Below are 451917 nucleotides of genomic sequence, written 5' to 3' on the forward strand. Positions count from 1 at the left end.
CTTCCGGGGCCAGCTTGACGCCACGCGGCAGCAGGTTGCGGAAGTCGCAGAACTCGCGCAGCGCTTCTGTCAGGCCGGTGCGCAGGCCGTTGACATGGGTGCCGTGCTGCGCGGTGGGAATCAGGTTGACGTAGCTTTCCTGCACCAGCTCGCCTTCCGGCAGCCAGGCCACGGCCCAGTCAACTACCTCGGTGTCCTTCTTCAGGTTGCCGACGAACAGGTCGGCCGGCAGCGATTCGCGCTCGCCCAGCTCCAGCTTCAGGTAATCGCGCAGGCCGTCTTCGTAGTACCAGGTATCGACTTCACCGGTGGCTTCATCGGTCAGCTTCACGGTCAGGCCCGGGCACAGCACGGCCTTGGCGCGCAGCAGGTGCTTGAGCGCGCGCACCGCGAACTTCGGCGTATCGAAGTACTTCGGGTCCGGCCAGAAGCGCACGCGGGTACCGGTGTTCTTCTTGCCGACGCTGCCGACCACTTCCAGCGGCGTGGCACGGTCGCCGTTGCGGAAAGTGATGCGGTGTTCGGCGCCGTCGCGCTTGATGTGCACTTCCACCAGGGTCGACAGCGCATTGACGACGCTGACGCCGACGCCGTGCAGGCCGCCGGAGAAGGTGTAGTTGTTGTTGCTGAACTTGCCGCCTGCGTGCAGGCGCGTGAGGATCAGCTCGACACCCGGGATCTTCTCCTCCGGATGAATGTCCACTGGCATGCCGCGGCCGTCATCGCTGACCTCCACGCTGCCGTCCTTGTACAGGGTGATCTCGATCGAACGGGCGTGACCGGCGAGGGCTTCGTCCACCGAGTTGTCGATCACTTCCTGCGCCAGGTGGTTCGGGCGCGCGGTGTCGGTATACATGCCGGGACGGCGCTTGACCGGGTCAAGGCCGGACAGGACTTCAATATCGGCGGCGTTATAGCGGGCGTTCATCTGTCTTCGAAAGCTTGGAGCGACGGGCAAGTGTGGGGTCTGGCACGGGAATTTGCACGCCTGCGGTTCAGTCTCGGCGGCGCAGAGGAGGTAAAATAGCCCTCGCTGGAATCTGAACGCCGGCGGCCCCGTTGGGTCTGAACGTCCAAGCCATACCGCGAGGAGGACCTCATGAAGAAGTTGCTGACCATTGCGATCCTGGCCGCTGCCGCCGTTGCAGTGCCGCTGGTGGTGGCGCAGAACGCCGGCCAGCCGGCCCCGCAGCAGGGTGACCAGGCCGACAAGGCGCAGGCCGAGGCCGATGCCAAGGCCAAGCGTCGGGCCCAGGCCAATGCCGAAATGAAGGCGCAGGGCCAGCCGGCCCCGCAGCAGGAAGAGGAAGAGGAAGCGCGCAAGAAGCGCTGATCCCGCAACCTGCCAGGCGCCCTTGCGACAAGGGTTGCGCACCGGAACGCCCCGCCCAGCGGGGCGTTTTTTGTTGGATCGGCCGCACAAGCCCCTTGGGTTGGCGGCCATCAATCTGTAAACTATGGCTTTCCGGGAGTAAGTGCGTGTCCACCCTTTGCGAATGGGCTGGAGCGGCCAAGCGTGGCTTCCAGCATGGCGGGTCGCAGGTGACGGTCGATTTGACCGGCACGGCCGCCCCGACCTCGCACGATGGTTCCCGTCCGGCGCCTGCCGCCGCACGGATCCGCACCTCCCTCGCTGCCACAGCGAACCGGAAGACCCCCTCTGAGCACCATGCCCGCCCTCCGGGTGCGCGTGGTGCTGCCGTTTTCCATTTCCAGACAGGATGCTTGCAGCCATGACTCCCTTGATTTTCGTAACCGGCGGCGTGGTGTCCTCGCTCGGCAAAGGCATTGCCGCCGCGTCGCTGGCCGCCATTCTCGAAGCCCGTGGCCTGAAGGTCACGATGATGAAGCTCGACCCGTACATCAACGTCGACCCGGGCACCATGAGTCCGTTCCAGCACGGTGAGGTCTATGTCACCGACGACGGCGCCGAGACCGACCTCGACCTGGGCCACTACGAGCGCTTCGTGCGCACCCGCCTCAGCCGCAAGAACTCGGTCACCACCGGCCGCATCTACGAGAACGTGATCCGCAAGGAGCGCCGCGGCGACTACCTGGGCGCGACCGTGCAGGTCATTCCGCACATCACCGACGAGATCCGTCGCTGCATCGACGAAGCCACCGAAGGCTATGACGTGGCCCTGGTCGAGATCGGCGGCACCGTCGGCGACATCGAGTCGCTGCCGTTCCTGGAGGCGATCCGCCAGGTGCGCACCGAGCGTGGCCCGGAGAAGGCGCTGTTCATGCACCTCACCCTGGTGCCGTACATCGGCGCCGCCGGCGAGCTGAAGACCAAGCCGACCCAGCACTCGGTGAAGGAGCTGCGCTCGATCGGCATCCAGCCGGACGTGCTGCTGTGCCGCTCCGAGCAGGCGGTGCCGGATTCGGAGCGCCGCAAGATCGCCCAGTTCACCAACGTTTCCGAGCGTGCGGTGATCAGCGTGCCGGACGTGGACGTGCTGTACCGCATCCCGTCTGGCCTGCATGCACAGGGCCTGGACGAAATCGTGGTCAACCAGCTGAAGCTGGCCGACAAGGCCGGTCCGGTCGACCTGTCGATGTGGGAGGACGCGGTCGACGCGACCCTGCATCCGCTGGATGAAGTGACCATCGCCGTGGTCGGCAAGTACGTCGACCACCAGGACGCCTACAAGTCGGTCGGCGAAGCACTCAAGCACGGCGGCCTGCGCCAGCGCACCAAGGTCAACCTGAAGTGGCTGGAAGCACAGGACCTGGAAGGCACCGACATGGCCGCGCTGGCCGATGTCGACGGCATCCTGGTGCCGGGTGGCTTCGGTGACCGTGGTTTCGAAGGCAAGGTGCTGACCTCGAAGTTCGCCCGCGAGCAGCAGGTTCCGTATTTCGGCATCTGCTACGGCATGCAGGCGGCCGTCGTCGATTACGCGCGCAACGTGGTCGGCCTGGAAGGCGCCAACAGCACCGAGAACGACCGCCAGTCGCCGAACCCGGTGATCGGCCTGATCACCGAATGGCGCACCGCCAGCGGCGATGTCGAGAAGCGTGACGACAAGAGCGACCTGGGTGGCACCATGCGCCTGGGCCTGCAGGAGCAGCGCCTGAAGCCGGGCACGCTGGCCCGCGAGCTGTACGGCAAGGACGTGGTCGCCGAGCGCCACCGCCACCGCTACGAGTTCAACAACCGCTACCGCACCCAGTTGGAAGATGCGGGCCTGGTGATCGCCGGCAAGTCGATGGACGACACCCTGGTGGAAGTGGTCGAGCTGCCGCGCGACGCGCATCCGTGGTTCCTGGCCTGCCAGGCGCATCCGGAATTCCTGTCCACGCCGCGTGACGGACACCCGCTGTTCATTGGTTTCATCCGTGCCGCGCGCGAGCGCAAGGCCGGCGGCAAGCTGCTTTCCGAAGCGCGCGCCTGACTTGTGAATGGGGGCTTCGGCCCCCATCCTGCATGCTTCAACCCCCAGCGCACCGGCCCGTCCGGTGCTGCGGACAACAAGGAAACGCCATGAAACTGTGTGGATTCGAGGTCGGGCTGGACCAGCCCCTGTTCCTGATCGCCGGCCCCTGCGTGATCGAGTCGATGCAGCTGCAGCTCGATACCGCCGGCAAGCTGAAGGAGATCACCGACAGGCTCGGCGTCAACTTCATCTTCAAGTCCAGCTTCGACAAGGCCAACCGCACCTCGGGCACCGCGTTCCGCGGCCCGGGCATGGAAGAGGGCCTGAAGGTGCTGGCCGAAGTGAAGAAGCAGATCGGCGTGCCGGTGCTGACCGACGTCCACGAATACACCCCGATGGACGAAGTGGCCTCGGTGGTGGACGTGCTGCAGACCCCGGCGTTCCTGGTCCGCCAGACCGACTTCATCCGCAAGGTGTGCTCGGCCGGCAAGCCGGTCAACATCAAGAAGGGCCAGTTCCTGGCGCCGTGGGACATGAAGCCGGTCGTGGAGAAGGCCAAGGCCACCGGCAACGAGCAGATCATGGTCTGCGAGCGCGGTGCCAGCTTCGGCTACAACAACCTGGTCAGCGACATGCGTTCGCTGGCGGTGATGCGCGAGACCGGTTGCCCGGTGGTGTTCGACGCCACCCACTCGGTGCAGTTGCCGGGCGGGCAGGGCACCAGCTCAGGCGGCCAGCGCGAGCACGTGCCGGTGCTGGCCCGTGCCGCGGTGGCGGTGGGCATCTCCGGCCTGTTCGCCGAAACCCATCCGGATCCGTCAAAGGCGCTGTCCGATGGTCCCAACGCGTGGCCGCTGGACCAGATGGAGGCCCTGCTCGAGACCCTGATGGAACTCGACGCGGTGACCAAGAAGCACGGCTTTTCGCGCTTCGCGTGAGTCGTGACCCGTGGGTGGCGCTGGAAACCCAGCGCCGCCGCCGGCACTGGAGACAGTGGCCGTGGGGCCTGATCGCGCTGGGGCTGTCCGCGGTGTTCACCGTGGGCTTGTTCTGCCTGGTGCTGATCGGCGCCGCGTCAGTGCGCCCACCGGGTGATGGCGGCAGCGCGCTCGATCTTCGGGCGTATTTCATTGCGCTTGTGGTCGGAGAGCTGCTGGCCAGCGCAGGGTGCGTCGCTTCGGCTGTGCTGGCCTGGCGATTGAACCGTGGCAAGGTACCGGCAGGGCTGGCGATCATCCTGCTTTCTCTGTGGATCGGCACCCTGTTCTACGGATGGCGTTGATGAATACGACCCCATCGGCGCGCGGCTGGCCCTGGGGCCTGATCGCGCTGGCGCTGTCCGTGTTGACCTGGATGGCCCTGGTGGTGGGCGTGCTGGCCTTCACCGCCGGCTTCCGGCCGCCCGGGGACGGAAACAATGGCGTGCAGGCCACGCAGTGGTGGATGCTGGGCGCGCTGGTCACGATGGTGCTGTGCTTTCTCGGCAGCCCGGTGGCGATGGTGTTGGCCTGGCGACGGCGGCGTGGCCCCATCCTTGCGGCGATTGCCGGTGCATTGCTGGTGATGCTGGTCTCGCTGGTCCTTATCGTGATCGGGTCGAGCTGGGGCTGATGCAGGCCACGCCATTTGGCAAGTGGCGGGCAGCCGGGGATAATCACGCGGCATTCGTTTTGTCGCCCCCTCTCCAGACAGGTAACCGGCCCGACCATGAGTACGATCCGCAGCATCCACGCCCGTGAAATCCTCGACAGTCGTGGCAATCCCACGCTGGAAGCCGAAGTCATCCTGGAGGACGGTTCGTTCGGTCGCGCCGCGGTTCCCTCAGGCGCCTCGACCGGCACCAAGGAAGCGGTCGAGCTGCGTGACGGCGACAAGACCCGTTACCTGGGCAAGGGCGTGCGCAAGGCCGTTGACAACGTCAACACCACGATTGCCGCCGCGCTGAAGGGGTTTGAAGCCACCGACCAGGCCGGCCTCGACCGTCGCCTGATCGATCTGGACGGCACCGAGAACAAGGGTCGGCTGGGCGCCAACGCACTGCTGGGTGTTTCGATGGCCGCCGCGCACGCCGCCGCCGCATCCAGCAAGCAGGCGCTGTGGCAGTACCTGGCTGCCCGGACCGGCGTGACCCCGTCGCTGCCGGTGCCGATGATGAACATCATCAACGGCGGCGCGCATGCCGACAACAACGTCGACTTCCAGGAGTTCATGGTGCTGCCGGTCGGCTTCACCTCGTTCTCCGAAGCATTGCGCGCCGGTACCGAAATCTTCCATTCGCTGAAGTCGGTGCTGAAGGGCCACGGCCTGAGCACGGCGGTGGGCGACGAAGGCGGCTTCGCGCCGGACTTCCGCAGCAACGTCGAAGCGCTGGACACCATCCTCGAAGCGATCGGCAAGGCCGGCTACACCGCCGGTGAAGACGTGCTGCTGGGCCTGGACGTGGCCTCCAGCGAATTCTTCGAGAACGGCAAGTACAACCTGGTCGGCGAGAACAAGCGCCTGACCTCCGAACAGTTCGTCGACTTCCTCGCCGACTGGGCCGCGCAGTACCCGATCATCACGATCGAAGACGGCCTGGCCGAGAACGACTGGGCGGGCTGGAAGCTGCTGACCGACCGCATCGGCAAGAAGGTGCAGCTGGTCGGTGACGACCTGTTCGTGACCAACCCGAAGATCTTCCAGGAAGGCATCGACTCGGGCACCGCCAACGCGATCCTGATCAAGGTCAACCAGATCGGCACCCTCAGCGAAACCCTGGAAGCGATCGCCATGGCCGACCGCGCCGGCTATGCCGCCGTGGTCTCGCACCGCTCGGGCGAAACCGAAGACACCACCATCGCCGATATCGCGGTGGCCACTACCGCCACCCAGATCAAGACCGGCTCGCTGTGCCGCAGCGATCGCGTGGCCAAGTACAACCAGCTGCTGCGCATCGAGGAAGCCCTCGGCGCCGGCGCGCGTTACGCTGGTCGTGACGCGTTCGTTTCGCTGAAGCGCTGAGCCGATGCGCGACTGGCGCTGGATGCTGCTGGTGCTGGCCCTGTTGCTGGGCTGGCTGCAGTACCGCTTCTGGTTCGGTCCGGGCAATTCGGGTGAAGTGATGATGCTCGAAGCCCAGGTCGCCAACCAGGAGCGGGACAATGAGGGCCTGCAGCAGCGCAACGACGCGCTGGCCGCCGAAGTGAAGGACCTCAAGGAAGGCCAGTCCGCCATCGAGGAACGCGCGCGCAGCGAGCTGGGCATGATCAAGCCCGGCGAGAAGTTCTACCGCGTGGTCGAGGATGCGCCGGTCCGTCCGGCGCAGCCCGCTGCAGGCGTCACTGTCCAGGCCGGCGATCACCCGGCGGACGTGCCATGAGCGCGGCGATCTGGGTGGTGGTTCCGGCTGCCGGCCGTGGCGCCCGCTTTGGTGCGCCGCTGCCCAAGCAGTACCTGCAGGCGGGCGGGCAGATCCTGCTCGCCCATACCCTGGACGCGCTGCTGGCGCATCCGGCCGTGGCCGGCGCAATGGTGGTGATCGGCCAGGACGATGGCGACTGGCCGGGCTGGAGCGAATGGGCCGGCAAACCGGTACTGACCTGCATCGGTGGCGCGACCCGTGCCGCCTCGGTGCTGGCCGGGCTGCAGGCACTGCCGGACTCGGTGCGCGCCGACGAATTCGTGCTGGTCCACGACGCCGCGCGACCCAACCTGTCGCTGGCCGATCTTGGCCGCCTGCTTGAAGTCGGGCGTGCCGATCCGGTCGGGGCGATCCTGGCCGCACCGGTGCGCGACACCCTCAAACGTGCGGGCGACGACGGTGGCATCGATGGCACCGAACCGCGCGAGCGGCTGTGGCGTGCGCTGACACCACAGCTGTTCCGCCGCCACCAGCTCAGCCGCGCGCTGTCTGACGCCGCCGCTGCCGGTGTTGAAGTCACCGACGAGGCCATGGCCATGGAGCGCCAGGGCCAGCGCCCGCTGCTGGTGGAAGGCAGCGAGGACAACTTCAAGGTCACCACCCCGGCCGATCTGGACCGGTTCGAATTCGTACTTTCCCGCCGCGCCGGCTGACTGCCCGCGCGGCCCTGCTGCAAGGGCTGCATCCATGAGCACCGCACCGTTCCCGCCCGTCCGTATCGGCCAGGGCTACGACGTCCATGCCTTCGGTGAAGGCGATCACATCATGCTCGGCGGAGTGAACGTGCCGCACAGCTGCGGCGTGCTGGCGCACAGCGACGGCGACGTGATCCTGCACGCCCTGTGCGATGCCATGCTCGGTGCGCTGGCGCTGGGCGATATCGGCCAGCATTTCCCGCCGAGCGATGATCGCTGGAAGGGCGCCGACAGCAGCGATTTCGTGCGCCATTGCGACAGCCTGCTGCGCGAGCGTGGCTGGCGCGTTGGCAACACCGACATCACCGTGATCTGCGAGCGGCCGAAGGTTGGCCCGCATGCGCTGGCCATGCGTGAGCGCATTGGTGGGCTGCTGCAGCTGCCGCTGGACGCGGTCAGCGTCAAGGCGACCACCTCGGAGAAGCTGGGCTTCACCGGCCGCGGCGAAGGCATCGCCGCGCAGGCGGTCGTGTTGCTGGTGGCGGCATGATCCCGCTGCCGTTGGCGTTTGGTGCGCCGCTGTTGACGGCGCGCATCCGCACCACGCCGGACGATTTCCAGGTGGATGAACTGCCGGCCTTCGAGGCCACCGGTGAAGGCGAGCACCTGTTGCTGCACATCCGCAAGCGCGGCGCCAACACCGTGCATGTGGCCAAGCTGCTGGCCAAGTGGGCGGGCCTGCCGGAAATGGCGGTGAGCTACGCCGGCATGAAGGATCGGCATGCGGTCACCACCCAGCGTTTCAGCGTGCACCTGCCCAAGCGCGTCGCGCCGGATCTGGCCGAGCTGGCCAGTGATGAGATCGAAGTGCTCGAAGCGACCTGGCACAACCGCAAGCTGCAGCGTGGTGCACTGGCCGGCAACCGCTTCAGGCTGGTGCTGCGCGAGGTGCAGGGCGATGCTGCGGCGATCAGCGAGCGCCTGCAGCAGATCGCCGGGCGCGGCCTGCCGAACTGGTTTGGCGAGCAGCGCTTCGGCCGCGACGGCGGCAACGTGCCTGCCGCATTGGCGATGTTCGGTGGCCGCCGCATGCGCAAGGACCAGCGTTCGCTGCTGCTGTCAGCCGCCCGCTCGGCGCTGTTCAATCGTGTGCTCGCCGCGCGCGTGGAGCAGGGCAACTGGGATCAACCGCTGGACGGTGAAGTGTGGATGCTCGATGGCAGCCGCAGCGTGTTCGGCCCCGAACCCTACACCGACGTGCTGGCCGAGCGCTTGGCGCGTTTCGACATCCATCCCAGCGCGCCGCTGTGGGGCGAAGGCGAGCTGCGCAGCGCCGACGCTGCACGTGAGCTGGAGCTGGCCGCGCTGGACGACGAGGAATCGAAGGCGCTGCGCGCTGGCCTGGAAGACGCACGGCTGAAGCAGGAGCGCCGCGCGCTGCGCCTGCGCCCGGCATTGCTGCAGCATCAATGGCTGGCCAGTGATGTACTGGAACTCTCGTTCGCGTTGCCGCCGGGCTGCTACGCCACTGCCGTGCTGCACGAACTCGGCCCCGTCGAAGACGCCGCGCAGGCCTGACAGAAGAAGGGGACGAAAAAAGGGGACGGAGGGAATTAAGTCGTTTGTGCCACAAACGACTTAATTCCCTCCGTCCCCTTTTTGTCAACGCCGCGCCAGCAACACCAGCACCGCGCCGGTGCCGCCTTGCCCGGTCGGCGCCGAATGAAACGCCAGCACGTCGTTGCGCAGCCGCAGCAGGCGATCGACCAGGTTCTTCAGCACCGGTGCACCGCCATCGGACTGCAGGCCCTTGCCGTGGATGATGCGCACGCAGCCATACTCGTGTGCATGCGCTTCCAGCAGGAACTGGCGCAGTAGGGTTTCCGCCTGCGCGGCGGTGGCGCCGTGCAGGTCCAGCTCATCCTGTACCGAATACTGGCCGCGCTTGAGACGCTGGAACAGGCGCGGTGGCAGGTTGTCGCGGCGGTAGCTGGCCACGTCGCCCGCTTCCAGCGGCGTACTGTCGCGCAGCAGCCGCGCAAACTCGCCCGCGGCTTCGGCCTCGTCGCGTTCGGCCATGCGTGCGCGCGGCTTCGGCCGGGGTGCAGCAGGCGCCGGTTCGGCATCCTTGCGCAGCGGCGTCACTTCACCGATGGCCGCACGGAACAGCGCGGCCGGATCTTCGTCTTCAGGGTGCGACATGCGCACAGGGTAAACCGCCGGCGCGGGTCTGCCTATGACGGTTCGATGTCGGCCGTGACCGCCGGCAGGGTAGGACCGGCGGCTCGCATGCGGCACAATAGACGATGCCCTTGCAGGGTCGACGGCTTCCGCAGGGGAGTACGACGGTCCCGCCCACACTGCACGGTGACGGAATCGAATTCTTGGAAAATCAAGCGGTTAAATCGAAGATGCGAATCCTGGTCAGTAATGACGATGGTGTCGACGCCGCAGGCATCCGGATGCTTGCTTCGGTCCTGCGCGAGGCCGGACACGAAGTCACGGTGGTCGCGCCCGACCGCGATCGCTCCGGTGCCAGCAACTCGCTGACCCTGGACCTGCCGATCCGGCTCAAGCGCATCGACCATTACACCGTCTCGGTGGCTGGCACGCCGACCGACTGCGTGCACCTGGCGCTGACCGGCCTGCTTGAATTCGAGCCGGACATCGTCGTGTCAGGCATCAACAACGCCGCCAACCTCGGCGACGACGTGATCTATTCCGGCACCGTCTCGGCGGCGATGGAAGGCCGCTTCCTCGGCCTGCCGGCGGTGGCGGTCTCGCTGGTTACCCGCAACCACGATCCGAAGCACTTCGACACCGCCGCGCGCGCCGCAGTGGAGATCGTGGCCCGGCTCAAGGCCGATCCGCTGCCGGCCGACACCATCCTCAACGTCAACGTGCCGGATCTGCCCTGGAGCGAGGTCAAGGGCTTCGAGGTCACCCGCCTTGGCAACCGCCATCGTGCCGAAGGCTGCATCGCGCAGAAGGATCCGCGCGGCAACGAGGTGTACTGGATCGGCCCGGCCGGGCGCGAGCAGGACTCCGGCCCGGGCACCGACTTCCACGCGGTGCGCACCGGCCACATCTCGATCACCCCGATCCAGGTGGACCTGACCCGCTACCAGGCGCTGGAGAAAGTGGCCAGCTGGGTGGGTGGCCTCAGCGCCGCGCTGGACCGGCCGGCATGAGTCCACGCCTGCGACTGCAGCCGGAAGCTGTCGGCATCGGCATGACCTCGCAGCGCGTGCGTGACCGTCTGGTCGATCGCCTGCGCGAAGCTGGCATCGTCGACGAGTCCACCTTGAACGCAATCCGGGTTGTGCCGCGCCATCTGTTCATCGATGAAGCACTGGCCTCGCGTGCCTATGAGGACACCGCGCTGCCGATCGGCCATGGCCAGACCATCTCGCAGCCCTGGGTGGTCGCCCGGATGACCGAGGCGGTGCTCCAGGTCGCGCCGAAGCGCGTACTGGAAGTCGGCACCGGCTCGGGCTACCAGGCCGCCATCCTGGGCGCGCTGGGCCTGGAGGTCTACACCGTGGAGCGTATCGGTGACCTGTTGCGGCAGGCACGCAAGCGCTTCCGCGCACTGGGCATGAACATCCGCACCAAGCATGACGACGGTCGCGCCGGATGGGCCGAGCACGGTCCGTTCGATGCCATCGTGGTCACCGCCGCCGCGCCCGCACTGGTCGATGAACTGGTCGGGCAGCTGGCTGAAGGGGGGCGCCTGGTGGCGCCGGTGGGTGGCCCGGGCGGACAGTCGCTGGTGCAGCTGGACCGCAAGCCCGATGGCAGCATCGAACAACGCGTGCTGGCGCCGGTCACGTTCGTGCCGCTGCTGTCTGGCATGCTCGACTAATCCACGGAGCAGGGTTGCATGAAGATTTTCGGGCCGCTGTACGAGCGGGCGATGAAGTGGGCGGCGCACGAACGCGCGCCGACCTACCTGACGGTACTGAGTTTCTTTGAAGCGATCATCTTCCCGGTGATGCCGGAAGTGATGCTGGCACCGATGTGCGTGGCCCAGCCCAAGCGTGGCTGGTGGTTCGCCACCCTCAGCCTGGCGGGCTCGATGGTCGGCGCGCTGGTTGGTTACGCGCTGGGTCATTACGCTTTCGAGGCGATCAAGCCGGTGTTCGAGGCGCTGGGCATGCTTCCGGCGATCGAGCAGGGCATCACCACCGTGCAGGCGAAGATGGCCGAATCGCCGTGGGCGGTGTTCACCTTCCTGGTGCTGGGCGGCTTCATGCCGATCCCGATGAAGGTCTTCACGTGGGCATCGGGTATCGTCGGCGTACCGATGCCGCAGTACCTGTTGAGCATGTTGATCGGTCGTGGCAAGCGCGTGTTCGTGCTGGCCGCGGTCATCCGTATCGGTGGTGCGCGTGCCGAAGCGGCGCTGCGTCGCTGGATTGAACCGCTGGGCTGGATCGCCACCGTGCTGGTGGTGGTGCTGATCGCCTGGCTTGTATGGAGGTCGAAGTTCGCATGAATCCTGATCGTCTGAGCAAGGGAGTGCGCATCGGCGCGCTGGCGTTGCTGGTTTCCACACTGGCCGCCTGCGGTACCGCCACCGTGGTCCGCCCGGGCGGCGGCAACGCTGGCGGCGTGACCACGCCGAAGACCTCGGTACCCAAGCCCGGGCAGACCGTGGTGGTGCGCAAGGGCGACACCATCTATGCGCTGGCCCGCATCCATGACATCACCCCGGCCGACCTGATTGCCTGGAATCGTCTGGACAACCCGTCGACCATCTACCCCGGCCAGGTGATCCGCCTGTATCCGCAGGGGGCCACCAGCGGCCGTGCGCCGACCACGGTGGTCACCCCGCCGCGTTCGGCTGGCAGCAGTGGCGGCAGCACCGCGCCGGCCCCGGCGCCGGTCGGGCCGGTGAAGAGCAACATCGCCTGGCGCTGGCCAGCCGATGGCGCGATCGTCGGCCGCTACGTTGCCGGTGACGCGACCAAGCAGGGCGTCGACATCGCCGGCACCAGCGGCCAGCCGGTCAAGGCAACCGCCAACGGTGTGGTGGTGTACTCCGGTGCCGGCCTGGTCGGCTACGGCGAACTGATCATCATCAAGCACAGCGACCAGTGGCTGTCCGCCTATGGTCACAACCGCAAGCGCCTGGTCAATGAAGGGCAGAGCGTGAAGGCTGGCGAGCAGATCGCCGAAATGGGCCGCACCGGTGCGAACCGCGACATGGTCCACTTCGAGATTCGCTACAACGGCAAGCCGGTCGATCCGCAGCAGTACCTGCCGGCACGTTGACGCGGTTGGAACAGGGAGTGCCGGGCCATGCCTGGCGTTCCTGACCTGTAGAGCCGTGCTCGACTCAGCGACTGCGGAGCGGTCGTTTGCGATCCTGTGTGCCGCAGGCTCACCTTCACGGCGGACCGGATACCCGGCATTCTTGAGCGGTCCCAGTCGACCCGGTACCCCATGCTGCGTCCTGCTTCCGTTCTCGCCTTGCTGATCGTCGCGCCGCTGGTCACCGCGGCCAGCGATCCGCGCGACGTGGTCACCCGTCTTTACGCCGTAGTCCAGGCGCCGGCTTCAGATGAAGCGGCCGTCCCGCCGTTGCTGGGCGATGCCCTGCGCTCGGCGGTCGATGCGCAGCATGCTTACGAGCGGGCCTGTACCGCGCTGGCCGCGCACGACGAGAAGCCGCACATGCTCGACCAGAGCCTTTATCTGCTGGCGCCGGACCGACCGGACACGGTCGCGGTGGGAATGCCCGAATCGAGGGGTGACGCGACCTGGATCCGCGTCGACATGGCAGTGGGCGACTATCGATGGACCGACCGGGTCCTGCTGCAGCGGCAGGACCGGGACTGGAAGGTCATGGATATCCGCTGGGGGCAGGGCGGCCACCTGATCGGCCGGCTCCAGGAGTTCTCGGCATTCCGCTGCGCGCCTCCAGGCCGCTAGAGGCCGGAGGCACCGGTGACTCGAGAACTCAGCCTTCCAGAATGAAAGCAGCCGCGACCTTGCGGCCTTCGCCTGCCAGGATGTTGAAGGTGCGTGCGGCGGCTGGATTGTTCATCACTTCCAGGCCGATGCCGCGTGACAGGCAGGCGGCCATCACCACCGCCGATGGGAACACCTGGCGGTCACCGGTACCCAGCACGATCAGCGCCGGGTTCAGCGCCAGGATCGGCTCCAGGTCCGCCAGCTGCAACGCAGCGGCGCTCGCCACCGGCCAATGCGCGACCAGCTGGTCCGGGGTCAGGAAGAAGCTCCCGTCCAGCACCTGGTCATTGACCTTGGCCGAGCGGCCATCGGCGGCGCGCAGGCTGTAGGCGTAGTCGGGCGGTTCGTGGTTCAGCTGCATGACGGTAGGGCGATCAGCCGCGCGGCAGCACGATCTGGCGCTGTTCCCTGCTCGGGCGGTACAGCACGGCGACGTGGCCGATGCGCTGCACCAGAGCGCTCTCGGTGGCTTCGACGATCTCGCCGATCATCACGTCACGGGCGTCGCGATCCTCGGCAGCGACCTTCACCTTGACCAGTTCGTGGCGCTCCAGCACTTCGTTCAGCTCAGCGATGAAGGCCGGGGTCACACCCTTGCCGCCGGTCTGCAGCAGGGCCTTCAGGTCGTGGGCTTGGCCGCGCAGGAAACGGGTCTGGGAAGCGGTCAGGGCGATGGACATGCAGGAAAACACGGTTGAATGGGGCGATCAGGGTATCATGAGGACCCCATCAGCCCCTATTTTCAATGGCTACCCGCAGCAAAAGCAGCCAGCGCTGGCTCAAGGAACACTTCTCCGACCCCTTCGTGAAGAAGGCGCAGGCCGAAGGCATGCGCTCGCGCGCCGCCTACAAGCTCGAAGAGCTGCTTGAACGTGACCGGCTGCTGAAGCCGCACATGGTGGTGGTCGACCTCGGCGCGGCGCCGGGTGGCTGGTCTCAGCAGGTTAGGAGACAGATCGGCGACACCGGCCGCGTGCTGGCCCTGGACATCCTGGACATGCCGCCGCTGGCCGGCGTGGAGTTCCTTCATGGTGACTTCAGGGAAGAAGCGGTCCTATCGCAGTTTGAAGCCATGCTCGGGGATCAGCCGGTAGACCTTGTGCTGTCGGACATGGCCCCCAATAAGAGTGGTGTGGGCGCGGTCGACCAGCCGCGGATGATGCACCTGGCGGAGCTGGCCCTGGATTTTGCCGACAACCACCTGAAGACCGGTGGGGCATTCCTGATCAAGCTGTTCCAGGGCGAGGGCTTTGACGACTACGTGCGCGACATGCGCCGCCGGTACGACAAGGTCTCCATCCGCAAGCCGGAAGCCTCGCGCAAGCGCTCTCCCGAGGTGTACGCCTTGGGTCAGGGAAAACGCGCCCACATGAAGTAAGCTCGCAATGTACGCAAGTTCGACCCCCACGCAACGCCAGCACTGAGAGGAACACCGGAGCCAATGAGGATGAACGACTTGACCAAGAACCTCCTGCTATGGGTGGTCGTCGCCGTCGTGCTGATGGTGGTCTTCCAGAGCTTCTCGCCGAAGTCCTCCGGAGCCGGCGCGCAGGGTGCGTCGTACTCGCAGTTCCTGGACCAGGTGGACAGCGGCAACGTGCAGAAGGTCGCCTTTGGCGGCGACATGCGCGGCGGCACCAGCCAGCTGACCTACACCACCCGCGGCGGGCAGACATCCACCATCACCGCACCGTTCGATCGCGACCTGATCAACGTGCTGCGCACCAAGAACGTGGAGATCGTGCAGGAGGAGCCGTCCAGCGGCATCTCCCTCGGCGCGATCCTGATGAATTTTCTGCCGGTCATCCTGATCATCGGCTTCTGGTTGTTCATCATGCGCCAGATGCAGGGCGGTGGCGGCGGTGCCAAGGGCGCGATGTCCTTCGGCAAGTCGCGCGCCAAGCTGCAGGGCGAGGACCAGATCAAGGTCACCTTCGCCGACGTCGCCGGCTGCGACGAGGCCAAGGAAGAAGTGGGCGAGCTGGTCGACTTCCTGCGCGACCCGTCCAAGTTCACCAAGCTGGGTGGCAAGATTCCGCGCGGCGTGCTGATGGTGGGCCCGCCGGGTACCGGCAAGACGCTGCTGGCCAAGGCCATCGCCGGCGAAGCCAAGGTGCCGTTCTTCTCGATCTCCGGTTCGGACTTCGTGGAAATGTTCGTCGGCGTCGGCGCCAGCCGCGTGCGCGACATGTTCGAGCAGGCCAAGAAGCATGCCCCGTGCATCATCTTCATCGACGAAATCGACGCCGTCGGTCGCCACCGTGGCGCCGGCCTGGGCGGTGGCCATGACGAGCGCGAGCAGACCCTGAACCAGCTGCTGGTCGAAATGGACGGTTTCGAGGGCGGTGAAGGCGTGATCGTGATCGCCGCCACCAACCGTCCGGACGTGCTGGACCCGGCGCTGCTGCGCCCGGGTCGCTTCGACCGCCAGGTCGTGGTTGGCCTGCCGGACGTGAAGGGTCGCGAGCACATCCTGAAGGTCCACATGCGCAAGCTGCCGCTCGCCGACGATGTCGAGCCGATGGTGATCGCGCGGGGTACCCCGGGCTTCTCCGGTGCTGATCTGGCCAACCTGTGCAACGAGGCGGCCCTGTTCGCCGCGCGTGGCAACGAGAAGGAAGTCCGCATGGACCACTTCGACCGTGCCCGCGACAAGATCCTGATGGGTGCCGAGCGCCGCTCGATGGCCATGAGCGAAGAAGAGAAGACCCTGACCGCCTACCACGAAGCCGGCCACGCCATTGTCGGCCGCCTGGTGCCCGAGCACGACCCGGTCTACAAGGTCACGATCATCCCGCGCGGCCGTGCGCTGGGCGTGACCATGTACCTGCCGGAGGGCGACAAGTATTCGATGAACCGCGTGGCGATCAAGTCGCAGCTGTGCTCGCTGTACGGTGGTCGTGTGGCCGAGGAGCTGATCTTCGGTGCCGACAAGGTCACCACGGGCGCTTCCAACGACATCGAACGCGCCACCAAGATGGCCCGCAACATGGTCACCAAGTGGGGCCTGTCCGACCAGCTCGGCCCGATCGCCTATGGCGAAGAGGATGACGAGGTGTTCCTGGGCCGTTCGGTCACCCAGCACAAGAGCGTGTCCAACGACACCGCGCGTCGCATCGATGAGGAGGTGCGCAAGATCCTCGACGAAGCCTACGCGCGCACTACCGAGCTGATGACGGCCAACCTGGACAAGTTGCACGCGATGTCCCAGCTGCTGCTGCAGTACGAGACGATCGACGCGCCGCAGATCGACGCCATCATGGAAGGCCGCGATCCGCCGCCGCCGGCCGGCTGGAGCAAGTCGAACAAGGATGGTGGCAACGACAAGGGCGGCGACGCCCGCCCGCTGCCGCCGATCGCGGGCCCGGCCGAATCGCACTGACGGCCCGCTGCGCGTGACACCAGACGAGGCCGGGGCAACCCGGCTTCGTCGTTTCCGGGCTACCGGCCCATTCCGAAGAACCGAACTGACGCTGGAGCCCGCATGTCTGCCCCGAAGCCCGAACCGATTTCCCACACCGTCGAAATGGTCATCGCCACCGTGGTCGGCGTGGGTGTGGGCCTCGGAGCCGACAATCTGCTGTTGGGCTGCGTGGTGGGTATCGCGGTCGGCATCGTGCTGAGCATCGCCAGGACCCTGTACGTGGACCGCAAGCGTCGCCGCCGTTGAGGGGTATCGGCAGGGCTGCGCCCTGCACCCGCGGTAGTGCCGGCCGCTGGCCGGCAACCTCAGCAGCAACAGCAACAGCAACAGCAACATTCCGTGGTTTGGCGGGGCGGTGTCGGAGGGCGGGGACGCCGTGAACCCGTCCATGGGGGCTTGGCAGCCGCATCCATGCGGCTGACACCCCGCCCTCCGACACCGCCCCACCTCTGACAGATTTCTGCTGCTGTTGGTGGGTGTCGACCTTGGTCGACACGGTAGATCCACGCCATGCGTTGATCAATCTCCATTGAATTCGAATTTCTCGAGAATTGACGAAGAGCATCCACGCATGGCGTGGATCTACTGAAGATCGCGGAAGACTGTCGAAGGCGGGGTGGGTCCGGTTGCGGGAGTGTCCGCGGCATGGATGCCGCGGCCAAGCCCCCATGGACGGGTTCACGGCGTCTCCCGCAGCCGGACCCACCCCGCCTACCCTCAGGAAACCAGCTTCTGCTGTTGCTTGGGCTTTTGCTGTGGCCGTTGCCTCGGCGGGTGCAGGGCGCCGCCCTGCCGAACTAAACTACCCGCCGTTGTTCCAGCAGGATTACCGATGTTCGATACCTCGCCCCAGCTCGATTGCGCCGGCCGCATCCTGCGCCTCGACCGTGCCCAGGTCATGGGCATCGTCAACGTCACCCCGGACTCGTTTTCCGATGGCGGCGCGCACGACACCACCGAGGCCGCAATCGCTCATGGCCTGAAGCTGGTCGAGGAGGGCGCGGACCTTCTCGATATCGGCGGCGAATCGACCCGCCCGGGCGCCACGCCGGTATCGGTCGAGGAGGAGCTGGGCCGGGTGATTCCGGTGATCGAGCAGCTGGCGGCCCGGACCCACGTGCCGATCAGCATCGACACCTTCAAGCCGGAAGTGATGCGCGCGGCCGTGGCCGCTGGCGCCGGCATGATCAACGACATCTTCGGCCTGCGCCAGGAGGGTGCGCTCGAGGCCGCTGCGGAAACCGGCGTGCCGGTGGTGCTGATGCACATGCAGGGCGAACCGGGCCACATGCAGGCCGATCCGCACTACGACGATGTGGTCGGCGAGGTGCACGGCTTCCTGGTGCAGCGCCTGTTCGCTGCCGAGATGGCAGGCATCGCGAGGAAGAACCTGCTGATCGACCTCGGTTTCGGCTTCGGCAAGACCACCGGCTACAACATGACCCTGCTGGCGCGTTCGGAGCGCTTTCTGGAACTGGGCGTGCCGATGCTGGCCGGCCTGTCGCGCAAGCGCAGTCTCGGTGAACTGACAGGTCGCGATACGCCGTCCGAGCGGGTAGCGGCCTCGGTGGCCGCGCACCTGATCGCGGTCCAGCGTGGCGCGCGCATCGTACGCGTGCATGACGTGGCGGCCACAGTTGATGCGCTGAAGATCTGGCAGGCGGTGCAAGCCGTACCGACGCCGCGCGCCGACGCTGCGCCGACGATCCGCTGGCCGGACGAAGACTGATGGGTATCGATCGGCGGCCACTGGCGATCGCCGTGATGGGGCCGACCGCCAGTGGCAAGACCGCCACTGCGATCGCCCTGGCACGGCAGCTGGATGGGGAAATCGTCAGCGTCGACTCGGCACTGGTGTACCGCCACCTGGACATCGGTTCGGCCAAGCCCGATGCGACGGAGCGCGCGCAGGCGCCGCACCATCTGCTGGACCTGCGTGACCCCTGGCAGACCTACTCGGCGGCCGAGTTCGCCGCCGATGCCGGGCGGGTCGTGGCCGACATCGCGGCGCGTGGCAGGACGCCGATCCTGGCCGGTGGCACTGGCCTGTACTTCCGGGCGCTGCTGCAGGGCCTGTCGCCGATGCCGGAGGCCGACCCGGCAATGCGCGAAGCGCTCAGCGCCGAGGCGGCCGAGCGTGGCTGGGCGGCACTGCACGCCGAGCTGGCCAAGGTCGACCCGGCCGCCGCCGCACGCATCCATGCGACCGATCCGCAACGCATCCAGCGGGCGCTGGAGGTCTATCGCCTGACCGGTATCCCCATTACTGAATGGCAGCGCCGGCCGGGCGTAGCGCCATTGCCGGTGCGCACCCTCAAACTGATCCTCGCTCCACGCGACCGTGCGGTTCTGCACCAGCGCATCGAGGCGCGCTTCGACGCCATGCTGGGGCAGGGGTTCCTCGACGAGGTGCGGGCATTGCGCGCGATGCCGGAAATGGCAGCCGTGGAGGCGCCCCTGGACCTGCCGGCAGTGCGTGCGGTCGGCTATCGGCAGGCCTGGGAGTACCTGGACGGGGAGGGTGATGCCGCCCGTTTCCGTGACAAGGCGATCTTCGCCACCCGGCAACTGGCCAAGCGCCAGCTGACCTGGCTGCGCGGCGAGCTTGATGCGCGCTGGTTCGACCCCCATGTTGATGGGGAGCGCCTGGCCAGCGCGGTGTCGACCTTCGTCGCACGCTGAATCCCCGCCAGCCGTGTAACATCATCGGTCGGCGGGCGGCTCGGGGGCCGCGGCAACCGTCGGCAACCCAATAAGAACAATAATCAGGAGTGTGCAATGTCCAAGGGGCAATCGCTGCAGGATCCTTTCTTGAACGCACTGCGGCGCGAACGCGTGCCGGTTTCGGTGTACCTGGTGAACGGCATCAAGCTGCAGGGCACGATCGAGTCGTTCGACCAGTTCGTGGTCCTGCTGCGCAACACGGTCAGTCAGATGGTCTACAAGCACGCCATTTCCACCGTCGTTCCGGCACGCAACGTGAAGGTCGGTCCGGGCGGTGGTTACGTGCAGTCGGGTGAAGGCGGTCAGGCAGGTGATGAAGCAGACGAGTAACACCGGAGCGGTGAATGTTTGACCGCTCGAAAAAGGGTGAACACGCCCTGTTGATCCAGCCCCATTTCGGCAAGCTGGAAGACGATGTGCTCGAAGAATTCGGTGATCTGGCCCGCTCGGCCGGGGCCAGCATCGCCGCGACGATCACTGCGCGCCTGGACCGTCCGAATCCGTCGACCCTGATCGGCAGCGGCAAGCTGGACGAGATCAAGGCTGCGGCCGACGCCAGCGGGGCCGACCTGATCCTGGTCAATCATGCATTGAGCCCGGGCCAGGAACGCAACCTGGAACGTTTCCTCGAGCGCCGGGTGATCGACCGCACCGGCCTGATCCTGGACATCTTCGCCCAGCGTGCGCACAGCCACGAAGGCAAGCTGCAGGTCGAACTGGCACAGCTGCGCCACCTGGCTACGCGGCTGGTGCGCGGCTGGACCCATCTGGAGCGCCAGCGCGGCGGTTCGATCGGCCTGCGCGGACCGGGTGAAACCCAGCTGGAAACTGACCGCCGTCTGCTGCAGAAGCGGGTGGAGCAGCTGCAGAAGCGCCTGGAAAAGGTCGAAGTGCAGCGCACCCAGATGCGCCGTGCGCGTGTGCGCAGCGAGCTGCCGCGCGTGGCCCTGGTGGGCTACACCAACGCCGGCAAGTCGACCCTGTTCAACGCCATGACCGGCGCTGAGGCCTATGCCGCCGACCAACTGTTCGCAACGCTGGATCCGACCGTGCGCCGCATCGCGGTGCCGGGGGGCAACGTGGTGCTGGCCGATACCGTCGGTTTCGTCCGCGATCTGCCGCATGATCTGGTCGCGGCGTTCCGCTCGACCCTGTCCGAGGCGCGCGAGGCCGACTTCCTGCTGCATGTGGTCGACGCTGCCGATCCGCACCGCGAGGAGCGCATCGCCCAGGTCGACGAGGTGCTGACCGCAGTCGGTGCCGGCGACCTGCCGCAATTGCTGGTGTTCAACAAGATCGACCGCATCGACGGTGCCGACGTGCGCCACGATGGCCAGGACGGTATCCCGGATGAGTCGCGTCGTGAGCGGGTGTGGATTTCCGCGCGTGACGGGCGGGGGCTGGAGCTGCTGCAGGCGGTGCTGGGCAAGCGCCTGGGCCTGCAGCATGTCACCGGCGAACTGCGCCTGCCGCCGGATGCCGGCCGCCTGCGCGCGCGCCTGCACCAGCTGGAAGTGATCCGCAGCGAGCAGGCTGATGAGGAAGGCTGGCTGCTGCATGTCGACTTGCCGATTGCCGAAGCCGAGAAGCTGGCCGCCAGTGCCGACGGCGCACCGATCCGGGCGCTGCTGCCGGAGAAACTGCCGGAGTGGTGAGGTAGCACCTGGCAGGGCCGGCGAGTGCCGGCCGCCGGCCGGCAGCGCAACCGTCCCGGATGGGCGCGACATCTGCCTGTCATCTGCGGTACAACGTGCAGGTTCTTCACCCCACCGTCATGCCGATGTCCATCCCCACCGACGCTGAACTCAATATCCAGTCCGCCGCGCTTGGGCAGCGCCTCGAGCAGGCCTCGCTGCAGCTGGTGACCGCTGAAAGCTGCAGTGGTGGCTGGATTGCAAAGTGCATGACCGACATCGCAGGTTCGTCGGCATTCTTCGACTGCGGCATGGTGGTCTACAGCTACGAAGCCAAGCAGCGCCTGCTCGGCGTGCGCGCACAGACGCTGGAGCAATTTGGCGCAGTCAGCCGCGAAACCGTGCTGGAAATGGTTTCCGGTGCGCTGGTCAACTCGGGGGCCGGCATCGCGGTGGCAGTGACCGGCATCGCCGGTCCCGGCGGCGGCAGCCCTGGCAAGCCGGTCGGCAGCGTCTGGATCGGCTGGAAGCGGCGCGGCGGCTACGCCCGCGCCGAGCTGTTCCAGTTCGAGGGCGACCGCGAAGCCATCCGCCGGCAAACCGTGGCGGCGGCATTGCGCGGCATCGACGCCCAGCTGTGACATGCTGCTCCGGTAATCGTCCGGAGCACGCATGATGTGGGAAACGCTGGGCACGGTCCGTGACCTGGGCCGACTGCAGGAAATTGCGGTTGTCCTGATCCGTTATGGTTTCGGTGACGTGGTGCGGCGCATCGGCCTGGCCACCACGCTGGAGCGCGCTGGGCGCCTGCTGCACTGGAACGAGGATCGCCAGGAACTGCTGCGGATGACCGCGCCGGTGCGCGTACGCAGCGCGATGCAGGATCTCGGCCCGACCTTCGTCAAGCTCGGTCAGGTGCTGGCGACGCGCGTCGACCTGCTGCCGCCGGAATGGATCGCTGAACTGTCCGAGCTGCAGAACGCGGTGCCCGCGCTGCCGTACGCCGATATCCGCGAGCAGCTGGAGGCCGACCTGGGCGCCTCGCCTGCAGACGTGTTCGCCTTCCTCGATGAAACCCCGATGGCCGCCGCCTCGCTGGCGCAGGCCCATCGCGCGCGCCTGCATGACGGCCGCGAGGTGGTGCTGAAGGTACGGCGCCCGGGTATCCGCGACGTGGTCGAGGCCGACCTGCGGTTGCTGGCGCGCCTGGCCGAAATCGTCGAGGCGCGGCTGCCGGACCTGCGCCGCTATCGTCCGGCCGAGGTCGTGCAGCAGTTCACCGTGTCGCTGCGACGCGAGCTGGATTTCGCCGCCGAATGCCGCAACGCCGAACGCATCGCACGCAACTTCAACGGCCGTGACGACATCCTGATCCCCAGCGTGCACTGGCAGTGGACCTGTGAAAGCCTGAATGTGCAGGACTTCGTCGACGGCATTCCCGGGCGTGACCTGGCCGGCGTCGATGCGGCGGGCCTGGACCGGCGCGAACTGGCTCGGCGCGGTGCCGGCATCGTGCTCAAGATGGTGCTGGAGGACGGCTGCTTCCACGCCGACCCGCACCCCGGCAACATCTTCTACCTGCGTGACGGCCGCATCGGCGTGATTGACTTCGGCATGGTCGGCGCGTTGTCCGAAGTGCGCCGCTTCCAGGTCGCGCAGCTGCTGCACGGGCTGGTCGAGCAGGACCCGCAGAGCGTGGCCGATGTGCTGCTGGACTGGGCCGGCGGCGTGGAAGTGGACGAGAACCGCCTGCAGCACGACATCAGCCAGTTCGTCGACCAGTATCGCGGCGTGCCGCTGAAGGACCTGCGCATCGGCCTGATGCTGGGCGATATCACCCAGCTGCTGCGCAGCTACAGCCTGACCCTGCCGGCCGATCTGGCGCTGATGATCAAGGCCTTCCTGACCCTGGAAGGCATGGGGCGCCAGCTGGACCCGGATTTCGACATGGCCAGTGCCGCGCGCCCGTTCCTGGAACGGGTGGTGCTGCAGCGCTATGCGCCCAAGGCGCTGCTCAAGCGTGGCCGACGCAGCCTGCTGGGCCTGGTCGACTTCGCCGGGGAACTGCCGCGCGACCTGCGCAAGCTGGTCCAGGCGGCACGCCGCGGCCGCCTCCAGCTGAAGGTGGAAACCACTGCGCTGCAGGGCTTTGGCGAACAGGTGAATCGGGCAGCGAACCGGCTGGTGATGGGTATCGTCACCGCCGCGCTGATCATCGGGTCCTCGATCGTGATGCACAGCGTTGGCGGGGTCTCCAGTCGCTGGCTGCTGGCACTTGGCGTGTGCGGTTTCATCGGCGCCGGCTTCTGCGGCGTGTGGATCCTGTTCTCCATATGGAGGAGCGGCAAGCACACATAGTGTGCTTGCCGCAGCGGTTCCCCATCGGAACCGTGGAATCGCTGCGCGATTCCTGTAGGGCCGACCGCTGGTCGGCTGCTCTTGCTTTTGCCTTTGCCGCCCGGCCATTGGCCCAACTGCCGAGCATGGCTCGGCACTACAGATCCCATCACCTGTTTGTCGTACCCGGCACTTGCAGTTGTGTGCGTTAGTAGTAATACTACTAACCATGGACCTGACCGACACCCAGCAGGCGATCCTGCAGTTGATCGCCGAGCGTATCGAGAGCGAAGGCGCACCGCCGTCGCAGACTGAAATCGCACGCGCGTTCGGCTTCAAGGGGGTGCGTGCGGCCCAGTACCACCTGGAAGCCCTGGAGCAGGCCGGTGCGATCCGTCGCATCCCGGGCCAGGCTCGCGGCATCCGCCTGGTGCAGGCACCGCCGGTCGAAAAGCTGGCCGAGCCGGGCCTTCCGGACAGCGTGCTGCGCTTGCCGGTGCTGGGCCGGGTCGCTGCCGGCTTGCCGATCGGTGCCGACATCGGCTCCGACGATTTCGTGGTGCTGGACCGGGTGTTCTTCTCGCCGGCGCCGGACTACCTGCTGAAAGTGCAGGGCGACTCGATGATCGATGAGGGCATCTTCGACGGCGACCTGATCGGCGTGCACCGCACCCGCGACGCCCGTTCCGGGCAGATCGTGGTGGCCCGCATCGATGACGAGATCACCGTCAAGCTGCTGAAGATCGCCAAGGACCGCATCCGCCTGCTGCCGCGCAATCCTGATTACAAGCCGATCGAGGTGCTGCCGGACCAGGATTTTGCGATCGAAGGCCTCTATTGCGGCCTGCTTCGGCCCAATCGTTGACCCGCTCCATGGTGCATTACCCCGCGGTCTTTTGTGGCGATTCTCTGGTTCCACTGAGGTTGGTACGGATGTCCGATAATTCTTTTCAGAGCGCCGGGCAGAATCTCAGCCTGTGCGATACGTCCGACTTAAAGTGAACCCATGGCAAAGAAGCCCCCCAAAGACAGCACCCCCAACGACATGACCTCTGCAAGGACCAATACGATGGACGAGAACAAGAAGCGCGCCTTGGCTGCTGCTCTGGGCCAGATCGAGAAGCAGTTCGGCAAGGGCTCGGTGATGCGCATGGGCGACCGCGTGGTCGAGCCCGTCGAAGCCATCCCGACCGGTTCGCTGATGCTCGACATCGCACTGGGCATTGGCGGTCTGCCGAAGGGCCGTGTCGTTGAGATCTACGGGCCGGAATCCTCGGGCAAGACCACCCTGACTCTGCAGGCCATCGCCGAATGCCAGAAGATGGGCGGTACCGCGGCCTTCATCGATGCCGAGCACGCGCTTGACCCGATCTACGCCGCGAAGCTGGGCGTGAACGTGGACGACCTGCTGTTGTCGCAGCCGGACACCGGTGAGCAGGCGCTGGAAATCGCCGACATGCTGGTCCGTTCGGGCTCGGTTGACATCCTGGTGGTCGACTCGGTCGCCGCGCTGACCCCGAAGGCCGAAATCGAAGGCGAAATGGGTGACCAGCTGCCGGGTCTGCAGGCCCGCCTGATGAGCCAGGCGCTGCGCAAGCTGACCGGCAACATCAAGCGTTCGAACACCCTGGTGATCTTCATCAACCAGCTGCGCATGAAGATCGGCGTGATGATGCCGGGCCAGAGCCCGGAAACCACCACCGGCGGCAACGCGCTGAAGTTCTACGCCTCGGTCCGCCTGGACATCCGCCGTATCGGTGCGATCAAGAAGGGCGATGAGATCATCGGCAACCAGACCAAGATCAAGGTCGTCAAGAACAAGCTGGCGCCTCCGTTCAAGCAGGTCATCACCGAGATCCTGTACGGCGAAGGCATCAGCCGCGAGGGCGAACTGATCGACATGGGCGTGGATGCCAAGCTGGTCGAGAAGGCCGGCGCCTGGTACAGCTACGGTGAAGAGCGCATTGGCCAGGGCAAGGACAATGCCCGCGGCTACCTGCGCGACAACCCGACCGTCGCCGCCAAGCTCGAGGCCGAGCTGCGTGAGAAATTCCAGCCGGCCGAAGCGGCCCGCGAGGAAGGCGACGACGAAGGCGACGACGAGTAAGGCTTGCTGTGGGGCAGGGCGGCGCCGTCAGTGACGTCGCCCTGTCCCGCAGGTTCGAATCGCCCAGGGATGGGCAGGGCGCCAAGGACGGCGCCACCCTTGGAGCATCGATGTCCGACGCCGAAGACATTCCTACCGGCCGCAAGCGCCGGCAGCGTGAGCAGACTCCCGTACAACGGGCGCTGGGCCTGCTGGTCCGCCGCGAGCACTCGCGCAAGGAACTCACCCGCAAGCTGACCGCCCGTGGCATCGAAGACGAAGCCGCGCAGGCCGCTGTCGCCAAGCTGACCGAAGCGGGCTGGCAGGACGACACCCGTTTTGCCGAGAACCTGGTGCGGATGCGCGCCAATACGGGTTATGGCCCGATCCATGTCCGCGCCGAGCTGGGCACCCATGGCCTGGACAGTGCCGCGATTGCCGCGGCGATGGACAGTTACGATGGCGACTGGCAGGAAAATGCCCGTGATCTGGTCCGCCGGCGCTTTGGCGAGGCCGGTCCGCAGGACCTGACGCAGCGGCGCAAGGCCGCCGATCTGCTGGCCCGACGGGGCTTCGACGGCGACAGCATCCGCCGTGCGACCCGCTACGACCCGGATGACTGAGACTGGCGGCGCCGGGCCTGATACCCTTTAGGTTTTCGGCGCTCCCTCGCGACCCTGGCCAACACGGCCGGTGGTCCGGGTCCGCCGGCCCGCAGACTGCCAGCCCCCAATGAACGCATCCGCCAAATTCACGACATCCCAGATCCGCAGCGACTTCCTTGAATTCTTCAAGGGCAAAGGCCACACCATCGTGCCCTCGGCGCCGCTGGTGCCGGGCAATGATCCGACCCTGCTGTTCACCAACTCCGGCATGGTGCAGTTCAAGGACGTGTTCCTTGGCGCGGAGAAGCGTAGCTACGTGCGCGCGGCCGACGTGCAGCGCTGCCTGCGCGCGGGCGGCAAGCACAACGATCTCGACCAGGTCGGCTACACCGCACGCCACCACACCTTCTTCGAAATGCTGGGCAACTGGTCGTTCGGCGACTACTTCAAGAAGGACGCGATCGCCTGGGCCTGGGAACTGCTGACCCAGGTCTGGAAGCTGCCGGCTGAACGCCTGTTGGTCACCGTCTACCAGACCGATGACGAAGCCTACGAGCTGTGGCGCGACATGGTCGGCGTACCGGAAGAGCGCATCGTGCGCATCGGCGACAACAAGGGCGCACCGTTTGCCTCGGACAACTTCTGGCAGATGGCCGACACCGGCCCGTGCGGCCCGTGCACCGAGATCTTCTACGACCACGGTGACCATATCGCCGGTGGCCCCCCGGGTTCCCCGGATGAAGACGGCGACCGCTTCATCGAAATCTGGAACCTGGTGTTCATGCAGTTCGACCGCCAGCCCGACGGCACCCTGGTGCCACTGCCGGCGCCGTGCGTGGATACCGGCATGGGCCTGGAGCGCCTGGCGGCGATCCTGCAGCACGTGCACACCAACTATGAGATCGACCTGTTCCAGGCACTGATCCGCAAGGCCTCCGAGCTGACCGGCACCGCCGACCTGGAGAACAAGTCGCTGCGCGTGATTGCCGACCACATCCGCGCCTGCTCGTTCCTGATCGTCGACGGCGTGCTGCCGTCCAACGAAGGCCGGGGTTACGTGCTGCGCCGTATCATCCGCCGCGCCCTGCGCCACGGCTGGATGCTGGGCGTGCGCCAGCCGTTCTTCAGCAAGCTGGTGCCGACGCTGGTCGAGCAGATGGGCGAGGCCTATCCGGAACTGCCGGCTGCGGTGGACACTGTCACCCGTGCGCTGCAGGCCGAGGAAGAGCGTTTCGCCGAAACCCTCGATGCCGGCATGAAGATCTTCGAGGACGTGGCCGGCAAGGCCAGCAATGGCGTGATCCCGGGCGTTGACGCCTTCCGCCTGTATGACACCTATGGCTTCCCGCTCGACCTGACCCAGGACATCGCCCGCGAGCGCGACCTGACCGTCGACATCGCCGGCTTCGATGCCGCGATGGAGCAGCAGCGCGAGACCGCGCGCGCGGCCGGCAAGTTCGGTGGCGGCGTGACCCTGCCGGCCGAGCTGGTGGCGACCCTCAGCCCGACCCAGTTCCTGGGCTATGACCGCCTGCAGGCCGACGGCCTGAGCGTGCTGGCCCTGCTCAAGGACGGTCGTCCGGTGCAGTCGGCCGATGCGGGTGACGCAGTCATCGTCATCACCAACCAGACCCCGTTCTACGCCGAGTCCGGCGGCCAGGTCGGCGACACCGGCGTGCTGACCGGCAACGGCGTGCGCCTGGTGGTGGAAGACACCCAGAAGTTCGCCGGCCAGTTCCATGGCCATGTCGGCACCCTGTCCGAAGGCGGCCTGAAGGTCGGCGATGTGCTGTCCGGCCAGGTCGATGGCGAGCGCCGTGGTGCCACCATCCTCAACCACTCGGCCACCCACCTGCTGCACGCCGCGCTGCGCGAAGTGCTGGGCACCCACGTGCAGCAGAAGGGCTCGCTGGTCGCGCCGGACCGCCTGCGCTTCGACTTCTCGCACTTCCAGCCGATCAGTGCCGACGAACTGGCGGTGATCGAGCGCAAGGTCAACCAGCAGGTGCGTGCCAACAACGCCGCCGAAGTGCACACCATGGGCATGCAGGAAGCGCTGGACTTCGGCGCGATGGCCCTGTTCGGTGAGAAGTACGGTGAGCAGGTGCGCGTGCTGAAGATGGGTGACTACTCCACCGAGCTGTGCGGTGGCACCCACGTCAACCGTACCGGCGACATCGGCCTGTTCAAGATCACCTCCGAGGGTGGCGTCTCCGCGGGCGTGCGCCGCATCGAGGCCGTCACCGGCCAGGGCGCGCTGGACTACGTGGACGCCGAAGAGGCCCGCCTGGCCGAGGCCGCTGAGCTGCTCGGTGGCAGCGCTGCCGACGTGGTCGAGAAGATCCGTGCCCTCGGCCAGCGCCAGAAGCAGCTGGAGCGCGAACTGGAAGGCGTGAAGGCCAAGGTTGCTGCGGGTGCCACGGCCGACCTGTCCGGCCAGGCCGTCGAGGTTGCTGGCGTGAAGGTGCTGGCCGCCCGCCTGGAGGGCTTCGACGCCAAGGCCTTGCGTGACGCCATGGACCGCCTCAAGCAGCAGCTGGGCGACGCGGTGATCGTGCTGGCCGGCGCCCAGGACGGCAAGGCCGCCCTGGTCGCAGGCGTGAACGGCAGCGCAATGGGCAAGGTCAAGGCCGGGGAACTGTTGTCCCATATCGCCGGTCAGATCGGGGGCAAGGGCGGCGGACGCCCGGACCTCGCCCAGGGTGGTGGCGAGGACGGGCCCGCCCTTGCCACTGCGCTGGCTGCAGTCGTCGAATGGGTCAGCCCCCGCCTGTGATGAACCTGGCCGTCCCCCTCCTTGTAGGAGCGGGACGGCTGACGGTACCATTGCGAATCTTTTCCCTTTGTCGTGGTAGCGCTTCTTGACGGAGCGTCAAGCCGGTGGGGGATACCCTTCCACACGGTTCCATGGAGACTTACAAAAATGTTGATCCTGACTCGCCGCGTCGGCGAAACCCTGATGATCGGAGACTCGGTGAGCGTCACCGTGCTTGGCGTCAAGGGTAACCAGGTGCGTATCGGCATCACCGCGCCGAAGGACGTCGCTGTGCATCGCGAAGAGATCTATCAGCGCATCCAGCGTGGTGATGAAGCCGGTGGCACCGGTAGCGAAAATTCTGCCGAATAACGCTTTACCTTCGCACTCGATTAACGTTATGATTCACGCCCCGCTGAGGTGCAACGCACCAGACGCGGAGAAAACCCCGGAGTGATGCCCGAGTGGCCGAAGGGGCTCCCCTGCTAAGGGAGTATAGGGTCAAAAGCTCTATCGAGGGTTCGAATCCCTCTCACTCCGCCAGATACAAAGAAGCGCCTGCAGATCATCGATCTGCAGGCGTTTTTCTTTGCACGGATGCAGGGTCCCGGCGTGCCATCCAGCGATCATTGATCGCTGGATGGTGGCCGAATCAGGCTCTCCTCAGAGCTTTAGCGTCACACCCACCTGGAAGCCCCGCCCCGGCAGTGGCGCGATGTATTTCAGTGGCGAGTTGTGTGGACGCGCTTCCTCATTGAGCAGGTTGCTGCCGTTGACGAACACTTCCATGCCGGCGATGTAGCTGCTGCGCACCGGCAGTTCGCGGCTGACCTGCAGGTCAACCAGGTTGAACGCATCCAGCGGGATCTCCTCGCTGACGTTGCGGCCGAGGTACTCCTGCGTGTCGTAGTAGGTGCTCGACAGCTGCGCCTTCCAGCCTTCGCGCTGCCATTGCAGGTTGGCGCCGTAGCGGTTGGTCGGCATGTTCGGCAGGTACTCGCCATCGTTGTGGGCGCGCAGCGGATCGGGGTGGTCGGCCTTGTTCTTCACCAGATCGGCGAAGGCAGAGATGTTCAACGTGCCATAGCGGCCCAGGTCAAGTGCCTGCAATGCGTCGATCTCGAAACCCTTCACCGTGGTGTCGGTCTGCTTCCAGTACTTGAGCGGCAGACGGTTGGCGGTCTGCAGGCCGGAATGGCCGAGGTAGAGATAGTTCTCGTACTTCATCCGGTAAGCAGTGGCCGACAGTTCGAAGCCGCCGATGTGGAACAGGCCGGTCAGCTCCAGGTTCTTCGCGCGCTCCGGCTTGAGGTTCTGGTTGCCTTCTTCCTGGGTCATCACCGAATAGTGTGCGTTGCTGGCATACAGCTCGTTGATCTCCGGTGCGCGCTGCGAGGATGCGTAGCGCACCTTGGCGGCGAACAGAGGACCGAGCTCGACACGGGAGCCCACGCTGTAGCTGTTGAGCCGGTAGGAACGGTCCTGCAGCTTGGTATTGGCGGCGTTGCGTGCGGTCCTGAAGCGGCTGGGCTGCAGCTCGTGGTCGATGCGCTCGTGGCGCACACCTGCATCGAAGGTGGCCCAGCCGACGTCCAGTGCCTCTTTCAGGAACACCGCGTTGCTGCGGGTGTCGACGTCGGGCAGGTAGCGCAGTGAACCGCTGCCGGTGACCTGGCGCGACTGGTGGCTGAAGCCGAGCAGGCCGCTGAGCGGACCGACGCGCTGATGGCTCAGAAGCAGCTCGGCCTGGGAGCTTTCGAAGTCGTAGTCATTGGCCTTGGATGCACCGAGGCGCTCGCCCGACGTGTTGTCCAGCCTGGAAACTCGCAGCTCCGCGCGCTCGAACCACGGCAGCGGATCGCGCAGCAGGGCTTCCAGCGCGTAGCGTTCCTGCTTGATCACCACGCCCACCGGCAGGCCATCGGCATCGTTGGAACCGAACGACAGATTCTGCATCGAGAAGCCCGGCACGCCGTACTCGCTGTCTTTGGCATCGATGCTGACACCCGCGTAGCCACGGTCGAAAAACAGCGTCGACCCGAAGGCCACCTGCGAGTTGCGTGCGTAGCTGTTGCCCAGCCGGTGATGGTAGTCGGGCGTGACATCGTTGTTGATCTGCTTCTGCACGTACGACGGCGTGCCGGGCACGTAGGCCGGGTTGGCCGGATTGATGTAGGTGCGGCGCTGCCAGACCGAGGTCGGATGGTTGGTGTAGAACGAGAAGTCGCCATCGGCCCAGTCCGGATTTTCGCTCATGAACTGGTCGATGTAGGGCTGCGAGGCCTTGTTGTAGATCTGCTGGACGCGCGCCTCTTTCTGGCAGCTGTCGGCCAGCGCCGAGTTGACGCCGCCGGTCGGCGGGAACAGGCGGGTGTTGCAGACGGCGGCCTTGCTGTTGCCCGGGATGTCGTAGTGCGAGATGCGCTGACGCGAGACCTGCAGGTTGGTCGAGAGGTTGCGCTGGTTGTTGAAGTTCATGCGGAAGCCCTGCGCGTCGGCGGCATTGAAGCCCTTGCGCAGGATCAGTTCCATCGACTGCTCCTTGTCTCCCATGCGGCGCGGGATCAGGCCCGAATCGATCTCCACGCTGCCGCCGATCGCATTGCCGCCATAGCGCACGGCGTCCGAGGACTTGTTGACGGTGACGCTGCGCACGAACAGTGGATCGAACGGAATGTTGATGTCGCCGCTGATCGCGTTCATGCCGAGGATGGACTGGCCATCCTGCAGGATCTGCACGCGGTTGCCGCTGAGGCTGCGGATGACCGGGGCGCCCGCGTTCGGCCCGAAGGCGCTGTTCTGCACGCCGGAGACATGTTCGAGCACGCTTCCGAGGGTACGGTTCTGCGCCTGTGGATTATCGACGGTGACCCGGCTGTCGATGCGCGAGAGCGGGGAGGCCTGTACCTGGAGGGTGGGAAGGGTAGGCGCGTCCGCAGCGTGGGCGGTGTGGACGGCGAACAGGATGGCGGCAGCAAGCAGGTGGCAACGCATGGCAGGACTCGTGACATAGAAGTGAAATGTTATAACGTAACTATTTGTATCGACAAGGACGTGATGAGGCCTTGCCGCCAGACCTGAATCGCGGGAGGCGCGAACGAGGTTGCCGCGCGTTCAGCGCCCTGCCTTGTGCGGGGCCCCGATGCTGTGCACGATCCGAAGCGCTGCGCCCCACAACGCGTCACGCAGCACCTTCTTCACTGGAACGGAGCAACGTATGAAGCTGTTGTCCGCTGTGTTGTTGTGTGCGTGTTCGCTGCCGGCCGGGTCGGCGCTGGCCGTGGAAGCGTCCCCGTCGCCGCTGCTGGGGCGCTGGTCGCTGGACACCGCGACCTCGGCACTACCCGAGGCGCAGCGTCCGAAGCAGGTGGTGCTGGAGTTCAAGGACGCCGGCGGTGGCCGCTGGAGCTCACACGTGGATATCGTCCTGCACGACGGCAAGACCATGAAGTCCGACGGCACGTTGGCGCTGGATGGCACGCCGGGTGCCTTGTCCGGCACCTACGGCGCGGACAAGGCAAACCTGAAACTGCCGGCCCCGAATACGCTGGTGATGCAGTTGGTGGATCACGGGACGCCCGCCTCCACCCGCATCTACACCGTGGCGGATGACCGGGCGACGATGACCGAGACCAAGGCGTTCTACGGCCACGACGGCACGCCGATCCTGCAGACCAATCTGTTCAAGCGCATGCCGTAGCGATGCTGCGTTCACCAGGCTCGCACAACGGGCGTGGTGAACGCAGCCGCCTTACACCGCGGCCGGATCGTGCTTGCCAGTGTCGATGCCGTACTTGTCGACGGTGTCCTGCATCCAGCACGCAGCACCATCACCATCGCGTTCCAGCGGATCATCGCGTTCAGGCGGCGCTCGATGGCCAGGTCACCGGGATAGGGCGGCTGGCGTTCGGGCGGGATGGTATTGACGTAGGCCGTCCATGCGCGGGTATGCAGGTCGCCGTGCTGTTGCGCGTCCAGATCGCTCAGCCGGTCGATCAGGTAGTGCGCGCGTGGCCGGCCACCGGCCTGCATCACCGCCTCCAGCGATTCACACCACTCCCGCGTTTCCAGCGGGTCGGTATCGAAGGGGATCAGGGCTTGGTTCATGACTGTCTCCAGAGGGCGCCGTTTGGACGTCTGCCTGAGCGACAACACCATCAGGGCGCACAGCACTGGAGCGGGGTCGCAACGGCAATGCCGTGACGCGAAGGGCGACCGTGGCGGCCACCGAGAAGACAAGCGTAGGCCTGGCCCCGCGGCTTCGATAGGCGGGCCCGGCTTGGGTCTCTGGCAAGCAAGGGTTGGTGCCGGGCGCCGCATCATGCGCGGATGCACTGCGTACCACCGCAGATCAGGCCGGGTACAGTCCAGGCAGGAACATCGGGATGACCGCCACGCCGACGCACAGCAGGCACCAGGCGACGATGGGCAGCCAGCGCGCCAGACGCTGGGCCGGTTCTGGTACGCGACCGCCGCCGATCCACAGCAGCAGCGTGAGCACGCCCAGTGCATAGGCGAGGGCGACGATCACCGGATGCACATGGATGACCCGGCTGGGCGGCCACATCTGCTGCTGGTAGGCGGTGGTGTGGGCGACCAGCAGCAGGAACAGCAGGCTGCTGAAGGTGTGGATGGCGGTGCGTGCGTTCATTGCTGGGCACTCCTTGTGCCGGCTGCCGGGACATTGCAGGGGCGGCATTCTAGCGGCTGCCTGCCGGTCGTTGAAACGCCACTGTCATCGATGGCGGTCACCCTGCTGGGCTTTCCAGCCTCGGGGTGGTTGGCCGGCCGTGAACAGCGTGAGGATCTGGGAGAAGAGCTACGAACTGCGGCGCCGGCTGCTGCGTGGCTTCTTCCTGCGTCGCGGTTCGGCCAGCGAAGATGCCGAAGACCTGGCGCAGGAGGTCTATCTGCGGCTGCTGCGCAGCACCGGCGAGGATGCCGACGCGGTCGAGAACCCGGAAGCCTACCTGTTCACCGTGGCGGCCAACCTGGCGCGCGAGCACGCCCGCGTGCGGTCGTCGCTGCCGCCGCTGGAAGACATCGATCTGCTGGCCGAAGTGCTGAAAAGCGAAGAAGACATCGAGCGCGAATTCGAGCGTGCGCAGCGCTGGAACGATATCCGCAGCACCATCGCGCGGTTGCCGGCGACCACGCGCCGGGTGATGGAGCTGCACTACCGCGACGGGCTGGATTGCCCGGGAATCAGCCAGCAGCTGCAGGTGTCGGTGCACATGGTGCGCAAGCATATCGGCAAGGGGCTTGACGCCTGCAGGAAGGCGCTGGGCGCCAGGGAGCTCACATGAATCGGTATCCATCACGCAGGCCTGACGACGAGGTCGCACGTGAGGCGGCGCACTGGTTCCTGTGCAATCGCGAGGGGGTGCTGGACAAGGCCGGGCGTGTCGCGTTCCTGGACTGGATGAAGCGCTCGCCCGAGCATGTTCGCGCCTACATGCGCGCGCTCGCGTTGCACCGGCAGGTGGGCGAGGCGCTGCAATCGCCGTTGGCTGATGAGGCGCTGGTGCCACCGCGGCAGGTCGCCGCCAAGGTGGTGCCGCTGTTCGGTCGTGCGCACGCGCCGCCCCGCGCCGTGCTGCGTCGCGGTCGCGTGCGCTGGTGGATGGTCTCTGCCGCGGCCTGTGTTGCCCTGATCGGCGTGGGCCTGGTTCCGCAGGTGATGCCCACCCAGCAGCTCTACAGTGCCGGGCATGGTGAACTCCGCGACCTGGTGCTGCCCGACCAGACCCAGGTGCGGCTCAACGCGGACAGCCGACTGCGGGTACGCATGGGCTGGTTCAGCCGAAAGGTGGAGCTGCTGCAGGGGGAGGCCACGTTCGACATCGCCCGCGACCGTCGTCCGTTCGAGGTGGAAGTGAACGGCCTGGAGATCCGGGATATCGGCACGGTGTTCGATGTATCGCGACGGCTGCAGAGCACACGCATCGGCGTCGTCTCCGGCGAGGTCGAGGTCTGGAGCCAGGGCGCGGGTGCCCACCGCCTGGCCCAGCTGGAGCAGGGCCGGGTGGTGCAGGTCGATGCGCGAAGCCATGCCGTCGAGTCAGTGGACATGCCGCTGTCGATGCTGCTGGACTGGCAACAGCGCAAAGTGTCCTTCCTCGATGAGCGGCTCGATGAGGTGGCAGCTGCCTTCAACCGGCACAACCAGGTGCAGGTGCGCGTGCTGGACGAAGGCGCGGCATCGGCACGGTTGTCCGGCAGCCTCGATGCGCATCGCATCGGTGCGCTGCAGGCCTTCCTCGAACGCGACCCACGCTTCGTGGTGAGGCGCGAAGGCGACACAGTGCGGGTCGGCAGTCGCTGAGGCCCGCGCGGTGGTGGGCTGTCAGAAAAAATTCATCGAATCCGCGTTCTCCACTTCGGTGGATGCGGGCTCTTACTTGGAAGAAGCCGCTGCCGAGCCACGCAGCGGCGCCTGCTGCCTTCTCTCTTCCAAGGACCCGTGATGCGCAACACGCTCTACCTGTCGATCATCCTCGCCCTGTCTCCCTGCAGCGTGCCAATGGCGGCCGCGGCCGCTGCCGATGGCCTTGAAGCCCGCGTGTCGGCGCCGATCGCGGCGCAACCGCTGGCCCGTGCACTTGAGCAGTTGTCGCGCAGTTCCGGCGTGCAGTTCCTGTACTCGGGTAGCGGTGAAGCGCACATGGCCGGGGCTGTGCCACGTGGCGCCACCGTCAAGCAGGCGTTGGACGCACTGCTGGCGGGTACCGGCCTGGGCTACACCGTGGTGGATGGCAATGTCATCGCCATCGATCCGGCACCCGCACGCAACGCGCCGAAGCCAGCCGCGCCGATGCCGCGCGAGGCCGGAGCGATGGTGGCGCCGACCCTGGACACGGTGAAGGTGATTGCCGCGCACGAGGTGATCGACCAGAAGAAGTCGTCGCCGGTGATCAAGGATTCGGTGGTCTACGACGAGATGGACAGCTACGGCGACGAGACCCTGGCCGAGAGCCTGATGGCCGCTCCAGGCCTGAGTGCGGTGGAGGATGCTGGTGAGCCACGTTACGTGACGGTACGCGGCGTGCAGGCCAACCTCAACTACACCACCATCGATGGCATCGCGATTGCCAGCGTGGGTGGCAGTGGCTCCGGGGAGCGCATGAACAACCTGCAGCTGATTCCCAGCGACATCGGCACCCGTACCGACATCTACAAGAGCTTCAGCGCGGAGCAGGCACCGGATGCGATCGGCGGTGTGATCGACATCATCAGCCGCAGTGCCTTCGACCGGTCGGGCAGGTACGTGTTTGCCGACGTGGCAGGCATCTATTCCACAGCCGAGACCAACGTCGAGCGCAGCGCTGGCGGCAACCACGAGACCCTGGGCCATTTCGGCAAGAGCGCCAAGATGGTGCTCTCCAACCAGTTCGGCGCCGACCAGGAGTTCGGCATCGTTGCGGTGGCACGCTATGAACAGCGTTCACGCAACAGCGTCAAGCGCTGGGTGGAGTCGAACTACTACTACAACGACGCTGGAAAATACCTCACCGACGGCACCACGGGTCCGGACGAGGTCAAGGGCTGGAACGGCCTGCGTGCGCCTGGCAACTTCAGCACCGGCACCTATACCAACTTCATCACCAACTTCGGTGGCTCCGCCAAGCTTGAGTGGAAGCCCTCGGATGATCCGTTCTACGCATCGCTGTTGCTGTACTCGTACCGGTTCTACGAGAACTCGACGATGAACAAGACGGATCTGTATGGAAACGCCAAGTTTCCGATCCGCAACCAGACCGAGGACAGCGGCACCACGCAGATCAACAGCATCTACATCAAGAACCGCCACGACCGCTGGGACCGCAGCAACCGTGGCGCCATCGCCAGCTTCAACTGGGACGTCGGCGACCGTTCGCGCCTGACCCTGCGCGGTGGCCACACCGAAGAGACCTTCCACAACAACCAGGTCTACTGGGGTGTGCGCGCCTATCCAAGCAATCTGTTCGTCGACTACGAGAATGACAGTCACGGGTTCCCAAACGCGGTAGCGGTTTCTGATTCCAGCCTGTTGACCAGCTGCGCGTTCAAACTCAATCCGGCGCAGGCCTATGTCTCCCCGCGCGATGCCAAGGAGAGCATCGACAACCTGCGCGCGGACTTCAGCTACAACATCGACGCCGATGCGCGTGGCTTCGGCCTGGCCACCGGTGCCGAGTACCGCCACCTGAAGATCTGGCAGGACATCGACTTCGACTACTTCAGGAGCAGTGCCACGCTCAACGATTACCTGTATCCGGGTTCGACGCTGCTGGGCAGCGTGCCGGGCTTCCCGCTGATCGACAACCGCAAGTGGAACGAGGAACTGCTGCCGAAGCTGGGCAACAACAATGCGGCGTATCCGAATGCCAACTTCACCAGCGACTACAAGTACGTGGAGGACATCACCAATGCCTATGTGTCCGCTCACTACGCCTGGGACCGGCTGCTGCTGATCGGCGGCCTGCGTTACGACCACACCCGCTTCGATGCCTACAGCCCGTTCAGCGATGATGGCGGCAGTACGTATACCTCCGCCTTCCGCAACACGAGCGGTGGCTACAACAACCTGCTGCCTTCGTTGAATGCGACGTTCAAGCTGAGCGAGGACCAGCGCCTGCGCTTCTCCGCCAGCCGTACGCTGGGCCGGCCGACGCCGAGCAACATCGCCCAGGCCACCAGCACCAGCTGTGGCGATGACGAGGAGGGCAGGGGCTTCTGCACCATCAAGCAGGGCAATGCCAACCTGCAGCCGCGCCGTTCCACCAACATCGACCTGGCGTGGGACCTGTATTTCAACGGCAACAATGGCCTGGTCTCGGTGGCGCTGTTCGACAAGGTGATCAAGGACGATATCTACACCCTGACCACGTTCGAGAACGTGGGGGACACCCGCTACCGGGTCACCCAGCCGATGAACACCGACGAGTCGAAGCTGCGTGGCGTTGAGTTCGCGGTGGCCAATCGCAATCTGCAGTGGGGCCGCCAGCGCTTCGACATGTACTTCAACGCGACGCGTCTGGAAGGCCAGACCAACTACCGCATCACCGATGGCACCGAGCGGCGCCTGGACCGCCTGCTGTACCAGCCGGACTGGTCGCTCAATGGGTCGGTGATCTGGCGCATGCCGTGGAAGAGCTCGCAACTGCGCCTGTCCGGAACCTACCGCAGCCGGATGCTGGTCGACTTCGGTGACACCGAATGGCTGGATTCGTACTACGACCCATACATGACGTTCAACATGGCTTTCAGCCACAAGGTCGGCAAGCACGTAACGCTGAAGTACGAGGCCAAGAACCTGTTCAACACGCAGCCAACCTACAGCACCGGTCCGAACGGGCGTTTCCGAACCGAGATCGACGACTACGGCCGCTTCTTCTATTTCCACATCATCTACAACTGAGGGGTCATCCGTGGAGACGATCAATCGCAGGCGATTCCTGGCCTTGGCCGGCCTGTCGGCCGCAGGGGCCTGGATGGGCACGGCGCGCGCACTGGCCGCGCAGACCGACGCCACTGCACTGAACCCACGCAACCTGCTGGCGTCGCCACGCTTTGCCAGCACGCCCTTCACCCTGGGCGTGGCCTCGGGTGATCCCTCGGCCGATGGCATGGTGCTGTGGACACGGCTGGCGACCGAGCCACTGGTGTTCGGTGGTGGCATGCCGGCCCGGCCGATGGTGGTCGAGTGGCAGCTGGCAGCAGACGAAGGCATGCGCAGGGTGGTACGCCAGGGCTCGGCAATGGCCCATCCCGAACTGGGCCATGCCGTCCACGTGGAGCTGGAAGGGTTGGCACCGGGCCGACCGTACTGGTATCGCTTCACCGTAGGCGGCCACGCCAGCGCAGTGGGTTGTACGCGCACGCTGCCGGCAGCCACGGCGGCGGTGGATCGCGTGCGCTTTGCGGTGGCAGGTTGCCAGCACTACGAAGAAGGCCACTACACCGCGTGGCGGCGCATCGCCGAGGAACCGCTCGACTTCGTCTTCCACTACGGCGATTACATCTACGAAGGCGAAAGCCAGCCGGGCCTGCGGAAGATGAACGGCCAGCCGTTCACCAACCTGCGCAACCACGTCGGCCCGCAGATCTATACGCTGGATGATTACCGCCGCCGCTACGCCCAGTACAAGAGCGATGCCGACCTGCAGGCCGCTCATGCATCGGCTCCCTGGTTCGTCACCTTCGATGACCACGAAGTGGACAACAACTGGGCCGGCGCCGAAGACCAGGACGATACGCCCAGCGAAGTGTTCCTGCTGCGGCGCGCGCAGGCGTTCCAGGCCTACTACGAGAACATGCCGCTGCGCCGTTCGGCGTTCCCGCGCGACGGCCACATGCAGATGTACCGGCGCGCACGCTACGGCACGCTGATGGACCTGCACCTGCTCGACACCCGCCAGTACCGCAGCAAGCAGGTGAACATGACGCTGCGCGAGGAGGTGGAATCGCCGGAGCGCAGCATTGTGGGGGCGAAGCAGGAGCGCTGGCTGTTCGATGGCCTGTCCGATGCCGCGCCGCGCTGGCATACCATCGCCCACCAAGTGGCGCTGGGCAACTACATGCGCGAGAAGGACGGGGTAGTGCAGTCGTCCGATGACCAGTGGTCGGGCTACCTGGACAGCCGCCGGCGCCTGCTCGAGCACATCCAGAAGGTGGGCTTCGGCAACGTGGTGACCGCCTGCGGCGACGCGCATCGCCACTATGCCAGCGATCTGGTGCAGGACCACCGTGACTCGGGCGTGATCTCCAGCGAGTTCCTCGCCACGTCGATCACCTCTGGCGCCGATGGTCAGGGTGTGGATGCGTATGCCAGAAACCAATTAGCGCACAGCCCCTATCTGAGGGCGACCACCGACAAGCGTGGCTACGTGCTGTGTGATGTCACCCGCGATGCGTGGATCGGCGACATGAAGACGCTGGATACCGTGATGCAGCCGAATGGCGTGCTGCAGAGCTGGAAACGCTATGCGGTGGAGCACGGCCGGCCGGGGCTGCAGGAGGCCTGAATCTGCCGATCTGCCGCGTAGAGCCGAGCCCATGCTCGGCTGCTTTGTCGGGGCAATGCGACCAGGGCGAGAAGCAGCCGAGCGTGGGCTCGGCTCTACAGAGGGCTCCTCAATCGTGCTCGAACCGCAAGGGCTCGCTGCCCATTGCCGGGTCACTGGTGCCGGGGCGCCCATCCTCGGCGCGGCCGGCCAGTCGCAGTGCACTGTCGCCCGCACCGATGCGCAGGTCGTACCACCCTGCGGTGGGCGCCGCGTCCCATGCCACCGTGGCCTCAGCATGCGCCGGCAGCGCCAGCGCCTGCTCAGGCATGTGCCCGGCATAGGCACCGGCCTGCACCCGCACATTCTGCGCGCTGTTGTGCAGATTGCGCAGGTGCAGCCGCAGCTGGCCGTCCGCGCGCTCGATTGAAGCCTGCACGGCAGGCGCCTTGAACGCACCTTGGAAGTGGCGGTGGAAGCCGTTCGGACCAAGCAGCCAAAGGTCATAGCGGCCCTGGGCGTCCAACGGCCAGCGCTCGCGCAGCGGCGTACCTGGCAGCAGCGTGTAGCGGCGTGGTACCGCATCCAGCCGCAGCCGATCGTAGACATGCAGCACTGCCGGCGCGCCTTCGCAGGACAGCGTCAGATCCACACCCAAGGCATCGACTGCGGCAATCGATGCCTGCGGTCGATAGGGTAGGGCGCGCGCGGGACGTACACCGCTTTCCTGTTTCGCTGGCTTCAGCCCCTCCGGCAGCGTGGGCACGGTGCGCCCCGGCAAGGCAGCTGCGCGTGCGGCAACCGCACTCACGTCGGGCAGGCCACGGACGAACGGGCGGGTATCGCGCTGGGCAAAGTCGAACGCATTGCTGAGGTCGCCGCAGACCGCACGGCGCCACGGCGAGATGTCCGGCGCGGCCACGCCAAAGCGGCGCTCGATCAGCCGTATGACCGAGGTGTGGTCGTACACCTGCGAATCGACCCAACCACCGCGACTCCACGGTGAGATCACGTACAGCGGCACGCGCGGTCCCAGACCGTACGGGCGCCCGCGCAGTTCGGCGAGATCGTACTTCTCGTCACCCGGGGCCGGGTGCCGGTGGTACTCGCCTTCGGTGCTGACCGAGGACACACCCGCCCAGCCACGGTCCACCGGCGAAGGCGGGGCAGGTGGCGGCATGTGGTCGAAGAAGCCATCGTTCTCGTCGAACATCAGCAGCAGGGCGGTGCGGCTCCACACGTCCGGATCGGCGGTCAGCGCATCCAGCACGCGTGCGGTATAGGCCGCGCCCTGTGCCGGGCTGGACGGGCCGGGATGTTCGCTGCCGGCCGCGTCGGCGATGATGAAGCTGACCTGCGGCAGGCGCCCGTCAATGACGTCCTGGCGCAGCTGCGTCAGGCCCCGCGTGCTGACCCCGCGCGCGCGCAGCTGCGGGTCATGCCCTGGCGCCGCGCGGTGGGCCTGACGGAAGGCCTCGAAACCCGCCAGCGGGTTGTCGGTGAAGTTGTCGGCCATGTCCTGGTAGATCTGCCAGGACACGCCGCCCCTCTGCAGGCGCTCGACATAGCTGGTCCAGCGGTACGACGCCGGGTACCCGCCCTGTTCGGGAAAGTTGTCGTGCGAATTGGCGATCACCGGGCCGCCGGCACGCGCATGCCCATCGTTGTGGCCGGTCCACAGGAACACCCGGTTCGGGTTGGTGCCGGCCTGCATTGCGCAGTGGTAGGCATCGCAGATCGTGAAGGCATCGGCCAGGGCGAACTGGAACGGCAGGTCGCTGCGCTGGAAGTAGCCCATCGAGTGGTTCTGCTTGGCCTTCGGCCATTGCCCCATGCGCCCGTGGTCCCACGCCCGATGGGCATCGGGCCAGGTATGCGGCGTGCCTTCCACGCGCATGTAGCCGAAGTGCGCGGCGGTATCCAGCGGGAACGGCGCGATCGCGCGCTCGCCGCTGGCATCGGGCTGCAGCCACAGGCTGCGGACGCGGCCACCTGCTTGCAGCGCGGCGGCCGGGGCGACGAACCGATCACCGAAGCCACGTACGCCCGGCAGCGTGCCGAAGTAGTGGTCGAACGAACGGTTCTCCTGCATGAACACCACGATGTGCTGCAGGTCTTCCAGGCTGCGCGTCTGCGCGGCGGGGGCGATCGCGGCGGCCCGGGCGATGCTGGGCAGCAGTGGAGAGAGGCCGGCGGCAACGCCGGCCTGCAACAACCGGCGTCGGCCGATATCGGTCACAGGCTCACTCACAGGTCCACGCGGAAAGAGATGCCGACGGTGCGCGGAGCGCCGATGAAGGCGTTGTCGCGCCCGTCCACCCCTGCAAGATACCGTTTATTGGTGAGGTTGCTCACCACCAGGTTGGCGCCCATGCCCTTCAGGCGCGGCGACAGGCCCTGCAGGTCGAAGCCGATGTTGGCGTTGAGCACGGTCGCCGACGGCAGCTTGTTGACGTTGGCGGCGTCGAGATAGCGCGTGCCCAGGTAACGGCCGGACAGGCCGAAGTTCCAGTTCTCACCCTGCCAGTCCGCCGACAGGACGAGGGTCTGTTCGGGCTGGCCGATCACCTTGGCGCCATCGACGATGCCCAGCTGGGTATCGCGCGCGGCATCGCCGCTGCCGAGGTACCTGGAGCGGTTGTAGGTATAGGCGGCGTTGAGGCGCCAGCCGTTGTCCCAGCCGTAGCCGAACGCGGCTTCCAGCCCGTTGCTCTCCACGCCGCCGAAGTTCTCGTAGACGCCGTCGGTCTCGCCGAGATAGTCGATGCCGCTGACGAAACCTGCCGGCAGGTAGACGATGCGATTGTCGAACTTGATGTTGTACAGGGTCACCGAGGCGGTCAGCGGCCAGCGGCTGATGCGCATGCCCACTTCAATGTTGTCGGCGGTCTCCGGCTCGACGTTGCGGAAGTGCTGCGGGTCGGTCTCGCCGAGCACGCCGGAAGGAATCGCGGCGAAGTTCTGCGAGAAGCCGGCGAACAGCTCCATGCCTTCCACGCCCGGTGCCCAGGTCAAGCCGGTGGACAGCAGCGGGTCGGACCTGGAATCGGATTTGACGTGTTCGCTGGCACCGATCACGCGGCGGCGCGACTGGTCGACGAAGAACTGCTTCACGCCCAGGCGTGCGCTGAACGGCCCGAATCGCGCCACGTCCTCGATGTAGTACATCTGCTCGTCAACCTTGTACTTGTCCTCGAACTGTACCCAGTACGGCTGGTGGTCGAAGGCGATGTCCTGGCCGACGTTGAGCAGGCGATGCCAGTCGCGGCGCGCCGAACGGTCCAGCTTCTCCACCCACAGGCCGCCGCGGATCGTGTTGTCGACCGTGCCGAAGGTCTGCCGCCACTCGACGTCGGCGGTCACGCCCATGCGGTCGTTGTCGTAGTGCGTGTGGCGATACGACTGCGCGCCCAGCACGTTGCCGGCGTAGCAGTTCGGATCGTATTCGGCGGTGAAGCCCAGCCGCGGCGTGCAGTTGGCCAGGCGCTGCGCGGCGCTGCCGTCGGGATTGACGAAGAAGATCTGGCCACGGTTGCTGCCGCCGTACACGGTTTTTCCACCGATGTACTCCGACTCGGGGCGGCCCGCACCGTCATCGCTGACCTGCGCCAGATAGGGAGGCAGCCAGTCGCCACGACCTTGCATGCGGTGCCCGTAGGCGGCCACCGAGGCCTTGAAGCCGTTGCCACCGTCGAAGGCCGCGCGCAGGTAGTCGAAGGTGTTCTCGCGCAACGCACGCGAGCCGGAACGGTAGTTCTGGTCCAGGTAGGGAATGCCGGTGAGGATACCGACCAGGTTGTCGCGATCCGGATTGGTCGCAAAGCCCTTCGGTGAGACGCTGGTGTATTCCGGCTCGTCGGCATCGTTGTAGGACAGGTAGCCGGTCAGGGTCCAGCGATCCAGTTCGGTGATGAACTTGCCGGCGATGTGGTCGTTGCTGGTCTTGCCGCTGCCATCGATCCAGTCATGCACGCGCGCCGACGAGGCACTGACCCAGGCGCGGGTGTGGCCGCCGAGCAGGCCGGTGTCGTAGCGCACGTAGTACTTGCGCGCATCGTTGTCACCGGCGCCGACCACGAAGCGCAGGCGGCTGTCCTGCAGCGGGTCGCTGGTAAGGAAGTTGAGCGTGCCGCCCAGGGCCTCGTTCGAGCGCGAGGAGATATCGGCAGTGCCCTGGCTGACTTCCACTGTTTCCAGGTCGAGGGCGTCGATGTAGCGGTTGGCCAGCGAGCCGCCGCCGTAACCCGAACCGCCGTTGGGGAGGCCGTCGATGGTAGTGCCGATCTGCTGTGTGTCGCGGTTGGTGACAAAGCCACGCATGCTGATCTGCGTGCCCCACACCGATGAGCCGGTGGCATCGGCTTCGCTGACCACCACGCCGGGCACCTCGTTGAGTGCATCGTTGACGCTGCTCATCACGGTCTGCCGGTTCAGCGTTTCCGCGCGCACCGATGTCTTGGCGTAGCTGGTGGCCTGCCCGATCACCTGCACCTGATCGAGGGTGCGGGCATCGCTGCTGCGCGCTTCGGCCGCCTCGCCCTGCGGTGCTTCGGCCAGGGCGTCCAGTGCGGGGGCGATCAGCAGGGCCAGCAGCGAGACACGGGGAAAACGCGCAATCGTTCGCATCGAAACCGGACCTTCAGCAGAGGGAAGCCCCGGAGTGTCGGCAGCGCCAATGACATCGGCATGACGCGAAGATGCAGGAACCGTGTTGTGTGACGGCCCGCAGCTGCTGCCTGCATCAGTACCGCGCGTCCTTGGGTTTCGGGTCGCGCGGCCAGTCCTTGCTCTTGTTGGCGAAGTCCGGCCGCGGCTGGTTGATGAAGTAGCTGGCGATGTCCACCGCATCCTGGTCGGGCATCACCTGCTGCCCCAGTGGGGGCTCGCGGGTCACCGCCGGCGGCATGTTGTGCTTGACGAAGCCGGCGGCCTTGTACAGGCGCGCCATGCCGGCGCCGATGTTGAAACTGTGGTCGCCCCACAGCGGCGGGAAGGCGATGTCACCGCTGGCGTCGCGCCGTCCTCCGCCGTTGTCGCCATGGCACGCGGCGCACTGCACGGCGTACAGTGCCTGGCCACGGATCGGGTCCGGGGCCAGCGTGCTGTCGATGGGCCCCTCACTGGGGGCGGACACCTTTGCACCCTCTGGCACAGGACTGCTCAACCACGCCATGTAATCGAGCATCGCGCGCATCTGCGGCGAGTCCTTCGGCAGAGGCTTGCCGTTCATCGAACGCTGCAGGCATCCGTTGATGCGCTCGGTCAGCCCGATCACCTTGCCCGGGCGCGGCATGTAACGCGGATAGGCGCCGCCGCCGGTGTTGAAGTAGTGATTGCCGAAAGGCCGCTTGCCTTCGGCCATGTGGCACGAATTGCAGTTCAGATCGTTGCCGACATTGTCCGGCAGCAGCCGTGCAGTCTCGTTGAGGAGGCGGCGGCCGAGCATCACCGATTCGGCATTGCCGAGACCGGCGATCTCCTCGGCACTCGGCGCATGGTAGTGGCCGACCACTTTGCCCTGCGCATCGAGGATATCGATCGTGCTGGCGACGGCGGCATCCAGGTCCGGGTACAGATGACGGTAGGCCAGGGTACCGGCGCCGGTCAGCACCATGAGGGTGATCGCACTGCCGATCAGCAGGCGGGGACGCGTGCGCGAACGCTTCATTGTGCGGCCTCCTGCGGAACGTAGTGCACCGGCTTGTCGCGCACCACCCGACGCATGCGCGCCACGTCGACCTCGCTCACTGCGCTGGCCTGATTGCCCCAGCTGCTGCGGATGAAGGTCAGGATCTGTGCCAGCTGCGCGTTCGGCAGCTGCTCGAAGCCTGGCATGCTGAAGGCCATGCGGTCGTGCCGGGTATGTGGTGTGCGGCCGCCGATCAGGGTCACCTGCACCAGCGAGCTGGGGTCATCGGCGAACACGATCGAGTTGCCCGCCAGCGCCGGATAGACGCGGGCCATGCCGCGGCCGTCGGCGCGGTGGCAGGCCTGGCAGTGCTCGGCATAGGCCAGCGAACCGGCCACACGATAGTCGCCGCTGCGCAGTGCGGCGGTGGTGGTGTCAGTACCGGGCGACCACTGTGCGCTGCGTCCTTCGCGGGCGGGCAGCTGCTTCAGGTAGCGGGCCATCGCCAGCAGGTCCGCGTCGGACAGGTACTGCGTGCTGTGCTCGACCACGTCGGCCATGCCACCGAAGGCCGCCGATCGATCGGTGCGCCCGGTGCGCAGGAAGTCCACGATCTCACCCTCGCGCCAGCTGGCCAGACCGGTCGATTCGCTGCGCAGGTTCTTCGCGTACCAGCCTTCCAGCACCGAACCGGACAGGAACTGGCGGCTGCCATCATCGGCCATCGCCTTTTCCTGGAACGCCAGCCCGCGTGGCGTGTGGCAGGCACCGCAATGCGCCAGGCCTTCCACCAGTTCGGCACCACGCTGCTGGCCGGCGTCCAGCGACGGATCCGGGCTGAAGCTGCGTGGGCGTGCGAACAGCAGTTGCCACCATGCCAGAGGCCAGCGCATGTTGGCGGGCCATGGAATCGTGCTGTCGGCGTTGTCCTGCTTCACCGGCTGCACCGAGCCCATGAAATAGGCGTACAGCGCCTTGATCTCGGCGTCGCGGGCAATCACGTACGAGGCGTACGGCATTGCCGGATACAACGGCTGGCCATCGTGACGGATGCCGCGACGTACCGCGCGTTCAAAGTCGGCGTAGTCGTAGGCGCCGATGCCGGTTTCCGGATCGGGGGTGATGTTGGTCGAGTAGATCGTCCCCATCGGCGTCTGCATGCCGAGGCCACCGGCGAACGGCTTGCCGCCCGGCGCGGTGTGGCAGGCCGCACAGTCGGCGGCGCGCGACAGGTACTGCCCCTGTGCGATCAGCGCCGGGTCGTGGATGTCGACCTGCGCGGCCTGCCGAGGTGCGAACCAGTAGGGCGTGCTGCGGGCGATGCCATAGGCGGCGGCCAGCGTGGCGGCCAGGGCAATGGCGAGCTTGAACGAGGTGCGCATGGGGGCACTGTGGGCAAGCATGCCGGCGTATTCATTGATCCGGATCAATGCCGAGGTCGATCGCGCCATTGTGACAACCTGAATCGATCCCGCATTGTCATCAAGCCGTCATCCACGCGCGATAGATGGCCTACGCCCGCGTCGTTAACCTGTCACGCTGTCGCATCCTTTCCCGATTGCCCATGAAGCGCTTGCTGCTGTTGCTGCTGGCGTGCGCCGGCCTGTGGCTGGCTGCATGCTCATCCTCGATCAACGCCTCGTCTACCTCGCTTGCCGACCGGCTGATCGCGCCAGGCGGCGTGTCGACCCTGCTCGATCGCCCGCGCATCGCCGCGGCCATTGCCGGGCTGCCCAACCGCCATGGCTTCGCAGCGGGTCGCGATGGCGTGCCGATCTTCTGGCGCGTGTTCGACCCCGGCGACTACGGCGCGCGGTACCACTACCTTCCGCAGCGTCATGAGAACGGCCTGCCTCTTGATACCGGCCTGAGTCTGGCCGTGCCACAGCCGTTCCGCGCGCAGACGCCACGCGGCACCGTGGTGCTGCTGCATGGGTGGATGATGAATGGTGATTCGATGCTGCCATGGTCGCTGCAGCTGGCCGAGTCCGGCTACCGCGTGGTCACGCTCGATCTGCGCAACCATGGCCAGTCCGGTGCAGGTCCGTCCGGCTATGGCACCTATGAATCGGATGACGTCGTCGATGTCATCGGCGAGCTGCGCGCGCGCGGCGAAGTGACCGGCCCGCTGTACCTGTTCGGTGTGTCCTATGGTGCGGCCACGGCGGTGTTCACCGCCGACAAGCTGGGTGACCAGGTGGCCGGCGTGGTGGCGATGGAATCGTTCGCCAATGCCGGTGCGGCGATCCGCACGATGATCCCGCACCTGATGGGACTGCAGCCGGAGGGCCTGAAGGCGCAGGCGGTGGCGTCGTACGCACGCTGGCGCTATGGGGGCCAGGACATCAACCAGGTGATCGCCGCCGCCAGCCGCCGTATCGATGTCGATCTGGACCGCGTCGACGTCGCGCGTGCGCTGGCCGATACCCGCGCCTGTGTGCTGTTGCTGCACGGGCAGGGTGACCAGCACATTCCGGTCAGCCAGGGCCGGCAGCTTGCGCAGGCCAACCCGCGCGCGCACTACATCGAAATGCGTGGAGAGGACCACATCACCCTGCCGCTGCGGCTGGACCTGCTGGCCGGCGTGGTGGATGACTGGATGGCGCGCGACGAGCACCACCCGCAGAGCGCGTGCCCAGCCCCACAGCTGCCGGCCCAGGCCGAATGGCTGGCACACGGCTGAAAAAAGGGGACGGAGGGGATTAAGTCGTTTGCAGCACACTCGGGGCAGATGCGACTTAATCCCCTCCGTCCCCTTTTTCTGTCAGGTCACGCGCCGTGCCAGTGAGCGGGCGGAGGCGGCTACGCCCAGCAGCAGTAGGGCGACGCACAGGAAGGCAAAGCCGAGGCTGGTGGCATGTGCCACTGCGCCGATCGCCGCCGGGCCAGCGAGGATGCCGGCGTAACCCAGTGTGGTCACGGCAGTGATGGCGATGCTTTCCGGCATCACCCGCTGCTGGCCTGCCATCGAGAACAGCGCCGGCACGATGTTGGCGCAGCCCAGCCCGACCAGTACGTAGCCGGCCAGCGCCACCGGAAACGAGGGCACCAGCGTGGCCAGGGTGAAGCCTGCCGCGGCCGTGATACCGCCAAAGACCAGGGTGCGGGTGCGGCCGAGGTGCTCGACGATGCCGTCACCGAACAGGCGCATTGCCGTCATCGCCAGGGTGAACAACGCGAAGCCGGCGCCGGCCTGGTCACGCGGCACCTGCCGCACTTCGGCCAGGAACACGGCGCTCCAGTCCAGCATCGAGCCCTCGGCGAGGAACACCACGAAGGCCAGTACGCCGATGAACAGCACCACGCCATGCGGCAGTGCCAGCAAGGGGCCTTCGTGCAGGATCCGTTGCGGACGCCAATGCGGCGCCGACAGCATCGCAACCAGCAGCAGCGCCACCACCGAAACCAGCGCGGCCAGCCACAGCGGCGTGCCGAGGATCAGCAGCCCGGTCATGCAGCCAGCACCGACGAATCCACCGATGCTGTAGAAGGCGTGGAAGCCGGACATCATCGCGCGCCCGGCATCGCGCTCGACCGCCACCGCCTGCATGTTCATCGCACAATCCAGTGCACCGACGCCGGCACCGAACACAAACAGTGCCGCGCCCAGCGACACCGGCGAGGGTGCCAGCACCAGCAAGGGCAGGGCGCACAGCATCATCGCGCAGGTGATCACCATCACCCGGCGGCAACCCAACCGCCCGGTCAGCGCACCTGCCAGTGGCATCGCCAGCAACGAACCCAGCCCAAGACACAGCAGCACGGCGCCGAGGCTGGCGTCGGACAGCCCGGCCTTGGCCTTGGCATAGGGCACCATCGGCGCCCACGCGGCGGTGGCGAATCCGGGAATGAAGAAGGCGGCACGGGTAGCGTGCTGTTGGGCACGTGGGGATGAAGGCGTCATGCGCGATGCGAGATCCGGGGGGCTTCATGAAATCGTTTTCAGGGCGGATCGGCAAGTGCCATGCATGACATTGAACGACGCATACGATTGCAGTGATTCGATTGCGTCACCAGCGATTAACGCCGCACACGGACAGTGGCTGCGCGGCCCGCATCCCGCCGGCCGCTCCCGGAGACCCGTACATGAGCACGACACCCACCATCCTCCTCGTCCATGGATTCTGGGGCGGGGCCGCACATTGGGCCAAGGTGATCCTGGAACTGCATCGCAACGGCCACGACCGTGTGCAGGCGGTGGAACTGCCGCTCACGTCGCTGGCCGACGACGCAGGACGCACCCAGAAAATGATCCGGCAGATCGACGGGCCGGTGCTGCTGGTCGGCCACTCCTACGGCGGCGCGGTGATCAGCCAGGCCGGTAACGAGCCCAACGTGAAGGGCCTGGTCTACATCGCTGCCTTCGCGCCTGATGCAGGCGAGAGCCCCGGTGGCATCACCCAGCAGCACCTGCCGGAAGCGGCGCCGAACCTGGCACCGGACAGCGATGGCTACCTGTGGCTGCGTGCGGACAAGTTCCATGAGAGCTTCTGCCAGGACCTGAGCGACGACGAAGGCCGGGTGATGGCGGTGACCCAGAAGGCGCCGCTGGCCAGCACCTTCGGCGACACGGTCAGCGACCCGGCGTGGAAACACCAGCCGAGCTGGTACCAGCTGTCCCGCCATGACCGCATGATCGCGCCAGACAACCAGAAGGCCATGGCCACGCGCATGCAGCCCAAGCGCCTGCTGGAGCTGGATGCCAGCCATGCCTCGCTGGCCTCGCAGCCGAAGGAAGTGACCGCGCTGATCCTGGAGGCCTGCGCCGCCATCGGCGGCTGAGACCGCCGCAGCACACCGCACGACAGCCGGGGCGCAGGGGAGTACACTCCTGCGCCTGCGGCCATCCGGCCGCTCCCCTCTCTTCCCTCAAGCCGCCGCCAGAGGATCCCACCCTATCGTGGAGGTCCCGCCGTGCTGTCTGTGCCTGTCCGTTTTCCGCTCTTGTTCCCGCGTCGCCTGCCGCTGCCGCATGCACTGGCCCAAGGCCTGCTACTGCTTGCACTGAGCAGCGGCACCGCCGCTGCCCAGTCCACCCAGGACGAGGACAAGGCCAAACCGGCACCCGCCTCGCAGACCCTGCAGACCGTGCAGGTCACTGCCAACCTGCTCGGCACCATCACCGAGGGCAGCGGCGCCTACACGCCCGGCACCATTGCCACCGCCACCCGCCTGGTGCTGACGCCGCGGCAGACGCCGCAGACCATCAGCGTGATCACCCGCGCCGAGATGGATGACTTCGGCCTGCACGGCATCGATGATGTGATGCGGGTGACCCCTGGCATCAGCATCGTCACCTATGACAGCGAACGCACCGAGTACTACGCACGCGGGTTTGCCGTGCAGAACTTCCAGTACGACGGCATTCCCATGTCGCGCGACTCGGCCTATTCGGCCGGCAACACGCTCAGCGACACCGCCATCTACGACCGCATCGAAGTGCTCAAGGGCGCCACCGGCCTGCTGACCGGCATGGGCGATCCCGGTGCGACCATCAACCTGGTGCGCAAGAAGCCGGGCAAGGACTTCGCTGGCAGCGCGACGCTGGGTGTGGGGCGCTGGGATGATTACCGCGCCGAGATCGATGTCGGCGGCCCGCTGGCAGCCGATGGGCGCGTGCGGGGCCGTGCGGTGGGCGCCTGGCAGGACAAGCATTCCAATCTCGATTACTACCAGCGCACCAGCAAGGTCGGCTACGCAGTACTGGAAGCCGATCTGGGTGAACGTACGCTGCTGACCGTAGGCGGCGATGCGATGGACAGCGACCCGAAGGGCTCGACCTGGGGCGGTATTCCGCTGCTGGACAGTGCCGGCAACTTCAACGACATGCCGCGTTCGTTCAACAACGGCACCCGCTGGAGCGGGTGGCGCCAGTATGTGCGCACCGGCTTTGCCACGCTGGAGCACACCTTCGACAACGACTGGGTGGCCAAGCTGCAGATCAACCACCAGGTCAACGGCTATGACGCCGCATTGGCGGGAGCCGCCGGTGGCAATCCCGATCCGGTTACCGGCGAAGGCGTGTCATTGTGGCTGGGAAAGTACGTCGGCAAGACCGTCAGCAATGCGGTCGACTTCTATCTGAGCGGTCATTTCGGCCTGTTTGGCCGCGAGCATGAACTGGTGGTGGGCGGCAGTGCTTCGCGCAAGCGCTGGACCAATACCGGCTACGCGCCGCAGTCCGGCTATCCGACCGAGGTGCCCGATTACCGCGCATGGCAGGGCGACATTCCCGAGCCGCAATGGCAGCGCAGCTACGACAACAATGAAGTGACCCGCGAGAATGGCCTGTACGTGGTCGGTCGCTTCGACGTCGCCGATCCACTGAAGGTGATCGTCGGTAGCCGCCTGGCCAGCTATCGTTCGCCGGGCACGCACGAGACCGGCGTGTTCGTACCGTATGCCGGCGTGGTCTATGACCTCGGCGAGCACTATTCGGTGTACGCCAGCTACAGCACCATCTTCAAGCCGCAGGGGCAGCGCGACGAGCAGGGCAAGGCGTTGGATCCGCTGGAGGGTCGCAGCTACGAGATGGGCCTGAAGGCCGAGTTCCTCGATGGCCGCTTCAACGCCAGTGCAGCGCTGTTCCAGCTCGACCAGGACAACTTCGCCCAGCCCACCGGTGGCAAGACGCCGGACGGGCAGGATGCGTATCGCGCCCTGATGGGCGTGCGGACCAAGGGCTACGAGCTTGAGATGTCGGGCCAGCTGGCAGAAGGCTGGCAGGTGCAGGGTGGGTTCTCGCACAAGATCGCCCGCCAGGCCGGTGCCAAGGTCACCACGCTGGAACCGGAAAACCAGTTCAGCCTCCACAGCAGCTATCGCCTGCGTGGTGACTGGAAAGGGCTGACGCTGGGCGGTGGCGCGCGCTGGCAGGATTCCACCTTTGGCGAGATCAGCAACCCGGCCACCGGCGCGCAGGTCGTGCATCGCACCCAGCCGTACTGGCTGCTTGATGCGATGGCACGCTATGAATTCAATGATCGGCTGTCGGCCACGCTCAACGTCAACAACCTGCTGGACAAGCGCTACTACACGATCTTCAGCTGGTACAGCACCTACACCTGGGGCGAGCCGCGCAATGTGCGGTTGAGCTTGAATTACAGGTTCTGACGCGGGTCGTGTAGAGCCGAGCCTACGCTCGGCTGGCTGTCAATCCGCAGCCGAGCGTGGGCTCGGCTCTACACATACGCCCGCGATGCTCTGCAGCATCGCGGGCGTTGTCGTTACAGCGGCAGGTCGAACACCAGCACTTCGGCGTCGTTGCCGTTTTCCAGGGTCAGCTGGGCTTCGTCACTGACCTGCAGCGCATCACCGGCTTCCAGGGTGATGCCGTTGACCTGCAGCTGGCCACGCGCCACCTGCACATAGGCGCCACGACCGTTGCCGAGGGCGTGATGCAGCTTCTGGCCGCCATCGAGAATGGTGGCGAAGATGCGGGCATCCTGGTGGATGCGCAGCGAACCCTCGGCACCGTCCGGCGAAGCGATCAGGCGCAGCTGGCCGCGCTTGCTGTCCGGCGTGAAGTGGGTCTCCTCGTAGGACGGCGCGATGTTCTCGGTGTCCGGGAAGATCCAGATCTGCAGGAAGTGCACGGTCTCGTCGGCCGAGTGGTTGAACTCGCTGTGGGTGACGCCGCTCCCGGCGCTCATGCGCTGCACGTCGCCGTAGCGCAGCACCGAACCGGTGCCCATCGAGTCCTTGTGTTCCAGTGCACCGCCCAGCACGTAGGAGATGATTTCCATGTTGCTGTGGCCGTGGGTTCCGAAGCCCTGGCCGCCGATCACCTTGTCTTCGTTGATCACCCGCAACGGGCCGAAGCTGACGTAACGGGGGTCGTAGTAGTTGGCGAAGGAGAAGGTATGGCGCGAGGACAGCCAGCCATGCTCGGCCAGGCCACGGGTAGCGCTCTTGCGGATCTGCAGCATGAGGGAATCTCCTTGTTCGATGGTTTCGATGGGGCGGGGTGGGCCAGTGACCGCTGTGTTTCCCTGTTGGAGAGAAGTATCCGCTTGCGCCCGGGGTTTGAAAAACGGATAGTTTTGACGACCATCATCGAAAAATTCGAATGCTCAAGCTCAGCCTCGATGCCCTGCAGATCCTGGATGCCATCGACCGCCGTGGCTCCTTTGCCGGCGCCGGCAAGGCCCTGCACAAGGTGCCCTCGACCATCTCCTATACCGTGGCCAAGCTGGAGGAGGATCTGGGCGTGCAGCTGTTCGACCGGGTCGGCCCACGTGCAGAGCTGACCGAGGCCGGGCGCGCGCTGCTGGACGAAGGCCGACACCTGCTGCGCGCGGCCCGCGAGCTGGAGCTGCGGGTGCGCCGGGTGGCGTCGGGTTGGGAGACCGAACTGACCTTGGCGGTGGATTCGGTGTTCCCGACCTGGCTGCTTGGGCCGGATATCGCCGCATTCCGTGAGGCCGAGGCACCGACCCGGTTGCGGTTGATCGGCGAGGCCCTGTCCGGCACCTGGGAGGCCCTGCTCGACCGCCGTGCGGACCTGTTGGTCGGCGCGCCGGGCGAAGGACCCAGTGGTGGCGGCTATGTGGTCGAGCCGCTGGGCACGGTGGAGTTCGTGTTCGCGGTCGCACCCGAACATCCGTTGGCCAACGTGTCGGGCGTCCTGGGTCGCGAGCAGCTGGTCGAGCATTGCGCGATCGCCGTTTCCGATTCGGCGCGCAGGCTGCTGCCGCGCACGGTGGGCCTGTTGATGGGGCAGGAGATGCTGACGGTGCCGGACATGGCCAGTAAATTGAAGCTGCAGTGCGAAGGCGTGGGCTTCGGCTTCCTGCCCGAGCCGTGCGCACGCGCTGCAGTGGCGCGCGGCCAGCTGGTGATCCGTGAGGTGGAGGAGCACAAGCCGGAAGAGGCCTTCTGGCTGGCCTGGCGCACCGGTGAGGATGGCGCGGCATTGCGCTGGTGGCGCGAGCGCCTGCGCAGGCCGGAGCTGCTGTCGCAGTGGTGGGAGGCAATGGCCAGGGGGTAGGGCTTTGGCAGGGCTGCGCCCTGCACCCGCCGAGGCCAAAGCAACAGCAACAGCGTGCATTCCGTGAGATGGCGGGGTGGGTCCGGTTGCGGGGGACGCCGTGAATCCGTCCATGGAGGCTCGGTCGCCGCATCCATGCGGCTCACGCCCCCGCAACCGGACCCACCCCGCCTTTGACAGTTTCCGGCGATCTGTCGGTGCTGGTGCGGTCGGTGGGTGTCGACCTTGGTCGACACGGTAGATCCACGCCATGCGTGGATGCTCTTCGATCAATTGTCGAAATGTTCGAACTCGATGGAGATTCATCCACGCATGGCGTGGATCCATCAGATCGCGGAAATCTGTCAGAGGTGGGGCGGTGTCGGAGTGCGGGGTGTCAGCCGCATGGATGCGGCTGCCAAGCCTACATGGACGTACTTGCGGCGTCCCCGCACTCCGACACCGCCCCGCCATCCCACGGAATGCGCGCTGTTGCTGTTGCTCCGGCTCTGGCTGTGGCCTCTGAAGGTGCAGGGCGCAGCCCTGCCGAAAAACACGCATAAAAAAACAGCAGGCCGAGGCCTGCTGTTTCGGTGTAATGGTGCGCCCGGAGAGATTCGAACTCCCGACCGCCTGGTTCGTAGCCAGGTACTCTATCCAACTGAGCTACGGGCGCCAATTACATAAACTTGTTGTGCCGACTGTGTATGGTGCGCCCGGAGAGATTCGAACTCCCGACCGCCTGGTTCGTAGCCAGGTACTCTATCCAACTGAGCTACGGGCGCGCGGTACACAATCAACTTACTGCCTAATTTTACTGCATTTTCAGCGGCGGATGCTGAAAACCTGTCGAGTGGTGCGCCCGGAGAGATTCGAACTCCCGACCGCCTGGTTCGTAGCCAGGTACTCTATCCAACTGAGCTACGGGCGCCCTGCGACAGGAGCGGAATTATGCGGATGTCGGCGCACACCGTCAACAGTTTTGTGAAAATTTTCATCCAACTGAATGAAAAAGCTGTCCGCCACGGCATCCGGTGCCTTGAGCCAGGCGAAGTGATCGGCGCGCGTGCCCAGTTCCTGCGCGGACAGCACGCGCAGCTTCGCGTCCACATTCGGCAGCTTTGCCAGCAACGCCTGCATCGATCCGGTCGGGGCCAACCAGTCGTGTTCCATCAGTACGGCCTGGGCGCTGCCGTGCACGCGCGCCATCTGTGCGTCGAGGTCTTCACCCATGCCCGCGGCGGCGTAGTGGTTGTTTAGGCCGACGCGCGCCCAGTCGGCGATCAGTCCACGTGCTTCGGTGCCACCGAAGCCGAGACGACGGCCATGCAGCACGCCCTGGCGCTGCGCGATCCACGGCAGGAAACGGTAAACCAGTGGCAGCAGCCAGCCGCGCGGTGGCGGGAATCCACGCCAGAACGGTGAGCCGCTGGCCGCCAACCACAAGTGGTGGAAATGCAGAGGGTTGCGGCCGGCATGCACGCAGGCCAGCTGCCCGCCCAGGCTGTGGCCACCGATGATCCAGGGCAGGGGGCCTGCTTCCTCGTCGGCGGCCGCCATGACCGCTTGGCTGGCCGGCAGATCCTGCTCGAGTACCTCGCGATAGCCCCAGTCGTGCGCGCGCGACGGGCGTAGTGAGCTGCTGCCGTTGCCGCGCCACTCATGCAGGTAGACCGCAACGCCCTTCGCTGCCAGCGCCTGTGCCAGCGGCAGGTAGTGGCGCGCGGCCACACCCAGCGCTGGCAGCCACAACAAGCGGGCGATGGCCTGTGCGGGCATGCAGGCCATCACTTCGTAGCGATGCCCGTCGTTGCACTGCACTGGAAGGAGGGCCGGCGTCAGGTTCATGCGTGCGGTGCAGCGCCGAAGTGGTCGAGCACCAGCACCTCGCTGCGGCCGGGGGCATAGCCCTGCTGCAGGCCGCGCGCAACGTAGTCGATGCCGGCTTCGCAGGCGTTGGCCAGGCTCAGGCCGTTGCACAGCTGCGCGGCGATGGCCGAGGCCAGCGTGCAGCCAGTGCCGTGCGCATCCAGCGGCAGGCGGGCGTGGATGAATTCTTCGCTGCTCACGCCGTCGAAGTAGCGGTCGATCACGCGGTTGCCTTCCTGCAGGTGGCCACCTTTCAGCAGCACCGCACCGGCACCCAGTTCGAGCAGGGCGGAGGCCACCTGTTCGGCGTCATCGCCGTTGCCGATCTTCTGTCCGGCCAGCAGCTCCGCTTCCGGCGTGTTCGGGGTGATCAGCGTGGCCAGCGGGATCAGCCGCTCACGCATTGCCTGCAGAGCGTTGTCTTCCAGCAGGCGCGCGCCGCTGGTGGCGACCATCACGGGGTCCAGCACTACGTGTGGCGGGCGATGGCGCTCCAACGCATCGGCGACGGCATTGATCACCTCGGTGTTGGCCAGCATGCCCAGCTTCACCGCATGGATGTCGAAGTCATCGAAGCAGGCATCCAGTTGTGCACGCAGGAAATCGATCGGCGGCACGTGCACGGCGATGACGCCACGGGTGTTCTGTGCGGTCAGTGCGGCGATCGCGGAGAGTCCGTGCACGCGATGTGCTGCAAAGGCCTTCAGGTCGGCCTGGATGCCTGCGCCACCGCCGGAGTCGGAGCCGGCGATGGTGAGGGCAGATACGGGAGTGGTCGGGCTCATCCAGCGATTGTGCCGTGGTCCGGCAGGGGAAGGTAGATCCACGCCATGCGTGGATGCCTTTGATCCGTCAGGCGGGGTCAGGTCCCTTTTCCGCAGGAAAAGGGATCTGACCCCCAGAGTGCGGCCCTCAATGCCGCCAGCGCGCCCACTGCTGGTACACCACATAACCCAGGCCGGTCAGGCCGGTGAGCAGGGCGGGAGCAAGCAGGGCGTCGTACTGCCAGCGCGCGAACAGCCAGGCGCCGATCACGCCGCCGGCAAGGAAGCCACTGATGATCAGGCCGCTGAGGGTCAGTCGTCGCACCTGCAACGGCAGCCCGCGCAGCAGGTGGCCCAGGCCGATGCCGAGATCGGTGAACATGCCGCTGAGATGGGTGGTGCGTACCACCGCGCCGCTGAAGGTGGTAGCCATTGCATTCTGCAGGCCGCAGGCCATGGCGGCGGCCAGTGCACCCCAGATCTGGTGCTCTTCAAACAGCGGAATGGCCACCAGCAAAAGAGCCGATTCCAGCGCCAGTGCCACGCCGTAGCGCCGGCCCAGCTGCAGCGTGCTGTCCTGGATCAGCAGGCCGCTGAGCATCGCGCCCAGCGAGAACGCGATCAGCAGGCCCCACAGGTGGCCGACCGCGCGCCAGTCACCCTGGGCCAGTGCCATGCCGAGCTGGCTGGTACTGCCGGTCATGTGGCTGACCGCCTGGTGCTCGAAACCGAGGAAGCCGACCACGTTGACCATGCCGGCCACGCACGAGAGTGCGACCGCGCCGATCCAGACCCAGGTGGGCAGGCGTATTCCCATCGGCGAGGCCCCTCAGGGCCCGCCGAAGCCGCCGTTGAACTGCAGCTCGCTGAAGGTGTTGCTGGCCGGGTCGAACACGGCGCCCCAGAACTGTGCGCCGCCATCGCAGACGCGGATCGCTTCACGGGCCGGATTGACGCCGCTGTCGTCGGGCAGGTGGAAGGCGTTGATGTAGATCAGCCGCTTGCCGGCGCTTTCGATGCCGACGTACTGGCGGTCGAAGTCCAGCACCTTCGGGACCTGCGCTTCCAGCGACGACAGCTTCGCCTCCAGCTTTTCGACCTGCTGCCGGCTGGGCGCCCAGTAACCCGACACCCGCCCGGCCTCGCGGCCGGGGCTGGGGCGCGAGCAGGTGTCGAGCACCTGCGCGGCGATGATCGGGCGGGTGACCACCCAGGACTGGCCGGTGCGCTCGGCGGTGGGCACGCTGGCCGGGCCGCGCGTGGTCGTACAGGCACCGAGCACGGCGGCGAGGGTGATCGCAGCCGTGGGCAGCAACAGGCGCGTGCAGCGGTTCACAACACCTCCGAAGCGTAATCGGCCAGGCGCGAACGCTCGCCACGGCGCAGGGTGATGTGCGCACTATGCGGCCAGTTCTTGAAGCGGTCCACCGCGTAGGTCAGGCCCGAAGTGGTCTCGGTCAGGTACGGGGTGTCGATCTGCTCGACGTTGCCCAGGCAGACGATCTTGGTGCCGGGGCCAGCGCGGGTGATCAGCGTCTTCATCTGCTTGGGGGTGAGGTTCTGCGCCTCGTCCAGGATCAGGTAGCGTGACAGGAAGGTGCGGCCGCGCATGAAGTTCATCGAGCGGATCTTGATGCGGCTGGCCAGCAGGTCGTTGGTGGCCTGGCGGCCCCAGGTGCCGCCTTCCTGGTTGTGCGTGAGCACTTCCAGGTTGTCGGTCAACGCGCCCATCCACGGCGTCATCTTCTCTTCCTCGGTACCGGGCAGGAAGCCGATGTCTTCGCCGACGCTGACCGTGGCGCGGGTCATGATGATCTCGCGGTAGCGCTGCTGGTCCATTGTCTGCGCCAGGCCGGCGGCCAGTGCCAGCAGGGTCTTGCCGGTGCCGGCGGTGCCCAGCAGCGTGACAAAGTCGATCTCCGGGTCCATCAGTGCGTTGAGGGCGAAGTTCTGCTCGCGGTTGCGTGCGCTGATGCCCCACACGGCGTGGCTGCCGTGGCGGAAATCATCGACCAGCGACAGCACCACCTTGCCATCGCCGACCACGCGGCTGACGCGCAGTTCGACTTCATCCTCGCCCGGCAGGTAGACGTACTGGTTCGGATACCACTCCTCGCCGTCCTGCGCCTGGATTTCGTAATGCGAGCGGCCCTTGTCGCTCCAGCTGCGCAGGTCATCGCCGTGGCGTTTCCAGAAGTCTTCCGGCAGCTCGGTAGCGCCGGTGTAGAGCAGGCTGAAATCGTCCAGCGCGCGGTCGTTCTCGTAGTCTTCGGACACGATACCGGCGATGGCGGCCTTGATCCGCAGGTTGATGTCCTTGGAGACGAACACCACCGGCAGGTCGGGGGTTTCTTCCTTCAGGGCCAGGATCGCGCCGAGGATGGCGTTGTCCGGGATCACCTTGCCGAAGCTCTTGCCAGCATCGAAATGACTGGTCTGGAAGCGCAGCTTGCCGGCGCTCTGCTTGCCGCGCAGCTGCAGGCCATTGGGCCGCTGCAGCGGAATGCCGTCGGCCAGGTTGTCCAGGCCCGATTCCTGCACCAGCTCGTTGAGGAAGCGGCTCACCTGGCGGGCGTTGCGGCTCGCTTCGGAGGTGCCCTTCTTGCCGTTGTCCAGCTCCTCGATCACCTGCATGGGCAGGTAGATGTCGTGCTCCTCGAATTTGAACAGCGCGGTCGGATCGTGCATCAGCACGTTGGTATCCAGCACGTAGATGCGCTTGCCTCGGGTCATCGTCGATTCCTGGTTACGGACAGGGAAAAACCACCACGGCCTGCTGCGGGGCAGGGTGATGGCAGACACAGTAGGCAGTGGGACTCACTTGGACTGGGAGGCCTTCAGTTCGGCGAGAACGGCATCGGCATGGCCGGCAACCTTGACCTTGCGCCAGGACTGCACGATGCGGCTGTCGGGGGAAATCAGGAAGGTACTGCGTTCGATGCCACGTACCTGCTTGCCGTACATGTTCTTCATCCTGATCACGTCGAAGGCGCTGCACAGCGCTTCGTCGCCATCGCTGACCAGCGGGAAGTTGAAGCCCTGCTTGGCACAGAAGTTGTCGTGCGACTTCACCGAGTCGCGCGAGACGCCCAGCACGACGGCGCCGGCTTTCCTGAACTTCGGCAGCAGGGCGTTGAAGTCGATGCCTTCGGTGGTGCAGCCCGGGGTGCTGTCTTTGGGATAGAAGTACAGCACCAGCCATTGGCCGGCATAGTCGCCGAGGGTGGCCTGGTCGCCGCCGGACAGGGCCAGCGGCAGGGAGAGGGTGGTGCTGTCCAGGGTGTCGCCGTTGTTCATGAGGTCCTTCTGTCGAGCCTGGGTTCTTGCCATTACAGCTACATGAAACGCCACGCGCCCGTGAGAGACGCGCGAAGAATCAGAACTTCATCGGATCCATGATCGCGTCCAGGTTCAGGTGGTCGCAGAACTCGAGGAAATCGTCGCGCAGCGCGGCGATGTGCATGTTGGCCGGCACGCCGATGGTGACCTGTGCGCTGAACATTTCCGCGCCGGTCTGCATGGCGCGGTAGCGCGTGCTCTGCAGGTTCTCGATGGTGATGCCCTGGCGGTCGAAGAAGTCGGCCAGCTGGAACAGGATGCCCGGCTTGTCGGCGGCGATCACTTCGACGATGTACGGCAGCAGGTTGGACTGCGCCTGCTTGGCGGCGGTGCGGTACCAGACCAGCTTCAGGCCTTCCTCGCGCTCCAGCCGGGTCAGCATCGCCTCAAGCTTGGCCACCGAGTCCCAGGAGCCGGTGGCCAGGGCGGTGACCGAGACATCGCGGCCGACCGTGGCCAGGCGTGCATCCACCAGATTGCAGCCGCTGTCGGCGATGCGGCGGGTGACGGACAGCAGGGGGGACTCCGGATGCGTCGTATAGGCGTTGATCAGGAGGTGGTTTTCGCTCGGCGCGGGGCGCGGGGTGGTGTCGGTCAAGGCGATTCCGGGTAATGCATGCGTTAGTCTGAATGCCCGCCAGAGGCGGGGATCCACCGGTGTCCAGCATACTTGCCCGTGCTTTCGCGCCGCAAGTAACATTCAAGTCGCCCCCGGCCTTTCGTGGCGGGCGTTTTCCCTTCCCAGCCAAGAGCAGCACGTCCTTGTCCCTTTCCGGCCTCATCACCGCGCTGGCGACCCCGTTCCGGGCCGACGGCGCCCTCGATCCCGACGGTTGGCAGCGCCTGCTGCACCTGCAACTGGAAGGTGGCGTCCATGGCGTTGTCGTAGCCGGCTCTACCGGCGAAGCGGCAACCCTCACCGACGCCGAGTACGACCTGCTGCTGGCCAGCGCGGTCGAGCGCATCGGCGGTCGCATTCCGGTCATGGCCGGTACCGGTCTTTCGGGCACTGCCAAGACCATTGAACAGACCCGTCGTGCCGCCGCCCTCGGCGCCAGCCACGCGCTGGTGGTCACGCCACCGTACGTGCGCCCCACCCAGGCCGGCCTGATCGCGCACTACCGTGCGGTGGCCGACCAGGGCGGGCTGCCGGTCGTGCTGTACAACGTGCCCGGCCGTACCGGTTGCGACATGCAGCCTGAGACTGTGGCCGAGCTGGCCAGCCACCCCAACATCGTCGGCATCAAGGAGGCGGTGGGCGACACCGGCCGGGTGCAGGCGCTGCTCGCTCTGCGCAGCCCACAGTTCGCCGTGCTCAGCGGTGACGACGGTACGGCCGCGCGTTCGATCCAGGCCGGTATCGACGGCCTGATCTCAGTGGGTTCCAACGTGCTTCCCGGTGCCTACCGCCGGATGTGCGAGCTGGCCGCCGCACACGACCACGAAGCCACCGCGTCGTGGGATGCGCGCCTGCATCCCTTCCATGATTTCTGCGGCGTCGAACCGAACCCGATCCCGGTCAAGGCGCTGCTGCGCCGCATCGGCATCGGTCACGACCTGCGCCTGCCACTGCTGCCGTTGTCGGCAGCGCATCATCCGGCTGCCGACCATCTTGCCGGCGACATCGCCGCCCTCGAAGCCCTTTCCAGCCACTGACCTTCCGTCTTGGTCTGACCCAGGAGATTCACATGCGTCAATCCGTTTCCACCGTCCGCGTGCTGTCCTATGCCCTGCTTGCCGTGGCGGTCGCTGCCGGCACCACCGGCTGCTTCAAGCGCGGCGCCAAGGGCGACTACGCCCTGGCCCCGGAAATGCGTCCGCTGGAAGTGCCGCCGGATCTGAACCTGCCCAATGCCACCACCGACAACAAGGTGCCGACGTTGGCCTCGGCCACCAAGCCGGCGGCGCCGGTTGCTGCGGCTCCGGCAGCCGGCAGCACCGGTTTCACCATTGCCGGTGGCAAGGATGAAGCCTTCGCCAAGGTCGGTACCGCACTGGAAGGCGTGGAGGGCGTGACCATCGCCAGCCGCGCGCAGTTGCTGGGTTCGTACGACGTGGCCTACGAGGGCAGCAACTTCCTGGTCCGCGTAGTGGCCGTCGATGCCGGCGCCTACATCTCCGCGGTTGACCCGCGTGGCCTGCCGGCCACCGCCGAAGCGCCGGTGAAGCTGATCGCCGCGCTGAAGGCGAAGCTCGCCCAGTAAGGGCTGGTCGGATGGCTGCGGGCCTTGGTCCGCACCCGCTCTGGTAGCGGCCGACCTTGGTCGGCGCTTTTGTGCCAACCAAGGTTGGCACCTACCAGGTTGCGCGGTTGGCACCTGCCGGAGCGCACGGTTGGGGTCTGCCGAAGAACAGAAAAGGGCGCCCATGGGCGCCCTTTTCGTTACCGCCGTGGGCGCTTCTCAGCGCTCCAGCAGCTTCAGCTTGTCCGGCTTGCCATCCCATTCGCCGGCGTCGGCGGGCGGGTCCTTGCGCACGGTCAGCACCGGCCATTCCTTCGCCAGCTCGGCGTTGAGGGCAACGAAGCCTTCCTGTCCGGCAGGAACATCGTCCTCCGGGAAGATCGCATTGACCGGGCACTCCGGCTCGCAAAGGGTGCAGTCGATGCACTCATCCGGGTCGATCACCAGGAAGTTCGGGCCTTCGTGGAAGCAATCCACGGGGCACACTTCCACGCAATCGGTGTGTTTGCACTTGATGCAGTTTTCGGTGACGACAAAGGGCATGGGCTTGGGGGTGGATCGATTCCTGAACCTGCCAATTCTAGAACAGGTTGGCCCCCGGTGTCGGCGCGGGGCGGAGAACGGGCGTCTGGCAGGCGCGACCGTGGGAGTCATTGGCGGCACGGCGGGGGCTGTGCGACGCTGCGGGGCACTCGGTCGCCCACCGTGGCCGGACTCCCTTCCCAGCAGGATCGTCCATGTCCCAAACCCAGCCCAGCACCGCGCCCCATGGCGGTGAGAACACTGCATTCATCGTCCTGATCAGCTGCGTGGCCACCCTTGGTGGATTCCTGTTCGGTTTCGACAGTGGTGTCATCAATGGCACGGTCGATGGCCTCCGCCAGGCCTTCAACTCCAGTGAGGCGGCGCTCGGTTTCGAAGTCGCCTCGATGCTGCTGGGCTGCGCGATCGGCGCCTTCCTGGCCGGGTGGCTGGGTGATCGCCTGGGACGCCGCGGTGTCCTGATCGTGTCAGCGCTGATGTTCCTTGTCTCGGCGCTCGGTGCCGGCGCGGCCCACGCGTCCTGGCTGTTCATCGCCGCCCGCGTGCTGGGCGGTTTCGCGGTGGGCGCGGCCAGCGTGATGTCACCGGCCTACATCGCCGAAGTCGCCTCGGCGCGTTACCGCGGCCGGCTGGCCACGGTGCAGCAGATGGCGATCATCTGCGGCTTGTTTGCGGCCTTCCTCAGCAATTACCTGCTGGCGCGTGCCGCCGGCGCCTCGACCGAGCCCCTGTGGCTGGGCCATGAGGCCTGGCGCTGGATGTTCTGGATGCAGGTGCTGCCCTCGGGGCTGTTCCTCCTGTTGTTGCTGGTGATCCCGGAAAGCCCCCGTTTCCTGGTGTTGAAGGGGCGCCAGGGGCAGGCGAGGGCGGTGCTGGCGCGGCTGTACGGCGAGGCCGCGGCCACGGCCAAGCAGGCCGAGATCGAGGCGAGCCTGGCCCAGGACCAGCACAAGCCGCGCTTCGGCGACCTGCGCAACAAGGCCACCGGCAAGCTGCGCCCGATCCTCTGGGTGGGTATCGGCCTGGCCATGTTCCAGCAGCTGGTCGGCATCAACGTGGTGTTCTACTACGGCGCGGTGCTGTGGCAGGCGGTGGGTTTCTCGGAAAGCGACGCGCTGCTGATCAACGTGTTGTCCGGCGCGCTGAGCATCGGTGCCTGCCTGCTGACGGTACTGCTGATCGACCGCATCGGGCGCAGGCCGCTGCTGTGGATCGGTTCGGTCGGCATGTCGGTGGCGCTGGTGCTGATGGTGGTGGCGTTTGCCAGCGGCAGCCTCGTCGATGGGCGCCTGCAGCTGTCCGATGGCATGGGGCGGCTGGCGCTGGTGGCAGCCAACGTCTACGTGGTGTTCTTCAACATGTCCTGGGGCCCGGTGATGTGGGTGATGCTGGGCGAGATGTTCCCCAACCAGATCCGCGGCCCGGCGCTCGCGGTGGCGGGTGCGGCGCAATGGACCTCGAACTTCGCGATCACCGTGACGTTCCCGATGCTGCTGGCCGGCATCGGCCTGGCCGGCGCCTATGGCATCTACGCCGTCGCGGCGATCCTCTCGATCGTCTTCGTGGTCCGCTACGTGCGCGAGACCAAGGGCAAGGAGCTGGAGCAGATGGAAGGCTGACGGCGACTGGCTTCGGTTGCATTCGTTGGCGCCTCGGTGTCATCGAGGGCGAAGGCGGGGCAGCCCAATCCGGGACACGCCGTAAACCCATCCATGGGGGCTCGATGGCGCCATCCATGGCGCCAACGGTCCCGGCTTGAGCTGCCCCGCCTTCGCGTCAGGCATTGCGGTTCTGGCGGACGCAGGTCTGCGCGTCGGGATTGAATTGGCTGCGGAGGGGCGAAGCTGTTCGTGCCGCCTTCGCGGGAAACTGTCTGGAGGGGGCGGGCCACCCTTTTCTGGACCGTTGGCGCCATGGATGGCGCCATCGAGCACCATGGATGGGCTCTTGCGTGTCCAGAAAAGGGTGGCCCGCCCCCTCCCACGCAGGAACAGGGGGGGGGGCGCTACTGCGACCAAACCGATCGATGCCAATGCAAATCCCGGAAAACAGAAAAGCCCGCACAAGGCGGGCTTTTTCGGTTCCTGCTGCGGCGACTGGCGCTCCCTAGGGGACTCGAACCCCTGTTTTAGCCTTGAGAGGGCCACGTCCTAACCACTAGACGAAGGGAGCGTAACTGTGTCGCTGCCGAGGCAGGAGCGCTAGTATATGCACCTCGATGCCATTGGGCAATCCCGAAACTTCAACCGGAAGCGCCAACATCATTTCCCCTGCTACATCACCGTTCAGCCTGCGCGTCATCCCGCGCGACCAGCACACGATCTCCCGCAAGGACATCAGCCCGAACGCCCTGCGCGTGCTTTATCGCCTGCGCGATGCCGGCTTCGGCGCCTACCTTGTCGGCGGCGCGGTGCGCGACCTGCTGGTCAATGGCCAACCCAAGGATTTCGACGTGGCCACCGATGCCACGCCCGAACAGGTCAAGCAGCTGTTCCGCAACTGCCGCCTGATCGGTCGTCGGTTCCGCCTCGCCCACGTTGTGTTCGGCCGCGAAATCATCGAAGTCGCCACCTTCCGTGCCAACAGCGATGACGGCAGCGGCGACCGCGAGATGGAAAACGGCATGCTCGTGCGCGACAACGTGTACGGCACCATCGAAGACGACGCGGTCCGCCGAGACTTCACCTGCAACGCCCTGTACTACGCCATCGAGGACTTCTCGGTGCGCGACTACACCGGCGGCTTCGAAGACGTCCAGGCGCGCCTGATGAAACTGATCGGCGATCCCGAGCAGCGTTATCGGGAAGACCCGGTGCGCATGCTGCGTGCGGTGCGCCTGGCGGCCAAGCTCGGCTTCCAGATCGAAGAGGGTACCGCCGCGCCCATCCCGCACCTGGCCGGCCTGCTCAACGAAGCCGCGCCGGCGCGCCTGTTCGAGGAAGTGCTCAAGCTGTTCCTGTCCGGGCACGGCGTGGCCAGCTTCGAAGGCCTTGAGCGTTACGGCCTGCTCGACGTGCTGTTCCCGGAGAGCGCCAGGGCGCTGAAGTCCAACCGCACCGGCGCGCTGCGCCGCATGCTGGTCGAGGGCCTGGCCAGCACCGATGCTCGCGTGGCCAACGACGAGCCGGTCTCGCCGGCGTTCCTGTTCGCATTGCTGCTGTGGCCGGCGTTCTGCCGCGCACAGGCGACCCTGCTCAAGCAGGGAGTGGCACCGGAAGAGGCGCAGCGCCGCGCCGCCGACCGGGTCACCGTGCAGCAGCTCAGCACCATCGCGCTGCCGCGCCGCTTCTCGCTGCCGATGCAGGAGATCTGGCTGCTGCAGTCGCGCTTCAGCTCGCGCCAGCGCAAGCGCGTATTCCGTACCCTGACCCACCCGCGCTTCCGCGCCGCGTTCGATTTCCTCAGCCTGCGCCAGGTCGCTTCGTCCGAGCATGCAGTGGATGTCGAGTTCTGGCGCGAAGCACAGGCGCAGTCCGGTCGCGAGCTGGAGTCGTCGCTGGATGCGATGCACAGTGAAGACGGCGATGACGAGAGCGGGGCACCGCGCAAGCGCCGCCGTCGCCGTCGACGTCCCGGTGCTGCTGCGGCGGGCGAGTAAGCGATGACCCTCGCCTGGATCGGCCTCGGCGCCAACCTTGGCGACGCGGCCGCGACCGTGGGCGCGGCGATTGCCGCGCTGGACGGCCTGCCGGGAACGCGCCTGCGACAGGCCTCGCGGCTCTATGCAACCCCGGCCTGGGGCAATGAAGACCAGCCGCCGTTCGTCAATGCCGTGGCTGCGGTCGAAACCACCTTGGCGGCCGATGAGTTGCTGCAGGCCATGCTGGCGCTGGAGCGGGGCTTTGGCCGCGTGCGCGATCCGGCGGTGCACTGGGGGCCGCGCGCGCTGGACCTGGACCTGCTGCTGTATGGCACGCAGGTGATCGACCTGCCCGGCCTGCAGGTACCTCATCCCTATCTGCACGAGCGTGCCTTCGTGTTGGTGCCACTGGCCGAAATCGCGCCTGATCTGGCCATTCCCGGTCATGGCAGCGTGCGGGATGCAGTGGTGCGGGTGGATGCCTGCGGGATTGCGCCGATAGGGTGATAATGACCGGGTTATCTCCCCCGGTTATCAGCACATGAGCACCCACGCAGACAGCAAGCCCTGGACCGTTCCCGCCCTGGCCGAGGCCAAGCGCAATGGCCAGAAGCTGGTCATGTTGACCGCCTACGACGCCGGCTTCGCCCGCACCTTCGATGCCAACGGCGTCGATCTGATCCTGATCGGCGATTCGCTGGGCATGGTCGTGCAGGGTCATGATTCGACCCTGCCGGTGACCGTGGCCGACATGGTCTACCACACCCGCGCCGTGGCCCGCGTGCTGCAGCGTGCGCTGCTGGTGGCCGACCTGCCGTTCGGTGCCGATGCCACCCCGGAACGCGCGCTGGATGCCTCGCTGCAGCTGCTGCAGGCCGGTGCCGAGATGGTCAAGATCGAAGGTGCCGGCTTCAAGGTCGACATCATCCGCTACCTGGTCGAGCGCGAGATTCCGGTCTGCGCGCACCTGGGCCTGACCCCGCAATCGGTGCTGCGCCTGGGCGGCTTCAAGATCCAGGGCCGCGGCGATGCTGCGCGCCAGCTGGTGGAGGATGCCAAGGCCGTGGCCGCCGCAGGCGCCAGCATCATGGTGCTTGAATGCGTGCCGACCCCCGTCGCGGCCGAAGTGACCGCTGCGGTGGATGTGCCGACCATCGGTATCGGTGCTGGCCCGCAGTGCGATGGCCAGGTGCTGGTGCTGCACGATTTCCTCGGCCTGGACAGTGGCCATCGCCGTCCCAAGTTCGTCAAGGATTTCCTTGCCGAAGGCGGCTCGGTGGCCGGTGCCACCCGCGCGTTTGCCGACGCCGTGCGCGACGGCAGCTTCCCCGACGAACAGCACGCGTACGCCCAATGATCCAGACCTTCAACGAGCTCGGCGCGCTGCGCGGGCAGATCGCCCAGTGGAAGCGCGAGGGCCTGCGCGTGGCGCTGGTGCCGACCATGGGCAACCTGCATGGGGGCCACCACTCGCTGGTGGCCCTGGCCCGCCAGTATGCCGACAAGGTGGTGGCGAGCATCTTCGTCAACCCGACCCAGTTCGGGCCGAACGAGGACTTCAGCCGCTACCCGCGCACGCCCGAGGCCGACGTTGCCGGGCTGGAACAGGTCGGCTGCGATGCCGTGTGGCTGCCCAGCGTGGAGGCGATGTATCCGCTGGGCGTGGACAGGACCACGCGCATGCACGCGCCGGGCGTGAGTGAAGTGCTGGAAGGTGCCAGCCGCCCGGGGCACTTCGATGGCGTGTGCACGGTGGTGGCGCGCCTGTTCCTGCAGGTGCAGCCGGACGTGGCCGTGTTCGGTCGCAAGGACTACCAGCAGCTTGCCGTGATCAAGCAGATGGTGGCCGAGCTGTCGTTCCCGATCCAGATCGTCGGTGCGGAGATCGTGCGGGACGAGGATGGCCTGGCCAAGAGTTCGCGTAACCAGTACCTGAGCGCCGAACAGCGCCCGGTCGCGACCACCATCCACCGCACCCTGCTGGGGATGCGCGAAGGCTACGTGGCCGGGCAGGTGCGCGAGCGCATCGAGGCCGATGCCACCGCTGCGCTGCAGGCCGCCGGTTTCCAGGTCGACTACGCCGTGTTGCGCACTCCGGAGCTGGCCGAGCCGACCTTCGACGGCGGCGGCCGGGTGGCGCTGATCGCCGCACGGCTGGGTACCACCCGGCTGATCGACAACCTGGAGTTCTGAACTCCGGCGGCGCCGCGCGATGCATGGGGTCAGATCCCTTTCCCAGGGGAAAAGGGATCCGCCTCCGGTTTCACCGCCTACCTGAACAGGTTGCCGGCCGTAATGCCCGGCGCTGTGCGGGTGCTAGAATCCGCTCTTTCCTTTGCCGTTGCAGCGCCCCCATGCACCTGTCCCTGCTCAAGACCAAGATCCACCGCGCCACCGTCACCCATTCCGAGCTGAACTACGAAGGCTCGATCGCCATCGATGACAACCTGCTGGCTGCCACTGGCATCCGCGAGTTCGAACAGGTGCACATCTGGGACGTGACCAACGGTGCGCGCTTCTCGACCTATGCCATCCGCGCCGAAGCCGGCAGCGGCGTTGTCTCGCTCAACGGTGGCGCCGCGCGCCACGTGCAGGTCGGTGACATCATCATCATCGCCGCGTTCGCCAGCATGACCGAGCAGGAAGCTGACAGCTTCAAGCCGAAGCTGGTGTACGTTGATGGCAAGAACCAGATCACCCACACCAACGACACGATCCCGACCCAGGCCGCATGACAACGAACAACGGATTCGACTCGCTGCATTCCCACGCCCAGCGCCTGAAGGGCGCAAGCATTCCCAGCCTGCTCGCCGCCGAACCCGGCCGCGTGCAGGACCTGGCGCTGCGGGTCGGTCCGTTGTACGTCAACTTCGCCCGGCAGAAATACGATGCCGCGGCGCTGCAGGCGTTGCTGGCGCTGGCTGCCGAGCGTGATGTCGGTGGCGCCATCACCCGCCTGTTCCGTGGCGAGCAGGTCAATCTGACCGAAGGTCGCGCCGCGCTGCACACCGCGCTGCGTGGCGATGTGGTCGATGCGCCGGTGGCAGCCGAGGCCTATGCCACCGCGCGTGGCATCCGCCAGCGCATGGGCGTGCTGGTGCGCGCGCTGGAAGACAGCGGCGTGACCGATGTGGTCAGTGTCGGCATCGGGGGTTCCGACCTCGGCCCGCGCCTGGTCGCCGATGCGCTGCGCCCGGTCACCGGTGCGCGCCTGCGCGTGCATTTCGTGTCGAACGTGGACGGCGCCGCCATGCAGCGCACGCTGGCCACGCTGGATCCGGCGAAGACCGCCGGCATCCTCATCTCCAAGACCTTCGGCACGCAGGAAACGCTGCTCAACGGCCAGATCCTGCACGACTGGTTGGGTGGCAGCGAGCGCCTGTATGCGGTCAGCGCCAATCCGGAGCGCGCCGCCAAGGCCTTCGCGATCGCCGCCGATCGCGTGCTGCCGATGTGGGACTGGGTCGGTGGCCGTTATTCGCTGTGGTCGGCGGTCGGTTTCCCGATTGCGCTGGCAATCGGCTTCGAACGTTTTGAACAGTTGCTGGAAGGCGCGGCGCAGATGGATGCGCATGCGCTGGATGCACCGCTGGAGCGCAACCTGCCGGTGCTGCATGGCCTCACCGACATCTGGAACCGCAACCTGCTGGGCCATGCCACCCACGCGGTGATGACCTACGACCAGCGCCTGGCGCTGCTGCCGGCTTACCTTCAGCAGCTGGTGATGGAAAGCCTGGGCAAGCGCGTGCAGCGCGACGGCCAGCCGGTCACCGTCGACACCGTGCCGGTGTGGTGGGGTGGGGCGGGCACCGATGTGCAGCACAGCTTCTTCCAGGCGTTGCACCAGGGCACCAGCGTCGTTCCGGCCGACTTCATCGGCTGTGTGCACAACGATGATCCCTATACGATCAATCACCAGGCCTTGCTGGCCAACCTGCTGGCGCAGACCGAAGCGCTGGCCAATGGCCAGGGCAGCGAAGATCCGCACCGCGACTACCCGGGGGGCCGGCCGAGCACGCTGATCCTGCTCGACGCGCTGACCCCGCAGGCGCTGGGTGCACTGATCGCCATGTACGAGCACGCTGTGTACGTGCAGTCGGTGATCTGGAACATCAACGCCTTCGACCAGTTCGGTGTCGAACTGGGCAAGCAGCTGGCCAGTGGCCTGCTGCCGGCGCTGCAGGGCGAGGATGTGGCGGTTGCCGACCCGATGACCCGCGAGATCCTGGCGCAGCTGAAGGGCTGATGCCCGGGTAGTGCCGGCCGCTGGCCGGCATTCCGGTGACGTGCCCAGCGTTCATGAGGTTGCCGGCCAGCGGCCGGCACTACCGCGTCACCGGCTCGGATCGCGTTCCGGACTGGGCCGCTTGGCCAGCTTGCGCTGCAGTGAGCGCCGGTGCATGCCGAGCAGGCGCGCGGCGGCCGAGACATTGCCGCCGGTTTCGTGCATCGCCTGCTGGATGTGTTCCCACTGCAGGCGGCTGATCGGCGTCATCGCATCGGGCACTTCCATTTCGCCATCGTCGGCCGGGCCGTCGTCCTCTTCACCGAGGGCGCGCAGGATCATCGGCACCGTGGCCGGCTTCGGCAGGTAATCATCCGCGCCCAGCTTGATCGCCTCCACTGCGGTGGCGATGCTGGCATAGCCGGTCACCAGCAGGATGCGCATGTCCGCGCGCAGTGCGCGCAGCGGCTGGATCAGCGCCAGGCCGGAATCGCTGCCCAGCTTCAGGTCGATCAGCGCGAACGCCGGCGGATGCTGGCGGGCCAGTGCCAGGGCACTGGCGGCATCCTGTGCGGTCTGTGTTTCCAGGCCCTTGCGGGCCAGGCTGCGCTGCAGGGTGCGCAGGTACAGCTCGTCGTCGTCGACCAGCAGACCAAGGGTTGAGGCGCTCATGGGGTTTCCTCGCGTGGGGCCAGCGGCAGGCGGAAGCCGACGCGGCTGCCGGCCCCCTGGGCCGGGCGCATCCACATCTCGCCGTCGAGGCGTTCGATGGTGGCATGGGACAGGGCCAGGCCGACGCCCATGCCCTCGCTCTTGCTGCTGCCGAACAGCTTGCCCGGCAGCACGGCGGCACGGGCGTCGAAACCATGGCCGTAGTCGCGTACTTCGCCGATCAGGTCGTCGCCCTCGATGCGCAGGTCCAGGTCCACGCGCGGCCGGCCGGCCTTCTCGCCGGCATCGGCGGCATTGTTGAGCAGGACCATCAACAGATGGCCTACGCCCGGGTCGAGCGGCAGCCGCAGCGGCGCATCGTCATTGCGGTGCAGGTCGATGGTCGGCCGCACCAGGCGCCATTGTTCAAGTACCTGCTGGGCGCTGGAATGGCTGCGGCCCGGCGCGTCGGCCGAGGCTGGTGCGGCCAGCGCCAGCACACGTTCCCGGCACTGCACCAGCAGCTCGCGCAGGGTTTCCATGTCTTCGCGCACTTCAGGCTCTTCGCTGCGCTCGGCGACATCGTCGGCGAGCAGGGTCATGGTCGCCAGCGGTGTGTTCAGCTCATGCGCGACCGAGGCGGCATGGGTGGCCAGGGCGACGATGCCCTCGTTGCGGGCGAAGCGCTCACGCAGCGCCGACAGTTCCAGTTCGCGCTCCCGCAGGGCCAGTGCCAGGCGGGTGGAGAAGGCCAGCACCACTGTGGCGGAAATCAGGAAGTTGGCGACCACGCCCCAGCGATTGAGGTCCTGAGAGCGGAAGTAGCCGTCCGGCAGCGCCTGCCCGAAAATGCCGCTGGCGGCGTAGCCGAGCAGGCAGGCCAGCGCGACCGCCAGTGCCCAGCGCAGGGGCAGGGCGAAGGCGGCCAGCGCGATCAGGATCAGGAACAGTGAGCTGAACGGGTTGGCCATGCCGCCGCTCCAGCCCACCATCCAGGTCAGGATGATCACGTCCACCAGGATATGGCCGAATGCGGTCAGCGGCGCAGTGTCGGCCGCTTCCGGGCGCAGCTGGGTATAGACGTTGAACAGGGCCAGCACCGCCACGCCGGCCCACAACGGCAGCTGCGGCAACGGCAGGCCCAGCACCCAGGTCGCGACCAGGATGGTGGCGGCCTGGCCGCCTACGGCAAGCCAGCGCAGGCTGCACAGGGTACGGAGAAACGGGGCGTCGGGACCGGTCATTCACGCTCATCGTATGCGTTCATGCGTGTACATGCCTGCGACAATCGGCCGCAGCCGTGCCGCAGGCTGAATGCGAGTCACCCCGAATGCGGGAGTGGGCGGTAGAATGCGCCCATGCACGACGCCGTCACCCGCCCGACTCCCCCCTCCGATGCCACCGCCTGGCCCCGTCGCCAGACCCATGCCGTCCAGATCGGCGGGGTCACCGTAGGCGGAGGCAAGCCGGTGGTGGTGCAGTCGATGACCAACACCGATACCTCCGACGTGGCCTCCAGCGTGAAGCAGGTGGCCGAGTTGTGGCGTGCAGGTTCGGAGATGGTGCGGTTGACCGTCAACACCGTGGAAGCCGCTGCGGCCATTCCGCGCATCGTCGACAAGCTGGCGATGATGGGTATCGATGTACCGCTGATCGGTGACTTCCACTACAACGGCCACCAGCTGCTCACTGCCGAACCGGCATGTGCGGAAGCGTTGGCCAAGTACCGCATCAACCCGGGCAATGTCGGCTTCGGCAAGAAGAAGGACCTGCAGTTCGCCCAGTTGATCGAGTTCGCGATCCGCTACAACAAGCCGGTGCGCATCGGTGCCAACTGGGGCTCGCTGGACCAGGCCCTGGCGGCCAGGCTGATGGACGAGAACAACCTGCGCGAGCAGCCCTGGGACGCCGGCCGCGTGCTGCGTGAGGCGCTGATCCGTTCGGCGCTGGATTCGGCCGAGCAGGCCGTGGAACTGGGCCTGCCGCGCGATCGGATCGTGCTGTCGGCCAAGGTCAGTGGCGTGCAGGAACTGATCGCGGTGTACCGCGACCTGGCGCAGCGCTCGGACTTCGCCCTGCACCTGGGCCTGACCGAAGCCGGTATCGGCAGCAAGGGCATCGTCGCCTCGTCGGCAGCGCTGAGCGTGCTGCTGCAGGAAGGCATCGGTGACACTATCCGCATCTCGCTGACCCCGGAACCGGGCCAGTCGCGCACGCAGGAAGTGATCGTCGCCCAGGAACTGCTGCAGACCACCGGCCAGCGCGCCTTCACGCCGCTGGTCACGGCCTGCCCGGGCTGCGGCCGCACCACCTCCGAGTTCTTCCAGGAACTGGCCAAAGTGGTGCAGAACCATGTGCGCGAGAAGATGCCGCTGTGGAAGATCCACCACCCGGGTGCGGAGAACATGACCCTGGCGGTGATGGGCTGCATCGTCAATGGGCCGGGTGAGTCGCGCCATGCCAACATCGGCATCTCCCTGCCGGGCACGGGCGAGACGCCGGCAGCACCGGTATTCGTCGATGGCGAGAAGAAGGTGACCCTGCGTGGCGACAACATCGCCCAGGAGTTCGTCGCCCTGATCGACGATTACGTCGAACACAAATATGTCCGAAGCGCCGGATAAGCCTGCGATCCTCGCCGCTCCGGAGTCGGCCTCCGGTTTCCGCCACTGGATGGCGCGCAACGCCTGGCGCCTGGTCCTGCTGTTCGGTGGCGTACTGCTGCCGTTGGCGGGCTTCGTCGCCCTGGCTGACGAAGTGCACGAATTTGAATCGTTCCATTTCGATGCGCCGCTGCTGTGGCAGATGCATGGCCTGCATTCGCCATGGCTGGACCGCTTCTTCGTGCTCATCTCGAAACTGGGCTACGAGTGGTTCCTGATCCCTGCTGACGTGCTGATCATCGGTGCGCTGCTGGGCTACCGGCGCTGGCGCGAGGCGACCTTCGTCGCGGTCAGTTTCGTGGGATCGGCGTTGCTGAACATGGGCAGCAAGCACTTCTTCCAGCGCCAGCGCCCCAGCCTGTGGGAGTCGATTGCGCCGGAATCGACGTTCAGCTTCCCCAGCGGGCACGCCATGGGCTCGATGACCCTTGCCGCGACCCTGGTGCTGCTGGCCTGGAATACCCGCTGGCGCTGGCCGGTACTGCTGCTGGCGCCCCTGTTCAGCCTGCTGGTGAGCGTCTCACGGGTCTATCTGGGCGTGCATTATCCCTCGGACATCCTGGCCGGATGGTGTGCCGCGCTGGTTTGGGTGGTAGGGTGCTATCTGGTCATGTTCAGTCGCCGGCATCCTTGGCGACGTCGGGATTCGCCGCCAGCGACGGCCAGCGAAGCATCATCACAGGGGGGGTGACGTGGATGACCCTTCCGGGGCGTCTACGTAATAGATCAGTTGTTTCGTTGCAGCAGGTTCTGCAAGACAGGGGGCAAGCACAACGCGCGTTACTGTGATGCGCAAGGCAGAACGCCTGGATCGCGTCCCGGACGCGCTTGCAGGGGTATCGGCGCCCTGCCTAGCTTGACCTGCAATGGCCGCATTCGAAGAGGTACGTGAATGACGATTCGAGTCTACCTGGTGGATGACCATGCGCTGGTCCGCACCGGGATGAAGATGATCCTGTCGGGGGAGACCGACATCGAGGTGGTGGGCGAAGCCGAGACGGGTGAAGACGCACTGCGCGACGTCCGCCAACTGTTGCCGGACGTGGTGCTGTGCGACCTGCACCTGCCCGGTGTGAGTGGCATGGAAGTGACCGAGCGCATCGTCCGCAGCCACCGCAACACCCGCGTGGTGATCGTATCGGTGCTGGAAGACGGGCCGCTGCCGAAGCGCTTGCTGGAGGCGGGGGCCGCGGGCTACATCGGCAAGGGCTGCGATGCACAGGAGCTGCTGCGCGCGGTGCGCGATGTGGCCATGGGCCGTCGCTACCTGGGCACCAGCATCGCGCAGAACCTGGCCCTGTCGACGGTGGAGGGCAATGGATCGCCGTTCGACAGCCTGTCGCCGCGCGAACTGGAAGTAGCCTTGCTGCTGACCCAGGGCCTGCGCCAGGAAGACATCGCGCGGCGCCTGAGCCTGAGTGCGAAGACGGTGAACACGCACAAGGCGCGGTTGTTCGAGAAGATGGGGATCCACGACAACATCGCGCTGGCGCGCATGGCCAGCCAGTACGGGCTGGTGGATCCGGCGCGGCCGTTGTAAGGGTTTCGGCCAACGGCTGAGCCCCTCGCGGTGGTGCGGTTGGATTTCTGGGGTTGGCCCTGCGGAGGGACCGCGCAGGGGACGCCGTGAATCCATCCCTGAAGGCTCGGGCGCGCCATCCATGGCGCTTACGCCCCTGCGCAATCCCTCCGCAGGGCCACCGACAGTTTCCGTGCGCCGCCACCGCGGAATGAAGATTGAAGAGCAGGAGCGGGTCGCGCGCTGTGCGCGCTCGCAACCTGGGGTCGGATCCCTTTCCCGGCGGGAAAGGGCTCTGACCCCGATCTTCATGTCAGTGGCCGCGCACGCGCTTGATGATCTTCGCGGCGTCGGCGGCGCTGGCGCGCACCTTGTCCCATTCGCCGTCGGCAATCCAGTTGCCCGGCACCATCCACGAACCACCGATGCAGACCACGTTCTTCTGCTCGAGGTACTCGGCGGCGGTGTTCTCGGTGATGCCGCCGGTCGGGCACAGCTTGAGGTCGGCAACCGGGCCGGCCAGTCCCTTGATCATCGCCAGCCCGCCCACGGCTGTGGCCGGGAACAGCTTGCACACGCGGAAACCGCGGGCGTAGAGCGACAGCAGCTCGGTCGGCGTCGCCGCACCCGGCACCACCGGCAGCGGCGCAGCGGCAAGTGCATCAGCCAGCGCCGGCGGCGTTCCCGGGGTCACCAGGAAGTCAGCACCCGCATCGATCGACTGCTGCATCTGCTCCACGGTCAGCACCGTACCGGCACCCACCACCACGCCCGGCAGCTCGCGCTTGAGCATTGCCAGCGCTTCCATCGCCACCGGCGTGCGCAGCGTCAGCTCGATCGCCGGCAGACCACCTTCCAGCAGCGCCGCACTGACCGCTCGCGCCTGGTCCAGCGTATGAATCGTCACCACCGGCAGGATGCCCGCCGCATGCAACAGCTCCGCCGCCTTCACCTGATGTTGTTCGATACCCATGCTTTTGCCCTTGCCTTTGCTCTTCTTGATTCAGTGGCCGCAGCGCAAATGACGCGCCGGGAATTGTCCAAGGGCAGTAGAGCGCCCTGGCCGGGACTGTGAGCGGCATGAATGCCGCGATCGAGCCCCCATGGGTGAGGGCGCTTTGCTTGCGAAGCACCGCTTTGCAAGCGCCCGAACGCCCAACCGCCAGCGGTTGGGCCGGCCCCGTAGGGGGTTTACGGCGTGTCCCGGCCAGGGCGCTCTACTGCCCAAGCCGGAAAGCCTGCCGCGGCTTTTCGCGTCAGGCGTCTTTCGCCTCATGCGGCGCCGCCGCCGCTGCGGCATCGTGCCCCAGCTCATACTCCGCGTCGTACTCCCACGGCCCGCCATCGGCCGCCGCCGGCCCGCACGAAATCGAAATCGCGCCCTGGTCGGCCGGGCCCACCACGCGACGGTTGATCGCGAACAGGTTGCGGCCCAGGTCATGCGCGGCCGGCGCGGTGTTCGGCGCCAGCGGACGTGCTGCCCATTCCGCCGCGTCCACCAGCACTTCCAGCGTGCCGGCCTCGCCGTCGAGGCGGATCATGTCGCCCTCGCGGACCTTGGCCAGCGGGCCACCACGCGCCGCTTCCGGCGTCACATGGATGGCCGCCGGGATCTTGCCCGACGCACCGGACAGGCGGCCGTCGGTGACCAGCGCCACGCGCCGGCCCTGGTTCTGCAGCAGGCCCAGCAGCGGTGCCAGCGAATGCAGTTCGGGCATGCCGTTGGCACGCGGGCCCTGGTAGCGCACCACCGCCACGAAGTCCTGCGGCAGCAGGCCACCGGCGTGCAGCTTGTTCAATACCTGCGGTGCATCGACCACCACCGCAGGTGCTTCGATCGTCCGGTACTGCGGTTTCACCGCCGACAGCTTGATCAGCGACTTGCCGAGGTTGCCACGCAGCAGGCGCAGGCCACCCTGGTGCTCGAACGGATTGTCGACGCCACGAACCACTTCGTCATCGGCGCTGTGTTCCAGGCCCGGCAGGTAGACCAGCCGGCCGTCACGCAGTTGCGGCTCGCGCGCATAGTCGGACATGCCGCCACGCGCGACGCTGACCAGATCGCCGTGCATCAGGCCCGCCTTGATCAGCTCGCCGAACACGAAGGCCGGGCCGCCAGCGGCCGCGAAACGGTTCACGTCGGCCTCGCCGTTCGGGTAGACACGGGCCAGCAGCGGAATCAGCTGCGACAGTTCGTCGAAGTCGTCCCAGGTCAGCACGATGCCGGCCGCACGCGCCACCGCGATCCAGTGGATGGTGTGGTTGGTCGAACCGCCAGTGGCCATCAGCGCGATGACCGCGTTGATGATCGCGCGCTCGTCGATGATCCGGCCCAGCGGGCGGAAGTCGTCGCCCAGTGCGGTGATGTCCAGCGCGCGTTCGGTTGCCTCGCGGGTCAGGGCGTCGCGCAGCGGCGTGCCCGGATTGACGAACGATGCGCCCGGCAACTGCACGCCCATGGCTTCCAGCAGCACCTGGTTGGAGTTGGCCGTGCCGTAGAAGGTGCAGGTGCCCGCACCGTGGTACGACGCGGACTCGGCTTCCAGCAGCTCCTCGCGGGTGGCCTCACCGGCGGCGTAGCGCTCGCGCACTTCGGCCTTCTGCTTGTTCGGGATGCCCGGGGTCATCGGGCCGGCCGGTACGAACACCGCCGGCAGATGGCCGAAGGCCAGCGCACCGATCAGCAGGCCCGGCACGATCTTGTCGCACACGCCGAGGTAGACGGTGGTATCGAACATGTCATGGCTGAGGCCGATGGCCGTGGCCTGGGCAATGACATCGCGCGAGAACAGCGACAGCTCCATGCCACCACGGCCCTGGGTGACACCGTCGCACATCGCAGGGACGCCGCCGGCGACCTGTGCGGTGGCGCCCAGCTCGCGGGCGATGTCGCGGATCTGTTCGGGATAGGTCTCGAACGGCTGGTGGGCCGACAGCATGTCGTTGTAGGCGGTGATGATGCCCAGGTTCGGCGTCACGCCGCCGCGCAGGCGGCTCTTGTCGGTGCCGCCGCAGGCGGCGAACCCGTGGGCGAGGTTGCCGCAACTCAGGCGGCTGCGGAACGGGCCCTCACGCAGGGAGGCATCGATCGCGGCCAGATAGGCGGCGCGCGAGGCGGCGCTGCGGCGGATGACGCGCTCAGTGATGGCTTGCAGTTGAGGATGGAGGCTCATTGGCTACCGGCGTTCATGGTGGCGAGAGGCAAGCGGCGGCACGGCGCCGCCGCCGACATCAATCAGCCCAGTGGACGCGCAGGCGCGCGCCTTCCAGGTTGATCGCATTGAGGATCGGGTACTGCTGGGCGTCGTTGCTGTCCAGCGCCTGGCGCAGTACCTGCAGCTTCTGCTTGCCACGCAGCAGCAGCAGGCGCTGGCGGCACTGGCGCAGGCCGTGCGGGGTCAGCGTGATGCGCAGCGGCCACTGGTTCGCGCCTGGGCAGCCGGTGGCATCCAGCGCGGCATAGGGCAGGGTACTTTCCAGTGCGCGTGCGAGGTCTTTCGAGCCAGGGAACAGCGAGGCGGTGTGCCCGTCGTTGCCCATGCCCAGCGCTACCAGGCTCGGCGGCTGGCTGTGCTGCGCCTGCAGGTTGGCGGTGTACACGCATTCGGGCAGTGGCTTGCCGATCCGTACCAGCGGATCGAAGTGGGCGCCCTCGGTGCGCTTGAGCAGGTGCTCGCGCACCAGCCAGGCGTTGCTGTCGCGATCCTGCGGCGACAGCCAGCGCTCGTCGGCCAGGCTCACTTCAACCCGGTCCCAGTGCACGTCCAGCTCGGCCAGTGCCTGGTAGACCGGGGCCGGCGTGGTGCCGCCGGACAACAGGATGCGGGCGCGGCCCACTTCATTGATGTCGTGGTTGAGGGTGCGTGCCATCTCAGCGGCCACCGCTTCGATCCAGCCGTCGGCGTCGCTGTGCTGGATGAACTCGATGCGGTTGTCGTGGAAGCTGGGGTTCATGCGGCAACTCCTGGTGCGTCACGTTCGGCGTCGGTGGCATAGGCGGCGGCGCCCAGCAGTCCGGCGTGGGGATGCATCACCGCCAACGAGGGCACGCGCGCCATGATCGAGGAGAAGCGGCCCTTGTGTTCGAAGCGCTGGCGGAAACCGGAGTGCTGCAGCGAATCGAGCATCTTCGGGGTCAGGCCTCCGGTCAGGAACACGCCATCCCAGGCGCCCTGGGTGAGCACCAGGTCACCGGCGATGGCGCCGAACACGGCGCAGAACACGTCCACGGTGCGCATTGCCTGCGGATCACCGTGCAGGGCACGGGCGGTCACGTCCACCGGCTGCAGCTGGCCCGGGTCGATACCGGCCATCTCGCACACGGCGCGGTGGATGTTGACCAGGCCGGGGCCACAGATCAGGCGCTCGTTGGAGACGCGGCCGAACTGTTCGGACAGGATCTCGAGGATGCGGATCTCTTCCGGAGTTCCCGGCGGGAAACTGACATGGCCGCCTTCGGTTTCCAGCGGATAGCAGCGGCCGTGGCGCATGATCAGGCCGCCCACGCCGAGGCCGGTACCCGGCCCGATCACTGCGTAGTTGCGCGGCTGGCCCGGCTTGCCCGGAACCCAGGCGGCACCGCCGACCTGGACCACGTCCTCGGGCTGCAGCAGTGAGATCGCCATCGCCTGTGCGGCAAAGTCGTTGATCAGGTGCAGTTCGTCGAAACCGAGCATCGCTGCGGTGCGGTTGCGCGAGATCACCCACGGATGGTTGGTGATGCGCGCTTCATCGCCATCAACGCGACCGGCCACTGCGAACACGCCGCGGCTTGCGCTGGCGCCGATCTGTTCCAGGTGGTGGCGCGCGGCATCACCCAGCGAAGGGAACTCCGCCACCGCGTATTCGCGGATGCTGTCCTTCCGCAGCGGCGCGTCCTGCGAGGTATCGGCCAGGGCGAAGCGGGCGTTGGTGCCGCCGATGTCGGCCACCAGCACCGGCTGCGAGCTGGCGCTCATGCCGACGCTCCGCTGTCCGGTGCGTCCACGCCCTGCGGCAGGAACTCGCCGGCATTGCTCGGGCCCCATTGGCCGGCGGGGTAGGGCTCCAGCGGCAGCTTGGCGTCCTTCCACGCGTCGGCGACGCTGTCGATCCAGGCCCACGCTGCACGCACTTCGTCGTCGCGCACGAACAGCGTGTGATTGCCATTGAAGGCATCCAGGAACAGGCGCTCGTACGCGATGCGGCGATGCAGGCCGGTTGGCACTGACAGTTCCAGTTCCAGCGGATGCAGTTCCAGTGCGCCCCATTCCGGGCCGGCCAGGCTGCTCATCAGGCCCAGTTCGATGTTTTCCTGCGGCTGCAGCTGGAACACCAGGCGGTTCGGTGCGGCCTGCGCGCGCTGCGGGCGCTCGAACAGCCAATGGGTGACCGGCTTCAGCGTGACCACCACGCGGGTGGTGCGCTCGGGCAGGCGCTTGCCGGTGACCAGATGGAACGGCACGCCGCTCCAGCGCCAGTTGTCGATATGCGCGGTGACACCGGCGAAGGTTTCCACGTCGCTGCCTTCCGGCGGCTGGTAAGCCTGCGCCGGCTGGCCGTTGATGGTGCCGGCGGTGTAGCGGCCGCGGATGCTGTCACGCGCGGCGTGCTTCGCGTCGAGCGGGCGAAGGGCGCGCAGCACCTTGACCTTCTCGTCGCGGATGCGGTCGGCTTCCAGCGACGCCGGCGGCTCCATCGCCACCATGCACAGCAGCTGCAGGATGTGGCTCTGCACCATGTCGCGCAGCGCGCCGGAGCGGGCGTAGTAGGCGTCACGGCCGTCCACGCCTTCGCTCTCGGCCACCAGTATGTGCACCGATTCGATGTAGTTGCGGTTCCACACCGCTTCCAGCAGCGTATTGCCGAAGCGCAGCGCGATCAGGTTCTGCACTGCCGCCTTGCCCAGGTAGTGGTCGAGGCGGAACACGCGGTCCTCGTCGATCCACTGGCCGATGGTGCTGATGATTTCCTCGGCGCTCTCGCTGTCGCTGCCGATCGGCTTCTCCAGCATCAGGCGTGCCGGCGCGGCGAGGGCGCCGCCCTTGGCCAGGCCTTCGCAGGTGGAAATGTACAGGCCCGGCGGAATGGCGAGGTAGCTGACGCACTTGCGGTGCACCAGGTCGGAGACCGCAGCGGCAACCGAGTCGACGTCGCGCAGGTCCACCGAACGGTAGTCGATGCGGCGCAGCAGGGCAGCGATGTCGTCCTGCGTGGCCATCGGCATGGCCTGCTGCAGGCGCGGCCGCAGGATGTCATGGAAGGCTTCGGTGTCATGCCCGGACAGGGCCAGTGCGCGGATGCGGAAGTCCTCCGGCAGCAGGCCGTCGCCAAGCAGGCGAAGCAGCGAAGGGAACAGGTAGCGCTGGGCCAGATCACCTGTGGCACCGAACAGGAAGAGGGTGTCGTGCATCGCTCGAGTTTCAGATCCGGGTGACATCGTTGTCAATCGCTTCATGGCTGGGTTCGGGGGACATCCGCGCAACTGCCTGTCCGAGGTTCGTCAGGGGCGATCTCCGGGGTTGCGGAAGACCGTTCCATTCGAAACCACTACCTCGGCGGAACCTTCGTTTAACCGCCGACGCAGATCGGTGCGCACCGATCATCGGATAGTGCCACGTGAAAACGTTTACATGGCAGAATGGGCAACTGTATTCGATTGCAGTGCTCGCCGTCATGCGGCAAGCGCGCAATCATCACTGCCATCGGGAGGGCCGAGGCAGTCCCAAAAGACAGCCCGGCTTCGGGCGGACCGGATAGGTGATATGGCAAAAGTGCAGTTGCAGGGTGTGCGCAAGGTCTATGACAACGGCCAGGTCGCGGTGAAGGACGCCACCTTCGAGGTCGCCGATGGCGAGCTGATGGTGCTGGTCGGTCCGTCCGGCTGTGGCAAGTCGACCCTGTTGCGGATGGTGGCGGGCCTGGAAGAGATCAGCGGTGGCACGCTGACCATTGGTGATCGCGTGGTCAACGACGTGGCGCCAAAGGATCGCGATATCGCCATGGTGTTCCAGAGCTACGCGTTGTATCCGCACATGACCGTGGCCGAGAACCTGGCCTTCGGCCTGAAGCTGCGCGGGCATGACAAGGCAACCATCGACAAGCGCATCGCCGAAGCCGCGCAGACGCTGGGCCTGACCGAGATGATGGACAAGCTGCCCAAGGCGATGTCCGGTGGCCAGCGTCAGCGCGTGGCACTGGGCCGGGCGCTGGTGCGCGAGCCGGCGGTGTTCCTGCTCGACGAGCCGCTGTCCAACCTCGACGCCAAGCTGCGCCACAGCGTGCGCACCGAGATCGCGCAGCTGCACCGCAAGCTGGGCACCACCATGATCTACGTGACGCACGACCAGGTTGAAGCGATGACCCTGGGCCAGCGCATCGTGGTGCTGAAGGACGGCATCATCCAGCAGATCGATACGCCGATGGCGCTCTACGACCGCCCGGCCAACCTGTTCGTGGCCGGTTTCCTCGGCAGCCCGGCGATGAACGTGCTGCGCGGCACGCTGCAGGGCGATGCCGGCGGCGTGAGCGTGGTCGACGGCGAATGGCGTGCCCCCCTGGGCCAGGCGACGATCGATCCGGCATGGCTGCAGAAGCCGATCGCGGTGGGCGTGCGCCCGGAGCACCTGCAGCCGGCGGCTGCCGATGATGCGCATGCATTCACCGCGCGCATCGAAGGCATCGAACCGGTCGGCAACGAGATCTTCGTCAACATGAGCAGTGGCCAGCACGCGCTGACCATGCGCGTGGCACCACAGTCGCTGCCAGCAGTGGGCGAGCAGATACGCCTGGCGATTCACCCGCAGGGCCTGCATTTCTTCAACGCAGAGAGCGGCGAGCGGCTCTGATTCTGTAGAGCCGAGCCCATGCTCGGCTACTTCGTTGCAGTGCGGACCAACGGTCCGCCCCCACCGGGTCGGTCAGTAGATCCACGCCGTGCGTGGATGAGGGCGCGTCAGATTCAGCGGGCCAGGCCATCCAGCAGCGGCACGCGCTGCGCAATGGCATCACCCACCTGCAGCTCGGCGTCGCCAGCCTCCAGCGGCAGCACCGCCAGCGCCAGGTCACCGGCTACGCTGGCGATCGTGCCCAGCGTCGCGCCGTCCTGCAGCACGCCATCGCCGGCCTGTGCCGGTGCCGCAGTATGCAGCAGCTGCACCGCGCGCTTGGCCTTGCCGAGGAAGTGGGTGCGGGCGACGATTTCCTGGCCCGGGTAGCAGCCTTTCTTCACGCTGTAGCCATTCAGGCGGTCCAGGCCCAGCTGCTGCGGGGTCCACACTTCGCGCTGGCTTTCGTCCAGGCGCGGCAATCCGTAGCGCAGGTCGGCCTGGCGCCAGGCGAGGGCGAAGGTGGCCTCATCGGTTTCGCTGCCGGATGCAACGGCAGCCGCCGCCCCGATGCGCAGGGTGCGCGGCAGGGCGTCGCTGCCCAGGTCCAGCTCCCAGCCGTCACCTGCAGCGAGCGCGATCGCGGCGCCGCTGGCAGCCTCGGGTGCAGTGAACGCACCGGCCACGGCCAGATCGCTGCGCACCTGTACCTTCACCTTGCGACGGAACACGAAGCGCTGCAGTTGCGACGCAATCGCATCGGCATCGCCGTCGGCCAGCACCAGCATCACGTGATCGTCGGCCAGCCGGAGCAGCTGGAACACTGCCAGGGTGCGGCCCTTGGCACTCAGCCAGGCGCTCCACTGCCAGTGCAGCAGGGGCAGGGCGGTGACATCGCTGCTGAATTGGGCGTGGGCGAAGGCGGCCGCATCCGGGCCCTGCAGGCTCAGCAGCTGGTGGCCGGGCAGGCGCGGATATCCGACGAAAGCAGGGGGCAGGTTGTCAGGCACGTGAACGAGGTCTAAAATTTGTGCGTTGCGAGACCGAACATGATAGGCCAAACAACCCCCACTCCCGACGACGAATCTGAAGCCCCGCTGGTCCCCGCGGCACCCGTGCCCGTGGAACAGGAAAAAGCAGAGGAATTCGGCGGCCGCGGCGGACTTGATCCGGTGCGGTATGGCGATTGGGAGAAAAACGGACGCTGCATCGATTTCTGATCAGCATTGAGCCAACGCGGCCGCGTGCCGCCCAGCCGAGACAACGAGCCCAGCGAATGGCGACCAGACAACGCCCACTTTCCCCGCACCTTCAGGTGTATCGCTGGCAGATTCAGATGGCCACCTCGATCCTGCATCGAGCCACTGGCATCTTTCTGTCTGTTGGTGCCCTCATCATCGCTGCCGGCCTGCTGGCCCTGATGATGGGGCCCGAGTCCTGGAACTGCTTCACCGGCCATGCCGGGGCCTGGTATGGCCGCGTGTTCCTGTTCGCGTGGACATGGTCGTTCGCCTATCACCTGTGCAATGGCATCCGCCATGTAGTGCAGGACTTCGCCATCGGCTTCAGCATCCCTGCCTTCATCCGCAGCAGCTGGCTGTCGGTCATCGGCAGCCTGGTGATCACCCTGCTGGTGTGGGCCTATGTGATGTTCGGAGGTGCCGCGTGAGCAAGTTCCGTACCCCGCTGAAGAACGTGCGCGGCCTGGGCTCGGCCAAGACCGGCACCGAGCACTTCGTGCACCAGCGCCTGACCGCCGCCGCGCTGGTGGTGCTGGGCATCTGGTTCCTGGTCTTCGTACTGGGCCTGCTGGGCTCGGATTACGCGACCGCCGCCGCCGCCGTGGCCAAGCCGTGGAATGCAGTGCCGCTGATCGGCCTGCTGATCGCCATGTTCTGGCACGCGCAGCTCGGCATGCAGGTCGTGCTGGAAGACTACATCCACGAATCGCTGCTGGCCCTGGTGCTGCAGACCGCGGTGAAGTTCGTCGCCGTGCTCGGCATGATCGTCAGTGTGTTTGCGGTGGGCCGCATCGCCCTCGGCGTTGCCTGAGCCCAGGCACCTACACAGGAATCCAGATTAGATGTCCGCTTACAAGATCACCGAACACAAGTACGACATGGTCGTGGTCGGCGCCGGCGGTGCCGGCCTGCGCGCCACGTTCGGCCTGGCCGCCAAGGGCCTGCAGACCGTGTGCCTGACCAAGGTCTTCCCGACCCGTTCGCACACCGTCGCCGCCCAGGGCGGTATTTCGGCCGCACTCGGCAACATGGGCGAGGACGACTGGCGCTACCACTTCTTCGACACCATCAAGGGTTCGGACTGGCTGGGTGACCAGGACGCCATCGAGTACATGTGCCGTGAGGCCATCCCGGCCATCATCGAACTCGAACACTACGGCGTGCCGTTCTCGCGCACCGCCGAAGGCAAGATCTACCAGCGTCCGTTTGGTGGCATGACCACCAAGTACGGCGAAGGCCCGGCGGCGCAGCGTACCTGCGCGGCGGCCGACCGTACCGGCCACGCGATGCTTCACACCCTGTACCAGCAGTCGCTGAAGCACGATGCGCGCTTCATGATCGAGTACTTCGCGCTCGACCTGATCTTCGACGACGAAGGCGCCTGCCGCGGCGTGCTGGCCCTGGACATGTCCGATGGCACGCTGCACCTGTTCCGCGCCCAGGGCGTGGTGCTGGCCACCGGCGGCTACGGCCGTGCCTACTTCAGCGCTACCTCGGCGCACACCTGCACCGGCGACGGTGGCGGCCTGGCCATGCGTGCCGGCATCGCCATGCAGGACATGGAGTTCGTGCAGTTCCACCCGACCGGCATCTACGGCGCCGGCTGCCTGATCACCGAGGGTGTCCGCGGTGAAGGCGGCATCCTGCGCAACAGCAGCGGCGAGCGCTTCATGGAGCGCTATGCACCGCACTACAAGGACCTGGCCTCGCGCGACGTGGTCAGCCGTTCGATGACCATCGAGATCCGCGAAGGCCGCGGCGTCGGCGAGCACAAGGATCACATCCTGCTCGACCTGACCCACCTCGGCCCGGGCGTGATCGACGAGAAGCTGCCGGGCATCGCCGAGAGCGCCCGCATCTTCGCCGGCGTCGACGTGCACAAGCAGCCGATCCCGGTCATTCCGACCGTGCACTACAACATGGGCGGCATCCCGACCAACTACCACGGTGAAGTGGTGCAGAAGGTCGGCGACAACGACAACGCCGTGGTGCCGGGGCTGTACGCCATCGGCGAAGCGGCCTGCGTGTCCGTGCACGGCGCCAACCGCCTGGGCTCGAACTCGCTGCTCGACCTGGTGGTGTTCGGCCGTGCGGTGGCCAACCGCTGCGCCGAGACCATCAAGCCGGGCGCCGCGCACAAGCCGCTGCCGGCCGATGCCTGCGACAAGGCGCTGGGCCTGCTGGACAAGCTGCGCCACGCCAACGGCGATACCCCGACCTCGGTCATCCGCGACCGCATGCAGCGCACCATGCAGGCCGACGCGGCCGTCTTCCGCACCAGCCAGACGCTGAAGGAAGGCTGCGAGAAGATGGACAAGATCTTCGACTCGTTCCAGGACGTGAAGGTCTCCGACCGTTCGCTGGTCTGGAACTCGGACCTGATCGAGACCTACGAGCTGAACAACCTGCTGCTCAACGCGGTGGCGACGATCAACTCGGCTGAACAGCGCAAGGAAAGCCGTGGTGCGCATGCGCACGAGGACTATCCGGACCGCGACGACGTCAACTGGCAGAAGCACACCCTGGTCAGCGTCGACGAGAAGGGCAAGTGCAGCTTCGACTACCGTCCGGTGCACATGTACACGTTGACCGACGACGTGTCCGTGGTGCCGCCGAAGCCGCGCGTGTACTGATCCGACCCCGCCTACCATGCAATCCGCGCCCACGGGCGCGGGCCGCCTGAGCCAACGAGAGCAGACATGGCCGAGTTTTCACTCCCCAAGAATTCCAAGATCACGAAGGGCAAGCACTTCCCCGTCAAGAACGGCGGCAAGAATGTGCGCACCTTCAAGATCTACCGCTGGAGTCCGGACGACGACAGCAACCCGCGCACCGATACCTATGAAGTCGATCTGGACGCCTGTGGCCCGATGGTCCTGGACGCCCTGATCAAGATCAAGAACGAGATCGACCCGACCCTGACCTTCCGCCGCTCCTGCCGCGAAGGCATCTGTGGTTCGTGCGCGATGAACATCGACGGCACCAACACCCTGGCCTGCACCCGAGCCATCTCGGACTGCGGCAAGAAGGAAGTGCCGATCTACCCGTTGCCGCACATGAACGTGGTCAAAGATCTGGTTCCGGACCTGACCCACTTCTACGCGCAGTACGCCTCGATCAAGCCGTGGATCCGCACCCAGACCCCGGCACCGCCGGACCGTGAGCGCCTGCAGTCGCCGGAAGACCGCAAGAAGCTCGACGGCCTGTATGAGTGCATCCTGTGCGCCTGCTGCTCGACCAGCTGCCCGAGCTACTGGTGGAACGGCGAGCGTTACCTGGGCCCGGCGATCCTGCTGCAGGCCTATCGCTGGATCATCGACTCGCGCGATGAGGACACCGGCGCGCGCCTGGACGATCTGGAAGATCCGTTCAAGCTGTACCGCTGCCACACCATCATGAACTGTGCCCGGACCTGCCCGAAGGGCCTGAACCCGGCGCTGGCGATCGCCGAGATCAAGAAGCTGATGATGGAGCGCCGCGCCTGATACAGGCCTGGCAGTACCCGGTGGAGCCACGCCACGCGAGGCTGCACCACCCAGTAGAGCCACGCCATGCGTGGCTTTGCTGTATCTGGAGAAGCACGATGGAAGACGATGTCCTGCTGAAGAAGCTGCGCTGGCGCTGCCGCCGCGGCATGCGAGAACTGGACCAGCTGTTTGGCCGCTACCTGGACCACGAATGGCGCACTGCGCCGACCGAAGAGCGCGAGGTTTTCCTGTTCCTGCTCGACTGCGAGGACGATAAGTTGTGGCGCTGGTTCATGGGCTATGAGGCCTGCCCGCATGCGCACGCGATCCCCCTCATGCAGAAGATCCTCGCCCTCAAGCCTTGAGTGGCGCCCCTCGCGGCTGCAGGCCGCCGCCCAGGTCGTGGTGCTGCTGGCCGCCCCCTGGTTGCTGCGTGCCTCCGATCTGCCTGCGCGGCTGCTGATGCCCGCGCTGCTGCTGGCCTGGGGCGTCGGGTTGGCCGAACTGGCCTGGCGCCAGCGCCGGCCGCGCGTGCAGGTGCTTCTGCCTCCGCTTCCCGGGCCACTGCAGGTGGCCGGGCGGGACGTCGATACGCCAAGGCTGGTGGTGCGTGGCCCATGGCTGTTGTTGCTGTGGCGTGAGGATCGGCGCCGCCGGCGCCTGCTGTTCTGGCCGGATGTGCTCGATTCCGGGCAGCGACGTGAACTGCGACTGGCCGTGGCCGCACGCAGCGTTTCCCGTCAGCCCCGGTCGATGGCACCATAAGCTGAATTGACCGGCGTGCCTGCATGTTCAAACCCATTCCCGTGGCCATTGGCCTGCGCTACCTGCGCGCCAAGCGCCGCAACGGCTTCATCTCCTTCATCTCGATGGCATCGATCCTGGGCATCGCGCTCGGCGTTACGGTGCTGATCACCACTCTGGCGGTGATGAGCGGTTTCCAGAAGGAAATCCGCAGTCGCCTGCTGCAGATGACCGCACACACCACCATCAGCCGCGACGGTGAACCGATGCCGGACTGGATGCGCGTGGTCGATGTCGCCCGCAAGGATCCGCGCGTGGCGGGTGCCGCGCCGTACATCGAGATCCAGTCGATGATCAGCGGCCCGCGCGTGCAGGGTGCGATCATCCAGGGCATCGATCCGGCCCTGGAGCCGAAAGTCTCGGTGATCGACAGGAAGGTCACCAAGGGCAGCTATGACAGCCTCAAGCCGGGCAGCTTCAACCTGCTGCTGGGCAAGGAGCTGGCGATCTGGCTGGGCGTGGACGTTGGCGACCAGGTGCTGGTGACTTTTGCCGAAGTGCAGGGTACGCCTGCCGGTGCAGTGCCACGGATGAAGCGCTTCACCGTCAGCGGCATCTTCGAGGCCGGGTACAACGAGGTCGATCGCGGCGTCGGCTTCGCCAACATGCAGGACCTTGAGCGCGTGCTGCGTAGCGACGGCGCCACCGGCGTGCGGCTGAAGCTGCACGACATGGACCGTTCGCTGGAAGTGGGCGTGGACCTGGCGCAGAGCCTCGGTGGCGCCTATCGCGTGAGTGACTGGACGCAGCAGAACGCCAATCTCTACCACTCGCTGCGCATGGAGAAGGTGGTGATGGGCATCCTGCTGTCGCTGATCATCGCCATGGGGGCCTTCAACCTGGTGTCCTCGCAGGTGATGCTGGTGACCGACAAGCAGGCCGACATTGCCATCCTGCGCACCCTGGGCCTGACCCCGGGCGGGGTGATGCAGGTGTTCATGGTGCAGGGCTCGTTGATCGGCATCTTCGGCACGCTGGCCGGCCTGATCGGTGGCATCACCCTGACCCTCAACCTGGAACGCATCCTCGGCGCCATCGAGAGCGTGTTCAACGTCAAGCTGCTGCCGGAGGATGTGTACTACATCACCGGCCTGCCGACCGACATGCAGACCGGCGACGTGGTGGCGATCACAGTGGTCGCGCTGCTGATGAGCTTCCTGGCCACCCTGTATCCCGCCTGGCGGGCAGCACGCACCCAGCCGGCGGAGGCCCTGCGTTATGAATAAGGTCGTCAACCGCGGCGATGAAGTGATCCGCGCCGAAGCGCTGGGCAAGACCTATGCCGAAGGGCGCATGCAGACGCCGGTGTTCGATGGGCTGGACCTGACCGTGACTGCTGGCGAGACGGTGGCGATCATCGGTGCCTCCGGTGCCGGCAAGAGCACGCTGCTGCACCTGCTGGGCGGCCTGGACATTCCGACTGCCGGCGAAGTGTATGTGACCGGCCAGCGCATGTCGGCGCTGTCGGATACCGCGCGCGGTCTGCTGCGCAACCAGGCGCTGGGCTTCGTCTACCAGTTTCATCACCTGCTGCCGGAATTCACCGCGCTGGAAAACGTGATGATGCCGGTGCTGCTGGCCGGCACCGCCGTGGCCGAGGCGAGCAGCCGGGCGACCACGCTGCTGGAAGCGGTCGGCCTCGGCCATCGCCTGGACCACAAGCCGGGCGAGCTGTCCGGCGGCGAACGCCAACGTGCCGCAGTGGCGCGTGCGCTGGTCAACCATCCGGCCTGCGTGCTCGGCGACGAGCCGACCGGCAACCTGGATGACCGCACCGCCGGCACCGTGTTCGAGCTGATGCTGGAACTCAACCGCGCGCGCCATACCAGCCTGGTGCTGGTGACCCACGACCGCAGCCTGGCGCGGCGCCTGGACCGGGTGCTGGAGCTGCGCGAAGGGCGCCTGCACGCGCTGGCCCACGCCGACGTCTGAGTGCTGGGACCGCTTTGGTAGAGGCCGGCCTTGGTCGGCTGCTCCTGCAGGGCAAGCGCCAACCAAGGTTGGCGTCTCCCGTGGTCCGGCCAGTAGCCGCCGACCGGCGGCTGAATGGGGCGCGAGCCGTCGCGCCGGCGTTGCCAGCCCAGGCGCATGATGGCGACAGTTCCCCGAGGAGATCGCCATGAAGACCCCGATCCTGATGGCCGGACTCTGCCTGGCACTGGCCGCCTGTGCGACGACCGGCCGGCTCAGCAGTACCGAGAAACTGGATCTGTACCGTGCCCACGCCGGCGCGCCGCAGAACGACATGCAGTTCTTTGGCAGCCTCAATGGCTGGACCGAGCTGGGCGACAGTGCGCTGGCGGTGTGGACCCGTCCCAGCGAAGCCTATCTGCTGGAGTTGAATGGTCCCTGCCAGGACCTGCCGTATGCGACCGCCATCGGTCTGACCAGCAGCATGGGCCGTGTGTCGTCGCGCTTTGACAAAGTGCTGGTACGCGACCCCACCGGCGGCCCGCGCCTGCCGTGCTTCATCAACAGCATCCGCAAGCTGGATGTGAAGGCACTGCGCGCGTCCGAGCAGGAGCTGCGCCAGGCGCAGGTGCAGGAGCGCGAGGAAAACACCGCACCGGCGAAATGATCGAAAAAGGGGACGGAGGGGATTAAGTCGTTTGTGCCACAAACGACTTAATCCCCTCCGTCCCCTTTTGGGTTGTCAGGTTTCCGGGGTGAAGCCGGCCGGCTTTTCCGCGTCCTTCTCGAACAGGAACTTGACCAGTTCGCCTTCAAGGAACGCACGATGTTCCGGCGTGCGCGGCGACAGCCGGTTCTCGTTGATCAGCATGGTCTGGTGGGCCAGCCACGCGGCCCAGGCCTGCTTGCCGATGTTGTTGAAGATGCGCTGGCCCAGCTCGCCGGGGTAGGGCACGAAGTCCAGGCCCTCGGCATCGCGTTGTTCGTACTGGCAGAAGACGGTTCGGGGCATGGCATTCACTCGTGGTTACGGGGTTTGCTGGAATTTCGTTTCGGCGTCTTGATCGTGGCGCCGTCGAGCAGTTTGCGGATCGGTGCCGGCAGGCCCAATGCGGGTAGCTCGTCGTTGGCGACCCAGCGCAGCGTGGGTTCTTCCACACGCAGGCCGCGCACCTTCCGTGACAATACCTGCAGGTGCAGCCTGTAGTGGCTGAAGGTGTGCTGCAGCACCGGTAGTTCCTCTGCATCTTCCAGCGAGCCGTCGACATGTGCGTCGAACCAGTCCTGCAGGTCGCTGCCGGCCTCGGCCTGCGGCAGCGTCCACAGCTGCGCCCAGATGCCGGTGTCCGGCCGCTTCTGCAGCAGCACGCGTTGCTGGGCGTCGCGCAGCAGCAGGGCGACCGCTTCGCGTTCGGGCAGGGTCCTGCTGGGCTTGGGCGTGGGCAGTTCAGTGGTGCGGCCTTCGCGCCGCGCCACGCACGCGTCCTGCAGCGGGCAGATCACGCAGGCCGGCTTGGCCCGGCTGCATACCGTCGCGCCCAGATCCATCTGCGCCTGGGTGTAATCGGCCATGCGCCCGGCCGGCACCTGCGCGACGTGCGCCTGGGCAATCGCCCACAGTTGTTTCTCGATGGCCGGCAGGCCGGGAAAGCCGTCGATGCCGTGGTAGCGGCTGAGCACGCGCTTGACGTTGCCGTCGAGAATCGCGAACCGATCGTTCCATGCCTGGCTGAGGATCGCACCGGCGGTGCTGCGGCCGATGCCGGGCAGGGCATGCAATGCATCGAAATCGCGCGGCAGGTCGCCGTCGTGCAGTTCCACGCAGCGCTTTGCGGCGGCATGCAGGTTGCGTGCGCGGGCGTAGTAGCCGAGCCCGGCCCACTGCGCCATCACCGCGTCATTGCTGGCGGCGGCGAGCTCGGGCAGGGTTGGGAAGTGCTGCAGGAACCGCTGGAAGTACGGGATGACCGTGGCCACCTGGGTCTGCTGCAGCATGATCTCCGACAACCAGACCCGATAGGGGCTGCGCGGGTGCTGCCAGGGCAGGTCATGGCGACCGTGGTCGTCGAACCAGTGCAGCAGGCGGGCGACGAAGTCGTCTTCCTTGGCAGTGTCGGCGCTGGCGTGCGGCTGGCGGGGCATGAGTGTTCCGGAAGGAGGCAGCCACCCATGGGGTGGCTCTACCAGATCGCAGTAGAGCCACGCCATGCGTGGCTGCACGGTGTATCAGGCGCCCAATGCTTCGGGCAGCAGGGCGTCGACGAAGGCTTCCGGGTCGAATACACGCAGGTCTTCCGGGCGCTCGCCAATGCCGGCGAAGCGGATCGGAATGCCGAACTCGCGGGCCAGTGCGAACACCACGCCGCCCTTGGCGGTGCCGTCCAGCTTGGTCACCACCAGGCCGGTCACGTTCACTGCGGCATTGAACTGGCGCAGCTGCGACAGCGCGTTCTGGCCGGTGGTGCCGTCGATCACCATCAGCACCTCGTGCGGGGCGGTGGGGTCGATCTTGCCGAGCACGCGGCGGATCTTGCCCAGCTCGTTCATCAGCCCGGACTGGGTGTGCAGGCGGCCGGCGGTATCGGCGATCAGCACCGAGGTGCCGCGGGCCTTGCCGGCCTGCAGCGCGTCGAATGCCACCGAAGCAGCATCGGCGTTCTGCCCCTGCGCAACCACGGCCACGCCGTTGCGCTCGCCCCAGGCCTGCAGCTGGGCCACGGCGGCGGCGCGGAAGGTATCGCCGGCAGCCAGCATCAGGCTGTGGCCGTCATCCTTGAAGCGCTTGGCCAGCTTGCCGATGGTGGTGGTTTTGCCGACGCCGTTGACGCCGACGGTGAGCACTACGAAGGGCTTGGCATTGCGGTCGATCACCAGCGGCTTGGCCACCGGCTGCAGGATCGCGATCAGCTCGGCGCGCAGCGCGGCCAGCAGCGCATTGGCGTCGGCGAACTCGCGCGACTTCATGCGCTTGCGCAGGCCCTCGACCAGATCGGTGGTGGCGCCCACGCCGACGTCGGCGGTGATCAGGGCGGTTTCCAGCTCGTCCAGCAGATCGTCGTCGAGCTTGGGGTTGCGCGAGAACAGGCCGCCGAAGCTGCGCGCGATGACGCTGTTGCGCAGGCGCTCGCGCCAGCCGGGCTTGCCGGCGGGCGCCGGAGGGGCATCCACCAGCGCAGGCAGGTCGGTGGCCGGGGCGGTGGGTTCCTCGACCGGAATGACCGGAGCCAGAGGAGCCAGCACAGCGGCCGCAGCGAGCGCTTCAGCCTGGACGTCCTCGGGCGCGGTGGCCGGCTGCGCAGCTGGCACGGCAGGCACTTCGGCGACCGGGGCCGATTCCGGTGCAGGTGCGGGTGCATTGGCTTCGACCACTGCGGCGGTGGGTGCGTCTTCGGCCGGGGCGGCCGACGGGAACGCCGCCGCCAGCTCTTCAGCCGAGTAGTGCTGGGTCTTGGACGCCTCCGTGGTGGGGGCATCCTGGGGCTTCTTGCGGCGGAAAAAACTGAGCATTGGCAAAAGGCGCTGAAATCAGAGGGATATGCTACCACTCGGGCCTGTCGGGCCGATGTGGACTCAAGGTCGCGGCCGGCCGGCCGTTAACCGGTCCGGAGGGTTGCGCGGAGCGGCCCGGAGACCGCCATGAACAACGTGATGGGAATCGCCCTCGGCGGGATGCGTGCGGCCCAGCAGGGCGTGCAGGTGGCAGCGCACAACGTGGCCAATCTGGCCACCCCCGATGCGCAGCGCCTGCAGTTGCAGCGCGGTGCCACTGGACAGGGTGGGGTGCAGGCCTCGGTGACTGCCGCCGGCGCTGATGTCGGTGCACCGCTGGGAGATCTGCTGGCGGCGAAAGCCGAGGTGGTGGCCTTCGCCGCCAATGCCTCGGTGATCCGCCGCCAGGACCCGTTGCTGGGTTCGCTGCTGGATCGGGAAGCCTGAGCCCCCTCGGCAGGCGCGAACCGCCGCCCTGGTGGGTGCCAACCCTGGTTGGCATGCTTGACCCGCCCTGGCAGGTGCCAACCTTGGTTGGCACGCTTTTGGGGGCGCCAACCAAGGTTGGCCTCTACCAAGGCACCGCTGGGCCATGCCCGGCGACCACCGCCTCGATCAGGCCGACAGCTCCAGCAGCAGCCTGTTCAGGCGCGCCACATAGGCACCCGGATCCTTCAGGCTGTCACCGGCGGCCAGCGCGGCCTGGTCGAACAGCACCCGGCCGAGGTCGTCGAAGCGCGCGCCATCGGCTTCGGCGTCGAGCTTGGCGATCAGCGGATGGCCCGGGTTGATCTCCAGCACCGGCTTGCTGTCCGGCACCTTCTGCCCGCTGGCTTCCAGGATCTGGCGCATCTGCAGGCCCAGGTCCTGCTCGCCGATGGCCAGCACCGCCGGCGAATCGGTCAGGCGGTGCGACACGCGCACCTCGGCCACTTCGTCACCCAGGACCGTCTTGAGCCGCTCGACCAGGCCCTGCTTGTCCTTTGCTGCCGCTTCCTGTGCCTGCTTGTCCGCATCGGTTTCCAGTGCGCCCAGGTCGAGATCGCCACGGGCGATGTCGACGAAGCCCTTGCCGTCGAAATCGGTCAGGTAGCCCATCAGCCACTCGTCGATGCGGTCGGTCAGCAGCAGCACTTCCACGCCCTTCTTGCGGAACACTTCCAGGTGCGGACTGTTGCGCACCTGGCTGTAGCTCTCGCCGGTGAGGTAGTAGATCTTGTCCTGGCCTTCGGTCATGCGGCCGATGTAATCGGCCAGCGACACGCTCTGCGCATCGCCGTCGCCACGGGTGGAGGCGAAGCGCAGCAGGCCGGCCACCTTCTCGCGGTTGTTGTAGTCCTCGGCCGGGCCTTCCTTCAGCACCTGGCCGAACTCCTTCCAGAACGTGGCGTACTGCTCGGGCTTGTCGCTGGCCAGCTTCTCCAGCATGTCCAGCGAACGCTTGGTCAGCGCCGATTTCATCGAATCGATGACCGGGCCGGACTGCAGGATCTCGCGCGAGACGTTCAGCGACAGGTCGTTGGAATCGACCACGCCCTTGATGAAGCGCAGGTACAGCGGCAGGAACTGCTCGGCCTGGTCCATCACGAACACGCGCTGCACGTACAGTTTCAGGCCCTTGGGCGCATCGCGGTGGTACAGGTCGAACGGCGCGCGGCCGGGCACGTACAGCAGCGAGGTGTACTCCAGCTTGCCCTCGACCTTGTTGTGGCTCCACGCCAGCGGGTCGCTATGGTCGTGCGCTACGTGCTTGTAGAACTCGGTGTACTCGGCGTCGCTGATCTCGGTGCGCGGGCGGGTCCACAGCGCGCTGGCGCGGTTGACGGTCTCCCACTCGACGGCGGCGCCTTCTTCGCCACCTTCCTTCGGCATCTGGATCGGCAGACCGATGTGGTCCGAGTACTTCTTGAGGATGCTGCGCAGGCGCCAGCCATCGGCGAAGTCGTGCTCGCCGTCCTTCAGGTGCAGCACGATGCGGGTACCGCGCTCGGCCTTGTCGACGGTGGCCACTTCGAAATCGCCTTCGCCACGCGAGGTCCAGCGCACGCCTTCGGCCGCAGCCAGGCCGGCGCGGCGCGAGGTCACTTCCACTTCGTCGGCGACGATGAAAGCGCTGTAGAAGCCGACGCCGAACTGGCCGATCAGCTGCGAATCCTTCTTCTGGTCGCCGGACAGCTGCCGCAGGAAGTCGCCGGTGCCGGACTTGGCGATGGTGCCGAGGTGGGCGATGGCTTCGGCGCGGCTCATGCCAATGCCGTTGTCTTCGATGGTGATGGTGTGGGCGGCGGCGTCGAAGCTGACGCGCACGCGCAGCTCGCTGTCGCCTTCCAGCAGCGCCGGCTGGGTCAGGGCCTCGAAGCGTAGCTTGTCGGCGGCGTCGGCAGCGTTGGAGACCAGCTCGCGCAGGAAGATTTCCTTGTTGGAGTACAGCGAGTGGATCATCAGCTGCAGCAGTTGCTTGACTTCGGTCTGGAAGCCAAGGGTTTCGGTCTGGGTGGTCTCGGTCATCGATAGGGCTCCATGTGCAATGCCGCGCCAGCGCGTGCGGCCTCGCCAAGGGGTAGGGATGATTGTCCCGAAATCAAGGGGTTGGTCGGGCAGGGCTTGCAGCCCTGCACCTGCAGAGGCCGAAGCAACAGCAACAGCGGGCGTTCCGTGGGATGGCGGGGCGGTGTGGGTTGGCAGGACACGCCGTGAACCCGTCCCTGGGGGCTCGATGGCGCCATCCATGGCGCCAACGGTCCTGCCAACCCACACCGCCTCGCCTCTGACGGGTTCACTCGGCTGTTGGTAGGTGTCGACCTTGGTCGACACATCTATCAGATATCGAAATAAAACTGGCCTGTATGTCGAGCATCGGATCGCGTCTGGGGTGGAGCCCCCTGAGTCAGGGGGCGGCCGCGAAGCGGCGGGGGTGTGGAAGCTGGTAAGTGGGGCCCGCGTTTCGCGCGGCGAAGCGTGGGAGCGACAGCGCGCATGCGTTGGCGCGTCCCCGGGCGCCGCCCGCCCGAACTACAATCCCGCTCATGCTGAATTTCTCGAATGAACCCCGCCGGGGGCGCCGGTGAGCGGCCGCGGGGGCAATGGCGGCCAGGTCCGCATCATCGGCGGTCGTTGGCGCAATACCCGCTTGCCGGTGCCGACCCTGCCGGGGCTTCGGCCCAGCAGCGACCGTGTGCGCGAGACCCTGTTCAACTGGCTGATGCCCAAGCTGGGCGGGGCCCACGTCCTGGACCTGTTCGCAGGCAGCGGCGCATTGGGGCTGGAAGCCGTCTCGCGCGGTGCCGCCCACGCCACCCTGGTCGAGCGCGATGCGCAGCTGGGACGCAACCTGACCGCCGCCGTGGCCAAGCTGCAGGCCAGCGACCAGATCAGCGTCGTGCAGGCAGATGCCCTGCGCTGGCTGCAGGGTGCGCAGGCGCAGCAGGCCGATCTGGTGTTCATCGACCCGCCATTCGCCGATGGCCTGTGGCAGGACGTGCTGGCCCAGCTGCCGCGGCACCTGGCAGCCGATGCCTGGCTGTACCTGGAATCGCCGGCCGGCCACGTGCCGGTGCTGCCGCAGGGCTGGCTGCTGCACCGCGAGGGCGGCACCCGTGAGGTGCGCTTTGCCCTGTACCGCCGTGCCACTGCTACACTTTGACCTCATCTGAACATCTGCTACCGCCCATGACCGTGGCCAACCGCCGCATTGCCGTCTATCCCGGCACGTTCGACCCGATCACCAACGGTCACATCGACCTTGTGAGCCGGGCCGCGCCGCTGTTCGAAAAGGTCGTGGTCGGCGTGGCGCAGAGCCCGTCGAAGGGCCCGGCGCTGCCGCTGGAACAGCGCGTGCAGCTGGCGCGTGGCGCCCTGGCCCACCATGGCAATGTCGAAGTCATCGGCTTCGATACCCTGCTGGCCCATTTCGTACGTTCGGTCCAGGGCGGGGTGCTGCTGCGCGGCCTGCGCGCGGTGTCCGACTTCGAGTACGAGTTCCAGATGGCCAGCATGAACCGCCACCTGATCCCCGAGGTCGAGACCCTGTTCCTGACCCCGGCCGAGCAGCACAGCTTCATTTCGTCCTCGCTGGTCCGCGAGATCGCGCGCCTGGGCGGCGACGTGTCCGGTTTCGTGCCGGCCGCGGTGCTCGAAGCCCTGCGCAAGGTCCGCGAAGCGAAGGCGGCACAGTCGTAAGCCCGCCGTACCTGCACCCCATTACGTACAACACCACGCACCATTCCGGGAGGAAATCCATGAACACCACCATGCGCGCGATGCTGATCGCTTCGTTGGCCCTGGCCTTCACCGCCTGCAAGAAGGAAGAGGCCGCTCCGGTCGACGAGGCCAAGCAGGCCCTGGTCGCTCCGTCCAAGGACGACGATGCCGGCTGGAAGAAGTACCTGCAGGAAGTGGCGATCCAGAACATGGGCAACATCACCAACAGCCCGTTCCTGTATTACCTCTCCCCGGAATCGGACCCGGACTTCCAGGCCAAGTACGAGCGCCAGACCGAGAGCGCGACCCAGGCCGTGGCCCGTGGCGTGCAGCCGGGCAACATGCTGGCCTTTGGTTCGTCGGCCTCGGGCAAGATGGCTGACATGATCCAGGCCGTGTTCAAGGACGTGTCGCCGGATTCGATGAAGGGCGTGCGCGTCGTCTTCATCGGCCAGTCGGCCGACAACGCCCGCGTGCAGGCTGCGATCCAGCCGACCGGTGCCGAGTACATTTTCGTCGAAGCCAAGTAATACCGAGCCATGGCGGCCATGCTCCGGCATGGCCCGGGCGGCGTCCTGCAACGGCGCCGCTGATGACCTGACCGGCCCGCGCGCCCGCGCTGGCCGGTCCTTTGTCCCAAGGCGCGGGCGAGGAGTATCGCCATGTCGCTGAAAATCAACGAGCTCTGCGTCAACTGCGACGTCTGCGAGCCGGCCTGCCCGAACCAGGCCATTGCGATGGGTGAAACCATCTACGTGATCGACCCTGCGCGCTGCACCGAATGCGTGGGTCATTTCGACGAGCCACAGTGCGTGGTCGTCTGCCCGGTCGAGTGCATCGACCCGGATCCGGAGATCGTGGAAACGGAAGACCAGCTGCTGGCCAAGCTGCGCCAACTGCAGCACGATCACCCCGAACTCTATGCGGAGCCCCCATCCGAATGAAGACGCTGATCGTCCGCCCCCTGTTGCTGCTCGGCCTGCTGCTGAGCCCGGTTGCCTGGGCCGACAGCCCGGCCCGTGCCGAGCGCCCCGATGGCGCGGCCATTGCCAGTGGGCACGCGCTGGCCACCCAGGCCGGCATCGACATCCTGGCGCAGGGCGGCAACGCCTTCGACGCCGCGGTGGCAGTGTCGTCCACGCTGGCGGTGGTCGAGCCGATCAGTTCCGGGCTGGGCGGTGGTGGCTTCTTCCTGCTGCACGACGCGGCCACCGGCAAGGACGTGATGCTGGACGCGCGCGAGACCGCACCGGCCGCCGCTACACCGCAGGCCTTCCTCGACAAGCAGGGCAACCTCGACCGCGACCGCTCGGTCAACGGTGCGTGGTCGGCCGGTATTCCCGGCCTGCCTGCGGCGCTGGTCGAACTGTCGGCCAAGCACGGCAAGCTGCCGCTGTCTGCATCGCTGCAGCCGGCGATCCGCATCGCGCGCGAAGGCTTCCCGGTGTACGACCGCATGGCCAAGGGCTATGCGTCGCGCCGTGAAGTGATGGAGCGCTATCCCGGCACGCGTGAAGTCTATCTGCGCAACGGCAAGCCGATCGCCAGCGGTGACCTGTTCAGGCAGCCGGAGCTGGCGGAGACGCTGGAGCGCCTGGCCGCAGGTGGCTTCGATGGCTTCTACAAGGGCCAGACCGGAAAGCTGCTGCTGGCCGGCGTGAAGCAGGCCGGCGGCAAGTGGACCGCTGAAGAGCTGGCCGGCTACCGCGTGAAGCAGCGCGAGCCGATCGTGTTCAACTACAACGGCTGGAAGATCACCACCGCGCCGCCGCCGTCGTCCGGTGGCATCGCGCTGGCCAGCATGCTGCAGATCCTGGAAGGCTGGGACATCAACAAGATGGACCCGGCGCACCGCACCCACCTGGTGGTGGAGTCGATGCGCCGTGCCTACCGCGACCGTACCTTCTTCCTCGGCGATCCGGACTTCGTGCAGATCCCGCAGAAGGTGCTGACCAGCAAGGACTACGCACAGGGCCTGCGCGCGACCATCCATCCGGAGAAGGCCACGCCCAGCGACCTGCTGTCGGGCAATCCGACGCCGCTGGAAGACGACGAGACCACGCACTTCTCGATCATCGACCGCGACGGCAACCGCGTCGGCGCCACCCAGACCGTCAACCTGCTGTACGGCTCGGGGCTCATTCCCAAGGGCACCGGCGTGCTGCTGAACAACGAGATGGACGATTTCGCGCTGAAGCCGGGTACGCCCAATGCCTTCGGCGTGATGGGCTACGAGGCCAATGCGCCGAAGCCGGGCAAGCGCATGCTCAGCTCGATGACGCCGACCTTCATGGAAAACAGCGACAAGGTGATCGTGCTGGGCACGCCGGGTGGCAGCCGCATCATCACCATGGTGCTGCTGGGCATCCTCGGCTACGACGCCGGCCTGGACGCGCAGCAGGTTGCCGCGCTGCCGCGCTACCACCACCAGTGGCTGCCGGATCTGATCGAAGCCGAGGACGATGCGTTCGACGCGGCGACGGTGAAGCAGCTGCAGGCGATGGGCCACAGGATCGACCTGCCGGGCAATGTCGCCGCCGGCGGTCGCGGTTCCAGCCACGTGTGGGGCAACCTGCAGACCGTGGAATGGGACCGCAAGGCGAACAAGCTGTTCGGCGGCAGCGACCCGCGCAATCCGGTGGGCAGTGCCCAGGTCGTGCCGGCCCACTGATGTGGCGGTGCCGGCCACTGGCCGGCAATCTGGCAGATCACCAGGACCCCGCCAACCGGCGGGGTTTCCTGTTTCCTTTCTAGCGATTATTTAACAGTCCGGCGCCGATAATCGACGCATGAAACTCTGGTCTATTCGTGGAAACTCGCAGCGCCTGGACGGCGGCGCGATGTTCGGCAACGCGCCGCGTGCGTTGTGGGAAAAATGGGCGGCTCCGGACGAGCTCAATCGCATCGAGCTGGCCTGCCGTGCGCTGCTTGCCAGTCCGCTGGAAGGCAAGACAGTACTGTTTGAAACCGGTATCGGTGCGTTCTTCGACCCGCGCATGCGCGAGCGTTATGGCGTGCAGGAAAGCCAGCACGTGCTGATCGATTCACTGCGCGAAGCGGGTTTCGAGCACGAGGACATCGACGTGGTGGTGCTCAGCCACCTGCACTTCGATCATGCCGGTGGCCTGCTTGCCGCATGGAGCGAAGGGCGTGAGCCCGAACTGCTGTTCCCCAACGCAACCTATGTGGTTGGTGCGCAGCATTGGCAGCGCGCCGTGCGGCCACACCCGCGCGATCGGGCCAGTTTCATTCCTGAGCTGCCCGGCCTGCTGCAGGCCAGTGGCCGCCTGGAAGTAGTGGAGGGGGAGTACTCGAAGGCGCTCGGCCGCAGCGTGCGCTTCAGCTACAGCGATGGGCATACGCCGGGGCTGATGCTGGCCGAGATCGTTGGCCACGCGCATGCCGGTGAAGATGCGCACGGTGGCGTGGTGTTCTGTGCCGACCTCATCCCAGGTCGTTCATGGGTGCACGTGCCGATCACCATGGGCTATGACCGCAATGCCGAATTGCTGATCGACGAGAAACGGCAGTTCCTTGAAGACAAGCTGGCGCGCAACGTGCGGCTGTTCTTCACCCACGACCCGCAGGTGGCGCTGGCGCAGCTGGGCCGTGATGACAAGGGACGTTTCGTGACCCTGCACGAACAGGGCGAGCTGAAGGCGCGCGCCCTGGGTTAATGGCAGAGCCGAGCGTGGGCTCGGCTCTACATCACTCGTCGTTACGACGCCTTCAGGCAGCTGCTCATGAAGGTCTTGCGCGCATCGCCGGCCAGCTTCTTCGCGCCTGCGTCAGCGTTGCATTTGCGCATGCGTTCCTGCTGCGTATTGACCGGCTTGGTTTCGGCGGCCTGGCCGCTGAGGCAGGAGCTCTGCGCGGTCTTGTAGGCATCCCCCTTCAAGCCCTTGTTCTTGGCCGAGCATTCGGCCATGCGCTGCTGCTGCGGGGTGGTGGCATTGGCAGTCAGGGGCAGGCCGACCAGCAGGACGGCGGCCAGCAGGAAAGAGGCTTTCATCGGGAGCTCCAAGCGGTGGCGGGTGCGCGGAGCATTCGCTTCCGACCGGTAAGGCCACGTGAAGAATCACGCGTCGGCCACACCCGCGTCCACGGGCGTTCACGTGACGCGGCGAAGCGGGCCGGCGAACGGTTGTCGGGTCAGAGCCCTCTCCTGCGGAGAGGGATCCGACCACGGTTCGCCGGATCAGCCGACGCGGGTGCCGAAGATGCGGTCACCCGCGTCGCCCAGTCCGGGCAGGATGTAGCCCTTGTCGTTGAGCTGGGCATCGATGGCCGCAGTGTAGATTTCCACGTCCGGATGCACGGCCTTCACTGCTTCGATGCCTTCGGGCGCGGCCACCAGGAAGATGCCCTTGATGCGACGGGCGCCGGCGCGCTTGAGCATGTCGATGGTGGCGATCAGCGTGCCGCCGGTGGCCAGCATCGGGTCGAGGATCAGTGCGTCGCGCTCTTCCAGGCGGCCGGTCAGGCGCTCGAAGTAGGGTACCGGCTGCAGGGTTTCTTCATCGCGCTGCAGGCCGACCACGCTGACACGGGCGGCCGGAATCAGCGACAGCACGCCGCTGAGCATGCCCAGGCCGGCACGCAGGATCGGCACCACGGTGATCTTGGCGCCGGCAATGCGCTGCACCGTCACCGGGCCGGCCCAGCCGGCCAGGGTGTGCGGCTCGGTATCCAGGTCGGCGGTGGCCTCGTAGGCCAGCAGCGTACCCAGCTCGTTGGCCAGTTCGCGGAAATCCTTGGTGCTGAGCGCAGCGTTGCGCATCAGGCCGATCTTGTGCTGCACCAGCGGGTGGCGCACTTCGACGATCTTCATGGTCGGGAAGGGGAATAGGGAGAGAGGCCGCCATTTTGCCGGATTGGCGGGGCGAAGCCCAAACCGGGCCCGGGGCCGCTGTACATGAAATGTGCAGAGGCATGTCACGGCCATGCAACCTTGCGGACATACCGTGCAGACCCATTCTTAACAGGAATGGGGATTCCCAGTGCATATCAAGACTCCGTTGGCCGTTGCCATCACCCTGACCCTGGCGATGGGGGCCGCCGCCCCGCTGCAGGCCGCCGGGCAGCAGGCGGTAGCCGCCACCGGCGCCGTGGCGGCCGACGCGGTCGACCTGGACCGTATCGAGGTGCGCGCCCAGCTCGAATCGCAGATCCGCGCGGTCGACCTCAAGCGCGGCAGCGACGCCATCGAAGACGCGGTGTCCTCCGATGCCCTGGGCCAGTACCCGGACAAGAACGTGGCCGAGTCGCTGCAGCGCCTGCCGGGCATCAGCGTGACCCGTGACCAGGGTGAGGGCCGTTTCGTGGTCATCCGTGGCCTGGACGCCAATCTCAACAGCGTCAGCGTGGATGGCATCGCCGTGGGCACGCCGGAGGATTCCAGCCGTGCCGCGCCGCTGGACGTGATCCCGTCCGATTCCACCGAACGCCTGCGCGTGGTGAAGTCGCCGACCCCGGACATGCCCGGTGATGCCATCGGCGGTGCCGTGCTGGTGGAATCGGCCTCGGCCTTCGACCGCGACGGTCGCAGCCTGCGTGGCAAGATCGAGGGCAGCCACCAGCAGCTGTCCGGGGAGACCAGCCCGAAGGCGGCCTTCAACTACAGCGAAGTGTTCAACGACACCTTCGGCGTGGCGCTGGGCGTGAACTACCAGAAGCGCCGGTTCGAGTCGGACAACACCGAAGTGGAGTACGACGGCGAGGACGATGCCGCCCCCGGTGACGTGACCGCGATCAACCTGCAGCACCGTAAGTACGAGATCGAGCGCAAGCGCATCGGCGCCAACCTCAACCTCGACTGGCGGCCGGACGAAGACAGCAGGTACTACCTGCGCACGCTGTACAGCCAGTTCGACGATGCGGAGACCCGCCAGCGCGTGATCTTCAACTTCGACGACGCGAAGATGGTCAAGACCGGCACCGACCAGTACCGCCTGGATGGCATGCCGAAGGACTCGATCGACAAGCGCATGCGCTACCGCACCAAGAAGGAAAACACCTTCGCGGCCAGCCTGGGCGGCGAGAACAAGTTGACCAACGCCGTGGTTGATTACCGGATCGGCTACACCCGTACCGAAGAGCGCGTGAACGACGAGATGGAGGCGCGTTTCAAGCTCAACGGCAAGGCGTTCAACGGCAGCCTGGACCAGAGCAGCCGGCTGCCCAGCTACAGCTTCGACAACCCGCAGTGGCTGGACAACAGCAATTACGCGTTCGACCGCTTCGTGCTATCGCCCAAGCAGGTGAACGACAAGGAGCACAGCGCGCAGGTCAACGTGCGCTTCGACGGCGACAGCAGCAGCATCAAGTTCGGTCTGCTCGGCCGCTGGCGCGACCGCGACGTGAATGTGGATGAGCGCGAACTGCGCGTCGGCCCGAAGGTGGCGCTGGCGGGCTGGACCACCTCCTCGCCCGAACATCGCCACGGCAACTTCGGCGACGGCATGGATTCGGCGGCGATGCGTGCCTTCTGGGCGGCCAATGGCAGCCAGTACAGCGCCCGCCCGCAGGACGTCGGCGGCAATGCGATGACGTCGCTGGAAGAGGATTACGTGGCCAGCGAAGACATCTTCGCCAGCTACGCCATGGGTACCTGGGACGTGGGCGCGCTGCGCCTCATCGGCGGCGTGCGCGTGGAGAACACCCGCTTCAAGGCGATCGGCAACCAGGTGGACGTGGCCGCCAACGGCCGCAGCTTCACCGTCACCCCGCGCGTGGCCAACAGCAGCTACACCAACGTGCTGCCGGGCCTGCACCTGCGCTATGACGCGGCTGATGACTGGGTGCTGCGCGCCTCGGCCAACAAGACCGTATCGCGCCCGTCCTTCGGCGACGTCTCGCCGCGCGTGGGTTACAGCCGTGGTGACGAGGAAGTGCGCCTGGGTAACCCGGAACTGGATCCGTACGAGTCGAAGAACATCGACCTGTCGTTGGAGAAGTACATCGGCAGCAGCGGCATCGTTTCGCTGGGCCTGTTCCACAAGTCGATCGATGGCTACATCGTCGAAACCGTGCGCACCAATGATCCGGCCTACGGTGGATTCGATGTGACGCAGCCGATCAATGGTCGCAAGGCCACCGTGCGTGGTGCGGAGTTCAACTGGCAGCAGCAGCTGGCCTTCCTGCCGGACGGCCTGGATGGCCTGCTGGTCGGCGCCAGTGGCACCTGGCTGGATACAAAGTTCGATGCCGGCATCAAGGACCGTGCGGGCGAGGACTTCACGCTGCCGCGCGCTTCCAAGCATGTCTACAGCGCACACATCGGCTATGAAAAGTATGGTGTAAGCACGCGCCTGGCGGCCGTGTACCGCAGCGAGTACCTGGACAGCATCGGCAAGGGGCGCGCATTCGACATCTACGTGGCACCCAACACCCAGCTCGATTTCTCGCTTGACTACAAGTTCACCCCGCGCGTGAGCGTGTACTTCGAGGCGCAGAACCTGCTGGACAAGCCGTTGGAGCTGTACCAGGGCACCCGTTCGCGCACCCTGCAGCTGGAAGAGTACGGCCGCACCTATGCGCTGGGCCTGAAGGTGGCGCTGTGATGGGGCGTGGCGTCACTGTCCTGGCCGCCGCGCTGGCGGCTACGCTGGTCGCCGGCTGCACGCCGGCCACCGGCAACGATCCGGTTGCGGGAGCGGCCTCGCCGGCCGCCAGTGGCGAGCGCAAGGTTGCCACCATCGCCGAAGCGTTCCTGTCACCGATGACCCCGGCCGACAACATCGACTCGCCGGCGGCCTGGCGCGCGCCGGACGGCGTACTGTGGCTGATCGCCACTGCCAAGGCCACCGACAAGCTGGTGGTCTACGACGGCAGCACCGGCCAGCACCTGCGTGACGTCGGCAGCAGCGGCACCGCACCGGGGCAGTTCGACCGCCCAAACGGCATCGCGGTGACCGACGACCTGCTGTGGATCGTGGAGCGCGACAATCACCGCGTGCAGGTACTGCGCCTGCCGGACTTCGCGCCGCTGGCGACGTTCGCGGCGGACGACCTGCGCAAGCCTTACGGGCTGTGGGTCGACCGCCGTGCCGATGGCTACAGCGTCTACGTCACCGACTCCTGGGACAACGGCGAGGATGCACAGGGGCGCGACATCCTGCCGCCGCTGGCCGAGCTGGACAAGCGCGTGCGCCAGTATCACGTGACCCGCAATGGTGAGAAGGTCGACGCGAAGCGGGTGGCCAGCATCGGCGATACCACTGAGACTGGTGCGCTGCGCGTGGTCGAGTCGATCTGGGGCGATCCCGAGAACGACCGCCTGCTGATCGCCGAAGAGGACGAGAGCTACGCCAGCGAGTTCAAGGTCTACACCCTCGCGGGCCGCTTCACCGGCACCACCTTCGGCCGCGACGTGTTCAAGGCACAGGCCGAAGGCGTGGCCCTGCGCACCTGCGGCAAGGATGGCTGGTGGATCACCACCGAACAGGGCAAGCAGCGCAGCGTGTTCCATCTGTTCGACCGGCACACGCTGAAGCCGGTCGGCGCGTTCCAGGGCAATACCGTGGCCAACACCGATGGCATCTGGATGATGCAGCAAGCCAGCACGCGCTTCCCGCACGGTGCGCTGTATGCCGTGCATGACGACCAGGGCGTGGTGGCGTTCGACTGGGAGAGCATCGCCAAGCAACTGGCGTTGCCGCTGGAGTGTGGCGCATGAGCCGGCAGCGCGTGATGCGCACGTTGGCCCTGGGCCTGCTGCTGGCGCTGCCGTCGCTGTCGTTCGCGGCGGCCGAACCGAATACCCAGGTGCCGGCAGGTAGCCGCCACTACGCAGCGACGAAGGTGCCGGACCGCATCGTCGTCTCGCCGGCGGTCGATCCCAGCCATGGGTTCGCAGTGGCCTGGCGCACCGATGGCAGCGTGCAGGCGCCGCTGCTGGAGATCGCAATGGCCGCAGATTCGCCGGCCATCGAAGGCATCCGCCAGGTTCGTGCGACGACCCGCGCGCTGCAGACCGAGAACGGCCTGTCGCACCACCATCGTGCAGATATCGATGGCCTGCAGCCGGATACCCAGTACGTCTACCGTGTGCAGGGAAACGGCAGTTGGAGTGCATGGAACCAGCTGCGCACGCTGGCTGCCGCCGACCAGTCGCTGACCCTGCTTTACTTCGGCGATACCCAGAACAAGAACGTCAGCCATGTCAGTCGCGTGGTGCGTGCCGCGCAGAAGGCCGCACCGCAGGCACGCATGAGCCTGTTTGCCGGCGACCTGGTCAGCGGCGGCGACAACATGGATGACAGCGAGTGGGGCGAATGGTTTGCCGCCGTCGGCTGGCTGGCGCAGGAAACGTTCGTGGCGCCGGCCATAGGCAATCATGAGTACTTCGAGGAATTCGAGGACACCCCGCAGGAGCGCCGCGTGCTGGGCCGCCACTGGCCGGTCACGTTCGCGTTGCCGGGCAATGGTGCCAGCGCTGCGCAGCAGAGCAGCTACTGGTTCGATGCGCAGGGCGTGCGCGTGGCCGTGGTAGACGGCACATCGGCACTCGACCTCGGCACCGCTACGGCACAGGCACAATGGCTGGACGAGGTGCTGACCGGCAATCCGCAGCCGTGGACCATCGTGTTGCTGCACCAGCCGTTCTACTCGCCGCGCGAAGGGCGCGAGAACGCCGCGTTGCGTGACGCGCTGTTGCCGGTGGTACGCCGCCACAACGTCGATCTGGTGCTGCAGGGCCACGACCACACCTATGGCCGCCGTGGCGAAGGGCAGGCCGCAACGCCGCAGTACGTGGTGACTGTAGCCGGACCGAAACAGTACCGCGTGTCCGATGAGGCGCGCAGGACGATGAACCCAGTGGCCGAAGACACCCAGTTGTTCCAGGTGTTGAACATCGACCCGCAGCGCCTGCGTTATGAAGCGCGCACCGTGACCGGCCGTCTCTACGATGCCTTCGAACTGCGCCGCGATGCCAAGGGGGGGAAACAGCGCATGGAGCTGACCGAAGGCCGCATCACGCAGCGTGGCTGCCCGCGTGCGCACACTGCCAAGGGCCGCGCCGATCGCTGCTGGGAATGAGGAGATCCAGATGAAAACCGTACGCCGTCTTGTCCCCATGGCTGCCATCGGCGGGGCCCTGCTCCTGCTCGCGACAGCGGTGACCGCTGCCGATACCGTGCTGCATCCGTTCCTGGTGGCCCAACCAAGGGAAGCCCCGCAGGAAATGAATCTGGCGGTGGAGATTCCGGCCGGCAGCTTCACCAAGTACGAGATCAAGGAAGACGGCCTGGTGCATGTGGACCGCTTCCAGTCGATGCCGGTCGCCTATCCGGCCAACTACGGTTCGATGCCGCGCACGTTGGCTGGCGACAACGATCCGCTGGACGCGCTGGTGCTGACCCGTGAACCCCTGCATCCGGGCGTGATCGTACGCTTCCGGCCGATCGGCTACCTGAAGATGATCGACGGCGGCGAGCATGACGAGAAGATCATCGGCGTACCGACCGACAAGGTTGACCCGACCTACGCCAACATCCGCGACCTGGCCGATCTGCCGGAGATCGAAAGACAGCGCATCGAAGCGTTCTTCCGGGTCTACAAGGACCTGCCGGCCGGGCGCAACCCGGTCCAGCTCAACGGTTGGGGCAACGCCGCCGAGGCGCGGGCGCTGATCAGCGAAGCGATGAACCGCTTCGAAAGGTAGATCCACGCCATGCGTGGATTCAGTCCAGCAACGTCTCGATGAACGATTCGGCCTGCAGGCGGTCGCCCAGTACCCAGGCCACCGCCTGTACGGCTGCCTCCTGGTGTTCAGGGCGGATGCCGCCATCGTCATCGTCGTTGTAGAGGTCATCGCCGGCATCGAGGTACACCGTACCCGCTGCAGCCAGAGCCGCCATCAGGGTCGGCACGTCGGCAGTCATTTCGACGGCATCCAGCAGGCCGGCACCGTGATGGCTGAACAGCACACGGCCGTCGTCCAGATCGAGGATGAACGGATCAGCGCTGCGATCGGCAATCACCAGCCAGTTCGAGGGCCAGTCGTTGATCCGTTCGCCGCTGATGCCATGCCATCGATAGCCGGCCTGATGGCTCCACAGGCGTTTCAGCGGCGGTATCCAGACATCAAGGCCGGGAACGGTGATGCCGGCGGTGCCTACCCGGGCATTGATCTCTTCGCCCAGCGGCCCGACCTGCGCGTAGAAGCGTGCCAGTACCGGGGGCAGCGGGAACGGGCCCTGCCAGTCACGCTCGTGCTGGGCGTGCAGCAGCCCGAAGCGGGCGAATGAGGCGTGCAGATCATCCATGTCAGAGTCCAACGGGCAGCGGCCATGCAGCCTAGCAGACGGCGTCTGCGCGCATCGCCTTCACCACCGCTGGCTATCATGGCCGCCTTCCACAACGAAGGCATTGCCTGTGTCGGTAGCGTTGGTATGGTTCCGTCGTGATCTGCGGCTGCAGGACAATCCGGCCCTGCAGGCCGCGCTGGACGCGGGCCACGATGTGGTGCCGGTCTACGTCCACGCGCCGCACGAGGAGGGCGAGTGGGTGCCCGGTGCTGCCTCCGATGCGTGGCGCCACCGTTCACTGACCGCGCTGGATGCGGACCTGCGCGCGCGCGGCTCGTCGCTGGTGCTGCGCAGTGGTGACAGCCTGCCGGCCCTGCAGTTGCTGATCGAGCAGACCGGCGCCGAGGCGGTGTACTGGAACCGCAAGTACGAGCCGGCCACCCAGCCTCGCGACGCTACCATCAAGCGCACGCTGCGCGAGCAGGGCGTCGACGCGCAGAGCTGCAATGGCAGCCTGTTGTTCGAGCCCTGGGACATCGCCACCCAGCAGGGACAGCCGTACAAGGTGTTCACGCCTTACTGGCGCAACGTGCTCAGTCATTGGCGCCTGCCGGCACTGCAGGCCGCACCGGAGGCACTGGCGCCGCACGCGGTCGACAGCCTCGCACTTGATGATCTCCAGCTTGCACCGACGCTGGATTGGGATACCGGCTTCTGGGAGTACTGGCAGCCGGGTGAAGCCGGTGCGCTGGAGGCGCTGTCGGTGTTCGAGGACGGCGCCTTGCGCGGTTACCGCGAGCAGCGTGACCTGCCGGACCGCGTGGGCACCTCGCGGCTGTCGCCGCACCTGCATTTCGGCGAAATCGCACCCTGGCGCATCGCGCATGCGCTGGAAAGACTGCGCAGTGCCGGCACCGATGCCGACATCGACGGCTATCTGCGGCAACTGGGCTGGCGTGATTTCGCCTACCACCTGTTGCATCACTTTCCGAAGACGCCCACGGACAACCTCAATCCGCGTTTCGACCGCTTCGCCTGGGCGGCACCGACTGCAGCGCAACTGCACGACTGGCAGCGCGGCAACACCGGCGTGCCGATCGTTGATGCCGGACTGCGCGAGCTGTGGCACACCGGCTACATGCATAACCGGGTGCGGATGATCGTGGCCAGCTACCTGTGCAAGCACCTTCGCGCGCACTGGCTGCATGGCGCGCGCTGGTTCTGGGACACCCTCGTCGATGCCGACCTGGCCAACAACACGATGGGCTGGCAATGGGTGGCCGGGACCGGCGCCGATGCCGCGCCGTACTTCCGGGTGTTCAACCCGGTCACCCAGGCCGAGAAGTTCGATCCGCAGGCCCGCTACATCAGCCGCTGGGTGCCCGAGCTGGCGGCACTGCCGGTGAAGGCGCGGTTTGCGCCGTGGCAGCATCCCCTGCTCCTGGCAGCACACGCGCCTGACTATCCACGCACGCCGATGGTGGACCTGGCTGAGGGCCGCGACGCTGCGCTGGCGGCATACCGCCAGTCGGGGGCGGGGTAAAGGGTGACCCGAGCGATCCGGTCAGTTAGCTGAACGCGGCCCTGTCGGCGCACCGGATCATCATCCCGACATCGCATTCGGCTGTTTATCCTCTCTGCGCCCGCAAGCCGCCGGCCGACCGGAAACCAAGGAGAACCTCATGATCCGCAACACCACCCGCAACGTCGCACTGGCCCTGATGAGTGCGGCCGTCCTGTCGGCCTGCGCCACCGGCGGCTCCTATGTGCAGAGTGACCAGTACGGCAACCCGACCGAACAGCAGAACCGGACCGGCCGCAACGCGCTGATCGGTACGGCCATCGGCGTGGCGGCCGGCCTGCTGACCGGCGACAGTGCTACCGAGCGGCGCCAGCACGCGCTGATCGGTGCCGGTATCGGCGCACTCAGCGGTGCCGCCGTCGGCCAGTACCAGGATCGCCAGGAACGTGCACTGCGCGAGCGCACCGCCAACACCGGCATCGATGTGCAGCGCCAGGGCGACAACATCATGCTGAACCTGCCGGACGGCATCACCTTCGACTTCGGCAAGGCGACCCTGAAGCCGCAGTTCTATGGCTCGCTCAATGGCGTGGCCGGTACGCTGCGTGAGTACAACCAGACCATGATCGAGGTGGTTGGCCACACCGACAGCATCGGCAGCGACGCAGTCAACAATCGCCTGTCGAAGGAACGCGCCGACTCGGTCGCGCAGTACCTGATCGGCCAGGGCGTGCAGAGCGTGCGTATCGAAACGCTGGGCGCCGGCAAGGCGTACCCGATTGCCGACAACAGCACCGATGCCGGCCGCGCCAAGAACCGCCGCGTCGAGATTCGCGTGATTCCGCTCAAGCAGTAACGCGTAGCGTTACTGCTTGAGCCGGTCCGGCCATCGGCCGGAACGAAAATGCCGCCCTTGCAGGCGGCATTTTTGTGGGTGCCGAGCGTTGCTCGGCACGCCGACAGCGCATGCAGAGTCGAGCCGGGCTCGACTCCCTCTGCAAGCCATGCCGACCAAGGTCGGCATCTACCAGGAGATGGATAAGCGCTCTTGTTGCAGGTTACGCCGCCGAGGCGGCCACCTTCTCCAGTATCCGCTTGCCACTGCTTTCCAGCGCGGCATCTTCCTGTGCCTTCTGCTGCTGTGCCAGCTTCGCGCCGGGGCACTGCGCCAGCATGTAGTTGGCATCGAAGTTGAGCTTCTCGACCAGGAAGTCGACAAACGCACGCACCTTCGGCGAGACCAGGCGGCCGCCGGCGAACACGGCATTGAAGTCCACTTCCGGGCCGGTCCAGCCGGCCAGCACGCGGCGCACCATCCCCGATTCGACGAACGGCTTGGCCATCACATCACCGGTCAGCAGCAGGCCTTCGCCACAGACCAATGCACCATTCAACGCAGACATGTCGTTGGCGGTCATCAGCGGGGTGACCGGGAAATCGCGCAGCTCGCCGCCGTTCTCGCCCAGCTGCCAGGTGAAGCGCGGCGAATTGCCGGTGTGGTACGGCTTGCGCATTGCCAGGATGCGATGGAACTGCAGCTCTTCCGGATGCAGCGGTTCGCCATAGCGCTCAATGTAGGCCGGACTGGCGAACACCTGCGTGCGCAGGCTGCCCAGCTTGCGCGCGACCAGATTGGAATCGGGCAGGGCACCCACGCGCAGCGCCAGGTCCGCTTCACCGGCGATCAGGTCCAGCTTCTCGTTACCCATGTGCATGTCCAGGCGGATCTCTGGATACTGCGCATGGAACTGGCCCAGCAGCGGCGCAATCCAGGTGATGCCGATCGAGTAGGGCACAGTGAAGCGCAGCCAGCCGCGCGGGCCGGACTGCAGCTGGCTCACCGCGCTTTCGGCCTCTTCAAGCTCGCGTGCGATGCGCTGGCAATGTTCGTGATAGATCGAACCGGCTTCGGTCAGGCCGAGGCGGCGCGTGGTCCGGTGCAGCAGGCGCGCGCCCAGGCGCGTTTCCAGCTCCTGCACTTTGCGGCTGACCGTGGTCTTGGGCAGGCCGAGCGATTTGGCAGCGGCAATGAAGCTGCCTTGCTCGACCACTTTGACGAAGATCAGCGTCTCGTTGAGATCGTGGGACATGGTCGGGGATCCTGGACGTCGGGGATGGGACAATCGTGACAGAACGATTGGACCGGGAGCGGGATGATTATTCCCCTTAATCAGGACTAATCAAGTAAAGGTTTGAGGTCTATCGTGGCGCCATTCGTTAATTGGAGCCCGTCCGCCATGAGCCTGCGCAACATTCTTGCCCGACTCCGGAACGCCGGCCAGAACACCCTGGACCTGGCGATGACCGTCGAAGCCCGTCCGAGTTCCTTGGTACACAAGGACTTTCGTGAGTTTACCGCGCCCATGCGTCAGCAGCGTGGCGGTGCCATCCGCCTGGTCCCGCACAAGGGCGACCGCCTGCGTCGAATTGGGACTATCCCGGATTTGGGAGGAAATGTCCCGTGAATGGGATACTGACGCCCGAAGTCCTGGTCCTTGGCGGTACCGGTGCCGTCGGCCAGGGCGTGGTCGGCGCGTTGCTGGAAGCCGGCAGCCCGGTGCTGGTGGTTGGCCGCGATCCGGGCCGGCTGGCCGCGCTGCATGAGCAGTTCGCGGATGAGCCCGGACTGGAGACGCTGCTGGGCTCGCTCAGCGACGACGGCTCGGCACGCGCGTTGGCCGAGCGCATCGCGCAGCGCCCGCGTCCGCTGGCGGCGGTGATCGCGGCAATGGGTGGCCCCTACCGTCGCGGCCGGGTGATCGACCGCAACGGCGATGAGCTGCTGGGCGCGATGCAGGCCGACCTGATGCCGCACGTGCACGCCGTGCGCCACCTGCTGCCGCTGTTGCAGGACAACGTGCATGCGCGCCGCTACGTGATGATCGGCAGCCCGGCCAACGCCAAGCCCTGGGCGGGCTACGGCGAGACCTCGATCACCACCGCCGCGCTGCGCATGTACGCGCAGGTGGTGCACCAGGAAGCGCAGGCGCTGGGCGTGCGCGCGCAGATGCTGGAAGTCTGCAGCCCCGTCTGTACCCCGGCCAACGCGGCCAATGCCTGCATCGAGTGGCCCAGCTCGCTGCTGGTCGGTCGTCGTGTGGTCTCCCTGCTTGATGGGTGCCGCGACAACCGCGCCATCGTCCGCTGCGACAGCAGCGATGCCGAATTGCCGCGTGGCCTGCTGCACCTGGAAGTTCCTCCGCTTTGGCGCGACACCGCAGGCATCGCTTGACCTCGACCATGGTTGAGGTCGCAGTATTCGCCGCCGATTTTTGCAACACGTTCCCATATAGCTGTACCACCCCTCCGTACGGATGCATGCCATGACTTCCCCCAATACCACCCCACATCGTTTCGGACATCGCATTGCGATGGCCGGCGTGTCGATCCTCGCCGCGGCCGTGCTTGCAGCCTGCAGCGGCGGCCATGCCGAAGAAGCCGGTGCACCGCCGCCGCCGCAGGTCAGCGCCGCGCCGGTACTGGTCAAGCAGGTCAGCCAGTGGGACGAGTTCAGTGGCCGCGTCGAAGCGGTGCAGAGCGTTGAACTGCGTCCGCGCGTGTCCGGTTACATCGACAAGGTCAACTACGTCGAAGGCCAGGAAGTGAAGAAGGGCGAAGTGCTCTTCACCATCGACGCGCGCAGTTACCAGGCCGAGTACGATCGGGCGGCCGCCGAACTGGCCCGCGCCCGTACCCAGGCCACGCTGGCCCGCAGCGAGTCCGAGCGCGCCAAGCGGCTGTCCGAGCAGCAGGCGATCTCCACCGAGACCGCCGAGCAGCGCCGTGCGGCTGCCGACCAGTCCGGCGCCGCCGTGCAGGCCGCGCAGGCAGCATTGGATGCAGCCCGCCTCAATCTTGAGTTCACCAAGGTACGGGCACCGATCGACGGCCGTGCCGGCCGCGCGATGGTCACCGCCGGCAACCTGGTCACCGCCGGCGACAGCGCCAGCGTGCTGACCACGCTGGTCTCGCTGGACACGGTGTTCGTCTACTTCGATGCTGACGAAAGCACCTTCCTGCGCTACGCCCAGATGGCACGCAAGGGCGAGCGCCCGAGCGAGCGTGACAGCGCGCTGCCGGTGAAGGTCGGCCTGTCCGGTGAAGAAGGCTACCCGCACACGGGCAAGGTCGACTTCCTCGACAACCAGGTGGCCCGCAGTACCGGGACCATCCGCGTCCGTGCGCTGCTGGACAACGCCGATCGCCAGTTCACGCCGGGCCTGTTCGCCCGCGTGCAGCTGCTTGGCAGCGGCCAGTTCCAGGCGCTGCTGATCGATGACAAGGCCGTGCTGACCGACCAGGACCGCAAGTATGTGTACGTGGTCGACAAGGATGGCAAGGCCCAGCGCCGCGACATCCAGCTTGGCCGCACCGCTGAAGGCCTGCGTATCGTCGAGCACGGCCTGGCGGCAGGAGACAAGGTAATCATCGACGGCGTGCAGAAGGTCTTCATGCCGGGCATGCCGGTGCAGGCCAAGGCCGTGGCGATGCAGCCGCAGGCTGCGCCGGCACCGGGCCGCGATGCCACCGCCGCACTGAACAACTGATCCGCCGTCTCCTGATCCGCGTCCCCGCTTAGCTGCCGGCGCCAGCGGCAGCCTTCCCTGCCTTCGTCGTATCGGCGAGGGGCAGGGTGGCTGTTGCCCGCCGAATGCCTTTCCCAGGAATTCCTCCATGGACTTTTCCCGTTTCTTCATCGACAGGCCGATCTTCGCGGCGGTGCTGTCGATCGTGATCTTCGCCGCAGGCCTGATCACGATTCCAATCCTGCCGATCAGCGAGTACCCCGAAGTGGTGCCGCCGTCGGTGGTCGTGCGCACGGTCTATCCGGGCGCCAACCCCAAGGTCATTGCCGAGACCGTCGCCACACCGCTCGAAGAGGCGATCAACGGCGTCGAAGGCATGATGTACCTGAAGTCGGTGGCCGGCTCGGACGGCGTGCTGCAGATGACCGTCACCTTCCGCCCGGGCACGGACCCGGACGCGGCGGCGGTGAAGGTGCAGAACCGCGTGGCGCAGGCGCAGGCGCGCCTGCCCGAGGACGTGCGCCGGCAGGGCGTGACCACGCAGAAGCAGTCGCCGACCTTCCTGATGGTGGTGCACCTGACCTCGCCGCAAGGCAAGTACGACACCCTGTACCTGCGCAACTACGCGCGCCTGCACGTCAAGGATGCGCTGGCGCGTATTCCGGGCGTGGGTGACGCGCAGATCTTCGGTGGCGGCGACTACGCCATGCGTGCCTGGCTGGATCCGGACAAGGTGGCCTCGCGCGGCCTGACCGCCAGCGACGTGGTGCGTGCCATGCGCGAGCAGAACGTGCAGGTTTCGGCCGGCCAGCTCGGCGCCGAACCGCTGCCGGACAGCAAGTTCCTGACCCTGATCAATGCCCAGGGCCGGCTGAAGACCGAAAAGGAATTCGGCGACATCGTGCTCAAGAGCGGCACCGATGGCGAGATCGTGCGCCTGTCCGACGTGGCCCGCCTGGAACTGGGTGCGGGCGACTACACCCTGCGCTCGCAGCTGGACGGCAAGAACGCGGTGGGTATCGGTATCTTCCAGTCGCCGGGTGCAAACGCGCTGGAAATCCGCGATCAGGTCATCTCGACGATGGACGAGATGCAGAAGACCATGCCGGCCGATGTGAAATACGAAGCGGTGTATGACACCACCATCTTCGTGCGCGACTCGATCAAGGCCGTGGTCTCCACGCTGCTGGAAGCGATCGCCCTGGTGGTGCTGGTCGTGATCCTGTTCCTGCAGACCTGGCGTGCGTCGATCATTCCGTTGATCGCGGTGCCGGTGTCGGTGGTGGGTACGTTCGCCGCGCTGTACCTGCTGGGCTTCTCGATCAATACGCTGAGCCTGTTCGGCCTGGTGCTGGCGATCGGCATCGTGGTCGACGACGCGATCGTGGTGGTGGAGAACGTCGAGCGCAACATCGAGGAAGGCCTGTCGCCCACCGCGGCGGCACACCAGGCCATGCGCGAGGTGTCCGGCCCGATCGTGGCGATCGCGCTGGTGCTGTGTGCCGTGTTCGTGCCGATGGCCTTCCTGTCCGGTGTCACCGGCCAGTTCTACAAGCAGTTCGCGGTCACCATCGCCATTTCCACGGTGATCTCGGCGATCAACTCGCTGACTCTGTCGCCGGCCCTGGCCGCGCGCCTGCTGAAGGCTCATGGCGCTCCGAAGGACGGCCCGAGCCGCCTGATCGACCGCCTGTTCGGCTGGGTGTTCCGTCCGTTCAACCGCTTCTTCAAGTCCAGCTCGGAGAAATACGAGCGTGGCGTGGCCCGCATCCTCGGCCGGCGCGGTGCGGTGTTCGTGGTCTACGCGATCCTGCTGGTCGGTACCGGCGTGATCTTCAAGCTGGTGCCGCCGGGCTTCATTCCGACCCAGGACAAGCTGTATCTGATCGCCGGTGTGAAGCTGCCGGAAGGTTCGTCGATCGCGCGCACCGATGAAATGCTGCGCAAGGTCGCCAAGATCGCCCAGGAAACCGATGGCGTCGCTCACACCATCTCGTTCCCCGGACTGAACGCGCTGCAGTTCACCAATACGCCGAACACCGGTGTGGCGTTCATCCCGCTCAAGCCGTTCGCCGAGCGCCATGGCCGCACCGCGGCGCAGATCAATGCCGAGATCAACCAGAAGATTGCCGGCCTGCAGGAAGGCTTCGCGTTCGCGATGATGCCGCCGCCGATCCTCGGCCTGGGCAATGGCAACGGCTACCAGATGTTCATCGAAGACCGCGGCAACCTGGGCTACGGCGCGCTGCAGAACGCCGTGCAGGCATTGCAGGGCACGGTCGCGCAGACTCCTGGCATGGCCTTCCCGATCAGCAGCTACCAGGCGAACGTGCCGCAGCTGGATGCCGAGGTCGACCGGGTCAAGGCCAAGGCACAGGGCGTGCAGCTCACCGAGCTGTTCGACACCCTGCAGACCTACCTCGGCTCGGCCTACGTCAACGACTTCAACCAGTTCGGCCGTACCTGGCAGGTGATCGCGCAGGCTGACGGCCCGTTCCGCGAGAGCGTCGAGGATATCGGCAAGCTGCGCACCCGCAACGATCGCGGCGAGATGGTACCGATCGGTTCGATGGTCACCATCAAGCAGACCTTCGGCCCGGACCCGGTGCTGCGCTTCAATGGCTATCCGGCGGCTGACCTCGCCGGCGAGGCCGACCCGCGCCTGTTGTCCTCGGCCGAGGCGATGAACAAGCTGACCGAGATCGCCGGCAAAGTGCTGCCGGTGGGCATGACCACCGAATGGACCGACCTGAGCTACCAGCAGGCAACCCAGGGCAAGGCCGCCTTCATCGTGTTCCCGGTGGCGATCATGCTGGCCTTCCTGGTGCTGGCCGCGCTGTACGAGAGCTGGTCGCTGCCGCTGGCGGTGATCCTGATCGTGCCGATGACCCTGCTGTCGGCGCTGTTCGGCGTGTGGTTGACCGGTGGTGACAACAACGTGTTCGTGCAGGTCGGCCTGGTGGTGCTGATGGGCCTGGCGTGCAAGAACGCGATCCTGATCGTCGAGTTCGCCAGAGAGCTGGAGATGGGCGGCAAGGGCATCGTTGAAGCGGCATTGGAAGCCTGCCGCCTGCGTCTGCGCCCGATCGTGATGACCTCCATCGCGTTCATCGCCGGCACCGTGCCGCTGGTGTTGTCGCACGGTGCAGGCGCCGAAGTGCGCTCGGTGACCGGTATCACCGTGTTCGCCGGCATGCTGGGCGTGACCCTGTTCGGCCTGTTCCTTACCCCGGTGTTCTACGTGGCCCTGCGCAAGTTCGTCACCCGCAACGGTGGTGGACAGCTGGTGCAGCACGGCGAGCCGACCATCCACCACTGATATGGAACCCCGTCGCCGCCGGTCATTGGCCGGTGGCGGCTTTCCCCTCACAAGGCATGCATCCATGAACACCCATCAGAACAAGATCGCGCTGGTCACCGGCGCCACCCGTGGCATCGGCCTGGAAACTGTGCGCCAGCTGGCCCAGGCTGGCGTGCACACGCTGCTGGCCGGTCGCAAGCGTGAGACCGCCGTGGAGCTGGCACTGAAGCTGCAGGCTGAAGGCCTGCCGGTCGAAGCCCTGCAACTGGACGTGACCGACGCGGCCAGCATCGCCGAAGCGGTCGAGCAGGTGCGCCAGCGCCATGGTCGTCTCGACATCCTGGTCAACAACGCCGGCATCATGATCGAGAACCCGGCGCAGGCACCGTCGGAACAGTCACTCGATACCTGGAAGCGCACTTTCGACACCAACGTGTATGCGCTGGTGGCGGTCACCCAGGCCTTCCTGCCGCTGGTCAAGCAGGCCAAGTCCGGGCGCATCGTCAACGTATCGAGCATGCTCGGCTCGCAGACCCTGCACGCCGACCCGGCGTCGGGCATCTACGATTTCAAGATCCCGGCCTACAATGCCTCCAAGGCGGCGGTGAACAGCTGGACCTTGAGTCTGGCCTACGAACTGCGCAATACCCCGATCAAGGTCAACACCGTGCATCCGGGTTACGTGAAGACCGACATGAACGGCGGCAACGGCGAAATCGAAATCAGCGAAGGCGCACGTTCCAGCGTGGAAATGGCGTTGATCGGTGAATCCGGCGCCAGCGGCAGCTTCACCTACCTGGGCGAGGTGCTGCCATGGTGATCCGCACGTTGGCGATGGCCGTCTCCAGCCTGGTGCTGGCAGGCTGTGTCAGCGTCGGCCCGAACTACAAGGCGCCGATGCAGGAGCCGGTGGTCCTCCAGAGCGCACAGCAGCCGGTGTTCAGTACCGCTTCGCCGGTCGCCAGCTGGTGGGCGCAGTTCGATGATCCGGTGCTGGAACAGCTGGTGCACGGCGCACTGTCGGACAACCTGGACCTTCGCGTGGCCGTGGCCCGCGTCAGCCAGGCCCGCGCGGTGTTCGTGGAAAGCCGCCTCGACCAGGCTCCGCACGTCACCGCTGGCGGCAGCTACGACCGCCGCAAGCAACCCGATCCGCAGCTGGGTGGGCAGCGGGTGTTCAGTGAAAGCTACCAGCTCGGCTTCGACGCCGGCTGGGAGCTGGATCTGTTCGGCCGCAAGCGCCGTGCTGCCGAAGCCGCGCGCGCCGACCTCGACGCCGAGCAGGCCAACCTGGCCGATGCGCAGGTCCTGATCGCCGCTGAAGTGGCACGCAACTACTTCGAGCTCCGTGGTACGCAGAAGCGCATCGCGGTGGCCCAGCACACGCTGGAAAACCTGCGCGATACGCAGAAGCTGACCGAGGCGCGCTGGCAGCTGGGCGCAGGCAGCGAGCTGGATGTGCAGAGCAGCCGTGCCCGCCTGAAGGCGATCGAGGCTGACATCCCGTTGCTGGAAGTGGCCGAGGCGCAGTCGCGCAACCGGCTGGCCGTGCTGCTCGGCCAGCGCCCGGAAGTGCTGACTGACATGCTCGCGCCGCACGACGTACCGGCCTTCGCCAAGGCACTGCCGCTGGGCGATACCCGCGAACTGCTGCGCCAGCGTGCCGACGTGCGCGTGGCCGAGCGTCGCCTGGCGGCTGCGACCGCACGCGTGGGCGTGGCCACGGCGGACCTGTTCCCGCGGTTGTCGCTGTCCGGCTTCGTCGGGTTCCTCGGTGGCGATGCCAGCGGCCTGGTCAATGGCAACAACAAGGCCTGGTCGCTGACCCCGTCGCTGAGCTGGGCGGCATTCGACTTCGGCACCGTGCGTGCACGCCTGCGTGCCAGCAAGGCTGAAGCCGAAGGCGTGGCCGCGCAGTATGAGCAGGCGGTACTGCTGGCCCTGGAAGACACCGAGAACGCACTGACCCGCTATTCCAAGCAGCAGGCACGGTTGGCGATCGTGGTCGAGCAGGCGCAGGCGGCACGGCGTGCCGAATCGCTGGCGCAGATCCGCTATCGCGAGGGCTCGGAGGACTTCCTGACCCTGCTGGATGCGCAGCGCACGCAGCTGGCAGCCGATGATGCGTTGGCGGCGGCCGAGTCCGAGGTCAATGTCAGCGTGGTGGGCGTGTACAAGGCGCTCGGAGGCTGGGGGCAATCACCGCAGCAACCGAGCGTGGCGCAGGTGCAGTGACTCCGGGGGAACGGAGGCCGTGGCTTCCGTCCCCTTGCTCTTTCAGGGCCACTGATTGGCCGGCACCTCGCGCTCGCGCATGCGCACGATGCAGAAGCGATGGCCGGTCGGTGCTTCCATTACCCACCAGCGCTTGACGAAGCCTATCCGTCGCGCGCCGAGCTTCTCCAGGCGGTCGGCCTCGGCATCGATGTCGTCGCTCTCGATGTCCAGATGCACCCGTGACGGATGATCGACCCGCTGGACTTCAACGTCCAGGCCCGCCGGTGCGCCCAGCAGGTCGGCATACTCGGCGCCCCCTTCGGCACGCGCCGCCTGTGCCTGCAGACCGAGCGCGGCGGCCCAGAAACGGGCGCCTTCGTCGGCGGGAAGGTCCTGGCAGTCGATGATGAATCCTGCCAGCCGGCTCTGGTGTGCCATGTGCTGCTCCGCAGTTCGAGGGGTACGCGGCAGGGTAGCGCGGTGCATTCCGCGTACGTCTTCACCTTCGTGACGTTTCTGACTCTGCCGGATTGCGGGCTCGCCGTGTAACTAGTGGGTCAGGCACTCGGGAGGACAGGCAATGGCGGACGGAAGGCGGGATACCCAACGGATGTTGTTCGGCGATCCGGGTCCACCGGGTGCGGGTCTGTCAGTGGCGGTCGTGGTGCTGCTGGTGCTGGCGACGATGGCCGCAGCGGTCGGTTTCCTGCGCCTGCAGGATTCGATGCTGGGGCTGGGCCTGATCGGCGTCGCCGTGTTCCTGGCGATAGGGGCCCGCATCTGCCAGGCGCGCGATCAGCATCAGGCCCTGTATCGCCTGCTGTCGCGGCAGCCGCCGCTGTAGCTGCGGCTGCCGTGCGGGGTCAGTGCTTCGGCCAGTCCAGTTCGACCACCAGCGGGAAATGATCCGATGGCAGCACGCCATCGATGCGGCGGTCATCGGTCAGGAAGCTGCGCGCGCGGAAACCGCGCACCAGCACCCAGTCCAGCTGCGCGGTGGCCTTGCCAGTGAAATCGTGGAAGGTCAGTCGCGGGCCCTGCGGTGTCTTCACCTGGGCACGGGTGTCGTGCAGTACGCGGGTGAATGCCTTGTAGGTGTCGCCGCCGGGTTCGCTGTTGAAGTCACCGGTCAGCACCACCGGCAGGTCGGCCGCCAGGCCGGCCACGCGCCTGCCGATCAGCTCGGCACCCTTCACCCGGCGTGGTTCGTCCTCGTCGCGGTAGGGCAGGTGGGTATCCATGAAATAGAAGCGGCGGCCGTCATCGATGCGGCGGAACAGCGCCCAGGTGACCATGCGTGGATACAGGTTGCCCCAGGTGATGCTGCCGGGCACATCGGGCGTATCAGACAGCCAGAAGTTGCCTGATTCCTCGATCGCCAGCACCTTGCTGTCGTAGAACACGCCCATGTGCTCGTCGCCGCTGCCGCCGCGGCGGCCCTCGCCGAACCAGCGGTATCCGGGCAGGTGCTGGGCAAGGTAATCGGCCTGCTCCTGCACCAGCTCCTGGGTACCGATCACCGCGGGGTGCGCGTCGAGGATGACCTTCACCATCGCATCGCGACGGTCGGGCCAGCGCTTGCCGGGTTCGGTATCGGCCGGGGTGCGCACATTGAACGACATCACCTTCAACGGCGCAGGGGCTGCGGCCCAGGCGCTGGTCAGAGGCAGGGCAAGCGCCAGCAGTGCAGACAGCGCGGGGCGACGGAAACGCGACAACATCGTGGAATCCCTCCATTCCATGAAAACGGTTTCACAGAGCATGCCACGAATGCGAGGGCAGCGTTATGCAGGGATGGGTGGCTCGCGGATGCCGGGCGGGCGATGAACGCCCCGCCCGGTGGACCGCGCACCGGCGATCACGGGTCGTAGCTCATCCCGTCGCCTGCCTTCTGCAATCGCGCAGATGCACAGGGCGTATGCCGCACGCTGATCAGGCAGCAGGAAGTGCCTCCATCCTGATCAGTCTTCAATCTCGCCACGGCGGCCTGCCGCGCGCACTGCCTGCGCGGTGGTGGCCACGCTCAGTCGTTGCCGCGCTCGCCGCAGGTGGTTCTCAACGGTGCGCGCAGACAGCCCCAGCGTGGCCGCTATCTCTGCCTGGCGCCGTCCAGCGGCGACCCAGCGCAGCACCTCGCGTTCGCGTGCGCTCAGCGCGCCCGCGCGGATGTCGGCCGGCGCTTCGGCAAGCCGCCGCGCCGCGCGGAAGACTGACGCGCCGACCATTTCAAGCAGCAGGCGCGCGCTGGCGGACGCATCAATCGAGGTGCCGGCGAAACTGACCGCACCCTCCAGACCGGTCGGGCCGAACACCGGCACCTGCAACCCATGCAGGCCATCGCCGCGAGGCTGCTTCACCACTTGGTAGCGCTCGCCACGCACGCCGTCGCGCTTGCTCCAGAAGAACGGCGCATTGCTGTCCAGCACATGGCGGTTGACCGGACAGGCGTGCAGGTAGCGGGCGAGTCCGCTATCGCTGCCGTCGCCGAACCAGTCACCTTCAATCCAGTACACACGCTGTGCGTCGCGCTCCAGCCCGGTTCCGGTGGCAAACACCAACAGGCGGTCGTAGCCCAATGGTGAGGCGGCGGCGCGCAGCACGCCGCCCACCGCCGGCAATGACCGCGCCTGTTCCAGTTCCAGCAGCGCGGGCACCAGCGCAGGCATTGGCTCAGCGCCCCGCCAGCGCATCGAGCAGCGTACGCGCGGCCAGCTTGCCCAACGCGTTGCCGGCCAGCGGACTGTCGCCGGTCAGCAGCAGGCGATCCTGCAGCACGCTGCCATCGATGCCCTCATTGACGATCTGCACCCCCTGCTGGGCCAGCCGTTCACCGAAGAACCAACGCAGCTGCCCGGGCATGTAGCCGATCCCCGGTGTCTGCCGGTCCATTGCGTCGGGGAAGGCACAGATGCGGTAGCCACGGAACAGCGAGGCACCCTCGGCGTCGTCGACGCCCGCCGCCAGCAGCGCCGCCGGGCCATGGCAGAGGGTGATGATGTGGCGCTGCTCGGCCATGGCCCATTGCAGCGCGGCCTTCACCGCCGCGCTCTCCGGCAGGCCGATCAACGCGCCGTGCCCACCGGGAATGAAGACGGCGGCGTAGTCCGAATCGGCGCCCAGGCCGGCCACCACCTGATCCAGCTGCAACGGCTGGCGGAAGCGTTCCTGGTAGCGTTCGTACAGGGCGCCGATTTCGCTGTCCTCGTGTGGGAAGGCCCACCATTCGAACTTGACGGCGTTGCCGGACAGCGTCGCCACGTCGATGTCGAAGCCGGCCTTGTCCAGGTGGTACATCGGCAGCAGGGTTTCCATCGGATGGTTACCGGTGGAGAACAGGTGGCCATTGGCGGTCGGCAGATAGCGCTCGTCGGCGGCGATCGTCAGCACCTTCCAGCGGCCATCGCGGCGCGCATCCGGATAGTCGGCGCCGGACAGGTCGCTCTTGGGCGAGGTGAACTGCGACAGCGAATACGGCGACGGGAAGAAGGCATCGCGCTCGGCCGGATCGGGGCTGGGCTGGCGGCTGGGCTCTTGCGTGTTCATGCAGACCTCCGTTGGGGGAAAGTGAGCCCAGCATAGGAGGCTGCGTGCGCAGGCGCGATGAGGGATTCCCCTCAATCGGCCGCAACCCGGATGCTGCAGCGCGCCACCCGGCCGGTTGGACAGTGGGATTATGTCGTGTTATCTAGCCAGTGCCGGGATAATCCCGGCATAACCACACAGCAAGCAAAGGAATGAAAATGAAAAGATTCGCCCGAGCATTGCGCGTCACTCTGAATATTCATCCGAACGAAAAGAGCAGCGTGTGGAATACCTGGCCGCTGTGGGTCGAATTCTGATCCTGCGGGCCAAACCCGCGATTGAGCGGTAGCAAGACGAAGGGACTCGTCTTTCGAGTCCCTTCCTGCCGGAGACGCACTGCATGCAAGGAATGTCGAATGAAGGCAGCGCCATTGCTGCCGAGCGCTTGGCTGCGCGCGTGGAGCGCGAAGGGCCTGTGCTGAAGCTGGAAACCGGCGGTGTTGGGGTGTTCTGCCCGGAACTGGCTGGCAAGGTCGACAAGGAGAATTCCGAGCACCTGTTCGTGGTCGAGTCGCTGGCCGACCTGTTCCGCCGTCACGAGCGCGTGCGCTGGACCGAAGTGCGCAGCCTGATCGCCACCTGTAGTGCTGAGCTCACCGGAGCACAGACCCTGGAGGCACTGCAGTCGCGCATGAGGCAAGCTCTGGATGGGGTGTGCGGGCATGCGCTGGATGCCACGCCGGCGGTGTGGAAAGTGATGGCCCATCCCTTGATCCCGCTGGTGATCGACGGGCTCGATGCCCGCGGCACCGCAGCCATCGAACGCGCCCTGCATCTGCGCTACACCACCCAGGTCGAGCAGGTCATCCATCGGCGCCACCTGCTGCGCAACTTCCTCATCGGCCGTGCCGAATCACGGGCGATTGCCGCCGAACTCAAGCACCGTGTCCGCAGCGGACGTTCGGCGCTGGATTACGCGCAGTCATTGCTGAGCCTGCGAGAGCGCATTGGCCTGGACAAGGTCACCTACCTGGTCACCGTGCAGCTGATCGCCATTTCCGGCGTGCCCGGCATGATGGCCGCCTGCCTGCTGCTGGCGATGCAGATGCATCCACACTGGCGCCAGCGCATCGAGGAGGAATTCGCGCCGCTCTCGGAGGCGGAGATCCACGCGCTGCCGATGGCCAGGATTCCCTGCACGATGCGCTTCCTGAAGGAAGTGATGCGGCTGTACTCCACGCCCTTCAACAACCGTCGGGTGGCTGCCTGCGATCTGCAGGTGGAAGGGCAGGCCATCGCCGAAGGTACGGTCTTCGAGCTGAGCTCGTTCATCCAGCACCGCTCGGCGAAGTACTGGGATGACCCGCTGCAGTTCGATCCCGATCGCTGGTTGCCCGAACGGCGCAAGCGTACCGCCGGCATCTATGTGCCTTATGGCTTCCCCACGCGTTCCTGCGTGGGATCGGCGGTCGGCAATGCACAGCTGGTATTGCTGTGCGCGCTGCTGGCACGCGAGTTCCGCTTCACCCCCAGCGCCGACTATCGGCCCGAGGTGCGCATGGAGGGCTTTGCGATTCCGGCGGCGCTGCATGGCACGTTCTCGCGGCGTAAGGCCGGTGCCTGATCTGTCGGGACGGCGGCTTACTTTCCCGTTCGCCCGTGTGCCTGCATGTCCTCATGCAGGATCCGCCGCAGCTCGACGATGGCCGGCGTAGCTTCCTGCACGCTGTGTCCGGACACGATCACCTTCTCCGAATCCGCGTGCGGCAGGTGCGAACTCCAGTAGGGCACCAGCCCGTCATCGGTCTTCTCAAGTGGGCCATCGGCCTTGGCGCGGGCGATGATCGAGTGGTAGTGCACCTTCGGTGACATCGGCAGGTCAGCCACGGCGCGGACGAACGGGTCGTCCTTGTCCAGGTTCTGGATGCTGTTCATCTGGTAGCCGTGCTTGTCGTCATTGCGGTCGATCTGGCCGTCGTTGGCAATGGTGGCGACGTCTTCCAGCACGGTCAGTGGCAACCGCACCAGCCGGCCGATCCACCGGCCGAGGCGGGTGCCCGCCACGTCGGTACCGCGATGCGGCGTGGCGATGAACACCACGCGGGACACTTCCGGTTCTGGCAGGAAGGTCAGCACCGGTGCGCCTTTGGTGCGCAGCAGTTCGCGCTGGGCGGGCGTCATCTGCGCGGTGGCCAGCAGGGTGTCGACCAGGTGGTCGCCGGAGGAGGAGATCATCAACCGTGCGATCACCCCTCCCATGCTGTGCCCCACCAGCACCATGTCATGCGAGGCCTGCGCCTTGCCGCTGGGGTCGAAGTGCTTGAACACTTCAGTCAGCGTGTGGCGCATCGCATCGTGGCTCATCGCGATGGGCATGTTGGTCGGGTAATAGAACTGCCAGACCTGGAACTCCCTGCGGATATCGTCGTCGCGCAGCAGTTCGTTGGCCACGTTGACCCAGGCTTCCGGACTGCTGGCCAGGCCATGGATCATCAGCAGCACGCGGCGGTTCGGGTCGTAGGGCTGCATCATGTACAGATGCGGCGTGTCGATGCCGCCCTTGCCACCGAACAGCGTGCGCAACGACTGTCGGCTGAAGTTGGAGCGGGCCAGCCACAGCGCATAGCCGGCAGTGAAGTTGGCCGCCAGTGGCACCTGCTGGCCGTGCAGGGTCACTTCCGAAACCTGGTAGGGATCGTGGATCTCCAGCTCCGGCTCGTCATCGTGCAGCACCTCCCACAGGTTGTTCCCCGAGAAGCGCAGCAGCACCGTCATCGATGGCGAGGGCATCTCGCTCCAGCTCTGCGTGGCCGAAGTGCTGGCCTGCGTTGCCTGCGCCGCTGCCCGAGGCGTGGTGGCCGTGCTGCCGGCCGGGTCATCCATCACCGCCACCAGCTCGGCACCGAAGCCATCGCGGCGATGTACGCTGCGCAGCGTACCGGTGAACGACAGCGAGGCGGCGGGTACCAGCTCGCTGGGGGTACGCTGGTCCAGCGCCGATGCTTGGTCTGAAGGGGCCAGCACGAAGGTCCAGCGGCCCAGCTGGAAATGGCTGGCCTGGCCGTGCACGCGGCCGGTGGCATACGCGTTGTACAGCTGCACCGAGGCTTCCTGCACCGCCAGGTTGTAGTAGTCGCGCACCTGGGTCTGGCGGTCTTCGAAACCACGCTGGTTGGCGGTGCGCTCGGTGAAGAACAGATAGGCATAGGCCTGGCGCGCGACCTGCATCCACGCATCGAGGCGTGGCTGGAAGTCGGCATCCAGCTCGGTGACTGCGGTCTTGGCGCGGCCGGATGCCGAGTACTCGCGCTTTGGCGCCGGCAGGGTCATCGCATACTGCAGCCACAACTCGGCCAGGCTGGAGCGCTTGTCTTCCTCGCGCACCACGATGCTGCTTTCCATGGCCTCGATGCAGGGCAGGCCGGGCTTGGCACAGACGCCCTCATCGAGCCCGGCCACGCGCAGGGTCTCAATGGTCGCCGCGCTGAGCTTGCCGGAGGTCAGGATGTCACCGCGCTTGAGCGCGATGTACTGGCCGGGCGTGACCGAGGCAACCTGCACCGACGGCCCGAACTGGCGCAGCGTCGCGCAGCCGCCCAGGGTGAGCAGCACGGTGATGATGAGGGTCGTGCGGCCGATGAAGCCCAAGCCCGTGGTAGCCATGCGATCCTCCTGCGCGGTGGCGCCACTCTAGCGGCCGGCCTGTCAAAGCGGAATAGACCGGCTGGGTCGGGCTTGGCGGCGAGTGCGGTTGGTAGATTCAGGCAGTTCCGTGCGCCGGCTGCAGGTTCCTAGCCCATCAGTGGCTGATCTGGCACTTCACCGCCGCCGAATAGCCCTCGTAGTCGTCGCCTGCGATCACGTGCAGGGTGTGGTGCTTGTCGATGCGCTTCACGTACGAAGGTTCTTCGGTATTGGCATGCTCGTTGACCTCGGTCACCGACCAGTCCCTGGCCAGGCGCTTGGCGTCGACACCGTTCAGGTACACGAAGAGGCCTTTCTCGCCTTCGGCCACAGTCACATCGGCACTGTTGACCGTGCCGCCAAACAGCGCGACCGGCTTGTCCTCCGGCTCGAAGGTGCCGCCCGGCTTCTTGGCCAGGCCGGCCGCCTGCAGGGCATCGATGGCGTCGGCCGCACTGAAATCCGAGCCCGCCTTGCAGGCCAGCAGCGCTTCCAGCGTGGCGGTGCCGGGCGGCGCGATGGCCGGGGCTGCGGCGTGCGTGGCTGGGGCGGCGGCGAGCGCGGTGAGGAACAGGGCGAGCGTGGTTGTGGCGATTTTCATTGCAGATCCTTCTGGCGGTCGCGGATGGAGGAACTGTTGTGTTGGCGGTGTCATCCCGATTATGCGCCACACGTCCTGCGCGACGTGCAGGCACAAAAAAGCCGGAACCCCAGTTGACGGGAGATCCGGCTTCTTGCGGCCTCGACAGGCCATACAGATGGTGGAGGTGGGCGGAATTGAACCGCCGTCCGAAGGCACTCCATCCCCAGCACTACATGCTTAGCTCACCGTTGGATCTCGTCCCCGAACAGCACGGTGCGCAAAGCGCATCCGGGAACCAGCCTGTTGTGTTCTAGTGCCGGACTGACAGGCAGCCGTCCAGCGCGATTCCATGATAGTGACTCTACACCGCGAGCATGGACACAAGCGGTTTCGAGGCTTAGGCCTTAAGCGGCCAGAGCGTAGTTGTCGTCGTTGGCAACTAGAGTTTTGCAGCTGGATTTACGAGGAAAGCTACCCCCTCGGCATGCGCCAGGCGACTTCACAACCCCCGTCGAAACCAATGCACCCCCGGTTTCTTCAAGTTCTGCAAGGTACAAGGCCCGTTTCGTGTCGCCACGCTCAGTGCCTGCCCAACGCTCGCAATGCTACGCCAAAACAGCTGAACAGTCACCTTGGCAATCCACAACAAGTTGTAGAGCCAGCGGCATAGCGGATTGGTAACGTCATTGGCACGAATTTGCGACACACTGGCGGCAACCATCCGGGCCAGGACAGACACGGAGACTGTGGGTGACCGATGCAAGCCAACAACGCAGCCTGCGGCAACTGATCGGGCCGGTCGGTGCCGACTACCAGCGGCGCGCGCTGCCGCCCGGCTGGGTCTGGGCGGTGCTGGCGGTGTTGCTTGCGGCCACCGGGCTGACCGAACTGCCGGCCACCGCGGCCGCGGCACTGGTCGCCAGTGCAGTGGTGGTGCACTGGTCGCAGCGCGGTCGCATCCATTGGCTGGGCTGGCGCCTGCCGGGCCTGGCGGTGTTGGCGGCCCTGCTGTGGGGGCCGGAAGTGCTGTCGCAGTGGTTCGAGCACGGGCTGGCCGTGGTCCTGATGTCGCTGGCCAGCCTCAGCATCGGCGTGCATGTGTGGCAGTCGCGGCAGATGGCGCAGCAGCTCCAGGGCGCGGCCGATTCGATGGATGACGCCCAGTTGCTGGCCCTGCTGCCGGCCGACGCAGCCCAGCTGGCGCAGCGGTGGCGCGCCGGCGATGACCGGCATGCGCCCGAACTGGCGGTGGTGATGCATCTGGCTGTGATGCAGGCCGCGCTGGCACCGCGCATGCGCGGGCAGGGCGTGCTGGCGGGGTGACCGGCAGGCAACTCCAGCGCCGACACGACTACGACCCCGACAACGCCTTGCGCAGGTAGATCCGCTCGTGACCGGGTGGGCAGTCGGGCAGTCGCCCATACACGGTGTAGCCCTGCCGCAGGTAGAAGGCTTCGGCCTGCCAGTCGAAGGTATCCAGCATCACGCTGCGGGCGCCATGGCGGTGCGCAACGGCTTCTGCTTCCGCCAGCAGTCGCTGACCGATGCCTCGCCCGCGCAGTTCCGGGTCCACCCACAGCACATGCACCTGCAGCCAGCCGGCACAGACGTCGGCCAGCACGCCGCCGCGCAGCGTGCCGTGCTCGTCATGCCAGGCGAGGCGGACTGGGGTCTCATCGAACGCATCGCCGCCGTGGGCCTGGTTGAAGGCCAGCAGGCGCGCGCACAACGTGCGCGTTTCATCGGCGCTGGCAGTCGCCATGGCGCCGATGGGAGTGATCATGCGTCGCGGTTGCCGCGACGCATCACGCGCTGCTTCTCGATCGCCCAATCGCGGTCCTTGGCGGCATCGCGCTTGTCGTGGGTCTGCTTGCCCTTGGCCAGCGCGACTTCGAGCTTGATCTTGTTCTTGCTCCAGTACATCGCAGTGGGCACGATCGTGTAGCCATCGCGCTCGACCTTGCCGATCAGCTTGTCGATCTCGTTCCGGTGCAGCAGCAGCTTGCGCTCGCGCCGGTCATTGGCCACCACGTGGGTGGAGGCCTGGATCAACGGGGTGATCTGTGCACCGATCAGGTAGATCTCGCCGCGCTTCACATAGGCGTAGGCATCGATGATGTTGCCACGGCCTGCGCGGATCGACTTGACCTCCCAGCCCTGCAGGGCGAGGCCGGCCTCGAAGCGCTCTTCGATGTGGTATTCGTGGCGGGCACGCTTGTTCAACGCGATGGTTTTGTTGGCCGTCGCGCTCTTTGCTTTATCCTTGCCGCTGTTCTTGCTCATTTCCGTATTGTCTCCGATTCGGGCCCGCCCGGTCGATTGCCGAAACGTCCTGTATTCATGCCTACTATCCGCCGCAGCGCCCTGGTCGAACATTCGGCCGCGCGCATGTTCGACCTGGTCAACGACGTCCAGGCCTATCCGCGCCGTTTCCGCTGGTGCTCTGCTGCCCAGATCGTTGAGGAGGGCGAGGACCGCCTGGTGGCGCGACTGGACCTGGGCCTGGGCTCGTTCAGCACATGGTTCCAGACCGAGAACACCCTGCAGCGCCCGCACAGCATTGATATGCAGCTGCGCGATGGCCCGTTCAAGCAGCTGCACGGCCGCTGGGAATTCCATGCGCTGGCCGAGGATGCCTGCAAGGTCACCCTGACCCTGGAGTTCGAACCCAGCTCGCGCCTGCTCGGTCCGGCGCTGGCGATCGGCTTCCAGGGGCTGGCCGATCGCATGGTCAACGATTTCGTCCGCGTCGCCGACGAGGGCTGAGCGATGATCGAGGTCGAGGTGGTGCTGGCCTGGCCGCAGCGGGTGCTGTCGCGCCGCTTGCAGCTGGAAGAAGGTGCGACCGTGGCCGACGCCATTGCCGCCGCCGCGCTGGAAGGCAGTGCCGATTGCCCCGCCGTCGCCGTGCATGGTGTGCTGGCTCGCCCGCAGCAGGCACTGCTGGAAGGTGATCGCATCGAGTTGCTGCGCCCGTTGCTGGCCGACCCCAAGGACAACCGCCGGCGTCGCGCACTCGGCGGTTGATTCCGGCAGCCGTATCTGCGGACGGGCAGGGGGCTCAGCGGCCCTTCTTCTTCTTGTCCTTCGGCAGGTTGCGGCCGAACTGGCGCACGGTCTGCTGGGCCAGGGCCTTGTCGTTGCCCGGGAAGTAATCGCCTTCCCAGCGGGTCACGGTGTCATTCTCGAAGAACACCACGAAGTTCTTCACTTCGGTACGACCCAGGCGGTTCACGCGCTGGCTGGAGGTGTAGTCCCAACGCTGGGCGTGGAACGGGTCGGGAATGGACGGGGTGCCCAGCAGCGCGGTGACCTGCTGCTTGCTCTGCCCGACCTGCAGCTTGGCCACGGCATCTTCCCGGATCAGGTTGCCCTGATAGATGGGTTGCTTGTAGATGATGCCGCACCCGGTGGTGGACAGGGCGACGGCGGCGACCAACAGGAGATTGCGCATCGGGACTGGCGGTTGGGGAAATCAAACCGATGATACACTCCCGGCGTGCCACCGCGACCCAATCCGAGGCAGCTGGCGCTAAATCGCCAATGAACGGAGACCTATGGAAACCCACGACCTGCGTAAAGTCGGCCTGAAGGTGACCCATCCGCGGATGCGGATCCTGGCGCTGCTCGAGCAGCGCAATGCCCAGCACCACATGACCGCCGAAGACATCTACCGCCAGCTGCTGGAGCACGGCGACGAGATCGGCCTGGCCACGGTGTACCGGGTGCTGACCCAGTTCGAGGCCGCCGGCCTCGTGCTCAAGCACAATTTCGAGGGCGGCCAGGCGGTCTACGAACTGGACCGTGGCGGCCACCACGACCACATGGTCGACGTGGACAGTGGCAAGATCATCGAGTTCGAAAGCCACGAGATCGAGGAACTGCAGCGCAAGATCGCCGCAGACCATGGCTACGAGCTGGAAGAGCACTCGCTGGTGCTGTACGTGCGCAAGAAGCGCAAGTAATCCGTTCCGGCCAGCTGGATGCGACGAAACCCCGGGCCTGCCCGGGGTTTTTCGTTGATGGGGTCAGAGCCCTTTCCGTTCAGGTAAGGGATCCGACCCCTTGCGGCCCAGCAGGATCTCCAGGTCCACCGCCTCAGCCATGGCCCGGTTGCCGGCATCACCCGGGTGGAGGTGGTCGCCGGAGTCGTAGGCCACGGCCATCCGTGAGGGATCGGCCGGGTCGCGCAGCGCCGCGTCCAGGTCGATCACCGCGTCGAACGGGCTGTCCGTGCGCAGCCAGGCATTGAGCTGGCGGCGCAGGATGTCCTTGTCCGGTTGGTAGTAGTCGTCCAGCGGCGTGCCGGGCAGGGCGCCAGCGAACGGTGGCAAGGTAGCGCCCACGATCCGCACACCTCGGCGGCGGGCCTGTTCTGCCAGCGCGCGATACCCCGCCTGCAGCTCGCTCAGCGTGGGCCGGGCCTGGTTGCGGGCGAATGCGGTACCTGGCCAGCTGATGTCATTGATGCCGATCAGCACGATCACACTGGATACCGCAGGCTGGTCCAGCGCGTCGCGCCGGAAGCGGACCAGGGCGGATTCACCCATGCCGTCGCGCAGCAGCCGCCCCCCGGAAATGCCGGCGTTCACCACGGCTATGCCCCGCGCTGCCAGGCGCGCGGCCAGATGATCGGTCCAGCGCTGGTCCTGGTCGAGGCTGGCGGTGGCACCGTCGGTGATCGAATCCCCGATCACCACCACGCTGCGCGCGTCGGTGTCGGCCTCCACGTCAATTCCGGTCAGCAGCAGGCGGGCGGTGGTGCTGCTGGCTGCGCTCAGGGCCTGGGCCCGGCTCTGGTCGCCGGGGGCGATCCAGCTGGTCTGGCGGCCTTCCCAATGGAACGTCTGAACGGTTGCCGGCCCCGGCACAAAGACGCTGACCTGCAATGCCTGGCGGTCATCCGTGGCCAGCGGGAGCGGATCACTCAGCTGTTCCTGACCGGGCCCGATCAACACCCCGGGCTGGCCGCCGAAGCTGAGCGGTTGCGGGATGGCGCCCGCGCGTGCGGCCACGCTGGCCGCCCCGATCCGCAGCGGCCGGGTGCCGTAGGCATTGCTCAGCCGCACCCGCAGCCGCGGGCCGCCCAGGCTGACACGCACCGTCTGGCGGAAGGTCTGGTCCTGCAGCGTGGCCGGGACCAGGGTCGGGAACAGGAAATCCGCGTTCCAGACCGGCTGCGGGCTGGCCTGCCAGCTGGCGACCCAGTGCGGGGCGGATGCGGCACTGGCGGCGCCGGACATGGCGAGCAGGGCGGTGGTGGTGAGCTGGCTCAAGCGGTTCATCGGGCAGTCCCGAGTGGAGGGACCGCCATGGTGATTCCGTGCTTATCTGTGAACTAGACTGCGCACGGACAATCATCTGTGAACTGGATTCATCGCCATGGCGCGACCCGACATCAACCGATCCGGCGAACTGGAAGTGTTCGTGCGGGTGATCGAGACCGGTGGCTTTTCCGCTGCGGCCCGCACGCTGGACATGACGCCGTCGGCGGTGAGCAAGCTGGTGGCGCGGCTGGAGCAACGGCTGGGCACGCGCCTGCTGCAACGCTCCACCCGCCAGCTGCAGCTGACCCCGGAAGGCTGCGCGTTCTACGAGCGTGGCCTGCGCGTGCTGGCCGACCTGGACGAGGCCGAGCGTTGTGCCAGCGCCCATGCCGAGCCGCGCGGGCGGCTACGGGTCAACTCCAACGTGCCGTTTGGCCGCCATTTCCTGTTGCCGCTGCTGCCGGCGTTTCTTGAGCGTAACCCGCAGGTGGGCGTGGACCTGACCCTCAACGACGAGGTGATCGACCTGCTGGAGCAGCGCACCGATGTGGCAGTGCGGGCCGGGCCGCTGAAGAGCTCCAGTCTGGTGGCGCGACGGCTGGGCGCGACGCGGATGATGATCGTGGCTGCACCGGCCTACGCGCAGCGGCACGGGCTGCCACGCACTGCCGAGGAGCTGCAGTCGCACAACCGGCTGGACATCGGCCATGCCCGTGCGATGCAGGGGTGGCCGTTGCTGCAGGAGGGGCGCGAGCGGATGCTGCTGCCCAGTGGCAATGCCCGCGCCAGCAACGGCGATGCGCTGCGCCAGCTGGTGCTGGGCGGGCTGGGCATGGCGCGGCTGGCGGAATTCCAGGTGCAGGAGGACATTGCTGCCGGGCGCTTGCTGCCGGTGCTGGAAGAGGCCAATCCCGGTGACCTGGAAGAGGTGCACGCGGTGTTCCTCGGGCAGGGCGGTTACCTGCCGCTGCGGGTGCGCGCGTTCCTCGATTTCCTGGTGGAGAACGTCGACCTGACGCGGCCGTTGGGGTGATACGGGTAGTGCCGGCCGCTGGCCGGCAACCTCACGATCATCGTCCACCGGTGTTGGGTTGCCGGCCAGCGGCCGGCACTACCGTGCGGGTGGGTTGTAGATCCACGCCATGCGTGGATAACCGTGAACAGGCCTCAGGCCTGCAGCAGCTTGCGGGCGGCGGCGCGCGCTTCCTTGCTCACTTCCACGCCGCCGAGCATGCGCGCCAGCTCTTCCTCGCGCGCCTTGTTGTCCAGCTTTTCCACTGCGCTCTGGGTCATGCCTTCCACCGGGGCCTTGCTGACCCGGTAATGGGCGTGGCCCTTGGAGGCGACCTGCGGCAGGTGGGTCACGCACAGCACCTGGCGCTTCTCGCCGAGCGCGCGCAGCTTCTGGCCGACGATGTCAGCCACCGCGCCGCCGATGCCGGAGTCGACCTCGTCAAACACCATGGTCGGCACCGCATCCAGGTCCAGCGCGGCCACTTCGATGGCCAGCGAAATACGTGACAGTTCACCGCCCGAGGCCACCTTGCGCAGGGCGCGCGGCGGTTGGCCGGCGTTGGCCGCCACCAGGAACTCGACGCGCTCGGCACCCTGCGGGTCGGGCTTGCCGCTGTCCTGTGGCTCCAGTTCGATCAGGAACTGGCCGCCGCCCATGCCGAGCTCGGCGATGATGCCGGTGGTGGTGGCCGACAGTTCGGCAGCGGCGCTGCGGCGGCTGGCGGTCAGCACTTCAGCCTGTACGCGCCAGGCGGCGGCGGCCTTGTCGATCTCGCCGGCCAGGCGCTGCAGGCGCTCGTCGGCGCCACGCAGCTGCTCCACTTCGGCATGCATGCGCTCACGTTGCGCGCCCAGCTCGTCCATCGGCACGCGGTGCTTGCGGGCCAGGTCGTGCAGGCGGCCGAGGCGGCGCTCGTTCTCCTCGAACTGTTCCGGGTCGGCGTCGAGGTCGTCATGCACCCGGTCCAGCAGCGACAGGGCTTCGTGCAGCTGGATCGAGGCGTTCTCGATCAGGCCGTCCACCTCGCCCAGGCGCGGGTCGTGCTCGACCAGCCGCGACAGCTCGTGGCGCACTTGCTGCAGCAGGTCCAGCGCGGAGCTGCCGTCTTCACCGTTGAGCTGGTTGCTGGCCGCCTGGCAGGCGCTCAGCAGGGCGCTGGCGTGGGCCTGGCGACGGTGGCTGGCGCCAAGCGCGGCAATCGATTCCGGTTCCAGGTCCTCGCGGTCCAGTTCGCGCAGCTGGTGCTCCAGGAAGCCGATCCGGTCACTGACGTCGCCCTGTTGCGACAACGCCAGCGATTCATCGACCAGTGCCTGCCAGGCCGCGGCGGCGTGGCGCACCTGGCGGCGCTCGTTCTCGTTGCCGGCATAGGCATCCAGCAGGGCCAGCTGCGACGGGCGCGCCAGCAGCGCCTGCTGTTCATGCTGGCCGTGGATCTCCACCAGCAGCGAGGCCAGGTCGCCCAGCTGTGCCAGCGTCACCGGGCGGCCATTGATCCAGGCCCGCGAGCCGCCGTCGGCGCGGATCACGCGGCGCAGCTGGCATTGGTCCTCGTCGTCCAGCTCGTTGTCGGCCAGCCACTGGCGGGCGGCCTGCAGCTGCTCCAGCGCGAACTCGGCGGAAAGCTCGGCGCGTGCGGCACCATGGCGGACCACGCCGCTGTCAGCGCGCAGGCCGGACAGGAAGCCCAGTGCGTCGACCATCAGCGACTTGCCGGCGCCAGTCTCGCCTGAAACCACGGTCATGCCTGGCCCGAACTCCAGTTCGGTGGCGCGGACGACGGCGAAATCCTTGATCGAAAGATGTCTGAGCATGGGTAAGGGGGTGTCAGCAGCCGCGCAACGCTAGCACGCGGGCGCGGGAGGTCCAATGACTTGCCAAGGCGATGCGCCGCCATTATCTAGTGTCCGTGTCTCACAGGTTGATTCCATGCACGGTTCTCCCGACCAGCTTGCCCCGCGTGCGCGCCACCTGCTGCGCACGCTGATCGCGCGATACATCCAGGACGGCGAGCCGGTCGGCTCGCAGACGCTGGCGCGCGTGGCCGGCCTGGAGGTCAGCCCGGCCACCATCCGCAACATCCTGGGCGACCTGGAGGATCTGGGCCTGCTGGCCTCGCCACATACCTCGGCCGGCCGCGTCCCGACCGCGCATGGCTACCGGGTGTTCGTCGACAGCCTGCTGCAGATGCAGCCGCCGGGCGAGGGCGAGCTGGCCCGGTTGCGCCAGGAACTGGCCGGTGGCGGCAGCACCCAGGCCCTGCTCGGCAGCGCCTCGGAGCTGCTGTCGGCGATGAGCCACTTCGTCGGCGTGGTCAGCGCACCGCGGCGCGAGCAGTTCGCCTTCCGCCAGATCGATTTCGTGGCGCTGGATGGGCGCCGGGTGCTGGCGATCCTGGTATTTGCCGACAACGAGGTGCAGAACCGGGTGATCGAGACCCGGCAGGAGTTTGCGCCAGGCCAGCTGGAGCAGGTCGCCAACTACCTCAATGCGCATTTCGCCGGCCTGCCGATGGCCGAGATCCGTACCCGACTGCTGCTGGAGCTGCGCGACGCCCGGTCCGAACTGGAGCAGTTGCTGGCCCACAGCATCGAACTGGCCGAGCAGGCCCTGCAGCCGGCGGCCGACGACATGCTGGTGGCCGGGCAGACCCGCTTGATGGGCGTGCAGGACCTGTCCGACCTGGAGCGCCTGCGCGAACTGTTCGAGCTGTTCTCCAGCAAGCGCGAGATCCTGCAGCTGCTGGAGCGGACCATCCAGGCGCCGGGGGTGCGCATCTTCATCGGCGAAGAGACCGGAATGATGCCGCTGCAGGGCGTCTCGCTGGTCACTGCCCCGTACACCGCCAATGGCCAGGTGCTGGGCGTGCTGGGCGTGATCGGTCCCAAGCGGATGGCCTACGACCGGGTGATCCCGCTGGTCCAGGCCACCGCCGATGTGCTTGGCGCGGCCTTTTCACCGGCCGGACGCACGCCGGGAACATCCGACGCTTGAAACGCAGCATCCCGCCCACACTAGGGTGGGTGGAGGCGGAGAGTGACCGCCAGGGACCCAGACATGAACCACGAACATCCAGATATCGAATCCCAGCAGAGTGCCGCCGATGCGGCTGCCACCGCCGGCGTCAACGACGAAGTCGAGCGCCTGCGCGCCGAAGTCGAGCAGGTCAAGGCCGATGCGCTGCGTGAGCGCGCCGACCTGGAAAACCAGCGCAAGCGTGTTGCCCGTGACATCGAGCAGGCCCGCAAGTTCGCCAACGAGAAGCTGCTGGGCGAGCTGCTGCCGGTGTTCGACAGCCTGGATGCCGGCCTGAAGGCCGCCGGCGACGACCCGCACCCGCTGCGCGAAGGCTTGGAGCTGACCTACAAGCAGCTGCTGAAGGTCGCCGCCGACAACGGCCTGGCGCTGCTGGATCCGATCGGCCAGCCGTTCAACCCGGAACACCACCAGGCCATCAGCCAGGTGCCGACCCCGGGCGCTGCCCCGGGCAGCGTGGTGACCGTGTTCCAGAAGGGCTACCTGCTCAACGAGCGCCTGCTGCGGCCGGCGCTGGTGGTGGTGGCCGCCGACTGATCCGGCAGGGCCGGGCGGCGGACAGACCCGTCACCCGACCCGACGCTGAACGCGCCGGATCGTCGGAAACACAGCGTTCGGGAGGTGGCTTGAATGTTCCACGGGCCTTCCCCACATCGTATTCATCCACCGGCCGAACGGCCGGACTGACCCCAACAAGCATCCTCAGGAGTCTCCCCCATGGGCAAGATCATTGGTATCGACCTCGGCACCACCAACTCGTGCGTGGCGATCATGGACGGCGGCAAGGCCCGCGTCATCGAGAATTCGGAAGGCGATCGCACCACCCCGTCGATCGTCGCCTACACCAAGGACGGCGAAGTCCTGGTCGGTGCCTCGGCCAAGCGCCAGGCCGTGACCAACCCGAAGAACACCTTCTACGCGGTGAAGCGCCTGATCGGCCGCAAGTTCACCGATGGCGAGGTGCAGAAGGACATCGCCCACGTCCCGTACAGCATCCTGGCCCATGACAATGGCGATGCCTGGGTCGCCACCAGCGACGGCAAGAAGATGGCCCCGCAGGAAATCTCGGCCAAGGTGCTGGAGAAGATGAAGAAGACCGCCGAGGACTTCCTCGGTGAGAAGGTCACCGAAGCGGTCATTACCGTGCCGGCCTACTTCAACGACAGCCAGCGCCAGGCGACCAAGGACGCCGGTCGCATCGCTGGCCTGGACGTCAAGCGCATCATCAACGAGCCGACCGCGGCTGCGCTGGCCTACGGCCTGGACAAGGGCGACAACAAGGATCGCAAGATCGTGGTGTACGACCTGGGCGGCGGCACCTTCGACGTCTCGGTGATCGAGATCGCCAATGTCGACGGCGAGAAGCAGTTCGAAGTGCTGGCCACCAACGGCGACACTTTCCTGGGTGGCGAAGACTTCGACAACCGCGTCATCGAGTACCTGGTTGAAGAATTCAACAAGGACCAGGGCATCGACCTGCGCAAGGATCCGCTGGCCCTGCAGCGCCTGAAGGATGCTGCCGAGCGCGCCAAGATCGAGCTGTCCAGCGCCCAGCAGACCGAAGTGAACCTGCCGTACGTCACCGCTGACGCGTCGGGTCCGAAGCACCTGAACATCAAGCTGACCCGCGCCAAGCTGGAAGCACTGGTGGACGACCTGATCAAGAAGTCGATCGAGCCGTGCCGCGTCGCCCTGAACGATGCCGGCCTGCGTTCGAGCGACATCAGCGAAGTGATCCTGGTCGGCGGCCAGACCCGCATGCCGAAGGTGCAGCAGGCGGTGACCGAGTTCTTCGGCAAGGAACCGCGCAAGGACGTCAACCCGGACGAAGCCGTGGCACTGGGTGCGGCGATCCAGGGCGGCGTGCTGGGCGGCGACGTCAAGGACGTGCTGCTGCTGGACGTGACCCCGCTGTCGCTGGGTATCGAAACCATGGGTGGCGTGTTCACCAAGATCATCGAGAAGAACACCACCATCCCGACCAAGGCCTCGCAGGTGTTCTCCACCGCCGAGGACAACCAGTCGGCCGTGACCGTGCACGTGCTGCAGGGTGAGCGCGAACAGGCCCGCTTCAACAAGTCGCTGGCCAAGTTCGACCTGTCCGGCATCGAGCCGGCCCCGCGCGGTCTGCCGCAGGTGGAAGTGTCCTTCGACATCGACGCCAACGGCATCCTGCACGTGTCGGCCAAGGACAAGAAGACCAACAAGGAACAGAAGGTCGAGATCAAGGCCGGTTCGGGCCTGTCCGAGGAGGAGATCGCGCGCATGGTCGCCGACGCGGAAGCCAACCGCGAAGAAGACAAGAAGTTCCAGGAACTGGTGCAGGCCCGCAACCAGGCCGACGCCCTGATCCACGGCACCCGCAGCGCCATCACCGAGCACGGCAGCAAGGTCGGCGGCGATGTCATCGGCAAGGTCGAGGCGGCGCTGGCTGACCTGGAAACCGCGATGAAGGGCGACGACAAGGCACAGATCGAAGCCAAGTCGAAGGCACTGGAAGAAGCTGGCCAGTCGCTGTTCGCCGCTGCTTCGGCCGACCAGGGCGGTGCCCCGGGTGCCGACGCCGGCAATGCCGGCAAGGCGCAGGACGACGTGGTCGACGCTGAGTTCACCGAAGTCAAGGACGACAAGAAGTCCTGATCCGGACCGACGCGGGACGCTGGCCACCAGCGTCCCGTTGTCGCATCAGGGTCCTGACCGCCTACCGGCGTGTCGGGGCGCCCGACGCAAGAGCGGACCTGGTTCCGCTCTTCCGCTTTGACGAATCCCGACGTTCCGGAACCCGATTCACGATATGAGCAAGCGCGATTACTACGAAGTGCTGGGCGTTGCCCGCACCGCCACCGACGAAGAGCTGAAGAAGGCCTACCGTCGCTGCGCGATGAAGTTCCACCCGGACCGCAACCCGGGTGATGCGGCGGCCGAAGCCTCCTTCAAGGAGTGCAAGGAAGCCTACGAAGTGCTGTCCGACGGCAACAAGCGCCGCATGTACGACAGCCACGGCCACGCCGCGTTCGAGCATGGCATGGGTGGTGGTGGTCCGGGCGGCCCGGACATGAACGATATCTTCGGCGATATCTTCGGCAACATTTTTGGCGGTGGCGGCGGTGGTCCGCGCCAGGCCCGTCGCGGCGCCGACATCGGCTACGTGATGGAACTGGACCTGGAAGAGGCCGTGCGCGGCGTCGAGCGCCGGATCGAGATCCCGACCCTGGCCGAATGCGGCGACTGCGATGGCAGTGGCTCCGAAGACGGCAAGGTCGAGACCTGCAACGTGTGCCATGGCCGTGGTCAGGTGCGCATCCAGCGCGGCATCTTCGCCATGCAGCAGGCCTGCCACAACTGCGGCGGCCGTGGCCAGATCATCGCCAAGCCCTGCAAGACCTGCCACGGCAACGGCCGTGTCGAGGAAGACAAGGTGCTGTCGGTGAAGGTGCCGGCCGGCGTCGACACCGGCGACCGCATCCGCCTGCAGGGCGAGGGCGAGGCCGGCCCGGCCGGCACGCCGCCGGGTGATCTGTACGTGGAAGTGCGCGTGCGCGAGCATGCCATCTTCCAGCGCGATGGCGATGATCTGCACTGCGAAGTGCCGATCCGCATCTCGCAGGCGGCGCTGGGCGACACCGTGCGCGTGGCCACCCTCGGCGGCGAAGCGGAGATCCGCATCCCGGCCGAGACCCAGACCGGCAAGCTGTTCCGCCTGCGCGGCAAGGGCGTGCGTTCGGTGCGCAGCCGCAGCGAAGGCGACCTGTACTGCCGCGTGGTGGTGGAGACGCCGGTGAACCTCACCAACGAGCAGCGCAAGCTGCTGGAACAGTTCGAAGCCACCTTCGTCGGCGAGGAAGCGCGCAAGCATTCGCCGAAATCGGCCACTTTCATCGACGGCGTGAAGGGCTTCTGGGACCGGATGACGTCCTGAGTTCTTCAACGGAAGCGTTGAGCGGAAGCGCCGGGCCATGCCCGGCGTTCTCGTTTGCGATCTGCGATGGTTTCCGCCGGGCATGCGCCGCGATGGTGGATCCACGCCATGCGTGGACGGCGTTACCGGAAAAACGCCGCAGGTGTCTGCCCCAGCTGGCGCTTGAACATGCTGGTGAACGCGCTGGGGCTGTCGTAGCCCGTCGCCAGCGCGACATCGATGACCTTGTCGCCGATCGCCAACCGCTCCATCGCGGCCAGCAGCCTTGCCTGCTGCCGCCACTGCCCGAAGGTCATGCCCAGCTCGGTGGCGAAGCGCCGCTGGATGGTTTTCACGTCCACCTCCAGCGCCTGCGCCCAGTCCTGCAGCGTGGCGTCATCGCCGGGGTGCTTCTGCAGGTGCTGGCAGATCCGCTGCAGGCGCGGGTCGCTTGGCGCAGGCAGGTGCAACGGCAGCACGTCCATGCGGTGCAGCTCGTCCAGCAGCAGGCGGACCACGCGGCCATCGCGGCTGTCCTCGATGTGCTCGCCCTTGACCAGCGTGGCGGCCTGCAGCAGCTCGCGCAGCAGGGGCGAGACCTGCACCGCGAACGGCTCGGCTGGCAGGTGCAAGGCGAACGACGGATCGATGTACAGGCTGCGCATGTGCACGGCGGCGATGCAGTCCACCGCGTGCACCATGCCGGCCGGCATCCAGATCGCGCGGTTCGATGGGACCACCCAGCGCCCGACTGCCGACCGCACCACCATCAGGCCGGAGATGGCGTAGACGAGCTGGTGGCGCTGGTGCTTGTGACCAGGGATGTGGGTACCTACGGGGTACTGGGTGACCCGATAGGTGACCGGGCGATGCAGTGGAACCTCCCGCCAGGGCGCGACCGGATCGACGTCACTGGCAATGTCCTTTTTGCGATAGGGCATGACCTGAACGCGGCAGAAGGGAGAGAGGGGCAACCGTAGCATGCGTGGCTCGCCCCCAACCTGACTGCGTCCATGTCCACCCTGGCTTCTCCCGCAACGACCTCACGCCCGGCGGCTCCCGGCGTGCTGGCCGCCATTTCCACCTCGCACGTCGTCAACGACATGATGCAGTCGCTGATCCTGGCCATCTATCCGGTGATCAAGGGCGGCTTCAATCTCAGCTTCACCCAGATCGGCCTGATCACGCTGACCTACCAGCTCACTGCGTCGATCTTCCAGCCGTTGATCGGTGTAGCCACCGACCGCCGCCCGGCACCGTACTCGCTACCGATCGGCATGGCCTCGACCTTGTGCGGCATGCTGCTGCTCGGCTTCGCGCCGAACTACGCGATGGTGCTGCTGGCAGCGGCAATGGTCGGCATCGGCTCGGCGATCTTCCATCCGGAGGCCTCGCGCATCGCGCGGCTCGCCTCGGGCGGCCGTCATGGCTTCGCACAGTCGGTGTTCCAGGTTGGGGGCAATTTCGGTACCGCGTTGGGCCCGCTGATTGCGGCGGCAGTGATCGTGCCGTACGGCCAGCATGCCGCGTCGTGGTTCGCAGGCGCGGCCCTGATCGGCATCGCATTGCTGACTTATGTTGGCCGCTGGTACGCGTTGCATCTGGGCACGCCGCGCCCGGCCAGTACCGCCTCGATGGCGCCGCGCCATCCACCACGCACGGTGGCCAAGGTGCTGGCGATCCTGCTGGTGCTGATCTTCAGCAAGTACTTCTACATGGCCAGCATCGGCAGCTACTTCACCTTCTACCTGATCCACCATTTCGGCATTCCGGTGGCGCAGGCGCAGCTGCACCTGTTCGCGTTCCTGGTGGCGTCCGCCGCTGGCGGCTTCCTCGGCGGCCCGTTGGGTGACCGGATCGGCCGCAAGCCGATCATCTGGACCTCGATCCTCGGCGTGGCGCCGTTCGCGCTGATGCTGCCGCATGCCGACCTGTTGTGGACGACGGTGCTGGCGGTGCTGATCGGCTTCGTGCTGTCTTCGGCGTTCTCGGCGATCGTGGTCTATGCGCAGGAGATGATGCCGCACCGCATCGGCATGGTGTCCGGCCTGTTCTTCGGTTTCGCGTTCGGTATGGGCGGGCTGGGTGCCGCCGTGCTCGGCCTGCTGGCGGACAGGACCAGCATCGAGTACGTCTACCAGCTGACCGCGTTCCTGCCGTTGCTGGGCATCGTGGCGGCGTGGTTGCCGCCGTCGCGGCCTGCTGCTCACTGAGGGGGTTTGGTTTGCAGGGCTTGCAGCCCTGCACCCGCAGAGGCAACGGCAACAGCCGAAGCGCGCTATCCGTGGGGTGGCGGGGTGGGTCCGGTGGCGGGGGCCGCTGCAAGTACGTCCATGTAAGCTCGGTCGCCGCATCCATGCGGCTCACGCCCCCGCCACCGGACCCACCCCGCCTTCGACGGTTTTCCGCGATCTGTTGGAACAGCGTCCGGCACTGGTAGGTGTCGACCTTGGTCGACACGGTAGACCCATGCCATGCGTGGATGAATTCATTCGATATCTGACAGATGTGTCGACCAAGGTCGACACCTACCAACAGCCGCATGAACCTGTCGAAGGCGGGGCACTGTGGGTTTGCGGGGTGTGAGCCGCATGGATGCGGCGACCAAGCCCCCATGGACGGGTTTACGGCGTCCCCGCAAACCCACAGTGCCCCGCCATCCCACGGAATGCCGCTCTGGCTTTGGCTCTTGCCGTTGCATTGAGCAGGTGCAGGGCTGCAAGCCCTGCCGAACACTCCACCGGGCGTAGAATGCGGCCATGAGCGAATCCCTTGATAACCACCTGGTCCACGGCCGCCGCCAGCGGCCGGATGGCCCGTCGCCGATCGATGTCATCTCGGTCCAGTCGCAACTTGTCTACGGCCACGCCGGCAACAGTGCCGCCGTACCGCCGATGCGCGCGCTGGGCGTGCGCGTGGCGGAAATCCCGACCGTGCTGCTGAGCAATGCGCCTTTCTACGACACCACGCGTGGCCGCGTGCTGCCCGCTGACTGGTTCGCCGACCTGTTGCTGGGCACCCACGAGCGCGGCCTGCCGCAGCGGGCGAAAATGCTCGTCTCCGGCTATTTCGGCAGCACCGCCAACGGGGCCGCCTTCGCAGACTGGCTGGACGACATCCTGCCGGCCTGCCCGCAGCTGCGCTATTGCCTGGACCCGGTGATTGGCGACACGCACACCGGCCCCTACGTGGAACCCGGGTTGGAAGCGATCTTCGCCGAGCGCCTGTTGCCGCATGCCTGGCTGGTGACGCCGAACGCTTTCGAACTGAATCGCCTGACCGGCATGCCGGCGTTGGCCGAGGCCGATGCCATCGACGCCGCGCGCACGCTGCTGGATCGCGGCCCGCATTGGGTGATCGCGCACAGCGTGGGCGGCACCCCGGGTGAACTGGTGACCCTGGCCGTCGGCCGCGAGGAAACCTGGCGCTGGACCTCGCCGCTGCTGCCGGTGGACGTGGCGGGTACCGGCGATGTGCTGATGTCGCTGGTGGTGTCGTTCCTGCTGCGCGGCGAATCGATGCAGCAGGCGATTTCGCGTGCGATTGCCGGCACCCATGCGGCGCTGGAGGCGACCCTGGACAACGGCTTCGAGGAATTCGACGTGGTCGCCGCCGCGCCGGCGGCGCTGGCCGAAGGCACGCGCTTCCGCGCCGAACGCGTGGCATGAGCGGCCTGGACCCACGCACGCCGCGCACGGTCGGCATCATCGGCAGCGCTGGCGCCTACGGGCGCTGGCTGACCCGCTTCTTCCAGCAGCACCTGCAGTTGCAGGTGATCGGCCACGATCCGGCCGACCCAGGTTCGCACACGCCGGAACACCTGCTGGCGCAGGCCGATGTGCTGGTGTTCTCGGCACCGATCCGGCACACCCCGGCGTTGATCGCCGAGTACGTGCGGCAATCGGCGGGCCGCGAGCAGGGCAGGCTGTGGCTGGATGTGACCTCGGTAAAGGAGGCGCCGGTGCAGGCGATGCTGGCGTCGCGGGCCGAAGTGGTCGGCCTGCACCCGATGACCGCGCCGCCGAAGGCGCCGACCCTGAAGGGCAGAGTGATGGTGGTCTGCGAAGCGCGGCTGCAGCTTTGGCAGGCGTGGGTCGATACGCTGTGCGCCGCGCTGCAGGCCGAGTGCGTGCGGGCCACGCCGCAGCACCACGACCAGATGATGGCGCTGGTGCAGGCGATGGTGCATGCCACCCATCTGGCCCAGGCCGGCGTGTTGCGCCAGTACCAGCCGCAGCTGGGCGATCTGGCTGCGATGATGCCGTACCGTTCGGCATCGTTCGAGCTGGATACGGCGATCATTTCGCGCATCCTGTCGCTCAACCCGGCGATCTACGAAGACATCCAGTTCGGCAACCCGTACGTGGCGCCGATGCTGGAGCGGCTGGTGGGCCAGCTGCAGGCATTGCAGGCGCAGGTCGTGCAGGGTGACGACGGTGCACGTGGTGCATTTCGCGAGCAACTGCTGTCGGCCAATCGCACTGCCTTCGGCGAGCAGGCGCTGGCGGACGGCAACTACACGTTCGAACGCGTGGGCTATCTGCTGGCTGACCTGACCGAGCGCAACGCGCTGTCAGTACACCTGCCGGAAGATCGGCCCGGCTCGCTGCGCGAGCTGCTGAACGTGTTCGAGCAGCATCGCATCAGCCTGGCCTCGATCCATTCCTCACGTACGCCTGGTGGCGAAGTGCACTTCCGCATCGGGTTCATTGCCGGCAGTGATCCGGCAGCGATCACCCGGGCGGCCGCGGAAGTGGACGCCAGCGGCATCGGGCGGGTGCTCGGCTGACCACATTCATCCACAGGCGGTGTGGATGGATCCTGAGCAAACGTGTGGATAACCTCGCTCAGCCCTTGCTGGCAAAGGCTGTCAAGATGCCTGGCGAAAAATTGGCCACGCTTTTTTGTAGGGTTGAACCATGCTCGGGTGCTTTTGGCCAAAAGCGTGTCGACCAAGGTCGATACCTGCCAGAGCGGAGGATGGAGATCCGGTAGCGCGAGCGCGGAGCAGCACGAATGCGGTAGCGCCGGGCCATGCCCGGCGAACCTCAAATCGTCAACCGCAGTTCACCACCACTGGTGGTGAACTCACGCCCATTGCGCACCAGCTGGCGCCCGTCATCCAGCTCATAGCGCGGCGTGGCTTCGGAGTGGTGCCCGCTGCCGTTCGCCTCGGGCTTGAATTCGATGATCATGTGGCTTTCGCCATTACTGTCCACGGCGGGGAACTGACGGAACGACATCGCGTACCTCCTTCAGCGGATGCTGCGGGTGCGGGGCCAGCTTGGTCTTGCCGATGTTAGCCGGCCGTCATCAATCGATGAACTGCAGTCGTGCCAGTTCAGCGTACAGTCCGCCTTCGGCCAGCAGCTGCGCATGGGTACCTTCGGCGACGATGCGGCCCTGGTCCATCACCACGATGCGGTCGGCCTTGAGCACGGTGGCCAGGCGGTGGGCGATGACCAGCGTGGTGCGACCGGCCATCAGCCGCTCAAGTGCCTGCTGCACGCCATGCTCGCTCTGCGCATCCAGTGCGCTGGTGGCCTCATCGAGCAGCAGGATCGGCGCATCCTTCAGCAACGCGCGGGCGATCGCCACGCGCTGCTGCTGGCCACCGGACAGGCGTGCGCCGCGCTCGCCCAGTTCACTGTCGTAGCCTTGCGGCAATGCCCGCAGGAAGCCATCGGCCTCTGCTGCACGTGCGGCGCCCTCGACCTCGGCGTCGCTGGCCTGCAGCCTGCCGTAGCGGATGTTGTCGCGTGCACTGGCTGCGAACAGCGTCGGCTGCTGCGGTACCAGTGCCAGCTGCGCGCGCAGCTCGGCCGGATCGACCTGGCGCACGTCGATGCCATCCACGCAGATGCGGCCGCTGGCCGGATCGTGGAAGCGCAGCAGCATCGACAGCACCGTGCTCTTGCCTGCGCCCGACGGGCCGACCAGGGCCACGGTCTCACCCGGGCGGACATGCAGGTTGAAGTGGTCCAGCGCGGCCTGGTCCGGGCGCTGCGGGTAGTGGAACACCACGTCGTCGAACTGGATTTCGCCGCGTAGCGGTTGCGGCAGTGCGTGCGGCTGCGCCGGCGCACGGATCTCGATGTCTTCCTGCAGCAGCTCGCCGATACGGCCCATGCCACCGGCCGCACGCTGCAGCTCGTTCCACACTTCGGCCAGGGCGCCCACCGAGCCGCCGCCGATCAGCGCGTACAACACGAACTGGCCCAGCGTGCCGGCACTGAGGCGGCCGTCGATGACATCGTGCGCGCCCAGCCACAGCACGCCAACGATGGCGCCAAACACCAACAGGATGGCACTGGCGGTAACCAGCGATTGCGCACCGATGCGCCGGCGTGCGGCACCGATGGCATCGCCCAGCGCCTTGTCAAAGCGCCCGCGCTCATAGGGCTCGCGCGCATGCGCCTGCACCGTGCGCACGGCGCCCAGCGTCTCGCTGGCCAGGCTGTTGGCATCGGCGATGCGGTCCTGGCTGCTGCGCGCAACCGTACGCAGCTTGCGCGCGCCGACGATGATCGGCAGCACCGCCAGCGGGATGCCGAGCAGTGACCACGCGGCCAGCCGCGGGCTGGTGACGAACAGCATCGCCAGGCTGCCGACCACGGTTACGCTGCTGCGCAGGGCGACCGACATGGTCGAGCCGACCACGCTGCGCAGCAGTTCGCTGTCGGCGGTCAGGCGCGAGACCAGTTCGCCGCTGCGGCTGCGGTCGTGGAAACCGGCGCCGAGCTGGATCAGGTGTGCATACAGGCGGCTGCGCAGGTCGGCGACGACCTTCTCGCCCAGCAGCGACACGAAGAAGAACCGTGCGGCCGTCGCCAGTGCCAGCACCACCGCCACCAGCATCAGCAGGGCGAAGGCACGGTTGATCTGGCCACCGCTGGTGAAGCCGTGGTCGATCATCTGCTTCACGGCGGGGGGCAGGCTCAGCGTGGCGGCCGAAGAGACCGCCAGGGCAAGCAGCCAGGCGGTGAACAACCCGCTGTGGCGGCGCACGAACGGCCACAACGTCCGCAGGCTGCCAAGGCGGCGCAGCGGCGGGGTCGAGGCAGGGGCGTCGTCCTTGTCAGTCATCCTGGTTGTCGTCTTGTATGCGGATACGGTCACGGGTGGCGTCGCGCAGGCGGATTTTCAATGCATCGACCTGATCGGCCGGCAATTCGGCCCGCAGGCACACGCCGTTGGCATCGAACTGTTCATCGAGTTTCCCGGCGCCGAAGGCGGGCAGGGTGGCGTGCAGGATGCCCAGGTCCTCGAAGCCGGCCAGCAGCTGCAGCCGGGCCATCGCCACCAGGGGCAGGCGGGGGGCGGTGCGCAGGCACTCGGCGGCAGCGCCACCGTAGGCGCGCACCAGTCCACCGGCGCCCAGCTTGATGCCGCCGAACCAGCGCGTCACCACCACCATCACACGGTCGAAACCCTGGCCATCGATTGCCGCCAGGATCGGTCGTCCGGCCGTTCCAGCGGGCTCGCCATCATCGCTGGAGCGGTAGTCCTGGCCGTACCGGTAGGCCCAGCAGTTGTGGGTCGCGTCGGCTGCTGCAACCTGCTGCAGGATCGCCATGGCCGCTGCGGCGCTGTCGATCGGCGCAGCATGGGCGATGAAACGACTGTGTTTGACTTCCAGCGTGTGGCTGACAGGCTGGGCGAGGGTATCGAGCATTCCCGTCATTCTACGGGGTCGCCGGAGGTCACGTTCTGCTTCAGTCGTCCAGCAACGGGCGCAGGTCGCGCGGCAGGCGGGCTTCCGGATACTGCTGCACGTAGCGCTCCAGGCTGGCGCGGGCCAGATCGCGCTGGCCGTCGTCGCGTCGCGCGCGGATCTTCTGCAGCCACTGCCGGCGCGGCAGTCGCGCGTCGGCGTCCACCTCGGCCTGCACGGCATCCGCGCTCAGGCCCGCGTCGCTGCCGCGGCGCATAATGCCCGGTGCGGAACGGCTGGGCGCCTCACGCTTCATCGAGGTGATCTCCACCCGATCCAGCGCCTGCGTCCGCTCCGCCTCGGCGGCATTGGTTGCCGGTGCCGCGGCCGTGCGTGCTTTCATTGCCCCGGACGCTGCTGGCGCGAATGCCGGTGCGGGTGCGGGTGCCGAGTAGGCGGCCGGTGCAGGTGGCGCTGGCGGTGCTGCAGCCGGAGCGGGCGGGAGCGCCGCAAAGGAGGTGTCGGCGGCCGCATCCGCGGCCATGGACCGTGCAGCCTGGGCCGGCACTTCAGCGGTCTTGGCCGGCGCAGGCTTGTGCGCACGCGCGATGGCCGGTGCCGGGGCAGCGGAAACAGGGGCGGACTCGGGTGCTGCCGGAGCAGCGGCTGGTTCCGCAACCGCCACTGCGCTGTCGGCTGAACCACTTCCAGCGGCCTGATCGGCAGCCGCGACGTCTTCTGCCGCAGCCGGTGCTGCGGCAACAGCAGTCTCGCCCGCCGGAACCGGTGGCGGTTCAGGACGCAGCTGCCAGGCGATGCCGATGGCGAACACCATCGAAGCGGCGATGCCGAACACCGCTGGCCAACGCGGGCGTGTGCGCTGCGTGGGCGGCGCCTCGGGAGAGGCGACCGCATCGGCAGCCGGAGCGTCCACGGCCGCGCGGGCCGCGGCCAGGATGGCGGCGTCCAGTGCGGCCGGTGGTGCCTGCTCGGCGCGACGGCCGAGCAGCCGGGCCAGCTCGCGTTCTTCCGGCGTCAGCGGTTCGTCTCGGTTCATGCGTTCAATCCCGCACGCAGCTTGTCCATCGCATAGCGCAGCCGCGATTTCACGGTTTCCCGGCCTACGCCGGTGATCTGGCCGATCTCCTCCAGGCTCAGTTCCTGATCCAGCCGCAGTTGCAGCACTTCGCGCTGCTCCGGCGGCAATTGCTCCATCGCCAGCTGGATGCGGCGACGTTGTTCGAATTCGGAAAGTTCGGCTTCCGGGGTCTGCCCGTCCTCGATCGCGGCCAGGCGCAGGTCGGCGTCGGCCGGTGCGGCAGGGCGATGGCGGGCGGCGCGCCAATGGTCGTTCAGGCGGTTGTGGGCGATGCGGAACAGCCAGGTGCTGAACGCTGCTTCGGGCTGCCACCCGGCACGGGCGCTGATCACCCGCTGCCAGACGTCCTGGAAGATCTCCTCGGCCAGCGCGTTGTCGCGCAGTTGGCGCAGCAGGAAACCGAACAGTCGCTTGCGATGGCGCGCATACAGGCTTTCGAACGCGTGCAGGTCGCCGCCGGCCCAGGCCAGCATCAAGGCTTCATCGGTTGGCAGTGCGCTGGCTTCCACGGCGTACAGGGTAAGGCCTGCAGGCGATGGCGCATAGCCGGTGGCAGGGGCGGGCAGGGCGAGGGTCATGGCTCGGAAGGGGCTGCAGACAGCAGGAAAAACGTACGGGCGCACGATTCGGGGTTTACGGGCTTCCATTGCCCCCCGGGTGGCGCGCTATGCTCGTCGGCTCAGGGGAGGCGACGCATCGACGGCGCCAAGAGATTGTCATTTGTCCACGCATGCTGAACCGGCGGAAGAGCCACCACACGAGGCCGTGCTGAGCACGGCGCTGGTGCGCGCGTTGCATGCGCTTTTGCCGGAAACGGCCTTGGTCCGCGTCGGCTGGGACGACCCGCAGCTCGGGCGTGGTCAGGGCGGATGGCCGGCCGACGGGGCGGCAGGCGCGTTCACTGCGGCGGGCATCGGCGAGGGCTCCCATGGCTGGGAACATGACGGTGCACGCCTGCAGTTGTCGGTGGAAGGCGCCGTGCCTTCTGCGGCGTGGTGGGGGCTGGCCCGTCAGGCCATGGAACTGGCACTGCAGCGTGGCCGCCAGGCCGGGCAGATCAAGGCGCTGGAGGAAGCTGAACGGTTGCAGCAGGCGCTGTTCCAGATCGCCGATCTGGCCGGCGCCGATCTGGAGATGTCGGAGATGCTGCGTCACGTGCACGGCGTGCTCGGCACGCTGATGTATGCCGAGAACTGCTACATCGTTGAATACGATGATGTGCGTGACCAGATCCGCTTCCTGTACTTCGCCGACCAGGTCGACGATTTCGTCGCCGACCCGACGCAGAGCCATGACGCCGCCGAGATGCCGCGCAGCTTGACCGTCGCGCTGCTGCGCCATGGCAAGCCGCTCAGCGGACCCTCGCGCGAACTGCTGGCGCGCGTGGTCGAGCAGGAGCACGACCCGCAGCGTGGCCCCGAAAGCCTGGACTGGCTGGGTGTGCCGATGCTGCGCGATGGCCGGGTATGCGGCGCGATCGTGGTGCAGAGCTATGAGCTGGCGGCCCGTTATGGCGAGGCCGAGCGGGCGTTGCTGGGCTTTGTCGCGCAGCACGTGCAGACTGCGATGGATCGGCGCCAGGCGCAGGTCCGGCTGGAGCAACAGGTGGAGCGGCGTACGCTGGAACTGCAGCGCGCCAACCACAGCCTGCAGGATGAAGTGGCGGAGCGCCGGCGCGCCGAGCAACTGCAGACCGCGCTGTACAACATTGCCGAAATGGCGATGTCGGCCGACAGCCTGGCCCAGTTCTACGGGCAGGTGCATGGCGTGGTCGGGCGCCTGCTCGATGCGCGCAACTTCTATATCGCGCTGGTGAACGGAAGCGGCAACGGCCTGGACTTCGTCTATTCGGTGGACGAGCACAATGCCAGCCGTGCACCTCGTCCGTTCAGTCGCGGCCTGACCGAATACGTGGTGCGCAACCGGCGGCCCCTACTGGCCTCACGCGCCCAGATCGATGCGCTGCTGGCCAGTGGCGAGGTGCGTGAATCCGGCGCGCGCTCGCATTGCTGGCTGGGCGTGCCGCTGCTGCGCGATGACGAGGTGGTCGGTGCGATCGTGGTGCAGAGCTACAGCGAGAACAGTACGTTCAGCGTGCACGATCAGCGGCTGTTGACGTTCGTTGCGCAGAACATCGGAACCGGGTTGGCGCGCCAGCGCGACCAGCAACGGCTGCGTTTGGCGCATGCCGAACTGGAAAAGCGCGTGGAGGAACGCACGCGTGAGCTGGCCGAGGTCAACGAGAAGTTGCTCGGCCAGATCGGCGAGCGCCTGCGGGCCGAGCAACGCCTGACCCATCAGGCCATGCACGATGCGCTGACCGGCCTGCCCAACCGGCTGCACCTGCTCGATCGCCTGCAGGATGCGCTGGCGCTGGCCAAGCGCGAGGGTGGGCCGGTGTTCGCCGTGCTGTTCCTCGACCTGGATCGCTTCAAGCTGGTCAACGACAGCATCGGCCACGCCGCGGGTGACCGCATGCTGGTGGAGGTGGCCAAGCGCATCGTATCGATGGCCGGTGCCGATGATGTGGTGGCACGGCTGGGCGGTGATGAATTCGCGGTACTGCTGCAATGCCCGCAGGGCCTGGCACAGGCACTGGATTTCGGCCAGCGCCTGCTGCTGGCACTGCAGGAGTCGATGTGGATCGCCGGCCGCGAACTGTTCCCGTCCGGCAGCCTGGGCATCGCGCTGTGGAATCCGCGCTACCGTACCGGCGAGGAGCTGCTGCGTGATGCGGACGCGGCGATGTACCGGGCCAAGGCACAGGGCCATGACCGCTGCGCGATCTTCGACGAGGACATGCGTGAACAGGCCATGCGCAGCCTCGACCTGGAAGCCGATCTGCGCCGCGCAATCAACAACCGTGATTTCGTTCCGTTCTTCCAGCCGATCGTGCGCCTGTCCGATGGCGAAGTGGTGGGACATGAGGCATTGCTCCGCTGGCAGCACGAGCGTCGTGGCCTGCTGTTGCCCGGCGCGTTCCTGGAGCTGGGAGAGGAAAGCGGCCTGATCGAACAGGTCGACTGGCTGATCTACGAGCAGGTCATCGCGCGCCTGGCCGAAGGTGGGCAGAGCTATGTCTCGGTGAACGTTTCGCCGCGCCATTTCCGCTCGGCCGAGTTCAGCGACCGCCTGTTCGGCCTGCTCGACGCGTGTGGCGCCGATCCGCGCCGGCTGCGGCTGGAGATTACCGAGGTCGCGCTGCTGGACGATGCGCCGCACACGCTGCGCATCCTGCAGGGCCTGCGCGAGCGTGGCATCCAGGTGCAGCTGGACGACTTTGGTACCGGCTTCTCTGCGCTGTCCTACCTGCACCGATTCCCGATCAGTACATTGAAGATCGACCAGAGTTTCATCGCCGGCCTGCACGGGCCGGAAGTGCAGAGCACGCGCGCGCTGGTCGAAGGCGTGCTGTCACTGGCCCGCACCCTGGGCATCGAAACCATTGGCGAAGGCATCGAGACCGAGGCGCAGCGGCAGACACTGCGCGAACTCGGTTGCGACTATGGCCAGGGATACCTGCTGGGCCGTCCCGCACCGTGGGCACGGACGCTGGCGTGAGCCACCGCGACGGTTCGCTTCAGCGCAGAGCCGAGCGACGTTTCTCGTCGATCCACTTCGACGCCTGGGCCGGCTGGTAGTTCTGCATCCACACCAGCATTTCCTCGATGTCCGAGCCGTACCAGAGGTCCTGGCGCTGGTCCGGATGCAGGAAGCGCTCTTCCACCATGCGGTCGATCATGCCGATCAGCGGCGCGTAGAAACCTTCCACATCGAGGAACGCGCACGGCTTGTTGCCGATGCCCAGCTGGCGCCAGGTCAGCATCTCGAAGATCTCTTCCATGGTGCCGAAGCCACCGGGCAGGGCAACGAAGCCATCGGCGAGGTCGAACATGCGCGACTTGCGCTCATGCATCGAGCCGACGATCTCCAGTTCGGTCAGGCCGCGGTGGGCCACTTCCCAGTCGGCCAGCTGGCGCGGGATCACGCCGGTCACCTCGCCGCCAGCGGCGAGCACGGCGTTGGCCACGGTACCCATCAGGCCAACGTTGCCGCCGCCATACACCAGGCGCAGGCCATCGCGGGCAATGCGGTCGCCCAGTGCAATGGCGCGTTCGGTGTAGGCCGGCTTGCTGCCAGCGTTGGAACCACAGTACACACAGATCGATTTCATGGATCTTCTGTCTCTTGACCGGAAACGAAAACGCCCCGTCACCGACCGCAAGGCGGTCAGAGACGGGGTGCCCTTGGATTATGAGCCCTTCTGTAGAGCCGAGCCATGCTCGGCTGCCCTTCGTTCAGATCACGGCAAAGGCCAGCCGAGCATGGGCTCGGCTCTACGTAAGCGATGGCTTACGCCGCCGCGGCCTGCTCGCGGCGCGGGCCTTCACGCAGGGCACGGCCCACCATGGCCACCAGCAGGTCCAGCTCCTGGCTGTCCATGCCGAAGTGCGGGGTGAAGCGTAGCGAGTTCTCACCACCGTGAATCACGTTGATGCCGTGCTGGCGCAGCCATTCCTCGGTGGAGTTGGCGCCATAACACTTGAACTGCGGGGCCAGCTCGCACGAGAACAGCAGCCCGGTGCCCTGCACCTTGGTGATCAGGCCGCCCAGCTCGCTCTTGAGCTGTTCCAGCTTGCGCACGGCCTCGGCACCGCGCTCGGCGATGTTGGCGCGTACCTGTGGGGTCAGCTGCGCCAGGGTGGCGCAGGCGACGTCCAGCGCACGCGGGTTGCTGGTCATGGTGTTGCCGTAGATGCCCTTGCGGTACAGCTGCGCAGCATGCTCGGTCACCGCCAGCACCGACAGCGGGTACTGCGCGGCGTTGAGCGCCTTGGAATAGGTCTCCATGTCCGGCGGGTCAAGGCCTTCAAAGCCCGGGTAATCGACCACCGACAGCACGCCATGCGCGCGCAGGCCGGCCTGGATCGAGTCGAGCAGCAGCAGGCTGCCATGCGCACGGGTCAGCTCACGGGCAACGGCATAGAACGACGGCGGCACCGAACGGCCCGGGTCGCCTTCGCCCATCACCGGCTCCAGGAATACGGCTTCGATGAACCATTGGTTGCGTGCAGCATCCTCGAACACCTTGCGCAGGCCGGCCTCGTCGTAAGGCGCCACGGTGATCACCGAGTCCTCGCCACGGTAGCTGGCCAGGTGCTGCATGTAGCTCTTGCGGCTGGAATCCGAATAGAGGGCAGGGCGGTCGGTACGGCCATGGAAGCTGCCCTTGACCACCACGCGCTTGATCGCAGCGCCGGCGTGACGTGCGCCAGGATCGGTCTGCAGCTTGGCGTTGACGTCGGCGATGCGCGCGGCCAGGCCGACGGCTTCGGAGCCGGAATTCAGGCACATGAAACGGGCGAACGGGCAGCCGCCACGGCGGTGGCCGATCTCGGCGCGCAGGGCGGTGATGAAGCGCTGCTGCGACAGGCTGGGGGTCATGATGTTGGCCATCACCTGTGGGCGCGCCATGGCCTCCAGCACGGCGTCCGGGGTATGCCCGAAGCCGAGCATGCCGTAGCCGCCGGCGTCGTACAGCACGGCGCCCTTCAGGGTGACCACCCATGGGCCGCGCGCGGCCAGCGCCACGTACGGGGTCACCGCGTCATCGGCATAGAAATTGACGAATCCGTCCTGCATCGCGTCGATCTGTGCCTGTTCGTCCTGCGCCAGCAGCGGCCCCAGGTCGGCCTGCACGCGCGCGAACTCCTCGGCGGCGGCGTCCACTGCGGCGATCAGCTGCGGGTGGTTGGCGGACAGGGCGGTCAGGGTGGCATCGTCCAGGCCGGTGGTGAGGCGGGTGCCGGGCTGGTTGCGCAGGGGGGCGAGGCGTTCGATGAAGCTCATTGCAGATCTCCTGAAACAATGGGTCGCACGGGCCATCAAAAGCAAAACGCGCGTCATCACGCGCGCTTGGGGCAGGCTCGTGCAGCGGACTTCCGGTTCGATGCTAGCACTTGTTTTTTTGCGCGATAACCCCGCAGAAACCTGCTGCATAGCAGCATTTTGCGCGACGTTCGCCGCGAAGTGCGCCGGCTCGCAGACGCTGGACGTACAATGCGCGCCATTGTCGACCTGTTGCCGCCCACCACCTTGAAGAAGTCCGATTTCCACTACGACCTGCCGGCTGAACTGATCGCGCAGGCTCCCCTGGCCGAACGCTCCGCCAGCCGCCTGCTGCTGGTACCGCCGGCACCTGCCGCCTTCACCGACCTGCAGGTGCGTGACCTGCCGTCGCTGCTGCAGCCGGGCGACCTGCTGGTGTTCAACGACACCCGGGTGATTCCGGCGCGCCTGTTCGGGCAGAAGGCCAGCGGCGGCCGCGTGGAGATCCTGATCGAGCGCCTGCTCGGCGGTCAGCAGGCGCGTGCGCAGGTCGGCGCCAGCAAGTCGCCGAAGGCCGGCAGTCGCATCGCGCTGGATGCCGGTGGCGAAGCCGAGGTGCTGGGCCGCGATGGCGAGTTCTACGTGCTGCAGTTCCATGTGCCGGAGTCGCTGGAGCAGTGGCTGCTGCATGCCGGCCGCCTGCCGTTGCCGCCCTACATCCAGCGCGAGCCGGGCGTGGACGACCGCGAGCGGTACCAGACCGTGTTCGCGCGCGAGGTAGGCGCGGTGGCAGCACCGACCGCCGGCCTGCATTTCGACGAGCCGCTGCTGGCGGCGCTGAAGGACAAGGGCGTGGAGTTCGGCCACGTCACCCTGCATGTGGGTGCGGGCACCTTCCAGCCGGTGCGCGCCGATGACCTGAAGGACCACGTTATGCACCGCGAGTGGCTGAACGTCGGCGCCGAACTGGTGCAGCAGGTGCGGCGCACGCGCGCCGGCGGCGGCCGGGTGATCGGCGTCGGCACCACCGTGGTGCGCGCGCTGGAAAGCGCGATGCGCGATGTCGAGCTGCTGCCGTTCGCCGGCGAGACCCAGATCTTCATCACCCCGGGCTACCGCATCCGCAGCGTCGACGCGATGGTGACCAATTTCCACCTGCCGGAAAGCACGCTGCTGATGATGATCTCGGCGTTTGCAGGCAAGGACCGCGTGTTCGAGGCCTACCGGCACGCGATCGAGCAGCGCTACCGCTTCTTCAGCTACGGCGACGCAATGCTGCTGTTCCCGCAGGCGGAGTAGGGGGCTGACCTCTGCCTGATAGTGCTGGGTGCGCACCGTTGGTGCGCACCGCTTGTGCCTGAAGGTGGAATCCACGCCATGCGTGTCCGGCTACGGGGCTGGTACCCGGGGCGATTCGATCGGCTTTCTGCTCAATTTTTCCACCAGGGATTTTGTTCATTTGCTCGCCTTGGCTCATTCGATTGTGCATGGATGCTGCTGCGCAAGCCTTGCTTCGTGAATCGAGATCTCTGAAGGATCGACTTCAAATCGACGCATCCACTGATCGGCGATCCGGCCGATCAGCCTCGGTTCTGTGGACTTTGGGTTGGAATGGAGATTGCCGACCGACGCAGGTCGCAGACCCCGGAGTTGATGGTCGAGCAGTACATATTCAGGGGCGCGAGGATCTTCTGCATCAGCGTAGGCGAGGGGTCGCGCTCCAGCCTGGATCAAGACGCCGCCGCCATACCCTTGGAGCCTGAAATACTGCTCGGGGAGAGCGCTGCGGAGCTGATCAAGCCCTCCAGCCGCTGCCAGCCGGGCGTCATCCAGTAGGGTCAACCAGCTCACCGTCTTGATCTTGAGATGCTTGAGTTCCGCCCGGTTCGCCAGGAGCGCGGCGTCCCCCACATCCAGGCCGGGAAGGCGCTGGGCCAGCACTGCTTCAATGGGCTCATTGCGCTCTCGGCGTACTGCGCTCAGATTCAATGCGTAGCCGGCATGCCCATGTGCGGCCCTCAACCAGTGTGCACATTTGATCGCCAGTTTAATGAACTGGCATTCCTTTCCTGAGAAATGGCCAGTCGGGACCGACAGTTCAAGGACACTCATGTCGTTGCCCATTCGGGATTGCCAGCCGCGCTTGCCGTAAACACGGAACTGCCAGGCTCCGGCGTCTTCAGCATTGGGACCGCTGGTGTAGCAGAAGCTGAGATGGTCGTCTTCCAACATGGGCTCGATCATTTCTCGCAGAGCTTTGCTGTCCTTGACGCGCTGCCGGGATCGTCCATCCGTTGGTTTCTCGCGCCAGAGCCATGACAATTCGCCTCCCGCGTGCTCGCGGAACGCGTCGAAGCAAAGGCACAGGTTTTCTCTCGTGCCGGCCAGATGTGCGTCCTTGAAGTACAGCGTCAGGCGTAGACACATCACTGCGCCTACGTAGTTCGCTGGGCCGCTCGGAAGAAGCAGGTCGCCTGGAAACTCCAGCGACTCCTGTGCGTCCGGAAACCATTCAGTTTCCAGAGGAAGGTCGCGCAGGGTGGGCATGAGTGGAGTGCCAGCATGTGGGGCTGGTCACCCTAGGAGGAAGACGTTCCGCCGCCAAGGCCAATTGCGACAGGTAAAGTGTCAGATGGAGCCTGTTCAGGCCTGAATGGGCGGCCGCCCCGGTTTTGGGAGACAATGGGCGACTATTTGCCTGAACGACCGCTCCATGTCCCGATTGCAGTTCCAGCTCCAGACCCGCGATGGCCGTGCCCGCCGTGGCCGCCTGACCTTCCCGCGTGGCACGGTGGAAACGCCGGCCTTCATGCCGGTGGGGACCTATGGCTCGGTCAAGGGCATCCTGCCGGACCAGGTGCGGGCGCTGGGCGCCGAGATCATCCTCGGCAACACCTTCCACCTGTACCTGCGCCCCGGCCTGGACATCATCGCCGACCACGGCGGGCTGCACGGCTTCTGCCGCTGGGATGGCCCGATCCTGACCGACTCCGGCGGTTTCCAGGTGTTCTCGCTGGCCCATCGACGCAAGATCACCGAGCAGGGCGTGACCTTTGCCTCGCCCACCGACGGCGCCCGGGTGTTCCTCGGTCCCGAGGAGAGCATGAAGATCCAGAAGGTGCTCGATTCGGACATCGTGATGATCTTCGACGAGTGCACCCCGTACCCGGCCACCGAAGACGTTGCCCGCCGTTCCATGGAGCTGAGCCTGCGCTGGGCCCAGCGCAGCCGCAACGCGCATGACGAGCTGGGCAACGACGCGGCGTTGTTCGGCATCGTCCAGGGGGGCGTGCACACCGACCTGCGCAGCCGCTCGGCCGACGCCCTGCAGGCGATCGGCTTCGACGGCTACGCCATTGGCGGCCTGGCTGTGGGCGAGCCGGAGCACGAGCGCAACGCTATGCTCGACCACCTGGACCCGGAGCTGCCAAGCGACCGTCCGCGCTATCTGATGGGTGTGGGCCGGCCGGAGGACCTGGTCGAGGGTGTCGCACGTGGCGTGGACATGTTCGACTGCGTGATGCCGACCCGCAATGCGCGCAACGGCCATTATTTCACCTCGTTCGGCACCGTCCGCATCCGTAATTCCCAGTACGCGCGCGACATGGACCCGATCGAGCCGGGCTGCGGCTGCGTGGCCTGCACCGGTGGCTATACCCGTTCCTACCTGCGCCACCTGGACCGCTGCAACGAGATGCTGGCGCCGATGCTGGGCACCCTGCACAACCTGTTCTATTACGAAAAGCTCATGGCCGACATCCGTGCGGCCATCGAGGCGGGAACCTTCCTGGCCTTCCGTGAGTCTTTCTACGCGGCACGCGGGGCGGTGGCCCCGCCCCTCTAACCCGGACGCCCCCTGCCGAACGGCCCAAGGACGAACGCCCGGGGCCGTGGCATACTTCAAGGCTGACCCAGATCCGCGGTCGACACCCCCGCCCCTCAAGGGACGGGAGCGCCGCCCAACCAAAGGACCAACGATGAACCTGCTTGCTTTCCTGATTCCCGCCGCCCACGCCCAGGCCGCCGGCGGCCAACCGCAGGGCATGGGCCTGACCACGCTGCTGTTCCCGATCATCCTGATCGCCATCATGTACTTCCTGATGATCCGCCCGCAGATGAAGCGGCAGAAGGAGCACAAGGCCATGCTGGAGAAGATCAAGCGCGGCGATGAAGTGCTGACCAACGGCGGCATCGCCGGCAAGGTCACCGATATCGGCGACCACTTCATCACCGTCGAAGTGGCCGACAACGTGCGCATCCGCGTGCAGAAGGGTGCTGTCGGCAGCGTGCTGCCGACCGGCACCCTGGATTCGGCCAAGTAAGCCACTCCCTTTCCGAAGCACAACCGCGGCGCCGGGGATGGCGCCGCGCGGGACCCAAGCAATGCTCGAATTTCCACGCTGGAAGTACGTCGTCATCCTGATCGTACTGGCGCTCAGCGCGCTGTATGCGCTGCCCAACATCTACCAGAAGGACCCGGCCATCCAGATCACCGCCAACCGTGGCGGGCAGATCGACGATGCGCTGCGCGACCGTGTGCTGGCCGATCTGAAAAAGGCCGGCATCGCCACCATCGGTGCCGACAAGGAAGGGGAAAGCCTGATCGTCCGCCTGTCGGACCTGAAGTCGCAGTCCGCTGCCAGCGACGTCCTGCGTGACACCGTCGGCGAGAAGTACACCGTGGCGCTGAACCTGGCTTCGACCGTGCCGGACTGGCTGGCCAACCTCGGCGGTCGCCCGATGGTGCTGGGCCTGGACCTGCAGGGCGGCGTGCATTTCGTGCTGCAGGTCGACCAGAAGGCTGCCCTCGACAAGCGCCTGGATGCCTATACCGAAGACGTGCGCAGCACCCTGCGTGACGCGCGCATCGCCTACCAGTCGGTGGAACGCCGCGCCGATAACAGCATCGTGGCCAACCTGAGCCCATCCGCCGGCGATGACGCCGCGCAGCGCGCCCGCGCCGCGCTTGTCAAGGCGCAGCCGACCCTCGGCTATGACGTCAGCGGCAACCGCATCACGGTCACCGTGCCGGAGACCGAGATCACGCAGATCGCCAACGGCGCCATCGAGCAGAACATCAACACCCTGCGCAACCGCGTGAACCAGCTCGGCGTGGCCGAGCCGATCATCCAGCGCCAGGGTGCCGACCGTGTGGTCGTGCAGCTGCCGGGCGTGCAGGACACCGCCGAAGCCAAGCGCATGATCGGTGCCACCGCCACCCTGGAGTACCGTGCGGTGGTTGAAGGCAATGCGCAGGACGCCATCAACTCCGGCCGCATTCCGCCGGAAGCGAAGGTCTACCAGCAGCGTGACGGCCGCGGCCCGATCCTGCTGAACAAGCGCGTGATCGTCACCGGCGACCAGATGGTCGGTGCGCAGGCGGTGACCGATTCGAACAGCGGCTCGCCGGCGGTCAGCGTGACGCTGAACAACGTCGGTGGCCAGCGCATGTTCGACTTCACCAGCGCCAACGTGAACAAGCCGATGGCGGTGGTCTACACCGAGCGCGTGCCGACCGTAACCGTCGTCGACGGGCAGGAAGTGCGTGGCTTCAAGGTCAACGAGGAAGTGATCTCGGTGGCCAACATCAACGGCGTGTTCGGCAAGAACTTCCAGACCACCGGCCTGCAGAAGAAGGAAGCCGAAGACCTGGCCAAGCTGCTGAAGTCGGGTTCGCTGGCTGCGCCGATGGACTTCGTCGAGGAGCGCGTGGTCGGCCCGAGCCTCGGCGCCGAGAACGTCAAGAACGGCATGCGCGCGGTGGTGTTCGCGTTCCTGTTCACCCTGGTGTTCTTCAGCGTGTACTACCGCATGTTCGGTGTGATCACCTCGGCAGCGATGCTGTTCAACCTGCTGATCGTAGTGGCGGTGATGTCGCTGTTCGGTGCCACCATGACCCTGCCGGGCTTTGCCGGCCTGGCGTTGTCGGTTGGCCTGTCGGTGGACGCCAACGTGCTGATCAACGAGCGTATCCGTGAAGAGCTGCGAGCCGGTGTGCCGGGCAAGACGGCGATCGTGACCGGTTACGAGCGTGCCTCGGGCACCATCCTCGACGCCAACCTGACCGGCCTGATCGTCGGCGTGGCGCTGTTTGCATTCGGTACCGGTCCGCTGAAGGGCTTCGCGCTGACCATGATCATCGGTATTTTCGCCTCCATGTTCACCGCGATCACCGTGTCGCGTGCGCTGGCGACGCTGATCTACGGCCGTCGCAAGAAGCTCCAGAACGTGGCCATCTGACGGGACGACACGCACAATGAAACTGTTTCCGCTGCACATCCTCCCGAACGACACCAAGATCGACTTCATGCGCTGGCGCCATGTCGCCATGGCAGTCACCATCGTGGTGTTCCTGGCCTCGGTCGCCATCATCGGCATCAAGGGCTTCAACTACGCGCTGGACTTCACCGGCGGCACCCTGATCGAAGCCCGCTTCGACAAGGCGGTGGATGTTGAGCAGGTCCGCACCAAGCTCGAGCAGAGTGGCTTCGAAGGCGCCCAGGTGCAGAGCGTGGGTGGCAACACCGACCTGCTGATCCGCCTGGCCCCGCACGGCGAGCATGCTCCGGGTACCGGCGACGCCGCCCACGAGGACAAGGCCACGGCCGCTGCCGTGGTGAAGGCGTTGTCCACTGCCGACAATCAGGCCACCGTGCTCCGCAACGAGTTCGTGGGCCCGCAGATCGGCAAGGACCTGGCGATGAATGGCCTGTATGCCACCATCTTCATGCTGGCCGGCTTCCTGATCTACATCGCAGTGCGCTTCGAGTGGAAGTTCGCGGTCACCGCCAGCATCGTGGCGATGTTCGACCTGATCGTGACGGTCGCTTACGTGTCCCTGCTGGGCCGTGAGTTCGACCTGACCGTGCTGGCCGGCCTGCTGTCGGTGATGGGCTTTGCGATCAACGACATCATCGTGGTCTTCGACCGCGTCCGTGAGAACTTCCGCAGCCTGCGCGTGGATTCGATGGAAGTGCTGAACCGTTCGATCAACCAGACGCTGTCGCGTACGGTGATCACTGCGGTGATGTTCTTCCTGTCCGCGCTTGCCCTGTACCTGTACGGCGGCAGCTCGATGGAAGGCCTGGCCGAGACGCATATGATCGGTGCGGTGATCGTGGTGCTGTCCTCGATCCTGGTGGCAGTGCCGATGCTGACGATCGGTTTCCTGCGCGTCAGCAAGCAGGACCTGCTGCCGAAGGCGAAGGACGTTGAGGCCCTGGCCCGTCGCCCGTAACCGTTCGCGCTGCACGCAACCCACAGAGAACCCCGCGCAAGCGGGGTTTTTTGTGTTGCAGGGCTTGCAGCCCTGCACCCACGGTAGTGCCGGCCGCTGGCCGGCAACAGCAACAGCAACAGCAACAGCAACAGCAACAGCAAGAGCGTGCCTTCCGTGGGTGGGCGGGGCGGTGTCGGAGTGCGGGGACGCCGCAAGTACGTCCGTGTAGGCTTGGCAGCCGCATCCATGCGGCTGACACCCCGCACTCCGACACTGCCCCACCTCTGACAGATCCCCACGGCTGTGGGTAGGTGTCGACCTGGGTCGACACATTTGTCAGAAATCGAAACAATTCTGGGGTCAGATCCGTTTTCCTTCAGAAAACGGATCTGACCCCAAGAGCTGTTCCGACAGATCGCGGAAGACTGTCAAAGGCGGGGTGGGCCCGGTTGTGGGCCTCAGTAGCCCGGCTTTTGACGTTGCTGTTGAGGTTGCCGGCCAGCGGCCGGCACTACCGCAGGTGCAGGGTGCAACCCTGCAAAAGAAACACCACCCTACGCCAGCGTCGGTTGTGCATTCGGCCCCCGCGCACTACGATCCTGCGGTTCGCGCGCGTGCGCGCCCTTACTCCTGCTGAGCGCCCCGCGCGCCGCATCTGCCAACCCGAGGTATCCATGGTCATCAAACCGCGCGTCCGCGGCTTCATCTGCGTCACCACCCACCCGACCGGCTGCGAGGCCGCGGTCAAGCAGCAGATCGACTACATCCGTGCGCGCCCGCCGATCCAGAACGGTCCCAGGCGTGTGCTGGTGATCGGCGCGTCCACCGGCTACGGCCTGGCTGCACGCATCACCGCTGCCTTCGGCAGTGGTGCTGCCACCCTCGGCATCTTCTTCGAACGCCCGGGCAGCGAGACCAAGCCGGGTACCGCGGGCTGGTACAACTCGGCCGCGTTCCACAAGTACGCCGACGAAGCCGGCCTGTACGCCAAGAGCATCAATGGCGATGCCTTCTCCGATGAAGTGAAGGCGAAGACCATCGAAATGATCAAGGCCGATCTGGGCCAGGTCGACCAGGTTGTCTACAGCCTGGCAGCGCCGCGCCGCAAGCACCCGAAGACTGGCGAGATCATCAGCTCCACGTTGAAGCCGATCGGCGAGCCGATCACCCTGCGCGGGCTGGATACCGACAAGGAAGTGATCACCGAGACCACCCTGCAGCCGGCCACTCCGGAAGAAATCGCCGGCACCGTCGCGGTGATGGGCGGCGAGGACTGGCAGATGTGGATCGATGCGCTGGCCGATGCCGGCGTGCTGGCCAATGGTTGTACCACCACGGCCTTCACCTACGTGGGCGAAGAGATCACCCAGGCGATCTACTGGAATGGCTCGATCGGCGCGGCCAAGAAGGACCTGGACACCAAGGTGCTGGGCCTGCGCGAAAAGCTGGCGAAAATCGGCGGCGACGCACGCGTGTCGGTGCTGAAGGCCGTCGTGACCCAGGCCAGCTCGGCCATTCCGACCATGCCGCTGTACCTGTCGCTGCTGTTCAAGGTGATGAAGGAAAAGGGCACCCACGAAGGCTGCATCGAGCAGCTCGACGTGCTGTACGACATCCTTTACGGCGGCAAGTCCGATGGCGTGGCGGTCGATCGCCTGCGCCACGACCTGGTCGATGGCGACGGCCACACCGTCGCGCTGGTCGATGAGGAAGGCCGCCTGCGTGCGGACTACAAGGAAATGGCCGCAGACGTGCAGGGCAAGGTGGTCGCGCTGTGGCCACAGGTGACCAACGAGAACCTGTACGAAATCAGCGACCTGGCCGGTTACAAGGCCGACTTCCTGCGTCTGTTCGGTTTTGGCGTGGAGGGCGTCGACTACGAGGCCGACGTCAACCCGGACGTGAAGATCGGCAACCTGGTCGACATGACCTGATCAGGCAGAAGGCCGGCGAAAGCCGGCCTTCTCGTTTGGTAGTGCCGGCCGCTGGCCGGCAACCCCGGGTACCTGAGGCTGCCGGCCAGCGGCCGGCACTACCCTCGGTTACCCGAATTCGAACCCCATCTCCGGCAACGCCGGGCCGACAAAGTCGCCCTGCACGTAATCCACGCCGGCACTGAACAGCAGCGTCATCGAGTTGGCATCGCTGACGAATTCGGCGATGGTGCGGATGCCCGCTTCCTGAGCACGCGCAGTGATCTGGCTGATGCGGTCGATGTTCTCGCGGGTGGCAGCCAGGTCGCTGGTGAAGCCCCGGTCCAGCTTGAGGAACTGCGGCTGGAAGTGGGCCAGCAGCTGGAACGAGTCCAGCCCGGAACCGAACTGCTCCAGGCCGATGCGGCAGCCCAGTGGCGCCACTTCGGCAAGGAATTGCTGTGCACTGCGCAGGTGGGTGAACACCTTCGCTTCCGGTGCATGCAGCCACAGCCGTTCGCCGGGCACGCCCTGTGCCTGCAGTTCGCGGTGCAGGGTGGCGATCATCTGTGGGTCATCGAACGATTCCGGCGTGACCTTCACCAGCACCTGGGTGGCATGACCCGCACGTGCGCGTTCACCCAGCACCGCGATTGCCTGCGAGACCACCCAGCGGTTGATGTCGGCCAGCAGGCCGTGTTCCTCGGCGATGCCCAGGAACGCGGTCGGGCTCAGCAGCTCGCCATTGTTTTCCAGGCGCAGATAGGCTTCGTACAGCTCCAGTGGTTCGCCCTGCAGGTTCAGCACCGGCTGGTAGTGAAGCTGGAAACCGTCGCCGGCCAGCGCCTCGCGGATGCGCGCCACCCAGCGCTGCACACGCTCTTCCTCGACACGGTCGGCGGCAGCCGGGTCGAAGATGCGGCAGGTGTTACCCAGCTCGGCTGCAGCCTGGGTGCATTCGCTGGCGCGCGCCAGCACCTGGCCGATGCTGGCGATCTTCTCACCGACCTGTACGCCACCGATGCTGACCGTCACCGTGGCCGAGCGTGCGCCGATGCTGAAGACGTGTGCGGCGTAGGCTTCTCGGATGCGCTCGGCCAGCGCCACGGTCTGTGCGTAGGGCCCGGCCTGCAGCACGGCGAAATTGTGCTCGCCGAAACGGGCCAGTTGCGCGTCCTCGCCAACCACTTCGGCCAGCAGGGCGGCGAGGGCGCCGATCAGGGTATCGGCCGAGGCCAGGCCGATATCCGGCAGTAGGCGCGCGTAGTGGTCCGGCTCGATCAGCAGCAGGCCGAACTGGCCCTCGCTGCGCCCGGCCTGGGCCACCGCGCTTTCCAGCTGCAGCATGAAGGTCGGGCGATTGAGCAGGCCGGTGACCTGGTCGCGCTGGCGCAGGTCCTCGACCTCGCGTGCCAGCTCGGGGTCGAACTCCATGCGGCGGCGGAGCACCACCTGCAGGCAGGACTCGCCTTCGTAGGTGGCCGCCGCAAATTCCATCGTCGCCGGGAACGCACTGCCGTCCTGGTGGCGCGCGTCGAGCTGGTACTGGGGCGGCGGCGCCTCGCCACGGCTGAGGCCCTTCAGCAGCTGCTTGAAGCCCTCCACGTGTTGGGCAGCGACCATGTCCAGCAGCGAAATGCCTTCGATGTCATCGAATTGCTCGTAGCCGAACATCTCCAGATAGGCGTCGTTGGCGCGGATGTGCATGCCTTCATGCACGTAGGCGATGGGGTCGCGCGAGGAGGCGATCAGCGCGTCGCAGCGGCGCTCGGTCTCGCGCATCTGCGCCTCGATGCGGCGCAGGCCGCGGCGTGCCTGCAGGTCGACCCACTGGTCGCGGACCACGGCGAGCAGGTGCTCGGGGCGCTGGCGAAGGGCGAGGGCACGGATGCCATGGCTGCTGGCCTGCACCAGTTCGTCCTCGTCGATGCGCTCGGCCAGCAGCACCAGCGGGATGTCCTTGCCGCTGGCGGCGATGTGCTGGGCTGCCAGCTGCAGCGGAATGCCCTGCGACGGCGAGGCCAGCACCAGGTCGATGGCCTGGCTGGTCAGCACCTGGGCCAGCTCGGCCGCATCCTGCGGGCGCCACGGGCGTACCGCGATGCCGCTGTTGCGCAGGGTGCTGACGATGGCTTCGGCATTCTCGCCGCTGTCATCGACGATCAGCAGGCGGATGGTGATGTCGTTCGCGTTCTGCATGCACTGCTCCCCAATCTGCGAATCTAGATACACGATGCGCGGCGAACCGTCCATGCGCGTACCCCTTGCGCGCATGGAACGGCGAAGTGGTTCACACCACGCCGCCCGCTGCGTGGCCGCTGGCCCAGGCCCATTGGAAGTTGTAGCCGCCCAGCCAGCCGGTCACGTCCAGCACCTCGCCAACGAAGTGCAGGCCGGGGACGCGCTTGGATTCCATCGTTGAGGATGACACTTCGGCGGTGTCCACGCCGCCCAGGGTGACCTCGGCGGTGCGGTAGCCTTCGGTGCCGCTGGCCACCAGCGGGAATGCGCCCAGCAGCTGCGCAGCCTGGCGCAGCACCGGCTCGTCCAGCTGGCGCACGGGGCGGTCGGGCAGCCAGTGCTCGCACAGGCGCTGCGCCAGCCGCTTCGGCAGTACCTCGCCCAGCACCGTGCGCAGCTCGGCGGCGGGGCGGTCGCGCTTCATCTGGCGCAGCCACTCGCCCGCATCCTGGCCCGGCAACAGGTCCAGCTCCAGCGCATCGCCGGGCCGCCAGAACGAAGAGATCTGCAGGATGGCCGGACCGCTCACGCCACGGTGGGTCAGCAGCATGAAGTTCTGGAAGCTCTTGCCGTTGCAGCGCGCCTCGATCGGTAGCGCCACGCCGCTGAGGTCGGCCAACCGTTCCTGGTGCTTGCCGCTGAGGGTCAGCGGCACCAGCCCGGCGCGGGTCGGCAGCACCTGGTGGCCGAACTGGCGGGCCACTTCATAGCCAAAGCCGCTGGCCCCCATGCTGGGAATCGACAGGCCGCCGGTGGCAACCACCAGCGAGGCGCAATGGAACAGCCCGTGCGTGGTGTGCACGCGGAAACCATCGCTGCCGTGCTCGATGCGCTGCACGCTGCAGTCGGTACGGATCTGCACGCCGGCCGCCTGGCATTCGTCCACCAGCATTTTCACGATCTGCTTGGAGGAGACATCGCAGAACAGCTGCCCCAGTTCCTTTTCGTGATACGCGATGCCGTGCTTGTGCACCAACTCGATGAAGTGCCAGGGCGTGTAGCGGGCCAGCGCCGACTTGCAGAAGTGCGGGTTGGCCGACAGGAAGTTGGCCGGGGTGGTGCCGGTGTTGGTGAAGTTGCAGCGGCCACCGCCGGACATCAGGATCTTCTTGCCGACCTTGTTGGCATGGTCGATCACCTGCACCTGGCGGCCGCGCTGGCCAGCCGTGATCGCGGTCATGAGCCCGGCTGCGCCGGCGCCGATGACCACCACGTCACAACGGATCGTGCTCATGCCTTGGCGCGCTTGCGCCAGGTCGGGATCACGTCGAGCTGCATCTGATCGTTGAGCAGCTGCACTTCACCGTCCTGGATCAGCACGCTCCAGCGCATCGCGCGCTGGATCTGCTGGCCCCACAGTTCTACGAAGGCACCGTCGAGGTCGACCACCGAGAGGTTGTCGAAGCGCGCCAGGCCCTTGCCCTGCTTGCCCCACCAGATCTCCGAGGCGTTGCCGCCATAGTTGACCACCTGCACCTGGCGGCTGCGGTTGCTGGCCTTGCGGATGCGCGATTCGTCCGGATGGCCCAGGTCGATCCACTGCAGGATGTCGCCGGTGTAGTCGTGTTCCCACAGATCGGGTTCGTCATCGGTGCTCAGGCCGCGGCCGAACTCCAGGCGGTCGCCGGCGTTCAGCGCGAAGGCGAGCAGGCGCACCATCAGGCGCTCGTCGGTCTCGGACGGATGCTGGGCCAGGGTCAGGTTGTGGGTCGCGTAGTAGCCGCGATCCATGTCGCTGATCTGCAGTTCGGCCTTGCGGATGGTGGCGGTAAGAGCCATGGGGGGTCCGTGGACTAAAGACGACAATGATAGAGGTTTGCTCCGGGGGTGTCCGTGGCTGGGCTGTCTGCATGCCGTCAACGGTGGCACTCTTGAGGTCTTTCCTGTGGCCGGAGTGGACGCCATGAGCCTGCCCAGCCGGTTGCAGCTGCCGCCCGGCCCCTGGGCCACCCTGCTGGATGGCCTGTGTGCACGTTTCCCGCGCATCGCGCGCGCGCAATGGCAGGATCGCTTCGCGCGTGGCCGTGTGCTGGATGCGCAGGGCAGGGCGCTCACTGCGGACATGCCCTGGCAGGTCGGGCGGGAGATCCAGTACTTCCGCGAGGTGGCCGACGAACCGGTGATTCCCTTTGTCGAGACCATCGTCCATCTGGATGCGCACCTGCTGGTGGCCGACAAGCCGCATTTCCTGCCGGTGACACCTGCGGGTGGGCATGTGCGCGAGACGCTGCTGGCGCGGCTGGTCGCCCGCACCGGCAATGCCGATCTGGTACCGCTGCACCGGCTGGATCGGCTGACGGCCGGGCTGGTGCTGTTCTCGACCCAGCGAGCGTCGCGCGATGCTTACCAGCGCCTGTTCCGTGAGCGGCGCATCGAGAAGACCTATGAGGCCCTGGCACCGGCGCTGCCGGGGCTGGCGTTTCCGTTGCAGCGGGACAGCCGGTTGGTGCCGGGCGAGCCGTTCTTCCGCATGTCCGAAGTGCCCGGTGAGCCCAATGCGCGCAGCCGGATCGAGCTGATCGAGGCCGAAGGGCCGATCTGGCGCTACCGGCTGCTGCCGGAGACCGGCCGCAAGCATCAACTGCGCGTGCACATGGCCATGCTGGGGGCGCCGATCATGGGTGACGACCTGTACCCGCAGCTTCGGCAACGTCCGCCGAACGTCGCCGAGGCGCCGCTGCAGCTGCTGGCGCGGGCCCTGGCCTTCGACGACCCATTGAGCGGCGAACGACGGGCGTTCAGCAGCGGCCGCAGCCTGAGCCTTCCGGCTTAGCGCGGCCAGGCGCTCAGCGGGCCGGGCGTCGCGCCAGCCAGCGGTCCAGCTCGGCGGCGAACAGCTGCCGGTCGCGGGGACCCAGGGGCGGCGGTCCGCCGGTCTGGACCCCGGCGCCGCGAAGTTCCTCCATGAAATTGCGCATCGACAGCCGCTCGGCCATGTTGTTCCGGGTGTACAGCTGGCCGCGCGGGTTCAGCGCCACGGCCTTCTTCTCCAGCACCAGCGCGGCCAGCGGGATGTCCTGGGTGACCACCAGGTCACCGGCGGCGACCCGCTCGACGATGGCGCTGTCGGCCACATCCAGCCCCTGCGGTACCTGGATCGAGCGCAGCCAGCGCGACGGCGGGGTGCGGATCCACTGGTTGGCGACCAGGGTCAGCTCGATCCCGACCCGTTCGGCGGCCCGGAACAGGATGTCGCGAATGACGGTGGGGCAGGCGTCCGCATCCACCCAGATGCGGGGAGACGCGTGTTCAGCGGGGATTTCAGCTTCAGTCATTTACCCAGTGTAGGGTAGGAAAAACCTGAATGGGGGCTCGGGGTTAGCCGCGATTGGCTGCCAACCCTTGTCACGCCTAGCGGGTGACGTGTTCCCATGAACGTCGGGACTATCGCTTTTTGCAGAAAACACGCGTATCGTGCGACCCACTGTGTTTGCTAGGGTCACCGTGAATCGTGGCCTGGTGCAGTTGATCTCACGATCCGCTCATCGATCCGCTTTACCAACGCCTGCAACTCAGTCTCGGCCCCGATACCCGGTGGCTGCGATTTTTTTCAACATGTGTTTCAGGAGTTAGTAAAATGTCTGAACGTCAGACCGGCACCGTCAAGTGGTTCAACGACGCCAAGGGCTTCGGCTTCATCACCCCGGAAAGCGGCCCGGACCTGTTCGTGCACTTCCGCGCGATCCAGGGCACCGGCTTCAAGACCCTGCAGGAAGGCCAGAAGGTTACCTTCATCGCCGTCCAGGGTCAGAAGGGTATGCAGGCTGACCAGGTGCAGGCGGTCTAATCCGTCTGCTACCGTTGGGTAGCCAGAACGCCGGAGGCGAGAGCTTCCGGCGTTTTTTTATTGCCCGCTGTTTTTTGTAGAGTCGAGCCACGCTCGACTGTTCTCAAGGACAGTGGAGCAGGGCTCGACTCTACAAAGGGCATGCAGCCGGCGCGGTAGGATGGCGGCCTTCCCAAGGATCGTCCCCATGCGCATCGTTCATCACCTGGAAAACTCCCGTTCCCTGCGCGTGCTGTGGATGCTGGAGGAGTTGGGGCTGGACTACGAACTGCGCCGCTATCCGCGCGATCCGAAGACGCTGCTGGCGCCGCCGGAACTGCGCAACGTGCATCCGCTCGGCAAGTCGCCGGTGCTGCAGGATGGCGAGCTGGTACTGGCCGAGTCCGGGGCGATCCTCGACTATCTCGCTGACCGTTACGACGCGCAGCGCCAGCTGTCGCCGTCACCGATGCCGGCCGACGGCACCGAACGCATCGCGTACCGCTACTGGCTGCACTATGCCGAAGGCTCGGCGATGCCGCCGCTGCTGCTGACCCTGGTGATGGGCCGCATCCGTAATGCGCCCATGCCATTCTTCGCACGCCCGATTGCACGCAGCATTGCCGACAAGGCCGAGCGGGGCTTCGTTGGGCCGCAGCGGCGCCTGCACCTGGACTGGATGGAGCGCCGCCTGGCCGAAAGCCCATGGTTTGCCGGCGAGCGCTTCAGTGCGGCCGACATCCAGATGAGCTTCCCGATCCAGGCTGCTGCCGCGCGCGGTGGCGGTCTCGACGGCAAGCCGGCACTGCGTGGCTTCCTCAAGCGCATCAGCGAGCGGCCTGCTTACCAGCGCGCCGAGGCCCACGGTGGCCATCTGCAGGCGCTCAGCGGCAATTGAGGTCGGCGGCGGTCGCCCCCACCTCCAGAGTCATGGATACCGACAGCCCCCGTTTCGACAACCGCCTGCTGCATGCCCTGCCGGGTGACCCCGAATCCGGCCCGCGTCGCCGTGAAGTGCTGGGCGCGGCCTGGTCGCCGGTGATGCCGACGCCGGTGGTGGCGCCCACGTTGCTGGCGTGGTCGCCTGAGGTTGCCACGATGCTCGGCTTCGATGCTGCCGAGATCGAGAGCGAAGGCTTCGCCGATGTATTCGGCGGCAACGCGCTGTACGCCGGCATGCAGCCATGGGCCGCCAATTACGGTGGCCATCAGTTCGGTCACTGGGCCGGCCAGCTCGGCGATGGGCGTGCGATCTCACTGGGCGAGCTGGTGGCACCCGATGGCCGCCACTGGGAGCTGCAGCTGAAGGGGGCCGGGCCGACGCCTTACTCGCGCGGTGCCGATGGACGGGCAGTGCTGCGCTCGTCGATCCGCGAGTTCCTGTGCAGCGAAGCGATGCACCACCTGGGCGTGCCGACCACGCGCGCGTTGTCGCTGGTCGGTACCGGCGAGGAGGTGGTGCGCGACATGTTCTATGACGGCCACCCGCGTGCCGAGCCTGGTGCCATCGTGTGCCGGGTCTCGCCGTCGTTCCTGCGCTTTGGTTCCTTCGAACTGCCGGCGTCGCGGGGTGAAACCGCCCTGCTGCAGCAGCTGGTCGATGCCTGCATCGCGCGCGACTTCCCCGAGCTTGAAGGGCAGGGCGAGGCCCTGTACGGCGACTGGTTCGCGCAGATCGCGGTGCGCACTGCCGAGATGATCGCGCACTGGATGCGTGTCGGCTTCGTGCACGGCGTGATGAACACCGACAACCTGTCCGTGCTCGGTCTCACACTGGATTACGGCCCCTATGGCTGGGTCGAGGATTTCGATCCGGACTGGACGCCGAACACCACCGACGCCCAGGGGCGCCGCTACCGCTTCGGCACCCAGCCGCAGGTGGCGTACTGGAACCTGAGCCGATTGGCCCAGGCGCTGTCGCCGCTGTTCGCCGATGTCGCACCGCTGCAGGCGGGCCTGGCGGCCTTCCAGTCCACCTTCGTGGCCTGCACGCGTCGCGATGCCGCGGCAAAGCTGGGGCTGGCCGCGGCCGACGATGACGACCTGCAGCTCTACCAGCGCTGGCAGCAGCTGATGCAGGAGGGTGCCATGGACATGACCCTGGCCTGGCGCGCACTGATGCGCATCGACCCGTCGGCAGCGGACGCTACGGTTCTGGACGCGGTGTACTACGACGAGGCGCGGCGACAGGCAGTGCAGGCACCGTTGCAGCACTGGCTGCAGGACTACGCGGAGCGCCTGCGCAGCGATCCGCTGCCGGCCAGCGAACGCGTGGCGAAGATGACGGCGGCCAACCCGCTGTACGTGCTGCGCAACTGGTTGGCGCAGGAAGCGATCGACCGCGCAGAGCAGGGTGACCTCGGCGGTGTGCATGCGCTGCAGGACGTGCTGCGAGACCCATACACCGAGCGCGCAGGGCTCGAGCACTTCGCTGGCAAGCGCCCGGCGTGGGCCGACAACCGCGCCGGTTGCTCGATGCTGTCCTGCAGTTCCTGAGGGTGGGTTTCGGCAGGGCTGCGCCCTGCACCCGCAGAGGCCAGGTCAACAGCCAGAGCAAAAGCTGGATTCCGTGGTTTGGCGGGGCGGTGTCGGAGTGCGGGGACGCTGCAAGTACGTCCGTGTAGCAACTGTGTTGACGGAGGGGCCTGGCCCCTCCATGAGACGGGCACGGTAGTGCCGGCCGCTGGCCGGCAGCCTTTTGGGGCACGCGCAGGCTGGCTTCAGGCGGGGATCGATCCGCCTTGAGCGTCACGCACGCGGGCGTTGAGAATCACCAGCATCTTCCGCATCACCGCCACGATGGCCACTTTCCCTTCCTTGCCGCGGGCCCGCAGCGACCGGTAAAAGTCCCGCAATCGTGGCTCATGTCGCATGGCCGACATGGCCGACATGTAGAGCACCTGGCGGATCTCGGCCCTGCCACCGTGGATGCTTCGCCTCCCTCGCATGGCCCCGCTGTCGTGGGAGATCGGCGCCACGCCGACCAGGCTGGCAATGGCTTTTCCGCTGATCTGACCCAGCTCAGGCAGGTAGCTGGCCAGCACCGCCTGCAATGCCGGGCCAACCCCTTTCATCGACTTCAGCACTGCCAGTTGGGGCTGCTGCGCGACCTGTTCAGAGATCTGCTTCCCCAGTCGCTCGACCAGTGTCTGCAGGCGAATGATGTTGCCTTGCATCTGCCGGCGTAGCTCGCGGTCAGTCACCATTTCCTGCTGTTGGCGGGCTACGGTCAGTGCCTGCATCGTTTGTCGACGCGCCCGCACAAACTCGCGCAGTTTCCGCTGCCAGGGCTCCAGTGGCTGATAGGAAGGCAGTTCCACCAGTGCGGCCATCTGCGCCAATACAAGAGCATCCAAGCGGTCCGTCTTGGCCACTTTACCCAGCCCCTGAGCCAGTCTACGCGCCCGCAGGGCGTTGGCGCGGATCACCGGATGGCCGGCCTTGTGAAGAAAGTCCAGGACAGTCTGCTCATAGCCGCCAGTGGCTTCCAGAACGATCTGAATGGCCGGCCGCGTGCTCAACCAAGTGCTCAATTCAGCATAGCCAGAGGGGCTATTGCTGACCTGCACAGTCTCGCCGTCTGTCGTGCCGATATCCAGTCGGCGCTTGCTCACATCGATCCCGATCCCGTTCATTGCCCGACTCCGTATAGTCTGGAAGGGTCGAGAGCTCCCCCGCTTGCCCAGTCTTATCGCTTCGAGTGTCAGCTCCAGCAACTGTTCGGGCGGATCAAGGGAGAATCCGGTGTGGGCGCCAAGCTACATGGCGATCGTCGAGATCCAGGCTCGTACGGCGGCCCACGCCGGCTCTCGACACCTACGCTGACAGATTTCCATCAGATAAGGCTTGGCAGCCGCATCCATGCGGCTGACACCCCGCACTCCGACACCGCCCCACCTCCGACAGATTCCGGCGGCTGTTGGTAGGTGTCGACCTTGGTCGACACGGTAGATCCAGGCCATGCGTGGATGCTCTTCATTCAATTCTCGAAATATTCGATTTCGATGGAGATTCATCCGCGCATGGCGTGGATCCACGACAGATCGCAGGACTCTGTCGAAGGCGGGGTGGGTCCGGTTGCGGGGGCGTGAGCCGCATGGGCCCGAGGCATGCCTCGGGCGGGTTGGGCAGGACGCCCAACCCCGGTCTTGCCGTGTGCGCAGGAAAGCGCACACGAGCAAGCGGCGACCGAGCTTACATGGGTGAGGGCGCTTTGCTTGCGACGCACTGCTTCGCAAGCGCCCGAACGCACAGCCGCCAGCGGCTGTGCCGGGCCCCGGAGGGGTACTTGCAGCGGCCCCCGCCACCGGACCCACCCCGCCATCCCACAGAATGCACGCTGTTGCTGTTGCCGTGGAGGTTGCCGGCCAGCGGCCGGCACTACCGCAGGTGCCGGGCGCAGCCCGGCCGAACACCCCCAACAGGCAGCCGGCGCCCGGAACGGGTACCCTATGCCGCCATCAGATAGCCAATGTGACATGACCGACGCCATCGTCGCTCCGCAGTGGGCCTCCCGCCTGCGCGACATCGCCGACTTCCCCAAGCCCGGCATCCTGTTCAAGGACATCATGCCGCTGCTCGCCCACGGCGAGGACTTCCGCGGCGCGATCACCGCGATGGCCGACCGTTGGCGCGACCAGAAGCTGGACGCGGTGGTCGGCATCGAATCACGTGGTTTCATCCTCGGCGCCGCGATGGCGCTGGAGCTGGGCGTCGGCTTCGTGCCGGTGCGCAAGCCGGGCAAGCTGCCGGGCCAGGTGCTGCGCGAGGAATACACGCTGGAGTACCGCAGCGACTGCATCGAAGTGCACGCCGACGCGCTGCCGGGCGGTGCCCGTGTCGCGATCATCGATGACGTGCTGGCCACCGGCGGCACGCTGGTCGCTGCGTTGTCGCTGGTGCGCCGCCTGGGTGTTGAAGTGGTCGGCGCCGGTGTGCTGGTCGAGCTCGATGGCCTGGGCGGCCGGGCCCGCTGGGAGGCGGGCTTGCCACTGCACACCGAACTGGTGTTCTGATCGAAGGGTGAATGCCAACCAAGGTTGGCATCTACCAGAGCGAAGAGCCGGGAGCCGGTCGTTGCCAACCGTGGTTGGCAACCCGGCTTCAATCACATCATCCGCACGCGGAAGCGACGGCCCTTGATCTTGCCGGCTTCCAGCCTGGCGACGGCCTTGTTGGCCTGTTCACGCGCGATCGCCACGTAGGAGCGGGTCGGGAAGATCGCGATCTTGCCGATGAACTTGCTCGACAGGCCGGCATCGCCGGTCAGTGCGCCGAGGATGTCGCCCGGGCGCAGCTTGTCGGTCTTGCCGCCGTCAATCCGCAGGGTGCGCATCGCCGCCTGCGGCAACTCGGCCGGGCGCGAGGTCGCCAGTGGCGTCTTCTGCCAGTCCAGTGGCTGACCCAGCTGTGCTTCGATGGCTTCGGCGCGGGTCTTCTCGCGGCCGGCCACCAGGCTGATCGCCAGGCCGCTGGCACCGGCGCGACCGGTACGGCCCACGCGGTGCTGGTAGCTCTCCACGTCGGTCGGCAGTTCGTAGTTGATCACCGCCGCCAGCTCTTCCACGTCCAGTCCGCGCGCGGCGACGTCGCTGGCGACCAGCACGTTGCAGCTGCGGTTGGCCAGCCGCAACAGCACTTCCTCACGGTCGCGCTGCTCCATGTCGCCGTGCAGGGCGAGTGCGGAGAAGCCGAACTGCTGCAGCGAGTTGGCCACTTCGTCCACGTCCTTGCGGGTGTTGCAGAACACCACCGCCGATTCCGGCGCGTACTTCAGCAGCAGGCCGGCCAGCGCCTTCTGGCGATGCGCCGGTTCCACCTCGCAGAACAGGTGGCGGATGGCCGGTGCCTGGTCGGCACCTTCCACGGTCACCTCCACCGCGTCGCGCAGCAGGTCACGCGCCATGGCGCGGATGCTGTCGGGGAAGGTGGCGGAGAACAGCAGGCTCTGGCGATCCCTGTGGGTGCGGCCGGCGATCTCGCGGATCGGCTCCTCGAAGCCCATGTCGAGCATGCGGTCGGCCTCGTCCAGCACCAGCGTGCGCACCGCGCCAAGATTCAGCGCGCGCTTGCGTGCCAGCTCCTGCACGCGGCCGGGCGTACCCACCACCACGTGCGGGTCGTGGCCTTCCAGCGAGGCCAGCTGCGGGCCCAGCGGCACGCCGCCTACCAGCAGCAACAGCTTCAGGTTGGGAATGCCGGTGGCCAGCTTGCGGATCTGCTTGCCGACCTGGTCGGCGAGTTCGCGGGTCGGGCACAGGACCAGCGCCTGCACGCGGATCAGGCTGGGGTCGACGGCCTGCAACAGGCCCAGTCCGAAGGCGGCGGTCTTGCCGCTGCCGGTCGGCGCCTGTGCGATCACATCGTGGCCATCGAGGATGGCCGGCAGGCTCTGCGCCTGCACGGGGGTGAGGGTGGTGTAGCCGAGGGCGTCCAGGCCGGGCTGCAGGGCCGGGCTCAGCGGCAGGGTCGAGAAGTCAGTCATGGCGCATTGTACCTGCCTGCGCGGCAGCGCCCGTCCTGGGCCGCCATCCACGCATGGCGTGGATCTACGGGTGGGTGCCGACCGTTGGTCGGCACGCCCTGCTCAGCCCAGCACCGCCAACACACCCTGGTGGATCGCCAGGCCACCGAACAGCAGCCAGGCGAACAGGATCAGCGCCAGCAGCAGTGGCTTCAGGCCGGCCTGGCGCAGCGCCGAGACATGGGTGGTCAGGCCCAGCGCGGCCATCGCCATCGCCAGCAGCACGGTATCCAACTGCACCAGCCCGGCCTGCAGGCTGGCCGGCAGCAGGTGCAGTGAATTGAAACCGGCCACTGCCACGAAACCGAACGCAAACCACGGCACTACGATGCGCGCCTTGCTGCCGTCGGCGCTGGCCTTGCCGCCACGCGCCAGCCACAACGACAACACGACCAGGAACGGCGCCAGCAGCATCACCCGCACCATCTTGGTGATCACCGCAGTATCGGCGGCGGCTTCGCTGACCGTGCGGCCGGCGGCCACCACCTGCGCCACTTCGTGCACCGTCGCACCAGTGAACAGGCCGTACTGCCGCGCGTCCATCGCCAGCCAGCCGTGCGACTGCACCAGCGCATACAGCGCCGGGTACAGGAACATCGCCAGCGTGCCGAACACCACGACGGTAGAAACCGCGACAGTGACCTGCGCAGCGCGGCCACGCACCACCGGTTCGGCGGCCATCACCGCTGCCGCACCGCAGATCGCGCTGCCGGCGCCGATCAGCATTGCCGCCTCGCGTTCCATCTTGAACACACGTACGCCCAGCCAGCAGGCCAGGCCGAAGGTGCTGGCAACCACCAGCACGTCCATCAGCACGCCGCTGACGCCGACATGGCCGATGTCCTGGAAGGTCAGGCGCAGGCCGTACAGCACGATGCCGGCGCGCAGCAGCCAGTGCTTGGAGAAGCCGACACCGGCCGCGCTGCTCGGCGCCAGCCGCGGGTAGAGGGTGTTGCCGACCACGATGCCGGCCACGATGGCGACGGTCAGTGCACTCAGGCCATGCGCCTGCAACCAGGGAAGCTCGGCCAGGTACAGCGATGCCGCCGCGATCAGGCCCACCAGCAGAAGGCCGGGCAGGCGCGGCTGCCAGCGTTGGCGCAGGGCGGGCAGGGACCAGGAGGAGAGAGCGGGGGCGTTCATGGCAGGGGTAGGGCTGTAGTGACGGGGCAAGCGTGCGCCTTCGTCCATGACCTGTAAAACGAATAATATGGGTGAAACCTACCTATCAAGCGGGTAAATGCCATGCGCTTGACCTTGCGCCAGCTGCAAGTCTTCGTCGCAATCGCCGACCACGGCAGCACCACCGCCGCCGGCCAGGCCATCGCGCTCTCGCAGTCGGCCAGCAGCGCCGCCCTGCAGGAACTGGAGGCGCACTTCGGTACGCCGCTGTTCGACCGCATCGGCCGTCGCCTGGCGCTGAACGGGCACGGCCGCGCACTGCTGGAGCCGGCGCGCACCCTGCTGGTCAATGCCGCTGATCTGGAGCGGCAGCTGGCCGCCGGCGGAGACCCGTCGCAAGGGGCACCGCTGCGGTTGGTACTGGCCGCCAGTACCACCATCGGCAACTACCTGCTGCCGCAGCGCATCGCTGAACTGCTGCGGCAGGCGCCGCAGGCCGAAGTCGACCTGCGCATCGACAACAGTGCTGGCGTAGTCGCCGCCGTGCAGCGCCTGGACGTCGACGCCGGCCTGATCGAAGGCCCGTGCCATGAGCGCGGTTTGCAGGTCACGGCCTGGCAGCAGGATCCGCTGGTGATCGTCGGCGCCGCCGACGCCCCCCCGCGCTGGTCGCTGGACGAACTGCGCCGTGCCCGCTGGCTGCTGCGCGAACCCGGCTCCGGCACCCGCGAAGCAGTGGAACAGGCGCTGTTGCCGCACCTGCGCGGCTTCGCCCAGACCCTGCAGCTGGGCAATACCGAAGCGATCAAGCAGGCCGCCATCGCCGGTCTCGGCCTGGCCTGCCTTTCCCGCCACGCGCTGGAAGAGCCGCTGGCCCTGGGCCGGCTGCGCGTGCTGGAGACCCCGCTGCCGCCCCTGCAGCGCACCCTGTGGTTGGTACGGCATCCCGGCAAGCAGTGGCTGCCGGGGTTGCAGGCGTTGCTGGGGGACGTGGAGTAGCAGGGATCGGTCTTGCACTGCGCGAATTCCACGAAGGGGTCAGAGCCCGTTGCGCAGCAACGGGATCCGACCCCGACAGATCGACAGGCCTTGCAGCGCTCATCCACGCGTGGCCTGGATCTGCCGTGTCGACCAAGGTCGCCACCCACCCGCGCAGAATGCCGTTCCGACAGATCGCGGGAAACTGTCAGAGGCGGGGCGGTGTGGGTCTGCAGGACCGTTGGCGCCATGGATGGCGCCATCGAGCCCCCAAGGAGGGGTTTACGGCGTGTCCTGCAGACCCGCACCGCCCCGGCATCCCACAGGAAACCAGCTTTTGACGTTGCCGTTGAAGTTGCCGGCCAGCGGCCGGCACTACCGCCGGTGCCGGGTGCAACCCGGCCGACGCCCCCAACCCGTACAATATCCGGATGCCTCTGATTACTCTGCAGAACGTCGACTTCAGCGTCGGCGGCCCGTTGTTGCTGGAAAAGGCCGAACTGTCGATCGAGCCGGGCGAACGCATCGCCTTGATCGGCCGCAACGGCGCCGGCAAATCCACCCTGCTCAAGCTGCTGTCCGGCGATCACAAGCCCGATGACGGGGAAGTCCGCGTGCAGCAGGGCGTGCGCGTCACCCGCCTGGAGCAGGAAGTGCCACATGGCGCCGCCGGCTCGGTGTTCGACGTCGTCGCCGATGGCCTCGGTGAACTGGGCCAGTGGCTGGCCGAATTCCATCACCTGAGCCACGCCGAAGTATTTGATGGCGAAGCACTGGGCAACGTGCAGGCCAAGATCGACGCCGCCAACGGCTGGGGCCTGGATCAGCGCGTCAGCGAAACCCTGACCAAGCTCGACCTGGACGGCGAAGCCGAGTTCGGCCGCCTGTCCGGCGGCATGAAGCGCCGCGTGCTGCTCGCCCGTGCGCTGGTGTCCAGCCCCGACGTGCTGCTGCTGGACGAACCGACCAACCACCTCGATATCGAAGCCATCGACTGGCTCGAAGCGTTCCTGAAGGGTTGGAGCGGCAGCGTGGTGTTCGTTACCCATGACCGCCGCTTCCTGCGTGCACTGGCCACCCGCATCGTCGAGATCGACCGTGGCCAGGTCACCAGCTGGCCGGGCGACTGGGCCAACTACGAGCGTCGCCGAGAGGAGCGCCTCAACGCGCAGGCGCAGGAAAACGCGCGCTTCGACAAGCTGCTGGCGCAGGAAGAAGTCTGGATCCGCCAAGGCATCAAGGCGCGCCGCACCCGCGATGAGGGCCGCGTGCGCCGCCTGAAGGCGATGCGCGTGGAGCGTTCGCAGCGCCGTGATCTCAGCGGCAACGTCAAGATGGAAGCCGCACAGGGCATCAGCTCTGGCAAGAAGGTCATCGACGTCAAGGATATTTCGTTCGCCTTCGGTGAGCGCACCATGGTCCGCGACTTCACCACCACCATCATGCGCGGCGACCGCATCGGCCTGATCGGCCCCAACGGCAGCGGCAAGACGACGCTGCTGAAGCTGCTGCTGGGCGAGCTGCAGCCGGCCAAGGGCGAAGTCAACGCCGGCACCAACCTGCAGATCGCCTATTTCGACCAGTACCGCGCGGTGCTGCGCGAAGACTGGAGCGCGATCGAGAACGTGGCCGAAGGCCGCGATTTCCTCGAGTTCAACGGCAAGCGCAAGCACGTGCATGCCTACCTGCAGGACTTCATGTTCACCCCGGAACGCGCGCGTGCGCCGATTACCCGCCTGTCCGGTGGAGAGCGCAACCGCCTGCTGCTGGCCAAGCTGTTCGCGCAGCCGTCCAACCTGCTGGTGATGGACGAACCGACCAACGACCTTGACGTGGAAACCCTGGAGCTGCTGGAAGAGCTGCTGGGCGAGTACACCGGCACCCTGCTGCTGGTCAGCCATGACCGTGACTTCATCGACAACGTGGTGACCTCCACGCTGGTGATGGAAGGCGACGGCGTGATCGGCGAGTACGTCGGTGGCTACAGCGACTGGCAGCGTTATGCGGCCAGCATCGCGGCGCCTGCCTCGGTCCCCGCAGCCCAGCCGCCGGCCGCCGCCCCGGCCGCTGCCCCCCCGGCTGCCCCCAAGCGCAAGCTGGCCTACAAGGAAGCACGCGAGCTGGAGCAGCTGCCGAAGACCATCGAGAAGCTGGAAGGCGACGTCGAAGGGTTGACCTCGGCGATGAACGACCCGGCGTTCTATACCCGCAGCAGTGCGGAAGTGACCGCGCACACCCAGCAGCTGGCCAAGGTGCAGGCCGAGCTGGATGCCGCGTACGCGCGCTGGGAAGAGCTGGAAGGCTGAGTATCGGTCGGCGCCAAGTGCGCCGATTGATCGGATGAAGAATCAGTAGATCCACGCCATGCGTGGATATGCGGATCTGTGCGGACCAACGGTCCGCACCCACCAATCAACGGTCCGTGCGGACCAGGGTCCGCACCCACCGGGGGCCGGCCGTCATTTGACCCCGTGCAGATCCCGCAACTGGCTCGGCCGGCTACCGAAATACGCGGCCAGATCGGCGATGTCCTGATCGCTCAGGTCCTTCGCCTGCGGCGTCATCAGCGCATGCTGGCGGTCGCCGGCGCGGTAGGCCTGCAGCGCATGCGCCAGATAGTCGCCGTACTGCCCACCCAGCTTCGGATAGGTCGGATCGATCGGCGCATTGCCATCGGCCCCGTGGCAGTCGATGCAGCTCTGGTTGGTGGCCTTGCCCTTCACCTTGGCGCGGGCTTCACCGGCGGCCTCGTGGCCTGCCGGCAGGCCAGCGGAGGACGAAGAGCCGTGTTCGCCGCTGGCATGGCCCGGGTCGGCGGCGGATTTCTCGCTGTTTTCCACCTGCGACTGCGAACAGGCCGCCAGCAGCAGGGCAACGGACAGGGCGATGGCGTGACGCATCGGATGCGCGGCTTTCGACATGGGCGGGCCTTACTTGACGGTGGACAGGTAAACAGAGAGATCGGCGATCTCCTGTTCGCTGAAACTCATCGACTGTGCCTGCATCGTCGGATGCCGGCGCTTGCCCTGGCGGTACTCGGTCAGGGCCTGGGCCAGGTACTGCTGGGTCTGGCCGCCGATCTTCGGCACCCGGTAGCTGGGGTAGGCGTTCTTGTAGCCGGTGATGCCGTGGCACCCCTGGCAGGTGTAGGCCAGGACACGGCCATTGTCGAAGTTGCCGGTGGGCGTGGCAGGCGCCGGCGCGGCGGCAGGCGCCGGGGTGGGTGTGGCAGGAGCGGGAGCGGGCTGTGCGGCGGCCCCAAGGGGCAGGAGGACGGCCAGAGCGAGACAAGCGGCGAGCGGCTGCGGGCGCATGGTGTCGTTTCCGGGGATTCGGGTCTGGTCGTTCCGGCGTGGGGTACGGAACGACCCGAGTATAGCCTCAGGTTTCATCTAGCTGAAATGGGGGCGGGCCGACCAGCGGCGTGAAGACACCATGACCTTTGGGATATGGTGTTGCCGTGAAGTGGTGCATTACTTTGCTACCACACCTGTCCACGCATCCTCCAGGGACCTGACGATGTCGCACCCAACCTTCCTGTCCGGCCGTCGCAGCGGAATCTGCGCTGCCGCACTGCTGATCTCCACCTCCCTGCTGCTGGGCGGTTGCGCCGCAGGGCCCAATTCCGAAGCCAAGGCTGCCGAGACCAAGGAGGAGAAGAAGGTCGACGCAGTCCCGGTCGAAGTGGCGGTGGCCAGCCATCGTGCGGTCGCAGCCAGCTACACCGGCACCGCGGCGCTGGAGCCACGTGCAGAGTCGCAGGTGGTCGCCAAAACCTCCGGCGTGGCCTTGGCGGTGCTGGTCGAGGAAGGGCAGCGGGTCACCGCCGGCCAGCCGCTGGTGCGGCTGGACCCGGACCGCGCGCGCCTGGCCGTGGCGCAGAGCGAAGCGCAGATGCGAAAGCTGGAAAACAACTACCAGCGCGCACAGAAGCTGGTCGGCCAGCAGATGGTCAGCGCTGCCGATGTCGACCAGCTGCGCTACGACCTGGAGAACGTCCGTGCGCAGTACCGCCTGGCTACGCTGGAGCTGTCCTACACCACGGTCGTGGCACCGATCTCGGGTGTGATCGCCTCACGCTCGATCAAGACCGGCAACTTCGTGCAGATCAATACACCGATCTTCCGCATCGTCGACAACTCGCGGCTGGAGGCCACGCTCAACGTACCCGAACGTGAGCTGGCCACCCTGCGTGCCGGCCAGCCGGTGACGCTGGCGGCCGACGCACTGCCGGGCCAGAGCTTCACCGGCACCGTTGACCGCATCGCGCCGGTGGTGGACTCGGGCAGCGGCACGTTTCGCGTGGTCAGTGCCTTCGATGGCGCCGCCCACGCGCTGCAGCCCGGCATGTTCGGCCGCATCCGCATCGATTACGACCAGCGTGCCGATGCGCTGGTGGTGCCGCGCCTGGCGTTGCTCGATGACGGTGAACCTGCGGTGTTCCGCGTGCGCGAAGGCAAGGTCGCACGCATTCCGGTCAAGCTGGGTTACGCCGAGGGCCCGTGGGTGGAGATCCGTGATGGCCTGGCGGCCGGTGATCAGGTGGTCACCGCCGGCAAGGTCGCCCTGCGCGACGGCACCACGGTGCAGGTGATCGCCGATCCGAAGGCGAAGGCGGTCGCGGCGGCCGCCAAGCCCGCAGACAAGGCCGGGAGCAAGCAATGACTGCCCCGGGCCACGACCACGGTGCCTCGCCGGCGAGCGACGGCGCCGCCGCCGGCATGCGCGGCGGCCTGGTGGAATTCGCCACGCGTCGCCGTGTGACCATCGCCATGTGCACGGTCACGCTGCTGCTGTTCGGCCTGATCGCGCTCGGCAACCTCAAGGTCAACCTGCTGCCCGACCTGAGCTACCCGACGCTGACCGTGCGCACCGAATACACCGGTGCGGCGCCGACCGAAATCGAAACCCTGATCACCCAGCCGGTTGAAGAAGCGGTGGGCGTGGTCAAGAACCTGCGCAAGCTGAAGTCGGTCTCGCGCACCGGCCAGAGCGATGTGGTGCTGGAGTTCGCCTGGGGCACCAACATGGACCAGGCCAGCCTGGAGGTGCGTGACAAGATGGAAGCGCTGAACCTGCCGCTGGAGGCCAAGGCTCCGGTGCTGCTGCGCTTCAATCCGTCCACCGAGCCGATCATGCGCCTGGTGCTGTCGAACAAGACGGCGCCGACCAGCGATGCCGATGCGGTCCGCGAGCTGACCGGCCTGCGCCGCTATGCCGATGAAGACCTGAAGAAGAAGCTGGAGCCGGTCACCGGCGTGGCAGCAGTGAAGGTGGGCGGTGGCCTGGAAGACGAGATCCAGGTCGACATCGACCAGCAGAAGCTGGCGCAGCTGAACCTGCCGATCGACACCGTCATCAAGCGCCTCAAGGACGAGAACATCAACATCTCCGGCGGCCGCCTGGAGGAGGGCTCCCAGCGCTTCCTGGTGCGTACCGTCAACCAGTTCGCTGACCTCGAGGAAATCCGCAACCTGCTGGTGACCACCCAGGCCGCCAATGGCAGCGCAGCCGACTCGGCGTTGCAGCAGATGTTCAACATCGCCGCGTCGACCGGATCGGCTGCAGCCATCGCGGCGGCGTCGGCGGCACAGAGCGCATCGTCCGGTGGTGGCTCCAGCGTGGTCGCCAATGGCGTGCCGGTACGCCTGAAGGACGTGGCCACGGTGCGGCAGGGCTACAAGGAGCGTGAAGCGATCATCCGCCTGGGCGGCAAGGAATCGGTCGAGCTGGCCATCTACAAGGAAGGCGACGCCAACACCGTGTCCACCGCCGAAGCGCTGCGCAAGCGCCTGGAGCAGATCAAGGGCACGTTCCCGTCCGATGTCGAGCTGACCGCCATCGAGGACCAGTCGCGCTTCATCGAGCACGCCATCGCCGACGTCAAGAAGGACGCGGCGATCGGTGGCCTGCTGGCAATCCTGATCATCTTCCTGTTCCTGCGCGATGGCTGGAGCACGTTCGTGATCAGCCTGTCGCTGCCGGTCTCGATCATCGCCACGTTCTTCTTCATGGGCCAGCTCGGCCTGAGCCTGAACGTGATGTCGCTGGGAGGCCTGGCATTGGCCACTGGCCTGGTGGTGGATGACTCGATCGTGGTGCTGGAGAGCATCGCCAAGGCCCGCGAGCGTGGCCTGGGCATCCTGCAGGCGGCGATTGCCGGCACCCGCGAAGTGAGCATGGCGGTGGTTGCCTCAACCCTGACCACCATCGCCGTGTTCCTGCCGCTGGTGTTCGTCGATGGCATCGCCGGGCAGCTGTTCCGCGACCAGGCGCTGACCGTGGCGATCGCCATCGCGATCTCGCTGCTGGTGTCGATGACCCTGATCCCGATGCTGAGCTCGCTGAAGGGGCGGCCACCGCTGGCGTTCCCGGAAGAGGCGCCGAACGAAGCGTGGCAGCCGCAGAAGCGCTGGCAGAAGCCGGTCGCGCTGGGCCGCCGTGGCGTGGTTGCCAGCGTTCGCTGGAGCTTCTATGCGCTGGCCTGGCTTGTCGTGCGCGTGTGGCGTGGCGTGGTGGCAGTGGTCGGCCCGGTGATGCGCAAGGCCAGCGACCTGGCGATGAAGCCCTATGCAGGCGCCGAGCGAGGCTACCTGCGCCTGCTGCCGAGTGCGCTGGCGCATCCCGGCAAGGTGCTGGGCGTGGCAGCCATCATCTTCGTGGCGACCATGGCGCTGGTACCGATGCTTGGCGCGGACCTGATTCCGCAGCTGGCGCAGGACCGGTTCGAAATGACGGTGAAGCTGCCGGCCGGCACGCCGCTGAAGCAGACCGATGCGCTGGTGCGCGAGCTGCAGCTGGCGCACGGCAAGGGGGAGGGCGTGGCCTCGCTGTATGGCGTCAGTGGCAGCGGCACCCGGCTGGATGCCAGTCCGACCGAAAGCGGCGAGAACATCGGCAAGCTGACTGTGGTGATGGAAGGCGGTGGCAACGCGCGCACTGAAGCGGCAATCACCGAACGCCTGCGCGGCACCATGAGCCAGCACCCGGGCGCCCAGGTCGACTTCGCGCGGCCGGCGTTGTTCAGCTTCTCCACGCCGTTGGAAATCGAACTGCGCGGGCAGGACATGGCGACCCTGGAAGTGGCCGGCCAGCGCTTGGCGGCGATGCTGCGTGGCAATGCGCACTACGCCGACGTGAAGTCGACGGTGGAAGAGGGCTTCCCGGAAATCCAGATCCGCTTCGACCAGGAGCGCGCGGGTGCGCTGGGCCTGACCACCCGCCAGATCGCCGACGTGGTGGTGAAGAAGGTGCGCGGCGACGTCGCCACCCGCTACAGCTTCCGCGATCGCAAGATCGACGTGCTGGTGCGTGCCCAGGAAGGTGACCGCGCCAGCGTCGAGAGCATCCGCCGGCTGATCGTCAATCCGGGCAGCACCCGCCCGGTCACCCTTGACGCGGTGGCCGACGTGGTCGCCACCACCGGACCCAGCGAGATCCATCGTGCCGACCAGACCCGGGTGGCGGTGGTATCGGCCAACCTGCGCGACATCGACCTCGGCGCAGCCATGCGCGAAGTGCAGCAGATGGTGGCCGAGCAGCCGCTGGGTGCGGGCGTTGGCCTGCACATCGGTGGCCAGGGCGAGGAGCTGGCGCAGGCGGCGAAGTCGCTGATCTTCGCCTTTGGTTTGGCGATCTTCCTGGTCTACCTGGTGATGGCCTCGCAGTTCGAGTCGCTGCTGCACCCGTTCGTGATCCTGTTCACCATCCCGCTGGCGCTGGTCGGCGCGATCCTGGCGCTGATGCTGACCGGCAAGCCCATCTCGGTGGTGGTGTTCATCGGCCTGATCCTGCTGGTCGGCCTGGTCACCAAGAACGCGATCATCCTGATCGACAAGGTCAACCAGCTGCGCGAAGCCGGCGTGGCCAAGCATGAGGCGCTGGTGGAAGGTGCGCGTTCGCGCCTGCGCCCGATCATCATGACCACGCTGTGCACGCTGTTCGGCTTCCTGCCGCTGGCGGTGGCGATGGGTGAGGGTGCCGAAGTGCGCGCACCGATGGCGATCACCGTGATCGGCGGCCTGCTGGTGTCGACCCTGTTGACGCTGCTGGTGATCCCGGTGGTGTACGACCTGATGGATCGTCGCGGCGACGCCTACTACCGTGAGCGCGGCCGCAAGCACGCCGGTGAAGGCCTGCACGGCAACGAAGGCGGCACGGCAGGTGTGGAGGAGCCGGCATGAGCGTTGCCGAGTTCTCCATCCGCCGCCCGGTCACCACCATCATGTGCTTCGTGTCGCTGGTGGTGATCGGCCTGATCGCTTCGTTCCGGCTGCCGTTGGAGGCGCTGCCGGACATCTCCGCGCCGTTCCTGTTCGTGCAGATCCCATACACCGGTTCGACCCCCGAGGAAGTGGAGCGGACCATCATCCGCCCGGTCGAGGAGTCGCTGGCGACGATGACCGGCATCAAGCGCATGCGCTCATCGGCCACCTCCGAGGCGGCGCTGATCTACATCGAGTTCAGCGACTGGGACCGCGACATCGCCATTGCCGCGTCCGACGCGCGCGAGCGTATCGATGCGATCCGCAGCGACCTGCCCGACGACCTGCAGCGCTACAACGTGTTCAAGTGGTCCAGCAGTGACCAGCCGGTACTGAAGGTGCGGCTGGCCAGTACCACCGACCTGACCACTGCCTATGACATGCTCGACCGTGAGTTCAAACGGCGCATCGAGCGTATTCCCGGTGTGGCCCGCGTCGATATCACCGGTGCACCGCCGAACGAGGTGGAGATCGCCATCGATCCGAACCGGCTCAACGCGCATGGGTTGAGCATCAACGAGCTGAGCGAGCGCCTGCGCACGCTGAACTTCTCGATCTCGGCCGGTCAGATCGACGACAACGGCCAGCGCGTGCGCGTGCAGCCGGTGGGCGAGATCACCGACCTGCAGGAGATGCGCGACCTGGTGATCAACGCCAAGGGCCTGCGCCTGGGCGATATCGCCGACGTGCGCCTGAAGCCGGCGCGGATGAACTACGGGCGCCGTCTGGACGGCAACCCGGCGGTGGGCCTGGATATCTTCAAGGAGCGCAGTGCCAACCTGGTGGACGTCTCGCGTGCGGCGCTGGCCGAAGTCGAGGCGATCCGCGCGCAGCCGTCGATGCGCGACGTGCAGATCAAGGTGATCGACAACCAGGGAAAGGCGGTGACCTCGTCGCTGCTGGAGCTGGCCGAAGCCGGTGCGGTCGGCCTGATCCTGTCGGTGACGGTGCTGTTCTTCTTCCTGCGCCATTGGCCGTCGACGCTGATGGTGACCCTGGCCATTCCGATCTGCTTCACCATCACCCTGGGCTTCATGTACTTCGTCGGGGTGACGCTGAACATCCTGACCATGATGGGCCTGCTGCTGGCCGTGGGCATGCTGGTCGACAACGCCGTGGTGGTGGTGGAGAGCATCTACCAGGAGCGCGAGCGCATGCCGGGGCAGCCACGGCTGGCCTCGATCATCGGCACCCGCAACGTGGCCATCGCGCTCAGCGCCGGTACGCTGTGCCACTGCATCGTGTTCGTGCCGAACCTGTTCGGCGAGACCAACAACATCAGCATCTTCATGGCGCAGATCGCGATCACCATCTCGGTCTCGCTGCTGGCCTCGTGGCTGGTCGCGGTCAGCCTGATTCCGATGCTGTCCGCACGCATGGCCACGCCCAAGCTGGTGCACTCGCAGACCGGCCTGATCGCGCGGCTGCAGCGCCGCTACGCGCAGCTGCTGGACTGGTCGCTGCACCACCGCGGCTGGAGCCTGCTCGGCATCCTGCTGGTGGTACTGGTCAGCCTGCTGCCGATGAAGCTGACCAAGGTCGACATGTTCGGGGGCGAGGGCGGCAAGGACATCTTCATCGGCTACATGTGGAAGGGCGCCTACACCTACCGGCAGATGTCCGAGGAAGTGGCGCGCGTGGAGAGCTGGATCGACCAGAACCGCGAGCGCCTGCACGTGAAGCAGGTGTACTCCTGGTACAGCGAGCAGGAAGGCAGCTCCACGGTGGTCACCCTGGACGAGAAGTACGCCAAGGACATCAAGGCGCTGCAGGAAGAGTTGCGCAAGGGCCTGCCGAAGTCCGCCCGCACCGACTATTTTGTCGGCAACCAGGGCGGCGATGGCGGGGGTGGCGGCAACCAGGGCGTGCAGGTGCAGCTGGTGGGCGATTCCAGCTCGATGCTGCAGGAGATCGGCCAGGAAGTGGTGCCGTTGCTGGCGCAGCGTGCCGAACTGCGGGACGTGCGCATCGACAACGGCGAGAAGGGCGGCGAGCTGAAGGTACGCGTCGACCGTGAGCGTGCAGCAGCGTTCGGTTTCAACGCCGAACAGGTGGCCAGCTTCGTCGGCCTGGCGCTGCGCGGCGCACCGATGCGCGAGTTCCGTCGCGGTGACAATGAAGTGCCGGTGTGGGTGCGCTTTGCCGGCGCCGAGCAGAGCAGCCCGGAAGACCTGGCCGGTTTCAGCGTGCGTACCGGCGATGGCCGCAGCGTGCCGCTGCTGAGCCTGGTCACCGTGGACGTTGGTTCGTCGGCCACCCAGATCGGCCGTACCAATCGTCAGACGACATTGACCATCAAGGCCAACCTGGCCGGGAAGGTCACCGCACCGGACGGGCGCAAGGCGATAGAGGCCGTGCTCAAGCCGATGAACTTCCCGGCCGGCTACGGCTTCACCTTCGATGGCGGCGACTACGGCAACGATGATGAAGCCATGCAGCAGATGGTGTTCAACCTGCTGATCGCGCTGGTGATGATCTACGTGGTGATGGCGGCGGTTTTCGAGTCGCTGCTGTTCCCGGCGGCAATCATGAGTGGCGTGCTGTTCTCGATCTTCGGCGTGTTCTGGCTGTTCTGGATCACCGGCACCTCGTTCGGAATCATGTCCTTCATCGGCATCCTGGTGCTGATGGGCGTGGTGGTGAACAACGGCATCGTGATGATCGAGCACATCAACAACCTGCGGCGCAGCGGCATGGGCCGTACCCAGGCGCTGGTGGAAGGCTCACGCGAACGCCTGCGCCCGATCATGATGACCATGGGCACGGCGATCCTGGCGATGGTGCCGATCTCGCTGACCGACACGCAGATGTTCGGCAATGGCCCGGAGTACTCGCCGATGGCGCGCGCGATTGCCGGCGGCCTGGCGTTCTCGACCGTAGTCAGCCTGCTGTTCCTGCCGACGATCTACGCGGTGCTCGATGACCTGCGCAATGCCGTGACGCGGCTGATCCGCCGCGCGCGTGGAGTGGAGATGGTAGAGCCGGGCGCTGCCCGGCTGTAATGCACGTCAACGTGTTGTGGTGTGGGGGAGGCCGGTCGTAGTGGGGCGGCCTCCCCTTTTTTTTGCTCGCCGCGTCTGCTTGCCTCTGTAGAGCCGAGCCATGCTCGGCTGCTGTTCGCCGCGTTGCGGCGTCGCCCGAGCATGGGCTCGGGCGCTACAGATTCTGTGGCCGGTTGAGGCTTACCCCGCCACCTTTCCCCACACCTTGAACGTGGTCAGCCACAGGCCAAGCATGCTGCCGATGTTGGTCAGCATGAAGGTCAGCACCACGCGGGTAACGCGATTGCGGTACCAGCCCTTCAGGCTCTGCGCATCGTCGCGCAGCTTCAGGAAGTCCTCGTAGGCTGGCTTGCGCACACGCGCTTCCACCAGTGCCGAGAAGGCGCCGGTCGGGATGCTCAGGCGGAACGGCTTGAACGGGGCTACCGCGATCGCGGTGAGGATGCTCAGCGGGTGACCACCGGCCAGCAGGCAGCCCAGGCCGGCCAGGCCGCCGGTATACATCGCCCAGGTTGCCAGCAGCTCGGTGCCTACGCCCAGGCCGCCGCGGTAGAAGCCTACGCCGATGCCGGTCGCCACGATCGCCAGGATGCCCAGCGTGAACCACGGGATGTTGCGCTTCTTCGGCACCGCCTCCAGCTCGGCGCGCAGCGGCGCCGGTGCCTCGGTGTCGGTTTCCAGGTGGCGTGCCAGACCCGCCAGGTGGCCGGCTCCGACCACTGCCAGCACTTCGCGCTGGCGCGGGTCGTGTTCTTCGCGCAGGCGGGTGGCCATGTAGCGGTCGCGCTCGCCGATGATGGTTTCGTACAGCGCCGGGCTCTCGCTTGCGAACTCACCGAAGCTCGATTCCAGCATGTCGCCCTGCTTGAGCTTCTCGATCTCGTTCTCGCCCACTTCCTCGGACGAGAACAGGCCGGCGCCGAGGCCGGCAACCAGCTTCAGCTTGCCGAAGAAGCCCAGCCGTTGCGACGCGCGGCGGAAGGTCAGGCCAACCTCGCGGTCGATCAGGTGCACCGGCAGGTTGCGTTCGCGGGCGAGTTCCACCGCACGTTTCAGCTCGGCGCCGGGCTCGATGTCGAGTTGCTCGGCCAGGCGGCGCTGATAGGCGGACAGAGCGAGGTTGGCGGCGAACAGGGCGACGCGGCCCTTGCGGATCACCTCGACCAGGTCGAGCTTGGCGAGCGTGTCAGGGTCGCTCAGCGCCTGCAGGCGCTGCGGGTCCAGCTCGACGGCAACGGCATCGAAGCGGCCGCTGTCGATGGCTTTTTCAACGGCCTCGACGCTGGCGCGGGAGACGTGGGCGGTGCCCAGCAGGGTGTAGCGCACGCCGTCGCGTTCGACGACGCGCACCGGCTGGCCGGCGAACAGGTCGTCGCCGGTCTCGGGAAGGGTTTCGGTCATGGGTTCATTCATTGGAGGGTGCGGTGTCGGCGCCATCGCCGAGCGCGCGCTGCATCTGTACGGTGTCCAGCCAGCGGCCATGCTTGCGGCCGAGGCCACGGAACACGCCCACCAGCTCGAAGCCGAAGCGTTCGTGCAGCTTGATCGAGGCGGTGTTGGTCGGTTCACCGATCACCGCCACCATCTGCCGGTAGCCACGTGCCACGCAGGCGTCGATCAAGGCCTGCAGCAGGCCGGTGCCGACACCCTTGCCCTGGAACGCGGCATCGACGTAGACCGAGTTCTCCACGGTCCACTGGTAGGCAATGCGGGTGCGATAGGTGTTGGCATAGGCATAGCCAGCCACCTGGCCGTCGATCTCGGCGACCAGGTAGGGGAAGCCACGATCAATGATGTCGCGCATGCGGCGCAGCATCTCGGTCGCGTCCGGGATGTCGTACTCGTAGGTGTTGACGAAGTCAGTCACTTCCACCGCGTAGATGGCGGTGATCGCGTCGATGTCGGCCGGGCCGGCATCACGGATGAGGACGGCCATGCGCGGGCTCCGGCTCAGTCGATGTAGCGCTTGAGCAGGTCGCCGTATGCATCGATGCGGCGATCACGCAGGAACGGCCAGATGCGGCGCACATGCTCGCTGCGCTGCAGGTCGACGTCGCACAGCAGCACGGTGGCCTCGGTGCCGGCCTCGGCCAGGAACTCGCCCTGCGGGCCGAGCACGTGGCTGTTGCCCCAGAACTGGATGCCCGACGCGCCCAGCGGCGACGCCTCGTGGCCGACGCGGTTGCAGCTCAGCACCGGCAGGCCGTTGGCCACGGCGTGGCCACGGTGGCTCAGCACCCAGGCGTCGCGCTGGCGGGTCTTCTCGTCCTGCACGTCGTCCGGGTCCCAGCCGATCGCGGTCGGGTACAGCAGCAGCTCGGCACCGGCCAGCGCCATCAGGCGCGCCGCTTCCGGGTACCACTGGTCCCAGCACACCAGCACGCCCAGGCGACCCACCGACGTATCGATCGGCTTGAAGCCGATGTCGCCCGGGGTGAAGTAGAACTTCTCGTAGAAGCCCGGGTCGTCCGGGATGTGCATCTTGCGGTACTTGCCGAGCAGGCTGCCGTCCTTCTCGAACACCACGGCGGTGTTGTGGTACAGGCCGGCAGCGCGGCGCTCGAACAGCGAGCCGACCAGCACCACGCCATGCTTCTTCGCCAGTGCGCCCAGGCGCTCGGTGCTCGGGCCCGGAATGGATTCGGCCAGGTCGAATTCGTCCACCGATTCGTGCTGGCAGAAATACGGGCCGTTGTGCAGTTCCTGCAGCAGCACCAGCTTGGCACCCTGCGCAGCCGCCTCGGCCACGCGTGCTTCGATCACCGCCAGGTTGGCGGCGGCATCACCGTGGTTGCGCTCCTGGATCAGGGCGACGGTAAGGGGGCTGCGCGAGTTCATGCGGGGCGTTCCTGCGGGGGAAAACCTGCATGTTAGCGCGGATGGGTGGCGACGGCGTGTTGCGCGCTGAATGGGTGATGGTAGTGCCGGCCGCTGGCCGGCATCCCCATCAATCCGTCAGGCATTGCCTGGTTGCCGGCCAGCGGCCGGCACTCCCTTTTCTCAGACCTTCAACAACCCGGCCGGCAGCTGCATGGTGATGCAGTGCAGGCTGCCGTTCTGCCAGATCAGCGAGCGGCAAGGCACCTGCACGATCTCGCGACCCGGATGCGCCTGGGCCAGCACATCACGGGCCAGGTCGTCGGCCGGGTCGCCATAGGCCGGCATCAGCACCGCGCCGTTGACGATCAGGTAGTTGGCGTACGACGCAGCAAGACGGCGGCCTTCGTCGATCACCGGCCGCGCCCACGGCAGCGGGAACAGGCGATACGGCTGGCCGTCCTTGGTGCGCAGCGCGGCCAGCTCGTTGCCCATCGCCTGCAGCTCGGCGTAGTGCGAATCGCTCTCGTCGTCGCAGGCCTGATAGACGATGCTGTCAGCGGAGGCGAAGCGGGCGAGGGTATCGATGTGGGCGTCGGTGTCGTCGCCTTCCAGGTAGCCGTGGTCCAGCCACAGCACGCGGTCCTGCTGCAGCCAGTCGGCCAGGTCGGCGCTCAGGCTGGCGCGGTCGCGGTCCGGGTGGCGTTCGTGCAGGCACTTCCAGGTGGTCAGCAGGGTGCCTTCGCCGTCGGTCTCGATGCCACCGCCTTCCAACGCGAACGGAATGCTGCGTACCGGGGCGTCGTTGAACACGCCAGCCTGGTCGAGCACGCCCACCAGCTGGTCATCCAGGGTGGCGTCGAACTTGCCGCCCCAGCCAGTGAATCGGAAGTCCAGCAGCTGGAAACCGCCGTCGGCGCGGCGCAGGGTGATCGGGCCGGAGTCGCGCAGCCAGGTATCGTCGTAGGCGGCCGTGGTGAAGTGGACCTTGTCCATGTTGATGCGGTTGGAGCGCAGCCGCATTTCGGCATAGGTCTCCACATCGTCGTCGGCCACGCAGATCAGCACCGGCTGGAAGCGGGTGATGGCCGCGACCAGGGCGATGTAGGTCTCTTCCACCTGGCCCAGGCGGTCGGCCCAGTCGGTGTCGGCGGTAGGCCAGGCAATCAGGACGCCGCTCTGGGCTTCCCACTCGGCAGGAAAACGAAGGGTCTGGTTCATGGTCTCGCTACACAGGCCCGCCCAGGGCGGGTAAAGGGATCAACGGATCGGTGGTTTCGGGCCGATTTCGTTCGGGTCCGCCTGGTTGGCCACCACGTCGATCACCTTCTGCTTCTCGAAGTAGACGGTGAACTGCGGGTACACCCAGCGGTTGATGGTCGGCCATTGCCGCTTCTGCCCGCCACGCGGCTGCAGTTGTTCGCTGGGCGCGCCGAACTGCGCCTGCACCTGCTGCATGCTCTGGCCGCGCACGGGCAGGGCACCGGCCGGCTTCTCGCGGGCACGGTCGACAAGCAGGGTATCGGCCAGTGCCGGTGTGGCGGCGGCCAGGGTGGCCATCACGGCCAGGGCGGACAGGTAACGCTTCATCTCGATCTACTCCCCAGTGGTCAAGAAAGGCGATTACAGCAAAAACGGCAGGAAAAAGCCGCATAAACAAAAAACCGCCCGAAGGCGGTTTCTTGCATCGGGTCGGCCCCGCGTAGGGCCAGCCGCAGCCGGAAGGCTGTGAGGCTTAGCGCTGACGCGCCTTGAAACGCGGGTTCGACTTGCAGATGACGAAGATCTTGCCACGACGACGCACGACCTTGCAGTCACGGTGACGGGCCTTCGCCGACTTCAGGGAGGACAGGACTTTCATGGCATACCTCGGCGTAAACAGTAGTTGTTCGGGTGGAGCGTGGCCGCGATATGCGAAAGACAATCGGCAGTTGACGCTCGTTCAAGCCCGCCATTCTACCGGGCTTTTCCTCATGGTTTCAAGTGGTTGCACAAAAGATCCCGCTGGGGGCGTCTGGCAGGGGCTAGAATGGCCTCTTCACACGCTCTGGGACCCCCATGAATCCACTCGCTCCCGTCCTGACCATCGACGGCCCATCCGGGGCCGGCAAGGGTACCATCAGCCGCATCATCGCGCGCAGGATGGGCTGGCATTACCTGGATTCGGGCGCGCTGTACCGGGCGGTGGGGGTGGCCGCAAGCTGGGCCGACATCGACACCTCCGACGCCTCCGCGCTGGTCCGCTGCACCTTTGACACCCACGTTCAGTTTGTCGAGCAGGGCGATGCGATGCGGGTCATGGTCAACGGCACCGATGCCACCGACGAGCTGCGCCTGGAGACCACCGGGGCGCTGGCCTCGGCCATTGCCGCCATCCCGGAGGTCCGGGCCGCCCTGAAGGAGCGCCAGCGCGCATTCAGGGAGCTGCCGGGCCTGGTCGCCGACGGCCGCGACATGGGCACGGTGATCTTTCCGGACGCCCCCTACAAGGTCTTCCTGACCGCCAGTGCCGAGGAGCGCGCAGAGCGCCGGCATAAGCAGTTGAAAGACAAGGGGGTTTCTGTTAACTTTGATGACCTCCTGCGCGAGATCATGGCCCGCGACGCCCGTGATGCTCAGCGTACCGTGGCGCCCCTGAAGCCGGCAGACGATGCTGTCCTCATCGACACCACAGGCATCGGCATCGATGATGTCGTTGCCCGAGTGATGGATCTGCTTCCGGTTCCGGCTGCCTGATCCGTTCGCGCGGGAGCACTGCCAGCAGCATCGGCGGTGGTCGCGCATAGCAGTGCTGTACCCGCTCCGTCGCGCAATGATGCGTGGCGGTTTTCCTACTACACACGACCTGCGTTTCCGGGGTCGACCAACAGGCGGGCGGTCGCCATTCCCCTGAAGGGGACGCCACCGACCCATGTGTCCAACAGAGTAAATCTAATGACCGAATCATTTGCCGAACTGTTTGAAGCCAGCCAGGCCAACCTGGCCAAGCTGAAGCCGGGCGCCATCGTCAGCGGTACCGTTGTTGAAGTCCGCGGCGACGTCGTGGTGATCAACGCTGGCCTGAAATCCGAAGGCATCGTGCCGATCGAACAGTTCCGTAACGACGCTGGCGAAATCGACGTCGCCGAAGGCGATATCGTCAAGGTCGCCCTCGACTCGATCGAGAACGGCTTCGGCGAAACCGTCCTGTCGCGCGAGAAGGCCAAGCGCGCGATGGTGTGGGACGAGCTGGAAGAAGCGTTGGAAAAGAACGAAACCATCACCGGCCGCATCAGCGGCAAGGTCAAGGGTGGTTTCACCGTGGACATCAAGGATGTCCGCGCCTTCCTGCCGGGTTCCCTGGTCGATGTGCGCCCGGTGCGCGATCCGGCCTACCTGGAAGGCAAGGAACTCGAGTTCAAGCTCATCAAGCTGGACCGCAAGCGTAACAACGTCGTGGTCTCGCGCCGCGCTGTCGTCGAAAGCGAGCACTCGGAAGAGCGCGAGCAGCTGATGGACAAGCTGCAGGAAGGCGCGATCCTGAAGGGTGTCGTCAAGAACCTGACCGATTACGGCGCGTTCGTGGACCTGGGCGGTATCGACGGCCTGCTGCACATCACCGACATGGCGTGGAAGCGCGTGCGTCACCCGTCGGAAGTCGTGAACGTCGGCGACGAGCTGGACGTCCGCGTGCTGAAATTCGACCGCGAGCGCAACCGCGTTTCGCTGGGCCTGAAGCAGCTGGGCGAGGATCCGTGGGACAACATCGGCCGTCGTTACCCGGCCAACAGCCGCGTCTTCGGCAAGGTCTCCAACGTCACCGATTACGGTGCGTTCGTTGAGATCGAGCCGGGCGTCGAAGGCCTGGTGCACGTCTCCGAGATGGATTGGACCAACAAGAACGTCAACCCGTCCAAGGTTGTCCAGGTGGGTGATGAAGTCGAAGTGATGGTGCTGGACGTCGATGAAGAGCGTCGCCGCATCTCGCTGGGCATGAAGCAGGTTGCCGCCAATCCGTGGGAAACCTTCGCTGCCACCCACAAGAAGGGTGACAAGGTGTCGGGCCAGATCAAGTCGATCACCGACTTCGGCATCTTCATCGGCCTGGACGGCGGCATCGACGGCCTGGTCCACCTGTCCGACATCAGCTGGAACACCACCGGCGAAGACGTCGTTCGCAACTTCAAGAAGGGCGATACCCTGGACGCCGTCGTCCTGGCCGTCGATCCGGAGCGCGAGCGCATCTCCCTGGGCGTGAAGCAGCTGGAGCAGGATCCGTTCGGCCAGTACATGGCTGCCAATCCGAAGGGTTCCAAGGTCGAAGGCGTGGTGAAGGAAGTCGACGCCAAGGGCGCGATCATCGAGCTGGCTGACGGCATCGAAGGTTACGTCTCGGCCCGCGACATCGCCAACGAGCGCGTTGACGACGCCACCCAGCACCTGAAGGTCGGCGACAAGGTCGAAGCCAAGTTCGTGGGCATGGACCGCAAGGGCCGTACCCTGCAGCTGTCGATCAAGGCCAAGGACGACGCTGAAATGCGCGAAGTGCTGGAGGAATACCAGTCCTCTTCGGCTTCCAGCGGCACCACCCAGCTGGGCGCGCTGCTGCGTGCACAGCTGAACGGCAACAAGTCCGAGTAATCGGCCTTAGGCTGTTCGTTGTTTCCTGGACGGCCCGGGCATTGCCCGGGCCGTTTCAGGCTGAGATGCCCCTGATGTGAGCCGGTAATGACCAAATCCGAACTGATCGAAATCCTTGCGCGCCGCCAGGCGCACCTGAAGGCCGATGATGTCGATCTGGCGGTGAAGTCGTTGCTGGAAATGATGGGCGGATCGCTGTCCGCCGGGGATCGCATCGAAATCCGTGGATTTGGCAGCTTCTCGCTGCACTATCGTCCGCCGCGCCTGGGTCGCAACCCGAAGACCGGCGAATCGGTTGCCCTGCCGGGCAAGCATGTCCCCCATTTCAAGCCGGGCAAGGAACTGCGCGAGCGGGTCAGCAGTGTGCTGCCGCTGGACGCCGATCCGGCCTGAGCCTGCCGTCGCGCCACCGCGTGCGAATCCAGCCGCGAGTCGGATAAGCTACGGACTCCTGCCACTGGAGCTGTCGCATGAAGGTTTTTCGTCTGCTGGTCCTGCTGGCGGTACTCATTCTCGGGTTGATCATCGGTGCCATGAACATGGACGAGATGACCATCAACCTTGTTTTCACCCAACTGAAGACCTCGGTCGGCGTGGCAATCATTGCCGCATTGCTGATCGGTGTCATCGTCGGTGCTGGCCTGGTGCTGGTGAGCGTGGTCATTCCGCTCTACGGCCAGCTGCGTCGCGCCAACAAGTCCGCTGCCGCTTCGCCGGCACCGGTTGCTTCCCCCCAATCTTTTGATGGACGTTGATCGAAGATGGATTTCGTCACCGAGTGGTTCTGGTTCTTCCTGTTCGTACCGCTGGCCGCACTGGCCGGGTGGGTGATCGGGCGGCGTGGTGGCCAACGCCACGGTGACAGCCAGGTCAGCCGCCTGTCGAGCACCTATTTCCGTGGCCTGAACTACCTGCTCAACGAGCAGCCGGACAAGGCCATCGAGCTGTTCCTGCACATCGCCGAGCTGGACAAGGAAACCTTCGAGACCCAGGTCGCGCTGGGCCATCTGTTCCGCCGTCGTGGCGAAGTCGACCGCGCCATCCGCCTGCACCAGGGCCTGGTCAATCGCCATGACCTGAGTGACGCACAGCGCGTGCAGGCCCTGCTGGCCCTGGGCGAGGACTACATGAAGTCCGGCCTGCTGGATCGTGCCGAGACCGTGTTCACCGAGCTGGCCCAGCTGGATCAGCGCGCACCGCAGGCGCTCAAGCACCTGATCGGCATCTACCAGGCCGAGCGCGATTGGGAAAAGGCCATCGACAACGCCACCCGGTTCGAGGATGTCACCGGCGAGCCGATGGGCAAGCTGATCGGGCAGTTCGAGTGCGAACTGGCCGAGCGATTCCGTGGCGCCGGCAAGCTGGAAGAGGCGAGGGCAGCGATCGCCCGCGCCTACCAGGCCGATGCGATGTCGGTGCGCGCCGGCATCATCGAGGGCCGGTTGGAAACCGACGCGGGCAATCCTGAGGCCGCCGTGCGCGCCTTCGAGCGCGCCGCGCGCAACGACCCCGAATACCTGCCGGAACTGCTGCCGGCGTTGATGCAGAACTATCGCAAGGTGGGCGATCTGGCAGGTGCGCGCGCGTTCCTGTCGGAGATGACAGAGCATTACCGTGGCATTGCCCCGGTGCTGGCGCTGACCCGGTTGATGGAAGAGCAGGAAGGCGTGGCCCCGGCGCGTGCCTACCTCGGCCGCCAGCTGAAGGATCGCCCGTCGGTGCGTGGCGAGTCCGCGCTGATCGACCTCACCCTGGCCGAGGGCGCCGATTCCACAGCCACCCTGCATGACCTCAAGCACATCACTGACCAGTTGCTGGTGCGCAACCCGGCCTATCGCTGCACCCGCTGCGGCTTCGGGGCGCGTACCCACCACTGGCAGTGTCCGAGCTGCAAGGAGTGGGGGACGGTCAAGCCGCTGCTGAACTACGCGGTGCTCTGATCCATGCCCTGGCTTGTGATGGGCGCGCTGCTGGCGCTCGCCCTGCTGAGTGCGGTGCTGACCTGGGCGGCACGCGGCTATGCGCTGCGTCAGCAGTTGATGGACCAGCCCGGCGAACGCCGCAGCCATAGCGTCGCTACACCGCGCGGTGGCGGCATCGCCATCGTCATCAGCCTGCTGGTGACTGCAGCCGTGGCCATCTGGGCCTGGCCCGAGAGCACGCCGACAGTACTGGTGGCCAGCCTTGGGCTGGTGCTGGTGGCCGGTATCGGCTGGTGGGACGACCACAAGCCCCTGCCAGCGATGCGTCGCCTGCTGGTGCATTTCATCGCCGCGACGCTGCTGGCCGGCCTGGTGAAGGTGAATGGCGGCAGCTGGCTGTTGGCGGCGCTGGTGCTGCTGTTCACCGCCTCACTGATCAACATCTGGAATTTCATGGACGGCATCAACGGCATTGCCGCCAGCCAGGCCGTCGTGGCGATGCTGGGGCTGGCGCCGGTGCTGCCGTGGCCGTACTCGCTGGCTGCCGTGGCCCTGGGCCTGGCCTGCCTTGGATTCCTGCCGTTCAACTTCCCTCGGGCCCGGATCTTCATGGGCGATGTCGGAAGTGGAGCGCTGGGGTATGCGGTCGCAGCGGTGCTGGCACTCGCCAGCGTGCGTACCGATATCAACTGGATCCTGCTGCTGGTCCCGGTTTCGCCGTTCCTCGTGGACGCGGGCTTCACACTGCTGGCGCGCATCATTTCAGGACAACGCTGGATGGAACCCCACACCCAGCACGTCTACCAGCGCGCGGTGCAGGCAGGAGCCAGTCACCCCCAGGTGACAGGGATGTACTTTGCTTTGGGCCTGTTCAGTATTACAGTGTTCAATGTCTGCTCCAATTTGCAGCCGAGGTGGGAGGCTGCCGTGGCGATCGCGTGGTTCACCGCGCTGAGCGTCCTCTGGCTCCTCCTGCGCAATGGAATGCGCTACCGACAAGGAAATACCTGACTTATGGCTTCACCCTGGCGGGACAGAATCCTCGGCCTGATGCCGCGTTCGGCCATCGTCTGCCACGACCTTTTCATGGTCTGGGCATGCTGGCAGTTGCTCCATGCAGGGCGTTACTCGATCCTGCCCAACGCTCCGGCGCTGCCCCTGTGGAACGTCGATACCACCCTGGTCCTGCTGCTTCAGGGCCTGGTGTTCTGGCGCGTGGGCCTGTATCGCGGGCTGTGGCGGTTCGCCAGCGTCAGCGACCTGCTGAACATCTTCAAGGCCAGCTTCATCGGCATGGTCGCCATCGTCCTGGTGCTGATGTGGAAGCGCTTCGACGGCGTGCCGATGTCGGTGCTGGTGATCTACCCGTTCGCGCTGTCGGCCCTGCTGGGCGCACCGCGCCTGCTGTACCGGGCCTGGAAGGACTATCAGGCACTGCAGTCCGATTCCAGCGCCCGCCGCGTGCTGATCCTCGGCGCCGGCCAGGCGGCGGAAACACTGGTGCGCGACCTGCGTCGTTCCGGCAACTTCGAGCCGGTCGGCCTGCTCGACGATGCACCGCACCTGCGGGGTGCCAAGCTGCAGGGCCTGCCGATCCTCGGCACCCTGGATGACGCCCCGACAGTGGTCCGCGAGACCGCTGCCAAGCTGCTGGTCATTGCCATGCCGTCACTGGACGCCGCAGGCATGCAGCGCGTTGTCGCGATCTGCGAAAGCACCGGCGTTCCGTTCCGTACCGTGCCCAAGCTCAGCGACATCCTGCAGGGCCAGTCGCTGCCGGGCCAGCTGAAGGAAGTGGCGATCGAGGATCTGCTGGGCCGCAAGCCGATCATGCCGGACTGGAACCTGATCCGCGGCTGGTTGGGTGGGCGCACTGTGATGGTTACCGGCGCCGGTGGTTCGATCGGCTCGGAGCTGTGCCGCCAGTGCGCGCGGCACGGTGCCGGTCGCATCATCCTGCTGGAGATCAGCGAGCTGCTGCTGCTGACCATCGAGGGCGAGCTGCGGCGCAGCTTCCCCGACGTCGAGATCGAGGCGGTGCTGGGCGACTGCGGTGACCCGGCGGTGATTCGCCATGCGTTGTCGCTGCACCCGGTCGATACCGCTTTCCATGCGGCCGCCTACAAGCACGTGCCGGTGCTGGAGCGCCAGCTGCGCGAAGCGGTGCGCAACAACATCCTGGCGACCGAAAACGTCGCCCGCGCGTGCCTGGAAGCCCGCGTGGAGCATTTCGTGTTCATTTCCACGGACAAGGCGGTCGACCCGGTCAATGCGCTGGGTGCGAGCAAGCGCTACGCCGAGATGATCTGCCAGAGCCTGGACCAGAAGTCCACGCACACCCGTTTCGTCACGGTGCGTTTCGGCAACGTGCTGGCGTCGGCCGGCAGCGTGGTGCCGCTGTTCCGCGAGCAGATCCTGCGCGGTGGTCCGGTCACGGTCACCGACCCGGAAGTCAGCCGTTACTTCATGACCATCCCCGAGGCCTGCCAGCTGATCCTGCAGGCGGCCGCGTCGGCGTCGCATGGTGCGATCTACACTCTGGACATGGGCGAGCCGGTGCCGATCCGCGTGCTGGCCGAACAGATGATCCGTTTGACCGGCAAGCAGCCGTACAAGGACATCCAGATCATCTATACCGGCCTGCGCCCGGGCGAGAAGCTGCACGAGACGCTGTTCTATTCGGACGAAGACTACCGTTCGACCGCGCACCCGAAGATTCTCGAGGCCGGCGTGCGTACGTTCTCGCGCGACCTGGTGCTGGGCAACGTTCCGCGCCTGCGTGAGGCGATTGCCAGCTACGACACTGCCAGCATCCAGGAAATCCTGTTTGCGACGATGCCGGAATTCTCGCCAATCGAACAGGATGCTTACATTTCATCCGCTAAAGTCGTGCCCTTTCCGGCACGTGAGGCGAACAGGCACCAATGAGCAAGCGAATTCGCAAGGCAGTTTTCCCGGTGGCAGGACTGGGAACGCGTTTTTTGCCAGCAACCAAGACTGTGCCGAAGGAGATGCTGCCGATCATTGATCGGCCGCTGATCCAGTACGCCGTTGATGAAGCCATCGAAGCCGGCTGCGACACGCTGGTGTTCATCACCAACCGCTACAAGCACGCGGTTGCCGATTATTTCGACAAGGCCTACGAGCTGGAGCAGAAGCTCGAGCGCGCCGGCAAGCAGGAGCAGCTGGAGCTGATCCGGCATGTGCTGCCCAACGGCGTGCGCGCGATCTTCGTGACCCAGGCCGAGGCGCTGGGCCTGGGGCACGCAGTGCTGTGTGCCAAGGCTGTGATCGGTGACGAGCCGTTCGCGGTGCTGCTGCCCGACGATCTGATCTGGAATCGCGGTGCCGGTGCGCTGAAGCAGATGGCCGACCTCAATGAGGCCAGCGGTGCCAGCGTGATTGCGGTCGAAGACGTGCCGCACGAAAAGACCGCCAGCTACGGCATCGTCGCCACTGAGGCGTTCGATGGCCGCAAGGGCCGCATTTCGCAGATCGTCGAGAAGCCGAAGCCGGAGGACGCGCCGAGTGACCTGGCGGTGGTCGGCCGCTACGTGCTGAGCCCGAAGATCTTCGAACTGCTGGAACAGACCCAGACCGGTGCCGGCGGCGAGATCCAGCTGACCGATGCGATTGCCGAGCTGCTGAAGACCGAAGAAGTCGATGCCTATCGTTTCGAGGGCACCCGCTTCGACTGCGGTACGCACCTGGGTCTGGTGGAGGCGACGATCCGCTTCGCGCTGGACAATCCGAAGCTGGCCGGCCCGGCGCGGGAGAAGCTGGCGGCGATGCTGGCGGAATAAGGGGTTTATCAAGCGCTCCGTCAGCGCTTTGATTGATACGTGGCGGAGGGGGCGGATGGCCCTCTCCAAAACACGCCAAAGCCCTTCCATGGTGCTCGGTGGCGCCATCCATGGCGCCAACGGTTTTGGAGAGGGCCATCCGCCCCCTCTCGACAGTTTCCGTGCGGCGCGGACGGGAAGGGCGGAATCAAGGGCAAAAGCAAAAGCAAAAGCAAAAGCAAAAGCAAAAAGGCAGCCACTGGCTGCCTTTTTTGCTTGTTGGGGTCAGATCCCTTTGCGCAGCAAAGGGATCTGACCCCGGCCTTTGACCCTGCCTTTGCTCATCCCTCCGCCGCGGGGAGGCTGGAAGGGCCGGGTTGGCAGGGCTGCCCGGGACCGTTGGCGCCATGGATGGCGCCATCGAGCCCCCATGGAAGGGTTCACGGCGTGTCCCGGGCAGCCCTGCCAACCCGGCCCACGCCATGAAGCCCATCGAGGCAACGCCTTGAACCTTACAGCGCCTCGAAAATACCCGCCGCGCCCATGCCGGTGCCGATGCACATCGTGACCATGCCGTACTTCTGCTGGCGACGACGCAGGCCGTGCAGCAGGGTGGCGGTACGGATCGCGCCGGTCGCGCCCAGCGGATGGCCCAGGGCGATCGCGCCGCCCAGCGGGTTGACCTTGCTCGGGTCCAGGCCGCAATCGCGGATCACTGCCAGCGACTGCGCGGCGAAGGCTTCGTTCAGTTCAATCCAGTCCAGCTGGTCCTGGGTCAGGCCGGCCTGCTTCAGGGCCTTCGGGATCGCGGCGATCGGGCCGATGCCCATCACTTCCGGGCGCACGCCGGCCACCGAGAAGCTGACGAAACGCGCCAGCGGGGTCAGGCCGTAATCCTTGATCGCCTGCTCCGAGGCCAGCAGCACGGCACCGGCGCCATCGCTCATCTGCGACGAGTTGCCGGCGGTGACGGTGCCGCCGAACTGGCCGTTGCGGAATACCGGGCGCAGCTTGGCCAGGCCTTCAGCGGAGGAGTCCGGGCGCGGGCCTTCGTCGGTGTCGGCCACCTTGTTGCGGGTGATGATGCGCTGGCCGTCGGCCAGGTCCGGCAGGTGCGAGACGATCTCGTACGGGCTGATTTCGTCCTTGAACTCGCCGTTCTGGATCGCGGCCATGGCCTTCTGGTGCGAGGCCAGGGCGAACGCGTCCTGGTCTTCGCGCGAGACCTTCCACTCTTCGGCCACCTTCTCGGCGGTGATGCCCATGCCGTAGGCGATGGCGACGTGGTCGTTGTCGAACACGCTCGGTGCCATGGCGATCTTGTTGCCCATCATCGGCACCATCGACATCGACTCGGTACCGCCGGCCAGCATCAGGTCGGCGTTGCCCAGGCGGATCGCATCGGCGGCCTGCGCCACGGCCTGCAGGCCGGAGGAGCAGAAGCGGTTCACGGTCTGCGCGGCGATGGTGTTCGGCAGGCCGGCCAGCAGCACGCCGATGCGCGCCACGTTCATGCCCTGCTCGGCTTCCGGCATGGCGCAGCCGATGATGGCGTCATCGATGCGGTTGACGTCCACGCCCGGGGCCTGGGCGACGACGCTGCGCAGCACGTGCGCAAGCATGTCGTCGGGGCGGGTGTTGCGGAACATGCCCTTGGGCGCCTTGCCAACCGGGGTACGGGTGGCGGCGACGATGTAGGCGTCCTGGATTTGCTTGGTCATTGCAATGATCTCTTGAATAGGGGTTGGAAGAGGTTGCCGGCCAGCGGCCGGCACTACCGATGTCTTCCGTCAGTTCCGCAGCGGCTTGCCGGTCTTCAGCATGTGCGCGATGCGGGCCTGGGTCTTTTCCTGCTGGGCCAGTTCGACGAAGTGCTTGCGCTCCAGGGTCAGCAGCCACTCTTCGTCCACCAGGGTGCCGCGATCGACCTTGCCGCCGCACAGCACGGTGGCGATGCGCTCAGCAATCTCGTAGTCGTACGGGCTGATGAAGCGGCCTTCCAGCATGTTGACCAGCATCATCTTGAAGGTGGCGATGCCCACGTCACCGGCGACCTGGATGCGGCGTGCCGGCAGCGGCGGACGGTAGCCCGCTTCGGCCAGGGCGCGAGCTTCGGCCTTGGCGATGTGCAGCGCTTCGTAGCTGTTGAACACCACCTTGTCGGTGCTGCGCAGCAGGCCCAGTTCCTTGGCGTTGACCGCCGAGTTGGAGACCTTGGCCATCGCTACGGTCTCGAAGGTCTTCTTCAGTTCGGCGAACACATCACCGCCCGGGCCTGCGGCCTGCGAGGCGCGCACGGCCAGTTCCTTCAGGCCACCGCCGGCCGGCAGCAGGCCGACGCCGGCCTCGACCAGGCCGATGTAGCTTTCCAGGAAGGCCACGGTCTTGGCGCTGTGCATCTGGAACTCGCAGCCACCACCCAGCGCCAGGCCACGCACGGCGGCAACCACCGGCACCAGCGAGTACTTGATGCGCTGGCTGGTGCGCTGGAAGTTGGCAACCATTTCTTCGAACTGGTCGACCTTGCCGGCCTGCAGCAGGCCCAGTGCACCGGCCAGGTCGGCACCGGCGGAGAAGGGTTCCTTCTGCTGCCAGATCACCAGGCCCTGGAAGTCCTTCTCGGCGCGGCTGACGCATTCCTGCAGGCCGTCCAGCACCTGGTCGGACACGGTGTTCATCTTGGTCTTGAAGCTGACCACGGCGATGCCATCACCGTCGTGCCACATGCGCAGGCCGTCGTTCTCGAACACGGTTTCGCCCGGCGCGAACTGTTCGCCCAGCAGCGGATCCGGGAAGCGCTGGCGCTGGTACACCGGCAGCGACGAACGCGGCAGCTTGGCGTTGCGCGACGGGCTGTAGCTGCCCTCGGCGGCGTGCACGCCATCGCGGCCATCGAACACCCAGTCCGGCAGCGGTGCGTTGCTCATGCTCTTGCCGGCCACGATGTCATCGGCGATCCACTGCGCGACCTGCTTCCAGCCGGCGGCCTGCCAGGTCTCGAACGGGCCCAGCGACCAGCCGTAGCCCCAGCGGATGGCCAGGTCGACGTCGCGCGCGGTCTCGGCGATGTCGGCCAAGTGGTAGGCGCTGTAGTGGAACAGGTCACGGAAAGTCGCCCACAGGAACTGCGCCTGCGGGTGCTGGCTCTCGCGCAGCTTGGCGAACTTCTCGGCCGGGTTCTTGATCTTCAGGATCTCGACCACTTCCGGGGCGGCGGTGCGGTCGGCCGGGCGGTAGTCCTGCTTCTCCAGGTCCAGCACGACGATGTCCTTGCCGACCTTGCGGAAGATGCCGGCGCCGGTCTTCTGGCCCAGTGCGCCCTTGGAAATCAGCGCGTCCAGCCACTTCGGCGACTTGAAGAACTCATGCCACGGATCATTCGGCAGGGTGTCGCCCATGGTCTTGATGACATGCGCCATGGTGTCCAGGCCGACCACGTCGGAGGTGCGGTAGGTGGCCGACTTCGGGCGGCCGACCAGCGGGCCGGTCAGGCCGTCCACTTCATCGAAGCCCAGGCCGAACTGCTGGGTGTGGTGGATGGTCGACAGGATCGAGAACACGCCGATGCGGTTGCCGATGAAGTTCGGGGTGTCCTTGGCGTACACCACGCCCTTGCCCAGGGTGGTGACCAGGAAAGCTTCCAGGCCTTCCAGCACGGCGGCATCGGTGGTGGTGGCCGGGATCAGCTCGGCCAGGTGCATGTAGCGCGGCGGATTGAAGAAGTGCACGCCGCAGAAGCGGTGGCGCAGCTGCTCGGGCAGCACGTCGGCCAGCTTGTTGATGCCCAGGCCCGAGGTGTTGGAGGCGAGCACCGCGTGGTCGGCCACGAACGGGGCGATCTTCTTGTACAGGTCCTGCTTCCAGTCCATGCGCTCGGCGATGGCCTCGATGATCAGGTCGCAGTCCTTCAGCTGCTCCAGGCCGGACTCGTAGTTTGCCGGGGTGATGGCTTCGGCAAGCGACTTGCTGGCCAGCGGCGCGGGACTCAGCTTGCCCAGGTTGGCGATCGCCTTCAGCACGATGCCGTCGGCCGGACCTTCCTTCGCAGGCAGGTCGAACAGCACGGTGTCGACGCCGGCGTTGGTGAGGTGGGCGGCGATCTGGGCACCCATGACGCCGGCACCCAGCACGGCGGCGCGGCGGACTAGCAGGGAATTGGACATGGTGTAGGGCCTTTGTTGGTCAGCAGTTACTGGGTGGAATCAAACGGAAGCGGGCAGGGCGCTGGCGCGTGCGGCGGCGCGGAACCCGGCTTCGGCGAAATGGATCAGTTCGTGGGCGGCATGGGCACGATGCGCCGCTTCGGTGACACCGGCGGGACGCTTGATCAGCCCGAAATCGGCCATGGCATAGGTGAGCGAGCCGGCCAGGAAGTCGAGGCGCCAGTACAGTTCCTCCTTGCTCAGGTCCGGCACGCACTCGCCGATGGCCTTGCCGAACGCACGCAGCACGTGGCCGTAGTGGTCGGACAGGAACTTGCGCAGGTTGTCGTTCTTCTCGGCGTAGGCGCGGGCGATCACGCGCACGAAGGCGCCGCCGTTCTGGCGGTCCTGGGCCAGCGCCAGCGCCGGCTCGACGAAGGCGGCCAGCACCGGGCGCAGTTCGCCCGGGTGCTCGGCGCGGGCACGTTCGAGCTGTGACAGGCGGGCGCCGGTCATCTCGTCCATGCGGCGGCGGAACACCTCGTTGACCAGGTTTTCCTTGGAGCCGAAGTGGTAGTTGACCGCAGCGATGTTGACATCGGCCTGGCTGGTCACCTGGCGCAGCGAGGTGCCGGCGAAGCCGTGCTGGGCGAACAGCTCCTCGGCCGCGCCGAGGATCCGGTCCTTGGTCGAGAAGTGGGCGGGTTTGGCCATCGGCGGGCGGACCTTAATCAAACGATTGTTTGATACTAGGACCAGACGGTAGCGTATGGCATTTTGCAGTGCAGCAAAAATGGCTCGGACGGTCAGAATCCGCTCAGCTGGGTGAATGGGGTAGGGGTCGGATCCCCGCAGGGGCTCCGACCCCGATGCTGGGCCCGGAATGGGGTCAGAGCCCCTGCGGGGATCTGACCCCTGCCGTGAAGGTTTGCCGGCCGACGGCCCTCTACCACCCCGCGGCTTTATCTTTTACAATTCGCCTACGTTTATCAGGCTAAGCCCGCGTCCCGACGCGGGTTTTTTTCATGTTACCCTTCGGGCCATCAGCGGCCCGATTCCATTGGAGACATCCCATGGCGCTGGAGCGCACCCTTTCGATCATCAAGCCGGACGCCGTTGCCAAGAACGTCATCGGCGAAATCTACGCCCGCTTCGAGAAGGCCGGCCTGAAGGTCGTGGCCGCCAAGTACAAGCAGCTGTCCCGTCGTGAAGCCGAAGGCTTCTACGCCGTGCACCGCGAGCGTCCGTTCTTCAACGCGCTGGTCGAGTTCATGATCTCCGGCCCGGTGATGATCCAGGCCCTGGAAGGCGAGAACGCCGTCCTGGCCCACCGCGACCTGCTGGGCGCCACCAACCCGAAGGAAGCCGCGCCGGGCACCATCCGCGCCGACTTCGCCGAATCCATCGATGCCAATGCCGCCCACGGCTCGGACTCGGTCGAGAATGCCGCGATTGAGATCGCCTACTTCTTCGCCGCCACCGAAGTCGTTTCGCGCTGAGAGTAATGCCGTGAACGAGGTCGTACAGTCCCCCGCCATCCAGCCGCTGCCGAAGTCGGCACCCACGGCTGGCAAGCAGAACCTGCTCGACCTTGATCGCGCGGGCCTGGAGAAGTTTTTCGTCGAGGTTCTCGGCGAAAAGAAGTTCCGTGCCCATCAGGTGATGAAGTGGATCCACCATCGCTACGTCACCGATTTCGATGAAATGACCGACCTCGGCAAGGTCCTGCGCGCCAAGCTGCAGGCCCATGCCGAGGTGCTGGTTCCCAACATCGTGTTCGACAAGCCCTCCGCCGACGGTACCCACAAGTGGCTGCTGGCAATGGGCGTGGATGGCAAGAACGCCATCGAGACCGTGTACATCCCGGACAAGACCCGCGGCACGCTGTGCGTGTCCTCGCAGGTCGGTTGCGGCCTGAACTGCACGTTCTGCTCCACCGCTACCCAGGGCTTCAACCGCAACCTGACCACCGCCGAGATCATCGGCCAGGTGTGGGTTGCCGCACGCCACCTGGGCAACGTGCCGCACCAGATGCGCCGCCTCACCAACGTGGTGATGATGGGCATGGGCGAGCCGCTGATGAACTTCGACAACGTCGTGCGCGCCATGAGCGTGATGCGCGACGACCTGGGCTACGGCCTGGCCAACAAGCGCGTGACCCTGTCGACCTCTGGCCTGGTGCCGCAGATCGACCGCCTGTCTGCCGAAAGCGACGTGTCGCTGGCGGTGTCGCTGCATGCGCCGAACGACGCGCTGCGCGAGACGCTGGTGCCGCTCAACAAGAAGTACCCGATCGCCGAGCTGATGGCCTCGTGTGCACGCTACCTGCGCGCCAACAAGCGCCGCGAGTCGGTCACCTTTGAATACACCCTGATGAAGGGCATCAACGACAAGCCCGAGCATGCCCGCGAGCTGGCCCGCCTGATGCGCCAGTTCGACAACGCGGTGCAGGCCAAGGATTCGGGCAAGGTCAACCTGATCCCGTTCAACCCGTTCCCGGGCACCCGCTACGAGCGTTCGGAAGAAGCGCACATCCGCGCCTTCCAGAAGATCCTGCTCGACAGCAACGTGCTGACCATGGTCCGCCGCACCCGTGGCGACGACATCGATGCCGCCTGTGGCCAGCTCAAGGGCCAGGTAATGGACCGCACCCGCCGCCAGGCGGAGTTCAACAAGACGCTGCAGGCGGGGAAGGGGAGCGATGCCGCGGCCTGACCGCCTCTGGCTGGTTCTGTTCGCAGGCATGCTGGCCGTTGCGGTCGGCGGCTGCAAATCCCATCCCAAGGCCAAGCTCGGGCCGAGCCAGGCGCCGGTCTATTCGGTGGCTGACCCGGAAAGCGTGCGGCGCGAAGTGCGCTGGCGCGACCTGTTGACCCTGGCGACCCGTGACCTGCAGGTCGGCAATCTCGACGCCGCCGAGCGCAAGGTGCGCGAAGCGCTGAAGCTGGCGCCCGAGGCGCCCGATGCGCTGGTGCTGCAGGCCGGCATCGATGACCGTCGTGGCCGCACCCGCCAGGCGGGCGAGAATTTCCGCAAGGCCGCCGAGCTGGCGCCGCAGCGCGGGGACGTGCTCAACAACTACGGTGCCTGGTTGTGCCAGCAGGGCCAGCCGGCCGAATCGCTGGTCTGGTTCGACCGGGCGCTGCAGGCGCCGGGCTATGCCACCCCGGGCGAAGCGCAGGCCAATGCCGGTAGCTGCGCACTGGACGCTGGGCAGCTCGAACGTGCCGAGCGCGACCTGCGCGCGGCACTCGTCGCGGCGCCGGCCAACCCGGTTGCGCTGGAGTCGATGGCCCAGCTGAGCTTCCGCCAGGGCCGCTACATGGAGGCCCGGGCGTTCGCCGAACGTAGGATTGCGGCTGCACCCGCAACGCGTTCCGTGTTACAACTTGCGTCTCAAATCGAAGTGAAGCTGGGCGATCGGGCGGCATCTGATCGTTATCTGCAGCGGATTCGACAGGAATTTCCGCAGGAAGCGGGCTCCTAACTCCAGGGTTGATGCATTGTGATTGATGACCAGACTGTGAGCGCTCTCGAGACTGCGGCCGGCTGCGGCACCCGCCTGCGCCAGGCCCGTGAAGCGGCCGGACTGACCCTCGAAGATGTCGGCTCGCGCCTGCGCATGCCGGTCCAGGTGGTCAAGTCGCTGGAAGAGGAACAATGGCAGAAGCTGGGGGCGCCGGTGTTCGTGCGCGGCCAGCTGCGCAGCTATGCGCGCCTGCTCGACGTGGACGTGGGCGAGCTGCTGGAACAGGCCCAGGTCGGCCCGGTGGTTCCGCCCACCCTGGTCAGCCATACCCATACCCCCCGTGCGCGCCGCATTGCCGAGAACCTCGGTCGGCGCGTGCTGTATGTCGGCATCACCGCCGTGCTGGCGGTGCCGGTGTGGTTCGCCACCCGTGGCCACTTCGACGGCAGCGCGACCCCGTCGCCGAGCACCGCCTCGCTGGACGTGATCCCGGCCGCCGTGCCGGTCACGCCGTCCGCAGCCGGCAGCGAGATGGCCGCCCCGGCCGAAGCGACCACGTCCCCGGCCAGCAAGCCGGCGGCCACCCCTTACGTCGCCTCGCTGGCCCCGGTGCCGCGCCCGGCGCCGGCCCCGGCTGCCGGCAATGCGCTGGAAATGCAGTTCAGCGGCGACAGCTGGGTCGACATCGGCGGCCCGGACGGCAGCACCGTCGAGAAGGCACTGATCAAGTCCGGCGAGACCCGCAGCTTCACGCCGGGCCAGGTGACCCGGGTGACCCTGGGCAACGCCTCGGCGGTCCAGGTTCAGCAGAACGGCGCTATCGTCGATCTGACCCCCTACCAGCGAGCCAACGTGGCACGCTTTCAGGTATCCTCTGAAGGCTCCGTAGTCCCGGTTTCGCACTGAGGCGCGGTTTCACCACCTTCGATTAAACCCAATGGTCCCTCCCGACGGGCGGGGCGAGAGTACGCATGGCGATCGACGATCTGCTCGACGAGCACGAACAAAGTGAACGCGTCCGCAGCTGGCTGCGGAAGAATGGCGCCAGCATCCTCGGTGGCGTAGTCATCGCCATCGGTGCCATTGCCGGCTGGCAGTGGTACCAGAAGGAGCAGGGCAGCAAGCTGGCCTCGGCCAATGTCGAGTACCAGAAGGCCCTGCAGGGCCTGCAGCAGAACAAGCTTGACGACGCCGCCAAGGCGGTCAAGGCGCTCGAAGCCGGCCCGTCCAGCATCTACGGCGACCTCGCGGCGCTGCAGCTGGCCAAGGCCCAGGTCGACGCCGGCAAGAACGAAGAGGCACTGGCCACCCTGCGCAACGTGAAGGTCGAAGGCGACCTGCAGCGCGTGGTCGACCAGCGTGTGGCCCGCCTGCTGGTGGCCACCGGCAAGAGCGACGAGGCCATCAAGCTGCTGGGCAGCGCCACCGACAGCAGCAGCCTGGAAATCCATGGCGATGCGCTGATGGCGCAGGGCAAGCGTGACGACGCCCGCGTACAGTACGAGAAGGCGCTGAAGACGCTGGACGTGGCAGCGCCGCAGCGGCGCCTGCTGGAAACCAAGGTTATGGACGCCGGCGGCACCGTTGCCGCCCCTGCGGAGTCGGTTTGATGAGTCAGAAGGTCATGATCACCCGCGTCGCCACCGTGCTCCTGATGGGCATGGCCCTGACCGGCTGCGGCACCATGAAGGGCTGGTTCGCTGGCAAGGACGCGGCGGCGAAGAAGGCACAGGAACCGGCTGAGCTGGTCAAGTTCGAGCCGACCGTGAAGGTCAGCAAGATCTGGTCAGTCAACCTCGGCAAGGGCGAGCGTCGCATCGGTGTGCGCCAGGGCCCGGCGGTGGCCAACGGCCACGTGTTCGCTGCGGCGATCACCGGTGGCGTGCACGCCATCGACCTGCAGACCGGCAAGAAGGTCTGGACCTGGGAGCCGAAGAAGGAAAAGAAGAAGGCCAAGCTGCGCCTGTCCGGCGGCCCGGGTGTCGGTGAGAACCTGGTCGTGATCGGCACGCTGGATGGCCAGGTCATCGCTCTGGACATCAACGACGGCAGCGAGAAGTGGCGCGCCCGTGTTCCGGGTGAAGTCATCGCCGCGCCGGCCGTTGCCCAGGGCATGGTCTACGTGCGCAGCAACGACGGTCGTGTGACCGCCTTCGATGTCGGCAACGGCACCCAGAAGTGGTTCAACCCGAGCGAGCTGCCGGCGCTGACCGTGCGCGGCAACGCGCCGGTGGTGACCGGCCCGGGCGTGTTGTTCATCGGCAAGGACGAGGGCGCGGTTGCGGCCCTGGCCCAGCAGGATGGCCGCACGCTGTGGGAACAGAACCTCGGCAACGGCGAAGGCCGCACCGAGCTGGAGCGCATGGCGGACGTCGACGGCGCACCGGTGCTCGACGGCAACACCCTGTACGTGAGCAGCTTCAAGAACCAGACCATGGCCATCGAAGGCCCGACCGGTCGCCCGCTGTGGGCGCGCGACCATGGCGGCGCAGGTGGCGTGGCGGTATCGTCCGGCAATGTGTTCGTGACCGACAACAAGGGCGGCGTGTTCGGTCTGGACAAGGCCAGCGGCGCAGCCATGTGGTCGCAGACGGCACTGGCCCGTCGCTCCCTGACCGGCCCGGCACTGCACGGCGACTACGTCGTGGTCGGTGACTACAAGGGATACGTGCACTGGTTGCAGGCCTCCGATGGTGCGATGGCGGCACGGGCAAAAAGTGGCGGCGACGCCCTGCTGGCCCAGCCGGTCGTCGTCGACGGGGTGCTGCTGGTGCAGAACGTGGATGGCAAGCTGACCGCCTTCCGGTTGGCAAACTAAAAAATTGGAGTAATCGCGATGCTGCCTCTGGTCGCCCTGGTTGGACGGCCGAATGTCGGCAAGTCGACTATTTTCAATGCGCTTACGCGCACCCGTGACGCGCTGGTCCATGACCAGCCCGGCGTCACCCGCGACCGCAACTACGGTGTCTGCCGCCTCGACGAGGACAACCATTTCCTCGTCGTGGATACCGGTGGTATCGCCGGGGAAGACGAAGGCCTGGCCGGCGCCACCACGCGCCAGGCCCGTGCGGCCGCGGCCGAAGCCGACCTGATCCTGTTCGTCGTCGATGCCCGCGAGGGCACCTCGGCGCTGGACGACGAGATCCTGGCCTGGCTGCGCAAGCTGTCGCGCCCGACGCTGCTGCTGATCAACAAGATCGACGGCACCGACGAGGACAGCGTGCGTTCCGAGTTCGCCCGTTATGGCTTCGGCGAGATGCTGACCGTCTCGGCTGCGCATCGCCAGGGTCTGGACGACCTGCTGGACGAAGTGATCCAGCGCCTGCCGGAAGAAGGCAGCGGCGAAGAGCTGGACAACGACCCGAACCGCATCCGCATCGCCTTTGTCGGCCGCCCGAACGTGGGCAAGTCGACCCTGGTCAATCGCATCCTCGGCGAGGAGCGCATGATCGCCTCCGACGTGCCGGGTACCACCCGCGACTCGATCGCGGTGGACCTGGAGCGCGACGGCCGTGAGTACCGCCTGATCGACACCGCCGGCCTGCGCCGTCGTTCGCGCGTGGATGAGGTCGTCGAGAAGTTCTCGGTGGTCAAGACCATGCAGTCGATCGAGCAGTGCCAGGTGGCCGTGCTGATGCTCGACGCCACCGAAGGCGTGACCGACCAGGACGCCACCGTGCTCGGTGCCGTGCTCGACGCCGGCCGCGCGCTGGTGATCGCCATCAACAAGTGGGATGGCCTGACCGAGTACCAGCGCGAGCAGGCCGAAACCATGCTGTCGCTGAAGCTGGGCTTCGTGCCGTGGGCCGAATCGGTGCGCATCTCGGCCAAGCATGGCTCGGGCCTGCGTGAGCTGTTCCGTGCGGTGCATCGTGCGCACGAATCGGCGAACAAGACCTTCACCACCAGCGAAGTGAACAAGGCGCTGGAAGTGGCCTACGAGACCAACCCGCCGCCGACCATTCGCGGCCACGTCTCCAAGCTGCGCTACGTGCACCCGGCCGGTTCCAACCCGCCGACCTTCATCGTGCACGGTACGCGCCTGAAGGAACTGCAGGAGTCGTACAAGCGCTACCTGGAGAACTTCTTCCGCAAGCGCTTCAAGCTGATCGGCACGCCGGTGAGCTTCATCTTCCGCGAGGGTACCAACCCGTACGAGGGCAAGAAGAACGTCCTCACCGAGCGGCAGGTCAAGGCCAAGCGGCGCTTGATGAAGCACGTCAAGGGCAAGTGATTCACGAAAAAGGCGGCCGCAGGGCCGCCTTTTTTGTTCGCGCCCCTACCGGTAGTGCCGGCCGCTGGCCGGCAACCTCGGGTCGTCCGGTGCGTTCATGGCCATGCCGGCCAGCGGCCGGCACTACCCCATGTTTGCAGGTATCGGTCAAGGCGGCTTGCCGCCGCGTGCGCGATAATGCGGCCATGAGCATCCAAGAGCTTTCCCCCGCGCAGGCGCGCGAGCGTCTGGCCCACGGCGCCGTGCTGATCGATGTGCGCGAGGCGCATGAACGGGCCGGCGGGATGGCCGAGGGCGCGCGCGGCGTGGCCAAGGGCGAGCTGCAGGCCGACCCGGCCGCGCATCTGCCGCGGCGCGACCAGGAGATCCTGCTGATCTGCCAGAGCGGCAAGCGCTCGGCCGATGCCGTGCAGTTCCTGCTGGAGGCCGGCTACACAAACGTCGCTTCCGTGACGGGCGGTACCGTGGCCTGGCGCGAGCAGTCGCTGCCCTTGGTGCAGCCGCTGGCCAGCGCCGCCGACCGCGATTTCTTTGATCGCTATTCGCGGCACCTGCTGCTGCCGCAGGTGGGCGAAGCCGGCCAGCGCCGGCTGCAGCAAGCGCGCGTGCTGGTACTGGGCGCGGGCGGGCTGGGCGCACCGGCTGGTTTCTACCTGGCAGCGGCTGGGGTAGGGCACCTGCGCCTCGCCGACCACGACCGCGTGGAGCGCAGCAACCTGCACCGGCAGATCGTGCATACCGAAGCCAGCGTCGGCCAGCTCAAGGTCGATTCCGCTCGCGAGCGCCTGCTGGCGCTGAATCCCTCCATCGAGGTCGAGGCGGTGCCGGAGCGGGTGACCTCTGAGAACGTGGATGCGCTGCTCGAGGGTGTGGACGTGGTGCTGGATGGCTCGGACAACTTCCCGCTGCGCTACCTGCTCAACGACGCCTGCATCAAGCACGCCAAACCGCTGGTGTATGCCGCCATCGAGCGCTTTGACGGCCAGGTAAGCGTGTTTGACGCCGGCCGCCAGCGCGGCGTGGCGCCGTGCTACCGCTGCCTGTTCCCGGAACCGCCGCCGCCGGAGTTTGCGCCGAACTGTTCCGAGGCCGGTGTGCTGGGCGTGCTGCCTGGCCTGGCCGGCGTGCTGCAGGCCACCGAGGTGCTGAAGCTGCTGCTGGGCATCGGCGAGCCGCTGGTGGGCCGCCTGCTGCGCTTCGATGCGCTGGGCATGCGCTTCCGCGAGACCGGCATCCGGCCGGACCCGCAGTGTCCGGTCTGCGCGCCGGGTGTGCCGTTCCCGGGATATATCGATTACGCCGCGTTCTGCCGGGGTGGGTGAACCCGGCCGGGGATTCATCCACGCATGGCGTGGATCTACCGGGGCGCGGCGGCTGTGCGTCATCCACGCATGGCGTGGATCTACTGTAGAGCCGAGCCCATGCTCGGCTGCTTCTGGCCTCGGCACGAAGAGCAGCCGAGCGTGGGCTCGGCTCTACAGGTCATGGCGCCCACCCAAGCATGTGCATGGTTTCGGGATGATGCTGGGAGTCACTCCCTGCATCGTTCCACTTCCAAGACAATCCGGCGCAACATGCGTGCTATTGCCGACATCGGCATTGCTCTATTGTTGAACCCGATTCTGGATCTTGGGGAACAGACCGCATGGCGGTAGAAGCAGCGACCAGCGAGCTGGTCAAGGTCGTCGCCCTGCTGGGCGCGGCGGTGGTGATGGTGCCCCTGTTCCGCCGGGCCGGCCTGGGCTCGGTGCTGGGCTACTTCGCCGCTGGCCTGGCGATCGGACCGTTCGGGCTGGGCTGGTTCTCCGACCCGCAGGCGATCCTGCATACCGCCGAGCTCGGCGTTGTGATGTTCCTGTTCGTGATCGGCCTGGAAATGCGGCCCTCGCATCTGTGGAGCCTGCGCAAGGAAATCTTCGGGCTGGGCACGCTGCAGATCGTCACCTGTGCGCTGGTGCTGACCAGCATCGCCAAGCTGTTCGGCCTGCCGTGGCAGGTGGCCTTCATCGGCGCCACCGGCTTCGTGCTCACCTCCACCGCGGTGGTGATGCAGCTGCTGGCCGAGCGCGGTGACATCGCGCTGCCGTCGGGGCAGAAGATCGTCTCCATCCTGCTGTTCGAAGACCTGCTGATCGTGCCGTTGCTGGCGCTGGTGGCGTGGATGGCGCCGGGCGCGGGCAGTGCCGATGGCGAGGGCTCGCGCTGGCTGTCGGTGGCGATCGGCGTGGGTGCCATCGTCGGCCTGGTGCTGGTCGGCCGCTTCCTGCTCAACCCGCTGTTCCGCGTGCTGGCCGAATCGAAGGCGCGCGAGGTGATGACCGCCGCCGCGCTGCTGGTGGTGCTGGGCGCGGCGCTGCTGATGCAGCTGTCCGGCCTGTCGATGGCGATGGGCGCGTTCCTGGCCGGTGTGCTGCTGAGCGAATCGACCTTCCGCCACCAGATCGAGGCGGACATCGAGCCGTTCCGCGGCATCCTGCTCGGCCTGTTCTTCCTCAGCGTCGGCATGGCGCTGGACCTGGGCGTGGTGGCCGGCAACTGGCAGCTGATCCTCGGCCTGGTGCTGGCGTTGATGGCGGCCAAGGCACTTTGCATCTACGTGGTCGCGCGCATCATGGGCAGCGACCACGCGCAGGCGCTGGATCGGGGCGTGCTGATGGCGCAGGGCGGCGAGTTCGCCTTCGTGCTGTTCTCCGCCGCCGCCTCGGCCGGCGTGATCAACCTGGAGATCAATGCCAACTTCACCGCCGTGGTGGTGCTGTCGATGGCGCTGACCCCGCTGGTGGTGCTGGTCTACAAGCGCATCGCGCCGAAGCCGACGGTAAACATGGATGGCGTGGACGAGGCCGAGGGCCTGTCCGGCAGCGTGCTGCTGATCGGCTTCGGCCGCTTCGGCCAGGTTGCCAGCCAGTCGCTGCTGGCGCGCGACGTGGACGTGACCATCATCGACAACGATGTGGAGATGATCCAGAGCGCCGCGCGCTTCGGTTTCAAGATCTATTACGGCGACGGCACGCGGCTGGACGTGCTGCATGCCTCGGGCGCGGCCACCGCACGTGCGATTGCGGTGTGCGTGGACAAGGCCGAGGCGGCTGACCGCATTGTTGAGCTGGTGTCGCACGAGTTCCCGCAGGCCAAGCTGATGGTGCGCTCGTTCGACCGCGAGCATTCGCTGCGGTTGATCCATGCCGGTGTTGATTTCCAGATCCGCGAGACGTTCGAGTCGGCGGTGCTGTTCGGCCAGGCCGCACTGGTGGAACTGGGTGCGGACGAGGACGATGCGATCGAAATTGCCGAGCAGATCCGTCGCCGCGATGCCGAGCGCTTCGAGCTGGAAATTGCCGGTGGTGGTCTGAATGCCGGCGCGAAGATGGTGTTCGGCAACTCCGGCCAGGGCGTGCCGACGCCGACGCCGTTCACCGCACCGAAGCGGGCAAGCAAGACCTTGAACCCGCAGGACGTGCCGGAAGAGGAAGAATAAAGCCCGGTAGTGCCGGCCGCTGGCCGGCAAATGTGCAAACGTTCCGACGACATGAGGGTGCCGGCCAGCGGCCGGCACTACCGTGTGGGGAATTGCCGAAGCCGGCGGTTGGTAATGCCGGCCGCTGGCCGGCAGATGCGCGAACGTTCCGACGTCATGAGGTTGCCGGCCAGCGGCCGGCACTACCGGTGCGCGGAGTCGGCGCACGGCGGTGGGCGAGGGGGCCTGAATCGGGGACAATAGCGTCCCCGCCGCCCCACGCCTGCCCCCGATGACTGATTCCGCCGCCCCGCATCCTGCCCGCATCCTTGATGGCCGCCGCATCGCCGAGGACCTGCTCGACAGCCTGAAGGTGCGCGTCGACGCCCGCGTGGCTGCTGGTGGCAGCCGTCCGGGCCTGGCCGTGGTGCTGGTCGGTGGCGACCCTGCCTCGACCGTGTACGTGCGCAACAAGCGCCGTGCCGCCGAGAAGGTCGGCATTGAAGCACATGACTACGATCTGCCGGCCGGTACCACCGAGGCCGAGCTGCTCGACCTGATCGACCAGCTCAATGCCGACCCGAAGATCAACGGCATCCTGATCCAGCTGCCGCTGCCTGGCATCCCCGACGCGCGCCGGCTGATCCAGCGCATCGACCCGCGCAAGGACGTGGACGGCTTCCACCCGGAAAACGTCGGCCACCTGGCCCTGCGCGAGTTCGGCCTGCGCCCGTGCACCCCGCGCGGCATCACCACGCTGCTGGGCCACACCGACCAGCCGGTGCGCGGCCGCAACGCCACCATCGTGGGCGTCAGCAACCACGTCGGCCGCCCGATGGGCCTGGAGCTGCTGATCGCCGGCTGCACCGTGACCAGCTGCCACAAGTTCACCCCCAAGGACGTGCTGGAACAGGCCGTGCGCAACGCCGACATCCTGGTGGTGGCGGTGGGCCGCCCGGGCATCGTGCCGGGCGAGTGGGTGAAGCCGGGCGCGGTGGTGATCGATGTGGGTATCAACCGGCTGGACGACGGCCGCCTGGTGGGCGACGTCGGGTTTGAGGCCGCCGCCCAGCGGGCCAGCTGGATCACCCCGGTGCCGGGTGGTGTGGGCCCGATGACCGTGGCCACGTTGATGCAGAACACCCTGGAAGCGGCGGAAGCGCTGAGCTGACCTCACCTGGGGCTGTTCTCAGGTGCCTGAGGGATAGTGCGGACCAACGGTCCGCACCCACCAAAGGCGCTTCAGGGCTGGCTCGGGTGATCCTCTCAAGGTGGGTGCCGACCGTTGGTCGGCACAATGCCGGTGCACAGGTATATGAAGGCAGTGCGGACCAACGGTCCGCACCCACCAAAGGCGCTTTAGGGCTGGCTCGAGTGATCCTCTTAAGGTGGGTGCCGACCGTTGGTCGGCACAATGCCGGTGCACAGGTGGCCGGTGCACAGGTGTATGAAGGCAGTGCGGACCAACGGTCCGCACCCACCGAGGCAGGTTCCAAACCCTCCTGAACCGATCACCGCCCGCGCGACACTGCGTCGCATCTGCCCCCTGCCACACGGCGCGAAAACAGGGTAAAATGTCGCGCTTCCCCACATCTCGGGTATGCCGATGCTGCGCATCCAGGCTGAAGCACTCACTTACGACGACGTCTCGCTCGTCCCCGCCCACTCGACCATCCTGCCCAAGGACGTCAACCTCGAAACGCGGTTGACCCGAGACCTGAAGCTGAAGCTTCCGATCCTGTCCGCCGCCATGGATACCGTCACCGAAGCCCGCCTGGCCATCGCCATGGCCCAGCTCGGCGGCATGGGCATCATCCACAAGAATCTCAGCCTGGAACAGCAGGCCGCGGAAGTGGCCAAGGTCAAGAAGTTCGAGGCCGGTGTCATCCGCGACCCGATCACCGTCGGTCCGGAAACCACCATCCGCGACGTGCTGGCCCTGACCCAGGCGCACAACATCTCCGGCGTGCCGGTGGTGGGCAGCGACGGCCAGCTGGCCGGCATCGTGACCCACCGCGACATGCGCTTCGAGACCGAGCTGGACGACCCGGTCCGCCACATCATGACCAAGAAGGATCGCCTGATCACGGTCAAGGAAGGCGCCGCGTCTGATGAAGTGCTGCAGCTGCTGCACCGCAACCGCATCGAAAAGGTGCTGGTGGTCAATGATTCGTTCGAACTGCGTGGCCTGATCACCGTCAAGGACATCCAGAAGAACACCGACTTCCCGAATGCTGCCAAGGACCTGTCGACCCGCCTGCTGGTCGGCGCGGCCGTCGGCGTGGGTGGCGATACCGATCGCCGCGTGGAAGCGCTGGTCGCCGCCGGCGTGGACGTGATCGTGGTCGATACCGCGCACGGCCACTCGCAGGGCGTGCTGGACCGCGTCAGCTGGGTCAAGAAGAACTTCCCGAACGTGCAGGTCATCGGTGGCAACATCTGCACCGGCGAAGCCGCACTGGCGCTGCTGGACAGCGGCGCGGACGCAGTGAAGGTCGGCATCGGCCCAGGTTCGATCTGCACCACCCGCGTCGTCGCCGGCGTCGGCGTGCCGCAGGTCACCGCCATCGATCTGGTGGCCGAAGCGCTGCAGGACCGCATCCCGCTGATCGCCGACGGTGGCATCCGCTACTCGGGCGACATCGGCAAGGCGCTGGCCGCCGGTGCCTCGACCATCATGGTCGGTGGCCTGCTGGCCGGTACCGAGGAATCGCCGGGCGAGACCGAGCTGTACCAGGGCCGTTCGTACAAGAGCTACCGCGGCATGGGTTCGCTGGCTGCCATGGAGAAGGGGTCGAAGGACCGCTACTTCCAGGACGCCGCCACCGCCGACAAGCTGGTGCCGGAAGGCATCGAAGGCCGCGTGCCGTACCGCGGCCCGGTGGGCGGCATCATCCACCAGCTGATGGGCGGCCTGCGCGCCACCATGGGCTACGTGGGCTGCGCCACCATCGAAGACATGCGCAGCAAGCCCAAGTTCGTGAAGATCAGCGGCGCCGGCCAGCGTGAGAGCCACGTCCACGACGTGACCATCACCAAAGAGCCGCCGAACTACCGCGCCTGATGCGCTTGCGAACTGCTCTTGCGATCACGGGCAGCCTGCTGATGGCAGGCTGTTCGGTGTCCGAACCGCCGCCGCGCTCCGGGTCTCCGGGCGCGGCGGTTTCGCAATTGCAGGACGTGCAGAAGTGCCAGAATTCATTCTCCCTGCCGGAAGGCTGGCACATGGAGGCTGCCGGCGAGCAGCGCTGGCTGCTGAAGGGCACGGGTGTGCGCCCGCTGCAGGTGATCCTGCAGTGCGTTACCGGACTGGGCCACCTCTTTGAAGATCCCAGGGTGATCGCAGAGCTGGGGCCGCTGGAGCCGAGCCGGATGAACGTGCGCTTCGTCGCATGGGGCGGCCCCGAACAATCCGGCTACCCCATGCGCGCCCTGCAACGGCGTTTCGTGCCCGGCACCGAAGTGCAGGAAGTCGCGGATCTGCCGCGCGCTGACCCCAACAACCGGCAGGCGCCACAGGGCCTGCTGATGCTGCGCTGGGACGAGGAAGACCCCTCACATATTCAACAACGCGAGGCGTTCATCGCCACGCTGACGCAGAGCCTTGAAGCGCCGGGCGCTGCGAAAAACACCACTGGAACGGCACCATGACCAACATCCATAACGACAAGATCCTCATCCTCGATTTCGGCGCGCAGTACACGCAGCTGATCGCCCGCCGCATCCGCGAGCTGGGCGTCTACTGCGAAATCTGGGCGTGGGACCACAACCCGGCCGAGATCGCCGCGTTCGGCGCGAAGGGCATCATCCTGTCCGGCGGCCCGGAATCGACCACGCTGCCGGGTGCCCCGGCCGCGCCGCAGGAAGTGTTCGACAGCGGCCTGCCGATCTTCGGCATCTGCTACGGCATGCAGACCCTGGCCGCCCAGCTGGGTGGTGCCACCGAAGCCGCTGACCAGCGCGAATTCGGCCACGCCGAAGTGAACGTGATCAACCCCGATGCGCTGTTCAAGGGCCTGAGCGACCACGGCGGCGAGCCGAAGCTGAATGTCTGGATGAGCCACGGCGATCACGTCTCCGTTGCACCGCCGGGCTTCACCATCACCGCCACCACCGACCGCATTCCGGTGGCCGCCATGGCCAACGAAGAAAAGCGCTGGTACGGCGTGCAGTTCCACCCGGAAGTGACCCACACCCTGCAGGGCCAGGCGCTGCTGCGCCGCTTCGTGGTGGACGTGTGCGGCTGCCAGACCCTGTGGACTGCCGCCAACATCATCGACGACCAGATCGCCCGCGTGCGCGAACAGGTGGGCGATGACGAAGTGATCCTGGGCCTGTCCGGCGGCGTCGATTCGTCCGTGGTGGCTGCGCTGCTGCACAAGGCCATCGGCGAGAAGCTGACCTGCGTGTTCGTGGATACCGGCCTGCTGCGCTGGCAGGAAGGCGACCAGGTGATGGCGATGTTCGCCGAGCACATGGGCGTAAAGGTGGTGCGCGTGAATGCCGCCGACCGTTACTTCGCTGCGCTGGAAGGCGTAAGCGACCCGGAAGCCAAGCGCAAGATCATCGGCAACCTGTTCGTTGAGATCTTCGACGAAGAATCGAGCAAGCTGAAGAACGCCAAGTGGCTGGCGCAGGGCACCATCTACCCGGACGTGATCGAGTCGGCCGGCAGCAAGACCGGCAAGGCGCATGTGATCAAGAGCCACCACAACGTGGGCGGCCTGCCGGAGCACATGAAGCTGGGCCTGGTGGAGCCGCTGCGTGAGCTGTTCAAGGACGAAGTGCGCCGCCTGGGCGTTGAGCTGGGCCTGCCGCGCACCATGGTCTACCGCCATCCGTTCCCGGGCCCGGGCCTGGGCGTGCGTATCCTGGGCGAAGTGAAGCGCGAATACGCCGAACTGCTGGCCAAGGCCGATGCCATCTTCATCGATGAGCTGCGCAAGGCGGACCTGTACGACAAGACCAGCCAGGCGTTTGCCGTGTTCCTGCCGGTGAAGTCGGTGGGCGTGGTAGGCGATGCGCGGGCTTATGAGTGGGTGATTGCGCTAAGGGCCGTGGAGACGATCGACTTCATGACGGCTCATTGGGCGCATCTGCCGTATGAGTTCCTGGGGACGGTGAGCAACCGGATCATCAATGAGTTGCGGGGGGTGTCGCGGGTGGTTTATGACATCTCGGGGAAGCCACCGGCGACTATTGAGTGGGAATGAGTTGAAAGAACGAGGGCGCCGAGAGGCGCCCTTGTTGGTTCTGAGGTGCACTGGTGAATGGCTCACCTTTGATGGCGGGACTGCCGTTGATCCTTCCCGGTCAGCCATGCCTGCCACTCGCGAACGGGCCTTGGTTCAGGATATGGGGGTCTATTGCCGCTAACTGGCAATTTGCGGGGGAACGACATCATTCAATGGCTATGATTCTTAGGTTGGCTAGGATTACATTTCCATTCACTCGCTCGCCCCCCCGAGTATCTGGCCGCGCTTCTCCGGACGGCAACAGTCAAGTTTCCCGTTTGTTGACCTTTCTACTGCTTTACTACTTGGACTATGCCGTTGGCTGCTACATCAGTTTGGAGCGCATGTTCCAGGGGGGGGCAAGGAGGGCTAATATGAGATGTTGGACGCCAGCTCGCAGGCTTGGGGTCAGGGGCTGTTGGGGCTGCGCGACGTCAAACCTTGGCTCGATTAACCCCGGGGGGCGTTGCTGCTTCCCTGCCGTGAGTTCGAGGAGCGTGTTGGCGCCATCGAGCTGGGCGTGGCAGCAAAGACGACCGGGTGCGGACAGGCGTTCTGGGGCGCATCCTGCCGTTCTCGATTTTTGAAATTGGAGTGGCCTGCCCGAGCGCGAGCTGCGACATGATGAGGCTGGTGCTGTGAGCGATGAAATCATAGTGGTTGATCGAGTCGACTGGCTAGGGGTGAGGAGCGAAATGAATCAAGCAAGCTTAAGGGGAGCACGATGGAACTGATCGACAACATCAGCCGTTTGCTGGGTGACGATCTCAAGCAGACTCTCAAGCCCGGTGCACGTCTGAAGATCGCGGCCTCGTGCTTTTCGATGTATGCCTTTGAGGCGCTGAAAGCTGAGTTGGAAAAGATCGACGAGCTGAACTTCATCTTCACCTCGCCGACCTTTGTGGCTAATGACGTCGCCGACCAGATTCGCAAGGAGCGGCGGGAGTTCCACATTCCCAAGCTCGAACGGGAACGCAGCCTCTACGGTAGCGAGTTTGAAATACAGCTTCGCAACAAACTCACCCAGCGGGCGGTGGCCAAGGAGTGTGCCGACTGGATGCGGCGCAAGGCCACGTTCCGCAGCAACCGCACCAAAGCGCCTATGCAGCAGTTCGCCTGTGTGCAGGCTGGCGTTATGGAAACTGCGTACATGCCGCTGCACGGCTTCACTGCTATCGATCTCGGCTACCAGCAAGGCAATGCGGTGTCCAACCTTGTCAACAAAATGGACGAGACCCTCTTTTCTGCCACTTACCTCAGTCTGTTCGACCAGATTTGGAACGACTCCGAAAAACTGGAGGACGTGACCGAGCAGATCTGCGAGCACATCGCCTCGGTCTATCAGGAGAATTCGCCCGAGAGCATCTACTTCCTGATGCTCTACAACATCTTCAACGAGTTCCTCGACGACATCGATGGAGACGTGTTGCCCAACGATCGCACGGGCTACCAGGACACGCTGATCTGGAACAAGCTCTTCAACTACCAGAAGGATGCGGCCACCGGCATCATCAACAAGCTGGAAACTTACAGTGGTTGCATCCTGGCCGACAGCGTCGGTCTCGGCAAGACCTTCACTGCGCTGGCCGTGATCAAGTACTACGAGTTGCGGAACAAATCCGTGTTGGTACTTTGCCCCAAGAAGCTGGCCGACAACTGGCTCAACTACAACCGCAACCTCAAGACCAACATCTTCGCCCGCGACCGGTTCAGCTACGACGTGCTGTGCCATACGGATCTTTCGCGCACCAGCGGCGAATCCTTCGGCACACCGCTCAATCGCATCAACTGGGGCAACTACGATCTGGTCGTCATCGACGAGTCGCACAACTTCCGTAATAACGACGCCTACAAGGACAAGGAAACACGCTACCAGAAGCTGATGCGCAAGGTCATTCAGGAAGGGGTGAAGACCAAGGTGCTGATGCTGTCGGCTACACCAGTCAATAACCGCTTCAACGACCTGCGCAACCAGCTTGCACTGGCCTACGAAGGCGACTCGGAAAGCCTCAGCAAGAAACTACGCACCAGCAAGTCGGTGGAAGAAGTTTTTCGCAATGCCCAGGCAGTCTTCAACACCTGGTCAAAGCTGCCGCCGGAAGAGCGTACCGCGCGAGCAATTCTTGATTCGCTGGATTTCGACTTCTTCGAGCTGCTCGACAGCGTCACCATTGCACGCTCGCGCAAGCACATCCAGACCTTCTACGACACCAAGGACATCGGCCAGTTTCCCGAGCGCCGCAAGCCGCTGTCGTTCCACTGCCGCCTGACCGAGCGGTCAGATGTGCTGGGTTTCAATGAGATCTTCGAGCAACTTTCCCTGCTCAAGCTGGCCGTGTATGCGCCCATCAGCTACATCCTGCCCAGTCGTCTGAAGAAATACGAGGAAATCTACGACACTAAGGTCGGCGGCAAGGGCACGCTGCGTCAGGCTGACCGTGAAAAGAGCTTGCAGGCCCTGATGACGGTCAACCTGCTCAAGCGTCTCGAAAGCTCGGTACAGTCATTCCGAATCACCCTGCAATCGCTGCGCGCCAACAACGAAGCGACGCTGGCCAAAATTGCCGTGTTCAACCAATCCGGCGGCGCGGCGACAGTGGGTGACCTTACGGGGATGCTGGATGGGCTGGATGCCGAGGACGATGACCTGCCAATGCCCAGTGACGAGGGCGGCGAGATCGGCGGAAAGATCAAGATCAGCCTCGCCGACATGGACTTGCCATCCTGGGAGCACGAACTCAAGGTTGACTTGCAGGTCATCGACGCCCTGCTGGCCTCGATGAACAAGATCACCCCGCAAGACGATGCCAAATTGCAGCACCTCAAGGCGCAACTGCTCGGCAAGATCGACAACCCCATCAACCCCGGGAACAGGAAGGTGCTGATCTTCACCGCCTTTGCCGACACCGCCGATTACCTGTACGCCCATCTTGCGCCGGAGCTACTGGCCAGGCACGCCATCCACGCCGCCAAGGTCACCGGCAAGGGCGCGCCGCAGTCCACCATCAAGAGCGGCACACACAAGCGCAGCTACGACTTCCAGGAACTGCTTACCCTGTTCTCCCCTCGTTCGAAAGAGAAGGCCGTGGTGCTGCCGAACGAGCCGCACGAAGTCGATCTGCTCATCGGCACCGACTGCATTTCCGAAGGCCAGAACCTGCAGGACTGCGACTACCTGATCAATTACGACATTCACTGGAACCCGGTGCGCATCATCCAGCGCTTTGGTCGGGTGGATCGCATCGGTTCGCCCAACAGCAGCATCCAGCTGGTCAACTACTGGCCCGACATTTCGCTCGACGAATACATCAACCTCAAGGAGCGCGTTGAGAGCCGGATGATGATCGCCGACGTTACCGCCACCGGCGACGACAACGTGCTGTCCGCGCAAGCCAATGACGTGTCGTACCGCAAGGAGCAACTGCGCCGCTTGCAGGAAGACGTCATTGAGCTAGAGGATTTGAAGACCGGTGTCTCCATCACCGATCTTGGCCTAAATGACTTCCGCATGGACTTGCTCAACTATGTCAAGGCCCACGGAGAACTGAGCAACGTGCCCAACGGGATGCACGCCGTCGTGCCCGCCCAACCTGAAATGGGCTTGCGCCCAGGGGTGATCTTCACGCTGCGCAACCTCGATTTAGGCATCAACCTCAACCAGCACAATCGCCTGCACCCGTACTGCCTCGTCTACATCAACCGCGAAGGCGAGATCATTCACGACCATACCGAGGTCAAGCGCCTGCTCGATCTGGCGCGCACATGCTGCAAGGGGCAGGACAAACCCATCGTGGACGTGTACCAGCGCTTCAATCAGGAAACCGCCGATGGCCGCAGGATGCAGCCCTACTCCGACCTGCTGGGCAAGGCCATCCGCTCGATGATCGAGGTCCAGGAAGAAAAGGATCTGGACAGCCTGTTCACCAGCGGCAAGACCACGGCGCTAACGGGCACCATCTCCGGGCTGGACGACTTTGAACTCATCAGCTTCCTCGTGATTCAGGAGGCCGGATGAGCGCGCTGATCGCCTACCCCAAGCAGGCCGCCTTCGGGCGTGTTCTGCCCAAGAACAAGATCTACGAATACAGCGGAGCCAACACCCGACTCAAAGACCTGTTCGTCAAACAGGTGGAGCAGATCATCTGGCAGTACAAGCTGGCCCCCGAAACGCTGCATCTGCCCGCACGCCATGACGTACCCGAAATCCAGATTTTCAGCATCCAGCTCAAAACGCAGGAACTGCACGCCGATGTGCTGCGCTGCATCGACGGGGCTATCCCGTTCCCCATTGTGTTCGAGCTGACTTTCGACGGCAAAACGCAGGTGGTCGCCGCCTACAAGCGCCCGAACGAAGCCGATACCAGCCGCTGGGTGCCCTCGGACTACTTTGCATCGGACTGGCTGTCAACGGATAGCGAACGCACCGCGATGCCTGTGGCCTTGCATCTGGGCGGCCTGTACGAGCAAGTGTTGCGCCGCCTGATCCCACTGTCAGCTCGGCCACAGGAAACACTGGCCGAGCTGGTGGCGCGCGTCGAACAGGCGCAAGCCAAGCAGCGCGAATTGGATAAGACCACGGCGCGGCTGGGCAAGGAAAAGCAGTTCAATCGCAAGGTGGAGATCAATGCCGAACTGCGGAAGCTGAGAACTGAACTGAACGGGTTAAAGTAACCAAGAGTTGAGAGTCATGCTTTTGACACGACAAGCGTGGCTCTGGGAAAGGAGAAAGATCATGGCCACAGCCAAGCTGCTTAGACAACTTATTAAAACTGGAACTGAAGGCAATCAGGATGCCTTCAAGCGTGTTTCCGAACAGTTGATTCAGGAGGAGCGCACCAAGAATCACCATTTGCTGGCGAATGACCTGGAGAGAATTCTCTACGGTCGCCGTAATGCTGGTGGGTCCGCCAACTCGTTGCTGAGTGATCGCATACCTAAAGATAAAGAGCGCAACCTGCCTCTCTTACAGATCAAAGAGGCAGTCCGGCGCATGGAAGACGTCGTCTTGTCGGATGAAAATACGTCTTTGCTGAATGAGTTGCTGCAAGAACACCATCGAGCGGATGCGCTGCAAAGCTATGGTCTGTATCCCGCAGATCGCCTGTTGTTTTGTGGCCCACCCGGATGCGGGAAAACGTTAACGGCTGAGGTACTGGCCAGTGAGTTGGGCTTGCCGCTGGCTATAGTCCGTATTGATAGCGTAGTGTCTTCTCTTCTTGGGGAAACGGCAGCCAATCTGAGGCAAGTCTTTGACTTTATAGCCACCGTGCCGATGGTTGTATTGTTCGACGAGTTCGATGCGTTGGCCAAGGAGCGTGCCGATACTGCAGAGCATGGCGAATTGAAGCGCGTGGTGAATGCCTTCCTGCAAATGCTGGATGCTTATGAAGGTAAAAGCATCCTAGTTGCCGCCACCAACCATGAGCGTATTCTCGATGCCGCCATCTGGCGCCGGTTTGATGAGGTATTGGTCTTTGAATCGCCCAATCTGGAGCAGTTGCGACGGCTGTTGACCATCAAGCTGCGTGGATTACGCCGTGAATTCGAGATTGAGGACGCTCGCATTACGAGCCTGTTCAAAGGTATGAGTCATGCTGATGTGGAGCGCGTTCTGCGTCGGGCAGCCAAAGATATGGTGTTGACTGGAAAAGAATTTCTCAGTGAACGGCATCTGCAATCCGCCATTCGTCGTGAAGATGCCCGCAGGGCACGTATACAAGGGAGCTAAGTCGTCATGGAGGAGAACTTTCCGCATCTGAACATACAACGAGAAGCACCAGTCAATGAAAAGCGCTCTGGAACCTACATGCCGCCGCCACCGCCAGCGGATGTTCGTGGGCATGGGCGCGGACTGCTGACCAAATTGGTCAATGCCAAAGAAGAAGCCAGTGAAGATGTAGGTGGCTTTGATGAGCGCAAGCTTTTCCGCTTTACGGTGCAGAAAGGATTCAACCCGGATGACCTGAGAAAGATTTCCACTGAAATCGAGTTTGTCAGCCAGGAAGAAGAAACCGTCGTTATCGGCTTCGCCACCAATGCCGCATTGGCGCAGTTTGAAGCTCGCCTTGCCAGTATGGCGGCGGGTGAACAGGTTACCAATAAAGAAGTGATCTATGCCCTGCAAAGCGTGGATGGCTGGAGTGCTGAAAATCGAAAAGGCTGGGCGCTGAAGCAGCAAGGCTTCCCGGATCGGGATGAGTTCATGCTGGATGTTGAGCTATGGCCGCTGGAAGACAGTCATCAGGCGAGGCAGCAAGCCTGGCAAGCGTTTGAAAGCTGGCTGGCAGAACAAGGTATCGAGAAGTTGGATCAGATCACGAAGCCAGAGCTGACACTTTACCGCCTGCGCGGCACAGCCGCACATGCGGACACGCTGCTTCACCATCGGGATGTCCGATCCATTGACTTGCCGCCCAACTTTGCGCTGGAGCGATCGGTCGTCTTTCAGAATATTCATAAGATTCCTGATATCCAAGCTCCTTCAGCGCAAGCGCCGGGCGTGGTAGTGCTTGATAGTGGCATTGCCGACGGCCACCCTCTGCTGAAAGCCGCTGTCGGCGAGGCCAAGAGTTTCTTGCCGAGTGAAGGGCCACACGATGAAAATGGGCACGGCACGCATGTTGCCGGCTTGGCGCTTTACGGCGACTTTGAAAAACATCTGCGTGCCGGCACTTTTGTGCCAACTTTGCGCTTGTACAGTGGCCGGATTCTCGACAAACATAATGAGAACACCACGGGATTTGTGGAGAACCAGATAGAAGAAGCTGTTCGCTATTTTGTAAAGAAGCATGGTTGTAAAGTGTTCAACCTGTCTTTCGGGGATGCCAACAAGCCCTACCTGGGCGGACATCTGAAAGGCTTGTCGGTGACGTTGGATACTCTATCGCGAGAATTGGGTGTGCTGTTTGTCGTGTCCTCTGGAAATCATCGAATCAATGAAGATTCTCCCGATGGTTTGGAATGGCGTGATCAGTATCCAGGCTATCTTCTGAGTGATGCCTGGCGACTCATCGAACCAGCACCGGCATTGAATGTGCTGACGGTTGGTAGTCTGGCGCGCCACAACCAAACCTTCAACAGCCAGTACCATTCTGCGGACCCTGCAGAACTACCGATTGCACAGCCGGACCAGCCATCGCCATTCACTCGTAGCGGCCATTCTGTCGATGGCGCTATCAAGCCGGAGCTGATGGCGTATGGTGGAAATTGGGCAATCAATACACGGGCCAACTACGCATTACTGGACAGAACCGCTGGATTGGGTGTGGTATCAACCAGTTACCAGTTTGCGGGCGGTCATCCTTTTATGGTGGATGTTGGCACCAGCATGGCTGCACCCCAAGTAGCGCATCTGGCCGCCTCCGTGCTTCATGAACACCCAGATGCCACTGCCAACTTCGTGCGTGCCCAACTCTGCTTGAATGCTGTGCTGCCAGATGCCAGCCAACAACTGGTGGATCAGCATAAGGCACTTAAACGTGCATGTGGTTATGGGCAGGTGGATGAAGCCGCCCTGCATCGCTCGCTGGAAAGCGCCGTCACGCTGATTACGGATGGCAAGATCGAGAACAAGCGGCATCATTTCTACGAAATACCCATTCCGCCGGAATTTACCAGCGGAGGCAAAAAACGCCTACGGGAAATCGCCGTTGCGCTGGCCTATATGCCGCCTGTGCGCTCAACGCGCATCAAGTACCGTGCTACACGTATTGACTTCAGGCTGGTCGCCGCTCGTGACCTTGAACATGTCACGACCATGTTCAACAAGGCGACTAAAAAGGAAGATTACCAAAGCATCCAGGAACTGGCAGGCGCAACCGTCGGCCAGGTGGCTCGTAGCAAAGGGACTGTTCAGGCCGATTTTTGGCGGTTCAAACAGTTCCAGAAAGATTCGGCATTACGAACAAAAAAGCTGTTTGTGGTGGTCACGCGCAATGACTTTCCGTGGGGGGAGAGCCTGTGCGACAGCGAAGAAGGTTATTCGCTTTTGGTCAGCCTACGTGACAAGGAGAATCTTTTGGCTCAACTCTATACCCAGGTCAAAGCACGGCTCGATGCCAGGGTTCCGCTCTTGCGTGTCCGTAGCTAAACTCCGTTGGCCCGCACATAGAGCAAAAAATTCAAGAGGCTGTTATTCGTGGATAAGTTAAAAATGCACTCGCCCAACCTGACCGAAGACAACATCGCGCGCATCCGCGACTTGTTCCCCAGCTGCGTGACCGAGGCGCGAGGCGAGGACGGTAGTGTGAAGCTGGCGGTGGATTTCGACCAGTTGCGGCAGGAGCTTTCGGTTTCGTTGGTGGAGGGGCCACAGGAGCGGTATCACCTGAACTGGCCGGGCAAGCGCGAGGCGCTGCTCATGGCCAATGCGCCGATTGCAAAGACCCTGCGCCCGGTGCGCAGCGAGAGCGTGGACTTCGATACCACGAAGAACCTGTTCATCGAAGGCGACAACCTAGATGCGTTGAAGCTGTTGCAGGAGACGTATTTAGGAAAAGTGAAGATGATTTACATCGACCCGCCGTACAACACAGGAAGTGATTTCATTTACGAGGATGATTTTTCCGAAGATGCGGTGGGCTATTTGCGTCGCTCCAATCAGGTGGACGAGGGAGGTAATCGCCTCATCGCTAATGCTGCAACGAATGGTCGGTTTCACTCTGATTGGCTGACAATGATCTATCCCCGACTGAAACTGGCGAGGAATCTGCTTGCCGAGGATGGGGTTATCTTTGTTTCAATCGACGACAATGAGTCTGCGAATCTCAAGCACCTTTTGGATGAGGTGTTTGGTGAAGGAAATTTCATCGACACAATTGCAGTTGAGATGTCGACGACATCTGGTCCCAAGACGGTTAATGCCCAGCAGGGCACAATTGTGAAGAATGTGGAATTCGTTCATGTATATAGAAAATCGGTTGAGTTTGACGAGAGGCCCCATAAGCCACTCTTGGATGGTATTGATGCGTACGATACTCATTATTCAATTTGGCTAAATGATGATGGGACTCTGGGTAGCCTCGCGGAGCAACTACTTTCGGATAGTCGGGTTGGCGAGGATATCCGCCGTTATGGGCTTGTAGAGCGGGGACGATTTAGTCTCAAGAACATCGACAAACTGTTGGCCGTCTCAGAAGCGGTAAGAACCTTTATTTCTGAAAATCTCAGAAGAATTGCGAGCGTCGATAGACCTCCTGTTTCAGCTGCAGGAAAGGTAATTCAACCGGGTCTATGGGAGCCATTTGAAACAGATCATCGCACTTATTTTCTCACTACACTTGAGAATGGCACGCTCAGGGCCTTAATTCCTCTTGCATTGAATTATCGTATGTCAGATGACTACCGGCCGCGATTCGGAAGAACTGTTATTCGCGGAGATCTTTGGAAGGGCTTTCATCAAGACATGGGGAATGTTGCTAAAGAGGGTGGCATTGCATTCGCGAATGGCAAGAAGCCAGTTCGCTTGATAAAGCAATTGATGAAGTGGGCAGATAACAATAGGGGCGGGATTGTTCTTGATCTATTCGCAGGTTCGGGTACTACAGCTCAAGCCGTGATGGAGGCGAATGCCGAAGACGAGGGAAACCGCCGCTTTATTATGGTGCAAGTTGCTGAAACGCCAGATCCTAAGTCAGATGCTGCAAAGGAAGGGTATGCATCGATCGCCGAGCTATCTCGCGAACGTATACGTAAGGCCGGGATATCCATTCTTTCGAACTTGAAATTTCCAGAAAGAGGTGTCGACGTTGGCTTTCGTTCCTTGAAGATCGAAACATCAAATATGGCTGATATCCATTATGTTCCCGATGGAGTTCGCCAGGTTGACCTGATCTACGCTGTCGACAACATCAAGCCTGACCGCACGGCGGAAGACCTGCTGTTCCAGGTGATGCTGGACTGGGGCGTTGACCTCGCCCTGCCCATCGAGAAGAGGTCCATCCAGGGCAAGGATGTATTCTTCGTGGATGGCGGTGCACTGGCCGCCTGCTTCGACGCTCATGGCGGCGTGGACGAAGCCTTCGTCAAGGAACTGGCCACGCACAAGCCGCTGCGCGTGGTGTTCCGCGATGCGGGGTTCAAAGACAGCGCCGTCAAGATCAACGTGGAGCAGATCTTCAAGCTCTTGTCGCCATCCACCGAAGTGAAGAGTATTTGAGGGGACTGCGATGAAGCTGAAGTTCAAAACGCAGGCCTACCAGACTGCCGCCGTACAGGCCGTGGTGGACTGTTTCAATGGGCAGGTGCCGCAGCACGGCGGCATTCGCTATCGTCTTGATCCCGGCAGCCGCAAGGCGGCACCGGCCAGCCCGCAAGGTGCGCTGGCGCTGGAGGCCGCGCCAGAGGCAGCGGCAGCGGCAGAGCAGGAGGCGGCTTTCCGCAACGCCGACCTCACCCTGTCGGAGCTGGTTCTGCTGGACAACGTCCACGCCGTGCAACGAGCCCAGAACCTGCCGCTGTCTGATGCGCTGGTCAAAACCAAGGTGGCCAAGGTCAATCTCGACATCGAGATGGAGACCGGCACTGGCAAGACTTACTGCTACATCAAGACCATCTTCGAGCTGAACAAGCTGTACGGCTGGAGCAAGTTCATCATCGTGGTGCCCAGTATCGCCATCCGCGAGGGCGTGGCCAAGTCGCTGGCGATTACCGCTGAACATTTCCTGGAGAGCTATCAGAAGAAGGCACGTTTCTTCATCTACAACTCCAAGCAACTGCACCACTTGGAGAGCTTCTCGTCGGACGCGGGCATCAATGTGATGGTCATCAACGTGCAGGCCTTCAATGCCACTGGCAAAGACAATCGCCGCATCTACGAGGAACTGGACGACTTCCAGTCCCGCCGCCCCATCGACGTTATCAGCGCCAACCGCCCGGTCCTGATACTGGATGAGCCGCAGAAGATGGAAGGCAAGAAAACGCTGGATTCCCTGGAAGCGTTCAAGGCACTGATGGTGCTGCGCTATTCGGCCACCCACAAGACCACCCACAACAAGATTCACCGCCTCGATGCGCTGGACGCCTACAATCAGAAGCTGGTGAAGAAAATTTCCGTGCGCGGCATCGCGGTGAAGGGACTGGCGGGCACGGCAGGCTATCTGTACCTGCAATCCATCGAAATTTCGAGCAAGAAGCCACCCGAGGCGCGCGTCGAGTTCGAGCAGAAGGCGGCGGGCGGCAACATCAAGCGCGTGGTGAGAAAGCTCGGCAAGGGCGACAACCTGTTCGATCTGTCGGGCGGGCTGGATCAATACCGCGACTACGTGGTGGCAGACATCAACGCCAACACCGACACCCTGAGCTTTACCAATGGCGTTGAGCTGACGGTCGGCGACGCCACTGGCGACGTAACCGAGGCTGCGCTGCGCCGCATCCAGATTCGGGAAGCCATCAAGGCGCACTTCGACAAGGAACAGGCGCTGTTCCAGCAAGATGTGAAGGTGCTGACCCTGTTCTTCATCGATGAGGTGGTCAAGTACCGCGACTACGCGCAGGCGGACGAAAAAGGCGAATACGCCCGCATCTTTGAAGAGGAGTACACGCAGTACCTGAACGAGATGCTCGACCTGGACGAGACGGCCTACGTCAAGTATCTGAAGGGCATTTCGGCGGACAAGACCCACAGCGGATACTTCTCCGTCGACAAGAAGAGCAAGCGCGACGTTGATCCGAGCATTGCAAAGACGGGTGAAAACAAAGGTCTGTCGGACGATGTGGATGCCTACGACCTGATCTTGAAGGACAAGGAGCGCTTGTTGTCGCTTGCCGAGCCGGTGCGTTTCATTTTTTCGCACTCGGCCCTGCGTGAAGGCTGGGACAACCCGAATGTGTTCGTGATCTGCTTCTTGAAGCATCCCGACTACAACAACGAGGTCACACGTCGACAAGAGGTGGGGCGTGGCTTGCGGCTGTCCGTCAACCAGACAGGCGACCGGATGGATCATCCGGCAACAGTGCACGACGTGAACGTGCTGACCGTGGTCGCCAGCGAGAGCTTCAAGGACTTTGTGGCCGCGCTGCAGAAGGACATCAGCGATTCTCTGTCGGAACGTCCACGCGTGGCAAACGAGGAATACTTCACTGGCAAGGTGCTGAAAACGGCGACCGGCGACGTACCGGTTACGCCGCAACTGGCGAAGCAAATCTACCGTTATCTGGTTAAGAACGACTACACAGACGATTCAGACCGGATCGCGGGTGCGTATCACGATGCCAAGAAGGCAGGAACGCTGGCCGATCTGCCAGACGAACTGAAGCCGCACGCGGCGCAGGTGTACCAGCTTATCGACAGTGTGTTCAGTGCTAGCCAATTGCCTGACATCGACGACGACCGCAAACCCAAGAAGAACCCGCTCAACGCCAACTTCGACAAACAGGAGTTCAAGGCGCTGTGGAACCGCATCAACCGCAAGGCGGCCTACAGTGTCGATTTCGACTCGGACGAGTTGGTGAAAAAGGTGGTCAAGGAGTTGGACGCAGCTCTGCGCGTGACCCCGCTGCAATACACCATCCAGGCCGGCGAACAGATCGACCAGGTGACTGACGAGGTGCTGAAGCGTGGAGATGGTTTCAAAGTTTCCGAGACAAAGACCGAATACAATAATCAGTCGATCCATTCAGCGGTCAGGTACGACCTGATCGGCAAGCTAGCCGAAGGTACTCAATTGACTCGTCGCATGGTGGCGGAAATCCTCAAGGGTATTAACGTCGCGGTTTTTGCACAGTTCAAGACCAATCCGGAAAGTTTCATCGCCGAGGCCACGCGACTCATCAACGAACAAAAGGCCACGGTCATCATCGAACACCTGGCCTACGATCCCGTCGAGGACAAGTTCGACCTCGACATTTTTACCGCCGGGCAGACCAAGCAGGACTTCAGCAAGGCCGGTGACAAGCTTCAGCGACACATCTACGACTATGTGCTGACGGATTCGAAGGTAGAGCGGGAGTTCGTGAAAGAGCTGGACACAGCAAATGAAGTGGTGGTCTATGCCAAATTGCCACGCGGTTTCCTAATCCCCACACCCGTGGGCGACTACAACCCGGATTGGGCGATCAGCTTCAAGGAAGGCGTTGTTAAGCACGTCTATTTTGTGGCGGAGACCAAGGGCTCCATGTCGTCGATGGACCTGCGTGAGATCGAAAAGACCAAGATCCAGTGCGCCCGCAAGTTCTTCGATGAGATGAGCCGCCGCTACGCCCCGGAGAACGTCAAGTACGACGTTGTGGACAGTTTCAGCAAGCTGATGGAGGTGGTGAAGTAGCGGATGCCAGGTCCTTCATCGTCCGAGATGAATGATGGTGATTTACGACCGTACTTGCCCAAGCTCTCGGCGGATGATTTGTCGTGCTGCGTTATCCTGGGTGCGGAGGGCATCGCTCAGCGCTCTGACGGGTGGTCCTCCTGCCGCTGGTGCAGACCACCCAGTCAGAGCTTCATAGCGGCATTGCGCGTACTGATGAAGAAGGCTATGCAAGGGCTGCTCAAGCGTGAGCGGATCTACAGGGAAACAAGCCACCCCGCACTGGGTGCAGCACGAGCGGAGGTGTTTGACCACCTCGTGCGACCCCACAATTCAAGAATGCGGCGAGGGTCACTAGGTAAGATCAGAATTTCGCAGCTCTCTTACAACCGCCCGTGATAGCTGGCTAGAACTCCCATTGCCCGGACACAGAAATCGGACACTCTCAGCCATGCCGAGCCAAGATTCATCAAGCCAATCACTCCGGCCTAACCTCCTGACAAGCCCACTCAACCAACCCCCGGCAAGCCAGAAATAGCCCATCAACAACCCCCTCATCCAAATGCCGCTCCGGCTCCGCTGCCACCCGGCAGCGGTCTGCGGCATGCAACAGCTCCAGCACCGTCAGCGCTCCCACCATTGCGCGCTCGCTCCTCGCCAGGCTCACGCGGCGGCCGGGTGATACATCGGTTTCTGGCCAAGGATGCCCATCCGCCCCCTCGCAGCCGCGCATGCGCTTGAGGATGCCGAGCAGGGAGTTCAGGTCGGGCAGGGGAGTGTCGTCGTTGATGGGTTCAACAACGGTGTACGAAGAGAAGGTGTCGGATTCGTTCATGGCGTCGGCTTCCGTGGCTGTGCTTAACAGCGCCACCGCGAAGGGGTGGCGGACGGTGCGGGTTGCAAACCGGGACGCAGAGAAGTGACCGGCGGGCCCGAAGACCCCCACGCACCGTCCGCCATATAGGCCGACGGTTTGCCAGTCGGCACCGCCTCAAGGACGGTGCCGACTGGCAAGCGTATTCACTCTGCGTCTCGGGTTTGCACGCCCGGCCACCCGGTATCGGTGGCGCGTCATGGTGTTTACGCCGCCGCTCTGAATGCCAATAGAAATTCGCGAAGGAATCGCGGAATCCGAGAGCGAAGAACTATTGTTGCACGCGCCCTTCGTGCAGCACGCGACGCCGGCAGACGCATTCGCGCAGCTGCTCTGCTGATGGCGAATCAAACTGCCGGAATCGCCCACGCCACAAGCGAATAGCGCGACGGCCTTCTTTGCAACGGTTCTTAGTCCGCCTCGACGGGCAGCGGCGCCGGATCGTCCGCACACCCAGAAAATCGGTTCAATTCCGACAACGCCAGCGAACCTCGCAGCTTCAACCAACGCCAGTCTCAGCTGCATTCCCCACCAGCAGCTCAATCATCGCCCGCGCCGCCGCCGACTGCCGCCGATGCGGCGCATAGATCACCGAGAACGGCCTAGACCGCCCCCGCAGCTGCGGCAGCACCTCCACCAGCTGCCCACGCTGCATCCGCTCGCGCACGATGAACTCATAGCTCTGGCAGATGCCGATGCCCTGTTCGGCCAGCGACACCACGCCCAGCACATCGTCGGAGGTCTCGATGGACGAACGCGGCAGCCAGTCCACGTCGCGCCCGTCGTCGCGGAAGATCCACGGCGCCAGCCGCCCGGTACGCGGCATCACAAACGGCAGGCACAGGTGCTGCTGCAGGTCGTCCAGCGTCTGCGGCGTACCCCGGCGCTGCAGATAGTCCGGCGCGGCCACCAGCAACAGCGGCGCATCCTCAAGCTTCCGCCCCACCAGCCCGCTGTCCGGCAGCTGGCCCAGGCGGATGGCCAGGTCGAAGCCTTCGGCCACCAAGTCCACGTTGCGGTTGGTGATGTTCAGTTCCACCTGCACCTGCGGGTACTGCTGCGCAAAGCGCGCCAGCACGGGCGGCAGCCGGTAGTGGCCATAGGTGGTGGGCACACTCAGGCGCACGCGGCCGGCCAGCGCACCGTCCTGGGCCAGTACGTCGCGCTCGGCGTCGTCCAGCAGGCCGAAGGCGGTGCGCACCTGTTCCAGATAGAGCCGCCCGGCGTCGGTCAGGCCCACGCGGCGGGTGGTCCGTTGCAGCAGCTGCCGGCCCAGCCGCGCTTCCAGGCGGGTGACCGCGCGGCTCAGTACCGACGGCGTGGTGGACAGCGCCACCGCGCCGGCAGTGAACGAGCCGTGCTCCACCACCGCCAGGAACACCTCCACATCGCCCAGGTAGTCGAACTTGCGGCTCATTTGGCTCTCCGGGGAACAGATGTTTTGCGATGGGGCCAATTTATCGCCGCTGGAGCGATGAATAAAGTGGCCGCCATTCCCCGATAGGAACTACCCCATGAACCTGATGACCCGGCTGGCCGCTACGCTGGCCCTGACCCTGGCCGCGACCGGCGCGCAGGCCGCCAACGTGCTGGTGGTGCTGTCCGACGAAAACCACCTGGACCTGAAGGACGGCAAGGTGATGTCCACCGGCTTCTATCTCAATGAGCTGATGCAGCCGGTCAAGCTGCTGCTGGACGCGGGCCACGAGGTGACCTTCGCCACGCCGCAGGGGCGGGCACCGACGGTGGATGCGTCCTCGGTGACGCCGGCGTACTTCGGCAACGATGCCGCGCAGCTGAGGCTGCACAAGGAGCTGCTGCAGAAACTGGCGTTGACCTCGCCGACTGCCTCGCCGGTGGTCAGCCTGGCGCGCATCGAGCAGCAGGGTTACGCGCGTTTCGATGCGGTCTACATTCCCGGTGGCCACGCGCCCATGCAGGACCTGCTGAAGAGCCCGGCGCTGGGCCGGCTGCTGGCCGACTTCCACCAGCGCAACAAGACCACTGCACTGGTCTGCCACGGGCCGATCGCGCTGCTGTCCACGTTGCCGGATGCTGCGGGTTTCGTGGCGAAGCTGGAAACGGGTGCGATGCCGGCTACGCCGAAGTGGATCTACAGCGGCTACCAGATGACGGTGATCAGCAACCAGGAAGAAGAACAGGCCAAGCCGCTGCTGGGCGGCGGTGAGATGAAGTTCTACCCGCAGACGGCGTTGCAGCAGGCGGGCGCGACGTTCAGCAGCAATGCCACGCCGTGGACCGGGCATGTGGTGGTGGACCGCGAGCTGATTACCGGGCAGAACCCGGCGTCTGCGCTGGAGGTGGGGCAGCGGTTGGTGGAGCGTCTGAAGTAAGCCGGGTTCTCCATCGCATGCGGTGCCGTGGCACCATGACGGGCTGGCCTCGTCCTTTCGGGCGGGGCCGTTTTCCCAGGGAAGCCCTCGAACACGACATGCGAACGTCCTTCTTCATTCTCTCCGCCCTGTGCCTTGGCCTGCTGTCCGGCTGTGCCAGTGGTCCGGAGGAGCACGCCTCAAGCCGCGAGATCACCAGTGCGTTCGTGGCCGACGACGGCCAGCTGTACCTGTTGCCGCGCTATGACGAGCCGATGCGCTTCAATGCCGCACCGTTCCGCGAGTACCGCGCGCTGATGGACAGCCCGCTGCGCGAGGCGGTGGCCTGCGCGCAGATGTACTTCCATGAAGACTGGCGCGACCCGGCCAACAAGGCCAAGGTGCACGGCAGCTATGCGCTGCTGCTGCGGCCGGAGCAGGTGACGGCGCAACAGGCCGCGCAGTTCAAGCTGGAGCGGATTGAGGTCACCCCGCGTGAGGCCAAGGCCGTGGAGGAGCGGGCGCGCTACTACCTGCCGATGGACCGGACCCGTTACGCGCTGGCGTTTGACCGGGCCTGCAATCTTTCAAGAAAGGGTGGCGGCTATTACAGCGCGCTGTTCGAGGGCGACGGCGAGCGGGTGAAGTTGCCGGATGCTGCGGCGCTGGCGGAGAAGGGAAAGCTGGCACAGCCGATCAATGCACGGGCGCAGCGGATCCTGCCGGAGCGGGAGGACAAGCCGGGCGTGGGTTCGGCGGCGGGCAAGGTGCTGGGGGCCGCGTTGATCCCTGTGGCGGTTCCGGTGTTTGTGTTGAGCCTGCCGTTCCTGGGGCCGGATCACTGGAAGTGATGGGGCGCTGAGGGAGAGCATCCACGCATGGCGTGGATCTACTTGGGCATCGCCTGAACGTTCATCCTGGAGATCTGTGTGCCCAGCACGCTGGAAACTGTTTTGAAGACCGTGGGTTTCATTGTGCTCGCGGCGCTTCCGTTGGTGATTCTCTGGTTCACCCTTCGGCGAATGGCAGCAACTGCTCGCTCGTCCGTGAAATCGGGGCTGCGTTTGCATGCTCCGCGCCGGATTTCCGGCAGGTCCATGACCTTGGTGATGGTGGATGGGAAAGAAGATCGGGAGCACTACTTCTTTGATGCGGAGTCCTTCTACCTGCGGCGTGGGCCGGTGCCCACGGCGGTTCCGCTTTCGCAGATCACCTCAGTCACACGAACGTCCGACAGGATCTACGGGCGCTATGTCTGGCAGGTGTGCTTCAGCAAAGCGTCGGGCAGAAAGTGCGTGACGTTCACCAACAACCTGACGCTGTTCAATCGGGATTTCCTGCTGTTCCTTGAGGCGGTGCGGAAGGCCAACCCGCTCGCGACCGTTGATCGAGCGAGCGTTCTCTTCTAGAGCGTGTTGAAGTTCGGTATGAACAGTGTCACTGCAATGGCATCACAGCGCGCAGCCCATGTTCGACCGATGTGATCGATGAGAGATGGGCGTTTGTTGCGCGGTATCTGATGCCGAAGCATTCTCATGCGTGGCAGTGCAAGTATGATCTGCGATGAACACGCAAAGCCCGTAACATGGAACGAGGTCCGCTCGTTTCTGCGCGCGATGCGAAGCGTGGGCCTTGTCACCTGTGACGAAGACGCATTTGAGACAATTGTCGAGACGATTTACGTTTATGGCATGCGGTCAATCTCTGCGGAGTAGTTCCTGATGATGTGCCGATCGACGCTGGATGTATCCCTGATTCACGCCTACGCGCTTCCTCTCGGCATATGCGTGGCAGCAGCCGTGGCTCTGATCACAATATGGTTTGCATCCCGCTCTGGCGGGGTGCCAGCCAGGAATATTGCGCTCGGCTCGGCGCTGGCCGTTGTTGTCGTAGTTGCCTTTGGCCTCGTATATCAAGCGCGAACAGCGTACATCGCCGTTACAGATGGCCAGCTGATTGGGTCAGCAGCGTTTGTCCGACTGCAGCTCCCGCTTTCCAGTGTCTCGTGGCAGGACGCTTCCGATGCTTCAAGGATCACGCTGCCTCACCGGCAACTTGGGACCAGCACAGGGGGCGTTGAACTTGGCAAGTTCCGCATGCAGAACGGTCGCAACGTCTTCGTGCTGCGCACGGACCGTAGCTCTGTTCTCGTCACAACCAGAGGGGATACTGACTTGATTCTGGACCGACGTCTTCATGAACAGCTCAAAGCATGCTTGGATCAGGTACGTGAGACCGGCGGCCATCGAGGAAGATTGCAATGATCAGCAGGAAGTACTGGTTTACCAGGAAAAAGTACGGATGGGGTTGGGGGATGCCGTGCGCGTGGCAGGGCTGGCTGGTGTACGCAGTCGCATTCGGCCTGCTGCTGGCGGGTCCGTTTCTGTTCTCTCCATTTCGCGAGCCCATCGCGTTTCAGCTCTACACGTGGGCCGTAGTGTTGGTCCTTGTCCTCATCTGCTGGATGAAAGGCGCCCCCCCCGGTTGGCGGTGGGGGGAGTAGAACGGCTGCAGAAGCTATTTTCGGACCTGTTCGATTTCGATCCGCCGGGCAAAGCATGGATGCATTGCCCTATGTGGGAGTCGGACAGTATCGCTAGCAGGCCACGACTGCGCCCCCTCTGAGGTGTACCGTTTTGAATGAACGCTGGACACTTCCCTCCGCGGGTACCCAACGCGTTCTAACCGTTGATTGACCAAGGTAGCGTCGCTTAAAGGGGCGCGCCGGTGAAGCTACACTGGCGGCCTACGCCCAATGGAAGCTCGCCCATGTTCTCTGGAAAGGTTGCGGTGGTCACCGGCTCCACCAGTGGTATCGGTCTCGGCATTGCCACGGCGCTGGCGCGGAAGGGCGCCGACATCGTGCTGAATGGCTTCGGCGATGCGGCGGAGATCGAACGCATCCGTGCCCGCCTGGAAGCTGAGTTCGGCGTGCGGGTGGTGCACGATGGCGCGGACCTTTCCCGGCGCGAGGCGGTGCGCGCGATGATCGACCGCGTCGTGACGACGATGGGCCGCATCGACATCCTGGTGAATAATGCTGGCATCCAGTACACCGCGTCGATCGAGGAATTCCCGGTCGACAAGTGGGATGCGATCCTGGCGCTGAACCTGTCGGCGGTGTTCCATGCAACGGCGGCGGCGTTGCCGCACATGAAGCAGCAGGGCGCCGGTCGCATCATCAACATCGCGTCGGTACACGGGCTGGTCGGCTCGGTGAACAAGTCGGCCTATGTGGCGGCCAAGCATGGCGTGGTGGGCTTCACCAAGGTAACCGCGCTGGAGAATGCGGGCACCGGCATCACCGCCAATGCCATCTGCCCGGGCTGGGTGCGGACGGCGCTGGTCGAGCAGCAGATCACCGCGTTGGCGGAGAAGGAAGGCACGGATCAGGAGTCCGCCGCTCGCGCGCTGTTGGCCGAGAAGCAGCCTTCGCTGCAGTTCGTGACGCCCGAGCAACTGGGCGGGATGGTAGTGTTCCTGGCATCGGACGCGGCGGCACAGATCACCGGCACGGCGCTGCCGGTGGATGGGGGCTGGACGGCGCGCTAGCTGGCCGATACGGGAAGACGTGCCAGCAGGGCATCCCAATCGGCGACAAAGCAGCCGTCGCGGCCGCGGTTGCACTCGGTGATCCATGCATCCAGCGACGCGCTTTGTGCGCGGTAGGCGCTGACTTCGCCCAGTACGGCGAAGCGCAAGCGGTAGTTCACCAGCATCTGCAGCCATTGCCCGGCCATGCCGGAGCGCAGCTCGAAGAAGTCCGCCGAAAGGCGTTGCACCGGCACGGCGATCCACTCGGCCTGGTGCCCGAGGGCATCGCCGACCAGGTTGCGTAAGGCGCCGGCATCGAGCATCGGGCCCTGCGGCTCCACGCGCAGGATGCGGGTGGTGCCGATGTGTTCCAAGTGTGGGGGCATGGCGTTCTGAAGTCCGTATCGTCCTTCCAGTATGGCTATGGCAGAAGGCGACGGCGAGCGGGTGCAACATGAATCTGGCGAACGAACGCGCTAGGCTGCGCCCGGCGCCTGCGCGACGCGGGTTTACTGTAATGGGGACGGGCATGGCAGGGTGGAAGAGTCGTTCGTTGTTGAGCGCGGTGCTGGTGTGTTCGGGCCTGCCGGTTGCAGCCGCCGAGCTGTGCACGGTCAGTGCCTACGGTGACGGGCAGGGCAACATCGTGGTGCTGGGCATACCCGCCGCGGCACCGGCCACGGGGCAGCGTTATCTGATGCTGGACGGGCGACGTGGCGCCACCGGCGATGCCAACGCGCCGGTGAGCTGCAGCGGCGATGTGGTCAGCGTTAGCTCGCCTGCGGGGGCCACGCAGCGCTGGCAGCGACTGCCCACCCGCGATACCGATGCAACTTTCACCAGTGCAGGAACCAAGCTGGTCGGGCAGTTGATCGAACCCGCCGGTCCGGCCGATCCCAAGCGGCCGCTGGTGGTGCTGGTCCATGGCTCGGAACGCACGATGGCGGTGGCGGCGATCTACCAACGGATGCTGGTGGCGCAGGGAATCTCGGTGTTCGCCTACCAGAAGCGTGGCACCGGCGATTCGGAAGGCGAGTACACGCAGAACTTCGAGCTGCTGGCCGACGACGCGGCGGCGGCGCTGGCGAAGGCGCGTGAACTGGCCAAAGGCCGCTTCGGCCGTGCCGGGTACTTCGGTGGCAGCCAGGGCGGTTGGATCGCGCCCTTGGCCGCCACACGTTCGCAGGCGGATTTCGTGGCGATCGGTTTCGGGCTGGTGGTCTCGCCCATCGAGGAGGACCGCGAGCAGTTGTTCGACGAGGCGCACCGCCTGCAACTGGATCCGGCGGCCATGAAGCAGGTCGGCCAGCTGTCGGACGCCACGGCGCAGCTGATGCGCACGCATTTCAGTGAAGGTTTCGAGGCGCTGGCGAAGGTGCGTGCGCAGGTGGGTGCCGCGCCGTGGTCAAAGACCATCAGTGGCGAATACAGCGGTGACATGCTGCGCATGAGCGACGCCGACCTGCGCCGGATCGGTCGCGCGCGCTTCGACAACCTGGAGCTGATCTGGGACTACGATGCCGAGGCTGCGCTGCGCCGTTTGAAGGTGCCGCTGCTATGGGTGCTGGCCGAGCAGGACCGCGCCGCGCCGATTGCCGCCACGCGTTCGGTCCTGTCGCGCCTGCGCGCGTCAGGACAGCCGATCGAGACCTACCTGTTCCCCGACACCGACCATGGCATGGTCGAGTTCCGCACCGATGCCGAGGGCAACCGCGTGTCGACGCGGATCACCGACGGCTATCTGCGCCTGCTGGCGGATTGGATCAAGCAGGATGTGCACGGACAATACGGGCGCGCGCGCACAGTGAGCGATTGAGCGGATGGTGGCGCAGGCGGCGGATGGCGCTCCGCCGCCGATAGCGGCACGACTCAGCGCGGCTTCGCAAACACATCCAATCCCTTGCCGGTCTCCAGCAGCGACTTCAGGCTCGACAGCACGATCGGCCAGCCCTGGCGGATGCCGGTATCCATGCCGCTGCCGGGTTCCAACTCGTCGTGGGTAACGGTCAGCCGCACCATGTCCTGGTAGGGCACGATCTCGAAGGTCACCCGGCTGTAGGCGCCCGGGTTATCGGCCTGCGAGGCGGCGGCCCAGGTGATGACCAGCCGCGAGGGCGGGTTGCTTTCCACCACTTCGCCGACCAGTTCGACCGAGCGCGTTTCGTTGGCGCGCACGTGCTGCCAGCGCGAGCCGGGTTTCCAGTCCGAGACGTTTTCATGGCCCCAGTAGCGGCGGGCGATCTCGGGCCGGGTGATGGCCTCGAACACCTTCTGTGGCGTGGAGGCGATATAGATCACGTGGATGAAGCGGGTCGATTCAACGGACATCGTCATTCTCCTTCCAGCTCTCGTTTCAGGTCATGCAGCAGGCTCAGGCGCTGCTGCTCGAACTTGCGTACCCAGCGCTCATAGACTTCGTGCAGCGGTACCGGGTTGATGAAGTGCAGCTTCTCGCGGCCACGGCGCACGGTGCTGATCAAATTGGCGTCTTCCAGCAGGCCCAGGTGCTGGGTGACCGATTGCCGGGCCATGTCCAGGTGCTCGCACAGCTGGCCCAGGGTCTGGCCGTTGTCTTCGCAGAGCAGGTCCAGCAGCGTCCGGCGCGTGGGGTCGGCCAAGGCCTTGAACACCTTGTCTGCATTCATGCGGGGCGTCTTCAGTTCCAGTTGTCGATCCTGACGTCGCGGGGGTTGGGCTGGCCCTTGCCGGTTTCCAGCAGGGCTTTCAGGCTCATCAGGAACACCGCCCACTTGGTGCTGCAGTGGGAGGTGAATTCGATGCGCTCTTTCCAGCCTTCATGGGTGAACAGGACGATGCAGTAGTCGCCTTCCTGCTTCAGCACGAAACGCGCATGCGTGCCGATCCATTCGGCAGGGCCGACGAGGAACTTCCAGAGCACCAGCTCGCCGGGAATGAGCTGTTCGAGCTGCATTTCCATGGCGCCGATTTCCTGGTCGTTGTTCGTGAAGCGCACCCTGACCGTGCCGCCGGTATCGCGGTCGCCATGGGTGTCTTCGGCCCACCAGGCGGCGACGCCTTCAGGGGTGGCCAGTGCTTGATACACCTGGCTTGCGGGGGCCTTGATGCCGACCCGGTGTGCGATATCCACCATTGCAGGTTCCTCGCATGGGCCGGCAGGCGCCGCCCTTGAGTGGACTATATGCAGGTAAATACCTGCATGTCAAAACCCGCCACGAATGCCCGGGTTTGGTAGTGCCGGCCGCTGGCCGGCATCCCGGTGGAGTTGGGTGCGTGCAGTTGCCGGCCAGCGGCCGGCACTACCAGATGCTGCCCACCCGGCCGCGGCTAGTTGACAGGCAGCCAACCTACTGGTAGGTTGACGGCATGAAAGAGCCGCTCTCGCCCAAGGCCCAGGAGATCCTGGCCCACGCCCGTTCGCTGCTGGAGGCCGGTGGCTACAACGGCTTCAGCTACGCCGACGTGTCGGCGCGGGTGAACATCAGCAAGGCCAGCATCCATCACCACTTCCCCAGCAAGGCAGACCTGGTGCGCACGGTGGTTGAGCTGTACCGGGCCGAGGCGCGCGAAGGCCTGGCGCTGCTGGACCGGCAGCTGGACGACCCGCTGCAGGAGCTCAACGCCTATGTGGACTACTGGTCGAGCTGTATTGCCGGTGGCACGTCTTCGTTCTGCATCTGCGCGATGCTGGCGGCAGAGGCGCCGATGATCCCTGCGGAGATTGCCGAAGAAGTACGCGGGCATTTCGAGGATTTGAGTGGCTGGTTGGCGCTCACGTTGGAAAAGGGCGCGGCGCTGGGTCAACTGCGCCTGCAGGGTTCGGTGGCCGATGAGGCCAGGGCGTTCATGTCATCGGTGCATGGCGCGATGCTGGCCGCGCGCGGTTTCGGCGATGCGGCGACGTTTGCTGCGCTGGCACGGCTGGCCATCGCGCGGGTGAGCGCGGCTGCCTGATGGATGTGTGGTGGGCCTGCGGCAACGTAGGCCTTTTCTTTGATCTAGAAGTCTACCTACTAGTAGGTTCAATCAACCCTTGGAGATGTTCCATGTCGCACTCTCTGTCCACGCTGGGCGTGATCCACACGGCCGTCAGCCTTGTACCGGTGTTCGCCGGCCTGTATGCCTTCATTCGCCATCGCGCGATCGACCCCGCGACACGCTCCGGCAAGCTGTACCTGCTCGGGCTGGTGCTGTCGGTGGCAACGTCGTTCACCGTCTCCAGTACGGGCGGGATCAACCCGGGCCACGCATTCGGGGTGATCGTGCTGCTGGTGGCGTTCGGCGGCGTGCTGGCGGCCCGGCTGCGCTGGCTGGGTGGCGCCGCACCTTACCTGTCGACATTTGCGCTGTCCTTCAGCTTCCTGCTGTCGCTGGTGCCAGGCGTGAATGAAACGCTGACACGGTTGCCGGCAGCGCATCCGATTGCTGCGGCGCCGATGGCGCCGGTGGTGCTGCACACGCTGCTGGGATTGGCTGCGGTGTTTGTGCTGGGCTTTGCCGCGCAGTGCTGGCGCATGCGGTCTCAACCGGTTCGCAGGCGCCCTTGAGCAGAGGCACCTCAGTCCCGCATGGCCATTTCAGCCAGCAACGACTGCGGTTCGATCAGCGCAGCCGAACGTGTGGCATCCACCCGAACATGCCGGCTGCAGAAGTTGAACGGTCGACCCTGCGCCGGCGAGGCTGCGTCTGGAGATGCGTCCGGTGTTTCGATTTCCAGCACTTCATCTACCGCCAGCGCCAGGGTTGCGGTGCCGGCGCTGATCAACAGCATGGCTGGGCTGCCGCCACCGAATGCCGGTTGACCGCTGAGCCTGCGCAGGTCGGCTACCGGCAACGGCTGCCCCCGTACCTCCAGGGTCCGCCGGCCCTGATGATCTGCGGGGCCGAAGGTCTCGGGGCCGCGTATTTCCACGGCAGCCTGGACGTCGATCGCGAACAGGGCCGTGCCTGCACGAAGGACGACGACCTCGAACAACTCGGCGGGCGAGGCACGTGTTTGCGTTGAAGGTTGAGCGGGTACAGGCATGCTGTGGATCTGGCAGGAACGATGGGTAACGCGGCTTGAATGATGACGTGCGCAGGGAGCACGCGGCCGCGTGGGACTACGCGCGCAAGGCGGCGGTTCAGCTGGATCCGACGGGCGCATGGTGCGCACTGAGCGGGCCGATGCGCGGAAAGTGCGGACGCAGCAGGCCGACGAGCTGATCCATGCCCGGAACGGAATGGCCGAATTCGTCCCATCGTGCATTGACCAGGCCGGACACCACGACCTGCCCGGTCTCGATGCGGGTCATGGCCCAATAGGGAACAGCACGCGCGCTGATGGCCATGTCCAGTACCGGAACGACGGCAGCATGCGAGCGACTGTCATGGATGCGGCGCTTGACCGCCTCCAGGCCGTCGGGCGGACCTTCGACGTACTGGAAAAACCGCTGACCGTCGACGAGCAGCGCTCCGGTGACGTCCACGCGACGGTTGAACGTGGCAGAGCGGGAGACGATCTGCCGGAGGATTTCATCGGAAAGCCCAGCCGACATGTGGCTGGAGTAGGCAAATGCGTGGAGCATGGAAGGGGCTTCTTGTGACGCCCGTCACTATACGTGGGGCGCCATAGCCTGCCGTGAGCCTTTCCTCACGCATCATCGGGAGTGATGCGTTGGATCAGCAGCCCACCAACCGATCCGCGCCAATTCCGCCGCGATGCTGGCTGCGGTATTGGGTAGGACTGGCGTCCACCTGGCCGCGGAAGTGCCGGCGGAACGACTCCTGCGAACCAAAGCCGGCCTGCTCGGCAATCCACTGCAGCGGCCGGTCGGTGGTTTCCAGCAGCTCGCGGGCGAATGCCACGCGCTCGCGGATCAGCCAGTCGATGGGTGACAGGCCGGTGGCTTCCAGGAACTGCCGCTGCAGCGTGCGCTGGCTGAGCGCGGCCTGCTCGGCAAGACTGCCCAGCGAGTGCGGCTCGCGCAGGTTGCGGCGCATCCATTCCATCAGTTTTGCCAGACGCGAGGGCTCGCCATTGGGAATGGCCCGGCTGACACGCTGGCTGCGTTCGGCATCACGCCATGGCGCCAGCACCAGCCGTTCGGCCACCAGGTTGGCCACGCGTGCGCCGTAATCCTTGCGCACCATGTGCAGCATCATGTCCATGCCGGTGGCCGAGCCGGCCGAGGTGATGACGTTGCCGGTATCGACGTACAGCACGTCTTCGCGCACATCGATGCGTGGAAAGTCGCGTGCCAGCGCTTCGGTGAGGCGCCAGTGGGTGGTGGCCGGGCGGCCATCGAGCAGCCCGGCCCAGGCCAGCACGAAGGCGCCAGAGCAGATCGAGGCGATGCGTGCGCCACGGGCGTGGGCGCGGATGAGTGCATCGAGCAGTGCCTGCGGCGGGCGTTCGCTGGGTTCGCGCCATCCGGGAATGACGATGATGTCGGCGTCATCAACAGTGCTGAGATCGTAGGGCAGCTGCACCTGTACATTGCCGAGCATGCGCAGTGCGCCGGGTTCACCCGCGCACAGCTGGGTGCGGTACCAGGCCACGCCCAGTTCTGGCCGCACCGGTGCGAACAGGCCAACCGCACAACCGAACTCGAACAGCCCCTGGCCGTGGCAGGCGACGATGGTGACGAGCGGCGCGGTGGGATCGGCGGGTGGGCTGGGCATGGTTTGATGCTACGGGTGGAGATGCGTGGCGTTGCGTGGTGCGCGGGCATGAGGTGATGCCTGCCAGGCATATGGAGCGGTCGCTCCCCTCTTGTAGAGCCGAGCCCACGCTCGGCTCAATACCGGCAGGGGGGATGCATCTGACGCCGTCGCGTAGAGCAGCCGAGCGTGGGCTCGGCTCTACAGACAGCAGTGCACCGGCAATGCCGCCTAACGTCATTACCAGCGGTCATGTGGGTGGCCGGATATGACGGTTGGGTGACGTGATCCCGCCTGTCGCACCAGGTGAACAGGCCCTTGAATGGAAGCGTGTTTCCGGCCCACTCCCACGAGTCCCCATGCCTGCCGCCCACGCCCCTGTGCTGAACACTCTCGCCGTCCTGATCGCCAGCGTTCTGGCTGCAACGCTTGGCCATGCGGCTGACGCCGATGCAGATCCAGCTGCCACCGCCGCGACGGCCAACGTGGCAGCGTCCACACTGGATGCGGTGGTCGTTACCGGGTCGCGCACCAGCACGCGCACGGTGAAAAACAGCTCCACGCCGATCGATGTGATCTCTGCGGAAGACCTCACCGCCACCGGCCAGGCCAACCTGCTCGAAGCGCTGCAGCGTGCGCTGCCCTCGCTCAGCCAGATTGGCGGCTACCAGAGCGACCAGGAGAGCCTGATCCGTGGCTACCAGCTGCGTAATCTCTCGCCGGGCTACACGCTGGTGCTGGTGAACGGCAAGCGCCGCAATGCCAGTGCCTATGTGAGCGGGGCCAACGGCGGCGGTTTCCCCGGCCATGCCTGGGCAGACCTGGCGTTGATTCCAGTCTCGGCGATCGACCACGTGGAAGTGCTGCGCGATGGTGCGTCGGCCATCTATGGCTCGGACGCGATCACCGGCGTGGTCAACGTGATCCTGAAATCGCAGGCGCACGGTGGCGAGCTCGCCGTGGAAAGCGGGCAGAGCATTGATGGCGATGGCTCGCGCACCAGCCTGCGTGCCAACGTGGGCCTGCCGTGGGGCGCCGATGGCTTCGTCAACCTGTCGGGCGAAACCACGCGGCAGCACCACGCGATCCGTACCCGCCGCTACATCGATGGCTACCTGAGCTATCCGGCGGTAGATGCCAACGGCAATCTGGTCGCGCTGCGACCGAACAACCGGTTGCCGGCCGGCGCATCGCCGAACCCGGCCGAGGCCAACCGCGATGCCGAGGCCAACACCATCCTCAGTTCGCCATCGTATGCGCTGAAGGCGTTTGCGGTGAACGTGGGCCATGGCCTGGGCGAGAGCGCCCAGTTCTACGCCAATGCCACCGCCAGTGATCGAACCGCGCAGGCGATCCAGAACTTCCGTCTGCCGGCGACCATCTTCACCACTTACAAGGCTCCAGGCGTGCTGAGCGTGTTTCCCGATGGCTTCCTGCCGGTGCTGGAAACCAAGGAGAAGCAGCACACCGGCACCGCGGGCGTGAAAGGCCAGATCGCAGGCTGGGACTACGACGCCAGCCTTACCGGCAACCGCAGCACGGTGCGCACCTATACGCGCAACTCGGTGAACTACTCGCTGCCGTACCCCGGTTCGCCCACCGATTTCTATGATGGCAAGCTGGACTACCAGCAGGGCATCGCCAACCTGGACCTGCGCCGTGGCTTCGAGGTGGCGGCATTTGCTTCGCCGCTGGAAGTGAGCGCCGGCGCCGAGTACCAGCATGAACAGTATGAGCGCGGGGCAGGGCAGTGGGAGTCCTACACCGGCTTCGGTGCCGCCGCGTTCGTCGGCTACTCCACCGCCGATGCGGTGAAGGCGACGCGCAACAGCAAGGCGGTCTATGTGGGCGCGGCCAGCAACATCACCGCGCGCTGGTATCTGGATGCCGCTGCACGCTGGGAAGATCATTCCGACTTCGGCAGCGTGTCCACGGGCCGACTGACCACGCGCTTCGACTTCACCGACGCGTTGGGTGTACGCGCGACGGTCAGCAATGGCTTCCATGCGCCCAGCCTGGGCGCGCAGTTCTACCAGGCCACCGGCAGCTGCCCGTGCGGCACCACGCTGGTGGCACAGGTGTCTTCGCCGGCGGCGATTGCGTTGGGTGCCACACCGCTGAAGCCGGAAAAGGCCACCAACTACAGCCTGGGCGTGACCTGGGACCCGAGCCCGGCGTTCCACCTGGCCGTGGATGCCTACCAGATCGACATCCGCGGCCAGCTCGGCCAGTCCAGCCAGATCGGCTACAACGCGCAGGATCCAGCGCGCATTACCGACAACAGCGGCACGGTGCTGAGTGCGGCGCAGAAGAACACCATCGATGCCTTGCTGGGTTCGGCCGGCATCAGCATCCTGCCGGGTGATGCGTTCTACGCCAGCTACTTCACCAACGTGGGCAATACCCGTACCCGTGGCGTCGAGCTGACCCTGGAAGCGAACCAGGAAACCGCGTGGGGCAAGCTGCGCTGGAGCTACGCGGCCAACGTCGGCCGCACCACGATCCGGAAGATCAGTGATATTCCGCCGGCGCTGCAGGGGCTGCCCAACATCAACCTGTTGACCAAGTCCAGCGAGTACGCGCTGCGCTTCCGCACGCCCAGCTACACCCAGGTGGCGGGCTTGGGCTGGCAGAACGGGCGCTGGCGCTCGAACCTGGATTTCACCTACTACGGACCGATCAAGCGCCTGAACAACGGCGTGGAGTACAAGCAGCCGCCGGTGCTGGTGACCAACCTGTCCGGTGCGGTGGAACTGGGTGCGGGCTGGAGTGCGGCGCTGGGCATCAACAACGTGTTCGACAAGCGCACGCGCAAGGTGCCGGCGTACGCGCGCAGTGCTACCGATGTGGCCAGCATCGAGACGACGTGGGATTCGGGCGATGTGCTGAGCCGGATCGGGACGTTCTGGTACGGGCGGATCAATTACCGGTTCTGAGGTGGAGCAGCCGAGCATGGCTCGGCTCTACAAAAGGCAACAGCAGCCGAGCATGGCTCGGCTCTACAAAAGGCGAAAGGCAGCCGGCGGTAGTCCGGCATCATCGAGGAGCAGTTCATGTCTTCTGCATTGAGGGTGGTTGCAGTGGTGGGGTCACCGACCAGCTCGGCGACGTCACGTACGTTGCTGCTGGTGCGGCACCTGTTGGCGTCGTTGCAGCAGCGGGTGCACGCCAGCGTGGAGCTGGTGGAGTTGGCGCCGATCGCGCGCTCAGTGGGGCAGTCGCTGTCGCGCGATGAAGTGGAGCCGGCGGTGGAACAGGCGCTGCAGGCCATCGAGACCGCCGAACTGCTGGTGGTGGCCGCGCCGGTGTATCGGGGGTCGTATCCGGGGCTGTTCAAGCACCTGGTCGACTTCATCGGGCTGGAGGCGCTGGTGGATACACCGGTGCTGCTGGCGGCGACCGGTGGCAGCGAGCGCCATGCACTGGTGATCGACCATCAGCTGCGGCCGTTGTTCAGTTTCCTGCAGGCGCACACGCTGCCGATCGGGGTGTATGCCACGCCGGCCGACTTTGATGGCGAGCACCTCAACAGTGCAGCGTTGCAGGCCCGCATCGCGCTGGCGACCGAGCGTGCGGCCGGGCATCTGGCTACGCAGGCGCTGGCGGTAGCGGCGCCACTGCGACGCATCGCCTGATGCCATAACCGGCGGCGCTTTGCATATGGCCAAGGCGCATCTGCGTGGCCGGATCTGACCGCCGATTGTCGCCTGGCACCGCCACCGCAAGCACCGGCATCCCTAGCATCGAAATCGAAGCGGCATCGCATTGCCGGCCCTGATGAGGACACTCCCGTGGCGTTGGACGCAGCAAGCAAACCCATCCTGTTCCTGCTCGACCGCGAGTTCGAGGATGGCCAGATTCCTGGCCAGCGCTTCTTCTGCCGGCACAGCCTGCTGCTGGAAGGGGCGCTGTCGAGCATCGACGGCCTCGACGCGCAGCTGGACGTACGTCGCATTGGTTTCGCGCGGCCACGCCGCGAGGTGATCGCCGAGATCGGCGAGCAGGACCAGTCGTTGCCCAAGCTGGTGCTGCCGCAGGGCGTGCGCAGCGAGCTGGCCAGTGGCGCGCATCAGGACCGCCAGTACATCTCCGGTGCCGAGCCGATCCTGGCTGCGCTGAACGGATTGCTTGGCATTCCCGTGGCCCACCCCTGAGCGAGGACACGACCTTGAGCTATCTGATCAGCGTCTTGGACAAGAGCCCGGTGGCCGAAGGCGCCTCGCCAGAGCAGGCGCTGCGCAACAGCCTGCAGCTGGCGCAGCGTGCCGAGCAGCTGGGTTACCACCGGTACTGGTTCGCCGAGCACCATGCTGCCCCGGCGCTTGCCAGCCCGGCGCCGGAAGTGCTGGCCGCCTGGGTGCTGGCGCAGACCCGGCGCATCCGCATCGGCAGTGGCGGGGTGATGCTGCGCCACTATGCGCCGTACAAGGTTGCAGAGAGCTTCAACCTGCTGGCGGCGTTGGCGCCGGGGCGCGTGGATCTGGGGGTGGGCAAGGCGCCCGGTGGCCTGCCAGCATCGACCGCCGCGCTGGCGGCGGGACGCCCGGCATTCGCCGATTTCGACCAGCAGCTGCGCGACCTGGAGGGCTATCTGTCCGGTGCCGCAACCGAGGCGCTGGCACGCCCGATTCCACAGCAGGCGCCGGAGCGCTTCCTGCTCGGTGCCAGCCCGCAGAGTGCGCAGCAGGCGGCCGAGCTCGGCTGGCGCTTCGTGTATGCCGCGCACTTTGATGGCGACCCGAAACACATCGAGGCCGCGTTCGACGCCTACCGCGGTGTCTCCACGCAACCGCCGTTGCTGGCCACGGTGGCCTTCGCCGCGCCGACTGCCGAAGCAGCCGCACGCCACATCGGTGCGCTGCGCGTCTACAAGCTGCATCTTGGCCCGGGGCAGACAGTGAACCTGCCCAGCCCCGAGGCAGCTGCCGAGTATGCACGCCAGGTAGGTGTGGCGGACTTCCGCATCGAGGAAACACGGCCAAGCGTGCTGTCCGGCGATGCGCAACAGGTACGCGGCGAACTGGATGCGCTGCACCGACGCTTCGGCGTGGGTGAGTTCATCCTCGACGCGCCGGTGGCCGACCTCGACGCACGCCTGACATCCCTCGAACTGCTGTCGCCCGCGCCGCGCGCGGCGGTGGCCTGACCTGCAGGAGCGATCCCCAATGAGCACGACCGCGCGCCACATTCCGTTCGGCATCATGCTGCAGGGCCCCGGCAGCCACATGCATGCCTGGAAGCATCCGTCCAATCCGGCTGATGCCAGCGTCAACCTGCAGTTCTACATCGACATCGCGCGCACCGCCGAGGACAACGGCATCGCCTTCGGCTTCGTGGCCGACGGCCTGTACATCAACGAGAAGTCGATCCCGCACTTCCTCAACCGCTTCGAGCCGATCTCGCTGCTGTCGGCACTGGCCACGGCAACGAAGAAGATCGGCCTGGCCGGCACGCTGTCGACCTCCTACAGCGACCCGTTCACCGTGGCCCGCCAGTTCGCCTCGCTGGATCTGCTCAGCGGCGGCCGCGCCGGCTGGAACGTGGTGACCTCGCCGTTGGAGGGTTCGGGCCGCAACTATGGCCGGCCACACCCGGAACATGCGCTGCGCTACCAGATCGCCGATGAGTACCTGGACGTCGTGCAGGGGCTGTGGGATTCGTGGGACGACGACGCCTTCGTGCGCGAGCGCGACAGCGGTACATTCTTCGCGCCGGAAAAGTTCCGCCGCCTCGACCACAAGGGCCGCTTCTTCCAGGTGGAAGGGCCGCTCAACATCCAGCGTTCGCCACAGGGCCAGCCGGTGATCTTCCAGGCCGGTTCGTCCGACGACGGCATCGCGCTGGCCGGCAAGTATGCCGACGCGGTGTTCACCCATTCGCCGTCGCTGGAAGAAACCCGCGCGTTTACCCAGAAGGTGAAGAACTCGGCGATCGCGCATGGCCGCAGCGGCAATGACGTGAAGATCTTCCCGGGCATCGGCCCCATCGTCGGCCGCACGGTCGAAGAGGCCGAAGCCAAGTACCAGGCGATTGCCGCACTGGCCACGCTTGAGGATGCACTGGCGTACCTGGGGCGCTTCTTCGATCACCATGATTTCAGCCAGTACGACCCGGATGCACCGTTCCCGGAGTTGGGTGACATTGGCAGCAACTCGTTCCGTTCCACCACCGATCGCATCAAGCAGGATGCGCGAGAAAAGGGGCTGAGCCTGCGCCAGGTGGCACTGGAAGCAGTGAGCCCACGGCCGAACTTCATCGGCACACCGGAGCATGTGGCCGATGAGCTGATCCGCTGGTTCGATGCCGGTGCCAGCGATGGCTTCATTCTCGGCTTCGCCGCGCAGCGCGAGGGCCTGGACGATTTCGTGACCCAGGTGCTGCCGATCCTGCAGGCGCGCGGCTACCACCAGCGCGCGCTGGAAGGGCAGACGCTGCGCGAGCATCTGGGCCTGCCGTACAAGGCCAGCCGGTATGCGACCGACGCCGAGCCGGCGCGGAAGGCGGGGTAGGGCAATGAGCGGAGAAACCGCAGTAGCACCGGGCCAGGCCCGGCGGGGTTCCCCAGCGACTGGCGTGTTGCCCGAAATCGCAGCACGCGCCGAGGCCGCCATCGCGATCCGCCATGACCTGCATCGGCACCCGGAGCTGGCCTTCGAAGAGCATCGCACCAGCGCCCGCGTGGCCGAGCTGCTGCAGCAATGGGGCTATGAGGTCACCACTGGCCTCGGCGGCACCGGCGTAGTCGGCACGCTGCAGCGCGGGCAGGGAAGCCGTCGCCTGGGCCTGCGTGCCGACATCGATGCGCTGCCGATCCGCGAGGACTCCGGCCTGGCCTACGCCAGCCAGACCGAGGGCCTGATGCATGCCTGCGGCCATGATGGTCACACCGCCATCCTGTTGTCCGCCGCGCATTACCTGGCCCATCACGGCACTATCGACGGCACCTTGCAGCTGGTGTTCCAGCCAGCCGAGGAAACCGGCTCGGGTGCATCGAAGATGATTGCCGACGGCCTGTTCGAGCGCTTCCCGGTGGATGCGATCTATGGGCTGCACAACTGGCCCGGCGTACCGGTCGGCCACTTCGGCTTCGTCGACGGCCCGGCGATGGCGTCGGTCGACTGGGCGCGGCTGAAGGTGATCGGCAAGGGCGGCCACGGTGCCGAGCCGCAGGGCAGCGTGGACCCGATCCTGGTCGCCGCGCACATCATCACTGCATTGCAGAGTGTGGTGTCGCGCAATGTCGACCCGCGGCAGATGGGCGTGGTCACCGTCGGTTCGATCCACGGTGGGCAGGCCGCCAATGTGATTCCGGACGTGGTCGAGCTGAAGCTGACCGTGCGCGCCTATCTACCGGAGGTGCGCGATACCCTGCGGCGCCGCGTCACCGAACTTGCCGAGCAGACTGCCGCCGCGTTTGGTGCACGCGCGGAGATCGAATTCCCGCGCGGCTTCCCCAGTGTGATCAACCATCCGCAGCAGACCGCCTACATCCGCGAGGTGGCCGTGCAGGGCTTCGGCGCCGGACAGGTGGTGACCGACTTCGCACCGCGCACGGCCAGCGAGGATTTCGCGTTCCTACTTCAGGCGCGGCCGGGCAGTTTCGTGTTCGTCGGCAACGGTGACAGTGCACCGCTGCACAGCCCGCGCTATGTGTTCAACGACGCGGCCATTGCCCCCGCCGCCAGCCTGTGGGCGCGACTGGCCGAAGATTACCTGGTGAAGGACGCGACATGAGCCACGACGAACGCTTCCTCTATACCTCGGTCGATGACCCGCTGGCGCGGCCGTTGTTCGACGGCCTGGAGCAGGAATACGACAGTCGCTACGCCGATGTGCGTCGACGCATCGGCGGCAGCGCTCGCGAGGAGCTGCAGCGCTATCCGGCGCAGGCCTTCGCGGCGCCGGTAGGGGCCTTCGTACTGTTGCTGCGCGACGGTGTGGCGATCTCTGGCGGCGCCTTCATGCCGCACCGCGATCCAGACACCGCCGAATTCAAGCGCATCTGGACGCTGCCGGGGTTGCGACGCCAGGGCATCGCGCGGCGCGTGCTGCAGGAACTGGAAGAACAGGCGGCACGCCAAGGCTATCGGCGTGTGTTCCTGACCACCGGCTTCCGCCAGCCCGAAGCTGTCGGCCTGTACCTCAGCCATGGCTACACCGCGCTGTTCGATCTGGATGCAGATCCGGAAACCGTCGCGCACCTGCCCTTCGAGAAGCACCTTGGGCAACCGGCGCCAGTGCTTTCGCCGGCGCAGGCCGTGCTGCACGGGGTACATGCATGAGTACACCGTCGTCTGCGCTTGAGGGAATCACTGCGCGTCCTTCGCCAGCGCCCGAATTGAAGATCGTGCCGGCCCGGCATCCACTGCAGGGGGTTGGTACGGTGCTGGCACTCGCGTTGATCCTGATCGGCCTTCAATCAGTACTTGGCAATCCGCGTTGGGGCTGGGGCACTTTTGCCGAATGGTTCTTCGCGCGCCCGGTGCTTGAGGGACTGGGCCGCACGCTGCTGCTGACCGCGCTCGGTACTGGCCTCGGCTTCGCCTTGGGCACGTTGCTTGCGCTGGCCCGCGTCTCCGGTTCGCCGCTGCTGTCGGCGGTGTCGTGGGGCTACGTGTGGCTGTTCCGCTCGATCCCGCTGCTGGTGCTGTTGCTGCTGCTGAACAATCTGGGCTACCTGTACAGCACCATCGAGCTGGGCGTGCCGTTCACCGGCATCAACCTGTTCTCGTACCCAACCACGCAGCTGATCGGTGTGTTCACTGCCGCGGTGCTGGGCCTGACCCTGAACCAGGCCGCGTTCTCGGCCGAGGTGATCCGCGGTGGCATCCTCTCGGTTGACCACGGCCAGTACGAGGCCGCGGCCGCGCTCGGCCTGCCGCGTGGCCGCCAGGTGCGCCGCATCATCCTGCCGCAGGCGATGCGTTCGATCCTGCCGGCGGCGTTCAACGATGTGATCGGCCTGGCCAAGAGCACCTCGGTGGTCTACGTGCTGGCGCTGCCGGAGCTGTTCTACACCGTGCAGGTGATCTATCGGCGCAACCTGGAAGTGGTGCCGCTGCTGATGGTGGCCACGGTCTGGTACCTGGTGATCCTGACCGTGTTGTCGCTGCTGCAGCGGCGCGTGGAACAGCGCTTCGCGCGCGGCCAACTGCAGCGCGAGCGCTCGGCATCGCGCGTGTCATCGCCGCGCGTGCAGAGTGATGCCACACCGCGCGTGGTCAACCGCCCGCGCATCGCCGCGCAGGTGGATGCCGGCGAGGGCGCGGCGGTGTCGCTGCACGGCGTAGGCAAGGTGTTTGGCGATCAGCCGGTGCTGGAAGACGTGAACCTGGACCTGCGCGCCGGCAGCGTGACGGTGCTGATCGGCCCGTCCGGTGCCGGGAAATCCACGCTGCTGCGGTTGATCAACCACCTGGAACGCGCGGACAGTGGTTACGTGACTGTTGGCGGCCAGCTGATCGGTTACCGCCGCGAGGGTGACACGTTGTACGAACTTCCCGAGCGCGAGATCCGCCGCCGTCGTTCCGAGGTGGGCATGGTGTTCCAGGGCTTCAACCTGTTCCCGCACCTGACCGCGCTGGAGAACATCATCGAGGCACCGATCGCGGTACGTGGTGTATCCCGCGCGCAGGCCGAGCAGCAGGCGCGCACACTGCTGGAGCGGGTCGGCCTGGCCGACAAGGCCGATGCCTTCCCGCGCCAGCTGTCCGGTGGCCAGCAGCAGCGCATCGCGATTGCCCGCGCGCTGGCGCTGCAGCCGAAGGTGCTGCTGTTCGACGAACCCACGTCGGCGCTGGATCCGGAACTGGTGGCCGAAGTGCTGAGCGTGATCGAAGAACTGGCCCGTTCCGGTACCACGCTGGTGATCGTCACCCATGAGCTGAGCTTCGCCCGCCGCGTGGCCGACCACGTGGTGATGATGGACCAGGGCCGGGTGATCGAGCAGGGCACGCCCGACGCCGTGTTCGAGCAGCCGCGCCAGCAACGCACGGCCGATTTCCTGGCCAAGACCCTGTAACCCCGGAAGGAGCACCATGAGTCGTGCAGCATCGCGTCGTCCCTCGCGCAGCACCCTGTTGATCGTGGCGGTGCTGGTCATCGGCATTGCCGGTATCGTCTACTCGCGCGTGCGCCAGGCACCGGATGCAGGCACCGTGGCCGCGACCAGCCTGGCCGGCGCGAACACGGCCGTCCTGAAGGGCACCTTCGACCCGAAGGCGAAGGCGTTGATCCCCGCCGGTTATCAGTTCGTCACCCCTGGGGCGTTTACCGTGGCCACCCATCCGGGGCAGCTGCCGCTGGCCGACTACGGCGCCGACAGCAAGGACGTGGTCGGCATCGAGCCGGACATCGCGCGGCTGATCGCCGATGCGTTGGGCCTGAAGCTGGTGATCGTGCCGGTCGCGTGGGCGGACTGGCCGCTGGGGCTGGAATCGGGCAAGTACGATGCGGTGCTGTCGAACGTGACGGTGACCGAAGAGCGCAAGAAGAAGTTCGACTTCTCCAGCTACCGCTACGATCTTCTGGGCATCTATACGCGCAGCGACGGGCCCATCCAGAAGATCGAAAAGCCCGCTGATGTGGCCGGGCTGAAGGTGGTGGTGGGTGCCAGCACCAACCAGGACCAGATCCTGCGGCAGTGGGACCGGCAGAACATTGCGGCCGGGCTGAAGCCGGTGGAGTACCAGTACTTCGACGACGCCGTGGTCGGCCGCTTGGCGGTGATCACTGGCCGCGCCGATGTCTCGTTCGAGCCCAATGCCACCGGCGCCTACTCGGCGCGCGACGGCAAGGTGCGGCGCGTGGGCCTGTTCCCTGGCGGCTGGCCGAATGCCGCAGCGATCTCGGTGACCACGCGCAAGAGCAGCGGCCTGGCCGATGCGGTGACGCAGGCGTTGAACACCCAGATCGGCAGCGGCACCTATGCGCAGGCATTGGCGCGCTGGAACCTGGCCGAGGAGGCGGTGCCGCAATCGCAGACCAATCCGCCGGGGTTGCCGACGCTGCAATGACACCGGGCGTGGCCCGGCGCTACCGCTGCTTCTGTAGAGCCGAGCCATGCTCGGCTGCTCTACCAACGCGCCTCCAGCGTTCTGAATGGTCTTGCCAAGCGCACGCCCTCCGCATCGAACGCGGTAACGTCGCGCCCATCCACACGCACGGTCTTCGGCATCGTCCGCGCCGGCCACCAGACCTTCACCGCCGTCCCACTGCGCAGGCCCTTGCCCAGCGTGATCGATAGCGTGCCGTCGCGTTGCCGTGCCTGCATCTGCAACGTGCCATACGCGGTGGGCAGGCGTTCCACCGCCAATCCATCGCCCGCCACCCACGAGGGGGGCGTGCCCGGCAGCAATGACAACGCATCATCGTCTTCGCGCATCAGCATGCCGAACAGCGTGCGGCCGTACTCGGCACCAATCCAGGTATGCGGCATGTCGCCCAGGTAGCGGGGGAAACGCAGCCGCGAGTGCACGACCTCGGCGAGTACCTGCCACTGAAGCGGGCGCCGATCATGCAGCAGTCCCTGCAGCAGCTCATCAGCAACCTGCGGCTGGCCCAGGTGCACATAGCTCAGCACGTTGCGGATCTCATACGGCGTATAGGCGTACAGCGCATCGGGCTGGCTGCGCTTGCGCACATCCTCCAGATAACGCGCGAAGGTGGTCCGCAGTGCCTCGGCGGGCAGCACGCTCTGCGCACCGGTCGGGTCCAGTGCGATCGAAACGCCGGTGGGATCGCCATCGCCCAGGTCGGCCGAGGAGGGAATGAAGTCGATGCCCTTCCACGCCATCGTCGCCCGGATCGAGGCATGCAGTGCGTCGTAGAGCAGCTTGTATTGTTCGCGCGCCCAGGCTGCGGTCTCGTGGTCGCCCAGCGATTCGGCCAGCCAGGCACCGTCGTGCCAGCCCTTCAGGCCCCAATAGTCGTCCCAATAGCTGTGGGTGGGCGACGGGTAGCCCTCATGGCTGATCGACGGCGCAAGAATGCCCGCGAACCGTTCCGGCGAAGGCTGGTCAGCCTTGTAACCGGGCACCAGCGTGCGCTCGCGCAGCTCCTGCAGGAAGCGCAGCGCCGCTTTCACCTTCGGCAGATAGCCACGCACAGACTCGGGGCCGCCGTCCAGGCGCGCGACATCGGCCACCAGCGCGACGTACTGGCCCTGACTGTCGTACTCGATGTCTGATCCAAAGCCGGTGTTGACGCTACCATCGTCGTTGAGGATCGGTGAGACCAGGCCGTTGGGATGCACGCCGTGCTCGCTGTACCAGGCCAGGTAGTCGCGCGCCACGCGGGCTTCCCCCATGCGCAGCAGCACCGCCGAGGTGGCCATGCCGTCGCGGATGAAGGAACGGTTGTAGTTGCGCGGGCCGGGCTGCATGGCTGGACCGGTCTGGTTGATCAGCATGTAGGCGGCCTGCGCGCGCAGCATGTCCACCAGCGACGGATCGGGCAGGCGCAGGCCGACCTGGCCCAGCCGTGCCTGCCAGTCCGCAGACGCCTGCGTGGCCAGTGAATCAAACGCCGCATTGGCATCGTGGGGCAGCGTGGCCAGATCCAGCGCAGGCGCTTCGGGCAGCACGCCATTGGCATCGGCGGCGGCGGTGCCCAACGGGAACGCGACCACGACGGCATCACTGGTTCCCGGCGCCAACGAGACGCGGTAGTTCAATGCAGCCGAGGCAAGCCCCTGATCATCACGCACCTGTTGCGTGGAAGGCAGCTGGCCGGCAGCGAGGGTCGCGGTGATCTCCGTTGCGCCATCCTTGCCGAATGGCGCCGCACCCGACGCAGCCACCGGCGTGAGCGACTGCAGCAGCGTGCGGCCATTGACGCGCACGGATTGCCTATCGATGGCCACCTCGCGGATCGGGGACAGCCCGCCGTTCTGCCACGGCGGATTCATCTGCATCGGGCGCACCACCAGGCTGAGCGTGCCATCGATCCGGGTGCTGCCGGTGTTGTGCAGGCGATGCCGCAGGAAGGTCACCGGCTGGCCATCGCGCTCGATGGCGAATACTTCACTGCGCAGCTGCAGGCCGGGTTGCGGTGACCAGGTGGCAGAGGGCATCGGCTTCCAGCCGTCGCGCAGGGCATGCTGCATTGCCTGCCCGGCGGCACCTGCGGCACGCCCGTCAGCGCCACGCCAGATCGGCTGCACCAGTGGCGCGCCCTTGAAGGCTTCCAGGTTGCCGTACTCGTCGAAGATCGATTTCTGTCGTCCTGCATGCACACCCACGGCCGTCCAGTAGGTCTGCTGCATCTGCAGCGAGGCCGGGAACAACGCGCGCTGGGCGCCGCTGGCAACGATCTGATACTGCTTCATCGGCGTCATCACGGCTTTCGGACCGAGCAGGCGCAGGCGTGCGATCCGTGGCGCAGCGCCGTCCACGCTCAGGCGGAAAGCACGCAATGGTTGTGCTGCAGTGGCGGCCAGCCAGCTTTGCCGGTGACTGGCCGCCTGTGCATCGTGTGCGAGGTCCTGCCAACGGCCCTGTGCATCCTGCGCCTGTAGTCGGGCGGCGCCTCGTGCGCCATCGGCCCAGTCGACCACCAGGCCAGCCGTTGATTGGGCCTGCGGCAGCGTGATCTCGAACGTATGGGATCCATTTGCCCCGGCCGGCATCGCGACGGTGCCGGCGCCTTGCCAGAGCGCCGCTGCCTGCGTTGCATCGATACCGCTGATGCGTGCGCTGAGCGTGCTGTCCAGGGGCTCCATCTCGAAGATCGACACGCCCCAATCGGAAGTGCGCTGCGGGCTGGCCAGCCGCAGGTAGCGCGCCTGGCGCGGCGCGAAGTACAGCGTTTCCACATCGCCCAGCGAATCGGCCATCGTGTACGCGGTCTGCCACTGCCTGCCATCCATTGAGGTCTGCAGTGAATAGCCTTCCGGGTTGGAGACATCCCAGGTGAGGCGTGCGCCGGCCAGCAGGGTGGGCGCGCCCAGGTCGATCTGGAACCAGTGGCCCGGACTGAACGCGCCGCCGGTAACGGTCTTCGGGTTGCCGTCGATCAGGTGGCTGATCGCCATCGCCGGCACCTGCTGCGAGGAACTGCTGGCCTGCCATTGGCTGCGCGGGGGGAGGGTCTGTGCCTGTGCGCTGGAGGCCAGGGCGGCCAACAGCAGGGCAGCGGCAGGGCGCAACGGGAAAGGCGGTGTGGAGACCTTGGAGCGTTCGGCGCGCAACGTCATTACGGACAGCCTCGCTGGTTCGACCGGAATCGGGCGAGCGCTACGCTAGCAAGGGATGTAAACGGTTACATGACGCACTGCAGCGCCGCTGGACGCTGGCGCTGCCATCACGGGAGGGCTGACGGATATGTGGCTCTGGACGTGTAGCGCGGATTGGCTAGGGTCACGTCGAAAGTCATTTCAAGCGGGTTGTCATTTGACAACCAATGTGAGCCGTGTGCAGACTATGGAGAACAAGGAATGTCTCGAGCGCGTCATCCACACAAGGACATCGAAGCGGCGTTGCAGTTCGCGGAGATCGTGGGTGGAGGCTCCGTATGGCGGGCGGCCATGCGTGGGGCCGGATGTATTGCCCTTACAACGACACCGATTGCCGATGCGGGGAGTTCTGCATCGTGAGCATCTGGAGCACACCGCGTAGCGGCAGCCATCATGCAAGGGCCTTGCGGCGTGTGGTCGAGAACTGCAGTCGTGAGCAATGAGATCTCGCTTCGTGAGAAGCGAAGGGGGCAATCATGGAATTCAACTTCACCCTGAAGTACCGCTTGCCGGACACAGGTATTGAAATCGGTGTCCTCGAGCAGCGCCTGGCCGAAGGCGGCTGTGACGACGCGCTTGTGGGCCTTGGGCTGCCGGGACGGCTGGCCTTCGCGTTCTGCCGCGAAGCAGATAGCGCAGGGGCTGCCCTGCGTTCGGCGCTGGACGATGTGCAGCGGGCCGTGCCCGGTGCCGAACTGGTTGAAGTGAGCCCCGATCTGGTTGGGCTCACTGACGTCGCAGACCTGCTCGGAATGTCGCGCCAGAACATGCGGAAGCTCATGCTGGCCAACCCGCAGTCGTTTCCGTCCCCCGTGCATGACGGCTCGACCTCGATCTGGCATCTCGTCGACATTCTCGGTTGGCTGCGAGCGCGCGGCAGCGGGAAAGTCACGACGGAAATGACCGAGCTCGCCGCCGCTGCGCTACAGATCAATCTTGCCCGGGAAGGGCGCAGGCTTCACCCGAAGACGTAGCGGCGGCCAGAATCGGAGCCGACCGCATTACAGCTCCACCGTCTCCCACCAGCGCGTACCCGCCTGCGGCGCCTGCATGTCCAGTGCTTCGCCCATCATCGGCGTAGCCACTGGAACACTGTTTGCAGCGGCCAGCGCGGTGATGCGCTCGAACGGCTGCTGCCATGCGTGCAGGGCCAGGTCGAAGGTGCCGTTGTGGATCGGCAGCAGCCACTTGCCGCGCAGGTCCAGGTGCGCCTGCAGGGTCTGTTCCGGCTGCATGTGCACGAATGCCCAGCGTCGATCATAGGCGCCGGTCTCGATCATGGTCAGGTCGAACGGACCGTATTTCTCGCCGATGGCCTTGAAGCCGTCGAAGTAGCCGGTGTCGCCGCTGAAGAAAATGCGGAAGTCACCGTCCTGGATCACCCATGAAGCCCACAGGCTGCGGTCGCTGTCACCCAGCCCGCGGCCGGAGAAGTGCTGGCCCGGGGTCGCGGTCAGGCGCAGGCCGTTGGCTTCGGTGGATTGCCACCAGTCCAGCTGCTCGACTTTGCGCGCATCCACCCCCCACGCGATCAGCTGGTCGCCGACGCCGAGCGGTGCAATGAAGCGCGCGGTCTTGCCGGCCAGCTGCATGACCGCGGCATGGTCCAGGTGGTCATAGTGGTTGTGCGAGAGGATCACACCGGCGATCGGCGGCAGCGCGTCGATGCTGATCGGCGGTGCATGGAAGCGTGCGGGCCCCATCCACTGCACCGGCGAGGCGCGCTCGGAAAACACCGGATCGGTCAGCCAGTACTGGCCACGCAGCTTCAGCAGGATCGTGGAGTGCCCCAGCCGGAACAGGCTGCGATCCGGTGCGGCGTCCAGCGTGGCGCGGTCCAGCGGCTTCACCGGAATCGGGTTCGCGGGCACGGTGCCCTTGGGCTTGTTGAACAGGAACGTCCACCAGATCTCCGCGCCGTCGCGCAGGCCCATCGCCGGACGGGGCAGGGCATTGCGGAACTTGCCATCACGGTACTGCGGCGAATCGGGGAAGTCGGGAAGGGACCAGGATTTGCAGAAGGTGTAGGCGGTCACGGCGAGGATTCCGAGCAGGAGGACAAGGAGCAGGCGCTTCATGGGTGACGTCCGCTGGGTACACTGCACAGTGTAGTTTCGTGTTTTTCAAAAGTACACTGTCGAGTGTAAAATGGAGGCATCCGTTCAGTTATCCGGTTCCCGCCATGTCCCGTCCCCCGCAACGCCTGACCGACCGCAAACGTGACGCCATCGTGCGCGCGGCGGTGGAGGAGTTCCGTGCATCGGGCTACGAGGCGACCAGCATGGACCGCATCGCCGAGGCGGCGGGGGTCTCCAAGCGCACCGTCTACAACCATTTCCCGAGCAAGGAAGCGCTGTTCTCGATGATCCTGGAGGAGCTGTGGGAGCGCAGCGTGGCCAGCGACGCACTGCCATACCGCGCCGACCAGCCGCTGCAGACGCAGTTGCTGCAGTTGCTGGGCCAGAAGCTGGACCTGCTCAGCGATGGGAATTTCATCGATCTGGCGCGGGTCGCGATGGCCGAGATCATCCATTCACCGGAGCGCGCGCAGGCCATCGTCTGCCGCATGGGCGAGAAGGAAAGTGGCGAGAGTGCCTGGATCCGCGCAGCAATTGCCGATGGCCGTCTGCGCGAGGTGGATCCGGACTTTGCCGGCCACCAGTTGCACGGGCTGGTGAAGAGCTTCGCGTTCTGGCCGCAGGTCACGATGGGGCAGCCACCGTTGACCGCGCAGGAACGTGCGCGCGTGGCCGAATCGGCGGTGGCGATGTTCCTGGGGTTCTACGCGGTCTAGCTGGCTGCGAAGCGACGGAACTCGTCGGCCGGCAGTGCCGCCGAGTACAGGTAGCCCTGGCCGACATCCACCCCGAGTGCGCGCAGCTTCTGTTCCTGAGCGAGGGTCTCGGTACCCTCGGCCACCACGATCGCGCCGCAGCGGTGCGCGACCTCGACGATGAAGCGCACGATCGACTGTGACTTGGCGTCGGACAGCGTGGCGATCAGTGCCTGCTCGATCTTGACCTCGGCGATGGCCAGCTGCGAAAGCAGGATCAGGGTTGAATAGCCGGCGCCGAAATCATCCAGCGACAGGGTGACCCCGGCTGCCAGCAGCTGTGCGATGTTGGCATCGACCACGTCGCGCTCGACGATTTCGGTCCATTCGACGATCTCCAGGCGCAGCATCGCACCGGGGATGTCATGCAGCTGCAGCAGCTCCTGCAGGCGCAGGCCGAAGTCGGGCAGGCGCAGCGATTCGGCTGAAACATTGACTGCAATGGTCAGCGCCGCGCCGTCCCGCCGGCAGTGCTGCAGGAAGTGCACCGCCGACCGCAGCGTGGCCCATTCCAGGTCTGCCAGCCGCCCCTGCCGGCGCAGCAGCGAGATCACCCGCATCGGGGCAATCGGCCGGCCTTCGCCGTCGCGCATGCGCAGCAGTGCTTCGGCGCCGACCAGTTGGCGGTCCTGCAGACGATGCTTGGGCTGGTAGCACAGCGGCGCATTGCCCTGCTGCAGCCAGTGCTCAAGCGCAGCCTCGATCAGGGCGTCGATCTCGCTGTCGCGCTGGATCGGGTCATCGAAGAACAGCACGCCCGACTCGATCGCGCTCAGTGCCACGGTGATGGCGCGGAACGGAAGATGTCCTTCGTCGGCATCAGCAGGGGGCTTCAATTCAACCACTGCACAGCGGAACAGCGGCCGGAAGCCCGGCCAATCGCGGGCGACCCGATCGGCCAGGTTGCTGGCCAGCTCGGTGATCTGCGGTTGCGTGCGCAGTGTGGACAAGGTCAGGCCGCGCACCAGGATCGCCAGCGCGGCATCCCCGAACTGGTAGATCTCCAGCTGCGCAGCCGACAGCGAGGGCAGCAACCGATGCACCTCCTCGGTGCTGTCGCGCTGCCACAGGCCGTTGTCCTGCAACGGCCCGTAGCGCAGGCGCAGATCGCGCAGGTTGCCCATCTCGGCCACGATCAGGCAGGCCTTGCCGGTGCCGTCGTTATCCCGCCAGTACTGTTGCAGGCGTTCACCGAGCGCACGCATGTTGGGCAGCCCGCTGATCGGATCGATGCGGAGCCAGGCCTGTTCGCGCTGGCGTTGCGCATCGATCTGGGCATCGTTGTAGACCAGTGCGAACACCGCGCCGAGCACGAGCAGCGAGACCGGCAGTGCCAGCACGCGCTGGATCGCCAGCTCGGCCACCGGCAGTTGATCGGCGCCAATGATCGCCACACCCAGCGCCAAACCCAGAGCGGTTACCCCGATACGCACGCCCCAGGCCTGCAGGATCATGCGCGGCGAGAGCTCGTTGAGCATGCGCGGGTACAGGTGCCTGCGCAGCCAGACGCCGGCCACCATCTGCAACACGGCCTCAAGGCTGGCAGGCAGGAAGAACGGGATACCGGCGAACTGGTAGCGGGCCAGCAGGGCGGCGGTCAGGCAGGCCAGGCCCCCGCGCCATCCGCCCAGCAGGCCACTGACCAGCAGGATGTCGAAGCCGAGGTGCAGCTTGACCACACCCTGGGAATAACGGGCCACGAACCAGGAATTGAACAGGTAGATCAGGCCCAGCGCTACGCCGACATACAGGCGACGGCCTTCAATGGCGTGCCCGGCGCGACGGGTGGCGATCAGCAGTACGCCGATCATGCCGATCACTGCCGTGGCCTGCAGCAGATACAGCGGCAGGCTGGGCAGGGCGCTGTCCAGGACCTGGGTCGAGACCCGTGAAAGCGCATCCATAGCAGGTTCCCGCCTGTGACCGACGGCCAGTGACGAGCAGGGTAAACCACGACCGCGCGCGCGGCCACTGAGCGTGCTCTGCGGCGGCCGGCAAGGTCAGTAGCGCGGGTCGGCGATGGCGGGCAGCACCAGTTCGCGCACGAAGCCGGAGGATGACAGCTGCAACAGGGCGCTTACCATGGCCACGACATCGTGGACCGGCACCTGCTCACCGTCGCCGCGCGCTGCGGCCTCGGCCACCGGCACCGACAAGGCGTCGTCGGTGTTGAGGTAGCCCAACTGCAGGCTGGTCACCGCCAGCCGGCGATCGCGGAAGCCTTCGCGCAGCGCATCGGCGATGCCGTTGAGGGCGAACTTCGAGGCGCCGAACGCCACTTCCGGGCGGCCACTGCGAGGCAGGGCCGAGGTCGAACCGGTCAGCACCAGCTGCGGGCGCGCTGCGCCCAGTACGCGGGGCAGCAGGCGTTGCAGCAGTACAAGGGTCGCGGTGATGTTGACGTCGACCAGCGTCGTGAGTGCAGCGTCGCTTTCATCGAGGAAGGCGTACTCGCCGCTGAAGGCCTTGTCTTCCCAGATACCCAGGTTGTGGATCAGCACATCGATATCGGCCGGTGCCTGCGCTGCGATGTGGTCGGCAGCCACGGTCGGCCGGGACAGGTCTGCTTCGATCCATTGCAGGGTGACGCCGTCAGCGCAGGCGATGCCGCACGGGCGGTTGCGCGAGACACCAATCACAGTGTCACCCGTGGCACAGAGGCCTTCCACGAACGCGCGGCCCAGGCCCTTGCTGGCGCCGATGACCATCAGTTTCATGTTGCTTCCTCGTTGTACTGCGGCAGCCACGATCGGCTGCCAGAACGGTGCTCCACTTGGCGAACGCGCGCAGGCCGCCGCGTTCGGCGGTAAGGGTCGAGGCCGTGTCGTCGAACTGGCACCGGTACCGTGGCAGCAGCCGTCGCTGCTGCAGGCGCTGGGACGCAGTGGCCGCCGACGGCCCGGTCAGCTCGCTTAGGCTGCCTCCCGCACGGGGGGCGATGTGCGCCAGGATGAGCGAGAATGCGCAGGGTCACCGGCAACAGGAATCTCCTGGCATGGACGAGCACAACGCCACCACTGATGGCATGCCGCTGCCGTTGGCGTGGCAGAAAGCGTTGGCCGACGCGCGCATCGAGCGGCAGTCGATGGGTGTTTCGCGGGCCGACGTTGCCCGCGTGCTGCGGCCAGGTAGACCCGACGCCTTCCTCAAGTCGGAACTGATCGATGCCTTCAGTGAGCTGGGCGATGAGATCGCGCGCCTGCGCTGGCTCCAGGCACAGGGACAACCGGCGCCAACGGTGATTGCCACGGCCGAAGAAGCGGGCCGGCACTGGTTGCTGATGAGCGCGCTGCCTGGCCGCGATCTGGCTTCGTCGGCGGAACTCGCGCCGCAGCAACGGGTGGAGATACTGGCCGAAGCGCTGCGCGGGCTGCATGCGTTGCCGGTAGCAGCCTGTCCGTTCGATCAGCGGCTGGCCTCGCGCCTGCCGGCCGCGCAGGCACGGGTCGAGGCGGGGCGCGTGGACGCCGATGACTTCGATGACGAACGCCTGGGACAGAGTCCACAGCAGGTCTTCGCCCAACTGTGCAGCACCCGTCCCGATCATGAAGATCTGGTGGTCAGTCATGGCGATGCCTGCCTTCCGAATCTGATGGTGGCCGAGGGGCGTTTCAGCGGGTTCATCGACTGTGGGCGGCTGGGCGTGGCCGACCGTTACCAGGACCTGGCGCTGGCCGCGCGCAGCCTGGTCCACAACTTCGGTGATACGCGTTGGGTCACGCCGTTGTTCCAACGCTACGGCGCTGTAGCCGACGAGCGCCGGTTGGCGTTCTACCGGCTGCTCGACGAGTTCTTCTGAGCCCGCGCGCGGCTGGCGATGGCCGCGCAGATCAGCCCACCGATCACGCTCAGGTGTTCCAGTGCGAAGAACAGGGCCAGCTGCTGTTCCGCGCCGTGCTTGGTCCAGAAGGCATGCACGATGGCGATGGTCAGCAGCATGAACACCGCCAGCGCGCCGCTGCCCAGCCAGAGCAGGCGATCAAGTAGCAGGCACAGTGAGCCACCCAGCAGCACAACGGCGCTGGCGAGATTGAACAGCACAGGCGGTTGCAGCCCGGCCGCCTGCATTTCGGCCACGCTGTTGTCCCACGCCAGCAGCTTGGCCAGACCCGATGACAGGAACACCACGGCCAGCAGCAGTCGGGCCAGAAACCACAGCACGCGGCTGTCGAGCAGGGCGGTGATCATCCGCGGCATGAAGTCTCTCCGGGTTGGGCTTGGAACGGGCCGCGCAGCATCGGGCCTCAACCGCAGTTGAGGTCAAGGGCCGGCTGAACGGAACTCGCTGGTTGGCCGGGTTGCCATCTTCCAGGTGGACGAACGTTCGTTCATTATTGGCGCCATGAACCGAGCCGACCGCAACGCGCAACGCAACGCGCAGATCCTGCAGGCCGCCCTGCAGTGCTTCCTCGCCAAGGGATTCCACCAGACCAGCATGCGTGACATCGCGCAGGCGGCCGACGTCAGCCTGGGCAATCTCTACAACCACTTCCCTGGCAAGGAAGCGATCATCCTTGCAGTGGCCGTGGCCGAGAGCGAGGAATTGGCGCCGTTGCTGCAGCGGCTGGCCGTGGCCGACGGTGATCGCACGCAGGTGCTGGCGTTCCTGCAGGACTTCCACGCGCTGTGCAGCCATCCGGAATGGGCGACGCTCGCCGTCGAAGTGCTGGCCGAGAGCGCACGCAATCGGGCCGTGGCCGAGGCATTTGCGGCCAATCGCAGGCAGTTGCAGGCTGTGCTGGCCGAAGCGCTGCAGCAGGTGGCACAGCGTGAACGTCGGCGTCCCGTGCTGGCCCCGGCACTGCAGGCGCAGGTGCTGCTGGATGCCATCGAAAGCGATGCGCTGCGTCGCGGGCTGGGCGGAGCCGGTGGCACCGATGAGGCTCCGCTGGACCCTGGCCTGCTCGCGCTGCTGCTCGGTGCACGCGCATGAGCGCGGTTGAGCGGCGATTGCACGGCCTCGATCTGGCACGGTATCTGGCGCTGGCCGGCATGGTGCTGGTCAATTTCCGCCTGGCGATGGCCGTGCCGGCAGAGGGTCAGGGTTGGCTGGCCGGCTTCTTCCGTCTGCTGGAAGGCAAGGCCTCTGCGACCTTCGTCACCCTGGCCGGACTTGGCCTGGTACTGGCCACACAGCGCCTTGGCTGGATGCCGGCCGGCGCGCAGACCTGGCGGCGCGCGCTGTTCCTGCTGGTACTGGGCCTGCTCAACCTGACCCTGTTCCCGGCCGACATCCTGCACTACTACGCGGTGTATTTCGCGCTGGCGGTGCTGTGGCTGCGTGCGTCGTCACGGGTGCTGCTGGCCAGCATCGCCGGCCTGGCGGCCGGGTCGTTCTGGGCACTGCTGCACTGGAATTACAACCAGGGCTGGAACTGGCAGACGCTGGAGTATGCCGGTCTCTGGCAGTGGCCGGGTGCCGCGCGCAACCTGTTGTTCAACGGCTTCCATCCCTTGCTGCCCTGGATGTGCTTCTTCCTGCTGGGCATGCTGCTGGCGCGCCTGCCGTTGTCACAAGCGCGGGTGCAGCGTGCGTTGCTGCTGGCGGGCCTGCTGCTGATCGGCGCAGGCCAGGCCGTGCAGCAGCTTGCGCAGGGAACGCCCTGGCAGCCGTGGCTGGGAACGCAGCCGATGCCGCCGGGACCGGCCTACGTGTTGACCGGTGCGGGCGCAGCCTGCAGCGCGATTGCCGCGTGCCTCTGGATCAGCCGCCGGTATCCGGGGGATTGGCTGGAACCGCTGACTGCAGCAGGGCGAATGACCCTGACCCTCTACGTCGGCCACATCCTGCTGGGCATGGGTACGCTGGAATGGTTGGGGCTGCTCGATGGCAGCGCGTCGCTACCGACCGTGCTGCTGTGGGCGCTGTTGTTCCTGATGCTGGCCACGGGCGCAGCGTGGCTGTGGTCGTGGCGGTTCACGCGGGGGCCATTGGAAGCGGTGATGCGTCGCGTCGCCGGCTAGCACGTTGGTCGCGCAGGCACGATGTTGTGACGGACATGTCTGTGTCGTGGCGGGCACATCTGCGATAGTTGTCGCAGATAACACTTTCCGCTTGCATCCATGTCATCCGCTTCGGCGCAGCATCTCGGCGAAGTCCTCCAGCAATCCTATGGCATCACCGCGACCGCCGTGGTGCCACGCCCGGTTGGCGCCGATGCCAACGCCAGCGTGTATCGCATCGATGCACGGCGCGGGCAGTGGTGGTTGAAATGCCGCAGTTATCAGGTGGCCCCTGCCGTCTGGGACACCCTGCATTGGCTGCGCGGCACGCTGGGTATCGAGGAGATCGTTGCGCCCTGGCCGGCGTTGACCGGCGGGGCATCGGTGCAGCGCTGGGGCCTGCAGTTCACCCTGTTCCCGTATGTGGAAGGCCAGTCCGGTTTCGAGGCGGCATTGAGCCGCACGCAATGGCAACGGTTGGGCGAGGTGCTGCGGCGCCTGCACGAGGCGTGCCCGCCACCGGCGCTGCAGGAAGCGCTGCCAAGCATCCGGATGGAAACCGCGGCGCTTGATACCGTCGGGCAGTGGCTGGCCGGCGAAGGCCTGGCGGCTGCCAAGGATGGGCTGGGCCGTGCCTTCGTTTCCGTCTGGGACCAGCAGCACGCGCGCATCGCGGCGCTGCACGCGCAGGCACTGCAGCTGCACGCGGCGTTGCAGGATGTGCCGGTGCGGCTGCACCTGTGCCACACCGACCTTCATGCCGGCAATCTGCTGATGGGCAATGACGGCGGCCTGCACCTGATCGACTGGGATGGCCTGTCGCTGGCACCGCGCGAGCGCGACCTGATGTTCATCGGTGGCGCTGTCGGCGGGCGCTGGGGCCGCGAGAACCCGTTGGGATTCGAGGAAGGCTATGGCAGTGACCGCGGCGACCCTCGCTGGATCGCCTGGTACCGTCACTGGCGCATCCTGCAGGACCTGATCGAGTTCCAGCAGGTCCTGCTGGGCAGCGATGGAGAGGACCGGTCGCCGCAGCTGCGCCGGCAGTCGCTGCATTTCCTCAGCGAACAGTTCGCACCGGGCAATGTGTTCGACGCGGCCGAGCGGGTGTATCGCGCGCTGTAGATCCACGCCATGCGTGGATGAACCCTGCGCGCTCAGTCAACGGTGGAGGCGCGAAGAGCAGCCGAGCGTAGGCTCGGCTCTACAGAGGAGTGCAGCGTCATCCACGCGTGGCGCGGATTTACTCGGCGGGCTTCGCCGCTGATGAGGCGGCTGCGCTGGCGGCGCGGCGCGACAGCACGGCCTCGCGGTGGGCAATGTAGGCGTTGGCGGCGAGGATGATGCCGGCGCCGATGATCGTCGAGCGGTCCACGCTTTCGTTGAACAGCAGCCAGCCGAACAGCGTTACCAGCGGCAGCTGCAGGAAGCTGATCGGGGTCAGCGCCGAGACTTCACCCAGGCGCAGCGCCCGCGTCCACAACAGCTGGCCGATGGTGCCGAGCACGCCGGTGGCCAGCAGCCACAGCCAGGCCATGCCGCTCGGCCAGACCCAGACGAACAGCGCCGGAACCAGCGACAGCGGCACCCAGAACACGTAGGTGTAGAGCACCACGGTATCGGCGCTGTCGACGCGGGTGAGCTGCTTGATCTGGATCGCCACCAGCGAACTGAGCACCGCGGCGGCCACTGCGACCAGGCTGCCCGCGGTGAAGCCGGCGGTACCGGGTCGCACGATCACCAGCACACCGATGAAGCCGACCACGACCGCGGCCCAGCGGCGCACTCGCACGGTTTCACCCAGCCACAGCACGGCGGCAATCGTGACGAACAGTGGCGTGGAGTACGAAAGCGACACCGCCTGCGCCAACGGCAGGTGGCCCAGCGCCCAGAACGCGCACAGCATCGAGCCCAGGCCAATCGCACTGCGCACGAAATAGCGTGGCAGCTGCTGTGTCTTCAGCGGCGCGTGGCCGGGCCGCAGCAGCATCGGCAGCAGCGCCAGCAGGCCGAAGGCGTTGCGGAAGAACGCCACTTCCTGGGTCGGCACGTACCGGGTGGCGTAGCGGATCGCGACCGCCATCAGGCCGAATGCCATCGTGCTGCCAAGCATCAGCAGCGCCGCCCGCATCGGGGCGCTTGGGGAAAGGGCGGGGCTGTTCACCACTGTGCGCCGAGCAGGCGGGGCTCCGGTTCGATCGGCACACCGAACTTCTCCAGCACCGAGGCCGAAATGCGGCGCGCCAGCGCCAGCAGTTCAGCGCCGCTGGCATTGCCGTGGTTGACCAGCACCAGCGCGTGGCTTGGCGCCACGCCGGCATCACCTTCGCGGAAGCCCTTCCAGCCGCAGGACTCGATCATCCATGCCGCCGAGACCTTGCGCTTGTCATCCTGCTCGGCCGGGAACACCGGCAGGTCGGGGAAGTGCTGCAGCAGCACGTCGACCTGTTCCAGCGGCAGCACCGGGTTCTTGAAGAAGCTGCCGGCGTTGCCGAGTACATCCGGGTCGGGCAGCTTGCGGCGGCGGATCGCGATCACGGCATTGGCCACGTCCACTGCGCTCGGCAGCTCCACGCCCTGTGCCTGCAGTTCCTCGCGGATGCCGGCGTAGTCCATGCGCAGATCGTGCAGCAGTGGCAGCTTCAGTTCGATGGCGGTGATCAGGTAGCGATCGGGTTGCTGCTTGAACACGCTGTCGCGGTAGGCGAAGCCACACTGTTCGTTGTCCAGCCGCACCCAGGCCTGTTCCTGGCAGTCCCAGGCTTCAACGGCCTGGATGAATTCGCCGACCTGCGCGCCGTAGGCACCGATGTTCTGGATTGGCGCGGCGCCGGCGGTGCCGGGAATCAACGCCAGATTCTCCAGGCCAGACAGGCCTTCCTGCAGCGACCACATCACCAGGCCATGCCATGGCACGCCGGCACCGGCACGGATCACCGCATGGTCGGCGCGGTGTTCAAGGAAACTGATGTCACGGTTGCCGAACACCAGCACGGTGCCGGGCAGGTCCTCGGCGATCAGAACGTTGCTGCCGCTGCCCAGCACCAGCAGCGGGCCGCTGGCCACCTCAGGCAATGCCAGCACGTCCGGCAGCAGCGCGGCATCGTGCAGTTCCAGCAGCTGCGCGGCGCTGGCCTGCACATGGAAGGTATTCAGCGCCTGCAGCGGCGCATTGCGGGTGAGCGTCCAGCGCAGCGGGGCGTTGCCGTCGATGGTATCCATGGGCGCGCTCACAGTGGGGCCACCGCGCCGCGGCTCGGCGCTTCACGGCGGCGACGGATCGCCTCCACGCATTCGGAAACCAGCGCCGGTCCACGGAAGATCAGGCCGCTGTAGCACTGCACCAGTGCGGCACCGGCCGCCATCTTGGCTACCGCATCGGCGCCGGACAGGATGCCGCCGACGCCGACCAGCGGCACCGATTCGGGCAGGCGCGCGCGCAGGCGGCGCAGCACCAGCGTGGACTGTTCCAGCACCGGTGCACCGGACAGGCCGCCAGCCTCATTGGCCAGCGGATCGCCGGCCACCCTGCTGTGGTCGATGGTGGTGTTGGTGGCGATCACGCCGTCCACCTGCAGTTCGCCCAGCACGCGGGCGGCGGCGTCGATGTCGCGTTCGCTGAGGTCCGGCGCCACCTTCACCAGCATCGGCACGCGTCGGCCGTGGCGGGCAGCAAGGTCTTCCTGGCGGTCGCGCAGCTGGCTGACCAGCTGGCGCAGCGCGGTCTCTTCCTGCAGCTCACGCAGGCCGGCGGTGTTGGGCGAGGAGATGTTGACGGTGATGTAATCGGCCAGCGGGTAGACCTTGTCCAGGCAGGCGATGTAATCGTCCACGGCCTGTTCGTTGGGGGTGTCCTTGTTCTTGCCGATGTTGATGCCGAGCAGGCCGCGGCGGTTGCGCGCGCGCTCGACGTTGCGCACCAGCGCGTCCACGCCCGCATTGTTGAAGCCCATGCGGTTGATGATCGCGTTGTGTTCCGGCAGGCGGAACAGGCGCGGTTGCGGATTGCCGGCCTGCGGGCGCGGGGTGATGGTGCCGATTTCGACGAAGCCGAAGCCGAGCGCGAACAGTGCATCGATGTGCTCGCCGTTCTTGTCCAGGCCGGCGGCCAGGCCGACCGGATTGGGGAAGGTCAGCCCGAACACCGTGCTGGGCATCGGCGCGATGCGTGCGGCCAGCAGCGGCGTGGTGCCGGTGCGATAGGCCAGGTCCAGTGCGGACAGGCCGAGGCCGTGGGCGCGCTCGGCGTCGAGCGAGAACAGGAAGGGGCGGGCAAGCGAATACATGCGTCGGTTCAGTCCAGCGTGCCGAGGAAGGCTCGGGTTCGATATTCAAAAGCGACCTGGCCGTCCACCGCATGGGCGGCGAACAGGTCCTGCAGAGCGTCGATCATCGCCGCGTGGCGGGGATGACCGGATTGGGGTGCGTAGGAGGAGGACAGCAGGCGCCCGCGCAGGGCGTCGAAGTCCAGATGCTGCACGTTTGGCAGCTCTACCCTGCCGCGCAGGCCGGTGCCGAACCAGGCCTGCATGGTGGCATCGTCCTGGTAGCGCTCGGCCACAGCGGTGTAGTCGGTGCCATAGTCCAGCAGCAACTGTTCGTAGCCGATCAGGAACGGGCTGGCATCGAGCAGGCGCGAGTTCCAGTAGATCAGTGCCTGGCCACCGGAGCGCAGGATGCGCTGCCACTCGGCGCGCACCGCCACGGTGTCGAACCAGTGAAAGGCCTGCGCGACGCTGACCAGATCGATGCTGGCATCGTCCAGTGTGGTGGCCTCGGCGCGGCCGTCCACCGCACGGAACTGCGGGTACTGCGGTGCCAGCCATTCCTCGGCCGCGCCCCGCATGGCGGCGTTGGGTTCAACCGCGGCTACCGGATGGCCGCTGGCCAGGAACAGGCGACTGGAAATACCGGTGCCGGCGCCGATGTCGGCGACCACGGCCTCGCGGCTGACGCCCATCGGGCCATGCAGCCACTCCAACAGGGCGGGCGGATAATCGGGCCGGTAGCGGACGTAGTCGGCGACGCGGCTGCTGAAGCGTTCAGTGCTGTCGGAGGCGGTCATGGCGTCAGTTCGACACCGCCGCCAGCCATGCCAGGCCGCCGAAGAACAGGATGAAGACCAGGATGGCGGCAAGCACGGCGCCGACCATGACCCAGCCCAGCACCAGGCCGGTAACGGCCAGGCCGTCGCCTTCCAGTTCATGCGGGCGGCGGCGGATCTCGGCGCGGGCCATGTGGCCGGTGATGATGGCGACGATGCTGGCCACGAAGGGCAGGACGGTCCAGCTGGCGATGCCCATGACCAGGCTGACCACGGCCAGGGCGCTTGTCTGTCGGGGTGCCACGCTCATCGGGTCCTCCTTGGCAGTGTGCACATGATAGTGCCTCTGCCCGGGCAATCCCATGCCCAGCGGTTGCGGACGCGCCCACCAGGGTTGGCCGCTACGGTAGCCGTCGACCTTGATCGACGAACGGCATGCCAGCCAAGGTTGGCAGCTACCCGGTGCCTATCAGCCCATCAACACCTGGCCGCCATCCACGTTGAGCACGCTGCCGGTAATCCAGCGCGCCAGTGGCGAGCACAGGAACAGGGCGGCGTCGGCGATCTCACGCGGGTGGCCAAAGCGACCGAACGGGATCTTCGCCAGGGTGCCGTGGTACAGCGCTGGATCCTCGACGCGGCGACGGTCCCAGAGCCCGTCATCGAACTCGATCGAGCCCGGTGCGATGGCGTTGACCCGGATCCGGTCCTTGGCCAGCGCCAGCGCCTGCGAGGTGGTGTAGTGCGAAAGCGCGGCCTTGGCAGCGGCGTAGGGCGCGCCACCGGGGCGCGGCTGCTGCGCGGCAATCGACGACAGATTGAGGATGCAGGCATCGCTGGATGCGCGCAGCCAGGGCAGGGCCAGGCGTGAGGCACGCACCGCCGCCATCAGGTCGATCTGCAGGCTCGCGGCCCAGCCCTCTTCATTGTCGGCCATGCCGTAGCCGGTGGCATTGTTGACCAGCACATCGATGCCGCCGAGGGCATCGGCGGCGGCCTGCAGCCAGGCCTGGATCTGGCCGGGATCGGCCAGATCGGTGGAAAACGCATGCAATGGCGTGCCCTGCGCCTGTGCATCGGTGCGCAGGGCCTCCAGTCCGGCCTGGCCGCGCGCGCAGACCGAGACCTGCGCGCCGGCACCAGCAAAGGCCAGTGCCATTTCACGACCAATGCCCTTGCTGCCGCCGGCAATGAGCACGCGGCGGCCGCTGAAATCGAGGATCGGAGCCCCTGCGGGGATCCGACCCTGGGCATGGCTCAGATCCCCGGAGGGGCTCTGACCCACAGACGTGTCTGCGTCGCTTGCCATCACAGGTCGAACTTGATGCCCTGCGCCAGCGGCAGCGAATCCGAATAGTTGATGGTGTTGGTCTGGCGGCGCATGTAGACCTTCCAGGCATCCGAACCGGACTCGCGACCACCGCCGGTGTCCTTCTCGCCACCGAAGGCGCCGCCGATCTCCGCACCGGACGTGCCGATGTTGATGTTGGCGATGCCGCAGTCGCTGCCGGCGGCCGACAGGAACTTCTCGGCGGTCTTCAGGTTCTGGGTGAAGATCGAGGACGACAGGCCCTGGGGCACGCCGTTCTGCATGTCGATGGCTTCGTCGAGGGTGTCGTACGGCATCACGTACAGGATCGGTGCGAAGGTCTCGTGCTGGACCACGGCGTCGCTGTTCTTCAGGCCCGTGACGATTGCAGGCAGCACGAAGTTGCCGGCGCGGTCGATGCGGGTGCCGCCGGTCTCGATGGTGCCGCCGGCCGCCTTGGCCTGGGCAATGGCATCGAGGAACTGCTGCACGGCGCCTTCGCTGTTCAGCGGGCCCATCAGGTTGGCGGCATCGGTCGGATCGCCGATCTTGCCTTCGACCTGCTTGTAGGCCTTGACCAGGGTGGCCAGCACGTCGGCGTAGATCGAGCGGTGCACGATCAGGCGGCGGGTGGTGGTGCAACGCTGGCCGGCAGTGCCGACCGCACCGAACACGATGCCCGGCACGGCCAGCTTCAGGTCGGCGGTTTCGTCCAGGATGATCGCGTTGTTGCCGCCCAGTTCCAGCAGGCAGCGGCCGAGGCGGCGTGCGACCTTCTCGTTGACAGTGCGGCCGACCTGGGTCGAGCCGGTGAAGCTGATCAGCGGCACGCGGCGGTCATCGACCATCTTTTCCGACAGCGCGGTGCCGGCATCGTTGATCAGGAAGAAGATGTCCGGGAAGCCCGCTTCGCGCAGGGCATCGTTGCAGATCTTCAGCGAGGCGATGGCGGTCAGCGGCGTCTTGTTGGACGGCTTCCAGATGCACACGTCGCCACAGATCGCCGCCAGGAACGAGTTCCAGCTCCACACCGCGACCGGGAAGTTGAAGGCCGAGATGATGCCGACCAGGCCCAGCGGGTGGTACTGCTCGTACATGCGGTGCCCGGGGCGCTCGGAATGCATGGTGTAGCCGTACAGCATGCGGCTCTGGCCCACGGCAAAATCGGCGATGTCGATCATCTCCTGCACCTCGCCATCGCCTTCCGGCTTGCTCTTGCCCATTTCCAGGGCAACCAGCGAACCCAGGGCGTCCTTGTGCCTGCGCAGCGCTTCGCCGCACAGGCGCACGGCTTCACCGCGGCGCGGCGCCGGCGTGGTACGCCAGACCTTGAAGGCTTCCTGGGCGCGGGCGACGACGGTCTCGTACTCGGCCTCAGTGGTGGCGCGGACCTGCGCGATCGGCTCGCCGGTGGTCGGGTTGACCGGGGTGATCAGCTCACCGCTGGTCGCGCTCGACCACTCCCCGTTGCCCAGGTACGTGCCAGCGTTGATCGCGTCCAGGCCAAGGGACTTGAGCAGCTCGGAAGACATGCAGACTCCTGTGTTTCGTTACGTTGTTTGGCGCCATCGCGGGCAGGTGGGGGACGCGATGAACTGAATCGCCGATGGTAGCAGAGCGCCCCGTCCGGCCATGATGCAACGCGCCAGGGGAACCGGGTGGAACATGAATGCTTGGAGGGCAGGGCACGTTGGCTGTAAACTTCCCGGCTGCATGGCCCCGTAGCTCAGCTGGATAGAGCGTCCCCCTCCTAAGGGGAAGGTCGCCCGTTCGAATCGGGCCGGGGTCACCAGAATCAACAACTTAGGCAGACTCAGTGGTGATCATTTCCCACTGTTTCCCGCATATCCACAGGATTTGGTCCCAGTGGTCCCAGCGGTCCGCCTAGTACCTGAGCTTTGCAACGGCGCCATCGTCGCCCTCATGCGTCAGGTGTGCATAGAACTTCTCGGTCGCGGCGTAATCAGCGTGCCCGGCCAGAATCTGCACCCTTCGCAATGGAACGCCGGCCATCACCATGTGGGCGCAGAAGGTGTGCCGTAGCCGGTGGAGGCTGCCGCCGACCCCCGCCCGCTTGGCATCGGATGCGAACCAGTCAGACACGGTGTCCTTGTGCACGGCCACCAGCGGATCGGGAAGGTGGCGCAGCGCCCAGCGCGCATACCGGTTGAGTGGCACCTCGCGCCATTTGCCCGACTTCGTGCGCCCCTGGCCATCTTCGTCTGGCTCGCTCTCCACCCTGAGCCTGCTCCCCGCCACCGCATCCTTGCCCAGTCCAACCAGCTCGCCGCGGCGCAGACCGGTATGGGCCATGAACAACCACAGGGGGGCCCGAGCAGGGTTCGCCCGGTACAGCTTGCGCATCGCGGCCCGGTCGTAGAACCGCACCGCCACGCTACGAACGCCTCGCGGTGCCCGGGTTTCCTCCAGCGGGTTGAAGTCCAGTTCCTTCCACTGCACGCCACGCCGGAACGCGGCCTGCAGCCTGCGCACTTCCTTCCCCACAGTCTCCGGTGACACCTTGTCCTTGGTCAGGCGGTCCGTCTTATAGGACTCCATTTCCATCGGGCGCAGCGTATCGATGGGGCGGTGGCCGAAGCGGGCCATGAACAGCCGAACCTCGCTTCTGGCCTTACCGTGCGTGGTTGGATGCTCGGCCTTGTACCCCTCCAGGTATGGTTCCAGGAAGTCGCGGACCGTGGGGAGCCGGGGAAGGATGCGCACTCCATGGGTCAGTTCCGCTTCTTTCGCTGCTCGTACGCCCTCAGCTTCGCGTGGGCTGACGCGACCAATGGCGACACGGCTTCGCTTGCCGCCTTCCCGCCAGTTGAGGTACGCGGCGCCATCGCGCCAGAAGACTGTGACCTTGACCATTGCTTGGAGCCGTAGATTGCAGAGTAGAGGGCAGCCTTCTCGTAGAGCTTCTTGCCCATGAAATTTCGAGGTTCGATGCCGTGGTCGGCGATGTTCGAATCGAACTGGCTTCGTGACACGCCGCAGTAGTGCACGGCCTCGTCCACGGTCAGCCAGTCCTTTTCGACGATGTCCAGCTTTTCAGCAGCTCCCATCGTGTCCTCCTTCAGTTCGTGGCCAGCGCAGCGCGTAGCTGCTCGGTGGCCTGGGGTGCTGCATCGCGCAGGCGGATCACTTCATTGGCCGCGACCACCAGCTGCTCGCGCAGCACGTCCTTGGCCGGCTGCTTCATGCGGCGCGGTTCACGGAGGAAGAGCTGGGCGGTCATCTTCCTGGCTCCTTCCAGCGCTTGACCGTCTTGCAGTAGGCGATGACCTTCCGGCAATCCGCACAGTCGATCGTCTGGCCAGCTTCGGCGAAGAATACGTCCGGTTCGTCGGCGCAGGTGTCCATGTGGTTGCAGTCCCAAGCGACACCGCACAACGTGTATTCCTCGCTCGCAGGGTTTCCTGCATGGCGAGTGGCTCCTTCAGCCATGAGCGAACCTACGCCAGCACCAGCGCAGCCCTGCGAGCGGCGCGGCACGCGCGGCTGATCGCGCACAGAGTGGCGATGCAGGCCAGGAACCCGGCCAGGGTGAGCACGTGGACCATTGCAGCGGCGAGCAACTGGCTAGCCACAAATGCTCCATGCGCGTCGGAGGCGTGGCAGAATCCCGGCCAGTCCAGAGGGGGGTGCGGAATGGAATGGTGGAACGGATTCAGCCCTTGCACACAGCTTGGTGTCGAAGATTGCGTGGTTTGGTGGGACGCATGGGCGGTCATCGCCGCTCTGCTCGCTGTGTGCGTAGGAGCTCTTGCGCTCTACGTAGCTTGGCTGACGTTGATTGTTGGTACTGGCTCGACAATTGCGGTCTGGCACCTTGGACGCGTGGCGAATGAAGCAAACGTGCATTCTGCCAAAATTGCGGAGAGCGAAGCTAAAGCAAGGGCGGACCATGTTTGCGATGAGAAATTGCTCATCCTTACGTTGATCAATCTTGAGATGAGCGAAGCTGCGACGGATGTGCGCTGGGCAGTTGAGTACGTATTTGTCGACGGGTCGCCGTTCGTGTCTGGAAGCCTTACAGGCGCGTTTTCCGAGCTCAGTCGCATTTTTGCTAGGAATGACTATTCTGTTGCGCAACAGCTTGTTGCAAGGCTTCACTTTTTGGGCCGTCAGCTTGCGGGTCGGGTTGCGCGAATCCTCAGCGTGAGAACTCGAATTGTTGCTTCGCTGCAAGCGGGAGAAAGCGCCGGCACAGAAGAAGAGCAGATGGCACAATGGGAGTACGTAAGAATTCTCATTGATGCGCACCTTGAAGATCTCAATGTTGTCGAGAAGGCTTGCGTTGAGGCGATCGATGAGATGGGGATCTCTAATTCCAAGGCGCGCAATGCCGTGGACGAGTGGACGGAGAAGTATCGGAGCGATTGATTGATCGCGATTGGCTGCGCGCCGGCCAGCCTTGACTAGTTTGGCGGGTCCAGCGGATAGGTATTTGCCCATCCGAGCTGGGGCCCCGCTGGTGAGTGGATTGAGCGATATGTCGACGGCAATGGAGGCGAAGAAGTCGTGGTCGGTCATTCGGCACCGCCTTTGACGCACGCCAGTTCGGCAGGCAGCTCGGCCATGTCGACCTGCAGCTACTCGATGCGTTCGTTGGCCTGGGCCAGCCACTGCCGATAGGCGCCCTTCGTCGGCTGCCGCATTCGGGCGGGAATGCCCGGATCCGGCGCTGGTATCAGCACCAGGCCGCTCACTCCCGGGCCTCGCGCCGGGCTTCGGCCAGGATCTCGCGCAGGTCGTGCTGCACCTTGCGATCCTCGCCGCGGGCGACGACGACCGCCAGAGCGCGCTCCAGCGCGTAGACCCGGTCGTTCGGATGGATGTAGGTCATGGCAGAATCGGCTCCAACATGGACAGGGGGAACGGCTATGGCGATATGTCCGCTCGCAGTAGATTGGGGGGACGTCGCGGACTGGGCGGCGGTTGTAGTAGGAGCCGGGGCCGCCGTGGGCACGATTTGGGTGGCATCTATGGCGAATCGGACTTCGAAGCGCGCTGCAGAGACCGCTGAGGACGCCAAAGGAATTGCTAAGCAACAGAGTGACCAAGTGGTCGCCCAACAGCGTGCAAACGCAGCGATACTCGGGCGACTGCTCCTTCACGAAATAGTGAGTCTTCCGGCAAGGCTCAGTGCGATTCTTGTGGGTATTCCGAAGGCTGTCCGTGTCGTGGATGGACAGGTGCTGATTGAGGACCACGGTATGCTCACCCGAGTCTTGGATGATGCGAAGTGGTCGGCTGTCCCTCAGTCCGAAAGCGTACTGGGCCGTATACACGATCTCCCGGATGCTCTTGGGCCGGATCTCGCAACTATGATTGGCAACAGCGGCACCATGAGAGATATGGCCTACCGCTTGCTGGGCCGAATCAAAGAGAGCCCGCGTCAGTACGTCGGACAGCAATACCGCTTTGCCTATGAGGGGAGTCCGGACGACTTCGAGCTCTTTGAAGAGCACTTGAAATTCTTCAAGGGGCTGAGCATTGACTATGCCGACCGATTCCGCTCGTTCGTCGGTATTGACGAAGTCGACTATTCACGCTTTCAGTGAGGCTGCAATCACGCCGCCACCCCCATCGCTCCCAGGTCGATGTCGTCGACCTTGTCCCGCAGGTAGCGGCGTGCGCGGCGCAGGCGGCCGGCGATCATCGCGCGGTCTTCATGGGCGGAGAAGGTCTCAGCGTGCATGTGCATCGCGCGGCGGTGGTCGCAGCGGTATAGGCGCCAGGTGACGGCGCTGCCGTCCAAGGTCGGGAAGCGGTCCCAGGCTAAGCCCAATGTCTCCTTGGGCGCGAGGCGGGTGATGTGGAGCCTCATACCTGTGAGCCCTTCTTCCCGTCTAGACGACCGCGGCCACCTTCAACCACCTGCCGGCGGCTAATCGTGCTCTTGTCGATGCCGCTTGTGCCCAGGATTTCGACCTTGCCGCCGGCGGCCTTGAAGCGCGCGATGTCGCTGGCCAGCTTCTGCCGGTCCTGCTCCTTCTCTCGATCGGTCGCGCCACTGAAGACTGGCTTCACGTGGATGCTGGTCATGCTGCTGCTCCTTCGTGGACCCAGCGGCGCACGGTCCCGAACGGCACACCCAGCGCGGCGCTGATCTGGTTGACGGTGTTGCCGTTGGCCCGGAGCTGTCGGTCGCGGCACTTGGTGTCGGCCGGCCAGTACCGGGCTTGAGGCTGGCGCGCTACCGGCATCCCTTGGCAGCGGGCCATGTCTTGGACGGCGTGGGGCGAGCGTTCGAGGGCAGCCGCGACGCTCATCGCATCGCGGCCCTCCATCTGGTGCAGGGCCCGCAGTTCGCTGGTGCGGCAGAACTCCATCACGCGGCCTGCGCGTATGTGTCCGGCAGCGGCTGCTGCAGGTGGCGGATCATCGCGCCGCGCATGGCATCGATCTGGATAGTGTCGTACAGCTTCGAGCCGCGCTCGGTGGACATCGGCTCGAAGCCCAGCTGGTGCAGGCCCTTGGCGTCGATCTTCAAGAGGACAATCACGTCCTCGACCTGGCCCAGCTTGATTCTGACAACCTCGCGCGGCGTGGCGGCCCTTTCAACGCCGTGGAATGCCGGATGGCCGGGGAATGTCGATCCGTGGGAGTCCGGCCCGTTACGCTCCACATGCGCGGCTGCAGCTGCAGCCGCGTTGGGCTGCGTCTCCGCTGTGGTCGACTATGTCGCTGCAGAAGCGTCGGCTGACGCGTTATGTCCGCGGGCTTCTTCCTCCTTGCGAATCCTCTCGCGCTCGGCGTCCAGGCACTGCTGCCCCGTCTGTTGGTGCTCGAAGAACCGCCAGGGCGAAACCGGAACCTGCTACCTGCGGCACCGGCTGCAGTGCAGCACCTCCGATGACTACTCCGGCCCGCGGCCGAACTACAGTCTGAAAGGAACCTCGACCGCCGTCGCATGACCACGATGACAGCAGCTGCGCGGAAGATCCGCGCGAAGCGGGCCAGCCGGCCCATCTATGCGACCTGCACGCGCCTGGTCGATCCCGCCATGGGCGAGGAGCTTGGGGCCTTCGCCCCGAGCAACGACGTCGACCGACGTCTGGCCAGGGATCGCGGCTATCGGGTTGGGCGCGAGTACTGCCTGGAGATCAAGGAATCGCGCAATGTCGCGTTTCTCCATCTGGCCCACGTGATCGGTCACCTGCTGGTGGACAATGTGGAGGCATTCCGCGACCTGGACGCGCATGCCGCGCTGAAGCAGGTGCAGCTGGAGTCGGGTGTCTGTTGCGAGATTGTGGAGATAAACGCCAGCCCAGTGGTGAAGGCGCTGCTGGATGCCGCAGGGACGGTGCTTCGCGCCGGCGCGCGAAAGGTGCTGGCGGCGGTGCTGCCGGAGATCCGCACCATTCCGTTGAAGGTCGCTCAGTCCTTGGCGTTCGATTCGATGGAGGATGAGGACTTCGCTACATTCTTCAAGGGCATCACCGCTCGGATCGGTGACCGCTACGCGCACGTCGTGCTGGACGACCTGAGCGCGGAGTACTGGCGGATGCTGAATGGTCGGCAGCAATCAGGGAAGGCAGCGAAGTATGGTCCTATTTACCGAGAGCCTTTGCGACGCGCCGGGCATCGCGCCAGTTGAGCGGATTGACCAATTGGTTAACATCCGCAATCTCCCCATAAATTCTGCCGATTCGGCCCACAAGTACCTCCAGGTTGTTCATGTGGTTTGCTTGAATGCTGGCACCGATGCTGGCAATGCTAGTATCCAAAGCCTGTGCGTAGTTGAGCAGCTCTCGCAGGCCATCTTTGAGCTCGAGCGTCGGGTAGATCAGACGATCGTCGGGAAGATCGTGAGCCGGGATGGCATCCATCGCCTTTGCGGCCTCTTTGAGTAAGTCAAGGTTCCAAGGCTTGGCGACCGGCTTGTGCTCGTACTTGCGCATGTCCGCGATGAAGCCATCGGCGGCATCGGCTGCAAATGCAGCCATGGCAGTCAATGCCTGAACCCGCTGTCTGATGGTCTTCTTGTGCTGCCAACGAGCAATCCATGCGGCACCAACGATTGCGACTGCGGAAAGCACTGCTTGTGCCCATGCAGCCGCAGAGGACCACCAGCTGAGCGGGTGGCAAAGAATCTCAAGCGGGTAGCAATATAGTGGCTCAGCCATGTAGTTCCCCTGTTCTTCATGGAGGCACAAGCATGAGGCGTGGACGCTCAACCGGCAAGAGGACCCATTCGCGGCAGGCCAGGCCGGCGGCGATCAATGGCATCGGCCGTATCGACTGTCGCCACGCCTTCCTGATGTTCGACGACGTGCGCACTGAGTTATGGGAGGTGGCCAGTGCCAATCGGAGGTGGGTATGGCCATGTCAGTACTTTCAGTAGAGAAAGAGTGCAACCCTGTGCTTACGTCTGATGCGCTCCAGTTGAAAAAGCGCGAAGTGTTGCGTCGACTGAATATGCACGCAGAGGATGTTGATAGCCGATGCATACTCCGAGGAATCCGATTTGTGGGCTCTCTCCCACAGCTCCTGCAGTCTACGTCCGCTCTCCGCTGCACTCGCTACGGGCTGCTGAATGGAGACTGGAAGGTTTCCGTTTTCAGATCGGAACTGCAGCGACTTGTTGACAATCGCAAGCTGGGGGTGAGGCGGGCCGCTCGGCAAGCCGAACTCGATTGGTTTTCGGAGGTTGTTTTCACTGATCCGAGCCAGCTCTTCGACCCATTCCACTGCTTCGCGATAGCGATCGAATCTGTCCGCGCAGCGGATTCGCACAGGGACATATATCGCGAGCAACAAGGCGCCAATGGATCCAATAGCTTGTACCCAAGCAGGCATGGAGTCGCCGATATTGATGGGGCCAATGATCGCCAGAAGAACGAATCCAATCAGAATTCCGAAAGAGATGCATACACAATACGTCAATGCGATTGGCCAGCTGATTTTGTGGGTAATGCTCAAGATGCTCCCCTGTTCAACAAGTTGTGTAGCGGTTGGTATGCGAAGGCGATGGGGAGAATGCCTGATGCGCACTGATAACGCCAAGCCAATTATCAGAGCTGAGCGCTATCCCATGGAGACCGCACGATGATCCCCTGACCCTCCCGTACTGATTCGATTCTTTAAGGCCCTGTGCGACCTCGTGGTCGGCTGGGCCACCGATGCGCTGGTCTGGTTGCGCAAGCCCGGCAGCGCTATGAAGGTTTGCTGCGGCGTGCTGGCATTTTGGTTCATGGTCGCGGGCCTCTCGGCATACGAGAAAGAACAGCAGATCAGGGATCTGAGCGCTCAGGTCGTGAAGGCGCGAGCCGATTGGAATGCGGACACCGAGCGATTGCAGGTTGACGTGGACGACCGTGACCAGCGGCTGGCGGAGGTTGCCGCCGTGTTGCGGGCCGAGGCTGAAAAATTTGAAGTGTTGAAGGCCGAGAGCGCCGCGGCATTGAATAGCCTGGCCAGCAAGATCGAGGCGGCCGAACTAGACGCCACCACGTGGCGTGAGCGCTACCAGAAGCGACCGGACAGCTGTCAGGCCGTACTTGAGTTACTGGACTCGGCTTGCCCAGGCCCGATGGGGTACTGACATGCGCATTCTCCTGATCGGTGCTTTGCTGCTGCCTGCCTGCCTGCAGCACCACGCCAGCCACCAAGAATCCATCAGCACCCGCCCTCATCCATGTGCTAGTGGACACCTATGTCCCCATTGATTCGGCACTAACCAGGCGTTGCAACTGGATCCGCGCGGGCAAGCCATCCGCCGTGTTTGAGGTGAGCAATGGCCGGAAGCGTTGCCTGGGCCAGTACGAGGTGCGACTGGACGCCATTGGAGACGTCCAGGAAAATCCTCTGCCTTAGCGATTTAGCCTTGCAGGAATTTCCAGCCCTTCTCGGTGACCTCGACGTGGTCGTTTTCGTCGACAGAGACGTAGCCTTCCTCAACTGCCCACTCGAAATGCCGAGCGTCCACAGCATTGCCGCTGCTGATGCTGAGGATCACTTGGCTCTGTTCTGCTTTTCCAAAGCTCATTCCATTGCTCCACATGAGGTTTCGAGATGGTATCCGGAAATTCTCAGACCGAACAGGTCAGATCCGGAACCATGACCCCAAAGCAGTAGCGGTTCGTCCAGGAATACCTGGAGGACCACAACGGTACGCAGGCGGCCATCCGCACCGACTACAGCGCTAACACCGCCATGCAGTAAGGCTCACGGTTGCTTACAGATCGCCCGCACCGAGTCGCTGACAGCCATGGCCGCCGGCTGGGAGGAGGCGTTTCGGCAGCAGATCGAGAGCGGCCGACTGGCGCCGGAGAACGTCGAGGGCACCTGGGCAGCCACCGCTGACGACAGGACCCGCCACACGGTCAGTGCATTCGACTCCATCGCAAAGGAACCGGTGGAGGGCCTACTGAAGCTCAACGACGCAGAGCGCTTCCTGACCGCCGCGCAGCTGCAGCGCATCGTACGCTGAGGGAGGAGGGGAGGTCGCAGGAAGCCGCCTACGAGGCGATCCAGATCTATGCCAGTCACGTGGACGACGTGGCGAACCGCACCGGGGCGGTGATGCCCGAGATGTCCAAGGGCTGGCGAGATATCAAGGACGACATCAGCGGGGCATGTGGAACGCTGGGCAACTTCAGCAGCGCAGTGGTGGACCTAGCCGGCGAATGGGGCGTTCTGTCTCGGCTGCCGCGTCTGAGCGACGTTCTGGGCCTTGGCGTGGCGGGTGGAGCTCTGGTCAAGTTGAGCGGTCTGTCATCCCTGTCGAAGGTGTTGAATGACGCTGCGGCAGCCATGCGGGGCTTGCCGCCGCTGCCCAAGCCCATCGATGAGGGGGGCGCGCTGGGTCCGCAGTGGGTGGTGCTGGGATTGTCGTAGACACAGATCGGGGTGCGCACCGCCGTGCACTCCGATTCGAAGAGCGTGTAGACCTCGTGCTCCTTCAATGGCTGGTAGGACACGGGTGCCAGCAGCAGGCCGGCTGCGCCCGCATCCTCGGCGTCCCGGGCCAACGCCAGCACATCGCGGGTGCGCAGCGCACCGATGCCGACGATGATCGGGACATCGCCCGAATGGGCCAACGCTTCGCGCAGCACGCGCATGCGCTCAGCCTTTTCCAGGTAGGCGTAGCTGCCGGTGGAGCCGAGCACGCCCATCGAGTCCACGCCAGCGGCTGCGAGACGCTCGACCAGTCCGGCGAAGGCGCGCAGGTCGATGCTCGATTCGGTCATCGGCGTAAGAGGAAAGGCGCTGAGGCCGTGGATCATGGCTAACCCCGAAGGCAGAGGGCGAAGGGGAGGCCGTCTGCAGTGGCGACCCTGGACGGCCGGCATTGTTTATTGTCCCAGGACAAAATTCAAGCGCTGCCCTGCAACGTGATTGTGGTGCAGGAATCGCGCACCATGGCGGCCATCCTTCCTTGCGCGCACGCCATGACTGAGTGCCTTCACCCCGTGCAGCCTCCACACTACGCCGTCATCGGCGCCTGGCTGGATTCGGCCGGCGCAACCCAGCGCTGGGCCGGTCCCGGCGTGCAGTATCCGCTCGGGTCCGATGCATTCGCGCAGGCGCTGCAGCTGCAGCAGCGCCCGGGTTGGGTGCTGCTGGATGCGAACGGCCACTGCCTTGGTTTCGGCCAGTACTGGTCGACCGGCCCCGGCACGCTGCACTTGGGCCGCATCATCGTTTCGCCGCAGGTACGCGGGCGTGGAGTGGGACGTGTACTGGTGCAGGCGCTGATGGCACAGGCGCTGCAATCGGCCGCAGTGGAGCGGCTGACCCTGCGCGTCTATCGTGACAACGTCGCGGCGATGGCCCTGTATCGTGACCTGGGCTTCCAGCCGATGGAAGACGCTTCGACACCGGAACTGCTGTTCATGCAGCACCGTGCCGGCTGAGTGGTGATCACGCGGGCAAGAGGGCGCGTTGCTGCGCCTGCCAGAGCTCGCGCGTGATGCGGCTGATGTGTTCGGCGCAATACCAAGCCAGGAAGTGGTTGAGTTGATTGGCATCGGTGCGGTGATGGCGGAAACCGCAATTGGCCTGCGCTCTTCGATCCCCGACGCTGGCATGGACTGGCCATCCGGCGACGGGCCCGATACGCCGACGGTGGGCATACCCGTAGAGTCGTGATGGCGCGGCACTGCGCTCACAGGGCGGAACCTTGATGGTTTCGGTATTTCTGACAACCGCGTCGTGGCCCCGGGTATGCTGGGCTCCGCGAATCCAGCCGGATCAGCCCATGGACCGAATAGCCCAGCTTCTGGATCAGGACGAATCCATGCGCCTGGAAGTCAGCGCGCCGGCCGAGGGGCGGGGCGTTCCGCTGTCGTTCCGGCACCGCCCAAGGCGTTGATCGACCGCCACGTGGTGCTGGAGATCAAGGCGCTGCTGAGCTACAGCGAGTTGCCGATCGGACGCATCGCCGAGCGATTGTGCTTCGAGGATGCGTCGTACCTGTGCAGCTACTTCCGGCGGCACACCGTGCAGCCATTGACCGGTTACCGCCGCGCGGGGCAGGGTGGTGCTAGTGGGACACCAACAGCGGTGTGGGAACTTCGCACAGCAGATCTTCGGTAGCCCCGCTAAGCACGCGTTCGACCACGCGGTCGCGGCGGTAGGGCCCCAGCACCTGCAGATCGGCTTCGCCAGGCCCGGCGAAAGGTCATTCCTGCTTCAGCAGCTGCACCAGCTGGCGCAGGCGATAGGGCTTGGGCAGGAACTCCACCTGCTCCGGAAGCGGCGGCAGCTGCGAACGCGCATAGCCGGAGGACAGGATCATGCGTGCATGCGGCTGCTCACGCGCGACGTGCTCGCTGAGTTCGATGCCGGACATGCCGTTGGGCATGCTGACATCGCTGAACACCACATCGAAGCGTGCGTCGCCCTTCAGCAACGCAGCGGCTTCATGCCCGTCGGCGGTGGTGGACACCTCGATGCCGAAATCGCGCAGGGCCATGCCGATCATCTCGCGCAGATCGTTCTGGTCCTCCACCATCAGTACGCGGATCGGGTCATCGGTCATGGGTAAATTCCTCGGTTGCGGGTAGCAGCAGGCTGACCGTGGTGCCGACACCGGGCGTGGTGGACACGTCGACGAAGCCGCCGCTCTGGGTAGTGAATCCGAACACCTGGCTCAGGCCCAGGCCGCTGCCCTTGCCGATGTCCTTGGTGGTGAAGAAGGGCTCGCTGGCCCGCTCGGCGATGTCGGCGGCCATGCCGTGGCCTTCGTCGCAGACGCTGAGGGTGACATAGCCGCGTTGCAGCATGGTGTCCGCATCCGGATCGAGGCGATGTTCCAACGCGGTGCCGATCAGGATGCGGCCGCCATCGGCGGTGGCCTCCACGGCATTGGCCACCAGATTCGCCAAGGCGGTCTGGAGCTGCATCGCATCGGTGCTCACCTGCGGCAGGCCCGGGGTGAGATCGGCATCCAGTACCACCGTGGGCGGGCAGGCGCGTTGCAGGTCCGGCAGCCACTGCCGTACCAGCGCATTGATGTCCACCGATTCCCGGATCAGGGTCTGGCCGGTACTGAAGGCCAGCAGCTGGCGGGTCAGCAGCGCGCCGCGGTCAGTGGCTGCCTGCGCGGCATCCAGCAGCTCGGCTGCGCGTGCATCGTCACTGCTGACACGCAGCGACAGCAGGTCCAGGGCGTTGCCGATGGTGGTCAGCAGGTTGTTGAACTCATGTGAGAGGCCGCGACTGAGCCGGCCGACCGTCTCGAACTGCTGGGTATTGCGCAGCGCGCGCTGGGCATCGCGCAGCAGCCGCTGCGCCTGCCACTGCTCGGTGATGTCACGGGTGATCTTGACGAAGCCGAGCAGTTCGCCGGCTTCGACGACCGGCTCGATGACCACGCTTGCGCGGAACGACGAGCCATCGCGGCGAACGCGCCAGCCCTCACTGGCGACATGGCCCTGCTGCGCTGCGACGCGAAGCAGGCGCTGCGGTTCGCCGGTCTCGCGGTCGGCGGGCAGGTAGAAGCGGCTGAAGTGCGATCCCACCACTTCATCGGCTGAATAGCCTTTGATACGTTCAGCGCCCGGGTTCCAGCTGCAAACGATGCCTTCAGGATCAAGCAGGTACAGCGCATGGTCGCGCACGCTGTCAATCAACAGTCGCAGTTGTCGGGAAGGGTCCGTCAGCACGGACGTCGTAGAAGCGGCTGCGTCCACGTGTAAATAAGTGTTACCCCTGTGAGGGACGTGAAGCTAGGCACTCAAGTGTGAAGGATGCGTGCACACCTGACACGTGCCATTTGTCCTGTGCGGCTGAATGCGACACGGAGTACCATCTTCCACCCTTTGCCTTCTGGAACCGACCTGCATGCGTCCTGGTGCGACTACGCGTGACCGCTGGATCTGGATGACGTCCGCCGTGCTGCTGGCCGCGACCATCGCGTTGGAACTGGTCGTCCCGCTCGGCTACGCGGTATGGCTGGCCTACTTCCTCGCGGTCGGCGTGACGGTGTTCCAGCGCAGTGCACGCGCGCCGTTCGTGGTCGCGATGATCGCCTGTGTCCTGCTGGTGATCGGCTTCAACGTTGCGCCAGCCAGCAACAATTCGTCGTTCTCGCTAGTCAACCGTACCGTCGGTGGCTGCGCCTTCCTGATGATCGCACTGATCGTCTCGCGCGCGATCCAGGCCCGGCGCCAGGCGATGCGCGCGCTCTGGCTGCAGGAGGCCGAGAACGCGGTGGCGATGAGCCTGCGCGGTGACCTTGGGCCGGAGCAGATCGCCGAGGCGGCAGCAGCAAGCCTGGCCGGGCAGCTGGATGCAGAGGTCGGTGCGGTCTATCGCCTGGACGGCGGCCGGCTGCAGCTGACCGGTGGCGTGGCGCTGCCCTCTGGGACGCCGGCCTCCCTGGCCCTGCATGAAGGACTGGCCGGGCAGGTTGCCCGGGACGAACGCATCCGCCACCTGCACGGCGAAGATGCTGCCGTGCTCGAACTGCAGACCAGCCTGGGCCGGCTGCCGGTGCGCGAGCGCATCCTGGCGCCGATCAGCAGCGATGGTACGGTGGTCGGTGTCATCGAGCTGGGCCGCGCGCGGGCGGGTGAACAGCGTGACCTGGATCGCGAGCTGCTGGAGCGCTGCGCCGACACCATCGGCATGGCACTGCGCGCGTCGCTGCTGCGTGCGCAGCTGGTGGTTCTGCTGGAAGAGTCGCAGCGCCAGGGCGAGGAGCTGCAGGCCCAGCAGGAAGAGCTGCGCGTGGCCAACGAGGAACTGGAAGAGCAGAGCCGCAGCCTGTTGCAGTCGCAGAGCCACCTGGAAGAACAGCAGGCTGAGCTGGAACAGAGCAACGTGCAGCTGGAAGAGCGCACCCACGAGCTGGAGGCGCAGAAGCAGGCACTGCTGGTTGCGCAGAGCCAGCTGGTGCGCAACAGCAACGAGCTGGCGGCGACCTCGCGCTACAAGTCCGAGTTCCTGGCCAACATGTCGCATGAGCTGCGCACGCCGCTGAACAGCTCGCTGATCCTGGCCAAGCTGCTGGCCGACAACAAGGACGGCACGCTGACCGAGGAACAGGTGAAGTACGCGCGAGCGATCCTGTCGTCCAACAACGACCTGCTGGCGCTGATCAACGACATCCTCGACCTGTCGCGCATCGAGGCCGGCCATGTCGAACTGTCCGATGAAGTGGTGGTGGTCGAGAGCGCGCTGCAGCGCCTGCGCGAGACCTTCGAGCCGATGGCGCGGCAGAAGGGCCTGGCCCTGCAGATCGAAGCCGACGCCCTGGCACCGACCCAGATGGTGGTTGACAGCCAGCGGCTGCAGCAGATCCTGAAGAACCTGCTGGCCAACGCGGTGAAGTTCACCGAGCATGGCAAGGTCAGCCTGCACGTGCGTGCCGGCGGCAACGGCCGCATCCGGTTCGAGGTCTGTGACACCGGCATCGGCATTGCCCGCGAGCAGCTGGATGTCATCTTCGAAGCGTTCCGCCAGGCCGATGGCAGCACCCGCCGTCGCTACGGCGGTACCGGCCTGGGCCTGTCGATCTCGCGCGATCTGGCCGAGCGCATGGGCGGCGGCATCCAAGTCGACAGTGAGCCCGGGCGCGGCAGCTGCTTCATCCTGGAGCTGCCGCTGCAGGGAGCGCCCGCGGCGAGCGCAGCCGTCGCTGCCGATGTCCCCGTGGCAGCGCCGCCGACGGCGCCGGCCGTGCTGCCGGCCGCGCCCGTACGCGCTGCGACCGCGGCAGCGCCGGTTACTGCGATGGCCGGCGTAGCCGACGACCGCGGTCGCCGCCAGCGCGCCGGGCGCCTGATCCTGGCGGTCGAGGACGATGCCACGTTCGCCGAAGCACTGGTGGCGCTGGCCCATGAACTGGACTTCGACTGCGTGGTAGCGGGCACGGCGGAAGAGGCGCTGGCCCTGGCCAGTGAACTGCGCCCGAACGGCATCCTGCTCGATATCGGCCTGCCGGACGTGTCGGGCCTGAGCGTGCTGGAACGCCTGAAGCGCAACCCGGACACCCGCCACATCCCGGTGCATGTGGTCTCGGCCACGGACCGCAGCCAGGTGGCGCGCGAGCTGGGCGCGATCGGTTTCGCGATCAAGCCGACCACGCGCGAGCGGCTGGTGACGGCGATCGAACAGCTGGAACAGACCAGCCAGCGCGACATGCGGCGGCTGCTGATCGTGGAAGACGACAACGAGCTGCGCCACAACCTGGAACTGTTGCTGGGCCGCGACCAGCTGCAGATCGTCGCCGTAGGCACCTTGGCCGGCGCACTGGAACAGCTCAGTACGGTCACGTTCGACTGCATGGTGATGGACCTGTCGCTGCCCGACGGGAGCGGCTACGACCTGCTCGAGCACATGGCCGGCAACGACGATGTCGGTTTCCCGCCGGTGATCGTCTATACCGGCCGCGCACTCAGTCGCGAGGAAGAGCAGCGCCTGCGCCGCTATTCCAAGAGCATCATCATCAAGGGCGCACGTTCGCCCGAGCGCCTGCTGGACGAGGTGACCCTGTTCCTGCACAGCGTGGAGGCCAGCCTGCCCAGCGACCAGCAGCGCCTGCTGCGCGAGGCCCGCCGTCGCGACACCGTGCTCGACGGTCGGACGGTGCTGCTGGCCGAGGACGACGTGCGCAACATCTTCGCACTGTCCAGCGTGCTCGAACCCCTCGGCGTCACGCTGGAGATCGCGCGCAATGGCCAGGAAGCGGTGGATCGGCTGGCCGAGCGCGAGGTCGACCTGGTGCTGATGGACATCATGATGCCGGAGAAGGATGGCCTTGCTGCGATGCGCGAAATCCGCGCGCAGCGCCACCTGCAGGACCTGCCGATCATCGCGCTGACCGCCAAGGCCATGCCGGACGACCGTGAGCGCTGCCTGCAGGCCGGCGCCAACGACTACATCGCCAAACCCATCGACGTCGACAAGCTGGTCTCGCTGTGCCGGGTCTGGTGCTCGCGGCAATGAACGAGCAGGCCCTGTTCGACCTGGAGCTGAAGGTGCTGCTGGAAGCGCTTTACCAGCGCTACCACTACGATTTCCGCAGTTATGCGGTGTCGTCGCTGCGCCGGCGGATCCGCCAGGCCATGCAGCGCTATGAGTGCGAGCGGCTGGCCGACCTGCAGCACCGCCTGCTGCACGAGCCGGACCTGTTCGCGCAAGCGATGCAGTTCTTCACCGTGCAGGTCTCGGAGATGTTCCGTGACCCGGCCTATTTCCGCGAGCTGCGCGAGCAGGTGGTGCCGGTGCTGCGCACCTACCCGTCGGTGAAGCTGTGGGTGGCCGGTTGCAGTACCGGCGAGGAAGTGTGGTCGCTGGCGATCCTGTTGCACGAGGAAGGCCTGCTGGAGCGCAGCATCGTCTACGCCACCGACATCAATCCGGCAGCCCTGGCCACCGCCGAGGCCGGCGCCTATGGCATCGACCGGATGGCCCAGTTCAGCCGGAACTACCTGGCGGCCGGTGGCACCGCCTCGCTGTCCGACTACTACGCCACGGCCTACGATGGCGCGGTGTTCGATCGCCAGCTGCGCCGCAACGTGGTGTTCGCCGACCACAGCCTGGCCACCGACACCGTGTTCTCCGAGGTGCATCTGGTGTCGTGCCGCAATGTGCTGATCTATTTCAACCGCGATCTGCAGGACCGCGCGGTGGGCCTGTTCCGTGAAGCGCTGGTGCATCGCGGCTTCCTTGGCCTGGGCAGCAAGGAGTCGCTGCAGTTCGGGCGCCACCACGGCGCGTTCGAGACCTGCTCGCGGGAGCATCGCCTGTACCGGAAGGTTGCCTGATGGCACTGCCGACACGACCGGCGGTGCTGGTGATCGGGGCCTCTGCGGGTGGGGTTGCGGCGCTGCAGGCGGTGCTCGGCGCGCTGCCCGCGGCTCTACCGGCGCCGGTGCTGGCCGTGCTGCACCTTCCGCGCGACCGCAGCAGCCGCATCGCCGAAGTGCTGGCGCCGTACTGCGCGCTGCCGGTGCGCGAGGCCGAAGACAAGCAGCCGCTGCAGCCAGGCACGGTGACCTTTGCGCCACCGGACTATCACCTGCTGGTGGAAGACGCCGGTTCGCTGGCGTTGTCGGTGGACGCGCCGGTGCTGTTTTCGCGCCCGGCCATCGATCCATTGTTCGAGTCGGCTGCGGCCGTGTTCGGCGCGCAGGTGCTGGCCCTGCTGCTGACCGGTGCCAGCAGCGATGGTAGTGAAGGGGTGGCCGCAGTGCGCGCCGCCGGTGGCCGCGCCTGGCTGCAATGTCCCGAGGAGGCCGAGGCATCGATGATGCCGGCCTCCGCCCTGCAGCACGCCGGCGCCGATGCCGTGCTGCCCCTCGAACTGATGTGCCGTCGCCTGAAGGAGCTGTTTGCATGAACCTGCTGCCACCGGACCCTGCGCAGTCGCAGACCCCGGTCAACCTGCTGATCGTCGATGACGTGCCGCAGAACCTGGTGGCCATGCAGGCGCTGCTGCAGCGCGAAGGCGTGAACCTGCTGCTGGCGGGCTCGGGCGCGCAGGCGCTGGAACTGCTGCTCGAGCATGAGGTGGCGCTGGCCCTGCTGGACGTGCACATGCCGGAGATCGATGGCTTCACCCTGGCCGAGCTGATGCGCGGATCACACCGCAGCCGGGATGTGCCGATCATCTTCCTGACCGCCTCGCCGGACGACCCGCTGCGCGCGTTCAAGGGCTACGAAACCGGCGCGGTCGACTTCCTGCACAAGCCGGTGGCGCCGCAGGTGATCCTGAGCAAGGTCAATGTCTTCATCGAGCTGTACCAGCAGCGGCAGCTGCTGAAGGCGCGCAACGAGGCGCTGGAGCGCTCGCTCAAGCTCAACGAGACGATGGCGGCGGTGCTCACCCATGATCTGCGCACGCCGCTGTCGGCGATCCTGCTGTGTGCCGACAAGCTGGCGCTGGAGCTTCCTGCGGGCAATGACGGCGCGCAGCAGACCCTGAAGCACCTGGAAGCCAGCACGCTGCGCATGGCGCGCATGGTCGAGCAGCTGCTGGACTTTTCGCGGATCCGCAGCGGCGGGCTGCGCCTGCAGGCCAGCGCCTGTGATCTTGCCGAGGTCACGCGTGCGGTGGTGGCCGAAGCGGGCAGCGCCCACGGCCACGCACGGGTGCATCTGGATATGCTGGGCGATACCCGCCTGCAGGGTGATCTGGATCGGCTGGGTCAGGTTGCCGCCAACCTGATCGGCAATGCGCTCACCCATGGCAGTGAGGCGAGGGTGGAGGTGGACGGCCGTGATCCGCGCAGCGTGCTGCTGCGGGTGAGCAACGCGGGACGGATCGACGACGCGCTGCTGCCGCGCCTGTTCGAGCCGTTCAAGGCCAGCTTCCATCCCAGCAATGGCCTGGGGTTGGGCCTGTATATCGTCGATCAGTTCGTGCGCGCGCACGGCGGGCACATCGCAGCGCGCAATGAAGCCGGTCAGGTGGTGTTCGAAGCCCGGTTGCCGAGGCGCACAGAGGGGCTGCCGGCGGCCGCTACCTGAATTCTTCAGGGAACACCTGCGGGCACCGAGACGGACTCGTCCGCAGCTGCTACCGTGGGTGTACATCTTGTCAAGGAAGCGCCATGCCACTGCGTGCCATCGCCTACGTCAGCCAGGCGCTGCCGGATCTTTCCGCTGAACGGCTGCGGGCGCTGGTCGATGATGCAGCCCGTTTCAACAAGATGGCGGGCGTGACCGGTGTGCTGCTGCATGACGGCGGGCGATTCCTGCAGTACATCGAAGGGCCGCCGGATGGTATCGATTCGGTGTACGAACGGATCCTGCAGGCCGGTAGCCATATCGACATCATCGAACTGGCGCGTGGCCGCCTTGGCCAGCGCCAGTTTCCGTACTGGTCGATGCGCGCGTTGCCGGTGGAGGAGGCGCTGCTGCGGCAACTGTCTTCCAGCGACTGGTCAGGTTTCACCCGCGCGTTGCATGGTGACCTGTCGGCGCCGACCCCGGTGGATCTGCTCGATCAGGTCGTGCAACCGGTGCTGCACGCAGGTTGAACCTGCGTGGAAGGTTCAGCGCGCTGCACTTCCGCAGTACGCCGCGTGCAACGCCTGCAATACGCCCAGCGCCGGCCCTTCCACTACCCGGTAGTGGATCGACTGCGCTTCGCGCCGGGTCGAGACGATGCCAAGTCCGCGCAGCACCGCCAGATGCTGGGACAGCGCTGATGCGCTGAGCCCGGTCAGTGCCTGCAGTTCCGGTACTGGCGCCTCGCCTTCGACCAGCCGGCACAGCACGCGCAGCCGTGCAGGATGGGCCAGGCTTTTGAGCAGCGCCGCGGCCTGGGCGGCATGCTCGGCCATCGCGGCACTGTCGAGCTCGATTCGGGCCATGGTTGACCTTTTGCTTTAGAAGACGCTAATTTAGAAAAAGCTAATTCAAAAGGCAAGCGAATGAACGCGACAACTGGAGGCAGGTCATGACCGTGCCGTGGGCCGCCGTCGCGGGGGGCGCGTTGATCGGTGCGGCGGCGGTGGTCTTGCTGGCAACCACGGGCCGGGTAGCCGGCATCAGCGGCATCGCCGCTGGCAGCGTGCGCGCAACGCCCGGCGATCGAGGCTGGCGCTGGGCATTCCTGCTCGGCCTGCTTGCCGCTGCAGGGGGTGTGCTGTGCTGGCAGGCCGTGCCAGATCAAGCGCCCCGCGACCTGTTGCGTGACGCCTTGCCGGCGTGGCAGCTGGTTGGCGCCGGCCTGCTGGTCGGATTCGGTACGCGGTTGGGCAACGGCTGCACCAGTGGTCATGGAGTGTGCGGCATGGCCCGCGGCTCAATGCGGTCGCTGCTGGCGGTGCTGGTATTCATGGCCTGCGCAATGCTGACTACATTCCTGATCCGTCATGGCGGGGGCTTCGCATGAGCCGCATGATGGTGGCCGCCGGCGCGGCAGGGGCGCTGTTCGGCGCGGGCCTGGCGCTGGCCGGCATGACCGATCCGCGCCGCATCCTCGGTTTCCTCGACATCGCCGGCGATTTCGATCCCACCTTGGCCTGGGTGCTGGCCTCGGCACTGCTGGTTAGCGCGGTCGGCCAGCGCTGGGTGCTGCGGCGCCCGCGGCCGTCATGCGCAACGCGCTTCCAACTGCCCGCTGCGCGCGGTGTCGATGTACGCCTGGTGCTGGGCGCGGCATTGTTCGGAATGGGTTGGGGTTGGGCAGGCTATTGCCCGGGCCCTGCCATCGCCGGGCTGGCGGTGGGATCGCGCGAAGCGCTTTGGTTCGTGCCGGCCATGCTTGCAGGTTTCTGGCTGCACGATCGCCTGGTTCGCCGGGGCTTCACCGCTGTGTCACCCTGAATCGGGTCATATCCACGGATCACGGGGAAAGGAGCGCAACGACATGGCACGGATGAAGTGGAAGGAAAGGGCACTGCTGGCGGTCGCGCTGGCCGCCGCAGTGGCACCCGCGCTGGCCTGCACGCGCGCGGTCTACCTGGGCGACAACGGTGATGTGATCACCGCGCGCTCGATGGACTGGAAGGTCGATGTGGCGACCAACCTCTACGTGCTGCCGCGCGGCATCGCGCGCACTGGCCAGGCCGGGCCGAAGTCGCTGGCCTGGACGGCGCGCTACGGCTCGGTGGTGGCCACCGGTTATGACGTATCGACCACCGATGGCATGAACGAGAAGGGCCTGGTGGCCAACCTGCTGTGGCTGGTCGAATCGGAGTATCCGAAGCAGCGCGGCAACAAGCCGGGCCTGGCCATCTCACTATGGGCGCAGTATGTGCTGGACAACTTCGCCACCGTAGACGAAGCGGTCGCGGCGCTGCAGCGCGAGCCGTACTCGATCGTCACCGACAAGGTGCCGGGCGAAGACCGCCAGGCCACGCTGCACCTGTCGCTGTCAGATGCCAGTGGCGACAGTGCCATCGTCGAATACATCGGCGGTCGCCAGGTGATCCACCATGACCGGCGCTACCAGGTGATGACCAATTCACCGATCTTCGAGCAGCAGCTGGCACTCAACAGCTACTGGCAGCAGATCGGCGGCACGGTGATGCTGCCGGGTACCAACCGCTCAGCCGACCGTTTCGCGCGCGCCTCGTTCTACATCAACGCCATTCCCAAGTCCGAAGACCCGGTGGTGGCGCTGGCCAGCGTGTTCAGCGTGATCCGCAATACGTCGGTGCCCTACGGCATTACCACGCCGGGCGAGCCGAACATCTCCTCCACGCGCTGGCGTACCGTGGCCGATCACAAGCGGCGCTTGTACTTCTTCGAATCGGCATTGACCCCGAACACGTTCTGGGTCGACCTCAACAAGGTGGATTTCGGCGGCAAGGTGCTCAAGCTCGATCTCGGTCCGGACCAGCGCAATACCTTTTCCGGCGACGCGCTGGGCCACTTCGTGCCCAGCGCACCGTTCGCGTTCCTCGGCGTCGACGGTTAGTTCGACGCCTGGCTGGAAGCCGGATAGACCGCCTGGATCGTGCAGCCGCCGCGGGTGTACTGCGGCAGCGGCGCCAGCGCGTCGTTGCGCAGGTCACCATTCTCGAATCCGGCGGTGAGGATGCGATCGCCCGGATTGCCACAGATCAGGCCGTTCTGCATGCCGGAGTGGAAGCTCAGCTGTGGCGCACGGTCGAGCTGGCGGCAGTGGCTGCCAAGCTCCACGCGATAGTAGCGGTGCCCCCCATTGCGATGCGGATTGGTCTCCACCAGCATGCCCTGCGGGTCGGACGACCACGCGCGCACGTTGCGCGTGGCAAAGCAGTACGACGGCGAACCACCGAAACTGCGGCGGATGTCCCTGCGCTCGCGGATGGTCAGAGCGGGCAGGGTGGCCATGCGCAGGCGGTCGCTGTCGCGGGCCACGCTGGCGTAGTCGCGATCCTGCACGGGGGTCACCGCGCTGATCGCGCAGCTGCGGCCATCGACCACCACACGCTCGCTGGGGCGACCGCAGGCCCAGCCGGCGGGTGCTTCAAGTTTCAGCGTGGTGGCACCGCGGACGCCGGGGCACTCTTCGCTGAAGTCGATCCGATAGGCCTGGCCCGAGGCGGCTCGCAGAGCGATTGAACGCGATGAAGCCTGCTCCACTTCCTGGACGCCGACCGCGTCCATGCAGTGCGGGGCCGGTGGCGTACGTTCCTGCGCGGAGGCCGAGGCGGTGAGCGCCAGGCCGAGGCTGGTGGCAAGCACCAGGGACAGCTGCTGATGGGTCATGACCTGCACTCCCTGCGTTGGATGACGGATCGACTATAGCAGCGGTTTGCACGGCCGTTGTTACACGCGCACACTGCCCGGATGGGCGCCATCTTCCATCTGCGGCACTACGGGCAGGCCACCGGCCTGGACCGCCATGACTACGCGCAGTGGGTGCTGCCGCTGCAGGGGGAACTGCAGTTCGAGATGGAAGGGCGCGGCGGCCGGCTGGACCTGCTGCAGGGGGCATTTGTCGCCGCCGGCGAAGCACATGACCAGATGGCGGACGGCCCCAATGGTTTCGTGATCGTTGATTGTCCTCCAGGCGTGCTGGATGACGGCACGCAGGAGCATCTGTGCCGCCAGCGCTGGCTGCATCTGCCGCTGGCGTTGCGGCAGCGCCTGGCCGCCGTGCAGGCAGGGCAGCCGATGCCGGCGTTGCTGCCGCAGTTGCTGCAGGTATTTGCACCGGCGGGCAGTGGCGCGCGCATGCAGGGCCTGTGCGCGGCGGTGCAGGCCGATCCCGGCCGGGCCTGGCCGGTTGCCCGGATGGCCGGAGTTGTCGGTGTCAGCGAGAGCCGGTTGCACACATTGTTCCAGCGCGAGTTCGGGCTGAGCCCGCAGGCCTGGCTAAGTGCGTGCCGCTTGCGTTGGGCCAAGCATCAGCTGCGCACCACCGCCGCGCCGATCAGCGATATCGCACTGGCCGCAGGCTATTCCGAACAGAGCGCACTGACCCGTGCGCTGCGCCGCGAATGTGGCCAGACCCCCGCTGCGTGGCGCAGGGGTGCCGGCTGATCTGTAGAGCCGAGCCCACGCTCGGCTGCCCTTATCTGCACAACGGTGAATCGCAGCCGAGCATGGGCTCGGCTCTACAGAGGTGACAAGGCAGCAGCCTGGGTCAAGAGCGCCCAGCGGCCAGCGCTTACACTGCGCGGCCCGTTCCATCCGCCCGGACAATCCGAATGCGCAACAACCCGATGGCCGTGGGCATCGCCAATGGCGTGGCCGCTGGCGCACTGTGGGGCGTGGTCTTTCTCGCGCCTGCCGTGCTTCAGTCGTTCAATGCGTTGCAACTGTCCGCCGGCCGCTACCTGGTCTATGGCCTGATGGCAGTCGCCCTGCTGCTGCCGCGATGGAAGCGGCTGGCACCGCGGCTGGGCCGTGCCGAATGGATCGGCCTGCTGTGGCTGAGCCTGGCAGGCAACCTGGTGTATTTCCTGCTGCTGGCGACCGCCGTGCAGTGGGCCGGTGGCGCTGCGGCATCGCTGATCGTTGGCCTGATTCCGGTGGTGGTCACCCTCGTTGGCGTGCGCGAGCAGGGCGCTGTACCACTGAAACAGCTGCTACCAGCACTGGGGCTGTGCGTGCTGGGGGTCGCTCTGGTGGGTTGGGAAGCGCTGATGTCCGAGCACCTGGCCACCCCGTGGCGGCAGCGCCTGATCGGGCTGCTGTGCGCGTTCGGTGCGCTGTTCTCGTGGGCGCTGTATTCGATCGGCAACAGCCGCTGGCTGGCGCGCAGGCCGGACCTGTCCAGCCATGACTGGTCGCTGCTGACCGGCGTCACCACCGGCGGCCTGGCCCTGCTGCTGGTGCCGATGGCCTTCATCGGGCACACCGGCAGCCATACGGCGGCGCAATGGAGCGGGTTCTGGGCGATCAGCGCCGGCGTGGCAGTGGTGGCCTCGATCCTCGGCAACGCATTCTGGAACCGTGCCAGCCGCCTGCTGCCACTGACCCTGACTGGCCAGATGATCGTGTTCGAGACCCTGTTCGCGCTGCTGTACGCCTTTGCATGGCAGCAGCGCTGGCCCTCGCTGCTGGAAGCGCTGGCAATCGTGTTCCTGGTGGCTGGCGTGATGCTGTGCGCGCATGCGCATCGCACACCACGGGCGATCGCCGAACATGCCGGCTGAATGCAGTCGTCAAGCGTGCTGATGCCGGCTTTGTCTCAGTTGCAACCAAATGTCGGCACGTTGGCCGATGATCGCTGCATCGGTTTTTTGCATCGCAGCACTTGACAGCGGCAGGGCGCACAGTGTTTTCTGTGCGCCATGGTCCTTGATGCCGCCCACGCCAGCCTGATCGCCCCCGCCATTGCGGGCCGTTCGACTGCGCCGGTCGCGACCATCAGCACCATTACCACCACCACCGTCACCACTGCCCTGGTGCGGCCCGTCGTCTTCGTGTAACTCCCGAAAACCACGGCCCCGCACCCTACAGGTGGCGGGGAAACTCGACACCTGCATGCGACGGGGCCTCCTACCGAGGTCTGCATGTCTTCCCACGCTCCCGCTCATTCCGTTGCCCCGGCCGACCTGGCTGCACCGTCCACCGTCGTGCACAAGTTCGGCGGCACCTCGGTGGCCGATGCCGAACGCTATCGCCATGTGGGCGGCCTGCTGCTGGCCCGTCCCGAATCGTTGCAGGTCACCGTCGTCTCGGCGATGAAGGGCGTCACCGACGCGCTGATCGAACTGGCCCAGCTGGCGGCCAAGGGCGATCAAGGCTGGCGTGAGGCCTGGCATGCCCTGCGCGCACGCCATCGCGGCGCTGCCGTGGCGCTGCTGGGCGAGCAGGTGGGCGAGACGGTCGAATGGATCGACGCCCGCTTCGATCAGTTGGCCGAAGTGCTGGCCGCGCTGGCGGTGATCGGCGAGCTGCCGCGCGAGGTGCTGGACCGTGTGCAGGGCTTGGGCGAAGTGTTTTCCGCACAGCTGCTCGGCACACATCTGCGCGCGCTGGGCGAAGACTGCGCGGTACTCGACGCGCGCGATGTGCTGGTGGTCGGGCATGGCGAACTCGGCGTGGATGTCGACTGGGAAGCCAGTGCCGACCGCCTGGCCAAGTGGCGCCTGCAGCATCCGCAGTCGCGCCTGGTTGCCACCGGATTCGTCGCACGCGATCGCGATGACCGCATCACCACCCTCGGCCGCAACGGCAGCGACTATTCCGGTGCGATCTTTGCCGCGCTGTTCAACGCTGACGAGCTGCACATCTGGACCGATGTCGACGGCGTGCTGTCGGCGGACCCACGGCTGGTGCCCGAGGCGGTGCAGCTGGAAGCGCTGAGCTACGACGAGGCTTGCGAACTGGCGTACTTCGGCGCCAAGGTGGTGCACCCGCAGACCATGTCGCCGGCGATCCGCCTTGGCCTGCCGATCTTCATCCGCAATACGTTCCAGCCGGCGCATCCGGGTACGCGGATCAGCGCCGAGCGCTCGCCGCGCGGGCCGGTGAAGGGCCTGACCCTGAGTCCCGGGCTGGCCCTGCTGAACCTGGAAGGCACCGGCCTGATCGGCGTGCCGGGTACCGCCGAGCGTGTGTTTGCTGCGCTGCGCCAGGCGCAGGTGTCGGTGGTGATGATCTCGCAGGGTTCCTCGGAACATTCAATCTGCTGCGTGGTGCGTGCTGCCGAAGCCGGCCGTGGCCGTGATGCACTGCTGTACGCATTTGCGCACGAGTTGTCAGCGGGACAGGTGCAGCGCGTACAGGTCAGTGAGGGCGTCAGCGTACTGGCCGCGGTCGGTGACGGCATGGCCGGGCAGCCAGGTGCGGCGGCGCGCCTGTTCGAGGCACTGGGGCGTGCGCAGGTGAACATCCTGGCGATTGCGCAGGGCTCGTCCGAGCGCAACATCTCGGTCGCCGTGGATAGCGCCGATGCCACCCGTGCGCTGCGCGCGGCGCATGCAGGCTTCTGGTTGTCGCCGCAGACCTTCGCGGTCGGTGTGATCGGGCCCGGCAACGTTGGCGCCGCACTGCTGGACCAGTTGCTGGCCGCGCGCCCGCAGCTGCTGGCCAAGGCCAATGTGGATCTTCGCCTGCGTGCGCTGGCCTCGCGTTCGCGCATGCGCCTGGAAGTGGATGGCCTGCACGCGGACTGGCGCGAGGCCCTGCGGGACGCGGGTGAATCCAGCGATCTTGATCGTTTCACCGAGCACCTGCTGGCTGCGCACCTGCCGCATGCGGTGGTGATCGACTGCAGTGGCAGTGCCGAGGTGGCCGAGCGCTACGAGGGCTGGCTGGCGGCGGGCATCCATGTGGTCACCCCGAACAAACAGGCGGGTGCCGGGCCGCTGCCGCGCTACCAGCGCATCCGCGCTGCCGCAGCGGCCAGTGGTGCGCGCTTCCGCTACGAGGCCACGGTGGGCGCGGGCCTGCCGGTGATCACCACGCTGCGCGATCTGGTCGATACCGGTGACGAGGTGCTGGCCATCGAGGGCATCTTCTCCGGCACGCTGGCCTGGCTGTTCAACCGCTTCGATGGCAGCCAGCGGTTCTCGCAGCTGGTCGCGCAGGCGCGGTCGATGGGCTATACCGAGCCGGACCCGCGCGATGATCTGTCCGGTGTGGACGTGGCACGCAAGCTGGTGATCCTTGCACGCGAGGCCGGTCACGCGCTCAGCCTGGAACAGGTACAGGTGGAAAGCCTGGTGCCGGCACTGCTGCGCGACGGCAGCGTGGATGAGTTCATGGCGCGGCTGGGCGAGTCCGACGCCAGCCTGCTGCAGCGCCTGCAGGATGCGCGGGCGCGTGGCGCGGTGCTGCGCTACGTGGCACGGCTGGGCACCGACGGCGCCTCGGTGGGCCTGCAGGAACTGCCGGCCGACCATGCCTTCGCCAACCTGCGGCTGACCGACAACGTGGTGCAGTTCCGTACCCGCCGCTACTGCGACAACCCGGTGGTGGTGCAGGGGCCGGGCGCTGGACCGGAAGTGACGGCGGCGGGCGTGTTCGCCGACCTGCTGCGGGTAGCCGCTGGCGAGGGGGCACGCCTGTGATCGCACGTGCATTTGCGCCCGCCACGGTGGCCAATGTGGCGGTGGGCTTCGACATACTGGGGCATGCCATTGCAGGCGTTGGCGATACGGTGAGCGTGCGGCGTATCGATGAGCCGGTGGTGCGCATCGAGGCCATCCGTGGCAGTGCGGTCGAACTTCCGCTGGATGCGGCCGGAAACACCGCAGGTGCGGCGTTGATGTCGCTGCGCGCAGGGCTGGGCCTGGACTTCGGCTTCGCGGTGGAGATCGACAAGGGCATTCCATTCGGCTCCGGCATGGGCGGCTCGGCAGCGTCGTGCGTCGCTGCGCTGGTTGCTGCCAACGCATTGCTGGATGCGCCACTCGCGCGCGAGGCGCTGTACCCGTTTGCGCTGGATGGCGAGGCCGTGGCCAGTGGGGGCCGCCATGGTGACAACGTGGGGCCGCTGCTGCTCGGCGGGCTGGCGTTGTGCACGGCCGACCGCCTGCTGCCGATCCCTGTGCCAGCCAGTTGGCACAGCCTGCTGGTGCACCCGCACGCGGTGCTGGAAACCCGTCTGGCACGCCAGGCGCTGCAAGGCAGCTATGCGCTGGGTGAATTCGTGGCGCAGAGTGCGAATCTTGCGCTGGTGCTCAGCGGCTGCCATCGCAGCGACGCGGCGCTGGTCCGCGCTGGCCTGCGCGATGTGCTGGTGGAGCCGCGACGGGCGGGACTGATCGGCGGCTTCGAGGCGGCTCGTGATGCGGCGTTGTCAGCCCGTGCAATGGGCGCGGGCATCTCCGGTGCCGGCCCCAGCGTGTTCGCCTGGTTCGAAGATGCCGACCAGGCCCACGCTGCCGCGGCGCCGGTGCAGGCAGCATTCGCTGCTACCGGCTTCGACAGCGATGCCTGGGTGTCGCCGCTGGATGCGCCGGGAGCCCGGCTGTGCTGAATCCTTCTCCCTCTTTGGATACTGAACCCATGCAATTCGTTTCGACCCGCGGCCGGTCCCCGGCCGTTGGCCTCAGCGCGGCCATTGCTGCAGGCTTGGCACCCGATGGTGGCCTGTACGTGCCCCAGGCACTGCCGGCGCCACGTGAGCTGGAAGCCGGTGCGACCCTGGCCGATACCGCTGCAGACCTGCTGGCACCGTTCTTCGCCGGGGATGCGCTGGAGGCCGGATTACCGTCGATCTGCCGCGAGGCGTTCGACTTCCCGGTGCCGCTGCGTGCGCTCGGCGACGGTAACCACGTGCTGGAACTGTTCCATGGGCCGACGGCGGCGTTCAAGGACATTGGTGCGCGTTTCCTGGCCGGTACGCTGTCGCAGCTGCAGGCCGGCAAGGACCGTGACCTGACCATCGTCGTCGCCACCTCCGGCGATACCGGCGCGGCCGTTGCTGCGGCCTTCCATCGCCAGCCAGGCGTACGCGTGGTGGTGCTGTATCCGGATGGTCGCGTGTCACCGCGCCAGGCGCACCAGCTCGGCTGCTTTGGTGACAACATCCTGGCGCTGCGCGTGGCCGGTGCCTTCGATGACTGCCAGGCCATGGTCAAGCAGGCGCTGGCCGACCGCGAACTGCAGGCACAGGTGCCGCTGAGCTCGGCCAACAGCATCAGCCTCGGTCGCCTGCTGCCGCAGATGAGTTACTACGCACATACGGCACTGAGCCACTACGCGTTGCATCGTCGCCGGCTCAACCTGGTGGTGCCGACCGGCAACCTTGGCAACGCGATGGCCGCAGTGCTGGCGCGCGCGCTGGGCGTGCCGATCGGACAGATCGTGCTGGCCACCAATGCCAACGCCGTATTGCCGGCGTACTTCAACGGTGGCGAGTACCACCCGCAGGCCAGCGTGGCGACCGTGGCCAATGCCATGGATGTGGGGGCGCCCAGCAACTTCGAGCGCCTGCGCTGGCTCTACCAGGGCGACGATGCCGAACTGCGTGCTGCCTTCCGGGCGTTTGCGGTGGATGACGTGACCATCCGGGCCACCATTGCCGCCGCGCATGCCAGCAGGGGCGAGCTGTTCTGCCCGCATACGGCTACGGCGGTGAAGGTGCTGCAGGACCTGCGCGCCCGTGGTGCCAAGGGCGACTGGGCAGTGGTGGCCACCGCGCATCCGGCCAAGTTCGAGGCCGTGGTCGAGCCGTTGATCGGCGAACCTGTGGCCGTGCCGCCGGCATTGGATGCGTTGTTGCAACGGCCGGCGCACGCCGAACCGTTGGCCGCCGATTACGCGGCGTTGCGCGAGGTGTTGTTGCGTTGATCGGAGATGGATGGGATTGCCGGCCGCTGGCCGGCAATCCCAGCAACCGCAGTGCGGTCAGATCAACCCTTCACCGGCCAGTGTGCGCAGCCCGTCCTCGTCGAGGATCTCCACTACGTTCAGGTAGGGCAGGGCAATCAGCCCTTGCTGGCGCAGCTTGGTGAAGGTGCGGCTGACCGTTTCCATGGTCAGGCCCAGATGGTCGGCGATGTCGCCTCGGCCCATCGGCAGCGACACGCGCAGGCCGTCGCCGCCCAGCTTGGCCTCGCGCGCGGCCAGGCGCAGCAGGAAATCGGCCAGCTTCTCGGCCGGCTGCAGGCGTGCCAGCGCCAGTGCAGCGTCCTGCGCGGCATCCAGTTCCTGGCAGGCACGCTGCAGCAGCTTGCGCTCCAGGTGCGGGAAGCGGCTGCGGAGCGCCTTCATCTGTGGCAGCGCGACGCGGCAGACACGGCTGTCGGCGATGGCTTCGATGTCGTAGCGGTGATGGTCGCTGCCGCTCAGGCCCAGGTAGTCGCCGGGCAGCACGAAGCCGTTGATCTGGCGGCGGCCGTCGGCCAGGGTGCGTACCAGGCGCAGTGCGCCGGCAGTCAATGTATAGACATGGTCGCGTTCTTCACCCGTGCGGGCCAGCGTGCTGCCCATGCTGACCTGCTGCGAAACGGTGACTTGTTCCAGCGCCTGCACTTCATCGGGCGACAGCGCCGAGCACACCGCAAGGTGGCGAACCGAGCAGTGCAGGCAGTCCAGCGTGGTGCAGGACGGCGAGGCGGGATCGTTGGTGGCGGGCGGAGCGCCGGAAGGCCGTGACATGTTGCGGGGGCGTATCGCGGGCGGGGGAGGGCCTTATGATACTTCAAGCGGCCGTTCGACCCTGCCCGAGGCGGGGGCGCTAGAATGTCGCCCCCTCCCACGTCCCGTTCCAGCAGGAGTTCCGCCCGTGATCAAGCCCCGTACCCCGCCCGGCACCCTTGAACTGCTGCCGCGCGAGCAGATTGCGTTCCAGCGCATGCTGGACGTGATCCGCCGCAACTACGAGCGCTTCGGGTTCCTGCCGGTGGAGACGCCGGTGTTCGAGCTGTCCGACGTGCTGCTGACCAAGTCCGGCGGCGAGACCGAGCGCCAGGTGTACTTCGTGCAATCCACCGGTGCGCTGGCCAATGCGGCCGAATCGGGCGACCGTTCGCTGCCGGAAATGGCGCTGCGCTTCGACCTGACCGTGCCGCTGGCACGCTACGTGGCCGAGCACGAACACGAACTCACCTTCCCGTTCCGTCGCTACCAGATGCAGCGCGTGTACCGCGGCGAGCGTGCCCAGCGCGGCCGTTTCCGCGAGTTCTACCAGTGCGACATCGACGTGATCGGCAAGGACAGCCTGAGCGTTCGCTATGATGCCGAAGTTCTGGCGGTCATCCACGCCGTGTTCTCGGAACTGCGCATCGGTGACTTCAGCATCCAGCTGAACAACCGCAAGCTCATGCGCGGCTTCTTCGAGAGCCTGGGCGTGGCCGAAGGCGAGCGCCAGCTGGCGGTGCTGCGCGAAGTGGACAAGCTGGACAAGCGCGGCGCCGATTACGTGCGCGAGACGCTGGTGGGCGAGGGCTTCAACATCCCGGGCGAGCAGGTCGAGAAGATCCTGGCGTTCGTGGCCGTGCGTTCGCAGGGCCATGCCGATGCGCTGGCGCAGCTGGCAACGCTTGAAGCCGACGCCGGTTCTTCGGAGATCCTGCGTACCGGCGTGGCCGAACTGCGCGAAGTGCTGCAGCTGGTGCAGGCGCTGGGCGTGCCGGAAACCGCGTACTGCCTGAACTTCTCCATTGCGCGCGGCCTGGACTACTACACCGGCACCGTCTACGAGACCACGCTGACCGACCACCCGCAGATCGGCTCGATCTGCTCGGGCGGCCGCTACGAAGACCTGGCCAGCCACTACAGCAAGTCCAAGTTGCCGGGCGTGGGCATTTCCATCGGCCTGTCGCGCCTGTTCTGGCAGCTGCGCGAGGCCGGCCTGATCGATGGCATCGAGGCCAGCAGCGTGCAGGCGCTGGTGGCGCTGATGGACGAGCAGGGCATGCCGCAGTCGCTGGACATCGCGCGCCGCCTGCGCGCCGGTGGCATCAATACCGAAGTGCAGATGGAGCCGAAGAAGATCGGCAAGCAGTTCCAGTACGCGGCCAAGGCGGGCATCCGCTTCGTGGTGCTGGCCGGTGAGGACGAGCTGGCGCGCGGCGTGGTGGCGGTGAAGGACCTGGTGCGCGAGCAGCAGTTCGAAGTCTCCCGCGACGAGCTGGCCAGCACCCTGCAGGTCGAGCTGGAGCAGTCGAAGGTGATGTAACTGCCGGTTGGCCGCACGCCGACACGCCACGAAACGCCCACCACCCGGTGGGCGTTTTCGTTTCCGGGCCGCGTTCCGGGGTCAGAGCCGTTTTCCTTCAGAAAACGGATCCGACCCCTTGCTGTTCCAACAGCTCGCAGGAAACTGTCGACGGCGGGGTGGGTCCGGAGGCAGGGGTGTCCGCGGCATGGATGCCGCGGCCAAGCCCCCATGGACGGGTTTACGGCGTCCCCTGCCACCGGACCCACCCCGCCAACCCTCAGCCATCCAGCATTTGACGTCGCTTCGGCATCTAGCGGGTGCAGGGCGCAGCCCTGCCCACAAATCCCCCCAGATTTGACGCACTGCGCAAGAGTGCGCTAATGTACTAACGCGCTATTACATTGATGCATGGAAACGACCCCGTGAAAGCCCGCCCCGAAATTGCCGCCAAAGACCCTAAGGCCGACCTTGAAGCCTTGGCCCGGGCCTTTGCCGCCCTGCGCGAGCCGGAGCAGGTGGAAGCCTTCCTGCGCGACCTGTGCACTCCGGCCGAACTGGAAGCCATGGCCGACCGCTGGAAGGTGGTGCCGCTGCTGCAGCAGGGCGTGCCGTATCGCGAGATCCACGAGCGCACCGGGGTCAGCGTGACCACCACCGGACGGGTGGCGCGCACGCTCGAGCATGGCCATCGAGGCTATGCCGCCGCCATCGACCGCCTTGCTTCGCGCTGATCCGCGCCCCGTTCCGAACTTCGAGACCTCCCCCATGAGTGCAACCCAGGCAGCGCCGGCACGAGACCGGCTGCGTATCGCCATCCAGAAGAGTGGCCGGCTGGCCGAGCCCGCCCGCAACCTGCTCAGTGCCTGTGGCCTGAGCTGGCGCGAGAGCCGCGACAAGCTGTTCTGCTACGGCGAATCGCTGCCGGTGGACCTGCTGCTGGTGCGTGACGACGACATCCCGGGCCTGATCGCCGACGGCGTCTGCGACCTCGGCATCGTCGGCCGCAACGAGCTGGACGAACAGGCCGCGGCACGCCGCCAGGTCGGCCTGCCGGACGCCTATCAGGCGCTGCGCGGGCTGGGCTTCGGCCAGTGCCGGCTGATGCTGGCGGTGCCGGAGGAATGGCAGTGGCAGGGTCCGGCGCAACTGGCCGGCACCCGCATCGCCACCAGCTACCCGGCCATCCTCACGCAGTGGCTGGCCGAGCAGGGGGTGGACGCACAGGTGGTCGAGCTGTCCGGTTCGGTGGAAATCGCCCCGCGCCTGGGCACCGCCGACCTGATCTGCGATCTGGTGTCCAGCGGCGCCACCCTGCGCGCCAATCAGCTGACCCCGGTGCACAACCTGCTCGACAGCGAGGCGGTGCTGGCCGGTGCAGTACGGGTGCCCGATGATGCACGTGCATCGCTGCGCGCGATGCTGCTGCGCCGCCTCGATGGCGTGGTGCAGCGCCAGGACCGCAAGCTGCTGATGTTCCGCGCCAGCGAGGATCGCGTCGACGCGCTGGCGCAGTTGCTGGCCGATGCCGAGCCGCTGGTGCGGTTGCCGGCCGATGGCGGTGCGCTGCGCCTGCAGACCATGTGCCCCGGCCCGCTGAGCTGGCAGCGCATGGAAGAACTCGAGCGCGCGGGTGCGCAGGGCCTCATGGTACTGAGCGTGGAGCGGTCGCTGGCATGAACCGTCTGATCTGGTCCCAACTTGATGAGGCCGCGCGCAGCGCGGCATTGACCCGCCCGGTGCAGACCGTGGCGCAGCAGACCCGCGACGCGGTGGCGACGCTGATCGCACAGGTGCGCGCGCAGGGCGACGACGCGCTGCGTGCGATCACCGCACGCTTCGATGGTGTCGAACTGTCGTCCTTTGAAGTGAGCGAAGCCGAGTTCGCGGCGGCCGAAGCCGCTGTCCCCGCCGAACTGCGCCAGGCGATGGTGGACGCCGCCGAGCGCATCGCGCGCTTCCACGCCGCCGGCATGGGTAAAGGCTATGCAGTTGAAACCGCGCCGGGCGTGGTCTGCGAACGCATGCTGCGCCCGATCGGCCGGGTGGGCCTGTACGTACCTGCTGGCAGCGCGCCATTGCCGTCCACCGCGTTGATGCTGGGCGTTCCGGCGCAGTTGGCCGGTTGCCCGCAGGTGGTGCTGTGCACGCCGCCGCGCGCCGACGGCAGCGCCGATCCGGCAGTGCTGGTAGCCGCGCGCCTGACCGGCGTGCAGCGCGTGTTCAAGTTGGGCGGCGCGCAGGCGATCGCCGCGATGGCCTATGGCACCGCCAGCGTTCCGGCCTGCGACAAGCTGTTCGGGCCCGGCAACAGCTTCGTCACCGAAGCCAAGCAGCAGGTCGCGCAGGATGGCGCCGCCGCCATCGATATGCCGGCCGGTCCCTCCGAAGTGCTGGTGATTGCCGATGCTGGCGCCAATCCGGCGTTCGTCGCCGCCGACCTGCTGTCGCAGGCCGAGCACGGCCCGGATTCGCAGGTGCTGCTGTTGACCGACGATGCCGCGATGCTGGCCGCGGTCGAGGCGGAGGTCGAGCGCCAGGTGGCCCTGCTGCCGCGCCAGCAGATTGCGCGGCAGGCGCTGTCAGCGTCGCGCCTGATCCAGGTTGATTCGTTGGACGAGGCCTTCGCGATCAGCAACCGCTATGCGCCCGAACACCTGATCCTGGCGCTGCGTGAACCGCGCGATTGGCTGGACAAGGTGCAGGCGGCCGGCTCGGTGTTCCTCGGCGACTACACCCCCGAAGCACTGGGTGACTACTGCAGCGGCACCAACCACGTACTGCCCACCGCCGGTGCCGCACGTGCTTACAGCGGCGTGAGCGTTGCCAGCTTCCAGAACCTGATCAGCGTGCAGAGCGCCAGTGCCGCCGGCCTGGCCGCGATCGGCGGCTGCGCGCGCATCATCGCCAGCGCCGAAGGCCTGGATGCCCACGAGCGTGCGGTTGCATTGCGCATGGAGGCCGCCGCATGAGCGCCGCCATTGATGACGTGCTGGCACTGGTGCGCCCGGATCTGCAGGCCTTCGCCGGCTACAGCTCGGCGCGCAGTGCGGTGGTGCAGGGCGAGGTCTGGTTGAATGCCAACGAGTCGGCCTGGGCCAATCCGGCCGATGCGGCTGGCAGCAGCCGGCGCTATCCGGAGCCGCAACCGTTGGCGTTGCGCGAAGGCTTGGCGGCGCTGTACGGCGTGACGCCGCAGCAGCTGCTGGTCGGCCGCGGCAGCGACGAGGCCATTGATCTGCTGGTACGCGCGCTGTGCGTGCCGGGTCGCGATGGCGTGCTGGTCACGCCGCCGGTGTTCGGCATGTACGCCGTCTGCGCACGCCTGCAGGGCGCCGCATTGATTGAAGTGCCGCTGGTGGACAGTGAGGATGGCCTGCGCGCCGATCTGGATGCGGTGATCGACGCGGCCAAGGCGCAGGGAGCCAAGCTGGTGTTCCTGTGCGCACCGTCGAACCCGGCCGGCAGTGACATCGCTCTGGAGGAGGCCGAGCGTGTGGCGGTTGCGCTGCGCGGGCAGGCGCTGGTGGTGGTGGACGAGGCCTATGTGGAGTACGCAGGGCGCGCATCGGCCACCACGCTTCTGGCCGCACACGCCAACCTGGCGGTGCTGCGCACGCTGTCGAAGGCGCACGCTCTTGCCGCCGCCCGCGTTGGCACCCTGATCGCCGCACCGGAGCTGATTGCTGTGCTGCGCCGCTGCCAGGCGCCGTACCCGGTGCCGACGCCGTGCGCGGAACTGGCGGTACAGGCGCTGCAACCCGCCGCGCTGGCCCGGACCGCCGAACGCGTAGCCACGGTGATTGCCGAGCGCGAACGCCTGCGCGTGGCGCTGCCGGGCCTGCCCGGCGTGCGTCGCGTCTATCGCTCATCCGGCAATTACCTGCTGGTCCGCTTCGCCGATGCCCAGGCCGCGTTCGATACGCTGCTGGCTGCGGGCGTGGTGGTGCGTGACCAGCGCGCCGCGCCGCAGTTGGGTGATGCACTGCGCATCAGTATCGGCAGTCCCGAAGAGAACGACCGCGTGCTTGCGGCCCTGTCGGCGCGGAGGGCCGCAGCATGACCCCGATCCTGTTCATCGACCGCGACGGTACCCTCATCGAGGAGCCGTCCGACTTCCAGATCGACGCCTACGAGAAGCTGCGCTTCGTGCCGCAGGTGATCCCGGCGCTGCTGAAGCTGCGTGATGCCGGCTACCAGTTCGTGATCGTCACCAACCAGGATGGTCTGGGCAGCGACAGCTACCCACGCGCCAGCTTCGATGGCCCCAACGACCTGATGCTGCAGATCTTCGAGAGCCAGGGCATCACCTTCCGTGACGTGCTGATCGACTGCAGTTGGCCGCAGGACAACGCGCCCACGCGCAAGCCGGGCATCGGCCTGATGACCGCCTACCTGCAGGACCGCAGCATCGACTGGGCGCGTTCGGGCATGGTGGGGGACCGTATCACCGACCTGCAGTTCGCCGACAACCTCAACATCCGTGGCTTCCAGCTGCGCACCGAACAGTTCGGTGGCGAGTGGAACTGGCCGGGCATCGCCCATGCGCTGGCCGACGCGCCGCGTACTGCCGTGGTCCAGCGCAACACCAAGGAGACGAAGATCCGCGTTGAACTCGATCTGGACCGTGCCGGTGATGCGCGCATCGCCACCGGACTGCCCTTCTTCGACCACATGCTGGAACAGATCGGCAAGCACGGCGGGTTCGCGCTGGACATCCAGGCCGAGGGCGACCTGCACATCGACGAGCACCACACCATCGAGGACACCGGGCTGGCGCTGGGTCAGGCCCTGCGCGAGGCGCTGGGCGACAAGCGCGGCATCGGCCGCTACGGCTTCACCCTGCCGATGGACGAGACCCTGGCCAGCGCTGCGCTGGACTTCAGCGGCCGCCCGTACTTCGTGTTCGAGGGCGAGTTCAAGCGCGAGCGGGTGGGCGACATGCCGACCGAGCTGGTGCCGCACTTCTTCCGTTCGCTGTGCGATGCCAGTGGCCTGAACCTCAACCTGCAGGTACGCGGCGACAACGATCACCACAAGGTGGAGGCCTGCTTCAAGGCGCTGGCGCGCGCACTGCGCCCGGCGCTGGCCCGGCAGGGCACGGCACTGCCGAGCACCAAGGGGGCATTGTGAGCGACGTCGCGCTGATCGATGCCGGTGGTGCCAACCTGGGCTCGGTGCGCTACGCACTGGAGCGCCTGGGCGCGACGGTGCGGCTGGTGCGCGATGCGGATGAACTGGTGGGTGCGCAGCGGGTGATCCTGCCCGGTGTCGGCGCCGCCGGTCCCGGCATGCAGCGCCTGCACGCGCAGGGCCTGGTGGAACCGCTGCAGCGATTGCAGGTGCCGCTGATGGGCATCTGCCTTGGCATGCAGTTGCTGTTCGAACGTTCCGAGGAAGCGGGCGTAGAAACACTGGGACTGATTCCGGGCGTGGTGCGCAAGCTGGTGCCGGCCTGTGGCATCCGGGTGCCGCACATGGGTTGGAACCGCCTGCTGCCGCTACGTGAGTCGCTGCTGTTGCAGGGTGTGCCGGAACGCGCCAGCGCCTACTTCGTGCACAGCTATGCGGCGCCGCTCAATACCCATACCGTCGCTGCCTGCGACCACGGCGGGCTGTTCACCGCCGTGGTGGAGCAGGGGCGTTACTACGGCGCACAGTTCCATCCCGAGCGCTCCGGCGAGACCGGCTCGCTGATGCTGCGCAATTTCCTCGAGGGCACTGCTGCATGAGTTTCATCGTCTACCCCGCGCTGGATATCCGCGACGGCCGCGTGGTGCGGCTGCGCCAGGGCGACTACGCGCAGGAAACCTCCTACGGCGACGATCCGCTGCCGCGCGCGCAGGCGTTCGCCGCGCAGGGCGCGCAGTGGATGCACCTTGTGGATCTGGATGCCGCACGCGCCGGTGGCTATACGCTGGCACCGCTGCTGGCGGCGATCCGCGCGCACACGCCGCTGCAGGTGCAGACCGGCGGTGGCGTGCGCGGCCGCGACGATGTGGCGCGCATGCTTGATGCTGGCGCCGGCCGCGTGGTGGTCGGCTCGCTGGCGGTGCGCCGCCCCGATGAAGTGATCGGCTGGCTGGAGGAATTTGGCGCCGAGCGCATCACGATTGCGCTGGACGCGCGCCAGGACGCACAGGGGCAGTGGCAGCTGCCGGTGCACGGCTGGACCGAGAACGCCGGGGTGACCCTGGATGACCTGGCCCAGCGCTACGCGCGCGCCGGCATGCGCCACCTCTTGTGCACCGACATCGCCCGCGACGGCATGCTGGCCGGGCCCAATATCGGCCTCTACCAGCACCTGTCGGCATTGCTGCCGGGGGTGGCGGTGCAGGCGTCCGGCGGCATCCGTGACGTGGCCGATGTGGCCGAGGCGCGTGCCGCTGGCTGCGGTGGTGCGATTCTCGGCAAGGCACTGCTGGAGCAGCGCATGGACCTGGCGGAGGCGCTGGCATGTTGAGCCGCCGCATCATTCCCTGCCTTGACGTGCGCGATGGCCGCGTGGTGAAGGGCGTGCGCTTCCGCGATCACGTCGACATGGGCGACATCGCTGAGTTGGCGCAGCGCTATCGCGACCAAGGGGCGGACGAGCTGGTGTTCTATGACATCGGCGCCAGCCCCGAGGCGCGTTCGGTGGACGTGGCGTGGATCGAGCGCATCGCGCGCCTGATCGACATTCCGTTCTGCGTGGCCGGTGGCATCGACAGCGTGGAAACCGCGCGTCGCCTGTTGTTCGCCGGTGCCGACAAGGTGTCGATCAACTCCCCCGCGCTGGGCCGCCCGGAACTGATCACTGAACTGGCCGACGAGTTCGGCGTGCAATGCGTGGTGGTGGGCGTCGACTCGGTACGTGAAGCGGACGGCCAGTGGCGTGTGCGCCGTTTCAGTGGCGACCCGGACAAGACCCAGGCGGTACCGCTGCGTACCCTGGACTGGATCGTCGAAGCTCAACGGCGTGGCGCTGGCGAGATCGTGCTGAACTGCATGGACAGCGACGGCGTGCGCCGTGGCTACGATGTCGTGCAGCTGCAGCAGGCGCGGGCCCTGTGCCAGGTGCCGCTGATCGCCTCCGGTGGCGCCGGTGCGATGGAGCACTTCGCCGAAGCCTTTGACCAGGCCGACGTCGACGGCGCGTTGGCAGCCAGCGTGTTCCACAGCGGTGCCATCGCCATTCCGGAATTGAAGCGCTACCTGCGCGCACAGCAGATCGAGGTGCGGGATGTCTATTGAAATCAGGCCATCGCTGGATGCGCTGCAGGCGCTGGACTGGGGCAAGGGCGACGGCCTGCTGCCGGCCGTGGTGCAGGATGCCGATACCCTGCAGGTGCTGATGCTGGGCTATGTCAGCGCCGAATCGCTGGCCGCCACGCTGGCCATCGGCCACATGACCTTCTTCAGCCGCAGCAAGCAGCGGTTGTGGACCAAGGGCGAGCAGTCCGGCAACGTCCTGGCGGTGCAATCGATCAGTGTCGACTGCGATGCCGACACGCTGCTGGTGATGGCACGCCCGGCGGGGCCAACCTGCCACACGGGTGCGGAGAGCTGTTTCGACCAGGCGCCGAAGGACTTCCTGGGCGGGCTGGACCAGTTGGTCGCGATGCGTGAGGCGCAGCGCCCGCCGGGCAGCTATACGACCAGCCTGTTCGAGGGCGGCATCCGCCGCATCGCACAGAAGGTGGGTGAGGAGGGGGTGGAGACCGCTCTGGCTGCGGTTGCGCAGGATGACGAGGCGCTGCTCGGTGAGGCTTCGGACCTGCTGTACCACCTGCTGGTACTGCTGCGCGCGCGCGGTCTGTCGCTGGACGATGCGCGGGCGGTGCTGGAAAAACGCCATCGTTGAAGCGTGGTAGTGCCGGCCGCTGGCCGGCAACCTCCTGATCGTCGGACATCCAAGGGTTGCCGGCCAGCGGCCGGCACTACCCGCCGGCAATGCAGCCGAGCGTGGCTCGGCTCTACAATACCGCGTCTCTTTCTGCCGGATGCCTCCCATGAAACTGCCTGCCGCCTGGCTGTGCTGCCTGTTGCTGACCTCGCCGGCCTGGGCTGCGGACACCGTGGTCACCGGCAAGGTCTATCTGGAGCGTGACGGCAAGCCGGGCCGCGGTGCGACCGATCCGGGCCTGGCCGGGGTGCAGGTCTCCAACGGCGAGACGATCGTCAAGACCGCCGCCGATGGCAGCTACAGCCTTCCGGTGCGTGACGGCCAGACCGTGTTCGTGATCAAGCCCGATGCGTATTCGTTCCCGAAGGCGACAGACGGCCTGCCTTCGTTCTGGCGCCACTTCCTCCCGAACGGCTCGCCGGCGCTGAAGTACGGCGGCATCGCCGCCACCAGCGATGTCACCCGCAACTGGGATTTCGCGCTGCAGTCGGATCGCCATGACAGCCGTCGCGGCTTCCAGATGCTGGTCTTCACCGACTCCCAGACCGCCAGCCTGAAGGACATCGGCTACTACCAGCAGTCGATCGTGTCGCCGCTGGTCGGCCAGACCAAGGCGCGCATGGGCACCACCCTGGGTGACATCGTCAACGACGATCTGACCCTGTATCCGGCAATCAACAAGGTCACCACGTCGCTGGGCGTGCCGTGGTTCCATGTGCCGGGCAATCACGACCTCGATTTCGATGCAGCCAGCGACGAGCATTCGCTGGACAGCTGGCGCAACATCTACGGCCCGGACACCTACGCGGTGGAAGAGGGCGGTGCCAGTTTCGTGTTCCTCGACGACGTGGTGTATGACCCCAACGCAAGGCCGAAGTATGTCGGTGGCCTGCGCGAAGACCAGTTCGCTTTCCTTGCCAGCTACCTGAAAGGCCTGCACAAGGACCGCCTGCTGGTGCTGGGCATGCACATCCCGCTGTTCGACGCCGCGCCGGGGCGCGAGACCTTCCGTCGTGCTGACCGCCAGCGCCTGTTCGACCTGCTGAAGGACTTCCGCAACGTGCTGGTGCTCAGCGGCCACAGCCACACCCAGCAGCACGTCTACCACGGCAAGGCCGACGGCTGGAACGGTGACAAGCCGCTGCACGAATACAACGTCGGTGCCAACTGCGGCGCATTCTGGTCCGGGGTGAAGGATGCCGCCGGCGTGCCGGACAGCGCCATGAGTGATGGCACGCCAAAGGGCTACGCGTTGCTGGACGTCGCCGGCAATGGCAGCTACAAACTGCAGTACCGCGTGGCCGGCAAGCCGGCCAGCGAGCAGATCGGCCTGCATGCACCGAAGGTGCTGCGCCAGGGCGCCTATCCGGCGTGGGGTGTCTACGCCAACGTCTACATGGGCGAGGACGCCAGCGTGGTCGAGTACCGCGTCGATGGCGGTGCCTGGCAGCCGATGAAGCAGGTCAGTCAGCCCGATCCGCGCCTGATGGTGGAGAACGTGGCTGACGATCTGGCTGACAGCCTGCGCGGCTACGACCGTTCGCCGGAGGCCACCGCGTCGCCGCACCTGTGGCGTGGTGCGCTGCCGACCGACCTGGCAGTGGGCAGTCACAAGGTCGAAGTACGCTCTACCCAGCCTGATGGTGCAGTATTCACCGCCACCACCCGCTACAGCCTGCAGACGGCCCAGCCCTGATCCCCCGCATCTCCGCTCCAGCGAAAGGACCCCGCATGGATATCCGCTTCATGGCCGGCACCACGCCAGTCACCCTCAGCCGCCACTGGTTCACCGGCGCGATGCTGCTGCAGAGCGCCACCGAGAAGGTCTGGGTGCAGCATCCGCTGCATCCGGGCACCCACTTCTCGTTCTCGCTGGTACAGTCGTGGCTGCGCCACATCGCCGGCCATGAGGTGCTGGTCGAGCGCACCCGGCCGCTGTTGTTCGCCGGCTTCCGCCCGCAGCGCCTACGCGTGCTGGTGGATGGTGTGCAGGTGGCCGAACAGGAAGGCATGTAGTCCAACCTGAACCGCCGGCGCGCTAGGCAAAGCCGCCCCGATGCCTGAGAATCGGGGCGATTCAATCGATCCAAGCAGGCCAGCGTGACCATCGCAGCAGCGTCCCCGGTTTCCACCGACTCCGCCCGCGGCGGTCTTCCGCGCAGTCTCGTTGTCGCCGATGTCGGCGGCACCTTCGCCCGTTTGGCGCTGGCTGAAACGCAAGCCGGCCAGGCACCACTGCTGGGCAGCCATCGCACCTACGCCTGCGCCGAGCACCCCAGCCTGGCCGCGATCCTGGCCGATTTCACCGCTGGCCTCGGCCAGCCGGTACAGGCCGCGGTGGTCGCCATCGCCGGCCTGCTCGATGGCGATGTGTTGATCAATTCCAACCTGCCGTGGACGGTCTCGCTGTCGGCCACGCGGCTGCAGTCCGGGCTGCATGAGCTGCAGCTGATCAATGATTTTGAAGCGGTGGCGTTGGCCATTCCTTACCTGCAGCCTGACACCTTGGTGCCGCTCAATGGCGATGCTGACCCGGCGCAGGCGTTCCCGGCGCTGGTGCTGGGCGCCGGTACCGGCCTGGGTGCAGCATTGCGCTTTGCCGACGGCGAGCGTCCGGTGCTGGCCAGCGAGATCGGCCATGCCGCGCTCGGCGCCGGCAACGCGCTGGAACTGCAGGTGCTGGGCAAGCTGCTGCAGCGCTGGACGCACGTGGACAACGAGCGCGTGCTGTCCGGCAGTGGCCTGATGAACCTGTATCCGTGCCTGTGCGAACTGCGCGGTGTCACCCCGGTGTGGGGCAGCACCGAGGCACTGATCGGCGCCGCGCGCAGCGGCGAGGATGCGCTGGCGGTGGAAACGCTGCAGGTATTCTGTGCCTGGCTGGGCAGCCTGGCCGGCGACGCAGCGATCGCGGTGGGTGCGCGTTCGGTGTACCTGGCCGGGGGCATTTCCGCGCATGTGCAGGATTTCCTGGCCGATGGCCGCTTCCGTGAGCGCTTCCTCAACAAGGGCGTGCTGACCGAGGTACTGCGCCAGGTGCCGGTGTGGCGCGTGGAGCATGGCCAGCTGGGCGTTCTCGGCGCAGCGGTCTGGTACGCCGCACGGCAGCCCACGCAAGACTGATCGGCGTGGCCGGCATCGGGCCGGCCGTGCATTGCAGACTGGGAGGGGAAGATGGTGGATCGCAGGCAGTTCCTGCAGGCCGGCGCACTGGCTGCAGGCATGGTGGCCTTGCCGGGCGTGCAGGCGCGCACGCAGGGTGGGGCCAAGGTGGTTTCGACCTGGGACTTCGGCGTGCCGGCCAACCAGGCCGCATGGGAGGTGCTGGCGCAGGGTGGCAGCGCACTGGATGCAGTTGAAGCCGGTGCACGCTGGGCCGAGAGCGAGCTGTGCAACCCCACCGTCGGTCATTGCGGCAACCCGGATCGCGACGGCGTGCTGAGCCTGGACGCGAGCATCATGGATGGCGATGGCCGTTGTGGCGCAGTGGCTGCGCTGGTCGACATCCTGCATCCGGTGTCGGTAGCCCGCAAAGTGATGGAGAACAGCCCGCATGTTTTGCTGGTGGGCGAGGGCGCGCAGCAGTTCGCGGTGCAGCAGGGTTTTGAACGCAGGCACCTGCTCACGCCGCAGGCCGAAGCGGCCTGGCGCGAGTGGCTGAAGACCGAGAAGTACCAGCCGCAGATCAATGCCGAACGCCGTGGTATTCCCGGCAACAGTGACAACCACGACACCATCGGCATGCTGGCGCTGGATGCCAAGGGCCATCTTGCAGGTGCCTGCACCACCAGCGGCATGGCCTGGAAGCTGCACGGCCGGGTCGGCGACAGCCCGATCATCGGTGCCGGCCTGTATGTCGACAACGAAGTGGGCGCGGCCACTGCCTCGGGCGTGGGCGAGGAGATGATCCGCAATGCGGCCTCGTTCCTGGTGGTCGAGCTGATGCGCCAGGGGCGCTCGCCGGCGCAGGCCTGCCGCGAAGCGATCGATCGCGTGGTGCGCAAGCGCCCCGAAGCGAGCAAGACGCTGCAGGTGTGCTTCCTGGCCATGAACAAGCAGGGCGAGGTGGGTGCCTACGCGTTGCACCGCGGCTTCGTCTACGCCGTGTGCGATGCGCAGCGCCAGGATGACCTGCGTGATTCGCCGTCGATCTACACGAGCACCCAGGCGTGAGCACACGGCTGACCCTGGAGATTGCCAGCAACTCGCTGGCCTCGGCGCTGGCCGCCCAGGCCGGCGGCGCCGATCGCATCGAACTGTTCGACAACCTGGCCGAGGGCGGCACCACGCCGTCGTTCGCCAGCATCGCGATCGCCCGCGAACGCCTGTCCATTCCGCTGTTCGTACTGGTGCGCCCGCGCCCGGGCGACTTCCACTACGACGCACTGGAAACCGAACTGATGCTGCGTGACATCGCGCAGTGCCGCGCGCTCGGCTGCGATGGCGTGGTGATCGGTGCGCTGGATGTGCAGGGCGGGATCGATCTGGCGCTGTGCCGTGAACTGGTGCAGGCCGCCGGGCCGCTGCAGGTGACTTTCCATCGCGCCTTCGATGCTGCCCGCAATCTGCCTGCGGCACTTGAGCAGGTGGTTGAGCTGGGTTGCCAGCGCGTGCTGACCTCGGGCGGCCAGTTCAGCGCCGAGGCCGGCGCGGATGTGCTGGCGGGTCTGGTCACCCAGGCGGCGGGACGTATCACGGTGATGGCCGGCGCCGGGCTGGGACCGGCCAACATCGCGGCCGTTGCGCGACGGAGCGGCTGCACCGAACTGCACGCCTCGGCCAAGGGCCTGCGGCGCTCGGCCATGCAGTTCCAGAACCCGGCGCTGCGCGGCCTGGACCCGGACTGGAGCCAGACCGCCACCGCCACCGTGGCCGCACTGCGGCAGGCGCTGGACGGCGCAAGGTAACCCGCTTCTCCTGTAGAGCCGAGCCAACGCTCGGCTGCTCTTTGGGCCCGGGGTCGGATCCCTTCGCAGAAGGGCTCCGACCCCGGGCCTGCCCATCGTTGCGGCCGAAGAAGTGACGCTTACAGCACGTTCGAACGGCTAGAGCGGCAGGCCAAGTCGTTGAAATGGATACGCTGGTGCGCCGTCGCATGGCGGCGCAGTCGGTGATTGCCGATAGTGGTTCATACCGTCGTTCGCCAACGAATTCCCGCATGTTTCGACCGTTCCTGCTGCTTGTCTGCGCGGTGCCAGCCATTGCAATCGGCGCACGTGAAGGGCAGGCACCGGAGTGGGTGCGGGAGGTGGCTGCCGACAAGGACCTGCAGGTTGACCCCGAAATGGTTGGTGTGAGGCTTGAGCCAACCGCGCGGGGCGCGTTCCTCGACACGCGTGCACATCGAATCGGGGCGAGGCGTTTTCGCGCGCTGTATCAGGTATTCGATTCCAACGCGGATAGTCCGATGGGCCTTTGCGGCGCTGGGCGCGAGATCCATCTGTTCGTCTACGAATTGACCCCGCCGAAGCCCATTGAGCGCGGCAGGGTGTTGATCAGCAGCTGCCTTGAAACCCTGTCTCTGGTGAGCCAGAACTCAGGGCGATCCAACAGTGAATCCGACTTTTCCTCGGTCATCTGGCAGGGGGACGGGTTCTCCATCGAGTGGTGGGGTATCGGACCCGGAGGCGATACGTCGAGCCACTACGCGCTCCGAAATGACCACTTCGTCCCGACTCAACCGGGTGAGGGGAATCGCTGAGGGCGGACAAAACCGTTCCGCGCGCGGTTGTCGCGATCGTGTCATTGAAGTGTGCGCTGTTCTCTCAGCGATGTTGCGCAACCCTTTGATTGTTCTGGATACCGGCAGCCGATAGCGGCATTCCGCCAGCGGTTGCTGCATCGCCGCATGCCCGGCGCTGTTCAGCTGTGCTTTAGTTTGGATCGATCCACAGGGGAGGGGCTGGGACGGTCGTGAACCGATCCCGGTACCCGGATCAGCCGTCGTGCTACGCCACCACCCGTCCGTGCGTCCACCCTTTCCAAGAGCAATCACCCATGGCTCAGTCCGTTCGCAAGCGTCGTCACCTGCTGTCCCAGGCACTGGTCCTGGTCCTGTTTCCCCTGGCCGCTGGTGCACAGGAAGCGGCCAGTTCGTCCACCAAGGACTTGGACGCGGTCACCGTTACCGGTTCGCGCATCAAGCGCGCCGCGGTCGAAGGTCCGGCCCCGGTCAACGTGATCACCGCGCAGCAGATCCAGAAAGAGGGCTTCGTCAGCGTGTACGACGCGCTGAAGACGCTCACCGAAGCGACCGGCACCGTTGAAGCCGCCTCGCAATGGGGCTCGCACACGCCCAACGCCAGTGGCCTGAACCTGCGCGGGATGGGCCCGAACCGTTCTCTGCTGTTGGTCAACGGCCGTCGCGTGGCCGATTACCCGCTGCCGTATGGCGGTGAAACCAACTTCTCCAACTACGGCAACATTCCCGCTGCCGCGGTCGAGCGCATCGAAGTACTGACCGGCGGCGCCTCGGCCATCTATGGTTCGGACGCGATCGCCGGCGTGGTCAACGTCATCCTCAAAACCAACTACGACGGCGACGAAGTGCGCGTGCGCGGCGGCACCTCCACCGAAGGCGGGCGCGACACCTGGGACCTGTCATGGGCCGGCGGCAAAACGGGTGACAACTGGAGCGTGACCTATGCGTTGCAGTACACCAAGCGCGATCCGTTGTTCGGCCGCGACCGCCCGCAGATGGACGATGCCGATGATGCGCCGTATGCGTCCTGGAACATGGAGCAGCGCAAGGTCGGCTTCCGTCCCACGGCCGGGCTGGCGCTGATCGATCCGACGACGGGCCAGCGCCTGGCGCCGCCCACCGGTACCTGCGAGAAGTTCGACGGTGAGTACTACACGGCCGATCGACTGGTCTACAACTACGCCGCCAACCGCATCACCAACACCGGCCGCCTGTGCGGCATGAGCGCCGACTACGCCAACTGGCTGCTGACCGGTGGTGCCGAGAACGTGTCCGGCAACCTGTATGCCACCTTCGATTTCAGCAGCGACCTGCAGGCCTGGACCAACCTGGCGGCGTACCGCTCCGAAGCGATCTGGGGCACCAATCCACCCAGCGTCTCGCTGATCGACGATGACAACGGCTACTACTGGGATGCCAACCGCAACCGCCCGATCCTGGGCGTGCGCCAGTTCACCCCGAACGAAGTCGGCGGCTTGGACACCCTGCGCAACACCAACCGCGAGCTGTCATGGGACTGGAGCGCGGGCCTGCGTGGACGCCTTGCCGACCGCTTCGACTGGAGCGCCACGGTGGGCCGTTCCTACTATCGCGTGGAAGAACGGCAGAACGTGGTCGACAAGCAGAAGTCGTACGACTACTTCCTCGGCCCGCGCCTGGGCACCACCGCCAACGGCGAGGCGATCTACGCGCTGAACGAATCGCGCTGGTGGAATCCGCTCACGCCGGACCAGTACTGGCAGATGGGTGCGGTGGCCAGGAACCGCGCGTCATCGTGGGTCAACCAGGCCTCGGCGGACATCACCGGCGAACTGTTCCAGGGCTGGGCCGGCCCGATCTCGTTCGCCGCCGTGGCCGAAGTCGCGCAGCAGGGCTATCACCTCAGCCCGGACCCGCGCGCCGGCATCGACTTCGATCTGCAGAACGTCGATCGCGGTGGCGGCGAGCGCACCCGTTACTCGGCCGGCGTCGAGTTCAAGATCCCGCTGCTGGAGAGCGTGACGGCCACCGCGGCCGCCCGCTACGACCGCTATGGCAACTACAAGGCCGATGACAGCAGTGAAACGCTGGATATCGGCAGCCAGAAGGAGACCACCTGGAACGTCGGCCTGGAATGGCGCCCGGTCGAATCGCTGCTGGTGCGTGGCTCGTACGCCACCAGTTTCCACGCGCCGGACATGCACTATCTGCTGGGCCAGCCGAGCAGTTCCGAAGTGCAGACCTATGACCGCCTGCGCTGCATCCAGAGCGGTGCCTACCTGGTCAACAACTGTGGCGTGGGCAACACCGATGTCTGGTACACCTTCGACGTGAACCGGCGTGGCACGCCGCTGCTGCGTTCGGAAACCGGCGATTCGTGGACGGTCGGCTTCGTCTGGGACGTGATGCCGAACCTGTCGGTCAGCGCCGACTACTGGGCGATCAAGCTGGAAGACATGATCGTCGATGTCGGCGCCGACGAGGTGCTGGCCAGCGAGGCCGGCTGCCTGACCGGCAAGAACATCGATGGCACGCCGTGGGCCAATCCGGCCGGTGGCGATTATTGCGCCGGCATCCTGGCCCGCGTGAACCGTGACAGCAGCGGCCGGCTGGTGTCGATCGAGCGCGGCCCGTTCAACCTGGCCAGCCGGGAAGTGCGCGGTATCGACCTGACTGCACGCTATCGCCTGGAAACCGCGCAGTGGGGCAGCTTCCAGCTGGGCCTGAACTACACCAACCAGATCTCGACCAAGGAACAGCGCTACGCCAACGACCCGAACCCGGAACGGCGCGACCGAGACCTGCGCAGCAAGCTGCGCGCGAGCCTGGCCTGGCAGCGCGGCAACTGGAACGCCAACGTCTATGCCGACCGCGTGGGTTCGGTGCCGGGCGTGCGCTATCACTGGGGCACCGATCGCCTGGACAATCCCGGCGGTTGCCTGCCGTTCGCCGACGGCTACGTGCCCAGTGACAGTCCGTCGCTGAACTGCCTGGAACCGGCACAGCTGCCGGATGGCTCGTTGAACCCGAACCCCAACGCGGGCCAGCAGACCTCGCGCTACTTCGGCCGGGTCGGGCCGTTCATCACCTGGAACGTCAACGTGGGTTACCAGGTGACCGAGCACGCCAAGGTCAATGTCTACGTCAACAACGTGTTCAATTCGGCCAGCTGGAACCACAAGGACCCGTACAAGCTGGACTATGACTTCGCCCCGACCCGGTTGCTGAGCGCGGTCGGCCGCGAGTTCGCATTGGAGTATGTGTTCACCTTCTGAGGAGACCGGCCTCCGCCGGTAGATCCACGCCATGCGTGGATGCGGAAACGGAACACCGGGGGCGGCGCCCCCTTCAGGCATGCGGACAGGCTGGATTTGACCTTCCCACGATGGCAAGGTTTAGCCTGTCCGCATCCAGAAGGAAACCCGGGAATCCGATCATGAGCACGCCGCGCGCCGCTGCCGCCCCCGCCAGCCCCTCCACCATCAGCCTGCCCATCGAGGGCATGACCTGCGCCAGCTGCGTAGGCCGGGTCGAGGCAGCACTGTCCAAGGTCGAGGGCGTGGGCAGTGTCTCGGTGAACCTGGCCACCGAGCGGGCGGACATTCGTCCGTCGGGCCCGGTGGATCGCGCGGCGCTTGTCCAGGCAGTGGAGCGGGTGGGCTATGACGTGCCCGCAGCGACCACCGAACTGGCGGTCGAAGGCATGACCTGCGCTTCCTGCGTGGGCCGTGTCGAACGCGCGCTGTTGGCCGTGCCCGGCGTCAGCCAGGCCAGCGTCAACCTGGCCACCGAGCGCGCCACGGTGCGTGGCATGGCGGACGTGGCTGCGCTGGTCGCCGCGATCGACAAGGCCGGCTATGACGCACGTGTGATCGAGGCGGGTGTGCAGTCCGATGACCAGGCTGCGGAAAAGAAGGATGCCGAGCGCGCCGAACTGAAGCGCGACCTGATCGTGGCGGCCGCGCTGGCACTGCCGGTGTTCGTACTGGAAATGGGCTCGCACCTGATTCCCGGCATGCACGCATGGGTGATGTCCACCCTCGGCATGCAGGCCAGCTGGTACCTGCAGTTCGTGCTGACCGCGTTGGTGCTGGCCATTCCGGGCCGCCGTTTCTACCAGAAGGGGTTCCCGGCGCTGCTGCGGTTGGCGCCGGACATGAATTCGCTGGTGGCGGTGGGCACCGCCGCGGCGTTCGGCTATTCGGTGGTAGCGACCTTTGCACCGCGGCTGCTGCCGCCGGGCACGGTGAACGTCTACTACGAAGCGGCGGCGGTGATCGTCGCGTTGATCCTGCTCGGCCGCTTCCTGGAGGCCCGGGCCAAGGGCCGCACCTCCGAAGCGATCAAGCGCCTGGTCAACCTGCAGGCCAAGGTGGCCCATGTGATCCGTGACGGCCGCGCGGTCGACATCCCGATCAATGAAGTGCAGAGCGGCGACCTGGTGGAAGTGCGCCCCGGCGAGCGCGTGCCGGTGGATGGCGAGGTGGTTGAAGGCCGCAGCTACATCGATGAATCGATGATCAGCGGCGAGCCGATTCCGGTCGAGAAGCTGCCGGGCAGCAGCGTGGTGGGTGGCACGGTCAACCAGAAGGGCGCACTGACGGTGCGGGCCACGGCCGTGGGCGCGCAGACCCTGCTGGCGCAGATCATCCGCATGGTCGAACAGGCGCAGGGCTCGAAGCTGCCGATCCAGGCGGTGGTCGACAAGGTCACGTTGTGGTTTGTGCCGGCGGTGATGCTGGCCGCGCTGGCGACCTTCGCGGTCTGGTTGATCTTCGGTCCATCGCCGGCACTGAGCTTTGCACTGGTCAATGCGGTGGCGGTGCTGATCATTGCCTGCCCGTGCGCGATGGGCCTGGCCACGCCGACCTCGATCATGGTCGGAACCGGTCGTGGCGCCGAAATGGGCGTGCTGTTCCGCAAGGGCGAAGCACTGCAGCTGCTGAAGGACGCGCAGGTGGTGGCGGTGGACAAGACCGGCACGCTGACCGAAGGCCGCCCGCGCCTGACCGACCTGGAGATTGCTGCCGGCTTCGATCGCAACAGGGTTCTGGCGGCAGTGGCCGCGGTGGAGTCGCGCTCGGAGCATCCCATCGCCCGCGCGATTGTTGATGCCGCGACCGGGCAGGGCATCACGTTGCCGGGCATGGTCGACTTCGAATCGGTCACCGGCATGGGCGTGCGGGCCAGTGTCGAGGGTGCACGCGTGGAGGTCGGTGCCGACCGCTTCATGCGCGACCTGGGCGTGGACATCACTGCATTCGCAGCATTGGCGGCGGAACTCGGCACGCAGGGCAAGTCGCCGCTGTATGCCGCCATCGACGGTCGCCTGGCCGCGATCATCGCGGTATCCGATCCGATCAAGCCGAGCACCCCGGCAGCGATCGCGGCACTGCATCGGTTGGGCCTGAAGGTGGCGATGATCACCGGCGACAACGCCGGGACCGCGCAGGCGATCGCGCGCCAGCTCGGCATCGATGAAGTGGTGGCCGAGGTGCTGCCGGAAGGCAAGGTCGAGGCAGTGCGCCGGCTGAAGGCCACGCACGGCCACGTCGCCTTCGTTGGTGACGGCATCAACGATGCGCCAGCACTGGCCGAGGCCGATGTCGGCCTGGCCATCGGCACCGGCACCGATATCGCGGTGGAATCGGCCGACGTGGTGCTGATGTCGGGCAACCTGCAGGGCGTACCGAACGCCATTGCGCTATCGAAGGCGACGTTGGGCAACATCCGGCAGAACCTGTTCTGGGCCTTCGCCTACAACACCGCGTTGATTCCGGTGGCCGCCGGCGTGCTGTACCCGGCCTGGGGCGTGCTGCTGTCGCCGGTGTTCGCGGCCGGTGCGATGGCACTGTCCAGTGTGTTCGTGCTGGGCAACGCACTGCGCCTGCGCCGCTTCCAGCCGCCAATGGCGGATGCCGCCGTTGCGACCCACTGAAGGAGAATCGCATGAATATCGGTGACGCCGCCAAGGCCTCCAGCGTGTCGGCGAAAATGATCCGCTACTACGAACAGATCGGCCTGATTCCTGCGGCGGATAGAACGGAGTCGGGCTATCGGGCGTATTCGCAGGCCGACATCCATCGCCTGTGCTTCATCCGCCGCGCGCGCGATCTCGGCTTCCAGGTGGCCGAGATCGGCGACCTGCTGGGCCTGTGGAACGACACGTCGCGCCACAGTGCCGACGTCAAGCAGCTGGCCGAGCAGCACATCGCCGACCTGGAACAGCGCATCGAGCACATGCGGCAGATGGCCGACACGCTGAAATCGCTGATCCGCTGCTGTGCCGGCGATGAGCGCCCGGAATGCCCGATCCTGCAGCGGCTGGGTGAAGACGATGAGGCTCCGCTGCCGGTGGAAGCGGCCAAGACCGGCGCGGTGCGCCGCCGCGCACGCAAGCACTGAGTTTTCATGTTCGCATGCACTGAAAAGCCCGCCCAGTGACAGTGCAGGGGGCGGGCTCCGCTGTGGCAGAAAGCAGGGGATCAGGCAGTGCGCGGCGGGAACCCCGCATCCTTCAGCGCGGCGAACACCTGCTCCTGTGATGCGGTGGTCTGCACCTTGACCAGGCCGGTCGGCGGATCGGCCACCACACTGGCGCTCGGATCGATCTGCTGGATCGCGCGGGTCACGCTGCGCGCGCAGCCGCCGCAGGTCATGCCGTCAACATGGAATTCCATCTGTAGCTCCTTCGGTGCTCGTGAGGTGAAACCAGTGTGCACCTTCCAACGATGGCAGGGTCAAGCAGGTGGCTGAACGGCGGTGCAGGCAAATGAAAACGGCAGCCGCCTGTACCAGCGCGGCTGCCGTGGAGGACCATTCCCGTCGGGGCGGGCAAGACTGCGCCGGGCCAGGCCCGGCGCTGCCTCAGAACTTCCAGTTCACGCCGAAATACAGCTGGCGCCCGGCGTACAGATTGGACAGCAGGCGGGCCTGGCTGTCGTTGCCGATGTAGCTGCGCAGCTCGGACTTGGTGGCGTTCAGTACGGCCGCGGTCACCGTCCAGTCCGGGGTGAGGTTGTAGGCCACGTTCAGGTCAAGCTGGCTGTAAGGCTTGGTGTAGGTGGTCATGCCATTGTTCAGGCCGCCGACCACTTCACCACGACGGTTGTACGAGGCGCGCGCCAGGAACTTGTCGTTCTCGTAGAACACCGTAACGTTGGCCTGGTTCTTGGCACTGCCGACCAGCGGCGAGGAGCCGATTTCCTCGCCATCCAGCACGATCGAGGCCAGGTTGGTGTCGTTGTAGGTGTAGTTGGCCTGCACGCCCAGTCCGAAGTCGAACGTGTACTGGCCATACAGTTCCACGCCCTGCGACACGCCATCGCGGCCATTGGCCTGGGTCTCGTACTTCTGCACGGTGACCGACTGCCCGCCGACGTTCATCTGCTGGTCGCGCACCACCGGCACGGTGAAGTTGTCCACGTTCTTGCGGAACAGCGAAACACCTGCGACCGCGCCCGGCTTGAAGTACCACTCCAGGCCCAGGTCGAACTGGACCGCCTTGAACGGTTCCAGCGCCTTGTTGCTGCCCGAGCCGTACCAGCCGGGCGTGTCGGTGCCGCCGGTGACGCGGCGGTCGTTGGCGTACTCTTCGCTGATGTAGCGCAGGCCACCGGGATAGGCGATGCTGGTGTAGCTCGGGCGCGCGACCACCTTCGACGCCGCGCCACGCAGCACCAGGTTGTCGGTGATGTCCCAGGCAATGTTGAAGCTGGGCAGCACGTCGGTATAGGTCTTTTCCAGCGACGACAGGGCATACACCTTGTCGCGCACCTGCGGGTCGGGCAGGCGGACGAAGCCACCCTGGCAGCGCAGGTTCGGGTCGGCGGCCGGATCATCGCAGCTCATCGGCGCGCCGCTGGCGTTGTCGACGAAATAGTCGTTGAAGCGCTCGACCGAATCGCTGGACTGGGCGAACTGCTTGGTCCGCACCACGCGCACGCCGATGTTGCCGCGTACCCGCTCAGTGCGGAAGTTGGCCTGGAAGTAGCCGGAATAAATCTTCTCGTTGACGTCGTAGACGAAGTCTTCTTCGGTGCGGTTGTGCGAGCCACCGTAGGTCTTGTCCAGGTAGTCGATGTAGGCCGGGTAGTTGATGCCCGGGAACACGTTGGCGTTGAACGCGCCGGTGATGTTGCTGATCGGGTTGGACAGGAAGAAGCCCGGCTGCGCATCGCCTGCGGTCGGATCGCAACCGGCCTGGTAGCGGTTGTTGTCATAGTCGGACGGATCCAGGCCCGGGCACACCCAATAGGTGTTGCCGGTGTTGCGGTGGACCTTGCCATCGCGGTACTTGGCGCCGAACTGGATCGAATCCAGCCAGCCGGCCTCGAACAGCTTGGTGACGTCGGCCTGGAAGTAGTTCTGCTTGACCTCGGTCTGCATCCACGACGAATCGGTCGAGCCGGTATCGACTTCGGCCACGCCCGCCATCAACTGCTGCTGCAGGTCCGGCGAGAACTGCACCGACGGCGTGCCGGTCAGGTCCCAGGCGGTGTACTGGTTGCCGGACTGCCACTGGTTGCCAACCTTGCGGCGCGGCTTGGCCGACATGCGGAAATTCATCGACGGACCACCTTCGGACCAGGTGCGGCCGCCAGTGAACGAGGCCTTCCACAGCGGGCTGATATCCCAGTCGATGGTCAGGTCGGCGGTCTGCGACAGTGCCTTTTCCTTGCTGTATCCACCGGTGAGCTGCGGAGTGGGGATGGTGCAGTCGTCCGGGCCCCAGCCACCGGGTTCCAGGCCGGCTGCCGCTGCTTCTTCCTCACTGCAGTAATAGGTCTTTCCGGCCAGCTTCTGGTACTGCGCACCCGTGACGATGCTGCCACTCGGGTCGAAATCCAGGCCGTTGAGCAGGCGGCCGCCGGCCCAGTTGCCGTCCTGGTTGTAGCGGGCCAGGTTCCACTCCGGCACCTTCAGCATGTTCTGGGTGTAGTCACCCTGCAGCTCGAAGCGGAAGTAGTTCGCGGTCATCGTGACGTTGTCGACCGGCTTGAACTGGAAGGTCAGCTGGCCGCCCTTGCGCTCGCGCTTTTCTTCCTTCACCGCGAAGTTCACCGAGGTCGGCATGAAGAATTCGCTGTAGTTCTTGCCAGCCTGGTTGTTGAAGCCGGACTGGCCCCACCAGTAGTGGATGCCATCCTGCTCCAGCAGGTTGCCGTTGGCATCGCGGGCCGTGGTGCCATTGCCGTACCACTGGTAGTCCTCGGTGCTGGCTTCCATGGTGCGGGTGGTGCGCTTCTGCTGGGTCACGCCGACGAGGACGCCGAAGCGCTCATCCTTGCTGTGCCACGAGTACAGCGCGGACGCCTGCGGATCGACATCGTGGCTGGTATCGGAGGTGGTGCCCTCCAGGTTCACGTAGCCGGAGTTGGATTCCATGTCCAGCGGGCGGCGGGTATGCAGGATGACCGTGCCGCCGATGCCGCCTTCGTCGATGCGTGCTTCCGGCGACTTGAACAGCTCCGCGCTGGACAACATGTTCGATGGCAGCAGGGTGTAGTTGAAGGAGCGCGTCGCTTCGTTGTTGGTCTCCGACGAGGCGACGAAGTTGCCGTTCAACTGGGTCAGGGTCAGGTCCGGCGCGAGGCCGCGCACACTGACACTCTTGCCTTCGCCACCGCTGCGGGTGATGACCACGCCGGGCACGCGCTGCAGTGCGTCGGCCACGTTCTTGTCGGGGAACTTGCCGACGTCCTCGGCGGTGATCACCTCGACCACCGCGTTGGCGTCGCGCTTCTGCTCGAGGCTCTTTTCAATGGCGTAGCGGTAGCCGGTGACCTGGACGCTGTCCAGGGTGGTGGCGTCCTGCGAGCCGGTGGAAGCGGCCTGTTGCGCGGCGGCGCCACCCGGAATGACGGCGGCGGCCAAGGCCAGCGCGATGGCCAACGACAATGCGTCCTGGCCATGCGTACGTGTTGAATGCTTCATTCCCATCTCTCCCTCTCTCATGGATTGATCCGGTGACGTGGCACGGACAACTTGAATCGATCTAATTTGAAGTGACTTTGTCGCTGTCGCCAAGCAACTGCCAGTGGCGCCGCGCGCGTGGCCTGGTACGTCCTGTTGCTGCTCCCCCAACTCCCGGCCATCGCAGCGTCGTCTTGGATCGATCTAAGCGATGGGCGGGCGATTTTTAGCACGGGTCGCCCGCAGGCGCATGCTGCTGCGCAATATGGTACTGGCGTGGCGAAGGGATGACGGTTTGCTGAAATCAGTGAAATCGTTTTCGTGCGCAGGGGAGGGTGGGTCGGCAGGGCTGCGCCCTGCACCTGCTTGAAGCGAAAGCCAAAGCCAAAGCGGCTCTGGGTTGGCTGTGGTTTGGCGGGGCGGTGTCGGATTGCGGGGACGCCGTAAACCCGTCCCTGGGGGCTTGGCCGCGGCATCCATGCCGCGGACACCCCGCAATCCGACACCGCCCCGCCTTCGACAGTTTCCCGGTGACGGTTGGATGGGTCCTGGGGACGGCATGGGGTAACGGCATGGGGTCAGATCCGTTTTCCTATGGAAAACGGATCTGACCCCGGATCGATTTCGTTATCCGTCAGAGATTCGTTGCAGATCGCGGGAATCTGTCGAAGGCGGGGTGGGGCCGGTTGCGGGGGCGTGAGCCGCATGGATGCGGCGACCGAGCTTACATGGACGTACTTGCAGCGTCCCCCGCAACCGGACCCACCCCGACTCCCCGCAGGAAACTGGCTTCTGCTGTTGCTGTTGCTGTTGCTGTTGCTCCAGCTCGTAGCAGGTGCAGGGCGCAGCCCTGCCGAACACCCCATCTCATGCTGCGCCGCAGAATGCATTCGGCTGAACCTGCATGCTCTACTTGAATCGATCTAAATTCACGGTCTGGTGGGTCGGGCGTCATTCCAGGGGGAGCTCTCTGCAGGTCAGGGCAGGGCTCAGCGGAACGGTGCCGGACGGCCCCGGCCGTCTGCCTCCGCGTCATCGACTACAGGAACCCGACATGCGTCCAGTGCCGTCCGCTCCCGCCGTCCCATTGTCCTCGCGCCCGCTGGTGCGCCTGGCCTGCCTGCTCGCGCTGTCGTCAGTGCCGGTGCTGCTGCAGGCCGCACCGGCCGCGCTGGAACGCGAGGTCAATACCTTCATCGGGAGCAAGGACGACGGCAATACATTCCCGGGCGCGTCGGCGCCGTTCGGCCTGATCCAGGTCAGCCCGATCGGCAGCCACTATTCGGGCTGGCGCTACGACGACGAGAAGATCCGTGGCTTCGGTCATTCGTTCATTTCCGGCGCCGGCTGCTGGGAGCAGGGTGGCCAGGTGTCGGTGCTGCCGGTGACCGGTTCGATCGGTCCGGGCGGCGATTTCGATACCGGCAATGCCAAGCAGTTCGACCACAAGGCCTACGCATCGACCTACACCCACGATGGCGAGGTCGGCCAGGCCGGCTACTACAAGGTGCGCCTGACCAGCTACGGCGGCATCGATGCGGAAGCCACCGCGCGCACCCGTGCCGCCGCCGAGCGCTACACCTTCAGCCAGCGCAGCGGCGATGGCCACGTGCTCGTCAATGTCGGCCAGGCCAACGAGCGCCATTCGGTGATCGGCAGCGTGGTCGATGTGGTCGGCGATCGTGTGGTGGAAGGCAAATTGGTCACCAAGAGCTTCTGTGGCGGCCACCAGTACACCACCTGGTTCCGCATCGAGTTTGACCGTCCGTTCAAGGCGCATGGCACCTGGGGTGAGGGCGGTGGCCTGCCGGGCGCGCGCCACAGCATGGAAGGCGAGCAGAAGCCGAACGGCGCCTGGCTCAGCTTCGACCTGGCCAAGGGCCAGTCGGTGACGGCGGTCAGCGCGATCTCGCACGTGGATGCCGAAGGCGCGCGCACCAACCTGCGCGCAGAAGGCATGCAGAATGGGGTGCTGCTCGGCTTCGACCGCATGCGTGCGCTGTCCCAGCAGTCCTGGCGCGAGCAGCTGGGCCGGGTGCGTGTTCAGGGCGGCACTGCCGACGACCGCGCGGTGTTCTACAGCGCGGTCTATCACGCACTGCTGCAGCCGATGACAGGCAACGACGCCGACGGCCGCTACCGCGGTTATGACGACGGTATCCACCGCGCCGATGGCTGGACCTATTACGAGTACTTCTCGCTGTGGGATACCTACCGCGCGCAGAACCAGTGGCTGGCGCTGACCCGCCCGGACGTGGCGCGCGACATCGGCCGTACCCTGCTGGCGATCGACGAACAGGTCGGTTGGCTGCCGCGCTGGGGTTATGCCAACTTCGAGACCAACATCATGACCGGCGATCCGGTCACGCCGTTCATGGTCGACCTGTGGCGCTTCGGCGCGCTCAAGGGCCGTGAATCGCAGGCCTGGGATGCACTGCGCCGCAATGCCTTCGGCACGCCGCCACTGAACTCGCGCATGGCCGGACGCTCCGGCAACCCGACCTACCTGGACAAGGGCTATGTGGCCTACGACCGCGCGTTCCCGTCCAAGGGCATGGATGTCGATCCACACCATGGTGGTTCGGCCACGCTGGAATATGCGTTGGCCGACTGCGCGCTCTCGCAGATGGCCGATGGCCTGGGCCATGCGCAGGATGCGGCGACGCTGCGTGAGCGTGGCCGCAACTGGCGCAAGGTGTGGGACCCGCAGGTGCGGGATGCCGAGACGGGTTTCACCGGCTTCCCGCGCCCGCGCACCGAGGATGGCCAGTGGTACACGCCGGCCGATGGCCACTACAGCCCGCGTTCGCACCACGGTTTCCATGAGGGCACGGCGTGGCAGTACCAGTGGCTGGCGCAGCAGGACGTGCCGGGCCTGGTCGAAGCGATGGACGGCCGCGAACAGGCCGGTCGCCGCCTGGATGCGTTCTTCGCGATGGACGCGCTGCAGGCCGATCCGCTCAATGCCGCCCGCAAGGCGTGGGTGGTGGGGCCGTACAGCTACTACAACCAGTTCCGCTACAACCCGAACAACGAGCCGGACCTGCACTCGCCGTGGCTGTACACGCTGATCGGCCAGCCGTGGAAGACCGCCGCCGTGGTGCGTGCCGCGCAGCAGTTGTTCACCAATGCCCCTAATGGCGTGACCGGCAACGATGACCTCGGCACGATGTCGGCCTGGTACCTGTTCAGCGCCATCGGCGTGTACCCGGCGGTGCCGGGCAGCGGCCAGTTCCTGCTGCACACGCCGCGCTTCAGCAAGGTCGAAGTGGATATGGGCAATGGCCGAACCCTGCGCATCGACGCGCCGGGTGCCGATGGCCGCCGCCTGCAATACGTGCAGGGTGTGCGGGTCGACGGCCAGGCGCATGCACCTGTGTGGCTGGACTGGGACCGCCTGCAGCAGGGCCCGCGCCTGCAGTTCGCGCTCGACGCGAAGGCGCCGGAGCAGGGCTGGGGCACCGCGGTGAAGGACCTGCCGGTGTCCTGGTGCGCGGCACCGGGCAGCCAGCTGCGCTGAGCCGGACTGTGCCGTTCGCGCTGACCCAGCGAACGGCACGGCACGACACGGCCCTGATCCATTAGGCTTGAGCCTCCAGCGGAGTCCGGGAAGACGATGAACGACAACGGCAACAGTCCCAGCAAGCGCGCCGGCAAGGCGGTGACGGTGACCGACATCGCGCGCGCGATCGGCGTGTCACGGGCAACCGTGTCGCTGGTGCTGCGTGGCAGCCCGCTGGTCAACGTCGATACCCGCGCCAAGGTCGAGGCCGAACTGCGCCGCCAGCGTTACGTCTACAACCGCGCGGCGGCCAACCTGCGCCGTCGTACCTCGTCGAGCATCGCGCTGGTGATCAACGATCTCTCCAACCCGTTCTTCGCCGAGTTCGCATCGGGTGTGGACGAGGCGTTGGGCGGGCGTGGCTACGTGACCCTGCTCGGCAGCACGGGTGAATCGCCGGAGCGGCAGCAGGCGGTGCTGTCCACGCTGATGGAGCACACCCCGGCCGGCCTGATCCTGTCGCCGGCCGAGGGCAGCGATACCGCACAGCTGCGGCAGGCACTGGGTGCCAATGCCAACGTGCTGCTGTTCAACCGCGAACTGGCCGGGGCCGACTGGGACTTCCTGACCCTGGACAACCAGCACGGCGCCTATCTGGCCACGCGCCACCTGATCGAGCGCGGCCACCGCCAGATCGCGTTCTTCGGGGGCCACGCCGCATCCAGTTCCTGCCACCAGCGCCGCGCGGGTTTCCAGCAGGCGCTGGCCGAGGCCGGTCTTTCGCTGCCGCCGGGCTGGATGATCGAGTCGGCCCCGAACCGCCTGGAAGCGGCAGCGCGCACCGATGAACTCTTCGCCGACGGTCATCGGCCGAGTGCGGCGGTCTGCTACAACGACACCGTCGCGCTGGGCCTGATGCTGGGCTTGAACTCGCGCGGCATCCGTCCGGGCGGCGATTTCGCCGTCACCGGCTTCGATGATATTTCCGAGGCGGCGGTGGCCGTACCGCCGTTGACCACGCTCACCGCCGACCCGCGCGAGCGTGGCCGCCAGGCTGCGGCGCTGCTGCTGCAGCGGCTGGACGAACCCGACGCGCCGCCTCGGCGCACGGTCGCGCCGGTGCAGTTGCGCATCCGCGAAAGCAGTGCCGCACGACCGAACTGATTCCTTCCGCATACCCCTTCCACGCAACAACGACCTTCCGCGCATCGAGGCGCGTACCGCATGCCGATCTCCGCAACGCCCCGTCCATCGGGTTCTTCGGGCAACGCACCCGCCGTCACCAACGGCAAGGCGTTGGCTGTCGTGACCACGATCTTCTTCATGTGGGGCTTCCTGACCTGCCTCAATGACATCCTGATCCCGCACCTGAAGGCGGTGTTCGAACTGAACTACGCCAAGGCGATGCTGGTGCAGTTCACCTTCTTCGGTACTTACTTCCTGATGTCGCTGCCGGCGGGCCGCCTGGTGGCGGCGCTGGGCTACAAGAAGGGCATCGTGGCTGGACTGGTGATCGCCGGCATTGGCGCGCTGGGCTTCTGGCCGGCGGCCGAACTGCGCGTGTACGGCGCCTTCCTCGGTGCGTTGTTCGTACTGGCCACGGGCATTACCGTGCTGCAGGTCGCCGCCAACCCGTACGTCGCGCTGCTGGGCCCGGAACAGACCAGTTCCAGCCGCCTGACCCTGGCGCAGGCGCTGAACTCGCTGGGCACGGCCATCGCGCCGATCTTCGGCGGCATGCTGATCCTGTCCAACACGGTCAAGAGCGCTGACGACATCGCGGCGCTGCCGGCCGCCGAGCAGCTGGCCTACCGTGCCGCCGAGGCGCAGGCCGTGCAGGGACCGTACGTGGGCCTGGCCGTGGCGCTGGTGCTGCTGGCGCTGTTCGTGTTCCTGTTCCGCCTGCCGGCGCTGAGCGACGCCACCGAGCAGGCCGACCAGGGCCACCACCACAGCTACCTGGATGCGCTGCGCAAGCGCCACCTGCTGCTGGGCGTGCTGGGCATCTTCTTCTACGTCGGCGCTGAGGTGTCGATCGGCAGCTTCCTGGTCAACTACCTGTCGATGCCCAACATCGGTGGCTTCAGCGAACAGGAAGCCACACACTACGTGTCGGCCTACTGGACGATGGCGATGATCGGCCGCTTCGCGGGCTCAGCGCTGCTGGCGCGCTTCTCGCCCAGCCGCCTGCTGGCGATCTTCGCGCTGGTCAACGTGGCGCTGCTGGTCACGACCATGCTGAGCTCCGGCAACATCGCGCTGTACTCGGTGGTGGCGATCGGCCTGTTCAACTCGATCATGTTCCCGACCATCTTCGCGCTGAGCATCGAGCGCCTGGGGCCGCTGACCAACAAGGGCTCCAGCCTGCTGATCATGGCCATCGTCGGCGGTGCCGTGGTGCCGTACCTGCAGGGCGTCCTGGCCGACCACATCGGTGTGCAGGCCAGCTTCATCCTGCCGCTGCTGTGCTACGGCTACATCATTTTCTACGGACTGGTCGGCGCGCGTACGCCGGCCTCCGCAACGCAGGGAGGCTGAGTCCGGAATGGGTGCCATCGTTTGCTTCGGCGAAATTTTGATCGATCTACTAGCGCAGCCGCCGGCCTCGGCCGACACGCCGCGCGCCTTCCTGCAGTACGCCGGTGGTGCACCGGCCAACGTTGCCGTTGCGGCCGCACGGTTGGGTGCGAAGACGCAGTTCGTCGGCACGCTGGGCCGCGACATGTTCGGCGACTTCCTGGCCGACAGCCTGGTCGAGCACGGCGTGGGCACGGATTACATCGTGCGTACCGATGCGGCCAAGACCGCACTGGCCTTCGTCGCACTGGATGCCAGCGGCGAGCGCAGCTTCAGCTTCTATCGCCCGCCGGCAGCCGACCTGCTGTTCCGTGACAGCGACTTCCAGGCGGCGTGCTTCGACAGCGCACAGTGCTTCCATGTCTGTTCCAACAGCCTGACCGAAGCGGCCATCGCCGAGGCGACCTTCGCCGGCATGGATCGCGCGCGTGCGGCTGGTGCGGTGGTCAGCCTCGACCTCAATCTGCGTCCGGCGCTGTGGCCGGCGAACGAGGACCCGACACCGCGCCTGTGGCAGGCGCTGGAACGCGCCGACCTGGTCAAGCTGTCGCGCGAGGAACTGGACTACCTGGCCGCGCGGCTGGGTGCCGATGGCGAGGCAGCGGTACTGCGGCGCCTGCTCGCTGCGCGCGCGCGCTGGGTGATCGTCACCGACGGTGCGGCCACGCTGCACTGGTACACGCGCGACAACCACGGCACGGTCACAAGCTTCCGCGTGGCTACCGTCGACACCACGGCGGCTGGCGATGCTTTCGTCGGTGGCGTGCTGGTTGGGCTGCTGGAGCGCGGCGGCGCCGGTGCCGGTTTTGCCGCCTTCTGCCAGGACCCGGAGGCGATCACCGCCACGCTGCGCTTCGGTGCTGCGGTCGGTGCGCTGGCTGTTACCCGCAAGGGCGCGTTCGCCGCGATGCCCTCGCTCGATGAAGTGCAGCAGCTGCTGCAGGCCCAGGACATTACCGCATGAGCACCTCCCCCGACTTCCGTTCGCCCGCGTTCCTGCGCGCGCATATCGCCGACACGATGGCGTTCTACCACCCGCGCTGCATCGACCCGAACGGTGGCTTCTTCCACTACTTCCGTGACGACGGCAGCATCTACGACGCCAACCATCGCCATCTGGTGAGCAGCACGCGTTTCGTCTTCAACTACGCGATGGCCTACCGCGAATTCGGCAACGCCGAGCACCGTGAGGCGGTCGAGCACGGCGTGCGCTACCTGCGCGAGGTGCACCGCAACCCGGCCACCGGCGGTTACGCCTGGACCCTGCGCGACGGCAAGGTCGAGGACGACATGAACCACTGCTACGGCGTGGCGTTCGTGCTGTTGGCCTACAGCTGCGCACTGAAGGCCGGTCTCGAACAGGCCCGCGCATGGATGGACGAGACCTGGCAGCTGCTGGAAGCGCGCTTCTGGGAGCCCCAGCACGGCCTCTACAAGGACGAAGCCGATGGGCAGTGGAACTTCACCGGCTACCGTGGCCAGAACGCCAACATGCACATGTGCGAGGCGATGCTGGCCGCCTTCGAGGCCAGCGGCGAACAGCGCTATGTGGAGCGCGCGCTGCAGCTGGCCGACAACATGACCCGTCGCCAGGCCGCCAAGGCCGGTGGCCTGGTGTGGGAGCACTACGATTCCAACTGGGAGATCGACTGGGACTACAACCTGGACGACCCCAAGCACCTGTTCCGCCCGTGGGGCTTCCAGCCGGGCCACCAGACCGAATGGGCCAAGCTGTTGTTGATCCTGGACCGCCATGTGCAGGTCGACTGGCTGGTGCCGACCGCGCAGCACCTGTTCGACGTGGCCGTGGCGCGCAGCTGGGACGAGACGCGGGGTGGCCTGTACTACGGTTTCGCGCCGGAGTCGCGCCGGCAGCCGGGCATGGATGGCGCCCCGATCGGTGGCGACAGTTTCGTCTGCGACGACGACAAGTATTTCTGGGTGCAGGCGGAGACGCTTGCGACCGCCGCACTGATGGCCAAGCGTACCGGCGATGACCGCTATTGGCAGTGGTACGAGCGTATCTGGGCGTATTCGTGGGAACACTTCGTCGATCACCGGTACGGCGCCTGGTTCCGCATCCTCGATGCCGACAATCGCAAGTACAGCGACGAGAAGAGCCCGGCCGGCAAGGTGGATTACCACACCATGGGTGCGTGCTACGAAGTGTTGAACGTGGTGCGTTGAGGTTGGCGCGCCGGGCATGGCCCGGCGCTGCCGTGAACTGGACTTGCAGATAGCGCCGGACCGTGCCCGGCGGAAAGACAGGAGCATCCCGTGCATCGCCTTCCCCTCGTTGTCCGCCTGCTCCTGCTGCTGATCGCGGCGTCCGCCTTCCCGGTCGCTGCCACGCCGCTGCAGGCACAGTGGGAGTTCCGTATGCTGCCCGGCGACGCGCAGGGCGCCGCTCATCCAGGTCTGCAGCAATGGCGGGCGGCGACGGTGCCGGGCAGCGTGCACACCGACCTGCTGGCTCACGAACTGATCCGTGATCCGTATGTCGGCGCACCAGAGGCCGAACTGCAATGGATTGGCCTGGCCGCCTGGGAGTACCGCGCCCGCTTCGACGTGGATGCGGCGACGCTGGCCAAGCCCAATGCCGAGCTGCGCTTCGACGGTCTGGATACCTACGCCGACGTCAGCCTCAACGGCAAGCCGCTGCTGCGCGCGGACAACGCGCACCGGACCTGGCGCGCGCGCGTGAATGGGCGCCTGCGGGCCAGGGACAATGAACTGCAGATCGTGTTCCGTTCGCCTATCCGCACCCTGCTGCCGGGCGTGCAGGCAATGCCGCACAAGATCGCTGGCAACTACCCGTCGCCGTATGGCGATGAGCCGAAGGACGCGATGGTCGGCAACTTCGTGCGCAAGCCGGCCTACCACTTTGGCTGGGACTGGGGGCCTCGCTATGTCACCGCCGGCGTCTGGCGCGGGGTTGACCTGCAGGCCTGGGAGGCTCACCGCCTGACCGATCTTGCGGTGCGTACAGATGCATTGAGCGCGGAGCAGGCGAAGCTGGCCGTGCTGCTGCAAGTGGAGCAGGGCGCGGCGGCGGGCTCGGCCGTGGTGAATGTGGATGTGCGCGATCCGCAGGGCCGCAACGTGGCCCAGGTGCAGCGCACGGTGCTGCTGAAGCCCGGCCAGAACAGCATCGAGGTTCCGGTTGAACTGGCCGATCCAAGGCGCTGGTGGCCAGTCGGCCACGGCGCGCAGGACCGCTACACGGTGCAGGCCCGCCTGGACCAAGGTGGCACGCCGGAGCTGGCGCGCGAGCAGCGCATCGGGCTGCGCACGGTCGAACTGCGCCGCGAGGAAGACCGCAAGGGCGGGCAGGGCTTTGCCTTCGTCATCAACGGCGTGGAGATCTTCGCCAAGGGCGCCAACGTCATTCCGTTCGATGCCTTTCCCGCTCGCGTCGATGCCGCACGCCTGCGCCAAGTGCTGACGGCCGCGCGCGACGCCAACATGAACATGCTGCGCAACTGGGGCGGTGGCTACTACGAGGACGACGCGTTCTTCGACATCGCCGACGAACTGGGCCTGCTGGTCTGGCAGGACTTCATGTTCGGCGGCGGCATGCAGCCGGGCTACGATCCGGCGTTTCGTGCCAACGTGGTGGCCGAAGCACGCGACAACGTGCGCCGTCTGCGCCATCACCCCAGCATCGTGCTGTGGTGTGGCAACAACGAGGAAGAAACCGCATGGAAGGACTGGGGCCACGGCCGCGACCTGAAGGCGGCCAACCCGGCATTTGCGGCGAAGGTCTGGCAGGGCTACGTCGACCTGTTCGGCAACGACCTGCGCCAAGTAGTGGGCGAGGAGGGGCTGGGTGTGCCGTACTGGTCCAGCTCACCGAGCAACGACCTTGACGAGAAGGCCAACGATTCAACGCGTGGCGACAAGCACTACTGGCAGGTCTGGGGTAATCCGGCGTTGCCGGTGCAGGCCTACCTGCGCGAGACGCCGCGCTTCATGTCCGAGTACGGGCTGCAGGCGTGGCCGTCGGTGGCGACAGTGGACCAGATCGCCACCCGCGCCGAACAGCGCATCGACAGCCCGGTGATCCGCGCGCACCAGAAATTCATGGCCGGCGAGGGCAACAGCCGCCTGCTGCACTACATCGAACTGGGTTACGGCACGCCGAAGGACTTCGAGGACTTCGTCTATCTCAGCCAAGTGATGCAGGCCGATGGCATCGCACTGGCGGCGCTGCATCATCGCGCCTCGCGGCCATACACGATGGGTTCGCTGTACTGGCAGCTCAACGATGTCTGGCCCGGCGCCTCGTGGTCCAGCGTGGACTATTTCGGCCGCTGGAAGGCGCTGCACTTCGCCGCGCGGCGTTTCTTCGCGCCAGTGACGGTGACAGCGCTGCGCGACGAGGGCAGCACGCGGGTGCGCCTGATCAATGATGGCGCCTCACTGGAAGCGCGCTGGCGTCTGCGGGTGATGGACGTGGAGGGGAAGCTGCTGCGTCGTCGCGAGGAAACGGTGACGTTGGTGGCGGCGGGTGTCACCTCGATGGGCGATTTCAGCGATGCAGAGCTGCTGGCCGGTGCCGACCCCACGCGTACGGTGGCGGTGTTCGAGTTGCTGCAGCACGGCGACGTGAGCGCGCGGCAGGTGGTCGGTTTCGTTGAGGCCAAGGACCAGCTGTTGCCGCGGCAGAAACTCAAGGCCACGTTGTCCATCGAAGGGGACCACTATCGTCTGCGGCTGGAAAGCGCGGCGTACGTGCGCGCGGCGTGGATCGACTTCGGCGCGCTGGATGTGCAGGTCGAAGACAACCTGCTGGACCTGCTGCCGGGCGAAACACGTGATATCGCGGTGCGCGGCCCGGTGGATCTGGTTACCCTGCGCGAAGCGCTGAAGGTGAAGACCCTCAACGACCGTTGAGGGGTTTCCCGCTTTGGTAGGTGCCAACCTTGGTTGGCACACCAGCAGCATGCCAACCTTGGTTGGCACACCAGCAGCATGCCAACCAAGGTTGGCACCTACCATTTTGCTTACAGCTGGATCTGCTGGAAATTCTCGACCCGTTCGTGGCCGTTGGCGGCCTGGCCGGTACGCGGCATCGGGTAATCATCCAGGCGATCGATCAGGCGGGTCTGCAACCCGGCTTCGCGGGCGGCATCCAGTTCTTCCACCACATCGGACAGGAACAGGATCTCGCCGGCCGGTACGCCGATGGCCTGCACGATGCGGCGGTAGCTGTCGGCCTCGCGCTTGCCGCCGACTTCGGTATCGAACCAGCCCGACACCAGCGGGCTGAGGTCGCCGGCGTCGCTGAAACCGAAGAACAGCTTCTGCGCCGGCACCGAACCGGAGGAGTACACGTACAGCGGCAGGCCGGAAGCGTGCCAGCCCTTCAGCACCGGCGCCACTTCCGGGTAGAAGTGCGCGGTGTAGTCGCCACGGCGGTATCCTTCGTCCCAGATCAGCCCCTGCAGCGCCTTCAGGGCGGTGTGCTTGCGGTCCTGGTCGATCCAGCCCTGCAGCGTCTCGGCCACCAGATTGTCCTGGCAGGCACCGCCGATCTCGGTAGCCACCGCGTCCAGCCAGCGGCGGACTTCAGGCTGCTGGCCATGCTCGGCGACAAACGCGGGCAACGCCTTGCGCGCATAGGGGAACAGCACGTTCTTGACGAACGAGATGCTGCTGGTGGTGCCTTCGATGTCGGTCAGGATGACGCGGGCTTGCATGGATCAGGACGCCTGGGTGGGTACGTAACGAGGGAACTTCTGCGCGATGTCGGTGCCGGTGAAATGGCCGACCCAGCCGTCCGGCTCGGTGAAGAAGCGGATCGCCACGAAGCTGGGTTCCTCGCCCATGTCGAACCAGTGGGTGGTGCCATCGGGCACGGCGATCAGGTCGTCCTTCACGCACTCGATCTCATAGACCTTGTCACCCACGTGCAGGGTGAACAGGCCGGAGCCGGCGACGAAAAAGCGCACCTCGTCTTCCTTGTGGAAGTGCTCGTCGAGGAACTTTTTCCGAAGCTCGGCGCGGTTCGGGTTGTCCGGGGCGATCGAGGCCACGTCCACGCTCTTGAAACCGCGCTCGGCCACCAGGCGGTCGATGTCGGCGCGGTACGCGGCGAACACTTCCTCCTGGCTGGCGCCCGGTGCGACCGGCGCGGTGGCCTGCCAGCGCTCGAAGGTGACGCCGATCTTCTGCAGCTCGGCAGCGATGACCGCGCCGTCCTGGGTGTCCAGCAGCGGCGATTCGGGGCGGATGTCGTCGTAGATGCGCAGTCGGCTCATGGCGGCAGCTTGAACGTCTCGGGGGGAGGACAGGGTAGCAGGGTGGGCGCAGGATGCAGATTCCGGATCGGCATCTGCACCTGTGCGCCGGTTCAGCCGCGCAGCCTGCGCAGTTCCAGTTCGCAGTGGAACAGGAATTCGAAGGCTTCGAGGTGACGGCGCGCCTCGGCCATGTCGCGGCCCCAGGCGTACAGGCCGTGGCCATCGATCAGATAGCCCCACAGGTTCTGCCGGTCGAGCAGGTCATCGACCTGCTTCGACAGCACGTTCATGTCCTGGGTGTTGGCGAATACCGGCACATCGATGGCCATTTCATGGGTACTGTTGCCGGCGAAGGCCTTCAACAGCTCGTAGCCTTCCAGGCGGACATGACCCTGCGGCGCGTACAGGCGCGAGGCGATGGTCTGCACCGGCGAGTGCGTATGCAGCACGCAGCCGACGTCCGGGAAGCGGCGGTACAACTGGGTGTGCAGCAGGGTCTCGGCGGACGGGCGCAGCGGACGGCCGACGGCCTGGCCGTCGAAGTCCACCACCATGATGTCGTCCTCGATCAGGCGGCCCTTGTCCTTGCCGGACACCGTGATCGCGGCGTGGCGATCGTCCAGGCGGTGGGAGAAGTTGCTGCTGGTGGCCGGGGTCCAGCCGGCGTGGGCCAGTTCGCGGACGTTGTCGATCAGCAGCTGGGCCAGTTCGCTCAGGCGCGCGGTGTCGTAGGGGAAGGTGGGGGCGTTCATGCCGGCGATTTTACTGGATTCGGCCAACGGCTGAGCCCCTCGTGGCTGGTCGTATAGAGCGGTTCATGGGCGGGGCGGGGCAGGTGGGCCGTGCAGGGGACGCTGCAAGTACGTCCCTGTAAGCTCGATGGCGCCATCCATGGCGCCAACGCCCCTACACGGCCCACCCGCCCCGCCTCTGACAGGTTCCGGTGTACGGCCGGCCACGGAGTGAAGAAGGAAAAGCGAAAAGCGGGTCGCGGCGCTGCGCTTGCTCGGAGCCGAGCATGGCTCGGCTCTACAGGGAATTCATCGACCGGAGAGAATTCATCTCTCAGACGCAATTCATCCACGCATGGCGTGGATCTACCGGACGTGCCAGGAGACTGTCGGAGGCGGGGAGGGGGGAGGTTGCGGGGGCGTGAGCCGCATGGATGCGGCGACCGAGCTTACAGGGATGTACTTGCAGCGTCCCCCGTAATCTCCCCCCTCCCCGCCAAACCCTCAGTCCAGCTGTTGCTGTTGACGTTGACGTTGCTCCAGCGGGTGCAGGGCCGCAGGCCCTGCAATGCAAAAAACCCTACTTCACACGCAGGCGGCTGTGCCTGAAGCCGTAGCAGAAATAGATCACGAAACCGACGAAGGTCCAGACGCCCATCAGCATCCAGTTGTGCATCGTCATCGCCGACAGCAGGGCAAGGCAACTCAGCACGCCCAGGCTGCAGATCAGCCAGGCCATCGGCATGCGGAACGGGCGCGGCAGGTCCGGCTGGGTGCGGCGCAGGATCAGCACGCCGGCACACACCGCCGCGAACGCGATCAGCGTGCCCATCGAGGTCAGTTCGCCAAGGATGTCCAGTGGGAACAGCGCCGCCAGCAGCGCGATGCCGATGCCGGTGATCACCGTGTTGATGTGCGGGGTGCGGTACTTCGGGTGGATCCTGGTGAACACCGGCGGCAGCAGGCCGTCGCGCCCCATGATCATGAAGATGCGCGGCTGGCCGATGATCATCACCAGTACCACCGAGGACAGGCCGACCAGCGCGCCGACCTCGACCACCCAGCGCAGCCAACCCAGCTGCGGATGCGCGGCCACCGCGGTCACCACCGGTTCGTCGGTGCCCAGCAGCTGGAACGGCACCAGGCCGGTCATCACCGCGGCCATCGCGATGTAGAGCACGGTGCAGACCACCAGCGACAGCATCATGCCGATCGGCATGTCGCGCTGCGGGTTCTTGGATTCCTGCGCCGCCACCGAGACCGCCTCGAAGCCGATGTAGGCGAAGAACACCATCGCCGCGCCACGCAGCACGCCTTCCATGCCGTACTTGCCGGGGCCTTCGTTGGCGGGGATGAACGGCGTCCAGTTGCTGGTGTCCACGTACTTCCAGCCGACCACGATGACCAGCAGGATGAGGCCGGTCTTGAGCACGACCATCGCCATGTTCATTGCCGATGACTTGCTGATGCCGACGTAGCACAGCCAGGTCAGCAGCAGTACCAGCGCAGCGGCCGGCAGGTTGGCGATAGCACCGGTGGGGCGCAGCTGTGCGTCCAGTGGCGCACTGACCAGCGCCGCTGGCAGATGGATGTCGAACTGGCTGAGCAGGCTGAGGAAGTAGCCGGTCCAGCTGACCGCCACCGCCGACGCAGAGACGCCGTATTCGAGCACCAGCATCCAGCCGATGAACCAGGCCGACAGTTCGCCGAAGGTGGCGTAGGTATAGGTATAGGCGCTGCCGGAAACCGGCACCATCGAGGCGAACTCGGCGTAGGCCAGCGCGCAGAAGGCGCAGCAGATGGCGGCCAGCACGAACGACAGCATGATCGCGGGGCCGGCGTGATTGGCGGCGGCCTGGCCGGTGATGACGAAGATGCCGCCGCCGATCACGGCACCGATGCCGAGGGCGGTCAGGCCCCAGGGGCCGAGGTGGCGGCGCAGGCTCAGGCCGTTGGCGTCTTCATGGGCGGCATGCGGGTGCTTGGTGGCCCACAGTTGCTTGAACATGTGTGGTGGTCTTGTCGAAGCGCGCCGTGTCTGGCGCGCGGGGAAAACGGACGGGCCGGCACAGGGCCGGCCCGTAGGCGGATCAGGGTGACTTGGCCAGCTTGCTGTTGCGCATGCCATAGCCGAGATAGATCAGCATGCCCAGCACGGTCCAGCCGACGAACAGGTGCCAGTGCACCACGAACGCCTGCCAGAACAGGAACAGGCAGGCCGCAGCGCCAAGCGGGCAGATGATCCACACCGCCGGCACGCGGAACGGGCGGTGGATCTCCGGCTTGGTATAGCGCAGCACCAGCACGCCGATGCAGACCGTGGCGAAGGCCAACAGGGTGCCCATCGACACCAGTTCGCCCAGCACGTTCAGCGGCACCAGGCCGGCCAGTGCGGCGGCGATCACGCCGACCACGATCGTGGCCCAATAGGGGGTGCGGAAACGAGCGTGGACCTTGCCGAAGAACTTCGGCAGCAGGCCGTCGCGGGAAATGGTGTAGGCGATGCGGGTCTGGCCCATCATCATCACCAGCACCACCGAGGACAGGCCGGCGATGGCGCCGATCTCGACCAGGGTCTTCAGCCAGGACAGGGTCGGGTAGGGCTCCAGCGCGGTGGCCACCGGCTTGTCGGTGCCCAGCAGGTGGTACGGCATCATGCCGGTCAGCACCGCGCAGACGATGATGTAGACGATGGTGCACACGGCCAGCGAGCCGAGCAGGCCGATCGGCATGTTGCGCTGGGGATCCTTGGTTTCGCCGGCGGCGGTGGAGACCGCGTCGAAGCCGATGTAGGCGAAGAACACGATGGTGGCCGCGCGGAAGATGCCGCTCCAGCCGAACTCACCCGGCACGCCGGTGTTTTCCGGAATGAAGGGCTGCCAGTTGGCCGGATCGATGTGGGCCGCGCCGATGCCGATGAACAGGCAGATGACGGTGACCTTGATCGCCACGATGATGGCGTTGACGAACGCCGACTGGGTCACGCCCACGTACAGCAGGCCGGACACCGCCGCCACGATCAGCACTGCCGGCAGGTTGAACAGCTTGCCGGAAGAGACGAACTCGCTGCCGGTCCAGGCGATGGGCGCGGCGCTGAGCAGGTCCGGGAAGGGCATGTGCAGCGTGGTGGTGATGAAGCTGATCAGGTAGGCCGACCAACCCACCGCGACCGACGCCGAGGCGAACAGGTACTCCAGCACCAGGCACCAGCCGATGAACCAGGCCATGCCCTCGCCGAGGGTGGCGTAGGAGTAGGAGTAGGCACTGCCGGAGACCGGCATCATCGCCGCGAACTCGGCGTAGCACAGGCCCGCCAGGGCACAGGCGAAACCGGCCAGCACGAAGGACAGCATCACCGCCGGGCCGGCGTGGTTGGCCGCGGCCTGGCCGGTCAGCACGAAGATACCAGCGCCGATCACCGCACCCACGCCCAGCAGGATGAGGTGTTTAGCCGTGAGGGTCCGTTTCAACGTGGCTTCGCCGTCCAGGCTGCCTTCGATGGGTTCGCCGGCATCGACGTGCCCGGCCGGCTGGACCGGCTTGACCCTCAACAGAGCTTTCAGCATGCAGTACTTCCTAATGATCGGATGGGGTGGGCCGCCGATACGTTGCCGGCAACCTTGAATGGTGAAGGGCGTGCGAACGGCCCGCTGTACCTTAGCCAAAGCTGAAGCCAACGCACAAGCGCAATCGCAACAATGAACGGCGATAATGAGCAGTATTTTTCCGAACCGCCCCCATTCATGCGCCAGACCGCCGAAACCCTTGCCGTGCTTGACGATCGCCTGCGCGGCCTGTTGCGGGACTACGCCCGCCGCGAGCCCGCCCACGATGCACTGGCTGCCGAATTCGGCACATTGCTGGACGATCCAGAAGATCCGTTCCGTCGCGAACGGCTGGCCGGGCATTTCACCGCCAGCTGCTGGCTGGTCAGTGCCGACGGCCAGCGCCTGCTGCTCACCCATCACCGAAAGCTGCAGCGCTGGCTGCAGCTGGGCGGTCACGCCGACGGCGACCGTGATCTGGCGCAGGTGGCGCTGAAGGAAGCCGAGGAGGAGTCCGGGCTGAGCGGCCTGGTACTGGAAGACCCGGCCATCTTCGATCTGGACAAGCACTGGATTCCCGAGCGCAAGGACGTGCCGGGGCACTGGCACTACGACGTGCGTTTCGTGATCCGGGCGCTGGGTGGCGAGGCCTTCGTGCTCAGCGAGGAATCGCTCGACCTGGCCTGGCGGCCGGTGACCGAAGTCGCGGCCGACCCGGAGTCGGATGAATCCATGCAGCGCATGGCGCGCCGCTGGCTGGCACGTTGAAAAAAGGGGACGGAGGGGATTAAGTCGTTAATGCATAAACGACTTAATCCCCTCCGTCCCCTTTTTACCTAGTACAGGATGCGCGTCCGCAGCGTGCCCGGAATCGCGGCCAGCTCGTCGCGCACGGCGGCGGCCTGTGCCTCGCTGGCGGTGATGTCGATCACCACGTAGCCCACCTTCGGGTCGGTACGCAGGAACTGGCCGTCGATGTTGACGTTGTGGCGCGAGAAGATCTCGTTGACCCTGGACAGCACGCCCGGCACGTTCTGGTGGATGTGCAGCAGGCGCAGGCTGTCTTCGTGTTCGGGCAGGGTCACTTCCGGGAAGTTGACCGCCGACAGGGTGCTGCCGTTGTCGCTGTAGCGCACCAGCTTGGCTGCCACTTCCACGCCGATGTTGTCCTGCGCTTCCAGCGTGCTGCCGCCCACGTGCGGGGTCAGGATCACGTTGTCGTGGCGGGTCAGCGGCGACTCGAAGATATCGCCGTTGCCCTTCGGTTCGACCGGGAACACGTCCAGCGCGGCACCGCCGACGTGGCCGCAGGCCAGCGCAGCATCCAGCGCATCGATGTCGACCACGGTGCCGCGCGCGGCGTTGATCAGGTGCGCACCCTTGCGCATCTTCGCCAGCTCGGTGCTGCCGATCATCCACTGCGTGGCCGGCGTCTCCGGCACGTGCAGGGTGACGATGTCGGCGCGCGCCAGCAGGTCGTCCAGGCTGGCCGCGGCACGCGCATTGCCCAGCGCCAGCTTGGTTTCCACGTCGTGGAAGATCACCTGCATGCCCAGCGATTCGGCCAGCACGCCGACCTGGGTGCCGATGTGGCCATAACCGATGATGCCCAGCGTCTTGCCACGCACTTCATGGCTGCCGCTGGCCGACTTCGACCAGCCGCCGCGATGGCATTCGGCGTTCTTCTGCGGGATGCCGCGGGTCAGCATGATCGCCTCGGCGATCACCAGCTCGGCCACGCTGCGGGTATTGGAATAGGGCGCATTGAACACCGGGATGCCGGCCAGTTCGGCCGCATCCAGGTCGACCTGGTTGGTGCCGATGCAGAAGCAGCCCACCGCGATCAGGCGCTTCGCCTCGGCCAGCACCTCGGCGCTGAGCTGGGTGCGCGAACGGATGCCGACAATATGTGCCTCGGCGATGCGCGCCTTCAATTCGTCCTCGGGCAGCGCCTTGGTGTGTGCCTCGATCTGGCTGTAGCCGGCGGCGCTGAACACCTCCACGGCGGTCTGGCTGACCCCCTCCAGCAACAGCACGCGGATATCCTGCTTCGGGAACGAGGTCTTCTTCGGCGACATGGGGCAACACGGCCAGTGGGACAGGGGCCAACCACTATGCCAGATCACGGCGCTCATGGTGCAGTGCGCAATTGGTTGCATCCGTAGCTATCTGCCTGTCTGCAGGGCTGGACGCTGGCGCGTGCCGCTGGCACGCTTGCCCGTTCTTCACGCCCCGCGCTGGACCGTCATGACCGATTCCCGCATTGCCTCGCTGCAGCAGGCCTGTCCCGGCCTGAAGCTGAAGACCGACCCGGCCGACCTGGAGCATTACGGGCGCGACTGGACCCGGCGCTGGACGCCGGCGCCGCTGGCGATCGCACTGCCGGCCACGGTCGAGGAGGTACAGGCGGTGATGCGCTGGAGTGCCGCCGAGGGCGTGGCGGTGGTGCCGTCGGGCGGCCGCACCGGCCTCTCGGGTGGCGCGGTGGCGGCCAACGGCGAGCTGGTGCTCAGCCTGGAGAGGATGAACAGGGCGCTGGACTACGACGCGGTCGATCGCACACTGGTGGTGCAGGCCGGCATGCCGCTGGAGGCCTTGCACAACGCCGCGCTGGACCACGGCCTGATCTACCCGGTGGATTTCGCCGCGCGCGGCTCGTGCACGATCGGCGGCAACATTGCCACCAATGCCGGCGGCATCCGAGTGATCCGCTACGGCAACACCCGCGAGTGGATCGCCGGGCTGAAGGTGGTCACCGCCAGTGGCGAACTGCTCGAGCTCAACAAGGGCCTGATCAAGAACTCCAGCGGCTATGACTTCCGCCAGCTGTTGATCGGTTCGGAGGGCACGCTGGGCGTGATCGTCGAAGCCACCGTGAAGCTGACCGACCCGCCGCCGGCCAGCAACGTGATGCTGCTGGCAGTACCCAGCTTCGAAGTGCTGATGCAGGTGTTCGCCGCGTTCCGCGCGCGCCTGCAGCTGCAGGCCTTCGAGTTCTTCACCGACCGCGCGCTGGAGCATGTGCTGGCGCACGATGCGCAGGCGCCGTTCGACGAGGTGCACCCGTACTACGTGGTCACCGAGTTCGCCGCCAACGACGAAGCGCAGGAAGCGGCGGCGATGGCGGCCTTCGAGGACTGCATGGGCAACGGCTGGGTCAGCGACGGGGTGATCAGTGCCAGCGACGCCCAGGCCGCCCAGCTGTGGCGCCTGCGCGAAGGCATCACCGAATCGCTGGCGCGCTACAAACCCTACAAGAACGACGTCTCGGTACGGATCTCGGCGATGCCGGCGTTCCTGGCAGAGACCCAGGCACTGATCGGGCAAGCCTACCCGCACTTCGACGTGGTCTGGTTCGGCCACATCGGCGACGGCAACCTGCACATCAACGTGCTCAAGCCCGACGACACCAGTGACGCCGATTTCGTGGCGCAGTGCGAGCACGTCACCAAGCTGCTGGCGCAGGTGCTGGCGCGTTTCGATGGCAGCATCTCGGCCGAGCATGGCATCGGCCTGGTCAAGAAGGGCTACCTGGACAGCACCCGCGGCCCGGCCGAAATCGCGCTGATGAAGGCCGTCAAACGCGCGTTCGATCCCCAAGCGCGGCTGAATCCCGGCAAGCTGTTCGACGCCTGAGCCGGGCAAATCCTTCACGCACCCGTTACGCTCCACGCATCCTCACAACCGGCTTCGAACCGATGACCCGTAAGCTTCTGCTGCTCGCCCTGCTGTCCCTGCCGCTGGCCGGCTTTGCTTCCAGCTTCGCCGGCACCTCGGCCGGTTCGGCCACCGGCGCTTCCTCCGGCTCCTCGGGCAGCAGCTCGGGTGATGACAAGGTGGTGCTGGCCGCGCGCGACGATGCCGCTGCGTTCGTTGCCAGCGACGGCCAGATCCGTGGCGCCCGCCTGCAGGCCGCGCTGGTCCACCTGCGTGAGCAGAGCGCCACCGCACAGCTGCAGAGCGACCTGGAACTGGCCCGCGCGCTGCTGGCCCGTTGATCCGGCCTTCGGGTAGTGCCGGCCGCTGGCCGGCAACTGCATGACATCTGCACGGAACGCCGCCACGTTTGGCGTGGCTCTACTGCTGACCGCCCACGTCGCGCCTGCAGCTGAACGCCTGCAGCTTGATCCGTCCGGTCTTGATCCGGCACAGCAGCGGCTCGCCAGCCAGACCCTGGCCGACGTGCAGTCACTATTGCCGGACGGCCTGCTGGCTGCGTTGCCGGCGCAGGTGCGGGTGCGCTGGACGGATGACCTGCCGGCCGATGTGCATGGCCGCACCTTCGCTGGCCGTATCGCGCTGCGCCGGAGTCTGCTGGGCGACAGTGCGCCGGGCGCCCGGCGCGCACGCCGCAGCGCGCTGGTACACGAACTGACGCACGTCGCCGACCGTGGCGGTGCGAACTGGTCGCAGAGCATGCGATGGCGTGACCTCGCGGGTTGGCAGCGCAAGCCCTGGCATCTCGGCCGTGGCGACAACGACTTCCGTGACCGCAGCCCCGATGCGTATGAACTGAAGGACCCGGCCGAGTACCTGGCAGTGAACGCCGAGCATTTCGTGCTCGACAGCGAGTTCGCCTGCCGGCGCCCGGCACTGGCGCGGTGGTACCAGGCCCATTTCGGAACCCCGCCATCGCTGCCGCAGTCGCACTGCGCGACCGCGTTGCCATTGCTGCAGGCCGAATCGGAAGAGGGGGCGGCATCGCTGCTGCAGCTCGACCCCGCGCGTGTCTACGCCGTGGATTACCTGTTCGCCGAAGGCAGCGCGCAGCCGATGAGCCGCTGGGGCCACAGCATGCTGCGATTGGTGATCTGCAGGCCCGGGCGCGCACCGGGGCCGGACTGCAGGCTGGATCTCGAACACCACCGCGTGCTGTCCTTCCGCGCGTTCGTGGGCGACGTGCAGATATCCAACTGGCGCGGCTTGACCGGCGGCTACCCGTCGCGGCTGTTCGTGCTGCCGCTGCAGCAGGTGGTGGACGAGTACACCAAGGTCGAACTGCGCGGCCTGCAGTCGCTGCCATTGCGGCTGCAGCGCGATGAGATCGCCAGCCTGCTCGAGCGCACCGCCCAGGTGCACTGGAGCTATGACGGGCGCTATTACTTCGTCAGCAACAACTGTGCGGTGGAGACCGCCAAGCTGCTGCAGGCCGGAGTGCCGCGGCTGGGCGAGGCCGGGCTGGCCCAGCTGAGTCCGCGCGGTCTCAAGCGCCGGCTGGCGCGGCTGGGCATGCTCGACGAGCGGGTACTCACGGACCGCAACGCCGCGCAGGCACAGGGCTATTACTTCGCTTCCGCGCGCGACCACTACCAGCAGTTGTTCACAGTGGCGGCGACCCAGCTGAGCCTGCCCGCCCGCGATGTGCGCGGCTGGTTGAAGCTGCCGGCGGAACAACGGGCACCGTGGCTGCTGAAGGGCGACCTGCGCGCCAGTGCCGGCCTGCTGTTGCTGGAACAGGCCGCACAGCGGCGTGCCGAGCTGCGGGCACGCGATGTGCTCAAGCGGCAGCTGCTGGCTGCTGCGGACAGCGCGGAAACCCGCAGCCTGCGCGGCCTGCTGGCGCAGAGTGGGCAGTGGTTGCGCCCAGGGACGCTGCTGCAGGACGGCGGCTATGGGTTGCCTCTGGGCGACGAGCAGGTACTGCTGTCTGCGGCCGTGGCCACTGCCAGTGCGCAGGCGGTACCGGCATGGCAGGCATTGCGTGTGCAGCTTCGCCAGCAGTTGCCGGCGCGGCAGCGTGAGGAAATGGATGCGATCGACGCCAATCTGGCCGCGCTGGGGGCACACCTGCGCACGCAGGCCGCTGGTCCGGCTACTGGCGCGGCAGTTCGATGACGAAACGGCTGCCGCCGCAGCTGCCGGGCGTGCAGTAGGCATGGCCGCCATGTGCATCGGCGATGGCCTTGACCACCGCCAGGCCGAGCCCGCTGCCACCGCCCTGGCGCGAACGTGAGCCGTCGGCGCGCATGAACGGAGTGAAGATGTCGGCATGCAGTCCCGGATCAATGCCCGGGCCTTCATCCTCGATGGCCACCTGCACATGGCCCGGCGTGTCATGGACAGCGATCCGCACCTTGCCTGGGCTGGCATAGCGACGGGCGTTTTCCAGCAGCGCCAGCAGCGCCTGGCGCAGGCGCGTGGGATCACAGTGCGCGTTGTGTTCCTCGCGGCTGGTTTCCAGCTCCAGCACGAAGCCCGCAGCGCGGAACTGCGGGTCGACCAGCGTCATCACCGAATGCACCTCGGCCACCACGTCGGTGCGTGCGCGACGCACGTCCAGCCGTGCGTTGTCGGACAGGCTCAGTACGCGCAGATCTTCAATCAGGCGGGACAGCCCTTCGACCTGGGCGAGCAGGCTGCGGAACTGCGACTCGTCCGGATGGAACACGCCCTCGGCCAGTCCCTGCAGGCGGCCGCGCAGGATCGTCACCGGAGTACGCAGCTCATGTGCGATGGCCGCATGCCACATCGCGCGCTCGCTCTCCATGTGCTGCAGGCGGCGCGCCATCGCATTGAAGTCTTCAACCAGGGTCGCCACTTCGCCCGGCGAATTCTCCTCGACGCTGGCGCGGGCCCCGAGGTCACCGCTGGCGAGGGCACGCACGCTGTCCACCAGCGAATTCAACGGCGACAGGATGCGGTGGGCGAGGCGGAACGAGGCGGCGATGGCCAGCGCCAGGCCGGTCAGGATCACGCCCACCATCCATGCAAGCTCCGGCCCGGTCGGCAACCAGCTTTCCGGCTCTTCGGTACTTCCGGGGAAGAACTCGACCAGCACCGCGTACAGCAGCCACGACGACAGGATCATCATCACGATGACGCCGATCACCATCAGCGACATCGAGACGATGATGTGGCGGCTGAGCCCGGAACGGCGCAGTCGGGCCATCAGCGGTCAGCCATCAACCGGTAGCCGACGCCGCGCACACTGGCCGGAACATTGACCATGCCCACTTCGTCCAGCTTGCGGCGCAGCTTGCTGACATGGCTGTCGACAGTGCGCTCCAGCGCTTCGCTTTCCGGCAGGCATTCGTGCATCAGCTCGCTGCGGCTGAAGATGCGGGTCGGTGCCAGCGCCATGCAGTGCAGCAGCTTGAACTCGGTGAGCGTGAGCAGCACTTCGTGACTGTAGCCTTCGCCCTCCACGTGCACGGCGTGGGTGGCTGAGTCGATCAGCAGCGGGCCGACGCGCAGCGCAGTGGGCGCGTCCGCGCGCGAGGCGCGCAGCGTACGCCGCAGCACCGCGCGCACGCGCGCCGCTACCTCGGCCGGGTTGAACGGCTTGACCACGTAGTCGTCGGCACCCATGCGCAGCGCGGTCAGCTTGTCGAGGTCCTGGTCCAGCGCGGTCAGCATGATCACCGGCGTCTCACCACGCTGGCGCAACTGGGTCAGCACGCTCCAGCCATCCAGGCGTGGCAGCTGTACATCGAGCAGGACCAGGTCGGGGCGGGCGCTGCGATGCAGGTCCAGTGCGCTATGGCCATCGGCCGCGCGCAGCGTGCGCAGTCCTTCGCGTTCCAGGTAGGCGCTGAGAATATCGGCGATCTCGGCCTCATCCTCGACGATCAGGACGAGGGCGGCGAGGGCGGGGGAGGCATGCATGCAGGGGCGGGGCCGTAAGGTGCTTGCCTCCATCGTATCTCCACAGTTCCTCCATCGAAACCCCATCATTGCCACGCACACTGCGCGCTTCAGAACCTATCCGCCGCCTGCGCGGCATTGTGCACAGCAATGAGAACCTTCAGGACTCCGGTCGCGTTGATCGCGGCCCTCGCCCTGGCCATGACGGCCTGCTCCACCCCCGAAGCCACTCCCGAAGCCGCACCGCGTGTCAGCGTGATCACCGTCGGCCCACAGGTGGTGCAGCGTGACGACGAACTGCCCGGCCGCGTGGCCGCCGTGCGCACCGCGCAGATCCGTGCGCAGGTGGGCGGCATCGTGCAGCGCCGGCTGTTCGACCAGGGGGCCGAAGTGAGCGCCGGCCAGGCCCTGTTCCAGATCGACCCGGCCGCGTTCCGGGCCGACGTCGATTCGGCACTGGCTGCCCTGCAGCGCAGCGAGGCCGCGCTGGGCCGCAGCCGCGTGCAATCGCAGCGCCTGCATGCGCTGGCCGCCGCACAGGCGGTCAGCCAACAGCATCGCGACGATGCCAGCGCCGAATACGAGCAGGCCCGTGCCGCAGTGAACGAAGCGCGCGCGATCCTGTCCCGTCGCCAGCTCGATCTGCGTTACGCGACGGTCAGTGCACCCATTGCCGGCCGTATCGACCAGGCGCTGGTGACCGAAGGTGCGCTGGTCGGCGCGGCCGATGCCGAGCCGATGGCAGTGGTGCAGCAGATCGACCAGGTCTACGTCGATGTGCGCCAACCGGCGGCGCAGCTGGAGTCGCTGCAGCGCAGTGCCGCCGGTGGCGGCGAGCTGCCGGTGACGATCATCGGTGCCAGCGGCAAGCCACTGCCCGAGCGCGGCCAGCTGCTGTTCTCCGGCATCAATGTCGATGCGCGAACCGGTGATGTCATCCTGCGCATCCTGGTTGACAACCCGCAGCGGCAGCTGCTGCCCGGCATGTACGTGCGCGCGAGGGTGCCACGTGGCGCGCCCGCCAGTGCATTGACCGTGCCACAGCAGGCGGTGCTGCGCAGCGCCGGTGGCCAGGCCTATGCCTGGGTGATCGGCGGCGACGGCAAGGCGGTGATCCGCACGCTGGAAGTGGACGGCAGTGTCGATCGCCAGTGGCTGGTGCGCACGGGCCTGAAGGCCGGCGAGAAAGTGGTGGTCGAGGGCCAGGAGCGCCTGCAGGAAGGCGTGGTGGTCGATGCGCGCGACTGGCAGATGCCGGTTGCCAGCGCCGGTGCAGTACAGGCCGGCAGCAAGGGCTGAGCCTGTTCCGGGCCGGTCCCTCCAGGAAAATCCAACATGGCACGTTTCTTCATCGATCGCCCGGTGTTCGCCTGGGTGCTGGCGATCTTCATCATCCTGGCCGGCGTGCTGGCGATCCCGCGGCTGGCGGTGGAGCGCTATCCAGCAGTCGCCCCGCCCAGCGTCAGCATCTATGCCAGCTACCCGGGTGCCAGCCCGCAGACGCTGAATGATGCCGTGGTTGGCCTGATCGAGCGCGAGCTTTCCAGCGTCAAGCACCTGCTGTACTTCGAGTCGTCGGTGGACACGTCCGGCGAAGCGTCGATCACTGCCACCTTCAAGCCCGGCACCAATCCGGAGCTGGCGCAGGTGGACGTGCAGAACCGGATCAAGGCGATCGAACCACGGCTGCCGCGCAGCGTGCGCCAGAACGGCCTGTTCGTGGAGGCCGCTGATTCCGGCTTCCTGATGCTGGTCGGCCTGCGTTCGCCCGATGCCAGCGTCAGCGAGGCCGCGCTGGGCGATTTCATGGCGCGCAACATCATCGAAGAGCTGCGCCGTATCGATGGCGTCGGCCGCGTGCAGTTGTTCGGTGCCGAGCAGGCGATGCGCGTGTGGCTGGACCCGACCCGGTTGACCGGCTACGGCCTGACCATGGGCGATGTGGCAACCGCGATCGAGCAGCAGAATCTGGAGATTTCGCCAGGACGCATTGGTGACTCGCCGGGTGTTCCAGGCCAGCGCATCACCGTGCCGCTCAGTGCCGACGGCCAGTTGTCCACGCCCGAACAGTTCGCGGCGATCGTACTGCGTGCCGGCGCCGACGGTTCACGGGTGGTGCTGGGTGATGTCGCCCGCGTCGAGCTTGGCGCGCAGAGCTATGCCTGGGGCACCCGCGAGGACGGCCATCCAGCCACCGCCGCCGGCGTGCAGCTGCGCCCGGGCGCGAACGCGGTGCGTACCGCTGCGGCGGTGCGTGAGCGCATGGCTGAGCTGGCGCCCCTGCTGCCGCGCGGGGTGGAAGCGAGCATTCCGTTCGACACCGCGCCGTTCGTGAAGATCTCGATCCAGAAGGTGGTGCAGACCCTGCTGGAGGCGATGCTGCTGGTGTTCGCGGTGATGTACCTGTTCCTGCAGAACTGGCGTTACACGCTGATCCCGGCGTTGGTCGCACCGATCGCGCTGCTGGGTACGTTCGCGGTGATGCTGGCGCTGGGCTTCTCGATCAACGTACTGACCATGTTCGGCATGGTGCTGGCCATCGGCATCATCGTCGACGACGCGATCGTGGTGGTCGAGGGCGTGGAACGGATCATGGCCGAGGAGGGCCTGCCGCCGCGCGAGGCCACCATCAAGGCGATGCGTGAACTGACCGGCGCAGTGATCGGCATTACCCTGGTGCTGACTGCGGTGTTCATCCCGATGGCGCTGGCCAGCGGTTCGGTGGGCGCGATCTACCGCCAGTTCACCGTGGCGATGGCGGTGTCGATCCTGTTCTCTGCGCTGCTGGCCCTGAGCCTGACGCCGGCGCTGTGCGCGACCCTGCTGCGCCAGGCCACCCACGGCCATCACGGTCGCGGCGGGCTGTTCGGCGCCTTCAACCGGGGCTTCGAGCGGATGACCGGGCGTTACCAGCGTGGTGTGGCGTCGGTGCTGCAGCGGAGCGGGCGGGTGATGGGCGTGTTCGCCGCGCTGGTGGCGGCGTTGCTGCTGGGCCTGCACTGGCTGCCGGGTGCATTCCTGCCGGAAGAAGACCAGGGCTATTTCATGACCTCGATCCAGCTGCCGGCCGAGGCGACGGCCGAGCGTACGCTGGCCGTTGTCGAAGCCTACGAACGGCACGTGGCCTCGCGTCCGGGCATCGGCTCCAACCAGTCGATCCTCGGCTACAGCTTTTCCGGTTCCGGCCCGAGTGCGGCGCTGACCTACACCATGCTGAAGGACTGGGGTGAGCGCGCAGGCGCAACCGCGGCCGGTGAGGTGGAGGCCGCACAGCAGGCGATGGCCACGGTTGCCGAGGGTGAGGTGATGAGCGTGATGCCGCCGGCCATCGACAGCCTGGGTCGTACCTCCGGCTTCTCGCTGGCCCTGCAGGCGCGTACCGGGCAGGGCCAGGCCGAACTGCGCGCAGCCCTGCAGCAGCTGCTGAAGCTGGCCGAAGCCAGCCCGCTGCTGTCGGAGGTGCATGCCGATGGCCTGCCAGCCGGCACCAGCGTGCGGCTGGAGATCGACCGCGCCAAGGCCGAGGCGATGGGCGTGGGCTTCGAGCACATCAGCAGCACGCTGTCGGCGGCCATGGGCTCGCAGTACGTCAACGACTTCCCCAACAAGGGACGGCTGCAGCAGGTGATCCTGCAGGCCGATGCGCCGCACCGGATGGAGCTGGAAGACGTGCTGAAGCTGTACGTGCGCAACAGCGAGGGCGGCATGGTGGCGTTGTCCGAGCTGGTCACCCCGCACTGGACCGAGGCGCCGTTGCAGCTGCAACGCTATCTTGGTTTCCCGGCGCTGAACCTGTCCGGCGCCCCGGCCTCTGGCGTGTCGACCGGCCAGGCCATGGCGGAGATGGAGCGGTTGGCCGAAAAGCTGCCGTCCGGCTTCGCCCTGCAATGGACCAGCCAGTCGCTGCAGGAGCGTGAGTCGGGGGCGCAGGCGCCGTGGCTGCTGCTGTTGTCGATGCTGGTGGTGTTCCTGGTGCTTGCCGCGCTGTACGAGAGCTGGTCGATTCCGTTGGCGGTGCTGCTGGTGGTGCCCCTGGGCCTGCTTGGCGCGGTCGCCGCGGTGTTGTTGCGCGGCATGCCCAACGACGTGTTCTTCAAGGTCGGCATGATCACCGTGATCGGGCTGTCGGCGAAGAACGCGATCCTCATCGTCGAATTCGCGCGGCAGCTGCAGCAGCAGGGGCGCGGCCTGGTTGAAGCAGCGCTGGAGGCGGCGCGGCTGCGCCTGCGTCCGATCGTGATGACCTCGCTGGCGTTCGCGCTGGGCGTGGTGCCACTGATGCTGGCGCAGGGCGCGTCGAAGGAAACCCAGCAGGCAATTGGAACCGGCGTGTTCGGCGGCATGGTCAGTGCGACCGTGCTGGCGGTGTTCTTCGTGCCGGTCTTCTATGTAGTGGTGCAGGGCGCGCGGCAGTGGATCGCGCAGCGCCTGCGCAGGCGCCGGCCGATGCCGGGAGGAACCGTGGATGGAACGGAACATCGTTGAAGATCTGCATGAGCAGCAGTTGATGGCGCTGGAGCAGCGCCTGTGCGCAGCGCTGCTGGATAACAATCACGATGCGTTGAACGCGCTGGTATCGCCGGCCCTGTTCCTGATGGACGGCCACGGTGGCCGCATGCTCGATCTGCCGTGGCTGCGTGATTGGTTGGCCGGTGACCTGCAGGTACGAAGCCTGCAGCTGCACGCGGTGGAAACGCTGCTGTGTGGCCGTCTGGCGTTGCTGTCCAGCGACGTGCGGATGTCGGTGTGGCGGCAGGGCCGGGAGCGTGAACTGAAGCTGCGCCTGTTGCGGGTCTGGACCTGCAGTTCCGGCGGCAGTGGCGCGCAGCTGCTGTCGATGGCGGTGCTGGCCGCATGAGTGCGGTCAGGCTGTTTTCAGGCCCCGCTCACCGCGAGGTGGTAGGGTCGAGCATTCCTGTAGTGTCGACAAGGAGTCGAGCCATGCGTGTAGTTCCCAGTCTGTTGGCAGCCTCCCTGGGGTTGGTCCTGGCCGCGTGCCAGCCGGCCCAGGCACCCGCGGCGGGCAGCAATGACCCCTCGCCTGCCACGCCGAAGCCGAGCGCCAACACGGAAGGTGGCAGCGAGACCGCCTACCAGTGTGGTGATCTGAGCGTGCGCGCGACCTTCAATGGCGAGGATGCTGCCACGGTGGTGATCGGCGAGCGTAGCTTCGCCATGACCTCCGAGCGCGCGGCATCCGGCGCCAAGTACAGCGATGGCCTTGGCAACAGCTTCTGGACCAAGGGCAGCGATGATGGCCTGCTGAGCCTGAAGGGCGAGCCGGATCGCGAGTGCCATGCGGTGGAAGCTGGCGAAGGCGATGGCAGCGCCGGCAATGCCGCGTTCCGTGCCACCGGCAATGAACCCGGATGGCTTGCAGTCGTCGATGGCGATATGCCGGGCCTGCAGGTGGAAGTTGACTATGGCGAGCGCCGCTTTGACGTGGCCAAGCCAACCAAAGGAGCCGACGGCTGGAGCGGCAAGGCGTCCGATGGTACCGACGTCAAGCTGAGTTTCCAGCGCACTACCTGCCAGGACGATATGAGCGGGGAGGCGTTCGAGGCGAAGGTGATGCTGACCGTCGGTACCCGCCAGTACCACGGCTGCGGCAATTTCGGCGCGAAGCAGCCGTAAGTTACCTGTAGAGCCGAGCCCACGCTCGGCTGCAGTACCTGTCCAACCCACCGCAGCCGAGCACGGGCTCGGCTCTACACAACTACTGTCAGCGATGCGCTGCTTGCTGCCTGCGGCGAACTTGCCGCAGGCAGCGATCGGCAGGCGATCGGCGCAGGGTGCTTAGTCGGCACGGCCGGCGAATTCGCCGGTGGCGGTGTTCACCAGCACGCGCTCGCCGTTGACGATGTACTCCGGCACCATGATCTCGATGCCGGTGTTGAGCTTGGCCGGCTTCGGGCGCTTGGTGGCGGTGCCACCCTTCAGTTCCGGCGGCGTCTCGATCACTTCCAGCACCACGGAGGCCGGCAGCTGGATCGCCACCGGCTGCTCGTCGATCACCTGCACGTAGATGCCGGTCAGGCCGTCGGTGATGTAACCGGCGTCATCGCCGATCACGTCCGCATCCAGGGTGTACGGGGTGTAGTCCTCGTCATCCAGGAACACGAAGGCATCGCCGTCCTTGTACGAATAGGTGGACTGGCGGCGCAGCAGTTCGACCTCGACCAGGTTGTCGTCGGCATCGAAGCTGGCGTCGAGCTTGTTGCCGCCCGGCACGCTGTACATGATGAAGCGGAAGCGGACGTTGCCGCCGCGACCCTGAGGCGAGCTGCGCTCGATGTCGCGGATCTGGTACACGCCGTTGTTGTACTCGACGACGTTGCCCTTCTTGATGTCGTTGGCTTTCATGGTGATCTAGGTCGTTGGGGGAGGGCGCCGTCCCGGCGCCCGGGGGAATCACTTCGGAGCGAGGCGGGTAGCGCCGTCCAGGCGGATGGTCTCGCCGTTGAGGTAGGTGTTGCCAAGGATGAAGCCGACCAGGCTGGCGAAGTCTTCCGGCTTGCCCAGGCGCGGCGGGAACGGGATCGAGGCGGCCAGCGACTGCTGCACGGCTTCGGGCATGCCATCGACCATCGGCGTCCAGAACACGCCCGGGGCGATGGTATTGACGCGGATGCCGAAGCGCGACAGTTCGCGTGCCATCGGCAGCGTCATCGACACCACGCCGCCCTTGCTGGCGGCATACGCGGCCTGGCCGATCTGGCCCTCATAGGCGGCGATGCTGGCGGTGTTGATGATCACCCCGCGCTCGCCATCGATGCCGGCCTCGTTGTGCTGCATGCGGTTGGCCGCGGCCTTGGCCACGTTGAAGCTGCCGACCAGATTGACCATCACCGTGCCCTGGAAGCCGGCCAGCGGCATCGGGCCTTCTTTGCCCAGCACGCGGCCGGCGCCGAGGATGCCGGCGCAGTTCATCGCCACGTTCAGGCCGCCGAGGAAATCGTGGGCCTGGTCGATGGCTGCCGAGACGGCCGCTTCATCGCTGACGTTGACGTTGAAATAGCGGGCCTTGTCGGCACCCAGCCCGGCAACGGCGGTCGCACCCTTGTCGTCGTTGAGATCGAACAGGGCCACCTTGCCGCCCTGGGCGACGAGGTGCTGGGCCACGGCCAGGCCGAGGCCGGAGACGCCGCCAGTGATCACGGCACGTACGGAAGACAGCTGCATTGAACGGTCCTGCAGGTTCGAGAACCGCCGATTCTAACGGAAGCTGCGACCGTCGCTGTTGTGCACTGCGCCGCCGCAGCAGTGCGGCGCAGTGCGGCGGTCAACCTGCGGCGGCTAGCGCCTGGCCGGTGCGGCTGGCGGTGGCGCGACCGAGCAGGCCGGCCAGCCAGCGGCCGGTCTCGGCCAGTGCCGGCAGGTCCACGCCGCTGTCCAGGCCCAGGCCCTGCAGCAGGTAGACCACATCCTCGCTGGCGACGTTGCCGCTGGCGCCCTTGGCATACGGGCAGCCACCGGCGCCGGAGACCGCGCTGTCGACCACGCGCACGCCTTCGTCCAGGCAGGTGGCGATGTTGGCGATGGCCTGGCCGTAGGTGTCGTGGAAGTGCACGGCCAGTGCCGTCATCGGAATCTCGGCGGCAACCGCCTGCAGCATCGCCCGTGCCTTGCGCGGGGTGCCGACGCCGATGGTGTCGCCCAGTGAGATTTCGTAACAACCCATCTGGTGCAGGGCGCGCGCCACCCGCACCACGTCGGCCAGTGGCACCTCGCCCTGGTAGGGGCAGCCGAGTACGGTGGAGACATAGCCGCGCACGCGCACGCCATCGGCGGCGGCGCGGCGCAGGATCGGCTCGAACCGGGCCAGCGATTCGTCGATGCCGGCATTGGTATTGGTACGGTTGAACGCCTCGGACGCAGCGGTGAACACCGCCACTTCCTCCACGCCCACCGCGCGGGCGCGGTCGTAGCCCTGTTCGTTCGGCACCAGCACCGGGTAGTGGATGCCGGGCCGGCGCTGGATGCCGGCGTAGACCGCGGCGGCGTCGGCCAGCTGCGGGATCCACTTCGGGCTGACGAAACTGGTCGCCTCGATGCTGCGCAGGCCGGTGGCCGACAGGCGGTTGATCAGTTCGATCTTGTCGGCGGTGGACACCGACTGCTTTTCGTTCTGCAGCCCATCACGCGGGCCGACCTCGACGATGCGGACGTAATCGCTCATGCGGCTGCCCCATCGGACGGACGGTGGCAGACCGCTTCGATGTTGTTGCCGTCCGGGTCGAGCACGAAGGCGGCGTAGTAATCCGGGTGGTACCACGGGCGCAGGCCCGGGGCGCCGTTGTCGCGGCCGCCGGCGGCGAGCGCGGCGGCATGGAAGGCATCCACCTGCGCACGGCTGGCGCAGGCGAAGGCCACGTGCACGCCGTGACTGGTGGTGCCGCCATTGCCGAGCCAGAAGAACGGCTTGCCGTCGCTGCCGAAGCCGATGTGGTCGTGGTCACCGGTTTCTTCGGCGCTCACTTCCATCACGACGCCGATCTGCAGCGGCGCCAGTGCCTGCAGGAAGAAGGTCCTGCTGCGCGCCAGGTCGGCGCTGGTCAAACCAAGATGATCGAGCATGTTCAGGCTTCCGTGACCCAGTGGGGGGCGCGCTTGTCGAGGAAGGCGCCCAGGCCCTCCTGGCCCTCGGCGGACACCCGCAGGCGCGCGATCAGGGCGGCATTATCCCGATCCAGCGCGTCGCGGTCACGGCTGTCGCGGACCTGCCGCACCAGCTGCTTGGCGGTGGACGAGGCGATCGGGCCGGCCTTGTCGAGCAGGGCCAGCTGGCGTTCCAGGGCTTCGTCCAGGCGTTCGGGCTCGACCAGCTGGTGGACCAGGCCGATGCGCAGCGCGGTGTCGGCATCGAAGTGCTCGCCGGTGGCGAACCAGCGCCGCGCCTGGCGCGGGCCGATGGCCTCGATCACGTAGGGCGAGATCACCGCCGGCAGCAGGCCGAGGCGGCTTTCGGTCAGGCCGAAGCGGGCCGCGGTGCTGGCGATGGCAATGTCGCAGCAGGCGACCAGGCCGACGCCGCCACCGAAGGCGGCGCCATGGACCCGGGCCAGGGTCGGCTTGGGCAGCTCGTCCAGGGTGCGCATCAGCCGCGCCAGGGCCAGCGAGTCCTCGCGGTTGTCGGCCTCGCTGGCGGCGGCCATGCCGCGCATCCACTGCATGTCGGCACCGGCCGAGAAGGAAGTGCCGTGACCGGCGACCACCACGGCCCGGACCGAATCATCGCCGCCGGCGGCTTCCAGTGCGGCAGTCAGCCGGGCGATCAGGCTGGCGTCAAAGGCGTTGTGCAGCTCCGGCCGGTTCAGCCAGAGGGTGAGGACAGCGCCACGGCGCTCGATCTGCAAAGCATCGTTCATGGGATTCCAGGGTCACTCCATACCTGTATGGATCATAGCGGGCCATTGGTCATGGGCCATGACGCGACGCGGGAATGTTAGAATCGAGAACCATTTACATCCAGCAGAGAACACGCTAGATGACGCTGTCCGAACTGCCGCTGCACACCTCGGCCGTGGTCGAGTCCGTGCAGGACCTGCATGCCAACGATGCCATTGCCCGTCGCCTGCGCGAGCTGGGTTTCGTGAATGGCGAGGAAGTACGCTTGGTGGCCAAGGGCCCGGTGGGGGGCGAGCCGCTGCTGGTGCAGGTCGGGTTCACCCGGTTCGCGCTGCGGATCAGTGAAGCCAAGCGCGTCGTGGTCGACGCTGCCAGCCAGGAACGACGTGCATGACCGCCACTGTCTCCGCCTCACCGCTGCGCATCGCGCTGGTCGGGAACCCCAACAGCGGCAAGACCGCGCTGTTCAACCAGCTGACCGGCAGCCGGCAGAAGGTCGCCAACTACACCGGCGTCACCGTAGAGCGCAAGGAAGGTCGCCTGCGCGCGCCGTCCGGCCGCGAATTCGCCGTGCTCGACCTGCCGGGTGCCTACAGCCTGCATCCGGCCAGCCTGGATGAGGCGATCACCCGTGACCTGTGCCGGGGCTTCTACCCGGGCGAAGCTGCGCCGGACGTGCTGCTGTGCGTGATCGACGCCACCAACCTGCGCCTGCACCTGCGCTTCGCGCTGGAGCTGCGTGAGCTGGGCAAGCCGATGGTGGTCGCCCTGAACATGGTCGATGCGGCCCAGCGCCGTGGCATCCAGGTGGACGTGGCCGCGCTGGAGCGCGAGCTGGGCGTACCGGTGGTGGAGACCGTAGCGGTGCGCAAGCAGGGTGCCAAGGCCCTGGTCGAACGCCTCGATGCGATGGTGCCGCACCTGGATGCACCGGTGCCGGGCCCGGAAGGTGGCATCGACTACCACGCCAAGGTGCGCGAGATCCTGTCGGTCGCCGTGCGGATGCCGGCGCGGACCGCGAAGATCGACGACGCGCTGGACCGCTGGCTGCTGCACCCGGTGTTCGGGCTGATCAGCCTTGCAGTGGTGATGTTCCTGATCTTCCAGGCGGTGTACGCCTGGGCGACGCCGTTGATGGATGGCATCGAGGCTGGCTTCGCCTGGCTCGGTGCTCTCGTTGGCAGCGTGTTGCCGGAGGGTCCGCTGGCCAGCCTGCTGACCGACGGCATCATCGCCGGCGTCGGTGGCGTGGTGGTGTTCCTGCCGCAGATCCTGATCCTGTTCTTCTTCATCCTGGTGCTGGAGGAATCCGGCTACCTGCCACGTGCGGCGTTCCTGCTCGACCGCATGATGGCCGCCGCCGGCCTGTCCGGCCGCTCGTTCATCCCGCTGCTGTCCAGCTTCGCCTGCGCGGTGCCGGGCATCATGTCCACGCGCAGCATCCAGGACCCGCGTGACCGCCTGGCCACCATCCTGGTCGCACCGCTGATGACCTGCTCGGCGCGCCTGCCGGTGTACGCCCTGCTGATCGGTGCGTTCATTCCGCAGAAGACGGTGTGGGGGGTGTTCAACCAGCAGGGCCTGGTGCTGTTCGGCCTGTACGCCGCCGGCATCCTCAGTGCGCTGGCGATGTCCTGGATCATGAAGAAGTGGCGCCGCGACAAGAGCGAGCATCCGCTGATGCTGGAGCTGCCGTCGTACCGCCTGCCACATGTGCGTGACCTGGCGGTCGGCCTGTATGAGCGCGGCATGATCTTCCTCAAGCGTGTCGGCGGCATCATCCTGGCGCTGACCATCCTGCTGTGGGTGCTGCTGTCGTTCCCGGCGGCCCCGGCCGATGCCACGATGCCGGCCATCGACTACAGCTACGCCGGCCGGATCGGCCATGCGATGGCGGTGTTCTTCGCACCGCTGGGCTTCAACTGGCAGATCTGCATCGCGCTGATCCCGGGCCTGGCCGCGCGTGAGGTGGCGGTGTCGTCGCTGGCCACCGTGTATGCGCTGTCGGCCGCCGATGACGATGCCGCCAGCCAGGCGCTGACCCCGCTGATCAGCGATGGCTGGTCGCTGGCCACGGCCCTGTCGCTGCTGGTCTGGTACATCTACGCCCCGATGTGCATCTCGACGCTGGCGACCATCAAACGCGAGACCAACTCGTGGAAGCAGATGGGCTTTGCCGCGTTCTACCTGTTTGCCGCGGCTTACGTGGCCGCGCTGATCACCTATCAGGTGACCAAGGCGCTGGGAGGCGGCTGATGGAGACCGGGCTGCTGATCCAGTACCTGATCATCGCGGTGGCCGTGCTGGTCAGTGCCTGGGTGGTACTGAAGAAGCAGTTCCCGGGTACCGTGCGCACGCTGCGCGGGGCCTTGGCGCTGGCCCTGCTGAAGCCGGGTCGCGCGGCCTGGCTGCAGGCGCTGGGGCGGAAGATCGCGCCGCCGGCCAGCGGTGGTGGCGGTGCCTGTGGGGGGTGCGACAGCTGCGGGCCGACCAAGAAGTAGCGTCCAGCCATGCTCGACGGCGGCTGTCCGGAGGGTGCGAACTTTCGACCTGTCGATGCGAAGCTTGGTTCGCACGCGCCGGGGTTCAGACCTCTCTGCGGATGATCGCGCGGAAGTTCCCGCCCTGATTCAATCGCCGCACCGATTCCCGGTTTCCATGGGCTGCTGCGAAACCCGCCACGTCGGCCAGGGCATCGAGCAGCAGGGCCTTCAGCGCGTCGCGGTTGCCGGCCTCCAGCAGGTCATCAAGATCCTGCTGGATGAAGGTCCGGCGCAGGCCCGGCGTTTCTTCGATCCGCCAGTCGACATGGGGCGTGGGAATGCTGGAGCGGTACCGGAAAGCCGTTTCAAGATCGTCAGGCGCGAGGGGATACGCGAGCAGCTCTGGAAAGTAGAGTCCAGCATTCACATAGAAGCCCCGGCTTTCGCTGGCGCGCTGGTGATTAACGACAAGCAGGGCGGCATCCAGCAAGCGGTAGCGCGTGGTCGACGTCCCGGCATAACCGGTCTTCCTGGCGCATTTGCTGAAGACGGTCGAGGATTTCATGGGGTTTTGCCCGGGCTGAGGGAAGGGCCACAGACTTGAAGGGGAGCGTTGCCGCGTCCAGTGGCAAACCCGTCACCGCAGGGGCATGCAGCATCGCAGCGATGGCGCTTGCCGGAGCGGGCGTGCTGCCGCTAGCCTGCAGGCATGAACCAGACTCCCCTGCGATTGCTCATTCACGGTGCCTCCGGGCGCATGGGCCAAGCCCTGCTGCGGCTGGCCGCCGAACATTCCGAAACCCTGCAGATCGTGGCCGCCGTGACCGGTCGCGCGCCGGCCCAGCGCGTAGTCGACGGTGTGCCGTTCTTCGCGGCCAGCGAACTGCCCGGTGCGCCGGTGTTCGACGTGGCCATTGACTTCAGCCTGCCGGAGGGCTTCGACCCGCTGCTGGCGCTGTGCGTGGATCGCGGGGCAGGGCTGGTGTCGGGTACCACCGGCATTTCCAGCACGCAGCGCCAGGCGTTGGATGCGGCAGCGGCGAAGATCCCGCTGGTATGGGCCTCGAACTTCAGCCTGGGCGTGGCGGTACTGGACGAACTGGTGGAGCGCGCGGCGCAGGCGCTGGCCGGCTGGGACTGCGACATCGTCGAATCGCACCACACCCAGAAGAAGGACGCGCCATCGGGCACTGCATTGACCCTGGGCGCGGCCGCGCAGCGGGGCGGGGCGGAGCCGCACTACGCCAGCCTGCGCGCCGGCGACATCGTAGGCGAGCATCTGGTGCAGTTCACCGGGCTGGGCGAGCGCATCGAGCTGGTACACCGGGCCACCAATCGCGACATCTTCGCCCGCGGCGCCCTGTTTGCCGCCCGCCAGCTGCAGGGCCGGGCCCCGGGCAGCTACCGGGTGCGGGACCTGCTGCAGTAAGGCGGGCTGATTCCTGGGGCTGGATCCCTTTCCAGCGGAGAGGGCTCTGACCCCATCCGAGGGCGCCTGGGGTCAGAGCCTTTCCCATTCGGGAATGGATCCGACCCCGCCTCCGGCCCGCATACGCCGCCGGATTGAAATGAATGCGCAATTGCCTGTTCACAATGCGCGATAACCGCTGGCGTGAGCGTCCCGGCAGCGCTACAATTCGCACTCGCCGAATCACGAAAGCCGGACCGGTCCCAGACCGTACGTCCGCGCTTTTTTGCAACCGGATTTCCGTGAAGCGCAGGCGTGACTTCGGCAGCCCCCTCGGTAGCCAAAGTGAGATTCCCGTGACCCAAGCCGCAATCCTCGTCCTCGAAGACGGCACCGTATTCGAGGGCGAATCCGTAGGCGCGCCCGGCCTGTCCGTCGGTGAAGTGGTGTTCAACACCGCCATGACCGGCTATCAGGAAGTGTTGACCGACCCGTCCTACGCCCGGCAGATGGTCACGCTGACCTATCCGCATATCGGCAACACCGGCATGACCGACCAGGACGACGAAGCGTCCAAGGTGTGGTCGGCCGGCCTGATCGTGCGCGACGTTCCGCGCCGCCCCAGCAACTGGCGCAGCCAGGTGTCGCTGCAGGACTGGCTGATCCAGCGTGGCGTGGTCGCCATCGCCGGCATCGACACCCGCAAGCTGACCCGCATCCTGCGCGAGAAGGGTGCGCAGAACGGTGCGCTGATGGCCGGCGACATCGACGTGGAAAAGGCACTGGAAGCCGCCCGCAAGTTCCCGGGGCTGAAGGGCATGGATCTGGCCAAGGTCGTCACTACCGAGAAGACCTACACCTGGACCGAGGGCCAGCTGGACCTGGATGCCAACGCCTTCGTCAGCGTGCCGGCCAAGTACAAGGTCGTGGCCTACGACTTCGGCGTGAAGACCAACATCCTGCGCATGCTGGCCGAGCGCGGCTGCGAAGTGACCGTGGTGCCGGCGCAGACCCCGGCCGCCGAGGTGCTGGCACTGAAGCCGGACGGCGTGTTCCTGTCCAACGGCCCGGGTGACCCGGAACCGTGCGACTACGCCATCGAAGCGATCAAGACCTTCATCGATGTGAAGATCCCGACCTTCGGCATCTGCCTGGGCCACCAGCTGCTCGGCCTGGCCTCGGGCGCGCAGACCATGAAGATGGGCCACGGCCACCACGGTGCCAACCATCCGGTGCAGGACCTGGACAGCGGCCGGGTGATGATCACCTCGCAGAACCACGGTTTCGCGATCGATGAAGCAACCCTGCCGCCGACCCTGCGCGTGACCCACCGTTCGCTGTTCGACGGCACCAACCAGGGCGTGGCCCGCACCGACGTGCCGGCGTTCTCGTTCCAGGGCCATCCGGAAGCGTCGCCGGGCCCGCACGACGTCGGCCCGCTGTTCGACCGCTTCGTGGTGCTGATGGAGCAGGCCAAGGCGTGATCAGTACGCCGCCGGCCTGCCGGTGGCGTCGCGATGGACCGTAAACCCCGCATCGCTGCTGCCCCCGGCGCGGTGCTGCGGATCAAGATTCCTGATCGACAGCGTGCGATCACCCCCCTTGTCACGCTGTACTGACTTAGAGAAGAAAATGCCCAAGCGCACTGACCTCAAGACCATTCTCATCATCGGTGCTGGCCCGATCGTCATCGGCCAGGCCTGCGAGTTCGACTACTCCGGTGCCCAGGCCTGCAAGGCCCTGCGTGACGAGGGTTACCGCGTGGTGCTGGTCAACAGCAACCCGGCCACGATCATGACCGACCCGGAGATGGCCGACGCCGTCTACATCGAGCCGATCAACTGGCAGACGGTCGAGAAGATCATCGCCAAGGAAAAGCCCGATGCGCTGCTCCCGACCATGGGTGGCCAGACCGCGCTGAACTGCGCGCTGGACCTGGCCGACCACGGCGTGCTGGAGAAGTACAACGTCGAACTGATCGGCGCCAAGCGCGAAGCGATCCGCATGGCCGAAGACCGCGAGCTGTTCCGCGTGGCCATGGGTGAGATCGGCCTGGAGTGCCCGACTGCCGCCGTCGCCCACACCCTGGACGAAGCGCTGGAAATCCAGACCCGCGTCGGCTATCCGACCATCATCCGCCCCAGCTTCACCCTGGGCGGCAGCGGTGGCGGCATTGCCTACAACCGCGAAGAGCTGGTCGAGATCGTCAGCCGCGGCCTGGAACTGTCGCCGACCACCGAAGTGCTGGTGGAAGAGTCGGTGCTGGGCTGGAAGGAATTCGAGATGGAAGTGGTCCGCGATACCGCGGACAACTGCATCATCGTCTGCTCGATCGAAAACCTGGACCCGATGGGCGTGCACACCGGTGACTCGATCACCGTGGCCCCGGCCCAGACCCTGACCGACAAGGAATACCAGCGCCTGCGCGATGCCTCCATCGCCGTGCTGCGCAAGATCGGCGTCGATACCGGTGGCTCGAACGTGCAGTTCGGCATCAACCCGAAGACCGGCCGCGTGGTCGTCATCGAGATGAACCCGCGCGTGTCGCGTTCCTCGGCGCTGGCTTCCAAGGCCACCGGCTTCCCGATCGCCAAGGTCGCCGCCAAGCTGGCCGTGGGCTACACCCTGGACGAACTGAAGAACGAAATCACCGGCGGCCTGACCCCGGCCTCGTTCGAGCCGTCCATCGACTACGTCGTCACCAAGATCCCGCGCTTCGCCTTCGAGAAGTTCCCGGCCGCCGATGCCCGCCTGACCACCCAGATGAAGTCGGTGGGCGAGGTGATGGCGATGGGCCGCACCTTCCAGGAGTCGGTGCAGAAGGCCCTGCGTGGCCTGGAAACCGGCAAGGTCGGCTTCGACCCGACCGGCCTGGACCTGGGCAACGAAGACGACCTGCAGACCCTGCGCCGCGAGCTGAAGGCACCGGGTCCGGAGCGCCTGTTCTTCGTCGCCGATGCGTTCCGCGCCGGCATGAGCGTGGAAGAGATCTACGCACTGTCGTTCATCGATCACTGGTTCCTGGACCAGATCGAGGAAATCATCGCGGCCGAAGCTGAAGTCACTGCCGGTGGCATCGATGCGCTGGACGCTGCACGCCTGCGCAAGCTGAAGCGCGCTGGCTTCTCCGACGCGCGCCTGGCGCAGCTGACCGGCACCAACGAAGCCGCCATCCGCGCGCTGCGTCGTGCGCACAAGGTACGCCCGGTCTACAAGCGCGTGGACTCCTGTGCCGGTGAGTTCTCCACCGGTACCGCCTACCTGTACTCGACCTACGAGGACGAGTGCGAGGCTGCGCCGAGCAACCGCGACAAGATCATGATCCTGGGTGGTGGCCCGAACCGCATCGGCCAGGGCATCGAGTTCGACTATTGCTGCGTGCACGCGGCACTCGCGCTGCGCGAGGATGGCTATGAAACCATCATGGTCAACTGCAACCCGGAAACCGTGTCGACCGACTACGACACCTCCGACCGCCTGTACTTCGAACCGCTGACCCTGGAAGACGTGCTGGAAATCGTCGAACTGGAACAGCCGAAGGGCGTGATCGTGCAGTACGGCGGCCAGACCCCGCTGAAGCTGGCGCGCGCGCTGGAAGCCAACGGCGTGCCGGTGATCGGCACCAGCCCGGACTCGATCGACCTGGCCGAAGACCGCGAGCGCTTCCAGCAGCTGGTGGACAAGCTGGGCCTGAAGCAGCCGCCGAACCGCATCGCCCGCAATGATCAGGAAGCCCTGCTGCTGGCCCGCGAGATCGGCTACCCGCTGGTGGTGCGCCCGAGCTACGTGCTGGGCGGCCGTGCCATGGAAATCGTCTACGGCGAAGCCGACCTGGCCCGTTACGTGCGCGACGCTGTGAAGGTGTCCAACGATTCGCCGGTGCTGCTGGACCGCTTCCTCGACAACGCCGTGGAGTGCGACGTCGACATCATTGCCGATGCCCAGGGCAACGTCCTGATCGGCGGCGTAATGGAGCACATCGAAGAAGCCGGCGTGCACTCGGGCGATTCCTCGTGCTCGCTGCCGCCGTACTCGCTGTCGGCTGAAACCCAGGCCGAACTGCGCCGCCAGGTGGTGGAGCTGGCCAAGGCCCTGAACGTGGTCGGCCTGATGAACACCCAGTTCGCGATCCAGACCAGTGACGAGGGTGCCGACACCATCTACCTGCTGGAAGTGAACCCGCGTGCCTCGCGCACCGTGCCGTTCGTGTCCAAGGCCACCGGCATGGCGCTGGCGAAGATCGCCGCCCGTTGCATGGCTGGCAAGAGCCTGGCCGAGCAGGGCGCGACCAAGGAAATCGTGCCGGACTACTACTCGGTGAAGGAAGCGATCTTCCCGTTCGCCAAGTTCCAGGGCGTCGATCCGATCCTCGGGCCGGAGATGCGCTCCACCGGCGAGGTGATGGGCGTCGGCCGCACCTTCAACGCCGCCTTTGCGCGTGCGCAGGAAGCCGGTGGCATCAAGGCACCGCCGGTCGGCAAGGCCTTCGTCTCGGTCCGCGACCCGGACAAGAAGCGCGTGCTGCCGGTGGCCAAGGCGCTGCTGGCGCGTGGCTACAGCCTGGTCGCCACCCGTGGCACCGCCGCGTGGCTGCAGCAGCACGGCATGGACTGCGAGATCATCAACAAGGTGGTCGAAGGCCGTCCGCACATCGTCGACTCGATCAAGAACGGCGAGATCGTCTACATCGTCAACACGACCGAAGGTCGTTCGGCGATCAACGACTCGTTCTCGATCCGCCGCGAGGCGCTGCAGCATCGCGTCACCTACTCGACCACCATTGCCGGCGCCAAGGCGCTGGTGGATTCACTGGAATTCCGCGGCACCGGCCCCGTCTGGTCGCTGCAGGAGCTGCACAAGGAGTTGAATGCATGAGAGCCCCCATCACCATGAAGGGCGCGCAGAAGCTGCGCGACGAACTGGATCACCTGAAGTCGGTCAAGCGCCCGAAGGTCATCGCCGCCATTGCCGAAGCGCGTGAGCACGGTGACCTGAAGGAGAATGCCGAGTACCACGCCGCGCGCGAGGAACAGGGCTTCATCGAAGGCCGCATCAAGCAGCTGGAGGGCGAGCTGTCGCACGCCGAGATCATCGACGTGAGCAAGCTCAATGCCGGCTCCAAGGTGGTGTTCGGCGCCAGCGTGACGCTGGCCGACGTGGAAACCGACGAAGAGAAGAAGTACCAGATCGTCGGTGACCTGGAAGCGGACATCAAGCTGGGCCTGATCGCGATTTCCTCGCCGGTGGCGCGGGCGATGATCGGCAAGCTGGAAGGCGATTCGATCGTGATCGACGCCCCGGCCGGCCAGCGCGAGTACGAGATCGTCAGCGTCAGCTACGTGGACTGACCGCGTGGCGACGGCGACCCTGCTGTTGCCTGCACGCAGCCGCTTTGCCGCGGCTGCGCTGCCGGACGATGTGGCACGCGCGCTCGGCCGTGCCACGACGGTGCAGGTCGTGCCGGGCGAGCGCGCGCAGCTGACACGCCATTTCTCGGTTGCCGCGCCGCACTGGCCGGTGGCCGCGTTGACCCGCCAGCGCGACGTCGGCGATGCCGCCGGCGCCAGCTGGCTGCGTGCCGATCCGGCCTGCATGGTGCCGGACATGCACGGCGCGCGGATGATGGCCTACGGCGAAACACTGCGGCCGACGCTGGCCGACAGCCTCGCGTTGCTGCCGGTGCTGCAGCCATTGTTCGCCGATGCCGGCTTCGTGCTCGACGCACCCGATCCCTCGCGCTGGTACCTGCGGCTGCCGATCGACAGCGAGCTGCCGGACTTCGACAGCCCCGACGAGGTCCTCGGCGATGACCTGTTCTCGCATCTGCCCGAAGGCGAGGGCGGTCGTCGCTGGCGGGCGCTGATGACCGAGGCGCAGGTGCTGCTGCACAACCATTCCTGGAACCAGCAGCGTGCCGCACAGGGACAACAGCCGATCAATTCGCTGTGGTTCTGGGGCGGTGGCGTGATGCCGGTGTCGGTCAGCACGCCGCACGCGCAGGTGCGTAGCCGGGACGCGCTGCTGCAGGGCCTGGCCCTGGCGGCTGGTGTGGCCGTGGATGGCGAGCAGGCGGTGGATGCGCTGGTCGACCTGCGCCAGCTGCGCTCTTTGCAGCAGCTCGGCAATGATGCGATCCGGCCGCTGCTGGCCGCGCTCAAGCGTGGCGAACTGCAGCGGCTGGTACTGGACTTCGAGGATGGCCTGCAGTTCCAGCTGGACCGTGGCCAGCGCTGGCAGTTCTGGAAGAAGCCGCGCCAGCTGCACGACTGACCGGGGTCGGATCCGTTTTCCATCGGAAAACGGCTCTGACCCCCAGGGTTTGTCGGGGTTGCCGGCCAGCGGCCGGCACTACCGCAGGTAGCGGCGCCTCAACGGACCTCGCTGACCACCGTGGGCAGCGTCCAGTGCCCGATGGCGGCGACCGATCGGGGTCGGATCCGTTTTCCATCGGAAAACGGCTCTGACCCCCAGGGTTTGCCGGGGTTGCCGGCCAGCGGCCGGCACTACCGCAGGAAGCGGCGCCTCAACGAAGCTCGCTGACCACCGTCGGCAGCGTCCAGTGCCCGATGGAGGCGACCGAGCTGGGTCGGATCCGTTTTCCATCGAAAAATCGCTCTGACCCCGATGTTTGCCGGGGTTGCCGGCCAGCGGCCGGCACTACCGCAGGTAGCGGCGCCTCAACGGACCTCGCTGACCACCGTGGGCAGCGTCCAGTGCCCGCCGAGCATATTGCGACACTGGCCCGTCGTGAAATCGCTGCTCTTGACGAAGCGCTCGCCGTCCCACACCCAGTCATTGGCAGAGATGCAATCGCCGACACCGCGGCCTCGGTAACGGCCTCGCAACGTAGCGTCATCGCGGTCAAAATCTTCGGCGAGGTTGGTGACAAAAGTCGCCTGGTACGGCGATTTGTCTCGCACCACCCAGTAGCCGTTGCTCATGTTGTAGGGCCCCACGAAGCAGCTGGTGCTTGCCAGCACATGTTGGGCGTCCAGTCGCTGGATCTCGATTTCATCTGTCCCGCCATCGCTCAGGCGGCCGCACTCATCCGGCTTGGGCAGGCTGGCGATCAGTGCCTTGCGCAGGCCCGGTGCTTTCGCCAGTGCCGCGTCCGAGGCGCGCGGTGCCACCAGCGTGCCGCGCACGATCACTGGCACCGGCAACGCCGCAGGCACGCCTGCTTCGGGCTTGTCGCCACGCCGCACCAGCGCACCGGGGGTGCCCAGCCGGCTCTGTGCCTCGTCCATCTTCAGCAGTACGGCCGCTGCACCGCGGTCGGAGATCGGCCAGGCCTTGCCCTTGCCGTCGATGATCTCGATGCGTGCCTGGCGCGGCAGTGCGGCGACCAGTGCATCGGTCTGTGCCTGCTGCAACAACACTTTGTCCCCGTCGCCGGTGTCGCGCACCGGGCCCAGGTCCTTGCCGTTCAGGCGCAGGCGCAGTGCCCCGGTCGGCGTCGGGCTTTCGCCATCCTCGCCATTGCGCAGCCGCGCGATCACCTTCGCACCCGGGCCGCCGGCGCGCTCAAGCATCAGGCTGAGCAGGTTGCCGGGTTCTTCCGGACTGTAGCCGGCGGCGCGGCAGGTGCGGGTGTTGTCACAGGCCAGCGACCAGTCGTTGTGTTCGAATTCGACCCCGGGCCTGGGCTCAGGCGTCGCGGAGTGGGCGGCCGGGGCCACGGTGAGTGCCATCAGCGCGGTCAGCAGGGTGCGGGTCATGGATGGAAGTCCGTTCCAGGGCAGGCAAGCATGGAAGATGCGGTCGTGAAATCCAAATGCTGCTGGCCGAAGAGCCAGGTTGCCTCGTCAGCAGCGGCAGCCGACCGGGGGAGCGGTGCACGTTATGATGTGCGGGTCTTTCGTAACCGGCGATGCCGATGTCCCTTGCCGCCGATGCTGCGCAGCCGCCCTCTGATACACCGCTGATCCGCCGCCGCGATGCGGTCGTGCCCGGCAGCTGGCCAGAGGGCACGCTGCCATTGCTGGCCCGACTCTATGCCAGCCGTGGTGCGGGAACGCCAGAGCTGGCGCTGCCGAAACTGGGCAGCCTACACGCGCCCGAGCTGCTGACCGGTATCGATGATGCAGTGGGCCTGCTGATCGAAGCCATCGCCAACGACAAGCGCATCCTGGTGGTCGGCGATTTCGATTGCGATGGCGCCACCGCCTGTGCGGTCGGCGTGCGTGGCCTGCGCATGCTCGGCGCGCAACACGTCTTCCACGCGGTGCCGAACCGCATGGTGCATGGCTATGGCCTGTCACCGTCGCTGGTGGAAGAGTTGGCCGCGCTGCAGCCGGACCTGCTGGTCACGGTCGACCACGGTATTGCCTGCCATGCCGGTGTCACCGCGGCCAAGGCGCGCGGCTGGCAGGTGCTGGTCACCGACCACCATCTGCCGGGGCCGCAGCTGCCGCCGGCCGACGTGATCGTCGATCCCAACCTGGATGGCGATGCCTTCCCCAGCAAATCGCTGGCCGGTGTTGGTGTGATCTTCTATGTGCTGATGGCGCTGCGCCGGCATATGCGCGAGGCCGGCGTCTTCGCAGATGGCAAGGGGCCGGACCTGACCACGCTGCTGGATCTGGTGGCGGTGGGCACCGTTGCGGACCTGGTAGCGCTGGACCCGAACAACCGTGCGCTGGTCAGCGCAGGCCTGCGGCGTCTGCGCGCGGGACAGGGCTGTGTTGGCCTGCGTGCGCTGATCGAAGCCAGCGGCCGTGATGCCGCGCGACTGACCGCCACCGACATCGGCTTCGCACTCGGCCCGCGCCTGAACGCGGCGGGCCGGCTGGAAGACATGGCGCTGGGCATCGCGCTGCTGCTCACCGAAGATCCGCGCCAGGCGCGCGAGATCGCGCAGACGCTGGAGCAGATCAACGCGGAACGCCGCGCGGTGCAGCAGTCGATGACCGACGATGCCGAGCAGGCCCTGACCCGCGTGGTGCTGGACATGGCCGGGCAACGGCCGGTGGCCGCCTGCCTGTTTGATGCCGACTGGCATCCCGGAGTGGTCGGCCTGGTCGCTTCGAAGATGAAGGATCGCCTGCATCGTCCGGTGATCGCCTTCGCTCCGGCCGAACCGGGCGCCGACACGCTGCGTGGCTCTGCGCGCTCGATTCCCGGGCTGCACATCCGTGACGCCCTGGCGCTGGTCGATGCGCGCCATCCGGGCCTGATCGACCGCTTCGGCGGTCACGCCATGGCGGCCGGCCTCAGCCTGCGGCTTGACCACGTTGATGACTTCAAGGCCGCCTTCGTCGCCGTGGTGCTGGAAATGCTCGATCCGGCGGCACTGCAGCAGCAGGTGCTCAGCGACGGCGAACTGGCCGCGGACGAGCTCGATCATCGCCACGCCGATGCGCTGCGGTTGGCCGGCCCATGGGGCCAGGGCTTCCCCGAACCCCTGTTCGACGGCCACTTCGAAGTGGCCAACTGGCGCGTGCTGAAGGAGCGCCACCTGAAGCTGGAACTGCGCCTGCCGGGCGTGCCTGGCACGATCAACGCGATCCACTTCGGCGGCTGGCACGGCAATGCGCCCGGCCGACACGTGCACCTCGCCTACCGGCTGGCCTGCGACGACTATCGCGGCGGCAGCGCCATCCAGCTGATCGTGGAGCACTGCCTGCCGGTTTGAGCGCCGTTTCGCGAGCGGGGGTCGTGGGCGGCGCGCTATGCGTGGATCCAATCAACTGGCCAAGCTCAGGGCGTCACCTCGGTCACCAGCGTCGGCATGTGCCATGCACCCCCAGCCGCGACCAGCCGGCACAGGCCGGAGGTGGATTCATCGGTCTGCACAAAGCGGCGCCCGTCCCAGCCCCAACTCGCGGTGGACCAGCAATCGCCTAAGCCGCGGCCTTTGTGCGCCGAACTGATTACCCGACCATCGTCATCGCCGCCCGATGCGGTCACCAGCGTGGCCTTGAAGGGCGGTGCATCGTTCACCACCCAGTAGCCGATGCCTTCGTTGTAGGCGCCACGCCAGCAGAGCGTAGACACCAGTAGGGAAGTCCTCCCCAGCCGGGACACGCGCAGCTCCTGCGGGCCGTCCACCATCGGCAGGCCTTCGGGTGTCAGTGCGACGCAGTCGCCGCCCGGGTTGGCCGCGGCCAGCGCCGCGCGCAGTGCGGGTGAGTGTTCCAGTGGGGCATCGGTGGCTCGTGCCGCCACCAATGGCGCCAGAACCAGCGTAGGCACCGGAAGTGCGGGAGGAACTGAGGCTTCGGCGCGCGACCCCTTGCGCATCAGCGCGCCGGGAGTCTCCAGCCGGCCCTGAAATTCGTCCATCTTCAGAAGCACCGCCGAGGCGCCACGATCGGACAGCGTCCAGCGCTGGCCATCGTTGCCGACCGCCACGATGCGGCTGCTGCGCACCAGCGAGGCCAGGAGTGCCTTGGTCTGCGCTGTAGACAGTGTCGCCGTGTCTGCGGTCAACGACAGCGCGCCCAGATCCTTGCCGTTGATCTGCAGCGACAGCTGTGTCGGCAGCTTGACCTCGTTGTACTGGCCCAGCATCAGTTCGGCGCTGACCGGCTGGCCGGGTCCGCCCTTGCGAGTCAGCAGCACCGACACCGGCAAGTTGCCGCCGACATCGTCCTGGTAGCCGGCGGCGCGGCAGGTACGGGTGTTGTCGCAGGCCAGCATCCAGTCGTAGTGGGCGAAGCGCACCCCTTTCACGCTGCCAGCGGCGGCGGCGCCGGCCAGGACCAGCAGGATCAAGGCAATCAACGGGCGCATGGTGCATCCCTGTGTGGCGAGGACTTCCATGGTGCTGGTTGGAGGGGCGTGTGTCGATGCGAGCACAGGCGCCAACCCCATTACGGTTGCTGGTGCGTTCAAAGGTCCACGATCCCACTGGAGCCCGGTCATGGTCTTCGCCCGTTGCTGCACCGTGTTGTTGCTGGCCCTTGCGGCCTGGCCCGCTGGCGCACAGTCGCCGCCGATCTCCCGGCCGCAGGCCGCCACGCCGCTGCTGATCGCGCCGGCGGCTGAGCAGGCGGTCCAACTGCGACACGCCCGCATCGAGGGCGGGGTCCAGGCGGGCATCGCCCAGACCCGGATCACCCTGGAATTCCACAACCCGAACCGGCGCGTGCTGGAGGGTGAGCTGCAGTTCCCCCTGGCCGATGGCCAGCAGATCAGCGGCTTCGCGCTGGATATCAACGGCGAGATGCGTGACGCGGTGCCGGTGCCGAAGGACCGCGGCCGCCAGGTGTTCGAGGAGATTGCCCGCCGCGGCGTTGACCCGGGCCTGCTGGAACAGACCGCCGGCAACCAGTTCCGCCTGCGCATCTATCCGCTGCCGGCCGGCGGCAGCCGGCGCGTGCAGCTGGTGATCCGCGAGCCATTGGCCTTCGCCGGCCAAGGCTGGCAGTGGACGCTGCCGCTGCAGTTTGCCGCCGGTGCAGCCTCGGTTGAACTGAAACTGCAGGCACCTGGCACGACCACCGCAGGTACGGCGCCATTCCGCATCAGCGCGGGCCAGCTGCAGTGGCAGGGCAAGGGGGCGCAGCTGCCGAAGCAGCTGCAGTGGGATCTGCCGGCGACCCGCCAGGCACAGGTGCAGGTGGCGCCCTGGCAGGATGGCCACTATCTGCTGGCGCAGCTGCCGGTGGCGGCCAGCAGCACGCCGCGCAAACTGCCGAGCGAAATCGGCCTGCTGTGGGATGGCTCCGGTTCGGCGGGCCAGCGCGATCACACACGTGAGTTCGCCCTGCTGGATCGCTATTTCGCTGCGCTGCGCGACGGCACCGTGGCCTTGACCGTGCTGCGCGATCGCGCCGAGCCGGTGCGTCGCTTCCGCATCCGCGCCGGCAACTGGAGTGAACTGCGCGCAGCCCTGCAGGCCGTGCGCCCGGACGGTGCCAGCGCGCTGGCACAGTGGCAGCCGCAGCCGGGCGTGAAGGAATACCTGCTGGTCAGCGATGGCCTGCTGACCTATGGCCCGGAACAGCTACCGGCGATGGCACCCGATCAGCGCCTGTTTGCGGTCAGCAGTGCCGGTGCGCGCACCGATGCCGTGCGACTGCGTGGTTGGAGTGAGGCGCATGGCGGTCGCTTCATCGCGCTGGGCAAGGATGTCGATGCGGCGGCGCACGCGTTGCTGGCGTCGCCGATGGATGTGCAGGTCGATGCGGGACGCGGCGTGCAGGATGTAGTGATCGATCGCCGCAGTGAAGCCCACGGCTGGCTGTGGCTGCACGCACGACTGGCAGCCGACGGTGTGCCGATGCGGGTGCGCGTGGGCGACGGCGAGTGGGAAGCGCTGCCAGCGACGCAGAAGAGCAAGGACGGTGAACTGCTGGCCGGTTTGTGGGCGCAGGCGCGCCTGCAGCAGCTGGCCGCCGACCGTCGTGGCAACCGCGAGGCGATGCAGCGCCTGTCACAACGGTTTGGCCTGGTGGGGCCGGATACCTCGCTGATCGTGCTGGAGACGTTGGAGGACTACCTGCGCTATGCGATCCGTCCTTCGGGCACGCTGCGCGCGGAGTACGACGCCAGGTTTGCAGTGCAGGTCAGGGATCGCGCCGCTGGGGATCGCCAGCGCCTGGATGAAGTGGCCGCCCGCTGGAAGGAGCGCCAGCAGTGGTGGAACCGTAGCTGGCCGAAGGGAATGCCGCCGCAGCCGAAGGGCGGGGCACTGGAAGTCGCCTCCGCGGACTACGCGATGGAATCGGCGCCGGTGGCGATGCTCGCCGCGCCGGCCCCTGCGGCACCGCCCGCCCCGGCCCCGATGGCCGCCGCCGAGCAGCGCATGGAAGCCAGCAGCGCGCGTGCACGTCGCTCGGCGCCTGCATCGAACAAGGCCCTGGATTCAATCACGGTCACGGGTGGCCGTGTCGCTGCGCCCGCTGCCGCCAACGAGGGCGAGCTCGGCATCCAGCTGGCGGCCTGGCAGCCAGACTCGGCCATCGCCCGGCGCCTGCGCCAGGGCCCGCCGTCGCAACTGTATGACCGCTACCTGGCCGAGCGCGATGCCCACGCCGACAGCAGCGCCTTCTTCCTTGATGTGGCCGACCTGCTGCTGGCGCAGGGTCAGCGCGACCTGGCGCTGCGTGTGTTGTCGAACCTGGCCGAGATGGACCTGGACAATCGCCACCTGCTGCGCGTGCTCGGCTATCGGCTGATGCAGGCCGATGCCCCCGCGCTGGCGGTGCCGGTGTTCGAGCAGGTGCTGGCGATGGGCCAGGAAGAACCGCAGAGCTTCCGCGACCTGGGCCTGGCGCTGGCAGCGGCCGGCAAGCCACAGCAGGCACTGGCGCCGCTGTACCAGGTGGTGGTGCGGCCGTGGGACAGCCGCTTCGATGGCATCGCCCTGATCGCGCTGGATGAGCTGACCAACCTGGTGGCCGGCAGCACGCCCCGGCTGGATACCACCGGCATCGACCCGCGCCTGTTGCAGGCGATGCCGCTGGACCTGCGCGTGGTGCTGTCGTGGGACGCCGACAACAGCGACATGGACCTGTGGGTAACCGACCCGAACGGCGAGCGCGCCTACTACGGCAACCGGCTGACCTACCAGGGCGGGCAGATGTCGCAGGACTTCACCGGCGGCTATGGCCCCGAACAGTTCTCGCTGCGCAACGCCAAGCCGGGCAAGTACAAGGTGGAGGCGAACTACTTTGGCAGCCGCCAGCAACTGGTCACCGGCGCGACGACACTGATGCTGCGTCTGACCACTCATTGGGGCACGGCCAAGCAGAAGGATCAGATGGTGACGATGCGACTGAAGGACCGTGCCGAGACCGTGCTGGTGGGCGAGTTCGAGGTTAAATAGTCAACTGCCCCAAATGGCCGTCCGAGGGTGGGCCAAGGAAGACCCTCGTCGACGCCGCTCTGGGGCAAGGAGGCACTGTGTGGGGTCGGCTGCAGCCTGGCTGGCTCCCCGCGCCAAGGCGGGTACCGCCTGCCTGAATGCAGCGCCGACACATCACGCTCGAGCCTCCCCGGCGCAGGCCCAGGCCCTCATTCCGGGCACCCACGGCCTGCGGTATCATTACCAGTCATCTTTTGAATGCATAACCGCCGACATGATCGAACTGAATCCTGTCCGCCAGCGCATCACCGATCTGACCGATCGCGTGCTGTCGCTTCGGGGGTATCTTTGACTACGACGCCAAGAAAGAGCGTCTTGAAGAAGTAACGCGGGAGCTGGAAAGCCCCGACGTCTGGAACAACGCCGAGTACGCCCAGAACCTGGGCCGCGAGCGTTCCAGCCTGGAAAAGACCGTGGGCGGGATCGCCTCGGTGCTCGATGGCCTGAACGACGCCACTGAACTGCTGGAGCTGGCCGAGTCCGAGCAGGACGAGGAGACCGCACTGGCGGTGGTCGCCGACCTCGACAAGCACCAGGCGCACGTGGAGAAGCTGGAGTTCCAGCGCATGTTCTCCGGCGAAATGGACAATGCGGCGGCGTTCGTCGACATCCAGGCCGGTGCCGGTGGTACCGAAGCCCAGGACTGGGCCGAGATCCTGCTGCGCATGTACCTGCGCTGGTGCGAATCGCGCGGCTGGAAGACCGAGCTGATGGAAGTCTCCGGTGGCGACGTCGCCGGCATCAAGTCGGCCACGCTGCGCGTGGAAGGCGACTATGCCTATGGCTGGCTGAAGACCGAGACCGGCGTGCACCGCCTGGTGCGCAAGTCGCCGTTCGACTCGGACAACCGCCGCCACACCAGCTTCACCTCGGTGTTCGTGTCGCCGGAAATCGATGACAACATCGACATCACCATCAACCCGGCCGACCTGCGTACCGACGTGTACCGCTCGTCCGGTGCCGGTGGCCAGCACGTGAACAAGACCGAGTCGGCGGTGCGTATCACCCACATCCCGACCAACATCGTTGTGGCGTGCCAGACCGGCCGCAGCCAGCACCAGAACCGCGACAACGCGATGAAGATGCTGGCCGCCAAGCTGTATGAACTGGAGATCCAGAAGCGCAACGCCGAGAAGGACGCGGTGGAAGCCACCAAGTCCGACATCGGCTGGGGCAGCCAGATCCGCAACTACGTGCTGGACCAGAGCCGTATCAAGGACCTGCGTACCGGCATCGAGCGTTCGGATACGCAGAAGGTGCTGGACGGCGACCTGGACGAGTTCGTCGAGGCCAGCCTGAAGGCCGGTTTGGCCGTGGGCTCCAAGCGCGCCGATGCCTGATCGACGCGCCTGCGCGGATATCATCGCCTTCCGCAACGGAGGGCGATGATGCGCAGCGAAAGTGAACGCAAGGAACTCGGTAGCTTCCTGAAGGCCTGCCGCGCCCGTGTCGACCCCGCCACGCTCGGCCTTCCGGCCGGGCGGCGGCGCACCCCGGGCCTGAAGCGCGAGGAAGTGGCGCTGGCCATCGGGGTCAGTGTCAGCTGGTACACCTGGATCGAGCAGGGCCGCGAAGTGCGTGCCTCGCCCGAAGTGCTCGAGCGCCTGGCCAAGGTGCTGCGCATGAGCGACGACGAACGCGCCTATGCATTCGCGCTGTCCGGCTATGGCGTACCGCTGGAATCGCCGGACGAGAGCGTGACCGACGGCCTGCGCCAGCTGGTCGAAGCGATGCAGCCGATCCCGGCCTATGTGCGCAACACCCGGTTCGATATCCTGGCCTGGAACCCGGCCATCGCCGATCTGTTCGTGGACTACAGCCAGCTGGCGCCGCATGAGCGCAACACGCTGCGGCTGATGTTCCTGTACCCGCCGTACCGCACGCTGATCCTCAACTGGGAAGAAATGACCCGCGGCCTGCTGGCCGGCTTCCGCGCGGCGATGGCGCAGGCGCCGGACAAGGCGCCGTTCCTGGCGCTGGTGGAGGACATCGCCGCGCATAGCGAGGCGTTCCGGCGGTGGTGGCCGGAGCACGACGTGCGGCGGTTCGATGAAGGTGCGAAGAAGCTCAACCATCCCACGCGGGGATTGCTGGACCTGCAGTACGTGGCGCTGGTGCCGGAGAGCCGGCACGACCTTTCCCTGGTGACCTACCTGCCGCGAAAGTAGGGGGTGTTCGGCAGGGCTTGCAGCCCTGCACCCGCAGAGGCCGAGCAACAGCAACAGCAACAGCAACAGCAACAGCAACAGCGGGCATTCCGTTGGATGGCGGGGCGGTGTGGGTTGGCAGGACACGCCGTAAACCCGTCCATGGGGGCTCGATGGCGCCATCCATGGCGCCAACGGTCCTGCCAACCCACACCGCCCCACCTCTGACAATTTCCCGCGGCTGTTGGCAGGTGTCGACCTTGGTCGACACATCTGTCAGATATCGAAAGAAATTCCGGGGTCAGATCCGTTTTCCCATGGAAAACGGATCTGACCCCAAGAGTATTTCCAACAGATCGCGGAAAACTGTCGAAGGCGGGGTGGGCCCGGTTGCGGGGGCGTGAGCGCCATGGATGGCGCGACCGAGGCTACATGGGTGAGGGCGCTTTGCTTGCGAAGCACTGCTTCGCAAGCGCCCGAACGCCCAGCCGTCGGCGGCTGGGCCGGACCCCGGAGGGGGATTCACGCCGTCCCCCGCAACCGGACACCCCGCCATCCCACGGAATGCAGGCCTTTGACCTTGACGTTGCCCTGGCCTCTGCGGGTGCAGGGCGCAGCCCTGCAAACAGCCCCATTCAGACAGGTAAGTGCAGGTCACAGGATAAGCAGACGCCTTGTTGCCTCCGCCAATCGGGTCCACATTCCTGTGCAGAAGACGGGCCGCTGCCCGTTGCCGAGACAACAGGAGCCCTGCATGTCCGCTGCCCCCACCACCGCCATTTCCCGCGATCCGGCCACCGGCCAGCAGATCGCCAGCCACCCCTTCGCTACCGACGCCGAACTGGAAGCCATCCTCGACCGCGGCCAGGTCGGCTTTGCGGCCTGGAGCGTCAAGAGCCTCGAACAGCGCGCAGACGTACTGCGTGCGATGGCCGCCGTACTGCGGCGTGACCGTGAAAAGCTGGCCGCGCTGGCCACTGCCGAAATGGGCAAGGTGCAGGCCGAATCGCTGGCCGAAATCGAGAAGTGTGCCGTGCTGTGCGACTGGTACGCCGACCACGGCGCGCAGTTCCTGCGCGACGAACCGACCCAGGTGCCCGACGACAAGGCTTACGTGTCCTACCTGCCGCTGGGCGTGGTGCTGGGCATCATGCCGTGGAACTTCCCGTACTGGCAGGTGATGCGTGCGGCAGTGCCGATCCTGATGGGCGGCAACGGCTTCCTGCTGAAGCCGGCCGAGAACATCGTCGGTACCGCGCAGCTGCTCGACGCGGCCTGGCGCGATGCCGGGCTGCCGGAAGGCACCTTCATCGCCGCCAACATCAGCCGCGAGGGCACCAGCCGCGCGATCGCCGATGATCGCATCGCCGCAGTGACCCTGACCGGCAGCGTGGCCGCAGGCCGCAGCATCGCCGCCCAGGCCGGGCAGGCGCTGAAGAAGGTGGTGCTGGAGCTGGGTGGCTCGGATCCATTCATCGTGCTGGCCGACGCCGATCTGGACGCCGCCGTTGATGCGGCGGTGGCCTCGCGCTTCCAGAACACCGGGCAGGTCTGCATCGCCGGAAAGCGCATCATCGTCGAGGACGCGGTCTACGATCGTTTCGTGGCGCAGTTCTGCCAGAAGGTGCAGGCACTGACCATCGGCGATGGCCGCGACCCGGCCAACCGCATCGGCCCGATGGCGCGCCAGGACCTGCTGGAGCAGCTTGATGCGCAGGTACGGGCTTCGGTGGAGGCCGGTGCGCGGCTGCTGGTTGGCGGCCACCCGCTGGATCGCCCTGGAGCCTTCTATGCACCCACCGTGCTGGCCGACGTAGAGCCTGGCATGCAGGCCTTCGATACCGAGACCTTCGGGCCGGTGGCCTCGATCAGTCGCGCCCGCGACGCCGACCATGCGGTGGAACTGGCCAACCAGAGCGAATTCGGCCTGAGCGGCAACCTGTGGACCGGCGACCGCGCACGGGCCATGCAGCTGGCGCGCCGGCTGCAGACCGGCGGCGTGTTCGTCAACGGCTTCTCCGCTTCAGACCCGCGCGTGCCGATCGGCGGCGTGAAAAAGAGTGGCTTCGGTCGTGAGCTCTCGCACTTCGGCATCCGCGAATTCGTCAACGCGCAGACGGTGTGGTTCGACAAGCGTTGACGCGCAGCTTCCCTCCCTCCTGCAACGATCCACCATCAGTCCAGCGAAAAGGACGGCATTCCAATGTCCAAGGGTTCAGATCTGCTTGTCGCCGCGCTTGAGAACGAAGGCGTCGAGCGCATTTTCGGTATTCCCGGCGAAGAGAACCTCGACGTGGTCGAGTCGCTTCGTCATTCCAGCATCGAGCTGGTCATCACCCGCCACGAACAGGCAGCGGTGTTCATGGCTGCAACCTATGGCCGCCTGACCGGCAAGCCCGGCGTGTGCCTGGCCACGCTCGGCCCCGGCGCGCTGAATTTCACCACCGGCGCCGCCTATGCGCTGCTGGGTGCGTGGCCGGTGATCATGATCACCGGCCAGAAGGGCATCGTCGCCAGCAAGCAGGCGCGCTTCCAGATTGTCGACATCGTCGGCACGATGAAGCCGCTGACCAAGCAGGCGCGGCAGATCGTCTCGGCGCGCACGATCCCGACCATCGTCCGCGAGGCGTTCCGTGTCGCTCAGGAGGAGCGCCCGGGCCCGGTGCTGCTGGAGCTGCCCGAAGACATCGCGGCCGATGAGGTCGAGGGCGTGGCGCTGATTCCGCCGCATGCGGTGGACCGTCCCATTGCCAGCCCGGAGGCGCTGGATCGGGCGGCTGAGATCATCCGCAATGCCAAGCGGCCGTTGTTGATGATCGCATCGGCGGCGTCGCGACCGCAGTCCAGTGAAGCGCTGTCGGCCTTTGTGTTGCGCGCCGGCATCCCGTTCTTCACCACGCAGATGGGCAAGGGCGCGGTGGCCGGAGGTTCGGGCCTGTACATGGGCACCGCCGCGCTGAGCGAGCGTGACTACGTGCACATGGCGATCGACCAGGCTGACGTGATCGTGACCATCGGCCACGAGGTGACCGAAAAGCCGCCGTTCGTGATGCGCCCGGGTGGCCCGACCGTGATCCATATCGGCTACTCGCAGGCGGCGGTGGAACAGGTGTACTTCCCGCAGGTGGAGGTGATCGGCGACATCGGCCGTTCGCTCACCCAACTGGCCGACCGCATCGAAGGCGCGGTGCCGAACGCCGATGCTTTGCTGCCGCTGCGCGCGACCATCCTCGAGCATCTGGCCGACCGCGCCGAAGAGGCCGGGTTCACACCGCAGCGGCTGGTGCACGACGTGCGCCAGGTGATGCCGCCGGACGGCATCGTGGCGCTGGACAACGGCATGTACAAGATCTGGTTCGCCCGCAACTACCGTACCCAGGTCGCCAACACATTGCTGCTGGACAACGCGCTGGCGACCATGGGCGCGGGCCTGCCCTCGGCGATCATGGCCTCGATCCTGTATCCGCAGCGGCGGGTGCTGGCGGTGTGTGGTGATGGTGGCTTCATGATGAACAGCCAGGAGCTGGAGACAGCGCGCCGGCTGGGGCTCAACCTGGTGGTGCTGATCCTCAATGACGGCGCCTACGGCATGATCCGCTGGAAGCAGGCGGTGGATGGCTTCACCGACTACGGCATGACCTTCAGCAACCCCGACTTCGTGAAGTACGCCGAGGCCTATGGCTGCAAGGGGCATGAGGTGATCGCCATCGAGCAGTTCATCCCGACCCTGCAGGCGGCCTTCAACGAGGGCGGGGTGCACCTGGTGTCGGTACCGATCGATTACTCGGAAAACCAGCGGGTGCTGGTGGACGAGCTGCGCCAGGCGTTCCCCGGGAACAGGTAGATATCCAGGGGCCAGGTAGGGTCCCGGATGGGGTCAGATCCCTTTGCTGCGCAAAGGGATCTGACCCCTCTCCCGGCTTGGGCAGGGCGGTTTTGGTATGCTGGGCAACCGGCTGTGCCGGGCGCAGCATCCCCCCCTCACTACACGATTCCCGCAGATCCATGAGCGAAGCTACCGATACCCCCCCCGTCGACGAGAACAAGTTGATCGCCGAGCGCCGTGAGAAACTCAAAGCGCTGCGTGGGCAGGGCATCGCGTACCCGAACGATTTCCGTCGTGAGGACTTCGCCGGCCGCCTGCACGACGAATTCGCCGATGCCGAACAGTGGACCGCCGAGGCGCTGGAAGGCAACGGCCGCCAGGTGAAGATGGCCGGCCGCCTGATGGCCAAGCGCATCATGGGCAAGGCGAGCTTCGCGCAGATCCAGGACGAGTCCGGCCGCATCCAGCTGTTCCTGCAGGGGGCCGTGCTGGGCGATGCCTACACCGCGTTCAAGGGCTGGGACGTGGGCGACATCATCGCCGTAGAAGGTGGCCTGACCCGCACCAAGACCGGCGAGCTGTCGGTCAAGGCCGAGTCGATCCGCCTGCTGACCAAGTCGCTGCGTCCGTTGCCGGACAAGTGGCATGGCCTGGCCGACGTCGAGCAGCGTTACCGCCAGCGTTACGTCGACCTGATCGTCACCCCGGAGTCGCGCGCGGTCTTCATCAAGCGCTCGAAGATCATCCGCGCCATGCGTGCGTGGCTGGACAACCGCGACTTCCTGGAAGTCGAGACGCCGATGATGCATTACATCCCCGGCGGCGCGGCGGCCAAGCCGTTCACCACCCACCACAACGCGCTGGACCTGGACCTGTACCTGCGCGTGGCGCCGGAGCTGTACCTCAAGCGCCTGACGGTGGGCGGCCTGGAGCGCGTGTACGAGATCAACCGCAACTTCCGCAACGAAGGCGTCAGCACCCGCCACAATCCAGAATTCACCATGATGGAGCTGTATGAGGCCTATGCCACGTACAACGAGATCATGGACCTGACCGAAGGCGTGATCCGTGACGTGGCCAGGACAGTCAACGGCAGCACCGAGGTCGAGTGGGACGGGGCGAAGATCGACCTGGGCCCGGCGTTCCGCCGCTGGCGCATGGACGAAGCCGTGCGCCACCACAACCCGGAAATCTCGGTTGCCGACTGCACCGACCGTGACGCGCTACTGCGCCATTGCGAGCGCTTGAACATCCGCGTCAAGCCGTCCTACGGCTGGGGCAAGCTGCTGCTTGAGATCTTCGAGGCCACCGTCGAGCACACCCTGATCCAGCCGACCTTCATCACCGACCATCCGGTGGAAGTCTCGCCGCTGGCCCGTGCCAACGACAATGATCCGGGCTACACCGACCGCTTCGAGCTGTTCGTCAACGGCAAGGAGCTGGCCAATGGCTTCTCCGAGTTGAACGACCCGGAAGACCAGGCCCAGCGCTTCCAGGCCCAGGTGGCCGCGAAGGAAGGTGGCGACGACGAGGCCATGCACTACGACGCCGACTACATCCGTGCGCTGGAGTACGGCATGGCCCCGACCGGCGGCCTGGGTATCGGCGTCGATCGTCTGGTGATGCTGCTGACCGGCAGCAGCTCGATCCGCGATGTGCTGCTGTTCCCGTACATGCGTCCGGAGCAGTAAGTCACCTTTTTGACTCCCGATTGTGCGCGCCGTCCCGAAACGAGACGGCGCGATTGACGCGTCCCGCACTCGGCGTATCGTAATTGCACTACCTTGACGCCTGCTATGGCTTGATCGGCGTTAGGGGAGGGCACGGTGTGGGGAGTCCGCTTCACATTGTGATGACGATCATGAATCGGGATGCACGACACGGGAGTCAGGCCGATGCAGGGTGCGAGCGTTCGCAGCGGCAGAGTATCCTCGCCTGCTGATGATCCAGCGTGGTCGAAAAACCAGGCAGAGTACGCGTTGAATATCGTCATCGTTGATGACCAGACTTCCGCCCGGACGATGCTGCGTCACGTCATCGAAGACATCGCGCCGGAACTGAGCGTGTATGACTTCGGCGATCCGCTGACCGCATTGGCCTGGTGTGAAGCCCATCCGGTCGACCTGCTGCTGCTCGATTACCGCATGCCGGAGATGGACGGGCTGGAATTCGCTCGCCGTTTCCGTCGGCTGCCCAAGCACCGCGACATTCCGGTGATCCTGATCACCGTGGTCGGTGACGAGCCGATCCGGCAGGCGGCACTGGAAGCAGGGGTCATCGACTTCCTGGTCAAGCCGATCCGCCCGCGCGAACTGCGTGCGCGCTGCTACAACCTGCTGCAGCTGCGCCAACAGACCGAGAACGTGAAGCAACGGGCGCTGTCGCTGGAGCAGCGCCTGCTGGCCAGCATGCATGAGGTCGAAGAGCGGGAGCGCGAAACGCTGTCGCGGCTGGCGCGGGCGATCGAGTTCCGTGATGCAGGCACCAGTGCCTATCTGGAGCGCATGGCGCGCGTGGCCGGCCTGATCGCCGACCAGCTCGGGCTGCCCGAGGAGGACGTGCGCCTGATCGAAATGGCTGCGCCGCTGCATGACATGGGCAAGATTGCCATTCCCGATGCGGTGCTGCTCAAGCAGGGCAAGCTCAACGAGGAGGAGCTTGCGATCATGCGCCGGCACCCGCGGATTGGCCATGAACTGCTGAGCGGCAGCCAGAATCGTTTCATCCAGGTTGGCGCCTTGATCGCACTGCGTCATCATGAGCGCTACGATGGCAGCGGCTATCCCGATGGGCTGGTCGGCGATGCGATTCCGCTGGAAGCGCGCATCGTGGCTGTCGCCGATGTCTTCGACGCCCTGATTTCGCCCCGTCCGTACAAGGAAGCATGGACCATGGAAGCCACCCTGGCTTATCTCTACGCCCAGCGTGGCCGGCTGTTCGATCCCCGATGCGTGGACGCGCTGCTGCGCGGCCGCGAACAGCTGGACCAGATCTGCGCCGAGCATTCGATGGCGTCCGCGCGCCCGGGGCTGGGCGCGTGAAACGGCTGCTGTCGCAGCTGCGGCTGCGCCTGTCCCAGCGCCAGGACAGCGAACACGGCCAGCAGATCGTCCGTATTGTCCTGATCAGCCTGATCCTGGCCTACGTGCTGTTGCCGGCGCCGCGCCACGATCTGCCGCACACGCAGTACGTGGGCGTGCTGGCGATCGTCTTGACCGGCCTGAGCCTGTCGCTGCTGCTGTTCGGCTGGCTGCTGTGGCGGCCGGCGCGTTCCGATCCCCGCCGCGTGCTGGGCATGCTTGCCGACTATGGCCTGATCGCTGCCGGCATGGTGCAGATGGGCGAGCCCCTGGCCTGGGTCTACATCGTGGTGATGTGGGTGACGGTCGGCAACGGCATGCGCTTCGGCAACCACTACCTGTACGTGGCGGTGGCGATGGCGATGGTGAGCTTCGGTTGCACGGTGCTGCTGACGCCTTACTGGCAACAGAATTTCCGTCTGGCCATCGGCCTCTGGCTCGGCCTGGCGGCGGTGCCGCTGTACTTCTCGACACTGCTGCGGCAGCTGACCGAAGCGATGGCCGAGGCGCGCCGTGCCAGCGAGGCCAAGAGCCGTTTCCTGGCCAACATGAGCCACGAGTTCCGCACGCCGTTGAACGGCCTCAACGGCATGACCGAAGTGCTGGCGACCACGCGCCTGGACGATGAGCAGCGCGAGTGCCTCAACACCATCCAGGCGTCGTCGCGCAGCCTGCTGGCGCTGGTGGAGGAAGTGCTGGACATCTCGGCCATCGAGGCCGGCAAGCTGCGCGTGGTGGCCGAAGACTTCGCCGTGGCCGACGTGATCCAGGCGATCGGGCTGATCCTGTTGCCGCAGGCCAAGGCCAAGCGCCTGGATTACCGGGTGAAGGTCGCCGATGGTGTGCCGCCCCGCGTGCGCGGAGACGTCGGGCACCTGCGGCAGATCCTGCTGAACCTGGCCGGCAACGCGGTCAAGTTCACCGATCACGGCCGGGTCGAAATCCGTGTCAGCGTGGTGCAGGCCGATACCAGTGGCGCGGTGCGGCTGCGCTTCGACATCCTCGACACCGGCATCGGTGTAGCGCCGGCCATGCGTGCGCGGCTGTTCGATGCCTTCGAGCAGGCTGACGTCAGCATGGCGCGTCGCCACGAGGGCACCGGGCTGGGCACGACCATCGCCAAGGGCCTGGTCGAAGCAATGGACGGCGATATCGGTTATCTGGAAAACCCGCCGCGCGGCAGCCATTTCTGGGTCGAGCTGCCGTTCGCGCCGCCGCAGCCGCAGGTGCCGGGTGCGGTACCGAGCCTGACCGGCGACGACGACGCGGGGCCGGGTGGCAACGTGATCGCATTTGCCGACCCGTTCCTGCGCCATCGCGCCCGCGTGCGCAGCATGCAGATCCTGGTGGCCGACGACCACGAGGCCAACCGCATGGTCCTGCAGCGCCTGCTGCAGAAGGCCGGGCATCGCGTGCTGTGCGTGGACGGCGGTGAGGCAGTGCTGGATGCGCTGGCCGACAGTGAATTCGATGCGGTCATCGTCGACCTGCACATGCCGGGCATGAGTGGGCTGGACATGCTGAAGGAGTTGCGGGTGATGCAGGCCGGCGGCGGTCCGCGCACGCCGGTGCTGGTGCTCAGCGCCGATGTCACGCCCGAGGCGATCCAGCGCTGCACCCAGGCTGGGGCGCATGCTTTCCTGGCCAAGCCCGTGGTGGCGGTGCGCCTGCTCGATACCCTGGCCGAGATCGCCAGCAACGCCCAGCTGAAGACCATGGCCGCACCGGTGGTGCGACCGATGGCCCTGCAGGATGGGGTGCTCGACAGCAGCGTGCTGGACGAGCTGGCCTCGCTGGGGATGGGCGAGGGCTTCGAACGTGAGTTCATCCGCCAGTGCCTGGAGGACGTGGCGAGCTGCATGGGCAAGGCCGAGCAGGCCGGCGAGACCACGCAGTGGGATGTGTTCCGCGAACAATCCCATGCGATCAAGGGTGTGGCCAGCAACCTTGGCCTGATGCGCGCGTCGAACCGTGCCGGCGAGCTGATGCGGATGGCTGACTGGCAGCTCAAGACCGAATGGCGCCAGCGCCTGGGCATCCTGCAGGAAGCGATCAAGGAAGGCCGGCGTGCACTGGAGGCGCGGGCCGAACGCCGCCTGCGTGGCGCTGCTGACGATGGCGAGGCGCGCTGAACCACGGCAAGGCCCATAAAAAAAGCCCGGTGGCCAACCGGGCTTGAACCCATTCTGGGGGAGGGATGAATCAGGCCGCGTCGAGACTGGCGCGACGGGTCTGGGCCTTGATCAGGCGATCCATGGTGCGCAGAGAGCGGTCGCCGAGGGCCAGGGCGGAATCGACCCATACCTTGGTGATCTCCAACAGTTCGTCATAGCTGACAGGCTGGGCAATGCTGCGTGCGGCGTTCATTGCCAGGTAGGACTGCGGGGTGCGCTGCTGCTGGCGGATCAGTTCCTCGACGGCCGCCCGGCCTTCGCCCTTCTTCACCAGCACGTCGACCACGCCCATCGCATGCATTTCCTCGGCGCTGTAGATCCGGCCGTCGAGGATGATCTTCTCGGCCAGGTGTGGTGACACCCGGCGGCACAGGAAGGAGTAGGCGCCCATACCCGGGAACAGGCCGAACAGAACTTCGGGCAGGCCGAGGCCGCTGCCTTCCTCGGCGATGATGGTGTGGCAGGCCAGGGCCATTTCCAGGCCACCGCCCAGGGCGTCGCCCTGGATCAGGGCGATCGAACGGACATCGCCGCCGAACCCGGTATGCAGGTGGTGCACGCCCTCAACGCAGCGCTGGGCGTAGTTCAACAGGAGGTCGCGGTTGCCTTCGCGGATCAGGCGGGTGAACAGGTCCAGGTCACCGCCCAGGTTGTAGGCGACGGCATCGGAGGCCAGCACGAAATGCCGCAGGGTGCCGCTGTGGCGCTCGGCAGGGCTGCGGGTGATGGCCGCCATGTAGCTCCACATCTCGTCGAGCATGTCCTTGCGGCAGCAGGGACGGATGCCGGTGGCGGCATCGGCATGCATGAACAGCCAGTGGGCAGTGCCGTCGGCACTGTCTTCGGTACGGATGGTGGCAAAAGGCGAGCCGCTTGAGGGCAGCTTTTCGATGGTACTCATGGAAGGGTCCTCGGCATGCGGCCCGCAGTGTCAGGTGGGTGGCCGGCGGGCCGAACGGTCCACACACGCGGCGATGCTACACCGCCTCAGGGGCGTCACATGCGAAAGGGCCCGGGACGTTTCCGCCCCGGGCCCGGTACCGTTCAAATTGCCGAAAACCCTTACTGGGCGGGCGTATCGCGGAGTTCGCGACGGAGGATCTTGCCGACATTGGTCTTCGGCAGCTCCTTTCGGAATTCGACGATTTTGGGGTGCTTGTAGCCGGTCAGGTTGGCCCGGGCATGCTCCTTGACCATTTCGGCGGTCAGGTTCGGATCCTTCTTCACGATGACCACCTTCACCACCTCGCCGGACTTGTCGTCCGGCACGCCGACCGCGGCCACTTCCAGCACGCCCGGCATCATCGCGATCACGTCCTCGACTTCATTCGGATACACGTTGAAGCCGGACACCAGGATCATGTCCTTCTTGCGGTCGACGATGTAGAAGAAGCCGTGTTCGTCCATCTTCGCCATGTCGCCGGTATGCAGCCAGCCGTCGGCATCGATCGCCTTGGCGGTTTCCTCCGGGCGCTGCCAGTAGCCCTTCATCACCTGCGGGCCCTTGATGCAGAGCTCGCCGACCTCGCCCAGCGGCAGGATGGCGCTGTTGTCCTCCTTGATGCAGGCATCGGTGGACGGGATCGGCAGGCCGATCGAGCCGTTGTATTCGGTCAGGGTGAGCGGGTTGATGCAGGCCGCCGGCGAGGTCTCGGTCAGGCCATACGCCTCGACCAGGGTCACCCCGGTGACCTTCTTCCAACGCTCGGCCACGGCGCGTTGCACCGCCATGCCGCCGCCCAGGGTGACCTTCAGCGAGGAAAAGTCGACCGTGTCGAAGCCGGGGGTGTTGAGCAGGCCATTGAACAGCGTGTTGACGCCGGTGATGGCGGTGAAGCGCACCGACTTGAGCTCCTTGACGAAGCCCTTCATGTCACGCGGATTGGTGATCAGGTGGTTGCAGCCACCGAACTTCATGAAGACCAGCCCGTTCGCGGTCAGTGCGAAGATGTGGTACAGCGGCAGGGCGGTGATGATCCACTCCTTGCCCATCTCGATGCCCGACGCACTGATCCAGGCCGAGGCCTGCTGCATGTTGGCGATCAGGTTGCGGTTGGTCAGCATCGCGCCCTTGGCCACGCCGGTGGTGCCGCCGGTGTACTGCAGGAACGCAATGTCGTCGTGGTCGATCTCGACCTGGGGCAGGCTGTGGCGGCTGCCGATCTTGAGCGCCTGGCGGAAGCGCACCGCGCCCTTGAGATGGTAGTTGGGCACCATCTTCTTGATGTACTTCAGCACGAAGTTGACGATCACGCCCTTGGCGCCAAGCAGGTCGCCCAGGCCGGTGGTGATCACGTGCTTGACCGGCGTATCGGCGATGACCTGCTCGACGGTGTCGCCGAAGTTGTCGACCACCACCAGTGCGGTCACGCCGGCATCGATCAGCTGGTGCTTGAGCTCGCGCGCGGTGTACAACGGATTGACATTGACCACGGTCAGGCCGGCGCGCAGCACGCCGAAGGTGGCCACCGGGTACTGCAGGCAGTTGGGCATCATCAGGGCGACGCGGTCACCCTTCTTGAGCTTGAGCTCTCCCAGCAGGTAGGCCGCGAACTGATTGACCAGCGCGTCGGTCTCGCCATAGGTGAGGACCTTGCCGAAGCTGGAGTAGGCGGGACGGTCGCGGAATTTCGCGACGGAAGCGTCGAAGACCGAAGCTACCGAATGGAACTCGTTGACGTCGATCTCGGCGGGAACGCCTTTCGGATAGCTCTGCAGCCAGGGACGATCCAGACTCATATTCCCCCTCCAGGAATCGTGATGTATTAGGTTCCGGCCCTGAGCGTATCGACAATGGCCGGTCATTGCAGCATACCCCGCCGTAGGGAAAACGCGAAGAGGCCCCGAAGGGCCTCTTTGCTGGGTAGTGCCGGCCGCTGGCCGGCATCTGCGCTCGATAGGCGATCCAGCGGATGCCGGCCAGCGGCCGGCACTACCGTGGCGCCAACCGGGCCGCTTGCGTCAGCCCTGCTTGCGTACCGGTGCGCCGTTGGCCTTGTAGTACGGCGCAGTGCTGCGGGCCAGCGGGGTGCGGCCACGGATCACATCGGCAAGCTTCTCGGCCATCATGATGGTCGGCGCATTGAGGTTGCCGGTCACCACCTGCGGCATGATCGAGGCATCGACGATGCGCAGGCCTTCCAGGCCGTGCACGCGGCCCTGGCCATCGACCACCGCCATCGGGTCGTCGGCATGGCCCATCTTGTTGGAGCACGACGGGTGGTACGCGGTTTCGGCATGCTCGCGCACGAATGCATCGATCTGCGCGTCGGTCTGCAGTGCACTGCCCGGCGAGATCTCGCGGCCGCTGTACGGGGCCAGCGCCGGCTGCGCGAAGATCTCGCGGGTGATGCGGATCGCCGCGCGGAATTCGCGCCAGTCCTGCTCGTGCGACATGTAGTTGAACAGGATGCTCGGATGTTCGCGCGGGTCCTTCGAGCGCACATGGATGCGGCCACGGCTGGGCGAGCGCATCGAGCCGACGTGCATCTGGAAGCTGTGCGCCTTGATCGGGTTGGAGCCGTTGTAGTTGATCGCCACCGGCAGGAAGTGGTACTGCAGGTTCGGCCAGTCGAACTCGGCGTCGCTGCGGATGAAGCCACCGGCCTCGAACTGGTTGCTGGCGCCGATGCCGGTGCCCAGGAACAGCCACTCGGCACCGATCGCCGGCTGGTTGTACAGCTTCAGCGCCGGCGCCAGCGACACCGGCTTCTTGCATTCGTACTGCAGGTACATCTCAAGGTGATCCTGCAGGTTGGCGCCGACGCCGGGCAGGTGGTGCACCAGGTCGATGTCCAGGCTGCGCAGCAGGTCGGCCGGGCCGACACCCGAGCGCTGCAGGATCTGCGGCGAGGCGATGGCGCCGCCGCACAGCAGCACTTCGCGGCGGGCGGTGGCGCGCTGCGGCTGGTCGTTGTGCAGCCACTGCACGCCCACCGCGCGCTTGCCCGAGAACAGGATGCGGTCGGTCAGCGCGTGGGTGACGATGGTCAGGTTCGGGCGTGGCTTGGCCAGGTCCAGGTAGCCGCGGGCGGTGCTGGAACGACGGCCGTTCGGGGTCACCGTGCGGTCCATCGGGCCGAAGCCTTCCTGCTGGTAGCCGTTGAGGTCGTCGGTGCGCGGGTAGCCGGCCTGCACGCCGGCTTCGACCATCGCAGCGAACAGTTCGTTGTTGCCGGCCTTCGGCGTGGTCACCCGCAGCGGGCCATCACCACCGTGGTAGTCGTTGGGGCCGATGTCGCGGGTTTCGGCCTTGCGGAAGTAGGGCAGGCAGTCCAGATAGGTCCAGTCTTCCAGGCCCGGCATGCTGGCCCAGTTGTCGTAGTCCATCGCGTTGCCGCGGATGTAGCACATGCCGTTGATCAGCGACGAGCCACCCAGGCCCTTGCCGCGGCCGCAGTCCATGCGGCGGTTGTTCATGAAGGGCTCCGGATCGGTCTTGTACGCCCAGTTGTAGCGCTTGCCCTGCAGCGGGAAGGCCAGCGCCGCCGGCATCTGGGTACGGAAGTCGAGCCGGTAGTCCGGGCCACCGGCTTCCAGCAGCAGCACGCTGACATCGGCATCTTCGGTGAGGCGGGTCGCCAGCACGTTGCCGGCTGAACCGGCGCCGATGATGATGTAGTCGTACTCGTTATGGGTGCTCATGGGTGTCTCCTGCAGGCCGGGGCGCGCTGCATGCAGGCGTCCCGGCGGAATGTCGGATCGGCGCGGTGGCCGGACGATGGGGCGTGCTCGGGGCGCGCCGGTCAGAACACGCTGGCGTAGTCGCCTAGCTCGACCTGCACCGACTTGATGCGGGTGTAGTGGCCGAGGGTGGAGATACCGTTCTCGCGGCCGACGCCGGATTCCTTGTAGCCACCGACCGGCATTTCGGCCGGCGATTCACCCCAGGTGTTGATCCAGCAGATGCCGGCTTCCAGGCGATGGATGATGCGGTGGGCGCGGCTGATGTCCTTGCTGACCACGCCGGCAGCGAGGCCGAAGGTGGTGTCGTTGGCACGACGCGCCACTTCGTCTTCGTCGTCATAGGCGAGGATGCTCATCACCGGCCCGAAGATCTCTTCCTTGACGATGGTCATGTCATCGCGGCAGTCGGAGAACACGGTCGGCAGCACGTAGGCGCCCTGGGCCAGCGCACCTTCGGTGGCACGGCCGCCACCCGTCAGCAGGCGGGCACCTTCGGCCTTGCCGCTCTCGATGTAGCGCAGCACGTTTTCCATGTGCGGGAAGCTGGTCAACGGGCCGAAGTTGGTGTCGGCGGCCATCGGGTCGCCGATGCGGATGCGCTTGACGCGCTCGACGACGGCCACCTCGAATGCGGCCAGCATGCTGCGCGGCACGAACACGCGGGTGCCGTTGGTGCAGACCTGGCCGGAGCTGAAGAAGTTGGCCATCACCGCAATGTCGGCGGCGCGGTCCAGATCGGCGTCATCGCAGATCACCAGCGGTGACTTGCCGCCCAGCTCCATGGTCACTTCCTTCAGCGACGAGGACGCCGCGCTGGCCATGACCTTCTTGCCGGTGGCGACGCCACCGGTGAAGGAGATCTTCTCGATCACCGGGTGCTCGGTCAGCCACTGGCCGATCTCGCGGCCCGGGCCCTGCACGACGTTGAACACGCCGGCCGGCACGCCGGCTTCGGTGTAGATTTCGGCCAGCCGGATCGCGGTCAGCGGCGTCACTTCCGACGGCTTGAACACCATCGCGTTGCCGGCAGCCAGCGCCGGCGCCGACTTCCACATGGCGATCTGGATCGGGTAGTTCCATGCGCCGATGCCGGCGACCACGCCCAGCGGCTCGCGACGGGTGTAGAAGAAGCTCGATTCGCGCAGCGGCAACTGGATGCCTTCGATGGCGGTGGCCAGTCCCGCGTAGTACTCGACCACGTCGGCACCGGTGACGATGTCCACGGTAGTGGTCTCGGCCAGTGCCTTGCCGGTGTCCAGGGTTTCCAGGTGGGCCAGTTCGTCGTTGCGCTCGCGCAGGAGCTCGACGGCGCGGCGCAGGATGCGCGAGCGCTCCATGGCGGTCATCGCGGCCCACACCTTCTGGCCTTCGGCTGCGCTCTGCACGGCACGTTCGACGTCGGCCTGGCTGGCGACCTGCACCTCGGCGATCACCTCGCCGGTGGCCGGGTTGACGGTCTTGAAGGTCTTGCCGCTGGTGGCATCGACGCGCTGGCCGTGGATGTAGAGCTGTTGGACGGGCAGGGTGGTCATGGGGCGTACTCCTTGGAAGGGGGCGGGTGCTGGAGCGCTTATAGCGCGACAGCCTGCAACTGGAAGTCGATGTAGCCGTAAGCGATGCGCCGGGACTTCTCGGCGTTGAACTGGCCGCCGACCAGGCTGCCGCGCAGCCACAGGCCATCGATCATCGCGGCCAGGCCGCGGGCAGCCAGGCGGGCCTGCGGGTGGGGCAGCAGGCGGTTGAACTGGTGGCACAGGTTGGAGAACAGGCGCTGGTCGTTGGCGCGCTGCAGCCGGGCCAGTTCCGGCTGGTGCATGCTGGCGGCCCAGAAGGTGAGCCAGACGCGCATCGCGGTGCCGTTGATCTGGCTGTCGTCGAAGTTGCCATCGACGATGGCGCGCAGCTGCTCGCGCGGATCGTCGCCGGCGTCTGCGCGGTAGCGGGCGACGGCGTCCTTCAGTTCGCGCAGGATCTGCCGCATTGCAGCATTGAGCAGGCCGTCCTTGTCGCCGAAGTAGTGGGCGACGATGCCGCTGGACAAGCCCGCCTTCTTCGCGATGGTGGCGACAGTGGCATCGGCCATGCCGATCTCGTCGATGGTCTGGAAAGTGGCCCGGATCAGCTGTTCGCGCCGTACCGGTTCCACGCCTTTCTTCGGCATTGTCTCTCCACGGTTTGCGACCCGAAGGATCGGGCTGCCCGCCATTATGCTTTTTATTGATTGAACGTTCAATCAATAAACCCTAGGATGCGCTCGCGCCCCACGCCATGGGCCCGGTTTACCGGTCCGGCCCCGCCCATGTGCTCCCTCGGACTTGATGAGACGACCCCATGTCTTCCCTGGCTCATCCCAAGCGTTCGCCCCTGCGCTTGAACCGTTTTGTCTTCCTCAGCTCCTCGGTGTCGATCGGCATCCTCGGGCTGCTCACCGTTCTCTATCCCGAAGGCAGCGAGCACTGGCTGCAATGGGCGCAGGCCGAAGTGTCGGCCGCGTTCGGCTGGTGGTACATGCTGCTGATCGTGCTGTGCCTGGGCTTCGTGCTGTGGCTGGCGTTTTCGCCGTACGGCCGCATCCGCCTGGGCCACAACGAGGAATCACCGGCCTTCGGCTATGTCGCCTGGGTTTCGATGCTGTTCTCGGCCGGGATCGGCATCGCGCTGCTGTACTACGGCGCCTACGAGCCGCTGGATCATTTCCTCAATCCACCCGGGCAGCCCGGCGGCACCGTGGCCGCCGGCCGTGAAGCGATGGTGCTGACCTTCCTGCACTGGGGCCTGCATGGCTGGGCGCTGTATGCGCTGGTCGGCGTGGCACTGGGCTATTTCGCCTATCGCCGGGACCTGCCGCTGGCGCTGCGCTCTGCGTTGTACCCGGTCTTCGGTGAGCGCATCCACGGCCGCATCGGCGACATGGTCGATGGCTTCGGCATCCTGGCCACGCTGATCTCGATGGTGACCAACCTCGGCATCGGCGCCCTGGTGGTACAGTCCGGCCTGGTCTACCTGTTCCACATCCCGGATACGCCGCAGGTGCTGGTGGTGATCGTGCTGGTGATGATGGTCGTGGCCACCATCGGCGTGGTCGCCGGCGTGGAAAAGGGCATCGCCTGGCTGTCCAACCTCAACGTGCGCCTGCTGTGCGGCCTGTTGCTGTTCGTGCTGGTCACCGGCCCGACCCTGCACCTGTTCGACGGCCTGATCCAGAACACCGGCGATTACCTCGGCGCGTTCGTGCGCAAGAGCTTCGACATGTACCTCAACGACCCCAAGGGCCGTGAGTGGATGGGTTCGTGGACGCTGTTCTACTGGGCGTGGTGGATCGCCTGGGCGCCGTTCGTCGGCCTTTTCGTGGCGCGCATCTCGCGTGGCCGCACCATCCGCGAAGTGATCATGGGCGTGCTGCTGATCCCGCTCGGCTTCACTCTGGCCTGGCTGTCGATCTTCGGCAATACCGCCATCGACCTGGTGCTCAACCATGGCCAGGCGATCCTGGGTGACGTGGCCCAGCATGATGCAGCGATGACCTTGTTCAAGCTGCTGGAATACCTGCCTGCGGCGCCGTACGTGGCCGGCGCTGCAGTGGTGATCGGCTTCGTGCTGTTCCTGACCCCGGTCGACTCGGGCACGCTGATGATCGCCAACCTGTGCACCCGTCGCGTTGACGATGGCGTGGAAGATGGCCATGACGCGCCGATCTGGCTGCGCGTGTTCTGGGCCGCCGGCATCACCGTGGCCAGCGTCGGCCTGCTGCTGGCCGGCAACTTCAGCGCGATGCAGACGGCGGTGGTGCTGTGCGGCCTGCCGTTCTCGTTCACCCTGGCGTTCTACATGTGGGGCCTGTTGAAGGCCCTGCGTACCGACCCGGATGCGCCGCGCCGCTGAGCGCTTCTGTAGAGCCGAGCCCATGCTCGGCTGCTGTTGGCGCAGAACCAGCCGAGCGCAGGCTCGGCTCTACGGGGGGCATCGCAAGCGCAAAGGGCCGGATCCGCAAGGATCCGGCCCTTTTCTCAATCGGGCGCAGCCGCGCCGTTACTTGGCTGCCAGCTGGCGAAGCACGTACTGCAGCAGGCCGCCATGACGGAAGTACTCGACTTCCTTCGGGGTCAGCAGCATCACCGACACCTCGAAGGTCTTCTTCGTGCCATCGGCCTTGGTGGCGGTAACCGTGGCGCGCTTGCTTGCACCATCCTGCAGGCCGGTGATGTCGATCACTTCCGAGCCGTCCAGGCCCAGCGTCTGTGCGTTCTCGCCGTTGCGGAACTGCAGCGGCAGCACGCCCATGCCGACCAGGTTGGAGCGGTGGATGCGCTCGAAGCTCTCGGCGATGACCGCCTTCACCCCCAGCAGCAGGGTGCCCTTGGCCGCCCAGTCACGCGACGATCCGGTGCCGTATTCCTTGCCTGCCAGCACCACCAGCGGCACCTTGTCGGCCTTGTACTTCATGGCCGCGTCGTAGATCGCCAGCTTTTCCGGCTGGCCACCACCGGCCGGGTAGTACAGGGTGTTGCCGCCTTCCTCGCCACCGAACATCAGGTTCTTGATGCGGATGTTGGCGAAGGTGCCGCGGACCATCACGTCATCGTTGCCGCGACGGCTGCCGTAGCTGTTGAAGTCGGCCGGCTGCACGCCGCGCTCCTGCAGGAAGCGGCCTGCCGGCGAGTCCTTCTTGATGTTGCCGGCCGGGGAAATGTGGTCGGTGGTGATCGAGTCGCCGAACAGGCCCATCACGCGTGCGCCGTGCACGTCGTCGATGCTGCCGGTCTGCATGGTCATGCCATCGAAGTAGGGCGGGTTCTTGATGTAGGTGGAGGCGTCGCTCCACTCGTACAGGTTGCCGTCCGGCGAGGCGATCGTGTTCCAGCGGGTATCGCCCTTGAACACATCGGCGTAGTTCTGCTTGAACATCTCCGGGCCAATGGTGGCGGCGATGACGTCGCCGATTTCCTTGTTGCTTGGCCAGATGTCGCGCAGGAACACCGGCTGGCCATCGCTGCCGGTACCCAGCGGCTGGGTGGTCAGGTCGATGTCGGTGGTGCCGGCGATGGCATAGGCCACCACCAGCGGCGGGCTGGCCAGGTAGTTCATCTTCACTTCGGGGTGCACGCGGCCCTCGAAGTTGCGGTTGCCCGACAGCACCGAGGTCACCACCAGATCGCCAGCGGCGATGCCGGCGCTGACTTCGGTCGGCAGCGGGCCGGAGTTGCCGATGCAGGTGGTGCAGCCGTAGCCGACCACGTAGAAGCCGATCTTCTCCAGCTCCTTCAGCACGCCGGCCTTTTCCAGGTAATCGGTGACCACGCGCGAGCCTGGGCCGAGCGAGGTCTTGACCCACGGCTGGCGGTTCAGGCCCTTGGCGGCCGCGTTGCGGGCCAGCAGGCCGGCACCGATCATCACCGCCGGGTTGGAGGTGTTGGTGCACGAGGTGATGGCGGCGATGACCACTGCGCCATCCTTCAGCCGCACCTTGCGGCCTTCGATCTCGATGTCGGCAAAGCCCTTGGCCAGCTGCTCGTTGCCGACCGCGGCGCCGCCGCCTTCGTTGACGAAGGTGGCAACGTCCTCGCTGCGCTTGTCACGGTTGGCAGTCATGCCGACCAGCGCTTCGCGGTAGTTCTTCTGCACGTCTTCCAGCAGCACGCGGTCCTGCGGGCGCTTCGGGCCGGCGAGCGACGGCTTCACCGTGCCCATGTCCAGTTCCAGCGTGCTGCTGTACTGGGCGTGCGGGCTGCCGGGTTCGTGCCACAGGCCCTGCGCCTTGGCGTAGGCCTCGACCAGGTTGATCTGCTCTTCGCTGCGGCCCGACAGGCGCAGGTAGTTCAGCGATTCCGCGTCGATCGGGAAGATGCCGCAGGTGGCGCCGTACTCCGGGGCCATGTTGCCGATGGTGGCGCGGTCGGCCAGCGGCAGGTGCTGCAGGCCGTCACCGTAGAACTCGACGAACTTGCCCACCACGCCCAGCTTGCGCAGCATCTGGGTGACGGTCAGCACCAGGTCGGTGGCGGTGGCGCCCTCGGGCAGCTTGCCGGTCAGCTTGAAGCCGACCACCTGCGGGATCAGCATCGACGACGGCTGGCCGAGCATGGCGGCCTCCGCTTCGATGCCGCCCACGCCCCAGCCCAGCACGCCGATGCCATTGATCATGGTGGTGTGGCTGTCGGTGCCAAACACCGTATCCGGGTAGGCCACTGCCTTGCCGTCCCTGTCCGCGGTCATCACCACGCGGGCAAGGTTTTCCAGGTTCACCTGGTGGACAATACCGGTGTTGGGTGGCACCACCTTGAAGTTGTCGAAGGCCTTCTGGCCCCAGCGCAGGAAGCCATAGCGTTCCTGGTTGCGCTGGAACTCGATCTTGCCGTTGAGGTCCAGCGCGTCGGGCTTGCCGAACACATCGACCTGCACCGAGTGGTCGATGACCAGTTCGGAGGGAATCTGCGGGTTGATCTGCTCCGGCTTGCCGCCGAGCTTGACGACGGCGTCGCGCATCGCGGCCAGGTCGACCACGCAAGGCACGCCAGTGAAGTCCTGCAGGACCACGCGCGCGGGCATGAAGGCGATCTCGGTGTCCGGCTCGGCCGCCGGGTTCCAGCGGGCCACGGCTTCGATGTGGTCCTTGCCGACAGTGATGCCGCCGTCCTCGTGCCGGAGCAGGTTCTCCAGCAGGATCTTCATCGAGTAGGGCAGGTGGGAGATATCGAAGCGCTGGCCCAGCGTGGGCAGGCTGAAGTAGTCGTAGGTCTTGCCACCGACATTCAGCTGGCTGCGGGTGGAGAACGAATCGCTCATGCGGGTTAACTCCTTCTTGCGGATGGCTTGCAGTGGCCCGCGCATGGGCAGGCCTGCTTGCGGTGGCCGCGGGCCTGGCGGCCCCGGTGGTCCCAGTATGAACCCCAGACTGAATGGATTCATCCGGGCCGGGTTCCGGCCTGCGGCATCGGTTCCAGACTACAGGGGAAGGTGTATGGCGTATGTCACGTTTGTGGCCGATCCTTTGCGAGGCAAGGGCTGGCGGTGCGCCGGTCCTGTTCAGGGTGGAAGTATGCCCGGGGAAGTATGTATAATTTGTGCATACTCTGGAGGGCCTACTGATGGAAGCCACCGTTGCAGAACGCGGACAGATCACCCTGCCCAAGGCGGTGCGTGATGCCCTCGGCCTGACCAAGGGCACGCTGCTGAAGGTCGAGCTGGACGGCAGCCGCATCATCCTGCGCAAGAGTGTTGACGATGCCATTTCACGGGCGCGCGGCAAGTTCGCGCTGGACGGCTTCGAGTCATCCGACGCGGCCGTGCGCGCGGTGCGTGACGAGGAGTAAGCCGTGATGATCGCCGTCGATTCGCCGGTGCTGGTCGAGCTGCTCAGCAATGGCCCGCAGGCCGATGCCGTGGAAGCCATCCTCCGGCAGAGCCTGGTCGGTGGCCGCGTGGTGGTCTGTGGCGCAACCCTCGCCGAAGTGTGCGCATCGCTGCGCGGTGGTGCTGAGGTGCTCGAAGCGCTGGAAGAGATGGGCGTGCACTTCAACCCGATGGAAGCCAAGTCGGCGCTGCGCGCCGGCGAGATGCACCGCCGTCACCGCCAGCGCGGCGGTAGCCGTCGCAGCCTGGACGAATTCATGGTCGGCGCCCACGCACTGCTGCAGTGCGACGGCCTGATCACCTGGAACGACACGTTTTACCGCGACTACTTCAAGGGCCTGAAGCTGATCGTGCCGCACGCCTGAGCCCACTTTTGATTTTTCAACCTACGCATTACCCGGGAGTTGTCATGTTGGAAGCCTACCGCCACCACGTCGCCGAGCGCGCTGCGCTTGGCATCCCGCCGCTGCCGCTGAGCGCGCAGCAGACGGCCGATGTCATCGAACTGCTGAAGAACCCGCCGCAGGGCGAGGCCGAGTTCCTGCTCGACCTGCTGACCCACCGCGTGCCGGCCGGCGTCGATGACGCGGCCAAGGTCAAGGCCTCGTACCTGGCGGCGATCGCGCTGGGCAGCGAGCAGAACCCGCTGATCAGCCGCGAGCGCGCCACCGAACTGCTGGGCACCATGCTCGGCGGCTACAACGTTGCACCGCTGGTGCAACTGCTGGACGACGCCAGCGTCGGCACCATCGCCGCCAACGGCCTGAAGAAGACCCTGCTGGTGTTCGATGCGTTCCATGACGTGCAGGAGAAGGCCAAGGCCGGCAACGCCAACGCCCAGGCCGTGCTGCAGAGCTGGGCCGAGGCCGAGTGGTTCACCAGCAACCCGGAAGTGCCGCAGAGCCTGACCGTCACCGTGTTCAAGGTGCCGGGCGAAACCAACACCGATGACCTGTCGCCAGCACCGGACGCGACCACCCGCCCGGACATTCCGATGCACGCGCTGGCGATGCTGAAGAACAAGCGCGACGACGCGCCGTTCACCCCGGAAGAAGACGGCAAGCGCGGCCCGATCCAGCAGATCCTGTCGCTGAAGGACAAGGGCCACCTGGTCGCCTACGTCGGCGACGTGGTCGGCACCGGCTCCTCGCGCAAGTCGGCCACCAACAGCGTGCTGTGGTGGACCGGCGATGACATTCCGTACATCCCGAACAAGCGCGCTGGCGGCGTGTGCCTGGGCGGCAAGATCGCCCCGATCTTCTACAACACCATGGAAGATGCCGGTGCGCTGCCGATCGAGCTGGACGTGTCGAAGATGGAGCACGGCGATGTCATCGAGCTGCGTCCGTACGAAGGCAAGGCGCTGAAGAACGGCGAAGTGATCGCCGAGTTCCAGGTCAAGTCCGACGTGCTGTTCGACGAAGTGCGTGCCGGTGGCCGCATCCCGCTGATCATCGGCCGTGGCCTGACCGGCAAGGCGCGCGAAGCGCTGGGCCTGGCCCCGACCGACCTGTTCCGCCTGCCGGTGCAGCCGGCCGATACCGGCAAGGGCTTCTCGCTGGCGCAGAAGATGGTTGGCCGCGCCTGTGGCCTGCCGGAAGGCCAGGGCATGCGCCCGGGCACCTACTGCGAACCGAAGATGACCTCGGTCGGCTCGCAGGACACCACCGGCCCGATGACCCGTGACGAGCTGAAAGACCTGGCCTGCCTGGGCTTCTCGGCCGACCTGGTGATGCAGTCGTTCTGCCACACCGCCGCTTACCCGAAGCCGGTGGACGTGAAGACGCACCACACTCTGCCGGAGTTCATCTCCACCCGTGGCGGCGTTTCCCTGCGCCCGGGCGACGGCGTGATCCACAGCTGGCTCAACCGCATGCTGCTGCCGGACACGGTCGGCACCGGCGGTGACTCGCACACCCGTTTCCCGGTGGGTATTTCGTTCCCGGCCGGCTCGGGCCTGGTCGCCTTCGCCGCTGCCACCGGCGTGATGCCGCTGGACATGCCGGAGTCGGTGCTGGTGCGCTTCAAGGGCAAGATGCAGCCGGGCGTGACCCTGCGTGACCTGGTCAACGCGATCCCGTTGTACGCGATCAAGTCGGGCCTGCTGACCGTGGCCAAGGCGGGCAAGAAGAACATCTTCTCCGGCCGTATCCTGGAGATCGAAGGCCTGCCGGAGCTGAAGGTCGAACAGGCGTTCGAACTGTCCGACGCCTCGGCCGAGCGTTCGGCGGCAGGTTGCTCGGTGCGCCTGAACAAGGAGCCGATCATCGAGTACCTGACCAGCAACATCACCCTGCTGAAGTGGATGATTGCCGAGGGTTACCAGGATCCGCGCTCGCTGCAGCGCCGTATCGAGAAGATGGAAGCGTGGCTGGCCAACCCGCAGCTGCTGGAGCCGGATGCGGACGCCGAGTACGCCGCCGTCATCGAAATCGACCTTGCCGACATCCACGAGCCGATCGTGGCCTGCCCGAACGACCCGGACGACGTGAAGACCCTGTCCGAAGTGGCCGGTGCCAAGATCGACGAAGTGTTCATCGGTTCGTGCATGACCAACATCGGTCACTTCCGCGCCGCTGCCAAGCTGCTGGAAGGCAAGCGTGACCTGCCGACCCGCCTGTGGGTGGCCCCGCCGACCAAGATGGATGCCTCCGAGCTGACCAAGGAAGGCGTGTACGGCACCTTCGGCGCTACCGGCGCTCGTATGGAAATGCCGGGCTGCTCGCTGTGCATGGGCAACCAGGCGCAGATCCGCGAAGGCTCCACCGCGATGTCGACCTCGACCCGCAACTTCCCGAACCGTCTGGGCCGCAACACCAACGTGTACCTGGGTTCGGCGGAACTGGCGGCGATCTGCTCGCGTCTGGGCCGCATCCCGACCAAGGAGGAGTACATGGCGGACATCGGCGTGATCAACGCCAATGGCGCGGAGATCTACCGCTACATGAACTTCGACCAGATCGAGGAATACCAGGACGTGGCCAGCACGGTCGCTGCCTGATGCGGTAACGGAAAACCCCCGGCTCGCGCCGGGGGTTTTTTTTGTGAGCGGACGACGCATGGTAGTGCCGGCCGCTGGCCGGCATCCCGCCGAAACGAAGAACCGCAGGTGAAAGCCGGGTTTTTCATTGTGCCCGGCCAGGTGGCCTAGCCCATCCGCCTCGCGGTGAGGGCCTGCTCGTGGGCGAGGTCCTGCTGGGCGTCCTGTTGTGCCTGCGAAATCTGCTCGGCCTTGGCGAGCGACTGTTCTACGGGCGTATTGACGGCCTCACTGATTGGAACCGACGCCCGCAGGTTTACTGGATTGTCGAGCGTTCCCTGCACAACGAACATGCGAGAGGCTGGGCCATCGCTGGGTGAATTGCCCAGTACAGCGTGATCGACGCGTTCCAGGCCGCTGCCCTTGGCCGCCGCAAGCAGGCCGGCCGTCACGCGCTCACTGGTTTCATCGAAGCTGCGCCCGTGCCTGGCATCCACGGCGGATACACCCTCGCGAATCTGCCGGTAGAGCGCATGGTCTGGATGGCCTTCCTTCCTGGGATCCAGGCCTGCCCTGTCCAAGGTTGATTCAATGCTCTCCTGCAAAGGGGTCCTGGGAGAGAAAGCGGGATTGCTGAGAGAGGGCGAGCCCTTGTCGGTTGCATCCTGGATCAGTTTATCGCCAGGCCTGAGCGCATTGCGGGCCCGCTGCTCGGCTTCAGCTTCGTGGCGGGCGTATGCACCGGCTTCCTCGACACCACGCAGGAAATTGATACCGTCGCGCAGCAGACCGGGCCCGCCGCCGACAAGCACGGTCGCACCCGCACGTAGTTGATGAACATCCCTGCGGTAGTCGGCAATCCGGCGCAGGTCCTCAGGATCCGTAACGCGCGCCTGTGGATTGTCCAGTACAGATTGCACCGGGCCCTTATCGGTCATGCGATCAAGGAAATGAACCACTCGATGGGAGTCGCCCAACTGGACCGCCACCGCGGCGGACATGACATGGCCGCTCTTCATCCCGGGTGTTCCGATCGAGGCGATGCGCTGGCCGTGCTCGGCGTTGCGCAGGATCTCCAGTTCCCTGGGCAGCGCATACATCTCGACCTTGCCGTAATGGGGACCGCTGGCACTGACCAGGTCGCCTGCCAAGACGTGGTTGGTGAAGGGCGCCGCGCTGGCTGGCTGGCCTTCAGGAAGGCGATATGCCAGCCCGGCGGCACCGTAGGGATTGAACGCGTCGCCGGGGAGGTTGTAGTGGTGTGCAGTGATCTGTGCGAGCGCGCCGCCCAGGGAGTGGCCGGTGACGGAAACTTGGCCATATCCATTTGCGTAAGCCAGCTCGATTGCCTGCTTGGTCAGCGCGAGGGCATCATCAATTTGCGCGTTGATTCTGGCGGTGACCATCGCCGCATCGATGCCGCCATCAATCAGAGGCTGGCGATCAAACTCGGTACCGCGATGGGTGACGATTACTTCTTTGGATTCGAGATTATGGTAAATGACGCCTTGGTAGCCGGTGGCGGAGTTTAGGCTGGCCAATACTCGATATTCCGTCCCGGCAATGGTAACAATGGTCTTGGGTTCAGGGAGCGGATCCTTGTAGACATGATCGGAGAGGGCTGCATTTGCTCCAGGATTCATTGGGCTGTTCCTTCAGTCCGTGTGGAGATTTCGATTGGGAAGTAATCCTTTCGCTTATCCTGAGACATCTTCTCGTACCAAGTCGAAGGCTCGGTAGGCGTCCACTCTGGCGATCCCCCTGAAGTCATAGGGCGTAAGGCGCGATGTACGTAGGTAGTAGAGAGTTTCCCGGTTTCAAGCTTTGTAAATGAAGTCCATGCGGTTGCTTGGATAGGGCGACCATCAATGATGAAGGCGAATGAAGCTTCCACGAGCACGGGTGTCCAAGTGCACGGACCACGACCGTAATAGTCGGCAACTTCCATGCCGTCGTTGAAAACAGCACTGCTGAATTCAGTTGCACTGAGGCGCTGTGCCTGAACCTCAACTTTGTGCTGGTTCGGCTCGTACTGCACCCCCTCCCAATTGTTGACCGGAGGCAGACAGAGTGGGTCTATCTCATACGTGACGAAGACCGAAGGAACGGGAACATCCACGGGTGCATCGTGGACCCGAATCACAATCGGCAGCGCATCCCTTGGCGCAGGATTCTCGCGATAGACCGGGAACGACCGTTCCTTGTTGCAGCCTGCGACAACCAGTGTGATCAAGGCGATCAACGCAACACGAGCAAGGCTGGGGACGGATTTCAGCATGAGCGGTCCATGTCGCAGCAGGATTGTCCTTGATCCTTGGAACATGCGGTCTCATCACGAACGACGGCGCCACATCCGGGCAAATGCGACAGGTTGCGCAGTGGGTATTGTCCGTTACCCGGACTTCCCACCCTGTGTACCCGAGCAGCGCGGCCTTGCGGGGTAACGTTCATCGGCGTTCCATTGCGGTGCGATACCTGACTATACGACCCGCTCCAGCCGCGCTCCAAGTCGGTGTCCTGCGGGCCTCCCGTTTGGCGCGCATGGCTTGCGGCAGGATCAAACCTCGATCAGCGCCGTTGAAACATCAATGGTCGAAAGTGCTGGCGGCGGATCGGCAATGGAGCCTGACGTCTCTTGCAGGTGTCCAGCAGGGAGCGGAGCCGAGCGTGGGCTCGGCTCTACAGGGGCCTGTCAGCCGCGGGCGAGGGCGAGCAACCGCTCGGCGATCCTCTCCAGTGACACCTGTTCCTCGGCAGCGCCTAGCTTGAACGCGGCACCGGGCATGCCCCAGACCACGCTGGTCGCTTCGTCCTGCACCAGCGTTGGGGCGCCGGCCTGGCGCATTTCCAGCAGGCCGCGCGCGCCGTCGTCACCCATGCCGGTGAGGATGGCACCGATGGCATTGCCACCGGCGCTCTGCGCGACCGAGCGGAACAGCACGTCCACCGCGGGCTTGTGCCGGTTCACTGCCGGGCCGTCGTCGACGCGGCAGCGCCAGCGCGCACCGTCGCGGATGATGCGCAGGTGCTTGCCGCCGGGCGGGAGGTAGGCGTGGCCGGGCAGCACCGCTTCGCCGTCGCTGGCCTCGCGCACGGCCATTGCCGAGTGTCGGTCCAGGCGTTCGGCAAAGGCGCTGCTGAAGCTGGCCGGCAGGTGCTGGGTCATCACCACGGCGGGTGCATCGGCAGGCATGCCTTCCAGCACCACGCGCAGCGCTTCGGTGCCACCGGCTGACGAGCCGATCGCGATCAGGCGGTCGGTGGTACGGAACTGCGGCGAGGCAGCACGCGTCGCCGGCGCTGCGTCCAGCGTGAGCTTGGGGGCGCTGGCACGCACCAGCGGACGCACGCGCGAGCGCGCCGCCATCTTGACCTTGGCGATGATCCCCTCGGCATAGCCCTGCAGGCCGCGGGCCACGTCCAGCTTGGGCTTGGAGACGAAATCCACGGCGCCCAGCGCCAGTGCCTGCAGGGTGGTGTCGGCGCCTCGCTCGGTCAGCGAAGAAATCATCACCACCGGCAGCGGATGCAGGCGCATCAGGTTTTCCAGGAACGCCAGCCCGTCCATGCGCGGCATTTCCACGTCCAGGGTGATCACGTCCGGGAGCAGGCGCTTGATCTTCTCGCGCGCCAACAGCGGGTCAGCCGCGGTGCCGACCACGTCGATGGCCGGGTCGCTGGACAGGATTTCCGTGAGCATCTGCCGCACGACGGCGGAGTCGTCGACGATCAGGACCCGGCAGGGGGCGTTGCCGGTGAAGGTCATTCGAACAGCTCCACGCCACCGGTGACCGGCGCCTTGGACAGGCGCGCACGCACCGCTGATTCGGCGGCGGCCACCTCGGCCTCATGCGCATGCGGCAGGCGCTGCACCACCACGCGGCCGGTATCGGCGAAGAACCAGATCTTGCGCGGATGGATGCCGCACAGGTCCTCGGCAATGATCGGAATGTGCTCGGCCTGAAGGTACTGGCGGACAAACTCGGCGTTGCGGGTGCCAACCGGGTTGCTGGTGAAGCCCTTCAGCACGTTGGCGCCACCGAACACCTTGGCCTCGATGCGCTTGCGGTGGGCACCACGCTTGAGCATGTCGTTGATCAGCAGTTCCATCGCGTAGCTGCCGTAGCGCGCGGGCGCGCCGTCACCGGCGTTGCCCTCGGGCAGCAGGAAGTGGTTCATGCCGCCGATCTTCAGCACCGGGTCGCGCAGGCAGGCCGCCACGCAGGACCCCAGCGTGGTGGTCAACGCGGTGGTGTCATCGACCACCAGGTACTGGGTGGGCAGCAGCTTGGCGGCGATGGTCTGGAAACGCGCATCCTGGTAGCGCATCACATCGTCGGTACGCAGCGAAGCATTCATGCGCCGGCCTTCGCCGCACGGCGGTACAGGGTGCGGCCGCAGGGCTGGATCAGGTCGGCGGCGTGCAGATAGTTCTCCGAATGGCCGGTGTAGAGCAGGCCGTCATCGGCCAGGTGCTGCACCAGGCGGCCGAGGATCGCGCGCTGGGTCGGCTTGTCGAAGTAGATCATCACGTTGCGGCAGAACAGTGCGTCGAACGGGCCACCGACGTCGTAGCGCGGGGCGAGCAGGTTCAACGGGCGGAACTCGATCAGCTCGCGCAGCGCAGGCAGCACGCGGCACTGGCCCTCGTTGGGGCCGCTGCCACGCTGGAAGTAGCGGCGGCGCAGGTCCGGATCGAGGCTGGCGACGCGATCGATGTTGTAGACGCCACGGCCGGCGGTGGCCAGCACCTGGGTGTCGACGTCAGTGGCGATGATGCGTACCGGCGGCTTCAGGGTGCCAAAGGCCTCGCACGCGGTGATCGCCATCGAATAGGGCTCTTCGCCGGTGGACGCCGCGCACGACCACAGCAGCAACGGCGTGCGGCTGGAGCGCTGCTGCAGTTCTTCGCGCAGCTTGTCGAAGTGGTGCGGTTCGCGGAAGAACGAGGTCAGATTGGTGGTCAGGGCGTTGGTAAACGCCTGCCACTCGTCACCATCTTCCTGCTCCAGATGGTCCAGGTACTGCTGGAAGCTGCGCATGCCCAGCGTGCGCAGGCGGCGCGACAGGCGGCCATAGACCATGTCGCGCTTTGCCGGCGCAAGCGCAATGCCCACGCGCTGGTAGATCAGGTCGCAGACGCGGCGGAAATCACGGTCGGCGAACTCGAATTCGCGTGGGCCGGTAACGATGGGAGTAGGACTTTGCACGGGGGACGTGTCCATCGGCGGGGGCAGCGGCCGAAGCCGCCACGGGTGGGTCTCAGAATTCCTGCCAGTCGCTGTCGCTGGCGACGAAGGTGCCGGCGTTGCTGCTACGACGTGGCGATATCGGTGCAGGTGCTGCCGCGCGGCTTGGCTGCGGAGGTGCCACGGTGGTGACTCTCGCCGGCTCGACCCGCGCGGCAACGGCCTGCATCGCGGCCGAGACCTGGTTGTCGAGCCGGAAGATCGCCACGGCATCTGCAAGCTGTGCGGCCTGGTCTTCCATCGCACGTGCGGCAGCGGTGGCTTCCTCCACCAGCGCGGCATTCTGCTGGGTGGTTTCGTCCATCTGCACCACGGTCTGGTTGACCTGCTCGATGCCCGCGCTCTGTTCCTGCGAGGCGGCGGAAATCTCGGCCATGATGTCGGTCACGCGCTGCACCGAGGCGACGATCTCGCCCATGGTGCTGCCGGCCTGGTGGACCAGGCTGGAGCCCTCGGCAACCTTGCCGACGGAGTCGTCGATGAGGCCCTTGATCTCTTTGGCGGCAGCCGCCGAGCGCTGGGCGAGGGTGCGCACTTCGCTGGCGACCACGGCGAAGCCGCGGCCCTGTTCACCGGCACGCGCGGCTTCCACGGCGGCATTCAGCGCCAGGATGTTGGTCTGGAACGCAATGCCGTCGATGACGCTGATGATCTCGGCGATCTTCTTCGACGAGGCTTCGATGGCGGACATGGTGGTGACCACCTGGCCGACGACTTCACCGCCCTGCGAGGCGACGCCATGGGCGCCGATGGCGAGCTGGTTGGCCTGGCGGGCGTGCTCGGCGTTCTGGCGCACAGTGGAGGTCAGTTCCTCCATCGAGGCCGCGGTTTCCTCCAGGTTGGCGGCCTGCTGCTCGGTACGGCGCGACAGGTCGCTGTTGCCCGAGGCGATCTCGCTGGCGGCCAGGGTGATGCTGGAGGCGCTGGCCTGGATCTGGCCGACGATCTGGGTCAGCTGCGCGACCGTGGCGTTGGCATCGTCGCGCATGCGGGCGAACACGCCCTGGTAATCGCCGTGCATGCGCGCGGTCAGGTCGCCCTCGGCGATGGCCGACAGCAGCTGCGACAGCTTGCCGAGGTTGTCATCGCTGACCGCCATCATCGCGTTGAGGTTTTCCAGCATCAGGCGGAAATCGTGGTCGAAGCGCTGCGCATCGCCTCGGCGGCTGAAGTCGCCGGCAGCAGCGGCGCTGGCCAACTGCTTGATCTCGGCGTTGATGCGGCCGAGGTTGGCCTTGACGGTGTCGACGGTGGTGGTCATCGCCGCCTTCTCGCCCGGGTAGCGGGCGATGTCGCGGCTCAGGTCACCAACCGCGTACTGCTGCACCACGTCCAGCACATCGTGCAGGGTCTGCACGTGGCTACCCACCAGGGCGTTGGTTTCCTGGACCATCAGCCCGTACTCGCCGGGGAAGGCGCTGGCGTCGATGCGGTAGCTGAGTTCGCCACCGTCGTGGCGGCGGGCCATTTCGCGCTGGCCGGTGATGACGGCATGCAACTGCTGCTGCATGCCGGCCATGGCGTCCAGCAGGCGGCCGGTTTCATCGTGCGGCTGCGGGCCGATATGGCTGTCGAGCTTGCCGGCGGCGATGCCCTCGGCGACGGCCGTGGCCTGCTTCAACGGCACGGCGATGCGATTGCCGATGACCCAGCTCAGGGCCAGTACGATCAGCACCAGGACGCCGCCGGAGACTGTCATGATGGCAGTGAACACCAGCGCCTGCTTCTGCACGTCGTCCATGTAGACGCCACTGCTGACCACCCAGTTCCACGGCGCGAACAGGCCGGCGTACGCGACCTTCTCGACCTCGCCCTTGCTGCCCGGCTTCGCCCAGCGGTAATTGACGAAGCCACCACCGGCGCGGGCGGCTTCGACCTGGTCGTAGTAGATGCGCACACCGTCGTCGGTGCGGAAGTCCTTCATGTCCTTGCCGACCAGGTCCTTGCGGAACGGGTGCATCAGCAGCCGGTAGCCGGTGTCGTAGACGTTGAAATAGTAGGTATCGCTCTCTGCACGCATCACTTCCAATGCCTGCAGCGCGGCGCGCTTGGCAGCCTCTTCGCTGAGTTCGCCGGTACCGGCCAGGCGGTGGTAGTGCTGCAGGATGCCGTAGCTCAGTTCGACCTGGGTTTTCAGTGCGGTCTTGCGGGTCTCGGTGAGATCCAGGTACTGCATGCGGGCGGCGATCACCGAGAGCGCGATCACGCCGAGCGCGATGAGCAGCGTCAGCAGGTTGAGCTTGCGCCGGACGGAAAGATTGCTGAAGTAGTGTTGCCAGCGATGCAGGAGATTCATCGAGCAGGACCAGGTCGAAGCGGGCGGGCGGCGCCGTGCCGGTCACGGCGGGACAAGCGGTGACAACCCCGTTATCGGCCGTCAGGGCGGGGGATTGAGGTGCGGTGTCCGAACGTATTCAGGTTTCCGTGCAGCGGCGGCTGCGGCGCTGCCTGCGGCAGGCTGGTTTTGAAGCAACAGCAACAGCAACAGCAGTTGGTCGGCGCTGGATTGTCAGTAGGTGGCTGGGCCGGGGTGGGCAGCCAGGACACGCCGTAAACCCGTCCATGGGGGCTCGATGGCGCCATCCATGGCGCCAACGGTCCTGCCTGCCCACCCCGGCCCAGCCCTCTCGGCATTTCGGTGTCGGACGGAAAGAGCGTTGGGGTTCCAGGTGGAAAGAGGGGTCAGATCCGTTTTCCGCAGGAAAACGGATCTGACCCCGGAAGTGACCTGGCTTTTGTTTTTTGCTCTTCTTTCTTCAATCCGGGGTGGACGCGCACGGAAACTGTCCGTGGCCGGGAGGGTGGGCTGCGCAGGGGTGTCCGCGGCATGGATGCCGCGGCCAAGCCCCCAGGGATGGGTTTACGGCGTCCCCTGCGCAACCCACCCTCCCGGCCCAAACGAAGGAAATCCGCAGCGCTTCGCGCCCCACCCCGAGGGGCTTCGCCGTTGGCTGGATACGCGATACCCCGTAAACAAAAACGCCCCAGCACAGGGCCAGGGCGTTCTCGCAGACCAGGTCAGGCAGGAATCAGAATTCCTGCCAGTCCCCATCGGCCAGTTCGGTGGCCATCGGGCGACCACCCGCCGTGCGTCGGGCGGGCGGGGCAGCCGGAGCCGGTGCTGCCGGTGCAGCCGGACGCGGGGCCGGGGCTGCGGCGACGCGCGGGGCGGCGACGACCTCGGCCTCATCGACCACGAAGATCGACACCGCTTCGCTGAGATGGCCGGCCTGTTCTTCCATCGCACGTGCGGCAGCGGTGGCTTCCTCCACCAGCGCGGCATTCTGCTGGGTGGTTTCGTCCATCTGCACCACGGTCTGGTTGACCTGCTCGATGCCGGCCGACTGTTCCTGCGAGGCGGCGGAGATCTCGGCCATGATGTCGGTCACGCGCTGCACCGAGGCGACGATCTCGCCCATGGTCGCGCCGGCCTTGTGGACCAGCGCCGAGCCGTCGTTGACCTTGCCGACGGAGTCGTCGATCAGGCCCTTGATCTCCTTGGCGGCAGCCGCCGAGCGCTGGGCGAGGGTGCGCACTTCACTGGCAACCACGGCGAAGCCGCGGCCCTGTTCACCGGCACGCGCGGCTTCCACGGCGGCATTCAGCGCCAGGATGTTGGTCTGGAACGCAATGCCGTCGATGACGCTGATGATCTCGGCGATCTTCTTCGACGAGGCTTCGATGGCCGACATGGTGGTGACCACCTGGCCGACGACTTCACCGCCCTGCGAGGCGACGCCGTGGGCGCCGATGGCGAGCTGGTTGGCCTGGCGGGCATGCTCGGCGTTCTGGCGCACGGTGGAGGTCAGTTCCTCCATCGAGGCCGCGGTTTCTTCCAGGTTGGCAGCCTGCTGCTCGGTGCGGCGCGACAGGTCGCTGTTGCCCGAGGCGATCTCGCCGGCGGCCGAACTGATCGCGCGGCTGGACTGCTTGATGCGGGTGACGATCTCGCTCAGCTGCGCGGCGGTGGCGTTGGCATCGTCACGCATGCGGGCGAACACGCCCTGGTAGTCGCCGTGCATGCGCACGGTCAGGTCACCCTGCGACAGTGCCGCAAGCAGGCCGGAGATCTGTTCGATGCTGCCAGCGTTGGCATCCAGCAGGCCGTTGATCTGCTGGGCCAGCTGCAGGAAGAAGCCTTCCTTGTCGGTGGCGTCGATGCGGCCGGACAGGTCGCCGGCGGCAGCCTGGGCGATCACGCGGGCCACTTCGGCTTCGACCTGCGCTTCCTGAGTACGGTCGCGCCATTCCACCACGTAGCCGACGGTGTCGCCGCCTTCATTGCGGATGGTCGAGACCACCTGGGCGAACTGGGCATCGCCATACTGCATCGGGCGACGGGCGACGCCGTGTGCCTTCAGGTTACCCAGCAGGGTCTGGTCCATCTCGCCGCGGTGTTCAAGCACGGTGACCGGCTTGCCGATCAGCGAGGCTTGGGCATCGAAGTCCGGCAGGTCGCGGCGAACTTCGTCCTGGTACTGGCTCAGGGTCTGCTGCAGGGCGCGGTTGCTGTAGACGATGGTGTTGCTGGTGTCGGTCAGGTACACGCCGGTCGAGCTGTAGTCCAGCGCGGTACGGATGCGCAGATTCTCGCGGGCCACGGCCTGGTCGGTCTCGATGCGCTCGCGGAGGTCGCGCTGCATGCGCTGCATGGCCTGCATCAGTTCGCCCACTTCGTCCTGGCGGCTGACGTCGATATGACCATCGAGCTTGCCACCGGCGACGTCGTTGGCGACCGATACGGCGCCACGCACGCTGCCGACCAGTGCGCGGGCGAACAGCCACACCAGCACCAGGCCGAGTGCGGCGCCACCCAGCAGGGCGACCACGGTCAGCACGGCCGAGGCGGAATAGGTGGAGGCGGCCTCTTCGCGCGAGGCGCGGGCGAGGCGGTTGTCTTCGGCGATCAGCGCTTCCAGCGCCGATGCAGCCTTGCGGTGCTTGGTACGGGTTTCGCCGACGAAGGTATCGATGGCATCGTCCGGCAGGTCAAGTTCCAGCATCTCGGTGACGCTGTCATAGGACGCCAGCGCATCCTTCCATTCCTTGGCGAAGGTGTCGAACAGCTTCTTCTGTTGCGCGTTGTCGACCAGCTTCGGATAGTCCTTGATCGACTTGTCCATGCTGGTGCGCAGGTCGACGGCCTGCTTGCGCGCATCGGACTTGACGTCGTCGCTGGCGCGGATCAACTGCTGGTAGGCGGCATTGCGGTATTCGCCCAGCATGCCGCGCATCTCGCCGGCGAGGCGGATGCTCTCCATGCGTGAACCGGCCAGCTCGGTGGTGACGTTGTTCAGCGAATGCAGGCCGCGATAGGCGACGATGCCCTGCAGCAGCATCACCAGCAGGAGGACGCCGAAGGTCAGCAGCAGCTTCGGCATCAGTTTCAGGTTGTTGATCCACGGCATGGGCGTTGCGAGCTCCTAAGGCAGACGCGCCCGGGCATCGGGCCCGGTTGCAGCAGAAACCACGCCGGCACCAGGTCCGGCGCGGTTCGACGGACAGCGGATTACTTGATGTTGGCCAGCTTCAGCCCAGCCGGCGAGCTGACTTCGATTTCCGCGCGCGAGGCGTCGCGCTGGATCTTGCCGATCACGCAGACGGTCTTGCCTTCCAGGGTTTCCAGCGGGAAGGAGAACTTGCCGCGGTTCTCGCCGGCGATGCGGGCCGAGAAGGTGTGGCGCGGGAAGGCGCCGCCCATGTACAGGAAGGTCGGCTGGCCTTCGGAACCTTCTGCGTAGCGGGCCTTTTCAACCTTGCCACAGACCATGCCGTCCTTGCCGACCGAACGCGGGGCCAGTTCCGGCGGGATCATGTCAGCCGACTGGGCGAAAGCGGAGGCGGCGGTGGTGGCCAGGACAGCGGCCGAAACGAACGCAAGCAGGGACTTCATCGAGGGGTATCTCCGGGGATGGTAACGGTCGGGCCGGCCCTGCGCGCTCCTGCGCGGCCGGCTTCTGTCCCCCTATCGGCATCGCCGGGGGGAACTGAAGGGTTTTGTGACCGGAACGTGAAGCAGTTCCGTTTACTCAGGCGGCGACGTCTTCGGTGAGGCTGGCCTGGCCCATGTCGGCGCTGTCGAGCAGGGTCTCGATGTCCAGCAGGATCAGCATGCGATCGTCGTGGGTACCAATGCCGGAGATGAAGCGGGTATCGACGGCGGCACCGAATTCCGGGGTCGGTCGGATCTGCTCGGCCGACAGCGGGATCACGTCGGAGACGCTGTCGACGACGATGCCGACCACGCGGTCTTCGACGTTCAGCACGATCATCACGGTGAAGGCGTCGTAGCGGGCGTTGTCCAGGCGCAGCTTCAGGCGCAGGTCGATCACCGGGACGATGGTGCCACGCAGGTTGATCACGCCCTTGATGTAGTCCGGGGCATCCGGCACGCGGGTAACCGCGTCGTAGCCACGGATTTCCTGCACCTTGAGGATGTCCACGCCGTAGTGCTCGTCACCAAGGGTGAAGCTGAGGAATTCGCCACCGGTGCTGGCGGCGGAGCTGGTCTTGTCGTTCATCGAGGGGTCCTGGTTCTGCCGGAAGTCCCGGTGTCAGGCTCGATATCGGCCCCGCTGGGGGGGACTTTAGGTGCCCGGGCAGTGGATGGGGTCAGATCCCTTTTCAGGGAAAAGGGATCTGACCCCGGCATGCGTTCCAGGGTTGCCGGCCATCGGCCGGCACTACCGGTCGGGCGGCCTCAGAGCTCGCCGTTGCGGCGTGCCTTGCGTTGGCGGTCGATGCGGAAGATGTAGCGCTGGATGGCGCTGTCGGCGCCGCGCGGCAGGCTGTCGAAGCGCATGCCCACGCGCTTGACCTCGATGCCGTTGGGCTGGCGCTGCGGCAACAGGTTGCAGACCACCAGCGCGATGTCCAGGTCGGGACCGTCGGGCAGGGACAGCTGCGCCGGATAGCGCTTCTGCAGGCCGAACACCGCGCAGTCATTGGGAACCACCACGGCCAGGCCACCGCCACTGATGTCCACCACGCGCATCGACAACGCTTCGGCGCGCGCTTCGTCGGGGGGGAGCAGCAGCTGCGGTGAGTCGGTGACCGGGGTCTCCAGCCGATATAGCTCGCGGCGCTGCAGGTGCACCAATTCTTCCGGAAGCGGAGCGCGGAAGGCCACGTGGCCGTCGTTGTCCACGCGCTGCAGTTCGTGCAGGCGGAAACGCACCAGCACCCGTTCGAGCTGGGCGAAGCACAGCAGGTGATCGGCCTGCTCGGCGGCGCGGTTGGAGGCTTCCTGCGGGCTGCCATCGAGCAGCAGGTAGTCCTCGTCCTCGTCGAGGTCGAGCAGCGCAGTGGGGAACGAACGGTCACGGCCGTCGATGTGCGCGTTGATCAGTGATCGCTGGTCGATCAGCGAGCGCAGCAGCTGCCGCAGCTGGCGCGGGTTGCGGACCAGGAAGCGCTCGTCAGCGGCGTCGGCCGCGTGGACATCATGCACTGCAGTGTCGTTGCCGTCGGACATGGAATCTACGGTCAGGGGCGGGCGCCAGCACGCGTTGGTGCGAGGCTCGATGGGGATATCGGCCTCTGCACCGGATTATGAAGTGAGATTTGCATCACTTTCTACGCGTAAGGGGTCAGATCCCTTTCCTGCGGGAAAGGGATCTGACCCCGTGGTTCTGTCAGAACTCCTGCCAGTCGCCGTCGGCAGCCAGTGCCGGCTGGGCTGTCGCGGTGCGCAGCGCACGTGCCGGGACCGTTCTTGCCGCCGGTGCGGCGGCGGCGACCTGGCGCGGTACCGGTGCCGCCAGCGGGCGTGCCGGAATGGCCGTCGTGCCGTGCGATGCCAGCCGGAAGCGGGCCACGGCTTCACCCAGCTGCACGGCCTGGTCCTCCATCGCACGTGCGGCAGCGGTGGCTTCCTCCACCAGCGCGGCATTCTGCTGGGTGGTTTCGTCCATCTGCACCACGGTCTGGTTGACCTGCTCGATGCCCGCGCTCTGTTCCTGCGAGGCGGCGGAGATCTCGGCCATGATGTCGGTCACACGCTGCACCGAGGCGACGATCTCGCCCATGGTGCTGCCGGCCTGGTGGACCAGGCTGGAGCCCTCGGCGACCTTGCCGACGGAGTCGTCGATCAAGCCCTTGATCTCTTTGGCGGCAGCCGCCGAGCGCTGGGCGAGGGTGCGCACTTCGCTGGCGACCACGGCGAAGCCGCGGCCCTGTTCACCGGCACGCGCGGCTTCCACGGCGGCATTCAGCGCCAGGATGTTGGTCTGGAACGCAATGCCGTCGATGACGCTGATGATCTCGGCGATCTTCTTCGACGAGGCTTCGATGGCGGACATGGTGGTGACCACCTGGCCGACGACCTCGCCGCCCTGCGAGGCGACGCCATGGGCGCCGATGGCGAGCTGGTTGGCCTGGCGGGCGTGCTCGGCGTTCTGGCGCACGGTGGAGGTCAGTTCCTCCATCGAGGCCGCGGTTTCCTCCAGGTTGGCGGCCTGCTGCTCGGTCCGGCGCGACAGGTCGCTGTTGCCCGAGGCGATCTCGCCGGCGGCCAGGGTGATGCTGGAAGCGCTGGCCTGGATCTGGCCGACGATCTGGGTCAGCTGCGCGACCGTGGTGTTGGCATCATCCCGCATGCGGGCGAACACGCCATTGAACTGGCCTTCCATGCGTGCGGTCAGGTCGCCGGTGGCGATCGACTGCAGCAGCTGCGAGAGCTGGCCGAGGTTGCCGTCAGCCACCTGCATCATGGTGTTGAGGTGCTCGATCATCACCTTGAAGTCGTGCTGGAACCGCTGTGCGTCGCCGCGCTGGCTGAAGTCACCGGCGGCGGCCGCCGCAGCCAGGTGCTGGATCTGCGAATTGATGGCCAGCAGGCTGGCCTTGGCCGCGTCCATGGATTCGTGCAGGATCGCGCGGCTGCCGGGCAGGCGGCGTGCGTCCGGGCTCAGGTTGCCGATGGCGTACTGGTTGAGTACTTCAATGGCATCGACGATCGCATCGAGGTGCTCGAAGATCACCGTGTTGATGCCGTTGGCCAGCTGGCCGTAGACACCCGGGAAATCTTCCGGGATGCGATGGCTGATGTCCGGGCCAGCGTGCATCTGTGCCATCAGCTGTGTCTGCTCGCTGAAGCGTCGCAGCATCGCCGTCATCTCGGCGGTGGCAGCGAGCATCCTGCCGGCTTCATCGTTGCTGGTGGCCTGGGTGCTGACGCTGAGATCACCGCGGGCAACGGCCTGGATGGCATGCACGGCCTTGCCGAGTGGGCCGGTCACTGCACGCGAGATGACGATGGCCAGCGCGGCAGCGACCAGCGACAGCAGCACGATGCAGCCGATGATGGCAATCATGCTGGTGCGGTGGGTGGCGTTGGCGTCGGCAATCTTGCCGTCCATCTGGCCGGCGATGTGGGTTCCCAGTGCCTTCATTGCAGCGAAGAGGTCGCGACGCGCCGGGCGCGACTGCTCGTCGGAGATCTGCTGGGCCTGTGCGCCATCACCGGCGGCCACGGCGTCGCGCATCGCCTTGTTTGCGGCGAAGTAGCGGTCCAGCTGCGCACTGGCCGCGCGATACAGTTCACGCTCCTTGTCCAGCGCCGGCAGCGCCGCGTACGCCGCCAACTCGTCATGCACGGCCTTGGCGGTGTCGTCCATGCGCTTGTTGTAGTCGGCGACCTTGTCCGGCTGGTCGAGCATGCTCAGCTGGGCCAGTTCGTAGGTGCGGAACTCGCCCAGCTGCGAGCGTGCCTCGCCCAGATGCTGGACCGAGGGGATATCGTTGCCAGCCATGTCGCGCAACTGCGCGTTGGCCTCGCTCAGGCGCACCAGTGCGAAGGCGCCGAGGATCAGGGTCATCAAGGTGGTGAGGGTGAACCCCACGGCCAGCTTGCGGGCGATGGGCAGATCTTGGAACCACTTCATGCAGGGTGCTCCAGGTGGGCAGAGTGCCGGCGTCTGTGCGCCGGTTTGGGGGTGGTTGCAGAGCGAACGGGGGTGCCCGGTGGGGTTCGGTGACGACCGTCAAAGCGAAATAACGGCGCCGTCCGCGCGGACTTTATGGACGCAGATCACATTCGGTTGCGTAGGGATGACGGCGCGAAAGTGCTGGTCTGGCGGGGCTTGCGCTCGGATGACGTGGTTGCGCGCGAAACCATCGCCTCGACGGAGTTCACAGAAGGGATGGGGTCAGATCCCTTTTCCCTGAAAAGGGATCTGACCCCGGCTGGAATGGAGCACACAAACAAAACCGCCGCCCCGAAGGGCGGCGGTCCATTACCCGCATGCGGCGTGGATCAGGCGGCCTGCGGCATCCGCAGCGAGCGCACCAGTCCGCCGATGTCGACGATCAACGCGACGCGGCCGTCGCCAAGGATGGTGGCACCGGACACCCCGCCGATACGGCGGTAGTTGTTCTCGATGTTCTTCACCACCACCTGCTGCTGGCCGACCAGTTCGTCCACTTCCAGCGCGATTTTCTGGCCATCGCCTTCGACCACCACTACCAGCGATTCGCTGCCCGGTGCGCGGTTGCCGTAGCCGTAGTACTCGCTCAACGACAGGATCGGCAGGTACTCGCCGCGCACGCGCAGCACGCGGCCTTCGCCGGCCATGCTGCGGATATCCTCGGGCTGCGGCTGCAACGCCTCAAGCACGTAGGCAAGCGGCAGGATCAGGGTTTCGCCGGCCACGGCCACCGTCATGCCATCGAGGATGGCCAGGGTCAGCGGCAGGCGGATCAGCGTGCGGGTGCCGGTACCGAGGCTGCTTTCGATCTGCACCTCGCCGCCCAGTGCCTGGATGTTGCGGCGGACCACGTCCATGCCGACGCCACGCCCGGACAGGTCGGTGACCGCATCGGCCGTGGAGAAGCCAGGTTGGAAGATCAGGTCCCAGACCTGCGAATCGGTCGGGTTGTCCGGCACGGCCAGGCCGCGTTCGTGAGCCTTGGCCAGGATCTTGGCGCGGTCCAGGCCACGGCCATCGTCGCTGACTTCGATGACGATATGGCCGCCCTGATGCGAGGCTGCCAGCGTGATCGTGCCGGTCTCGTCCTTGCCCGCACCGCGGCGGACGTCGGGCATTTCCAGGCCGTGGTCGATCGAGTTGCGCACCAGGTGCACCAGCGGATCGGCGATCTTTTCGATCAGACCCTTGTCCAGTTCGGTGCCTTCGCCGACGGTGCGCAGGCGCACCTGCTTGCCGAGGCGGCTGGACAGGTCACGAACCAGGCGCGGGAAGCGGCGGAACACCGCATCGACGGGTAGCATGCGCACGCCGATCACCGCTTCCTGCAGGTCGCGCGTGTTGCGTTCAAGCTGGTCCAGGCCAGCGAACAGGCTCTCGGCGTGGACCGGGTCCAGTGCGTGCGAGACCTGCTTGAGCATGGCCTGGGTGATGACCAGTTCGCCAACCAGGTTGATCAGCGCATCGACCTTGTCGACGCTGACGCGGATCGAGGTTTCCGCTTCCTGGCTGGCACCACCGTTGGCAGCAGGCGTGGCAGGTGCAGACGGGGCCGCTGCGACCGGAGCGGGAGCCGCTGCGGCCGGCGCCTCGGTGGCCAGGCTCGGCGGCGCGGTGGGACGGATGTCCAGCTCGCAATCGTCCAGCACCCAGGCGAAGGTGTCTTCGATCTTGCTGCGCGGCACCTTGCCAACCAGGCCCAGGTCCCACGCAAGATGCGCTTCGAGCGGATCAAGCTGGGCGAAGCCCGGCAGGCGCTCCAAGCGCGCGGCGACCTGCAGCGAACCGAGGTGTTCCAGTTCGCGGATGATGCGAAGCGGATCGTTGCCGCTCATGAACAGCGACGGCGCCGGAGTGAAACCGATCTGCCAGGCTTCCGGCGTATCGTCCACCTTGGCTGCGGCGGCCGACGGGGCGCTCGCTGCGGCCTGGCCGGAAAGAACCGCTTCCAGGCGCGCCTTCACCGCAGCGACTGCAGCCGGATCGGCAGCCTGGCCGTGTTCGGCTTCGCGCAGCAGGGCGCGCAGCACGTCCACCGAGGACAGCATGGCGTCGACGGCGTGGCCTTCCAGGGCCCGCTTGCCGGCGCGCAGCTCATCGAGCAGCGTTTCCAGCACGTGGGTCAGGCCGGCGATCGCGTCGAAGCCGAAGGTGCCGGCGCCGCCCTTGATCGAGTGGGCGGCGCGGAATACCGAATTGATGATCTCCGCGTCCTGCTGCCCCGATTCCAGGGCCAGCAGGCCAGCCTCCATCGCATCGAGGCCTTCGCGGCTCTCCTCGAAGAAGGTGGCGTGGAAGCGTTGCAGGTCCATGCTCATGGCAGTGGTGATCCGGAAGCGAAGAGGGGGAGCGGCGCCGGGCGATCAGCCCAGCACTTTCTGCACGGTGGCGACCAGCTGTTCGGGATTGAACGGCTTGACCAGCCAGCCGGTGGCACCGGCGGCCTTGCCTTCGGACTTCTTGTCGGCGGCCGATTCGGTGGTCAGCATCAGCAGCGGGGTGAACTTGTAGTCCGGCAGCTGGCGCAGTTCGCGGATCAGCGCGATGCCGTCCATGTTCGGCATGTTGACGTCGGTCACCACCGCATTGAAGCGCTGGCCCTTGGCACGACCGAGCGCGACCGCGCCGTCTTCAGCTTCTTCGACGGCAAAACCGGCCGAGGTGAGGGCGAAGGACACCATCTGGCGCATCGACGCCGAATCGTCCACCACCAAGATACGTGCGCTCATGCAGCGTTCTCCACAGATTTCAGGTTGTCATGGGTTACGTCCAGGCCCAGGGCCTGGGTGACGCCCAGCAGGCGCGCGGCGTCACTGAAGGTTGCAGTGCAACCGTGGAAGCCGGTGCCCAGGCCTGCCTCGCGGCGGGCCTGCACGAACGCACACAGCACCTGCACGGCGGCCGTGTGGATGCGGGCGACCTGGCTGGCATCCAGGGTCAGCTCGCCAGCCTGGTCCACGAGTGGGGCGAGGCGGTTCTTGAGCTCGGTAGTGCTCTCGATGCCGAGATCCCCACCCAGTTCGACAGTGCTCATCGTTGCTCCGGACAAACGGTTCCGTGATCCATAACGGCACCCCGGTGGGGTTCTTTAGAAGAATCGACGCGGTACGTCGATGCGGTCGCTGCTTAAAAGGGGACGGAGGGAATTAAGTCGCAATCGACCTGGCTCTACTGCAGCTCCCTCGGCAACGGCGACCGCGCAGTGGGGACGTAAGGTGTTGATCCATCGGCGCAAAGCGCCGGGTCAGTTGCGACTTAATTCCCTCCGTCCCCTTTTTCTTGGCGGCTCAGCTCAACAGCCGGGTGGCGTCGAGCAGGATCATCGGCCGCTGGCTGACCCGGGCCACGCCGCGGAACAGGTCGTTTGAGATCTGGCAGATGCGCGCGGTATCGGGCGGTTCGATCTGCGAATCGGTGAGGTTGGCGACATCTTCGACCGCTGACACGCGCAGGCCGATGGTTTCGCCGTCCTCCTCCAGGACCACGATGCGGGTCTGTGCGTCGTCTTCGGCGGCCGCGGCGCCAAGGTGCAGGCCCAGATCCATCACCGGTACCACCTGGCCGCGCAGGTTCATGATGCCGAGCATGGCCGCTGCAGTGCCACGAAGTGGCAGCAGCGGCACCGGCAGCACCACTTCCTGCACCTTCAGCAGTTCCAGCGCATAGGCCTGGGTACCGCAGCGAAGGCGCAGCCAGCGTGAAGTGCGTTCGCCGGCGCGTCGGTTCTGCGGATGCGGGCTGCGAGCCGGTTGGTGGGCCTGCGCCTGCAGCTCCTGCCAGGTGCCGGGACGGTTGCCTGCCGGGGCATCGACGGCGGCGCGCGGCGGCGGAGTGGCGGTGCGCGCGGCCGGGGCTGCAGGTGCAACCGTCGGGGCCACCGGAGCTGCGACCACGGCGGGCGGTGGCGCGGCTACGTCTTCGCCACCGGCGGCCGCTTCGAACGCGGCCTGCAGGCCGGGGCTGTCGGTGTGGGCGAGGCGATGGCTGTCGGCCGGATCGGTCTCGTAGATCACCTCGTCCGGCAGGTCGTCCCAGGTAGGTTCCGGACCGGCGTTTGCAACGACGGCGGGTGCCGGCGCGGTTTCGTGGATGACCTCCTCAGGCAGGTCATCCCAGGTCGGCTCGCGTTCGGAAACCGCTTCTCCCGCCGGACCCTGCCCAGCGCTACCGGAAGCGGCAGCGCTCTCGAAGGCCGCTTCCAGTGCTGCGTCGTCCCGGCTTTGCGCGGCGGCGACGGATTCTGTTTCGTAGATCACCTCGGCGGGCAGGTCATCCCAGGTGGGTTCGCGCGTGGGTGGTGCGGCGCTCTCGAAGGCGGCTTCCAGCGCAGCGCTGTCCCCGCTCGGCGTGGCGGCGATGGTTTCGGTTTCGTAGATCACTTCGGCCGGCAGGTCGTCCCAGGTCGGTTCGCGTTCGGCGACTGCTTCGATCGCCGGGCCTTGCCCGGCGCCTGCGTGCGGCAGCACGGCAGGCGGCGGCGCGACCATCGCTTCGCCCAGCAGTTCGTCCAGGTAATCGTCGAGGATGCCGGTGCTGTTCATGCGGCCTGCTCCAGGGCGCGGGCATCCTCGCCGAGGATCCAGTTCAAGGCGCGCCGGTAGGCGGCCAGGCCACGGCCCGGGTAGTCCTCGCCGGCGCTCGGCAGGGTCAGCCCGGCGGCGTTGCTGATGCGGGTATCGATCGGAATGGCGTCTTCCCACACGCGGCTGCCATGGCGGTCCTGCATGGTGCGCAGCGACTCGTTGCCGGCGCGGGTGCGTCGGTCGAACAGGGTCGGCAGGATCGAGATCGGCAGCAGGCGGCGGCGCGAACGCTCGACCATCTCGCCGGTGCGGACCATGCCATCCAGGCCGTGCAGGGCCAGGGGCTCGGCCTGGGTCGGGATGATCAGGCGATCGGCGGCAGCCAGTGCGTTGATCATCAGCAGGCCGAGGGTGGGTGCGCAGTCCAGCAGGATGTAGTCGTGCTGGCCCTGGTGGCGCGCCAGCGCGTTCTGCAGGGCCAGGCCGAGGCCGGGCTGGTTGGCGCTGCGGCGTTCCAGCGTGGCCAGCGCCGACTGTGCGCAGACGTAGTCCAGGCCATGGATGTTGCTGGCATGGCACAGGCTGGACAGGTCCGCTGGCGGTGTGCCGAACAATTCCAGTACGCCGGCCGGCGGCGGGTCCACCGGCACGCCGAAGGCGCGGCTGAGCGAGGCATGCGGATCGAGGTCGATCAGCAGCACGCGATGGCCGAGCGCGGCCAGGCCGCGGCCGAGGGCGAGGGTGGTGGTGGTCTTGCCGACTCCGCCCTTCTGGTTGGCGACTGCCCAGATGCGCATCGGATTACTCCTTCATTGCCGGGGGAACGGCGGCGCCGACGCGGCTGCCAGCCGGCACCGGCGGCAACTTCACCGGTGCGATGGGGGAGGTGGGGGCGCTGGCCGGAGTTGCGTCGGCCTGTTCGGTGACGGTGCTGTCGGTGGCGCCGGTGGCTGCGTTCAGGCGTTGGCCGAGCGGATCCACCGAGTGCGACGTGTCGGCCAGGATGATGACCATCACCCGGCGGTTGCGGTTGCGGCCCTGCGCGCTGTCGTTGTCTTCGCGCGGGCGGAACTGGCCATAGCCGACCATCGCCAGCCGCGACGGCTGCACGCCCTGGTCGGCGAACAGGTGCACTACGCTGGCTGCGCGCCCGGCCGACAGTTCCCAGTTCGACGGGAAAGTGGCGGTGGCGATCGGCACGTTGTCGGTGTGGCCTTCCACGCGCACGCTGTTGGGCACGTCGCGCAGCACCTCGGCCAGGCTGGCCAGGGTCTGCCGCGCATGCACGTCAAGCGCGGCCGAGCCGGTGGGGAACAGGATGTCGCTGTTGATCTCGACTTCGATCCACAGTTCGGTGCGGCGCACGCTGATCATGCCGCGGTCGATCAGCGGCGCCAGTGCGGCGGTGAGGCGATCGGCAATCGTGTTGAGCTGGCGCTCGGCACGGGCGATCTGCTCCTGGTTGTGCACCGACACCGGCATGCGCATCTGCGAGGCCATCGACGGCAGCAGGGTCGGGTCGTGCGAGGGCGCCGGCGCGGAGGGACCGATCTTGGTGCCGGACTTGATCACCGAGGGGCTGTCCCAGCCGCCGCCCTGCACCTGCTTGTTGCCCACCTGCACCGGGTTGATGGTGCGCGGTGCGCCACCGAAGGCATCGGTCAGCGCGTCGGCCATGATCCGGTACTTGCCCTCGTTCACCGAGGAGATTGCATACATGACCACGAAGAAGGCGAGCAGCAGCGTCATCAGGTCGGCATAGGGGATCGCCCATGCTTCGTGGTTGGCGTGCTCTTCGTGGTGCTTGCGGCGGGCCATGTCAGTGCAGGAAGCCGGAGAGGTTGGTTTCGATGTTGCGCGGGTTCTCGCCCTGGGCGATCGAGATCAGGCCTTCGATGACCATCTCGCGGTCGCGCGTGTTGTGCGAGATCACACTCTTGAGCTTGGCGGCGATCGGCAGGAACAGCAGGTTGGCCGAAGCGATGCCGTAGATGGTGGCGGTGAACGCGGCGGCGATGCCGTGGCCGAGCTTGCTCGGGTCGGCCAGGTTCTTCATCACCGCGATCAGGCCCAGCACGGCACCGATGATGCCGAGCGTCGGTGCATAGATGCCCATCGCCTCGAACACCTTGGCGCCGGCCTGGTCCTGGTGCTCCTGGCTGCCCAGTTCGATTTCCAGCATGTGCCGCATGGATTCGGGCTCGACGCCGTCCACCAGCAGCTGCAGGCCCTTGCGCAGGAACGGGTCCTGCTGTGCTTCCACCTGCGATTCCAGGCCCAGCAGGCCCTGGCGGCGGGCGATGTTGCTCCACTCGACGATCTGCTGGATCAGCTCGCGGCGGTCGCTGTGCGGTGGACGCACGACCCAGCGCACGATGCTGAACGCGTGCTTGAACACCGCCGGCGAGGTGTGCAGCAGGATCGCGGCGACGGTGCCGACGATGACGATCACGAACGCCGCAGGCGACCACAGCGACGCCAGGCCGGCGCCCTTGAGGATGCTGCCGCCGACCAGCGAGGCCAGGGCGAGAAAGAGTCCAATGAGGCTGAGTCTATCCATGGATCCGGTATCGGCTTGTATGAATGGGACTTGAGACACCGGTACGGGCTACTGGTGCGACTTCACGGTTTTACGGGTTCAGCAAGCGGGTCAGTCGTGCGGGCTGCGCAGGCCGTCCACATCCAGGATCAGCGCCATGCGACCATCGCCGATCAGGGTTGCACCGGCGTAACCGCGCAGGCCACGCAGGGCTTTCGGCAGTGGCTTGATGACCACTTCCTCGCGCCCACGGACCTGGTCCACGACCAGGCCGAAGCGCGCTTCGCCGGCCTGCAGCACCACGATGGTCAGCAGGGTCGACGCGGCGGGCGTCACATCCAGCCACTGGCGCAGATCGACCAGTGGCAGCGTGTGCGAACGGCGGTCGAGCACGGCGCGGCCATCGAACCAGCCCAGCGAGGTGCGCGGTGCGTGCAGCACTTCCATCACGCGCGCCAGCGGCAGCGCATAGACGTCTTCGCCGGCCTGCACCAGCAGGGTCGGCAGGATCGCCAGGGTGAGCGGCACTCGGATCAGGAAGCGGCTGCCGCGGCCCAGCTCCGACTGGATCTGGATCTGGCCACTCAGTTCGCGGATGCGCGACTGCACCACGTCCATGCCAACGCCGCGGCCGGAGATATCCGTGACCTGCTGTTTGGTCGAGAAGCCGGGCAGGAACACCAGGTGCAGGCACTCCTCGCTGCTCAGGCGGGCGGCGGCCTCCGGATCGATCAGGCCCTTCTCGCGTGCCTTCGCGCGCAGCTTTTCCGGGTCGATGCCGGCGCCATCGTCCTGCACCTCGATGCTGACGTAGTCACCTTCCTGCTGCGCCGACAACCGCACATGGCCCATCCGCGGCTTGCCCTGTGCTTCGCGCAGGTCGGGCATTTCCACGCCATGGTCGATGGCGTTGCGGACCAGGTGCACCAGCGGGTCGGCCAGCGCTTCGACCAGGTTGCGGTCGAGCTCGGTCTCGGCGCCGATCAGCTCCAGGTCCACTTCCTTCTTCAGCGAGCGGGCAACGTCTCGGGCGACCTTGGGGAAGCGCGAGAAGACCTTGCCCACCGGCTGCATGCGGGTACGCATCACCGCCGACTGCAGGCGCGCGGTGGCGATGTCCAGGGTGGACACGGCGCGGTCCAGTTCCTCGTCGCGCAGGCGCGCACGCAGGGTCTTGAGCCGGTTGCGTGACAGCACCAGTTCGCCGATCAGATTGACGATCGCGTCCAGGCGCTTGGTGTCCACGCGCACGGTGTGTTCGGCCTCGGCCAGCGGCTTGGCGGCCGGCTTGGTCGCCGCTGCAGGTGCCGGTGCGGCCGGTGCGGCCAGTGGGCGTGGTGCCGCGATCGGTGCGGGCGCTGCCGCAGCGATGGGCTTGGCGCCGGGTGCGGCGCCACCGTGCAGCTGGTCGAGCAGGGCTTCGAACTCGTCTTCGCTGATCAGGCCGTCGTCGGCCTTCCTTGCCGGCGCCACCGCAGTCGGTGCGTTGCCGCCGTGCAGCTGGTCGAGCAGGGCCTCGAACTCGTCGTCGGTGATCAGGTCGCTGCCACCCGCAGCGGGAGCTGCTGCGGCGGCGGGTGCAGCCACGGCACCGCCATGCATGTCGAACTGGGCGATCAGCTCCGGCGGCGCATAGCCCGGCTCGGTGCCGGAGGAAACTGCATCCAGCATCGCTTGCAGGTAGTCCAGCGATTGCTGGGCGGCATCGAAGTGATGGGCCTGCAGCACGGCCTGGCCCGCGCGCGCGATGCCCAGCGCTTCTTCGGCGGCGTGGCACAACTCGACCATGGCGGTGACGCCGAGGAAGCCGGCGCCGCCCTTGAGCGTGTGGTAGCCCCGGAACACCGCGTTGAGTTGCTCGGTGTCCTGTGGTGCCTGCTCCAGCGACACCAGCTGTTCGCCCAGGCGATCCAGGATTTCCTGCGCCTCGATGATGAAATCGGCAGTGATGTCGTCGGATACCGCGCTCATGCTTACAGCCCCAGGTCCGACAGCAGGTCGTCGGCGTCGTTCTGCGAGACCGCGTGGCGGTCCAGTCCCTTCAGTGCCGGCCCGGCCAGTTCCGGATCGGTGCGATGCTGTTCCGGCGGCAGGCCGAGCGCGCCGAAGCCCTCATGCACACGGCGGACGATGCCGACCACGCGACGGATGATCTGCCCCGTCAGGTCCTGGTAGCTCTGGGTCAGGGCGATCTCGGTGAGGTTGTGGCGGATGCGCTCGAGCTGTGCATCCTGGCCCGGCTGCAGGCCTTCGGCGCGCAGCTGTTCGGTCAGGCTGCGGCATTCCTCGGCCAGGTCCAGGGTGCGGTGCGTTGCCTGTTCGGTCATCGCCACCACGTGGTCCAGGCGTGCGCAGGCATCGTCCAGTTCGCCGGCCTCGCTGGGCACGGTCGGCAGTTCACCCAGGGCCTGCCCGAGCTCGCGGGCCAGCCGCGAGAGGCCGCTCATCATCGGCTGCGTGCGCAGCGCGACCAGTCCGTCGATGCGTTGCCGCCAGGCGGTTTCGTCACCGGACTCCAGTGCGTCCAGTGCTTCCTGCAGGCGCAGGGCGAGGGCATTCCTGTCGACCGTGGTATCCATCAGGCACTGGCCGCCAGGCGTTCGAAGATCTTGCCGAGCTTCTCTTCCAGCGTCTGCGCGGTGAACGGCTTGATGATGTAGCCGTTCACGCCGTTCTGGGCCGCTTCGATGATCTGCTCGCGCTTGGCTTCGGCGGTGACCATCAGCACCGGCAGGGTCTTCAGCTTGGCGTCGGCACGAATCGCCTTGAGCAGCTCGATGCCGGTCATGACCGGCATGTTCCAGTCGGTGACCACGAAATCGAACGGCTGGCTCTGCAGCAGCGACAGCGCGGCATGCCCGTCCTCGGCTTCGGCGGTGTTGGTGAAGCCCAGATCGCCCAGCAGGTTCTTGACGATGCGACGCATGGTCGAGAAGTCGTCGACGATCAGGATGCGCATGTTCTTGTTCAAAGCAGAGTTCCTTTGTTGTTCATTCCGGGCGGCCGGGGGCAGCTGCCTCGGGGATGTTCATTCTTCGAGGCCGGCGTCGACGGCCTCGAATACCTTCAGCCGGCCGCGCAGGCGCAGCACGGCCTGGCCGTGGATCTGGCAGACCCGCGACTCGCTTACGCCTAGCACCGCGCCGATCTCCTTCAGGTTGAGTTCCTGCTCGTAGTAGAGCGAGAGCACCAGCTGTTCGCGCTCGGGCAGATGGCCGATGGCCTTGCCCAGCTCGCGGCCGAACTCGCTGCGCTCCAGCACCTGCTGCGGGGTCGGGCCACCCTGTGCGACCGTGTCCAGCTCGCCCTGGTCCTCAATGCGCGACTCCAGGCTCAGCACCTGGCCACGCGCGGCGTCTTCCATCAGGCGCAGGTATTCGGGCAGTGGCATCTCCATCGCGGCGGCCACTTCGGTGGCGCTGGCGGCGCGGCCGCTGCTCTGTTCCAGGCGGCGGATGGTGGCCGCAGCATCGCGTGCACGGCGGTGCACCGAGCGCGGCACCCAGTCGCCACGGCGGATCTCGTCGATCATCGAGCCACGGATACGGATCGAGGCATAGGTCTCGAACGAGGCGCCCTGGTCGGCGTCGTAGCTGCGCGAAGCCTCGATCAGGCCCATCATGCCCGCCTGGATCAGGTCGTCGACTTCGACGCTGGCCGGCAGGCGCGCGGCCAGATGGTGGGCGATGCGCCGCACCAGGTCCGAGTGCTGGGCGATGACCTCGTTGGCTGCCGAGCGCTGGACTTCCCTGTACTGGGCCGCGCCTTTCATGCCGCCACCCCGCGCTGCTTGAGGATGCGTTCGAGGAAGAACTCGACGCCGCCGCGTGGTTCGGTCGGCGCCTGCCAGCGGGCCGTGCGGCGCGCGATCTCGGTGATCGCCAGTGCGGACGGGCTGGACGGGTAGGCCTTCACCACCGGCTGCTGGCGCTGCACCGACAGGCGCAGCCAGTCATCCTGCGGCACGCAGCCCAGGTAGTTCAGCGAGACATCGGCGAGGAACTTCTCGCAGACGCGGGTCAGCTTCTCGTACAGCACGCGGCCCTCGTTGGGGTCGCGCACCATGTTGGCCACCACCTGGATGCGGTCCACGCCCCGTTCACGCGACAGCACCTTGATCAGCGCGTAGGCGTCGGTGATCGACGCCGGCTCGTCACAGACCACGACCACGGTGTCCTGCGCGGCCTGGCAGAAGGTCAGCACGCCGTCGGTGATGCCCGCGGCGGTGTCCACCACCATGATGTCCAGCTCGCGCTCCAGCTCGGAGAACACGTTGACCAGGCCGACGTGCTCGGCCGGGGCCAGCTCGGCCATGTGCCGGCGGCCGGACGCGGCCGGGACCACCAGCACGCCGTTCGGGCCTTCGACGATGACATCGTCCAGCGAGCAGCGGCCGGCCACCAGGTCGGCCAGCGTAAAGGTGGGGTTCAAGCCCAGGATCACGTCGATGTTGGCCAGGCCGAGGTCGGCGTCCAGCAGCAGCGTGCGCTTGCCCATGCCGGCCAGCGCCACGGCCAGGTTGGCCGACACGTTGGTCTTGCCCACGCCGCCCTTGCCGCCGGTCACGGCGATGGTGCGCACAGGGCCGAGCGGCTCGCTGCGGGTGGCCGACAGCGGGAAGGTCTTGGTCAGCTTGGCGTACTCACGCGACGGCATGGTTCAACTCCGGGTTGCAGGGCATATCGGCCGCTCGGCGCAAATCTTCAAGGCGAAGTACGAGATTGGCCGCACTTGCCCGGTGCAGGTCGTCCGGAACGTCCTGGCCATCGGTCACCCAGGTGATCGGCAGGGCATGGTCCACGGCCACCGACAGGGCGTTGCCGAAGCGGCCGGTTTCGTCCAGCTTGCTCAGCACCAGGCCCTGCAGGTTGGCGGCACCGAAGCGGCGGACCACCTCGTCCATGTCGCCGAAGCTGGTGTTGGCCGGCAGCACCAGCAGGGTGCGCACCTGGCGGGCGGCGCGCAGCCACTGCAGCTGGGCGGCCAGCGCGCGGTCGCGCGGGCCCAGCCCGGCGGTGTCGATCAGTACCAGCTTGTAGTCCTTCAGGCGTTCCAGCAGCTGGTCCAGGTCGGTGCCGCTGTTGGCCTCGTGGACGGCGATGCCGAGCTGCCTGCCATAGCCATACAGCTGCTCGCGGGCGCCGATGCGGGTGGTGTCGGTGGTGACCAGGGCGACGTCACGCGGCGCGTGCTTCTCGGCGAAGCGCGAGGCCAGCTTGGCGATGGTGGTGGTCTTGCCGGCGCCGGTCGGGCCTACCAGCGCGATCACGCCGCCTTCCTCCAGCGGGTCGACCGGGGCGATCGGCAGCTTGCGCGAGATCAGCCCCAGCATCAGGCCGCGGCCTCGGTGCGCCTCGGTCTCCAGCGGAATCTGCATGGCGACGTCGCGGGCCAGGCCAGCATCGAAGCCGTACTCGTCCATCAGGTCCAGCGCGGTGGCGCGCACCGGGCAGCCGCGCAGGCGCTCGTCGGTGAAGCGGTTCATTTCGCGCTCGATCACCTGGCGCATGCCGGCCACTTCCTGGCGCAGCTGGCGGATCTCGGCGTCGTCCTGGGCGACCACGGTCAGGACCGGGGCTGGGGCAAGCGTCGGCGTCGGTGCGGTTTCGACGGTGGCATCGGCCAACGCCGGTTCGCTTGCGGCGACCTCCGGCTGCGTTTCGGCCAGGGCTGCGGTCGGCAGCGGCGGCGGCTGCACGGCCGGGGCCGCGCTTTCGTGATGCGCCTCGTGCGGCGGGTCGATCTGGAAGCGGGCGCGGTTGGCCGGCGTGGCGCTGGCGGGTGCCGGTGCGACGATGGCTTCGGCGAACGGGGCGAAGATCTGGTCCGGCAGCGCCGGCTCATTGACGGCGGCGCGTGCCAGCGTGGCGGCAAAGCCGGTGCTGCCGCGGGTCGGCACGATCTCGTCGGCGCTGTCCAGGGTGCGGCCGGTAGCGCCCACTGCTGCACGGGCGAGGGCGGCCACCGCCGAGGTGGTGGCGGCAACCGGTTCCGGTGCCGGGGTGCTGCTGCGGCGGCGGGTGACGGCGGCGATCACCGCGTCGGCGGCGGTGCGCGGCTTGGGTGCCGGCGGCGGTGCGACGTCACGGCGCGAGGCTTCCAGTGCACGCTGTACCGCGCTCTCGTCGTAGTTGGCGGCGGCGACGATCTCGATGCCTTCCTCGATCCGGCGGTTGGACAGGATCACGGCGTCAGGACCATGTTCCTTGCGCACCAGGTTCATGGCCGAGCGCATGTCGGCGGCGACGAATCGTTTGATTTTCATGCTGTGGTCACGGGGCGAAGACGGCGGGGTGGCGGTCGGGGAACTCGGGTGGTCGGTGGTCTGCACGGTGCGGGTTCCCCTTGGTGTCTGTCAGTTGCGTTGGTTCGAAAGTGGTGTCTGTTTTCTGGCGCATCGGCGGGCGGGCGTCAGCTGATCGTTCCGACCAGCTTCAGGCGCTTGTCCTCCGGCACCTCGCTGTAGGCCAGGACCGACAGCGACGGAACGCTGTGGCGGACCAGGCGGGCCAGCGCGGCGCGCACCGGGCCAGGTACCAGCACGACCGCGGGCTCGTTGCGGGCTTCCTGCTTGCTGACACATTCGGCCAGGCTCTGGTGCAGTCGCTCAGCGAGTCCGGGTTCCAGCGCGGCGCCGTTGCCCTGCGTGGACTCCTGCAAGACACGTTCCAATTGCGGGTTGAGGGTGAACACCGGCAGCTCCGCCGACATTCCGGCGATCTCCTGCACGATGAAGCGGCCCAGTGCGGTGCGCACCGCGGCGGTCAGCACGGCCGGGTCCTGGCTGGCGGGCGCATGTTCGACCAGCGCTTCGGCGATCTTGCGCAGCTGGCGGATCGGAATGCGCTCCACCAGCAGGTTCTGCAGCACGCGCACCACCGCCGACAGCGGCAGCGCCTTGGGCGTCAGATCTTCGACGAGCTTGGGCGCGCTCTTGGCCAGGTTGGCCAGCAGGTGCTGCACTTCTTCGTGGCCGAGCAGTTCCGGCGCGTGTTCGCGGATCAAGTGCGACAGATGGGTGGCGACCACGGTGGCCGGGTCGACCACCGTGTAGCCCAGCGTTTCGGCCTGGGCGCGCTGGTGCGGCTGGATCCAGGTGGCATCCAGGCCGAACGCGGGATCCTTGCCGGCAATGCCCTCCAGTGCGCCGAGCGCGCTGCCTGGATCCAGGGCCAGCTCGCGGTCGGGGTGGATCTCGGCGGTGGCCACCGGTACGCCGTGCACCAGCACGCGGTAGCCGTTGGCGGGCAATTCCAGGTTGTCGCGGATGTGCACCGACGGGATCAGGAAGCCGACATCCTGGGTCAGCTTGCGACGCACACCCTTGATGCGCGCCATCAGTTCGCCGCCCTGGTTGCTGTCCACCAGCGGAATCAGCCGATAGCCGACCTCCAGGCCCAGCGGATCGACCGGGCGCAGTTCGTCCCAGCTCAGTTCGGCGGTGGGGGCCGCGGCGGTCGGGCGGCCGAGCGCAGTGAGCGCGGCGGCATCGGTGCCACTGCCTGTCGCATCGGCAGCCGGTGCCTTGGTCTTGCGATACAGCTTCCAGGCGATGAAGCCAAGGATCGAGGCCAGCGTCAGGAAAGCGACGTTGGGCATGCCCGGCACCAGGCCCACCAGGCCGATGATGCCGGCGGTGATCGCCAGCGCCCGGTACTGGCCGAACACCTGCCCGGTCATGGCCTGGGCCATGTCCTGCGAGCGCGAGGCGCGGGTGACCAGCATCGCCACCGCGCTGGAGACCAGCAGCGCCGGCAGCTGTGCCACCAGGCCGTCACCGATCGACAGCAGGGTATAGGTGGCGGCGGCTTCGCCGAACGGCATGCCATGCTGCAGCACGCCCACGGCCAGGCCGCCGAGCATGTTGATGAACAGGATCAGGATGCCGGCGATGGCGTCGCCGCGGATGAACTTGCTGGCACCGTCCATCGCACCGTAGAAGTCGGCTTCCTCGCGGACTTCCTCGCGGCGGAGCTTGGCTTCTTCACGCGTCAGCAAACCGGCGTTGAGGTCGGCGTCGATCGCCATCTGCTTGCCGGGCATCGCGTCCAGGATGAAGCGCGCGGTCACTTCCGAGACGCGGCCGGCGCCCTTGGTGATGACCACGAAGTTGATGATGGTCAGGATTGCGAAGACCACGATGCCGACCGCGTAGTTGCCGCCGATCACGAATTCACCGAAGGCGGCGATGACCTTGCCCGCGGCATCGTGCCCGTTCTGGCCATTGAGCAGGATCACGCGGGTGGAGGCCACGTTCAGCGCCAGCCGCAGCATGGTCGTGATCAACAGCACGATCGGGAAGATGGTGAAATCCAGCGGGCGCTTCACGTAGACCACCGCCAGCAGCACCATCAGCGAGATGGCGATGTTGAAGGTGAACAGCGCATCGAGGACAGGCGCGGCCAGTGGCACCACGACCATGGCCAGCAGGGCCAGCACGATCAGCGGCGCGCCAAGGCCCTGGCGGATCATTTCCAGGGCGCGGCGGGTGTTGAATCCGGTGGCGGGCTGGGCGCTCACGGGCGGCCTCCCTTGCCGAATTCATCCACCTGGATCTGCGGGGCGTCCGGCATCGGGCCAGTGCGCCAGGCGCGCAGCTGATAGACGTAGGACAGGACCTGGGCGACGGCCGAATACAGTCTCACGGGAATTTCCTTTCCGAGTTGGCCTTCCCGATACAAGGCGCGTGCCAAAGGCGGGGCGGAGACGATCGCGACCTTGTTGCCGTCGGCCACTTCACGGATGCGCAGGGCGGTCTCGTCCACGCCCAGCGCGACCACGGTGGGAGCGTTCATGGCGCCGCCTTCGTACTTCAGGGCCACCGCGTAATGGGTGGGGTTGACCACCACCACGTCGGCGGTGGGCACCGCTTCCATCATCCGGCGGTTGGCCATCTGCTGCTGCAGCTGGCGGATGCGGCCCTTCACCTCGGGGCTGCCTTCGCTTTCCTTCATTTCCCGGCGCAGTTCTTCACGGGTCATCTTCAGCTTGCGCATCCAGTTCCAGCGCTGGTATGGGGCGTCGATGGCGGCCAGCACCAGCATGGCGCCGGCGGTGGCCAGCAGCAGGCGCAGGGTGAAGCCGAGGCCGTCGGTGATGGCGGTCTCCAGCGGGTGGTGGATCAGCCCGCGCAGGGTGTCAAAGCCGGTCCAGACCACCAGGCCGGCGGCCACACCGACGAAGGCCACGCGCAGCAGCGACTTGGTGAACTCGGCAATGGCCTCCGGGCCGTACAGGCGCTTGAGCCCGCTCATCGGGTTCATGCGGTTGATGTCGGGCATCAACGCCTTCTGCGACCAGCGCAGGCCGCCCATCACCAGCGGGGCGACGAAGCTGGCCAGCAGGCAGACCAGCACCAGCGGTGCGATCACCAGCATGAACTGCAGCAGCAGGTCGCCGAAGTGGCCGAACAGTTCCTTCGGGTTCTGCCGCAGGCTCTGTTCCGGGCTCAGCGCCTGCTTCATCCAGGCGCTGGCGCCGCGTCCGATCGAGCCACTCATGGCCATCACCGCCAGCACGCCGGCGCCGAACACGGCGGCCGTGCCGAGCTCGCGCGAGCGCGGCAGGTTGCCCTGTTCGCGGGCGTCGCGCAGGCGTTTTTCGGTCGGTTGTTCGGTCTTTTCGCCGGCGGATTCGTTCTCGGACATCACGGGCACTGCGGCAGGGGTTGCCCAGGTGAGTGCAAGAACTGTTCCACGCGTGGCGTGGTGCTGCCGACCGCCGGTGTTGTAGGGTCGAGCCCACGCTCGGCTGCGGTTGGGTCCAGGCGAGAAGCGCAGCCGAGCGTCGGCTCGGCTCTACAGGAACGTGTCGCAGGAACTGTTGCGTGATGGGGCGCGCGCGGCCCGGTGTCAGCCGGGCGGGTGTTGCGGCGGTGGGCTCTGCGCCAGTTCCACCCGCGGCCGGGGCAGGTCGTGCAGTTGCATGAAGCGCGCCGCGTCGACCGGGCGGCCGAGCAGGTACCCCTGCAGGAAGTCGCAGCCCAGGCGCTCCAGGTAGGCGCGCTGCGCGGCGGTTTCCACGCCCTCGGCGACGATGTCCATGTCCAGTGCATGGCCCAGCGCCACGATCGCCGAGACGATCACCACGTCCTCCGCACTGTGTTCCAGGTCACGCACGAACGCGTGGTCGATCTTGATCTCCGTGGCGGGCAGCCGCTTCAGGTACAGCAGGCTGGAATAGCCGGTTCCGAAATCATCGATGGAGATGCCCACGCCCAGCGCCGACAGCGCCTGCAGCAGGCGAAGGCTGGTATCGGTATCGCGCATGACCGTGCTTTCGGTGATCTCCAGCACCAGGTGGCGCGGGGCAATGCCATAGCGTTCGATCACTTCACGCACATCCTGCAGCAGGTGTGGCGAACTGAACTGCACCGGCGACAGGTTCACCGACATCGACCAGCCTTCATGCCCGGCGTCGCGCCAGCGCCGCAGCTGCTGGCAGGCCTGGTCCAGTGCCCAGCGACCGATCTCGTTGATCGCGCCGCTGCGTTCGGCCAGGCGGATGAAGCGGTCCGGTGGGATCAGTCCGTGCTCCGGGTGTTTCCAGCGGATCAGCGCTTCGGCACCGGCCACCTTCTGGGTGGCCACGCGGATCTTCGGCTGATAGTGCAGGAACAGCTGCTCGCTGCCGATCGCACGGCGCAGGTCGGCCAGCAGCCGGAACTGCTGCTCGGCACTGTCGTTCATCCAGTCGGCGAACAGCACGAAGGCGTTGCGTCCGGATTCCTTGGCCTGGTACATCGCCGCGTCGGCGAAGGCCATCAGCTGGCGCTCGCTGGCAGCGTGGTCGGGGCAGATCGCCACGCCGATGCTGGCGGTCACTTGAAGTTCGTTGTCCGGCAGCAACGGGCCGCTGCCCACCGCCTGCAGGATGCGCCGGGCGAGGGTGGGCAGGTCCTCGTCGTGCTCGATGCGCACCACCAGCACGAATTCGTCACCGCCCAGACGGGCCAGCATGTCGTTGGGCCGGAGCAGCTGGCGGGTACGCTCGGCCACCGCCACCAGCAGTGCGTCGCCGGCCTGATGGCCGTAGGCATCATTGACCTGCTTGAATCCGTCCAGGTCCATGAACATCACCGCGAAACGGCTGCCGCCCTGTTCGGCTTCGGCCAGCGCCTGCACGATGCGCCGCTGCAGCAGCAGGCGGTTCGGCAGGCGGGTCAGCGGGTCGTGCAGTGCGGCCTGGGTCAATTCCTGCTGGGCATCGGTCAACGAGGTGCTCAGCATCGAGTTGCGAAGCCGCAGCAGCTGCGCCTCCACACGCTGGTCCAGCCACGAGACCACCAGCACCACCGCCAGGATCGCAACCGTCAACACCACCACCAGCATCGCCAGCCACTCGCTCTGCAGGCCATCACCGACCGCGGCGCCGCAGATGCTGCCTTCCGGGAAACGCGCGGCGGCCATGCCGGTGTAGTGCATGCCGACGATGGCCAGGCCGAGCAGGCCGGCGGCCGCCAACCGGTCACCGACGCGGGTGCGCTGCGCGCGCAGGCGGAACGCCACGTACAGCGCGGTCCACGAAGCGGCCACCGCCACCACCAGGGAGAGCAGCAGCCAGCCCGGGTCGTAGTCGATCCCGGGCTGCATGCGCATCGCTGCCATGCCGACGTAGTGCATGCCGGCAATGCCGGTGCCCATCAGCAGGGCACCACCGGCCAATCGAGGATGGGGCAGGGTACGCAGTGAGACCAGCCACAGTGCGAACACCGACGAGGCGATCGCCAGGGCCAGCGAGAGCAGGGTGATGGGCAGGTCGTAGCCCAGTGCAATGGGCAGATCGAAGGCCAGCATGCCGATGAAGTGCATCGACCAGACACCCAGGCCCATGGCGAATCCGCCCCCCAGGCGCCACCACCAGGCGGCTGCCCTGCCCGGGGCGGTGACCGTGCGTCCTGCCATGGCCAGCGCCGTGTACGACGCCATCACGGCAACCAGCAGCGAGATCGCCACCAGCCACGGGTTGTACGTGCCTACCAGCATTCGTCAGTCTCCCGGACCTGCCTGTCGACGGAAACCACGGTGGGGCATGCATGAGGCAGGCCAACGCGAACGGGCGCCGGCCAGGTGCGGCATCCCCCCGGTTGCCGCGCATTCACTCTAACGCGCAGACCGGGGGGGACTTCAAGCGGCAATACGTGATGACCGGGTCAGCGTGTGACCGCGTCCGCGGCCTGGAAGGCGGCGTCGAACAGGCGCTGTACCGGCGGCCCCATTTCCCCGGCCAGCAGCGCCAGGAGGAACAGGCCCAGCAGCAGCGAAACCGGCAGGCCCAGCTGGATCGGGTTCAGCGCAGGGGCGGCTCGCGCCAGGACACCGAAGGCCAGGTTCACCGCCAGCATCGCCACGGTCAGCGGGATGGCCAGGGTCAGCGCACCGCGCAGCACGGTCAGCAGGAAGGTCGGAGCGATGCTGAAGAAGGCATGGGGATCAGGCAGCGGGGCGCCAATCGGCAGCGCGCGATAGCTGTCCACCAGCAGCGAGATCAGCGCCAGGTGGCCGTTGGCGGTGAAGAACAGCAGCCCGAACAGCAGATAGAACCACTGTCCGATCACGCCGGAGGTACCCCCGCGCAGCGGGTCGCTCATCTGCGCGAAGGCCAGGCCGGTGCCCTGCGCGATCAGTTCGCCCGCCATCGCACCGGCTTCGAACACAAGCCGCAGCAGGAAGCCGATGGATACGCCGATGGCCAGCTCGCGCGCGATGGTCAGCACCGTGGCGGCGTCGAAGCCGGTCCAGTCCGGCACCGGGGGCAGCAGCGGTGCCAGGGCGATGGCCAGGGTGCCAGCCAGCACCACGCGCACCCGTGACGGGACGGCGCGGGTCCCGACCATGGGCATGGCCATGGCCACAGCGCCGATGCGCAGCATGGTCCACAGTACGGTGCCGATCATGCCGAAGGCCTGAAGGCCGTCGGCAGCCATCTGGGTGGCGGCGTCCATCGAAGCGCGTGTCCTAGCCGATCAGGTGTGGGATGCGCTGGAACAGCAGCGTGGTGAATTCAACCAGGTGGCCGATCAGCAAGCTGCCCAGCGCGAACAGCACTGCGGTCAGCGCTGCCGCCTTGGCGACGAAGGCGATGGTCGGTTCGTTGAGCTGGGTCGCGGCCTGCACGACACCAACCACCACGCCCACCACCAGTACGGTGAGCAGCAGCGGGCCGGCCACCCACAACACGGTGATCAGGCCGCCACGCAGTTCAGTCAAGGCAAGTTCGGGAGACATTCGGATTCCATCTGCTCATGTAGAGTCGAGCCCTGCTCGACTGCGCGTTACGGGGGATATCAGGCCGGATTGAAGCTCGCCGCCAACGTACCCACGGTCAGCACCCAGCCATCGACCAGCACGAACAGCAGGATCTTGAAGGGCGCCGATACCAGCATCGGCGACAGCATCATCATGCCCATCGACATCAGCACGCTGGCAACGACCAGGTCGATGATCACGAACGGGATGAAGATCAGGAATCCGATCTCGAAGGCGGTCTTCAGTTCACTGGTGACGAACGAAGCGACCAGCACCGGGAACGGGATCGCGTCGGGGCTGGCGTAGGTGCCATGCCCGGCGATGCCGGCAAAGGTCATCAGGTCGGTCTCGCGGATCTGCGCCAGCATGAAGCCGCGCAGTGGCTGCGTGGTCAGCGTCCATGCGGTCTGGAAGTCGATGTCGCCGTTGAGGTAGGGCGCCATGCCCGCGCTCCACGCCTTGTCCCAGGTCGGCATCATCACCATCGCGGTGAGGAACAGGGCCAGGCCCAGCAGCACCTGGTTGGACGGCGTCTGGCCGGTGCCCAGCGCCTGGCGCAGCAGGCCCAGCACGATGATGATGCGGGTGAACGAGGTCAGCACCAGCAGCATCGACGGGATCAGGGTGATCGCGGTCATCAGCAGCAGGGTCTGCAGCGGCAGGCTGACCGGCTGGCCGCCGATCTTGCCGACGT

Annotated in this window: 404 protein-coding genes, 6 tRNA genes, 1 other RNA gene and 3 pseudogenes (2 of these 414 running past the window's edge); 240 read left to right on the forward strand and 174 right to left on the reverse strand. The window is 66.2% G+C overall.

The window, feature by feature from the left end; genetic code table 11:
• Window positions 1-928, reverse strand: the start of a protein-coding gene (gene parE / locus ACSYHF_RS07470; RefSeq protein ID WP_005416021.1) for a DNA topoisomerase IV subunit B. It extends 962 nt beyond the left edge of the window; only the first 928 of its 1890 coding nucleotides appear in the window; it begins with the start codon at window positions 926-928; its stop codon lies beyond the left edge, outside the window.
• Window positions 929-1099: 171 nt separating this feature from the next.
• Here parE and ACSYHF_RS07475 point away from each other — a divergent pair, with 171 nt between their 5' ends.
• From ACSYHF_RS07475 to truD, 10 genes are all read left to right on the forward strand, one after another.
• Window positions 1100-1333, forward strand: a complete 234-nt coding sequence (locus ACSYHF_RS07475; RefSeq protein ID WP_005416022.1) for a hypothetical protein — start codon at window positions 1100-1102, stop codon at window positions 1331-1333.
• A gap of 400 nt (window positions 1334-1733) precedes the next feature.
• Window positions 1734-3398, forward strand: coding sequence for a CTP synthase (locus ACSYHF_RS07480; RefSeq protein WP_005416023.1), 1665 nt, complete (start codon window positions 1734-1736; stop codon window positions 3396-3398).
• Window positions 3399-3487: 89 nt separating this feature from the next.
• Complete coding sequence (gene kdsA / locus ACSYHF_RS07485; protein ID WP_005416024.1) at window positions 3488-4318, forward strand: 3-deoxy-8-phosphooctulonate synthase; 831 nt, start codon at window positions 3488-3490, stop codon at window positions 4316-4318.
• On the forward strand, window positions 4315-4662 hold the full coding sequence (locus ACSYHF_RS07490) for a hypothetical protein (protein ID WP_065179304.1): 348 nt from the start codon (window positions 4315-4317) through the stop codon (window positions 4660-4662). The genes kdsA and ACSYHF_RS07490 overlap by 4 nt, the downstream gene beginning before the upstream one ends.
• On the forward strand, window positions 4662-4991 hold the full coding sequence (locus tag ACSYHF_RS07495) for a hypothetical protein (RefSeq protein ID WP_053500063.1): 330 nt from the start codon (window positions 4662-4664) through the stop codon (window positions 4989-4991). Before ACSYHF_RS07490 ends, ACSYHF_RS07495 begins: the two co-directional genes overlap by 1 nt.
• Window positions 4992-5087: 96 nt before the next feature.
• Window positions 5088-6380, forward strand: a complete 1293-nt coding sequence (gene eno / locus ACSYHF_RS07500; protein WP_053500065.1) for a phosphopyruvate hydratase — start codon at window positions 5088-5090, stop codon at window positions 6378-6380.
• A 4-nt stretch (window positions 6381-6384) separates the two neighbouring features.
• A complete protein-coding gene (ftsB, locus tag ACSYHF_RS07505) occupies window positions 6385-6738 on the forward strand; it encodes a cell division protein FtsB (protein WP_005416028.1) in 354 nt (117 codons plus the stop codon).
• Window positions 6735-7433, forward strand: a complete 699-nt coding sequence (gene ispD / locus ACSYHF_RS07510) for a 2-C-methyl-D-erythritol 4-phosphate cytidylyltransferase (RefSeq protein WP_005416029.1) — start codon at window positions 6735-6737, stop codon at window positions 7431-7433. The genes ftsB and ispD overlap by 4 nt, the downstream gene beginning before the upstream one ends.
• A gap of 34 nt (window positions 7434-7467) precedes the next feature.
• A complete protein-coding gene (gene ispF / locus ACSYHF_RS07515; protein ID WP_005409005.1) occupies window positions 7468-7965 on the forward strand; it encodes a 2-C-methyl-D-erythritol 2,4-cyclodiphosphate synthase in 498 nt (165 codons plus the stop codon).
• Entirely contained in the window at window positions 7962-8993 is a 1032-nt protein-coding gene (truD, locus tag ACSYHF_RS07520) for a tRNA pseudouridine(13) synthase TruD (RefSeq protein ID WP_065179303.1), read from the forward strand. The genes ispF and truD overlap by 4 nt, the downstream gene beginning before the upstream one ends.
• An 84-nt stretch (window positions 8994-9077) precedes the next feature.
• Here the strand turns inward: truD and ACSYHF_RS07525 are convergent, their stop codons facing one another.
• Entirely contained in the window at window positions 9078-9617 is a 540-nt protein-coding gene (locus ACSYHF_RS07525; RefSeq protein WP_005409007.1) for a Smr/MutS family protein, read from the reverse strand.
• A gap of 209 nt (window positions 9618-9826) precedes the next feature.
• Between ACSYHF_RS07525 and surE the strand changes: the two genes are divergently transcribed.
• The 5 genes from surE (at window position 9827) to ACSYHF_RS07550 (ending at window position 13352) form a co-directional block, all read left to right on the forward strand.
• Window positions 9827-10606, forward strand: coding sequence for a 5'/3'-nucleotidase SurE (gene surE, locus ACSYHF_RS07530; protein WP_005416031.1), 780 nt, complete (start codon window positions 9827-9829; stop codon window positions 10604-10606).
• The gene (locus ACSYHF_RS07535) at window positions 10603-11280 is read left to right on the forward strand and encodes a protein-L-isoaspartate(D-aspartate) O-methyltransferase (protein ID WP_005416032.1); all 678 of its coding nucleotides are present in this window, start codon (window positions 10603-10605) and stop codon (window positions 11278-11280) included. The genes surE and ACSYHF_RS07535 overlap by 4 nt, the downstream gene beginning before the upstream one ends.
• Window positions 11281-11298: 18 nt before the next feature.
• Window positions 11299-11913, forward strand: a complete 615-nt coding sequence (locus ACSYHF_RS07540) for a YqaA family protein (RefSeq protein WP_005416033.1) — start codon at window positions 11299-11301, stop codon at window positions 11911-11913.
• Window positions 11910-12692 carry a peptidoglycan DD-metalloendopeptidase family protein gene (locus tag ACSYHF_RS07545; RefSeq protein WP_005416034.1) on the forward strand — a complete coding sequence of 261 codons (783 nt, stop codon included), beginning with the start codon at window positions 11910-11912 and terminating at the stop codon, window positions 12690-12692. Before ACSYHF_RS07540 ends, ACSYHF_RS07545 begins: the two co-directional genes overlap by 4 nt.
• Window positions 12693-12863: 171 nt before the next feature.
• The gene (locus ACSYHF_RS07550) at window positions 12864-13352 is read left to right on the forward strand and encodes a hypothetical protein (RefSeq protein WP_134956117.1); all 489 of its coding nucleotides are present in this window, start codon (window positions 12864-12866) and stop codon (window positions 13350-13352) included.
• Window positions 13353-13380: 28 nt separating this feature from the next.
• Here the strand turns inward: ACSYHF_RS07550 and ACSYHF_RS07555 are convergent, their stop codons facing one another.
• Together ACSYHF_RS07555 and yhbY are read right to left on the reverse strand one after the other, a co-directional pair.
• A complete protein-coding gene (locus ACSYHF_RS07555; protein ID WP_005416036.1) occupies window positions 13381-13755 on the reverse strand; it encodes an Mth938-like domain-containing protein in 375 nt (124 codons plus the stop codon).
• Between the two features lie 13 nt (window positions 13756-13768).
• Window positions 13769-14074 carry a ribosome assembly RNA-binding protein YhbY gene (gene yhbY / locus ACSYHF_RS07560; protein ID WP_005416037.1) on the reverse strand — a complete coding sequence of 102 codons (306 nt, stop codon included), beginning with the start codon at window positions 14072-14074 and terminating at the stop codon, window positions 13769-13771.
• A 65-nt stretch (window positions 14075-14139) separates the two neighbouring features.
• Here yhbY and rlmE point away from each other — a divergent pair, with 65 nt between their 5' ends.
• The 15 genes from rlmE to ACSYHF_RS07635 all read left to right on the forward strand — a co-directional run bounded on the left by rlmE (window position 14140) and on the right by ACSYHF_RS07635 (window position 29502).
• On the forward strand, window positions 14140-14772 hold the full coding sequence (gene rlmE, locus ACSYHF_RS07565) for a 23S rRNA (uridine(2552)-2'-O)-methyltransferase RlmE (protein ID WP_005409014.1): 633 nt from the start codon (window positions 14140-14142) through the stop codon (window positions 14770-14772).
• Between the two features lie 69 nt (window positions 14773-14841).
• The gene (gene ftsH / locus ACSYHF_RS07570; protein ID WP_005416038.1) at window positions 14842-16776 is read left to right on the forward strand and encodes an ATP-dependent zinc metalloprotease FtsH; all 1935 of its coding nucleotides are present in this window, start codon (window positions 14842-14844) and stop codon (window positions 16774-16776) included.
• 102 nt (window positions 16777-16878) lie between these two features.
• Window positions 16879-17064, forward strand: a complete 186-nt coding sequence (locus tag ACSYHF_RS07575) for a hypothetical protein (protein WP_065179301.1) — start codon at window positions 16879-16881, stop codon at window positions 17062-17064.
• A 586-nt stretch (window positions 17065-17650) separates the two neighbouring features.
• Window positions 17651-18547: a dihydropteroate synthase gene (gene folP / locus ACSYHF_RS07580; protein WP_134956118.1), complete on the forward strand. Its 897-nt coding sequence runs from the start codon at window positions 17651-17653 to the stop codon at window positions 18545-18547.
• Window positions 18547-19500 (forward strand): tRNA (adenosine(37)-N6)-dimethylallyltransferase MiaA, encoded by a 954-nt coding sequence (gene miaA / locus ACSYHF_RS07585; protein ID WP_005416041.1) that lies wholly within the window; start codon window positions 18547-18549, stop codon window positions 19498-19500. Before folP ends, miaA begins: the two co-directional genes overlap by 1 nt.
• Before the next feature lie 96 nt (window positions 19501-19596).
• Complete coding sequence (gene hfq / locus ACSYHF_RS07590; protein ID WP_004152891.1) at window positions 19597-19872, forward strand: RNA chaperone Hfq; 276 nt, start codon at window positions 19597-19599, stop codon at window positions 19870-19872.
• Window positions 19873-19886: 14 nt separating this feature from the next.
• Entirely contained in the window at window positions 19887-21197 is a 1311-nt protein-coding gene (hflX, locus tag ACSYHF_RS07595; protein WP_005416042.1) for a ribosome rescue GTPase HflX, read from the forward strand.
• Window positions 21198-21322: 125 nt separating this feature from the next.
• The gene (locus ACSYHF_RS07600) at window positions 21323-21817 is read left to right on the forward strand and encodes a CinA family protein (RefSeq protein WP_005416043.1); all 495 of its coding nucleotides are present in this window, start codon (window positions 21323-21325) and stop codon (window positions 21815-21817) included.
• A gap of 34 nt (window positions 21818-21851) precedes the next feature.
• On the forward strand, window positions 21852-23534 hold the full coding sequence (ubiB, locus tag ACSYHF_RS07605; protein WP_111128176.1) for a 2-polyprenylphenol 6-hydroxylase: 1683 nt from the start codon (window positions 21852-21854) through the stop codon (window positions 23532-23534).
• 208 nt (window positions 23535-23742) lie between these two features.
• Entirely contained in the window at window positions 23743-24378 is a 636-nt protein-coding gene (lexA, locus tag ACSYHF_RS07610) for a transcriptional repressor LexA (RefSeq protein ID WP_005416045.1), read from the forward strand.
• Between the two features lie 204 nt (window positions 24379-24582).
• Window positions 24583-25620: a recombinase RecA gene (recA, locus tag ACSYHF_RS07615; RefSeq protein WP_005416046.1), complete on the forward strand. Its 1038-nt coding sequence runs from the start codon at window positions 24583-24585 to the stop codon at window positions 25618-25620.
• 110 nt (window positions 25621-25730) lie between these two features.
• Window positions 25731-26222, forward strand: a complete 492-nt coding sequence (gene recX, locus ACSYHF_RS07620) for a recombination regulator RecX (protein ID WP_005416047.1) — start codon at window positions 25731-25733, stop codon at window positions 26220-26222.
• 109 nt (window positions 26223-26331) lie between these two features.
• Window positions 26332-28980, forward strand: coding sequence for an alanine--tRNA ligase (gene alaS / locus ACSYHF_RS07625; RefSeq protein WP_111128164.1), 2649 nt, complete (start codon window positions 26332-26334; stop codon window positions 28978-28980).
• 147 nt (window positions 28981-29127) lie between these two features.
• Window positions 29128-29331, forward strand: a complete 204-nt coding sequence (gene csrA, locus ACSYHF_RS07630) for a carbon storage regulator CsrA (RefSeq protein WP_004152909.1) — start codon at window positions 29128-29130, stop codon at window positions 29329-29331.
• 78 nt (window positions 29332-29409) lie between these two features.
• A tRNA-Ser gene (locus ACSYHF_RS07635) sits at window positions 29410-29502 on the forward strand.
• Window positions 29503-29622: 120 nt separating this feature from the next.
• Here the strand turns inward: ACSYHF_RS07635 and ACSYHF_RS07640 are convergent.
• A complete protein-coding gene (locus ACSYHF_RS07640; protein ID WP_134955199.1) occupies window positions 29623-31953 on the reverse strand; it encodes a TonB-dependent receptor in 2331 nt (776 codons plus the stop codon).
• Between the two features lie 223 nt (window positions 31954-32176).
• Between ACSYHF_RS07640 and ACSYHF_RS07645 the strand changes: the two genes are divergently transcribed.
• A complete protein-coding gene (locus ACSYHF_RS07645) occupies window positions 32177-32659 on the forward strand; it encodes a hypothetical protein (RefSeq protein ID WP_005416092.1) in 483 nt (160 codons plus the stop codon).
• Window positions 32660-32772: 113 nt separating this feature from the next.
• Here ACSYHF_RS07645 and aceE read toward each other — a convergent pair.
• Together aceE and ACSYHF_RS07655 are read right to left on the reverse strand one after the other, a co-directional pair.
• Window positions 32773-33066, reverse strand: a pseudogene (aceE, locus tag ACSYHF_RS07650) (pyruvate dehydrogenase (acetyl-transferring), homodimeric type); the annotation flags it as partial.
• 244 nt (window positions 33067-33310) lie between these two features.
• Entirely contained in the window at window positions 33311-33610 is a 300-nt protein-coding gene (locus tag ACSYHF_RS07655; RefSeq protein WP_065179451.1) for a hypothetical protein, read from the reverse strand.
• 139 nt (window positions 33611-33749) lie between these two features.
• Here ACSYHF_RS07655 and ACSYHF_RS07660 point away from each other — a divergent pair, with 139 nt between their 5' ends.
• From ACSYHF_RS07660 to ACSYHF_RS07675, 4 genes are all read left to right on the forward strand, one after another.
• On the forward strand, window positions 33750-34265 hold the full coding sequence (locus ACSYHF_RS07660) for an RNA polymerase sigma factor (RefSeq protein WP_005416095.1): 516 nt from the start codon (window positions 33750-33752) through the stop codon (window positions 34263-34265).
• The gene (locus tag ACSYHF_RS07665) at window positions 34262-35284 is read left to right on the forward strand and encodes a FecR family protein (protein ID WP_111128167.1); all 1023 of its coding nucleotides are present in this window, start codon (window positions 34262-34264) and stop codon (window positions 35282-35284) included. The genes ACSYHF_RS07660 and ACSYHF_RS07665 overlap by 4 nt, the downstream gene beginning before the upstream one ends.
• Before the next feature lie 141 nt (window positions 35285-35425).
• On the forward strand, window positions 35426-38359 hold the full coding sequence (locus ACSYHF_RS07670) for a TonB-dependent receptor (RefSeq protein ID WP_447576213.1): 2934 nt from the start codon (window positions 35426-35428) through the stop codon (window positions 38357-38359).
• 10 nt (window positions 38360-38369) lie between these two features.
• Window positions 38370-39965, forward strand: coding sequence for an alkaline phosphatase D family protein (locus ACSYHF_RS07675; protein ID WP_134955197.1), 1596 nt, complete (start codon window positions 38370-38372; stop codon window positions 39963-39965).
• Window positions 39966-40074: 109 nt separating this feature from the next.
• Here the strand turns inward: ACSYHF_RS07675 and ACSYHF_RS07680 are convergent, their stop codons facing one another.
• From ACSYHF_RS07680 to ACSYHF_RS07695, 4 genes are all read right to left on the reverse strand, one after another.
• Window positions 40075-42183: a phosphocholine-specific phospholipase C gene (locus ACSYHF_RS07680; RefSeq protein ID WP_134955203.1), complete on the reverse strand. Its 2109-nt coding sequence runs from the start codon at window positions 42181-42183 to the stop codon at window positions 40075-40077.
• 8 nt (window positions 42184-42191) lie between these two features.
• The gene (locus ACSYHF_RS07685; RefSeq protein ID WP_447576214.1) at window positions 42192-44570 is read right to left on the reverse strand and encodes a TonB-dependent receptor; all 2379 of its coding nucleotides are present in this window, start codon (window positions 44568-44570) and stop codon (window positions 42192-42194) included.
• 115 nt (window positions 44571-44685) lie between these two features.
• Window positions 44686-45612 (reverse strand): c-type cytochrome, encoded by a 927-nt coding sequence (locus tag ACSYHF_RS07690; protein ID WP_065179458.1) that lies wholly within the window; start codon window positions 45610-45612, stop codon window positions 44686-44688.
• Window positions 45609-46955, reverse strand: a complete 1347-nt coding sequence (locus tag ACSYHF_RS07695) for a c-type cytochrome (protein WP_262219744.1) — start codon at window positions 46953-46955, stop codon at window positions 45609-45611. The genes ACSYHF_RS07690 and ACSYHF_RS07695 overlap by 4 nt, the downstream gene beginning before the upstream one ends.
• 182 nt (window positions 46956-47137) lie before the next feature.
• Between ACSYHF_RS07695 and ACSYHF_RS07700 the strand changes: the two genes are divergently transcribed.
• Window positions 47138-48256, forward strand: a complete 1119-nt coding sequence (locus ACSYHF_RS07700) for an alpha/beta hydrolase (RefSeq protein ID WP_180871046.1) — start codon at window positions 47138-47140, stop codon at window positions 48254-48256.
• 81 nt (window positions 48257-48337) lie between these two features.
• Here the strand turns inward: ACSYHF_RS07700 and ACSYHF_RS07705 are convergent, their stop codons facing one another.
• Entirely contained in the window at window positions 48338-49477 is a 1140-nt protein-coding gene (locus ACSYHF_RS07705) for an MFS transporter (RefSeq protein WP_005416105.1), read from the reverse strand.
• Between the two features lie 182 nt (window positions 49478-49659).
• On the opposite strand from ACSYHF_RS07705, the gene ACSYHF_RS07710 reads away from it, so the two are divergent.
• Both ACSYHF_RS07710 and ACSYHF_RS07715 read left to right on the forward strand, forming a co-directional pair.
• Window positions 49660-50355, forward strand: coding sequence for an alpha/beta hydrolase (locus ACSYHF_RS07710; protein WP_069137898.1), 696 nt, complete (start codon window positions 49660-49662; stop codon window positions 50353-50355).
• Between the two features lie 132 nt (window positions 50356-50487).
• Window positions 50488-52686 (forward strand): TonB-dependent siderophore receptor, encoded by a 2199-nt coding sequence (locus ACSYHF_RS07715; protein ID WP_447576215.1) that lies wholly within the window; start codon window positions 50488-50490, stop codon window positions 52684-52686.
• 113 nt (window positions 52687-52799) lie between these two features.
• Here the strand turns inward: ACSYHF_RS07715 and ACSYHF_RS07720 are convergent, their stop codons facing one another.
• A complete protein-coding gene (locus ACSYHF_RS07720) occupies window positions 52800-53501 on the reverse strand; it encodes a pirin family protein (protein ID WP_005416106.1) in 702 nt (233 codons plus the stop codon).
• Window positions 53502-53641: 140 nt separating this feature from the next.
• Between ACSYHF_RS07720 and ACSYHF_RS07725 the strand changes: the two genes are divergently transcribed.
• Entirely contained in the window at window positions 53642-54562 is a 921-nt protein-coding gene (locus ACSYHF_RS07725) for a LysR family transcriptional regulator (RefSeq protein WP_447576216.1), read from the forward strand.
• 578 nt (window positions 54563-55140) lie between these two features.
• Here the strand turns inward: ACSYHF_RS07725 and ACSYHF_RS07730 are convergent.
• The 10 genes from ACSYHF_RS07730 to ACSYHF_RS07775 all read right to left on the reverse strand — a co-directional run bounded on the left by ACSYHF_RS07730 (window position 55141) and on the right by ACSYHF_RS07775 (window position 61111).
• Window positions 55141-55217, reverse strand: a tRNA-Arg gene (locus ACSYHF_RS07730).
• 32 nt (window positions 55218-55249) lie between these two features.
• Window positions 55250-55326: transfer RNA gene (locus ACSYHF_RS07735), tRNA-Arg, on the reverse strand.
• A gap of 69 nt (window positions 55327-55395) precedes the next feature.
• Window positions 55396-55472: transfer RNA gene (locus ACSYHF_RS07740), tRNA-Arg, on the reverse strand.
• On the reverse strand, window positions 55463-56389 hold the full coding sequence (locus ACSYHF_RS07745) for an alpha/beta hydrolase family protein (RefSeq protein WP_053500057.1): 927 nt from the start codon (window positions 56387-56389) through the stop codon (window positions 55463-55465). Before ACSYHF_RS07745 ends, ACSYHF_RS07740 begins: the two co-directional genes overlap by 10 nt.
• A complete protein-coding gene (gene thiD / locus ACSYHF_RS07750; protein WP_111129123.1) occupies window positions 56386-57195 on the reverse strand; it encodes a bifunctional hydroxymethylpyrimidine kinase/phosphomethylpyrimidine kinase in 810 nt (269 codons plus the stop codon). The genes ACSYHF_RS07745 and thiD overlap by 4 nt, the downstream gene beginning before the upstream one ends.
• Window positions 57196-57322: 127 nt before the next feature.
• Window positions 57323-57991: a YoaK family protein gene (locus ACSYHF_RS07755; RefSeq protein ID WP_053500054.1), complete on the reverse strand. Its 669-nt coding sequence runs from the start codon at window positions 57989-57991 to the stop codon at window positions 57323-57325.
• Between the two features lie 12 nt (window positions 57992-58003).
• Entirely contained in the window at window positions 58004-58510 is a 507-nt protein-coding gene (locus tag ACSYHF_RS07760; protein ID WP_197598895.1) for a hypothetical protein, read from the reverse strand.
• The gene (locus tag ACSYHF_RS07765) at window positions 58507-59907 is read right to left on the reverse strand and encodes a PhoH family protein (protein ID WP_005409049.1); all 1401 of its coding nucleotides are present in this window, start codon (window positions 59905-59907) and stop codon (window positions 58507-58509) included. Before ACSYHF_RS07765 ends, ACSYHF_RS07760 begins: the two co-directional genes overlap by 4 nt.
• Before the next feature lie 84 nt (window positions 59908-59991).
• Window positions 59992-60471: a peroxiredoxin gene (locus ACSYHF_RS07770; protein WP_049411307.1), complete on the reverse strand. Its 480-nt coding sequence runs from the start codon at window positions 60469-60471 to the stop codon at window positions 59992-59994.
• Between the two features lie 79 nt (window positions 60472-60550).
• Window positions 60551-61111, reverse strand: coding sequence for a glycine cleavage system protein R (locus ACSYHF_RS07775; RefSeq protein WP_005409051.1), 561 nt, complete (start codon window positions 61109-61111; stop codon window positions 60551-60553).
• Window positions 61112-61275: 164 nt separating this feature from the next.
• Here ACSYHF_RS07775 and dapA point away from each other — a divergent pair, with 164 nt between their 5' ends.
• Both dapA and ACSYHF_RS07785 read left to right on the forward strand, forming a co-directional pair.
• Window positions 61276-62169 carry a 4-hydroxy-tetrahydrodipicolinate synthase gene (dapA, locus tag ACSYHF_RS07780; RefSeq protein ID WP_061480294.1) on the forward strand — a complete coding sequence of 298 codons (894 nt, stop codon included), beginning with the start codon at window positions 61276-61278 and terminating at the stop codon, window positions 62167-62169.
• Between the two features lie 32 nt (window positions 62170-62201).
• A complete protein-coding gene (locus tag ACSYHF_RS07785; protein WP_005416115.1) occupies window positions 62202-62717 on the forward strand; it encodes a hypothetical protein in 516 nt (171 codons plus the stop codon).
• Window positions 62718-62915: 198 nt separating this feature from the next.
• Here the strand turns inward: ACSYHF_RS07785 and fdxA are convergent, their stop codons facing one another.
• Window positions 62916-63239, reverse strand: a complete 324-nt coding sequence (gene fdxA / locus ACSYHF_RS07790) for a ferredoxin FdxA (RefSeq protein ID WP_005409054.1) — start codon at window positions 63237-63239, stop codon at window positions 62916-62918.
• Window positions 63240-63433: 194 nt separating this feature from the next.
• Here fdxA and ACSYHF_RS07795 point away from each other — a divergent pair, with 194 nt between their 5' ends.
• A complete protein-coding gene (locus ACSYHF_RS07795; protein ID WP_188248742.1) occupies window positions 63434-64858 on the forward strand; it encodes a sugar porter family MFS transporter in 1425 nt (474 codons plus the stop codon).
• Window positions 64859-65336: 478 nt separating this feature from the next.
• On the opposite strand, the gene ACSYHF_RS07800 is transcribed toward ACSYHF_RS07795, so the two are convergent.
• Window positions 65337-65411 (reverse strand) — tRNA-Glu (locus ACSYHF_RS07800).
• A 52-nt stretch (window positions 65412-65463) separates the two neighbouring features.
• On the opposite strand from ACSYHF_RS07800, the gene pcnB reads away from it, so the two are divergent.
• The 6 genes from pcnB (at window position 65464) to pgi (ending at window position 71065) form a co-directional block, all read left to right on the forward strand.
• On the forward strand, window positions 65464-66837 hold the full coding sequence (gene pcnB, locus ACSYHF_RS07805; protein ID WP_425605005.1) for a polynucleotide adenylyltransferase PcnB: 1374 nt from the start codon (window positions 65464-65466) through the stop codon (window positions 66835-66837).
• Window positions 66838-66840: 3 nt separating this feature from the next.
• Complete coding sequence (gene folK, locus ACSYHF_RS07810) at window positions 66841-67326, forward strand: 2-amino-4-hydroxy-6-hydroxymethyldihydropteridine diphosphokinase (RefSeq protein ID WP_005416118.1); 486 nt, start codon at window positions 66841-66843, stop codon at window positions 67324-67326.
• Between the two features lie 34 nt (window positions 67327-67360).
• Entirely contained in the window at window positions 67361-68176 is an 816-nt protein-coding gene (gene panB, locus ACSYHF_RS07815; protein WP_049439732.1) for a 3-methyl-2-oxobutanoate hydroxymethyltransferase, read from the forward strand.
• Window positions 68173-69012: a pantoate--beta-alanine ligase gene (gene panC, locus ACSYHF_RS07820; RefSeq protein ID WP_338168031.1), complete on the forward strand. Its 840-nt coding sequence runs from the start codon at window positions 68173-68175 to the stop codon at window positions 69010-69012. Before panB ends, panC begins: the two co-directional genes overlap by 4 nt.
• A gap of 161 nt (window positions 69013-69173) precedes the next feature.
• On the forward strand, window positions 69174-69554 hold the full coding sequence (gene panD, locus ACSYHF_RS07825) for an aspartate 1-decarboxylase (RefSeq protein ID WP_005409061.1): 381 nt from the start codon (window positions 69174-69176) through the stop codon (window positions 69552-69554).
• Window positions 69551-71065: a glucose-6-phosphate isomerase gene (gene pgi / locus ACSYHF_RS07830; protein ID WP_111129115.1), complete on the forward strand. Its 1515-nt coding sequence runs from the start codon at window positions 69551-69553 to the stop codon at window positions 71063-71065. The genes panD and pgi overlap by 4 nt, the downstream gene beginning before the upstream one ends.
• A gap of 87 nt (window positions 71066-71152) precedes the next feature.
• Here pgi and ACSYHF_RS07835 read toward each other — a convergent pair whose 3' ends face one another.
• Window positions 71153-71716, reverse strand: coding sequence for a response regulator transcription factor (locus tag ACSYHF_RS07835; protein WP_005409063.1), 564 nt, complete (start codon window positions 71714-71716; stop codon window positions 71153-71155).
• Window positions 71713-72939, reverse strand: coding sequence for an ATP-binding protein (locus tag ACSYHF_RS07840; protein ID WP_005416121.1), 1227 nt, complete (start codon window positions 72937-72939; stop codon window positions 71713-71715). The genes ACSYHF_RS07835 and ACSYHF_RS07840 overlap by 4 nt, the downstream gene beginning before the upstream one ends.
• 114 nt (window positions 72940-73053) lie before the next feature.
• Here ACSYHF_RS07840 and ispG point away from each other — a divergent pair, with 114 nt between their 5' ends.
• From ispG to ACSYHF_RS07855, 3 genes are all read left to right on the forward strand, one after another.
• Window positions 73054-74319, forward strand: a complete 1266-nt coding sequence (ispG, locus tag ACSYHF_RS07845; RefSeq protein ID WP_049423521.1) for a flavodoxin-dependent (E)-4-hydroxy-3-methylbut-2-enyl-diphosphate synthase — start codon at window positions 73054-73056, stop codon at window positions 74317-74319.
• Entirely contained in the window at window positions 74300-75049 is a 750-nt protein-coding gene (locus tag ACSYHF_RS07850) for a phosphatase PAP2 family protein (protein ID WP_111174923.1), read from the forward strand. The genes ispG and ACSYHF_RS07850 overlap by 20 nt, the downstream gene beginning before the upstream one ends.
• Before the next feature lie 201 nt (window positions 75050-75250).
• A complete protein-coding gene (locus tag ACSYHF_RS07855; RefSeq protein WP_005416124.1) occupies window positions 75251-75898 on the forward strand; it encodes a response regulator in 648 nt (215 codons plus the stop codon).
• Between the two features lie 292 nt (window positions 75899-76190).
• Here ACSYHF_RS07855 and eda read toward each other — a convergent pair whose 3' ends face one another.
• From eda to zwf, 5 genes are all read right to left on the reverse strand, one after another.
• Window positions 76191-76850: a bifunctional 4-hydroxy-2-oxoglutarate aldolase/2-dehydro-3-deoxy-phosphogluconate aldolase gene (gene eda / locus ACSYHF_RS07860; RefSeq protein ID WP_188239086.1), complete on the reverse strand. Its 660-nt coding sequence runs from the start codon at window positions 76848-76850 to the stop codon at window positions 76191-76193.
• A gap of 283 nt (window positions 76851-77133) precedes the next feature.
• Window positions 77134-79050 (reverse strand): phosphogluconate dehydratase, encoded by a 1917-nt coding sequence (gene edd, locus ACSYHF_RS07865; RefSeq protein WP_005416126.1) that lies wholly within the window; start codon window positions 79048-79050, stop codon window positions 77134-77136.
• A gap of 58 nt (window positions 79051-79108) precedes the next feature.
• The gene (gene pgl, locus ACSYHF_RS07870; RefSeq protein ID WP_005416127.1) at window positions 79109-79831 is read right to left on the reverse strand and encodes a 6-phosphogluconolactonase; all 723 of its coding nucleotides are present in this window, start codon (window positions 79829-79831) and stop codon (window positions 79109-79111) included.
• On the reverse strand, window positions 79828-80835 hold the full coding sequence (gene glk, locus ACSYHF_RS07875; protein ID WP_005416128.1) for a glucokinase: 1008 nt from the start codon (window positions 80833-80835) through the stop codon (window positions 79828-79830). The genes pgl and glk overlap by 4 nt, the downstream gene beginning before the upstream one ends.
• Window positions 80832-82268, reverse strand: coding sequence for a glucose-6-phosphate dehydrogenase (gene zwf, locus ACSYHF_RS07880; protein WP_005416129.1), 1437 nt, complete (start codon window positions 82266-82268; stop codon window positions 80832-80834). Before zwf ends, glk begins: the two co-directional genes overlap by 4 nt.
• A 352-nt stretch (window positions 82269-82620) precedes the next feature.
• Between zwf and ACSYHF_RS07885 the strand changes: the two genes are divergently transcribed.
• Window positions 82621-83703: an ABC transporter ATP-binding protein gene (locus tag ACSYHF_RS07885; protein ID WP_338168030.1), complete on the forward strand. Its 1083-nt coding sequence runs from the start codon at window positions 82621-82623 to the stop codon at window positions 83701-83703.
• 113 nt (window positions 83704-83816) lie between these two features.
• Here ACSYHF_RS07885 and ygfZ read toward each other — a convergent pair whose 3' ends face one another.
• Complete coding sequence (ygfZ, locus tag ACSYHF_RS07890) at window positions 83817-84692, reverse strand: CAF17-like 4Fe-4S cluster assembly/insertion protein YgfZ (RefSeq protein WP_111129113.1); 876 nt, start codon at window positions 84690-84692, stop codon at window positions 83817-83819.
• 39 nt (window positions 84693-84731) lie between these two features.
• Here ygfZ and ACSYHF_RS07895 point away from each other — a divergent pair, with 39 nt between their 5' ends.
• From ACSYHF_RS07895 to ACSYHF_RS07940, 10 genes are all read left to right on the forward strand, one after another.
• Entirely contained in the window at window positions 84732-84902 is a 171-nt protein-coding gene (locus tag ACSYHF_RS07895) for a DUF1674 domain-containing protein (protein ID WP_005409075.1), read from the forward strand.
• 56 nt (window positions 84903-84958) lie between these two features.
• Window positions 84959-85351 (forward strand): succinate dehydrogenase, cytochrome b556 subunit, encoded by a 393-nt coding sequence (gene sdhC / locus ACSYHF_RS07900; protein WP_005416132.1) that lies wholly within the window; start codon window positions 84959-84961, stop codon window positions 85349-85351.
• Window positions 85348-85734: a succinate dehydrogenase, hydrophobic membrane anchor protein gene (sdhD, locus tag ACSYHF_RS07905; protein ID WP_005409077.1), complete on the forward strand. Its 387-nt coding sequence runs from the start codon at window positions 85348-85350 to the stop codon at window positions 85732-85734. The genes sdhC and sdhD overlap by 4 nt, the downstream gene beginning before the upstream one ends.
• Window positions 85735-85765: 31 nt before the next feature.
• A complete protein-coding gene (sdhA, locus tag ACSYHF_RS07910; protein ID WP_014036803.1) occupies window positions 85766-87556 on the forward strand; it encodes a succinate dehydrogenase flavoprotein subunit in 1791 nt (596 codons plus the stop codon).
• Between the two features lie 66 nt (window positions 87557-87622).
• On the forward strand, window positions 87623-88408 hold the full coding sequence (locus tag ACSYHF_RS07915) for a succinate dehydrogenase iron-sulfur subunit (RefSeq protein WP_005409079.1): 786 nt from the start codon (window positions 87623-87625) through the stop codon (window positions 88406-88408).
• A 98-nt stretch (window positions 88409-88506) separates the two neighbouring features.
• Complete coding sequence (locus ACSYHF_RS07920; RefSeq protein WP_005416134.1) at window positions 88507-88755, forward strand: FAD assembly factor SdhE; 249 nt, start codon at window positions 88507-88509, stop codon at window positions 88753-88755.
• Window positions 88706-89155 carry a hypothetical protein gene (locus ACSYHF_RS07925; RefSeq protein ID WP_095377449.1) on the forward strand — a complete coding sequence of 150 codons (450 nt, stop codon included), beginning with the start codon at window positions 88706-88708 and terminating at the stop codon, window positions 89153-89155. The genes ACSYHF_RS07920 and ACSYHF_RS07925 overlap by 50 nt, the downstream gene beginning before the upstream one ends.
• A 23-nt stretch (window positions 89156-89178) precedes the next feature.
• A complete protein-coding gene (locus tag ACSYHF_RS07930; RefSeq protein WP_053500548.1) occupies window positions 89179-90420 on the forward strand; it encodes a lipoprotein-releasing ABC transporter permease subunit in 1242 nt (413 codons plus the stop codon).
• Window positions 90413-91126 (forward strand): lipoprotein-releasing ABC transporter ATP-binding protein LolD, encoded by a 714-nt coding sequence (gene lolD / locus ACSYHF_RS07935; RefSeq protein ID WP_032954095.1) that lies wholly within the window; start codon window positions 90413-90415, stop codon window positions 91124-91126. Before ACSYHF_RS07930 ends, lolD begins: the two co-directional genes overlap by 8 nt.
• Window positions 91127-91313: 187 nt before the next feature.
• Window positions 91314-91772 carry a DUF6491 family protein gene (locus ACSYHF_RS07940; RefSeq protein ID WP_005416138.1) on the forward strand — a complete coding sequence of 153 codons (459 nt, stop codon included), beginning with the start codon at window positions 91314-91316 and terminating at the stop codon, window positions 91770-91772.
• A gap of 75 nt (window positions 91773-91847) precedes the next feature.
• Here the strand turns inward: ACSYHF_RS07940 and ACSYHF_RS07945 are convergent, their stop codons facing one another.
• The 3 genes from ACSYHF_RS07945 to ftsY all read right to left on the reverse strand — a co-directional run bounded on the left by ACSYHF_RS07945 (window position 91848) and on the right by ftsY (window position 94612).
• Window positions 91848-92117 (reverse strand): oxidative damage protection protein, encoded by a 270-nt coding sequence (locus tag ACSYHF_RS07945; protein ID WP_005416139.1) that lies wholly within the window; start codon window positions 92115-92117, stop codon window positions 91848-91850.
• Between the two features lie 5 nt (window positions 92118-92122).
• Window positions 92123-93247 (reverse strand): A/G-specific adenine glycosylase, encoded by a 1125-nt coding sequence (gene mutY / locus ACSYHF_RS07950; RefSeq protein ID WP_447576217.1) that lies wholly within the window; start codon window positions 93245-93247, stop codon window positions 92123-92125.
• 84 nt (window positions 93248-93331) lie between these two features.
• The gene (gene ftsY, locus ACSYHF_RS07955; protein ID WP_005416141.1) at window positions 93332-94612 is read right to left on the reverse strand and encodes a signal recognition particle-docking protein FtsY; all 1281 of its coding nucleotides are present in this window, start codon (window positions 94610-94612) and stop codon (window positions 93332-93334) included.
• A 129-nt stretch (window positions 94613-94741) separates the two neighbouring features.
• Between ftsY and ACSYHF_RS07960 the strand changes: the two genes are divergently transcribed.
• A complete protein-coding gene (locus ACSYHF_RS07960; RefSeq protein ID WP_065185205.1) occupies window positions 94742-95041 on the forward strand; it encodes a hypothetical protein in 300 nt (99 codons plus the stop codon).
• A gap of 168 nt (window positions 95042-95209) precedes the next feature.
• On the opposite strand, the gene htpG is transcribed toward ACSYHF_RS07960, so the two are convergent.
• A complete protein-coding gene (gene htpG / locus ACSYHF_RS07965) occupies window positions 95210-97102 on the reverse strand; it encodes a molecular chaperone HtpG (RefSeq protein ID WP_447576218.1) in 1893 nt (630 codons plus the stop codon).
• 556 nt (window positions 97103-97658) lie between these two features.
• Between htpG and rsmD the strand changes: the two genes are divergently transcribed.
• From rsmD to ACSYHF_RS07995, 6 genes are all read left to right on the forward strand, one after another.
• A complete protein-coding gene (gene rsmD / locus ACSYHF_RS07970) occupies window positions 97659-98237 on the forward strand; it encodes a 16S rRNA (guanine(966)-N(2))-methyltransferase RsmD (RefSeq protein WP_447576219.1) in 579 nt (192 codons plus the stop codon).
• Window positions 98238-98263: 26 nt separating this feature from the next.
• Window positions 98264-98773, forward strand: coding sequence for a pantetheine-phosphate adenylyltransferase (coaD, locus tag ACSYHF_RS07975; RefSeq protein ID WP_005416145.1), 510 nt, complete (start codon window positions 98264-98266; stop codon window positions 98771-98773).
• A gap of 59 nt (window positions 98774-98832) precedes the next feature.
• On the forward strand, window positions 98833-99324 hold the full coding sequence (locus ACSYHF_RS07980; RefSeq protein ID WP_004153167.1) for a hypothetical protein: 492 nt from the start codon (window positions 98833-98835) through the stop codon (window positions 99322-99324).
• 132 nt (window positions 99325-99456) lie between these two features.
• The gene (locus ACSYHF_RS07985) at window positions 99457-99738 is read left to right on the forward strand and encodes a YfhL family 4Fe-4S dicluster ferredoxin (RefSeq protein ID WP_004153175.1); all 282 of its coding nucleotides are present in this window, start codon (window positions 99457-99459) and stop codon (window positions 99736-99738) included.
• Window positions 99735-101465 carry a gamma-glutamyltransferase gene (ggt, locus tag ACSYHF_RS07990; protein ID WP_134956100.1) on the forward strand — a complete coding sequence of 577 codons (1731 nt, stop codon included), beginning with the start codon at window positions 99735-99737 and terminating at the stop codon, window positions 101463-101465. The genes ACSYHF_RS07985 and ggt overlap by 4 nt, the downstream gene beginning before the upstream one ends.
• A gap of 118 nt (window positions 101466-101583) precedes the next feature.
• Window positions 101584-102471, forward strand: coding sequence for an MBL fold metallo-hydrolase (locus tag ACSYHF_RS07995; RefSeq protein WP_005416147.1), 888 nt, complete (start codon window positions 101584-101586; stop codon window positions 102469-102471).
• A 41-nt stretch (window positions 102472-102512) separates the two neighbouring features.
• On the opposite strand, the gene ACSYHF_RS08000 is transcribed toward ACSYHF_RS07995, so the two are convergent.
• On the reverse strand, window positions 102513-102806 hold the full coding sequence (locus ACSYHF_RS08000) for a PsiF family protein (protein WP_005416148.1): 294 nt from the start codon (window positions 102804-102806) through the stop codon (window positions 102513-102515).
• A gap of 186 nt (window positions 102807-102992) precedes the next feature.
• Window positions 102993-103625 carry a uracil phosphoribosyltransferase gene (gene upp, locus ACSYHF_RS08005; RefSeq protein WP_005416149.1) on the reverse strand — a complete coding sequence of 211 codons (633 nt, stop codon included), beginning with the start codon at window positions 103623-103625 and terminating at the stop codon, window positions 102993-102995.
• A 217-nt stretch (window positions 103626-103842) separates the two neighbouring features.
• Between upp and ACSYHF_RS08010 the strand changes: the two genes are divergently transcribed.
• From ACSYHF_RS08010 to ACSYHF_RS08025, 4 genes are read left to right on the forward strand one after another with little or no spacing between them, the layout of a single operon-like run.
• Window positions 103843-106356: a TonB-dependent receptor gene (locus tag ACSYHF_RS08010; protein WP_428993461.1), complete on the forward strand. Its 2514-nt coding sequence runs from the start codon at window positions 103843-103845 to the stop codon at window positions 106354-106356.
• Window positions 106356-107471: a phytase gene (locus ACSYHF_RS08015; protein ID WP_095377443.1), complete on the forward strand. Its 1116-nt coding sequence runs from the start codon at window positions 106356-106358 to the stop codon at window positions 107469-107471. Before ACSYHF_RS08010 ends, ACSYHF_RS08015 begins: the two co-directional genes overlap by 1 nt.
• A 14-nt stretch (window positions 107472-107485) precedes the next feature.
• Window positions 107486-108835, forward strand: coding sequence for a metallophosphoesterase (locus ACSYHF_RS08020; protein WP_447576429.1), 1350 nt, complete (start codon window positions 107486-107488; stop codon window positions 108833-108835).
• Between the two features lie 10 nt (window positions 108836-108845).
• Complete coding sequence (locus ACSYHF_RS08025) at window positions 108846-109460, forward strand: inorganic diphosphatase (RefSeq protein ID WP_447576220.1); 615 nt, start codon at window positions 108846-108848, stop codon at window positions 109458-109460.
• 19 nt (window positions 109461-109479) lie between these two features.
• Here the strand turns inward: ACSYHF_RS08025 and ACSYHF_RS08030 are convergent, their stop codons facing one another.
• Complete coding sequence (locus ACSYHF_RS08030) at window positions 109480-110064, reverse strand: hypothetical protein (RefSeq protein WP_447576221.1); 585 nt, start codon at window positions 110062-110064, stop codon at window positions 109480-109482.
• Window positions 110065-110173: 109 nt separating this feature from the next.
• Between ACSYHF_RS08030 and ACSYHF_RS08035 the strand changes: the two genes are divergently transcribed.
• Both ACSYHF_RS08035 and ACSYHF_RS08040 read left to right on the forward strand, forming a co-directional pair.
• Window positions 110174-111589 (forward strand): cryptochrome/photolyase family protein, encoded by a 1416-nt coding sequence (locus tag ACSYHF_RS08035; RefSeq protein WP_447576222.1) that lies wholly within the window; start codon window positions 110174-110176, stop codon window positions 111587-111589.
• A 139-nt stretch (window positions 111590-111728) separates the two neighbouring features.
• On the forward strand, window positions 111729-112424 hold the full coding sequence (locus ACSYHF_RS08040; protein WP_005416156.1) for an OmpA family lipoprotein: 696 nt from the start codon (window positions 111729-111731) through the stop codon (window positions 112422-112424).
• A gap of 202 nt (window positions 112425-112626) precedes the next feature.
• On the opposite strand, the gene ACSYHF_RS08045 is transcribed toward ACSYHF_RS08040, so the two are convergent.
• Window positions 112627-113658, reverse strand: a complete 1032-nt coding sequence (locus ACSYHF_RS08045) for a LysR family transcriptional regulator (RefSeq protein ID WP_005416157.1) — start codon at window positions 113656-113658, stop codon at window positions 112627-112629.
• 147 nt (window positions 113659-113805) lie between these two features.
• Here ACSYHF_RS08045 and ACSYHF_RS08050 point away from each other — a divergent pair, with 147 nt between their 5' ends.
• The 6 genes from ACSYHF_RS08050 (at window position 113806) to ACSYHF_RS08075 (ending at window position 121630) form a co-directional block, all read left to right on the forward strand.
• On the forward strand, window positions 113806-114033 hold the full coding sequence (locus tag ACSYHF_RS08050; protein WP_049414419.1) for a hypothetical protein: 228 nt from the start codon (window positions 113806-113808) through the stop codon (window positions 114031-114033).
• Window positions 114030-114800: an SDR family NAD(P)-dependent oxidoreductase gene (locus tag ACSYHF_RS08055; RefSeq protein ID WP_053499154.1), complete on the forward strand. Its 771-nt coding sequence runs from the start codon at window positions 114030-114032 to the stop codon at window positions 114798-114800. The genes ACSYHF_RS08050 and ACSYHF_RS08055 overlap by 4 nt, the downstream gene beginning before the upstream one ends.
• 91 nt (window positions 114801-114891) lie before the next feature.
• Window positions 114892-116115: an efflux RND transporter periplasmic adaptor subunit gene (locus tag ACSYHF_RS08060; RefSeq protein ID WP_111129090.1), complete on the forward strand. Its 1224-nt coding sequence runs from the start codon at window positions 114892-114894 to the stop codon at window positions 116113-116115.
• Window positions 116116-116242: 127 nt separating this feature from the next.
• Window positions 116243-119413, forward strand: coding sequence for an efflux RND transporter permease subunit (locus ACSYHF_RS08065; RefSeq protein WP_447576223.1), 3171 nt, complete (start codon window positions 116243-116245; stop codon window positions 119411-119413).
• A gap of 64 nt (window positions 119414-119477) precedes the next feature.
• Entirely contained in the window at window positions 119478-120215 is a 738-nt protein-coding gene (locus ACSYHF_RS08070; protein ID WP_005416162.1) for an SDR family oxidoreductase, read from the forward strand.
• The gene (locus tag ACSYHF_RS08075; RefSeq protein ID WP_447576224.1) at window positions 120209-121630 is read left to right on the forward strand and encodes an efflux transporter outer membrane subunit; all 1422 of its coding nucleotides are present in this window, start codon (window positions 120209-120211) and stop codon (window positions 121628-121630) included. The genes ACSYHF_RS08070 and ACSYHF_RS08075 overlap by 7 nt, the downstream gene beginning before the upstream one ends.
• Before the next feature lie 42 nt (window positions 121631-121672).
• Here the strand turns inward: ACSYHF_RS08075 and ACSYHF_RS08080 are convergent, their stop codons facing one another.
• Complete coding sequence (locus ACSYHF_RS08080; RefSeq protein ID WP_005416164.1) at window positions 121673-122050, reverse strand: VOC family protein; 378 nt, start codon at window positions 122048-122050, stop codon at window positions 121673-121675.
• Between the two features lie 142 nt (window positions 122051-122192).
• Here ACSYHF_RS08080 and ACSYHF_RS08085 point away from each other — a divergent pair, with 142 nt between their 5' ends.
• On the forward strand, window positions 122193-122456 hold the full coding sequence (locus tag ACSYHF_RS08085; RefSeq protein ID WP_049414598.1) for a hypothetical protein: 264 nt from the start codon (window positions 122193-122195) through the stop codon (window positions 122454-122456).
• Window positions 122457-122475: 19 nt separating this feature from the next.
• On the opposite strand, the gene ACSYHF_RS08090 is transcribed toward ACSYHF_RS08085, so the two are convergent.
• The 3 genes from ACSYHF_RS08090 to hchA all read right to left on the reverse strand — a co-directional run bounded on the left by ACSYHF_RS08090 (window position 122476) and on the right by hchA (window position 125155).
• The gene (locus ACSYHF_RS08090; protein ID WP_005416166.1) at window positions 122476-123333 is read right to left on the reverse strand and encodes an endonuclease/exonuclease/phosphatase family protein; all 858 of its coding nucleotides are present in this window, start codon (window positions 123331-123333) and stop codon (window positions 122476-122478) included.
• Window positions 123334-123573: 240 nt separating this feature from the next.
• Entirely contained in the window at window positions 123574-124278 is a 705-nt protein-coding gene (locus ACSYHF_RS08095; protein ID WP_111174879.1) for a PA1136 family autoinducer-binding transcriptional regulator, read from the reverse strand.
• Between the two features lie 4 nt (window positions 124279-124282).
• Entirely contained in the window at window positions 124283-125155 is an 873-nt protein-coding gene (gene hchA / locus ACSYHF_RS08100) for a glyoxalase III HchA (RefSeq protein ID WP_447576225.1), read from the reverse strand.
• 379 nt (window positions 125156-125534) lie between these two features.
• On the opposite strand from hchA, the gene ACSYHF_RS08105 reads away from it, so the two are divergent.
• Entirely contained in the window at window positions 125535-126758 is a 1224-nt protein-coding gene (locus tag ACSYHF_RS08105; RefSeq protein WP_262221496.1) for a cytochrome P450, read from the forward strand.
• Window positions 126759-126775: 17 nt separating this feature from the next.
• Here the strand turns inward: ACSYHF_RS08105 and ACSYHF_RS08110 are convergent, their stop codons facing one another.
• The 3 genes from ACSYHF_RS08110 to ssrA form a co-directional block, all read right to left on the reverse strand.
• Window positions 126776-128797, reverse strand: a complete 2022-nt coding sequence (locus ACSYHF_RS08110) for an esterase/lipase family protein (RefSeq protein WP_447576226.1) — start codon at window positions 128795-128797, stop codon at window positions 126776-126778.
• A gap of 136 nt (window positions 128798-128933) precedes the next feature.
• The gene (locus ACSYHF_RS08115) at window positions 128934-129419 is read right to left on the reverse strand and encodes a hypothetical protein (RefSeq protein WP_053499134.1); all 486 of its coding nucleotides are present in this window, start codon (window positions 129417-129419) and stop codon (window positions 128934-128936) included.
• Window positions 129420-129577: 158 nt separating this feature from the next.
• Window positions 129578-129931, reverse strand: a transfer-messenger RNA (tmRNA) gene (gene ssrA, locus ACSYHF_RS08120).
• Window positions 129932-130151: 220 nt separating this feature from the next.
• On the opposite strand from ssrA, the gene ACSYHF_RS08125 reads away from it, so the two are divergent.
• Entirely contained in the window at window positions 130152-130724 is a 573-nt protein-coding gene (locus tag ACSYHF_RS08125) for a hypothetical protein (RefSeq protein ID WP_111174883.1), read from the forward strand.
• A 28-nt stretch (window positions 130725-130752) separates the two neighbouring features.
• On the opposite strand, the gene ACSYHF_RS08130 is transcribed toward ACSYHF_RS08125, so the two are convergent.
• Window positions 130753-131184 (reverse strand): GNAT family N-acetyltransferase, encoded by a 432-nt coding sequence (locus tag ACSYHF_RS08130; protein ID WP_111174884.1) that lies wholly within the window; start codon window positions 131182-131184, stop codon window positions 130753-130755.
• Window positions 131181-131684: an SsrA-binding protein SmpB gene (smpB, locus tag ACSYHF_RS08135; protein WP_005416174.1), complete on the reverse strand. Its 504-nt coding sequence runs from the start codon at window positions 131682-131684 to the stop codon at window positions 131181-131183. The genes ACSYHF_RS08130 and smpB overlap by 4 nt, the downstream gene beginning before the upstream one ends.
• A 57-nt stretch (window positions 131685-131741) precedes the next feature.
• On the opposite strand from smpB, the gene ACSYHF_RS08140 reads away from it, so the two are divergent.
• Both ACSYHF_RS08140 and ACSYHF_RS08145 read left to right on the forward strand, forming a co-directional pair.
• Complete coding sequence (locus ACSYHF_RS08140) at window positions 131742-132167, forward strand: type II toxin-antitoxin system RatA family toxin (RefSeq protein WP_005416175.1); 426 nt, start codon at window positions 131742-131744, stop codon at window positions 132165-132167.
• Between the two features lie 3 nt (window positions 132168-132170).
• Window positions 132171-132428 (forward strand): RnfH family protein, encoded by a 258-nt coding sequence (locus ACSYHF_RS08145; RefSeq protein WP_005416176.1) that lies wholly within the window; start codon window positions 132171-132173, stop codon window positions 132426-132428.
• 34 nt (window positions 132429-132462) lie between these two features.
• On the opposite strand, the gene ACSYHF_RS08150 is transcribed toward ACSYHF_RS08145, so the two are convergent.
• Window positions 132463-132855 (reverse strand): outer membrane protein assembly factor BamE, encoded by a 393-nt coding sequence (locus ACSYHF_RS08150; protein ID WP_005409234.1) that lies wholly within the window; start codon window positions 132853-132855, stop codon window positions 132463-132465.
• A gap of 103 nt (window positions 132856-132958) precedes the next feature.
• On the opposite strand from ACSYHF_RS08150, the gene fur reads away from it, so the two are divergent.
• Entirely contained in the window at window positions 132959-133366 is a 408-nt protein-coding gene (gene fur, locus ACSYHF_RS08155; RefSeq protein ID WP_005409235.1) for a ferric iron uptake transcriptional regulator, read from the forward strand.
• Between the two features lie 63 nt (window positions 133367-133429).
• Here the strand turns inward: fur and ACSYHF_RS08160 are convergent, their stop codons facing one another.
• Entirely contained in the window at window positions 133430-134686 is a 1257-nt protein-coding gene (locus ACSYHF_RS08160) for an SGNH/GDSL hydrolase family protein (RefSeq protein WP_329915806.1), read from the reverse strand.
• 97 nt (window positions 134687-134783) lie between these two features.
• Between ACSYHF_RS08160 and ACSYHF_RS08165 the strand changes: the two genes are divergently transcribed.
• Window positions 134784-135701 carry a LysR family transcriptional regulator gene (locus ACSYHF_RS08165; protein WP_095377357.1) on the forward strand — a complete coding sequence of 306 codons (918 nt, stop codon included), beginning with the start codon at window positions 134784-134786 and terminating at the stop codon, window positions 135699-135701.
• Between the two features lie 134 nt (window positions 135702-135835).
• Here ACSYHF_RS08165 and recN read toward each other — a convergent pair whose 3' ends face one another.
• Window positions 135836-137497, reverse strand: a complete 1662-nt coding sequence (gene recN, locus ACSYHF_RS08170; RefSeq protein WP_065179665.1) for a DNA repair protein RecN — start codon at window positions 137495-137497, stop codon at window positions 135836-135838.
• Between the two features lie 115 nt (window positions 137498-137612).
• On the opposite strand from recN, the gene hrcA reads away from it, so the two are divergent.
• The 4 genes from hrcA (at window position 137613) to dnaJ (ending at window position 142638) form a co-directional block, all read left to right on the forward strand.
• Entirely contained in the window at window positions 137613-138677 is a 1065-nt protein-coding gene (hrcA, locus tag ACSYHF_RS08175; RefSeq protein WP_005416180.1) for a heat-inducible transcriptional repressor HrcA, read from the forward strand.
• 63 nt (window positions 138678-138740) lie between these two features.
• Window positions 138741-139256: a nucleotide exchange factor GrpE gene (gene grpE, locus ACSYHF_RS08180; protein ID WP_005416181.1), complete on the forward strand. Its 516-nt coding sequence runs from the start codon at window positions 138741-138743 to the stop codon at window positions 139254-139256.
• A 180-nt stretch (window positions 139257-139436) separates the two neighbouring features.
• Window positions 139437-141359: a molecular chaperone DnaK gene (gene dnaK / locus ACSYHF_RS08185; RefSeq protein WP_005416183.1), complete on the forward strand. Its 1923-nt coding sequence runs from the start codon at window positions 139437-139439 to the stop codon at window positions 141357-141359.
• Window positions 141360-141513: 154 nt separating this feature from the next.
• Window positions 141514-142638 carry a molecular chaperone DnaJ gene (gene dnaJ / locus ACSYHF_RS08190; protein WP_138953731.1) on the forward strand — a complete coding sequence of 375 codons (1125 nt, stop codon included), beginning with the start codon at window positions 141514-141516 and terminating at the stop codon, window positions 142636-142638.
• Window positions 142639-142760: 122 nt separating this feature from the next.
• Here dnaJ and ACSYHF_RS08195 read toward each other — a convergent pair whose 3' ends face one another.
• Entirely contained in the window at window positions 142761-143558 is a 798-nt protein-coding gene (locus tag ACSYHF_RS08195; protein WP_338167879.1) for an AraC family transcriptional regulator, read from the reverse strand.
• A 72-nt stretch (window positions 143559-143630) separates the two neighbouring features.
• On the opposite strand from ACSYHF_RS08195, the gene ACSYHF_RS08200 reads away from it, so the two are divergent.
• The 3 genes from ACSYHF_RS08200 to ACSYHF_RS08210 all read left to right on the forward strand — a co-directional run bounded on the left by ACSYHF_RS08200 (window position 143631) and on the right by ACSYHF_RS08210 (window position 147406).
• The gene (locus tag ACSYHF_RS08200; protein WP_005416188.1) at window positions 143631-144830 is read left to right on the forward strand and encodes an MFS transporter; all 1200 of its coding nucleotides are present in this window, start codon (window positions 143631-143633) and stop codon (window positions 144828-144830) included.
• 546 nt (window positions 144831-145376) lie between these two features.
• Window positions 145377-146285, forward strand: a complete 909-nt coding sequence (gene pdxY, locus ACSYHF_RS08205) for a pyridoxal kinase (RefSeq protein WP_375367811.1) — start codon at window positions 145377-145379, stop codon at window positions 146283-146285.
• Window positions 146282-147406, forward strand: coding sequence for a prephenate dehydrogenase (locus tag ACSYHF_RS08210; RefSeq protein ID WP_095377746.1), 1125 nt, complete (start codon window positions 146282-146284; stop codon window positions 147404-147406). Before pdxY ends, ACSYHF_RS08210 begins: the two co-directional genes overlap by 4 nt.
• Before the next feature lie 259 nt (window positions 147407-147665).
• Here the strand turns inward: ACSYHF_RS08210 and ACSYHF_RS08215 are convergent, their stop codons facing one another.
• The 5 genes from ACSYHF_RS08215 to ACSYHF_RS08235 form a co-directional block, all read right to left on the reverse strand.
• Window positions 147666-147860: a hypothetical protein gene (locus tag ACSYHF_RS08215; protein ID WP_447576227.1), complete on the reverse strand. Its 195-nt coding sequence runs from the start codon at window positions 147858-147860 to the stop codon at window positions 147666-147668.
• A 70-nt stretch (window positions 147861-147930) separates the two neighbouring features.
• Window positions 147931-149703 carry an ABC transporter transmembrane domain-containing protein gene (locus ACSYHF_RS08220; RefSeq protein WP_005416192.1) on the reverse strand — a complete coding sequence of 591 codons (1773 nt, stop codon included), beginning with the start codon at window positions 149701-149703 and terminating at the stop codon, window positions 147931-147933.
• Entirely contained in the window at window positions 149696-150292 is a 597-nt protein-coding gene (locus tag ACSYHF_RS08225; RefSeq protein ID WP_005416193.1) for an IMPACT family protein, read from the reverse strand. Before ACSYHF_RS08225 ends, ACSYHF_RS08220 begins: the two co-directional genes overlap by 8 nt.
• A gap of 40 nt (window positions 150293-150332) precedes the next feature.
• Window positions 150333-151328: a hypothetical protein gene (locus ACSYHF_RS08230; protein ID WP_447576228.1), complete on the reverse strand. Its 996-nt coding sequence runs from the start codon at window positions 151326-151328 to the stop codon at window positions 150333-150335.
• Window positions 151325-151843, reverse strand: coding sequence for an RNA polymerase sigma factor (locus tag ACSYHF_RS08235; protein ID WP_229298559.1), 519 nt, complete (start codon window positions 151841-151843; stop codon window positions 151325-151327). The genes ACSYHF_RS08230 and ACSYHF_RS08235 overlap by 4 nt, the downstream gene beginning before the upstream one ends.
• Window positions 151844-152090: 247 nt before the next feature.
• Here ACSYHF_RS08235 and ACSYHF_RS08240 point away from each other — a divergent pair, with 247 nt between their 5' ends.
• Window positions 152091-154931 (forward strand): bifunctional diguanylate cyclase/phosphodiesterase, encoded by a 2841-nt coding sequence (locus ACSYHF_RS08240; RefSeq protein WP_111174910.1) that lies wholly within the window; start codon window positions 152091-152093, stop codon window positions 154929-154931.
• 19 nt (window positions 154932-154950) lie between these two features.
• On the opposite strand, the gene ACSYHF_RS08245 is transcribed toward ACSYHF_RS08240, so the two are convergent.
• Window positions 154951-155544 (reverse strand): LOG family protein, encoded by a 594-nt coding sequence (locus ACSYHF_RS08245; protein ID WP_005416197.1) that lies wholly within the window; start codon window positions 155542-155544, stop codon window positions 154951-154953.
• A 179-nt stretch (window positions 155545-155723) separates the two neighbouring features.
• Window positions 155724-157220, reverse strand: a complete 1497-nt coding sequence (locus ACSYHF_RS08250) for an aminotransferase class III-fold pyridoxal phosphate-dependent enzyme (protein WP_065185186.1) — start codon at window positions 157218-157220, stop codon at window positions 155724-155726.
• Between the two features lie 210 nt (window positions 157221-157430).
• On the opposite strand from ACSYHF_RS08250, the gene queA reads away from it, so the two are divergent.
• Complete coding sequence (queA, locus tag ACSYHF_RS08255) at window positions 157431-158498, forward strand: tRNA preQ1(34) S-adenosylmethionine ribosyltransferase-isomerase QueA (protein ID WP_197598883.1); 1068 nt, start codon at window positions 157431-157433, stop codon at window positions 158496-158498.
• Window positions 158499-158672: 174 nt separating this feature from the next.
• On the opposite strand, the gene ACSYHF_RS08260 is transcribed toward queA, so the two are convergent.
• Complete coding sequence (locus tag ACSYHF_RS08260; RefSeq protein WP_262221503.1) at window positions 158673-159746, reverse strand: DUF3396 domain-containing protein; 1074 nt, start codon at window positions 159744-159746, stop codon at window positions 158673-158675.
• 166 nt (window positions 159747-159912) lie between these two features.
• Between ACSYHF_RS08260 and tgt the strand changes: the two genes are divergently transcribed.
• The 5 genes from tgt (at window position 159913) to fabV (ending at window position 166352) form a co-directional block, all read left to right on the forward strand.
• Complete coding sequence (gene tgt / locus ACSYHF_RS08265; RefSeq protein WP_188239062.1) at window positions 159913-161043, forward strand: tRNA guanosine(34) transglycosylase Tgt; 1131 nt, start codon at window positions 159913-159915, stop codon at window positions 161041-161043.
• Between the two features lie 133 nt (window positions 161044-161176).
• The gene (gene yajC / locus ACSYHF_RS08270) at window positions 161177-161521 is read left to right on the forward strand and encodes a preprotein translocase subunit YajC (protein ID WP_005416201.1); all 345 of its coding nucleotides are present in this window, start codon (window positions 161177-161179) and stop codon (window positions 161519-161521) included.
• 61 nt (window positions 161522-161582) lie between these two features.
• A complete protein-coding gene (secD, locus tag ACSYHF_RS08275; RefSeq protein ID WP_065185183.1) occupies window positions 161583-163439 on the forward strand; it encodes a protein translocase subunit SecD in 1857 nt (618 codons plus the stop codon).
• A gap of 16 nt (window positions 163440-163455) precedes the next feature.
• On the forward strand, window positions 163456-164436 hold the full coding sequence (gene secF / locus ACSYHF_RS08280) for a protein translocase subunit SecF (protein ID WP_065185182.1): 981 nt from the start codon (window positions 163456-163458) through the stop codon (window positions 164434-164436).
• A gap of 656 nt (window positions 164437-165092) precedes the next feature.
• Window positions 165093-166352, forward strand: coding sequence for an enoyl-ACP reductase FabV (gene fabV / locus ACSYHF_RS08285; protein ID WP_262221505.1), 1260 nt, complete (start codon window positions 165093-165095; stop codon window positions 166350-166352).
• Between the two features lie 108 nt (window positions 166353-166460).
• On the opposite strand, the gene ACSYHF_RS08290 is transcribed toward fabV, so the two are convergent.
• The 3 genes from ACSYHF_RS08290 to ACSYHF_RS08300 form a co-directional block, all read right to left on the reverse strand.
• Complete coding sequence (locus ACSYHF_RS08290; protein WP_005416205.1) at window positions 166461-168530, reverse strand: EAL domain-containing response regulator; 2070 nt, start codon at window positions 168528-168530, stop codon at window positions 166461-166463.
• A gap of 91 nt (window positions 168531-168621) precedes the next feature.
• Window positions 168622-169806 (reverse strand): BaiN/RdsA family NAD(P)/FAD-dependent oxidoreductase, encoded by a 1185-nt coding sequence (locus ACSYHF_RS08295; RefSeq protein WP_005416206.1) that lies wholly within the window; start codon window positions 169804-169806, stop codon window positions 168622-168624.
• Window positions 169803-170351 carry a YaeQ family protein gene (locus ACSYHF_RS08300; protein WP_005416207.1) on the reverse strand — a complete coding sequence of 183 codons (549 nt, stop codon included), beginning with the start codon at window positions 170349-170351 and terminating at the stop codon, window positions 169803-169805. Before ACSYHF_RS08300 ends, ACSYHF_RS08295 begins: the two co-directional genes overlap by 4 nt.
• Before the next feature lie 124 nt (window positions 170352-170475).
• Between ACSYHF_RS08300 and ACSYHF_RS08305 the strand changes: the two genes are divergently transcribed.
• Complete coding sequence (locus ACSYHF_RS08305) at window positions 170476-171345, forward strand: pseudouridine synthase (RefSeq protein ID WP_171958455.1); 870 nt, start codon at window positions 170476-170478, stop codon at window positions 171343-171345.
• Window positions 171346-171358: 13 nt separating this feature from the next.
• Here ACSYHF_RS08305 and ACSYHF_RS08310 read toward each other — a convergent pair whose 3' ends face one another.
• Window positions 171359-171847, reverse strand: a complete 489-nt coding sequence (locus ACSYHF_RS08310) for a YaiI/YqxD family protein (RefSeq protein WP_262221507.1) — start codon at window positions 171845-171847, stop codon at window positions 171359-171361.
• A gap of 302 nt (window positions 171848-172149) precedes the next feature.
• Between ACSYHF_RS08310 and ACSYHF_RS08315 the strand changes: the two genes are divergently transcribed.
• The 3 genes from ACSYHF_RS08315 to ACSYHF_RS08325 all read left to right on the forward strand — a co-directional run bounded on the left by ACSYHF_RS08315 (window position 172150) and on the right by ACSYHF_RS08325 (window position 174834).
• Window positions 172150-172359, forward strand: coding sequence for a cold-shock protein (locus tag ACSYHF_RS08315; RefSeq protein WP_005416210.1), 210 nt, complete (start codon window positions 172150-172152; stop codon window positions 172357-172359).
• A gap of 187 nt (window positions 172360-172546) precedes the next feature.
• Entirely contained in the window at window positions 172547-173236 is a 690-nt protein-coding gene (locus ACSYHF_RS08320) for a glutathione S-transferase family protein (RefSeq protein ID WP_005416211.1), read from the forward strand.
• Between the two features lie 32 nt (window positions 173237-173268).
• Window positions 173269-174834 carry a protein adenylyltransferase SelO gene (locus tag ACSYHF_RS08325; RefSeq protein ID WP_197598880.1) on the forward strand — a complete coding sequence of 522 codons (1566 nt, stop codon included), beginning with the start codon at window positions 173269-173271 and terminating at the stop codon, window positions 174832-174834.
• Window positions 174835-175058: 224 nt separating this feature from the next.
• On the opposite strand, the gene ACSYHF_RS08330 is transcribed toward ACSYHF_RS08325, so the two are convergent.
• Window positions 175059-175973, reverse strand: coding sequence for an IS110 family transposase (locus ACSYHF_RS08330; protein ID WP_111126928.1), 915 nt, complete (start codon window positions 175971-175973; stop codon window positions 175059-175061).
• 843 nt (window positions 175974-176816) lie between these two features.
• On the opposite strand from ACSYHF_RS08330, the gene ACSYHF_RS08335 reads away from it, so the two are divergent.
• Window positions 176817-177353, forward strand: coding sequence for an adenine phosphoribosyltransferase (locus tag ACSYHF_RS08335; RefSeq protein ID WP_005416213.1), 537 nt, complete (start codon window positions 176817-176819; stop codon window positions 177351-177353).
• Window positions 177354-177445: 92 nt separating this feature from the next.
• On the opposite strand, the gene dbpA is transcribed toward ACSYHF_RS08335, so the two are convergent.
• On the reverse strand, window positions 177446-178822 hold the full coding sequence (gene dbpA / locus ACSYHF_RS08340) for an ATP-dependent RNA helicase DbpA (RefSeq protein WP_053501266.1): 1377 nt from the start codon (window positions 178820-178822) through the stop codon (window positions 177446-177448).
• 102 nt (window positions 178823-178924) lie between these two features.
• A complete protein-coding gene (locus ACSYHF_RS08345; RefSeq protein WP_164263342.1) occupies window positions 178925-180004 on the reverse strand; it encodes a YeiH family protein in 1080 nt (359 codons plus the stop codon).
• A 102-nt stretch (window positions 180005-180106) separates the two neighbouring features.
• Here ACSYHF_RS08345 and ACSYHF_RS08350 point away from each other — a divergent pair, with 102 nt between their 5' ends.
• Both ACSYHF_RS08350 and ACSYHF_RS08355 read left to right on the forward strand, forming a co-directional pair.
• A complete protein-coding gene (locus ACSYHF_RS08350) occupies window positions 180107-180982 on the forward strand; it encodes a LysR substrate-binding domain-containing protein (protein ID WP_095377735.1) in 876 nt (291 codons plus the stop codon).
• 410 nt (window positions 180983-181392) lie between these two features.
• Window positions 181393-183267 carry an ATP-binding cassette domain-containing protein gene (locus tag ACSYHF_RS08355; RefSeq protein WP_111187551.1) on the forward strand — a complete coding sequence of 625 codons (1875 nt, stop codon included), beginning with the start codon at window positions 181393-181395 and terminating at the stop codon, window positions 183265-183267.
• Between the two features lie 153 nt (window positions 183268-183420).
• Here the strand turns inward: ACSYHF_RS08355 and ACSYHF_RS08360 are convergent, their stop codons facing one another.
• Both ACSYHF_RS08360 and ACSYHF_RS08365 read right to left on the reverse strand, forming a co-directional pair.
• Entirely contained in the window at window positions 183421-183882 is a 462-nt protein-coding gene (locus tag ACSYHF_RS08360) for a c-type cytochrome (protein WP_069137842.1), read from the reverse strand.
• Between the two features lie 9 nt (window positions 183883-183891).
• On the reverse strand, window positions 183892-184275 hold the full coding sequence (locus ACSYHF_RS08365; RefSeq protein ID WP_005416219.1) for a c-type cytochrome: 384 nt from the start codon (window positions 184273-184275) through the stop codon (window positions 183892-183894).
• A 205-nt stretch (window positions 184276-184480) separates the two neighbouring features.
• Between ACSYHF_RS08365 and ACSYHF_RS08370 the strand changes: the two genes are divergently transcribed.
• The 3 genes from ACSYHF_RS08370 to ACSYHF_RS08380 are packed head-to-tail and all read left to right on the forward strand — an operon-like array spanning window position 184481 to window position 192227.
• Complete coding sequence (locus ACSYHF_RS08370; protein WP_005416220.1) at window positions 184481-185626, forward strand: efflux RND transporter periplasmic adaptor subunit; 1146 nt, start codon at window positions 184481-184483, stop codon at window positions 185624-185626.
• The gene (locus tag ACSYHF_RS08375) at window positions 185623-189144 is read left to right on the forward strand and encodes an efflux RND transporter permease subunit (RefSeq protein WP_447576233.1); all 3522 of its coding nucleotides are present in this window, start codon (window positions 185623-185625) and stop codon (window positions 189142-189144) included. The genes ACSYHF_RS08370 and ACSYHF_RS08375 overlap by 4 nt, the downstream gene beginning before the upstream one ends.
• Entirely contained in the window at window positions 189141-192227 is a 3087-nt protein-coding gene (locus ACSYHF_RS08380; protein ID WP_065195931.1) for an efflux RND transporter permease subunit, read from the forward strand. The genes ACSYHF_RS08375 and ACSYHF_RS08380 overlap by 4 nt, the downstream gene beginning before the upstream one ends.
• A 180-nt stretch (window positions 192228-192407) precedes the next feature.
• On the opposite strand, the gene ACSYHF_RS08385 is transcribed toward ACSYHF_RS08380, so the two are convergent.
• The 6 genes from ACSYHF_RS08385 to ykgO all read right to left on the reverse strand — a co-directional run bounded on the left by ACSYHF_RS08385 (window position 192408) and on the right by ykgO (window position 196905).
• Complete coding sequence (locus ACSYHF_RS08385) at window positions 192408-193628, reverse strand: TraB/GumN family protein (RefSeq protein ID WP_088123866.1); 1221 nt, start codon at window positions 193626-193628, stop codon at window positions 192408-192410.
• A gap of 4 nt (window positions 193629-193632) precedes the next feature.
• Complete coding sequence (locus ACSYHF_RS08390) at window positions 193633-194163, reverse strand: GNAT family N-acetyltransferase (RefSeq protein ID WP_005416225.1); 531 nt, start codon at window positions 194161-194163, stop codon at window positions 193633-193635.
• A gap of 14 nt (window positions 194164-194177) precedes the next feature.
• Entirely contained in the window at window positions 194178-195065 is an 888-nt protein-coding gene (locus ACSYHF_RS08395) for a carbon-nitrogen hydrolase (protein ID WP_005416226.1), read from the reverse strand.
• Window positions 195066-195227: 162 nt separating this feature from the next.
• Complete coding sequence (locus ACSYHF_RS08400; protein ID WP_095377731.1) at window positions 195228-196265, reverse strand: agmatine deiminase family protein; 1038 nt, start codon at window positions 196263-196265, stop codon at window positions 195228-195230.
• Window positions 196266-196304: 39 nt separating this feature from the next.
• Entirely contained in the window at window positions 196305-196604 is a 300-nt protein-coding gene (locus tag ACSYHF_RS08405; protein WP_227837998.1) for a hypothetical protein, read from the reverse strand.
• A 175-nt stretch (window positions 196605-196779) separates the two neighbouring features.
• The gene (gene ykgO / locus ACSYHF_RS08410; protein WP_005409283.1) at window positions 196780-196905 is read right to left on the reverse strand and encodes a type B 50S ribosomal protein L36; all 126 of its coding nucleotides are present in this window, start codon (window positions 196903-196905) and stop codon (window positions 196780-196782) included.
• Window positions 196906-197102: 197 nt separating this feature from the next.
• Between ykgO and cmk the strand changes: the two genes are divergently transcribed.
• From cmk to ACSYHF_RS08455, 9 genes are all read left to right on the forward strand, one after another.
• The gene (gene cmk, locus ACSYHF_RS08415; protein ID WP_049411481.1) at window positions 197103-197780 is read left to right on the forward strand and encodes a (d)CMP kinase; all 678 of its coding nucleotides are present in this window, start codon (window positions 197103-197105) and stop codon (window positions 197778-197780) included.
• A gap of 198 nt (window positions 197781-197978) precedes the next feature.
• Window positions 197979-199664: a 30S ribosomal protein S1 gene (gene rpsA, locus ACSYHF_RS08420; protein WP_005416230.1), complete on the forward strand. Its 1686-nt coding sequence runs from the start codon at window positions 197979-197981 to the stop codon at window positions 199662-199664.
• An 87-nt stretch (window positions 199665-199751) separates the two neighbouring features.
• A complete protein-coding gene (locus ACSYHF_RS08425; protein WP_005409286.1) occupies window positions 199752-200057 on the forward strand; it encodes an integration host factor subunit beta in 306 nt (101 codons plus the stop codon).
• 77 nt (window positions 200058-200134) lie between these two features.
• Window positions 200135-200419 carry a LapA family protein gene (locus ACSYHF_RS08430; RefSeq protein ID WP_061477908.1) on the forward strand — a complete coding sequence of 95 codons (285 nt, stop codon included), beginning with the start codon at window positions 200135-200137 and terminating at the stop codon, window positions 200417-200419.
• A gap of 6 nt (window positions 200420-200425) precedes the next feature.
• Window positions 200426-201604, forward strand: a complete 1179-nt coding sequence (gene lapB / locus ACSYHF_RS08435) for a lipopolysaccharide assembly protein LapB (RefSeq protein ID WP_005416232.1) — start codon at window positions 200426-200428, stop codon at window positions 201602-201604.
• 3 nt (window positions 201605-201607) lie between these two features.
• Entirely contained in the window at window positions 201608-202597 is a 990-nt protein-coding gene (locus tag ACSYHF_RS08440) for an MraY family glycosyltransferase (RefSeq protein WP_032954119.1), read from the forward strand.
• Window positions 202598-202600: 3 nt separating this feature from the next.
• A complete protein-coding gene (locus ACSYHF_RS08445; protein WP_032954120.1) occupies window positions 202601-204514 on the forward strand; it encodes a polysaccharide biosynthesis protein in 1914 nt (637 codons plus the stop codon).
• Entirely contained in the window at window positions 204511-205389 is an 879-nt protein-coding gene (gene galU, locus ACSYHF_RS08450) for a UTP--glucose-1-phosphate uridylyltransferase GalU (protein ID WP_032954121.1), read from the forward strand. The genes ACSYHF_RS08445 and galU overlap by 4 nt, the downstream gene beginning before the upstream one ends.
• A 55-nt stretch (window positions 205390-205444) precedes the next feature.
• Window positions 205445-205684, forward strand: coding sequence for a hypothetical protein (locus ACSYHF_RS08455; RefSeq protein WP_262221511.1), 240 nt, complete (start codon window positions 205445-205447; stop codon window positions 205682-205684).
• A gap of 196 nt (window positions 205685-205880) precedes the next feature.
• Here the strand turns inward: ACSYHF_RS08455 and ACSYHF_RS08460 are convergent, their stop codons facing one another.
• The 3 genes from ACSYHF_RS08460 to ACSYHF_RS08470 form a co-directional block, all read right to left on the reverse strand.
• Window positions 205881-207089 carry an acetyl-CoA C-acyltransferase gene (locus tag ACSYHF_RS08460; RefSeq protein ID WP_005416236.1) on the reverse strand — a complete coding sequence of 403 codons (1209 nt, stop codon included), beginning with the start codon at window positions 207087-207089 and terminating at the stop codon, window positions 205881-205883.
• 69 nt (window positions 207090-207158) lie between these two features.
• Window positions 207159-209531 (reverse strand): 3-hydroxyacyl-CoA dehydrogenase/enoyl-CoA hydratase family protein, encoded by a 2373-nt coding sequence (locus tag ACSYHF_RS08465; protein ID WP_262221512.1) that lies wholly within the window; start codon window positions 209529-209531, stop codon window positions 207159-207161.
• A 39-nt stretch (window positions 209532-209570) separates the two neighbouring features.
• A complete protein-coding gene (locus ACSYHF_RS08470; RefSeq protein ID WP_005416238.1) occupies window positions 209571-210224 on the reverse strand; it encodes a TetR/AcrR family transcriptional regulator in 654 nt (217 codons plus the stop codon).
• Window positions 210225-210583: 359 nt separating this feature from the next.
• Between ACSYHF_RS08470 and ndk the strand changes: the two genes are divergently transcribed.
• The 20 genes and pseudogenes from ndk to ACSYHF_RS08570 form a co-directional block, all read left to right on the forward strand.
• On the forward strand, window positions 210584-211009 hold the full coding sequence (gene ndk, locus ACSYHF_RS08475) for a nucleoside-diphosphate kinase (protein ID WP_005409295.1): 426 nt from the start codon (window positions 210584-210586) through the stop codon (window positions 211007-211009).
• A gap of 10 nt (window positions 211010-211019) precedes the next feature.
• A complete protein-coding gene (gene rlmN / locus ACSYHF_RS08480) occupies window positions 211020-212225 on the forward strand; it encodes a 23S rRNA (adenine(2503)-C(2))-methyltransferase RlmN (RefSeq protein ID WP_005409296.1) in 1206 nt (401 codons plus the stop codon).
• Entirely contained in the window at window positions 212212-212997 is a 786-nt protein-coding gene (gene pilW / locus ACSYHF_RS08485; RefSeq protein WP_005416239.1) for a type IV pilus biogenesis/stability protein PilW, read from the forward strand. The genes rlmN and pilW overlap by 14 nt, the downstream gene beginning before the upstream one ends.
• Before the next feature lie 18 nt (window positions 212998-213015).
• Window positions 213016-213885 (forward strand): RodZ domain-containing protein, encoded by an 870-nt coding sequence (locus tag ACSYHF_RS08490; protein WP_111129446.1) that lies wholly within the window; start codon window positions 213016-213018, stop codon window positions 213883-213885.
• Window positions 213886-213950: 65 nt separating this feature from the next.
• Window positions 213951-214589, forward strand: coding sequence for a YfgM family protein (locus ACSYHF_RS08495; RefSeq protein ID WP_014036903.1), 639 nt, complete (start codon window positions 213951-213953; stop codon window positions 214587-214589).
• A complete protein-coding gene (bamB, locus tag ACSYHF_RS08500) occupies window positions 214589-215797 on the forward strand; it encodes an outer membrane protein assembly factor BamB (protein ID WP_005416243.1) in 1209 nt (402 codons plus the stop codon). Before ACSYHF_RS08495 ends, bamB begins: the two co-directional genes overlap by 1 nt.
• A gap of 18 nt (window positions 215798-215815) precedes the next feature.
• Window positions 215816-217213, forward strand: coding sequence for a ribosome biogenesis GTPase Der (gene der, locus ACSYHF_RS08505; RefSeq protein ID WP_005413118.1), 1398 nt, complete (start codon window positions 215816-215818; stop codon window positions 217211-217213).
• A 185-nt stretch (window positions 217214-217398) separates the two neighbouring features.
• Window positions 217399-218535: a molybdopterin-synthase adenylyltransferase MoeB gene (gene moeB / locus ACSYHF_RS08510; RefSeq protein WP_447576240.1), complete on the forward strand. Its 1137-nt coding sequence runs from the start codon at window positions 217399-217401 to the stop codon at window positions 218533-218535.
• Window positions 218536-218858: 323 nt separating this feature from the next.
• Window positions 218859-220691: a monovalent cation:proton antiporter-2 (CPA2) family protein gene (locus ACSYHF_RS08515; RefSeq protein WP_005416246.1), complete on the forward strand. Its 1833-nt coding sequence runs from the start codon at window positions 218859-218861 to the stop codon at window positions 220689-220691.
• 271 nt (window positions 220692-220962) lie between these two features.
• Window positions 220963-221841, forward strand: a complete 879-nt coding sequence (gene folD, locus ACSYHF_RS08520) for a bifunctional methylenetetrahydrofolate dehydrogenase/methenyltetrahydrofolate cyclohydrolase FolD (RefSeq protein WP_005416247.1) — start codon at window positions 220963-220965, stop codon at window positions 221839-221841.
• A 435-nt stretch (window positions 221842-222276) separates the two neighbouring features.
• Window positions 222277-223734 carry an IMP dehydrogenase gene (gene guaB, locus ACSYHF_RS08525; protein WP_005416248.1) on the forward strand — a complete coding sequence of 486 codons (1458 nt, stop codon included), beginning with the start codon at window positions 222277-222279 and terminating at the stop codon, window positions 223732-223734.
• A 107-nt stretch (window positions 223735-223841) separates the two neighbouring features.
• A complete protein-coding gene (locus ACSYHF_RS08530; protein ID WP_447576430.1) occupies window positions 223842-224321 on the forward strand; it encodes a hypothetical protein in 480 nt (159 codons plus the stop codon).
• Window positions 224318-225883 carry a glutamine-hydrolyzing GMP synthase gene (guaA, locus tag ACSYHF_RS08535; RefSeq protein WP_019661318.1) on the forward strand — a complete coding sequence of 522 codons (1566 nt, stop codon included), beginning with the start codon at window positions 224318-224320 and terminating at the stop codon, window positions 225881-225883. The genes ACSYHF_RS08530 and guaA overlap by 4 nt, the downstream gene beginning before the upstream one ends.
• Before the next feature lie 745 nt (window positions 225884-226628).
• A complete protein-coding gene (locus tag ACSYHF_RS08540) occupies window positions 226629-229919 on the forward strand; it encodes a helicase-related protein (protein WP_447576243.1) in 3291 nt (1096 codons plus the stop codon).
• The gene (locus tag ACSYHF_RS08545) at window positions 229916-230575 is read left to right on the forward strand and encodes a DUF4391 domain-containing protein (protein ID WP_447576245.1); all 660 of its coding nucleotides are present in this window, start codon (window positions 229916-229918) and stop codon (window positions 230573-230575) included. Before ACSYHF_RS08540 ends, ACSYHF_RS08545 begins: the two co-directional genes overlap by 4 nt.
• A gap of 61 nt (window positions 230576-230636) precedes the next feature.
• The gene (locus ACSYHF_RS08550) at window positions 230637-231632 is read left to right on the forward strand and encodes an AAA family ATPase (protein ID WP_447576247.1); all 996 of its coding nucleotides are present in this window, start codon (window positions 230637-230639) and stop codon (window positions 231630-231632) included.
• Window positions 231633-231638: 6 nt separating this feature from the next.
• Window positions 231639-233993, forward strand: coding sequence for a S8 family peptidase (locus tag ACSYHF_RS08555; protein ID WP_447576248.1), 2355 nt, complete (start codon window positions 231639-231641; stop codon window positions 233991-233993).
• Between the two features lie 63 nt (window positions 233994-234056).
• The gene (locus ACSYHF_RS08560; RefSeq protein WP_447576249.1) at window positions 234057-236060 is read left to right on the forward strand and encodes a site-specific DNA-methyltransferase; all 2004 of its coding nucleotides are present in this window, start codon (window positions 234057-234059) and stop codon (window positions 236058-236060) included.
• Window positions 236061-236070: 10 nt separating this feature from the next.
• Window positions 236071-239166: a type III restriction-modification system endonuclease gene (locus ACSYHF_RS08565; RefSeq protein ID WP_447576251.1), complete on the forward strand. Its 3096-nt coding sequence runs from the start codon at window positions 236071-236073 to the stop codon at window positions 239164-239166.
• A gap of 213 nt (window positions 239167-239379) precedes the next feature.
• Window positions 239380-239555, forward strand: a pseudogene (locus ACSYHF_RS08570) (IS3 family transposase); the annotation flags it as partial.
• Between the two features lie 68 nt (window positions 239556-239623).
• Here the strand turns inward: ACSYHF_RS08570 and ACSYHF_RS08575 are convergent.
• Both ACSYHF_RS08575 and ACSYHF_RS08580 read right to left on the reverse strand, forming a co-directional pair.
• Entirely contained in the window at window positions 239624-239980 is a 357-nt protein-coding gene (locus ACSYHF_RS08575) for a hypothetical protein (protein ID WP_164194225.1), read from the reverse strand.
• A 538-nt stretch (window positions 239981-240518) separates the two neighbouring features.
• Entirely contained in the window at window positions 240519-241436 is a 918-nt protein-coding gene (locus ACSYHF_RS08580; RefSeq protein ID WP_447576253.1) for a LysR family transcriptional regulator, read from the reverse strand.
• Window positions 241437-241533: 97 nt separating this feature from the next.
• Between ACSYHF_RS08580 and ACSYHF_RS08585 the strand changes: the two genes are divergently transcribed.
• The 4 genes from ACSYHF_RS08585 (at window position 241534) to ACSYHF_RS08600 (ending at window position 245904) form a co-directional block, all read left to right on the forward strand.
• On the forward strand, window positions 241534-242373 hold the full coding sequence (locus tag ACSYHF_RS08585) for a type 1 glutamine amidotransferase domain-containing protein (RefSeq protein WP_447576255.1): 840 nt from the start codon (window positions 241534-241536) through the stop codon (window positions 242371-242373).
• Between the two features lie 98 nt (window positions 242374-242471).
• A complete protein-coding gene (locus ACSYHF_RS08590) occupies window positions 242472-243203 on the forward strand; it encodes a hypothetical protein (protein ID WP_447576256.1) in 732 nt (243 codons plus the stop codon).
• A gap of 78 nt (window positions 243204-243281) precedes the next feature.
• Window positions 243282-243761, forward strand: a complete 480-nt coding sequence (locus ACSYHF_RS08595; RefSeq protein ID WP_271162891.1) for a hypothetical protein — start codon at window positions 243282-243284, stop codon at window positions 243759-243761.
• A gap of 1360 nt (window positions 243762-245121) precedes the next feature.
• Window positions 245122-245904, forward strand: a complete 783-nt coding sequence (locus tag ACSYHF_RS08600; RefSeq protein WP_447576258.1) for a 3-hydroxybutyrate dehydrogenase — start codon at window positions 245122-245124, stop codon at window positions 245902-245904.
• Here the strand turns inward: ACSYHF_RS08600 and ACSYHF_RS08605 are convergent.
• Window positions 245901-246272 (reverse strand): DUF4180 domain-containing protein, encoded by a 372-nt coding sequence (locus tag ACSYHF_RS08605; protein ID WP_447576260.1) that lies wholly within the window; start codon window positions 246270-246272, stop codon window positions 245901-245903. The two genes, ACSYHF_RS08600 and ACSYHF_RS08605, sit on opposite strands and share 4 nt — an antisense overlap.
• A 143-nt stretch (window positions 246273-246415) precedes the next feature.
• Here ACSYHF_RS08605 and ACSYHF_RS08610 point away from each other — a divergent pair, with 143 nt between their 5' ends.
• Window positions 246416-247702 (forward strand): alpha/beta hydrolase family protein, encoded by a 1287-nt coding sequence (locus ACSYHF_RS08610; protein ID WP_447576261.1) that lies wholly within the window; start codon window positions 246416-246418, stop codon window positions 247700-247702.
• Window positions 247703-247755: 53 nt separating this feature from the next.
• Here the strand turns inward: ACSYHF_RS08610 and ACSYHF_RS08615 are convergent, their stop codons facing one another.
• Genes ACSYHF_RS08615 through ACSYHF_RS08625 form a run of 3 tightly spaced genes read right to left on the reverse strand, consistent with a single transcriptional unit; the run spans window position 247756 to window position 248998 of the window.
• A complete protein-coding gene (locus tag ACSYHF_RS08615) occupies window positions 247756-248214 on the reverse strand; it encodes an SRPBCC family protein (RefSeq protein ID WP_447576263.1) in 459 nt (152 codons plus the stop codon).
• A gap of 2 nt (window positions 248215-248216) precedes the next feature.
• The gene (locus tag ACSYHF_RS08620; protein ID WP_005416268.1) at window positions 248217-248531 is read right to left on the reverse strand and encodes an ArsR/SmtB family transcription factor; all 315 of its coding nucleotides are present in this window, start codon (window positions 248529-248531) and stop codon (window positions 248217-248219) included.
• Window positions 248532-248542: 11 nt separating this feature from the next.
• Window positions 248543-248998 (reverse strand): SRPBCC family protein, encoded by a 456-nt coding sequence (locus tag ACSYHF_RS08625; RefSeq protein WP_447576265.1) that lies wholly within the window; start codon window positions 248996-248998, stop codon window positions 248543-248545.
• A gap of 233 nt (window positions 248999-249231) precedes the next feature.
• On the opposite strand from ACSYHF_RS08625, the gene ACSYHF_RS08630 reads away from it, so the two are divergent.
• Window positions 249232-249819 carry a TetR/AcrR family transcriptional regulator gene (locus ACSYHF_RS08630; protein WP_111129060.1) on the forward strand — a complete coding sequence of 196 codons (588 nt, stop codon included), beginning with the start codon at window positions 249232-249234 and terminating at the stop codon, window positions 249817-249819.
• 92 nt (window positions 249820-249911) lie between these two features.
• Window positions 249912-250412 carry a hypothetical protein gene (locus ACSYHF_RS08635; protein ID WP_447576267.1) on the forward strand — a complete coding sequence of 167 codons (501 nt, stop codon included), beginning with the start codon at window positions 249912-249914 and terminating at the stop codon, window positions 250410-250412.
• A gap of 11 nt (window positions 250413-250423) precedes the next feature.
• Here ACSYHF_RS08635 and ACSYHF_RS08640 read toward each other — a convergent pair whose 3' ends face one another.
• From ACSYHF_RS08640 to ftrA, 3 genes are all read right to left on the reverse strand, one after another.
• A complete protein-coding gene (locus ACSYHF_RS08640) occupies window positions 250424-250840 on the reverse strand; it encodes a chemotaxis protein CheW (protein ID WP_447576268.1) in 417 nt (138 codons plus the stop codon).
• Window positions 250841-250988: 148 nt separating this feature from the next.
• The gene (locus ACSYHF_RS08645; protein WP_005416273.1) at window positions 250989-251432 is read right to left on the reverse strand and encodes a BLUF domain-containing protein; all 444 of its coding nucleotides are present in this window, start codon (window positions 251430-251432) and stop codon (window positions 250989-250991) included.
• 94 nt (window positions 251433-251526) lie between these two features.
• Entirely contained in the window at window positions 251527-252528 is a 1002-nt protein-coding gene (gene ftrA, locus ACSYHF_RS08650) for a transcriptional regulator FtrA (RefSeq protein WP_111129052.1), read from the reverse strand.
• 338 nt (window positions 252529-252866) lie between these two features.
• Between ftrA and ACSYHF_RS08655 the strand changes: the two genes are divergently transcribed.
• The 9 genes from ACSYHF_RS08655 to ACSYHF_RS08695 all read left to right on the forward strand — a co-directional run bounded on the left by ACSYHF_RS08655 (window position 252867) and on the right by ACSYHF_RS08695 (window position 263522).
• A complete protein-coding gene (locus ACSYHF_RS08655; RefSeq protein WP_447576271.1) occupies window positions 252867-255443 on the forward strand; it encodes a TonB-dependent receptor plug domain-containing protein in 2577 nt (858 codons plus the stop codon).
• A gap of 117 nt (window positions 255444-255560) precedes the next feature.
• A complete protein-coding gene (msuE, locus tag ACSYHF_RS08660; RefSeq protein WP_262221532.1) occupies window positions 255561-256142 on the forward strand; it encodes an FMN reductase in 582 nt (193 codons plus the stop codon).
• Window positions 256143-256298: 156 nt separating this feature from the next.
• Window positions 256299-256661: a DUF3088 family protein gene (locus ACSYHF_RS08665; protein WP_065197036.1), complete on the forward strand. Its 363-nt coding sequence runs from the start codon at window positions 256299-256301 to the stop codon at window positions 256659-256661.
• Between the two features lie 14 nt (window positions 256662-256675).
• The gene (locus ACSYHF_RS08670) at window positions 256676-257653 is read left to right on the forward strand and encodes an MsnO8 family LLM class oxidoreductase (RefSeq protein WP_005416278.1); all 978 of its coding nucleotides are present in this window, start codon (window positions 256676-256678) and stop codon (window positions 257651-257653) included.
• 19 nt (window positions 257654-257672) lie between these two features.
• On the forward strand, window positions 257673-259016 hold the full coding sequence (locus tag ACSYHF_RS08675) for an LLM class flavin-dependent oxidoreductase (protein WP_262221533.1): 1344 nt from the start codon (window positions 257673-257675) through the stop codon (window positions 259014-259016).
• Between the two features lie 4 nt (window positions 259017-259020).
• On the forward strand, window positions 259021-260241 hold the full coding sequence (locus tag ACSYHF_RS08680; RefSeq protein ID WP_447576274.1) for a M20 aminoacylase family protein: 1221 nt from the start codon (window positions 259021-259023) through the stop codon (window positions 260239-260241).
• Window positions 260238-260789 (forward strand): GNAT family N-acetyltransferase, encoded by a 552-nt coding sequence (locus tag ACSYHF_RS08685; protein WP_329846088.1) that lies wholly within the window; start codon window positions 260238-260240, stop codon window positions 260787-260789. The genes ACSYHF_RS08680 and ACSYHF_RS08685 overlap by 4 nt, the downstream gene beginning before the upstream one ends.
• Window positions 260786-262528: an amino acid ABC transporter permease/ATP-binding protein gene (locus ACSYHF_RS08690; RefSeq protein WP_447576276.1), complete on the forward strand. Its 1743-nt coding sequence runs from the start codon at window positions 260786-260788 to the stop codon at window positions 262526-262528. The genes ACSYHF_RS08685 and ACSYHF_RS08690 overlap by 4 nt, the downstream gene beginning before the upstream one ends.
• A 16-nt stretch (window positions 262529-262544) precedes the next feature.
• Entirely contained in the window at window positions 262545-263522 is a 978-nt protein-coding gene (locus tag ACSYHF_RS08695; RefSeq protein ID WP_447576278.1) for an ABC transporter substrate-binding protein, read from the forward strand.
• Between the two features lie 59 nt (window positions 263523-263581).
• On the opposite strand, the gene ACSYHF_RS08700 is transcribed toward ACSYHF_RS08695, so the two are convergent.
• Window positions 263582-266701: a discoidin domain-containing protein gene (locus ACSYHF_RS08700; RefSeq protein WP_338167931.1), complete on the reverse strand. Its 3120-nt coding sequence runs from the start codon at window positions 266699-266701 to the stop codon at window positions 263582-263584.
• Between the two features lie 515 nt (window positions 266702-267216).
• Between ACSYHF_RS08700 and ACSYHF_RS08705 the strand changes: the two genes are divergently transcribed.
• Window positions 267217-267714 (forward strand): helix-turn-helix transcriptional regulator, encoded by a 498-nt coding sequence (locus ACSYHF_RS08705; RefSeq protein WP_197599240.1) that lies wholly within the window; start codon window positions 267217-267219, stop codon window positions 267712-267714.
• Window positions 267715-267741: 27 nt separating this feature from the next.
• On the opposite strand, the gene ACSYHF_RS08710 is transcribed toward ACSYHF_RS08705, so the two are convergent.
• Window positions 267742-268818, reverse strand: coding sequence for an MBL fold metallo-hydrolase (locus tag ACSYHF_RS08710; RefSeq protein ID WP_197599241.1), 1077 nt, complete (start codon window positions 268816-268818; stop codon window positions 267742-267744).
• 104 nt (window positions 268819-268922) lie between these two features.
• On the opposite strand from ACSYHF_RS08710, the gene ACSYHF_RS08715 reads away from it, so the two are divergent.
• Window positions 268923-269534, forward strand: a complete 612-nt coding sequence (locus tag ACSYHF_RS08715) for a TetR/AcrR family transcriptional regulator (RefSeq protein ID WP_005416287.1) — start codon at window positions 268923-268925, stop codon at window positions 269532-269534.
• Here the strand turns inward: ACSYHF_RS08715 and ACSYHF_RS08720 are convergent.
• Together ACSYHF_RS08720 and ACSYHF_RS08725 are read right to left on the reverse strand one after the other, a co-directional pair.
• Window positions 269531-271477: an EAL domain-containing protein gene (locus tag ACSYHF_RS08720; RefSeq protein WP_447576280.1), complete on the reverse strand. Its 1947-nt coding sequence runs from the start codon at window positions 271475-271477 to the stop codon at window positions 269531-269533. The two genes, ACSYHF_RS08715 and ACSYHF_RS08720, sit on opposite strands and share 4 nt — an antisense overlap.
• 96 nt (window positions 271478-271573) lie before the next feature.
• The gene (locus ACSYHF_RS08725) at window positions 271574-272290 is read right to left on the reverse strand and encodes an SDR family NAD(P)-dependent oxidoreductase (RefSeq protein ID WP_095377703.1); all 717 of its coding nucleotides are present in this window, start codon (window positions 272288-272290) and stop codon (window positions 271574-271576) included.
• A gap of 278 nt (window positions 272291-272568) precedes the next feature.
• On the opposite strand from ACSYHF_RS08725, the gene ACSYHF_RS08730 reads away from it, so the two are divergent.
• Window positions 272569-273372: an APH(3')-II family aminoglycoside O-phosphotransferase gene (locus ACSYHF_RS08730; protein WP_447576282.1), complete on the forward strand. Its 804-nt coding sequence runs from the start codon at window positions 272569-272571 to the stop codon at window positions 273370-273372.
• Here ACSYHF_RS08730 and ACSYHF_RS08735 read toward each other — a convergent pair.
• Window positions 273345-273770 (reverse strand): DoxX family protein, encoded by a 426-nt coding sequence (locus ACSYHF_RS08735; protein WP_005416291.1) that lies wholly within the window; start codon window positions 273768-273770, stop codon window positions 273345-273347. The genes ACSYHF_RS08730 and ACSYHF_RS08735 overlap by 28 nt on opposite strands.
• A 145-nt stretch (window positions 273771-273915) precedes the next feature.
• Here ACSYHF_RS08735 and ACSYHF_RS08740 point away from each other — a divergent pair, with 145 nt between their 5' ends.
• The 3 genes from ACSYHF_RS08740 to ACSYHF_RS08750 all read left to right on the forward strand — a co-directional run bounded on the left by ACSYHF_RS08740 (window position 273916) and on the right by ACSYHF_RS08750 (window position 276641).
• The gene (locus tag ACSYHF_RS08740; RefSeq protein WP_188238447.1) at window positions 273916-274506 is read left to right on the forward strand and encodes a TetR/AcrR family transcriptional regulator; all 591 of its coding nucleotides are present in this window, start codon (window positions 273916-273918) and stop codon (window positions 274504-274506) included.
• Entirely contained in the window at window positions 274503-275537 is a 1035-nt protein-coding gene (locus tag ACSYHF_RS08745) for a heparan-alpha-glucosaminide N-acetyltransferase domain-containing protein (RefSeq protein WP_447576284.1), read from the forward strand. The genes ACSYHF_RS08740 and ACSYHF_RS08745 overlap by 4 nt, the downstream gene beginning before the upstream one ends.
• 99 nt (window positions 275538-275636) lie before the next feature.
• A complete protein-coding gene (locus ACSYHF_RS08750; RefSeq protein ID WP_005416294.1) occupies window positions 275637-276641 on the forward strand; it encodes an aminoglycoside phosphotransferase family protein in 1005 nt (334 codons plus the stop codon).
• Between the two features lie 118 nt (window positions 276642-276759).
• On the opposite strand, the gene ACSYHF_RS08755 is transcribed toward ACSYHF_RS08750, so the two are convergent.
• The 7 genes from ACSYHF_RS08755 to amaB form a co-directional block, all read right to left on the reverse strand.
• Window positions 276760-277647: a DMT family transporter gene (locus ACSYHF_RS08755; RefSeq protein WP_447576431.1), complete on the reverse strand. Its 888-nt coding sequence runs from the start codon at window positions 277645-277647 to the stop codon at window positions 276760-276762.
• 29 nt (window positions 277648-277676) lie between these two features.
• The gene (gene murB / locus ACSYHF_RS08760) at window positions 277677-278738 is read right to left on the reverse strand and encodes a UDP-N-acetylmuramate dehydrogenase (RefSeq protein ID WP_005416296.1); all 1062 of its coding nucleotides are present in this window, start codon (window positions 278736-278738) and stop codon (window positions 277677-277679) included.
• A gap of 8 nt (window positions 278739-278746) precedes the next feature.
• Window positions 278747-279802 (reverse strand): quinone-dependent dihydroorotate dehydrogenase, encoded by a 1056-nt coding sequence (locus ACSYHF_RS08765; protein ID WP_005416297.1) that lies wholly within the window; start codon window positions 279800-279802, stop codon window positions 278747-278749.
• An 8-nt stretch (window positions 279803-279810) separates the two neighbouring features.
• A complete protein-coding gene (locus ACSYHF_RS08770; RefSeq protein WP_447576287.1) occupies window positions 279811-280581 on the reverse strand; it encodes a class I SAM-dependent methyltransferase in 771 nt (256 codons plus the stop codon).
• Between the two features lie 4 nt (window positions 280582-280585).
• The gene (locus tag ACSYHF_RS08775; RefSeq protein WP_005413144.1) at window positions 280586-280870 is read right to left on the reverse strand and encodes a DUF4190 domain-containing protein; all 285 of its coding nucleotides are present in this window, start codon (window positions 280868-280870) and stop codon (window positions 280586-280588) included.
• Window positions 280871-281029: 159 nt separating this feature from the next.
• Complete coding sequence (locus ACSYHF_RS08780; RefSeq protein WP_447576289.1) at window positions 281030-281869, reverse strand: SDR family NAD(P)-dependent oxidoreductase; 840 nt, start codon at window positions 281867-281869, stop codon at window positions 281030-281032.
• A complete protein-coding gene (amaB, locus tag ACSYHF_RS08785) occupies window positions 281869-283401 on the reverse strand; it encodes an L-piperidine-6-carboxylate dehydrogenase (protein ID WP_005416301.1) in 1533 nt (510 codons plus the stop codon). Before amaB ends, ACSYHF_RS08780 begins: the two co-directional genes overlap by 1 nt.
• A 183-nt stretch (window positions 283402-283584) precedes the next feature.
• Here amaB and ACSYHF_RS08790 point away from each other — a divergent pair.
• A tRNA-Arg gene (locus ACSYHF_RS08790) sits at window positions 283585-283661 on the forward strand.
• 92 nt (window positions 283662-283753) lie between these two features.
• On the opposite strand, the gene ACSYHF_RS08795 is transcribed toward ACSYHF_RS08790, so the two are convergent.
• The 4 genes from ACSYHF_RS08795 to ACSYHF_RS08810 all read right to left on the reverse strand — a co-directional run bounded on the left by ACSYHF_RS08795 (window position 283754) and on the right by ACSYHF_RS08810 (window position 285462).
• The gene (locus tag ACSYHF_RS08795; RefSeq protein WP_271162865.1) at window positions 283754-284593 is read right to left on the reverse strand and encodes a tyrosine-type recombinase/integrase; all 840 of its coding nucleotides are present in this window, start codon (window positions 284591-284593) and stop codon (window positions 283754-283756) included.
• A gap of 8 nt (window positions 284594-284601) precedes the next feature.
• Complete coding sequence (locus ACSYHF_RS08800) at window positions 284602-284937, reverse strand: hypothetical protein (protein WP_271162866.1); 336 nt, start codon at window positions 284935-284937, stop codon at window positions 284602-284604.
• Window positions 284938-284948: 11 nt separating this feature from the next.
• Complete coding sequence (locus ACSYHF_RS08805; RefSeq protein ID WP_181357005.1) at window positions 284949-285110, reverse strand: hypothetical protein; 162 nt, start codon at window positions 285108-285110, stop codon at window positions 284949-284951.
• A 217-nt stretch (window positions 285111-285327) separates the two neighbouring features.
• Complete coding sequence (locus tag ACSYHF_RS08810; RefSeq protein ID WP_271162867.1) at window positions 285328-285462, reverse strand: hypothetical protein; 135 nt, start codon at window positions 285460-285462, stop codon at window positions 285328-285330.
• Window positions 285463-285523: 61 nt separating this feature from the next.
• Between ACSYHF_RS08810 and ACSYHF_RS08815 the strand changes: the two genes are divergently transcribed.
• Complete coding sequence (locus tag ACSYHF_RS08815; protein ID WP_447576291.1) at window positions 285524-286258, forward strand: hypothetical protein; 735 nt, start codon at window positions 285524-285526, stop codon at window positions 286256-286258.
• A gap of 322 nt (window positions 286259-286580) precedes the next feature.
• Here ACSYHF_RS08815 and ACSYHF_RS08820 read toward each other — a convergent pair whose 3' ends face one another.
• Entirely contained in the window at window positions 286581-286721 is a 141-nt protein-coding gene (locus ACSYHF_RS08820) for a hypothetical protein (RefSeq protein WP_181357006.1), read from the reverse strand.
• Between the two features lie 115 nt (window positions 286722-286836).
• On the opposite strand from ACSYHF_RS08820, the gene ACSYHF_RS08825 reads away from it, so the two are divergent.
• Window positions 286837-287439, forward strand: coding sequence for a hypothetical protein (locus ACSYHF_RS08825; RefSeq protein ID WP_134955217.1), 603 nt, complete (start codon window positions 286837-286839; stop codon window positions 287437-287439).
• 8 nt (window positions 287440-287447) lie between these two features.
• Here the strand turns inward: ACSYHF_RS08825 and ACSYHF_RS08830 are convergent, their stop codons facing one another.
• The 4 genes from ACSYHF_RS08830 to ACSYHF_RS08845 form a co-directional block, all read right to left on the reverse strand.
• Window positions 287448-287576 carry a hypothetical protein gene (locus ACSYHF_RS08830; RefSeq protein WP_447576293.1) on the reverse strand — a complete coding sequence of 43 codons (129 nt, stop codon included), beginning with the start codon at window positions 287574-287576 and terminating at the stop codon, window positions 287448-287450.
• 125 nt (window positions 287577-287701) lie between these two features.
• Complete coding sequence (locus ACSYHF_RS08835; protein ID WP_134955219.1) at window positions 287702-287923, reverse strand: hypothetical protein; 222 nt, start codon at window positions 287921-287923, stop codon at window positions 287702-287704.
• Complete coding sequence (locus ACSYHF_RS08840; RefSeq protein ID WP_134955220.1) at window positions 287920-288210, reverse strand: helix-turn-helix domain-containing protein; 291 nt, start codon at window positions 288208-288210, stop codon at window positions 287920-287922. The genes ACSYHF_RS08835 and ACSYHF_RS08840 overlap by 4 nt, the downstream gene beginning before the upstream one ends.
• Window positions 288210-288383, reverse strand: a complete 174-nt coding sequence (locus ACSYHF_RS08845; RefSeq protein ID WP_181357007.1) for a hypothetical protein — start codon at window positions 288381-288383, stop codon at window positions 288210-288212. The genes ACSYHF_RS08840 and ACSYHF_RS08845 overlap by 1 nt, the downstream gene beginning before the upstream one ends.
• A gap of 408 nt (window positions 288384-288791) precedes the next feature.
• Between ACSYHF_RS08845 and ACSYHF_RS08850 the strand changes: the two genes are divergently transcribed.
• On the forward strand, window positions 288792-289478 hold the full coding sequence (locus ACSYHF_RS08850) for a hypothetical protein (RefSeq protein ID WP_134955221.1): 687 nt from the start codon (window positions 288792-288794) through the stop codon (window positions 289476-289478).
• On the opposite strand, the gene ACSYHF_RS08855 is transcribed toward ACSYHF_RS08850, so the two are convergent.
• Both ACSYHF_RS08855 and ACSYHF_RS08860 read right to left on the reverse strand, forming a co-directional pair.
• Window positions 289432-290007, reverse strand: a complete 576-nt coding sequence (locus tag ACSYHF_RS08855; RefSeq protein WP_134955222.1) for a hypothetical protein — start codon at window positions 290005-290007, stop codon at window positions 289432-289434. The two genes, ACSYHF_RS08850 and ACSYHF_RS08855, sit on opposite strands and share 47 nt — an antisense overlap.
• 211 nt (window positions 290008-290218) lie before the next feature.
• A complete protein-coding gene (locus ACSYHF_RS08860; protein WP_134955223.1) occupies window positions 290219-290803 on the reverse strand; it encodes a hypothetical protein in 585 nt (194 codons plus the stop codon).
• Window positions 290804-290984: 181 nt separating this feature from the next.
• Between ACSYHF_RS08860 and ACSYHF_RS08865 the strand changes: the two genes are divergently transcribed.
• Window positions 290985-291425 carry a hypothetical protein gene (locus ACSYHF_RS08865; protein ID WP_447576296.1) on the forward strand — a complete coding sequence of 147 codons (441 nt, stop codon included), beginning with the start codon at window positions 290985-290987 and terminating at the stop codon, window positions 291423-291425.
• A 276-nt stretch (window positions 291426-291701) separates the two neighbouring features.
• Here the strand turns inward: ACSYHF_RS08865 and ACSYHF_RS08870 are convergent, their stop codons facing one another.
• Window positions 291702-291869 (reverse strand): hypothetical protein, encoded by a 168-nt coding sequence (locus tag ACSYHF_RS08870; protein WP_181357008.1) that lies wholly within the window; start codon window positions 291867-291869, stop codon window positions 291702-291704.
• A gap of 107 nt (window positions 291870-291976) precedes the next feature.
• Between ACSYHF_RS08870 and ACSYHF_RS08875 the strand changes: the two genes are divergently transcribed.
• Both ACSYHF_RS08875 and ACSYHF_RS08880 read left to right on the forward strand, forming a co-directional pair.
• The gene (locus ACSYHF_RS08875; RefSeq protein ID WP_181357009.1) at window positions 291977-292045 is read left to right on the forward strand and encodes a hypothetical protein; all 69 of its coding nucleotides are present in this window, start codon (window positions 291977-291979) and stop codon (window positions 292043-292045) included.
• 46 nt (window positions 292046-292091) lie between these two features.
• The gene (locus ACSYHF_RS08880; RefSeq protein ID WP_134955224.1) at window positions 292092-292313 is read left to right on the forward strand and encodes a phage tail length tape measure family protein; all 222 of its coding nucleotides are present in this window, start codon (window positions 292092-292094) and stop codon (window positions 292311-292313) included.
• 55 nt (window positions 292314-292368) lie between these two features.
• Here the strand turns inward: ACSYHF_RS08880 and ACSYHF_RS08885 are convergent, their stop codons facing one another.
• Complete coding sequence (locus ACSYHF_RS08885) at window positions 292369-293109, reverse strand: dihydrodipicolinate synthase family protein (RefSeq protein WP_447576298.1); 741 nt, start codon at window positions 293107-293109, stop codon at window positions 292369-292371.
• Window positions 293110-293274: 165 nt separating this feature from the next.
• Between ACSYHF_RS08885 and ACSYHF_RS08890 the strand changes: the two genes are divergently transcribed.
• The 3 genes and pseudogenes from ACSYHF_RS08890 to ACSYHF_RS08900 form a co-directional block, all read left to right on the forward strand.
• Window positions 293275-293739 carry a GNAT family N-acetyltransferase gene (locus ACSYHF_RS08890; protein ID WP_134955225.1) on the forward strand — a complete coding sequence of 155 codons (465 nt, stop codon included), beginning with the start codon at window positions 293275-293277 and terminating at the stop codon, window positions 293737-293739.
• A 28-nt stretch (window positions 293740-293767) separates the two neighbouring features.
• Window positions 293768-293974, forward strand: coding sequence for a hypothetical protein (locus ACSYHF_RS08895; protein ID WP_005416304.1), 207 nt, complete (start codon window positions 293768-293770; stop codon window positions 293972-293974).
• Between the two features lie 210 nt (window positions 293975-294184).
• A pseudogene (locus tag ACSYHF_RS08900) lies at window positions 294185-294421 on the forward strand (helix-turn-helix domain-containing protein); the annotation flags it as partial.
• Between the two features lie 85 nt (window positions 294422-294506).
• On the opposite strand, the gene ACSYHF_RS08905 reads toward ACSYHF_RS08900, so the two are convergent.
• Window positions 294507-294866 carry a response regulator gene (locus ACSYHF_RS08905; RefSeq protein ID WP_005416306.1) on the reverse strand — a complete coding sequence of 120 codons (360 nt, stop codon included), beginning with the start codon at window positions 294864-294866 and terminating at the stop codon, window positions 294507-294509.
• On the reverse strand, window positions 294856-296019 hold the full coding sequence (locus ACSYHF_RS08910; protein ID WP_447576301.1) for a two-component system sensor histidine kinase NtrB: 1164 nt from the start codon (window positions 296017-296019) through the stop codon (window positions 294856-294858). The genes ACSYHF_RS08905 and ACSYHF_RS08910 overlap by 11 nt, the downstream gene beginning before the upstream one ends.
• A gap of 151 nt (window positions 296020-296170) precedes the next feature.
• Here ACSYHF_RS08910 and ACSYHF_RS08915 point away from each other — a divergent pair, with 151 nt between their 5' ends.
• From ACSYHF_RS08915 to ACSYHF_RS08935, 5 genes are all read left to right on the forward strand, one after another.
• Complete coding sequence (locus ACSYHF_RS08915) at window positions 296171-299278, forward strand: response regulator (protein ID WP_329888514.1); 3108 nt, start codon at window positions 296171-296173, stop codon at window positions 299276-299278.
• A complete protein-coding gene (locus tag ACSYHF_RS08920) occupies window positions 299275-300099 on the forward strand; it encodes a CheR family methyltransferase (RefSeq protein ID WP_005416310.1) in 825 nt (274 codons plus the stop codon). Before ACSYHF_RS08915 ends, ACSYHF_RS08920 begins: the two co-directional genes overlap by 4 nt.
• A complete protein-coding gene (locus tag ACSYHF_RS08925; RefSeq protein WP_049413816.1) occupies window positions 300099-300674 on the forward strand; it encodes a chemotaxis protein CheB in 576 nt (191 codons plus the stop codon). The genes ACSYHF_RS08920 and ACSYHF_RS08925 overlap by 1 nt, the downstream gene beginning before the upstream one ends.
• Window positions 300671-301804, forward strand: coding sequence for a hybrid sensor histidine kinase/response regulator (locus ACSYHF_RS08930; protein WP_095377692.1), 1134 nt, complete (start codon window positions 300671-300673; stop codon window positions 301802-301804). Before ACSYHF_RS08925 ends, ACSYHF_RS08930 begins: the two co-directional genes overlap by 4 nt.
• A gap of 83 nt (window positions 301805-301887) precedes the next feature.
• A complete protein-coding gene (locus tag ACSYHF_RS08935) occupies window positions 301888-302316 on the forward strand; it encodes a BLUF domain-containing protein (RefSeq protein ID WP_005416313.1) in 429 nt (142 codons plus the stop codon).
• Between the two features lie 15 nt (window positions 302317-302331).
• On the opposite strand, the gene ACSYHF_RS08940 is transcribed toward ACSYHF_RS08935, so the two are convergent.
• The gene (locus ACSYHF_RS08940) at window positions 302332-302652 is read right to left on the reverse strand and encodes an ArsR/SmtB family transcription factor (protein ID WP_005416314.1); all 321 of its coding nucleotides are present in this window, start codon (window positions 302650-302652) and stop codon (window positions 302332-302334) included.
• An 86-nt stretch (window positions 302653-302738) separates the two neighbouring features.
• On the opposite strand from ACSYHF_RS08940, the gene ACSYHF_RS08945 reads away from it, so the two are divergent.
• Genes ACSYHF_RS08945 through ACSYHF_RS08955 form a run of 3 tightly spaced genes read left to right on the forward strand, consistent with a single transcriptional unit; the run spans window position 302739 to window position 304706 of the window.
• A complete protein-coding gene (locus ACSYHF_RS08945; protein WP_005416315.1) occupies window positions 302739-303176 on the forward strand; it encodes a YeeE/YedE family protein in 438 nt (145 codons plus the stop codon).
• A complete protein-coding gene (locus ACSYHF_RS08950) occupies window positions 303173-303610 on the forward strand; it encodes a DUF6691 family protein (RefSeq protein ID WP_005416316.1) in 438 nt (145 codons plus the stop codon). Before ACSYHF_RS08945 ends, ACSYHF_RS08950 begins: the two co-directional genes overlap by 4 nt.
• A 43-nt stretch (window positions 303611-303653) precedes the next feature.
• Window positions 303654-304706 carry a linear amide C-N hydrolase gene (locus tag ACSYHF_RS08955; RefSeq protein WP_053499905.1) on the forward strand — a complete coding sequence of 351 codons (1053 nt, stop codon included), beginning with the start codon at window positions 303654-303656 and terminating at the stop codon, window positions 304704-304706.
• Here ACSYHF_RS08955 and ACSYHF_RS08960 read toward each other — a convergent pair.
• On the reverse strand, window positions 304703-305482 hold the full coding sequence (locus ACSYHF_RS08960; protein WP_005416318.1) for a DUF6491 family protein: 780 nt from the start codon (window positions 305480-305482) through the stop codon (window positions 304703-304705). The two genes, ACSYHF_RS08955 and ACSYHF_RS08960, sit on opposite strands and share 4 nt — an antisense overlap.
• Window positions 305483-305563: 81 nt before the next feature.
• On the opposite strand from ACSYHF_RS08960, the gene ACSYHF_RS08965 reads away from it, so the two are divergent.
• Window positions 305564-306259: a helix-turn-helix transcriptional regulator gene (locus tag ACSYHF_RS08965; RefSeq protein WP_053499903.1), complete on the forward strand. Its 696-nt coding sequence runs from the start codon at window positions 305564-305566 to the stop codon at window positions 306257-306259.
• Between the two features lie 167 nt (window positions 306260-306426).
• Window positions 306427-307377, forward strand: coding sequence for a DMT family transporter (locus ACSYHF_RS08970; RefSeq protein ID WP_005416320.1), 951 nt, complete (start codon window positions 306427-306429; stop codon window positions 307375-307377).
• Between the two features lie 9 nt (window positions 307378-307386).
• Here ACSYHF_RS08970 and ACSYHF_RS08975 read toward each other — a convergent pair whose 3' ends face one another.
• The gene (locus ACSYHF_RS08975) at window positions 307387-307710 is read right to left on the reverse strand and encodes a hypothetical protein (RefSeq protein WP_353074904.1); all 324 of its coding nucleotides are present in this window, start codon (window positions 307708-307710) and stop codon (window positions 307387-307389) included.
• Window positions 307711-307737: 27 nt separating this feature from the next.
• Between ACSYHF_RS08975 and thrA the strand changes: the two genes are divergently transcribed.
• From thrA to thrC, 3 genes are read left to right on the forward strand one after another with little or no spacing between them, the layout of a single operon-like run.
• Complete coding sequence (thrA, locus tag ACSYHF_RS08980; RefSeq protein WP_447576306.1) at window positions 307738-310242, forward strand: bifunctional aspartate kinase/homoserine dehydrogenase I; 2505 nt, start codon at window positions 307738-307740, stop codon at window positions 310240-310242.
• A complete protein-coding gene (locus ACSYHF_RS08985; RefSeq protein ID WP_329845202.1) occupies window positions 310239-311153 on the forward strand; it encodes a homoserine kinase in 915 nt (304 codons plus the stop codon). Before thrA ends, ACSYHF_RS08985 begins: the two co-directional genes overlap by 4 nt.
• A 29-nt stretch (window positions 311154-311182) precedes the next feature.
• Complete coding sequence (gene thrC / locus ACSYHF_RS08990) at window positions 311183-312469, forward strand: threonine synthase (RefSeq protein ID WP_353074902.1); 1287 nt, start codon at window positions 311183-311185, stop codon at window positions 312467-312469.
• A 57-nt stretch (window positions 312470-312526) separates the two neighbouring features.
• On the opposite strand, the gene ACSYHF_RS08995 is transcribed toward thrC, so the two are convergent.
• Window positions 312527-313279 (reverse strand): Crp/Fnr family transcriptional regulator, encoded by a 753-nt coding sequence (locus ACSYHF_RS08995; protein WP_329845204.1) that lies wholly within the window; start codon window positions 313277-313279, stop codon window positions 312527-312529.
• 127 nt (window positions 313280-313406) lie between these two features.
• Here ACSYHF_RS08995 and hisS point away from each other — a divergent pair, with 127 nt between their 5' ends.
• The 19 genes from hisS (at window position 313407) to cueR (ending at window position 334750) form a co-directional block, all read left to right on the forward strand.
• Window positions 313407-314801 carry a histidine--tRNA ligase gene (hisS, locus tag ACSYHF_RS09000; protein ID WP_005416325.1) on the forward strand — a complete coding sequence of 465 codons (1395 nt, stop codon included), beginning with the start codon at window positions 313407-313409 and terminating at the stop codon, window positions 314799-314801.
• A gap of 404 nt (window positions 314802-315205) precedes the next feature.
• Window positions 315206-315514 (forward strand): YerC/YecD family TrpR-related protein, encoded by a 309-nt coding sequence (locus ACSYHF_RS09005; protein WP_005416326.1) that lies wholly within the window; start codon window positions 315206-315208, stop codon window positions 315512-315514.
• 34 nt (window positions 315515-315548) lie between these two features.
• Window positions 315549-316460 carry an ATP phosphoribosyltransferase gene (hisG, locus tag ACSYHF_RS09010; RefSeq protein ID WP_053499888.1) on the forward strand — a complete coding sequence of 304 codons (912 nt, stop codon included), beginning with the start codon at window positions 315549-315551 and terminating at the stop codon, window positions 316458-316460.
• On the forward strand, window positions 316457-317752 hold the full coding sequence (gene hisD, locus ACSYHF_RS09015; protein WP_111129003.1) for a histidinol dehydrogenase: 1296 nt from the start codon (window positions 316457-316459) through the stop codon (window positions 317750-317752). The genes hisG and hisD overlap by 4 nt, the downstream gene beginning before the upstream one ends.
• Complete coding sequence (gene hisC, locus ACSYHF_RS09020) at window positions 317749-318843, forward strand: histidinol-phosphate transaminase (RefSeq protein WP_447576309.1); 1095 nt, start codon at window positions 317749-317751, stop codon at window positions 318841-318843. The genes hisD and hisC overlap by 4 nt, the downstream gene beginning before the upstream one ends.
• The gene (gene hisB, locus ACSYHF_RS09025; protein WP_053499882.1) at window positions 318840-319913 is read left to right on the forward strand and encodes a bifunctional histidinol-phosphatase/imidazoleglycerol-phosphate dehydratase HisB; all 1074 of its coding nucleotides are present in this window, start codon (window positions 318840-318842) and stop codon (window positions 319911-319913) included. The genes hisC and hisB overlap by 4 nt, the downstream gene beginning before the upstream one ends.
• Window positions 319910-320512, forward strand: coding sequence for an imidazole glycerol phosphate synthase subunit HisH (gene hisH, locus ACSYHF_RS09030; RefSeq protein WP_138953596.1), 603 nt, complete (start codon window positions 319910-319912; stop codon window positions 320510-320512). The genes hisB and hisH overlap by 4 nt, the downstream gene beginning before the upstream one ends.
• Window positions 320509-321243, forward strand: a complete 735-nt coding sequence (hisA, locus tag ACSYHF_RS09035) for a 1-(5-phosphoribosyl)-5-[(5-phosphoribosylamino)methylideneamino]imidazole-4-carboxamide isomerase (protein ID WP_447576312.1) — start codon at window positions 320509-320511, stop codon at window positions 321241-321243. The genes hisH and hisA overlap by 4 nt, the downstream gene beginning before the upstream one ends.
• Window positions 321237-322013 carry an imidazole glycerol phosphate synthase subunit HisF gene (hisF, locus tag ACSYHF_RS09040; protein ID WP_447576314.1) on the forward strand — a complete coding sequence of 259 codons (777 nt, stop codon included), beginning with the start codon at window positions 321237-321239 and terminating at the stop codon, window positions 322011-322013. Before hisA ends, hisF begins: the two co-directional genes overlap by 7 nt.
• Window positions 322003-322623 (forward strand): bifunctional phosphoribosyl-AMP cyclohydrolase/phosphoribosyl-ATP diphosphatase HisIE, encoded by a 621-nt coding sequence (gene hisIE / locus ACSYHF_RS09045; protein WP_329889065.1) that lies wholly within the window; start codon window positions 322003-322005, stop codon window positions 322621-322623. Before hisF ends, hisIE begins: the two co-directional genes overlap by 11 nt.
• Before the next feature lie 148 nt (window positions 322624-322771).
• Window positions 322772-324361, forward strand: a complete 1590-nt coding sequence (locus tag ACSYHF_RS09050) for a calcineurin-like phosphoesterase C-terminal domain-containing protein (protein WP_447576316.1) — start codon at window positions 322772-322774, stop codon at window positions 324359-324361.
• Window positions 324362-324396: 35 nt separating this feature from the next.
• Window positions 324397-324681 (forward strand): hypothetical protein, encoded by a 285-nt coding sequence (locus ACSYHF_RS09055; protein WP_005409434.1) that lies wholly within the window; start codon window positions 324397-324399, stop codon window positions 324679-324681.
• A gap of 84 nt (window positions 324682-324765) precedes the next feature.
• Window positions 324766-325788 (forward strand): glucokinase, encoded by a 1023-nt coding sequence (locus tag ACSYHF_RS09060; RefSeq protein WP_447576319.1) that lies wholly within the window; start codon window positions 324766-324768, stop codon window positions 325786-325788.
• A gap of 51 nt (window positions 325789-325839) precedes the next feature.
• Complete coding sequence (locus ACSYHF_RS09065; protein ID WP_111178341.1) at window positions 325840-326838, forward strand: N(4)-(beta-N-acetylglucosaminyl)-L-asparaginase; 999 nt, start codon at window positions 325840-325842, stop codon at window positions 326836-326838.
• Window positions 326835-327572, forward strand: a complete 738-nt coding sequence (locus ACSYHF_RS09070) for a copper homeostasis protein CutC (RefSeq protein ID WP_329848443.1) — start codon at window positions 326835-326837, stop codon at window positions 327570-327572. The genes ACSYHF_RS09065 and ACSYHF_RS09070 overlap by 4 nt, the downstream gene beginning before the upstream one ends.
• A 164-nt stretch (window positions 327573-327736) precedes the next feature.
• Window positions 327737-328366, forward strand: a complete 630-nt coding sequence (locus tag ACSYHF_RS09075) for a hypothetical protein (RefSeq protein ID WP_262221559.1) — start codon at window positions 327737-327739, stop codon at window positions 328364-328366.
• A gap of 296 nt (window positions 328367-328662) precedes the next feature.
• On the forward strand, window positions 328663-331620 hold the full coding sequence (locus tag ACSYHF_RS09080; protein WP_447576321.1) for a TonB-dependent receptor plug domain-containing protein: 2958 nt from the start codon (window positions 328663-328665) through the stop codon (window positions 331618-331620).
• Window positions 331621-331781: 161 nt separating this feature from the next.
• A complete protein-coding gene (locus tag ACSYHF_RS09085; protein ID WP_329845212.1) occupies window positions 331782-334283 on the forward strand; it encodes a heavy metal translocating P-type ATPase in 2502 nt (833 codons plus the stop codon).
• Window positions 334284-334294: 11 nt separating this feature from the next.
• Window positions 334295-334750, forward strand: a complete 456-nt coding sequence (cueR, locus tag ACSYHF_RS09090; RefSeq protein ID WP_262221561.1) for a Cu(I)-responsive transcriptional regulator — start codon at window positions 334295-334297, stop codon at window positions 334748-334750.
• A gap of 80 nt (window positions 334751-334830) precedes the next feature.
• Here the strand turns inward: cueR and ACSYHF_RS09095 are convergent, their stop codons facing one another.
• Window positions 334831-335025 carry a heavy-metal-associated domain-containing protein gene (locus ACSYHF_RS09095; protein WP_065184972.1) on the reverse strand — a complete coding sequence of 65 codons (195 nt, stop codon included), beginning with the start codon at window positions 335023-335025 and terminating at the stop codon, window positions 334831-334833.
• Window positions 335026-335212: 187 nt separating this feature from the next.
• Window positions 335213-338287 (reverse strand): TonB-dependent receptor, encoded by a 3075-nt coding sequence (locus tag ACSYHF_RS09100; protein WP_032954141.1) that lies wholly within the window; start codon window positions 338285-338287, stop codon window positions 335213-335215.
• Between the two features lie 1027 nt (window positions 338288-339314).
• On the opposite strand from ACSYHF_RS09100, the gene ACSYHF_RS09105 reads away from it, so the two are divergent.
• The 6 genes from ACSYHF_RS09105 to ACSYHF_RS09130 all read left to right on the forward strand — a co-directional run bounded on the left by ACSYHF_RS09105 (window position 339315) and on the right by ACSYHF_RS09130 (window position 349235).
• The gene (locus tag ACSYHF_RS09105) at window positions 339315-341780 is read left to right on the forward strand and encodes a GH92 family glycosyl hydrolase (RefSeq protein ID WP_069138655.1); all 2466 of its coding nucleotides are present in this window, start codon (window positions 339315-339317) and stop codon (window positions 341778-341780) included.
• Window positions 341781-341876: 96 nt separating this feature from the next.
• Entirely contained in the window at window positions 341877-342926 is a 1050-nt protein-coding gene (locus ACSYHF_RS09110; protein ID WP_005416345.1) for a LacI family DNA-binding transcriptional regulator, read from the forward strand.
• A gap of 60 nt (window positions 342927-342986) precedes the next feature.
• A complete protein-coding gene (gene fucP, locus ACSYHF_RS09115; protein WP_005416346.1) occupies window positions 342987-344300 on the forward strand; it encodes an L-fucose:H+ symporter permease in 1314 nt (437 codons plus the stop codon).
• A gap of 7 nt (window positions 344301-344307) precedes the next feature.
• Window positions 344308-345303 carry a carbohydrate kinase family protein gene (locus ACSYHF_RS09120; protein ID WP_095377673.1) on the forward strand — a complete coding sequence of 332 codons (996 nt, stop codon included), beginning with the start codon at window positions 344308-344310 and terminating at the stop codon, window positions 345301-345303.
• Complete coding sequence (locus ACSYHF_RS09125) at window positions 345300-346526, forward strand: AGE family epimerase/isomerase (RefSeq protein WP_447576326.1); 1227 nt, start codon at window positions 345300-345302, stop codon at window positions 346524-346526. The genes ACSYHF_RS09120 and ACSYHF_RS09125 overlap by 4 nt, the downstream gene beginning before the upstream one ends.
• Before the next feature lie 90 nt (window positions 346527-346616).
• Complete coding sequence (locus ACSYHF_RS09130) at window positions 346617-349235, forward strand: beta-mannosidase (RefSeq protein WP_447576327.1); 2619 nt, start codon at window positions 346617-346619, stop codon at window positions 349233-349235.
• Window positions 349236-349345: 110 nt separating this feature from the next.
• Here ACSYHF_RS09130 and mtnC read toward each other — a convergent pair whose 3' ends face one another.
• From mtnC to ACSYHF_RS09155, 5 genes are all read right to left on the reverse strand, one after another.
• Window positions 349346-350041 carry an acireductone synthase gene (gene mtnC, locus ACSYHF_RS09135; RefSeq protein ID WP_005416350.1) on the reverse strand — a complete coding sequence of 232 codons (696 nt, stop codon included), beginning with the start codon at window positions 350039-350041 and terminating at the stop codon, window positions 349346-349348.
• Window positions 350042-350044: 3 nt separating this feature from the next.
• A complete protein-coding gene (locus ACSYHF_RS09140) occupies window positions 350045-350602 on the reverse strand; it encodes a 1,2-dihydroxy-3-keto-5-methylthiopentene dioxygenase (protein ID WP_049402829.1) in 558 nt (185 codons plus the stop codon).
• A gap of 92 nt (window positions 350603-350694) precedes the next feature.
• Window positions 350695-351336, reverse strand: coding sequence for a methylthioribulose 1-phosphate dehydratase (locus ACSYHF_RS09145; protein WP_005416352.1), 642 nt, complete (start codon window positions 351334-351336; stop codon window positions 350695-350697).
• A gap of 559 nt (window positions 351337-351895) precedes the next feature.
• On the reverse strand, window positions 351896-353323 hold the full coding sequence (locus ACSYHF_RS09150; RefSeq protein WP_065184963.1) for an amino acid permease: 1428 nt from the start codon (window positions 353321-353323) through the stop codon (window positions 351896-351898).
• Between the two features lie 82 nt (window positions 353324-353405).
• Complete coding sequence (locus tag ACSYHF_RS09155; RefSeq protein ID WP_005416354.1) at window positions 353406-354881, reverse strand: amino acid permease; 1476 nt, start codon at window positions 354879-354881, stop codon at window positions 353406-353408.
• A 132-nt stretch (window positions 354882-355013) separates the two neighbouring features.
• Between ACSYHF_RS09155 and ACSYHF_RS09160 the strand changes: the two genes are divergently transcribed.
• Window positions 355014-355628 carry an NUDIX hydrolase gene (locus ACSYHF_RS09160; protein WP_005416355.1) on the forward strand — a complete coding sequence of 205 codons (615 nt, stop codon included), beginning with the start codon at window positions 355014-355016 and terminating at the stop codon, window positions 355626-355628.
• A gap of 68 nt (window positions 355629-355696) precedes the next feature.
• Here ACSYHF_RS09160 and serA read toward each other — a convergent pair whose 3' ends face one another.
• A complete protein-coding gene (gene serA / locus ACSYHF_RS09165; protein WP_111129404.1) occupies window positions 355697-356938 on the reverse strand; it encodes a phosphoglycerate dehydrogenase in 1242 nt (413 codons plus the stop codon).
• A gap of 169 nt (window positions 356939-357107) precedes the next feature.
• Between serA and ACSYHF_RS09170 the strand changes: the two genes are divergently transcribed.
• From ACSYHF_RS09170 to ACSYHF_RS09180, 3 genes are all read left to right on the forward strand, one after another.
• The gene (locus ACSYHF_RS09170) at window positions 357108-358496 is read left to right on the forward strand and encodes an FAD-binding oxidoreductase (RefSeq protein WP_375366681.1); all 1389 of its coding nucleotides are present in this window, start codon (window positions 357108-357110) and stop codon (window positions 358494-358496) included.
• Window positions 358497-358558: 62 nt separating this feature from the next.
• Window positions 358559-358858 (forward strand): DUF2388 domain-containing protein, encoded by a 300-nt coding sequence (locus ACSYHF_RS09175; protein ID WP_005416358.1) that lies wholly within the window; start codon window positions 358559-358561, stop codon window positions 358856-358858.
• 40 nt (window positions 358859-358898) lie between these two features.
• Entirely contained in the window at window positions 358899-360695 is a 1797-nt protein-coding gene (locus ACSYHF_RS09180; protein WP_447576332.1) for a DUF7844 domain-containing protein, read from the forward strand.
• Here the strand turns inward: ACSYHF_RS09180 and ACSYHF_RS09185 are convergent.
• Complete coding sequence (locus ACSYHF_RS09185) at window positions 360673-361749, reverse strand: ATP-binding protein (RefSeq protein WP_005416360.1); 1077 nt, start codon at window positions 361747-361749, stop codon at window positions 360673-360675. The two genes, ACSYHF_RS09180 and ACSYHF_RS09185, sit on opposite strands and share 23 nt — an antisense overlap.
• The gene (locus ACSYHF_RS09190; RefSeq protein WP_171956883.1) at window positions 361749-362465 is read right to left on the reverse strand and encodes a response regulator; all 717 of its coding nucleotides are present in this window, start codon (window positions 362463-362465) and stop codon (window positions 361749-361751) included. The genes ACSYHF_RS09185 and ACSYHF_RS09190 overlap by 1 nt, the downstream gene beginning before the upstream one ends.
• Before the next feature lie 129 nt (window positions 362466-362594).
• On the opposite strand from ACSYHF_RS09190, the gene ACSYHF_RS09195 reads away from it, so the two are divergent.
• The 4 genes from ACSYHF_RS09195 to ACSYHF_RS09210 all read left to right on the forward strand — a co-directional run bounded on the left by ACSYHF_RS09195 (window position 362595) and on the right by ACSYHF_RS09210 (window position 368078).
• Window positions 362595-363743 (forward strand): efflux RND transporter periplasmic adaptor subunit, encoded by a 1149-nt coding sequence (locus ACSYHF_RS09195; protein WP_447576334.1) that lies wholly within the window; start codon window positions 362595-362597, stop codon window positions 363741-363743.
• 36 nt (window positions 363744-363779) lie between these two features.
• Complete coding sequence (locus ACSYHF_RS09200; protein WP_447576336.1) at window positions 363780-366929, forward strand: multidrug efflux RND transporter permease subunit; 3150 nt, start codon at window positions 363780-363782, stop codon at window positions 366927-366929.
• Window positions 366910-367302 (forward strand): nuclear transport factor 2 family protein, encoded by a 393-nt coding sequence (locus tag ACSYHF_RS09205; protein ID WP_005416364.1) that lies wholly within the window; start codon window positions 366910-366912, stop codon window positions 367300-367302. The genes ACSYHF_RS09200 and ACSYHF_RS09205 overlap by 20 nt, the downstream gene beginning before the upstream one ends.
• Window positions 367303-367385: 83 nt before the next feature.
• Window positions 367386-368078 (forward strand): COG3650 family protein, encoded by a 693-nt coding sequence (locus tag ACSYHF_RS09210; protein WP_005416365.1) that lies wholly within the window; start codon window positions 367386-367388, stop codon window positions 368076-368078.
• A 162-nt stretch (window positions 368079-368240) separates the two neighbouring features.
• Here the strand turns inward: ACSYHF_RS09210 and yeiP are convergent, their stop codons facing one another.
• The 5 genes from yeiP to ACSYHF_RS09235 all read right to left on the reverse strand — a co-directional run bounded on the left by yeiP (window position 368241) and on the right by ACSYHF_RS09235 (window position 371812).
• Complete coding sequence (gene yeiP, locus ACSYHF_RS09215) at window positions 368241-368807, reverse strand: elongation factor P-like protein YeiP (RefSeq protein WP_005409468.1); 567 nt, start codon at window positions 368805-368807, stop codon at window positions 368241-368243.
• Between the two features lie 48 nt (window positions 368808-368855).
• Complete coding sequence (locus tag ACSYHF_RS09220) at window positions 368856-369626, reverse strand: SDR family oxidoreductase (RefSeq protein ID WP_447576338.1); 771 nt, start codon at window positions 369624-369626, stop codon at window positions 368856-368858.
• 100 nt (window positions 369627-369726) lie between these two features.
• Window positions 369727-370623 (reverse strand): hydroxymethylglutaryl-CoA lyase, encoded by an 897-nt coding sequence (locus ACSYHF_RS09225; RefSeq protein ID WP_447576340.1) that lies wholly within the window; start codon window positions 370621-370623, stop codon window positions 369727-369729.
• On the reverse strand, window positions 370620-371021 hold the full coding sequence (locus tag ACSYHF_RS09230) for a VOC family protein (RefSeq protein ID WP_005416368.1): 402 nt from the start codon (window positions 371019-371021) through the stop codon (window positions 370620-370622). Before ACSYHF_RS09230 ends, ACSYHF_RS09225 begins: the two co-directional genes overlap by 4 nt.
• Before the next feature lie 2 nt (window positions 371022-371023).
• Complete coding sequence (locus tag ACSYHF_RS09235) at window positions 371024-371812, reverse strand: enoyl-CoA hydratase/isomerase family protein (protein ID WP_447576342.1); 789 nt, start codon at window positions 371810-371812, stop codon at window positions 371024-371026.
• Between the two features lie 119 nt (window positions 371813-371931).
• Between ACSYHF_RS09235 and ACSYHF_RS09240 the strand changes: the two genes are divergently transcribed.
• Genes ACSYHF_RS09240 through ACSYHF_RS09250 form a run of 3 tightly spaced genes read left to right on the forward strand, consistent with a single transcriptional unit; the run spans window position 371932 to window position 374293 of the window.
• Window positions 371932-372186 carry a FeoA family protein gene (locus ACSYHF_RS09240; RefSeq protein ID WP_005416370.1) on the forward strand — a complete coding sequence of 85 codons (255 nt, stop codon included), beginning with the start codon at window positions 371932-371934 and terminating at the stop codon, window positions 372184-372186.
• Window positions 372183-374048, forward strand: a complete 1866-nt coding sequence (gene feoB, locus ACSYHF_RS09245; protein WP_138953578.1) for a ferrous iron transporter B — start codon at window positions 372183-372185, stop codon at window positions 374046-374048. Before ACSYHF_RS09240 ends, feoB begins: the two co-directional genes overlap by 4 nt.
• Complete coding sequence (locus ACSYHF_RS09250) at window positions 374048-374293, forward strand: DUF6587 family protein (protein ID WP_111129393.1); 246 nt, start codon at window positions 374048-374050, stop codon at window positions 374291-374293. Before feoB ends, ACSYHF_RS09250 begins: the two co-directional genes overlap by 1 nt.
• An 85-nt stretch (window positions 374294-374378) precedes the next feature.
• On the opposite strand, the gene ACSYHF_RS09255 is transcribed toward ACSYHF_RS09250, so the two are convergent.
• The gene (locus ACSYHF_RS09255) at window positions 374379-374840 is read right to left on the reverse strand and encodes a DUF4304 domain-containing protein (RefSeq protein WP_065177640.1); all 462 of its coding nucleotides are present in this window, start codon (window positions 374838-374840) and stop codon (window positions 374379-374381) included.
• 192 nt (window positions 374841-375032) lie between these two features.
• On the opposite strand from ACSYHF_RS09255, the gene ACSYHF_RS09260 reads away from it, so the two are divergent.
• From ACSYHF_RS09260 to ACSYHF_RS09280, 5 genes are all read left to right on the forward strand, one after another.
• Window positions 375033-375704, forward strand: coding sequence for a 4-hydroxy-tetrahydrodipicolinate reductase (locus ACSYHF_RS09260; protein WP_053501072.1), 672 nt, complete (start codon window positions 375033-375035; stop codon window positions 375702-375704).
• Window positions 375705-376039: 335 nt separating this feature from the next.
• The gene (gene carA / locus ACSYHF_RS09265) at window positions 376040-377167 is read left to right on the forward strand and encodes a glutamine-hydrolyzing carbamoyl-phosphate synthase small subunit (protein ID WP_005416375.1); all 1128 of its coding nucleotides are present in this window, start codon (window positions 376040-376042) and stop codon (window positions 377165-377167) included.
• A gap of 148 nt (window positions 377168-377315) precedes the next feature.
• Window positions 377316-380558 carry a carbamoyl-phosphate synthase large subunit gene (carB, locus tag ACSYHF_RS09270; RefSeq protein WP_447576347.1) on the forward strand — a complete coding sequence of 1081 codons (3243 nt, stop codon included), beginning with the start codon at window positions 377316-377318 and terminating at the stop codon, window positions 380556-380558.
• 8 nt (window positions 380559-380566) lie between these two features.
• Window positions 380567-381031, forward strand: coding sequence for a transcription elongation factor GreA (greA, locus tag ACSYHF_RS09275; RefSeq protein WP_026347191.1), 465 nt, complete (start codon window positions 380567-380569; stop codon window positions 381029-381031).
• Between the two features lie 4 nt (window positions 381032-381035).
• Entirely contained in the window at window positions 381036-381953 is a 918-nt protein-coding gene (locus tag ACSYHF_RS09280; protein WP_065184938.1) for a phosphoglycerate mutase, read from the forward strand.
• A gap of 407 nt (window positions 381954-382360) precedes the next feature.
• Here the strand turns inward: ACSYHF_RS09280 and ACSYHF_RS09285 are convergent, their stop codons facing one another.
• Complete coding sequence (locus ACSYHF_RS09285) at window positions 382361-383401, reverse strand: DUF1176 domain-containing protein (RefSeq protein ID WP_447576349.1); 1041 nt, start codon at window positions 383399-383401, stop codon at window positions 382361-382363.
• 158 nt (window positions 383402-383559) lie between these two features.
• Here ACSYHF_RS09285 and recJ point away from each other — a divergent pair, with 158 nt between their 5' ends.
• Entirely contained in the window at window positions 383560-385317 is a 1758-nt protein-coding gene (gene recJ, locus ACSYHF_RS09290; RefSeq protein ID WP_069138704.1) for a single-stranded-DNA-specific exonuclease RecJ, read from the forward strand.
• Window positions 385318-385382: 65 nt separating this feature from the next.
• Here the strand turns inward: recJ and ACSYHF_RS09295 are convergent, their stop codons facing one another.
• The gene (locus tag ACSYHF_RS09295) at window positions 385383-386417 is read right to left on the reverse strand and encodes a DUF1176 domain-containing protein (RefSeq protein WP_069138635.1); all 1035 of its coding nucleotides are present in this window, start codon (window positions 386415-386417) and stop codon (window positions 385383-385385) included.
• Window positions 386418-386547: 130 nt separating this feature from the next.
• Between ACSYHF_RS09295 and ACSYHF_RS09300 the strand changes: the two genes are divergently transcribed.
• The 8 genes from ACSYHF_RS09300 (at window position 386548) to ACSYHF_RS09335 (ending at window position 400681) form a co-directional block, all read left to right on the forward strand.
• On the forward strand, window positions 386548-389457 hold the full coding sequence (locus ACSYHF_RS09300; protein WP_197599328.1) for a VIT domain-containing protein: 2910 nt from the start codon (window positions 386548-386550) through the stop codon (window positions 389455-389457).
• Window positions 389458-389710: 253 nt separating this feature from the next.
• Window positions 389711-390836 (forward strand): peptide chain release factor 2 gene (prfB, locus tag ACSYHF_RS09305; protein WP_111008336.1). Its coding sequence is split into 2 segments (ribosomal slippage): window positions 389711-389785 and window positions 389787-390836, totalling 1125 coding nucleotides; the frame shifts between segments, so codons are not numbered across the junction.
• Between the two features lie 45 nt (window positions 390837-390881).
• Window positions 390882-391664 (forward strand): helix-turn-helix transcriptional regulator, encoded by a 783-nt coding sequence (locus ACSYHF_RS09310; RefSeq protein ID WP_065177619.1) that lies wholly within the window; start codon window positions 390882-390884, stop codon window positions 391662-391664.
• Between the two features lie 733 nt (window positions 391665-392397).
• Window positions 392398-393783 (forward strand): NAD-dependent succinate-semialdehyde dehydrogenase, encoded by a 1386-nt coding sequence (locus ACSYHF_RS09315; protein ID WP_005416385.1) that lies wholly within the window; start codon window positions 392398-392400, stop codon window positions 393781-393783.
• Between the two features lie 63 nt (window positions 393784-393846).
• On the forward strand, window positions 393847-395487 hold the full coding sequence (locus ACSYHF_RS09320) for an acetolactate synthase large subunit (protein WP_111129252.1): 1641 nt from the start codon (window positions 393847-393849) through the stop codon (window positions 395485-395487).
• A gap of 161 nt (window positions 395488-395648) precedes the next feature.
• A complete protein-coding gene (gene lysS, locus ACSYHF_RS09325; protein ID WP_375366534.1) occupies window positions 395649-397160 on the forward strand; it encodes a lysine--tRNA ligase in 1512 nt (503 codons plus the stop codon).
• 204 nt (window positions 397161-397364) lie between these two features.
• Window positions 397365-398510, forward strand: a complete 1146-nt coding sequence (locus ACSYHF_RS09330) for a response regulator (RefSeq protein ID WP_032954148.1) — start codon at window positions 397365-397367, stop codon at window positions 398508-398510.
• Window positions 398507-400681, forward strand: coding sequence for a response regulator (locus tag ACSYHF_RS09335; RefSeq protein ID WP_111174607.1), 2175 nt, complete (start codon window positions 398507-398509; stop codon window positions 400679-400681). The genes ACSYHF_RS09330 and ACSYHF_RS09335 overlap by 4 nt, the downstream gene beginning before the upstream one ends.
• Window positions 400682-400751: 70 nt before the next feature.
• On the opposite strand, the gene ACSYHF_RS09340 is transcribed toward ACSYHF_RS09335, so the two are convergent.
• From ACSYHF_RS09340 to betI, 5 genes are all read right to left on the reverse strand, one after another.
• Window positions 400752-401624 carry a crotonase/enoyl-CoA hydratase family protein gene (locus tag ACSYHF_RS09340; RefSeq protein WP_329846984.1) on the reverse strand — a complete coding sequence of 291 codons (873 nt, stop codon included), beginning with the start codon at window positions 401622-401624 and terminating at the stop codon, window positions 400752-400754.
• A gap of 161 nt (window positions 401625-401785) precedes the next feature.
• Complete coding sequence (locus ACSYHF_RS09345) at window positions 401786-403462, reverse strand: long-chain fatty acid--CoA ligase (RefSeq protein ID WP_447576352.1); 1677 nt, start codon at window positions 403460-403462, stop codon at window positions 401786-401788.
• Between the two features lie 222 nt (window positions 403463-403684).
• The gene (gene betA, locus ACSYHF_RS09350) at window positions 403685-405367 is read right to left on the reverse strand and encodes a choline dehydrogenase (protein ID WP_005416392.1); all 1683 of its coding nucleotides are present in this window, start codon (window positions 405365-405367) and stop codon (window positions 403685-403687) included.
• A 101-nt stretch (window positions 405368-405468) separates the two neighbouring features.
• Window positions 405469-406941, reverse strand: coding sequence for a betaine-aldehyde dehydrogenase (gene betB / locus ACSYHF_RS09355; protein ID WP_447576354.1), 1473 nt, complete (start codon window positions 406939-406941; stop codon window positions 405469-405471).
• 38 nt (window positions 406942-406979) lie between these two features.
• Window positions 406980-407570 (reverse strand): transcriptional regulator BetI, encoded by a 591-nt coding sequence (gene betI, locus ACSYHF_RS09360; RefSeq protein ID WP_005416394.1) that lies wholly within the window; start codon window positions 407568-407570, stop codon window positions 406980-406982.
• A 170-nt stretch (window positions 407571-407740) separates the two neighbouring features.
• Here betI and ACSYHF_RS09365 point away from each other — a divergent pair, with 170 nt between their 5' ends.
• Window positions 407741-409291, forward strand: a complete 1551-nt coding sequence (locus ACSYHF_RS09365) for a BCCT family transporter (RefSeq protein WP_005416395.1) — start codon at window positions 407741-407743, stop codon at window positions 409289-409291.
• Between the two features lie 147 nt (window positions 409292-409438).
• Here ACSYHF_RS09365 and acnA read toward each other — a convergent pair whose 3' ends face one another.
• Window positions 409439-412192, reverse strand: coding sequence for an aconitate hydratase AcnA (acnA, locus tag ACSYHF_RS09370; protein WP_095379469.1), 2754 nt, complete (start codon window positions 412190-412192; stop codon window positions 409439-409441).
• 302 nt (window positions 412193-412494) lie between these two features.
• On the opposite strand from acnA, the gene ACSYHF_RS09375 reads away from it, so the two are divergent.
• Genes ACSYHF_RS09375 through acnB form a run of 3 tightly spaced genes read left to right on the forward strand, consistent with a single transcriptional unit; the run spans window position 412495 to window position 415760 of the window.
• Window positions 412495-412719: an AbrB/MazE/SpoVT family DNA-binding domain-containing protein gene (locus tag ACSYHF_RS09375; RefSeq protein ID WP_005409505.1), complete on the forward strand. Its 225-nt coding sequence runs from the start codon at window positions 412495-412497 to the stop codon at window positions 412717-412719.
• 6 nt (window positions 412720-412725) lie between these two features.
• Window positions 412726-413124 carry a type II toxin-antitoxin system VapC family toxin gene (locus ACSYHF_RS09380; protein WP_005416402.1) on the forward strand — a complete coding sequence of 133 codons (399 nt, stop codon included), beginning with the start codon at window positions 412726-412728 and terminating at the stop codon, window positions 413122-413124.
• Between the two features lie 44 nt (window positions 413125-413168).
• Window positions 413169-415760 carry a bifunctional aconitate hydratase 2/2-methylisocitrate dehydratase gene (gene acnB, locus ACSYHF_RS09385; protein ID WP_134955231.1) on the forward strand — a complete coding sequence of 864 codons (2592 nt, stop codon included), beginning with the start codon at window positions 413169-413171 and terminating at the stop codon, window positions 415758-415760.
• A gap of 146 nt (window positions 415761-415906) precedes the next feature.
• On the opposite strand, the gene ACSYHF_RS09390 is transcribed toward acnB, so the two are convergent.
• The 30 genes from ACSYHF_RS09390 to fliP all read right to left on the reverse strand — a co-directional run.
• Complete coding sequence (locus ACSYHF_RS09390; RefSeq protein ID WP_447576359.1) at window positions 415907-417382, reverse strand: XVIPCD domain-containing protein; 1476 nt, start codon at window positions 417380-417382, stop codon at window positions 415907-415909.
• Window positions 417379-418017: a hypothetical protein gene (locus tag ACSYHF_RS09395; RefSeq protein ID WP_095379478.1), complete on the reverse strand. Its 639-nt coding sequence runs from the start codon at window positions 418015-418017 to the stop codon at window positions 417379-417381. Before ACSYHF_RS09395 ends, ACSYHF_RS09390 begins: the two co-directional genes overlap by 4 nt.
• 414 nt (window positions 418018-418431) lie before the next feature.
• On the reverse strand, window positions 418432-419505 hold the full coding sequence (locus ACSYHF_RS09400) for a protein-glutamate methylesterase/protein-glutamine glutaminase (protein ID WP_447576361.1): 1074 nt from the start codon (window positions 419503-419505) through the stop codon (window positions 418432-418434).
• Window positions 419502-420098: a chemoreceptor glutamine deamidase CheD gene (cheD, locus tag ACSYHF_RS09405; RefSeq protein ID WP_053499420.1), complete on the reverse strand. Its 597-nt coding sequence runs from the start codon at window positions 420096-420098 to the stop codon at window positions 419502-419504. Before cheD ends, ACSYHF_RS09400 begins: the two co-directional genes overlap by 4 nt.
• Complete coding sequence (locus ACSYHF_RS09410) at window positions 420095-420964, reverse strand: CheR family methyltransferase (RefSeq protein WP_049416359.1); 870 nt, start codon at window positions 420962-420964, stop codon at window positions 420095-420097. Before ACSYHF_RS09410 ends, cheD begins: the two co-directional genes overlap by 4 nt.
• Window positions 420965-421001: 37 nt before the next feature.
• Window positions 421002-423284: a methyl-accepting chemotaxis protein gene (locus ACSYHF_RS09415; RefSeq protein WP_188246523.1), complete on the reverse strand. Its 2283-nt coding sequence runs from the start codon at window positions 423282-423284 to the stop codon at window positions 421002-421004.
• A 733-nt stretch (window positions 423285-424017) separates the two neighbouring features.
• Entirely contained in the window at window positions 424018-426396 is a 2379-nt protein-coding gene (locus tag ACSYHF_RS09420; RefSeq protein ID WP_188238635.1) for a methyl-accepting chemotaxis protein, read from the reverse strand.
• Between the two features lie 101 nt (window positions 426397-426497).
• The gene (locus ACSYHF_RS09425) at window positions 426498-426881 is read right to left on the reverse strand and encodes a hypothetical protein (RefSeq protein ID WP_005416411.1); all 384 of its coding nucleotides are present in this window, start codon (window positions 426879-426881) and stop codon (window positions 426498-426500) included.
• Window positions 426882-427017: 136 nt separating this feature from the next.
• Window positions 427018-427509 (reverse strand): chemotaxis protein CheW, encoded by a 492-nt coding sequence (locus tag ACSYHF_RS09430; RefSeq protein ID WP_005416412.1) that lies wholly within the window; start codon window positions 427507-427509, stop codon window positions 427018-427020.
• A 179-nt stretch (window positions 427510-427688) separates the two neighbouring features.
• Window positions 427689-428462: a flagellar brake protein gene (locus tag ACSYHF_RS09435; protein WP_447576366.1), complete on the reverse strand. Its 774-nt coding sequence runs from the start codon at window positions 428460-428462 to the stop codon at window positions 427689-427691.
• A gap of 160 nt (window positions 428463-428622) precedes the next feature.
• Complete coding sequence (locus ACSYHF_RS09440) at window positions 428623-430872, reverse strand: methyl-accepting chemotaxis protein (protein WP_447576367.1); 2250 nt, start codon at window positions 430870-430872, stop codon at window positions 428623-428625.
• Between the two features lie 371 nt (window positions 430873-431243).
• Window positions 431244-433232: a chemotaxis protein CheA gene (locus tag ACSYHF_RS09445; protein WP_338167328.1), complete on the reverse strand. Its 1989-nt coding sequence runs from the start codon at window positions 433230-433232 to the stop codon at window positions 431244-431246.
• 45 nt (window positions 433233-433277) lie between these two features.
• Window positions 433278-433643 carry a response regulator gene (locus ACSYHF_RS09450; RefSeq protein WP_005409521.1) on the reverse strand — a complete coding sequence of 122 codons (366 nt, stop codon included), beginning with the start codon at window positions 433641-433643 and terminating at the stop codon, window positions 433278-433280.
• Window positions 433640-433948 (reverse strand): STAS domain-containing protein, encoded by a 309-nt coding sequence (locus ACSYHF_RS09455; RefSeq protein ID WP_065184917.1) that lies wholly within the window; start codon window positions 433946-433948, stop codon window positions 433640-433642. Before ACSYHF_RS09455 ends, ACSYHF_RS09450 begins: the two co-directional genes overlap by 4 nt.
• A gap of 253 nt (window positions 433949-434201) precedes the next feature.
• Window positions 434202-435455 (reverse strand): chemotaxis protein CheW, encoded by a 1254-nt coding sequence (locus tag ACSYHF_RS09460; RefSeq protein WP_447576368.1) that lies wholly within the window; start codon window positions 435453-435455, stop codon window positions 434202-434204.
• A complete protein-coding gene (locus ACSYHF_RS09465) occupies window positions 435452-436234 on the reverse strand; it encodes a ParA family protein (RefSeq protein WP_065184912.1) in 783 nt (260 codons plus the stop codon). Before ACSYHF_RS09465 ends, ACSYHF_RS09460 begins: the two co-directional genes overlap by 4 nt.
• Window positions 436235-436238: 4 nt before the next feature.
• A complete protein-coding gene (motD, locus tag ACSYHF_RS09470; protein ID WP_447576369.1) occupies window positions 436239-437255 on the reverse strand; it encodes a flagellar motor protein MotD in 1017 nt (338 codons plus the stop codon).
• A gap of 1 nt (window position 437256) precedes the next feature.
• Window positions 437257-437997 (reverse strand): flagellar motor protein, encoded by a 741-nt coding sequence (locus tag ACSYHF_RS09475; protein ID WP_049413360.1) that lies wholly within the window; start codon window positions 437995-437997, stop codon window positions 437257-437259.
• 90 nt (window positions 437998-438087) lie between these two features.
• The gene (locus ACSYHF_RS09480; protein WP_005416421.1) at window positions 438088-439947 is read right to left on the reverse strand and encodes a chemotaxis protein CheA; all 1860 of its coding nucleotides are present in this window, start codon (window positions 439945-439947) and stop codon (window positions 438088-438090) included.
• A gap of 2 nt (window positions 439948-439949) precedes the next feature.
• Window positions 439950-440555 (reverse strand): protein phosphatase CheZ, encoded by a 606-nt coding sequence (locus ACSYHF_RS09485; protein ID WP_005416422.1) that lies wholly within the window; start codon window positions 440553-440555, stop codon window positions 439950-439952.
• Window positions 440555-440947 carry a chemotaxis response regulator CheY gene (gene cheY / locus ACSYHF_RS09490; protein WP_005413247.1) on the reverse strand — a complete coding sequence of 131 codons (393 nt, stop codon included), beginning with the start codon at window positions 440945-440947 and terminating at the stop codon, window positions 440555-440557. Before cheY ends, ACSYHF_RS09485 begins: the two co-directional genes overlap by 1 nt.
• A gap of 57 nt (window positions 440948-441004) precedes the next feature.
• Complete coding sequence (locus ACSYHF_RS09495; protein ID WP_005416423.1) at window positions 441005-441748, reverse strand: RNA polymerase sigma factor FliA; 744 nt, start codon at window positions 441746-441748, stop codon at window positions 441005-441007.
• On the reverse strand, window positions 441745-442632 hold the full coding sequence (locus ACSYHF_RS09500) for a MinD/ParA family ATP-binding protein (protein ID WP_005416424.1): 888 nt from the start codon (window positions 442630-442632) through the stop codon (window positions 441745-441747). The genes ACSYHF_RS09495 and ACSYHF_RS09500 overlap by 4 nt, the downstream gene beginning before the upstream one ends.
• Window positions 442619-444241 (reverse strand): flagellar biosynthesis protein FlhF, encoded by a 1623-nt coding sequence (flhF, locus tag ACSYHF_RS09505; protein ID WP_065196750.1) that lies wholly within the window; start codon window positions 444239-444241, stop codon window positions 442619-442621. Before flhF ends, ACSYHF_RS09500 begins: the two co-directional genes overlap by 14 nt.
• Window positions 444242-444387: 146 nt before the next feature.
• Window positions 444388-446496, reverse strand: coding sequence for a flagellar biosynthesis protein FlhA (flhA, locus tag ACSYHF_RS09510; RefSeq protein WP_425604682.1), 2109 nt, complete (start codon window positions 446494-446496; stop codon window positions 444388-444390).
• Window positions 446493-447623: a flagellar biosynthesis protein FlhB gene (gene flhB / locus ACSYHF_RS09515; protein ID WP_447576370.1), complete on the reverse strand. Its 1131-nt coding sequence runs from the start codon at window positions 447621-447623 to the stop codon at window positions 446493-446495. Before flhB ends, flhA begins: the two co-directional genes overlap by 4 nt.
• Before the next feature lie 204 nt (window positions 447624-447827).
• Window positions 447828-449960 (reverse strand): putative bifunctional diguanylate cyclase/phosphodiesterase, encoded by a 2133-nt coding sequence (locus ACSYHF_RS09520; protein WP_065196749.1) that lies wholly within the window; start codon window positions 449958-449960, stop codon window positions 447828-447830.
• Between the two features lie 167 nt (window positions 449961-450127).
• Window positions 450128-450919 carry a flagellar biosynthetic protein FliR gene (fliR, locus tag ACSYHF_RS09525; RefSeq protein WP_049460577.1) on the reverse strand — a complete coding sequence of 264 codons (792 nt, stop codon included), beginning with the start codon at window positions 450917-450919 and terminating at the stop codon, window positions 450128-450130.
• A gap of 13 nt (window positions 450920-450932) precedes the next feature.
• On the reverse strand, window positions 450933-451202 hold the full coding sequence (locus ACSYHF_RS09530) for a flagellar biosynthetic protein FliQ (RefSeq protein WP_005413254.1): 270 nt from the start codon (window positions 451200-451202) through the stop codon (window positions 450933-450935).
• Window positions 451203-451261: 59 nt separating this feature from the next.
• Window positions 451262-451917, reverse strand: the 3' portion of a protein-coding gene (fliP, locus tag ACSYHF_RS09535) for a flagellar type III secretion system pore protein FliP (RefSeq protein ID WP_049460579.1). 124 nt of this gene lie beyond the right edge of the window; the window shows 656 of its 780 coding nt (coding positions 125-780); the start codon falls outside the window, past its right edge; the stop codon is at window positions 451262-451264.

This window comes from Stenotrophomonas maltophilia group sp. P373 (genome assembly GCF_053295075.1).

What these genes read in the sequence shown, in the direction of transcription:
- ACSYHF_RS08380 (WP_065195931.1), top strand. Translation starts at nt 189,141, where the DNA reads ATGAGCGTTGCCGAGTTCTCCATCCGCCGCCCGGTCACCACCATCATG.
- coaD (WP_005416145.1), top strand. Translation starts at nt 98,264, where the DNA reads ATGACCGTGGCCAACCGCCGCATTGCCGTCTATCCCGGCACGTTCGAC.
- ACSYHF_RS08970 (WP_005416320.1), top strand. Translation starts at nt 306,427, where the DNA reads ATGCGCAACAACCCGATGGCCGTGGGCATCGCCAATGGCGTGGCCGCT.
- ACSYHF_RS07985 (WP_004153175.1), top strand. Translation starts at nt 99,457, where the DNA reads ATGTCGCTGAAAATCAACGAGCTCTGCGTCAACTGCGACGTCTGCGAG.
- ACSYHF_RS07755 (WP_053500054.1), bottom strand. Translation starts at nt 57,991, where the DNA reads ATGGGAATACGCCTGCCCACCTGGGTCTGGATCGGCGCGGTCGCACTC.
- ACSYHF_RS08710 (WP_197599241.1), bottom strand. Translation starts at nt 268,818, where the DNA reads ATGAAGCGCCTGCTCCTTGTCCTCCTGCTCGGAATCCTCGCCGTGACC.
- recX (WP_005416047.1), top strand. Translation starts at nt 25,731, where the DNA reads ATGTCCGACGCCGAAGACATTCCTACCGGCCGCAAGCGCCGGCAGCGT.
- ACSYHF_RS08305 (WP_171958455.1), top strand. Translation starts at nt 170,476, where the DNA reads ATGAGCCTGCCCAGCCGGTTGCAGCTGCCGCCCGGCCCCTGGGCCACC.
- surE (WP_005416031.1), top strand. Translation starts at nt 9,827, where the DNA reads ATGCGAATCCTGGTCAGTAATGACGATGGTGTCGACGCCGCAGGCATC.
- acnA (WP_095379469.1), bottom strand. Translation starts at nt 412,192, where the DNA reads ATGAGCGATTCGTTCTCCACCCGCAGCCAGCTGAATGTCGGTGGCAAG.
- thiD (WP_111129123.1), bottom strand. Translation starts at nt 57,195, where the DNA reads ATGAGCCCGACCACTCCCGTATCTGCCCTCACCATCGCCGGCTCCGAC.
- ACSYHF_RS09240 (WP_005416370.1), top strand. Translation starts at nt 371,932, where the DNA reads ATGACGCTGTCCGAACTGCCGCTGCACACCTCGGCCGTGGTCGAGTCC.
- tgt (WP_188239062.1), top strand. Translation starts at nt 159,913, where the DNA reads ATGTCCCGATTGCAGTTCCAGCTCCAGACCCGCGATGGCCGTGCCCGC.
- ACSYHF_RS09160 (WP_005416355.1), top strand. Translation starts at nt 355,014, where the DNA reads ATGAACGGCGATAATGAGCAGTATTTTTCCGAACCGCCCCCATTCATG.
- csrA (WP_004152909.1), top strand. Translation starts at nt 29,128, where the DNA reads ATGTTGATCCTGACTCGCCGCGTCGGCGAAACCCTGATGATCGGAGAC.
- ACSYHF_RS09500 (WP_005416424.1), bottom strand. Translation starts at nt 442,632, where the DNA reads ATGCCGTCGCGTGAGTACGCCAAGCTGACCAAGACCTTCCCGCTGTCG.
- recN (WP_065179665.1), bottom strand. Translation starts at nt 137,497, where the DNA reads ATGCTCAGACATCTTTCGATCAAGGATTTCGCCGTCGTCCGCGCCACC.
- ACSYHF_RS08960 (WP_005416318.1), bottom strand. Translation starts at nt 305,482, where the DNA reads ATGACCCATCAGCAGCTGTCCCTGGTGCTTGCCACCAGCCTCGGCCTG.
- ACSYHF_RS07640 (WP_134955199.1), bottom strand. Translation starts at nt 31,953, where the DNA reads ATGCGTTGCCACCTGCTTGCTGCCGCCATCCTGTTCGCCGTCCACACC.
- ACSYHF_RS08920 (WP_005416310.1), top strand. Translation starts at nt 299,275, where the DNA reads ATGAACGAGCAGGCCCTGTTCGACCTGGAGCTGAAGGTGCTGCTGGAA.
- ACSYHF_RS07920 (WP_005416134.1), top strand. Translation starts at nt 88,507, where the DNA reads ATGGAAGACGATGTCCTGCTGAAGAAGCTGCGCTGGCGCTGCCGCCGC.
- ACSYHF_RS09220 (WP_447576338.1), bottom strand. Translation starts at nt 369,626, where the DNA reads ATGCAGCTGTCTTCCGTACGTGCCGTGATCACTGGCGGCGTCTCCGGC.
- alaS (WP_111128164.1), top strand. Translation starts at nt 26,332, where the DNA reads ATGAACGCATCCGCCAAATTCACGACATCCCAGATCCGCAGCGACTTC.
- ACSYHF_RS09390 (WP_447576359.1), bottom strand. Translation starts at nt 417,382, where the DNA reads ATGAATCCTGGAGCAAATGCAGCCCTCTCCGATCATGTCTACAAGGAT.
- ACSYHF_RS08370 (WP_005416220.1), top strand. Translation starts at nt 184,481, where the DNA reads ATGTCGCACCCAACCTTCCTGTCCGGCCGTCGCAGCGGAATCTGCGCT.
- ykgO (WP_005409283.1), bottom strand. Translation starts at nt 196,905, where the DNA reads ATGAAAGTCCTGTCCTCCCTGAAGTCGGCGAAGGCCCGTCACCGTGAC.
- mutY (WP_447576217.1), bottom strand. Translation starts at nt 93,247, where the DNA reads ATGCCCCGCCAGCCGCACGCCAGCGCCGACACTGCCAAGGAAGACGAC.
- ACSYHF_RS08880 (WP_134955224.1), top strand. Translation starts at nt 292,092, where the DNA reads ATGGCCGCCGGCTGGGAGGAGGCGTTTCGGCAGCAGATCGAGAGCGGC.
- ftsH (WP_005416038.1), top strand. Translation starts at nt 14,842, where the DNA reads ATGAACGACTTGACCAAGAACCTCCTGCTATGGGTGGTCGTCGCCGTC.
- ACSYHF_RS08965 (WP_053499903.1), top strand. Translation starts at nt 305,564, where the DNA reads ATGGGCGCCATCTTCCATCTGCGGCACTACGGGCAGGCCACCGGCCTG.
- ACSYHF_RS07525 (WP_005409007.1), bottom strand. Translation starts at nt 9,617, where the DNA reads ATGTCGCACCCTGAAGACGAAGATCCGGCCGCGCTGTTCCGTGCGGCC.
- ACSYHF_RS09145 (WP_005416352.1), bottom strand. Translation starts at nt 351,336, where the DNA reads ATGAACGCCCCCACCTTCCCCTACGACACCGCGCGCCTGAGCGAACTG.
- ACSYHF_RS08820 (WP_181357006.1), bottom strand. Translation starts at nt 286,721, where the DNA reads ATGACCTACATCCATCCGAACGACCGGGTCTACGCGCTGGAGCGCGCT.
- ACSYHF_RS09250 (WP_111129393.1), top strand. Translation starts at nt 374,048, where the DNA reads ATGGAGACCGGGCTGCTGATCCAGTACCTGATCATCGCGGTGGCCGTG.
- ACSYHF_RS09330 (WP_032954148.1), top strand. Translation starts at nt 397,365, where the DNA reads ATGCAGGGTGCGAGCGTTCGCAGCGGCAGAGTATCCTCGCCTGCTGAT.
- ACSYHF_RS09485 (WP_005416422.1), bottom strand. Translation starts at nt 440,555, where the DNA reads ATGGATACCACGGTCGACAGGAATGCCCTCGCCCTGCGCCTGCAGGAA.
- ACSYHF_RS09110 (WP_005416345.1), top strand. Translation starts at nt 341,877, where the DNA reads ATGAACGACAACGGCAACAGTCCCAGCAAGCGCGCCGGCAAGGCGGTG.
- ACSYHF_RS08855 (WP_134955222.1), bottom strand. Translation starts at nt 290,007, where the DNA reads ATGGCTGAGCCACTATATTGCTACCCGCTTGAGATTCTTTGCCACCCG.
- ACSYHF_RS09255 (WP_065177640.1), bottom strand. Translation starts at nt 374,840, where the DNA reads ATGAAATCCTCGACCGTCTTCAGCAAATGCGCCAGGAAGACCGGTTAT.
- ACSYHF_RS09530 (WP_005413254.1), bottom strand. Translation starts at nt 451,202, where the DNA reads ATGTCTCCCGAACTTGCCTTGACTGAACTGCGTGGCGGCCTGATCACC.
- ACSYHF_RS08745 (WP_447576284.1), top strand. Translation starts at nt 274,503, where the DNA reads ATGAGCGCGGTTGAGCGGCGATTGCACGGCCTCGATCTGGCACGGTAT.
- ACSYHF_RS09410 (WP_049416359.1), bottom strand. Translation starts at nt 420,964, where the DNA reads ATGGACACGTCCCCCGTGCAAAGTCCTACTCCCATCGTTACCGGCCCA.
- ACSYHF_RS09440 (WP_447576367.1), bottom strand. Translation starts at nt 430,872, where the DNA reads ATGAAGTGGTTCCAAGATCTGCCCATCGCCCGCAAGCTGGCCGTGGGG.
- ACSYHF_RS08725 (WP_095377703.1), bottom strand. Translation starts at nt 272,290, where the DNA reads ATGAAACTGATGGTCATCGGCGCCAGCAAGGGCCTGGGCCGCGCGTTC.
- ACSYHF_RS07915 (WP_005409079.1), top strand. Translation starts at nt 87,623, where the DNA reads ATGGCCGAGTTTTCACTCCCCAAGAATTCCAAGATCACGAAGGGCAAG.
- murB (WP_005416296.1), bottom strand. Translation starts at nt 278,738, where the DNA reads ATGGATACCATCGACGGCAACGCCCCGCTGCGCTGGACGCTCACCCGC.
- ACSYHF_RS08345 (WP_164263342.1), bottom strand. Translation starts at nt 180,004, where the DNA reads ATGAACGCCCCCGCTCTCTCCTCCTGGTCCCTGCCCGCCCTGCGCCAA.
- ACSYHF_RS09055 (WP_005409434.1), top strand. Translation starts at nt 324,397, where the DNA reads ATGGATATCCGCTTCATGGCCGGCACCACGCCAGTCACCCTCAGCCGC.
- motD (WP_447576369.1), bottom strand. Translation starts at nt 437,255, where the DNA reads ATGGCCCGCCGCAAGCACCACGAAGAGCACGCCAACCACGAAGCATGG.
- hisIE (WP_329889065.1), top strand. Translation starts at nt 322,003, where the DNA reads ATGTCTATTGAAATCAGGCCATCGCTGGATGCGCTGCAGGCGCTGGAC.
- ACSYHF_RS08830 (WP_447576293.1), bottom strand. Translation starts at nt 287,576, where the DNA reads ATGCACGCTGAGACCTTCTCCGCCCATGAAGACCGCGCGATGATCGCC.
- ACSYHF_RS08060 (WP_111129090.1), top strand. Translation starts at nt 114,892, where the DNA reads ATGACTTCCCCCAATACCACCCCACATCGTTTCGGACATCGCATTGCG.
- ACSYHF_RS08630 (WP_111129060.1), top strand. Translation starts at nt 249,232, where the DNA reads ATGAAAGAGCCGCTCTCGCCCAAGGCCCAGGAGATCCTGGCCCACGCC.
- ACSYHF_RS08165 (WP_095377357.1), top strand. Translation starts at nt 134,784, where the DNA reads ATGGCGCGACCCGACATCAACCGATCCGGCGAACTGGAAGTGTTCGTG.
- ACSYHF_RS07765 (WP_005409049.1), bottom strand. Translation starts at nt 59,907, where the DNA reads ATGACCCGAGGCAAGCGCATCTACGTGCTGGATACCAACGTGCTGATG.
- hisG (WP_053499888.1), top strand. Translation starts at nt 315,549, where the DNA reads ATGAGTGCAACCCAGGCAGCGCCGGCACGAGACCGGCTGCGTATCGCC.
- ACSYHF_RS09460 (WP_447576368.1), bottom strand. Translation starts at nt 435,455, where the DNA reads ATGAACAGCACCGGCATCCTCGACGATTACCTGGACGAACTGCTGGGC.
- ACSYHF_RS07540 (WP_005416033.1), top strand. Translation starts at nt 11,299, where the DNA reads ATGAAGATTTTCGGGCCGCTGTACGAGCGGGCGATGAAGTGGGCGGCG.
- lexA (WP_005416045.1), top strand. Translation starts at nt 23,743, where the DNA reads ATGGACCTGACCGACACCCAGCAGGCGATCCTGCAGTTGATCGCCGAG.
- dnaK (WP_005416183.1), top strand. Translation starts at nt 139,437, where the DNA reads ATGGGCAAGATCATTGGTATCGACCTCGGCACCACCAACTCGTGCGTG.
- ACSYHF_RS09475 (WP_049413360.1), bottom strand. Translation starts at nt 437,997, where the DNA reads ATGGATAGACTCAGCCTCATTGGACTCTTTCTCGCCCTGGCCTCGCTG.
- ACSYHF_RS09480 (WP_005416421.1), bottom strand. Translation starts at nt 439,947, where the DNA reads ATGAGCGCGGTATCCGACGACATCACTGCCGATTTCATCATCGAGGCG.
- panD (WP_005409061.1), top strand. Translation starts at nt 69,174, where the DNA reads ATGCACCTGTCCCTGCTCAAGACCAAGATCCACCGCGCCACCGTCACC.
- ACSYHF_RS07925 (WP_095377449.1), top strand. Translation starts at nt 88,706, where the DNA reads ATGCGCACGCGATCCCCCTCATGCAGAAGATCCTCGCCCTCAAGCCTT.
- guaB (WP_005416248.1), top strand. Translation starts at nt 222,277, where the DNA reads ATGCTGCGCATCCAGGCTGAAGCACTCACTTACGACGACGTCTCGCTC.
- ACSYHF_RS09195 (WP_447576334.1), top strand. Translation starts at nt 362,595, where the DNA reads ATGAGAACCTTCAGGACTCCGGTCGCGTTGATCGCGGCCCTCGCCCTG.
- lapB (WP_005416232.1), top strand. Translation starts at nt 200,426, where the DNA reads ATGGATTTCGTCACCGAGTGGTTCTGGTTCTTCCTGTTCGTACCGCTG.
- ACSYHF_RS08690 (WP_447576276.1), top strand. Translation starts at nt 260,786, where the DNA reads ATGAGTACACCGTCGTCTGCGCTTGAGGGAATCACTGCGCGTCCTTCG.
- pdxY (WP_375367811.1), top strand. Translation starts at nt 145,377, where the DNA reads ATGAGCGAATCCCTTGATAACCACCTGGTCCACGGCCGCCGCCAGCGG.
- ACSYHF_RS08470 (WP_005416238.1), bottom strand. Translation starts at nt 210,224, where the DNA reads ATGGCCAAACCCGCCCACTTCTCGACCAAGGACCGGATCCTCGGCGCG.
- fabV (WP_262221505.1), top strand. Translation starts at nt 165,093, where the DNA reads ATGGTCATCAAACCGCGCGTCCGCGGCTTCATCTGCGTCACCACCCAC.
- miaA (WP_005416041.1), top strand. Translation starts at nt 18,547, where the DNA reads ATGGGTATCGATCGGCGGCCACTGGCGATCGCCGTGATGGGGCCGACC.
- ACSYHF_RS08440 (WP_032954119.1), top strand. Translation starts at nt 201,608, where the DNA reads ATGCCCTGGCTTGTGATGGGCGCGCTGCTGGCGCTCGCCCTGCTGAGT.
- ACSYHF_RS08245 (WP_005416197.1), bottom strand. Translation starts at nt 155,544, where the DNA reads ATGAAATCGATCTGTGTGTACTGTGGTTCCAACGCTGGCAGCAAGCCG.
- ACSYHF_RS07555 (WP_005416036.1), bottom strand. Translation starts at nt 13,755, where the DNA reads ATGCAGCTGAACCACGAACCGCCCGACTACGCCTACAGCCTGCGCGCC.
- ACSYHF_RS08425 (WP_005409286.1), top strand. Translation starts at nt 199,752, where the DNA reads ATGACCAAATCCGAACTGATCGAAATCCTTGCGCGCCGCCAGGCGCAC.
- betB (WP_447576354.1), bottom strand. Translation starts at nt 406,941, where the DNA reads ATGACCACCCTGCCCGTCCAACAGCTCTACATCCACGGCCAGCGCGTC.
- ACSYHF_RS07710 (WP_069137898.1), top strand. Translation starts at nt 49,660, where the DNA reads ATGAGCACGACACCCACCATCCTCCTCGTCCATGGATTCTGGGGCGGG.
- ftsY (WP_005416141.1), bottom strand. Translation starts at nt 94,612, where the DNA reads ATGCTCAGTTTTTTCCGCCGCAAGAAGCCCCAGGATGCCCCCACCACG.
- hisA (WP_447576312.1), top strand. Translation starts at nt 320,509, where the DNA reads ATGAGTTTCATCGTCTACCCCGCGCTGGATATCCGCGACGGCCGCGTG.
- ACSYHF_RS07930 (WP_053500548.1), top strand. Translation starts at nt 89,179, where the DNA reads ATGTTCAAACCCATTCCCGTGGCCATTGGCCTGCGCTACCTGCGCGCC.
- ACSYHF_RS08045 (WP_005416157.1), bottom strand. Translation starts at nt 113,658, where the DNA reads ATGTCCCACGATCTCAACGAGACGCTGATCTTCGTCAAAGTGGTCGAG.
- folK (WP_005416118.1), top strand. Translation starts at nt 66,841, where the DNA reads ATGACCCTCGCCTGGATCGGCCTCGGCGCCAACCTTGGCGACGCGGCC.
- thrC (WP_353074902.1), top strand. Translation starts at nt 311,183, where the DNA reads ATGCAATTCGTTTCGACCCGCGGCCGGTCCCCGGCCGTTGGCCTCAGC.
- der (WP_005413118.1), top strand. Translation starts at nt 215,816, where the DNA reads ATGCTGCCTCTGGTCGCCCTGGTTGGACGGCCGAATGTCGGCAAGTCG.
- hrcA (WP_005416180.1), top strand. Translation starts at nt 137,613, where the DNA reads ATGCACGGTTCTCCCGACCAGCTTGCCCCGCGTGCGCGCCACCTGCTG.
- ACSYHF_RS08700 (WP_338167931.1), bottom strand. Translation starts at nt 266,701, where the DNA reads ATGACGTTGCGCGCCGAACGCTCCAAGGTCTCCACACCGCCTTTCCCG.
- ACSYHF_RS07550 (WP_134956117.1), top strand. Translation starts at nt 12,864, where the DNA reads ATGCTGCGTCCTGCTTCCGTTCTCGCCTTGCTGATCGTCGCGCCGCTG.
- carB (WP_447576347.1), top strand. Translation starts at nt 377,316, where the DNA reads ATGCCCAAGCGCACTGACCTCAAGACCATTCTCATCATCGGTGCTGGC.
- ACSYHF_RS08025 (WP_447576220.1), top strand. Translation starts at nt 108,846, where the DNA reads ATGAAAACCGTACGCCGTCTTGTCCCCATGGCTGCCATCGGCGGGGCC.
- ACSYHF_RS09100 (WP_032954141.1), bottom strand. Translation starts at nt 338,287, where the DNA reads ATGGGAATGAAGCATTCAACACGTACGCATGGCCAGGACGCATTGTCG.
- ACSYHF_RS08885 (WP_447576298.1), bottom strand. Translation starts at nt 293,109, where the DNA reads ATGATCCACGGCCTCAGCGCCTTTCCTCTTACGCCGATGACCGAATCG.
- ACSYHF_RS09075 (WP_262221559.1), top strand. Translation starts at nt 327,737, where the DNA reads ATGGATACGCTGGTGCGCCGTCGCATGGCGGCGCAGTCGGTGATTGCC.
- ACSYHF_RS08210 (WP_095377746.1), top strand. Translation starts at nt 146,282, where the DNA reads ATGAGCGGCCTGGACCCACGCACGCCGCGCACGGTCGGCATCATCGGC.
- ACSYHF_RS07665 (WP_111128167.1), top strand. Translation starts at nt 34,262, where the DNA reads ATGAATCGGTATCCATCACGCAGGCCTGACGACGAGGTCGCACGTGAG.
- ACSYHF_RS08840 (WP_134955220.1), bottom strand. Translation starts at nt 288,210, where the DNA reads ATGGAGTTCTGCCGCACCAGCGAACTGCGGGCCCTGCACCAGATGGAG.
- ACSYHF_RS07940 (WP_005416138.1), top strand. Translation starts at nt 91,314, where the DNA reads ATGAAGACCCCGATCCTGATGGCCGGACTCTGCCTGGCACTGGCCGCC.
- ACSYHF_RS08335 (WP_005416213.1), top strand. Translation starts at nt 176,817, where the DNA reads ATGACCGACGCCATCGTCGCTCCGCAGTGGGCCTCCCGCCTGCGCGAC.
- htpG (WP_447576218.1), bottom strand. Translation starts at nt 97,102, where the DNA reads ATGACCGAGACCACCCAGACCGAAACCCTTGGCTTCCAGACCGAAGTC.
- ACSYHF_RS07960 (WP_065185205.1), top strand. Translation starts at nt 94,742, where the DNA reads ATGAACAACGTGATGGGAATCGCCCTCGGCGGGATGCGTGCGGCCCAG.
- ACSYHF_RS08375 (WP_447576233.1), top strand. Translation starts at nt 185,623, where the DNA reads ATGACTGCCCCGGGCCACGACCACGGTGCCTCGCCGGCGAGCGACGGC.
- yajC (WP_005416201.1), top strand. Translation starts at nt 161,177, where the DNA reads ATGAACCTGCTTGCTTTCCTGATTCCCGCCGCCCACGCCCAGGCCGCC.
- ACSYHF_RS09185 (WP_005416360.1), bottom strand. Translation starts at nt 361,749, where the DNA reads ATGGCCCGACTGCGCCGTTCCGGGCTCAGCCGCCACATCATCGTCTCG.
- secD (WP_065185183.1), top strand. Translation starts at nt 161,583, where the DNA reads ATGCTCGAATTTCCACGCTGGAAGTACGTCGTCATCCTGATCGTACTG.
- flhF (WP_065196750.1), bottom strand. Translation starts at nt 444,241, where the DNA reads ATGAAAATCAAACGATTCGTCGCCGCCGACATGCGCTCGGCCATGAAC.
- ACSYHF_RS08070 (WP_005416162.1), top strand. Translation starts at nt 119,478, where the DNA reads ATGAACACCCATCAGAACAAGATCGCGCTGGTCACCGGCGCCACCCGT.
- ACSYHF_RS09175 (WP_005416358.1), top strand. Translation starts at nt 358,559, where the DNA reads ATGACCCGTAAGCTTCTGCTGCTCGCCCTGCTGTCCCTGCCGCTGGCC.
- ACSYHF_RS08935 (WP_005416313.1), top strand. Translation starts at nt 301,888, where the DNA reads ATGCCACTGCGTGCCATCGCCTACGTCAGCCAGGCGCTGCCGGATCTT.
- ACSYHF_RS07895 (WP_005409075.1), top strand. Translation starts at nt 84,732, where the DNA reads ATGATAGGCCAAACAACCCCCACTCCCGACGACGAATCTGAAGCCCCG.
- flhB (WP_447576370.1), bottom strand. Translation starts at nt 447,623, where the DNA reads ATGTCCGAGAACGAATCCGCCGGCGAAAAGACCGAACAACCGACCGAA.
- ACSYHF_RS09455 (WP_065184917.1), bottom strand. Translation starts at nt 433,948, where the DNA reads ATGAGCACTGTCGAACTGGGTGGGGATCTCGGCATCGAGAGCACTACC.
- ACSYHF_RS09465 (WP_065184912.1), bottom strand. Translation starts at nt 436,234, where the DNA reads ATGCGCATCTGGGCAGTCGCCAACCAGAAGGGCGGAGTCGGCAAGACC.
- ACSYHF_RS07835 (WP_005409063.1), bottom strand. Translation starts at nt 71,716, where the DNA reads ATGAGCGCCTCAACCCTTGGTCTGCTGGTCGACGACGACGAGCTGTAC.
- ACSYHF_RS08800 (WP_271162866.1), bottom strand. Translation starts at nt 284,937, where the DNA reads ATGGGAGCTGCTGAAAAGCTGGACATCGTCGAAAAGGACTGGCTGACC.
- ACSYHF_RS09450 (WP_005409521.1), bottom strand. Translation starts at nt 433,643, where the DNA reads ATGAGCGCACGTATCTTGGTGGTGGACGATTCGGCGTCGATGCGCCAG.
- ACSYHF_RS08715 (WP_005416287.1), top strand. Translation starts at nt 268,923, where the DNA reads ATGTCCCGTCCCCCGCAACGCCTGACCGACCGCAAACGTGACGCCATC.
- ACSYHF_RS08225 (WP_005416193.1), bottom strand. Translation starts at nt 150,292, where the DNA reads ATGCTCGATACCCTCGCCCAGCCTGTCAGCCACACGCTGGAAGTCAAA.
- ACSYHF_RS09400 (WP_447576361.1), bottom strand. Translation starts at nt 419,505, where the DNA reads ATGACCTTCACCGGCAACGCCCCCTGCCGGGTCCTGATCGTCGACGAC.
- ACSYHF_RS09180 (WP_447576332.1), top strand. Translation starts at nt 358,899, where the DNA reads ATGACATCTGCACGGAACGCCGCCACGTTTGGCGTGGCTCTACTGCTG.
- pgi (WP_111129115.1), top strand. Translation starts at nt 69,551, where the DNA reads ATGACAACGAACAACGGATTCGACTCGCTGCATTCCCACGCCCAGCGC.
- ACSYHF_RS08890 (WP_134955225.1), top strand. Translation starts at nt 293,275, where the DNA reads ATGACTGAGTGCCTTCACCCCGTGCAGCCTCCACACTACGCCGTCATC.
- ACSYHF_RS09125 (WP_447576326.1), top strand. Translation starts at nt 345,300, where the DNA reads ATGAGCACCTCCCCCGACTTCCGTTCGCCCGCGTTCCTGCGCGCGCAT.
- ACSYHF_RS09150 (WP_065184963.1), bottom strand. Translation starts at nt 353,323, where the DNA reads ATGTTCAAGCAACTGTGGGCCACCAAGCACCCGCATGCCGCCCATGAA.
- ACSYHF_RS08720 (WP_447576280.1), bottom strand. Translation starts at nt 271,477, where the DNA reads ATGGATGCGCTTTCACGGGTCTCGACCCAGGTCCTGGACAGCGCCCTG.
- ACSYHF_RS09300 (WP_197599328.1), top strand. Translation starts at nt 386,548, where the DNA reads ATGGTCTTCGCCCGTTGCTGCACCGTGTTGTTGCTGGCCCTTGCGGCC.
- ACSYHF_RS09375 (WP_005409505.1), top strand. Translation starts at nt 412,495, where the DNA reads ATGGAAGCCACCGTTGCAGAACGCGGACAGATCACCCTGCCCAAGGCG.
- ACSYHF_RS08330 (WP_111126928.1), bottom strand. Translation starts at nt 175,973, where the DNA reads ATGAACGGGATCGGGATCGATGTGAGCAAGCGCCGACTGGATATCGGC.
- ACSYHF_RS08085 (WP_049414598.1), top strand. Translation starts at nt 122,193, where the DNA reads ATGGCGGACGGAAGGCGGGATACCCAACGGATGTTGTTCGGCGATCCG.
- ACSYHF_RS08300 (WP_005416207.1), bottom strand. Translation starts at nt 170,351, where the DNA reads ATGGCTCTTACCGCCACCATCCGCAAGGCCGAACTGCAGATCAGCGAC.
- ACSYHF_RS08130 (WP_111174884.1), bottom strand. Translation starts at nt 131,184, where the DNA reads ATGATCACTCCCATCGGCGCCATGGCGACTGCCAGCGCCGATGAAACG.
- ACSYHF_RS07645 (WP_005416092.1), top strand. Translation starts at nt 32,177, where the DNA reads ATGAAGCTGTTGTCCGCTGTGTTGTTGTGTGCGTGTTCGCTGCCGGCC.
- rpsA (WP_005416230.1), top strand. Translation starts at nt 197,979, where the DNA reads ATGACCGAATCATTTGCCGAACTGTTTGAAGCCAGCCAGGCCAACCTG.
- ACSYHF_RS07690 (WP_065179458.1), bottom strand. Translation starts at nt 45,612, where the DNA reads ATGAAGCGTTCGCGCACGCGTCCCCGCCTGCTGATCGGCAGTGCGATC.
- pilW (WP_005416239.1), top strand. Translation starts at nt 212,212, where the DNA reads ATGCCGCGGCCTGACCGCCTCTGGCTGGTTCTGTTCGCAGGCATGCTG.
- ACSYHF_RS08605 (WP_447576260.1), bottom strand. Translation starts at nt 246,272, where the DNA reads ATGCCCCCACACTTGGAACACATCGGCACCACCCGCATCCTGCGCGTG.
- ACSYHF_RS07700 (WP_180871046.1), top strand. Translation starts at nt 47,138, where the DNA reads ATGAAGCGCTTGCTGCTGTTGCTGCTGGCGTGCGCCGGCCTGTGGCTG.
- ACSYHF_RS09320 (WP_111129252.1), top strand. Translation starts at nt 393,847, where the DNA reads ATGTCCAAGGGTTCAGATCTGCTTGTCGCCGCGCTTGAGAACGAAGGC.
- ACSYHF_RS08405 (WP_227837998.1), bottom strand. Translation starts at nt 196,604, where the DNA reads ATGGCCACCCTGGCCGCCGCCACACCGGCACTGGCCGATACCCTGCTT.
- ACSYHF_RS07495 (WP_053500063.1), top strand. Translation starts at nt 4,662, where the DNA reads ATGAATACGACCCCATCGGCGCGCGGCTGGCCCTGGGGCCTGATCGCG.
- ACSYHF_RS07575 (WP_065179301.1), top strand. Translation starts at nt 16,879, where the DNA reads ATGTCTGCCCCGAAGCCCGAACCGATTTCCCACACCGTCGAAATGGTC.
- dnaJ (WP_138953731.1), top strand. Translation starts at nt 141,514, where the DNA reads ATGAGCAAGCGCGATTACTACGAAGTGCTGGGCGTTGCCCGCACCGCC.
- ACSYHF_RS09345 (WP_447576352.1), bottom strand. Translation starts at nt 403,462, where the DNA reads ATGAGTCTGGATCGTCCCTGGCTGCAGAGCTATCCGAAAGGCGTTCCC.
- ACSYHF_RS08940 (WP_005416314.1), bottom strand. Translation starts at nt 302,652, where the DNA reads ATGGCCCGAATCGAGCTCGACAGTGCCGCGATGGCCGAGCATGCCGCC.
- ACSYHF_RS09230 (WP_005416368.1), bottom strand. Translation starts at nt 371,021, where the DNA reads ATGCTCGATCATCTTGGTTTGACCAGCGCCGACCTGGCGCGCAGCAGG.
- ACSYHF_RS08400 (WP_095377731.1), bottom strand. Translation starts at nt 196,265, where the DNA reads ATGAACCAGACCCTTCGTTTTCCTGCCGAGTGGGAAGCCCAGAGCGGC.
- ACSYHF_RS07670 (WP_447576213.1), top strand. Translation starts at nt 35,426, where the DNA reads ATGCGCAACACGCTCTACCTGTCGATCATCCTCGCCCTGTCTCCCTGC.
- ACSYHF_RS08010 (WP_428993461.1), top strand. Translation starts at nt 103,843, where the DNA reads ATGGGGGCCGCCGCCCCGCTGCAGGCCGCCGGGCAGCAGGCGGTAGCC.
- ACSYHF_RS08360 (WP_069137842.1), bottom strand. Translation starts at nt 183,882, where the DNA reads ATGTCGAAAGCCGCGCATCCGATGCGTCACGCCATCGCCCTGTCCGTT.
- ACSYHF_RS08615 (WP_447576263.1), bottom strand. Translation starts at nt 248,214, where the DNA reads ATGTCCGTTGAATCGACCCGCTTCATCCACGTGATCTATATCGCCTCC.
- ACSYHF_RS08975 (WP_353074904.1), bottom strand. Translation starts at nt 307,710, where the DNA reads ATGCAGGTGTCGAGTTTCCCCGCCACCTGTAGGGTGCGGGGCCGTGGT.
- ACSYHF_RS09085 (WP_329845212.1), top strand. Translation starts at nt 331,782, where the DNA reads ATGAGCACGCCGCGCGCCGCTGCCGCCCCCGCCAGCCCCTCCACCATC.
- ACSYHF_RS09425 (WP_005416411.1), bottom strand. Translation starts at nt 426,881, where the DNA reads ATGAAGTCCCTGCTTGCGTTCGTTTCGGCCGCTGTCCTGGCCACCACC.
- bamB (WP_005416243.1), top strand. Translation starts at nt 214,589, where the DNA reads ATGAGTCAGAAGGTCATGATCACCCGCGTCGCCACCGTGCTCCTGATG.
- ACSYHF_RS09065 (WP_111178341.1), top strand. Translation starts at nt 325,840, where the DNA reads ATGGTGGATCGCAGGCAGTTCCTGCAGGCCGGCGCACTGGCTGCAGGC.
- acnB (WP_134955231.1), top strand. Translation starts at nt 413,169, where the DNA reads ATGTTGGAAGCCTACCGCCACCACGTCGCCGAGCGCGCTGCGCTTGGC.
- hfq (WP_004152891.1), top strand. Translation starts at nt 19,597, where the DNA reads ATGTCCAAGGGGCAATCGCTGCAGGATCCTTTCTTGAACGCACTGCGG.
- ACSYHF_RS07995 (WP_005416147.1), top strand. Translation starts at nt 101,584, where the DNA reads ATGAAACTCTGGTCTATTCGTGGAAACTCGCAGCGCCTGGACGGCGGC.
- ACSYHF_RS08325 (WP_197598880.1), top strand. Translation starts at nt 173,269, where the DNA reads ATGGATACCGACAGCCCCCGTTTCGACAACCGCCTGCTGCATGCCCTG.
- ACSYHF_RS08030 (WP_447576221.1), bottom strand. Translation starts at nt 110,064, where the DNA reads ATGGATGATCTGCACGCCTCATTCGCCCGCTTCGGGCTGCTGCACGCC.
- galU (WP_032954121.1), top strand. Translation starts at nt 204,511, where the DNA reads ATGAGCAAGCGAATTCGCAAGGCAGTTTTCCCGGTGGCAGGACTGGGA.
- eda (WP_188239086.1), bottom strand. Translation starts at nt 76,850, where the DNA reads ATGGGTATCGAACAACATCAGGTGAAGGCGGCGGAGCTGTTGCATGCG.
- ACSYHF_RS08395 (WP_005416226.1), bottom strand. Translation starts at nt 195,065, where the DNA reads ATGAACTCGCGCAGCCCCCTTACCGTCGCCCTGATCCAGGAGCGCAAC.
- ACSYHF_RS08495 (WP_014036903.1), top strand. Translation starts at nt 213,951, where the DNA reads ATGGCGATCGACGATCTGCTCGACGAGCACGAACAAAGTGAACGCGTC.
- ACSYHF_RS09380 (WP_005416402.1), top strand. Translation starts at nt 412,726, where the DNA reads ATGATCGCCGTCGATTCGCCGGTGCTGGTCGAGCTGCTCAGCAATGGC.
- ACSYHF_RS07770 (WP_049411307.1), bottom strand. Translation starts at nt 60,471, where the DNA reads ATGAACAACGGCGACACCCTGGACAGCACCACCCTCTCCCTGCCGCTG.
- ACSYHF_RS07475 (WP_005416022.1), top strand. Translation starts at nt 1,100, where the DNA reads ATGAAGAAGTTGCTGACCATTGCGATCCTGGCCGCTGCCGCCGTTGCA.
- zwf (WP_005416129.1), bottom strand. Translation starts at nt 82,268, where the DNA reads ATGCACGACACCCTCTTCCTGTTCGGTGCCACAGGTGATCTGGCCCAG.
- ACSYHF_RS08090 (WP_005416166.1), bottom strand. Translation starts at nt 123,333, where the DNA reads ATGTTGTCGCGTTTCCGTCGCCCCGCGCTGTCTGCACTGCTGGCGCTT.
- ACSYHF_RS08755 (WP_447576431.1), bottom strand. Translation starts at nt 277,647, where the DNA reads ATGCGGGCGGCGCTGCTGATGCTTGGCAGCACGATGGCATTCGGCCTG.
- ACSYHF_RS07480 (WP_005416023.1), top strand. Translation starts at nt 1,734, where the DNA reads ATGACTCCCTTGATTTTCGTAACCGGCGGCGTGGTGTCCTCGCTCGGC.
- ACSYHF_RS07855 (WP_005416124.1), top strand. Translation starts at nt 75,251, where the DNA reads ATGACGATTCGAGTCTACCTGGTGGATGACCATGCGCTGGTCCGCACC.
- ACSYHF_RS09495 (WP_005416423.1), bottom strand. Translation starts at nt 441,748, where the DNA reads ATGAAAGGCGCGGCCCAGTACAGGGAAGTCCAGCGCTCGGCAGCCAAC.
- ACSYHF_RS08600 (WP_447576258.1), top strand. Translation starts at nt 245,122, where the DNA reads ATGTTCTCTGGAAAGGTTGCGGTGGTCACCGGCTCCACCAGTGGTATC.
- ACSYHF_RS08655 (WP_447576271.1), top strand. Translation starts at nt 252,867, where the DNA reads ATGCCTGCCGCCCACGCCCCTGTGCTGAACACTCTCGCCGTCCTGATC.
- rlmE (WP_005409014.1), top strand. Translation starts at nt 14,140, where the DNA reads ATGGCTACCCGCAGCAAAAGCAGCCAGCGCTGGCTCAAGGAACACTTC.
- hisF (WP_447576314.1), top strand. Translation starts at nt 321,237, where the DNA reads ATGTTGAGCCGCCGCATCATTCCCTGCCTTGACGTGCGCGATGGCCGC.
- ACSYHF_RS07535 (WP_005416032.1), top strand. Translation starts at nt 10,603, where the DNA reads ATGAGTCCACGCCTGCGACTGCAGCCGGAAGCTGTCGGCATCGGCATG.
- ACSYHF_RS08635 (WP_447576267.1), top strand. Translation starts at nt 249,912, where the DNA reads ATGTCGCACTCTCTGTCCACGCTGGGCGTGATCCACACGGCCGTCAGC.
- ACSYHF_RS08080 (WP_005416164.1), bottom strand. Translation starts at nt 122,050, where the DNA reads ATGGCACACCAGAGCCGGCTGGCAGGATTCATCATCGACTGCCAGGAC.
- kdsA (WP_005416024.1), top strand. Translation starts at nt 3,488, where the DNA reads ATGAAACTGTGTGGATTCGAGGTCGGGCTGGACCAGCCCCTGTTCCTG.
- ACSYHF_RS09120 (WP_095377673.1), top strand. Translation starts at nt 344,308, where the DNA reads ATGGGTGCCATCGTTTGCTTCGGCGAAATTTTGATCGATCTACTAGCG.
- ACSYHF_RS08545 (WP_447576245.1), top strand. Translation starts at nt 229,916, where the DNA reads ATGAGCGCGCTGATCGCCTACCCCAAGCAGGCCGCCTTCGGGCGTGTT.
- ACSYHF_RS08260 (WP_262221503.1), bottom strand. Translation starts at nt 159,746, where the DNA reads ATGCCCACCCTGCGCGACCTTCCTCTGGAAACTGAATGGTTTCCGGAC.
- ACSYHF_RS08160 (WP_329915806.1), bottom strand. Translation starts at nt 134,686, where the DNA reads ATGAACCGCTTGAGCCAGCTCACCACCACCGCCCTGCTCGCCATGTCC.
- ACSYHF_RS08705 (WP_197599240.1), top strand. Translation starts at nt 267,217, where the DNA reads ATGGAATTCAACTTCACCCTGAAGTACCGCTTGCCGGACACAGGTATT.
- panC (WP_338168031.1), top strand. Translation starts at nt 68,173, where the DNA reads ATGATCCAGACCTTCAACGAGCTCGGCGCGCTGCGCGGGCAGATCGCC.
- ACSYHF_RS08610 (WP_447576261.1), top strand. Translation starts at nt 246,416, where the DNA reads ATGGCAGGGTGGAAGAGTCGTTCGTTGTTGAGCGCGGTGCTGGTGTGT.
- ACSYHF_RS08550 (WP_447576247.1), top strand. Translation starts at nt 230,637, where the DNA reads ATGGCCACAGCCAAGCTGCTTAGACAACTTATTAAAACTGGAACTGAA.
- edd (WP_005416126.1), bottom strand. Translation starts at nt 79,050, where the DNA reads ATGAGCCTCCATCCTCAACTGCAAGCCATCACTGAGCGCGTCATCCGC.
- ACSYHF_RS09105 (WP_069138655.1), top strand. Translation starts at nt 339,315, where the DNA reads ATGCGTCCAGTGCCGTCCGCTCCCGCCGTCCCATTGTCCTCGCGCCCG.
- ftrA (WP_111129052.1), bottom strand. Translation starts at nt 252,528, where the DNA reads ATGCCCAGCCCACCCGCCGATCCCACCGCGCCGCTCGTCACCATCGTC.
- fur (WP_005409235.1), top strand. Translation starts at nt 132,959, where the DNA reads ATGGAAACCCACGACCTGCGTAAAGTCGGCCTGAAGGTGACCCATCCG.
- ACSYHF_RS09225 (WP_447576340.1), bottom strand. Translation starts at nt 370,623, where the DNA reads ATGAGCGATTACGTCCGCATCGTCGAGGTCGGCCCGCGTGATGGGCTG.
- ACSYHF_RS07795 (WP_188248742.1), top strand. Translation starts at nt 63,434, where the DNA reads ATGTCCCAAACCCAGCCCAGCACCGCGCCCCATGGCGGTGAGAACACT.
- guaA (WP_019661318.1), top strand. Translation starts at nt 224,318, where the DNA reads ATGACCAACATCCATAACGACAAGATCCTCATCCTCGATTTCGGCGCG.
- msuE (WP_262221532.1), top strand. Translation starts at nt 255,561, where the DNA reads ATGTCTTCTGCATTGAGGGTGGTTGCAGTGGTGGGGTCACCGACCAGC.
- ACSYHF_RS08870 (WP_181357008.1), bottom strand. Translation starts at nt 291,869, where the DNA reads ATGAGCTTTGGAAAAGCAGAACAGAGCCAAGTGATCCTCAGCATCAGC.
- ACSYHF_RS08780 (WP_447576289.1), bottom strand. Translation starts at nt 281,869, where the DNA reads ATGGCAAGCGACGCAGACACGTCTGTGGGTCAGAGCCCCTCCGGGGAT.
- ACSYHF_RS09050 (WP_447576316.1), top strand. Translation starts at nt 322,772, where the DNA reads ATGAAACTGCCTGCCGCCTGGCTGTGCTGCCTGTTGCTGACCTCGCCG.
- ACSYHF_RS08555 (WP_447576248.1), top strand. Translation starts at nt 231,639, where the DNA reads ATGGAGGAGAACTTTCCGCATCTGAACATACAACGAGAAGCACCAGTC.
- ACSYHF_RS08740 (WP_188238447.1), top strand. Translation starts at nt 273,916, where the DNA reads ATGAACCGAGCCGACCGCAACGCGCAACGCAACGCGCAGATCCTGCAG.
- sdhA (WP_014036803.1), top strand. Translation starts at nt 85,766, where the DNA reads ATGTCCGCTTACAAGATCACCGAACACAAGTACGACATGGTCGTGGTC.
- ACSYHF_RS08850 (WP_134955221.1), top strand. Translation starts at nt 288,792, where the DNA reads ATGACCACGATGACAGCAGCTGCGCGGAAGATCCGCGCGAAGCGGGCC.
- ACSYHF_RS08915 (WP_329888514.1), top strand. Translation starts at nt 296,171, where the DNA reads ATGCGTCCTGGTGCGACTACGCGTGACCGCTGGATCTGGATGACGTCC.
- ACSYHF_RS08580 (WP_447576253.1), bottom strand. Translation starts at nt 241,436, where the DNA reads ATGAGCCGCAAGTTCGACTACCTGGGCGATGTGGAGGTGTTCCTGGCG.
- ACSYHF_RS08150 (WP_005409234.1), bottom strand. Translation starts at nt 132,855, where the DNA reads ATGCGCAATCTCCTGTTGGTCGCCGCCGTCGCCCTGTCCACCACCGGG.
- serA (WP_111129404.1), bottom strand. Translation starts at nt 356,938, where the DNA reads ATGTCGCCGAAGAAGACCTCGTTCCCGAAGCAGGATATCCGCGTGCTG.
- ACSYHF_RS08730 (WP_447576282.1), top strand. Translation starts at nt 272,569, where the DNA reads ATGGACGAGCACAACGCCACCACTGATGGCATGCCGCTGCCGTTGGCG.
- ACSYHF_RS08220 (WP_005416192.1), bottom strand. Translation starts at nt 149,703, where the DNA reads ATGACTGACAAGGACGACGCCCCTGCCTCGACCCCGCCGCTGCGCCGC.
- ACSYHF_RS09310 (WP_065177619.1), top strand. Translation starts at nt 390,882, where the DNA reads ATGATGCGCAGCGAAAGTGAACGCAAGGAACTCGGTAGCTTCCTGAAG.
- upp (WP_005416149.1), bottom strand. Translation starts at nt 103,625, where the DNA reads ATGAAGATCGTCGAAGTGCGCCACCCGCTGGTGCAGCACAAGATCGGC.
- cmk (WP_049411481.1), top strand. Translation starts at nt 197,103, where the DNA reads ATGAATCCACTCGCTCCCGTCCTGACCATCGACGGCCCATCCGGGGCC.
- ACSYHF_RS08815 (WP_447576291.1), top strand. Translation starts at nt 285,524, where the DNA reads ATGGAATGGTGGAACGGATTCAGCCCTTGCACACAGCTTGGTGTCGAA.
- ACSYHF_RS09080 (WP_447576321.1), top strand. Translation starts at nt 328,663, where the DNA reads ATGGCTCAGTCCGTTCGCAAGCGTCGTCACCTGCTGTCCCAGGCACTG.
- ACSYHF_RS09395 (WP_095379478.1), bottom strand. Translation starts at nt 418,017, where the DNA reads ATGCTGAAATCCGTCCCCAGCCTTGCTCGTGTTGCGTTGATCGCCTTG.
- ACSYHF_RS08110 (WP_447576226.1), bottom strand. Translation starts at nt 128,797, where the DNA reads ATGGCTACCACGGGCTTGGGCTTCATCGGCCGCACGACCCTCATCATC.
- secF (WP_065185182.1), top strand. Translation starts at nt 163,456, where the DNA reads ATGAAACTGTTTCCGCTGCACATCCTCCCGAACGACACCAAGATCGAC.
- ACSYHF_RS09365 (WP_005416395.1), top strand. Translation starts at nt 407,741, where the DNA reads ATGTCTTCCCTGGCTCATCCCAAGCGTTCGCCCCTGCGCTTGAACCGT.
- ACSYHF_RS08040 (WP_005416156.1), top strand. Translation starts at nt 111,729, where the DNA reads ATGATCCGCAACACCACCCGCAACGTCGCACTGGCCCTGATGAGTGCG.
- ACSYHF_RS07980 (WP_004153167.1), top strand. Translation starts at nt 98,833, where the DNA reads ATGAACACCACCATGCGCGCGATGCTGATCGCTTCGTTGGCCCTGGCC.
- ACSYHF_RS08455 (WP_262221511.1), top strand. Translation starts at nt 205,445, where the DNA reads ATGGCCCTCTCCAAAACACGCCAAAGCCCTTCCATGGTGCTCGGTGGC.
- moeB (WP_447576240.1), top strand. Translation starts at nt 217,399, where the DNA reads ATGAGCATCCAAGAGCTTTCCCCCGCGCAGGCGCGCGAGCGTCTGGCC.
- ACSYHF_RS08995 (WP_329845204.1), bottom strand. Translation starts at nt 313,279, where the DNA reads ATGTCACGGCCTTCCGGCGCTCCGCCCGCCACCAACGATCCCGCCTCG.
- hchA (WP_447576225.1), bottom strand. Translation starts at nt 125,155, where the DNA reads ATGAACACGCAAGAGCCCAGCCGCCAGCCCAGCCCCGATCCGGCCGAG.
- ndk (WP_005409295.1), top strand. Translation starts at nt 210,584, where the DNA reads ATGGCGCTGGAGCGCACCCTTTCGATCATCAAGCCGGACGCCGTTGCC.
- ACSYHF_RS08075 (WP_447576224.1), top strand. Translation starts at nt 120,209, where the DNA reads ATGGTGATCCGCACGTTGGCGATGGCCGTCTCCAGCCTGGTGCTGGCA.
- fdxA (WP_005409054.1), bottom strand. Translation starts at nt 63,239, where the DNA reads ATGCCCTTTGTCGTCACCGAAAACTGCATCAAGTGCAAACACACCGAT.
- ACSYHF_RS08355 (WP_111187551.1), top strand. Translation starts at nt 181,393, where the DNA reads ATGCCTCTGATTACTCTGCAGAACGTCGACTTCAGCGTCGGCGGCCCG.
- ACSYHF_RS09095 (WP_065184972.1), bottom strand. Translation starts at nt 335,025, where the DNA reads ATGGAATTCCATGTTGACGGCATGACCTGCGGCGGCTGCGCGCGCAGC.
- ACSYHF_RS07850 (WP_111174923.1), top strand. Translation starts at nt 74,300, where the DNA reads ATGTCCGAAGCGCCGGATAAGCCTGCGATCCTCGCCGCTCCGGAGTCG.
- mtnC (WP_005416350.1), bottom strand. Translation starts at nt 350,041, where the DNA reads ATGCAAGCCCGCGTCATCCTGACCGACATCGAAGGCACCACCAGCAGC.
- ACSYHF_RS08365 (WP_005416219.1), bottom strand. Translation starts at nt 184,275, where the DNA reads ATGCGCCCGCAGCCGCTCGCCGCTTGTCTCGCTCTGGCCGTCCTCCTG.
- ACSYHF_RS07545 (WP_005416034.1), top strand. Translation starts at nt 11,910, where the DNA reads ATGAATCCTGATCGTCTGAGCAAGGGAGTGCGCATCGGCGCGCTGGCG.
- ftsB (WP_005416028.1), top strand. Translation starts at nt 6,385, where the DNA reads ATGCGCGACTGGCGCTGGATGCTGCTGGTGCTGGCCCTGTTGCTGGGC.
- glk (WP_005416128.1), bottom strand. Translation starts at nt 80,835, where the DNA reads ATGAGCGCCAGCTCGCAGCCGGTGCTGGTGGCCGACATCGGCGGCACC.
- ACSYHF_RS08140 (WP_005416175.1), top strand. Translation starts at nt 131,742, where the DNA reads ATGCCTACTATCCGCCGCAGCGCCCTGGTCGAACATTCGGCCGCGCGC.
- ACSYHF_RS08585 (WP_447576255.1), top strand. Translation starts at nt 241,534, where the DNA reads ATGAACCTGATGACCCGGCTGGCCGCTACGCTGGCCCTGACCCTGGCC.
- ACSYHF_RS08515 (WP_005416246.1), top strand. Translation starts at nt 218,859, where the DNA reads ATGGCGGTAGAAGCAGCGACCAGCGAGCTGGTCAAGGTCGTCGCCCTG.
- panB (WP_049439732.1), top strand. Translation starts at nt 67,361, where the DNA reads ATGAGCACCCACGCAGACAGCAAGCCCTGGACCGTTCCCGCCCTGGCC.
- ACSYHF_RS07840 (WP_005416121.1), bottom strand. Translation starts at nt 72,939, where the DNA reads ATGACCGGTCCCGACGCCCCGTTTCTCCGTACCCTGTGCAGCCTGCGC.
- ACSYHF_RS08445 (WP_032954120.1), top strand. Translation starts at nt 202,601, where the DNA reads ATGGCTTCACCCTGGCGGGACAGAATCCTCGGCCTGATGCCGCGTTCG.
- ACSYHF_RS08625 (WP_447576265.1), bottom strand. Translation starts at nt 248,998, where the DNA reads ATGGTGGATATCGCACACCGGGTCGGCATCAAGGCCCCCGCAAGCCAG.
- ACSYHF_RS09200 (WP_447576336.1), top strand. Translation starts at nt 363,780, where the DNA reads ATGGCACGTTTCTTCATCGATCGCCCGGTGTTCGCCTGGGTGCTGGCG.
- ACSYHF_RS08095 (WP_111174879.1), bottom strand. Translation starts at nt 124,278, where the DNA reads ATGCCTGCGCTGGTGCCCGCGCTGCTGGAACTGGAACAGGCGCGGTCA.
- ACSYHF_RS08195 (WP_338167879.1), bottom strand. Translation starts at nt 143,558, where the DNA reads ATGCCCTATCGCAAAAAGGACATTGCCAGTGACGTCGATCCGGTCGCG.
- ACSYHF_RS08460 (WP_005416236.1), bottom strand. Translation starts at nt 207,089, where the DNA reads ATGACCAAGCAAATCCAGGACGCCTACATCGTCGCCGCCACCCGTACC.
- ACSYHF_RS08945 (WP_005416315.1), top strand. Translation starts at nt 302,739, where the DNA reads ATGACCGTGCCGTGGGCCGCCGTCGCGGGGGGCGCGTTGATCGGTGCG.
- ACSYHF_RS08955 (WP_053499905.1), top strand. Translation starts at nt 303,654, where the DNA reads ATGGCACGGATGAAGTGGAAGGAAAGGGCACTGCTGGCGGTCGCGCTG.
- recJ (WP_069138704.1), top strand. Translation starts at nt 383,560, where the DNA reads ATGTCCCTTGCCGCCGATGCTGCGCAGCCGCCCTCTGATACACCGCTG.
- ACSYHF_RS08645 (WP_005416273.1), bottom strand. Translation starts at nt 251,432, where the DNA reads ATGCTCCACGCATTTGCCTACTCCAGCCACATGTCGGCTGGGCTTTCC.
- ACSYHF_RS08315 (WP_005416210.1), top strand. Translation starts at nt 172,150, where the DNA reads ATGTCTGAACGTCAGACCGGCACCGTCAAGTGGTTCAACGACGCCAAG.
- ACSYHF_RS08065 (WP_447576223.1), top strand. Translation starts at nt 116,243, where the DNA reads ATGGACTTTTCCCGTTTCTTCATCGACAGGCCGATCTTCGCGGCGGTG.
- grpE (WP_005416181.1), top strand. Translation starts at nt 138,741, where the DNA reads ATGAACCACGAACATCCAGATATCGAATCCCAGCAGAGTGCCGCCGAT.
- ACSYHF_RS08390 (WP_005416225.1), bottom strand. Translation starts at nt 194,163, where the DNA reads ATGGCCGTCCTCATCCGTGATGCCGGCCCGGCCGACATCGACGCGATC.
- ACSYHF_RS08695 (WP_447576278.1), top strand. Translation starts at nt 262,545, where the DNA reads ATGAGTCGTGCAGCATCGCGTCGTCCCTCGCGCAGCACCCTGTTGATC.
- ACSYHF_RS08015 (WP_095377443.1), top strand. Translation starts at nt 106,356, where the DNA reads ATGGGGCGTGGCGTCACTGTCCTGGCCGCCGCGCTGGCGGCTACGCTG.
- folP (WP_134956118.1), top strand. Translation starts at nt 17,651, where the DNA reads ATGTTCGATACCTCGCCCCAGCTCGATTGCGCCGGCCGCATCCTGCGC.
- cheD (WP_053499420.1), bottom strand. Translation starts at nt 420,098, where the DNA reads ATGAATGCTTCGCTGCGTACCGACGATGTGATGCGCTACCAGGATGCG.
- ACSYHF_RS08620 (WP_005416268.1), bottom strand. Translation starts at nt 248,531, where the DNA reads ATGAATGCAGACAAGGTGTTCAAGGCCTTGGCCGACCCCACGCGCCGG.
- hflX (WP_005416042.1), top strand. Translation starts at nt 19,887, where the DNA reads ATGTTTGACCGCTCGAAAAAGGGTGAACACGCCCTGTTGATCCAGCCC.
- ACSYHF_RS08685 (WP_329846088.1), top strand. Translation starts at nt 260,238, where the DNA reads ATGAGCCACGACGAACGCTTCCTCTATACCTCGGTCGATGACCCGCTG.
- ACSYHF_RS08145 (WP_005416176.1), top strand. Translation starts at nt 132,171, where the DNA reads ATGATCGAGGTCGAGGTGGTGCTGGCCTGGCCGCAGCGGGTGCTGTCG.
- ACSYHF_RS08295 (WP_005416206.1), bottom strand. Translation starts at nt 169,806, where the DNA reads ATGAGCACGATCCGTTGTGACGTGGTGGTCATCGGCGCCGGCGCAGCC.
- ACSYHF_RS08575 (WP_164194225.1), bottom strand. Translation starts at nt 239,980, where the DNA reads ATGAACGAATCCGACACCTTCTCTTCGTACACCGTTGTTGAACCCATC.
- ACSYHF_RS08020 (WP_447576429.1), top strand. Translation starts at nt 107,486, where the DNA reads ATGCGCACGTTGGCCCTGGGCCTGCTGCTGGCGCTGCCGTCGCTGTCG.
- ACSYHF_RS08805 (WP_181357005.1), bottom strand. Translation starts at nt 285,110, where the DNA reads ATGACCGCCCAGCTCTTCCTCCGTGAACCGCGCCGCATGAAGCAGCCG.
- fucP (WP_005416346.1), top strand. Translation starts at nt 342,987, where the DNA reads ATGCCGATCTCCGCAACGCCCCGTCCATCGGGTTCTTCGGGCAACGCA.
- ACSYHF_RS09170 (WP_375366681.1), top strand. Translation starts at nt 357,108, where the DNA reads ATGACCGATTCCCGCATTGCCTCGCTGCAGCAGGCCTGTCCCGGCCTG.
- ACSYHF_RS08320 (WP_005416211.1), top strand. Translation starts at nt 172,547, where the DNA reads ATGCGCATCGTTCATCACCTGGAAAACTCCCGTTCCCTGCGCGTGCTG.
- sdhC (WP_005416132.1), top strand. Translation starts at nt 84,959, where the DNA reads ATGGCGACCAGACAACGCCCACTTTCCCCGCACCTTCAGGTGTATCGC.
- ACSYHF_RS08200 (WP_005416188.1), top strand. Translation starts at nt 143,631, where the DNA reads ATGTCCACCCTGGCTTCTCCCGCAACGACCTCACGCCCGGCGGCTCCC.
- recA (WP_005416046.1), top strand. Translation starts at nt 24,583, where the DNA reads ATGGACGAGAACAAGAAGCGCGCCTTGGCTGCTGCTCTGGGCCAGATC.
- ACSYHF_RS08565 (WP_447576251.1), top strand. Translation starts at nt 236,071, where the DNA reads ATGAAGCTGAAGTTCAAAACGCAGGCCTACCAGACTGCCGCCGTACAG.
- ACSYHF_RS08350 (WP_095377735.1), top strand. Translation starts at nt 180,107, where the DNA reads ATGCGCTTGACCTTGCGCCAGCTGCAAGTCTTCGTCGCAATCGCCGAC.
- ACSYHF_RS08590 (WP_447576256.1), top strand. Translation starts at nt 242,472, where the DNA reads ATGCGAACGTCCTTCTTCATTCTCTCCGCCCTGTGCCTTGGCCTGCTG.
- ACSYHF_RS09210 (WP_005416365.1), top strand. Translation starts at nt 367,386, where the DNA reads ATGCGTGTAGTTCCCAGTCTGTTGGCAGCCTCCCTGGGGTTGGTCCTG.
- cueR (WP_262221561.1), top strand. Translation starts at nt 334,295, where the DNA reads ATGAATATCGGTGACGCCGCCAAGGCCTCCAGCGTGTCGGCGAAAATG.
- amaB (WP_005416301.1), bottom strand. Translation starts at nt 283,401, where the DNA reads ATGTCTTCCGAGCTGCTCAAGTCCCTTGGCCTGGACGCGATCAACGCT.
- ACSYHF_RS09140 (WP_049402829.1), bottom strand. Translation starts at nt 350,602, where the DNA reads ATGAGCCGACTGCGCATCTACGACGACATCCGCCCCGAATCGCCGCTG.
- ACSYHF_RS07745 (WP_053500057.1), bottom strand. Translation starts at nt 56,389, where the DNA reads ATGAACCTGACGCCGGCCCTCCTTCCAGTGCAGTGCAACGACGGGCAT.
- ACSYHF_RS09205 (WP_005416364.1), top strand. Translation starts at nt 366,910, where the DNA reads ATGGAACGGAACATCGTTGAAGATCTGCATGAGCAGCAGTTGATGGCG.
- ACSYHF_RS09315 (WP_005416385.1), top strand. Translation starts at nt 392,398, where the DNA reads ATGTCCGCTGCCCCCACCACCGCCATTTCCCGCGATCCGGCCACCGGC.
- ACSYHF_RS08560 (WP_447576249.1), top strand. Translation starts at nt 234,057, where the DNA reads ATGCACTCGCCCAACCTGACCGAAGACAACATCGCGCGCATCCGCGAC.
- ispG (WP_049423521.1), top strand. Translation starts at nt 73,054, where the DNA reads ATGCACGACGCCGTCACCCGCCCGACTCCCCCCTCCGATGCCACCGCC.
- ACSYHF_RS08230 (WP_447576228.1), bottom strand. Translation starts at nt 151,328, where the DNA reads ATGAACCGAGACGAACCGCTGACGCCGGAAGAACGCGAGCTGGCCCGG.
- ACSYHF_RS08540 (WP_447576243.1), top strand. Translation starts at nt 226,629, where the DNA reads ATGGAACTGATCGACAACATCAGCCGTTTGCTGGGTGACGATCTCAAG.
- yhbY (WP_005416037.1), bottom strand. Translation starts at nt 14,074, where the DNA reads ATGTCCATCGCCCTGACCGCTTCCCAGACCCGTTTCCTGCGCGGCCAA.
- ACSYHF_RS08930 (WP_095377692.1), top strand. Translation starts at nt 300,671, where the DNA reads ATGAACCTGCTGCCACCGGACCCTGCGCAGTCGCAGACCCCGGTCAAC.
- ACSYHF_RS07885 (WP_338168030.1), top strand. Translation starts at nt 82,621, where the DNA reads ATGGCAAAAGTGCAGTTGCAGGGTGTGCGCAAGGTCTATGACAACGGC.
- ACSYHF_RS08735 (WP_005416291.1), bottom strand. Translation starts at nt 273,770, where the DNA reads ATGCCGCGGATGATCACCGCCCTGCTCGACAGCCGCGTGCTGTGGTTT.
- ACSYHF_RS07705 (WP_005416105.1), bottom strand. Translation starts at nt 49,477, where the DNA reads ATGACGCCTTCATCCCCACGTGCCCAACAGCACGCTACCCGTGCCGCC.
- ACSYHF_RS08950 (WP_005416316.1), top strand. Translation starts at nt 303,173, where the DNA reads ATGAGCCGCATGATGGTGGCCGCCGGCGCGGCAGGGGCGCTGTTCGGC.
- ACSYHF_RS08680 (WP_447576274.1), top strand. Translation starts at nt 259,021, where the DNA reads ATGAGCGGAGAAACCGCAGTAGCACCGGGCCAGGCCCGGCGGGGTTCC.
- feoB (WP_138953578.1), top strand. Translation starts at nt 372,183, where the DNA reads ATGACCGCCACTGTCTCCGCCTCACCGCTGCGCATCGCGCTGGTCGGG.
- ACSYHF_RS07725 (WP_447576216.1), top strand. Translation starts at nt 53,642, where the DNA reads ATGCTCAAGCTCAGCCTCGATGCCCTGCAGATCCTGGATGCCATCGAC.
- hisD (WP_111129003.1), top strand. Translation starts at nt 316,457, where the DNA reads ATGAACCGTCTGATCTGGTCCCAACTTGATGAGGCCGCGCGCAGCGCG.
- dbpA (WP_053501266.1), bottom strand. Translation starts at nt 178,822, where the DNA reads ATGACTGACTTCTCGACCCTGCCGCTGAGCCCGGCCCTGCAGCCCGGC.
- folD (WP_005416247.1), top strand. Translation starts at nt 220,963, where the DNA reads ATGACTGATTCCGCCGCCCCGCATCCTGCCCGCATCCTTGATGGCCGC.
- ubiB (WP_111128176.1), top strand. Translation starts at nt 21,852, where the DNA reads ATGTGGGAAACGCTGGGCACGGTCCGTGACCTGGGCCGACTGCAGGAA.
- ACSYHF_RS09415 (WP_188246523.1), bottom strand. Translation starts at nt 423,284, where the DNA reads ATGAATCTCCTGCATCGCTGGCAACACTACTTCAGCAATCTTTCCGTC.
- ACSYHF_RS09155 (WP_005416354.1), bottom strand. Translation starts at nt 354,881, where the DNA reads ATGCTGAAAGCTCTGTTGAGGGTCAAGCCGGTCCAGCCGGCCGGGCAC.
- truD (WP_065179303.1), top strand. Translation starts at nt 7,962, where the DNA reads ATGATCCCGCTGCCGTTGGCGTTTGGTGCGCCGCTGTTGACGGCGCGC.
- ACSYHF_RS08250 (WP_065185186.1), bottom strand. Translation starts at nt 157,220, where the DNA reads ATGAGCTTCATCGAACGCCTCGCCCCCCTGCGCAACCAGCCCGGCACC.
- ACSYHF_RS08105 (WP_262221496.1), top strand. Translation starts at nt 125,535, where the DNA reads ATGCAAGGAATGTCGAATGAAGGCAGCGCCATTGCTGCCGAGCGCTTG.
- ACSYHF_RS08115 (WP_053499134.1), bottom strand. Translation starts at nt 129,419, where the DNA reads ATGAAAATCGCCACAACCACGCTCGCCCTGTTCCTCACCGCGCTCGCC.
- ACSYHF_RS08290 (WP_005416205.1), bottom strand. Translation starts at nt 168,530, where the DNA reads ATGCAGAACGCGAACGACATCACCATCCGCCTGCTGATCGTCGATGAC.
- ACSYHF_RS09285 (WP_447576349.1), bottom strand. Translation starts at nt 383,401, where the DNA reads ATGACCCGCACCCTGCTGACCGCGCTGATGGCACTCACCGTGGCCCCG.
- ACSYHF_RS07600 (WP_005416043.1), top strand. Translation starts at nt 21,323, where the DNA reads ATGTCCATCCCCACCGACGCTGAACTCAATATCCAGTCCGCCGCGCTT.
- fliR (WP_049460577.1), bottom strand. Translation starts at nt 450,919, where the DNA reads ATGGACGCCGCCACCCAGATGGCTGCCGACGGCCTTCAGGCCTTCGGC.
- thrA (WP_447576306.1), top strand. Translation starts at nt 307,738, where the DNA reads ATGTCTTCCCACGCTCCCGCTCATTCCGTTGCCCCGGCCGACCTGGCT.
- ggt (WP_134956100.1), top strand. Translation starts at nt 99,735, where the DNA reads ATGAAGACGCTGATCGTCCGCCCCCTGTTGCTGCTCGGCCTGCTGCTG.
- queA (WP_197598883.1), top strand. Translation starts at nt 157,431, where the DNA reads ATGCGCGCCATTGTCGACCTGTTGCCGCCCACCACCTTGAAGAAGTCC.
- ACSYHF_RS08770 (WP_447576287.1), bottom strand. Translation starts at nt 280,581, where the DNA reads ATGACCGCCTCCGACAGCACTGAACGCTTCAGCAGCCGCGTCGCCGAC.
- ACSYHF_RS08385 (WP_088123866.1), bottom strand. Translation starts at nt 193,628, where the DNA reads ATGACCGAAACCCTTCCCGAGACCGGCGACGACCTGTTCGCCGGCCAG.
- ACSYHF_RS07685 (WP_447576214.1), bottom strand. Translation starts at nt 44,570, where the DNA reads ATGCGAACGATTGCGCGTTTTCCCCGTGTCTCGCTGCTGGCCCTGCTG.
- ACSYHF_RS08765 (WP_005416297.1), bottom strand. Translation starts at nt 279,802, where the DNA reads ATGTATTCGCTTGCCCGCCCCTTCCTGTTCTCGCTCGACGCCGAGCGC.
- ACSYHF_RS08925 (WP_049413816.1), top strand. Translation starts at nt 300,099, where the DNA reads ATGGCACTGCCGACACGACCGGCGGTGCTGGTGATCGGGGCCTCTGCG.
- ACSYHF_RS08050 (WP_049414419.1), top strand. Translation starts at nt 113,806, where the DNA reads ATGAGCCTGCGCAACATTCTTGCCCGACTCCGGAACGCCGGCCAGAAC.
- eno (WP_053500065.1), top strand. Translation starts at nt 5,088, where the DNA reads ATGAGTACGATCCGCAGCATCCACGCCCGTGAAATCCTCGACAGTCGT.
- ACSYHF_RS09420 (WP_188238635.1), bottom strand. Translation starts at nt 426,396, where the DNA reads ATGCCGTGGATCAACAACCTGAAACTGATGCCGAAGCTGCTGCTGACC.
- ACSYHF_RS09430 (WP_005416412.1), bottom strand. Translation starts at nt 427,509, where the DNA reads ATGAACGACAAGACCAGCTCCGCCGCCAGCACCGGTGGCGAATTCCTC.
- ACSYHF_RS09260 (WP_053501072.1), top strand. Translation starts at nt 375,033, where the DNA reads ATGGGCCAAGCCCTGCTGCGGCTGGCCGCCGAACATTCCGAAACCCTG.
- ACSYHF_RS08675 (WP_262221533.1), top strand. Translation starts at nt 257,673, where the DNA reads ATGAGCACGACCGCGCGCCACATTCCGTTCGGCATCATGCTGCAGGGC.
- ACSYHF_RS09435 (WP_447576366.1), bottom strand. Translation starts at nt 428,462, where the DNA reads ATGTCCGACGGCAACGACACTGCAGTGCATGATGTCCACGCGGCCGAC.
- ACSYHF_RS08310 (WP_262221507.1), bottom strand. Translation starts at nt 171,847, where the DNA reads ATGACTGAAGCTGAAATCCCCGCTGAACACGCGTCTCCCCGCATCTGG.
- lysS (WP_375366534.1), top strand. Translation starts at nt 395,649, where the DNA reads ATGAGCGAAGCTACCGATACCCCCCCCGTCGACGAGAACAAGTTGATC.
- ACSYHF_RS08465 (WP_262221512.1), bottom strand. Translation starts at nt 209,531, where the DNA reads ATGTCCAATTCCCTGCTAGTCCGCCGCGCCGCCGTGCTGGGTGCCGGC.
- ACSYHF_RS07655 (WP_065179451.1), bottom strand. Translation starts at nt 33,610, where the DNA reads ATGAACGCACGCACCGCCATCCACACCTTCAGCAGCCTGCTGTTCCTG.
- ACSYHF_RS07945 (WP_005416139.1), bottom strand. Translation starts at nt 92,117, where the DNA reads ATGCCCCGAACCGTCTTCTGCCAGTACGAACAACGCGATGCCGAGGGC.
- ACSYHF_RS07720 (WP_005416106.1), bottom strand. Translation starts at nt 53,501, where the DNA reads ATGCTGCAGATCCGCAAGAGCGCTACCCGTGGCCTGGCCGAGCATGGC.
- ACSYHF_RS08215 (WP_447576227.1), bottom strand. Translation starts at nt 147,860, where the DNA reads ATGTCGTTCCGTCAGTTCCCCGCCGTGGACAGTAATGGCGAAAGCCAC.
- ACSYHF_RS09295 (WP_069138635.1), bottom strand. Translation starts at nt 386,417, where the DNA reads ATGCGCCCGTTGATTGCCTTGATCCTGCTGGTCCTGGCCGGCGCCGCC.
- ACSYHF_RS08235 (WP_229298559.1), bottom strand. Translation starts at nt 151,843, where the DNA reads ATGCTGGCCTGGGCCGGCGGCGACCTGCACGCGTTCGAAAGCCTGTAT.
- ACSYHF_RS08775 (WP_005413144.1), bottom strand. Translation starts at nt 280,870, where the DNA reads ATGAGCGTGGCACCCCGACAGACAAGCGCCCTGGCCGTGGTCAGCCTG.
- betI (WP_005416394.1), bottom strand. Translation starts at nt 407,570, where the DNA reads ATGCCGAAGAAAGGCGTGGAACCGGTACGGCGCGAACAGCTGATCCGG.
- ACSYHF_RS08835 (WP_134955219.1), bottom strand. Translation starts at nt 287,923, where the DNA reads ATGACCAGCATCCACGTGAAGCCAGTCTTCAGTGGCGCGACCGATCGA.
- ispD (WP_005416029.1), top strand. Translation starts at nt 6,735, where the DNA reads ATGAGCGCGGCGATCTGGGTGGTGGTTCCGGCTGCCGGCCGTGGCGCC.
- betA (WP_005416392.1), bottom strand. Translation starts at nt 405,367, where the DNA reads ATGAGCACCCATAACGAGTACGACTACATCATCATCGGCGCCGGTTCA.
- lolD (WP_032954095.1), top strand. Translation starts at nt 90,413, where the DNA reads ATGAATAAGGTCGTCAACCGCGGCGATGAAGTGATCCGCGCCGAAGCG.
- ACSYHF_RS08905 (WP_005416306.1), bottom strand. Translation starts at nt 294,866, where the DNA reads ATGACCGATGACCCGATCCGCGTACTGATGGTGGAGGACCAGAACGAT.
- ACSYHF_RS08750 (WP_005416294.1), top strand. Translation starts at nt 275,637, where the DNA reads ATGTCATCCGCTTCGGCGCAGCATCTCGGCGAAGTCCTCCAGCAATCC.
- ACSYHF_RS07785 (WP_005416115.1), top strand. Translation starts at nt 62,202, where the DNA reads ATGCGTCAATCCGTTTCCACCGTCCGCGTGCTGTCCTATGCCCTGCTT.
- ACSYHF_RS09190 (WP_171956883.1), bottom strand. Translation starts at nt 362,465, where the DNA reads ATGCATGCCTCCCCCGCCCTCGCCGCCCTCGTCCTGATCGTCGAGGAT.
- yeiP (WP_005409468.1), bottom strand. Translation starts at nt 368,807, where the DNA reads ATGAAAGCCAACGACATCAAGAAGGGCAACGTCGTCGAGTACAACAAC.
- ACSYHF_RS08430 (WP_061477908.1), top strand. Translation starts at nt 200,135, where the DNA reads ATGAAGGTTTTTCGTCTGCTGGTCCTGCTGGCGGTACTCATTCTCGGG.
- pgl (WP_005416127.1), bottom strand. Translation starts at nt 79,831, where the DNA reads ATGAACCCCAGCTTCCACGACAACCGCATCGAGTTCATCCAGCACAGC.
- ACSYHF_RS09340 (WP_329846984.1), bottom strand. Translation starts at nt 401,624, where the DNA reads ATGAGTACCATCGAAAAGCTGCCCTCAAGCGGCTCGCCTTTTGCCACC.
- hisC (WP_447576309.1), top strand. Translation starts at nt 317,749, where the DNA reads ATGAGCGCCGCCATTGATGACGTGCTGGCACTGGTGCGCCCGGATCTG.
- ACSYHF_RS07695 (WP_262219744.1), bottom strand. Translation starts at nt 46,955, where the DNA reads ATGCGCACCTCGTTCAAGCTCGCCATTGCCCTGGCCGCCACGCTGGCC.
- ACSYHF_RS09520 (WP_065196749.1), bottom strand. Translation starts at nt 449,960, where the DNA reads ATGCTGGTAGGCACGTACAACCCGTGGCTGGTGGCGATCTCGCTGCTG.
- ispF (WP_005409005.1), top strand. Translation starts at nt 7,468, where the DNA reads ATGAGCACCGCACCGTTCCCGCCCGTCCGTATCGGCCAGGGCTACGAC.
- hisB (WP_053499882.1), top strand. Translation starts at nt 318,840, where the DNA reads ATGACCCCGATCCTGTTCATCGACCGCGACGGTACCCTCATCGAGGAG.
- ACSYHF_RS09235 (WP_447576342.1), bottom strand. Translation starts at nt 371,812, where the DNA reads ATGAACGATGCTTTGCAGATCGAGCGCCGTGGCGCTGTCCTCACCCTC.
- ACSYHF_RS08000 (WP_005416148.1), bottom strand. Translation starts at nt 102,806, where the DNA reads ATGAAAGCCTCTTTCCTGCTGGCCGCCGTCCTGCTGGTCGGCCTGCCC.
- smpB (WP_005416174.1), bottom strand. Translation starts at nt 131,684, where the DNA reads ATGAGCAAGAACAGCGGCAAGGATAAAGCAAAGAGCGCGACGGCCAAC.
- ACSYHF_RS09445 (WP_338167328.1), bottom strand. Translation starts at nt 433,232, where the DNA reads ATGAGCATGGACCTGCAACGCTTCCACGCCACCTTCTTCGAGGAGAGC.